At 61.3% G+C, this 450,590-nt stretch carries 441 protein-coding genes, 5 tRNA genes, 4 pseudogenes and 1 riboswitch (2 of these 451 only partly in view); of the genes and pseudogenes, 246 read left to right on the top strand and 204 right to left on the bottom strand.

Annotation, left to right across the window (positions count from 1 at the left end; all coding sequences use genetic code 11):
- The 3 genes from PO860_RS04180 to PO860_RS04190 form a co-directional block, all read left to right on the top strand.
- Positions 1-86 carry the final stretch of a c-type cytochrome gene (locus PO860_RS04180; RefSeq protein WP_183606166.1) on the top strand. The gene continues 355 nt to the left of window position 1, outside the view, so the window shows 86 of its 441 coding nt (coding positions 356-441); the start codon falls outside the window, past its left edge; it ends in the stop codon at positions 84-86.
- 136 nt (positions 87-222) lie between these two features.
- A complete protein-coding gene (locus PO860_RS04185) occupies positions 223-1,137 on the top strand; it encodes a cytochrome c (protein ID WP_273884156.1) in 915 nt (304 codons plus the stop codon).
- A 93-nt stretch (positions 1,138-1,230) separates the two neighbouring features.
- Entirely contained in the window at positions 1,231-1,494 is a 264-nt protein-coding gene (locus PO860_RS04190) for a hypothetical protein (protein ID WP_273884154.1), read from the top strand.
- On the opposite strand, the gene PO860_RS04195 is transcribed toward PO860_RS04190, so the two are convergent.
- Positions 1,491-1,985, bottom strand: coding sequence for a GNAT family N-acetyltransferase (locus PO860_RS04195; RefSeq protein ID WP_183606169.1), 495 nt, complete (start codon positions 1,983-1,985; stop codon positions 1,491-1,493). The two genes, PO860_RS04190 and PO860_RS04195, sit on opposite strands and share 4 nt — an antisense overlap.
- Positions 1,986-2,245: 260 nt before the next feature.
- On the opposite strand from PO860_RS04195, the gene dmeR reads away from it, so the two are divergent.
- The 3 genes from dmeR (at position 2,246) to bla (ending at position 4,605) form a co-directional block, all read left to right on the top strand.
- Positions 2,246-2,518 (top strand): Ni(II)/Co(II)-sensing transcriptional repressor DmeR, encoded by a 273-nt coding sequence (gene dmeR / locus PO860_RS04200; protein WP_049734460.1) that lies wholly within the window; start codon positions 2,246-2,248, stop codon positions 2,516-2,518.
- Between the two features lie 23 nt (positions 2,519-2,541).
- Complete coding sequence (gene dmeF, locus PO860_RS04205) at positions 2,542-3,543, top strand: CDF family Co(II)/Ni(II) efflux transporter DmeF (RefSeq protein WP_183606170.1); 1,002 nt, start codon at positions 2,542-2,544, stop codon at positions 3,541-3,543.
- A 147-nt stretch (positions 3,544-3,690) separates the two neighbouring features.
- Complete coding sequence (bla, locus tag PO860_RS04210) at positions 3,691-4,605, top strand: class A beta-lactamase (RefSeq protein ID WP_275038190.1); 915 nt, start codon at positions 3,691-3,693, stop codon at positions 4,603-4,605.
- A gap of 449 nt (positions 4,606-5,054) precedes the next feature.
- Here the strand turns inward: bla and PO860_RS04215 are convergent, their stop codons facing one another.
- From PO860_RS04215 to PO860_RS04225, 3 genes are all read right to left on the bottom strand, one after another.
- Entirely contained in the window at positions 5,055-5,684 is a 630-nt protein-coding gene (locus PO860_RS04215) for a glutathione S-transferase family protein (protein WP_275038191.1), read from the bottom strand.
- 89 nt (positions 5,685-5,773) lie between these two features.
- Positions 5,774-8,113: a glucose/quinate/shikimate family membrane-bound PQQ-dependent dehydrogenase gene (locus PO860_RS04220; protein WP_273884152.1), complete on the bottom strand. Its 2,340-nt coding sequence runs from the start codon at positions 8,111-8,113 to the stop codon at positions 5,774-5,776.
- A gap of 141 nt (positions 8,114-8,254) precedes the next feature.
- Positions 8,255-9,757: a protein adenylyltransferase SelO gene (locus PO860_RS04225; protein WP_275038192.1), complete on the bottom strand. Its 1,503-nt coding sequence runs from the start codon at positions 9,755-9,757 to the stop codon at positions 8,255-8,257.
- Between the two features lie 250 nt (positions 9,758-10,007).
- Here PO860_RS04225 and PO860_RS04230 point away from each other — a divergent pair, with 250 nt between their 5' ends.
- Positions 10,008-11,456, top strand: coding sequence for an MFS transporter (locus PO860_RS04230; protein WP_183606175.1), 1,449 nt, complete (start codon positions 10,008-10,010; stop codon positions 11,454-11,456).
- Between the two features lie 63 nt (positions 11,457-11,519).
- Here the strand turns inward: PO860_RS04230 and PO860_RS04235 are convergent, their stop codons facing one another.
- Positions 11,520-12,044 carry a DUF1697 domain-containing protein gene (locus tag PO860_RS04235; protein ID WP_183606176.1) on the bottom strand — a complete coding sequence of 175 codons (525 nt, stop codon included), beginning with the start codon at positions 12,042-12,044 and terminating at the stop codon, positions 11,520-11,522.
- 42 nt (positions 12,045-12,086) lie between these two features.
- Positions 12,087-14,195: a S9 family peptidase gene (locus tag PO860_RS04240; RefSeq protein WP_275038194.1), complete on the bottom strand. Its 2,109-nt coding sequence runs from the start codon at positions 14,193-14,195 to the stop codon at positions 12,087-12,089.
- 253 nt (positions 14,196-14,448) lie between these two features.
- Here PO860_RS04240 and PO860_RS04245 point away from each other — a divergent pair, with 253 nt between their 5' ends.
- Together PO860_RS04245 and PO860_RS04250 are read left to right on the top strand one after the other, a co-directional pair.
- The gene (locus PO860_RS04245; RefSeq protein WP_272783267.1) at positions 14,449-14,838 is read left to right on the top strand and encodes a DUF930 domain-containing protein; all 390 of its coding nucleotides are present in this window, start codon (positions 14,449-14,451) and stop codon (positions 14,836-14,838) included.
- Between the two features lie 227 nt (positions 14,839-15,065).
- Positions 15,066-15,872, top strand: coding sequence for a polysaccharide deacetylase family protein (locus tag PO860_RS04250; protein ID WP_273880533.1), 807 nt, complete (start codon positions 15,066-15,068; stop codon positions 15,870-15,872).
- 53 nt (positions 15,873-15,925) lie between these two features.
- Here PO860_RS04250 and PO860_RS04255 read toward each other — a convergent pair whose 3' ends face one another.
- The 3 genes from PO860_RS04255 to PO860_RS04265 form a co-directional block, all read right to left on the bottom strand.
- Complete coding sequence (locus tag PO860_RS04255) at positions 15,926-17,218, bottom strand: NAD(P)/FAD-dependent oxidoreductase (RefSeq protein ID WP_273880534.1); 1,293 nt, start codon at positions 17,216-17,218, stop codon at positions 15,926-15,928.
- An 18-nt stretch (positions 17,219-17,236) separates the two neighbouring features.
- The gene (locus tag PO860_RS04260; RefSeq protein ID WP_183606181.1) at positions 17,237-18,403 is read right to left on the bottom strand and encodes an AI-2E family transporter; all 1,167 of its coding nucleotides are present in this window, start codon (positions 18,401-18,403) and stop codon (positions 17,237-17,239) included.
- 177 nt (positions 18,404-18,580) lie between these two features.
- The gene (locus PO860_RS04265) at positions 18,581-19,441 is read right to left on the bottom strand and encodes a VOC family protein (protein WP_273884146.1); all 861 of its coding nucleotides are present in this window, start codon (positions 19,439-19,441) and stop codon (positions 18,581-18,583) included.
- A 293-nt stretch (positions 19,442-19,734) separates the two neighbouring features.
- Between PO860_RS04265 and PO860_RS04270 the strand changes: the two genes are divergently transcribed.
- From PO860_RS04270 to PO860_RS04285, 4 genes are all read left to right on the top strand, one after another.
- Positions 19,735-20,154, top strand: a complete 420-nt coding sequence (locus PO860_RS04270) for a universal stress protein (protein WP_183606183.1) — start codon at positions 19,735-19,737, stop codon at positions 20,152-20,154.
- 142 nt (positions 20,155-20,296) lie between these two features.
- Positions 20,297-20,965, top strand: a complete 669-nt coding sequence (gene trhA / locus PO860_RS04275; RefSeq protein WP_272783270.1) for a PAQR family membrane homeostasis protein TrhA — start codon at positions 20,297-20,299, stop codon at positions 20,963-20,965.
- A gap of 69 nt (positions 20,966-21,034) precedes the next feature.
- Complete coding sequence (locus PO860_RS04280) at positions 21,035-21,544, top strand: GNAT family N-acetyltransferase (RefSeq protein ID WP_273880535.1); 510 nt, start codon at positions 21,035-21,037, stop codon at positions 21,542-21,544.
- A 155-nt stretch (positions 21,545-21,699) separates the two neighbouring features.
- Entirely contained in the window at positions 21,700-22,401 is a 702-nt protein-coding gene (locus PO860_RS04285) for a pentapeptide repeat-containing protein (protein WP_273884144.1), read from the top strand.
- Positions 22,402-22,497: 96 nt separating this feature from the next.
- Here PO860_RS04285 and PO860_RS04290 read toward each other — a convergent pair whose 3' ends face one another.
- Complete coding sequence (locus PO860_RS04290) at positions 22,498-22,770, bottom strand: usg protein (protein ID WP_126911161.1); 273 nt, start codon at positions 22,768-22,770, stop codon at positions 22,498-22,500.
- Between the two features lie 277 nt (positions 22,771-23,047).
- Between PO860_RS04290 and groES the strand changes: the two genes are divergently transcribed.
- The 5 genes from groES (at position 23,048) to PO860_RS04315 (ending at position 28,960) form a co-directional block, all read left to right on the top strand.
- Positions 23,048-23,362, top strand: coding sequence for a co-chaperone GroES (gene groES, locus PO860_RS04295; RefSeq protein WP_025393808.1), 315 nt, complete (start codon positions 23,048-23,050; stop codon positions 23,360-23,362).
- A gap of 51 nt (positions 23,363-23,413) precedes the next feature.
- The gene (gene groL, locus PO860_RS04300) at positions 23,414-25,042 is read left to right on the top strand and encodes a chaperonin GroEL (protein ID WP_126911160.1); all 1,629 of its coding nucleotides are present in this window, start codon (positions 23,414-23,416) and stop codon (positions 25,040-25,042) included.
- Between the two features lie 95 nt (positions 25,043-25,137).
- Positions 25,138-25,554: a hypothetical protein gene (locus tag PO860_RS04305; RefSeq protein ID WP_273880537.1), complete on the top strand. Its 417-nt coding sequence runs from the start codon at positions 25,138-25,140 to the stop codon at positions 25,552-25,554.
- 85 nt (positions 25,555-25,639) lie between these two features.
- Positions 25,640-26,734, top strand: a complete 1,095-nt coding sequence (locus PO860_RS04310) for a glycosyltransferase family 4 protein (RefSeq protein WP_097617347.1) — start codon at positions 25,640-25,642, stop codon at positions 26,732-26,734.
- 15 nt (positions 26,735-26,749) lie between these two features.
- Positions 26,750-28,960, top strand: coding sequence for an amylo-alpha-1,6-glucosidase (locus tag PO860_RS04315; RefSeq protein ID WP_097617348.1), 2,211 nt, complete (start codon positions 26,750-26,752; stop codon positions 28,958-28,960).
- Between the two features lie 35 nt (positions 28,961-28,995).
- Here the strand turns inward: PO860_RS04315 and PO860_RS04320 are convergent, their stop codons facing one another.
- The gene (locus tag PO860_RS04320) at positions 28,996-29,217 is read right to left on the bottom strand and encodes a hypothetical protein (RefSeq protein WP_097617349.1); all 222 of its coding nucleotides are present in this window, start codon (positions 29,215-29,217) and stop codon (positions 28,996-28,998) included.
- A 212-nt stretch (positions 29,218-29,429) separates the two neighbouring features.
- Here PO860_RS04320 and PO860_RS04325 point away from each other — a divergent pair, with 212 nt between their 5' ends.
- Positions 29,430-29,906, top strand: coding sequence for an Hsp20 family protein (locus tag PO860_RS04325; protein ID WP_097617350.1), 477 nt, complete (start codon positions 29,430-29,432; stop codon positions 29,904-29,906).
- A 41-nt stretch (positions 29,907-29,947) separates the two neighbouring features.
- Positions 29,948-30,457 carry an Hsp20/alpha crystallin family protein gene (locus tag PO860_RS04330; RefSeq protein ID WP_126911157.1) on the top strand — a complete coding sequence of 170 codons (510 nt, stop codon included), beginning with the start codon at positions 29,948-29,950 and terminating at the stop codon, positions 30,455-30,457.
- 131 nt (positions 30,458-30,588) lie between these two features.
- Here the strand turns inward: PO860_RS04330 and msrB are convergent, their stop codons facing one another.
- Positions 30,589-31,002 (bottom strand): peptide-methionine (R)-S-oxide reductase MsrB, encoded by a 414-nt coding sequence (gene msrB / locus PO860_RS04335; protein WP_126911156.1) that lies wholly within the window; start codon positions 31,000-31,002, stop codon positions 30,589-30,591.
- Between the two features lie 189 nt (positions 31,003-31,191).
- Here msrB and PO860_RS04340 point away from each other — a divergent pair, with 189 nt between their 5' ends.
- The 9 genes from PO860_RS04340 to PO860_RS04380 all read left to right on the top strand — a co-directional run bounded on the left by PO860_RS04340 (position 31,192) and on the right by PO860_RS04380 (position 38,375).
- Entirely contained in the window at positions 31,192-31,407 is a 216-nt protein-coding gene (locus PO860_RS04340; RefSeq protein WP_183606188.1) for a hypothetical protein, read from the top strand.
- Positions 31,408-31,560: 153 nt separating this feature from the next.
- Positions 31,561-33,924 carry a putative monovalent cation/H+ antiporter subunit A gene (locus tag PO860_RS04345; protein WP_275038195.1) on the top strand — a complete coding sequence of 788 codons (2,364 nt, stop codon included), beginning with the start codon at positions 31,561-31,563 and terminating at the stop codon, positions 33,922-33,924.
- Positions 33,925-33,928: 4 nt separating this feature from the next.
- Positions 33,929-34,348 carry a Na(+)/H(+) antiporter subunit B gene (locus PO860_RS04350; RefSeq protein WP_273884139.1) on the top strand — a complete coding sequence of 140 codons (420 nt, stop codon included), beginning with the start codon at positions 33,929-33,931 and terminating at the stop codon, positions 34,346-34,348.
- Positions 34,348-34,725 carry a Na+/H+ antiporter subunit C gene (locus PO860_RS04355; RefSeq protein WP_183606662.1) on the top strand — a complete coding sequence of 126 codons (378 nt, stop codon included), beginning with the start codon at positions 34,348-34,350 and terminating at the stop codon, positions 34,723-34,725. The genes PO860_RS04350 and PO860_RS04355 overlap by 1 nt, the downstream gene beginning before the upstream one ends.
- A 67-nt stretch (positions 34,726-34,792) precedes the next feature.
- A complete protein-coding gene (locus PO860_RS04360) occupies positions 34,793-36,355 on the top strand; it encodes a Na+/H+ antiporter subunit D (protein ID WP_275038196.1) in 1,563 nt (520 codons plus the stop codon).
- Positions 36,352-36,825 carry a Na+/H+ antiporter subunit E gene (locus tag PO860_RS04365; RefSeq protein ID WP_183606192.1) on the top strand — a complete coding sequence of 158 codons (474 nt, stop codon included), beginning with the start codon at positions 36,352-36,354 and terminating at the stop codon, positions 36,823-36,825. The genes PO860_RS04360 and PO860_RS04365 overlap by 4 nt, the downstream gene beginning before the upstream one ends.
- Positions 36,822-37,175 carry a cation:proton antiporter gene (locus PO860_RS04370; RefSeq protein ID WP_183606193.1) on the top strand — a complete coding sequence of 118 codons (354 nt, stop codon included), beginning with the start codon at positions 36,822-36,824 and terminating at the stop codon, positions 37,173-37,175. The genes PO860_RS04365 and PO860_RS04370 overlap by 4 nt, the downstream gene beginning before the upstream one ends.
- Complete coding sequence (gene mnhG, locus PO860_RS04375) at positions 37,172-37,504, top strand: monovalent cation/H(+) antiporter subunit G (protein ID WP_183606194.1); 333 nt, start codon at positions 37,172-37,174, stop codon at positions 37,502-37,504. Before PO860_RS04370 ends, mnhG begins: the two co-directional genes overlap by 4 nt.
- Positions 37,505-37,943: 439 nt before the next feature.
- Positions 37,944-38,375 (top strand): Ros/MucR family transcriptional regulator, encoded by a 432-nt coding sequence (locus PO860_RS04380; RefSeq protein ID WP_097611337.1) that lies wholly within the window; start codon positions 37,944-37,946, stop codon positions 38,373-38,375.
- Positions 38,376-38,759: 384 nt separating this feature from the next.
- On the opposite strand, the gene PO860_RS04385 is transcribed toward PO860_RS04380, so the two are convergent.
- Both PO860_RS04385 and PO860_RS04390 read right to left on the bottom strand, forming a co-directional pair.
- The gene (locus PO860_RS04385; RefSeq protein ID WP_183606195.1) at positions 38,760-39,182 is read right to left on the bottom strand and encodes a SufE family protein; all 423 of its coding nucleotides are present in this window, start codon (positions 39,180-39,182) and stop codon (positions 38,760-38,762) included.
- Between the two features lie 347 nt (positions 39,183-39,529).
- Positions 39,530-40,024: a DUF5330 domain-containing protein gene (locus tag PO860_RS04390; RefSeq protein ID WP_275038197.1), complete on the bottom strand. Its 495-nt coding sequence runs from the start codon at positions 40,022-40,024 to the stop codon at positions 39,530-39,532.
- 412 nt (positions 40,025-40,436) lie between these two features.
- Here PO860_RS04390 and PO860_RS04395 point away from each other — a divergent pair, with 412 nt between their 5' ends.
- The 3 genes from PO860_RS04395 to PO860_RS04405 all read left to right on the top strand — a co-directional run bounded on the left by PO860_RS04395 (position 40,437) and on the right by PO860_RS04405 (position 43,400).
- On the top strand, positions 40,437-42,017 hold the full coding sequence (locus tag PO860_RS04395) for a sensor histidine kinase (RefSeq protein ID WP_275038198.1): 1,581 nt from the start codon (positions 40,437-40,439) through the stop codon (positions 42,015-42,017).
- Complete coding sequence (locus PO860_RS04400; protein WP_183606198.1) at positions 41,989-42,909, top strand: peptidoglycan-binding domain-containing protein; 921 nt, start codon at positions 41,989-41,991, stop codon at positions 42,907-42,909. The genes PO860_RS04395 and PO860_RS04400 overlap by 29 nt, the downstream gene beginning before the upstream one ends.
- Before the next feature lie 146 nt (positions 42,910-43,055).
- Positions 43,056-43,400 (top strand): DUF1491 family protein, encoded by a 345-nt coding sequence (locus PO860_RS04405; protein WP_183606199.1) that lies wholly within the window; start codon positions 43,056-43,058, stop codon positions 43,398-43,400.
- Between the two features lie 21 nt (positions 43,401-43,421).
- Here PO860_RS04405 and PO860_RS04410 read toward each other — a convergent pair whose 3' ends face one another.
- The 5 genes from PO860_RS04410 to PO860_RS04430 form a co-directional block, all read right to left on the bottom strand.
- Complete coding sequence (locus PO860_RS04410) at positions 43,422-44,471, bottom strand: DUF2336 domain-containing protein (protein ID WP_183606200.1); 1,050 nt, start codon at positions 44,469-44,471, stop codon at positions 43,422-43,424.
- A 248-nt stretch (positions 44,472-44,719) separates the two neighbouring features.
- Positions 44,720-44,926 (bottom strand): hypothetical protein, encoded by a 207-nt coding sequence (locus PO860_RS04415; protein WP_183606201.1) that lies wholly within the window; start codon positions 44,924-44,926, stop codon positions 44,720-44,722.
- Positions 44,927-45,648: 722 nt separating this feature from the next.
- Complete coding sequence (locus PO860_RS04420; RefSeq protein WP_183606203.1) at positions 45,649-46,197, bottom strand: DUF1254 domain-containing protein; 549 nt, start codon at positions 46,195-46,197, stop codon at positions 45,649-45,651.
- The gene (locus tag PO860_RS04425) at positions 46,190-46,777 is read right to left on the bottom strand and encodes a DUF1214 domain-containing protein (protein WP_183606204.1); all 588 of its coding nucleotides are present in this window, start codon (positions 46,775-46,777) and stop codon (positions 46,190-46,192) included. The genes PO860_RS04420 and PO860_RS04425 overlap by 8 nt, the downstream gene beginning before the upstream one ends.
- 187 nt (positions 46,778-46,964) lie before the next feature.
- A complete protein-coding gene (locus PO860_RS04430; RefSeq protein ID WP_275038199.1) occupies positions 46,965-49,163 on the bottom strand; it encodes a transglycosylase domain-containing protein in 2,199 nt (732 codons plus the stop codon).
- 204 nt (positions 49,164-49,367) lie between these two features.
- On the opposite strand from PO860_RS04430, the gene PO860_RS04435 reads away from it, so the two are divergent.
- A complete protein-coding gene (locus tag PO860_RS04435; RefSeq protein ID WP_183606206.1) occupies positions 49,368-49,844 on the top strand; it encodes a YcgN family cysteine cluster protein in 477 nt (158 codons plus the stop codon).
- Between the two features lie 221 nt (positions 49,845-50,065).
- Positions 50,066-50,607, top strand: a pseudogene (locus PO860_RS04440) (transposase).
- Positions 50,608-50,646: 39 nt separating this feature from the next.
- On the opposite strand, the gene PO860_RS04445 reads toward PO860_RS04440, so the two are convergent.
- The 4 genes and pseudogenes from PO860_RS04445 to PO860_RS04460 all read right to left on the bottom strand — a co-directional run bounded on the left by PO860_RS04445 (position 50,647) and on the right by PO860_RS04460 (position 53,884).
- The gene (locus PO860_RS04445) at positions 50,647-52,608 is read right to left on the bottom strand and encodes an elongation factor G (RefSeq protein ID WP_275038200.1); all 1,962 of its coding nucleotides are present in this window, start codon (positions 52,606-52,608) and stop codon (positions 50,647-50,649) included.
- Positions 52,609-52,818: 210 nt separating this feature from the next.
- A pseudogene (locus PO860_RS04450) lies at positions 52,819-53,006 on the bottom strand (IS6 family transposase); the annotation flags it as partial.
- A 65-nt stretch (positions 53,007-53,071) separates the two neighbouring features.
- Positions 53,072-53,262: pseudogene (locus PO860_RS04455) on the bottom strand (IS701 family transposase); the annotation flags it as partial.
- 61 nt (positions 53,263-53,323) lie between these two features.
- Positions 53,324-53,884: a TetR family transcriptional regulator gene (locus PO860_RS04460; RefSeq protein ID WP_183606207.1), complete on the bottom strand. Its 561-nt coding sequence runs from the start codon at positions 53,882-53,884 to the stop codon at positions 53,324-53,326.
- Between the two features lie 154 nt (positions 53,885-54,038).
- On the opposite strand from PO860_RS04460, the gene PO860_RS04465 reads away from it, so the two are divergent.
- Entirely contained in the window at positions 54,039-54,953 is a 915-nt protein-coding gene (locus PO860_RS04465) for an SDR family oxidoreductase (RefSeq protein ID WP_273880554.1), read from the top strand.
- A 169-nt stretch (positions 54,954-55,122) separates the two neighbouring features.
- Here PO860_RS04465 and PO860_RS04470 read toward each other — a convergent pair whose 3' ends face one another.
- Positions 55,123-56,226, bottom strand: a complete 1,104-nt coding sequence (locus PO860_RS04470; protein WP_183606209.1) for a fatty acid desaturase — start codon at positions 56,224-56,226, stop codon at positions 55,123-55,125.
- Positions 56,227-56,337: 111 nt separating this feature from the next.
- Here PO860_RS04470 and PO860_RS04475 point away from each other — a divergent pair, with 111 nt between their 5' ends.
- Positions 56,338-56,478 carry a hypothetical protein gene (locus PO860_RS04475; RefSeq protein WP_183606210.1) on the top strand — a complete coding sequence of 47 codons (141 nt, stop codon included), beginning with the start codon at positions 56,338-56,340 and terminating at the stop codon, positions 56,476-56,478.
- Between the two features lie 32 nt (positions 56,479-56,510).
- On the opposite strand, the gene PO860_RS04480 is transcribed toward PO860_RS04475, so the two are convergent.
- The 4 genes from PO860_RS04480 to PO860_RS04495 form a co-directional block, all read right to left on the bottom strand.
- Complete coding sequence (locus PO860_RS04480) at positions 56,511-56,654, bottom strand: hypothetical protein (protein WP_183606211.1); 144 nt, start codon at positions 56,652-56,654, stop codon at positions 56,511-56,513.
- 373 nt (positions 56,655-57,027) lie between these two features.
- Positions 57,028-57,363, bottom strand: coding sequence for a hypothetical protein (locus PO860_RS04485; protein WP_336314536.1), 336 nt, complete (start codon positions 57,361-57,363; stop codon positions 57,028-57,030).
- A gap of 27 nt (positions 57,364-57,390) precedes the next feature.
- Entirely contained in the window at positions 57,391-57,768 is a 378-nt protein-coding gene (locus PO860_RS04490) for a hypothetical protein (protein WP_183606213.1), read from the bottom strand.
- A 95-nt stretch (positions 57,769-57,863) separates the two neighbouring features.
- Positions 57,864-59,264 (bottom strand): MFS transporter, encoded by a 1,401-nt coding sequence (locus PO860_RS04495; RefSeq protein ID WP_183606214.1) that lies wholly within the window; start codon positions 59,262-59,264, stop codon positions 57,864-57,866.
- 124 nt (positions 59,265-59,388) lie between these two features.
- Between PO860_RS04495 and PO860_RS04500 the strand changes: the two genes are divergently transcribed.
- Entirely contained in the window at positions 59,389-60,351 is a 963-nt protein-coding gene (locus PO860_RS04500) for a LysR family transcriptional regulator (RefSeq protein ID WP_183606215.1), read from the top strand.
- A gap of 14 nt (positions 60,352-60,365) precedes the next feature.
- Here PO860_RS04500 and PO860_RS04505 read toward each other — a convergent pair whose 3' ends face one another.
- Positions 60,366-61,229, bottom strand: coding sequence for a LysR substrate-binding domain-containing protein (locus tag PO860_RS04505; RefSeq protein WP_273884135.1), 864 nt, complete (start codon positions 61,227-61,229; stop codon positions 60,366-60,368).
- 132 nt (positions 61,230-61,361) lie between these two features.
- On the opposite strand from PO860_RS04505, the gene PO860_RS04510 reads away from it, so the two are divergent.
- Complete coding sequence (locus PO860_RS04510) at positions 61,362-61,748, top strand: ectoine synthase (protein WP_183606217.1); 387 nt, start codon at positions 61,362-61,364, stop codon at positions 61,746-61,748.
- Between the two features lie 105 nt (positions 61,749-61,853).
- Here the strand turns inward: PO860_RS04510 and PO860_RS04515 are convergent, their stop codons facing one another.
- The gene (locus tag PO860_RS04515; RefSeq protein ID WP_273884134.1) at positions 61,854-62,234 is read right to left on the bottom strand and encodes a VOC family protein; all 381 of its coding nucleotides are present in this window, start codon (positions 62,232-62,234) and stop codon (positions 61,854-61,856) included.
- Between PO860_RS04515 and PO860_RS04520 the strand changes: the two genes are divergently transcribed.
- Positions 62,233-62,466, top strand: coding sequence for a hypothetical protein (locus tag PO860_RS04520; RefSeq protein ID WP_183606219.1), 234 nt, complete (start codon positions 62,233-62,235; stop codon positions 62,464-62,466). The two genes, PO860_RS04515 and PO860_RS04520, sit on opposite strands and share 2 nt — an antisense overlap.
- Before the next feature lie 41 nt (positions 62,467-62,507).
- Here PO860_RS04520 and PO860_RS04525 read toward each other — a convergent pair whose 3' ends face one another.
- The 3 genes from PO860_RS04525 to PO860_RS04535 are packed head-to-tail and all read right to left on the bottom strand — an operon-like array spanning position 62,508 to position 63,401.
- Positions 62,508-62,819 (bottom strand): hypothetical protein, encoded by a 312-nt coding sequence (locus PO860_RS04525; RefSeq protein ID WP_273884133.1) that lies wholly within the window; start codon positions 62,817-62,819, stop codon positions 62,508-62,510.
- Positions 62,806-63,141, bottom strand: coding sequence for a hypothetical protein (locus PO860_RS04530; protein ID WP_273884132.1), 336 nt, complete (start codon positions 63,139-63,141; stop codon positions 62,806-62,808). The genes PO860_RS04525 and PO860_RS04530 overlap by 14 nt, the downstream gene beginning before the upstream one ends.
- The gene (locus PO860_RS04535; RefSeq protein ID WP_183606222.1) at positions 63,138-63,401 is read right to left on the bottom strand and encodes a hypothetical protein; all 264 of its coding nucleotides are present in this window, start codon (positions 63,399-63,401) and stop codon (positions 63,138-63,140) included. Before PO860_RS04535 ends, PO860_RS04530 begins: the two co-directional genes overlap by 4 nt.
- Positions 63,402-63,913: 512 nt before the next feature.
- Between PO860_RS04535 and PO860_RS04540 the strand changes: the two genes are divergently transcribed.
- From PO860_RS04540 to PO860_RS04555, 4 genes are all read left to right on the top strand, one after another.
- Positions 63,914-64,231, top strand: a complete 318-nt coding sequence (locus PO860_RS04540) for a co-chaperone GroES (protein ID WP_273880557.1) — start codon at positions 63,914-63,916, stop codon at positions 64,229-64,231.
- Between the two features lie 47 nt (positions 64,232-64,278).
- Entirely contained in the window at positions 64,279-65,913 is a 1,635-nt protein-coding gene (gene groL / locus PO860_RS04545; RefSeq protein ID WP_273884131.1) for a chaperonin GroEL, read from the top strand.
- 66 nt (positions 65,914-65,979) lie between these two features.
- Positions 65,980-66,372 carry a hypothetical protein gene (locus PO860_RS04550; protein WP_183606225.1) on the top strand — a complete coding sequence of 131 codons (393 nt, stop codon included), beginning with the start codon at positions 65,980-65,982 and terminating at the stop codon, positions 66,370-66,372.
- Between the two features lie 63 nt (positions 66,373-66,435).
- Complete coding sequence (locus PO860_RS04555) at positions 66,436-66,609, top strand: hypothetical protein (RefSeq protein WP_183606226.1); 174 nt, start codon at positions 66,436-66,438, stop codon at positions 66,607-66,609.
- Between the two features lie 170 nt (positions 66,610-66,779).
- On the opposite strand, the gene PO860_RS04560 is transcribed toward PO860_RS04555, so the two are convergent.
- On the bottom strand, positions 66,780-67,685 hold the full coding sequence (locus PO860_RS04560; protein ID WP_272783286.1) for a S1C family serine protease: 906 nt from the start codon (positions 67,683-67,685) through the stop codon (positions 66,780-66,782).
- A gap of 215 nt (positions 67,686-67,900) precedes the next feature.
- Between PO860_RS04560 and PO860_RS04565 the strand changes: the two genes are divergently transcribed.
- Together PO860_RS04565 and PO860_RS04570 are read left to right on the top strand one after the other, a co-directional pair.
- Complete coding sequence (locus PO860_RS04565; protein WP_183606228.1) at positions 67,901-69,304, top strand: aminotransferase-like domain-containing protein; 1,404 nt, start codon at positions 67,901-67,903, stop codon at positions 69,302-69,304.
- Between the two features lie 286 nt (positions 69,305-69,590).
- Positions 69,591-69,959: a DUF983 domain-containing protein gene (locus PO860_RS04570; RefSeq protein WP_183606229.1), complete on the top strand. Its 369-nt coding sequence runs from the start codon at positions 69,591-69,593 to the stop codon at positions 69,957-69,959.
- Here PO860_RS04570 and PO860_RS04575 read toward each other — a convergent pair.
- A complete protein-coding gene (locus PO860_RS04575; protein WP_183606230.1) occupies positions 69,929-70,855 on the bottom strand; it encodes a LysR substrate-binding domain-containing protein in 927 nt (308 codons plus the stop codon). The two genes, PO860_RS04570 and PO860_RS04575, sit on opposite strands and share 31 nt — an antisense overlap.
- Before the next feature lie 142 nt (positions 70,856-70,997).
- On the opposite strand from PO860_RS04575, the gene PO860_RS04580 reads away from it, so the two are divergent.
- From PO860_RS04580 to PO860_RS04595, 4 genes are all read left to right on the top strand, one after another.
- A complete protein-coding gene (locus PO860_RS04580) occupies positions 70,998-71,609 on the top strand; it encodes a glutathione S-transferase family protein (RefSeq protein WP_272783290.1) in 612 nt (203 codons plus the stop codon).
- 62 nt (positions 71,610-71,671) lie between these two features.
- Positions 71,672-72,604, top strand: coding sequence for a pyridoxamine 5'-phosphate oxidase family protein (locus PO860_RS04585; protein ID WP_273884130.1), 933 nt, complete (start codon positions 71,672-71,674; stop codon positions 72,602-72,604).
- A gap of 93 nt (positions 72,605-72,697) precedes the next feature.
- On the top strand, positions 72,698-73,159 hold the full coding sequence (locus PO860_RS04590) for a nuclear transport factor 2 family protein (protein ID WP_183606233.1): 462 nt from the start codon (positions 72,698-72,700) through the stop codon (positions 73,157-73,159).
- A gap of 13 nt (positions 73,160-73,172) precedes the next feature.
- The gene (locus PO860_RS04595; RefSeq protein ID WP_273884128.1) at positions 73,173-73,733 is read left to right on the top strand and encodes a TetR/AcrR family transcriptional regulator; all 561 of its coding nucleotides are present in this window, start codon (positions 73,173-73,175) and stop codon (positions 73,731-73,733) included.
- Between the two features lie 117 nt (positions 73,734-73,850).
- On the opposite strand, the gene PO860_RS04600 is transcribed toward PO860_RS04595, so the two are convergent.
- The gene (locus PO860_RS04600; RefSeq protein ID WP_272783293.1) at positions 73,851-73,982 is read right to left on the bottom strand and encodes a hypothetical protein; all 132 of its coding nucleotides are present in this window, start codon (positions 73,980-73,982) and stop codon (positions 73,851-73,853) included.
- Positions 73,983-74,139: 157 nt separating this feature from the next.
- Between PO860_RS04600 and PO860_RS04605 the strand changes: the two genes are divergently transcribed.
- Both PO860_RS04605 and PO860_RS04610 read left to right on the top strand, forming a co-directional pair.
- A complete protein-coding gene (locus tag PO860_RS04605; protein WP_273884127.1) occupies positions 74,140-74,841 on the top strand; it encodes a hypothetical protein in 702 nt (233 codons plus the stop codon).
- Positions 74,842-74,895: 54 nt separating this feature from the next.
- Positions 74,896-75,201, top strand: coding sequence for a Dabb family protein (locus PO860_RS04610; RefSeq protein ID WP_272783294.1), 306 nt, complete (start codon positions 74,896-74,898; stop codon positions 75,199-75,201).
- Between the two features lie 260 nt (positions 75,202-75,461).
- Here PO860_RS04610 and PO860_RS04615 read toward each other — a convergent pair whose 3' ends face one another.
- Entirely contained in the window at positions 75,462-76,685 is a 1,224-nt protein-coding gene (locus tag PO860_RS04615; protein WP_273884126.1) for an MFS transporter, read from the bottom strand.
- A gap of 489 nt (positions 76,686-77,174) precedes the next feature.
- On the opposite strand from PO860_RS04615, the gene PO860_RS04620 reads away from it, so the two are divergent.
- From PO860_RS04620 to PO860_RS04675, 12 genes are all read left to right on the top strand, one after another.
- Positions 77,175-77,423, top strand: coding sequence for a hypothetical protein (locus PO860_RS04620; RefSeq protein WP_003578124.1), 249 nt, complete (start codon positions 77,175-77,177; stop codon positions 77,421-77,423).
- Positions 77,424-77,475: 52 nt separating this feature from the next.
- Positions 77,476-78,147 (top strand): response regulator transcription factor, encoded by a 672-nt coding sequence (locus PO860_RS04625; protein WP_018241306.1) that lies wholly within the window; start codon positions 77,476-77,478, stop codon positions 78,145-78,147.
- Positions 78,137-79,540 carry a sensor histidine kinase gene (locus tag PO860_RS04630; protein WP_116405261.1) on the top strand — a complete coding sequence of 468 codons (1,404 nt, stop codon included), beginning with the start codon at positions 78,137-78,139 and terminating at the stop codon, positions 79,538-79,540. The genes PO860_RS04625 and PO860_RS04630 overlap by 11 nt, the downstream gene beginning before the upstream one ends.
- A 118-nt stretch (positions 79,541-79,658) precedes the next feature.
- Positions 79,659-80,084, top strand: coding sequence for an RT0821/Lpp0805 family surface protein (locus tag PO860_RS04635; protein WP_183606238.1), 426 nt, complete (start codon positions 79,659-79,661; stop codon positions 80,082-80,084).
- 89 nt (positions 80,085-80,173) lie between these two features.
- Positions 80,174-81,331 carry a c-type cytochrome biogenesis protein CcmI gene (gene ccmI, locus PO860_RS04640; RefSeq protein WP_430523307.1) on the top strand — a complete coding sequence of 386 codons (1,158 nt, stop codon included), beginning with the start codon at positions 80,174-80,176 and terminating at the stop codon, positions 81,329-81,331.
- On the top strand, positions 81,328-81,810 hold the full coding sequence (gene ccmE / locus PO860_RS04645) for a cytochrome c maturation protein CcmE (protein ID WP_183606240.1): 483 nt from the start codon (positions 81,328-81,330) through the stop codon (positions 81,808-81,810). The genes ccmI and ccmE overlap by 4 nt, the downstream gene beginning before the upstream one ends.
- On the top strand, positions 81,807-83,795 hold the full coding sequence (locus PO860_RS04650) for a heme lyase CcmF/NrfE family subunit (RefSeq protein WP_272783302.1): 1,989 nt from the start codon (positions 81,807-81,809) through the stop codon (positions 83,793-83,795). Before ccmE ends, PO860_RS04650 begins: the two co-directional genes overlap by 4 nt.
- Entirely contained in the window at positions 83,792-84,247 is a 456-nt protein-coding gene (locus tag PO860_RS04655) for a cytochrome c-type biogenesis protein (RefSeq protein ID WP_183606242.1), read from the top strand. Before PO860_RS04650 ends, PO860_RS04655 begins: the two co-directional genes overlap by 4 nt.
- A 202-nt stretch (positions 84,248-84,449) precedes the next feature.
- Positions 84,450-86,048: a Do family serine endopeptidase gene (locus tag PO860_RS04660; RefSeq protein ID WP_183606243.1), complete on the top strand. Its 1,599-nt coding sequence runs from the start codon at positions 84,450-84,452 to the stop codon at positions 86,046-86,048.
- Positions 86,049-86,114: 66 nt separating this feature from the next.
- A complete protein-coding gene (locus tag PO860_RS04665) occupies positions 86,115-86,870 on the top strand; it encodes a response regulator transcription factor (protein ID WP_409518659.1) in 756 nt (251 codons plus the stop codon).
- Positions 86,867-88,276, top strand: coding sequence for a sensor histidine kinase (locus PO860_RS04670; RefSeq protein ID WP_183606245.1), 1,410 nt, complete (start codon positions 86,867-86,869; stop codon positions 88,274-88,276). The genes PO860_RS04665 and PO860_RS04670 overlap by 4 nt, the downstream gene beginning before the upstream one ends.
- A 237-nt stretch (positions 88,277-88,513) precedes the next feature.
- On the top strand, positions 88,514-91,486 hold the full coding sequence (locus tag PO860_RS04675) for a bifunctional [glutamine synthetase] adenylyltransferase/[glutamine synthetase]-adenylyl-L-tyrosine phosphorylase (RefSeq protein WP_273884124.1): 2,973 nt from the start codon (positions 88,514-88,516) through the stop codon (positions 91,484-91,486).
- A 223-nt stretch (positions 91,487-91,709) separates the two neighbouring features.
- Here the strand turns inward: PO860_RS04675 and PO860_RS04680 are convergent, their stop codons facing one another.
- Together PO860_RS04680 and PO860_RS04685 are read right to left on the bottom strand one after the other, a co-directional pair.
- On the bottom strand, positions 91,710-93,392 hold the full coding sequence (locus PO860_RS04680) for an FAD-dependent oxidoreductase (protein ID WP_272783304.1): 1,683 nt from the start codon (positions 93,390-93,392) through the stop codon (positions 91,710-91,712).
- Between the two features lie 56 nt (positions 93,393-93,448).
- Positions 93,449-93,868 carry a MarR family winged helix-turn-helix transcriptional regulator gene (locus PO860_RS04685; RefSeq protein ID WP_183606664.1) on the bottom strand — a complete coding sequence of 140 codons (420 nt, stop codon included), beginning with the start codon at positions 93,866-93,868 and terminating at the stop codon, positions 93,449-93,451.
- A 340-nt stretch (positions 93,869-94,208) separates the two neighbouring features.
- On the opposite strand from PO860_RS04685, the gene PO860_RS04690 reads away from it, so the two are divergent.
- From PO860_RS04690 to PO860_RS04735, 10 genes are all read left to right on the top strand, one after another.
- Positions 94,209-95,624 carry an aminomethyl transferase family protein gene (locus PO860_RS04690; RefSeq protein ID WP_183606248.1) on the top strand — a complete coding sequence of 472 codons (1,416 nt, stop codon included), beginning with the start codon at positions 94,209-94,211 and terminating at the stop codon, positions 95,622-95,624.
- A gap of 51 nt (positions 95,625-95,675) precedes the next feature.
- Positions 95,676-96,659, top strand: coding sequence for a methylenetetrahydrofolate reductase (locus tag PO860_RS04695; RefSeq protein ID WP_273884123.1), 984 nt, complete (start codon positions 95,676-95,678; stop codon positions 96,657-96,659).
- Between the two features lie 251 nt (positions 96,660-96,910).
- Positions 96,911-98,080 (top strand): ABC transporter substrate-binding protein, encoded by a 1,170-nt coding sequence (locus PO860_RS04700; RefSeq protein ID WP_183606249.1) that lies wholly within the window; start codon positions 96,911-96,913, stop codon positions 98,078-98,080.
- A gap of 68 nt (positions 98,081-98,148) precedes the next feature.
- Positions 98,149-99,012, top strand: a complete 864-nt coding sequence (locus PO860_RS04705) for a branched-chain amino acid ABC transporter permease (protein WP_273880570.1) — start codon at positions 98,149-98,151, stop codon at positions 99,010-99,012.
- Entirely contained in the window at positions 99,009-99,998 is a 990-nt protein-coding gene (locus PO860_RS04710; RefSeq protein WP_272783307.1) for a branched-chain amino acid ABC transporter permease, read from the top strand. The genes PO860_RS04705 and PO860_RS04710 overlap by 4 nt, the downstream gene beginning before the upstream one ends.
- Positions 99,995-100,744: an ABC transporter ATP-binding protein gene (locus PO860_RS04715; protein WP_183606252.1), complete on the top strand. Its 750-nt coding sequence runs from the start codon at positions 99,995-99,997 to the stop codon at positions 100,742-100,744. The genes PO860_RS04710 and PO860_RS04715 overlap by 4 nt, the downstream gene beginning before the upstream one ends.
- A complete protein-coding gene (locus tag PO860_RS04720) occupies positions 100,737-101,441 on the top strand; it encodes an ABC transporter ATP-binding protein (protein WP_183606253.1) in 705 nt (234 codons plus the stop codon). Before PO860_RS04715 ends, PO860_RS04720 begins: the two co-directional genes overlap by 8 nt.
- Positions 101,442-101,545: 104 nt before the next feature.
- A complete protein-coding gene (purU, locus tag PO860_RS04725) occupies positions 101,546-102,430 on the top strand; it encodes a formyltetrahydrofolate deformylase (RefSeq protein WP_273884122.1) in 885 nt (294 codons plus the stop codon).
- A gap of 92 nt (positions 102,431-102,522) precedes the next feature.
- A complete protein-coding gene (locus tag PO860_RS04730; protein WP_273884121.1) occupies positions 102,523-103,584 on the top strand; it encodes a maleylacetate reductase in 1,062 nt (353 codons plus the stop codon).
- Between the two features lie 114 nt (positions 103,585-103,698).
- Complete coding sequence (locus PO860_RS04735) at positions 103,699-104,538, top strand: dioxygenase family protein (RefSeq protein ID WP_273884120.1); 840 nt, start codon at positions 103,699-103,701, stop codon at positions 104,536-104,538.
- Between the two features lie 210 nt (positions 104,539-104,748).
- On the opposite strand, the gene PO860_RS04740 is transcribed toward PO860_RS04735, so the two are convergent.
- The 4 genes from PO860_RS04740 to PO860_RS04755 form a co-directional block, all read right to left on the bottom strand.
- Entirely contained in the window at positions 104,749-107,058 is a 2,310-nt protein-coding gene (locus PO860_RS04740) for a PAS domain-containing sensor histidine kinase (RefSeq protein ID WP_183606257.1), read from the bottom strand.
- Positions 107,059-107,250: 192 nt separating this feature from the next.
- Entirely contained in the window at positions 107,251-109,899 is a 2,649-nt protein-coding gene (gene pepN, locus PO860_RS04745; RefSeq protein ID WP_183606258.1) for an aminopeptidase N, read from the bottom strand.
- A 187-nt stretch (positions 109,900-110,086) separates the two neighbouring features.
- Positions 110,087-111,193, bottom strand: coding sequence for a methyl-accepting chemotaxis protein (locus PO860_RS04750; RefSeq protein WP_272783312.1), 1,107 nt, complete (start codon positions 111,191-111,193; stop codon positions 110,087-110,089).
- A 90-nt stretch (positions 111,194-111,283) separates the two neighbouring features.
- Positions 111,284-111,541 carry a hypothetical protein gene (locus tag PO860_RS04755; RefSeq protein WP_275038201.1) on the bottom strand — a complete coding sequence of 86 codons (258 nt, stop codon included), beginning with the start codon at positions 111,539-111,541 and terminating at the stop codon, positions 111,284-111,286.
- Here PO860_RS04755 and PO860_RS04760 point away from each other — a divergent pair.
- Positions 111,540-112,478, top strand: coding sequence for a DMT family transporter (locus PO860_RS04760; protein ID WP_273884119.1), 939 nt, complete (start codon positions 111,540-111,542; stop codon positions 112,476-112,478). The two genes, PO860_RS04755 and PO860_RS04760, sit on opposite strands and share 2 nt — an antisense overlap.
- Positions 112,479-112,722: 244 nt before the next feature.
- Positions 112,723-113,595, top strand: a complete 873-nt coding sequence (locus PO860_RS04765; RefSeq protein ID WP_183606260.1) for a hypothetical protein — start codon at positions 112,723-112,725, stop codon at positions 113,593-113,595.
- Here PO860_RS04765 and PO860_RS04770 read toward each other — a convergent pair whose 3' ends face one another.
- The 6 genes from PO860_RS04770 to PO860_RS04795 all read right to left on the bottom strand — a co-directional run bounded on the left by PO860_RS04770 (position 113,596) and on the right by PO860_RS04795 (position 121,043).
- Positions 113,596-113,751, bottom strand: coding sequence for a hypothetical protein (locus tag PO860_RS04770; RefSeq protein WP_183606261.1), 156 nt, complete (start codon positions 113,749-113,751; stop codon positions 113,596-113,598).
- A 51-nt stretch (positions 113,752-113,802) separates the two neighbouring features.
- Positions 113,803-113,994, bottom strand: coding sequence for a hypothetical protein (locus PO860_RS04775; protein ID WP_003546802.1), 192 nt, complete (start codon positions 113,992-113,994; stop codon positions 113,803-113,805).
- A 131-nt stretch (positions 113,995-114,125) separates the two neighbouring features.
- Complete coding sequence (locus PO860_RS04780) at positions 114,126-115,028, bottom strand: uracil-DNA glycosylase (protein WP_273884117.1); 903 nt, start codon at positions 115,026-115,028, stop codon at positions 114,126-114,128.
- Positions 115,029-115,096: 68 nt separating this feature from the next.
- Entirely contained in the window at positions 115,097-116,389 is a 1,293-nt protein-coding gene (locus PO860_RS04785; protein WP_183606263.1) for an Hsp70 family protein, read from the bottom strand.
- A gap of 215 nt (positions 116,390-116,604) precedes the next feature.
- A complete protein-coding gene (locus PO860_RS04790; RefSeq protein WP_273884116.1) occupies positions 116,605-119,724 on the bottom strand; it encodes an efflux RND transporter permease subunit in 3,120 nt (1,039 codons plus the stop codon).
- Positions 119,721-121,043, bottom strand: a complete 1,323-nt coding sequence (locus PO860_RS04795; protein WP_275038202.1) for an efflux RND transporter periplasmic adaptor subunit — start codon at positions 121,041-121,043, stop codon at positions 119,721-119,723. The genes PO860_RS04790 and PO860_RS04795 overlap by 4 nt, the downstream gene beginning before the upstream one ends.
- A 306-nt stretch (positions 121,044-121,349) precedes the next feature.
- Between PO860_RS04795 and PO860_RS04800 the strand changes: the two genes are divergently transcribed.
- Positions 121,350-122,228 carry a phosphotransferase family protein gene (locus PO860_RS04800; RefSeq protein ID WP_273880578.1) on the top strand — a complete coding sequence of 293 codons (879 nt, stop codon included), beginning with the start codon at positions 121,350-121,352 and terminating at the stop codon, positions 122,226-122,228.
- 10 nt (positions 122,229-122,238) lie between these two features.
- On the opposite strand, the gene PO860_RS04805 is transcribed toward PO860_RS04800, so the two are convergent.
- Entirely contained in the window at positions 122,239-123,027 is a 789-nt protein-coding gene (locus PO860_RS04805) for an SDR family oxidoreductase (RefSeq protein WP_183606267.1), read from the bottom strand.
- Positions 123,028-123,378: 351 nt separating this feature from the next.
- Here PO860_RS04805 and PO860_RS04810 point away from each other — a divergent pair, with 351 nt between their 5' ends.
- Together PO860_RS04810 and PO860_RS04815 are read left to right on the top strand one after the other, a co-directional pair.
- The gene (locus tag PO860_RS04810; RefSeq protein ID WP_273884115.1) at positions 123,379-125,043 is read left to right on the top strand and encodes an electron transfer flavoprotein-ubiquinone oxidoreductase; all 1,665 of its coding nucleotides are present in this window, start codon (positions 123,379-123,381) and stop codon (positions 125,041-125,043) included.
- A gap of 136 nt (positions 125,044-125,179) precedes the next feature.
- The gene (locus PO860_RS04815) at positions 125,180-125,794 is read left to right on the top strand and encodes a L,D-transpeptidase (RefSeq protein ID WP_097611290.1); all 615 of its coding nucleotides are present in this window, start codon (positions 125,180-125,182) and stop codon (positions 125,792-125,794) included.
- An 82-nt stretch (positions 125,795-125,876) separates the two neighbouring features.
- Here PO860_RS04815 and PO860_RS04820 read toward each other — a convergent pair whose 3' ends face one another.
- Positions 125,877-126,782, bottom strand: a complete 906-nt coding sequence (locus PO860_RS04820; RefSeq protein ID WP_273884114.1) for a DMT family transporter — start codon at positions 126,780-126,782, stop codon at positions 125,877-125,879.
- Positions 126,783-126,877: 95 nt separating this feature from the next.
- Between PO860_RS04820 and PO860_RS04825 the strand changes: the two genes are divergently transcribed.
- Positions 126,878-127,399 (top strand): Lrp/AsnC family transcriptional regulator, encoded by a 522-nt coding sequence (locus PO860_RS04825; RefSeq protein WP_273884113.1) that lies wholly within the window; start codon positions 126,878-126,880, stop codon positions 127,397-127,399.
- Positions 127,400-127,647: 248 nt separating this feature from the next.
- Here PO860_RS04825 and mgtE read toward each other — a convergent pair whose 3' ends face one another.
- Positions 127,648-129,021, bottom strand: coding sequence for a magnesium transporter (gene mgtE, locus PO860_RS04830; RefSeq protein WP_183606271.1), 1,374 nt, complete (start codon positions 129,019-129,021; stop codon positions 127,648-127,650).
- 310 nt (positions 129,022-129,331) lie between these two features.
- Entirely contained in the window at positions 129,332-130,345 is a 1,014-nt protein-coding gene (locus PO860_RS04835; protein WP_273880581.1) for a zinc-binding alcohol dehydrogenase family protein, read from the bottom strand.
- Between the two features lie 103 nt (positions 130,346-130,448).
- On the opposite strand from PO860_RS04835, the gene PO860_RS04840 reads away from it, so the two are divergent.
- On the top strand, positions 130,449-130,847 hold the full coding sequence (locus PO860_RS04840) for a winged helix-turn-helix transcriptional regulator (protein ID WP_183606273.1): 399 nt from the start codon (positions 130,449-130,451) through the stop codon (positions 130,845-130,847).
- On the opposite strand, the gene PO860_RS04845 is transcribed toward PO860_RS04840, so the two are convergent.
- Positions 130,812-132,041 carry an MFS transporter gene (locus PO860_RS04845; RefSeq protein WP_273884112.1) on the bottom strand — a complete coding sequence of 410 codons (1,230 nt, stop codon included), beginning with the start codon at positions 132,039-132,041 and terminating at the stop codon, positions 130,812-130,814. The genes PO860_RS04840 and PO860_RS04845 overlap by 36 nt on opposite strands.
- A 300-nt stretch (positions 132,042-132,341) precedes the next feature.
- Between PO860_RS04845 and PO860_RS04850 the strand changes: the two genes are divergently transcribed.
- Positions 132,342-133,286 (top strand): diacylglycerol/lipid kinase family protein, encoded by a 945-nt coding sequence (locus PO860_RS04850; RefSeq protein WP_183606275.1) that lies wholly within the window; start codon positions 132,342-132,344, stop codon positions 133,284-133,286.
- 3 nt (positions 133,287-133,289) lie between these two features.
- Here PO860_RS04850 and PO860_RS04855 read toward each other — a convergent pair whose 3' ends face one another.
- Positions 133,290-134,642 (bottom strand): glutamine synthetase family protein, encoded by a 1,353-nt coding sequence (locus tag PO860_RS04855; RefSeq protein WP_275035634.1) that lies wholly within the window; start codon positions 134,640-134,642, stop codon positions 133,290-133,292.
- Between the two features lie 83 nt (positions 134,643-134,725).
- On the opposite strand from PO860_RS04855, the gene PO860_RS04860 reads away from it, so the two are divergent.
- The 3 genes from PO860_RS04860 (at position 134,726) to PO860_RS04870 (ending at position 138,488) form a co-directional block, all read left to right on the top strand.
- Entirely contained in the window at positions 134,726-136,093 is a 1,368-nt protein-coding gene (locus PO860_RS04860; RefSeq protein ID WP_273884111.1) for an aspartate aminotransferase family protein, read from the top strand.
- Positions 136,094-136,287: 194 nt separating this feature from the next.
- Entirely contained in the window at positions 136,288-137,697 is a 1,410-nt protein-coding gene (locus tag PO860_RS04865; protein WP_273884110.1) for an NfeD family protein, read from the top strand.
- Between the two features lie 29 nt (positions 137,698-137,726).
- Complete coding sequence (locus PO860_RS04870; protein WP_183606278.1) at positions 137,727-138,488, top strand: slipin family protein; 762 nt, start codon at positions 137,727-137,729, stop codon at positions 138,486-138,488.
- Between the two features lie 247 nt (positions 138,489-138,735).
- Here PO860_RS04870 and PO860_RS04875 read toward each other — a convergent pair whose 3' ends face one another.
- Positions 138,736-139,254 (bottom strand): A24 family peptidase, encoded by a 519-nt coding sequence (locus tag PO860_RS04875; protein WP_183606279.1) that lies wholly within the window; start codon positions 139,252-139,254, stop codon positions 138,736-138,738.
- Positions 139,255-139,512: 258 nt separating this feature from the next.
- Between PO860_RS04875 and PO860_RS04880 the strand changes: the two genes are divergently transcribed.
- From PO860_RS04880 to PO860_RS04945, 14 genes are all read left to right on the top strand, one after another.
- A complete protein-coding gene (locus PO860_RS04880; RefSeq protein ID WP_183606280.1) occupies positions 139,513-139,725 on the top strand; it encodes a Flp family type IVb pilin in 213 nt (70 codons plus the stop codon).
- 97 nt (positions 139,726-139,822) lie between these two features.
- Complete coding sequence (cpaB, locus tag PO860_RS04885; protein WP_183606667.1) at positions 139,823-140,740, top strand: Flp pilus assembly protein CpaB; 918 nt, start codon at positions 139,823-139,825, stop codon at positions 140,738-140,740.
- 55 nt (positions 140,741-140,795) lie between these two features.
- Positions 140,796-142,283, top strand: a complete 1,488-nt coding sequence (locus PO860_RS04890) for a type II and III secretion system protein family protein (protein WP_273884108.1) — start codon at positions 140,796-140,798, stop codon at positions 142,281-142,283.
- Positions 142,264-142,572 (top strand): hypothetical protein, encoded by a 309-nt coding sequence (locus PO860_RS04895; protein WP_131605324.1) that lies wholly within the window; start codon positions 142,264-142,266, stop codon positions 142,570-142,572. The genes PO860_RS04890 and PO860_RS04895 overlap by 20 nt, the downstream gene beginning before the upstream one ends.
- A 95-nt stretch (positions 142,573-142,667) precedes the next feature.
- Positions 142,668-144,269 (top strand): TadE/TadG family type IV pilus assembly protein, encoded by a 1,602-nt coding sequence (locus PO860_RS04900; RefSeq protein ID WP_273884107.1) that lies wholly within the window; start codon positions 142,668-142,670, stop codon positions 144,267-144,269.
- A complete protein-coding gene (locus tag PO860_RS04905) occupies positions 144,266-144,745 on the top strand; it encodes a TadE/TadG family type IV pilus assembly protein (RefSeq protein ID WP_183606284.1) in 480 nt (159 codons plus the stop codon). The genes PO860_RS04900 and PO860_RS04905 overlap by 4 nt, the downstream gene beginning before the upstream one ends.
- Entirely contained in the window at positions 144,739-145,362 is a 624-nt protein-coding gene (locus PO860_RS04910) for a TadE/TadG family type IV pilus assembly protein (RefSeq protein ID WP_273884105.1), read from the top strand. The genes PO860_RS04905 and PO860_RS04910 overlap by 7 nt, the downstream gene beginning before the upstream one ends.
- Before the next feature lie 28 nt (positions 145,363-145,390).
- Positions 145,391-146,533, top strand: a complete 1,143-nt coding sequence (locus PO860_RS04915) for a P-loop NTPase family protein (protein ID WP_183606286.1) — start codon at positions 145,391-145,393, stop codon at positions 146,531-146,533.
- Positions 146,530-147,102, top strand: coding sequence for a L,D-transpeptidase (locus PO860_RS04920; RefSeq protein ID WP_183606287.1), 573 nt, complete (start codon positions 146,530-146,532; stop codon positions 147,100-147,102). The genes PO860_RS04915 and PO860_RS04920 overlap by 4 nt, the downstream gene beginning before the upstream one ends.
- Before the next feature lie 19 nt (positions 147,103-147,121).
- Entirely contained in the window at positions 147,122-148,564 is a 1,443-nt protein-coding gene (locus PO860_RS04925) for a TadA family conjugal transfer-associated ATPase (RefSeq protein ID WP_183606288.1), read from the top strand.
- Positions 148,561-149,514, top strand: a complete 954-nt coding sequence (locus PO860_RS04930) for a type II secretion system F family protein (protein WP_273884104.1) — start codon at positions 148,561-148,563, stop codon at positions 149,512-149,514. The genes PO860_RS04925 and PO860_RS04930 overlap by 4 nt, the downstream gene beginning before the upstream one ends.
- A 7-nt stretch (positions 149,515-149,521) precedes the next feature.
- Positions 149,522-150,466, top strand: coding sequence for a type II secretion system F family protein (locus PO860_RS04935; protein WP_183606290.1), 945 nt, complete (start codon positions 149,522-149,524; stop codon positions 150,464-150,466).
- A 15-nt stretch (positions 150,467-150,481) separates the two neighbouring features.
- Positions 150,482-151,786 (top strand): DUF8689 domain-containing protein, encoded by a 1,305-nt coding sequence (locus tag PO860_RS04940; RefSeq protein WP_273884103.1) that lies wholly within the window; start codon positions 150,482-150,484, stop codon positions 151,784-151,786.
- A 61-nt stretch (positions 151,787-151,847) separates the two neighbouring features.
- Positions 151,848-152,417, top strand: a complete 570-nt coding sequence (locus tag PO860_RS04945; protein WP_273884102.1) for a hypothetical protein — start codon at positions 151,848-151,850, stop codon at positions 152,415-152,417.
- Between the two features lie 120 nt (positions 152,418-152,537).
- On the opposite strand, the gene PO860_RS04950 is transcribed toward PO860_RS04945, so the two are convergent.
- Positions 152,538-153,062: a tetratricopeptide repeat protein gene (locus PO860_RS04950; RefSeq protein WP_183606668.1), complete on the bottom strand. Its 525-nt coding sequence runs from the start codon at positions 153,060-153,062 to the stop codon at positions 152,538-152,540.
- A 259-nt stretch (positions 153,063-153,321) separates the two neighbouring features.
- Here PO860_RS04950 and PO860_RS04955 point away from each other — a divergent pair, with 259 nt between their 5' ends.
- The gene (locus tag PO860_RS04955; RefSeq protein WP_273880589.1) at positions 153,322-153,825 is read left to right on the top strand and encodes a hypothetical protein; all 504 of its coding nucleotides are present in this window, start codon (positions 153,322-153,324) and stop codon (positions 153,823-153,825) included.
- Between the two features lie 71 nt (positions 153,826-153,896).
- Here the strand turns inward: PO860_RS04955 and PO860_RS04960 are convergent, their stop codons facing one another.
- From PO860_RS04960 to PO860_RS04975, 4 genes are all read right to left on the bottom strand, one after another.
- Complete coding sequence (locus tag PO860_RS04960; RefSeq protein WP_275038203.1) at positions 153,897-155,381, bottom strand: glycosyltransferase family 39 protein; 1,485 nt, start codon at positions 155,379-155,381, stop codon at positions 153,897-153,899.
- The gene (locus PO860_RS04965) at positions 155,382-156,881 is read right to left on the bottom strand and encodes a glycosyltransferase family 39 protein (protein ID WP_273884100.1); all 1,500 of its coding nucleotides are present in this window, start codon (positions 156,879-156,881) and stop codon (positions 155,382-155,384) included.
- A 12-nt stretch (positions 156,882-156,893) separates the two neighbouring features.
- Positions 156,894-157,910, bottom strand: a complete 1,017-nt coding sequence (locus PO860_RS04970) for a glycosyltransferase family 2 protein (protein WP_273884099.1) — start codon at positions 157,908-157,910, stop codon at positions 156,894-156,896.
- Positions 157,911-158,047: 137 nt separating this feature from the next.
- A complete protein-coding gene (locus PO860_RS04975; protein WP_273880593.1) occupies positions 158,048-159,541 on the bottom strand; it encodes an ArnT family glycosyltransferase in 1,494 nt (497 codons plus the stop codon).
- Positions 159,542-159,721: 180 nt separating this feature from the next.
- Here PO860_RS04975 and PO860_RS04980 point away from each other — a divergent pair, with 180 nt between their 5' ends.
- Complete coding sequence (locus tag PO860_RS04980; RefSeq protein WP_183606298.1) at positions 159,722-160,684, top strand: lysylphosphatidylglycerol synthase domain-containing protein; 963 nt, start codon at positions 159,722-159,724, stop codon at positions 160,682-160,684.
- Here the strand turns inward: PO860_RS04980 and PO860_RS04985 are convergent.
- Genes PO860_RS04985 through PO860_RS05000 form a run of 4 tightly spaced genes read right to left on the bottom strand, consistent with a single transcriptional unit; the run spans position 160,652 to position 162,991 of the window.
- Positions 160,652-161,890 (bottom strand): RNA polymerase sigma factor, encoded by a 1,239-nt coding sequence (locus PO860_RS04985; RefSeq protein WP_275038204.1) that lies wholly within the window; start codon positions 161,888-161,890, stop codon positions 160,652-160,654. The two genes, PO860_RS04980 and PO860_RS04985, sit on opposite strands and share 33 nt — an antisense overlap.
- Before the next feature lie 8 nt (positions 161,891-161,898).
- Positions 161,899-162,258 (bottom strand): YciI family protein, encoded by a 360-nt coding sequence (locus PO860_RS04990; protein WP_273884098.1) that lies wholly within the window; start codon positions 162,256-162,258, stop codon positions 161,899-161,901.
- A 3-nt stretch (positions 162,259-162,261) separates the two neighbouring features.
- Positions 162,262-162,621 carry a YciI family protein gene (locus tag PO860_RS04995; protein WP_183606301.1) on the bottom strand — a complete coding sequence of 120 codons (360 nt, stop codon included), beginning with the start codon at positions 162,619-162,621 and terminating at the stop codon, positions 162,262-162,264.
- A gap of 10 nt (positions 162,622-162,631) precedes the next feature.
- Positions 162,632-162,991, bottom strand: coding sequence for a YciI family protein (locus tag PO860_RS05000; protein ID WP_273884097.1), 360 nt, complete (start codon positions 162,989-162,991; stop codon positions 162,632-162,634).
- Between the two features lie 154 nt (positions 162,992-163,145).
- Here PO860_RS05000 and PO860_RS05005 point away from each other — a divergent pair, with 154 nt between their 5' ends.
- Positions 163,146-163,361: a hypothetical protein gene (locus PO860_RS05005; RefSeq protein WP_246718223.1), complete on the top strand. Its 216-nt coding sequence runs from the start codon at positions 163,146-163,148 to the stop codon at positions 163,359-163,361.
- Between the two features lie 9 nt (positions 163,362-163,370).
- Here PO860_RS05005 and PO860_RS05010 read toward each other — a convergent pair whose 3' ends face one another.
- The 3 genes from PO860_RS05010 to PO860_RS05020 form a co-directional block, all read right to left on the bottom strand.
- On the bottom strand, positions 163,371-164,873 hold the full coding sequence (locus tag PO860_RS05010) for an AMP nucleosidase (protein WP_183606304.1): 1,503 nt from the start codon (positions 164,871-164,873) through the stop codon (positions 163,371-163,373).
- A gap of 141 nt (positions 164,874-165,014) precedes the next feature.
- Positions 165,015-165,194, bottom strand: a complete 180-nt coding sequence (locus tag PO860_RS05015) for a hypothetical protein (RefSeq protein ID WP_183606305.1) — start codon at positions 165,192-165,194, stop codon at positions 165,015-165,017.
- A gap of 267 nt (positions 165,195-165,461) precedes the next feature.
- Complete coding sequence (locus PO860_RS05020) at positions 165,462-165,800, bottom strand: DUF2147 domain-containing protein (RefSeq protein WP_183606306.1); 339 nt, start codon at positions 165,798-165,800, stop codon at positions 165,462-165,464.
- A 444-nt stretch (positions 165,801-166,244) separates the two neighbouring features.
- Between PO860_RS05020 and PO860_RS05025 the strand changes: the two genes are divergently transcribed.
- Positions 166,245-166,511, top strand: coding sequence for an SEL1-like repeat protein (locus PO860_RS05025; RefSeq protein ID WP_028755922.1), 267 nt, complete (start codon positions 166,245-166,247; stop codon positions 166,509-166,511).
- A 131-nt stretch (positions 166,512-166,642) separates the two neighbouring features.
- Here the strand turns inward: PO860_RS05025 and PO860_RS05030 are convergent, their stop codons facing one another.
- The 3 genes and pseudogenes from PO860_RS05030 to PO860_RS22275 all read right to left on the bottom strand — a co-directional run.
- Positions 166,643-167,758 (bottom strand): pyridoxal phosphate-dependent aminotransferase, encoded by a 1,116-nt coding sequence (locus PO860_RS05030; RefSeq protein WP_273884096.1) that lies wholly within the window; start codon positions 167,756-167,758, stop codon positions 166,643-166,645.
- 104 nt (positions 167,759-167,862) lie between these two features.
- Entirely contained in the window at positions 167,863-168,264 is a 402-nt protein-coding gene (locus tag PO860_RS05035; RefSeq protein WP_273884095.1) for a PilZ domain-containing protein, read from the bottom strand.
- 194 nt (positions 168,265-168,458) lie between these two features.
- A pseudogene (locus PO860_RS22275) lies at positions 168,459-168,560 on the bottom strand (DUF2177 family protein); the annotation flags it as partial.
- A 124-nt stretch (positions 168,561-168,684) separates the two neighbouring features.
- Here PO860_RS22275 and PO860_RS05045 point away from each other — a divergent pair.
- Positions 168,685-169,131: a baeRF12 domain-containing protein gene (locus PO860_RS05045; protein WP_183606310.1), complete on the top strand. Its 447-nt coding sequence runs from the start codon at positions 168,685-168,687 to the stop codon at positions 169,129-169,131.
- A 69-nt stretch (positions 169,132-169,200) separates the two neighbouring features.
- Here the strand turns inward: PO860_RS05045 and PO860_RS05050 are convergent, their stop codons facing one another.
- On the bottom strand, positions 169,201-170,067 hold the full coding sequence (locus PO860_RS05050; protein ID WP_272783345.1) for a LysR family transcriptional regulator: 867 nt from the start codon (positions 170,065-170,067) through the stop codon (positions 169,201-169,203).
- Between the two features lie 90 nt (positions 170,068-170,157).
- Here PO860_RS05050 and PO860_RS05055 point away from each other — a divergent pair, with 90 nt between their 5' ends.
- Positions 170,158-170,409 (top strand): hypothetical protein, encoded by a 252-nt coding sequence (locus tag PO860_RS05055; RefSeq protein WP_246718226.1) that lies wholly within the window; start codon positions 170,158-170,160, stop codon positions 170,407-170,409.
- On the opposite strand, the gene PO860_RS05060 is transcribed toward PO860_RS05055, so the two are convergent.
- Positions 170,360-170,692 carry a hypothetical protein gene (locus PO860_RS05060; RefSeq protein WP_273884094.1) on the bottom strand — a complete coding sequence of 111 codons (333 nt, stop codon included), beginning with the start codon at positions 170,690-170,692 and terminating at the stop codon, positions 170,360-170,362. The genes PO860_RS05055 and PO860_RS05060 overlap by 50 nt on opposite strands.
- Positions 170,693-171,047: 355 nt before the next feature.
- On the opposite strand from PO860_RS05060, the gene PO860_RS05065 reads away from it, so the two are divergent.
- On the top strand, positions 171,048-171,488 hold the full coding sequence (locus tag PO860_RS05065; protein WP_275038205.1) for a glyoxalase superfamily protein: 441 nt from the start codon (positions 171,048-171,050) through the stop codon (positions 171,486-171,488).
- Positions 171,489-171,572: 84 nt separating this feature from the next.
- Positions 171,573-172,940: an MATE family efflux transporter gene (locus PO860_RS05070; RefSeq protein ID WP_275038206.1), complete on the top strand. Its 1,368-nt coding sequence runs from the start codon at positions 171,573-171,575 to the stop codon at positions 172,938-172,940.
- A 94-nt stretch (positions 172,941-173,034) separates the two neighbouring features.
- Here the strand turns inward: PO860_RS05070 and PO860_RS05075 are convergent, their stop codons facing one another.
- The 8 genes from PO860_RS05075 to PO860_RS05110 all read right to left on the bottom strand — a co-directional run bounded on the left by PO860_RS05075 (position 173,035) and on the right by PO860_RS05110 (position 181,528).
- Positions 173,035-173,196 (bottom strand): hypothetical protein, encoded by a 162-nt coding sequence (locus PO860_RS05075; RefSeq protein WP_183606315.1) that lies wholly within the window; start codon positions 173,194-173,196, stop codon positions 173,035-173,037.
- A 95-nt stretch (positions 173,197-173,291) separates the two neighbouring features.
- On the bottom strand, positions 173,292-174,128 hold the full coding sequence (locus PO860_RS05080; RefSeq protein ID WP_273884091.1) for a helix-turn-helix transcriptional regulator: 837 nt from the start codon (positions 174,126-174,128) through the stop codon (positions 173,292-173,294).
- A gap of 65 nt (positions 174,129-174,193) precedes the next feature.
- Entirely contained in the window at positions 174,194-174,403 is a 210-nt protein-coding gene (locus tag PO860_RS05085) for a DUF1127 domain-containing protein (protein ID WP_273884090.1), read from the bottom strand.
- Positions 174,404-174,492: 89 nt separating this feature from the next.
- On the bottom strand, positions 174,493-175,290 hold the full coding sequence (gene iolB, locus PO860_RS05090; RefSeq protein ID WP_273884089.1) for a 5-deoxy-glucuronate isomerase: 798 nt from the start codon (positions 175,288-175,290) through the stop codon (positions 174,493-174,495).
- A gap of 198 nt (positions 175,291-175,488) precedes the next feature.
- Positions 175,489-176,406, bottom strand: coding sequence for a myo-inosose-2 dehydratase (gene iolE / locus PO860_RS05095; RefSeq protein ID WP_183606319.1), 918 nt, complete (start codon positions 176,404-176,406; stop codon positions 175,489-175,491).
- Positions 176,407-176,576: 170 nt separating this feature from the next.
- Positions 176,577-178,427: a 3D-(3,5/4)-trihydroxycyclohexane-1,2-dione acylhydrolase (decyclizing) gene (iolD, locus tag PO860_RS05100; protein ID WP_273884088.1), complete on the bottom strand. Its 1,851-nt coding sequence runs from the start codon at positions 178,425-178,427 to the stop codon at positions 176,577-176,579.
- A gap of 198 nt (positions 178,428-178,625) precedes the next feature.
- The gene (locus tag PO860_RS05105; RefSeq protein ID WP_183606321.1) at positions 178,626-180,560 is read right to left on the bottom strand and encodes a bifunctional 5-dehydro-2-deoxygluconokinase/5-dehydro-2-deoxyphosphogluconate aldolase; all 1,935 of its coding nucleotides are present in this window, start codon (positions 180,558-180,560) and stop codon (positions 178,626-178,628) included.
- A 92-nt stretch (positions 180,561-180,652) separates the two neighbouring features.
- Positions 180,653-181,528 (bottom strand): MurR/RpiR family transcriptional regulator, encoded by an 876-nt coding sequence (locus tag PO860_RS05110; protein WP_183606322.1) that lies wholly within the window; start codon positions 181,526-181,528, stop codon positions 180,653-180,655.
- Positions 181,529-181,734: 206 nt separating this feature from the next.
- Here PO860_RS05110 and PO860_RS05115 point away from each other — a divergent pair, with 206 nt between their 5' ends.
- Positions 181,735-182,850 carry a Gfo/Idh/MocA family protein gene (locus tag PO860_RS05115; protein ID WP_183606323.1) on the top strand — a complete coding sequence of 372 codons (1,116 nt, stop codon included), beginning with the start codon at positions 181,735-181,737 and terminating at the stop codon, positions 182,848-182,850.
- A gap of 184 nt (positions 182,851-183,034) precedes the next feature.
- Positions 183,035-184,252 carry an NAD(P)/FAD-dependent oxidoreductase gene (locus PO860_RS05120; protein WP_183606324.1) on the top strand — a complete coding sequence of 406 codons (1,218 nt, stop codon included), beginning with the start codon at positions 183,035-183,037 and terminating at the stop codon, positions 184,250-184,252.
- Positions 184,253-184,254: 2 nt separating this feature from the next.
- Here PO860_RS05120 and PO860_RS05125 read toward each other — a convergent pair whose 3' ends face one another.
- On the bottom strand, positions 184,255-184,452 hold the full coding sequence (locus PO860_RS05125; RefSeq protein ID WP_183610819.1) for a hypothetical protein: 198 nt from the start codon (positions 184,450-184,452) through the stop codon (positions 184,255-184,257).
- Between the two features lie 32 nt (positions 184,453-184,484).
- Here PO860_RS05125 and PO860_RS05130 point away from each other — a divergent pair.
- Positions 184,485-184,575 (top strand) — tRNA-Ser (locus tag PO860_RS05130).
- A 567-nt stretch (positions 184,576-185,142) separates the two neighbouring features.
- The gene (locus tag PO860_RS05135) at positions 185,143-186,168 is read left to right on the top strand and encodes a porin (RefSeq protein WP_183606325.1); all 1,026 of its coding nucleotides are present in this window, start codon (positions 185,143-185,145) and stop codon (positions 186,166-186,168) included.
- A gap of 102 nt (positions 186,169-186,270) precedes the next feature.
- Here the strand turns inward: PO860_RS05135 and PO860_RS05140 are convergent, their stop codons facing one another.
- Entirely contained in the window at positions 186,271-187,167 is an 897-nt protein-coding gene (locus tag PO860_RS05140) for an alpha/beta fold hydrolase (RefSeq protein ID WP_183606326.1), read from the bottom strand.
- Between the two features lie 63 nt (positions 187,168-187,230).
- Positions 187,231-189,306, bottom strand: a complete 2,076-nt coding sequence (locus PO860_RS05145) for a lytic transglycosylase domain-containing protein (protein ID WP_272783352.1) — start codon at positions 189,304-189,306, stop codon at positions 187,231-187,233.
- Positions 189,307-189,518: 212 nt separating this feature from the next.
- Between PO860_RS05145 and dapA the strand changes: the two genes are divergently transcribed.
- A complete protein-coding gene (gene dapA, locus PO860_RS05150; RefSeq protein WP_097617477.1) occupies positions 189,519-190,403 on the top strand; it encodes a 4-hydroxy-tetrahydrodipicolinate synthase in 885 nt (294 codons plus the stop codon).
- 162 nt (positions 190,404-190,565) lie between these two features.
- On the top strand, positions 190,566-191,045 hold the full coding sequence (gene smpB, locus PO860_RS05155) for an SsrA-binding protein SmpB (protein WP_012557117.1): 480 nt from the start codon (positions 190,566-190,568) through the stop codon (positions 191,043-191,045).
- Positions 191,046-191,118: 73 nt separating this feature from the next.
- Here the strand turns inward: smpB and PO860_RS05160 are convergent, their stop codons facing one another.
- Positions 191,119-191,700, bottom strand: a complete 582-nt coding sequence (locus tag PO860_RS05160) for a LabA-like NYN domain-containing protein (RefSeq protein WP_011424718.1) — start codon at positions 191,698-191,700, stop codon at positions 191,119-191,121.
- Positions 191,701-191,998: 298 nt separating this feature from the next.
- On the opposite strand from PO860_RS05160, the gene rpoZ reads away from it, so the two are divergent.
- The 12 genes from rpoZ (at position 191,999) to PO860_RS05220 (ending at position 202,606) form a co-directional block, all read left to right on the top strand.
- Complete coding sequence (gene rpoZ, locus PO860_RS05165) at positions 191,999-192,403, top strand: DNA-directed RNA polymerase subunit omega (protein WP_003574261.1); 405 nt, start codon at positions 191,999-192,001, stop codon at positions 192,401-192,403.
- A gap of 181 nt (positions 192,404-192,584) precedes the next feature.
- Positions 192,585-194,819, top strand: a complete 2,235-nt coding sequence (locus PO860_RS05170) for a RelA/SpoT family protein (protein WP_183606328.1) — start codon at positions 192,585-192,587, stop codon at positions 194,817-194,819.
- A gap of 194 nt (positions 194,820-195,013) precedes the next feature.
- Complete coding sequence (locus PO860_RS05175; RefSeq protein WP_003578264.1) at positions 195,014-195,163, top strand: DUF3563 family protein; 150 nt, start codon at positions 195,014-195,016, stop codon at positions 195,161-195,163.
- A gap of 158 nt (positions 195,164-195,321) precedes the next feature.
- Positions 195,322-195,912 carry a DUF2062 domain-containing protein gene (locus tag PO860_RS05180; RefSeq protein WP_272783353.1) on the top strand — a complete coding sequence of 197 codons (591 nt, stop codon included), beginning with the start codon at positions 195,322-195,324 and terminating at the stop codon, positions 195,910-195,912.
- 38 nt (positions 195,913-195,950) lie between these two features.
- Positions 195,951-196,355: a holo-ACP synthase gene (acpS, locus tag PO860_RS05185; RefSeq protein WP_183606330.1), complete on the top strand. Its 405-nt coding sequence runs from the start codon at positions 195,951-195,953 to the stop codon at positions 196,353-196,355.
- A gap of 309 nt (positions 196,356-196,664) precedes the next feature.
- Positions 196,665-197,408: a signal peptidase I gene (lepB, locus tag PO860_RS05190; protein WP_273884087.1), complete on the top strand. Its 744-nt coding sequence runs from the start codon at positions 196,665-196,667 to the stop codon at positions 197,406-197,408.
- On the top strand, positions 197,405-198,124 hold the full coding sequence (rnc, locus tag PO860_RS05195; protein ID WP_011651202.1) for a ribonuclease III: 720 nt from the start codon (positions 197,405-197,407) through the stop codon (positions 198,122-198,124). The genes lepB and rnc overlap by 4 nt, the downstream gene beginning before the upstream one ends.
- A 7-nt stretch (positions 198,125-198,131) precedes the next feature.
- Positions 198,132-199,073, top strand: coding sequence for a GTPase Era (gene era, locus PO860_RS05200; protein WP_183606332.1), 942 nt, complete (start codon positions 198,132-198,134; stop codon positions 199,071-199,073).
- Between the two features lie 150 nt (positions 199,074-199,223).
- The gene (locus PO860_RS05205) at positions 199,224-199,976 is read left to right on the top strand and encodes a Crp/Fnr family transcriptional regulator (RefSeq protein ID WP_273884086.1); all 753 of its coding nucleotides are present in this window, start codon (positions 199,224-199,226) and stop codon (positions 199,974-199,976) included.
- Positions 199,977-200,118: 142 nt separating this feature from the next.
- Positions 200,119-200,604, top strand: a complete 486-nt coding sequence (locus PO860_RS05210; protein ID WP_273884085.1) for a response regulator — start codon at positions 200,119-200,121, stop codon at positions 200,602-200,604.
- 124 nt (positions 200,605-200,728) lie between these two features.
- On the top strand, positions 200,729-201,499 hold the full coding sequence (recO, locus tag PO860_RS05215; protein WP_183606335.1) for a DNA repair protein RecO: 771 nt from the start codon (positions 200,729-200,731) through the stop codon (positions 201,497-201,499).
- Between the two features lie 111 nt (positions 201,500-201,610).
- Complete coding sequence (locus PO860_RS05220; RefSeq protein WP_273884084.1) at positions 201,611-202,606, top strand: aldo/keto reductase; 996 nt, start codon at positions 201,611-201,613, stop codon at positions 202,604-202,606.
- 3 nt (positions 202,607-202,609) lie between these two features.
- Here PO860_RS05220 and PO860_RS05225 read toward each other — a convergent pair whose 3' ends face one another.
- The 3 genes from PO860_RS05225 to PO860_RS05235 all read right to left on the bottom strand — a co-directional run bounded on the left by PO860_RS05225 (position 202,610) and on the right by PO860_RS05235 (position 206,225).
- Positions 202,610-203,467: an MOSC domain-containing protein gene (locus tag PO860_RS05225; RefSeq protein ID WP_183606337.1), complete on the bottom strand. Its 858-nt coding sequence runs from the start codon at positions 203,465-203,467 to the stop codon at positions 202,610-202,612.
- Between the two features lie 74 nt (positions 203,468-203,541).
- Positions 203,542-204,186 (bottom strand): HD domain-containing protein, encoded by a 645-nt coding sequence (locus PO860_RS05230; protein WP_272783356.1) that lies wholly within the window; start codon positions 204,184-204,186, stop codon positions 203,542-203,544.
- 134 nt (positions 204,187-204,320) lie between these two features.
- Positions 204,321-206,225: a putative bifunctional diguanylate cyclase/phosphodiesterase gene (locus tag PO860_RS05235; RefSeq protein WP_273880603.1), complete on the bottom strand. Its 1,905-nt coding sequence runs from the start codon at positions 206,223-206,225 to the stop codon at positions 204,321-204,323.
- Positions 206,226-206,646: 421 nt separating this feature from the next.
- Here PO860_RS05235 and PO860_RS05240 point away from each other — a divergent pair, with 421 nt between their 5' ends.
- Together PO860_RS05240 and PO860_RS05245 are read left to right on the top strand one after the other, a co-directional pair.
- Positions 206,647-206,994 (top strand): hypothetical protein, encoded by a 348-nt coding sequence (locus PO860_RS05240; protein WP_273884083.1) that lies wholly within the window; start codon positions 206,647-206,649, stop codon positions 206,992-206,994.
- A gap of 128 nt (positions 206,995-207,122) precedes the next feature.
- Complete coding sequence (locus tag PO860_RS05245) at positions 207,123-207,638, top strand: superoxide dismutase family protein (RefSeq protein ID WP_183606341.1); 516 nt, start codon at positions 207,123-207,125, stop codon at positions 207,636-207,638.
- Between the two features lie 44 nt (positions 207,639-207,682).
- On the opposite strand, the gene PO860_RS05250 is transcribed toward PO860_RS05245, so the two are convergent.
- The 8 genes from PO860_RS05250 to PO860_RS05285 form a co-directional block, all read right to left on the bottom strand.
- Positions 207,683-208,573: a mechanosensitive ion channel family protein gene (locus tag PO860_RS05250; RefSeq protein ID WP_273884082.1), complete on the bottom strand. Its 891-nt coding sequence runs from the start codon at positions 208,571-208,573 to the stop codon at positions 207,683-207,685.
- Between the two features lie 58 nt (positions 208,574-208,631).
- Complete coding sequence (locus tag PO860_RS05255) at positions 208,632-209,162, bottom strand: tyrosine phosphatase family protein (protein WP_273884081.1); 531 nt, start codon at positions 209,160-209,162, stop codon at positions 208,632-208,634.
- Positions 209,159-209,767 (bottom strand): HD family hydrolase, encoded by a 609-nt coding sequence (locus PO860_RS05260; protein WP_273884080.1) that lies wholly within the window; start codon positions 209,765-209,767, stop codon positions 209,159-209,161. The genes PO860_RS05255 and PO860_RS05260 overlap by 4 nt, the downstream gene beginning before the upstream one ends.
- Complete coding sequence (gene ygfZ / locus PO860_RS05265) at positions 209,764-210,609, bottom strand: CAF17-like 4Fe-4S cluster assembly/insertion protein YgfZ (RefSeq protein ID WP_273884079.1); 846 nt, start codon at positions 210,607-210,609, stop codon at positions 209,764-209,766. The genes PO860_RS05260 and ygfZ overlap by 4 nt, the downstream gene beginning before the upstream one ends.
- A 97-nt stretch (positions 210,610-210,706) precedes the next feature.
- Complete coding sequence (locus tag PO860_RS05270) at positions 210,707-211,465, bottom strand: hypothetical protein (protein WP_183606346.1); 759 nt, start codon at positions 211,463-211,465, stop codon at positions 210,707-210,709.
- 18 nt (positions 211,466-211,483) lie between these two features.
- A complete protein-coding gene (locus PO860_RS05275) occupies positions 211,484-211,741 on the bottom strand; it encodes a hypothetical protein (protein WP_183606347.1) in 258 nt (85 codons plus the stop codon).
- 103 nt (positions 211,742-211,844) lie between these two features.
- A complete protein-coding gene (locus tag PO860_RS05280; protein WP_183606348.1) occupies positions 211,845-212,279 on the bottom strand; it encodes a TIGR02301 family protein in 435 nt (144 codons plus the stop codon).
- Between the two features lie 59 nt (positions 212,280-212,338).
- On the bottom strand, positions 212,339-212,755 hold the full coding sequence (locus PO860_RS05285) for an NUDIX hydrolase (RefSeq protein ID WP_183606349.1): 417 nt from the start codon (positions 212,753-212,755) through the stop codon (positions 212,339-212,341).
- Positions 212,756-212,826: 71 nt separating this feature from the next.
- Between PO860_RS05285 and PO860_RS05290 the strand changes: the two genes are divergently transcribed.
- Positions 212,827-213,147, top strand: coding sequence for a YnfA family protein (locus PO860_RS05290; RefSeq protein ID WP_273884078.1), 321 nt, complete (start codon positions 212,827-212,829; stop codon positions 213,145-213,147).
- A gap of 41 nt (positions 213,148-213,188) precedes the next feature.
- Positions 213,189-213,953: an SOS response-associated peptidase gene (locus tag PO860_RS05295; protein ID WP_273884077.1), complete on the top strand. Its 765-nt coding sequence runs from the start codon at positions 213,189-213,191 to the stop codon at positions 213,951-213,953.
- Positions 213,954-214,165: 212 nt separating this feature from the next.
- On the opposite strand, the gene PO860_RS05300 is transcribed toward PO860_RS05295, so the two are convergent.
- From PO860_RS05300 to PO860_RS05320, 5 genes are all read right to left on the bottom strand, one after another.
- Positions 214,166-214,312: a hypothetical protein gene (locus PO860_RS05300; RefSeq protein WP_183606352.1), complete on the bottom strand. Its 147-nt coding sequence runs from the start codon at positions 214,310-214,312 to the stop codon at positions 214,166-214,168.
- A 311-nt stretch (positions 214,313-214,623) separates the two neighbouring features.
- A complete protein-coding gene (pssA, locus tag PO860_RS05305) occupies positions 214,624-215,469 on the bottom strand; it encodes a CDP-diacylglycerol--serine O-phosphatidyltransferase (protein ID WP_183606353.1) in 846 nt (281 codons plus the stop codon).
- Positions 215,470-215,479: 10 nt separating this feature from the next.
- Complete coding sequence (locus PO860_RS05310; protein ID WP_017963685.1) at positions 215,480-216,178, bottom strand: phosphatidylserine decarboxylase; 699 nt, start codon at positions 216,176-216,178, stop codon at positions 215,480-215,482.
- 133 nt (positions 216,179-216,311) lie between these two features.
- Positions 216,312-218,189, bottom strand: a complete 1,878-nt coding sequence (locus tag PO860_RS05315; RefSeq protein WP_273884076.1) for an ABCB family ABC transporter ATP-binding protein/permease — start codon at positions 218,187-218,189, stop codon at positions 216,312-216,314.
- Between the two features lie 231 nt (positions 218,190-218,420).
- The gene (locus PO860_RS05320; RefSeq protein WP_273884075.1) at positions 218,421-220,448 is read right to left on the bottom strand and encodes a LysM peptidoglycan-binding domain-containing protein; all 2,028 of its coding nucleotides are present in this window, start codon (positions 220,446-220,448) and stop codon (positions 218,421-218,423) included.
- Positions 220,449-220,602: 154 nt separating this feature from the next.
- Here PO860_RS05320 and PO860_RS05325 point away from each other — a divergent pair, with 154 nt between their 5' ends.
- Positions 220,603-221,226, top strand: coding sequence for an LOG family protein (locus tag PO860_RS05325; protein ID WP_183606356.1), 624 nt, complete (start codon positions 220,603-220,605; stop codon positions 221,224-221,226).
- A gap of 47 nt (positions 221,227-221,273) precedes the next feature.
- Here the strand turns inward: PO860_RS05325 and PO860_RS05330 are convergent, their stop codons facing one another.
- Positions 221,274-222,209, bottom strand: a complete 936-nt coding sequence (locus PO860_RS05330; RefSeq protein ID WP_183606357.1) for a LysR family transcriptional regulator — start codon at positions 222,207-222,209, stop codon at positions 221,274-221,276.
- A gap of 87 nt (positions 222,210-222,296) precedes the next feature.
- On the opposite strand from PO860_RS05330, the gene PO860_RS05335 reads away from it, so the two are divergent.
- The 3 genes from PO860_RS05335 (at position 222,297) to PO860_RS05345 (ending at position 225,230) form a co-directional block, all read left to right on the top strand.
- A complete protein-coding gene (locus tag PO860_RS05335) occupies positions 222,297-223,190 on the top strand; it encodes an MBL fold metallo-hydrolase (protein ID WP_273884074.1) in 894 nt (297 codons plus the stop codon).
- Positions 223,183-224,190, top strand: coding sequence for an alpha/beta hydrolase (locus PO860_RS05340; protein WP_183606359.1), 1,008 nt, complete (start codon positions 223,183-223,185; stop codon positions 224,188-224,190). The genes PO860_RS05335 and PO860_RS05340 overlap by 8 nt, the downstream gene beginning before the upstream one ends.
- A gap of 107 nt (positions 224,191-224,297) precedes the next feature.
- Complete coding sequence (locus PO860_RS05345) at positions 224,298-225,230, top strand: hypothetical protein (protein ID WP_183606360.1); 933 nt, start codon at positions 224,298-224,300, stop codon at positions 225,228-225,230.
- 69 nt (positions 225,231-225,299) lie between these two features.
- Here PO860_RS05345 and rarD read toward each other — a convergent pair whose 3' ends face one another.
- The 7 genes from rarD to cysS form a co-directional block, all read right to left on the bottom strand.
- Complete coding sequence (gene rarD, locus PO860_RS05350) at positions 225,300-226,214, bottom strand: EamA family transporter RarD (RefSeq protein WP_272783367.1); 915 nt, start codon at positions 226,212-226,214, stop codon at positions 225,300-225,302.
- 172 nt (positions 226,215-226,386) lie between these two features.
- A complete protein-coding gene (gene cimA, locus PO860_RS05355; RefSeq protein ID WP_183606362.1) occupies positions 226,387-228,000 on the bottom strand; it encodes a citramalate synthase in 1,614 nt (537 codons plus the stop codon).
- 58 nt (positions 228,001-228,058) lie between these two features.
- On the bottom strand, positions 228,059-229,021 hold the full coding sequence (gene pip / locus PO860_RS05360) for a prolyl aminopeptidase (RefSeq protein ID WP_273884073.1): 963 nt from the start codon (positions 229,019-229,021) through the stop codon (positions 228,059-228,061).
- Positions 229,018-229,494 carry a GFA family protein gene (locus tag PO860_RS05365; RefSeq protein WP_183606364.1) on the bottom strand — a complete coding sequence of 159 codons (477 nt, stop codon included), beginning with the start codon at positions 229,492-229,494 and terminating at the stop codon, positions 229,018-229,020. The genes pip and PO860_RS05365 overlap by 4 nt, the downstream gene beginning before the upstream one ends.
- The gene (locus PO860_RS05370; protein WP_183606365.1) at positions 229,491-229,979 is read right to left on the bottom strand and encodes a GFA family protein; all 489 of its coding nucleotides are present in this window, start codon (positions 229,977-229,979) and stop codon (positions 229,491-229,493) included. The genes PO860_RS05365 and PO860_RS05370 overlap by 4 nt, the downstream gene beginning before the upstream one ends.
- Positions 229,976-230,452, bottom strand: coding sequence for a GFA family protein (locus tag PO860_RS05375; RefSeq protein ID WP_275038207.1), 477 nt, complete (start codon positions 230,450-230,452; stop codon positions 229,976-229,978). The genes PO860_RS05370 and PO860_RS05375 overlap by 4 nt, the downstream gene beginning before the upstream one ends.
- Before the next feature lie 208 nt (positions 230,453-230,660).
- Positions 230,661-232,052 carry a cysteine--tRNA ligase gene (gene cysS / locus PO860_RS05380; protein ID WP_183606367.1) on the bottom strand — a complete coding sequence of 464 codons (1,392 nt, stop codon included), beginning with the start codon at positions 232,050-232,052 and terminating at the stop codon, positions 230,661-230,663.
- Between the two features lie 400 nt (positions 232,053-232,452).
- Between cysS and PO860_RS05385 the strand changes: the two genes are divergently transcribed.
- Positions 232,453-233,157, top strand: coding sequence for a glycoside hydrolase family 25 protein (locus tag PO860_RS05385; RefSeq protein WP_183606669.1), 705 nt, complete (start codon positions 232,453-232,455; stop codon positions 233,155-233,157).
- Positions 233,158-233,167: 10 nt separating this feature from the next.
- On the opposite strand, the gene PO860_RS05390 is transcribed toward PO860_RS05385, so the two are convergent.
- The 4 genes from PO860_RS05390 to radA form a co-directional block, all read right to left on the bottom strand.
- Positions 233,168-233,908, bottom strand: coding sequence for an SDR family NAD(P)-dependent oxidoreductase (locus tag PO860_RS05390; RefSeq protein ID WP_183606368.1), 741 nt, complete (start codon positions 233,906-233,908; stop codon positions 233,168-233,170).
- A gap of 75 nt (positions 233,909-233,983) precedes the next feature.
- The gene (gene purF, locus PO860_RS05395; RefSeq protein ID WP_183606369.1) at positions 233,984-235,474 is read right to left on the bottom strand and encodes an amidophosphoribosyltransferase; all 1,491 of its coding nucleotides are present in this window, start codon (positions 235,472-235,474) and stop codon (positions 233,984-233,986) included.
- A gap of 148 nt (positions 235,475-235,622) precedes the next feature.
- Positions 235,623-236,240 (bottom strand): CvpA family protein, encoded by a 618-nt coding sequence (locus PO860_RS05400; RefSeq protein ID WP_183606370.1) that lies wholly within the window; start codon positions 236,238-236,240, stop codon positions 235,623-235,625.
- A 90-nt stretch (positions 236,241-236,330) separates the two neighbouring features.
- On the bottom strand, positions 236,331-237,731 hold the full coding sequence (radA, locus tag PO860_RS05405; protein WP_003578327.1) for a DNA repair protein RadA: 1,401 nt from the start codon (positions 237,729-237,731) through the stop codon (positions 236,331-236,333).
- A gap of 165 nt (positions 237,732-237,896) precedes the next feature.
- Here radA and PO860_RS05410 point away from each other — a divergent pair, with 165 nt between their 5' ends.
- Entirely contained in the window at positions 237,897-238,532 is a 636-nt protein-coding gene (locus PO860_RS05410) for a LysE family translocator (protein WP_273880612.1), read from the top strand.
- Positions 238,533-238,539: 7 nt separating this feature from the next.
- Here PO860_RS05410 and alr read toward each other — a convergent pair whose 3' ends face one another.
- The 7 genes from alr to PO860_RS05445 form a co-directional block, all read right to left on the bottom strand.
- Positions 238,540-239,709, bottom strand: coding sequence for an alanine racemase (alr, locus tag PO860_RS05415; protein WP_183606670.1), 1,170 nt, complete (start codon positions 239,707-239,709; stop codon positions 238,540-238,542).
- 93 nt (positions 239,710-239,802) lie between these two features.
- Complete coding sequence (locus tag PO860_RS05420) at positions 239,803-241,299, bottom strand: replicative DNA helicase (protein WP_183606671.1); 1,497 nt, start codon at positions 241,297-241,299, stop codon at positions 239,803-239,805.
- A gap of 329 nt (positions 241,300-241,628) precedes the next feature.
- Positions 241,629-242,207, bottom strand: coding sequence for a 50S ribosomal protein L9 (gene rplI, locus PO860_RS05425; protein WP_049733920.1), 579 nt, complete (start codon positions 242,205-242,207; stop codon positions 241,629-241,631).
- Positions 242,208-242,229: 22 nt separating this feature from the next.
- Complete coding sequence (locus PO860_RS05430; RefSeq protein ID WP_183606373.1) at positions 242,230-243,216, bottom strand: DUF2232 domain-containing protein; 987 nt, start codon at positions 243,214-243,216, stop codon at positions 242,230-242,232.
- 156 nt (positions 243,217-243,372) lie between these two features.
- On the bottom strand, positions 243,373-243,621 hold the full coding sequence (gene rpsR, locus PO860_RS05435) for a 30S ribosomal protein S18 (protein WP_003547038.1): 249 nt from the start codon (positions 243,619-243,621) through the stop codon (positions 243,373-243,375).
- Positions 243,622-243,635: 14 nt separating this feature from the next.
- Positions 243,636-244,103, bottom strand: coding sequence for a 30S ribosomal protein S6 (gene rpsF / locus PO860_RS05440; protein WP_003547040.1), 468 nt, complete (start codon positions 244,101-244,103; stop codon positions 243,636-243,638).
- 306 nt (positions 244,104-244,409) lie between these two features.
- Entirely contained in the window at positions 244,410-245,453 is a 1,044-nt protein-coding gene (locus PO860_RS05445) for an aldo/keto reductase (RefSeq protein ID WP_275034891.1), read from the bottom strand.
- Between the two features lie 213 nt (positions 245,454-245,666).
- Between PO860_RS05445 and fabD the strand changes: the two genes are divergently transcribed.
- From fabD to gmk, 7 genes are all read left to right on the top strand, one after another.
- A complete protein-coding gene (gene fabD, locus PO860_RS05450; protein ID WP_275034893.1) occupies positions 245,667-246,611 on the top strand; it encodes an ACP S-malonyltransferase in 945 nt (314 codons plus the stop codon).
- A gap of 30 nt (positions 246,612-246,641) precedes the next feature.
- Entirely contained in the window at positions 246,642-247,379 is a 738-nt protein-coding gene (fabG, locus tag PO860_RS05455; protein ID WP_039618906.1) for a 3-oxoacyl-[acyl-carrier-protein] reductase, read from the top strand.
- A gap of 286 nt (positions 247,380-247,665) precedes the next feature.
- The gene (locus PO860_RS05460; protein ID WP_003547058.1) at positions 247,666-247,902 is read left to right on the top strand and encodes an acyl carrier protein; all 237 of its coding nucleotides are present in this window, start codon (positions 247,666-247,668) and stop codon (positions 247,900-247,902) included.
- Between the two features lie 93 nt (positions 247,903-247,995).
- On the top strand, positions 247,996-249,258 hold the full coding sequence (gene fabF, locus PO860_RS05465) for a beta-ketoacyl-ACP synthase II (protein WP_183606376.1): 1,263 nt from the start codon (positions 247,996-247,998) through the stop codon (positions 249,256-249,258).
- A gap of 184 nt (positions 249,259-249,442) precedes the next feature.
- Positions 249,443-250,681, top strand: coding sequence for an endolytic transglycosylase MltG (mltG, locus tag PO860_RS05470; protein WP_183606377.1), 1,239 nt, complete (start codon positions 249,443-249,445; stop codon positions 250,679-250,681).
- 18 nt (positions 250,682-250,699) lie between these two features.
- Positions 250,700-251,587, top strand: coding sequence for a YicC/YloC family endoribonuclease (locus PO860_RS05475; protein WP_183606378.1), 888 nt, complete (start codon positions 250,700-250,702; stop codon positions 251,585-251,587).
- 3 nt (positions 251,588-251,590) lie between these two features.
- Positions 251,591-252,253 carry a guanylate kinase gene (gene gmk / locus PO860_RS05480; RefSeq protein WP_183606379.1) on the top strand — a complete coding sequence of 221 codons (663 nt, stop codon included), beginning with the start codon at positions 251,591-251,593 and terminating at the stop codon, positions 252,251-252,253.
- On the opposite strand, the gene rsmA is transcribed toward gmk, so the two are convergent.
- The 7 genes from rsmA to PO860_RS05515 form a co-directional block, all read right to left on the bottom strand.
- On the bottom strand, positions 252,250-253,077 hold the full coding sequence (gene rsmA, locus PO860_RS05485; RefSeq protein ID WP_275038208.1) for a 16S rRNA (adenine(1518)-N(6)/adenine(1519)-N(6))-dimethyltransferase RsmA: 828 nt from the start codon (positions 253,075-253,077) through the stop codon (positions 252,250-252,252). The two genes, gmk and rsmA, sit on opposite strands and share 4 nt — an antisense overlap.
- Positions 253,077-254,105, bottom strand: coding sequence for a 4-hydroxythreonine-4-phosphate dehydrogenase PdxA (gene pdxA, locus PO860_RS05490; protein ID WP_183606381.1), 1,029 nt, complete (start codon positions 254,103-254,105; stop codon positions 253,077-253,079). The genes rsmA and pdxA overlap by 1 nt, the downstream gene beginning before the upstream one ends.
- A 6-nt stretch (positions 254,106-254,111) precedes the next feature.
- A complete protein-coding gene (locus tag PO860_RS05495; protein WP_273880617.1) occupies positions 254,112-255,056 on the bottom strand; it encodes a SurA N-terminal domain-containing protein in 945 nt (314 codons plus the stop codon).
- Between the two features lie 184 nt (positions 255,057-255,240).
- Positions 255,241-257,568, bottom strand: coding sequence for an LPS-assembly protein LptD (locus tag PO860_RS05500; RefSeq protein ID WP_183606383.1), 2,328 nt, complete (start codon positions 257,566-257,568; stop codon positions 255,241-255,243).
- On the bottom strand, positions 257,568-258,656 hold the full coding sequence (lptG, locus tag PO860_RS05505) for an LPS export ABC transporter permease LptG (protein WP_097617538.1): 1,089 nt from the start codon (positions 258,654-258,656) through the stop codon (positions 257,568-257,570). The genes PO860_RS05500 and lptG overlap by 1 nt, the downstream gene beginning before the upstream one ends.
- Positions 258,653-259,834: an LPS export ABC transporter permease LptF gene (gene lptF / locus PO860_RS05510; RefSeq protein ID WP_183606385.1), complete on the bottom strand. Its 1,182-nt coding sequence runs from the start codon at positions 259,832-259,834 to the stop codon at positions 258,653-258,655. Before lptF ends, lptG begins: the two co-directional genes overlap by 4 nt.
- A gap of 100 nt (positions 259,835-259,934) precedes the next feature.
- On the bottom strand, positions 259,935-260,633 hold the full coding sequence (locus tag PO860_RS05515) for a phosphatase PAP2 family protein (RefSeq protein WP_409518660.1): 699 nt from the start codon (positions 260,631-260,633) through the stop codon (positions 259,935-259,937).
- 215 nt (positions 260,634-260,848) lie between these two features.
- On the opposite strand from PO860_RS05515, the gene PO860_RS05520 reads away from it, so the two are divergent.
- Entirely contained in the window at positions 260,849-262,339 is a 1,491-nt protein-coding gene (locus PO860_RS05520) for a leucyl aminopeptidase (protein ID WP_273884071.1), read from the top strand.
- Positions 262,339-262,788, top strand: a complete 450-nt coding sequence (locus PO860_RS05525; protein ID WP_273884070.1) for a DNA polymerase III subunit chi — start codon at positions 262,339-262,341, stop codon at positions 262,786-262,788. The genes PO860_RS05520 and PO860_RS05525 overlap by 1 nt, the downstream gene beginning before the upstream one ends.
- Positions 262,789-262,816: 28 nt before the next feature.
- On the opposite strand, the gene PO860_RS05530 is transcribed toward PO860_RS05525, so the two are convergent.
- The 7 genes from PO860_RS05530 to PO860_RS05560 form a co-directional block, all read right to left on the bottom strand.
- Positions 262,817-263,320, bottom strand: coding sequence for a hypothetical protein (locus PO860_RS05530; protein ID WP_273880621.1), 504 nt, complete (start codon positions 263,318-263,320; stop codon positions 262,817-262,819).
- A gap of 182 nt (positions 263,321-263,502) precedes the next feature.
- A complete protein-coding gene (locus PO860_RS05535) occupies positions 263,503-264,429 on the bottom strand; it encodes a Gfo/Idh/MocA family protein (protein ID WP_273884069.1) in 927 nt (308 codons plus the stop codon).
- Positions 264,430-264,547: 118 nt separating this feature from the next.
- A complete protein-coding gene (locus PO860_RS05540; protein ID WP_275034932.1) occupies positions 264,548-266,590 on the bottom strand; it encodes a prolyl oligopeptidase family serine peptidase in 2,043 nt (680 codons plus the stop codon).
- A 67-nt stretch (positions 266,591-266,657) separates the two neighbouring features.
- Positions 266,658-267,503: a polysaccharide deacetylase family protein gene (locus PO860_RS05545; protein ID WP_273884068.1), complete on the bottom strand. Its 846-nt coding sequence runs from the start codon at positions 267,501-267,503 to the stop codon at positions 266,658-266,660.
- Between the two features lie 128 nt (positions 267,504-267,631).
- Positions 267,632-269,515, bottom strand: coding sequence for an ABC-F family ATP-binding cassette domain-containing protein (locus PO860_RS05550; protein ID WP_272783380.1), 1,884 nt, complete (start codon positions 269,513-269,515; stop codon positions 267,632-267,634).
- A 114-nt stretch (positions 269,516-269,629) separates the two neighbouring features.
- Positions 269,630-270,679, bottom strand: coding sequence for a GGDEF domain-containing protein (locus PO860_RS05555; RefSeq protein WP_273884066.1), 1,050 nt, complete (start codon positions 270,677-270,679; stop codon positions 269,630-269,632).
- Between the two features lie 141 nt (positions 270,680-270,820).
- The gene (locus PO860_RS05560) at positions 270,821-271,330 is read right to left on the bottom strand and encodes a DinB family protein (protein ID WP_273884065.1); all 510 of its coding nucleotides are present in this window, start codon (positions 271,328-271,330) and stop codon (positions 270,821-270,823) included.
- 140 nt (positions 271,331-271,470) lie between these two features.
- On the opposite strand from PO860_RS05560, the gene PO860_RS05565 reads away from it, so the two are divergent.
- On the top strand, positions 271,471-272,160 hold the full coding sequence (locus PO860_RS05565; protein ID WP_275038209.1) for a glutathione S-transferase family protein: 690 nt from the start codon (positions 271,471-271,473) through the stop codon (positions 272,158-272,160).
- Between the two features lie 81 nt (positions 272,161-272,241).
- Positions 272,242-272,664 (top strand): nucleoside-diphosphate kinase, encoded by a 423-nt coding sequence (gene ndk, locus PO860_RS05570; protein WP_004680549.1) that lies wholly within the window; start codon positions 272,242-272,244, stop codon positions 272,662-272,664.
- Positions 272,665-272,770: 106 nt separating this feature from the next.
- Here ndk and PO860_RS05575 read toward each other — a convergent pair whose 3' ends face one another.
- Complete coding sequence (locus tag PO860_RS05575) at positions 272,771-273,274, bottom strand: hypothetical protein (RefSeq protein ID WP_273884063.1); 504 nt, start codon at positions 273,272-273,274, stop codon at positions 272,771-272,773.
- On the bottom strand, positions 273,271-273,816 hold the full coding sequence (locus PO860_RS05580; protein WP_183606405.1) for a CGNR zinc finger domain-containing protein: 546 nt from the start codon (positions 273,814-273,816) through the stop codon (positions 273,271-273,273). The genes PO860_RS05575 and PO860_RS05580 overlap by 4 nt, the downstream gene beginning before the upstream one ends.
- A 65-nt stretch (positions 273,817-273,881) precedes the next feature.
- Here PO860_RS05580 and PO860_RS05585 point away from each other — a divergent pair, with 65 nt between their 5' ends.
- Positions 273,882-274,778 carry a branched-chain amino acid ABC transporter permease gene (locus PO860_RS05585; RefSeq protein ID WP_273884062.1) on the top strand — a complete coding sequence of 299 codons (897 nt, stop codon included), beginning with the start codon at positions 273,882-273,884 and terminating at the stop codon, positions 274,776-274,778.
- Here the strand turns inward: PO860_RS05585 and PO860_RS05590 are convergent, their stop codons facing one another.
- The 5 genes from PO860_RS05590 to PO860_RS05610 all read right to left on the bottom strand — a co-directional run bounded on the left by PO860_RS05590 (position 274,779) and on the right by PO860_RS05610 (position 279,251).
- Entirely contained in the window at positions 274,779-275,240 is a 462-nt protein-coding gene (locus PO860_RS05590) for a molybdenum cofactor biosynthesis protein MoaE (protein ID WP_273884061.1), read from the bottom strand. It abuts the gene before it with no gap.
- Positions 275,241-275,391: 151 nt separating this feature from the next.
- Entirely contained in the window at positions 275,392-275,646 is a 255-nt protein-coding gene (gene moaD / locus PO860_RS05595) for a molybdopterin converting factor subunit 1 (RefSeq protein ID WP_003578378.1), read from the bottom strand.
- On the bottom strand, positions 275,643-276,233 hold the full coding sequence (pgsA, locus tag PO860_RS05600) for a CDP-diacylglycerol--glycerol-3-phosphate 3-phosphatidyltransferase (protein ID WP_003574129.1): 591 nt from the start codon (positions 276,231-276,233) through the stop codon (positions 275,643-275,645). Before pgsA ends, moaD begins: the two co-directional genes overlap by 4 nt.
- 211 nt (positions 276,234-276,444) lie before the next feature.
- Entirely contained in the window at positions 276,445-278,487 is a 2,043-nt protein-coding gene (gene uvrC / locus PO860_RS05605) for an excinuclease ABC subunit UvrC (RefSeq protein ID WP_273884060.1), read from the bottom strand.
- A complete protein-coding gene (locus tag PO860_RS05610) occupies positions 278,484-279,251 on the bottom strand; it encodes an SDR family oxidoreductase (protein WP_273884059.1) in 768 nt (255 codons plus the stop codon). The genes uvrC and PO860_RS05610 overlap by 4 nt, the downstream gene beginning before the upstream one ends.
- Before the next feature lie 365 nt (positions 279,252-279,616).
- On the opposite strand from PO860_RS05610, the gene PO860_RS05615 reads away from it, so the two are divergent.
- On the top strand, positions 279,617-280,252 hold the full coding sequence (locus PO860_RS05615) for an outer membrane protein (protein ID WP_097617553.1): 636 nt from the start codon (positions 279,617-279,619) through the stop codon (positions 280,250-280,252).
- A gap of 77 nt (positions 280,253-280,329) precedes the next feature.
- Here the strand turns inward: PO860_RS05615 and PO860_RS05620 are convergent, their stop codons facing one another.
- Together PO860_RS05620 and PO860_RS05625 are read right to left on the bottom strand one after the other, a co-directional pair.
- Positions 280,330-280,926, bottom strand: coding sequence for a glutathione S-transferase (locus PO860_RS05620; protein ID WP_183606414.1), 597 nt, complete (start codon positions 280,924-280,926; stop codon positions 280,330-280,332).
- Between the two features lie 60 nt (positions 280,927-280,986).
- Complete coding sequence (locus PO860_RS05625) at positions 280,987-281,856, bottom strand: 23S rRNA (adenine(2030)-N(6))-methyltransferase RlmJ (protein ID WP_275034946.1); 870 nt, start codon at positions 281,854-281,856, stop codon at positions 280,987-280,989.
- A 16-nt stretch (positions 281,857-281,872) separates the two neighbouring features.
- Here PO860_RS05625 and PO860_RS05630 point away from each other — a divergent pair, with 16 nt between their 5' ends.
- Entirely contained in the window at positions 281,873-284,077 is a 2,205-nt protein-coding gene (locus PO860_RS05630; protein WP_273884056.1) for a molybdopterin oxidoreductase family protein, read from the top strand.
- Positions 284,074-284,664, top strand: a complete 591-nt coding sequence (locus PO860_RS05635) for an NUDIX domain-containing protein (RefSeq protein ID WP_183606419.1) — start codon at positions 284,074-284,076, stop codon at positions 284,662-284,664. The genes PO860_RS05630 and PO860_RS05635 overlap by 4 nt, the downstream gene beginning before the upstream one ends.
- On the opposite strand, the gene PO860_RS05640 is transcribed toward PO860_RS05635, so the two are convergent.
- On the bottom strand, positions 284,661-285,065 hold the full coding sequence (locus PO860_RS05640; RefSeq protein WP_183606421.1) for a type II toxin-antitoxin system VapC family toxin: 405 nt from the start codon (positions 285,063-285,065) through the stop codon (positions 284,661-284,663). The genes PO860_RS05635 and PO860_RS05640 overlap by 4 nt on opposite strands.
- Positions 285,065-285,304: a type II toxin-antitoxin system Phd/YefM family antitoxin gene (locus PO860_RS05645; RefSeq protein WP_017959842.1), complete on the bottom strand. Its 240-nt coding sequence runs from the start codon at positions 285,302-285,304 to the stop codon at positions 285,065-285,067. The genes PO860_RS05640 and PO860_RS05645 overlap by 1 nt, the downstream gene beginning before the upstream one ends.
- 179 nt (positions 285,305-285,483) lie before the next feature.
- Here PO860_RS05645 and PO860_RS05650 point away from each other — a divergent pair, with 179 nt between their 5' ends.
- On the top strand, positions 285,484-286,653 hold the full coding sequence (locus PO860_RS05650; protein WP_183606422.1) for an alpha-D-ribose 1-methylphosphonate 5-triphosphate diphosphatase: 1,170 nt from the start codon (positions 285,484-285,486) through the stop codon (positions 286,651-286,653).
- A 222-nt stretch (positions 286,654-286,875) separates the two neighbouring features.
- Here PO860_RS05650 and purN read toward each other — a convergent pair whose 3' ends face one another.
- Together purN and purM are read right to left on the bottom strand one after the other, a co-directional pair.
- Positions 286,876-287,547: a phosphoribosylglycinamide formyltransferase gene (gene purN, locus PO860_RS05655; protein ID WP_183606423.1), complete on the bottom strand. Its 672-nt coding sequence runs from the start codon at positions 287,545-287,547 to the stop codon at positions 286,876-286,878.
- Complete coding sequence (purM, locus tag PO860_RS05660; RefSeq protein WP_273884055.1) at positions 287,544-288,617, bottom strand: phosphoribosylformylglycinamidine cyclo-ligase; 1,074 nt, start codon at positions 288,615-288,617, stop codon at positions 287,544-287,546. Before purM ends, purN begins: the two co-directional genes overlap by 4 nt.
- Positions 288,618-288,862: 245 nt before the next feature.
- Between purM and PO860_RS05665 the strand changes: the two genes are divergently transcribed.
- From PO860_RS05665 to ppx, 4 genes are all read left to right on the top strand, one after another.
- A complete protein-coding gene (locus PO860_RS05665; protein WP_183606427.1) occupies positions 288,863-289,987 on the top strand; it encodes an AI-2E family transporter in 1,125 nt (374 codons plus the stop codon).
- Positions 289,980-290,693 carry a DnaA regulatory inactivator HdaA gene (gene hdaA / locus PO860_RS05670; protein ID WP_273884054.1) on the top strand — a complete coding sequence of 238 codons (714 nt, stop codon included), beginning with the start codon at positions 289,980-289,982 and terminating at the stop codon, positions 290,691-290,693. Before PO860_RS05665 ends, hdaA begins: the two co-directional genes overlap by 8 nt.
- Before the next feature lie 66 nt (positions 290,694-290,759).
- Positions 290,760-292,964: an RNA degradosome polyphosphate kinase gene (locus tag PO860_RS05675; RefSeq protein WP_183606429.1), complete on the top strand. Its 2,205-nt coding sequence runs from the start codon at positions 290,760-290,762 to the stop codon at positions 292,962-292,964.
- A 12-nt stretch (positions 292,965-292,976) separates the two neighbouring features.
- Positions 292,977-294,497, top strand: coding sequence for an exopolyphosphatase (ppx, locus tag PO860_RS05680; protein ID WP_183606430.1), 1,521 nt, complete (start codon positions 292,977-292,979; stop codon positions 294,495-294,497).
- A 162-nt stretch (positions 294,498-294,659) separates the two neighbouring features.
- Here ppx and PO860_RS05685 read toward each other — a convergent pair whose 3' ends face one another.
- The 4 genes from PO860_RS05685 to PO860_RS05700 all read right to left on the bottom strand — a co-directional run bounded on the left by PO860_RS05685 (position 294,660) and on the right by PO860_RS05700 (position 299,950).
- Positions 294,660-296,018 (bottom strand): esterase-like activity of phytase family protein, encoded by a 1,359-nt coding sequence (locus PO860_RS05685; RefSeq protein ID WP_273884053.1) that lies wholly within the window; start codon positions 296,016-296,018, stop codon positions 294,660-294,662.
- Positions 296,019-296,121: 103 nt separating this feature from the next.
- Positions 296,122-297,183: an adenylate/guanylate cyclase domain-containing protein gene (locus tag PO860_RS05690; protein WP_183606433.1), complete on the bottom strand. Its 1,062-nt coding sequence runs from the start codon at positions 297,181-297,183 to the stop codon at positions 296,122-296,124.
- A gap of 77 nt (positions 297,184-297,260) precedes the next feature.
- Positions 297,261-298,406 carry a ribonuclease D gene (rnd, locus tag PO860_RS05695; protein WP_183606435.1) on the bottom strand — a complete coding sequence of 382 codons (1,146 nt, stop codon included), beginning with the start codon at positions 298,404-298,406 and terminating at the stop codon, positions 297,261-297,263.
- Positions 298,407-298,558: 152 nt separating this feature from the next.
- Positions 298,559-299,950, bottom strand: a complete 1,392-nt coding sequence (locus PO860_RS05700; protein WP_275038210.1) for a multicopper oxidase family protein — start codon at positions 299,948-299,950, stop codon at positions 298,559-298,561.
- 248 nt (positions 299,951-300,198) lie between these two features.
- Between PO860_RS05700 and aspS the strand changes: the two genes are divergently transcribed.
- Positions 300,199-301,989 (top strand): aspartate--tRNA ligase, encoded by a 1,791-nt coding sequence (gene aspS / locus PO860_RS05705; protein WP_273884183.1) that lies wholly within the window; start codon positions 300,199-300,201, stop codon positions 301,987-301,989.
- 218 nt (positions 301,990-302,207) lie between these two features.
- On the opposite strand, the gene PO860_RS05710 is transcribed toward aspS, so the two are convergent.
- Entirely contained in the window at positions 302,208-303,395 is a 1,188-nt protein-coding gene (locus PO860_RS05710) for a hypothetical protein (protein ID WP_272783391.1), read from the bottom strand.
- A gap of 235 nt (positions 303,396-303,630) precedes the next feature.
- Between PO860_RS05710 and parC the strand changes: the two genes are divergently transcribed.
- Both parC and PO860_RS05720 read left to right on the top strand, forming a co-directional pair.
- Positions 303,631-305,886, top strand: a complete 2,256-nt coding sequence (gene parC / locus PO860_RS05715; protein WP_272783392.1) for a DNA topoisomerase IV subunit A — start codon at positions 303,631-303,633, stop codon at positions 305,884-305,886.
- Between the two features lie 155 nt (positions 305,887-306,041).
- Positions 306,042-306,500 carry an SRPBCC family protein gene (locus PO860_RS05720; RefSeq protein ID WP_183606441.1) on the top strand — a complete coding sequence of 153 codons (459 nt, stop codon included), beginning with the start codon at positions 306,042-306,044 and terminating at the stop codon, positions 306,498-306,500.
- On the opposite strand, the gene PO860_RS05725 is transcribed toward PO860_RS05720, so the two are convergent.
- The 6 genes from PO860_RS05725 to hemB form a co-directional block, all read right to left on the bottom strand.
- Positions 306,484-306,879: a type II toxin-antitoxin system death-on-curing family toxin gene (locus PO860_RS05725; protein WP_275034963.1), complete on the bottom strand. Its 396-nt coding sequence runs from the start codon at positions 306,877-306,879 to the stop codon at positions 306,484-306,486. The genes PO860_RS05720 and PO860_RS05725 overlap by 17 nt on opposite strands.
- On the bottom strand, positions 306,879-307,100 hold the full coding sequence (locus tag PO860_RS05730) for an AbrB/MazE/SpoVT family DNA-binding domain-containing protein (protein WP_183606443.1): 222 nt from the start codon (positions 307,098-307,100) through the stop codon (positions 306,879-306,881). Before PO860_RS05730 ends, PO860_RS05725 begins: the two co-directional genes overlap by 1 nt.
- Before the next feature lie 58 nt (positions 307,101-307,158).
- The gene (locus PO860_RS05735; protein WP_273884051.1) at positions 307,159-308,043 is read right to left on the bottom strand and encodes a DMT family transporter; all 885 of its coding nucleotides are present in this window, start codon (positions 308,041-308,043) and stop codon (positions 307,159-307,161) included.
- A 352-nt stretch (positions 308,044-308,395) separates the two neighbouring features.
- On the bottom strand, positions 308,396-309,172 hold the full coding sequence (locus PO860_RS05740; RefSeq protein ID WP_183606447.1) for an arginyltransferase: 777 nt from the start codon (positions 309,170-309,172) through the stop codon (positions 308,396-308,398).
- Positions 309,173-309,376: 204 nt separating this feature from the next.
- Positions 309,377-309,835 carry an RDD family protein gene (locus PO860_RS05745; protein WP_183606448.1) on the bottom strand — a complete coding sequence of 153 codons (459 nt, stop codon included), beginning with the start codon at positions 309,833-309,835 and terminating at the stop codon, positions 309,377-309,379.
- A gap of 92 nt (positions 309,836-309,927) precedes the next feature.
- On the bottom strand, positions 309,928-310,941 hold the full coding sequence (hemB, locus tag PO860_RS05750) for a porphobilinogen synthase (protein ID WP_183606450.1): 1,014 nt from the start codon (positions 310,939-310,941) through the stop codon (positions 309,928-309,930).
- Positions 310,942-311,169: 228 nt separating this feature from the next.
- On the opposite strand from hemB, the gene PO860_RS05755 reads away from it, so the two are divergent.
- From PO860_RS05755 to PO860_RS05785, 7 genes are all read left to right on the top strand, one after another.
- Complete coding sequence (locus PO860_RS05755; protein WP_063474274.1) at positions 311,170-311,607, top strand: DUF6163 family protein; 438 nt, start codon at positions 311,170-311,172, stop codon at positions 311,605-311,607.
- A gap of 128 nt (positions 311,608-311,735) precedes the next feature.
- Positions 311,736-312,251: a transcriptional regulator LdtR gene (gene ldtR, locus PO860_RS05760; protein ID WP_003574072.1), complete on the top strand. Its 516-nt coding sequence runs from the start codon at positions 311,736-311,738 to the stop codon at positions 312,249-312,251.
- 441 nt (positions 312,252-312,692) lie between these two features.
- The gene (locus tag PO860_RS05765) at positions 312,693-313,994 is read left to right on the top strand and encodes a L,D-transpeptidase family protein (protein ID WP_273884050.1); all 1,302 of its coding nucleotides are present in this window, start codon (positions 312,693-312,695) and stop codon (positions 313,992-313,994) included.
- A gap of 216 nt (positions 313,995-314,210) precedes the next feature.
- Positions 314,211-315,509: a serine hydroxymethyltransferase gene (gene glyA, locus PO860_RS05770; protein ID WP_097617578.1), complete on the top strand. Its 1,299-nt coding sequence runs from the start codon at positions 314,211-314,213 to the stop codon at positions 315,507-315,509.
- 9 nt (positions 315,510-315,518) lie between these two features.
- Positions 315,519-315,995, top strand: coding sequence for a transcriptional regulator NrdR (nrdR, locus tag PO860_RS05775; protein ID WP_097617579.1), 477 nt, complete (start codon positions 315,519-315,521; stop codon positions 315,993-315,995).
- Between the two features lie 3 nt (positions 315,996-315,998).
- Positions 315,999-317,360: a bifunctional diaminohydroxyphosphoribosylaminopyrimidine deaminase/5-amino-6-(5-phosphoribosylamino)uracil reductase RibD gene (ribD, locus tag PO860_RS05780; protein WP_273884049.1), complete on the top strand. Its 1,362-nt coding sequence runs from the start codon at positions 315,999-316,001 to the stop codon at positions 317,358-317,360.
- Positions 317,360-317,971 carry a riboflavin synthase gene (locus PO860_RS05785; RefSeq protein WP_273884048.1) on the top strand — a complete coding sequence of 204 codons (612 nt, stop codon included), beginning with the start codon at positions 317,360-317,362 and terminating at the stop codon, positions 317,969-317,971. The genes ribD and PO860_RS05785 overlap by 1 nt, the downstream gene beginning before the upstream one ends.
- Positions 317,972-318,054: 83 nt before the next feature.
- Here PO860_RS05785 and PO860_RS05790 read toward each other — a convergent pair whose 3' ends face one another.
- The 3 genes from PO860_RS05790 to PO860_RS05800 form a co-directional block, all read right to left on the bottom strand.
- The gene (locus PO860_RS05790) at positions 318,055-318,570 is read right to left on the bottom strand and encodes a GNAT family N-acetyltransferase (RefSeq protein ID WP_273884047.1); all 516 of its coding nucleotides are present in this window, start codon (positions 318,568-318,570) and stop codon (positions 318,055-318,057) included.
- A 25-nt stretch (positions 318,571-318,595) separates the two neighbouring features.
- Positions 318,596-319,099 (bottom strand): cupin domain-containing protein, encoded by a 504-nt coding sequence (locus PO860_RS05795; protein ID WP_273884046.1) that lies wholly within the window; start codon positions 319,097-319,099, stop codon positions 318,596-318,598.
- A 214-nt stretch (positions 319,100-319,313) separates the two neighbouring features.
- On the bottom strand, positions 319,314-319,673 hold the full coding sequence (locus tag PO860_RS05800; protein ID WP_183606463.1) for a hypothetical protein: 360 nt from the start codon (positions 319,671-319,673) through the stop codon (positions 319,314-319,316).
- Between the two features lie 345 nt (positions 319,674-320,018).
- On the opposite strand from PO860_RS05800, the gene ribH reads away from it, so the two are divergent.
- From ribH to PO860_RS05815, 3 genes are all read left to right on the top strand, one after another.
- Positions 320,019-320,474, top strand: a complete 456-nt coding sequence (gene ribH, locus PO860_RS05805; RefSeq protein WP_183606465.1) for a 6,7-dimethyl-8-ribityllumazine synthase — start codon at positions 320,019-320,021, stop codon at positions 320,472-320,474.
- A 3-nt stretch (positions 320,475-320,477) separates the two neighbouring features.
- Positions 320,478-320,960, top strand: coding sequence for a transcription antitermination factor NusB (gene nusB, locus PO860_RS05810; protein ID WP_273884045.1), 483 nt, complete (start codon positions 320,478-320,480; stop codon positions 320,958-320,960).
- Between the two features lie 198 nt (positions 320,961-321,158).
- Positions 321,159-323,297 carry a sodium-translocating pyrophosphatase gene (locus tag PO860_RS05815; protein ID WP_183606467.1) on the top strand — a complete coding sequence of 713 codons (2,139 nt, stop codon included), beginning with the start codon at positions 321,159-321,161 and terminating at the stop codon, positions 323,295-323,297.
- A 116-nt stretch (positions 323,298-323,413) separates the two neighbouring features.
- Here the strand turns inward: PO860_RS05815 and PO860_RS05820 are convergent, their stop codons facing one another.
- A complete protein-coding gene (locus PO860_RS05820; protein ID WP_273884044.1) occupies positions 323,414-323,947 on the bottom strand; it encodes an outer membrane protein assembly factor BamE in 534 nt (177 codons plus the stop codon).
- 188 nt (positions 323,948-324,135) lie between these two features.
- Between PO860_RS05820 and PO860_RS05825 the strand changes: the two genes are divergently transcribed.
- From PO860_RS05825 to PO860_RS05850, 6 genes are all read left to right on the top strand, one after another.
- On the top strand, positions 324,136-324,726 hold the full coding sequence (locus PO860_RS05825; protein WP_273884043.1) for a ubiquinol-cytochrome C chaperone family protein: 591 nt from the start codon (positions 324,136-324,138) through the stop codon (positions 324,724-324,726).
- 11 nt (positions 324,727-324,737) lie between these two features.
- Positions 324,738-325,292, top strand: a complete 555-nt coding sequence (locus PO860_RS05830; RefSeq protein WP_273884042.1) for a YceD family protein — start codon at positions 324,738-324,740, stop codon at positions 325,290-325,292.
- A 98-nt stretch (positions 325,293-325,390) separates the two neighbouring features.
- Complete coding sequence (gene plsX, locus PO860_RS05835) at positions 325,391-326,437, top strand: phosphate acyltransferase PlsX (protein WP_020397442.1); 1,047 nt, start codon at positions 325,391-325,393, stop codon at positions 326,435-326,437.
- 20 nt (positions 326,438-326,457) lie between these two features.
- The gene (locus tag PO860_RS05840) at positions 326,458-327,429 is read left to right on the top strand and encodes a beta-ketoacyl-ACP synthase III (RefSeq protein WP_273884041.1); all 972 of its coding nucleotides are present in this window, start codon (positions 326,458-326,460) and stop codon (positions 327,427-327,429) included.
- Positions 327,430-327,534: 105 nt separating this feature from the next.
- Complete coding sequence (locus PO860_RS05845; RefSeq protein ID WP_183606471.1) at positions 327,535-327,873, top strand: integration host factor subunit alpha; 339 nt, start codon at positions 327,535-327,537, stop codon at positions 327,871-327,873.
- A 150-nt stretch (positions 327,874-328,023) separates the two neighbouring features.
- Positions 328,024-328,563, top strand: a complete 540-nt coding sequence (locus PO860_RS05850) for a MerR family transcriptional regulator (RefSeq protein WP_003574025.1) — start codon at positions 328,024-328,026, stop codon at positions 328,561-328,563.
- Positions 328,564-328,632: 69 nt separating this feature from the next.
- Here PO860_RS05850 and PO860_RS05855 read toward each other — a convergent pair whose 3' ends face one another.
- Positions 328,633-328,980 (bottom strand): response regulator, encoded by a 348-nt coding sequence (locus tag PO860_RS05855; protein ID WP_183606472.1) that lies wholly within the window; start codon positions 328,978-328,980, stop codon positions 328,633-328,635.
- A 254-nt stretch (positions 328,981-329,234) separates the two neighbouring features.
- Between PO860_RS05855 and PO860_RS05860 the strand changes: the two genes are divergently transcribed.
- Positions 329,235-330,881 carry an ATP-binding protein gene (locus PO860_RS05860; RefSeq protein WP_183606473.1) on the top strand — a complete coding sequence of 549 codons (1,647 nt, stop codon included), beginning with the start codon at positions 329,235-329,237 and terminating at the stop codon, positions 330,879-330,881.
- A 35-nt stretch (positions 330,882-330,916) separates the two neighbouring features.
- On the opposite strand, the gene PO860_RS05865 is transcribed toward PO860_RS05860, so the two are convergent.
- Positions 330,917-331,231: a DUF1236 domain-containing protein gene (locus PO860_RS05865; protein ID WP_183606474.1), complete on the bottom strand. Its 315-nt coding sequence runs from the start codon at positions 331,229-331,231 to the stop codon at positions 330,917-330,919.
- Positions 331,232-331,555: 324 nt separating this feature from the next.
- Here PO860_RS05865 and bcsN point away from each other — a divergent pair, with 324 nt between their 5' ends.
- From bcsN to PO860_RS05925, 12 genes are all read left to right on the top strand, one after another.
- A complete protein-coding gene (gene bcsN / locus PO860_RS05870; protein WP_275038211.1) occupies positions 331,556-332,536 on the top strand; it encodes a cellulose biosynthesis protein BcsN in 981 nt (326 codons plus the stop codon).
- A 57-nt stretch (positions 332,537-332,593) separates the two neighbouring features.
- A complete protein-coding gene (bcsA, locus tag PO860_RS05875; RefSeq protein ID WP_183606674.1) occupies positions 332,594-334,786 on the top strand; it encodes a UDP-forming cellulose synthase catalytic subunit in 2,193 nt (730 codons plus the stop codon).
- On the top strand, positions 334,783-337,245 hold the full coding sequence (locus PO860_RS05880) for a cellulose biosynthesis cyclic di-GMP-binding regulatory protein BcsB (protein ID WP_275038212.1): 2,463 nt from the start codon (positions 334,783-334,785) through the stop codon (positions 337,243-337,245). The genes bcsA and PO860_RS05880 overlap by 4 nt, the downstream gene beginning before the upstream one ends.
- On the top strand, positions 337,242-338,288 hold the full coding sequence (locus PO860_RS05885; RefSeq protein WP_273884038.1) for a family 8 glycosyl hydrolase: 1,047 nt from the start codon (positions 337,242-337,244) through the stop codon (positions 338,286-338,288). The genes PO860_RS05880 and PO860_RS05885 overlap by 4 nt, the downstream gene beginning before the upstream one ends.
- On the top strand, positions 338,285-340,663 hold the full coding sequence (locus tag PO860_RS05890) for a cellulose synthase (protein ID WP_275038213.1): 2,379 nt from the start codon (positions 338,285-338,287) through the stop codon (positions 340,661-340,663). The genes PO860_RS05885 and PO860_RS05890 overlap by 4 nt, the downstream gene beginning before the upstream one ends.
- Positions 340,664-340,790: 127 nt before the next feature.
- Positions 340,791-341,459: an HAD family hydrolase gene (locus PO860_RS05895; protein WP_275038214.1), complete on the top strand. Its 669-nt coding sequence runs from the start codon at positions 340,791-340,793 to the stop codon at positions 341,457-341,459.
- Between the two features lie 97 nt (positions 341,460-341,556).
- Positions 341,557-341,633: transfer RNA gene (locus tag PO860_RS05900), tRNA-Pro, on the top strand.
- 471 nt (positions 341,634-342,104) lie between these two features.
- Entirely contained in the window at positions 342,105-342,515 is a 411-nt protein-coding gene (locus PO860_RS05905; RefSeq protein ID WP_275035064.1) for a hypothetical protein, read from the top strand.
- Between the two features lie 203 nt (positions 342,516-342,718).
- The gene (locus PO860_RS05910) at positions 342,719-343,117 is read left to right on the top strand and encodes a hypothetical protein (RefSeq protein WP_275038215.1); all 399 of its coding nucleotides are present in this window, start codon (positions 342,719-342,721) and stop codon (positions 343,115-343,117) included.
- 5 nt (positions 343,118-343,122) lie between these two features.
- Positions 343,123-344,385, top strand: coding sequence for a hypothetical protein (locus tag PO860_RS05915; RefSeq protein WP_275038216.1), 1,263 nt, complete (start codon positions 343,123-343,125; stop codon positions 344,383-344,385).
- A 57-nt stretch (positions 344,386-344,442) separates the two neighbouring features.
- Complete coding sequence (locus PO860_RS05920) at positions 344,443-345,687, top strand: hypothetical protein (protein ID WP_183606482.1); 1,245 nt, start codon at positions 344,443-344,445, stop codon at positions 345,685-345,687.
- 10 nt (positions 345,688-345,697) lie between these two features.
- Positions 345,698-347,464, top strand: a complete 1,767-nt coding sequence (locus tag PO860_RS05925) for a phage tail tip lysozyme (RefSeq protein WP_275038217.1) — start codon at positions 345,698-345,700, stop codon at positions 347,462-347,464.
- Here PO860_RS05925 and PO860_RS22280 read toward each other — a convergent pair.
- The gene (locus tag PO860_RS22280; RefSeq protein ID WP_369685963.1) at positions 347,358-347,981 is read right to left on the bottom strand and encodes a DinB/UmuC family translesion DNA polymerase; all 624 of its coding nucleotides are present in this window, start codon (positions 347,979-347,981) and stop codon (positions 347,358-347,360) included. The genes PO860_RS05925 and PO860_RS22280 overlap by 107 nt on opposite strands.
- Positions 347,982-348,043: 62 nt before the next feature.
- A complete protein-coding gene (locus PO860_RS05930; RefSeq protein ID WP_183606484.1) occupies positions 348,044-348,676 on the bottom strand; it encodes a class I SAM-dependent methyltransferase in 633 nt (210 codons plus the stop codon).
- A 587-nt stretch (positions 348,677-349,263) separates the two neighbouring features.
- Here PO860_RS05930 and PO860_RS05935 point away from each other — a divergent pair.
- A complete protein-coding gene (locus tag PO860_RS05935; protein WP_183606485.1) occupies positions 349,264-349,479 on the top strand; it encodes a hypothetical protein in 216 nt (71 codons plus the stop codon).
- 2 nt (positions 349,480-349,481) lie between these two features.
- Here PO860_RS05935 and PO860_RS05940 read toward each other — a convergent pair whose 3' ends face one another.
- Positions 349,482-349,766 carry a hypothetical protein gene (locus PO860_RS05940; protein ID WP_275038218.1) on the bottom strand — a complete coding sequence of 95 codons (285 nt, stop codon included), beginning with the start codon at positions 349,764-349,766 and terminating at the stop codon, positions 349,482-349,484.
- Between PO860_RS05940 and PO860_RS05945 the strand changes: the two genes are divergently transcribed.
- A complete protein-coding gene (locus PO860_RS05945) occupies positions 349,754-349,966 on the top strand; it encodes a hypothetical protein (RefSeq protein WP_097617610.1) in 213 nt (70 codons plus the stop codon). The two genes, PO860_RS05940 and PO860_RS05945, sit on opposite strands and share 13 nt — an antisense overlap.
- 3 nt (positions 349,967-349,969) lie before the next feature.
- On the opposite strand, the gene PO860_RS05950 is transcribed toward PO860_RS05945, so the two are convergent.
- From PO860_RS05950 to PO860_RS05960, 3 genes are all read right to left on the bottom strand, one after another.
- Positions 349,970-350,119: a hypothetical protein gene (locus PO860_RS05950; RefSeq protein ID WP_275038219.1), complete on the bottom strand. Its 150-nt coding sequence runs from the start codon at positions 350,117-350,119 to the stop codon at positions 349,970-349,972.
- A 76-nt stretch (positions 350,120-350,195) separates the two neighbouring features.
- Positions 350,196-350,489 (bottom strand): helix-turn-helix domain-containing protein, encoded by a 294-nt coding sequence (locus PO860_RS05955; protein WP_183606486.1) that lies wholly within the window; start codon positions 350,487-350,489, stop codon positions 350,196-350,198.
- A gap of 49 nt (positions 350,490-350,538) precedes the next feature.
- Positions 350,539-351,720 carry an ROK family transcriptional regulator gene (locus PO860_RS05960; RefSeq protein ID WP_275038357.1) on the bottom strand — a complete coding sequence of 394 codons (1,182 nt, stop codon included), beginning with the start codon at positions 351,718-351,720 and terminating at the stop codon, positions 350,539-350,541.
- A gap of 200 nt (positions 351,721-351,920) precedes the next feature.
- On the opposite strand from PO860_RS05960, the gene PO860_RS05965 reads away from it, so the two are divergent.
- Complete coding sequence (locus PO860_RS05965) at positions 351,921-353,678, top strand: glucosidase family protein (protein ID WP_275038220.1); 1,758 nt, start codon at positions 351,921-351,923, stop codon at positions 353,676-353,678.
- A 14-nt stretch (positions 353,679-353,692) separates the two neighbouring features.
- On the opposite strand, the gene PO860_RS05970 is transcribed toward PO860_RS05965, so the two are convergent.
- Positions 353,693-354,307 carry a GNAT family N-acetyltransferase gene (locus PO860_RS05970; protein ID WP_275038221.1) on the bottom strand — a complete coding sequence of 205 codons (615 nt, stop codon included), beginning with the start codon at positions 354,305-354,307 and terminating at the stop codon, positions 353,693-353,695.
- Between the two features lie 177 nt (positions 354,308-354,484).
- Between PO860_RS05970 and PO860_RS05975 the strand changes: the two genes are divergently transcribed.
- The 3 genes from PO860_RS05975 (at position 354,485) to PO860_RS05985 (ending at position 357,678) form a co-directional block, all read left to right on the top strand.
- The gene (locus PO860_RS05975) at positions 354,485-355,819 is read left to right on the top strand and encodes an extracellular solute-binding protein (RefSeq protein ID WP_275038222.1); all 1,335 of its coding nucleotides are present in this window, start codon (positions 354,485-354,487) and stop codon (positions 355,817-355,819) included.
- 132 nt (positions 355,820-355,951) lie between these two features.
- Entirely contained in the window at positions 355,952-356,845 is an 894-nt protein-coding gene (locus PO860_RS05980; protein ID WP_275038358.1) for a carbohydrate ABC transporter permease, read from the top strand.
- Entirely contained in the window at positions 356,845-357,678 is an 834-nt protein-coding gene (locus PO860_RS05985) for a carbohydrate ABC transporter permease (RefSeq protein WP_273884034.1), read from the top strand. Before PO860_RS05980 ends, PO860_RS05985 begins: the two co-directional genes overlap by 1 nt.
- Positions 357,679-357,745: 67 nt before the next feature.
- Here PO860_RS05985 and PO860_RS05990 read toward each other — a convergent pair whose 3' ends face one another.
- The 4 genes from PO860_RS05990 to PO860_RS06005 are packed head-to-tail and all read right to left on the bottom strand — an operon-like array spanning position 357,746 to position 362,342.
- Positions 357,746-358,978, bottom strand: coding sequence for an O-antigen ligase family protein (locus tag PO860_RS05990; RefSeq protein WP_275038223.1), 1,233 nt, complete (start codon positions 358,976-358,978; stop codon positions 357,746-357,748).
- On the bottom strand, positions 358,975-360,537 hold the full coding sequence (locus PO860_RS05995) for an undecaprenyl-phosphate glucose phosphotransferase (RefSeq protein WP_273884032.1): 1,563 nt from the start codon (positions 360,535-360,537) through the stop codon (positions 358,975-358,977). Before PO860_RS05995 ends, PO860_RS05990 begins: the two co-directional genes overlap by 4 nt.
- Positions 360,538-360,593: 56 nt before the next feature.
- The gene (locus PO860_RS06000; RefSeq protein ID WP_183606494.1) at positions 360,594-361,763 is read right to left on the bottom strand and encodes a glycosyltransferase family 4 protein; all 1,170 of its coding nucleotides are present in this window, start codon (positions 361,761-361,763) and stop codon (positions 360,594-360,596) included.
- Positions 361,764-361,766: 3 nt separating this feature from the next.
- Positions 361,767-362,342, bottom strand: a complete 576-nt coding sequence (locus tag PO860_RS06005) for a polysaccharide biosynthesis/export family protein (RefSeq protein ID WP_183606495.1) — start codon at positions 362,340-362,342, stop codon at positions 361,767-361,769.
- 191 nt (positions 362,343-362,533) lie between these two features.
- On the opposite strand from PO860_RS06005, the gene PO860_RS06010 reads away from it, so the two are divergent.
- Entirely contained in the window at positions 362,534-364,702 is a 2,169-nt protein-coding gene (locus PO860_RS06010) for a GumC family protein (protein ID WP_275038224.1), read from the top strand.
- Positions 364,703-364,727: 25 nt separating this feature from the next.
- Here PO860_RS06010 and PO860_RS06015 read toward each other — a convergent pair whose 3' ends face one another.
- Both PO860_RS06015 and PO860_RS06020 read right to left on the bottom strand, forming a co-directional pair.
- Entirely contained in the window at positions 364,728-365,969 is a 1,242-nt protein-coding gene (locus tag PO860_RS06015) for a GNAT family N-acetyltransferase (protein ID WP_183606497.1), read from the bottom strand.
- A 224-nt stretch (positions 365,970-366,193) separates the two neighbouring features.
- On the bottom strand, positions 366,194-366,403 hold the full coding sequence (locus PO860_RS06020) for a DUF2842 domain-containing protein (protein WP_097617622.1): 210 nt from the start codon (positions 366,401-366,403) through the stop codon (positions 366,194-366,196).
- Between the two features lie 115 nt (positions 366,404-366,518).
- On the opposite strand from PO860_RS06020, the gene PO860_RS06025 reads away from it, so the two are divergent.
- Both PO860_RS06025 and PO860_RS06030 read left to right on the top strand, forming a co-directional pair.
- On the top strand, positions 366,519-367,622 hold the full coding sequence (locus PO860_RS06025; RefSeq protein ID WP_183606498.1) for a COX15/CtaA family protein: 1,104 nt from the start codon (positions 366,519-366,521) through the stop codon (positions 367,620-367,622).
- 140 nt (positions 367,623-367,762) lie between these two features.
- On the top strand, positions 367,763-368,935 hold the full coding sequence (locus PO860_RS06030) for an endonuclease/exonuclease/phosphatase family protein (protein WP_183606499.1): 1,173 nt from the start codon (positions 367,763-367,765) through the stop codon (positions 368,933-368,935).
- Here PO860_RS06030 and PO860_RS06035 read toward each other — a convergent pair.
- From PO860_RS06035 to cml, 4 genes are all read right to left on the bottom strand, one after another.
- Positions 368,932-369,723 carry a sulfite exporter TauE/SafE family protein gene (locus PO860_RS06035; protein WP_273884031.1) on the bottom strand — a complete coding sequence of 264 codons (792 nt, stop codon included), beginning with the start codon at positions 369,721-369,723 and terminating at the stop codon, positions 368,932-368,934. The genes PO860_RS06030 and PO860_RS06035 overlap by 4 nt on opposite strands.
- Before the next feature lie 179 nt (positions 369,724-369,902).
- Positions 369,903-370,835: an N-acetyl-gamma-glutamyl-phosphate reductase gene (argC, locus tag PO860_RS06040; RefSeq protein WP_273884030.1), complete on the bottom strand. Its 933-nt coding sequence runs from the start codon at positions 370,833-370,835 to the stop codon at positions 369,903-369,905.
- 61 nt (positions 370,836-370,896) lie between these two features.
- On the bottom strand, positions 370,897-371,859 hold the full coding sequence (speB, locus tag PO860_RS06045) for an agmatinase (RefSeq protein ID WP_273884029.1): 963 nt from the start codon (positions 371,857-371,859) through the stop codon (positions 370,897-370,899).
- 226 nt (positions 371,860-372,085) lie between these two features.
- Positions 372,086-373,270: a CmlA/FloR family chloramphenicol efflux MFS transporter gene (gene cml, locus PO860_RS06050; RefSeq protein WP_183606503.1), complete on the bottom strand. Its 1,185-nt coding sequence runs from the start codon at positions 373,268-373,270 to the stop codon at positions 372,086-372,088.
- Between the two features lie 383 nt (positions 373,271-373,653).
- Between cml and PO860_RS06055 the strand changes: the two genes are divergently transcribed.
- A complete protein-coding gene (locus tag PO860_RS06055; RefSeq protein ID WP_273880657.1) occupies positions 373,654-375,630 on the top strand; it encodes an acyltransferase family protein in 1,977 nt (658 codons plus the stop codon).
- 337 nt (positions 375,631-375,967) lie between these two features.
- Here PO860_RS06055 and rpsI read toward each other — a convergent pair whose 3' ends face one another.
- The 3 genes from rpsI to PO860_RS06070 form a co-directional block, all read right to left on the bottom strand.
- Positions 375,968-376,435: a 30S ribosomal protein S9 gene (gene rpsI, locus PO860_RS06060; protein ID WP_003573972.1), complete on the bottom strand. Its 468-nt coding sequence runs from the start codon at positions 376,433-376,435 to the stop codon at positions 375,968-375,970.
- Between the two features lie 2 nt (positions 376,436-376,437).
- On the bottom strand, positions 376,438-376,902 hold the full coding sequence (gene rplM / locus PO860_RS06065; protein ID WP_010069368.1) for a 50S ribosomal protein L13: 465 nt from the start codon (positions 376,900-376,902) through the stop codon (positions 376,438-376,440).
- A gap of 314 nt (positions 376,903-377,216) precedes the next feature.
- Positions 377,217-378,143, bottom strand: coding sequence for a LysR family transcriptional regulator (locus PO860_RS06070; RefSeq protein ID WP_411195999.1), 927 nt, complete (start codon positions 378,141-378,143; stop codon positions 377,217-377,219).
- Between the two features lie 46 nt (positions 378,144-378,189).
- On the opposite strand from PO860_RS06070, the gene PO860_RS06075 reads away from it, so the two are divergent.
- Together PO860_RS06075 and PO860_RS06080 are read left to right on the top strand one after the other, a co-directional pair.
- Positions 378,190-378,420 (top strand): DUF1127 domain-containing protein, encoded by a 231-nt coding sequence (locus tag PO860_RS06075; protein ID WP_183606506.1) that lies wholly within the window; start codon positions 378,190-378,192, stop codon positions 378,418-378,420.
- Between the two features lie 97 nt (positions 378,421-378,517).
- Positions 378,518-379,342: an enoyl-CoA hydratase gene (locus PO860_RS06080; protein WP_183606507.1), complete on the top strand. Its 825-nt coding sequence runs from the start codon at positions 378,518-378,520 to the stop codon at positions 379,340-379,342.
- Between the two features lies 1 nt (position 379,343).
- Here the strand turns inward: PO860_RS06080 and PO860_RS06085 are convergent, their stop codons facing one another.
- Together PO860_RS06085 and PO860_RS06090 are read right to left on the bottom strand one after the other, a co-directional pair.
- Complete coding sequence (locus tag PO860_RS06085; RefSeq protein ID WP_273880659.1) at positions 379,344-380,180, bottom strand: EamA family transporter; 837 nt, start codon at positions 380,178-380,180, stop codon at positions 379,344-379,346.
- A gap of 477 nt (positions 380,181-380,657) precedes the next feature.
- Positions 380,658-380,981, bottom strand: coding sequence for a hypothetical protein (locus PO860_RS06090; RefSeq protein WP_273884028.1), 324 nt, complete (start codon positions 380,979-380,981; stop codon positions 380,658-380,660).
- A 135-nt stretch (positions 380,982-381,116) separates the two neighbouring features.
- On the opposite strand from PO860_RS06090, the gene PO860_RS06095 reads away from it, so the two are divergent.
- The 8 genes from PO860_RS06095 to pstB all read left to right on the top strand — a co-directional run bounded on the left by PO860_RS06095 (position 381,117) and on the right by pstB (position 389,910).
- Positions 381,117-381,545 carry a CoA-binding protein gene (locus PO860_RS06095; RefSeq protein WP_183606509.1) on the top strand — a complete coding sequence of 143 codons (429 nt, stop codon included), beginning with the start codon at positions 381,117-381,119 and terminating at the stop codon, positions 381,543-381,545.
- Positions 381,546-381,674: 129 nt separating this feature from the next.
- Positions 381,675-382,958 carry an O-acetylhomoserine aminocarboxypropyltransferase gene (locus tag PO860_RS06100; RefSeq protein WP_183606510.1) on the top strand — a complete coding sequence of 428 codons (1,284 nt, stop codon included), beginning with the start codon at positions 381,675-381,677 and terminating at the stop codon, positions 382,956-382,958.
- A 14-nt stretch (positions 382,959-382,972) separates the two neighbouring features.
- Entirely contained in the window at positions 382,973-383,326 is a 354-nt protein-coding gene (locus PO860_RS06105; RefSeq protein WP_183606511.1) for a cupin domain-containing protein, read from the top strand.
- A 233-nt stretch (positions 383,327-383,559) separates the two neighbouring features.
- Positions 383,560-385,689, top strand: coding sequence for a bifunctional diguanylate cyclase/phosphodiesterase (locus PO860_RS06110; protein WP_273884027.1), 2,130 nt, complete (start codon positions 383,560-383,562; stop codon positions 385,687-385,689).
- Positions 385,690-386,042: 353 nt separating this feature from the next.
- Positions 386,043-387,065 carry a phosphate ABC transporter substrate-binding protein PstS gene (pstS, locus tag PO860_RS06115; protein ID WP_273884178.1) on the top strand — a complete coding sequence of 341 codons (1,023 nt, stop codon included), beginning with the start codon at positions 386,043-386,045 and terminating at the stop codon, positions 387,063-387,065.
- A gap of 199 nt (positions 387,066-387,264) precedes the next feature.
- A complete protein-coding gene (gene pstC, locus PO860_RS06120) occupies positions 387,265-388,242 on the top strand; it encodes a phosphate ABC transporter permease subunit PstC (RefSeq protein WP_273884026.1) in 978 nt (325 codons plus the stop codon).
- A 1-nt stretch (position 388,243) separates the two neighbouring features.
- Positions 388,244-389,101 (top strand): phosphate ABC transporter permease PstA, encoded by an 858-nt coding sequence (pstA, locus tag PO860_RS06125; RefSeq protein WP_273884025.1) that lies wholly within the window; start codon positions 388,244-388,246, stop codon positions 389,099-389,101.
- Complete coding sequence (gene pstB, locus PO860_RS06130) at positions 389,101-389,910, top strand: phosphate ABC transporter ATP-binding protein PstB (RefSeq protein WP_273880664.1); 810 nt, start codon at positions 389,101-389,103, stop codon at positions 389,908-389,910. The genes pstA and pstB overlap by 1 nt, the downstream gene beginning before the upstream one ends.
- Before the next feature lie 15 nt (positions 389,911-389,925).
- On the opposite strand, the gene PO860_RS06135 is transcribed toward pstB, so the two are convergent.
- Together PO860_RS06135 and PO860_RS06140 are read right to left on the bottom strand one after the other, a co-directional pair.
- Complete coding sequence (locus tag PO860_RS06135) at positions 389,926-391,170, bottom strand: cytochrome P450 (RefSeq protein WP_273884024.1); 1,245 nt, start codon at positions 391,168-391,170, stop codon at positions 389,926-389,928.
- A gap of 283 nt (positions 391,171-391,453) precedes the next feature.
- A complete protein-coding gene (locus PO860_RS06140; RefSeq protein WP_183606516.1) occupies positions 391,454-392,707 on the bottom strand; it encodes a GGDEF domain-containing protein in 1,254 nt (417 codons plus the stop codon).
- A gap of 415 nt (positions 392,708-393,122) precedes the next feature.
- Here PO860_RS06140 and clpP point away from each other — a divergent pair, with 415 nt between their 5' ends.
- The 6 genes from clpP to PO860_RS06170 all read left to right on the top strand — a co-directional run bounded on the left by clpP (position 393,123) and on the right by PO860_RS06170 (position 402,239).
- Positions 393,123-393,752, top strand: coding sequence for an ATP-dependent Clp endopeptidase proteolytic subunit ClpP (gene clpP / locus PO860_RS06145; protein WP_003573944.1), 630 nt, complete (start codon positions 393,123-393,125; stop codon positions 393,750-393,752).
- A 303-nt stretch (positions 393,753-394,055) separates the two neighbouring features.
- The gene (gene clpX / locus PO860_RS06150; protein ID WP_003573940.1) at positions 394,056-395,333 is read left to right on the top strand and encodes an ATP-dependent Clp protease ATP-binding subunit ClpX; all 1,278 of its coding nucleotides are present in this window, start codon (positions 394,056-394,058) and stop codon (positions 395,331-395,333) included.
- Between the two features lie 405 nt (positions 395,334-395,738).
- A complete protein-coding gene (lon, locus tag PO860_RS06155) occupies positions 395,739-398,156 on the top strand; it encodes an endopeptidase La (RefSeq protein WP_275038225.1) in 2,418 nt (805 codons plus the stop codon).
- Between the two features lie 206 nt (positions 398,157-398,362).
- Positions 398,363-398,638, top strand: a complete 276-nt coding sequence (gene hupB, locus PO860_RS06160; RefSeq protein WP_003558438.1) for a DNA-binding protein HupB — start codon at positions 398,363-398,365, stop codon at positions 398,636-398,638.
- A 158-nt stretch (positions 398,639-398,796) separates the two neighbouring features.
- A riboswitch (FMN riboswitch) is annotated at positions 398,797-398,952 on the top strand.
- Between the two features lie 84 nt (positions 398,953-399,036).
- Entirely contained in the window at positions 399,037-399,945 is a 909-nt protein-coding gene (gene ribN, locus PO860_RS06165; RefSeq protein ID WP_430523299.1) for a riboflavin transporter RibN, read from the top strand.
- Between the two features lie 83 nt (positions 399,946-400,028).
- Positions 400,029-402,239 (top strand): esterase-like activity of phytase family protein, encoded by a 2,211-nt coding sequence (locus tag PO860_RS06170; protein WP_275035125.1) that lies wholly within the window; start codon positions 400,029-400,031, stop codon positions 402,237-402,239.
- Between the two features lie 73 nt (positions 402,240-402,312).
- Here the strand turns inward: PO860_RS06170 and PO860_RS06175 are convergent, their stop codons facing one another.
- Complete coding sequence (locus tag PO860_RS06175; protein ID WP_273880672.1) at positions 402,313-403,299, bottom strand: aldo/keto reductase; 987 nt, start codon at positions 403,297-403,299, stop codon at positions 402,313-402,315.
- 125 nt (positions 403,300-403,424) lie between these two features.
- On the opposite strand from PO860_RS06175, the gene PO860_RS06180 reads away from it, so the two are divergent.
- On the top strand, positions 403,425-403,847 hold the full coding sequence (locus PO860_RS06180; protein WP_183606521.1) for a (R)-mandelonitrile lyase: 423 nt from the start codon (positions 403,425-403,427) through the stop codon (positions 403,845-403,847).
- 5 nt (positions 403,848-403,852) lie between these two features.
- Here the strand turns inward: PO860_RS06180 and PO860_RS06185 are convergent, their stop codons facing one another.
- Positions 403,853-404,458 carry a class I SAM-dependent methyltransferase gene (locus PO860_RS06185; protein ID WP_272783419.1) on the bottom strand — a complete coding sequence of 202 codons (606 nt, stop codon included), beginning with the start codon at positions 404,456-404,458 and terminating at the stop codon, positions 403,853-403,855.
- Between the two features lie 165 nt (positions 404,459-404,623).
- Between PO860_RS06185 and PO860_RS06190 the strand changes: the two genes are divergently transcribed.
- Complete coding sequence (locus PO860_RS06190) at positions 404,624-404,977, top strand: hypothetical protein (RefSeq protein ID WP_273884020.1); 354 nt, start codon at positions 404,624-404,626, stop codon at positions 404,975-404,977.
- A gap of 131 nt (positions 404,978-405,108) precedes the next feature.
- A complete protein-coding gene (locus PO860_RS06195) occupies positions 405,109-405,657 on the top strand; it encodes a glutathione peroxidase (protein ID WP_183606524.1) in 549 nt (182 codons plus the stop codon).
- Positions 405,658-405,717: 60 nt separating this feature from the next.
- On the opposite strand, the gene PO860_RS22240 is transcribed toward PO860_RS06195, so the two are convergent.
- Complete coding sequence (locus PO860_RS22240) at positions 405,718-405,930, bottom strand: hypothetical protein (protein WP_312862973.1); 213 nt, start codon at positions 405,928-405,930, stop codon at positions 405,718-405,720.
- Between the two features lie 291 nt (positions 405,931-406,221).
- Positions 406,222-406,297: transfer RNA gene (locus PO860_RS06200), tRNA-Val, on the bottom strand.
- A 413-nt stretch (positions 406,298-406,710) separates the two neighbouring features.
- Here PO860_RS06200 and PO860_RS06205 point away from each other — a divergent pair.
- The 23 genes from PO860_RS06205 (at position 406,711) to PO860_RS06315 (ending at position 427,103) form a co-directional block, all read left to right on the top strand.
- A tRNA-Asp gene (locus PO860_RS06205) sits at positions 406,711-406,787 on the top strand.
- A gap of 84 nt (positions 406,788-406,871) precedes the next feature.
- Positions 406,872-406,948 (top strand) — tRNA-Asp (locus tag PO860_RS06210).
- 247 nt (positions 406,949-407,195) lie between these two features.
- On the top strand, positions 407,196-407,561 hold the full coding sequence (locus tag PO860_RS06215; RefSeq protein ID WP_008521906.1) for an NADH-quinone oxidoreductase subunit A: 366 nt from the start codon (positions 407,196-407,198) through the stop codon (positions 407,559-407,561).
- Positions 407,552-408,136 carry a NuoB/complex I 20 kDa subunit family protein gene (locus PO860_RS06220; protein WP_003578567.1) on the top strand — a complete coding sequence of 195 codons (585 nt, stop codon included), beginning with the start codon at positions 407,552-407,554 and terminating at the stop codon, positions 408,134-408,136. Before PO860_RS06215 ends, PO860_RS06220 begins: the two co-directional genes overlap by 10 nt.
- 18 nt (positions 408,137-408,154) lie before the next feature.
- The gene (locus PO860_RS06225; RefSeq protein ID WP_183606525.1) at positions 408,155-408,757 is read left to right on the top strand and encodes an NADH-quinone oxidoreductase subunit C; all 603 of its coding nucleotides are present in this window, start codon (positions 408,155-408,157) and stop codon (positions 408,755-408,757) included.
- A 40-nt stretch (positions 408,758-408,797) separates the two neighbouring features.
- Positions 408,798-409,181 carry a four helix bundle protein gene (locus tag PO860_RS06230; protein ID WP_273884019.1) on the top strand — a complete coding sequence of 128 codons (384 nt, stop codon included), beginning with the start codon at positions 408,798-408,800 and terminating at the stop codon, positions 409,179-409,181.
- Positions 409,182-409,243: 62 nt separating this feature from the next.
- The gene (locus PO860_RS06235) at positions 409,244-410,434 is read left to right on the top strand and encodes an NADH-quinone oxidoreductase subunit D (protein ID WP_183606526.1); all 1,191 of its coding nucleotides are present in this window, start codon (positions 409,244-409,246) and stop codon (positions 410,432-410,434) included.
- Positions 410,434-410,706, top strand: coding sequence for a hypothetical protein (locus tag PO860_RS06240; protein WP_273884018.1), 273 nt, complete (start codon positions 410,434-410,436; stop codon positions 410,704-410,706). The genes PO860_RS06235 and PO860_RS06240 overlap by 1 nt, the downstream gene beginning before the upstream one ends.
- A 16-nt stretch (positions 410,707-410,722) precedes the next feature.
- Entirely contained in the window at positions 410,723-411,889 is a 1,167-nt protein-coding gene (locus tag PO860_RS06245) for an NADH-quinone oxidoreductase subunit E (RefSeq protein ID WP_183606528.1), read from the top strand.
- A 10-nt stretch (positions 411,890-411,899) separates the two neighbouring features.
- Positions 411,900-413,204, top strand: coding sequence for an NADH-quinone oxidoreductase subunit NuoF (gene nuoF, locus PO860_RS06250; RefSeq protein WP_003558451.1), 1,305 nt, complete (start codon positions 411,900-411,902; stop codon positions 413,202-413,204).
- A gap of 2 nt (positions 413,205-413,206) precedes the next feature.
- On the top strand, positions 413,207-413,893 hold the full coding sequence (locus tag PO860_RS06255) for a 5' DNA nuclease (protein WP_183606529.1): 687 nt from the start codon (positions 413,207-413,209) through the stop codon (positions 413,891-413,893).
- 223 nt (positions 413,894-414,116) lie between these two features.
- On the top strand, positions 414,117-416,198 hold the full coding sequence (nuoG, locus tag PO860_RS06260) for an NADH-quinone oxidoreductase subunit NuoG (RefSeq protein WP_273884016.1): 2,082 nt from the start codon (positions 414,117-414,119) through the stop codon (positions 416,196-416,198).
- A gap of 12 nt (positions 416,199-416,210) precedes the next feature.
- The gene (nuoH, locus tag PO860_RS06265) at positions 416,211-417,254 is read left to right on the top strand and encodes an NADH-quinone oxidoreductase subunit NuoH (RefSeq protein WP_183606531.1); all 1,044 of its coding nucleotides are present in this window, start codon (positions 416,211-416,213) and stop codon (positions 417,252-417,254) included.
- A gap of 40 nt (positions 417,255-417,294) precedes the next feature.
- Positions 417,295-417,786, top strand: coding sequence for an NADH-quinone oxidoreductase subunit NuoI (nuoI, locus tag PO860_RS06270; RefSeq protein ID WP_003547385.1), 492 nt, complete (start codon positions 417,295-417,297; stop codon positions 417,784-417,786).
- Positions 417,787-417,928: 142 nt separating this feature from the next.
- Positions 417,929-418,543 carry an NADH-quinone oxidoreductase subunit J gene (locus PO860_RS06275; protein ID WP_033180330.1) on the top strand — a complete coding sequence of 205 codons (615 nt, stop codon included), beginning with the start codon at positions 417,929-417,931 and terminating at the stop codon, positions 418,541-418,543.
- Positions 418,544-418,565: 22 nt separating this feature from the next.
- The gene (gene nuoK / locus PO860_RS06280; protein ID WP_010066755.1) at positions 418,566-418,874 is read left to right on the top strand and encodes an NADH-quinone oxidoreductase subunit NuoK; all 309 of its coding nucleotides are present in this window, start codon (positions 418,566-418,568) and stop codon (positions 418,872-418,874) included.
- A gap of 7 nt (positions 418,875-418,881) precedes the next feature.
- Entirely contained in the window at positions 418,882-420,882 is a 2,001-nt protein-coding gene (gene nuoL / locus PO860_RS06285; protein ID WP_273880689.1) for an NADH-quinone oxidoreductase subunit L, read from the top strand.
- Positions 420,882-422,393 (top strand): NADH-quinone oxidoreductase subunit M, encoded by a 1,512-nt coding sequence (locus PO860_RS06290; RefSeq protein WP_273884015.1) that lies wholly within the window; start codon positions 420,882-420,884, stop codon positions 422,391-422,393. The genes nuoL and PO860_RS06290 overlap by 1 nt, the downstream gene beginning before the upstream one ends.
- 18 nt (positions 422,394-422,411) lie before the next feature.
- Positions 422,412-423,857, top strand: a complete 1,446-nt coding sequence (gene nuoN / locus PO860_RS06295) for an NADH-quinone oxidoreductase subunit NuoN (RefSeq protein ID WP_272783422.1) — start codon at positions 422,412-422,414, stop codon at positions 423,855-423,857.
- The gene (locus PO860_RS06300; protein ID WP_272783423.1) at positions 423,857-424,621 is read left to right on the top strand and encodes a biotin--[acetyl-CoA-carboxylase] ligase; all 765 of its coding nucleotides are present in this window, start codon (positions 423,857-423,859) and stop codon (positions 424,619-424,621) included. Before nuoN ends, PO860_RS06300 begins: the two co-directional genes overlap by 1 nt.
- A gap of 17 nt (positions 424,622-424,638) precedes the next feature.
- Entirely contained in the window at positions 424,639-426,309 is a 1,671-nt protein-coding gene (locus PO860_RS06305) for a ribonuclease J (RefSeq protein ID WP_272783424.1), read from the top strand.
- A gap of 2 nt (positions 426,310-426,311) precedes the next feature.
- Positions 426,312-426,716 carry a methylmalonyl-CoA epimerase gene (mce, locus tag PO860_RS06310; protein ID WP_183606537.1) on the top strand — a complete coding sequence of 135 codons (405 nt, stop codon included), beginning with the start codon at positions 426,312-426,314 and terminating at the stop codon, positions 426,714-426,716.
- 111 nt (positions 426,717-426,827) lie between these two features.
- On the top strand, positions 426,828-427,103 hold the full coding sequence (locus PO860_RS06315; protein WP_097611070.1) for a DUF1467 family protein: 276 nt from the start codon (positions 426,828-426,830) through the stop codon (positions 427,101-427,103).
- A 316-nt stretch (positions 427,104-427,419) separates the two neighbouring features.
- Here PO860_RS06315 and PO860_RS06320 read toward each other — a convergent pair whose 3' ends face one another.
- The gene (locus PO860_RS06320) at positions 427,420-427,695 is read right to left on the bottom strand and encodes a hypothetical protein (protein WP_183606686.1); all 276 of its coding nucleotides are present in this window, start codon (positions 427,693-427,695) and stop codon (positions 427,420-427,422) included.
- Here PO860_RS06320 and proS point away from each other — a divergent pair.
- From proS to PO860_RS06335, 3 genes are read left to right on the top strand one after another with little or no spacing between them, the layout of a single operon-like run.
- The gene (gene proS / locus PO860_RS06325) at positions 427,694-429,016 is read left to right on the top strand and encodes a proline--tRNA ligase (protein ID WP_272783425.1); all 1,323 of its coding nucleotides are present in this window, start codon (positions 427,694-427,696) and stop codon (positions 429,014-429,016) included. The two genes, PO860_RS06320 and proS, sit on opposite strands and share 2 nt — an antisense overlap.
- Positions 429,017-429,031: 15 nt before the next feature.
- The gene (locus tag PO860_RS06330; RefSeq protein WP_183606540.1) at positions 429,032-430,336 is read left to right on the top strand and encodes a lipoprotein-releasing ABC transporter permease subunit; all 1,305 of its coding nucleotides are present in this window, start codon (positions 429,032-429,034) and stop codon (positions 430,334-430,336) included.
- A gap of 14 nt (positions 430,337-430,350) precedes the next feature.
- Entirely contained in the window at positions 430,351-431,034 is a 684-nt protein-coding gene (locus tag PO860_RS06335; RefSeq protein ID WP_097617665.1) for an ABC transporter ATP-binding protein, read from the top strand.
- 293 nt (positions 431,035-431,327) lie between these two features.
- On the opposite strand, the gene PO860_RS06340 is transcribed toward PO860_RS06335, so the two are convergent.
- Positions 431,328-431,792, bottom strand: coding sequence for a DUF5680 domain-containing protein (locus PO860_RS06340; RefSeq protein WP_183606541.1), 465 nt, complete (start codon positions 431,790-431,792; stop codon positions 431,328-431,330).
- On the opposite strand from PO860_RS06340, the gene PO860_RS06345 reads away from it, so the two are divergent.
- Both PO860_RS06345 and dnaE read left to right on the top strand, forming a co-directional pair.
- On the top strand, positions 431,791-432,060 hold the full coding sequence (locus PO860_RS06345; RefSeq protein WP_273884014.1) for a hypothetical protein: 270 nt from the start codon (positions 431,791-431,793) through the stop codon (positions 432,058-432,060). The genes PO860_RS06340 and PO860_RS06345 overlap by 2 nt on opposite strands.
- Before the next feature lie 196 nt (positions 432,061-432,256).
- Positions 432,257-435,754, top strand: a complete 3,498-nt coding sequence (gene dnaE, locus PO860_RS06350) for a DNA polymerase III subunit alpha (RefSeq protein WP_272783427.1) — start codon at positions 432,257-432,259, stop codon at positions 435,752-435,754.
- Positions 435,755-435,924: 170 nt separating this feature from the next.
- Here the strand turns inward: dnaE and PO860_RS06355 are convergent, their stop codons facing one another.
- Together PO860_RS06355 and PO860_RS06360 are read right to left on the bottom strand one after the other, a co-directional pair.
- Positions 435,925-437,181, bottom strand: coding sequence for a L,D-transpeptidase family protein (locus PO860_RS06355; protein WP_272783428.1), 1,257 nt, complete (start codon positions 437,179-437,181; stop codon positions 435,925-435,927).
- Positions 437,182-437,273: 92 nt separating this feature from the next.
- Entirely contained in the window at positions 437,274-438,566 is a 1,293-nt protein-coding gene (locus tag PO860_RS06360) for a DNA polymerase IV (protein ID WP_272783429.1), read from the bottom strand.
- Positions 438,567-438,641: 75 nt separating this feature from the next.
- On the opposite strand from PO860_RS06360, the gene PO860_RS06365 reads away from it, so the two are divergent.
- Positions 438,642-439,259, top strand: a complete 618-nt coding sequence (locus PO860_RS06365) for a GNAT family N-acetyltransferase (RefSeq protein WP_272783430.1) — start codon at positions 438,642-438,644, stop codon at positions 439,257-439,259.
- Here PO860_RS06365 and PO860_RS06370 read toward each other — a convergent pair.
- The gene (locus PO860_RS06370) at positions 439,204-439,878 is read right to left on the bottom strand and encodes a hypothetical protein (protein ID WP_183606546.1); all 675 of its coding nucleotides are present in this window, start codon (positions 439,876-439,878) and stop codon (positions 439,204-439,206) included. The genes PO860_RS06365 and PO860_RS06370 overlap by 56 nt on opposite strands.
- 2 nt (positions 439,879-439,880) lie before the next feature.
- On the bottom strand, positions 439,881-440,189 hold the full coding sequence (locus PO860_RS06375; RefSeq protein ID WP_183606547.1) for a DUF3572 domain-containing protein: 309 nt from the start codon (positions 440,187-440,189) through the stop codon (positions 439,881-439,883).
- A 132-nt stretch (positions 440,190-440,321) separates the two neighbouring features.
- Here PO860_RS06375 and PO860_RS06380 point away from each other — a divergent pair, with 132 nt between their 5' ends.
- Both PO860_RS06380 and PO860_RS06385 read left to right on the top strand, forming a co-directional pair.
- On the top strand, positions 440,322-440,693 hold the full coding sequence (locus tag PO860_RS06380; protein WP_003547430.1) for a response regulator: 372 nt from the start codon (positions 440,322-440,324) through the stop codon (positions 440,691-440,693).
- An 18-nt stretch (positions 440,694-440,711) separates the two neighbouring features.
- Positions 440,712-442,085 carry a PleD family two-component system response regulator gene (locus tag PO860_RS06385; protein ID WP_273884013.1) on the top strand — a complete coding sequence of 458 codons (1,374 nt, stop codon included), beginning with the start codon at positions 440,712-440,714 and terminating at the stop codon, positions 442,083-442,085.
- A 746-nt stretch (positions 442,086-442,831) separates the two neighbouring features.
- Here the strand turns inward: PO860_RS06385 and rpmG are convergent.
- The 6 genes from rpmG to dprA form a co-directional block, all read right to left on the bottom strand.
- Complete coding sequence (gene rpmG, locus PO860_RS06390) at positions 442,832-442,999, bottom strand: 50S ribosomal protein L33 (RefSeq protein WP_003587245.1); 168 nt, start codon at positions 442,997-442,999, stop codon at positions 442,832-442,834.
- 91 nt (positions 443,000-443,090) lie between these two features.
- Positions 443,091-444,275: an MFS transporter gene (locus tag PO860_RS06395; RefSeq protein ID WP_183606549.1), complete on the bottom strand. Its 1,185-nt coding sequence runs from the start codon at positions 444,273-444,275 to the stop codon at positions 443,091-443,093.
- A gap of 342 nt (positions 444,276-444,617) precedes the next feature.
- Positions 444,618-445,070 carry a DUF983 domain-containing protein gene (locus tag PO860_RS06400; protein ID WP_183606550.1) on the bottom strand — a complete coding sequence of 151 codons (453 nt, stop codon included), beginning with the start codon at positions 445,068-445,070 and terminating at the stop codon, positions 444,618-444,620.
- 19 nt (positions 445,071-445,089) lie between these two features.
- Complete coding sequence (gene rnr, locus PO860_RS06405) at positions 445,090-447,462, bottom strand: ribonuclease R (RefSeq protein WP_273884012.1); 2,373 nt, start codon at positions 447,460-447,462, stop codon at positions 445,090-445,092.
- A gap of 1 nt (position 447,463) precedes the next feature.
- Entirely contained in the window at positions 447,464-450,133 is a 2,670-nt protein-coding gene (gene topA / locus PO860_RS06410) for a type I DNA topoisomerase (protein WP_273884011.1), read from the bottom strand.
- 236 nt (positions 450,134-450,369) lie between these two features.
- Positions 450,370-450,590: the final stretch of a DNA-processing protein DprA gene (gene dprA, locus PO860_RS06415; protein WP_183606553.1), read on the bottom strand. It continues 922 nt past the right edge of the window; only the last 221 of its 1,143 coding nucleotides appear in the window; its start codon lies beyond the right edge, outside the window; it ends in the stop codon at positions 450,370-450,372.

Genomic DNA, 450,590 nt, shown 5'->3' on the forward strand with positions numbered 1-450,590 from the left:
CCGATGCCGCCGCCGTCGGCGCCACGGTCAACACGCTCGGCGCCAATTGCGGCGGCTGTCACAAGGCCTATCGCCTCAAGGATTGATAGGCCGTTTGATCTGGAACTTGATACGCGATCCGCGCCGGCCTTGCCGCCGGCGCGGATCATCTTATTCTCCGCCCGTGCGGCTGGTCGCAGAATCGCCCCGCGCAGGAAATCTCGGCAAAAGGGGAGGCGGAGCATGGTCCGCAGGTTCATCCGGTTACTGCTCTGTCTGATCGGCGTCGCCGTGCTTGGCGGGGGCGCCTTGTATCTCGTCACCGCACCCGATCCGCTGCCGGAGAGCCACTGGGCGGGTCTCGGCGCGCCGGATCCGGCCAATGGCCAGATGGTTTTCTGGGCGGGCGGCTGTGTCAGCTGTCATGCAGCACCGGGTTCCGAAGGCGATGCAAAGCTGACGCTTGCAGGCGGCCTGGCGCTGAAGAGCCCTTTCGGGACCTTCCACGTCCCGAACATCTCACCGGATGAAAAGGCAGGCATCGGCGCCTGGACGCTGGCCGAGTTCGGCAATGCGATGAAGCGCGGCGTCGGCCCGGGCGGCCAGCACCTCTACCCGTCCTTTCCGTACGGCTCCTATTCCCGCATGAGCGACAAGGACGTCAACGATCTCTTCGCCTTCCTGAAAACCTTGCCGAAGAGTGCAAACGTCGCGGCCCCGCATGAGCTGCCGTTCCCCTTCAACATCCGGCTGGCGCTCGGCGGCTGGAAATTCCTCTATTTCAACGATCAGCCCCGCGTCGCGCTTGTAAAGAGCGACGACAAGATCAAGCGCGGACAATATCTCGTCGAAGGCCCCGGTCACTGCGGCGAATGCCATACGCCGCGCGATGCGCTGGGCGGCTTCCAGGCGGGTCAGTGGCTCGCCGGCGCCCCCAATCCGGAAGGCAAGGGCCGCATACCGGATATCACCCCGGCCTCGAAGAGCATCGGCGGCTGGAGCGAGGCCGATATCGCCAGCTACCTCGAAACCGGCTTCACCCCCGATTTCGATTCCGTCGGCGGCTCGATGGTCGATGTACAGCAGAACATCGCCCATCTGCCGGCCTCCGATCGCGAAGCGATCGCCGCCTATCTGAAGGCCGTGCCGGGACGTTAAAGCATGTCGCGCAAAACTGAGAGCGAGAGCGCAACGAGCGAATCGGAAAGATCGCGACGTGCCATGCTTCAGTCTCGTCAATCGAGGCTATCCATGAACACCAAACCGACTCTTGAACAACTCGATCTTGTCATCTGCCGGATGCGGGCACGTCTTTCTGGGCGCAACCTGCTGCTTGCGCGCTGGTTCGACGAGACGATGACGGCGATGGAGGCGCGCTTCGCCGAGAGGCTGGAAGACGCCAGCGATCTGGCGCCGGCGCGCGCAGCCGCCCTTGCCTTCGTCAAGGCCGCGCTCCACCAATGGGCGACGCGGCCGGCGCTTGAAAGGCAGGCGGACAAACACCCGCCGGCTTAAGCGATCGACTGCATATAGCGCATGCCGGTCACCGGACGCGGGGTGAAATCCAGCTGTTCGTAGAAGCGGTGCGCCAGCACGTTTCCGGTGGCGGCGCTGACGGAGAGGTAGCCGCAGCCGGCATTGCGGGCGGTCTCGCGCGCCCGGTCGACGAGCAACTGGCCGGTGCCGTGGCCGCGATGGCCGTCGCGCACGAAAAGATGGTGCAGATCCATGCCGCGCTTGCCTTCCTGCGCCCTGTAGAGCGGCACGAGAATGGCGTAGCCGATCAGCCCTTCGCTGGTCTCGGCGACGAGTGCGGTGATCCAGGGCAGCGGGCCGAAGAGGTCACGCTCGAGCTGCTCCGGCGTCGTGCCCGAGGGATCGCCATGATGGGCGGCGAGCAGGGCGATCATGGCGTTGAGTTCGGGCAGGTCGCGCGGCTTGGCGGCGCGGATCGTCACCACTGACGGGCGCATCAGTGAAATTTCGCTGTCTTCGATTTCGGTCATGGTCTTCGCGTCCTTTGATATTCTGCCGTCAGGACGCTGCCGATACAACAAAGCCGCCTGACGGCGGCTTGTTGACAATATGATCTGTCCGGCCGCCCTTTACAGGTACAGCCAAAAATACGAGCGGCTCTGGTGCGCGTTTTTGATCATCGATCATCAATCGTCGGAAATGCCGTGTTTGTCAATGGCCGATCGCCGCGCATCGGCTGTGATCCGGTTTGTCTCTTGATAGTATACCCCCCTATGCTATGTAGTAGGTCATGTCCCATACCACCCTGCAGAAAAAGAAGCTCATCGCCCGCGTCAGCCGTTTGAAGGGGCAGATGGAGGCCGTCGAGCGGGCACTCGAGGCCGAGCGCCCCTGCGGCGAAATCCTGCAGCTGCTCGCCTCCGTTCGCGGCGCCCTCACCGGGCTGACCGGCGAGGTGCTGGACGATCATCTGCGCGAACATGTGCTGAATGCCGATGACGACGCCGCCAGGGCCGAGGCGGTCGAGGAAATATCGGAAGTGCTGAGAACTTATATTCGCTGAGTGCCGTGACGAAGGAGCCTGTAATGCATGCCGGAATCGACAAGGCTGGAATGGATGCCCTGGAACATGATCATGTTTTCCTCGGCGCCGATCATGCGGTCAACGAGCGGCGCATCTGGCTGGTGATCGCGCTGACGGCGGTGATGATGGTGGCGGAAATCGCCGCCGGCACGGCCTACGGCTCGATGGCGCTGGTCGCCGATGGCTGGCACATGTCGACCCATGCCAGCGCGCTGCTGATTTCGGCGCTCGCCTATCTCTTCGCCCGCAAGCAGGCGCACAACCCGCGTTTCACCTTTGGCACCGGCAAGCTCGGCGATCTCGCCGGCTTCGCCAGCGCCATCGTCCTTGCCCTGATCGCCCTGCTGATGGCCTGGGAAAGCTGGCTGCGCCTTTCAAACCCGGTGCCGATTGGTTTTGCCCAGGCGATCGCGGTGGCGGTGATCGGCCTTGCCGTCAATCTGGTCAGCGCCTGGCTGTTGGCCGGCGGCGGTCATGTCGCGCATGGTAATCATGCGCACGCACACGGTCATCATGCCGCGCACGGTCACCACGGCCACCATCATGGCGATCATGCCCATCACGATCACCATGCAAAGCCCGGCGACAACAATATCCGCGCCGCCTATCTGCATGTCATCGCCGATGCCATGACCTCCGTGCTCGCCATCGCGGCGCTGACGCTCGGCAGCCTCTACGGCTGGCTCTGGCTCGATCCAATCATGGGCATCGTCGGCGGCCTGGTCATTGCCAACTGGTCCTGGAGCCTGATGAAATCTTCGGGCGGCGTTCTTCTCGATGTCGTCCCGCACGGTGAGACGCTGCCGGCCGAGATCCGCCATGCGATCGAGACTGAGGAAGACCGGATCACCGATCTGCATGTCTGGCAGGTCGGCCCCGGCCACCACGCCGCCATCGTTGCCGTCGTCACCGCGACGCCGCGCGAGCCGGCCTTCTACAAGGGCAGGCTTTCGGCGCTGACGGAATTGTCGCATGTGACGGTTGAGGTCACGCGCGCCGCGTAGTCGGCCCCGGGGGCGAAAACGCGCTGCAGCGGACGACATCGGAGCACGACGGCGACAAAGTCGCACGACGGCGATAAACTCGCCGTGGGAACGAGATGCCGCCGCAATCTCGCCTTAGCTCTGTTCTCCGACTCGCCGGAGGATTACATGAATCTCAACCTTACCCGCCGCTTGCTGCTCGGCTCGGCGCTTTGCCTGCCTGTTTTGGGCCTGCCCGCCAACGCCGAGGATGGGGCCGAAGAGGGGGCCAAGGAGAGTGCAGAGGAGGGCGACGACAACATCCAGCGTCGCCTTGCCGCGCTGGAAAAGCGTACCGGCGGCCGCCTCGGCGTCTCGGTGCTCGACACTGAGACGAGCATCTCCTTCGGCTATCGCGGCAGCGAGGCCTTTCCGATGTGCAGCACCTTCAAGGCGCTGGCCGCCGGCTTCGTGCTTGCCCGCGCCGACAAGGGCGAGGAGAAGCTCGACCGGCGGGTGACCTATGGCAAGGACAAGCTCGTCGACTATTCGCCGCTCAGCGAAAAACACGCCGGCGCCGACGGCATGACGATCGCCGAACTCTGCGAGGCGGCGGTGACGGTCAGCGACAATACCGCCGGCAATCTGCTGCTCGAAAGCTTCGGCGGGCCGGCGGGATTGACCGACTGGCTGCGCTCGATCGGCGACGGCACGACGCGTCTCGACCGCACCGAACCGACGCTGAACGAGGGCAAAAAGGGCGATCCGCGCGACACCACGACGCCGGATGCGATGCTCGACACGCTCGGCAACCTGACGCTCGGCTCGGTGCTTGCCGAAGCCTCCTGCGACAGACTGATCGCCTGGCTGGTGGCAAGCACGACCGGCGGCGAGCGGCTGCGGGCCGGCCTGCCGGCGGAGTGGAAGGTCGGCGACAAGACCGGCACCGGCCCGAACGGCTCCCTCGCCGATATCGCCGTCATCTGGCCGCCCAACCGCGGCCCGATCGTCGCCGCCGTCTATATCGCCGAGGCGACCGCGCCGGTAAAGGATCTCAACCCGGTCTTCGCCGAGGTTGGGCGTATGATCGTCGAGATGGTGTGAAGCATTAAACATGCGGCGGAGGGTGTACTCTCCGCCAAGTCAGCCGTGACCCATTGATCAGGCACGTTGTGTGCCGTGCCAACTTCGTCAACGAGTCAGTGACTATTTTGATATTTTTCGAACAAAAGGGACAACACAAAGCCTATTGCAAACAACATCAAAAAGGAGCGCAGCGAATATTCAAATTCAGAGGTTTTGAAGATGATTTCCCACAGTCGCTGTCCTCCAATGATTGTCAAACTTATCAAAAACGACCGTAAAGCAACTAAAAGGAATGTATTCATCGCTTAATACTCCTGATTGAAGGCCGGTCAAACGCCTTTGGCATTCAACCGGCACTAGCGATTTAGCTAGGCGAGCCTGCGGCATAACTGCCAAAACCGCAGGGGTGAGGTTATTGGAATCACGATCTGGTTTAAGATTGTGATGGTGACGCATGCGGGTCTCGTTTATCGATCGCCCGCCGCGAAATGCGCCATCTGGCCGTCATATGCTCTTTGGAAAGCCGGACGCGCGCAGGCGCGATCGATGTAGGAGCGCAATGCCGGAAACTCACCGGCGGCTCTGACCTTCGGCACGCGAAGCGCATCCGTCATCAGGATATCGGCGACAGTGAATTGTCCGGCGGCAAGCCATTCGCGCTGCGCCAGCACGGCGTCCAGGTGTTGCAAGCGCTGGAGCAGCCAGCCTTCGAGCGGGTTGTTGGCGTCCTTGGACAGGCCGATGAACCACCAGGGGACCGAAACCATCTCGATCGAATTGAGCGCGGCAATCGTCCATTCCAGCGTTGCCGCCTCGCCCTTGGGGTCGCGCGGCATCAACTTTTCGCTTTTCCGTGCCAGATAGAGAAGGCAGGCGCCGCTTTCGAAAATGGTAATGTCTCCATCCTCGATGAAAGGCACTTGCCCAAAAGGCTGGCGCGCGAAATGCTCCGGTCCGCGGTCATGGAAGGAGACCGACTTGACGTCGTATGTGAGGCCGGCATCTTCACAGGCCCAGCGCAATCTGATGTCTCGCACATGACCGCGGGGGCCGGGTGGCACCCAATCATATGTCCAGATCGTCAACGGCTCGGTCATGTTGTTTCTCCACTTGCACGGTTCACGGCTTACATCTCTCGATTGTCCCGTTCAATCGACCGGAATGTGGTTCCAAGTGCAGCTCACCATCACGGCAGCGTATAGGCGATCACGTAATCGCCGGGCGTGGTGCCGACCGAGCCGTGGCCGCCGGCGACCATGACGACATATTGTTTGTTGTCATCGGCCGTATAGGTCATCGGCGTCGCCTGGCCGCCGGCGGGAAGCCGCGCCTGCCAGAGCTCGCGTCCGTTCGTCACATCGTAAGCGCGCAGATAGTTGTCGACCGCAGCGCCGAGGAAGGCGACGCCGCCCTTGGTCAGCATCGGTCCGCCGATGCCGGGCACGCCCACCTTGAAGGGCAAGGGCAATGGCGTCATGTCGTGCACGGTGCCGTTCTTGTGCATATAGGCGATCTTGCCGGTGCGCAGATCGACGCCGGCGACATAGCCCCACGGCGGAGCCTGGCAGGGGATTTTCAAGAGCCCGAGGAAGGGGCCCATGAAGACGCCGTAGGGCGCGCCGTCATTGCGGTTGAGCCCCTGTTCGCTGCCCTTCTCGTCCTGGCCCCTCGGGGGAATGTCGGCGGCCGGCACCAGACGCGAGGTGAAGGCGAGATAGGTCGGCATGCCGAACATGATCTGCCGTTCCGGATCCACCGCCACCGAGCCCCAGTTGAAGGTACCGAAATTGCCGGGATAGACGATCGTTCCCTTGAGCGAAGGCGGCGTATAGCGGCCCTCGTAATAGTAACGATGGAAGTCGATGCGGCAGGCGAGCTGGTCGAACAGCGACACGCCCCACATGTCCTTTTCCTTCAGCGGCTCGGGCGAGAAGGTGAGGTCGGAAATCGGCTGCGTCGGCGAAGTATGATCGCCGGTAACAGCGCCGTCAGGCGCCGGGATTTCCTTGACCGGGATGATCGGCTCGCCGCTGCGCCGGTCGAGCACATAGAGATCGCCCTGCTTGGTCGGGCCGACGAGGGCGGGAACCACGGTGCCGTCCTGCTTCGTCAGGTCGATCAGCACAGGCTGGGCCGGCACGTCCATGTCCCAGAGATCGTGATGCACGGTCTGGCGCACCCAGCGCAGCTGGCCGGTGGCGATATCGAGCGCGACGATTGAGGAGGAGAATTTCTCGACATTGTCGCTGCGGCCGATGCCGAGCTGGTCGGGCACCTGGTTGCCGAGCGGGATGTAGACCATCCCGAGCGCTTCGTCGACGCTGAAGACCGACCAGCTGTTCGGCGAGTTGGTCGTGTAGGTCTGACCCTCGGTAATCGGCGTCGTTACGTCGGGATTGCCGGAATCCCAGTTCCAGAGCAGCGCGCCGGTCTTGATGTCGAAGGCGCGGATGACGCCGGATTGTTCCTCAGTCGAATAATTGTCGTTCACCGCCCCGCCGACGATGATCTTGCCCGCCACCGCAACCGGCGGCGAGGTGGAGTAGTAATAGCCGGCCGGATTGTAACGCATGCCGGTTTCCAGATGCAGCACGCCCTGGTCGGCAAAAGCGGTGCAGATCTTTCCATCCGCCGCATCGAGCGCGATCAGCCGCGCGTCCGATGTCGGCAGGTAGACGCGCTCGGCGCATGGCTGGCCGGCGGCGACATCGGGATCGGCATAATAGGTGACGCCGCGACAGGTCTGGTGCTGCCGGTCGGGGTTCATGCCGGAGTTGGCGTCGTATTTCCATTTCTCCTTGCCTGTTTTCGCGTCGAGCGCGATCGCCCAGTTGTGCGGGGTACAGAGATAGAGCGTGTCCTTCACCTTGAGCGGCGTCACCTGATAGGTCGTCTCGCTAATATCCTCCGGCCGCTTGACGTCGCCGGTCTGGTATCGCCACACCTCCTTGAGGGTGGAGACGTTTTCGGCGGTGATCTGGTCGAGCGGCGAATAACGCTGGCCGAAAGGCGTGCGGCCATATTGATGCCATTCGCCATCCGGCACGCTGCCGCCGAAGGCGGGGCTGGCGGCGACCTTATCGGTCGGCAGCTCGCCGGCGAGATCGTGCGGGTCCCTCGTCATCGAATAGAGGGCGACGAGGATGGCGAGGATGACGGGCACGGCGAGCGGCCAGGGATTGGCGCCGTAGGTAAAGCCGGTCGGGCTGCGCAGGCCGAGTGGCCGGCGAATCCAGGGCGTCAGCAGCCAGAGCCCGAGCAGGATGATCATGCCGCCGCGCGGCCCCAGCTGCCACCAGTCGAAGCCGACCTCCCACACCGCCCAGGCGAGTGCCGCGACGACGAGCACCGCATAGACCCAGAGCGCCACCGCCTTGCGCATCAACAGCAGTCCGGCGGTGATCAGGAACATCAGCCCGGCGAACAGATAGAAGATGCTGCCGCCGAGCGTGACGAGCCACAGCCCGCCGCCGCCGAGCGCCAGCCCGACGATGATGAAGAAGATGGAGGTGATGACGATCGCCATAAGGCTGTCTCCCGCTGAGGTTCGCCGGGTGAGGGATCGGCGGAAAAGTCCCGCCGATCAGCCAGATAGCGCGAAGAAGATGCCTTTCAACGGCCACAATTGCCGCAGGCTGTTGTCACGGTACGGTTGTATTGGACTCGCTTACGTCCCGCAGAAGGTGGCAAGCACCCGTTCCTCCGGCTTCGGCGGTTGCAGATAGGCGGCAAAGCCCGGCTGATCCTCATAGGGTTTGGAAAGCACGGTCAGCAGCGCCTCGAACAGCGAGAAATCGCCGTTCTCGACGGCGGCCTCGATTGCCTGTTCGACCCGGTGGTTGCGCGGAATGAAAGCCGGATTGACGGCGCGCATGGCAATGGCGCGCTCGGCAGCCGTCTTCGGATCGCGGGACAGCCGCTCGCGCCACTGCGCAAGCCAGGCGCCGCAGGCCTCCGGTTCGCGGAAGCTCGCCGCAAAGGCCGGCTCTACCCCGTCATCGCCGGCAAGATCCGACAGCCGCCGGAAGGTCAGGGTGAAATCGGCGGCCTGCGCCTGCATCAGCGACAGCAGCGCCTGCACCAGCTCGAGATCGGCATCCTCTTGCCCGGCAAGGCCGATCTTCTCCCGCATGCCGGCCAGCCAATGCGCCTGGAACCGTTCGCCATAACTCTTGATCACCGCATTCGCCCTGTCGACGGCCCTGTCGGGCTCCGCATCGATCAGCGACAGCAGTGTCTCGCCGAGCCTTGCAAGGTTCCATTGGCCGATGCCGGGCTGGTTGGCATAGGCATAACGGCCGTGCTGATCGATCGACGAAAAGACGGTCGCCGGGTCATAGGCATCCATGAAGGCGCAGGGGCCGAAATCGATCGTCTCGCCGGAGACGGTCATATTGTCGGTGTTCATCACCCCATGGATGAAACCGACATGCAGCCAGCGCGCAATCAGCGCTGCCTGGCGCTCGGACACCGCCTCGAACAGCGCGAGATAGGGATTTTCGGCCTCTTTCAAGGCGGGATAATGCCGGTCGATCACATAGTCGGCCAGCGCCCGCACGCCGTCGGTGTCGCCTCTGGCGGCGAAATACTGGAAGGTGCCGACCCTGATGTGGCTGGCCGCGACGCGGGTGAAGACCGCGCCCGGCAACACCTCTTCGCGATAGACCGGCTCGCCCGTCGTCACCGCCGCCAGCGCCCGCGTGGCGGGAATGCCGAGCGCAAACATCGCCTCGCTGATGATATATTCCCTGAGCACCGGCCCGATCGCCGCCCGGCCATCGCCGCGGCGCGAAAAAGGCGTCGGGCCTGCACCCTTCAGCTGGATGTCGAAACGCTTGCCGCCGCGGTCAATCACCTCGCCGAGCAGGATCGCCCGCCCGTCGCCGAGCTGCGGCGAGAAGCCGCCGAACTGATGCCCGGCATAGGCCATCGCCAGCGGTTCTGCCCCTTCGGGAAGGAGGTTGCCGGAAAAGATCGCCGCGCCGTCGCGGCGCAGGGCCTCAACGTCGAGCCCGAGCTCGGCGGCGAGCGGCTCGTTCAGCTTGATCAGCCAGGGCTCGGCCACCGGCGTCGGTACTTGGGCCGCAAAGAAGTGCTGGGGCAAGCCGACATAGCTGTTGTCGAACGGAAAGGCCGCACCGGGCCGGTTTGTCTGCAGGGCGGAGGTCATCCCTCATAGGTAGGGCCGGGGTGCTTAAGGCGCAAGCCGGTTTGGATGAAGACCTTCAAGAAGAACGGGCCGATGCAAGGAATCGTGATCTGCCTTTACCTCTCGTCAAAGCTGCCTTGCCATAAAGGACATAGCGCCGCCATGATCTGAGGCGTATAGCAGATCGTCTCCCCTTGGCCTTGCGCCATGTCATCTCCGCGGCCTTGCTGCCTCGTGTGCTCCGCCGCGCCACCGCGAGTGATTCCGGACGATGTCGGATCAGATTTACCAGGCGCCGATGGTTCGGCGCGCCGCGCCCAATTTCCGGGTGATCGCGATGATTGTCGCGAGTGCGATGCTGATGGAAAATATCGATGCGACCGTGCTGGCGACCGCGCTGCCCACCATGGCGCGCGATTTCGCCGTCAGCGCCCCGGCCATGTCGATCGCCCTGACCTCCTATCTCCTGAGCCTGGCGATCTTCATTCCGGCCAGCGGCCGGATGGCCGACAGTTTCGGCTCGCGCACCGTCTTCCGCGCGGCAATCGCCGTCTTCGTCGCCGGCTCCATCCTCTGTGCGCTCGCGCCGACGCTGTCCTTCCTGGTGCTGGCGCGGCTCTTGCAGGGCATGGGCGGCGCGATGATGATGCCGGTCGGCCGCCTGGTGCTGATGCGCAGCGTCGATCGCAAGGATATGGTCAGCGCCATGTCCTGGCTGCTGGTGCCGGCGCTGATCGGCCCGATCATCGGCCCGCCGCTCGGCGGCTTCTTCGTCACCTATCTCGACTGGCGCTGGATCTTCTATATCAACGTGCCGGTCGGCATTACCGGCATGATCTTCGTCTCGATCTACATCGACGAGGTGAAGGGCAAGGCGAGCGGCCCCTTCGATACGATCGGCTTCATCCTCTCCGGCATCTCGCTCGGCTCGCTGCTCTTCGGCTTCGAAATGTCGAGCCATGAAGGCGAGGGCGCCTTCTCGATCTTCCTGATCGCGCTCGGCCTGCTCTTCGGCATCGCCTATCTCAGGCATGCCCGCAAACACCCGTCGCCGATCATGGATTTCTCGCTGATGAAGGTGCCGAGCTTCGGCACGTCGGTCATCGCCGGCTCGCTGACGCGTATCACCCAAGGGGCGCAGCCCTTCCTGCTGCCGCTGCTCTTCCAGATCGGCTTCGGCCTGTCTGCCGCTGCAGCCGGCCAGATCGTCATCGCCACCGCGCTTGGCGCGCTGGCCATGAAGCCGATGGCGAAGTTCGTCTTCCGCCGGCTCGGTTTCCGCCGCAGCCTCGTCCTCAACGGCATCTGCGGCACGGTCGGCTACGGCCTCTGCGCCGCCTTTCGGCCGGACTGGCCGATGCCGCTGATCTTCATCGTCCTGGTGCTCAGCGCCTTCTTCCTGTCGTTCCAGTTCACCGCCTATAACACCATTGCCTATGACGAGATCGACAAGGAGCGGATGAGCTCCGCCACGAGCTTCTACACCACCTTCCAGCAGTTGATGCTGTCGCTCGGCATCTGCATCGGCGCCTTGGCGCTGCACGGCTCCATGGCCTTGTCAGGCGCCGAAACGCCTGCCCTCGGCGATTTCTCCGCCGCCTTCATCGTCGTCACCCTCATATCGATTACCGCGACCTTCTGGAACCTGCGCTTCTCGCCGACCGCCGGCGAGGAGATCAGCGGCTATAGGGCGAAGCGAACGAAGGCGACTGGAGGTTGACGATGAAATTCATAAAAACAAGGATTTGACGCGCGTCGCTTGAATCGAATTCTGCGCGCCGTCTCAGTCCCCGTCTTCCATATCGGCCGCCATCTCCGCGAGCTTGCGCACGGTATTGAGATTGCGCGAGGTGCCGGATTTCAGCGCCGGCAGCTTCAGCTTCGAGCGGCCGGACCCATTGGGATAATGCACATAGATTTCGCGGGTCGCGAGTTTCGCCTCCTCGCCATCGGGCGCCACCATCTTCTCCAGCGCATCACTGGGCGCCTTTTCGGGCAGGAAATAGACGAGCAGGAAGCTCGGCTTGGCGTCGGGAAAGGGGGCGTTGGCGACGATATCGCCAAGCTCTTTACGGCTGCGTACCATCACGCCTGGAGGCTTGCCCATCTTGCGGCCGAGCGCTTCGTCGAGTTTTTTCTCCGCTGCCGTTTCTTTCTCATCGGAGCGGAAAACCACGTTGCCGCTCTGGATGTAGGTCTTGACGTCGGTAAAGCCGAGGCCTTCGCAAATGGCCTTGAGTTCGGCCATCGGCAGGGCGCTGGTGCCGCCGACGTTCACGGCGCGGAGGAGGGCGATATAGACGGGCATTTCTCTCCCCTGGACCTCGTACCGTGCCAGCCCCTCTGCCCCTTACATCTTCCCCGCCACCTTGATCGCAAACGCATACTCGAAGGCGATCTCTTCCAGCCGCTGGAAGCGCCCGGACGCTCCGCCATGGCCGGCATCCATATTGGTCTTGAGCAGGATCGGTGCCTCGCCCGTTGTCTTATCGCGCAGTTTCGCTACCCATTTGGCCGGTTCCCAATAGGTGACGCGCGGGTCCGTCAACCCGCCGAGTGCGAGGATCGGCGGGTAGGCTTTTGCGCCGACATTGTCATAGGGCGAATAGGAGGCGATCTGCTCGTATTCTTGCCTGCTGTCGATCGGGTTGCCCCATTCCGGCCATTCCGGCGGCGTCAGCGGCAGCGTATCGTCGAGCATGGTGTTCAGCACGTCAACGAAGGGAACGGCGGCGATGAGGCCGGCGAATTTTTCCGGCGCCATGTTGGCAACCGCACCCATCAGCATGCCGCCTGCCGATCCGCCCTCGGCGATGATCTTCGCGTAAGAGGTGAACTTCTGTTGATTCAGATAATCGGCAGCGGCGACGAAGTCTTTGAAGGTATTCGTCTTCTTGTCCATCTTGCCGTCTTCGTACCAGGCAAAACCCTTGTCCTTGCCGCCGCGGATATGGGCGATGGCATAGACGAAGCCGCGGTCGGCGAGCGATAGGCAGTTGGTGTTGAATCCGGCCGGAATGGTGATGCCGTAGGCGCCGTAGCCGTAAAGCAGGCAGGGCGCGCTGCCGTCGAGGGGCGTATCCCGGCGATAGAGCAGGGTAACCGGCACCTTCTCGCCATCCCAGGCCGGGGCAAAGACGCGGCGGGTGACGTAGTCGTCGGGATTGTGGCCTGATGGCACTTCCTGCGTCTTCAGTAGCGTGCGCTCGCGCGTCACCATGTTGTAGTCGTAGAGCTGCGACGGCGTCGTCATCGAGGAATAGGAAAAGCGGATGATATCCGTGTCGTATTCCGCAGCACCCGAGAGGCCCAGCGAATAGGCTTCCTCGGCAAAGGCGATCGCATGTTCCTCGCCGGTCGCCCGGTCGCGGATCATGATCTGCGGCAGCCCGTCCTTGCGCTCCAGCCACAGAAGGTGGCGGGCATAGGCCATGTGGCTGATGATGAGCGTGCCGGGCTTGTGGGCGACCACTTCGCGCCAGTTTTCCTTGACCGGATTGTCGACCGGCGCTTCCATGATCTTGAAATCCTTGGCGCCGCCGTCATTGGTGAGGATGTAGAAGACGTCGCCGCCCTCGGTCAGCGAATATTCGATGCCTTCCTCGCGCGCCGCCACCAGCTTCGGCTCGGCTGTGAGGTCCTTGGTCGACAGCAGCCGGTATTCGCTGGTCTCGTGGTCGTGAATGTCGATATAGATGAAATCGTCGATCAGCGAGCCGCCGACGCCCATGAAGAAGCCGGCATCGGCCTCCTCATAGACCAGCCGGTCTTCCGACTGCGGCTGGCCGAGAATGTGGTGGAACACCTTCGACGGCCGGTGGTTCTCGTCGAGCGCCGAATAGAAGAAGCTCTTGCCGTCGGGCGCCCAGACGCCGCCGCCGCCGGTATTCTCGATCCGATCATCGAGGTCCTCGCCGGTTGCGAGATCGCGCACCTGCAGCGTGAAGAATTCCGAACCCTTGTCGTCATAGCCCCAGATGCCGCGGCTGTGGTCGCTCGTATGGTCGAGGCCGGCGAGGCGGAAATAGGCCTTGCCGGCGGCTTCCTTGTCGCCGTCGAGCAGCACCGTGCGGATCGTTTCGTCGGCGACATTGCCGTCGCGGGCGATACGGAAATAACGCGGCTGTTCGCCGCCTGTCACATAGAAGGTGCCGTAGGCATAGGCGCCGTCCTTCATCGGCACAGAGCTGTCGTCTTCCTTGATGCGGCCGCGCATTTCGGAAAACAGCACCTTCTGCAGCGGCTTGGTGTCTTCCATCGCCGCGTTCATATAGGCGTTTTCGGCTTCGAGATGCCGGCGGATCTCGGGGTCGAGGATCGACGGATCCTTGAACATCGCCTGCCAGTTGTCGGCGCGCAGCCAGGCATAATCGTCCGTGCGGGTGATGCCGTGACGCGTGTCGGAGATCGGCTTCTTCGGTGCGGCAGGCGGTGTCGGCAGGCTTTTGAAAACGGACAAGGAATGGCTCCGGTGGGAATGTCGGGTTGGCAAGAGATAGAGGCGCGCCGCCGCCGGATCAAGCGGCAAGGCTGCGGCAAGGGTGCAGGTGACCTTCCACAGACAAGGAGGGTGCTCTGCCCGTCTTGCCTTGATGTCACCACAATATTTAAGAAAGTCCGCTCTCGTCGCGCGAAATTTGCACGTGCCAAGCCCCCGGCAAGCTGCCCGGGGCAGGGTGAAGAATGGACAACAGTAAGGGATTTTCTCCGCAATGCCGAAACGTCTGATCCTGTTTGTATCCCTCGCAAGCCTTGCTGCCCCCGCCTTTGCCGTCGATCCCGCCATCAAGAAGCAGCTGGAAAAACTCGATCCCTCGACCCGGCTGGAACAGAGCTGCGACACCGAGGCGATGAGCCGCATCAACAAGGACAGCACCGGCTTCAAGCCGGACAAGGTGATCGCCTATACCTTCAAGGATCCGGTCGCCGGCGACAATTCGCTGCAGGCGCCTGGCGCGGTCTTCCGCAGCAAGGGCGACTGGTACCATCTCTCCTACAATTGCATCACCGGTCCGCAGCATATCAACGTGCGCGAGCTCAACTACGAGATCGGCGAAAAAGTGCCGCGGGAGAAGTGGGACAAGTATTATCTCTACGATTGATGCAGCGGCTTTTGTCCTAGAGCGGTTCAGCTTTTGATGAAAGAGCAGAACCGCTCTAACTTTTTGTTTTTACGCAATTCCCGGCAAAAGCGCTTCGCGCTTTGCCTGGGAAAACCGCTTCGCACTTTTCCTGGAATTGCTCTAGCGCCTGCGGTGACATCCGGCCACATGGCGGCGGACGAGAGCAACCGCTAAAATCGACGAACCCTAGTCGTAGAAGCCCTGATATGAATCGCATCCTTTTCGCTTCGGCCTTGCTCCTGGCCGCGATATCAGCTGCAGCGGCGGACGAGTTGCCGTCGGCGCCGTCGATCTCGGCTGCACCCGCCATCGGCGCTCCGGGCCCGAAGGTGCCGGCGCCAAAACTCGTCGAGCCGCATCTGCATATCGCCCGGTCCAATATTGCCGGTCATGCCCGCATTGCGCTCACCTTCGATGCCTGTATGGGCCAGGCGGATGAGCGCATCCTGTCGACGCTGGTGCGCGAACGCATCCCGGCAACGATCTTCGTCACCGCCCGCTGGCTGAGACGCAATCCCGCCGCGGTCGCCGTGTTCCTGCAGAACCCCGATCTCTTCGAGCTCGAAAACCATGGGGAGAACCATATTCCGGCCGTCGACACGCCGACGCTGATCTATGGCATCGCCTCCGCCGGCTCGCCGCAGGCGGTACGGCAGGAAGTCGAAGGCGGCGCTGCCGCCATGGTCGCAGCCGGCATCCCGGCGCCGCACTGGTTCCGCGGCTCGACCGCCAAATACGACCTTTCCGCCATCGGTCAGATCCGCGCCATGGGTTATCGCATCGCCGGTTATTCGGTGAATGGCGACGGCGGCTCGCTGCTCGGAGCCGTCATCACCGAAAAACGCATCGCCTCGGCGAGGGATGGCGATGTCATCATCTCCCACATCAACCAGCCGACGCATGCGGCAGGCGAGGGGGTGGCCAAGGCGTTGATCGACCTCAAGGCGAAGGGGACGGAGTTCGTTCGGCTGGAGGACGTCGAGGACACCGGCGACGACAAGACGACGGAGTGAGAAGGTATGCAGAGGGGGGGCCCCACGCCACGACGGTCAATGTGAGACCCTACTTACCTCAGCTCGCTCCCCATCCGCACCACACCCTCTCCAAACCGCCGCAAGCCCGGTCCGTCCCTGTCGAGCGCGAAATCCTCGAACCAGTCGCGATGCATGCCGGCGAGCATGGCGCCGATCATCTGCGCAGCGAGATAGGAAAAGGTGATGCCGTTGCCGCCGTAGCCATAGGCGGCGAACACATGCGGCGTCTCCGGCACCGGGCCGATCAGCGGCAGACCGTCGACCGTCTCGCCGAAAGTGCCGCACCAGGCGTGTTCCACCCGCGTATCGGCTTTCGGCCACAGCCGCTTCATCTTCTCCTGGATCGCCATGGTCTTTGCCGGCAGCTTGCGGTCGCGCGCTGCAGGATCGATCGTCTCGTCGTCCTCGCCGCCGGCGACGATGCGATTGTCCGCGGTCGTGCGCATATAGAGATAGGGATGGCTGTCCTCCCAGATCAGCGCCCTGTCGCGCCAGAAATGTGCCGGGTCCTGCGGCACGGTGGCGAGCGCCCAGCTGGAACTCGAGCGATGCAGCTTCGGCATCTCGAAGCCCGGCATCGAATAGCCGGTCGCCAGCACGACATACCGCGCCTCGATGAGGTGGCCTTCATCCGTCTCCATCGTGACGTGATCGCCTTCGCTGTGAAGCGCCGTCACCGAAGCGTTGACCAGCCGCGCACCGCGCCGCAGCGCCATCTCGATCAACGCCCAGGTCAGAAGCAGCGGATCGCACTCCGCCGAACCCGGCGAATAGATCGCACCATCCCGGTCGAGCTCGAATTGGGTGAAGAGATCGGGATGTTCGAGATAGACGCCGGGCAGGCCCGCCCGGCGGCGAAGCTGGCGCTCCTGCAGCAGGTTGCGGGCGCCTTCCTGATTGGCGGCGAGATAGAGCGTGTTGCGCGGCCGGAAGCCGCAGGCGATCGCGTTGGCGGCGATCAGCTTGGAAAGGCCGGCGACCGCGGCACCGCTGCGGCGGTAAATGCCGGCGGCGCGCTCGAAGCCGTAATAATCCTCAAGCTCGGTCAGCGTGCTGTCGGTTTCCCATTGGAGCATCGCCGTGCTCGCCGCGGTGCTGCCGAAACCGGGCTTCTCCCGGTCGATGACCACAACGGAAAAACCGCGCGCCGTCAGATGCTCGCCAACCAATGCGCCGGTGATGCCGCCGCCGATCACCGCGATGTCGGTAGAAAAACTCTGCTCGATCGGCCGCCATTGCGGGCGTAAGCCGCTTTTCCCCCAGAGAGAACGGCCGCTGACCATCTGGTCGTGGTCGGATTCGGCAAGATCGAGATCAGCTGCCACGAACGTCTCCCCGGTTGATCATTTCGGCAACTGCGGCTGCGGCTTTTCCTCGATCAGCAATTCGTCGATAACAGTCATGACGATCAGCGACAGCGGCAGCGCCAGCATCGCCCCGACGGCACCCCACATCCATGTCCAGAACAGGATGGCGAGGAAGACGACGAAGGGATTGATTTCGAGCCGCCGTCCCATCACCGCCGGGAAGATCAGGTTCTCCATAAGCAAATGCACGGTGAAGAAGGCCGCGGCCGGCATCAGGCCGATGAGCAGGCCATCATGGCTAAGGATGCCGGCAATGGCGACGGCAAGCGTCATCAGGGTGATACCGAGATAAGGGACGAAGCTCGACAGGAAGGCGAAGAAACCCCAGAGCATTGGGGCCGACAGCCCGCCGACATAGGCGATGACTGTCATGACGACGCCGAGCCCGACATAGATCAGCGAGGCGGTGGCGAAATAGAATCCGAGCACCTGCTCGACGGCGTTGATGACACGGATCGCCGCCAGCCGCTGCGTGCGGGTGCGGAAAGTCATGATAATCGTCTTGCGCAGGTTGACCCGGCCGGCGAGGAAGAACAGCAGCGCCGCAAAGAAGATCATCCCCTGCACCAGCGCCGGCGTCAGGCTGGTCGTCACCACATGCAGCACGCTGCCGGTGTTTTCGAGCAGCGCGCCGATCGACATCGATCCGCTTTCGAATGTCGCCGGCGTGATATGCAGCCATCTGATGCGCTCCAGATAAGGCATCAGGCGGTTTATGGTTCGTTCGGCGAAGGCCGGACCCTCATTGGCAAACGTCATCAGCGGATCGGCGAGCGAATTGATGAGCAGGAAGATCACGAGCGCGACGCTGCTTGACAGCAAGAAGGCATTGGCAAGCCGGGGGACGCCCATCTTGCTGAGCTTTTCCGCCGCCATGCCGAGGATCATGCCGACGACGACGGCGAGCGTGATGGGGATGAGAATGAGCGACATCAGGTAGACGGCCGCAAGGAAGAGAATGCCGAAGATGCCGATGATCGCCCAGGCCATGGTGACATCAAGCCCGTCCTTTTCCAGCCGGTGCAGCGGTGGCGGCGGCAACTCTTCGGCCGCCTCCTTCAGGGACTGTGCCCAGGCGCTGGTGTGGCGTTCGCCGATCGCGATCTTCTTTGCATGTTTGCGGATGCCATTGGCGATGCCCATGCGGCGAGGTCCCCGAAGCCCCATTGCTTCGTGACGGAAACGCGCCGATACGGTTCCGGTTCCCCGAGGGAAGTGACGATCCGGAAAGGCGCGTCCGGCATGGTTTTACGCCGCTGGTTTTGCCCGCATGGCGTGAGCCCTTTCAACCGCCCGGGCTGATCCGCCGTGACCTGGAAATTACGCCGAAAGCGTCAGGCCGATATTCCAGGGATCCCTCAGGAAGGTGCCGCCGTCGCGCTTCTCGCTCTTGATCTCCAACGCGTCGAGCTTGGAGACCGCCGCATCCAGCGTCGCCTTGTCGTTGAAACGGATCTTGTAGTCCGAAAGTCCGGTCATGTTGCCGGCGCGTGCCGTTGCACCGCGGCTATTCCAGATATTGGCGGCGAGATGGTGGTGATAGCCGCCGGTCGCAAAGAAACTCGCGCCGGGACGGCTCGCCATCATCTTCAGGCCGAGGACGTCGCGATAGAAGGCGTCCGCTTGTGGAATATCGCCGACCTGCAGATGCAGGTGGCCGATCGCCGTCCCCTGAGCCATGCCGTCCCAGCGCTCGTCGGATGCGCTGTCATAGAGCGCCTGCAGGTCGAGGCGTAGCGTCGCCATATCCACCATGCCGTCCGGGTCGAATTTCCATTGTTCGTGCGGCCGGTCGGCATAGATTTCGATGCCGTTGCCTTCAGGGTCGGACAGATAAATCGCCTCGCTGACGAGATGGTCCGAGGCGCCGTCGAGCACGACATTGTTGTGTGCCGCATGGCGTAGCCAGCGCGCCAGCTCGGCTCTGTCGGGCATCAGGAAGGCGGTGTGGAAAAGGCCGGCTGCATTGCGCGGCGCGATGGCGGCGTCTTTGGCCGTCGTCAGCGTCAGCAGCGGCAGAGCGCCGACACCCAGCACTTGCCCGCTCGCCGTCTTCTCGATCACCTTCAGGCCGAGCATCGATTGATAGAAGCCGGAAACAAGGCCGAGGTCGGTCACCAGCAGATGCGACTGGTCGATATAGGCGGGCCGCGTCAGCGCATAGGAAGTTTCGGTCGTCATGGATTGTTCTCCTGCCCTTGATCCGGCCTGTAGAATGGAAGACGTACCGGCGGTGGCGGCAAATGTGCCGCCCGCAGCAAGCCCGAGAAACTTTCGCCGGTTCATTCGCCTTTGTCTCCTCGGTTGCCGTACTTGCATCCTATATGGCGCATTCCAATTGTTCACAGAAGACGCGTTTTTGAGGATGAAGCGTTGAATAGACGTTGACGATGACTTGCGCCCACTTGATCGCGATCAAGGCGCCCATATCTACTTTAGGGGGCGCTTATAAAGCTCCGCCATGGAGGGAAGCCATGTATAGGAAGATTATCGTCGCCATCGCGCTCGGCGGCATCGAAAAGGGACAAACGATCCTCCGCAAGGCCGCGTCCTTGCTCGACGCCGGCGGGGAGATCATCGCGCTCAACGTCGTCGAGGATGTGCCGACCTATGTCGCGATCGAACTGCCGGCCAATATGGTCGAGGACGCCATGCAGGACAGCCGCGACCAGCTGCAGGCGCTGCTCGCCGCAACCGGTATTGCGGCAACCGTCGAGATCCGCAACGGCCCGCCCGCCAAGGCGATCATCTCGGCGGCCGAAAGCCACGGCGCCGATCTGATCATCGTCGCCTCGCACGTTCCGGACTTTTCCAACTACTTCATCGGCGCCACCGCCGACCGGGTCGTGCGTCATGCCAAATGCTCGGTGCTGGTCGACCGGCAGAAGATTTGATTTGCGCCAGCTGCCCACCGTCAAGGGCCGGCAGGTCTTGCAGCCTGTCACGAAGATTTACCGCCGGTGCGCCTTGCCGCAGTTGCGCGCCCATCCGTTCGATGAGACGATTGCAATCGGGGTCTGAAACGGATTGGCGCGCATGGCCGAGGTTAACGGCATTCGCTGGGCTTACGACAGATATGAACTGATCGCCGACGGCATCGTCCACGGCGTCGGTCTCGTGCTGGCGCTGATCGGCGCCACCGCGCTGATCTTCTATGCCACGGTCTGGAGCTCCTACGGCGCGCTCGCCGCCGCCTGGATCTATGGCGTCGGGCTGGTGCTGACGCTTGCCATTTCCTTTTCCTACAACGCCTGGCCGGTTTCGCGCACCAAATGGTACCTGCGCCGCTTCGATCATTCGGCGATCTTCCTGCTGATCGCCGCCACCTACACGCCCTTCCTCGAGCGCGGCGCCGACGATCCGCTGCTCTTGTTCATGCTGGTGGCGATCTGGCTGTTCGCCGCCGCCGGCATCGTGCTGAAATGCGTCTTTCCCGGCCGTTACGATCGTCTTGCCATCCTGCTTTATCTCGCCATGGGCTGGAGCGGCGTGGTGGTGGCCGGGCCCGTCGCCGCGCGCATTCCCTCCGCCTCGATGCTGCTGATCGTCATCGGCGGCGTCATCTATTCGCTCGGCGTCATCTTCCATGTCTGGGAAAAGCTGCGCTTCCAGAACGCCATCTGGCACGGTTTCGTCGTCACCGCCGCCGCCGTGCATTATTCGGCTGTCTTCACCTGCTTCAGCCTGTCGCCGCCGGGCTTGTGAATGACGGTCGTTTACATCTGTCGGGGTCGGGCGTATGCCGCTTTCACAGACAATATGAACTCGAGCATCATGACAGACGCTGTCCTCCTCCGCGACGCCACCGAAGCCGATCTTGCCGCCATCCGCGATATCTACAATCACGCCGTCGAGCACACGACGGCGATCTGGAACGATACGCTGGTCGATCTCGAAAATCGGCGGGAATGGTTCAGGGCGCGCAAGGCGCGGGGCTTTCCGGTGATCGTCGCCGAAATCTCGGGCAAGGTCGCAGGCTACGCCTCCTATGGCGACTGGCGGGCTTTCGACGGCTATCGCCACACGGTCGAGCATTCCGTCTATGTCGATAGGGATTGCCGTGGTGCCGGCATCGGCGAGCGGCTGATGCGAGAGCTGATCGCCCATGCCGCGGCCGCCGATATCCATGTGATGATCGCCGGCATCGAGGCCGAGAATACCGCCTCGATCCGGCTGCACGAAAAGCTCGGTTTCCGCATCGCCGGCCGATTTTCCGAGGTCGGCACCAAGTTCGGCCGCTGGCTTGATCTCACCTGCATGGAGCTTCGCCTGCCTCCGGAGTGATCCGGCAACCCACTTGTGAACGGCGCTCGCCATCTTTTTATTGTAGTCTGAGCTGTGTAAGAAAGTGGAGGCAGCCTGCTTCGCGAGAGGCGGCTCCCCAATATCATGCCCGAAAGTGTCATGCCCGGAAGCGCGTTATGGAGGTGAACAGTTCAATGGCAATGCACGGATTGTCGCTCGGTCTCCTTGCCCTCGTCCTTCTGGCATTCCCATCGGTTGCCGCCCGGGCCGCCGATTGCGGTAGCCTGGCCTCGCCGAAGCTCGACTGGCAGGAATGCACCAAGAAGAACCTGATGCTGCAGGGCAGTGATCTCGAAGGCGCCAATCTCTTCGGCACCGATTTCTCGCTGACCGATCTCGCCGGCGCCAACTTCAAATCCGCCAACCTGGAGAAAGCGACGCTGGTGCGCGCCTCGCTGGAAGGCGCACACGCCGAAGGCGCCAACTTCGCCAAGATCGAGGCCTATCGCTCCAGCTTCGCCAATATCGCCGCCGAGGGCGCGTCCTTTGCCGGCGCCGAGCTGCAGCGCGCCAATTTCGCCGGCGCCCGGCTTGCCGGCGCGAGCTTCGAAAAAGCTGAACTCGGCCGCGCCGATTTCGACAAGGCAGTGCTGACGGGGGTGAAATTCTCTTTCGCCAATCTCTCCCGCGCTGATCTCTCCAAGGCCACCTTCGAAGGCCCGGCGACCTTCGAGCGCGCCTTCATGTTCCTGACCCGCATCGAAGGCCTCGACCTCTCGGGCGCCGCCGGGCTTGAACAGGCGCAGATCGACCTTGCCTGCGGCGATGCCTCGACCAAGCTGCCGGCAGGCCTTTCGGCACCCTCGACTTGGCCATGCCCTGCCGATCACGATTGATTGGGGCTTTCGCGCGATACCGAGCGGTTGGTAAGGCCCTATGGGCAACAATGGCTGGCGGGTACGCAACCATCTGCTGGGACTGTCGGATTCGATTTAGTGCAATCGCAACTCGCCCGTGACGCGACGCCATTCGTTCGGTCCGATCAGCCGCTGGTGGCTATAGCGAACGGAATGCAGCGGCCCGTCAAGCTTGGACTGCCAGAAATCCAGGAATCTGTGCATTTCCGGAAAGTCGGGGGCGAGATCGTAATCCTGCCAGACATAGGTCTGCAGAAGCGACTCAAAATCCGGCATGCGGTAGAGGATGTGCGCGGTGGTAAGGCCGTAACCGTTGAGCTGGCGCTCTATGTCCGATGAAAATTCCATGCTTCATCTCCGTTTCGCGACAACGAGAAGGTGGCGCATATCTTTGCCTCCATCAACTGGTTTCTCAACGCGGAAACAGTGTTTGTTGTTCCTTCTCAGTATGTTAGCAGCCACTCCCGGCGAGTGCTAATTTTTTTCGCCACCCCCTTGAAATGGAAAAACCGCAAAACCAGATCATTTCGCGCAAAACGCTCGACAGAGGTTTGCACCCGCCCGGACCGGTCATCCGGTCCGGCCAGGGAACAACGTCATTATTGTTTGTCCATTGGAGGAAAACATGTCGTTCCGACCGCTTCATGATCGCATTCTCGTCCGCCGGGTCGATTCCGAGGAAAAGACCAAGGGCGGCATCATCATCCCTGATACCGCCAAGGAAAAGCCGCAGGAAGGCGAGGTTATCGCCGTCGGCCCCGGCGCGCGCAACGATGCAGGCCAGATCCAGCCGCTCGACGTCAAGCCCGGCGATCGCATCTTGTTCGGCAAATGGTCCGGCACCGAGATCAAGATCAACGGTGAAGACCTGCTGATCATGAAGGAAAGCGATGTCATGGGCATCATCGAGGCCCAAGCCGCCGAAAAGATCGCCGCCTGAGGCGTTCTCAGCGCATAGTCAAGAAAAGCTGCCTATCGAAGGAGTGAAAGAATGGCTGCGAAAGAAGTCAAATTCCATACCGATGCCCGTGAACGCATGCTGCGTGGGGTCGATGTGCTGGCCAATGCCGTGAAGGTGACGCTCGGCCCGAAAGGGCGCAACGTCGTCATCGACAAGTCCTTCGGCGCGCCGCGCATCACCAAGGACGGCGTTTCGGTCGCCAAGGAAATCGAACTCGAAGACAAGTTCGAAAACATGGGCGCCCAGATGCTGCGCGAAGTCGCCTCGAAGACCAACGATCTCGCCGGTGACGGCACCACGACTGCAACGGTGCTGGCCCAGGCGATCGTCAAGGAAGGCGCCAAGGCGGTCGCTTCCGGTATGAACCCGATGGACCTCAAGCGTGGCATCGACATCGCCGTCGACGCCGTTGTCAAGGAACTGAAAACCAACGCCCGCAAGATCTCCAACAATTCCGAAATCGCCCAGGTCGGCACGATCTCCGCCAACGGTGATTCCGAGATCGGTCGTTACCTTGCCGAAGCGATGGAAAAGGTCGGCAATGAGGGTGTCATCACGGTCGAGGAAGCCAAGACGGCCGAAACCGAACTCGAAGTCGTCGAAGGCATGCAGTTCGATCGCGGCTATTTGAGCCCGTATTTTGTTACCAACCAGGACAAGATGCGGGTCGAACTCGAGGACCCCTATATTCTCATCCACGAGAAGAAGCTGTCGAACCTGCAGTCGATGCTGCCAGTTCTCGAAGCCGTCGTTCAGTCCGGCAAGCCGCTCCTCATTATCGCTGAAGACGTCGAAGGCGAAGCGCTTGCGACGCTCGTCGTCAACAAGCTGCGCGGCGGCCTGAAGATCGCCGCCGTCAAGGCGCCTGGCTTCGGCGACCGCCGCAAGGCCATGCTCGAAGACATCGCCATCCTGACCGGCGGCACCGTCATCTCCGAAGACCTCGGCATCAAGCTCGAGAACGTGACGCTCAATATGCTCGGCCGTGCCAAGAAGGTGTCGATCGAGAAGGAAAACACCACCATCATCGACGGTGCTGGCTCGAAGACGGAGCTTGACGGTCGCACGGCTCAGATCCGCGCCCAGATCGAAGAAACCACCTCCGACTACGACCGCGAGAAGCTGCAGGAACGCCTTGCCAAGCTCGCCGGCGGCGTTGCCGTCATCCGCGTCGGCGGCTCGACGGAAGTCGAGGTGAAGGAGAAAAAGGATCGCGTCGACGACGCGCTTCATGCAACCCGTGCCGCCGTCGAAGAGGGCATCTTGCCCGGCGGTGGCGTTGCCCTTCTGCGCGCCGTCAAGGCGCTCGATAATCTCAGCGTGGCCAACCAGGACCAGCGCGTCGGCATCGAGATTGTGCGCCGCGCAATCGAAGCCCCGGTACGGCAGATCGCCGAAAACGCCGGCGCAGAAGGCTCGATCGTGGTCGGCAAGCTGCGGGAGAAGAGCGAATTCTCCTATGGCTGGAATGCCCAGACCGGCGAATATGGCGATCTCTATGCGCAGGGCGTTATCGATCCGGCGAAAGTGGTGCGCACCGCGCTTCAGGATGCCGCCTCCGTTGCCGGTCTTCTGGTGACGACGGAAGCGATGATCGCCGAGAAGCCCAAGAAGGAGGCCGCTCCGGCCATGCCCGCCGGCCCCGGCATGGACTTCTAAGCGATCGCTCGGCCCGCCCTGCTCTTAAGGGCGGGCCTCCCCACGCACTATCGAATGAACCAAGTTCCATCGGTAAACATCAGTGGAGCCAAGCTATGAGAAAGGAAAGCACCAGCAATTCCATACAGCAGGAAGCCACGGCGGCAATCAGCGCTGCGCATCTGCTTTATCCGGCCAAACATTTCGGTCACCCGCGTGACGTGCTCACCGCCGCCGACATCGGCAATGACGAGAAGCGCGCTATTCTCGCGTCATGGGCATCCGATATTTTCGCGATCGATTCCGCACCTGCCCTTCGCCTTTATCCCGGGGCGGAAAGAGCCGTCTCCTATGACGAGATTCTTGAAGCGCTGAAAACGTTGGACAAGGGCGACCAGCAATCTGGCAACCAAGGTTCGTCCGCTTCCTCGGCTGCCCACAGGATCCGTCGTCGAAAGCTGCCGCCACGCCGCTCCTTTGGCATGTGCAGCTACCGGAAAGGAGGCCGCAGCCGACAGCCGTTCGAGATCTAGTTTCCAGCTGAACTGCCGCGTGCCTCTTTGAGGACGCTGGTTGATTTTTACCGTCGACTCTTGCTCATTCGAGGAGGTTTTGCCGATGAAGATCGCACAGATCGCACCACTTGCCGAAAGCGTTCCGCCGAAGCTTTATGGAGGAACCGAGCGGATCGTTTCCTATCTGACCGACGAACTGGTCCGTCAGGGCGAGGAAGTCACCCTCTTTGCCAGCGGCGACTCCGTGACCGACGCCAGACTCCTACCCTGCTCCGACGTCGCGCTGCGGCTCAACCCGGCCGTCAGGGATCACCTGCCGCATCAGGTCATGATGCTTGAGGAAATCCGCCGTCGGGCGCATGAGTTCGATGTGCTGCACTTTCATATCGATCTCCTGCATTTCCCGCTGATCCGGGATTTTGCCGACCGTACGGTGACCACGCTGCATGGGCGACTCGACCTGCCGGACCTCAAGCCTTTCTACAAGGCATTCCCCGATATTCCGCTGGTGTCGATCTCCAACGATCAGCGCCGCCCGATGCCGTCGGTCAACTGGGCCGGCACGGTCTATCACGGCCTGCCGATCGACCTGCTGCCCTTTACGGAAAAGCCAAGGGGCAATTATCTTGCGTTCCTCGGAAGGATATCGCCGGAGAAGCGGCCGGACCGGGCGATCGAAATCGCCGCGAAGGTCGGCATGCCGCTGAAGATCGCCGCCAAGATCGATAATGCCGACAAGACCTATTGGCAAACCATGATCGAGCCGATGGTGAAGAACCATCCGTATGTGGAATTCATCGGCGAAATCAATGAACAACAGAAAGCTGACTTCCTCGGAAATGCAGGCGCTCTGCTCTTCCCGATCGACTGGCCGGAGCCCTTCGGGCTGGTGATGATCGAGGCTATGGCCTGCGGCACGCCGGTGATCGCTTTCGGCTGTGGCTCGGTCCCGGAGGTCATTGACAACGGCATCTCCGGCATCCTGGTCGACAGCGTCACCGAGGCGGCCGAAAACGTCGAATGGGCACTCCGCCTCGATCGGCGCAAGGTGCGTGCCGCGTTTGAAAAGCGCTTCACCGCACAACGAATGGCGTGCGATTATCTCGACATCTATCGCAACCTGCCGGACGTTCGCATCAAAGCCGCGCCGATCCGCCGGTCGAATGGTCAAGCGCTCGGCCTGCAGGCTGTCGCCTGAGGCAAGGAGGAGACCATGTCAAACCTGTCTGCGGACAGCAACCCCGCCACAGCATCGTCAGGCCTGGCGGCGCCGGTCGCTCAGTTCTTCATTCCGGCCGCAGCATCGCTGCAGGAGCGCCGGCCGCGTACCTTGAAGCACGGCGATACTTTCGCCGTCTTCGACCATAATGGCGATGCTCTTTCCGGTCCCGGCAGTCCGGAAGGCCTTTTCCACAGGGACACCCGTTATCTCTCGCATCTTTACCTAACGATCAACGAACAGCGGCCGATGCTTCTGTCGTCGACGCTGCGGGATGACAATGCCACGCTGACCTGCGATCTCACCAATCCTGATCAGTTCGATGAGAAGGGAAGGCTGGTTCTGGGCCATGACGTGATTCATCTGCGCAGATCGCGCTTTCTCTGGAATGCCTGTTGTTATGAACGACTGGCCGTGAGGAATTATGACGACCGTCGGCAACATATCCGCATTCAGATCTCTTTCGGGGCCGATTTCGCCGATCTTTTCGAAGTCCGCGGCACCAAAAGAGCAAGAAGAGGGCGCCATCTTCCCGCCGTCGTGGAACAGGATTGGATCCTGCTTTCCTATATTGGCCTGGACAATCGCAAGCGGTCGACGCGCCTTTCCTTCATGCCGGAACCGGCCGAGATTCGTAGCGATCTTGTTACTTACGACCTCTACCTGGAGCCGCACGAGACCAAATCGCTCTTCATGCAGATCGGCTGCGACCATATCTCCGCCGATCGACTGAGCCGCCTTTCCTTCTTCCTTACCTTGCGGGATGCCCGCCGTGCGTTGCGCGCCTCCTCCTCGCGCGCGGCGTCAGTCACAACCTCCAATGAGATCTTCAACGAAGTCGCGCGACGCAGCGCCTCTGACCTCTACATGCTGATCACCGACAAGCCGGAAGGCCCCTATCCTTATGCCGGCATTCCCTGGTTCAGTACCGTTTTCGGCCGCGACGCCCTGATCACGGCGCTTCAGACACTTTGGCTCGATCCGGAGATCGCCCGCGGGGTTCTGGGTCATCTTGCGGCCAATCAGGCGACGAACGTCGATCCTGCTTCAGACGCCGAGCCGGGCAAGATCCTGCACGAAGTGCGTTGCGGCGAAATGGCTGAACTCGGCGAGGTTCCATTCCGGCGTTACTACGGCAGCATCGACTCGACGCCGCTCTTCGTGATGCTGGCCGGCGACTATCTTAAACGAACCGGCGATCTTGCGACCATCGACCGTCTCCTGCCGAATCTCGAAGCGGCACTGACATGGATCGACGAATATGGGGATCGTGATGGCGACGGCTTCGTCGAATATGGGCGGCTGACGGAGGAAGGACTGATCAACCAGGCATGGAAAGATAGCCACGATTCGGTCTTCCATGCCGACGGCACGTTGGCCCGAGGCCCAATCGCGAGCGCCGAAGTCCAGGCCTATGTCTATGGCGCTTGGCAAAGTGCTGCCGAAATCTTCCGGTGGACGGCCAAGCCGGAACGCGCGGCGAGCTTTCTCGCGCGCGCGGAGGGACTGCGCCGCGCCTTTGACGCGAGCTTCTTCGATGAGGAACTTGGCACATACGTCTTGGCCCTCGACGGGGATAAACGGCCCTGCCGGGTTCGATCTTCCAATGCCGGCCATGCCCTGTTCACCGGTATTGCTTATGCTGAACGGGTCGCACAGGTGACCCGCACCCTGATGAGTGCCTCGTCCTTCTGTGGCTGGGGCATCCGCACCATTCCCTCCACGGAAGCGCGTTACAATCCGATGAGCTACCACAATGGCTCGATCTGGCCACACGACAATGCTTTGATCGCCAGCGGCCTTGCCCGCTATGGCTACCGCGCCGAAGCCGCGCGGATATTCGAGGGGCTGTTTGCCGCTGCGACCTATATCGACCTGCGGCGGCTTCCCGAACTCCTCTGCGGCCTGCCACGTCAGCGCGCACGCGGACCGACCTCTTATCCGGTCGCCTGCTCGCCTCAAGCGTGGGCGGCAGCAGCCCCTTTGTCGCTGCTTCAATCCTGCCTTGGCCTCGACTTCGAGCCGAATAGTTTGCAGATCAGCTTCAGCGTGCCGCGACTTCCTTCTTTCCTCGATGAGGTGATCTTGCGGCGCCTGCTGATCGGCAATGGCTCGGCTGACGTGGCCATCCGCCGGTCGAGACACCAGGTCGTGGTCGATGTTATCAATCGACAGGGCAGTGTCAGCGTGCTCACCACGGCCTGATGAAGGACGGTGCAGCGAAGGCGGGTTAACCTTTTCTATTCCGGTTCCTCTTCGTCCGACCTCAGCAGGTCAACAAGCGCAGCAACCCTGCCGGTCGGTAGATGCCGGCCTTCACTCATCAGGGCCTCGTCGTTGTTGGCCCATGCAAACGCCTCGGCAAGCTCGGCTTGGGTTGCACCTGTCGCGATGATCTCGGCCACAAGCGTTTTGTCGGCGGGCCCAAGGACGGCGACGACGTCGCCTGAAGTCATTGTCATAGCCATTGCTCCTAGCTCAAGCTCCAAAACATATGGTGGCGCCTTAGAAAAGATCAAATTTTTTTGCTGAGAAATCCGATCCTCTTGAAACGGTAAACTGCTGAATTATATCAGTATTGTCGATCGCCGAGCAGGGATCGACAGGTCCAGGAGACGCCTGTGTCGCTCTTGGCGTCTCCTGTATCCATGTTGCTTGTAAGGAGGATATGGCTATGAGGACAAACCTCGATTTCTCTCCACTGTTCCGGTCGAGCGTCGGCTTCGAGCGGATGTTGAACGCACTCGACGCTGCAAGCCGCGCCGAGACAATCGACAACTGGCCGCCTTATGATATCGTCAAAACCGGCGAGGACGACTACCGCATTGCCATGGCCGTGGCGGGCTTCTCGCAGGACGAACTGGCGATCATCCAAGAGCAGAACATGCTCGTCGTCTCAGGGCAGAAGGCGAACGGCGAAGATGTTCAATACCTGCATCGCGGCATTGCTGGTCGGAGCTTCCAGCGTCGGTTCGAATTGGCCGACCACGTCAAGGTCCTGGATGCCGGCCTCGTCAACGGTCTGCTGACCATCGACCTCAAGCGTGAAATTCCTGAAGAGATGAAGCCGCGCCAGATCGAGATCGGAACTGGAAATGCAATGCCGAAGGCCGAGACCAAGCAGATCGAGGCCGAGACGCAGGCAGCCTGAGCCGTCAGGAATGCCCAAGAACCACCAGAAAGGAGTAAGCCATGAGTGTTCGTGATTTGATTCCTTGGGGCCGCAACAACGGCCACCAGGTTCCGAGTCTCCTCCGCGAGGACGACCATGATCCTTTCCTGTCGCTCCATCGCGAGGTCAACCGTCTGTTCAACGATGCTTTCCGCAGCTTCGGCTCTGGCCTGCCGTCACTGCGGGGCGCCAGCGGCTTCGGTGCCGGCTGGCCGAGTGTCGAGATCTCCGACACCGATAAGGATATCAAGGTGACGGCCGAAGTCCCCGGCCTTGAGGAAAAGGACATCGAGGTCATTCTCGATGATGGCGTTCTGACGCTGAAGGGTGAAAAGCGTTCGGAGACGGAAGACAAGGAGAAGCAGTTCTCGGAGCGCTACTATGGCCGCTTCGAGCGACGCATCCCACTCGGGACCGAGGTCAAGGAAGATCAGGTCGACGCGACCTTCAAGAACGGCGTCCTGACCGTCACCTTGCCCAAGAGCGAAAAGGCGCAGTCACAGGTCAGGCGCATCGCCATCAGAAGCTGATCGAAACGAGGGCGGCGGCCGACCACCTGGCGGCCGCCGCTACCATGTCATCCATGGTTGCACGGAAATTTCCGTCGCGCTTAGTCTCCTCATGGCCGCGGGATCGGCAGATGCCGATCGCAGGTTCAGGCCTATTTCCCAGGCTCGAACACCATGGAGTGGCCGTTGATGCAGTAGCGCAGGCCGGTCGGCGGCGGGCCGTCGGGAAAGACGTGGCCGAGATGGGCTTCGCAGTTGCCGCAGCGGATTTCGGTGCGCACCATGCCGAAGGCCGTGTCGCGATGTTCGGTCACCGCATCGGATGATACCGCTTCGAAATAGCTCGGCCAGCCGCAGCCAGCATCGAATTTGGTGTCGGAGCGGAAAAGCGGCGCATTACAGCCGACGCAGCGGTAAAGCCCGGTCTCGAAGGAATCCCAGTAGGGGCCGGTGAAGGCGCGCTCGGTGCCATGCTGGCGGGTGATGCGGTATTGCTCCGGGGTGAGCTGCTCTTTCCATTCCGCATCGGTCTTGCGGATCTTGGCGGTGGTTGCAGTTTCGGACATGCCATGCTCCTTTCGCTAAGGGGCGGTTCCGTTTTGCGAGAAAATGTGGTGCGCCGTCTCCGATTCATCAAGTCTTGGGCACCATCCTGCCCAATTCGCCGTGTACCGCTTTTGGAGGAGGACGCCTGCTCTTACATCCGTTAGGGGTTTTCTGTTAGGGTTAATGTTACGTGCATTGGGGAATCACTGGTGTTTGAAGCAGCAATCGTCCTGCTCTACGGCCTCGTAGCGGTCGCCACCATGGCGGTCACGCTGTTGGAAGGCTGGGCCAACCATGACGGCTTGACGCTCCATCGTCTCGCCGGGCTCTTCGCATGTCTGCTCTGGCCACTGACGCTTCTGGTCTTCGTCCTGCACGGCTGCATCGCCCGGCTGCTGACGCGTCTTTCCCGGTCGACGGCCTAACGACGGCCCGGTCGACGGCCTGATCGGCTTCGAACATCGCCAGTAGCTTCGCCCTATGGGCGAAATCGCTTGAGACGCCCTCCCGTTTCGCCTAAGTCATAAAGACAGGCCGGTTTCCATCGGCGCTTCGTCTATCGCGGTTGGGGAGGAGACATGGCCGATGTCACGGCTCTGACATTTCTGGCCCTGTGTCTGCCGCTCGCCGGCGCTCTTGCCGCTCCCTTCGTCATCCGCATCTTCGGCGCCAACGGCGCCTGGCTGCTGGCGATCGCGCCTTTGCTCGCCTTTCTGCATTTCCTGCGTTTCTTGCCCAAGATCGCGCGCGGCGAAACCGTCACCGGCGGTTATGCCTGGGTGCCGAGCTATCATCTCTCCTTCTCCTGGTTCCTCGACGGCCTGTCGCTGGCTTTCGCGCTGCTGATCACCGGCATCGGCACCCTGATCGTGCTTTACGCCGGCGGCTATCTCAAGGGACACAAGGATCAAGGCCGCTTCTTTTCCTTCGTCTTTCTGTTCATGGGCGCGATGCTCGGCCTCGTCGTGTCCGACAGTTTCCTGATGCTCTTCATTTTCTGGGAGCTGACATCGATCACCTCCTTCCTGCTGATCGGCTTCGATCATGAGCGCGAGGCGGCGCGCCGGGCAGCCCTGCAGGCGCTTGTCGTGACCGGCGGGGGAGGGCTCTGTTTGCTCGCCGGCCTGCTGCTGCTCTGGAACATCTCCGGCGTCACTGAGATGTCTGAGCTCATGGGATTTGGCGATGTCGTGCGCGAAAGCCCGCTCTATCTCGCGGCCCTCATCCTGGTTCTTGGCGGCGCCTTCACCAAGTCGGCGCAGTTTCCCTTTCATTTCTGGCTGCCGAACGCCATGGAGGCGCCGACGCCGGTGTCGGCCTATCTGCATTCGGCCACCATGGTGAAAGCCGGCGTCTATCTCTTGATGCGGCTCAATCCGGTCATGGGGTCGACGCCTGCCTGGGAAATCCTACTGCCCTTTTTCGGCGGGCTGACGCTGGTGGTCGGCACCACGCTTGCCATCCGCCAGACCGACCTGAAGCTCCAGCTCGCCTATACGACCGTCTCCTCGCTCGGCGTGCTCGTCATGCTGATCGGCTTCGGCTCGGAACATGCAGTGGAGGCGGCGGCCCTCTATCTGGTGGCGCATTCGCTGTTCAAGGGCGCGCTGTTCATGGTCGCCGGCATCATCGATCACGAGACCGGCATGCGTGATATCACCAGGCTTAGCGGCCTGATGCGGGCGATGCCGCTGACATGGATCATTGCGCTCGCGGCGGCCTTCTCCATGGCCGGCCTGCCGCCCTTCTTCGGCTTCCTCGCCAAGGAGGAGATCTATACCGCACTCATCGGCGGCGATGTCCGCGCACTCACCTTTACCGCCATAACCGTCTTCGGCAATGCGCTGATGTTCTCAGTCGCCTTCGCCGTGGCGCTGAAGCCCTTCCTCGGCCAGCCGGTGGAGACGCCGAAACATCCGCATGAAGCGCCAGTGCTGCTCTGGCTCGGCCCGGCCGTTCTCGCCGTCCTTGGCCTGCTCGCCGCAGTCTTTTCGGGCTTCACCCATACCGTCCTGTCCTCGCCGATCGCATCCGCCATCCGCCAGACCCCCGTTGAAATCGACATCTCGCTGAGCCCGCATCTAGGCCTGCCCCTGGCGTTCTCCGCCCTGACCATCCTCATCGGGATCGGCGTCTATTGGCAGCTCGCGCGCGTCCGCTCGGCGATGGCCGTCTTCCTGCACGCGGCGGGGCGCGGGCCGGATCACGGTTTCGACCTTGCCATCTCGGGTCTTGTCCGCTTCGCCGGCCGGCTCATGCGTGTGCTCCAGCCGGGGCGGCTGCAGATCTACGTCACCTGCACCTTCCTCTGCCTCGCCGCCATCCTCATCGTCCCGCTTGTCGTCTATGGCGAACTGCCGCGTCCTCCCGCCTGGCCGGCCGATGTCAGGCTCCATGAATGGGCGGTCTTCCTGATCGCCGCCTTCGGCCTTGCCGCCGTGCTCGTCGCCCGCGACCGGCTGACGGCGATCGTCTCGCTCGGCATCCAGGGGTTGGCCGTCGCCATCATCTTCCTGCTGTTCGGCGCGCCGGATCTCGCCTTCACCCAGTTCATGGTCGAAACCCTGTCGGTGGTCATCCTCGCCCTCGTCATGACCAGGCTTCGCCTGTCGCCCGCCGACCGGCGCCCGCTCGGCCGCAAACTCTTCGACGGTACGCTTGCGCTTGCTTGCGGCCTCGGCTTTGCACTTCTGCTGATGCGGGCGACGGAGGCGCCGTTCAACGACGCGCTGACCACCTTCTTCAACACCTATTCCAAATCGATCGCCCACGGCGCCAATGTCGTCAACGTCATCATCGTCGATTTCCGCGGCACCGACACGCTCGGCGAAATCGCCGTCGTCGCCGTCACCGGCCTTGCCATCCTAGCGCTGATCCGCATCCGCGCCGGCAGCGAGCGCAAGCTGGCCGCCAATGATCCCGCGGTTGAGGCGGGGGGCTGATCCGATGAACACCCTGATCTTCCGCACCGTCGCCCCGTTCCTCACCGCGCTGATGCTGCTGTTTTCGGTCTTCGTGCTGCTGCGCGGCCACAACGAGCCGGGCGGTGGCTTCATCGGCGGGCTGGTCGCCGCCTCGGGATTGGCGATCTACGGCATTGCCCGCGGCGTCGCCGCCGTTCGCCGGGCGCTATTCTTCCATCCGCTGTCGATTGCCGGCTTCGGCCTGCTGCTGTCGACCCTGGCCGGTCTTCTCTCCATCCTCTTTGCCGTTCCCTTCATGACCGGTCTCTGGATCTATCCGAACCTCTTCGGTCTCGAAGTGCCGCTGTCGAGCGTCATGCTCTTCGATGTCGGCGTCTATCTCGTCGTGCTCGGCGCCATCACCTCGATCGCCCTGGCCCTGGAAGAAAAGGAGGTGGAATGATGGAGCCGCTTCTGTCGATCCTCGTCGGCCTGTTCTTCGCTGCCGCCATCTATCTCCTGCTGTCGAAATTCACCATCCGCATCATGCTCGGCATCGCCATCCTCGGTAATTCCGTCAACCTGCTGCTCTTCACCTCAGGCCGGCTGACGCGCGAGGTGCCGCCGATCATCCCGGCAGGTCTCGACAGTTTGCCCGCAGGCGCGGCCAACCCGCTGCCGCAGGCTCTCATCCTCACGGCGATCGTCATTTCCTTCTCCTTCCTCGCCTTCCTCTTGGTGCTCACCTACCGCGCCTATCAGGACCTCGGCACCGACGACACCAACGACATGCACGCCGCCGAACCTGACGACCGGCCGCTGCCGCCATTGGGGTATTGATGCGGATGTTGGTGCGGATGCTCACCCCACGGCAAACCCTCGCGCGCGACAGGGGAGGCGCCACCTGATGGCCGCGCCAACCGCCACCATCGATCTCTCCGCCGCCCTGATCACCGCTCCGGTGCCGATTGGTCATTGGCTCGCCATCCTACCGGTCGCCCATTGCATCACGCTGGGCGCCGTCCTGCTGATGTTGCGCGCTCATCCACGTCTGCAGGCCTGGCTTGCCATATCTGGCCTTACGGCGCTGGTGCTGATCGATGCCGCGCTGCTCGCCAAGGTCGCGGCCGAGGGACCGCTCACCATGGTCATGGGGCGCTGGCTGCCGCCCTTCGGCATCGCCTTCACCGTCGATCTCTTCGGGGCGCTGCTGGCCTTCACCGCAGCCCTTGCGGCGCTCGCCGGCGGCATCTATGCGCTAGCCGATATCGGTGAAAGTGGCCGGCGATACGGTTTCTTCCCGCTGCTCATGCTGTTGATGGCCGGCGTCAGCGGCGCCTTTCTCACCGGCGATGTCTTCAATCTCTATGTCTGGTTCGAAGTGCTGCTGATTTCCTCCTTCGGGCTGATCATCCTGGGCTCCGAACGCCGACAGATCGACGGCGCACTGAAATATGCGGTGCTGAACCTCATCGCCACGACGCTGTTCCTGATCGGCGTCGGCATCCTCTATGCCGCTTTCGGCACGCTCAACATGGCCGATATCGCCGCAAAGGCGGGGAATTTGCGCGCCACCGCGCCGCTGATGACGCTGGCCAGCCTCTTCCTGCTCGCCTTCGCCATGAAGGCCGCTGCCTTCCCGGTCAATTTCTGGCTGCCCGCCGCCTATCATACGCCGCGCATCGTCGTCTCCGCGCTGTTTGCCGGCCTGCTGACCAAGGTCGGCATCTATGCACTGATCCGGGTGATGGTTATGCTGCTGCCGGTGGAACGTGCGGAATTGAGCCTGGTGATCGCGCTTGCCGCCGCTGCGACCATTGTCGTCGGCGCGCTCGGCGCGCTGGCTGAAAACGATATCCGCAGGCTGTTCGGCTATGTCGTCATATCGGGCATCGGCAATATGCTCGCCGGCGTCGCCCTTGGTGGTCCCGGCGGCGGCATTGACGGCATCAGCGGCGCGGTCTTTTATGCGCTCCATTCCATGGCGCTGATGACGGCGCTTTATCTCGCCGCCGGCGAGATCGCCCGGCGTGGCGGCGGCTTTTTGCTGTCGGATCTCGGCGGGCTCTATCGGCAAAGCGGCGGCTTCACCGCGCTCTCCCTGGTGCTCTTCCTGGCCGCCTGCGGCCTGCCGCCCTTTTCCGGATTCTGGCCGAAAGCCATTCTCGTCAAGGCTTCGCTCGATAGCGGCACCTGGTGGCTGGCGGCTGCAATCCTCGCCGGCGGTTTTCTGACGACGATCGCCTTCGGCCGCCTCTTTCTGCTCGCCTATTGGCGCCCGGCGGCGATGGCGCTCGCTCCGTCGAGAGCGAACTGGCGCACAGGCTTGCCGCTTGCCGCACTGACGGCGCTCACCATCGGCTTCGGCATCTTGCCGGAAAAGCTGCTGGCGCTGTCGCAATCGGCCGCCGCGGGCCTTGCCGATCCAAAGGCCTATCTACATTCGGTCTTTCCCGGAGGTATCAGGTGATCGCCTTCGTCTTCAACCTGCTGCTGGCCATTGCCTGGGTCACTGTGACCGGCAGCGCCTCGCTGCACAATCTCGTCTTCGGCTTCCTGCTCGGCGCCTTGGCACTGGCCATCATCCGCGAGCCTTTCGGCAGCAAGGGATATATCGGCCGCGCCCGACTGGTGCTTTCGCTCGCCGCGCTGTTCCTGAAGGAATTGTCGCTGTCGGCCTGGAAGGTCACGGTCACTGTGCTCTCGCCCGATATGCAGCTGAAGCCCGGTATCTTCGCCTTCCCTTTGACGGTGACGAGCGATTTCGAGATCACCTTGCTCGCAAATCTCATCACCCTGACACCCGGCACGCTCTCGGTCGACGTCTCCACAGATCGCCGCACGCTCTATGTCCACGCGCTCGATTGTTCCGATCCGGAGACGACCAAGCGCGATATCGCCAACGGTTTCGAACGCAAGATCATGGAGGCCTTCCGGTGATCACACCTGCCGCCATCGTCGCGGCCGCATCCTCGGCCGCCCTCGTCATCCTCGGCCTGGCGCTGATTCTGACCGTCTGGCGCATCGTTGCCGGCCCGACCTTGCCGGACCGGATCCTGGCGTTGGACATGCTGACCGGTCTCGCCATCGGCTTCACAGCCGTCATCGCGGTCAAGGCGGGCTTTTCGCTCTATATCGATATCGCCATCTCGCTCGGCCTCGTCGGCTTCCTGGCGACTGTCGCCTTCGCCCGATTCGTGCTGTCGCGCGGCAACATCAAATCGGTGCCGTCCGCAGCTGCCGCGAAAGGCAGCGCAAAAAAGCGCAGGGCAGGGGGAAAGAAGCGATGATAGATTATATCCTGGCTGCCGTCGCCGCTCTGCTGCTGATCGCCGGTGCGCTCTTTGCGCTTGTCGCGGCGATCGGCCTGGTCAGGCTGCCCGATCTCTATACGCGCATGCACGCCGCCTCGAAGGTGGGGACTGTCGGCTCCGGCCTGCTGCTGCTTGCCGCCGGCCTCTATTCCGAGGATCTGACGATTCTCGCCCGCGCCGTTGCCGGCTTCGTCTTCCTGTTGCTGACGGCGCCGGTCTCGGCCCATCTGCTGGCGAGAGCCGCCCATCTTTCGGGATATCAGCTCGGCGCTGTCTCGGTCCGCGACGATATCAGCAAGCGCTGAGCCTATTCTGTGTGGCTGCTTTACCAGATTTATGCAAAACTTATGCACAGGAAGCTGTGAGTAAAGCTTGCCTGGGCGTGCCTTAATTCTTCATCTGTCATTTTTTCTCAAGAAAAACGACAAATAATAATTGGCCTTTTGGTCAAACGATGGTATTTGAAAATGCAAGTAGAGTTCTGATTGTGAATTACAATCGTACTGCTTCCAAGTCCCTCAGTTTTGATTTTTCATGTCTAACTGAGGCCAACGCCTGGGGTATGACGTAGTGGTTTGCAGTCAGGCAGTATAAGAACAGGTCTCGCTCTTCGGAATCTAGGGGTGGATTTCGCGTTTTTCGAAACAGAAGGTCGCTTCCCGTGCTTTTGCTGTTCGCTTCTACGAGGCGGGTCTTTGGCGTGTCAGTCAAAGGCCGTATGAGCATGCTAACAGGAGAAAAAATATGACGGATATGGCGACCGGCAATGCGCCGGAGCTGCTTGTGGAACTGACGGCCGACATCGTCGCGGCTTATGTCAGCAACCATGTTGTACCGGTCAGCGACCTGGCTAATCTGATTTCCGACGTGCATTCGGCACTGAGCAACACGTCCGTACCGCAGCCTGCTGCGGCGATCGTCGAAAAACAGAAGCCCGCAGTTTCTGTCCGCAAGTCCGTACAGGACGAGCAGATCACGTGTTTGGAATGCGGCGGCAACTTCAAGTCCCTCAAGCGTCACCTGATGACGCATCACAGCCTCTCGCCGGAAGAATACCGCGAGAAGTGGGACCTGCCGACCGATTACCCCATGGTAGCGCCCGCCTATGCCGAAGCGCGTTCGCGCCTGGCAAAGGAAATGGGCCTTGGGCAGCGCCGCAAGCGCGGCCGCGGCTGAGCTTTTTCGAAAGCATCGACGACAAAAGCCGGGTCCTGTGCCCGGCTTTTTCAATTTGTGGAGTTTCGTTCTCGACTCGGCTTCGTGCCACAGTTGTCGGTTCGTGCGGATGGTAGCCGGATGAGGGGCGGGTCTCCTGCATCGAGGGTGCCGCATGTTTTTGTGTGCCGTTTCAAGGCGATGAAAACAATCGCTGCAGTATTTCGAACCTGCGCAAGTGATTCGGGGGGGCGCCAAAATAGCGTCAGGCAACCCGCCTTATGCTTTGCCGGCGGGCTTAGAATGATTTCCTATACTGTGAGCAAGAGTTAATATACTCGATTCGGCTGGGAGGCGCTTTCCGAATCGATTGGCCAAAGCAACTCAAAGCCGACCTGGCCGCGCTCACGCCGCGGCGCGGACTCTAGCTTCTTCCCGGATCCTATTCACCATCGACCGCAGTCCGTTCGAACGCTGCGATGACAGGTTTTCCACCAGGCCGATCTTCGAGAAAATCTCGAAGGCATCGAGCCCGGCGATCTCGGATGCCGTCTTGCCGGAATAGGTGGCAAGCACGATGGCGACGAGGCCGCGCACGATATGGGCGTCGGAATCACCCTCGAAGTTCATGACCGGGTTGTCGGGATTGCCTGTCGCATGCGTGACCAGCCAGACCTGGCTGGCGCAGCCCATCACCTTGTTTTCGGAGGTGCGCTTCTCTTCGGCCAGATCAGGCAGCGCCTTGCCGAGTTCGATGACATAGCGGTAGCGATCTTCCCAATCGTCCAGGAAGGTGAAGTCGTCAATGATCTGGTCGAGGGATGCCATGCAGAAGCCTTTCACGATTGAAGCGCTTCCAGCAAAAGTGCACAGCGGTTTTGCGTCCGGAATGCGTCAGGAAATGCTCTATAGGTGCATATAGGTGAAAGACCGGCAGATTTGAACCATTAAAGCAATTTCAGGAAAAGTGTGAAGCGGTTTTCCGAGGCAAAGCGCGAAGCGGTTTTGCCGGGAATTGCGCAAACAAAAGATAGAAAAAACGCCGTGAGGGATGGGCATCCTCACGGCGCAGCAACATGCTGAATTAAAACAGGGCAGGCACGTCAGGCATGGGGCATCTCCGCGTCATGCGGACCACCGATGCAAGCTGGAAAACTGAAAGGTGAAAAAATTCGTCAGATCGCCGGCTTCGGCGTCGGCAGCGGAATCGCGCCGGTGACCACCGTCTCGGCTGCGGCATCGTCGTCGACCGGCGGGCGGTAAGGCATCGGCTGGCCCAGTGCCGCTTTTGCCTCACGCACCTTCTCCTGGATGGCGGGTGCCGCCAGCGAAGGCATGTTGAGCGCCACCGGTACCTGCGGCTCGGCATGCCTTGCGGTCGCCGGCGTCTCGTCCTTGAACTGGCTATCGAGAAGTTCATAGGCGACGCGGGCGCCTTCACGGGCTCGGTGGCCGAGTGCGGTGAAGGTTTCGGCACCCTTGGTGCAGACCTCGGGCTTTTCCGCGCACATGCCTGTCAGATAATCATAGGCGCCGCTTGCCGCCGTGAACGCGTCGGAAAGCTGCAATTGCGGGCCGCTGGCGAGCGTGTCGGAACTCTCCGTGCTGAAGACGGAAAGAAGCACGAGCACGAGGCCAAACCAGAAGGATCCTTTGATCAGAAACCACATTGTCGTTGCCCATCCTGTTTTCCCGTCCGGTTCTTGTCGCCGAATCAGGCCGGTTGTCCGGTGTGTTTCCACCCTACTGCCAAGTTGCGAATGCCGCTTTTCGAAACTCACGCGCATTTGCGGCAAATTTAATTCAAATTTTAGCAAACGGCATTTGTGGAGCATTTCAGTCGAATGCGAGCGATCGCCGTTAAGCATCAGGGCAGCACCTCCTTGCAATTGCAGGGCTTTTGCCGGCTCGCCTTGCCACAGGAGTTAACGCAATGCTGAAATATGAGGAAAATCCGTCGCTTACCTGCTATTAACCACAAAAGGCAAAGAGCCTTCCAGATGCTTCAAAACGGGAATTCCGGCGGTTTCTGGCGGTGAACAGCGCTTTTGCCTTATCCTTTCTTTAAGTCGCCGGGGCCTATTGTCCGGATCGATAGACAGCCTGTTGGGCGGGTATTGCGTGCGTGTATTGAGTAACATTGGCGGCTGGGTGTCGGCCCTCGTAGACCGGGCGGCGATAAGCTGGCTCTCCCGGACGGGTGGCGGCGAAGCCATGCGCCAACGCGAGCTCGCGATCCTGCGCCGCCTCGTGCTGTTCTCGTCGGCTGCTCTTATCGCCGCCCCTATCGGCCTTTCGACGGTGACCAGTCCAGCCGTCGCCTTGCCGGCCGGTGTCGCCATGGTCTGCGCCGCCTTTCTCTTTTCCGCCGTCGGCAGCATCGCGCTCGCCCGTCAGGGGTCGTCCGCCGGTATCGCCACGCAGTCGGCGGAGGATTTCTTCCTGGCCGCCACCCCCGGCCTCGTCTTCTTCCTCGACCCTCACGGCAGTGTGGCGACCGTCGGCGGCCGCGACCGGCGCGACTTCCTCGCCTGGATGCGCGATCCCAAGGGCAGGGGCTTCCTCGAGCAGGTGCATGTCTCCGACCGCATCCTTTTCCTGCAGGCGCTCGATAACCTGCGCCGGGGCGAGGAGGCCGCGTGCGTGGATCTGCGCCTCGACCGGCCCTCGGTCTCGCGCGATCAACGGCAGTTCGCCTATCTGAGAATGGACATGACCGCCCGGCGCGATGCCGACGGCGAACTTGCCGCCATCATCGCCCAGCTGCGCGATGTCTCCGTCGAGCAGCAACTGCGGGACGAAGCCCATAACCGCGCGGTCGATGCCGAATCGGCAAACGACGCCAAATCGCGCTTCCTCGCCGCCGTCAGCCACGAACTGCGCACGCCACTCAACGCCATTCTCGGTTTTTCCGATATCCTGATCGGCGAATATTTCGGCAAGTTCGAAAACGACCGCCAGCGCGAATATGTCGGTCTGGTGCGCGATTCCGGCGCGCATCTCCTGTCCGTCGTCAACACCATGCTCGACATGAGCAAGATCGAAGCCGGCCGCTACGAGCTGATCCTTGAAGGCTTCGATATATCGCGCGCGGTCAGGTCCTGCGAATCGATGCTCGCATTGCAGGCCAAGACTAAGGGTCTCACGCTGACGAGCCGTATCCAGCGCGGCCTCGGCGAGGTCGTCGCCGATCAGCGCGCCATTCAGCAGATCCTCATCAATCTCGTCGGCAATGCCATCAAGTTCACCGAGGCCGGCGGCGTCGTCTCGGTCGATGCGGCGGCACGCGACGGCATCCTGAAGCTGACGGTCAGCGATACCGGCATCGGCATCCCGGCCGACAAGCTGGCCTTGCTCGGCCAGCCCTTTGTCCAGATCCAGAACGATTATACCCGCCGCTTCGAAGGCACCGGCCTTGGTCTATCCTTGGTCAAGGGGCTGGTGGCGCTGCATGGCGGTCACTTCGCCATCGCCAGCCAGCCGGGCGAAGGCACGATCATCACCATCGAGATCGCGGTGGACGGCTCGGGCGCCAAACACGCCGAAGAGGCCGGCCATGGCGCGACTGTCGAATTTCCGCCGCGGCTGAAGGGCGCGGTCAACACAGGCGCAGAATTGGAAGAGGGGCGTTTCGATGGCCGCGCGCAAGCGAAAATCGCCTAAGGGAAAAAGGGGACGGCAGCAGCCGGGCCTTCTGATGTCAGGCGCCGCCGCCCTGGGCGGGCTTAGCCTGCAGGGCGCATCCGCGCTCGGCGGCGTCATCGGCCGCAATCCGTCGGTCGCCGGCGGCACGATCACCTTCATCGTCATCTTCTCCTTCGTCGCCGCCAATGCGCTCTGGTATCAGCCGGGCCTGCATCCGCATCCGATTTTCCGCACCCGCGATCCGCAGTCTCCAACCGTGCTCGGCGCCCGCCGCCCGGCCGAGGAGCAGGGCGACGTCACCACCTTCCGGATCGAACGGCCGGAGGATGCTGCCGCCACCACCAATGCAACGCCGGTGCCGGCAGCACCCGGCCAGCAGCCGAGCCAGCTTGTCATGGACATCCAGCAGCAGCTGGTACGCCGCGGCCTCTATAACGGCATCCCCGACGGCATCATCGGCCCGCGCACCAGCGCGGCCATCCTCTTCTTCGAGGAAACCGTCGGCATGGCCCAGACCGGCGATCCGACGCCGGAGGTACTGGCGGCGCTGAGGATCGATGCATCAGGCCCTTCGACCGTGCCCGCGGAAAAGCCCCCCGAGGATGTGAGCTCGAAGGCGGCGGCGGAAGACCCGGTGGCAGCGGCGATCCGCAGCGCCGAAAAGACGGTCAAAACCGCTCCCTCAGCCGCAAAGCAGGTTCCATCAAGCGAAATCACCAATGTCGACCTGGTGCTGAAGATCCAGAAGGGTCTTTCCAACATGGCCTATGCCAATGTCGGCGTCGACGGCGTCGCCGGCGAACAGACCCGCGCGGCCATCCGCCATTTCCAGAAGCACTACAACCTGCCCGAAAACGGCGAGCCGAACCAGGCGGTGCTGAAGAAACTCAAGGAAATCGGCGCGATCTAGGGCATGTCGCGCGATAGCGACATGCGTAAAAGCAAAGACCTAAAGCGTGAGGAGCTGATCTGAAAGATCGCGACGCGCTTGAAACCCGGAAGGTCAAACTCTGACCCCGCATTGCCGCCGCCGGCGCGCCGGTCTATACCGCGCCGATGAGATTACGCGCCGACATCTTCGTTTCAGCACTCCTGCGCCGCGTCTTCGCCAGCGGCGATTTCGCCGCTGTGGAAAAAAAGGGGGCGGAGGAGGCGGGTGCGATCTTCATCCGCCAGCATTTTCGCGACGGCCTGGAAACGCTTTATGCGCCGGCGCCCCAGACCGCCTTCGACGAAGGCCAGGCCGGCGACCGGCTGTTCGAAGTCCGCCTGTCGCGAGCGGACCCGGAAGCGGTGCGCGCCATGCTGGAGCGTGAACGCAAGTTCGATCCCGATCTCTGGATCGTCGAACTGGAGGCAGAGGAACTGGGAGACATGCTCCCGCTTGGGCGGAATGGCTGACAGCCGAAGTCGGGCCTCAACTCAGCGATACCGCCGTCCCATGACGCGCATGTCGCGTTGCGGCGCCGCCTGGCGGATGAAGCGGGTATTGGGGGTTTCCTGAGGGGGCGGCACATTGGGCACTTCAGGCTTATAGGTATAACGGTCGGCGCGACGCCAGGCGTCCACACGTTCGTGGCATTCTTCCGGGTCGAGCGCATCGAGCACCATCCAGCCGCGTGTGACGTTGTGCTGCTGTTCGGCAAGATGCGGATAAAGTCTCTCCAGCACGAAGACGGCGTCGAGAAAGTTCATGCCGAGGCTCGTCAGCGTCGTGGCGAGCTGCTGGCCGGAAAGATCGAGCATGATGCGCTCGGCAAGCCAGCGGCTGGCGGACAGCGCGTCGGCAAGGGCTGTCGCGAAATGCGTCGCCTCGCGCGAGCGGGCGAAGCGCACCAGCAATGCCTCCTGGATGTCGGTGAGCGTGCGCAGGCCGAGCCTGTCGTCCTCCTTATGACCGAGATGACCGGCCAGGCCGAGGATGCGTTCGCGCAATGCCTCTTCATTGGCGATCCGCTGTTCTTCCAGCGCGTCTGCCTCGTTGGTTTCGGTGGGCGCCGGCGCAAGCGGCACTGCCGGCGATTCCGTGATCGGCGCCGAGGCGGCGGCGGATCGCGGCTGGGTCTGGCGCAGCGCCACCAGCGCATCGATGACTTTCGGCGAAAGCGAATCGCGGCTGACGATCGCCTTGACATGCGCCGCACCCTGCATGCGCGCGATGGTGATCAGCGTATCGTCGGCGATTGCTTTTGAGGCGGCAAGAAAAGGGGCGGCGATTTCGATCGGCTGGTTGCCGATGAACAACGCCACGGCGGCCGGCATGTTCTCGCATTGCGACAGAGCTGCGACCGCCTGGCGCTTGGCCTCGTCGGAGGAGGCCTGGAATAGCGGCATGAAAAGCTCGGCAAATTGGCGCAGTTCGGAGCGTGTCGGATGAGACAGGTTCTCGAAACTGCTGACAGTCGCCATCAATACCACGTCCTTTTTCCTGACGGCCAAGGGGCCTTCTAGGTCTCGAAACCGGTCACGCACAACAACACCCCGAAAACGCAGAACAAGGGGACCACGGGCCGATATGCGCTGGCGGAACGCATGTCTGGCCATACGGTTATGAACAAATCCTACACCGGTACGGTTAATGCATGCTGAAGATTTTATTAAAATGCAACAGAAATACACACGCGAAGCGTGTCGCGATTTGATTAGCCGGCAATATAAAATGCCTGGCTTGAGCGGGACGCCGCCGCCATTGCTTATCGCTGATGTGAGGGTGGAAAAGTTCAGGCGGCCTTGCGATCGTGCAGCGCGTGCAGCAGCTTTTCGCGGCTGTCGTGACCGGGCTGATAAAGGTCGAGTGCTGCGGATGCGGCAAACTGAGCCTCGACGCTCTTGATGTCGACGCGCTGTTCCGCGCACCAGGCATCGAGCGCACTGCGCAGCACGTCGAGATCCTCAGGCGAGAAAGATGAATTCACCAGCAAAGACACCGCGTGTCCTCCGCATCCCGGCAAGAACGCGGAAAATCCGCGATCGATCGGCGCCCGGAAAATGTGATCGACGAGAGCAACCATACGCGCATCCGAGTTGGCCGCAATTAAATATTTACATGAAGCATTTTTGCAACAACATGTGTTTCCCCGCAGATAATCACTCCTCGTCTGTCGCAACTATATGAATTGTCTCTCGTTTTACGCATCGATCCGCGGCCGGTACTTTGCGCGGGTGGCATGAAACCAAATCAACTCTTCGCGCGTTACAGAGAAGTGACGTGAACTGTGTTGGGCGTCTGCCGAACATTAGTAAACTGTTAACTGTCATCTGTCTCAATTCGGATGGGAACGACGCGATTTGAGTATCTGGATCGTTGAAAGTCCTGATCACGGTATTTCAATCAGGTGCCGTGGGAAAGGCGCGAATGCCCTCGGTCCGGCAATCCCGGCCCCGCAGGACGCGCCGGCCCGCACATTGGCGGGCAGGGTGAAATCCATCGCAAATTCATCCGTCTCGGGCAGTGCATGGAGACGAGAATGGCAATAATAGTCGCATTGGCGGATCGGCGGCCGCGGGCGCCGCGCCGACCGGACAAAGAGCCCCGCGAAGCCAAGATCCTCTGGTTCACCGGCGTTCGCTACGAGCGGTTGGTCGAGAGCCCGAAACATCGCCCGGCGCCCACGCCGCGCGTCAATAAAAAGTAATCGCCTGCTCAACCCTAGCGAGCGTTGAATTGCTCGCAGCCGGCTTGCGTCAGGAAGGTGCGCGCCGCCTCATCGAAACTCGCCTGCGGCGCCAGCGTCCGCAGCACGGCATAACCGTCCGGCCGTGCCATTTCCACCAGGATCGCCTGCTGCAATTCCTGCGGCAGATTCTTGCGCAGGTCGGTCAGCTGGATCGGACCTCCAGCCAGCACGTCGAGCGCGCCGCCGACCGACGTCCTGTCGTTCATGCTAAAGACCTCATTGGAGGCGCTGTCGTAAATCGCGATCGACCAGAAGGGGACATTGCCCTTGGCGGTGAAATGCACCGGCGCATCCTCGACGTCGAAGGAACAGACGGCGGTGCGCAGGAAGGGGTCGCCATTGGCAAGGCCGGCTTCGTCATACCGGTCGCCGAGCAGGTAGAAATTGTTGAGATCGCCCTCGGCCTCCACCCGGGTGGCCGCGTCCTTGCCGGTGAAATGCGGCAGCGACAGGATGATGACGAGATGCAGCAGCGCTGCGCCGAAAAGGCCGGTCAGGATGGCGAAGAATATCCTAAGCATTGCCGCATCCGGTCTTGGTGAGCTTCGGCATGGCGAGGTCGATCACCCCGGAACTGCCGGCGGTCGGGGTGTCGAACAGTGTCAGCACCAGCCGGAAAGTGCCGGCTTCCGGCAAGGCCAGCCAGTTCCCCGGCTGCGCGGCGGCTGAGATTTCGATCGAGAAGCTGCTGTCTGGCTGACGCAGCACGGTCCAGGAATTCAGCGCCGAGGGATGCCCGGCCTTCACCGCCGCCGGATTGCCGCCATTGTCGGCGGTAAAGAGGGTCCACAGCCGGGCAGGCGGGGTCTGCCCGCTGATGCGGTAGCGGCAGTTGGCATTCAGCCGCGCGCCGTCGTCATCGACGCTCGCCGTAAAGGTCAGGCCTTCGGCGCTGCCATAAAGCAGTTTGCCGGCGCGGGCGCGGTGCGACTTGGCATAGGGATCGGCCTCGACCGTCTGCAACGCCGGAAAGGCCTCCCACGCGCCGAGCTTGATCGCCCCGAAACCCTGTGTCGCATCCAGCGCATACAGCGAAATCATGATCCCGCCCCCGAAGGCGACGATCAGCGTGATCAGGATGAAAAGGGGAAAGCGAAACACGTCATGACCTTGGAAACCGGGATGAAAGGGTTACCACTGATTCTGGCGGGGTGGAATGCCGCGCCGTGACATAGGCGCCGATTGATCCCCGGTTATATCCGCGAAGCCGTCATGCCGATGCGCAACAATAGGGGTGTCAGGTTGGCGCCAATTGGCTGCCCTCACACCGGCGATCTCCCGCGCCAGCCTACTCCGCGCTCGCTACCTTCGCCGGCGCCAGCGGCGCGGCGTTCTTCAGCTTCTCGCCGAGCTTTTTGAGGATGTCGGTCGATTGCACCGAGAGCATGCGCGGCCGGATGAGCTGCGGCAATCCGTCCTGCGGCTTGGCGGCGGCTGTTTTGGCGAGATCCTTTTCCGAGGGCAGGGGGTTTTCGATGCCGGGGATGGCGCGCAGCGTTACGCCCTGATGGGCGTAGTCCATGGCGCGCTTGAAGGTCATCGCGGGCAGCGAGCCGCCGGTCATCTCGTTGGTCGAGGTATAGTCGTCATTGCCGAACCAGACGGCGCAGGTGTAATTGCCGGTGAAGCCGACGAACCAGGCGTCGCGATAGGCCTGGGTCGTGCCGGTCTTGCCGGCCGTCACGATGCCGTTGTCGAGTGCTGCCTTGCGCGCCGTGCCGACATAGGGAACGCGCGACAGCATCTGGTTCATATAGGCGTCGGCCTGTTCGGACAGCACGCGTTTCGCCGCCGGCTCGTCGCGGTCGAAATCGTAGAGCACGTCGCCATCGTAATCGAGGATCTGGGTGATGCCGTGGCGGCGCGACTGGTAGCCGCCGGCTGGGAAGGTGGCATAGGCGGTCGCCTGGTCGAGCACCGTCACTTCGGAGGTGCCGATCGGGATGGTGACGTCGTCGCGGATCGGCGTTTCGACGCCGAGGTTCTTCGCCATCGCCCGGATCGGCTGGATGCCGAGCTTTTCCTTGGCGAGCCGCACCGGCACGGTGTTGATCGACTGAGCGATCGCGGTCTCAAGCGTGATGCGGCCGGCATAGCGGTTCGCATAATTATGCGGGCTCCAATTGCCCCAGGAGATCGGCGCGTCGACGATCGTCGTCTGCGGCGTCATCCCGCTCTCCATCGCCACCGAATAGGTGTAGACCTTGAAGGAGGAGCCCGGCTGGCGCAGCGCCCTGGTGGCGCGGTTGAACTGGCTTTCGCCGTAATCGCGGCCGCCGACCATGGCGCGCACCGCGCCGCCGTTCTCGATCATCACCATGGCGCCCTGCTTGGCGTGGTAGGCCTCGCCATATTCACGCAGCGACGTTTCGACCGAATCTTCGGCTGCCTGCTGGATGCCCATGTCGATCGTCGTGCGCACGATCAGCGAATGCTGATGAAAGCGCGGCGAAAGCCGCTGCACCTCGTCGAAAGCCCAATCGAGGAAGAAGTCGGGCGATTCCACCTCGTTGCGGTCGACGACGGTGGCAGGGTTGCGCCGGGCGGCTATCACCTGGCCCTCGCTCATCAGCCCGCTCTGCACGAGGTTGGTCAGCACCTCGTTGGCGCGTGCACGCGCTGCAGGCAGGTTGACATGCGGCGCATATTTCGCCGGCGCCTTGAACAGGCCGGCGAGCATGGCGGATTCGGCAAGGTTCACATCGGTGATATCCTTGCCGAAATAGAACTGTGCCGCCGCTGCCGCGCCAAAAGTCCCGCCGCCCATATAGGCGCGGTCGAGATAGGTGGAGAGGATTTCCTTCTTGGAAAGGTTGGCCTCGAGCCAAAGCGCCAGGAACGCTTCGGTGACCTTGCGGTCGATCGAGCGCTCGTTGGACAGGAACAGGTTCTTGGCGAGCTGTTGCGTCAGCGTTGAGCCGCCCTGCACGACTTCACCGGCCTGGGCGTTGGTGACCATGGCGCGGAAGAGGCCGATGACGTCAATGCCGAAGTGATCGAAGAAGCGCCGGTCTTCGGTGGCCAGAACGGATTTGATCAAGGAATCCGGCAGTTCGTCGATCGGCACGGAATTCTGGTGGATGACGCCGCGATGGCCGATGACGTTGCCGTAGCGGTCGGTAAAAGTGACGGCGAAATCGCCGCGGTTGCGCCAGTCCTCCTTGGTCGCCTCGAAGGCCGGCTGGGCAAGCAGCAGCATCAGCACCGAGCCGGCGGCCCCGAGCGTCAGCCCTTCGCCGGCGAGTTCGAAGACCATGCGTTTCCAGCCGCGCACGCGGAAGCGGCGGAAGAAGATGGTGATGTCTTCCCAGATCTCGGCGGCGCGGAAGCCGGCGTTCCAGACGGTCGAATCGATCCAGGAATCGATGCGCAGCAGAATGTGACGGCTCTTCGCCGGCCGCTTTTCCGCTGCCTCATTCGCCGCTTTTCCGGGCCTTTTTTCTGGCCCGTTTTCTGGCCCATTTCCTGGGTTGTCCGGATCCTGCACGTCCTGTATTCCCGCCTGATCGCGCTTCGGTCATATCCGACGAAAGCGCGAGGCCCGCATATGGCCGCAAAGCTCTCCGATACCAGGAGAGAATTCTCCGAGTATCAGGAGTATGCTGAAGGATTGATTGATTTTGCGGCCGATAACAAGAGAGATGCATCAGGGTCACGCGAATTTGCGGGCCTCTGTTGCAAGAAACGAACGATGAACGATCTGCCCTTCTGGAAGCGAAAGACGCTGGCCGAAATGACCGTCGCCGAGTGGGAAAGCCTCTGCGACGGCTGCGGCCTCTGTTGTCTCAACAAGATCGAGGAATGGGACAGCGGCGATATCTATTTCACCTCGGTCAGCTGCAAGCTGCTCGACGGCGAAAGCTGTCGCTGCTCCAGCTATGAGAACCGCTGGGATTTCGTGCCGGACTGCGTGCAACTGACCAAGGAGAACGTGCCCGATATCGCCTGGCTGCCGCCCACCTGCGGCTACCGGCTGGTCAATGAAGGCCGGGATCTCTACTGGTGGCATCCGCTGATCTCCGGCGATCCCGAAACCGTCCATGCCGCCGGTATTTCTGCCCGCGGCCGCACCATCAGCGAAACCGAGATCGATATCGACGATCTTGAGGATTATGTCGTCGACTGGCCGCTGACCGTCGGCGCGAAAAAGGATGAAGAGGAAGCCTAACATTACAGCTGCATATTGTTGGAATATCTGACTCCATGGGTTTCCATGATCCGGGGTCATGGATGACAGGCGTATCGATTGAGGCGACGCTGGAGCTTTGGGCGTCTTTGCGTGATGTGAAAGCGCGAATGCGGCCGCTGTTCACACAGGAGCGGGTAGCGAATTCAGCATGCCAATTCCTGGACGGTTTGCTGGGAGAAGAGCGGCGCAAGACGGGTTGGATGCGGGGCAAGGCATCCTGTGGTGTCGGCCGGCAATATACAGGTTCGGCGGGCAAGATCACCAATTGCCAGATCGGCGTGTTCGCGTCGTATGTCTCCCGCCATGGTCATGCCTTCATCGATCGGGCACTCTATCTGCCGAGGGCCTGGACGGAGGACCGGAACCGGGTGCCGGAGCTCATGTGCCGGACACTGTCAGCTTTTTGACCAAGCCGGCACTGGCGCTTGCCATGATCGAGCGGGGAATCGCTTCGGATGTGCCATTTTCCTGGGTGGCTGCCGACAGTGTCTGTGGGGGCGACATCGAAATGGCGCTCAAACGAGCCGCATGGGCTATTGTGCTGGGCGTGAACGCCAATCATCTCTTTCGCTCATGGGACAAACCGCTGGCCGTTGCCGGGAAAGCGAAGGACATCGCCGAAGAGCCTGACCATGCCTGGCGACGCCTGTCGGCAGGCGAGGGGACCAAGGGCGCGCGACGGCATGATTGGGTCTATCTCGAATTGGCGACTTCGATCACGGTTAACTGCCAAACGACATGAGCCCCATTCTGCGAACGAGCGTGACGTGGCGCGAACGTTTCAGCGTGCGACGCCTGGTTCCTCGTGTGCTCTCACGATGGCGTCCGCTTCCTTTCCATATAGCTCCTCGAAGTGATCGAAGGTCTTGGAGAAGTAACCAATGCCCTGCGTCGCCGAGCGCAGCGCCCGCGCCAGATCGTCAAGTGCGCCGCCCGGAATAAGTGCCCGGAAGATGTCCCACCCTTTAGCGGTTTCATCCCGGTCGAAGCCGAGAACCTGACCCTTGAGAGCGGAGACGATCTGGACGAGGCTGCCGGAATAGATCGACGGAATGTGAATTTCGCTGCGGAAGACCGGTTGCATCAAAACGGCCGACCCTTCGGAAAGCGCCTGTCGCACTCCCATTTTCGACGCAGTCCTGAAGGCGTGTTCCGAACTGTCGACGGCATGGTACTGACCATCGAACAGCGTTACGCCGACATCGATGACCTGGAAGCCGAGCGGCCCTTTCTCCATCGCTTCGCGCGCGCCTGCTTCGACGGCAGGGATGTAGTTGCGCGGAACGACGCCACCCTTGACAGTTTCGCTGAAGGTGAAGCCCCGGCCGCGCTCGTTGGGGCGAATGCTCAGCTTCACATCCGCGAATTGCCCGGCACCGCCGGTCTGTTTGCGATGCCGGTAGTGAACCTCGGACGGCTTCGCGATTGTCTCGCGGTAGATCGGGCTGGGCATTCGATCGGTTACGTCGATATGGAAGACCTCGGACAGGGTTCGGCAGAGATCGCGCAGATGGACCGGGCCCTGGGCGCGGACGAGCTGGGCGCCCGTGCCTTCCTCGTGCAAAACGACAAGACCGCGATCCGTCTCGGAAAGTTTTGCCAGCGTTTCGGAGAGCTTGTTTTCATCGCGCGCGCTGCCTGGGATTAGGATCCTTTCAAGCATCGGCGTGGGTGGCTCCGTCCACTCAGGCGGGGCGACCACCGCGTCTGATGTGAACAGCGAAGGGACGGGCAAGTGGTCGGACTTGACCGTCGCGAACACATCCCCCAGCGCAGGCACGACCGCCGAATTGGACTTCCCGTTTGCGAGATGCTGTACGGCGCCGAGGCTGGAGCCGCCCAGTGATGCGCCCTGCCGCAGTCCCTCGCCAAGCGCGCGCACGAGCACTGTCTTACCGACATTCTGGCGATGATAGGCATGGAAGCTCACGGCGGTCAGCTTGTTTTCATCGACATTGCCCGCACGAGCCAGGCGCTGTCGAAGAACCCCTACCGGCGGCGCCTCGTGGCGCAGCGCCTTCATCAGCCTCATCATGCCGTTGCCATGACTTGCGGCACCGATCAGGACCGGAATAATCCTGTTTTCCCTGAGAACCCGCGATGAAATGGCATAGAGGGCGTCGCTGGGCGGCTCGCGATCTTCGACCAGTTCCTCGAGGAGCCAGTCATCGAATTCGGACAGGTGTTCCAGGAGCTCGCTGCGCGCTTCGTGCTCGCGCTCGGCGGCGCTTTCAGGGATTGCGATCAACGCGGAAGTCTGGCCTTCCCGGTAGCGCCACGCCCGTTCCGAAATCAGATCGCAACTGCCTATGATCCTGTCTCCGTCGCGGATCGGGATCTGGCGAAGCAAAAGCGTGTGGTTGGCGTAGTCTTGAAGCGCGGCGATCACGTCCCTCAGCCGCCCTCTCGGTTCGTCCATCCGGTTGACGAAGAGGATGCACGGCGTCCCCGAGGCTTCGATTACCCGCAGATAGGGCGCGGCGAGCACAGCCTCCTCGGGTGCCGATGAAACGCACAGGATGCAGGCGTCGCTGGCAAGAAGCGCGTGCTGTGCATGTGCCAACGCTTCGTTGGGTCCTGGCGCATCCAGCGCACACCACGCCTCGTTTCCAAAGGTGAATTCTGCAAGCTTCAATCCATATGGGGAGCTGGATTTTCTCGGCGCCCCCTCCAGGGAGCCGAGCTTTTCCACGACTGTTGATTTTCCGGTCTGCGAGGGTCCAAGCACGGTAAAGCAGCGCATCGGCATTCCTCCAACTGCCATAAACACAATTTTCAGCCATCATTAGGATGCCCTGAACCGCTGCAAGGCGCCAGAGGTGTTCAGTTTCACAATGCTTTGACCTGGACTTGCATTTGAGGCTGATGTCGTCTCGCATTTAATGATCAGATTCTGTCTGCAACGAATTCAAGATGATACCTCGACATTTTTTGACTGCGGTCGGCGTCAGTGCCAGCGCAGCCGCTTTTCGATCTCGGGCGCATATTTCTGGACCCGGCGGTAAATCGTGGATTGATCGACGGGCACACCCCGCTCACCCATCATTTGTTCGAGATCGCGGTAGCTGACACCGTAGCGCGGCAGTACCAGCGCCCAAAGGATAATCTCTCCTGAAAATGCCGCCACTTGAAATTACTCATCAAAAGTATCGCTGAAAATCTTCAGCGCTCTTTCGGGCATCAACGGGATTTTTGCAACAGAACCCTTCCGCCCGCATCCAACCCGTCTTCCGCCGCTCTTTCCCAGCAAACCGTCCAGAAATTGGCATGCTGAATTCGCTACCCGCTCCTGTGTGAACAGCGGCCGCATTCGCGCTTTCACATCACGCAACGAAGACGCCCAAAGCTCCAGCGTCGCCTCAATCGATACGCCTGTCATCCATGACCTGCGGATCATGGAAACCCATGGAGTCAGACATTCCAACGATATGCAGCTGTAATGTTAGTCTAAGCGGGGATCAGGGCTTCACTGCGGTCAGGAAGCGCTTCAATTCCGTCTCCACATAGGCAGCCACCGGACCGTCTGCGCCAAATCCCCACCAGGTGAGCGAACCCTGCCATTGCGCCAGCATCAGTCGGGCAACCGTCGCCGGCGCCTTCGCCGAGCCGAAACACGGCGCGATCGCTGCCGTCAGCGCCGTTCCCCAGGCGGCACCGCGAGCCCGCAGCACCGGATCGCGGAAATCCTCGCGCAGCACCAGCAATCCCTCGCCGTAGGCGGCGGCATTGTCGCCGTAATGCTGCGACAGGCCGACGAGCAGCGCGACGGCGCCTTCCGGGGTTTTCGCCACGGTCCCGGCAAGCCGCGCCGTTTCCGCATCCAGCCTGTCCCAGGCATAGAGCAGCGCTGCGCGCAGCATCGCCGCCTTCGTTGCGAAACGCTGCACCAGCGTCGAGCCGGAAAGGCCGCTCGCTTTCGCCACCGCCGCAAAGGTCGCCGCATCCGGCCCCTCGGCCTGGATTACCGCCAGCACCATGGCGAGAAGCTGCTCATCGGAAAGCGTGCGACGGCGTGGCATGAAATTCCTCTTGCATTCACCACCAATGTAAACGATCATTCGTTTATATACAAGGAGTACGGCTAACTCCGGGCGCCTTCCTTAACAATTCCAGCAAAAATGCGCAGCGCTTTTGCACCCGGAATTGCGCAGTTCTATCGAGGAGGATGGAAAGATGACAGCGGACTTGCGGGAGAAAGTGGCTTTGGTGGCCGGAGCAACACGCGGCGCCGGTCGTGGCATCGCGGTGGAACTCGGCGCCGCTGGCGCCACCGTTTACGTGACGGGTCGCACGACACGCGCGCAGCAATCCGAATACGCCAGGCCGGAGACGATCGAGGAGACGGCCGAGTTGGTGACCGCTGCCGGCGGCAGGGGCATTGCCGTGCAGGTCGACCATCTCGTCAAGGAGCAAGTCGAGGCGCTCGTCGGTCGTATTCGCAGCGAGGCCGGCCGGCTCGATATTCTCGTCAACGACATCTGGGGCGGCGAAAAACTGTTCGAATGGGACAAATCAGTCTGGGAGCATTCGCTGGACAAGGGCCTGCGCATGCTGCGGCTCGGCATCGAGACGCATCTGATCACCGCCCATTACGCCCTGCCGCTGATGATCGAGCGGCCGGGCGGGCTGCTGGTCGAGGTGACCGACGGCACGGCCGACTACAATGCCACCCACTACCGGCTGTCGCCCTTCTACGACCTCGTCAAGACAGGCGTCACCCGCATGGCGTGGGCGCATGCACAGGACCTGGCAAAACACGGCGCCACCGCCATTGCCATCACGCCCGGCTGGCTGCGCTCGGAAATGATGCTGGATGCCTATGGTGTCAGCGAGCAGAACTGGCGCGACGCGACGAAGGTGCAGCCGCATTTCGCCATTTCCGAAACCCCGCGCTTCGTCGGTCGCGCGGTTGTGGCGATCGCTGCCGATCCTAACCGCGCCCGCTGGAACGGCCAGTCGCTGTCGAGCGGCGGCATGGCCAAGACCTACGGCTTCGATGACATCGACGGTTCACGGCCGGATTGCTGGCGCTACATGGTGGAGGTTCAGGAGGCGGACAAACCGGCTGACGTGACTGGCTACCGCTAAAGCAAATTCCAGGAAAAGTGCGAAGCGGTTTTCCGTCCGGAATTGCGTAGACCAAACAAAGCAAATTCCCGGCAAAGCGCGAAGCGGTTTTGCCGGGAATTGCGCAAAACAAAAGGCTCGAGCGGTTCTACTTTTCCATGAAAAGCTGAACCGCTCTGAGGTTTGTCGACTACCGTGCGGGGGCAAGCCGGGCTGCGTCGCGAAACGACACCAGTCGCTTCGTCTGTTCGTCCCACAGCACCAGCTTGACGCAACGCAGGCTTTCCATGAGCGTGATGCGGCCCATATCGGCAAGCTCAGGATGGTCTCGCAGCACCTCCGGCAGCCGGTAGTAGGGCACCCGGCTCGACAGATGATGCACGTGGTGGATGCCGATATTGCCGGTGATCCAGCGCAGTATCGGCGGCAGGTCGTAATGCGAGGCGCCGTGCAGGGCCGCATGCTGGAACTGCCAGTCCGGCTTCTTCGACCAATGCGTTTCCTCGAATTGGTGCTGGACGTAGAACAGCCAGACGCCGGCGGCACCGGCAAGCAGCACGATCGGCAGATGCACCAGAAGGAAGGGTATGATCCCGACCGCCCAGATCAGCAGCGCGGCGACCAGTGCGATGGCAAGATTGGTCGCCATGGTCGAAACCCAGGGCAGGGCGCCGGAGCGCATCATGCCGAAAGGCAGGCGCTGCTTGAAGAGGAACAGCCATGCCGGCCCGATCCCGAACATCACGATCGGGTGCCGGTAGAGCCGGTAGGCAAGCCGGCCGCGGCGCGACAGCGCGCTGTATTCGGCGATCGTCAGCGTCTCGATGTCGCCGACCCCGCGCTCGTCGAGGTTTCCGGCCGAGGCGTGGTGTTCCGCATGCGCCCGGCGCCAGTAGTCATAAGGCGTCAGCGTCAGGATGCCGATCGTGCGTCCAACCCAGTCGTCGAGGCGACGACGGGCGAAAAACGAGCCGTGACCGCAATCATGCTGGATCATGAACAGCCGCAGCAGGAAGGCGGCGGCGGGAATGACGAGGATCAGGCCAGGCCAGAAGCTATAGTGAACCGCGGCCCACGCGGCGGCCCAGAACAGCACAAAGGGGACGACGGTGACGGCAAGCTCGAATGCGCTGCGTCCGGCCCTCGGCTGGCGATATCCGGCCAGGATCTTCAGCCAGCGTTTTTCAGCGAAAAGCGTGGCATCCCCGAGCGATCGCTCAGGGTTTTCGGTAGGCTGGCCCAGAGGGGCAAGCTGGATTTCCTCGCACTCGCTGCGGCGCGCAGATTCGATCATAGAGTGGCGCCGTGAAAGGCCGCGATGGCCGACAGGCCGAGTGCAATCACCACGGCCGAGCGAATGAGGAAAAGTGGATAGTCGAAGTGGTACATTGTATGAAGAGTGGTCATGGGTGCAGCAATTCCTGTTTTTCTGAAAACATGTCAATGGGTGATGGTGTCGCGCTGGAGCGCGGCGCGTCCGACGGGACGCGCTATCGCTTTGAATTCGCGCATCACCCTCTCGCAAATCGATCTCGATATGCGCTAGCGAGGGCGAAGCCGGCGGCTCGATAAGAGCTGCTATTTCTTTGGAGCACTGCCGTGCGGGGCGGCTGTGGTCGCCGTCTTCATCTGATTGGCGAATGTGCTTTCCACCTTCGCCGCCTGCTTGTCCTTTTTCGGCTTCCGGACCTCGCGATTGCTTCTGACTTGTCCTTTTGCCATGGTGAAATCTCCCTTTGAGATCGACATTGAAAGCTGCAGCCTGCGTGGTATTCGCCCCGCTTGTCGGTCGCGACCTAGGTCGCGGGATCGTCGTGAGGGGCAACCCGACAACACCGGGCCGCAGGAGTGGAATGAAAATGATGCCTGCTGAAACCGCATCGCAGTCTGGAGGCGGATGACCGGAGAGGTCACCGAAAGCCAAACCCGACATTGAGACGGGACGTCACCATGCTTTCGCGATCGGGAAAATGGCGGGGCCGGAAATCCGGTCACCGCAAATGCCGCATCGGCCAAATCAGCGAGCCATTACTATAGAATAAAATTGAGGTGCCATTAAGGCCGCTGCCGCAGGAAAGCCATATTTCCACAGGGCTTAATCATTCACCGGAAACAGGCGGATCAGCTTCGTTCTTTCCATCTCCGCCAGGCCTGATGCCGACATGATGCCGCGAGCCAAACAGAGTTCGATATCCCGCCCAATATCGAGCGGCACCAGCATGCCGCCGGCCTTGAGCAGGCGGTCGGTCATCGACAGAAGCAGATCCACCCGTGCCTGGCAGCCATCGACCTCAAGGAGCGCCACCCGGCGCTCCTTGTCGATGTCAGCAAAATCCCGAGCCTGCTGCCGTTGTTGGTAAGCTCCGAATTGCACCCATCCGAAATAGGCGGCCGCTGCGACGGAGAGACAAAGCAAGAGGGTTTTCCGCACAATAATCCTTCGGAGCCGGGAGGCTCGCTAGCCGGCGGCGCGTCTTTCGCGCGGCAATCCCTGTATCGCATAGCGGTTGCAGACAGGGGTTACCATTTTCGGCGGGGCCTTCGGCTTGCCGAAATGGTGTTCGAGCGCCCGTGAGAGCATGGCTGGCGAGGTGACACCCTCTTGGAACAGCCTGATCAGCAGCATGGCCGCGACGTTGAAAACCCGTTGGTCGTCGATCAGGATTCTGGCGTCGTAGCCGGCGTCGTCGAGCACGCCCTGAAGCATGTCGAGATCGGACGAGGTCAGATGCGGCTTTTCTGAAGTGGAAGACATGGGTCCTCCTTTCGTCGGGGCGAGGATATGAAAACCCTCAGTCGGCAGCGCCCGTACAATGGCTGCCGAAGTTGGGACCATGCGCCTTTCGCCAAGGCAACGCAACGGAATTCTTGCTGCGGATATCGCACCGGTTGATGCGCGGCCCGCACCGGTGAGGGTGCGGGCTGCTGAGGTCATTCCGCCGGCTGATAGGTGGGCCTGCGGGCGGCCGATGTCCGGGGCCCGGCGGCTGCAAGCAGGGTGATCGCGACCGCAAGCAGCGCCACGAAGGCGATGCCGGCGACATAGGGGTCCCAGCCGAAATGCGGTGCAGCGCTGAACACCGCCGAGGCGGCCGCAAGCACGATGCCGCCGCCGATCTGGAAGGAGGCGAAGAGCAGCCCGGAGGCGAGCCCCGCCTTGCCGTCCTCCACATCGGAAAGCGCCGCGACCTGCACCGAGGGGTAAGTCAGGGCGTAACCGAGGCCGAGCGGGATCTGCGAGAAGATGACGAGCAGGATCGGGTCGACATGTCCGAGTGCGGTCACCCAGAAGATGTAGCTGAAGGCCTGCAGCCCGACACCCGTCGCCATCAGCCCGGTGGCGCCGCGATTTTGAGCGAGCGTCGCAAAACGCGGCGCCAGGAACATCACGAAGACCCCGCCAAGCGCAAAGCAGAAGCCAGTGGTAAAGGCCGACCAGCCGATGACGTTCTGATAATAGAGCGTCGCCAGGAACTGGAAGCCGACATAGGCGCCCTGGAAGAGGGCGGCAATCGCATTGGCATGCCGAAGCTTGGCTCGACGGAACATGCCGAGCGGCACCATCGGATCGGCATGGCGCGTTTCGACCACGAGGAAGAGCAGGATCAGCGCCAGCGACGCCGCGAGCGAACCCCAGCTCGCAAAGTCCTGCCAGCCGGCGGCTGCGGCATTGGTGATGCCGAAGACGAAGAGCAGCAGTCCAGGCGTGATCGTCAGCGCGCCGGCCCAGTCGAAGGCCGGCCGCGGTCCTGTCCTTTTGGGGTCGGCGGGCAACACCAGCGGCGCAAGAAAGAGCGTCAGGATGGCGACGGGCGCGCCCATAACAAGCGTCGCCCGCCAACTGATGATCGTCGCGGCCCCGCCGAGCACCATGCCGAGCACGAAGCCGGCGGCGCCAGTGGAGGAGAAGACGCCGAGCGCCTTGGCCCGCGCCGTTCCCTCGCCGAAGACGGAGAGCAGCAGCGCAAGCGCCGCGGGTGCGGTGAAGGCGGCGGCAATGCCCTTGACCAGGCGGGCGGCGATCAGCGTCGGGCCACTGTCGACGAAGCCGCCGGCGATGCTGGCGGCAGCAAAGATCGCCAGCGACCAGAGAAAAACACGGCGATGGCCGAAGACATCGGCGACCCGGCCGCCGAGCAGCAGGAAGCCGCCATAGCCGAGCACATAAGCACTGACGGCCCATTGCAGCGAGGTCGCCTCCATGCCGAGTTCGGCCTGGATGGCAGGCAGTGCTACGCCGATGGTGGAGACGTCCATGGCGTCGAGAAAGTTGGCGGCGCAGAGCAGCAGCAATGCCAGCCCCGTCCCGCTTTTCGATTTGGAAAATGTCATCGAAATCGTTCCTTCTTTGCTGCCGCCTCATCGGAGGGAGGATGCCGGGCGGCAGGGAACGAGAAAATGTACGGCTTCCAATCCTATTGCAAATTGATAGTAGCCATGCCAGGTATTACTCACGATGATGAATGATGCCATGCTTCGCAAAATCGACCTGAATCTACTGCTGGCCTTTTCGGTGCTGATGCAGGAGCGCAATGTCAGCCGTGCCGCCGAGCGGCTGCTGCTCGGCCAGCCCGGCCTATCGGCCGCCTTGCGGCGCCTGCGCGAGGCGCTGGACGACGAATTGTTCGTGCGTGTCGGCCGCGGCTTGCAGCCGACGCCGCGCGCCCTTTCCATCGCCCCGGCGATCGAGGATGCGCTCTCGGGCATCGAGCGCGCGATCCGCCCGCAATCCGAATTCGATCCGGCAAGCTGGCAGGGCGAGTTCCGCATCGGCATGTGCGACAACCTCGAATCGGCCTTCTTCGGCCCGCTTGCCGCCCGTCTTCTCCAGCTTTCACCCGGTGCCCGGCTGATCGGCATCGCCTCCGACAAGCGCGATGCGGCGCGCCGGCTGGACGAGGGCGTCTTCGATTTCAGCGTCTCCGTGCACGAGGAGCCGGCCTCCTGGCACATCCGTGCGCCGCTGTTCAATCAGGCATCGATCTGCATTTACGACGAGGCCCAACTCCGGCTGAAGGCGCCGCTGGGCCTCAAGGATTTTGCCGATGTCGCCCATGTCACCGTCTCTTTCGAGGGCAATGCCGCGACCAGCATCGATATCGCGCTGAGCCGCACCGGCCATGTCAGGCGTGTGGTGGCGACCGTGCCGCGCTTTTCCGCTCTGCCGACGGCGCTCAGGGCCATGCCCGCCATCGCCACCGTGCCGGAATCGATCGGCCGCTGCATGGCGCAATTGCATGGGCTGACGATCTGCGAACCGCCGCTTTCACTGCCGGCCGATCCGGTGACCATGCTTTATCGCCGGGTCGACCAGGCCGACGGCCGGGCGCGCTGGTTCCGCCGCCTGTTCCTCGACGTCGCCGGCGAGGCACTCGAAGCCTCCGGCTGCTGCGTTTCGATATCGAGAGCTGCGGCGTAGGAGCCCCGGCCCCTCTATTCAATGACCGATTTGAACCACATAGAGAAAGCGGAAATTGATTTTTGCGGGGACGCCTTGCAGATGAGGAAATAGCTTTCCTGTTCGAGAATCGAGATGTCCGAGAGCACGATCAGGTCGCCGTTCTCGATTTCACGGCGGCATAACTCGACCGGACAAAGTGCGACGCCATGACCGGCAATGGCGGCGGTCGCGAGCAAATTAAAATCTTGAAACACCGGCCCCTTCAGCGGTCGCGTCAACGGCACGCCCGCCTTGTCGAGCCATAGCGCCCAATGCGCGGTGGTCTCGTCATGGAGCAGGTCTGCCGTTGCGATCTGTGTCGCGTGGTCGACGCCACCCTTTCTTTCAAGATAGCGCGGACTGGCGACAGGTTGAGTGGCGCGGGAGAATAGCTGGTGACAAACGACGCCTTCGAAGGTGTCGGCGCCAAGTGTAATCAGCACATCGCAGCCGGTTTCACGCAGACGCTGTTCGGCCATGGCGTAGACCACCTTTATTGTGACATCAGGATGCTTCGTAAGGAAATCGCCGAGCGACGGTATGAGCCATCGCGTCGCGACGGACGGGATGCAGCCGACGGTGATCTCAGATCTGGTCGTTAGCTTCAGCATTTCCGCTTCTGCGGAAATTCTTTCAAAGCTGCTCGATAGGGTTTCGGCAAAGCTTTTGGCCTCGGGTGCGAGCCGCACGCCGCGTTTTTCACGCAGAAATAAGGCCCGTCCGAACCATTCTTCCAAATGACGGATCTGATGGCTGATCGCGGCATGCGTGACGCGCAATTCGTCGCCGGCGCGCGAAAAACTGGAGAGACGCGCTGCCGCTTCGAAGGCTCTCAATGCGCCGAGTGGAAGTGTCATCTGTAAGTTTTCCTCAGCAGTCAGATTAGGAATCATCATTTGTTCGAACATGAGAATCAACAGTATGACTGCAGGCAACGGATCTGAACAGTACCGCGGACGTGTCAAATTTTCTTACAGTAGGAGAACGGAATGTACGTGCGCAGCCTAAAGGATGTCGAAGCAACCGATTATTTCGTGGAATGGGGCAACGGGACGAGCCATCGTTTGCTGACGGAAAAGGATGGGATGGGCTTTACCGTTTGCCATACGATCGTGCGCGCCAACACCGTCTCGCTTCTCGAATACCGCCAGCATCTCGAGGCCTGCTATTGCATCGCCGGCGAGGGCGAGGTGGAGGATATGCAGGGCACTGTCTTCCCGATTCGCCAGGGCGATATCTATGTGCTCGACAAGCATGACAGGCATCTGCTGCGCGGCGGCCGTGACCAGGACCTGATCCTTGTCAGCGTCTTCAATCCGCCGCTGAAGGGATCCGAGCGCCATAATCTGAGCGATCCCTCGGGGTCGGCTTATTGACAGCAGCCGGATAAGGGAAGAAGCGCGGTTTTCCCAGAGGAACGCTTGAAAACAAAGCTTTGAGCGGTCGGTGCTTCCAGGAAGCTGAGCCGCTCGAGCAGCCTGTTACAGCTCACCTTTGTGGAAATACGCTTCGAGGCGGTAGCCGTCCGGATCGATGATGAAGGCGGCGTAATAGAAGCGTCCGTAATCCGGCCGGATACCAGGTTCGCCATTATCCGTGCCGCCGGATGCGAGGGCTGCCGCATGAAAGGCATCGACCGCGGCCTCGGTCGGGGCGACGAAGCAGAAATGCAGCCCGGATCGCATGTCGGCAACAACAGGCTGCTCCGCCTGCATCACCCAGAGCCCGACCTCTTCCGGGCCGTAGCCGATCATGGTGTCGGAATTGGACAGACGCTCATATCCGAGTGGCGCCAGCGCGGCGTCGTAGAAACGGCGGGCTCTTTCGAGGTCTTTTACGCCGATGGAGATATGATCGAACATGGACCGCCAACTCCCTATCTTCCGCCAGTCCTCGCAGGACTGTTCATCCCCAAGATGGCACGACGCCAACATCTTTCAACCGTCGTCCCAAGTCAACGATAGGGCGTCATTCACGGCCGGCGATCCGATCCAGCGTCTGGCGCAGAAATCAGGCGCGCCGAAATTGCCGCTGTTCAGCGCAAGCCCTGCGGCGCTGTCATATGATTTTGGGGGAGGGCGCAACTGGCTTTGAACCACGGTCAGACTGCCTTGCCGCATCCGCCAAGATCCGCCCTAGCGCCACGGGTGAGCCGGCGGGGTGTCACGAGCGAGCTGCGCAGCGTCCGACAGCCTGAGCCATTCCTTCCGGTATCCTATGTTGAGAAGATTGAAGGACAGCATGTCTCTCCCGGCCTCCGAACGGCTCCCGCCGATCACGGCATAATCCGCGTGCGCCGGAACACTCGCGTGATAGACGGCCCACGAACGGGCGGGTTCGATCCGGCCGTCGCGTCCGATGTCCATGGAGTAGTGGCCGGCCGCGCCACCCTTGTTTTTGCCGCCAACAAAGGCGTTCCGTCTTCCTTCGTCTTCATGGCTGATCACGATGCACCCTTCCATCCTTCGGGCCGTGGCCAAACGTTGTCTCGATCAGTGTTGCGCCGCTTCCGGGCGATAGGTTTACCGGCTCCAGGCTGTCTTCCGTCGTCACCCGCTCATGACGCTCGTCGTCACTGCGGATGCGGTATTGCAGCAGATTGCCTCTCAGAGGCAGCGTGGCGGTAATGCGGTATGTGTCGGGGAGCTTGGAGGGAACGACAAAGAACCCGTCCTTCAACCGGACGGTCTGCCCCACCTTGAAGATATGTGTTGCTGCCTCGCGTCGGATGGGGCGTCCATTGCGTTGCGGGATGCGCGTAGCGGTCATGACGGTTTGTGATCCTTTTCGAGCGCGGTTTCGAGATCTGACGGATGGATAGGCATCATCTGCAGTGTCGAACTCTGTGCGGCGATCGCCGGCAGGTGGATGAAGGCGCCGATCCGTCGCCAGGCGAGCCTGGAAACACCATCGATCAATTCTTCGTCATAGTCGACGCGGTATTCTCCGGCTGGTTGTGCCCCGTCGAAACCTGGCAGGCGGAATGGAGATGAAAAGTGGACGACGGTCTGTGTTGTGCGACTTGTCATGGCTGAGGCCTCCGCAGGAAGACACCGATGCGTTTCCTGTGTGGTTAGATCCGAACCGGACGACCTCAACGCTGCCGGTACATCCGCGGTCAGCGCCAAGTTCATTCCGGATCGGAACACGCGAAATACACGCCGGAACGACGTGATACTTTCGCTATCGAGAATTCGGTGGTGTATGGCGGGTCGTAGGTCTCTGACACCGCGAAGCCAAGTCGGCCAAATCGACGAGGCTTATCGTTACGCCTAGATTGAGTTTAAATCAAGATAAATTCTGATTTATATATGAAAAACGCCAAATGAACTCTTCGTTCACGAAAATAAAATGAAGCGCGACCGCGCAAAAAATTCTATTCATTTCGTGATTATTACAAAATATCCGGTCGGATTGATTTCCTGAATATCTCAAAAAATTCCTCCGCGAATAATATTTATTGGCACTCCTATCAATCGAGTGCCACGAATGCTATTTATAGATTGCAGCCGCCATATGCGCCGGCAGCAGAAAGACCTCTATGAAATTCCGTTCACTGCACGACCGCGTCGTCATTCGACGTGCGGAAGGCGATGTCAAATCCAAGGGCGGGATCATCATTCCAGACGCCGCCAAGGAGAAGCCGCAGCAAGGCGAAGTGGTCGCGGTCGGGCCGGGCCTGCGCGACAAAAGCGGCAATCTGGTCCCGCTCGACGTTAAGGTCGGTGATCTCATTCTGTTTGGAAAATGGTCGGGGGCAGAGGTCACCATCGATGGCGAGACCCTTCTGATCATGAAGGAGACCGACATCCTGGGCATCGTCGAAAAGACCGAAGAAGCCTCTCAAAAGGCTGCCTGACCGATCGCATTCCGACCCGCATCTCAAGACCGAACTGGACAAATATCATGTCTGCCAAGCAAATCAGATTCTCCACCGATGCGCGCGACCGCCTGCTGCGCGGCGTCGAATTGCTCAACAATGCCGTCAAGGTGACGCTTGGCCCAAAGGGTCGCAACGTCGTCATTGACAAGGGCTATGGCGCACCGCGCATTACCAAGGACGGCGTTAGCGTCGCCAAGGAGATCGAACTCGAAGACAAGTTCGAGAACATGGGCGCGCAGATGGTGCGCGAGGTGGCTTCGAAGACCAATGATCTTGCCGGCGACGGCACGACGACGGCAACGGTGCTTGCCGCCTCCATTTTTCGCGAAGGCGCAAAGCTCGTCGCTGCCGGCATGAACCCGATGGATCTCAGGCGCGGCATTGATCTCGGCGTTACCGCCGTCGTCAAGGAAATCGAGGCGCGGGCGATGAAGGTCAAATCGTCAGGCGAGATCGCCCAGGTCGGCACCATTGCCGCCAATGGCGACGCCGCCATCGGTGAGATGATCGCCAAGGCGATGGACAAGGTCGGCAATGAGGGCGTCATAACAGTCGAAGAGGCGCGAACCGCCGAGATCGAACTCGATGTCGTCGAGGGTATGCAGTTCGATCGCGGCTATCTCTCGCCCTATTTCGTCACCAATGCCGAGAAGATGCGCGTGGAACTGGAGGAACCCTATATCCTCCTTCACGAGAAGAAACTCGGCAGTCTGCAGGCGATGCTGCCAATCCTGGAAGCCGTCGTGCAGACCGGCAAACCGCTTCTGCTCATCTCGGAGGACGTCGAAGGCGAGGCGCTGGCGACGCTTGTCGTCAATAAGCTGCGCGGCGGCCTGAAGGTCGCGGCCGTCAAGGCGCCGGGCTTCGGTGATCGCCGCAAGGCCATGCTGGAAGACATTGCGGTGCTTACATCAGGCCAGATGATTTCCGAGGATCTCGGCATCAAGCTCGACAACGTCACGCTCGATATGCTCGGCCGCGCCAAGCGCGTGCTGATCGACAAGGAATCCACCACGATCATCGACGGCGCCGGCGAGAAAGCGGCCATCCAGGCGCGTATCCAGCAGATCAAGGCCCAGATCGAGGAGGCCACCTCCGATTACGATAAGGAAAAACTGCAGGAACGCGTGGCGAAACTCGCCGGCGGCGTCGCGGTCATCCGCGTCGGCGGCGCGACCGAGACGGAAGTCAAGGAAAAGAAGGACCGCATCGACGATGCGCTGAACGCCACCCGTGCGGCTGTCGAAGAGGGCATCGTGCCCGGCGGCGGCGTGGCACTGTTGCGCGCCAAGTCGGCGCTCACGAGCCTGACCGGGGAGAACGCCGACGTGACGGCGGGCATCTCGATCGTGCTCAGGGCGCTCGAAGCCCCGATCCGGCAGATCGCCGACAATGCCGGGTTCGAGGGTTCGATCGTTGTTGGAAAACTCGCGGGCAGCAATGATCACAATCAGGGCTTCGACGCACAGACAGAGACCTATGTCGATATGATCGAGGCCGGCATCGTCGATCCCGCCAAGGTCGTGCGCACCGCTCTGCAGGACGCCGGTTCGATTGCGGCGCTTCTGATCACCGCCGAAGTGATGATCGCCGACATTCCCGCAAGAGAATCTGCCCCTGCAGCCGGAAACGGCGGCATGGGCGATATGGGATACTGAGAACAGCCTGAACCTTTCCGGCGTCGCCGGACGGCCTAACTCGAACGATAGACAGGAAGAATTCCAATGTCCGTGCAGAACAGCAGCAAGACATCGATCACCCAGCGTTTCGACAGTTACCAGCCATCCAAGACGCTTCTCGTCTGGGCCTGCGTCGTCACGGCGATAGCCACGATGATTATCGGCTTCAGCTGGGGAGGTTGGGTAACAGGCGGGACGTCAAGCAAAGCGGCAGCCGCCGCCGGCGACGTTGCCCGCGGAGAACTGGCGTCTGCCATTTGCGTCGAGCGATTCAACGCGGCGCCGGATGCAAGCGCCAAACTGATCGAGTTCAAGGCGATTACCGAAGGCTACAAGCAGCGTCAGTTCATCGAGGCCGGCGGTTGGGCGACCATGCCCGGGCAGACCTCACCCGACAGCCGAAGTGTTCAGGCCTGCGCCACCGCGCTTGCCGTCTGACACCGTTTTCCCGGGCGCTCCGATGTTGCGGAGCGCTGCCACTGTCAAAGCAGGACATGACCAATGATCCGTTTCGTGAAAAAGAGCGACAAGCAGCCAGCCGCAGAAAACGCCGCCGACAACCGCTTCCAGACAATCCGTGAGGCAGCGGCTGACGAGCACAAGAAGGCTGCTAATGACAGCACGCGCCGCGCCGCGCCGCCGCGGGCGGCGGAAGATGACGACCAGTTTATCTGAGTGCATGGACGGGCGTTTTTGACCACGCCCCTGGCTCTCATCGAGGTGGAGGTCAGCACCGAGCCGGTGCGCTTCCGGACGATCACCTCGGAAAATCGCTGCGGCGGGATAAGGATGCACGGACATCCGCTGGAACGAGCGCCAGCGGCTTTCACGACGCTGGCGCGACCTTACTGCAACTGCGGCTTTCTGAGAAAGCTGTTGCGGTCGGCGGACTTGATGCGCAGCCAGGCCTCCCGGCCGTTCCTGAGGATACGCATCGGGATCTCAGCGCCGGCCGGGCCGCTGCTCCAGATCTTGCGGTAGAAATCGGCCAGGCCATCGACTTCTTCGTCGCGAATCTCCGAGATGATATCGCCCTGCCGCAGGCCGGCCTGAGCGGCCGGACCGCCTTCGGCAACGCTCATGACCACCACACCGCCATTGCTTTCGGCCGAAAATGCGCCGAGCCAGGGTCGGGGCGGCTTGTTCACTTGGCCGCGATTCAACAGATCGTCGAGGATCGGCGGCAAAAGGTCGATCGGTACGACCATGTTGATATCGGCGACCTCGTCGCCCTGGCTCATTTGCAGGCGAAGTGAACCGATGCCCAGAAGCTTGCCGTCCGAACCGATCAGCGCCGCACCGCCCCAAGAAGGATGGGCTGGCGCCGTGAAAATCGCCTCGTCCAGCAGATATTCCCAGTAGCCGGCGAATTCCTGCCGGGCGACGATGTTGGCCTCGACGAATTCTCCGATGCCATCGGCAAGCACGACGGGATCGCCGGGTTTGGCCGTGGCAGCGTCGCCGAGATCCACTGCCGGCGCATCAAGCGCCCCAAGCGCCTGCACCAGGCCGAAGCCGCTTTCCTGGTCATAGGCAAGCGCATGCGCGGGAACGACGCGCCCGTCGTGGGTGGTCAGCCAGACCTCCTCGGCCTCGGTGATGAGATAGCCGATGGTCAGCACCAGCCCATTGTCGCGAATGACCACGCCGCTGCCCTCCCGGACGGTGCCCAGCGTCTCCGCCGTGAAGGCATCTTCCGGAATGGATGAACGAACGGTCACGACTGACCGCAGGATTGGATCGATATTCATGCTTTCATCCCGATCGGCGGCAGGCTGGAAGCCCACGCATTCCACCTTGAATAAGTAAGAAGACGGAGGGGCGGAGGCAAGCCTGCAGGGTGGGAATTTGCCGCAACCGCCTCCGCGACGCGGCGGCAACCTGCGAATTTGCGGGGGGTGACAGGGACGCCGTGCAACAATATACAGTCAATCTCATCCGGAATCAGACTGACGCGGATTACGATATGAAGAACTGGCATCCCGATCTCAGCCGCAGCAGCAGCCCCCGTTATATGGCGATCGCCGATGTGATCGAAATGGATCTGCGCAGCGGCCATCTGGTGGTGGGAGATCGGCTGCCGCCGCAACGCGAACTCGCCAAGCGGCTGAATGTCGACTTCACCACGGTGGCGAGAGGTTATGTCGAGGCGCAGAAGCGTGGGCTTGTCGATTCGCATGTCGGCCGCGGCACCTTCGTCACTGGTGGCGCGGATAAGGAGCACCCGGGTTTGGCACCCGGCGCCGCGCCTGATCCGCGCCGCGTCTCCGTCGTCGATTTTTCGATGAACTTGCCGCCGGAACCGGATGATCCGGAACTGATTGCCCGCATGCGCGAGGGCATGTCGGCGGTGGCAGCCAACCTCATACCGCTTCTGCGCTATCAGGGTTTCGGCGGCGCCGGCATGGACAAGGAAGCTGCCGCCGGCTGGCTCGGCCGTCGCGGGCTGGTGCCGTCCCAGGAGCGGATCTTCGTTACGCCGGGCGCCCATCCGGCCCTGCTGGCGATCTTCGGCCTGCTGGCAAAGCCGGGCGAAACCGTGCTGTCGGAAATCATCACCTATCCCGGCATGCGCTCGATCGCCGCCCAGCTGCGGCTCAATCTGACCGGTCTGCTGATGGACGAGGACGGTATCCTGCCGGACGCCTTTGCCGGAGCCTGCGAGAGGTTGAAGCCGAAGGCGCTCTATCTCAATCCGACGCTGCAGAACCCGACGACGCTGACCATCCCGGCCAAACGCCGCGAGGAGATCTCAGCCGTTGCCCGCAAATATCACGTGCCGATCGTCGAGGACGATGCCTACGGCTTCATTCCGCTGGAAGGCCCGCCGCCGCTTGCGGCAATAGCGCCCGATCTCACCTGGCATATCGGCGGACTGGCAAAATGCATCGGCGCGGGCCTGCGCCTTGCCTATGTCGTGGCGCCCGATAGCAAGGCCGTATGGCCTTTCGTCAGCGCCATGCGCGCCAACAATGTCATGGCCTCACCGCTGACCGGGGCGCTCGCCACCCGCTGGATTGAAGACGGCACCGCCGATACGATCCTGCGCTTCATCCGCGCCGAGGCCGCCGCCCGCCAGCAGATGGTCGCCGCCATCCTGCCGACCGGCAGTTACCGCGCCGATCCGATCAGTTTCAACATCTGGCTGCCGCTTTCCAATGGCTGGACCCGCTCCACCTTCGGCAGCCACATGCGCTCCTCCGGCATCGGCGTCGTCGCAAGCGACGCCTTCACGGTCGAGGGTACCGCACCAGAGGCCGTGCGGGTCTGCCTCGGCGGCCCGATCACCCGTCAGAAACTGCAGGGTGCCTTGGAGTTCATGGCCCATGCGCTGCAAGGCCCGCCGGAGATGGCCGCCTCGTTCTTCTGACGTTCCAGCATTGCGGCTGAACCCATCAGGCGCATCCGAAAGCCGGAAGCGGACCATTCAAATCCGCCGCGACTTGAACCGTTCGCGATGGCGGATGCGGCCGTCGCATTCCGCAGTCCCGTCATGGCGCCTCTTTGATACCGCTGATCAGCCCCGCCAGCCGGAGGGGAACCTGCGGCATTCTGACGAGTTGACTGGTAATGTATGTGGGATGTATTCATATTGAATGCATACATTGCGCGGATTGACAGCATAAAGATTCCGCGCCAGATAGAACGAGGTCATCATGGACACCGAATATCCGCCACTTCCTCCGATACAGACCGGCATCAGGGGGCGCTGCCCGCGTTGCGGCCAGGGTCATATGTTCAAGGGCTTCCTGACGCTACAGCCGCAATGCGAGGCCTGCGGCCTCGATTATTCCTTCGCCGATCCGGCTGACGGCCCGGCCTTCTTCGTCATCTGCTTTGCCTGCATCCCGAGCGTGCTGCTTGGTGTCTGGCTGGAGGTGGCCTTTTCGGCACCGATCTGGGTACAGCTTCTGGTCACCGGCCCCTTCATGCTCGCCACCTGCATTCCGCCACTGCGGCCGCTGAAGGGCTGGCTGGTCGCCAGCCAGTATTTCTACAAGGCGGAAGAGGGCAGGCTCGCCTGAGGCTTGCTCAGTGTCGCGCGCAGGCGCGGCGTTGCGAAATCGAGCAGTGCCCGCAGTTTCAGCGGCACCAGTCCGTGTGTGTGGTAGACGAGATGCACCGGTGCCGGCGGCGGTTCGAAATCTTGGAGCAGCGGCACCAGCAGGCCGGCCATCTCGGCGCGTGCGGCCTGGTAGGAGAGCACGCGGGTGATCCCGAGGCCGGCGACGGCCGCATCGACCGCTGCCTCGGCGGTGTTGACGGCAAGCCGTGAGCGGATCGGCACGGTGAGATCGCGTTTTCCCTGGGGGAATGTCCAGGTCGGCGTCGAGGCCATGCTGTCGAAGGTGATGCAGTCATGGACGGCGAGATCGCCCGGATGTCGGAATGTGGCGTGCCGCAAGAGATAATCCGGGCTGGCATAGACCGTGCGGCGGATCGCACCGAGCCTTGTGGCGATCAGGTTGCTGTCCGGCAGGTTGCCGATCCGGAGCGCCACGTCGATATGATCTTCGACGAGGTTTGACAGCCGGTCGCCGAGCATCAGCTGCAGATTGATATCGGGATAGGCCTTCAGGAAATCCACCACGACAGGCAGGACGTGCAGCCGCCCGAAGACGATCGGTGCGGTCATCGTCAGTTCGCCCTTCGGCGCGCTGTATTCACCGGCGGCTGTCCGCTCCGCCTCTTCCACCCGGTCGAGAATTTCCCGCGCCGCCTCGACATAGGCGCGACCGGCCTCGGTCAGCGTGATCTTCCGGTTGCTCCTCTGTAGCAGTTGGGCGTTGAGATGGGTTTCCAGGTCCGAAACCTTGCGGCTGACGGTTGCGAGCGGGGATCGCAGATGCCGTGAAGCTGCCGACAGGCTGCCCTGTTCGACAACGGCAAGAAGCACGGTCATGGCGTCGAGGCGGTCCATCCTATCCTTCCATGAATTGGGAGCATGCCTTCCAGATTAGCATTCTACTGTGCTCAGATGGAAGGAGGTAAATTGGTCGCAGATGGTTCGAAACGGCCATCGCCAACCGCGTCCCGTCGATCGGAAGACCAAAGGAACCATCATGAAACTCTATCACCACCCGCTTTCCGGCCATGCCCACCGGGCTCACTTGTTCCTGTCGCTGCTTGGCGTGTCCTATGAGCTGGTCGAGGTCGACATGGCGGCAGGCGCCCACAAGGCGCCGGAGTTTCTCAAGCTCAATCCCTTTGGTCAGGTGCCGGTGCTGGACGACGATGGCACGGTCATTGCCGATTCCGCCGCCATTCTCGTCTATCTCGCGCGCAAATACGGCCGCACCGACTGGCTGCCGGAAGAGGCGGTGGCTGCGGCGCGGATCCAGAAATGGCTCTCGGTTGCGGCAGGCGAGATCGCCTACGGACCATGTGCCGCACGCCTGGTCACCGTTTTCGGTGCGGATTTCCGCACCGACGAGGTGATCGCCCGGGCGCACCGCATTCTGGCGCTGATCGAGGCGGAGCTCTCCGGCCGCAATTTCCTGCTCGGCGACAATCCTGCCATCGCCGACGTCGCGCTCTACAGCTACATCGCCAACGCGCCGGAGGGCAATGTTGATACTTCCGCCTATCCAAACCTCCGTGCCTGGCTTGCACGTATCGAGGTCCTGCCGGGCTTCGTCGGCTTCCGTAAGACCAAGATCGGCCTTGCCGCATAAGAACCTCCGGGGCGGGATCGCCGTCCCGGTTTTCCCAAATCATACCCGCAAGGAGGCCCGTGATGCTGGAGCAGACAAGACAGGACGCGTCGTCACCCTGGCATGAGGGTGAACTCGCCATGCAGCGCAGTGTCGGCGTCGTCGAGCGCATGGACGGGCCGGGACGCAATTTCCTCCGCAAGGCCATGCCCGAGCAGCACCGCGCCTTCTTTCCGATGCTGCCTTTCGTCGTGCTCGGCGCCGTCGATGCCAAGGGCGACGTCTGGGCGACGGTGCGGGCTGGCCACCCGGGTTTCCTAGCCTCGCCGGAGCCGGAGATTCTTGACCTCACCCTGTCGCGCGACGCGGCCGATCCTGCCGATGCCGGCATGGAGGATGGCGATGCGATCGCAATGCTCGGCATTCAGCTCGAGACCCGGCGGCGCAACCGGCTGAACGGCGTGATCCACAGGACGGAGGCTAAAGCTTTCCACGTCCGCGTCGGCCAGAGTTTTGGCAATTGCCCGCAATATATCCAGCCTCGCTCTTCCGCCTTTGTCCGCGATCCCGATCTGCCGACAGCGATGGCGCCGCTTCATTCCGGTCAATTCGACGATCGCACGCGGCGGATGATCGAGGACGCCGATACCTTCTTCGTCGCCTCCTATGTCGACCGTGACAACGGCGAACGGCAGGTCGATGTGTCCCATCGCGGCGGCTATGCCGGCTTCGTGCATCTCAGTGCCGACGGCGTGCTGACCGTTCCCGATTTTCCCGGCAACCGGTTCTTCAACACGCTCGGCAATTTCCTCGTCAATCCGAAGGCAGGGCTGGTCTTCGTCGATTTTAAAACCGGCGACATGCTGCAGATGACGGGCCGCGTCGAGGTGCTGCTGGATTCTCCTGAGGTCGCCACCTTTCAGCGGGCGGAAAGGTTGTGGCGTTTCACGCCGGAAGCGATCGTGCTTCGCCCGGATGCTCTGCCGTTGCGGTGGAGCGTGCCTCACGACCTCTGAGGGAAACGCCGTTTCGACCCGACTTGCCAATAATTGTACCGTTCAGTACAATGATAACCATTCAGTACAGAAGAGTACCTTCTAGGAGAACCTATGTCCAGCCTCGTCCCACCCTTCACCCTTGAGACCGCCACCCGGAAAGTCCGCCTTGCCGAGGACGGCTGGAACAGCCGCGATCCCGAGCGCGTCTCGCTCGTCTATACGCCGGACAGCCGCTGGCGGAATCGCGCCGAATTCGTCAACGGCCGTGCCGAGATTGTCGCTTTCCTCACCCGCAAATGGGCAAAGGAGTTGGACTATCGGCTGATTAAGGAGATCTGGGCCTTCACCGATGATCGAATCGCGGTGCGCTTCGCCTATGAATGGCACGATGACAGCGGCAACTGGTTCCGCTCCTATGGCAACGAGAACTGGGAATTCGACGCTACCGGCCTGATGCAGCGCCGCTTCGCCTGCATCAACGACCTGCCGATCCGGGAATCCGAGCGCAAATATCACTGGCCGCTCGGCCGGCGGCCGGACGATCATCCCGGCCTGACCGAGCTCGGCCTCTGAAAGGCGGCTGTGGGTGAAGACCGTCTACGAACGCGCCGACATTGTACCGCTGCTCGCCGAAATCTTCCGCGAGCTCGGCTATGAGGGCACATCGCTCAGCCGCATCACCGAACGCACCGGCATCGGGAAGGGCAGTCTTTATCACTTCTTTCCCGGCGGCAAGGAGGAGATGGCGAGTGCCGTGCTCGCCGAGGTCGATGCTTGGTTCGAGCAGACGATCTATCAGCCGCTCGGAAAGGGCGACGCCCATCAGGCGATCGCGGCGATGTGGGCTGATGTGAACGATTATTTTCGTTCCGGCCGCCGCATCTGCCTCGTCGGCGCCTTCGCGCTCGATGAGACCCGGGAACGATTTTCGGCAGCAATCGGCGACTATTTCATCCGCTGGATCGACGCCTTGCGTTCGGCGTTGGTGCGGGCAGGCTGTCCGCAGCAGGAGGCGCAAGCGTTGGCCGAGGAGGGTGTGGCCGGCATTCAAGGCGCGCTGGTGCTGTCGCGCGCGCTTGATGATAGAGCGGTTTTCACCCGATCGGTGGAAACGCTGGCGAAGCGGCTGGAGGCCGCGATGCGATGAGGGGACGGTCATCCGTCGGGATGTTTTATTGCAGTGGTGAAGAATTCACCCGGCCACGACTGGCTGGCCGGGGCATTGATCGCCGCTCGATCTTACATCGGTACCGCTTTGCGTATATCAGCGATGTTGCTGCGGCTGCTGGGCAGGGCGCGGAGTTTCCCGTTCAGGGCGAATCTGGCGCCACTCATTTTCCATCTGGTCGACGACGTGCTGGGGAATGGTGGTTTGCGTATTGGCGGGCGTCTGCATCGGAAGTCTCCTCTTTCGGGGCCAAGGCTTCAGGGCAGAAAGATGAATTGCACAAGACAAAAGGCGTGTAAATCAGTGGCTTAAACACTTTAAACGATTAAATCAATTTTAATCGATTAAGACGATTTTAACCATGATCTTTTTTGGGAAGCGCGGAATGGTTGTCCACATGGACCGGGTATTCTTTTTCGAGGCGGTGCGGGACGGGCTCTTCAAAGGAAAGCTGACTCATCCTCAAGTAGTGGGCATCACGGCGATTCTCGACGCCTGGGAAGAGCGGTTTGCCCATGCCGACCGGCGGTGGCTCGCCTATATCCTCGCCACCGCTTACCACGAGACCGCCTATACCATGCAGCCGGTGCGGGAGACGCTGGCGGAAAGCGATGCGCGCGCGGTCGAGATCCTGGAGGCGGCCTTTGCCGCCGGCCGGCTCTCCTGGGTAAAGACACCCTACTGGCGGCCGGATGAGGATGGCCGCAGTTGGCTCGGGCGCGGCCTGGTGCAACTCACCCATAAGCGGAACTACGAGGCGATGAGTGTGCTGACCGGGGTCGACCTCGTGGCCGATCCCGACCGGGCGATGGAGATGGAGGTGGCGGTGACGATCCTGATCGAAGGCATGCTGCAGGGCAGCTTTACCGGCCACAAGCTTGCCGATCACCTGAACGCGACGACTGCGGACTGGGTGAATGCGCGCCGTATCGTCAACGGCACCGACCGGGCGGAAAAACTGGCAAGCTATGCCATGGCCTTCGATGCGGCGATACGTCCCGATGCTGCGCCCGGCATGCTGGCGCGGTTGAAGGCCTGGGGCGCGCGTGTTATCGCCCGGCTGAGACTTGGAGCGCGGCGCGTCTGATAGGATGCGCAAAGGTCGCTCCACCATTTTGACACATATGACAGGAGCTTCCGCGTGATCCGCCATATCGTCTTCTTCACCGTGCCGGAGGAGCATCTGCAGGAGGTGAGATCAGGGCTTTCCATCCTGACCGGCATTCCGCATGCGCGGCTGCTGGAAATCGGCACCAATGTGAAGACCGATCAGCTCGGCACCGAGATCGATCTTGTGGTCTACGGCGAATTCGACGACGAGGCGGCTCTGGCCGCCTACAAGGCCCATCCCGATTATCAGCTGTCGATCGAGCGCGTGCGGCCGCTCCGAGAAAAGCGCATCGCCGCTGATTACGACAGCCGTGCGGCAGTGACGCAGCCGCTCTGAATTCCGCGCCTGCCGAGCCACATTCCGTTGAAATTTCAAATGGATGGACAATTATCCGGATTCGCATCGTCGCGAAGCGGACTCAACTTCCGAGTCCCCGGATTCAACTTTCGAAAAAGCGGCGGCAAGCGATTCAAAAGATTCGCCAAAAAGCGGCTGCTGATACAGCGGTCGCGATAGGTGGGCGCAAAGGCACTCTCATCCTGATCTCAATGATAATCAGGACATATCAAGAATGGCTGAGTTGGCGGGCCGGGATCTCATGGAACGACCGGGCTCGGCTGCGATGCGTGGGCGCCGCGCACCAGTGCCATCAACATCAGTATGAAGGCCAGCGCCAAGGCTGCGAGAGCGGCTCCGGTGACGAGCGCCGGGCCGGTGCCGGCGCGGTCGAGGATGGCGGTGAAGATGACGGGGGCGATGGCATTGGCGAGGTTTTGCGGCAGCGACAGCCGGGCCGATTGCAGGCCGTATTCGCCCGGCGAAAACAGCGCCAGCGGTAGAAGCGCGCGGGCGACGGTCATGACGCCGGTGCCGAAGCCGTAGAGCAGGACGAAGGTGACCAGCAGCGGTGCCGACGGACTGGCGACCAGCATCACCAGGAAACTCATCGCCATCAGCCCGATGCCCATGGCCGCGCTGAGCAGAGGGTTGCCGCGCCGGCCGAGCAGCATGTCGAGGAAGCGCGCCGAGATGCCGAGCACGCCGCGTGCCGAGCCGAGCTGCAGCGCAAAGGCTGGCGAAGCGCCGGACTGGCGGAAGATTTCGAGCAGCGATGGCGAGATGCCGAAGGTGATGAAGGTCGTAATCGTCGTCGCCGCGGCAATCAGCAGGAAGGCTTTGCGCCGCGCCGCCTTGGTGAGCGGCACCGGGGCGATTTCGGCCGCGCCGCCTTCTGCATGCGTTAGAACAGGTTTTGGCAGGGCGAAAAGATGCAGCGGCAGGCAGACGAAGAATTGCAGCGCCGCGCAGACAAGAAAGGTCAGCCGCCAGCCGAGCGCCTCGTTGAGCAGGCTGAGGATCGGCCAGAAGATGGCGCTCGATAGCCCGGTGAACAGCATGAGAATGGCGATGACGCGTTTGCCGTTTTCCCCTTCGCGCTCGACGACGGCGGTATAGGCCGGTGCCGAAAGGCCTAATGCGCCGCCGATGCCGATGACGACCCAGGCGCTGGCATAGAGCATGACGCCGTCTGCGGCGGCAAGCAGAAGCAGGCCAAGCGCAAAGGTCAGCGAGGCGGCCGAAAGCACCCGGGCGGCCCCGTAGCGGCCCAGCCAGCGGCCGGTCGCGGGACCAACGATGGCGCTGACCATCATCATGATCGTCAGGCCGGCAAACACCACCTCATTCGGCAGACCGAGAGCGGGCGCCACGACGCGGCCCAGGACACCGAGCATGTCGAATGTCGTGCCCCAGCCGATCAGCTGGGTAACGGCAAGCACGGTGACCGTCTGCGCCGAGCGGAAGCGGGAGGATTTTGGCATTGGTGCTGAAATGGCCTGAAATGGGGAGTGGCAAGGACATACCAGTTTCAATTTGCCGGCGAAAGCAGCGATCAGCATTCAGGCGCGCGGCGCCGCGCTTTTGCTGATTGGGCGAAAAGGTGCAACGATGACATGAATGACACGAAGCGTCGGTACAATTTCAGGACGACCCCCTGCGTGCTGAAGCGGGCTGATACGTGCCGACATCTGCCGATCTATCGCGGCTGCGGTCTACAGGAATCGGAACCGTGCGGCCGATTCGCGAACGGCGGCAGCGAAGTGCGTGGATACCAAGGGCGCAGCGCATCGTTTGGGGCCGGCGAAGGCCGCCGCAGCCTGCCGAGGGGGCGGTTTTCAGCAGCCGGCACCGGCTGCCGCAAGCAGTCGAGAATGGTTCTAAACGCCCTGCATTACAGCGCATTCATTTGCCATTCAGGTCGCGTGAGTACATATTCGGGCCAAGTTGGCATTACCTTGAAAGCACAGAACATGGCCTTTCCTCTGAGCGTCGCAGCACTGGCCGCCGGACTGGTGGTATCGGCGCCCTCACCGGACGGCGCGGGCACCCTCGTCCTGCGCGTGGCAGCCGATTGCAGCGCCGCCGCAGCCCAGGTGGTCGAGCAGACGGGCGGCCAGCTCCTGTCCGTACAACCGGTGGGCGATACCTGCATCATCACTGTTCTGGTGTCGGGCAACGGCCAGCGTCCACGCAAAGTGACGGTAAAGGTTCCGATGTAAGCGGAATCGGTCTACAGGACATGATCGATTAGAAGCGGACGAAGGCGGACCGATGCGCATTCTGGTAGTCGAAGACGACGTCAATCTGAACCGGCAGCTGGCCGACACGCTGAAGGAGGCGGGTTATGTCGTCGACCAGGCGTTCGACGGCGAGGAAGGTCACTTCCTCGGCGATACCGAACCCTATGACGCCATCATTCTGGATATCGGCCTGCCGGAGATGGACGGGGTCACGGTGCTCGAAAAATGGCGCGGCGCCGGCCGCGGTGTGCCGGTGCTGATCCTGACGGCGCGCGACCGCTGGAGCGACAAGGTCGCCGGCATCGACGCCGGCGCCGACGACTATGTCACCAAGCCCTTCCATGTCGAGGAAGTGCTGGCGCGCATCCGGGCGCTGATCCGGCGTGCGGCCGGGCATTCCTCATCCGAGATCATCTGCGGGCCGGTGCGGCTCGATACCAAATCCTCAAAGGCGACGGTCAACGGCACGACGCTGAAGCTGACCTCGCACGAATATCGCCTGCTTGCCTATCTCATGCATCACATGGGTGAGGTCGTCTCGCGTACCGAACTGGTCGAGCATATGTACGACCAGGATTTCGACCGCGATTCCAACACGATCGAAGTCTTTGTCGGTCGTTTGCGCAAGAAAATGGGCGTCGACCTGATCGAAACGGTGCGCGGTCTCGGCTACCGCATTCAAGCGCCGAAACATGCGAATTAAGTCGCTCACCGCACGCGTTTTGTTGCTGACCACGGTCTGGTCGACGGTGGCGCTTGTCGTGATCGGCCTGTTGATCTCCACCCTCTACCGCAAGAGCGCCGAACGCGGCTTCCAGGATCTGTTGCGGGCGCAGCTTTATAACGTCATCAATTCGGTGACGATAGGCGATCAGGGCGCGCTCAGCGGCAGCCCGCAGCTCGGCGACCTGCGTTTTGCCCAGCCGAAGACCGGCTGGTATTGGGTGGTGGAGCCGCTCGGCACCTATACGACGGCACCGCTGGTGTCGCCCTCGCTCGGCTCGGCGCTCATTCCGGTTCCCTCTGTGGTCGAGGCGCCCTTCGACAAGAATTACGAGCGCTACTATCAAGTGACGGATGCCTCCGGCAACCGCGTGCAGGTGGCCGAGACCGAAGTGGTGCTGGATACCGACGGGCGTGCGGCCCGCGTCCGGGTCACCGGCAATGTCGATGTCGTCGAGGACGATGTCCGCACCTTTTCCCATAGCCTCTATCTGGCGCTCGCCGGTTTCGGCGTCGGCAGCCTGATCGTCAATGCGCTGGCGATTCTCTATGGCCTGAAGCCGCTCGACAAGGCCCGCGCCGCATTGGAGCGCATCCGCGCCGGCGAGAGCGAGCAGCTGAAAGGCGATTTCCCGCGCGAAATTCTGCCGCTCGCCAACGAGGTCAACGCGCTGATCGATAGCAACCGCCGCATCGTCGAGCGGGCTCGCATGCAGGTCGGCAATCTCGCCCATTCGCTGAAGACGCCGATCGCCGTGCTCCTCAATGAAGCGCGGGTGCTGGAAAAATCCCATGGCGAGCTGGTGCGCAGCCAGGCGGAATCGATGCAGGGGCAGGTGCAGTCCTACCTCAACCGGGCCCGCATCGCCGCGCAGCGCGAATCCGTGCTCGCCCGCACCGATGCCGAGCCGGCCCTCGAGCGGCTGGTGCGTGTCATGCGCCGGTTGAACGTCGATACCGAATTCGATCTCGTCGTCTCGCCGCCGCATCTGGCCGTCGCCATGGAGCAGCAGGATCTCGAGGAGACCGTCGGCAATCTCCTGGAGAATGCCGCGCGTTTTGCCAAAAGCAAGGTACGGCTTTCGGCCGTCGAGGCCGGCGACGACGTCAAGGGAGCGGAGGCGAGCGCGCGCCGCCACTGGGTGGAGCTTGCCGTCGAGGATGACGGGCCGGGCCTGGAGCCCGATCAGATCCGCGAGGCGCTGAAGCGCGGCCGCAGGCTCGACGAAAGCAAGCCCGGCACCGGGCTCGGCCTTTCTATTGTCACCGAGATTTCCAGTGAGTACCAGGGACGGCTTGAGCTTTCCCGCGGAGAATGGGGCGGGCTCAAGGCGAAGCTTATCCTGCCCGGCATCACAAAGGATGTTGCATGAGCAACTGCTTGATGTCACAAAGATACTGGCAAATGTATAGCATGCTTTGCCTTAATGCTGACACGGGGACGCTGCACTTCGATCGGCTGAAATTGACCCCTGATCGTGGTTCGACGCAATGATTTTACGCTCGCAAGGCATGGTCGCTTCCGCTCTTCTCGTCGCCGTCGCGCTGTCCGGCTGCGTGACGACGAAGGGCGCCGCTTCGCGCGGCATTTTTTCGAGCAAGCCCTCGGCTTCGGCCGCCTTCCTTACCGCGCTGCAGGGCGGCCTTGCCGGCCGCAGCGGCGTGACCTTGAGCGATAGCGACAAGCAGCGGGCGCTCGAGGCGGAATATCGGGCGCTGGAAGGGGCCGCCGTCGGCCAGCCGATGCTGTGGACCGGCAAGGACGTCACCGGCAAGGTGGTCGCCGCCGCGCCCTATCAGGTCGGTTCGCAGAACTGCCGCCAATATACCCACACGCTGACGGTCGACGGCAAGGACACCGTGGTGCGCGGCGCGGCCTGCCGCAACGCGGACGGCAGCTGGTCTCCGCTCGGCTAAGCCCGGTCAATTGCGGCTTATAGCCTCAAATCTTCGTCATTCCGGCTTTGGCAGTTGGAATGAAGGCGCGCTTCAAGTATTTGGGCGACATGCTGTTCTGGATTCTCGTTGCCGTTCTGACGGCAGTCGTCGCCGCCATCCTGCTCTACCCCCTTCTGCGCGGAGCGAAGGTGGCGGAAAATATCCGTGCGGGCGAGGCGGCGGTCTATCGCGACCAGTTGCGCGAACTCGACCGCGATCTCAACGGCGGGCTAATCACGCTGGAGGAAGCTGATTACGCCCGGGCGGAAATCGGCCGTCGGTTGATCGCCGTCTCCGGGGATGAGCCGACTAAGACGCCGAAACCCGCACGGCATCACCGTTTCACCGAGGCCTTTGTGCTCCTGGTCCTGCCGGTTCTCGGGCTCTGTCTTTACTTGACGACGGGCAGGCCGGACCTACCGTCGCAGCCACTGCAAGCGCGGCTGGAAAATCCCGGCAACGATGTGGCGGTGCTGATCACCAAGGCGGAGCGGCACCTGGCCGAGAATCCCGATGACGGCAAGGGCTGGGACGTGCTGGCGCCGATCTATGTCAGGACGATGCGAGTCAACGACGCGCAAGTGGCCTACCGCAATGCCATCCGGCTGCTCGGGCCGAGCGCGGTCCGGCTCGACGGCCTGGCCGAGACGCTGATGGCGGTCTCCGACGGCGTGGTGACGGAGGAGGCGCGCCAGGTGCTGGAACAGTCGCTGACGCTGGAACCCGACAATCCGCGCGCCCGTTTCTACATCGCCCTCAGCAGCGAGCAGGCGGGACGGCTAGACGAGGCGCGCCAGGCCTTCGAAGCGCTGGCCAAACAATCACCACCCGATGCGCCCTGGCTGCCGCTGGTCAATGAACATATCGCCATGAACGGCGGCGCGCCGGCAGGCGCCGGTTCGGCTGCCCCGGGCGCCGGGCCGGCTGCCCCTGGCAACCCCAGCCAGCAAGATGTGGCGGCAGCCGAGACGATGAATGCCGGCGACCGGCAGCAGATGATCCGCGGCATGGTCGAGAGCCTCGACGCCAAGCTCAGCGCGGATCCGAACAATTTCGAAGGCTGGATGCGGCTCGTCCGCTCTTACGCCGTATTGAACGATAAGGATGGCGCCGCCGGCGCCTTGAAGCGCGGGCTGGCTGCTTTTCCGGCCGAGAGCGAACAGGGCAGGCAATTGCTGGCGCTTGCCAACGAGCTCGGCCTAGCCAGGGAAGGATCGTCACAATGACGCGCAAGCAGAAGCGCCTGGCGGTGATCGCGGGCGGCATGGGCTTCATTGCCGCCGCCGTGCTGCTTGTGATGTTCGCCTTCAGCCAGTCGGTCGCCTATTTCTACATGCCGGCCGATCTGGCAAAGACGCCGGTGGCGCCGGAAACTCGTATCCGGCTCGGCGGCCTGGTCGGCGAAGGCAGCGTCGTGCGCGGCACCGGCTCGACGGTGGAATTTGCCGTCACCGACGGCAGCGCAAATGCCGTGAAGGTGAGATATACCGGCATCCTCCCCGATCTTTTCCGCGAAGGCCAGGGCGTCGTCACCGAAGGCATGTTCACCCCAGGCACGAATGTTTTCGTTGCCGACACCGTGCTTGCCAAGCATGACGAGACCTATATGCCGAAGGACGTGGCCGACAGGCTGAAAGCTCAGGGGCTGTGGAAAGAAGGCCAGGGCCAGGAAGGTTCGGGGAAGGAAGCGAAGGCGACGCCATGATCATCGAGATCGGCCATTACGCGCTGGTGCTGGCGCTTGCAACGGCGCTCATCCTCTCCATCGTGCCGGTGATCGGCGCCCGTCGCCACGACCGGGCGATGATGGATGTAGCGACGATCGGCTCGCTGGCGATGTTTTTGCTGGTCGCCTTCTCCTTCGGCGTGCTGACCTATGCCCATGTCGTCTCGGATTTCTCGGTCGAGAACGTCTGGGAGAATTCGCATTCGCTGGTGCCGCTGATCTATAAATATTCCGGCGTCTGGGGCAATCACGAGGGATCGATGATGCTTTGGCTGTTGATCCTGACGCTGTTCAGCGCGCTGGTCGCCGTCTTCGGCCGCAATCTGCCGGAGACGCTGAAGGCCAATGTATTGGCCGTGCAGGCCTGGATCTCGGTCGCCTTTACGCTCTTCATTCTTTTGACCTCCAATCCCTTCCTGCGGCTCGATCCGGCCCCGGCCGAGGGCCGCGATCTCAATCCGGTGCTGCAGGATATCGGCCTCGCGATCCACCCGCCGCTGCTCTATCTCGGCTATGTCGGCTTCTCCGTGTGTTTCTCCTTTGCGGTCGCGGCCCTTCTGGAAGGGCGCATCGATGCCGCCTGGGCGCGTTGGGTGCGGCCCTGGACGCTCGCTGCCTGGACCTTCCTGACGCTTGGTATCGCCATGGGCTCCTACTGGGCCTATTACGAACTCGGCTGGGGCGGCTGGTGGTTCTGGGACCCGGTGGAAAACGCCTCCTTCATGCCCTGGCTCGCGGGCACGGCGCTGCTGCATTCGGCGCTCGTCATGGAAAAGCGCGAGGCGCTGAAGATCTGGACGGTGCTGCTTGCCATCCTCACCTTCTCGCTGTCGCTGATGGGCACCTTCCTGGTGCGCTCCGGCGTGCTGACCTCGGTGCATGCCTTTGCCAGCGACCCCACCCGCGGCGTCTTCATTCTCTGCATCCTGCTGATCTTCATCGGCGGCGCGCTATCGCTGTTTGCCTTCCGCGCGCCGCGGCTATCGGCCGGCGGGCTGTTTGCGCCGATTTCGCGCGAGGGCGCGCTCGTCGTCAACAATCTGATCCTGACGGTTGCCTGCGGCACGGTGCTGACCGGTACGCTTTATCCGCTGCTGCTGGAAACGCTGACCGGCGACAAGATTTCCGTCGGGCCGCCCTTCTTCAACCTGACCTTCGGCCTGCTGATGGCGCCGCTGATCGTCATCGTGCCCTTCGGACCGCTGCTGGCCTGGAAGCGCGGCGATCTGCTCGGCGCCCTGCAGCGGCTCTATGTCGTGGCAGGCCTGGCCTTCCTTGCCGCCGTTGCCTTCTTCTACATCGAACATGGCGGGCCGGTGCTTGCAGTGCTCGGGTTGGCGGCCGGGCTGTTCCTCATCCTCGGCGCCGTCGCCGATCTCTGGTATCGCGCCGGCATCGGCAAGGTGGCGGGCTCTGTCGCCTGGCGTCGGCTGACCGGCCTGCCGCGTTCGGCCTTCGGCACGGCGCTTGCCCATGCCGGCCTCGGCGTCACCGTGCTCGGCATCGTCGCCGTTACGACCTTCCAGACCGAGCATGTCATCGAGATGAAGCCCGGCGAAACGGCGGATGCCGGCGGCTACAGCCTGCATTTCGACGGCATGCAGCCGGCGACCGGCCCGAACTATACCGAGGAGCGCGGCCACTTCACCATCCGGCGCGCCGGTGTCACGGTCGCCGATACCTGGTCGGCCAAACGCCTTTACACCGCCCGCCAGATGCCGACGACGGAGGCCGGCATTCTGACCTTCGGCCTCAGCCAGCTCTACGTCTCGCTCGGCGACGCCACCAAGGACGGCGGCATCGTCGTGCGCATCTGGTGGAAGCCGTTCATCCTCTGCATCTGGGGCGGAGCGGTGTTCATGGCCTTCGGCGGCCTCGTCTCGCTCTCCGACCGGCGGCTGCGGGTCGGCGCCCCGCGCAGGAAGGCGAAGCCGGCAGCGCCTGCAATGGAGCCGGCGGAATGATGCGGCGCCTCCTCCTTGTTTTCGCTCTGTTGCTGATGGCGGCCCCCGCCTTCGCCGTCAATCCGGACGAGGTGTTGGCCGACCCGGCGCTCGAAGCGCGGGCGCGGGCCCTTTCGGCGGAACTGCGCTGCATGGTCTGCCAGAACCAGTCGATCGACGATTCCAATGCCGACCTGGCCAAGGACCTGCGTCTGCTGGTGCGCGAGCGCATCACCGATGGCGACAGCGACGATCAGGTGCTGAACTATATCGTCTCGCGTTACGGTGAGTTCGTGCTCTTGAAGCCGCGGTTCAACATCAAGACGGTGCTGCTCTGGGGCGCACCGGTGCTGCTGGTGCTCGCCGGCGGGCTGTCGCTGCTCCTCTTTGCCCGCAGGAGGGCCGGCAAACCGACCGGCAGCAAGCTGACGGCAGACGAGCAGGCGAAGCTGAGCGAACTTCTGAAAAAGTAAGCGGCCGGGCCGAGCCGACAGGCGAGCATTTCTGGCCGCCAGAGAAGCCGGCGGCACGTTCGGCTGAAAGCAAACATTGCAAACATTACCAACTTTTCATTGGCCGGACAGTTCGCAGTAAGGTGCGGCGTCCTATATCTTCGTTCATCGACTGATCCGGCGCCGCCGGTCTGAAGATCTAAGAACAAGAGAAGGTGCTCCAATGCTCAAGAATTTCAACGGACGTCCGTCCCTCGCCACTGTGCTCAAGGCTTCTACCGTCGCCGGTATCGCAGCCGCTGTGCTCGCAACCGGCGTTCCGCTCGAAATCACCCGGTCTTATGCCGAAGCCGTCAAGGTTCAAGCACCTGCTGTCCCGAGCTTCGCCAACGTCGTCGATGCCGTTTCGCCGGCCGTCGTCTCCGTCCGGGTCGAAAATCGCGTCAATCCCGTCTCCGACAACAATGACGGCTTCTCCTTCGACTTTAACGGCCGTGGCTTCGACGACCTTCCCGACGATCATCCACTGAAGCGCTTCTTCAAGCAGTTCGGCCAGGATCCGAATGACCAGCAGGGTCATCAGCGGCGCTTCGGCCAGAATGGCCCCGGCGGTCCGGGCGGCCCGAATGGTCCGGGCGGCAAGGGTCGTCTGCGCCCGGTCGCCCAGGGCTCCGGCTTCTTCATCTCCGAGGACGGCTACATCGTTACCAACAACCACGTCGTGTCCGATGGCCAGGCCTTCGTCGCCGTGATGAATGACGGCACCGAGCTCGATGCCAAGCTGATCGGCAAGGATCCGCGCACCGACCTCGCCGTGCTGAAGGTCGACGGCAAGGGCAAGAAGTTCACCTACGTCAACTGGGCCGACGATAACAATGTCCGCGTCGGCGACTGGGTCGTTGCCGTCGGCAACCCCTTCGGCCTCGGCGGCACGGTCACGGCCGGCATCGTTTCGGCCCGCGGCCGCGATATCGGCTCCGGCCCCTATGACGATTACCTGCAGGTGGATGCTGCCGTGAACCGCGGCAACTCCGGCGGTCCGACCTTCAACCTCAGCGGCGAAGTCGTCGGCATCAACACCGCGATCTTCTCGCCGTCCGGCGGCAGCGTCGGCATCGCCTTCGCCATTCCGGCCTCGACCGCCAAGGACGTCGTCGCCGATTTGATGAAGGACGGCCAGGTCTCGCGTGGCTGGCTCGGCGTGCAGATCCAGCCGGTGACCAAGGATATCGCCGAATCCATCGGTCTTTCCGAGCCGAGCGGCGCCCTCGTCGTCGCCCCGCAGTCCGGATCGCCGGGGGACAAGGCCGGCATGAAGGCTGGCGACGTCGTCACGGCGCTGAACGGTGAAACGATCAAGGATGCCCGTGATCTCAGCCGCCGCATCGGTGCGATGCAGCCGGGCAGCAAGGTCGAGCTCTCGGTCTGGCGCGCCGGCAAGGCCCAGTCCCTGACCGTGGAACTCGGCACGCTGCCGGCCGATCAGAAGGATGCGTCTGCCGACGACAACAACCAGCCGCAGCAGCCTGAGGCACCGGCTTCCGAGAAGGCGCTTGCCGATCTCGGCCTGACGGTCGGCCCTTCCGATGACGGCAAGGGCCTGGCGATCACAGGCATCGATCCGGACTCCGACGCCGCCGACAAGGGCATCAAGGAAGGCGAGAAGATCACCTCGGTCAACAACCAGGAGGTTTCCAGCCCCGCCGATGTCGTCAAGGTGCTGAACCAGGCCAAGAAGGACGGCCGCACCCGGGCGCTCTTCCAGATCCAGTCGAGCGAAGGAAGCCGTTTCGTAGCACTTCCGATCAATGGCCAGGGCTGATCTTTGAGAAAACAGGAGCCGCGCGGACGAAAGTCCGCGCGGCTCGTTTCTTCTGACCTTTGAAGGATGATCGCGATGAGCGCCGCCCCGCAGGAAGATGCTTTGAGCCTTGCCGAAACGCAGCCGGTGGGTAATGTCGGCCGCATGAAGATTCTCATCATCGAAGATGATCTCGAAGCCGCGGTCTACCTAACGAAAGCCTTTCGCGAGGCGGGCATTGTCGCCGATCACGCCAGCGACGGCGAGGCCGGCCTGTTTATGGGGTCGGAGAATACCTACGACGTCATCGTCATCGACCGCATGCTGCCGCGCCGCGACGGGCTCTCGGTCATCAGCGAGCTGCGCCGCAAGGCGATCCATACGCCGGTTCTCATTCTCTCGGCCCTCGGCCAGGTCGACGACCGCGTCACCGGCCTGCGCGCCGGCGGCGACGACTATCTGCCGAAGCCCTATGCCTTCAGCGAGCTGCTGGCCCGCGTCGAGGTGCTCGGCCGCCGCAAGGGCACGCCGGATCAGGATGTCGTCTATCGCGTCGCCGATCTCGAACTCGACCGGCTCTCCCATGAGGTGCGCCGCGGCGGCAGGGAGATCCTGCTGCAGCCGCGCGAATTCCGCCTGCTCGAATATCTGATGAAGAATGCCGGCCAGGTGGTGACCCGCACCATGCTGCTCGAAAACGTCTGGGATTATCACTTCGACCCGCAGACCAACGTCATCGACGTCCACGTCTCGCGTCTGCGCTCGAAGATCGAGAAGGACTACAGCCAGCCGCTCCTGAAGACCATTCGGGGCGCGGGGTACATGATCAAGGACGAGGGATGAGCCGTTTCAGGGTTCTCTTCAAGTCCACCGCAGTCCGCCTTTCGGCACTCTATATCCTGCTTTTCGCCATCTGCGCCGCGACGCTCGTCTTCTATGTGACGGCGATGTCGGAACGGCTGCTGACCGGCCAGATCCGCGACGCCGTCAAACAGGAGGTGGAGCAGGTCCAGCGCGCCTATGACACCGGCGGCATGAACCTTCTGCTGCGCACGATGGAGCGGCGCGCCCGCCAGCCGGGCGCCAATCTTTACATCATCGCCGGTCCCTCGGGCGATATTCTCGCCGGCAACGTCGCCTCGGTGCAGCCGGGTGTTTTCGAGGAAATCGGCTGGACCTCGGCGCCCTTCATCTATCAGCGCTATACCGACAGCGGCATTGAGCGCCGCCACAAGGCGATCGCCAATATATTCGTGCTCGACAACGGCTTGCGGATCCTGATCGGTCGCGACCTTGGTGATCCCGAGCGTTTCCGTCTGCTGGTGCGCCAGGCGCTGATGGTGGCCTTGGCGATCATGGGGCTCGGTGCGATCATCATCTGGTTCGCCATCGGCCGCAACGCGCTGAAACGCATCGACCGCATGTCGGATGCCAGCAAGAAGATCATGGCCGGCGACCTCTCGCAGCGCCTGCCGGTCGTCGGATCCGGCGATGAATTCGACCGCTTGTCGATGTCTTTGAACACCATGCTGGAGCGCATCGAGAAGCTGAACGAGGGCCTCAGGCAGGTCTCCGACAACATCGCCCACGACCTGAAGACGCCGCTGACGCGGCTGCGCAACAAGGCGGCCGATGCGCTCGATATATCAGATGGCGAGACGCGCCGCACCGCGCTCGAAGGCATCATTTCCGAATCGGACCAGCTGATCCGCACCTTCAACGCGCTGCTGATGATCTCCCGCGTCGAGGCCGGGTCGGTGGCGGCGGAAATGTCGCCGGTGGAGCTTTCGGCGATCGTCTCCGACAGCGCCGAGCTTTACGAACCGGCGGCCGAGGAGGCCGGTCTTGATCTCAGCGCCAGCGTCGAACCCGGTGTCGAGGTGCAGGGCAATCGCGAGCTGATCGGTCAGGCGATCTTCAACCTGCTCGACAATGCGATCAAATATTCCTCCGATACGGACGGGGCCGGCACAGTGTCGCTGAAGCTTGCCCGCCGCGCGGACGGCATCTGCCTGTCGGTCGCCGACCATGGCCCAGGCATTCCGGCCGACAGGCGCGATGACGTGGTGAAGCGGTTCGTCCGCCTCGATGAAAGCCGTTCGAAGCCCGGGACCGGGCTCGGCCTTTCGCTGGTGGAAGCGGTGATGGAGCTGCACAACGGCCGGCTGGAGCTCTCCGATACCGACCCCGACAAGCCCGAACAGCGCGGATTGACCGTCAGCATGATTTTCCCTGCCAAGGCTGCCTGATCTCTTCCGCCGAAATACGATCGGTTGAATCGCGTATTGGCGGTTTTCCGCCAAAACCCTAGTTTAATGTCGATCGAAGGCGCGGACTGCGATTCTGCGTGGTCGTTTCCTGAGGTGCACTGCATAATTCCTTAAATCGGAATCGATTTGAAGATAAAATTATGCAGCAATTCAAAGTGTTATAGCGTCCTTTGCGCGTCTTAAAAGACGCGCGGCGCTGTAAAACAGGGAGAGCGCATGCTGACGAAATCGACGCATGGCCTGAAGGACGTCGCCGAAGGGCTGTTGCGTCCGCTGAACCAGACGGAGTTGAAGCTGGCTCTGGCCGACCTTCAGGAGGCCGGCAGAAACGAGCCGCCGGTGGCTGCGATGCTGAAGACCGAGGGCCCGCTTCGCGATTTCATCGCCGCGGCGCTGACGCTGTCGCCCTATCTGCGCGAAATCGTCAATCTCGACCCGGCCGTGCTCGCCGGCGCCATCACCGAGCCGCTGGAGCCGCAGATCGAGGCGCTGGTCGCCGAGGCCAGGGGCTGCTGGCGGCCGGACGACGAGGACGCCGCGTCGGCGGAATCCGTGGTGATGAGCAGGCTGCGCATCATCAAGCGCAAGGTGGCCTTCCTCGTCGCGCTCGGCGACCTCTCGCGCATCTTCGACGGGCGGGCGACGACGGCCTGGCTGAGCGAGCTTGCCGAGGCTTCGGTTGCTGCCGCGATCGACCATCTGCTGCTATCGGCGCATGAGAGCGGAAAGCTCAGGCTGCGGAATCCGGCGGCCCCCAGCGACGGCTCGGGGCTGATTGTTCTCGGCATGGGCAAACTCGGTGCATGCGAGCTTAACTATTCCTCCGATATCGACCTCGTCGTCTTCTTCGACGAAGAGGCCGGCATCGTGCCCCACCGCGATGACGCGATCGAAATCTTCCCCCGGATGATGCGCCGGCTGGTGCGCATCCTGCAGGAGCGCACCGCGGATGGCTACGTCTTCCGCACCGATCTCAGACTGCGTCCCGATCCCGGCTCGACGCCGCTGGCGATCCCGGTCGACGCGGCGATGATCTATTATGAGGGCAGGGGCCAGAACTGGGAGCGGGCCGCCTTCATCAAGGCGCGCGCCGTTGCAGGCGATCTTGCAGCCGGCGCCGATTTCCTGCGCGGGCTTTCCCCTTTCGTTTTCCGCAAATATCTCGATTACGCGGCGATCGCAGATATTCATTCGATCAAGCGGCAGATCCACGCGCATAAGGGCCACGGCGCGATCGCGGTCAAAGGCCATAACGTCAAGCTCGGCCGCGGCGGCATCCGCGAGATCGAATTCTTCGTCCAGACGCAGCAGCTGATCGCCGGCGGCCGCATGCCGGCACTGCGCGGCCGGGCGACGGAAGAGACGCTCGGTGAACTCACCAAGGCGAAATGGATCGACGCGAAGACCCGCGACGAACTGACCGAGGCCTACTGGTTCCTGCGCGACGTCGAGCATCGGATCCAGATGGTGCGCGACGAACAGACCCACCTGCTGCCGGAGACCGATGCCGACCTGAAGCGCATCGCCTTCATGATGGGTTTCACCGACACGCCGAGCTTCGCCGAGCGGCTGGTCGGCATGCTGAAGACGGTGGAGCGCCGTTATGCCCACCTGTTCGAGCAGGAGAGCAAGCTTTCCACCGACACCGGAAATCTCGTCTTTACCGGCCAGGGCGACGATCCCGATACGCTGGAGACGCTGAAGAAACTCGGTTTTACCAGGCCATCCGACATTTCCCGCATCATCCGCACCTGGCACTACGGCCGCTACCGCGCGACGCAATCGGTCGAGGCGCGCGAAAGGCTGACGGAACTGGCGCCGGAGCTTTTGCGGGTTTTCGGCGAAAGCAACCGCGCCGACGAGGCGCTGCTGCGTTTCGACAGCTTCATCTCGGGCCTTCCCTCCGGCATCCAGCTCTTCTCGCTGCTCGGCAGCAACCCGGCATTGCTGTCGTTGATCGTCAACATCATGTCCTCAGCCCCCCGGCTTGCCGAGGTGATCGCCGCCAGGCCGCATGTCTTCGACGGCATGCTCGATCCCGGCCTGATGGCTGAGCTGCCGACCCGCGATTATCTCAGCGAACGGCTGAAAGGCTCGCTTGCCCAGGCGCGCCACTATGAAGAGGTGCTCGACCGCCTGCGCATCTTCGCCGCCGAGCAGCGCTTCTTGATCGGTATCCGCCTGCTGACGGGCGCAATCAACGGCGCGATGGCCGCACGCGCCTTTACCCATCTCGCCGACCTCATCATTGCAGCCGCGCTCGATGCCGTGGTGAGCGAGATGCGGGCCGCCCACGGCGATTACCCCGGCGGCCGCATCGCTGTCGCCGGCATGGGCAAGCTCGGCAGCTTCGAGCTGACGGCCGGTTCCGACATCGATCTGATCCTGCTCTATGATTACGACGAAGCGGCTGGCGAATCCGACGGGCCGAAGCCGCTCGACGCGACGCGTTATTTCACCCGCTTCACCCAGCGGCTGATCGCCGCCCTGTCGGCGCCGACTGCCGAAGGAGTGCTCTATGAGGTCGACATGCGGCTGCGTCCCTCCGGCAACAAGGGGCCGGTCGCCACGCGCATCAACGCTTTCGGCAAGTACCAGCGCCAGGAGGCATGGACCTGGGAGCATATGGCGCTCAGCCGTGCCCGGCTGATCTCGGGCGATGACAGCCTGATCGCCGAGACGGAACATGTCGTCCGGGAAGTGCTGTCGGCCGATCGCGATATCGCCAAGGTGGCGCATGATGTCGCCGAGATGCGCGAACTGATCGACAAGGAAAAGCCGCCCTCCGGCCCATGGGACCTGAAGCTGATCCCCGGCGGCGTCATCGATCTGGAATTCATCGCCCAGTACCTGGCGCTGATCGCTCCCACCAAGGGTGCCGGCATCGCCGTCAACGGGCTGAGTACCGGCGAGGCCCTGAAGGTGCTTGGCGACAGGCTGATGGCGCCGGCCGATCTCGACATCTGCCTCGAGGCTTCAGCCCTTTATACCGGCCTTTCGCAGCTGATCCGCCTCTGCATAGACGGTCAGTTCGACCCGAAGGACGCGCCGGTCGGCCTCGTCGAACTCGTCTGCCGCGCCGGCGACTGCCCTGACATCAGGACGCTGGAAGGGGAAGTGAAGCGGCTTTCGAAAGCGGTCAGGAAGATATTCCAGAATGTCGTGCGACCCGGCAATTCCAACACATGATTTCACATCAGATGGAGTGACCACGAGAATTATCCCAAGCATGGGCTTTGGAAAAGCGGCCTTCAACAACGGCGCGCGCCATCTCCTCTCGACGCAGTGGCGTCAGACGGGCATTCTTGTGAATGTTTATTCGGTCCTCCGAGAATCACTGAAGCTTTGACAACCTCAGCTTTCTCGACCGGGACCGAATGGACGACCTCCTGAAAGCTCACAGCTAGCTGCCTCACCCGGCAGCACGTTCCTCCTGGGAACAAGTGAAGCCTAAAACTCTCTTGATTATCGTTGTTGCCTCAGCATGTTCATCGCCGCGCCAAGCGACGACTTGATCAGGCCTGATAAGCACAAGGGGGTCACGATAAAGTTCGAGAAGTTGATCTGAATCGATATCGACGACAGTAACCTCCAATCCGGCGGTTGAGGCTGCCGCGACAATCTCGTCTCCCTTGCAGGAAGACGGGCGAAGCCTAAGGAGTGTCCATTCAAATCCAAATCGATCGAACAGGGACGTCCGGGCGTCGAGCCACACATGGGGTGCTCTGCCACCTGGAGATGCCGTGGGCGTATAAACATCCGGAAGATCCGATCCCGACTCGCCTGCTTCAGAGAAGATCGCCGGGGAGTGGTCGTAGCGGGCGCCGAAAGTCACACCTGGTATGTTGAACTCTGCCCGCCCATGAGCTTCCAGGTACGTGCCAGCTTCCTTGCGCAACTCCGACCCGAGTTCGGACTCTGTCTCCAGACCGGCCTTCGGCGAGTAGTTCCCGATCGACTCGGCGAACTTCTTCGCGAACCCGGTATTCCTGATGGCGACAGGGCGCCGCTCCAGTTCATATGTGTCAAGAAGGAATGGAGAAGCGCTTTTCTTGATCACCGCGGCGAGCTTCCAGCCCAGGTTCACCGCGTCATCGACCGCCGTATTGTAGCCGAGGCCGCCTGCGGGAGTGAAGAGGTGAACCGCGTCGCCGCCAAGGAATACCCGACCCACCTGAAATTTCTCGGCAACGAGCGCATAGCCGGCTGTCCACGTGCCACGAGACAGGATTTCCGCATCAAGCGGATATCCCACTGCCGCTTGAAACATAGAGATGGCCTGTTCGTCGGAAATGTCTTCTTCACGCTCGCCGTCTTTCAATTGCGTATGAAAAGCGAACTCGCCCTGACCGTCGACCGCTGCCATGAACGCGCGGCGCTCGTCATTGAAGGCGACGTTCATCCAGGCGGGTGGGAACGGAACGACCTCGTAAAATTGCGGGCAGCGCAGATAGAGGGCAAACATTTTGCCTCCGAAGAAATCCCTGACAGCGCCGCCGTCGCCTTGGTGTCGGATGCCGAGTGCCTTACGAACAGTGCTTCGGGCGCCATCCCCTCCGACAAGGTATTTGCAACGGACCACACGCGTCGCCCCTCCCTCCACAGCGCTGGCGATTACCGTCACGGCGTCGCCGGTATCGTTGAACTCGGACACCCGCCAGCCATAATTCACGGAGATCGTCGCCAGCGCCTCAGCGTGCTTGCGAAGAACGCGTTCGACGAATTTCTGAGAGACCCTGTGCGGCAGTTCGGCGGCACTCCAGGATCCTGTCATCGTCAGGACCTTTTCTCGGGCCTCTCTGGCTGAGGGGAGGCGGAAGCGCGCCAGCTCGTGGCGAGCAAAGCGTGTGAAATATGCGATATCTGTCGGGAAATCCTCAGGCATTCCAAGCGCGCGGATCTCTTCGGCGAACCCGAGCCGGCGAAAGTGCTCCATTGTTCTCGCCTGGGTGGCGTTCGCCTGCGGATTGAAGGCGGTCGAGGATTTCTCATCAAAGAGCACCGCGGAAATACCCCGGCGACCAAGCTCATTTGCCAGCATCAGTCCGAACGGGCCGCCGCCCGCGATGACGACGTCGTAAACTTCATGAGTCACGATTAAACCTCCCAAATCCGCATATCGTCAGATTTAGTAAGGAAACCAGACCAATGTCAACCGGCTGCGTCGCTGTCCTTTCCATGCTGACCTTCGACGTATTTTCCCAGAGCTTCAACCATGAGGTCGACCATCGCTACCCCAAGCTCATTGCGCATTTCGTTTTCTGCGACGTCCAAACTTTGGTGAAAGGCCTCAAGCCATTCGAAACCTTTGTCGGTGAAGCACACCAGCTTTGCCCGGCCGTCAGCAGGATCGGGCCGCTTTTCAATGAGGCCGGTGCGCTCGACTTGATCGACCAGCTCGCTCATCGACTGCTTGGTCAAAGACGCGCGCCTGGCAAGTTCGGTCAGCCTCGTGCCGTCCTCGTCGAGGTTTCGCGTAAGGTTGATGTGCGCCGAGGTTAGTTCCGCATGTCCGTGGATCTTAAGATGTTCGATAATTCGATTTTCGAAAATCCTGACGGCTTCGTTCATCCGGCGACCGATGTTGTTCCTGCGCCACGCGTTGCGTAAAATCATTTTCTGCCACCTTCAAAAGTCGTTATTTTACACGAGTAGAGTTCACGAACCTATTTTTCCAGCCCTATTTCAAAATGATTGACACACATCAAAACAAAATTATATGGTCAGGCATCCGAACTAAAAATCGGATGTCCAGCAGCGTTTAAGAGGAGGATGCGCTTGGGAGCGCGATTGCTCTCGCAGCGATCTGGAACGGCGGACTGAGTGCGCAGAAGACTCTCGATGGGCGTGAGCCCGAGCGCTTCAGGCCGACGCCGAGAAATGAAAACGGGGTGAGGAGGATGCTTTTATAATGGTCAAAGCGAACGGCGGAAGATCGCTGCAAAACTTGGTGGACGAGAAACGAAATCTTGTCGAGTATTTTTACAACGATACCCTGGCACCTCACTACAGGGCGAGAACCGGCCTTACGGCTGCGTTCATCCCGCCGGAGTTCACGAATTGGCGAGACGAACAGAGAGCTTGGCGGGAAACTGCCATCCTGTTCGATCAATCCCATCACATGCCCGAACTCATGCTCAAAGGCCCGGATGCGTTCAAGCTGCTTGAACGTCTGGGCATCAATAGCTTGGCGAACTTTACCAACGACCGGGCCAAGCAGTTTGTTGCCTGCACACCTCGCGGCCACGTCATTGGCGATTGTGTCATCTACAGACGCGGGGACGAGACTTTTGAATTGATCAGCGGCATGCCGGTCCTGAATTGGGTTCAATACAACGCCGAGCGCGGCGGTTATAACGTGACCATCGAGCGCGACGATCCAACGCCGTATAATCCGACCGGAAGACGTTGGTTCTATCGTTTTCAGTTGGAGGGTCCGAATGCCGGTCTTATCTTCAATGCCGCTGTTGAGGGCGGGGCTCCGGAGATAGCATTCTTCAAGACCGCCAAGGTATGGATTGGAGGATGCGAGGTTCTGGTTCTGCGTCATGGGATGGCAGGTCATCTGGGCGCCGAACTCTCTGGGCCTTATGAAGAGATGGACAAAGTGCGGACCGCGCTTCTCGACGCGGGCGCGAAGCATGGCTTGAAGCAGGGTGGGACCAAGACCTATTTCAGCACCATCTTCGAGTTCGGCTGGATGCCCTATCCATTGCCGGGGATCTACACCGGTGACGAACTTCGCGATTTCAGGGAATGGCTGTCGGAAAAGGGTTGGGAAGCGAACGCCCAACTCGGCGGAAGCTTTGTTTCCGAGAATATTGAAGATTATTACGTGACGCCGTGGGATCTAGGCTACGGCCACATCCTGAAGTTCGATCATGACTTCATCGGGCGTGAAGCGCTGGAATCGCTGCCGGCTGAGAAGCGCCGCCAGAAAGTCACGCTCGTGTGGAACCGGGATGACGTTGCCGCAATCTTTGCCTCGGCACTTGGTGATGGTCCCCGTTACAAGGCCATAGACCTGCCGGTTGCATATTACGGCTGGCCCCAGTTTGACGAAGTCCGCGGCCTCGATGGCGAGCTCGTGGGCCACTCATGTCATTGCGGTTATAGCAATAACGAAGGCGAGATGCTATCGCTCGCTATGCTCAACGCGCAGAGCGCATTGCCCGGAACCGAGGTTACATTGACCTGGGGCGAGCCCTCTGGCGGATCCCGTAAGCCGCATGTCGAAAAACATGAACAGTTTAAGGTCCGGGCTATTGTGGCGCCGGTCCCTTATGCGAGCTCGGTTCAAAAGATGAAGCGCGCAACGATTAGCTGAATATAGCGTGAACTTGTTCCGCCTGGACCGACGTTCAGGTGGAGCTCGAAGTTGAAACTGCTTGTTCGTCGGACCGGTCAGGTCCGAAGAGCGCTCACGAACTATACGAAAGCTATTCTATCTGAAGCCAAATTGAGAATCCGCTTGCGTAAATGCCGGCGGAAAGGGATCGGCATGGTCAACTTGGGCTTAAAGAGTAAACTCGAATACCGCGATGCGCTCGAGAGATTTTCGCTCGAAGTCACAGCAAAGGACGCCTCGCAGTTGTCAGCCTTGTCTGGTGACATCCCCAAGGGCACGATTATATCGGTCCCCTACCTTCCCTCCGACAGCGAGCATGATCGGATAGTGGCGGCGAAGACGGTACGCCAGCTTGGTTGCGAACCTATGCCGCACATAGCGGCAAGACGGATTAGCACGGAGGCCGAGCTGTCCGATGTCATTTCGAACTTCGTTCGTGAAGCACAGGTGGCACGTTTGCTTATACTTGCTGGTGACCTTGATCCTCCCAAAGGCGCCTTTCAGGACACCGCTACGATCTTGCGTAGCAGTGTCCTGGAACAGCATGGAATAAGACATGTCGCTATAGCGGGGCATCCGGAGGGGCATCCTTCTCAAACTTCCGCCACCCTTACCAACGCGCTTTTGGAAAAACGACAAATTCTCGAAGCCCTCAATCTTGAATGGTCGATTTTCACCCAGTTCACGTTCAGCGCGGAGCCAGTGTTGGATTGGATAGCCGGCATCCGCAGCAAAGGCATCACGGTGCCCATCCATGTCGGTATTCCGGGGCCCGCAAGCGTCAGAACGCTGCTGAGGTTCGCGGCAGTCTGCGGGGTTTCCGCCTCGACAGCGGTCTTTAGAAAGTACGGACTGTCGATCACGCAGCTATTGACTAGCGCCGGACCTGACGTGTTGGTTGACGATTACGCCAACGCTCTGGTCGATGAATCTTATGGCGATGTCCGCCTGCACTTCTACCCCTTCGGCGGCGTTCGAAAATCCGTGGAGTGGATACGGAGCTACCAGACGTGAAAACTGCCACTGCAGCAGATCCGGACAAGAATATGGTTCGGAACGATGACGATGTTGCACGAAATTGATGAGCAGGGGAGCAAAAAAATTGCCGAACGCCTTCGAGGAAAAGCGTTATTCGGCATGGTCAAAGTCCGCCGCTAAGAGGCGTTGGCTTGACAATTAAAGTACGGCTTCCGTACGAATATTGAATGAGGAGAGCGGCTTTTGTGCCGAGTGCGTCCGGACGCTTTTCCGGGAGGGAGGAACCTATGAAGATTACCAAATTGGCGCTCTGCGCCGTGGCAACCGCCGTGCTGTCGACCACAAGTACGTTGGCTTGGGCTGAGACCATCAAGGTCGGGGTCATCGCGACATTTTCGGGACCGAACGCTATCTGGGGTAAGCAGTTCCGTGAAGCGATCGATGTCTATGTTGCCCAGCATGGAGATGAAGTTGCCGGCAACAAGGTTGAGTTTATCTACAAGGACGTGGGCGGCCCGAACGCCGACGCGAGCAAAGCCGCGGCTCAGGAACTTTTGGTGCGCGAAGGTGTGAAATATCTTGCGGGCTTTGACTTCACGCCAAACGCCGTGGCTGTGGCCCCCTTGACGAAGCAGGCTAAAGTGCCTGCGGTCATTTTCAATGCGGGAACATCGTCGATTAACAAGCAATCGGATTTTTTCCTCCGGACAAGCTTTACGTTATCCCAACTAGCGCAACCCGCTGCGCAGTGGGCCGCAAAGAGTGGCGCCAAGAAGGTCGTGACGGCCGTATCCGACTACAGCCCAGGTATTGATGCAGAAGCGGCCTTCTCTTCCTCTTTTGAAAAGAACGGCGGCACAGTTGTCGAAAAAATCCGCATGCCTATGCAGACGACGGATTTTGCGCCGTTCATCCAACGAATCAAGACCTCTGGTGCAGACGCAGTATTTGCGTTCTTGCCTGTAGGCCCGGCAACGTTCGCCTTCACCAAGGCCTACAACGAGAATGGGCTCAAAGCGGCCGGCATTTCCTTCTATGGCACCGGTGAAACCGATGAAACCACGATCGATGCGCTGGGCGATCAGGCGATTGGCTTGGTCACCGCCTATCACTACTCTGAAGCGCATGACTCCGCCCTCAACAAGAGCTTTGTTGCCAAACTGAAGGAGCTTCATCCAGGGTCGCGTGCCAACATGGCCTCGGTAGGCGCTTACGATGGTGTCGACCTGATCTACAAGATGATCAAGGCAGCTGGAACGGATGGGCAAAAAGCGGTCGAGGCCGCTAAAGGCATGGAGTGGGAGAGCCCGCGCGGACCTGTGAAGATTGATCCCGTTTCACGTCACGTTGTGCAGAACGTCTACATCCGACGCGTTGAGAAAGCGCCGGACGGCACCTTGATCAATAAAGAATTTGAGACGATCGCCAACGTTCCCGATCTTGGATTCAATCCATAAGCCGTTGTCACGTGGCGGGACTGGTCCCGCCACGCATCCTCCAGCTGCTTCCAGTCGATAGGTATCGAATGTCGGTCATTCTCAGCATTTTTGTCGATGGCATCGCCTACGGGATGATACTGTTTATGATCTCCGTCGGGCTCTCGATCACAATGGGACTCATGCGGATCATCAACCTGGCCCATGGAGGCTTCGCACTTCTCGGAGGTGCAGCCGTCCATGTCCTTAGCACGCGCTTTGGCATTTCCTTTTGGGCTGCATCCTTGGCGGCCGTCGTTCTTATTGTCCTGGTTGCGGTGCTGTTGGAGCGATTGCTTTACCGTCACATCTACGGTTTCAACGAGCTCGGCCAGGTCTTGGCAACGATCGGCATCGTCTTCCTGATGATTGCTACTGTGAACTTTTTCCTGGGCTCGACAATCTTGCCGTTGGGGACGCCTCAGTCTTTAACCACCGCCGTCGACCTCGGGTTCAAGACACTTCCACTTCATCGGATGGTCGTCATCAGTTCCGGCGTTATGGTTCTGGCTGCGCTCTGGCTGCTGATGGAGAAAACCCGCTTCGGGGTCTATCTGCGCGCGGCTGTCGATAACAAGGTCGCAGCCGCGGCGCTTGGGATCAACACGCCTCGGATCTATCTCGCTGCTTTTGCCATCGGGGCAGGGCTGGCCGCTGTCGGAGGCATCCTCGGGGCCGAGCTGCTTCCCATAGAAGCTTATTATCCCCTCCGATACATGGTTCTGTTTCTGATCGTTGTCTCGGTGGGCGGGCTCGGAAGCATCCCAGGCTCCTTTGCTGCTGCGCTCGGTCTTGGGATTTTGGACACCGCCGGCCGGTACCTCTTGCCAGGGGTCGGCACGATTTTCTTTTTTCTTGCGATTACGGCTTTGCTTGCTTTTCGTCCGCATGGCTTGATGGGAAGGGCACAATGACCGACACCGCGACACAAGTCTCCACCAGTAGCCGAACGGCATGGCTGGCGCCGTTCCTGCCAGTGCTCATCGTTTCGCTTGGAGCAGCCATCGCATTTTTCATGTTCCCTTACGATCTGGCCTTTTTGACGCGCATCGTCATAATGATGATATTCGTGCTTTCCTTCGACTTGATCCTGGGATATGCGGGCATCGCAACGCTTGGTCACGCGGCCATGTACGGGTGCGGTGCTTATGCCGCTGGCCTTATTTCGTTGCACCTATCGCCAGACCCTCTGATTGGGCTTTTTGCGGGTGCATTTGCCGGCGCCTTGATTGCCTGGATCTCCGGAATCGTGCTCTTGCGCGCTCAGGGTGTGGCGCTGCTGATGATATCCATTGCCGTTACCATGGTGCTGCAGGAGACCGCTTCGCAAGCGAGGTGGCTAACCGGCGGAGCCGACGGCCTGGCCGGCATCACTGTCTCTCCACTGTTGGGAATGTTCGAGTTCGACTTCGTGGGGCAGGTGGCGTTCATCTACTGCGTCTGCATCCTGATCGCTCTATTGGTGTTCTGCCGCGTTCTTGCTGCATCTCCGTTTGGACTCGCTCTTCGTGGGATCGAAGGCAGTGCCAGTCGGATGCGCGCAATCGGAACGCCCGTCTATCGGCGCAAGGTGACGGTGTACGTTATCGCCGGAGCGATTGCAGGCATCGCAGGCGCATTGGCCGCACAGGCGACCGGGCTGGTTGGGATCGAAGTGTTTAACTTCTCTCTATCCGCTGATGTCATGGTGATGTTGATAGTTGGCGGAGCCGGACGTCTTTATGGTGCGCTCATCGGCACGCTCATCTTCATGATCGTTCATCACATAGCAGCGAGCATCGATCCCTTTAACTGGCTTTTCGTCATCGGCTTCATGCTTCTCGTGGTGGTGTTCGCCCTTCCAAAAGGACTTGTCTCACTACCAGATCGACTGGTTAGTCTGTCGAGGAGGGCATCATGATCGACGGTCTTGCTGTCAATGGGCTTTCAAAGCATTTCGGGGGGCTGCAAGTCGCACGAAACCTGACGCTGTCCCTGCCTGGTGGGGCTAGGACGGCTTTGATCGGGCCTAACGGCGCAGGTAAAACAACGTTTGCGAACCTGTTGACAGGCGTCCTGAAGCCCACATCGGGAACGATCCTCCTGAATGGCAAAAGCATTGGCGGACTGTCGGAGGCCGAGCGCGTTCGTGCCGGCATTGCGAAAACTTTTCAGATTACCAATCTGTTTCGTGACCTGACGGTTCGCGAAAACATTCGCCTGCCAATATTGGAGAGGGAGCACCGCACGAAGAAGGTTTTTTGCCGTTCTGACGGCACACCGGAGATAGAATTTGAGATTGTGCAGTTATTACGGGATCTTGAGTTGACGCCTCTGGCAGATAAACCCGTGCGGGGGCTGGCCTACGGTCAGCAGCGGCTTGTCGAACTGGCGCTGACATTGGCGTCGCGGCCGAAGATCTTGATCCTTGATGAGCCTGCGGCAGGCGTGCCTTCGACTGAAAGCCATCTGATCGTTGAAGCCATAAAGCGGCTTCCGGCAGATTTGTCGGTTCTCATCATCGAGCACGACATGCAGCTTGTTTTTGAAGTTGCCAATCGAATCATTGTCCTGGTCAATGGTGCGATCTTGATGGAAGGCACTCCGGAGGAAGTGGTCGCCAATTCGCAGGTTCGGGAACTTTATCTGGGGGGCGGCCATGACTGATGCTCTGCTGGAATTGAACGGTGTGGTGGCGGGATATGGCGACACACACATTATCCGCAACGTTTCGCTCAAGGTTTCAAAAGGCGAGCGCTTGGCGATCGTCGGGCGCAACGGGGTCGGCAAGACGACCATGCTTGCGACGGTCATGGGGCAAACCCGCCAGCATGCCGGAAGCATCAAATTGAGAGGCGTGCCTATCGACGGGCTTCAGGCTCACGAGCGAGCGCGACGGGGGATCGGAATCGTGCCCCAAACGCGCGATATCTTCCCCTCACTTTCAGTCGAAGAGAATCTCATCGCAGGGATGCGGAACGGCTCAACCCTAGACGAAGCCTATGATCTGTTTCCGAGATTAAAAGAACGCCGGTTTAACGGCGGACACCAGCTTTCCGGCGGCGAGCAACAGATGCTGTCGATCGCCCGTGCATTGCTTGGCGGGCCTGAAATTATCTTGTTGGACGAGCCGCTTGAGGGGCTGGCGCCCGTGATTTGCGAAATGCTCATGGGTGTTTTTGGCGATCTCGCAGACAAGGGCTGCACCGTCGTTCTCGTGGAGCAACATATCGGCCCCGCGCTAAGCTTCGCGGATCGGGTTGTGGCACTCGACCAAGGGAGGATCGTCTTTGAGGAAAAAACGGCGAAATTGGCCAATAATCGTGCTGAACTGGAGCGGTACATCGGACTCTCTGCCACGTGACGTCCGAGTATTGGACCAACCTCGATAGCGCATCGCTCCAGTTGGTCACCCTCATCGAAATTCGACGATCTATTCGCCTTAAACCTGATCGAGTGCGGTGAAGAATGAAGAGCTATGTCCTGATAGTTTCCTGCAAAACAACCCGTGGCATCGTGGCTGCAATATCTGGATTTCTGTTCGCGCAGGGGTGCAACATCATCGACAGTTCACAATTCGGCGATTTTGGCACAGGCATGTTCTTCATGCGTGTCAGTTTCCTGTCCGAAGAGGTCATGGTGCATGATGCGCTCGCGGAAGGTTTCCAACCCATAGCGACGAAGTTCGGCATGGATTGGAGGCTCCACGATGTGCAGGACCGCATGAAGGTCCTGCTAATGGTCTCCCGCTTCGGCCACTGCCTTAACGACCTATTATACCGTTGGAAGATTGGGGCACTGCCGATCGACATCGTTGGCGTCGTCTCCAACCATTTCGACTATCAGAAGCTGGTGGTAAATCACGATATTCCGTTTCACCATATACCGGTCACGAAGACCAACAAGCCGGAGGTCGAGGCCCGCATCATGGGGCTGGTCGAAAGTACCGGGACAGAACTTGTCGTGCTGGCCCGATACATGCAGATCCTGTCGGACGAGATGTGCAGCAAGATGTCCGGCCGCATCATCAACATTCACCATTCCTTTTTGCCGAGCTTCAAGGGGGCCAACCCGTACAAGCAGGCCTATCAGCGTGGCGTAAAGCTGATCGGCGCCACGGCGCATTACGTCACCGGCGACCTCGACGAGGGACCAATCATCGAACAGGATACCGTCCGCATCACCCATGCCCAGTCGGCGGAAGATTATGTTTCACTCGGCCGCGATGTAGAAAGTCAGGTGCTGGCGCGTGCCATCCATGCGCACATCCACCACCGCACCTTCATCAACGGCAATCGCACCGTCGTCTTCCAGCCAAGCCCCGGGTCTTATGCTTCGGAGCGCATGGACTGATGGGCGAGCGCGTTATCGACGGCGAAAACATCGCACTAGCATCATTGAAGGCGTAGCGAACCCCAGTTTCAATCGGCCTCAAGGAGGAGAAGATGCGTGAGCCATTCAGATATGAAAGCAATATACCGCGTATCATATTTGGCTTTGGGGCGATATCAAACGCCGCCGAGGAATTGCGCCAGCTTGGCTGCAGCCGAGCGCTTGTCCTGTCGACACCTCATCAGGAGAACGATGCTCGATCTCTCGCCAAGGCATTGGGGTCCCTTGCTGTTGGGGTGTTCAGCCGTGCCGCCATGCACACGCCGGTTGACGTGACCACGGAGGCGCTCTCTCTTTTCAAAGAGATCGGTGCCGACTGTGTTTTATCACTGGGTGGCGGATCAACGATTGGCCTCGGAAAGGCCATTGCCTACAGGAACGATACGCCGCAGCTTGTCATTGCGACGACGTATGCCGGTTCCGAAGTAACGCCAATTTTAGGGCAGACGGAAAACGGGGTCAAAACCACGGTTCGAGGCTCATCGATCCTACCGGAAACAGTCATTTATGATCCGGAACTAACCATCGACCTCCCTGTCAAGATGAGCGTTACGAGTGGCCTGAACGCCATGGCGCACGCTGTTGAGGGACTTTATGCCCGGGATCGCAATCCCATTGCCTCCATGATGGCGATGGAGGGCATCGCCGCTTTGCAGAGAGCCCTCCCTGCCATAGTCGAAAGCCCCCGGGATCGCACTGCCCGCGCAGACGCCCTTTACGGTTCCTGGCTCTGCGGTGTCGTTCTGGGAGCTGTCGGCATGGCGTTACATCACAAGCTTTGCCATACGCTCGGCGGGAGTTTCGACCTGCCGCATGCAGAAACTCACGCGATCCTTCTGCCGCACACAATCGCCTATACCGAACAAGCTGTTCCCGAATTGCTTGCCCCTGTCGCGCAGTTGTTCGGAGCATCGGGCGCCGGTACGGGTCTTTATGATTTTGCGCTTCGCATCGGCGCCCCCATGAGACTGCGAGATCTGGGGGTGACAGGTGAAGATCTTGATAAGGTGGCGGCGCTTTCCGTCCGCAATCCCTACTGGAATCCCCGTCCTCTGGAGGTTGGCGCAATCCGGGCTCTACTCCAGAATGCATGGGAAGGCGTAAGGCCTGGTTGATACTCGAAGGACTGCCTCCAATGGGCCGCGACCAAACAACGGGCCTCCATGCAAATTCCGGCGCACTCATCGACGTGAGCCACGATGACTTCTTCCAGCACAAAAGGAGCAGCAATGACTAGTTACTTCACGGAAGAGGCCTCAGTTGATGCGGTAAACGGGCGGATGGGCGCGGACATCGATCCTCGTTTGAGGGAAATCATGACGTGTCTTGTGACGCATCTCCACGCCTTCATCAAAGAGGCTCGACTTTCACAAGAGGAGTGGGAGGTCGCGATCGATTTTTTCACGGAGACGGGCAAAATCTGCTCCGAGCAACGGCAGGAGTTTATCCTCCTGTCCGACACGTTGGGGGTGTCCATGCTGGTCGACGCCATCAATAATCGCAGGCAACCCGGCGCCACGGAAAATACGGTGCTGGGTCCTTTTCACGTGCTTGGAGCACCACGTCATGAGATGGGCGAATGTATCACTCTCGACGGCAAAGGCGAAAGCTGTCTGTTCGAGGGCAGGGTGACTGATCTCGGCGGCAACCCTATTGAGGGTGCAAGTATCGATGTATGGTCAGACAATGCCGATGGTTTTTACGATGTGCAGCAGCCTTCGCTTCAGCCTCGATGGAATAACCGCGGGATATTCGTGACAGGTCCGGAGGGGCGCTACAGCTTTATCGGAATCAAACCGGTTTCATATCCCATTCCCGACGACGGGCCGGTTGGTAAAATGCTGAAACAGCTCGGCAGGCATCCTTATCGCCCTGCTCACATGCATTATATCGTCACAGCAGCGGGCTACCAAAAGCTTGTCACCCACACGTTCGTAGGGGACGACGTCTACCTCTCGTCTGATGCGGTATTTGGCGTCAAGTCCACATTGACTGCGCCTTATGAGCGGCTTGTAGACGGGATCACCCAGTGGCGATCACCGTTCGATTTTATCCTTAATCCAGCGTGAGCGTGCAAATTGCCATCTTGCCCAGCCAGAACGTAGCCGCCAGCGCCTGAGGGGGAACGCAATAGAAGGGCAGGTTGCCGTGCGGATGTCTCTACTCGATCCGGCAACCTATATCGTTGTAGAGTAGCTTGCCGGCGTCAAGGCTGGCCATGCGCCGGCTCGGCAGATGTCGTTGTCTCAAAACCACCGCGAACCCTTGCGCGACACGCATTAAACAGCATCCGGAATGCGCAGCGAGATCACGGTGCCCACCGCCTCTCGCGAGCGGATCTTCATGCGGCCGCCGTGCAGCGCGGTCAGCGAGCGGGAGATGGCGAGCCCGAGGCCGGAACCGCCCTTGCTCTTGGCATACTGGCTCTGCACCTGTTCGAAGGGTTGGCCGATCTTCGACAGCGCCGAGCGCGGAATGCCGATGCCGGTATCGGCGATGGTGACGAAGACGGCGCCATCGACGCGCCGCGTGCGCACCGCAATGCGGCCGCCGTTGTCGGTGAACTTCACCGCATTGGAGAGCAGGTTGAGCAGCACCTGTTTCATCGCCCGGCGGTCGGCCATCAGCGTCAGGCCGGATGAGATGCGCTGGTCGATGACGATGTTCTTTTCAGCCGCGGGCATGGCGGTGAAACGCAGGCTTTCCTCGATCAGCGGCACGAGATCGATGCGCTCACAGTGCAGCCTGAGGTGGCCGGCCTCGATCTTCGACATGTCGAGAATGTCGTTGATGACGTTGAGCAGATGTTTACCGCTGTCATGGATATCGCGGGCATATTCGTCGTATTTCAGCGAGCCGAGCGGCCCGAACATCTGGTTCTGCAGGATTTCCGAGAAGCCGAGGATGGCGTTGAGCGGCGTGCGCAGCTCATGCGACATATTGGCGAGGAATTCCGATTTCGCCTTATTGGCGGCCTCGGCGCGTTCCTTTTCCGCCTGATAGTTGGCGTTGGCCGTCGAAAGCTCGGATTTCTGGCTCTCCAGCGTCTGGCGCGAGGCGGAGAGATCACCGATCGTCGCCATCAGCCGCCGTTCGGATTCACGCAGCCGCTCCTGATGGCGTTTCATCAGCGTGATGTCGGTTCCCACCGAAACCCTGCCGCCGTCGCGGGTACGCCGCTCGTTGATCTGCAGCCAGCGCTCGTCGGCGAGCTGCACTTCCGTCGTGCGCGAATAGCCGGGGCCATCGGCATCGGCGATCCGCCGTTCGATGACCGGGCGGGCCGCGGCGGCATTGACGATCGAGCGCTCGGTGCCCGGCACCAGCACGCTGTCCGGCAAGCCGTAGGCCTGTTGGAAATGCGTGTTGCACATGACGAGCCGATCGTTCTTGTCCCAGAGCACGAAGGCTTCCGAGGTGCATTCGATGGCGTCGGCGAGCCGCTGGTCGGCTTCCGCATAGCGTTGGGCGAGCCGATGCTGTTCGGTCACGTCCATGGCAATGCCGATCAGGTGCATACGGCCGGAATTGCTGCGGATCACCTGGGCGCGGGCGCGCATCCAGACATAGTGGCCGCCAGCATGGCGCATCCTGAAGATCTGATCGACCTGGCCGGAATGGCCCTTGGCGATAGCGCGGGCGATCTCGTAGAGCCCGCCGTCATCGGGATGCATCAGCCGCGCGGCTTCGCCGAAGCCCATCGTCTTGTCGGAACCCGGCAGGCCGAGCATGTCGTACATCGAGCGCGACCAGAAGAATTCGCGGTTCTCGAAATCGAAGTCCCAGAGGCCGCAGCGGCCGCGCGACAGCGCCGTCTCGACGCGCAGGTTCGATTCCAGAAAGATGTCGTCGGCGTCGCGGGCGCGCTTCACCTGCGTGTAATAGGCATAGAGGATGACCAGCAGGATCGAGGAGATGCCGGCAAACAGCGTGACGTTGAGCGCCAGTTGTTCGCGCCAGAGGCGGCCGATCTCGTTGAGCGAGGTAGCGGCGACGATATAACCGCCGGTATTGCCCATCAACGTGATCTCGGCGTAATGCGGCACGCCGCCGATCGTCGTTTCGATGACGTCGGCGCGATCGCCGAAACGCCGGATCGCCGAGACCTCGGGGAAGAAATCGCCGACATTGCTGCCGACATACGAAAGCCCGGCGGTCGTCGCGGCAAAGACCTTGCCGCTTGCCTGCACGAGCAGCACGAAGGCGCCGTTATCAAGCCGGTCCTGCGGCAGGAACCTGGCGAGCCGGGCCTGCGCTTCTGCGGCATCGCCGCTGTCGAAGATGCCGGACGCATCGGCAAACACGGCAGACGCGGTCGCTGCCGAAAGCGCCGTGGCATGGCGGGCCGAGGCTTCCAGGCGGGAATATTCGCTGAGCATGCCGAGGAAATGCGACGCGGCGACAACGAAGAGGAAGGCGACGATCAGCGCCGGAATGGCGCGCTTCAGAAGCAGCTCGGCCTTCGGCAGATGCTGGAGAAGGGGTTCCGATGTCGCATGACCGGAAAGGCTGTCTCGCCAGGCTTTCAGCCCGTCAAAATCGACACGCAGCCGTCCTCCGGCCACGGTTGCCCGCCGCACGTCCATCATCTCTTTGCCTTGTCCCTCGTGTGATTCGCGCGCCGCTCGCTCGAACCTGACCTAGAGAATCATGGGTGATTCGCCTTGTCCAGAGGCAAAGGTAAAAATCCGTTAACTATTTATAATTTGGCGCTTTTCGAGCGATTCAATTCCGCTTGGCAAACGGCCGCCGAATTTTTTGCGACGGCCGACTGAGGCGAATTACCCTTTAAGCGTGCGCTCGACGATATCGCGCACGTCTGTGGAAAGGCCGGGAGCCTGCTCGATCTCGATCAGCGCCGAGCGGGCGTGATCGGCCCGCGCCGGTTCCAGCGAGCGCCAGGAGCGCATCGACGTTAGAATGCGGGCGGCAAGCTGTGGGTTGCGCCCGTCGATATCGAGAATCTGATCGGCAAGGAAGCGATAGCCTTCGCCGTCGGCGCGGCCGAAGCCGGTCGGGTTGGCAAAGGCGAAGGTGCCGACCAGCGACCGCATGCGGTTCGGATTGGTTCGCTTGAACAGCGGATTTTGCATCAGGGCGCGGACCCGCTCCAGGGTTTTCGCGCCGGGAATGCCGGCCTGGATTGCGAACCATTTGTCGATGACCAGCGCATTTCCGGCGAAACGGTCGCGGAAGCTTTCCAGCGCCTCGCTGGTCTCGGCACTGTCGGGGAAACGATGAGCGAGGATGGTCAGCGCATGGCTGAGGTCGGTCATATTGTTGGCTGCATCGAAGGCGGCCTTGGCGCGGGCCGGCGTCTGCTCGGCATGCGAGAGATAGGTGAGGGCAGTGTTTCGCAGCGCCCTGAGGCCGGCGTTTTTCGCGTCCGGGCTGAAATCGCCCGGTGTCGTCATCGCGGCGTAAAGGCCGGCAAAAACATCCTTTCCGGCCTCGGCGATCTGTTTCAGGATTGCCTGCCGGCCGGCGTGGATGGCATCGGGATCGTTGTTGCTGCCGAGTTCGCGGGCAATATCGGATTCGCTCGGCAGCGCCAGCGCCTGAGCGCGGAACGCCGGCTCGAGGCTCTGGTCGGCGGCCGCCGCAAGCAGCGTCTCGACGAATGTCGCTTCGCAGATGACAGGCTTGCCCTCACGGGCGTCGCGGGCGGCTTTCAGGAGGTTCGGCAGCGCCAGATCGGTCAGAGCCTGCCAGCGAGCGAAATGATCGGTTTCATGGCGGGCAAGGTGGGCGAGATCGGCCGGGCTCTGATCGAAATGGAGGTTGATCGGTGCCGAGAAGCTGCGGTTGATCGAAACGACCGGGCGCGAGCCGATGCCGTGGAACACCGCTGTCTGGGTACGGCCTGTGAGATGCAGCACCTCGCCGGAATATTCCGCGCCCTCGACCGAGCTCGGCTCGAGTTTGCCGCCGTTTTCGCCGAAGAGGGCCAGGCTGAGCGGAATATGCATCGGCTCCTTGGTCGGCTGGCCGGGCGTTGCCGGGATCATCTGCTCGAGCGACAGGGTGAAGCTGCCGGCCGCCGCATCATAGCTGCCCGATGCGGTGACGAGCGGCGTGCCGGCCTGATGGTACCAGAGCGAGAATTGCGCGAGGTCGCGCCCGCTCGCATCCTCGAAGCATTTGACGAAATCCTCGATCGTCACGGCCTGGCCGTCATGGCGATCGAAATAGAGGTCCAGGCCCTTCTTGAAGCCGTCCTTGCCGAGCAGCGTCGCGATCATGCGCGTGACTTCGCTGCCCTTCTCATAGACGGTCGTCGTGTAGAAATTGTTGATCTCGCGATATTTCGTCGGCCGTACCGGATGGGCGAGCGGGCCGCCATCTTCCGGGAATTGCTCCGATTTCAGGTGGCGCACCTCGGCGATGCGCTTGACCGGGCGCGAGCGCTGGTCGGAGGAGAATTCGTGATCGCGATAGACTGTCAGGCCTTCCTTGAGGCATAGCTGGAACCAGTCGCGGCAGGTGATGCGGTTGCCGGTCCAGTTGTGGAAATATTCATGCGCGATGATCGCCTCGATATTGGCGTAGTCGGCATCGGTCGCGAGCTCCGGATCGGCAAGTACATATTTGTCGTTGAAGACGTTGAGGCCCTTGTTCTCCATCGCCCCCATGTTGAAGTCGGAGACGGCGACGATCATGAAGATGTCGAGATCGTATTCGCGTCCGAACCGCTCTTCGTCCCATTTCATCGAGCGTTTCAGCGCGTCCATCGCATAGGCGGCGCGCGGCTCCTTGCCATGCTCGACATAGATCTTCAGCACCACCTCGCGGCCGGACATGGTGGTGAAGGTGTCTTCGACAACGCCGAGATCGCCGGCGACGAGCGCGAAGAGATAGCTCGGCTTCGGATGCGGGTCGAACCAGGCGGCGAAATGCTTGCCGGGGCCGTAGCCGGCACCGCCGAGGAAGTTGCCGTTCGACAAAAGCAGCGGGTTGGCGTCCTTGTCGGCGATGATGTTGACCGTGAACGGCGCAAGCACGTCGGGCCGGTCGGGGAAATAGGTGATACGGCGGAAGCCTTCGGCCTCGCATTGCGTGCAGTAGATGCCGCCGGTGCGGTAGAGGCCCATCAGCTGGGTATTGGCCTCGGGATTGATGACCGTGGTGATCGTCAGCTCGAAGGGCGCACTCTCCGGCAGGTCGCGCACCGTCAGGCTTTCCGGTGTCGCGTCATAACGCGCAGGATCCATCTCCACCTGGTCGAACAGCAGCCCCGACAGCGTCAGCTCGTCGCCGTCGAGCACGATCGGCGCCGTCGGATCAGTGCCCGGACGGCGATGAAAGATCAGACGGGCCTCGACTTTTGTCTCCGTTGGGTCGAGTTCGAAGGTCAGGTCCACGCGTTCCAGCACGAAGTCGGTGGGACGGTAATCTGCCAGATGAATGACCTGGCCGGTATCTGTTCGCATGGTGTTTCCTGAAGACCGTTATTTGACAACCGCGGAATACAGAGGCGGGCGCACTCTGCCATAAATTTGCCGGGCATGATTACATTAAAGTCTGAACTAAAGTTAAAGCAAATTGCCCGCGAACACGAAGTTCGCGGGCAAAATACCTGATTGGGACGGATGACTGCGGCTGCCAGGGAGGGAGACTCTACTTCAGATTGAGCGCGGCCTTGATCGTCGCGTCGCTTTCGGTCCGCTGCACGACGACGCCATACCAGCCGAGCCCGTCGTAATCCTCGTAGCCGAGGGTGCGTGCGAAGGCGACGATCGAGCCGTCATTGTCGTAATAGCTGCCTTTCGCCTGGCCGTTGGGGTTGGCGAGTGCGAAATGCGAAAACAGCAGGGCGGGATTGGTGGTGGCGATCACCCGGCTCTTGCCGTCGAGCAGCATGACCGTCGTTCTTTCCGCCAGCTGCGGCGGTAGGTTCGCCTCCTTCTCGACGATCGCCTGGCCCTGGTTCTGCCAGTCGAAATAGACGCCGAGCGTGCCGACCAGCCGTCCGTCGAGCTTGCCCTCTTCGCGGATGCCCGTGGCATAGACAAGCGCATGCCTGTTGTCATGGATCGGGCTCGCCTTGACCTCGTCGACGATATAAGCGTCGCCGGAGGAACAGGCAGACGCCGCGCGGAACCACGGATCGCCGGCAAGGCTGGTGCCGGCGATCTTGCGCTGGAACTTGGGATTGGCGGACGCGATCACCTTGCCCGAGAGATCGGTCATGACGAGATCGAGATAGACGGTGTAGAAGCGGTTGATGGCGCCGAGACGCTCTGCCGCAAAGGCGACGGTTTCCCGATCCGGGTTCTGCAGCGCCTGCCAGAGTGCCGGGTCCGTCGCCCACCAGCGCACATCGGCCGTGCGCTCGAAAAGGTTGCGGACGATGAGCTGCACCAGCGTCTGCGCGAGATCAGTGAGGCGGACGCCCTCCATCTCCTCGACCAGCGAATCCGCCATGGCGCGGCTGAGGCCGATGCGGCCGAGCACGTTGCTCTCGAACCTGCCGGTGATGTCGGTGGCGATCTGCGCCAGCCGCTGCACCTCGTTGGCAACGACCGCAAAACCCTTGCCGGTCTCGCCGGCCCGTGCCGCCTCGATCAGCGCATTGATCGCGAGCAGCTTGATCTGCTTGACGATATGGGTGTTGTCGGCGCTGAAGCGCTCGAGGTCGGTGCTGATGCCGTCGGTGACGACGCGCATGGACCGCGGTGTCGCATTCTGCGACTGGGCAATGGTTTCGGCGCTAAGCGGCTTCATCAAATGGGATCCTGGAAGGAGCGGGCACTTGTTTATGTGGTGAAGAAAAATTTCGAGATCAGCGATAAAAACGATGCTTGCCTATGGTTTTCAATTGGTTAACGGCGCGCCCCGCGAGATGAACATTTTCGGGGTGAATGGCTCAAAACGGGAAATTTCAGAGCGGTGGCGCATAAGCAGCACGGTTGAGCCTGCAGCTGGCGGCGATTCTGTGATTCTCTGATGTTGCTTGCGGTTTTTTCGCCAATCGGGATTTTCTTTCGTTACGATGCAAGACGTCATCCACGGCGTTCCTGAGTCGAACGCGTCCCCCGTTCCGCTTAAGTCAGTATTAAGAGCCAGGATCATGCACTCGGTTCTCAGAAACCCGATGAGAGGCATTGCGCTAAAAGTCTCATCGGTCGTGGTCTTCCTGGCCATGCAGACCTTCATCAAGCTGGCCGGCTCGGAGATCCCGCCGGGTCAGGTAACGTTCTGCAGATCGTTCTTCGCGCTCTTCCCGATCATCGCCTATCTCGCCTATATCGGGCAGTTGCGCGCCGCCTTCTACACCGCCAATCCGGTCGGTCACCTCAAGCGCGGCACGATCGGCATTATGTCGATGGCTTTCGGTTTCTACGGCCTCCTGCATCTGCCGCTGCCGGAGGCGATCGCGCTCGGCTACGCCTTGCCGCTCGTTGCCGTCATCTTTGCCGCCGTCTTTCTCGGCGAGACCGTGCGCATCTATCGCTGGAGCGCCGTCCTGGTCGGCATCGTCGGCGTCGCCATCGTCTCATGGCCGAAGCTCACGCTGTTTCGCGAGGGCGGCATGGAGGCCGAACAGGCCGTCGGGGCGCTCTCGGTGCTGCTCTCGGCCGTTCTCGGCGGCATGGCGATGATCCAGGTGCGTCGTCTCGTCGAGGAGGAGAAGACAGCGACGATCGTGCTGTACTTCTCGCTCACCGCCTCGGTCTTCTCACTGGCCTCCCTGCCTTTCGGCTGGCTCATCCTGCCATGGCCGTCGGCACTCTATCTGGTCGCGGCCGGTTTTTGCGGTGGCGTCGCGCAGATCCTGCTGACGGAAAGTTATCGCCATGCCGACGTCTCCACCATCGCGCCGTTCGAATATACCTCCATCCTGCTCGGCAGCATCGTCGCCTATTTCGTCTTCGGCGACTTGCCGAGCGTCACCATGCTGATCGGCACGCTCATCGTCATCTCCGCCGGCATCTTCATCATCTATCGCGAGCATCAGCTGGGCATCGAGCAGAGAGAGGCGCGCAAGGCCACGACGCCGCAAGCCTGACGCCTGCAAGCTCATGATATCAAAGCTTTTAAGGCGAAAATCGCCGCGACGGGGAAATTGCTCGCAGAAAGCGAAAAGAATGGTGAATTCTTGGGATATCGTCCTTTCGTGGAATATGTTTGTTGAAGGTGAGAGAGTATCATTTATTCGAAGCCGTGCATGTCTGAATGGCCGCTGATGCCGGGAGGTCTTCGGTATTGCTGCTCCGAACGCTGGGCTGTGAGCGGAGGTGGAGAAAAGCATAATGGCATTCACGGCGGAGCAATTGGCGGGGAACTGCTCCTTTCTGCTGAGCATCCGCTTTTTGGCCGCGCAGATGCGCGGCATGTTCGATGCCGGCCCGCGGTTGGCGCGATTGCTCGCTTCGCATCAGCGCTGGCTTCTGACCCAGACCGCCTATGCCCTCAATCTGGAATATGATCCGAGCGACCCGACGTCGGGTTTCACCGCCGTTCGGCTGACCGCGCGCATCACCGCGCATAAGGTGGCGAGCCGCAACACCGTGCTCGCCTTCATCGAAGAGCTCTTTACCTACCGCTTCATTGTTCACACGCCCGGCGACGAGCGGCGGCGGCCACGGCATTTCGAGCCGGCCGATGTCAGCCATCAGGCGATGTTTGCCTGGATTCTCGGCAATCTCGGTGCGCTCGACCTGCTCGACGGCGGTCAAAGAGCAGCGTTTTTCCAGGCAAACCCGACATTGATGCGGCTCGTTCAGCCGCGCATTGCCCGCCATTGCCTGGAGGATGCCGCCTGGCGAGAGCCGCCGGAACAGGTGGCGCTGTTCCTCTGGACGGAAGCCGGAGGCCTCGTCGTCGACAATTTCATCGCCCGGATGGATATAGAACACACCGAGGCGGAGAGGTATTCCGTCGGCCGCGTCGAAACCCGCGCGCTCGCGGCCGATTTCATGATGTCGCGCACCCACCTCCAAAGGCTGTTGGCAAAGGCGGCGCAACGCGGCTGCGTCGGCTGGGACGACGAACCACGCAAGGCGCATCTCTGGATATCGCGGAAGTTCGTCGAGGAATACTGCGCCTGGCAGGCGGTCAAATTTGCCTATGTCGACGAAGCCTTCGAATGGGCAAAGGCCCGGATGGATGAGACGGCCGGCTGATCAGAGAACGATTGCCGCTGCACTCACGCCCTCGCGTCCGCCAGCATCGGCCGGCTTCACCGAAAGCTCGCGCTCATATTCCCGCGCGGCGCAGATCGCGACGCGGATATGCTCGAACGTGTCGATTGTGCGCAAAAGCGAGAGGATCGTGGACATTTTCAAGTACTCGTGGATTTGACGCGAAAGGGCAGGCAACCCGCCTGCCGCTCAATATTGCTGGAAGTCCGAAAAAATCGCGTTCGGACGCGCCGTGCGGCTGTTGATGCCGGTGCCGCGGGCAATCATTTGTTCGTTCGTGGCAAAGCCGAAACGGCTGTAGCCTTGAGTGGAACGAACCTGATCGCCGGCGAGGCGAAGGGTTTCAAACCCGCTATGGATAGGACGAAAACGCTTGTTCATGGCCTTGGTTCCTGTGATTCCTCCCAAGACACAGCTGATATTGCGATGCAGCATAGATTCCGCAATGCACCACGGCGGGATGCAGCCATGCATCCAACGCATAGATAGATTCATAAATTCTTCAACTTTGGCTAATTTCTAAGCAAAGAGAGGGACTTAAGCTTCGCTTGAAAGGCGAGCAGGTCGTTCCAGGCCAGCCTTTTATTGACCGGTGCGGTTAACAGATCCTGCGGATGCAGGCTGGCTATGGCAGGAATGACACAGTCCGCCACGGCAATCTCCTTCCAGCGGCCGCGCAGGCCGTGGATCGTGTCGTTTTCGCCGAAGAAGAAGCGGGCCGAAAAATTGCCGAGCAGCAGAATCGCCTTCGGTTCGGCCAGCGCGATCTGCCGTTCGATAAACGGGCGGCAGATGTCCATTTCCGCTGCCGAGGGTGCGCGATTGCCGGGTGGCCGCCAGGGGATGACCTGCGTCAGCAAGACGCTCGAACGCGTCAGCCCGATCGCCGCTAGCATCTTGTCGAACAGCTGGCCGGATTTTCCCGAGAAGGGCGCGCCTTCGCGATCGTCTTCGGCGCCCGGCGCCGAGCCGATCACCATGATACCGCTTTCGGCATCACCGGTGGCAAAGATGGTCGAGCGGGCGCTGTGCTTGAGATTACAGCCGTTGAAGGCTTCGATCGCGGTCTTGAGTTCTGCGAGCGACCGCGCCGTTTCGGCGACGAAACGCGCCTGTTGCACAGCCTCGCCATCCGGAATCGCCGGTTGGGGACCGGACGCGGCGATCGCGGCGGGCGCCGGGCGTGCTGCTACATGCGAACGCGGCGGTGTCCGGCCTTCCCCGGGACCGGAACGTTCTTCGACGGAAGGTTGCGGCTGCACCTGTGTCGCCGGGCGCCGGGCAGCCTTCATCGCCTCGAACTCGGCGAAGCGGTCGATCGCCTCTTCTTCCAGCAGCCATTCCACGCCGGCATCCGCATGGAAATGCAGAAGCGCTGCAAGCTCGGCGGGGGAAAGGTCGTTGGCGGAGATCATCCGACAGGTTTAGCGGAGAGACTGTGGCATGGAAAGGGCAGGCGACAGATTGCCCGCCCTTGCCGGCGCTATTGCACAGTCCATTGCGCGATGTCGTCGCGTTCGCCGATCAGCGCCAGGCCGTGGGCGATCGACAACAGCTCGCCGCCGCTCTCGATCTTGTCGCTGTCGAAGCGCTCGGTGAAAATGCGCCGCACCGCCGGCACGAAGGAGGTGCCGCCGGTCAGGAACACCTTGTCGATCTCCGACGGTTTCGTCTCGGTCTTGTCGAGCACTTCGTCGAGCGCGCCTTCAATACGGGCGAGGTCATCGACGATCCAGCTTTCGAAATCGCTGCGCTTGATCGTGCGATGGCCGCCGCGGCCGAGCGGGGCGAAATCGAACGGAGCCTCTTCGGCGGAGGAAAGCGCCATCTTCGTTGCAGAGACGGCCTGATAGAGCGGATAGCCCTCGTCATGGTCGATCAGGTCGACGAAGATCTCCAGCTTCTCTGGTTCCAGCGCCGTGCGCACCAGCTTCTTGAGATCCTCGAATTCCCGCGAGGTCTTGAAGATCGACAGCTGGTTCCAGCGGCTGAAGCTCGCATAGTAGTTTGACGGCACCTCAAGGATCTTGTCGAAGCTCTTGAAATGGCTGCCCTTGCCGATCTGCGGCGCGACGATGTTGTCGATCATGCGCGCATCGAAATGGTCGCCGGCCACACCGACACCCGAATGGCCGATCGGCGTTGCCGTCAGTTTGCCGGCCCTGCTCTCGAAGCGGATCAGCGAATAGTCCGTCGTACCGCCGCCGAAGTCGGCGACGAGCACGGTCGCATCGGACTTCAGGTTCTGCGCAAAGTAGAAGGCAGCCGCAACCGGCTCGTAGACATAATGAATTTCCGGAAAGCCGAACCGCGTCAGCGCCTCGTTGTAGCGCTGCACCGCAAGCGCCGGGTCCGGATTGGCGCCGGCGAAATGCACCGGACGGCCGGCGATGATGCGGCTGGCATCATCGGGCCAACTCTCGCCTGCGTAATGGCGAAGGCGCCGGATGAAGATTTCCATCAGGTCTTCGAAGCTCTGCCGCTTGCCGAAGACGATTGTGCCCTGGAAGAGCGCGCTGGCCGCAAAGGTCTTGATCGACTGCAGGAAGCGGCAGTCGCCGGGATTGTCGATGAACTGGCGGATCGCCGCATGGCCCGCCTCCACCTTCAGCGCCGAAGCGCCGAGCTGCGCGTCCTTCATGAAGGACAGCGCCGTGCGCATGCTGTCGGCCGTGCCTGCCGTGCTCGTGAACGCCATCGAGCGTGTCGCCCCGCCATCCGCCATGGCGAGAACCGTATTCGTCGTGCCGAAGTCCAAACCCAGCGCCTGAGCCATGCCCGCACCTCTTCATGCCGATTGTTATTGGAGACGGAGCGTTGCTCCGCAAGGGCGTGCGAACGCCCGGATCAAGGAGGGCGGGTGATGCCACAGAGGCGTGACACATTCAAGAGGAGCGAAAGTTGATGTGATCGAGGCGCACTTCTTCTCCCGGTGAAAGAAGAAGTGCGCCGCAAGGGGCAATCGGCAATGCCGAACTCAGAGGGCCGTCATCACTCGGCAGCCATTGCCCTTGCCTCTTGTATCTGCGGCTCCTCGACCTTCTTTCCGCCGATCAGGCGGCCGAGGAAATTGCCGAAGCGGTCCATCTCGACGAAGATGACCGGGGTGATGAACAGCGTCAGCATCTGCGAGACGATCAGGCCGCCGACAACGGCGATACCGAGCGGCTGGCGCAGCTCGGAGCTTGCGCCGGTGCCGAGCGCGATCGGCAGGGCACCGAGCAGGGCGCAGAAGGTCGTCATCATGATCGGCCGGAAGCGTCGCACGCAGGCCTCGTGGATCGCCGCCGTCGCCTTCTCGCCCGTCGTGCGCATCGTCTCCACCGCCACGTCGATCATCATGATTGCATTCTTCTTGACGATGCCGATCAGCATCAACAGGCCGATGAGGGCGATGATCGACAGGTCGAAGCCCATGATCTTCAACGCTAGCAGCGCACCGAAGGCCGCCGCCGGCAGGCCGGAGAGGATGGTGAGCGGATGGATGAAGCTTTCATAGAGCACGCCGAGCACGACATAAATCGTCAGAATGGCCGCCAGGATCAGATAGGGGGTATTGCCCTGCGACTGCTGGAAGATCTCCGCCGTGCCGCCATAGGAGGTGAAGACGTCTGCCGGAACGCTGATGTCCTTCTTGATCTGATCGATCGCCGCCGTGGCATTGCTGAGCGACACTCCTTCCGGCAGGTTGAAGGAAACCGTGGTCGAGACCAGCTGGCCCGTCTGGTTGATGGTGACCGGGCCGGTGGTGCGTTGCACATGCGCGAAGTTCGACAGCGGCACCAGGCTGCCATTGGAGGAGGCGACACGGATCTCCGACAGCTTCTGGTCGTCCCAGGGTTTGCTGGTGTCGTATTCGACGATGACGTTGTAGCTGTCGCCGGTCGACTGGATTTCCGCAGCCGCATATCCGCTGAAGGATTCCTGCAGGGTCGTGCGAAGCGTGTCGTTGTCGATCCCGTAAGCGGCTGCCCGCTCGGTGTCGATGACGATATTGGCCTGCAGGGCGTTGTTCTGGGCGTCCGATGTCACATCGGTGAACAGGTCTCGGTCGCCACGCATCGCCGCCTGGATCTTGCCGGCCCACAGGTTGGTCTGATCGGCGCTCAGCGCCTGCACCACCAGCTGATACTGGCTGGCGGTCTGGCGGCCGCCGAAACGCAGGCTCTGGTTCGGCGTCACGAAGGCCTGCAATCCGGGGATCTTGTTGATCGCCGTGCGCAGCTCGCGCAGCGTCTGGTCAAGCGGCGGACGCTCCGTCTTGTCCTTGAGCTCGACGAACATCGAGCCGTTGTTCTGCGGTTTGTTCGGGTTGCCGCCGATCGTCGACATCACGTGATTGACCGCCGGGTTCGCCTTGACGGCGGCTGCCGCCTGCTGCTGCAGCGCCTCCATGGCGGAATAGGAAATGTCCTGCCGCGCCTGGGTGCTGACCGTCAGGCGGCCGATATCTTCCTGCGGGAAGAAGCTCGTCGGCAGCGTCATGAAGAAATAGACCGTCAGCGCCACCGAGCCGAGGAAAACCCCGAGGATCGTCAGGCGATGCTGCAGGCACCAGCCGACCGCCCTGTCATAGCCGTTGAGCGTCCGCTCGAAGCCGGCATCGAAGATGCGGATGAGGAGCGGCGGGCGGCTGTGATTGTTGGAGAGCCGCGAGCCGAGCATCGGCGTCACGGTCAGCGAGACGATCGCCGACGAGATGATGGCGATGGCGACCACCATGCCGAATTCGTTGAATACCCGGCCGACGACGCCGCCCATCAGCAGGATCGGGATGAACACCGCGATCAGCGAAACCGACATGGAAATGATGGTGTAGCTGACTTCGCCGGCACCCTTGATCGCCGCTTCCCGCACCGGCATGCCTTCCTCGACATGGCGCAGGATGTTTTCGAGCATGACGATCGCGTCGTCCACAACCAGCCCCACCGCGAGCGTCAGCCCGAGCAGCGAGATGTTGTCGATGCTGTAGCCGAGCACATACATCATGCCGAAGGTCGAGATCAGCGATAGCGGAACGGCAAGTCCCGGAATGATCGTTGCCGTGGCATGGCCGGTGAAGAGGTAGATGACCAGGACGACGAGACCGATCGTCAGCAGCAGCGTGAATTTCACGTCGGCAATGGCGGCGCGAATCGGTTTTGCGGCATCGTTCATGACGACGGTGTTGACCGAAGGCGGAATTTCCGCGTGCAGCTGCGGCAGCTTGGCGTTGATCGCATCGACGACATCGACGGTGTTGGCATCCGGCTGACGCTGGATGGCGAGAATGATGCCGCGCTGGCCGTCATACCAGCTGCCGGTATACTGGTTCTCGACACTGTCCTGCACATCGGCGATATCGCCAAGGTGAATCGGCGCGCCGTTCGGATTGGCAATGACCAGCGAGCGGAATTGCTCTGCGTTGGTGCGCTGCGTATTCGCCGTGATGGTCATGCTCTGCGAATTGTTCTGCAGCGTGCCGACAGGCTGCTGGCTGTTGGCCGCAGACAGCGCCTTGTTGACGGTATCGATGCCGATGCCGCGGGTCAAAAGCTTGTTGGGATCGACCTCGACGCGCACGGCATAGGTCTGCGCACCGTAGACGCTGACCTGGGCAACGCCCGGAAGTGTCGACAGCGACGGCGAGATGATGTCCTCGGCGATCTCGTCGAGCTTGCTGCGCGGCAGGGTGTTGCTCTGCACCGAGAGCAACATGACAGGCGCGTCGGCCGGGTTGGTCTTGCGGTAGCTCGGCGGCGTCGTCAGATTGTCGGGCAGTTGCCGGGTCGCATGCGAGATCGCCGCCTGGACGTCGGCTGCAGCCGCGTCGATATCGCGGTTGAGATCGAACTGCAGCACGATGCTGCTGCTGCCGAGCGAGCTCGATGCGCTGATTTCGCTGATCCCGGGAATGGTCTCGAACTGCTTGATCAGCGGTGTCGCAACCGACGTCGCCATCGTCTGCGGCGAGGCGCCGCTCAACTGTGCCGAAACGTTGATGGTGGGAAAATCGACCTGGGGCAGGGCTGCGACCGGGACGAGCTGGTAACCGGCAAGGCCGGCCAGAATGACGCCGATGGCAAGCAGCGTCGTCGCGACGGGGCGCTGGATACAGAAATTGGGGATCATTGCTGAGCTCCCACCGCGATCGTCTCGGATTGCTGCTGCCGAGGCTCTTCGGCGGAAGCGACATCAAGCGCCTTTTCGTCGAACTGCTCGTTGATCGCCTGCTCGTCGCTGAGCTGGCCCTGGCCCTCGACGACGACATGATCGCCGGCCTGAAGGCCCGATTCGATGGCGGTGAAGCCGCCATTGGCGCGGGCGATGGTGACCGGCGTCAGATGTGATTTGCCGTCCTTGGCGACGAAGGCGAGGAAACCGTCGGGGCCGGGGCTGACGGCAACCGTCGGCACGACCACCTGCTGTTCGTCATTGTCGAAATGTACCACGATGTTGACCGACTGGCCGGGCCAGAGCGCGCCGGAGGCATTCTCGAATTTCGCCTTGGCGAGGATCGTGCCCGAGGCGGTGTCGACCGTGTTGTCGTAGAAGCTGATCTCGCCCTTCCTGACCTGCCCCTTGGTGGACGCGGGAACCGTGCTCACCTCGACCGGACCGGCTGCCAGGGCTTTTTTCAGCACACGCAGATAGCGTTCCTGCAGGTGGAATTTCACATAGATCGGATCGTATTTGGCGATGGTGACGATTGCCGAGCCGGCATTGAGGAAGGCGCCCTTGCTGATGGCGATATCGCCGAGCCGGCCGTCGAAGGGCGCGCGGATGTCGGTGTTTTCGAGGATGATCTGATCGGAGGCAAGGGACGCCTTGTCGGCATCGACCGTGGCGGCTGCGGTATCGCGGGCGGCGACCGCTTGGTCGAGGCTCTGCTGGGTGCCGGCCTTCTGGTTGAAGAGATCCTGCGCGCGTGTCAATGCGGTCTCTGATTCCGCAAGGGTTGCCGTGTCGCGCACGATCATCGCATTGTCCTTGTCGACAGCCGCCTTGGCCGTCCGGTCGTCCAGCTTGGCGATCAGATCGCCGGCTTTGACGGTCGCCCCATCCTGCGCATTGATGCTGACGATCAGGCCCTGTTCCTGTGCGTCGATGGTCGTGTTGTCATCGGCATCGGCCCAGCCGGAAGCGGTCACATCCATCGGCAGCGTCGTTTTCACCGCCGCGACTGTTTTGACGACGGTCGGGCCGCCGCCGCCACGTCTGCGCCCGCCGCCCTGATGTTGCCCACCGTTCTGCGCCTGATCGCCCTGTGCCTGATCACCATGGGCCTGATCACCATGGTCTTGCTGCCCGCCGCCATTGCCGCCGGCCGGCTGCTTGATGAACTGGGAGAGGTAGGGAATGCGGGAGGCATAGGGGAGCAGATTCCCGGATTGCCAGACGCCGACGGCGGCAACTGCGATAATGCTGACGGTGATCCAAAATTTCTTCATGGGCGAGACCGGTTTTTGGGCAAGGTTGCGGGGGGCAAGGTTGCGAATTTTATGCCCTGATAGAGCCGCTTATATTGCGGCGCAAAAAAGACATAATTCCCGGTTCGCGATCACTAAGTGGTTATAACGGCTTAAATTTTTGTAATGAATATTCCGTAATATTCAAACTATACTAATATAGACCCAGAGTAACTCGATGCCGTTCGACGGCGCTGGGGCAGGCGGCTCACGACGAGACGATATCAACCCCGCAAGCCGTCGATTGCGCGGGGAAAAACAGGGAAAAACCAAAGAAGGCAGGTCGCCATGACCGAGTTGAACGCCAGCGAATTTCGCACTCTCATAACCAGCGTGTTTCCTGAACTCACGGCCTCCGTCTTCAAGCTGGCGGCGAAGAGCTGGGATTCACTTGCCGTCGACGTCGACGACACGCTGATCTTCAAGTTTCCCCGCCATCCGGGCGCGGAACGAGCACTTGTGAAGGAAGCCGCCTTGCTCGACATCATCAGGCCGTCGCTGTCGATCGCGGTTCCCGACATGCGCATTCATGACGGGCCGCCGATCTTCTCCAGCCATGCCAAGCTCGAAGGCGAACATCTGATTGCCGAAGATTACGATGCGCTTCGCGAAGGCGATCGTCAGCACCTCGCCGAAGATCTCGCCCGTTTTTACGCCGAGCTGCACGTGCTCGATGCCGATCGCATAAGGTCGGCCGGCGCCGGGCCGATCCAGGCCTGGCAATCGCCGGATGCGGTGCGAACGAAGGCCTTGCCGCTGCTGCCGCCCGAGATCGGCAGCTTTGCACAGGCCATTATTTCCGATTTCGAAGCCTTGCCGCCCGATCCCCACGGCAAGACCTACGGCTTCTTCGACGGTCATGGCTGGAACATGGCGTTCGACCATGCACAAAAGCGGCTGAACGGCATTTATGATTTTGCCGATTCAGGCTTTGGGCCGTTGCACCAGGAATTCATCTATTCGAACTTCATCTCGCCCGATCTGACCGCCCGCATCGTATCGGCCTATGAAATGCTGACCGGACGCAAGCTCGACCGGCGGCGCATTGCGATCTTGACGGGCTTCCATCGTCTTTCCGAACTCGCCGAGCTTGCGGACGATCCGGCCCATGTCGAATTGATGGTGCGAAATGTTGCGACATGGGCCGCCGCCGCCCACGTCGCCTGAGGCACAGCCGTCAGACCGATCGTGCCGCGCCGCCGTCGCAGCGGATCAGCGAGCCGGTGATGTAGCTTGCCGGCTGGCTGCAGAGGAAGGCGGCCGTTGCGGCAAATTCCTCCACCCTGCCGTAGCGGCCGACCGGAATGCGCGCTTCCTTGTCGGCACGGACCTCTTCGAGGCTCTTGCCCGTCCGCTTTGCCGCCGCCCCGTCGAGATCGTCGAGCCGTGCGGTCAGGATGCTGCCCGGCAAGAGCAGGTTGGTGGTAACGCCGAAACCCGCCACCTCCGAGGCAAGTGTCTTGCTCCAGCCGGCCAGGGCAGGGCGCAGCGTATTCGACAGCGCCAGATTGGCGATCGGTTCGATCACGCCGGAGGAGGCCACCGTCAGGATGCGGCCCCAGCCCTGCGCCTTCATGCCGGGCAGCAGCGCATTGGTGAGGGTAATCACGCGGGCGACCATGGAGAGGAAATAGATCTCGAGTTTTTCGCCCGTCATGTCCTCGGTCGTGCCGGGCGTCGGCCCGCCGGTATTGTTGACGAGGATATCGAGCCCGCCGAACTTCTCCTTCACCGCCGCCGTCACCGTCTCGACGAAGCGTTCATCGCCGAGGTCTGCCCAGATCCAGTCGGCCCGGCCTTTGCTTTCGCTATTGATCGCCTTGCAATTGGCCTCCAGTTGCTCGCCACTGCGTCCGCAGAGCAGCACGTTTGCGCCTTCGCGCGCCAGTGCCGCGGCGATGCCAAGACCGAGACCACGCGAGGAGGCGAGGACGAGCGCGCGTTTGCCTGTGATGCCGAGATCCATGATTGTCCTCCAATATCTCCAGAGCATTTCCGTTTTTCTTCGAATCACGAAAAGGCTCTATCTCTTTGTTTTCGCGCAACTCCGGACGGAAAACCGCTTCACACTTTTCCCGGAATTGCTCCAGGCGATGTATAAGGCGCAAGCGGCGGAAAAGGAAAGGGAGCGTGATCGGTTCGGCAACGTTTGAGAATTGACGTTAACGTAAACGTTATATAATTGTGCCTGCCGAGGCATATGATTGTGCGAATTGAAGATTGGCTGTCGTATCCCGGCTCGACAATGCTTTCTCGTTTTGACAAGAAAGTGACCATGAGGGATGACGGCCGCGTGCGGCCAAGCGGAGACGAGTGAATGACCGAGACGACTGAGCTGCCCGAACGCGAGAGCATGGAATTCGACGTCGTGATCGTCGGCGCGGGGCCGGCCGGTCTTTCTGCCGCAATCCGGCTGAAGCAGGTCAATCCGGAACTCTCAGTCGTGGTGTTGGAGAAGGGCTCCGAGGTCGGGGCGCATATCCTGTCCGGCGCCGTTGTCGATCCGATCGGTATCGATCGGCTGCTGCCCGGCTGGCGTGAGGAAGCCGACCATCCCTTCAAGACCGAGGTCAGCGCCGACCACTTCCTGCTGCTTGGGCCGGCCGGCTCGATCCGCCTGCCGAATGTGCTGATGCCGCCCTTGATGAACAATCACGGCAACTACATCGTCTCGCTCGGAAACGTCTGTCGGTGGCTGGCCACCAAAGCCGAAGAACTCGGCGTCGAGATCTATCCAGGTTTTGCGGCCACCGAAGTGCTCTACAATGACCAGGGCGCGGTCATCGGTGTCGCCACCGGCGACATGGGCATCGAAAAGAACGGCGAACCCGGGCCGAACTATACCCGCGGCATGGAACTGCTCGGCAAATATGTGCTGATCGGCGAGGGCGTGCGCGGCTCGCTAGCCAAGCAGCTGATTGCCAAATTCGATCTGCAGAAGGATCGCGAACCGCAAAAATTCGGCATCGGCATCAAGGAGCTCTGGGAGGTCAAGCCGGAGCACCACAGGCAGGGCCTGGTGCAGCACTCCTTCGGCTGGCCGCTCGGCATGAAGACCGGCGGCGGCTCCTTCCTCTATCACCTGGAAGATAATCTGGTGGCGGTCGGCTTCGTCGTCCACCTGAACTACAAGAACCCCTATCTCTATCCCTTCGAGGAATTCCAGCGCTTCAAGACCCATCCGGCGATCCGCACCACCTTCGAGGGCGGCAAGCGGCTGTCCTATGGGGCGCGCGCGATCACCGAGGGCGGTTATCAGTCGGTGCCGAAGCTGTCCTTCCCCGGCGGGGCGCTGATCGGCTGTTCGGCCGGTTTCGTCAACGTGCCGCGCATCAAGGGCAGCCACAATGCGGTGCTGTCGGGCATGCTGGCGGCCGAGAAGGTGGCGGCGGCAATCGAAGCCGGGCGCAGCCATGACGAGGTCGCCGAGATCGAAAACGAATGGCGCAAGGGCGACATCGGCCGCGACCTGAAGCGGGTGAGGAATGTCAAGCCGCTCTGGTCGAAGTTCGGCACGGCCCTCGGTGTGGCGCTCGGCGGCTTCGACATGTGGACCAATACGCTGCTCGGCTTTTCGTTCTTCGGCACGCTGAAACACGGCAAGACCGATGCGCAGTCGCTGGAGCCGGCCGCCCAGCACCAACCGATCGCCTATCCGAAGCCGGACGGCGTCCTGACCTTCGACCGCCTGTCCTCGGTGTTCCTGTCGAACACCAATCACGAGGAGGACCAGCCGGTGCATCTGCAGGTCAAGGACATGGCGCTGCAGAAGCGTTCGGAGCACGACATCTATGCCGGCCCGTCGACGCGTTACTGTCCGGCCGGCGTCTATGAATGGGTGGAGAAGGAGGGCGAACAGACCTTCGTCATCAATGCCCAGAACTGCGTGCACTGCAAGACCTGCGACATCAAGGACCCCAACCAGAACATCAACTGGGTGCCGCCGCAGGGCGGAGAGGGGCCGGTCTATCCGAATATGTGATGCGGATGAACCCCACCGCCGACAATTTTCACGTGCGGGCGCCTTCGTGATCGCTTGTTGCGGGCGGCTGTTAGCCGTTCATTAACCATAATCTTCTTAGCTTGCGACATCTTCTTGACGCACTAAGGACACATTCATGACGATCTCGCGCCGGGGCTTCCTGATCGCTCTGCCCCTTTTTGTCGCCGGCTGCTCATCGACCGGCTTGAACAGCCAGACGAATTACGCCGCACTTCCGGACGAAAAATTCCCGCTGAAGCAGGTGCCGATCGACAAGATCAAGCCGGAGCTCCGCCGCCAGGAGGTGGCCTATGAAACCACGCACGCTGCCGGCACAGTGGTGGTCGATACCCCGGCGCGGCGCGCCTACTATGTTCTCGGTGACGGCAGGGCGATGCGCTACGGTGTCGGTGTCGGCCGCGAGGGGCTGGCATTTGCCGGCGATGCCTATATCGGCCGCAAGGCCGAATGGCCGAGCTGGACGCCCACCGAAAACATGCAGCGCCGCGAAGAACGCTATCGCAAGCTCGCCGGCGGCATGCCGGGCGGCCCGAACAATCCGCTTGGCGCGCGGGCGATGTATCTTTATCGCGGCGGCGGCGACACGCATTTCCGCATTCACGGCACCAACCAGCCGCAATCGATCGGTCTTGCCATGTCGAGCGGCTGTATCCGCATGATGAACCACGACGTGATCGACCTCTATAGCCGCGTCGAGGTTGGCGCCAGGGTCGTCGTCATCCAGGCTTGAGCGACTAAAATCTAGTTCATTGAAAAAGCCGCCGCAGCGATCGCTGCCGGCGGCTTCGATTTTTGTTGGCCCCGGCTGGCGGTCAGCGGCGCGTCGCGGCGATACCCGTGGAAAGCGCGACGCCGATGCCGGTGATCACGGCGGCGCTGATTTCGGTGAGGCCGATCGGTTCGCCAAGCAGGAAGCCGCCGCCAAGCGTTGCCAGAACCGGCGTCAGCGCCGTGAAGGCGGCGGCCTGTGTCCCGCCGAGTCTTCTGACGGCGGTGCCGTAGGCCACCATGGCGACGAGGCCGGAAAGAACGCCCTGGCTCAGCGCCTGCAGACCGATTTCCTGCAGAGGAGCCTGCGGCAGCGAGATCCCGAAGGCGAGGGCAAGCGCGCCCATGATCAGGAAGGACCAGACGGCGATCAGTGCGCTCGCCTGCACGGCCGTCAGACCGGAGCGGCGGAAGGCATGGGTATAGCTTGCCCACAAAACGGCGCCTGCCGGCAGCAGCACGAAGCTCGTCCACGGCAGCGAGGCATCCGTCAGGCTATGTGTGAGCAGGACCAGCACGCCGGCGACGATTGCGGCAAGCCCGGCAATGCGCGTGCCGTCAGGTCTTTCGCCAAACAGCGCAATCCCGATCAGCGCCGCGGCGAGCGGCATCGAGCCGCCGAGCAGAATGCCGGAAGAGGCAGCCGGCGTCGAATGAATGGCCAGCGTGGTCAGCAGGAAGAAGACGGCACCCGAGCCGGCGACCATGATCGCCAGCAGATGCAGCGGCAGGGCCTTCGGCAGCAATCCGGTCTTCAGCCAGACCGGTGAAAGCACCAGCGCCGGAATTCCGAAGCGGATCAGCCCGATGTCGATCGAGCCGAGCGGCGTTGCGGCGCTGTGGCGGGTGACGAGAAACCATGTCGCCCAGATCAGTACGGTAACAGTGCCGCCGGCATAGCCCAGCGCCTGCGATGGCGACTTGTCGTCGGAAAATGCAATGGTGGTCATCGTCCTGTCCTTTCCCTAGTCCGGAGCCTCTCCGGTTGAGAAAAGACTAGCGCCAGAGAGCAGGGCATGTCCTTGCTATCTATGGCTCAAAAATCATGCTAGACGCAATCTTCTGCCAATTAGTGCCGACAGGAATCGCGAAAATGCCAAATCTTGATAAATTCGATATCGCCATCCTGAAGTGCCTGCAGGAGGATGCGCGGGCCACCAATGTCGAGATCGCCGAGAAGGTGAACCTGTCGCCGTCGCCCTGCCTGCGCCGCATTCGCAACCTCGAACGCTCCGGCATCATCCGCGGCTACGCGGCCGATATCGACCGCAAGGAGGTCGGTCTCGGTCTGACCGTCTTCGTCGAATTCAAGGTCGTCCACCACAGCCGCGAGAATTCCGAGGCGCAGCAGAAGGCGCTGCTCGCCATCCCCGAAATCGTCTCCTGCTTCCTGATTTCGGGCACGGCCGATTTCCTCGCCGAGGTGGTGGTGGAAGATCTCGCCGCCTATGAGCGGCTTCTGACCGAAACGTTGTTGACCCTGCCGAATGTCAGCGACATCCGCTCGAACTTCGCCATCCGCAGCATTAAGACGCATGGGCCGTTGAAGCTGCCCGAGGGAAAATAATTCCCCTGTTTGCCGGCAGTTGTTCGGGGCATCTTCGGCCCGGGAGATTGCCGAAACCAGCCCCATCCGCCTGCCGCTTACCCCTCCCCAACCCCTCCCCACAAGGGGGAGGGACTAAGCCGGAGCGCCCGCCTCATTCCACTCGAAACGTCGCAAATATGGAAAACGGGTGCGGCAGGTTAAGCCCCTCCCCCTTGTGGGGAGGGGTTGGGAGGGGTCTTTCTTGAGGGGCTTGCCGTTTGCAAGCGCTACAGCAGCGTCCCGCTGAGGATGAGCAGCGCCACCGAGAAGTAGATGACGAGCCCGGTGACGTCGACCAGCGTGGCGACGAAGGGGGCGGAGGCGCTGGCCGGATCGAGCCGGAGCTTCTGCAGCAGGAAGGGCAGCATCGAGCCGCAGATCGAGCCGAAGGTGACGATCCCGATCAGGGCGGCAAATACCGTAATGGCGACCATCTGCCAGTGCGGGCCGTAATCGTAGAGCCCGGCCGACTGCCAGAAGACGATGCGGACGAAGCCGACGAGGCCGAGGATGGCCCCGAGCACGATGCCGGTCGGCAGTTCGCGCAGGAGCACTTTCCACCAGTCGGAAAGCTTCAGCTCGCCGAGCGCCAGGGCCCGGATGATCAGCGACGTCGCCTGCGAACCGGAATTGCCGCCCGAGCTCATGATCAGCGGGATGAACAGCGTCAGCACCACGGCTTTTTCCAACTCGCCTTCGAAATGCTGCATGGCGCTTGCCGTCAGCATCTCGCCGAGGAAGAGGGCGGCGAGCCAGCCGGCGCGCTTGCGGATCATGCCGGCGAAGCCGATCTTCATGTAGGGCTGGCCGAGCGCCTCCATGCCGCCGAACTTCTGGGCCGCTTCCGTCGTGTCCGAAATCATCGTGTCGATTACGTCGTCGACGGTGACGATGCCGAGCACCTGACCATTCTCGTCAATGACGGGCAGGGCGAGCAGGTCGTGTTTGCGGATCAGCCGAGCGACATCCTCCTGCTTCATCAGCGGATCGGCTGAAACCGGCACGCCTTTCTGAGCCACCGAAAGGATGGAAGCATCCGGCTCGCCGGTGATCAGCCGGCGCAGCGTCACCACATGCATGAGCGCATGGCTGATCTCGTCGAGGACATAAATGGCGTAGACGGTTTCGCGCGAGCGTTCGACCTGGCGCACATGGTCGAGTGTCTGGGCGACGGTCCAGCTGTCAGGCACGCTGACGAATTCCGTCGTCATGATGCCGCCGGCCGTGCGCGGCGGATAGCCCATCAGGTGCTGGATCGCGATGCGCACCGGTTCGTCGAGGCTGGAGAACAGTCGGGCGCGGGTCTCGCCGTCGAGTTCGAGCAGCACGTCGGCGACGCGGTCATTCGACATGCCGTGCAGCAGCCGGGCGGCGTCCTCGGCGCTGATCAGTGCCAGGATCTGGGCTGCGTTGCGAAGCTCCGGCCGGTCGAGAATGTTGACGGCATAGTCGAGCGGCATGCCGCATAGCACACGCCCGGCGTCCTGGACGCTCAGCGCGTTCAACGCTTCGACGCGTTCGGCGATCGTTGCGCCGCGGCTGTTGTTGATGAAGGCACGGGCGGCATGGCCTGCCCGAAGAGGGAAGCGATTGATATTCATTTGAGGCTCGCCTTTCCGTCGATCCGCCGTAGCGTCCGATCGGGCGAGCCGACAGGAGTCGGTCAGCGCACGAGGGCCGCGTACGGCAAAGGCAATCGACTGCTACTGTCGCTTGGCATCGTTAAGATGGCTCCGTTGAAATCCGCGGAAGACAAGTGCCGTCCACGTGGATGCTAGGTGGTCCCGAACGCGAAAAAAGTCAAGCGGGGTAAATGCTTAACGCCAGAATGTCGCACCCCACGATGCGGCATTATGGGCGGGTACGGTTTATACGACGTTGCGGGAAACACCGGGCCTGCTGGCTGCGATCTCAGAATCCTGCAAGCACCGCCTTGCCCTTCATCCTGCCGCTTTCGACCATGGCATGCGCCGTCTTGAGGTTTCCCGCATTGATCGGCCCGACGATTTCTGAAAGCGTCGTGCGGATCTTTCCGGCGTCGACCAGCTCGGAAATCTTGTTCAGCAGCTTGTGCTGCTCGATCATGTCAGGCGTGCCGTAGAGCGGGCGGGTGAACATCAGCTCCCAATGAACGGACACGGCCTTGCGCTTGAAGGGCACGATGTCGAGGGTCTTCGGGTCGTCGATCAGCGCGAAGCGGCCTTGCGGCGCAATCGCTTCGACGATGTCGCCGATATGGCTATCGGTATTGGTGGTCGAAAATATGAATCCGGGCGCGCCGATGCCGAGCGCTGCCACCTGCGGCGCGATCGGTTGGGAATGGTCGACGACGTGATGCGCGCCGAGTTCCTTCACCCAATCCTGCGTTTCCGGCCGCGAGGCCGTGGCGATCACCGTCAGATCGGTCAATGCCCGGGCGATCTGAATGGCGATCGAGCCGACGCCGCCAGCCCCGCCGATGATCAGGATGGATCGTCCCGCTCCCGACACCGCGTCCTGCACCTTCAGCCGGTCGAACAGCGCCTCGTAGGCCGTAATCGAAGTCAGCGGCAAGGCGGCCGCAGCCGCGAAATCGAGGCTCTTCGGTTTGGCGCCTACGATGCGCTCGTCGACGAGATGGAATTCGGCATTGCTGCCCGGGCGGCTGATGACGCCGGAATAGAACACCTCGTCGCCGGGCTTGAACAGGGTGACATCAGCGCCGATGGCCGTGACGATGCCGGCGGCATCCCAGCCGAGTGTCTTGAGCTCGTCTGCGGACGGCGCGGAATGGGCGCGCACCTTCACGTCGACGGGATTGACCGAAACGGCTTTGATTTCGACGAGCAGATCGTGGCCCCTGGCCTCCGGCATCGGCAGCTCGACATCGATCAGCGAGGTCTCGGCGGAGATCGGTTGGGGCGTTTTGTAGGCGACGGCGCGCATGGGAAACTCCTGTGTTCGTTGCACGGAAGCTAGATGCGCATTATGTTCTGACAACGCAAGAATGCACAAATTCTGTACGTAGTACCCAAAAGGATACTGTAAAATGTCATTGCCGCGCGCCAAGCTCGTCAAGAATTTCCCCGGCTGCCCGGTCGAGGCGACGCTCACTTACCTCGATGGGAAGTGGAAGGGCGTGATCCTCTTTCATCTGATGGAAGGAACCCTGCGCTTCAACGAACTCCGCCGCAAACTACCGGCGGTGACCCAGCGCATGCTGACCAAGCAACTGCGCGAACTGGAGGAGTCCGGTCTGGTATCACGCACCGTCTATCCGGTCGTGCCGCCGAGGGTCGAATATGCAATGACGCCGCTCGGCATGACGCTGAAGCCTGTCATCCAGGCGTTGGCCGCCTGGGGTGACCAGTATGTCTTCTGCAGCCCGGAAGGCCGCGAGCTGCGCTTGGCCTCAGACGGTCTGCGCGCTCCGGTCGCGGCGTTCTAGGCGTAGCGAGGCTGCAAAGACGAAGAGGCCGAGGAAGGAGAGCGCTGCGCCGACATAACCGGTTGCCGCAAAACCGTAGCCCCAGGCGATGACGAGGCCGCCGAGCCAGGCGCCGATCGCATTGGCGATGTTGAAGGCGGAATGGTTGGACGCGGCGGCCAGCGTCTGCGCATCGGCGGCGACATCCATCAGCCGCGTCTGCAGCGCCGGTCCGGCGGCAAAACCGCAGCCGACGAGGAAGACGCAGAGGCCGAGCATGTAGGGATTGGCGGCGGTCAGCGAGAAGGTGGTCAGGACGACGATATTATAGACGAGCGAGCCGCCGATCGTGCCGAGCAGAGATTTGTCGGCGAGCCACGAGCCGATGAAATTGCCGGCATTCATGCCGACGCCGAAGAGAACAAGCATGATCGGAACGGCGGTTTCCGGCAGCATCGCCACCTCGGTCGTCGTCGCGGCGATATAGCTGAACATCGCAAACATGCCACCGTAGCCGACGGCGGCGATGCCAAGCGTCAGCCACACCTGCGGCCGGCGGAAGGCGCCGAGTTCGCGCAGGAACCCGGCCTCCTCGGAAACCCTGTCCTTCGGAACGTAGAACCAGATCAGCGCCACCGTCAGCAGGCCGAGCACGCCGACGGAGAAAAACGCCACCTGCCAGTCGAGCGACTGGCCGAAGAACGTCGTCAACGGCGTGCCGAGAAGGGTGGCGACGGTCAGGCCGAGCATGACGCGGCCGACAGCCCGGGCGCGGCGATGCAACGGCACCATCGAGGCTGCGACAAGGGCGGCGACGCCGAAATAGGCGCCATGCGGCAGGCCGCTGACGAAACGCAGCAAGGTGAAGGTCTCGAAGGTCGGCGCCAGCGCGCTTGATATATTGCCGATGGCAAAGACCAGCATCAGCGTCAAGAGCAAGGTGCGGCGCGCCATCTTCGCGGCGAGCACGGCAATGACGGGCGCGCCGATGACGACGCCGAGCGCATAGGCGCTGATGACGTAGCCGGCCTGCGGCGTTGTGACCGAGAAAGTCTCGGCGACATTGGGCAGCAGCCCCATGATCGCAAACTCGCCGGTGCCGATGCCGAAGCCGCCGCAGGCGAGCGCCAGTTGCACCAGCGCCACGGTCGTTGCCGACGGCAACTCTTCATCCGGCTGGCTATCGATGGAATCATGAATGGCGATCTGGCTCACGAGAGCTCCTCGAGGCGGTTTCTGCTTGGAAATGGCCCGTGACGCAGGCGCGGCCGCGAGCCCATCGTAAAATGGCGGGAGGTGGAGACCCATGTCCCCGATACTTCATCTATCCCTAACGTTCAGGCTGGCGTCGAGTGCATTTTTTGCAGTGCAGCGTCCTGCTATGTGCATACGTCTATTGCAAATTTTGCATTTCTGTCATTTCCGCGGGGAAGTGGCGGCGCTTGAAATCGCCTTGATCGCAACCATCTGATGGACAAAGGCCGGATTATCTCCACGCCAGGGACTGGAGCCCTTATGAAGCTTGTAGGCTTTTTCAATCGCGACGGCGGCACCTTCAAGACCACCGACATGCTGGCCTACGAAAAGAGGGCAGAGGCGGCTTTCCGCGAAGCGGGGCACGATTTCGATGCCATCGTCTTCTCCGGAAAGGAAATCATTCCCGCCATGGAGCGGGCGGCCAAGCGCGACGATATCGACGGGATCGTCGCCGGCGGCGGGGATGGCACGATTTCGGCGGCGGCCTCGATCGCCTGGAAGAACGGCATCGCGCTCGGCGTCGTGCCTGCCGGCACGATGAACCTCTTTGCCCGCTCGCTGCGTGTGCCGCTCGATATCTGGCAGGCGCTCGACGTGCTTGCCACCGGCGAGGTCGACAATGTCGATATTGCCAGCGCCAACGGCCGGCCCTTCATCCATCAGTTTTCCGCCGGCCTGCATGCCCGCATGGTGCGTTACCGCAACGCCTACAGCTATCGTTCGCGGCTGGGCAAGATCCGGGCAAGCACAAAGGCGGCCTTGGGGGTCATCTTCAATCCGCCGGAATTCGAGGTCGATTTCGAGGCGGCCGGCATGCGGGAGCGTCGCAGGGTGTCGGCGATTTCAGTCTCCAACAATCCTTTCGGCGAGAACGCGCTGCTCTACGCCGACAATCTCACAAGCGGCGAACTCGGCTTCTACACGGCAAATCCGCTGAAGCCTCTGGGTGTCGCCCGTCTCGCCATCGATATGCTGCGCGGCAAGTTCCGCGAGAATGCCGACGTCATGGTGCTGCACCCGGCCGAAGTGCACCTGCATTTCCCGAAACTGCGCTTCAAGGCCAATTGCGTCATGGACGGTGAGTTGCTGCCGCTCGAACGCGACGTCTCGATCCGGCTGCATCCGGGCGAATTGAAGGTTCTCGTCAAGCAGGGTCTTGCGGCGCAGGTGCACGCCAGCGAACGCCGCGAGCCCGCCGCGTAGGTTTCAGAGCCGCGGCAGATAGGTGCGGTAGTCGAAATCCGAGACGGTGCGCAGATGCGCCAGCGCCTCCTTGCGCTTGGTGTCGCCGTAGAGCGCCTGATATTCATCGCCGAAGATATCGGCGATGAAGGGCGAGGTGCGGAAGGTCTCGACGGCGGTGAGGAAATCATGCGTCAGCCGCGCCGTATTCTCAGGCGTGTGCGAGGGCGTCGTCTCCTCGCCGGGATCGAATTCGCCATCGAGACCGGTGAGCATGCCGCCGAGGATCGCCGCCAGCAGCAGATAGGGATTGGCGTCGGCGCCGGCGACGCGGTGCTCGATGCGGGCGGCCGGCCCATCCTTATCGGGTATGCGGATCGCCGTGCCGCGATGGCCGCTGCCCCAGGTGAGATCAACAGGGGCGAATGAACCCGGCTGGAAGCGCCGGTAGGAATTGGCGAAGGGAGCGAAGATCAGCTGCGCCTCGCGCATGGTCTTGAGCAGGCCCGCCGTGGCCGATTTCAGCCGCTTCGGCTCACCGCCTTTGGCATCGAGGATGTTGCGGCCTTGCCGGTCGATGATGCTCGCATGCACATGCAGGCCGGAGCCGGCATGGTCGGAATAGGGCTTGGCCATGCAGGTCGATTTCAGCCCGTGCCGGCGCGCTGCCTGCTCGGCGATGCGCTTGAGACAGAGGCAATCGTCGGCGGCCGCCAGCGCATTCGGGCGGTGCAGCAGGTTGACCTCGAACTGGCCCGGGCCGAACTCCGCCGTCGTCGCATCCGCCGGCAACCCCTGTGCCCTCGCATAGGCTCTCAGCGTCTGGAGATAATCGTCGAGCGCGTCGACGGCGCTCATGTCGTAGAGTTGGAAACCGTTCGGTTCGCCGCGATAGGTGAGGTTTTCGGGCGGGGAGGGGCGTCCGGTTTCACGCCAGTCTCCCGCCATCACATAGAATTCCAGCTCGGTCGCCACCACAGGCGTCAGGCCGCGCGAGGCATAGCGCTCCAGCACCGAGGCGAGGATGGCGCGCGGATCCATGAAGCTCGGGCTGCCGTCGAACTCGTGCATGCTGGCCAGCACCTGCATCGAACCCTCGGGCGCCCAGGGCATCGGCGCCAGGCTGCGCCGGTCCGCAACGACCATGCCGTCGGGATCGCCGATCGTCAACGACAGGCCGGTAATGTCGTCATTGTCGTCGCCCCAGATGTCGAGCGATTGCGTCGAGGTCGGCAGGCGGATCTCGCCGGCCCAGACCTTGCCTTGTGCGTCGAGCGGAAGCTGCTTGCCGCGCAGGTCGCCGTTCATGCCGACGATCAGGATCTCAAAACGCGGGTCGCCGCCATCGGTCTTACCGTCCATCCTGTCGCTCGCCATGACCTTGAAAATCCTCCGGGACAAGGCCAAGCTCCTATCCCATCGATAGCAGCCTTTCAATCCACGAGGGTCTTTCACCAGCCATGCCCGATACTTACCCACCCTCGAACCTTGCGGCGATCGACGCCGCCCATCACCTGCATCCCTTCTCCGACATGAAGAAGCTGAATGCCGAAGGCACGCGCATCATCCAGCGCGGCGAGGGCTGCCACATCTTCGACAACCACGGCCGGAAATATCTCGACGGCTTCGCCGGACTCTGGTGCGTCAATATCGGCTATGGCCGCCGCGAGATCACCGAGGCCGTCGCCAGGCAGATGAACGAGCTGCCCTATTACAATACCTTCTTCGGCACGAGTTCGACGCCGATAACGCTGCTGGCGCAGAAAGTAACATCGCATGCCGGCGAGCGTTTCAACCACATCTTCTTCACCGGTTCCGGCTCGGAGGCGAACGATACCTGGTTCCGCATGGCCCGCGTCTATTGGAGCGCCGTCGGCCATCCGTCGAAGAAGATCGTGATATCGAGGAAGAACGGCTATCACGGTTCGACTGTTGCCGGCGCCAGCCTCGGCGGCATGAAGTACATGCACGAGCAGGGTGATCTGCCGATCCCAGGCATCGTCCATATCGGCCAGCCCTATTGGTACGGCGAGGGCGGCGATCTCTCGCCCGCCGAATTCGGTCTCAAGGTTGCTCGCGAGCTCGAAGCGAAGATCGACGAACTGGGCGAGGAAAATGTCGCCGCCTTCGTTGCCGAACCGGTACAGGGTGCCGCCGGCGTCATCATCCCGCCCGAAACCTACTGGCCGGAAATCGACCGCATCTGCAAGGCGCGCAATATCCTGCTGGTAACCGACGAGGTGATCTGCGGTTTTGGCCGTCTCGGCGCCTGGTTCGGCCATCAGCATTTCGGCGTCGAGCCGGATCTCGCGCCGATCGCCAAGGGGCTGTCCTCCGGCTACCTGCCGATCGGCGGCGTGCTCGTCAGCGACCGCATCGCCGACGTGCTGATCAACGAGGTCGGCGACTTCAATCACGGCTTCACCTATTCCGGTCATCCGGTCTGCGCCGCCGCCGCACTCGAAAACCTGCGGATCATCGAGGAGGAAAGGTTGGTCGAGCGTGTGCGCGACGATATCGGCCCCTATTTCGGCAAGGCCTGGGCGGCGCTCGCCGAGCATGATCTGGTCGGCGAGGCCGTTAGCATCGGTCTGATGGGCGCCCTGCAGCTTGCCGCCGACAAGCGCACCCGCACCCGTTATGCCAAGCCCGATCAGGTCGGTGCGCTAGTGCGCAACCACGCGCTGGCGAACGGCCTCGTGCTGCGCGCCACCGGCGACCGCATGCTCGCCTCGCCGCCGCTTGTCATCACCCACGCGGAGGTGGACGAGATGATCGGGATGACCAGGCTGGCGCTGGATGCCGCCTGGAAGGAATTGAAGTCGTAACTCCCCTCAGCGATGCCGGGTCACCGTAGGAAGGCGTAACGGCAATTATTATCATTGGCTTCGGAACCCAACCAGTGCTTGAGGCTTAAACCAACCATGCAAGTCAAGCCTTGAGCTTGGCGTTCTTCGCTTGTTCGTAAATCTTGAGACGCCTTCTCCTTTTTGTTTGTAATTTCCGACATACATTAAATGCTATGTACGTTCCGCAGATTGTCACGCGCGGATTAAGGTGTTGGCGATGGCAACCGCCAATCTCCACTTTGTTGTTTTTGCTGCTCTCAGCTTTTGGCTTCGTCGCACCGTCGGCGTCGGAGTCCAACCGAGCCGCTGTCATTCTCAAGGTGAACGGCGCGATTGGGCCCGCCATCGCTGACTACGTGATACGAGGCATCCAGCGTGCCGGCGAACGTGAAGCGGCCTTGATCATTCTGCAGATGGACACACCCGGTGGCCTTGACACCTCCATGCGGGAAATCATTCGCGCGATTCTTGCCTCACCAGTGCCTGTCGCGGGCTTCGTCGCACCGAGTGGGGCACGGGCTGCCAGCGCCGGCACCTATATTCTCTACGCAAGCCACATTGCGGCAATGGCGCCTGGGACCAATCTGGGTGCGGCGACACCAATCGCGCTCAGCATAAAGCCTTTCGGCGGTGATGCGGAACCCGAAAAGAAGCCGAGCGAGCCTAGTGACAAACAGGCAGAAGCTCCAGGCAATGCCAGCGAAGCCAAAGCAGTTAACGACGCCGTCGCTTACATTCGCGGGCTTGCGGAATTGCGCAATCGCAACGCCGACTGGGCAGAGCGTGCTGTCCGCGAAGCTGCGAGCCTTTCATCCAATGCGGCAGTGCGCGAACATGCCATCGATTTCACGGCAGTCGATGTCAACGATCTTCTTGCAAAGGCACAAGGGTACATGGTGCGGGTCGGTCAAACGGACGCCCAGCTCGACACCGCCGGTTTAGTCGTGCAGGAATTCGAGCCTGATTGGCGCACGCGCCTGCTTTCCGTCATTACCGATCCGAACATCGCAATCATCCTGATCATGGTCGGTATCTATGGCCTGATGTTCGAATTTCTCACACCTGGGACAATGCTTCCTGGCACGATCGGCGGCATCTGCCTCCTCCTTGGTCTCTATGCCCTCGCATCGCTGCCGGTGAGTTTTGCCGGCCTGGGGCTTATTTTCCTCGGTGTAGGATTGACTGTGGCTGAGGCGCATTCGCCAAGCTTCGGCGCTTTCGGCATTGGCGGCGGGGTAGCCGTGATCCTGGGAGCAACGATTTTGTTTAATACCGATGTACCCGGCCTGGAAGTGTCGCGCGTGCTACTGGGCGCGATTGCCTTTGCGACTCTTGCCTTTAGCCTTGTCGTTGCTCGCTTGGCATTCACCTCGCGCTTGCGCCAGGTTGCCACCGGTGCGGAACAGATGATCGGCATCTCCGGCAAAGTTGAGAGTTGGACGGGGCTCACGGGCTACGTCATTGCGCATGGCGAACGCTGGAAGGCGGTTTCCGCCGAACCGCTTGTTGCTGGTGACCCTGTCAGCGTCACTGGCCGCAATGGGCTTGCGCTCGAGGTCGCCAGCCGTCCTAAGGACACTTAACGGTCACTCAGGAAGCAGGAGGAGAAGTCATGGAAATGTTTGCAGATCTTGCCTTCTATGTGGTGGCCATTGTCATTTTGGTCGCCATCCTCGCATCCGCGGTGAAGATTCTGAGGGAATATGAACGCGGCGTCGTCTTCACACTTGGCCGCTTTACCGGAGTCAAGGGACCCGGCTTGATTCTGCTCATCCCCTATGTCCAGCAGATGATGCGGGTCGATTTGCGCACGCGCGTACTCGATGTCCCCAGCCAGGACGTCATCTCACATGACAATGTCTCGGTTCGTGTCAGCGCGGTGATCTATTTCAGAGTTATTGACCCCGAGAAGTCGACAATACAGGTCGAGGATTTCATGATGGCAACAAGCCAGCTTGCCCAGACGACGTTGCGCTCCGTGCTCGGCAAGCACGATCTCGATGAGATGCTGGCAGAACGTGACAGGCTCAACTCGGATATTCAGGAAATCCTTGACACTCAGACGGATGCTTGGGGAATTAAAGTAGCCACCGTCGAGATCAAACATGTGGATATCAACGAGTCGATGATTCGTGCAATTGCTCGCCAAGCGGAAGCCGAACGCGAACGCCGCGCAAAGGTCATCAATGCCGAGGGCGAACAGCAAGCTGCGGCGAAGCTACTGGAAGCGGCCGAAATTCTGGCCAAGCAGCCGGAGGCGATGCAACTTCGTTATTTGAGCACTTTGAACGTTATCGCCAGCGAGAAGACCTCGACGATTTTATTCCCCTTCCCGATGGAGTTCGGCAATCTGATGACCATTAAGCCGAAGTGATCGAACGGCACTGAACAATTACTCTTTGCGGCCCTCAAGGCACGCTTGAAAAGCGCCTCCTCGCTGCCGACAAGGCTATCGGGAAGCGGGCATCCTGCTGAACTCCGAAGGCGGCCGTCAAGGTCACACAACCCCATTCCCCGCAACGCCATTGCCCCTGACATCCGCCACCACCAAAGTTGAACGCTTTGGCAAAGGTGCTCTTGCGAGGAAGCATGTCGATGCCGGGTCACCGTAGCTGCAGCTGCTATCGGATCATGGGCAAGGCCAAGGTGAGGAGCGCGGCGAAAACCATCACGACGCCGTAAGGTACCTTCCGGCTCGCCCGGATTTCCTCGACGCGCATGAAAAAGGCGAGATGTGCGACGGGCAGCGGCACCGGCAGCCGCAGAAGCAGGAGCGTCACGATGCCGAGGACGAGGAGCAAAAACGAAAACGGCAGCATTCCGTGCCAGCCGATAAAAAGGCCGATCGGCAGGAAAAGTTTGGCGTCTCCTGCGCCAAACAGCCGGAACGCCCAGAGCGCCACCCCAAGTGCGAACATCAGCAGACCGGCCCCGACGTCGCCGCCAATTCCGCTCGACGCAAACAGCGCAGCGCCGACATCCTGTGAGCCAAGTATCACGGCCACCGTGCGCAATGCATAAAGTGCAACGAGAGCGAGCACGATCGTGTTGGGGATCTTCCATGTGCGGAAATCGGTCCAGGCGGCGTAGAGAAAAAGAAATACCGAAAGCGAACTAATAACATCGATCATTTGCGGCATGGTATTCACCCTTTTGGGCTATTATAGCCTGATTTGCAAGTTGTTCTACAGTAAATCCAGATGACTGAGTCAGTTTTTACGAATAGGCACCGGGACTTTGGTCTTAACCATAAAGTATAGATGTCGAGAGACTGCGTATAAATCGATTGACTAAATTAGAGTTAAGAGATTATTAATGGTCCCAGTCGAAGAGGCGGTCTCGACGACAAGGCGGCCGGGGGGATTACGGCGCACAACTTATCTGGGAGGAAATTCTCGATGAAAGCCTTTGTAAATAGCGTACGCGCTTTCGCGCGGGAAGAAGATGGCGTCGCACTCACTGAATACCTCATTCTGCTTGCCTTGCTGGTTGGCGGTGTGATCGGGGCGGTGACATTGGCCGGCCAAAATCTGTCTGCCGCTTGGGACACCTGGGCGACGTGGTTTACGGACAACGTGTCCGCCCCGCCAGCAGCAGCACCAGCAGGCTGATATTGGCATTGCAAAGAAGAGGGGGGTTTGTTAACCCCTCTCTTCTAAATTAGCATCAATGAATGGATTCGCTCCATCCAGTGTACGAGTAACCGCGATGCGTTCTTCAACGATTTTAAGTCTCGTTATTGCGTTTGTGCTCGCTGCAGCAGCCGTTTTCGGCATGCGCGAGTATCTCTCCGATCAGAAGGCCCGGCTGTTGGCGATGAACGGCATAAAGGCCGAAGAAAGAACACTCGTTGTCGCCGCCAAGCCGATGCGCTTCGGCGACCGGATCCGATCCGAAAATCTCAGAGCCATTCCGTGGCCCTCCAATGAAACACCCGCAGGTTCGTTCGTCAGCATCGAGATGGTCGTCGGCAACGATGCCCAGCCGCGCTATGCCATGGCGGCGATCGACCCCGGCGAGCCGGTGTTATCCTCGAAAATCACTGGTACCGGCGAACGCGCCACGCTGTCGGCGGCGCTCGACCAGGGCATGAAGGCGGTTTCCATCCGTGTCAACGACGTGCTCGGGGTTGCCGGCTTCGTCAGGCCTTCCGATCGCGTCGACGTGCTTCTGACGCGGGTCGTGCGAGAGCCGGCAGGCAACGATCAGACCTTCGTCGACGTGCTGCTGCAAGGCGTCAAGGTGCTGGCGGTGGATCAGACGGCAGACGAGCGCAAGGACGAGCCATCCGTCGTGAAAACCGTGACCTTTGAGGTCACGACCGATGAGGCGCAGCGCCTTACCCTCGGCTCCAGTGTCGGCACGCTCTCGCTGGCGCTTCGCAATATTGCCTCTTCCTCTGTTGAGCAAACCCGGCCAATCACCGTCGCCGACCTCGGTGGCGGGGCGATGGCGGCGGAACTCGGCAAGGATTTGGCAAAGATTGAGTTGCCAGAACCTGAAAAACAAGTGCAGATTGTGGAGCCGAAGGTCGAACCGGTGTTGCCGGTCGAGCCGAAGTGGGTAACAGTGGGGGTCTGGAACACGACGAAGCGCGAGGAGCACCGAGTCGGCCTGATCCAGTGATGTTTATGCGGCCTGCCGCGGGTGCGGCCGGCCGAAGGAGGGGGCTAAAGCAGGCATGGTGAACGGTAAGAGACGAATCGCAAGGACGAAAAGCCTTGCGGCACTGGCGGCAGTGTTTTCGGCCTGTGTGTGTTTGGGGCCCGGATTTGCCGGCTGCGCCAACGCACAGGAAAAGTCGGTCACCTTGGGCAAATCGGTCCAGCATGTGACGTTGCCTCCGAACGAGACGCTGACGCTCAATACCGGCCAGCCCTTCGGCGATCTCGTCATCGGCAGCGCCGATATGATCGACGTGGTGCCGCTTTCCGACCGGTCGCTGTTCATCCGCGGCAAGAAGACCGGCGCCACCAATATCTCGGTCTATGGTGACGACAAGTCGCTTCTCGGCGTCATCGACATCCGCGTTGCCAACGATTTCACCGAAGTTACCTCCGCCATTCGCTCTGCCGCGCCCTCGGCCCGGGTCAGGGTGATCAACTCCAACGATCGCATTCGCCTGACAGGCACTGTCCGTGACGGCATCGAATTGCAGCGGGTGATGGAAGTCGCCCAATCCTATTCCGACCAACCGGTGCTGAACCAGCTGCGCGTCAGCGACAGCCAGCAGGTGATGCTGGAGGTCCGTGTCATCGAAGCCTCACGCCAGACGGGTCGTGACCTCGGGATCGGTTGGTCCGGGCGCGGCAACAACGGCATCGGCAAGGCAACGACCAGCCAGGGTATCACCGTGGACGATAACGGTAGCCTGGTCCGTACCCTCGTCGATCCCAAGGGTGCGGCAACGGGTATGCTGCCCTTCGGCCAGTTGATCGCCAAGGTGCTGGAAATCTCTGGCGGCCGCATCGATGTGGTCATCAACGCGCTCGAGCAGAAGGGATTGGTGCGTCGCCTGGCTCAGCCGAACCTCATCGCCATGAGCGGCTCGACCGCCAGCTTCCATGCCGGCGGTGAAGTGCCGATCCTGAAGACGACGAACAACGGCACGACGGTCGCCACAGAGACGGACTATCGCCCCTTCGGTGTGCGGCTGACCTTCAAGCCGGTGGTGCTTGACGACGGCGTCATCAATCTGGAGATCGAGCCTGAGGTTTCCGAGATTGATCCGTCGATCAACGTCAACGGCAATCCGGGTTTCATCTCGCGCGCTGCCAGCACCACGGTAGCGCTTCGCGACGGCCAGAGCTTTGCCATGGCGGGCCTGCTGCAGTCGATCAATGCCAAAGACATCCAGCAACTGCCGGGCCTCGGGCAGATACCGATCCTCGGCGCGCTGTTCCGTTCGACGAGTTTCCAGAAGAAGGAATCCGACCTCGTTATCGTCGTCACCCCGCACATTGTGCGACCAGCCCGCCCGGGCGAGGACCTCTACAGTCCCCTCGACCAGACGCGTTCGTCCAACGACGCCGAGCTTTTCGCGCTCGGTGTCCTGGAAGTCGACAAGGACATGCTCCGACGCTTTCGCAACGGCGAAGGTGTGACCGGGCCCTATGGCCATCGTCTCGACCTGAGCCAGGGAGGCCAAGTTGCTCTTACAAAACGCTAAGCGCGTCCTTTTCGTCCTTGCTGCCGCCGGCCTGGCTTCCGGCTGTGCCGACTACATGAACCATCGCGATACAATCACCTTCGGGGCCGGCAACGCGATGGAAGCAAACAAGGCCATCCATACCGAGGACCCGTTCCCGCCGGAAGCCCAGCGAACCCGAATCGCAAGCGACGGCAAGGTGATCCGCAGGGCGGTCACTCAATATCAGAACGGCGGGTTGGTCGTAGCTCAGCCGTCGCCGGCAATGGGGGCTAATGGGGCGTCCAGTGGGGCCACCGCTAGCCAGTAGCGGTTCGAAAGGCATGAACGGCGGCAGCGCGCCGGAGGGGAAAATGCACGAAAAAGGGTCGTCACGGCGATAGCGCCGTGATGGGGGGGTGCCAAATGCTGAGCAGGGTTGTCGGACGGTTCTGGAACGATCATCGGGGCTATGTCATCGCCTTGACGCTCATCGCCATGCCAATGCTTCTCGGCTTTTCGCTGCTGATCATCGATGTCGGCCGCAGCAGCAACCTGCATACTGATCTCCAGAACGCGGTCGACGCGATGGCGCTGGCCGGAGCCCGCGAACTCGATGGCCGCGATGATGCTATTTCGAGGGCGCAGACGGCGGTCGAGAAAATCGCCAATAGCGCGGCTTTTTCCGGGGGCGGGACCGGCATGTCGCTTGGCTCGTATATTACCGTGGCCTACGACGCCGGCAACGATGCCGGGAGCACGGTCACCGTGCTTTTTCTGAAGAGCATCCCGGCCAATGACGATACGCCCATCCCGTCTTCGATGGAAACGACCACGGCCAGCGAAGCTTCCTACGCCTGGGTCATCGCCAAGCCGCAGGCGATGCAGACGATCTTTCCGATCCCGGTTGGCTTCACCCGCGATACGATCAACATCTCTGCCGATGCCGTGGCGGTATACCATGCCAGCGCCTGTGATATCACGCCGATCTTCATCTGCAATCCCTATGAGCCGGCTGGCAATACGAGCCCGGCCGCCAACGAACAGGCGGCGGCGGATCTCCACACCAACTTCGCGGCCGGCAATCTCTACGGCCGGCAAATCGAAATGTACAGCACGTCTTCGTCCAGCCCCGGGCCTGGCAATTTCGGGTTCCTGCGGACCCCGCTGGGCAATGGCGCGAACGTGATGGCAGAGGCTCTGGCGACCGGCAATCCGGGGGCCTGTTATACCCAGGACAGCCTCGATACCGAGACGGGTGCCATGGCCGGACCCGTGGAAGCTGGCGTCAATACGCGCTTCGGCATTTATGAGGGGTCGTTCAAGGGCTCGCGCGGGGACAGCCGCTATCGCCCGGCCCAGAACGTCCGCTCCGCGCAAAAGCAAACAGGGCAGAACGGCTGCAAAGGCTACGACCCGGCAATGGTCGACAGCACGGTCGGCGATGTCACCAAGGCGGTGCCTTTGGGTTACGGCGCAACCATGAGCCCCCTCGGCGGCGGCAAGATCAGCACCGGCAACAATTGGAACTACGCAAACTACTGGAGTGTCGCCCAGGGAGGCACGGCGCCGTCGGTCAGCGCGATCCTCGGCAACTATTCCAGCTATCCCCCGGGGGCCACCGGAACGCCGAGCCGGCCCTCTGCCTATGATGTCTATCGTTACGAGCTCAATACCGCGGCGCTGCTCAACCATGCCTCTGCGAACGGCGAGGTCGGTACGCCGACGACGGGCGGCGGTCAGTGCTATTCGGGACCTGCTCTCTCGAACTACACGGGGAGCGAGTACGGCGATCGCCGAGAGATTTTCGCCGCAATCGTCAATTGCGGCTATGAGGCATCGGTCGACCATCTGAATGGTCAGAAGCAGACGCAGGCGGTTGCCTTTGCGCGCATGTTCATGACCAAACCGGCGATCAAGGCCGGTAGCGAGCGCTATCTTTCGCTCGAGGTGATCGACATCTCGGGCATGGGCGGCCGCGGTACGCTGGACGAATTCCTGCGGGAAGAAGCGGAGCTGGTCAGATGATGGCGCTCCGCAACTTTATCCGGCATCGGCTTTGCCTCGGCTTCTGGCGGCGGGAGGAAGGCGCGGTGCTTGCCGAAGCGTTGCTCGCCATCCCCTTTGTGACGCTCTTTGCGGCGGGGATACTGGAGTTTGGCAGCATCTTCTGGGAGCGTATGCAGATCGACGCAGGCTTGCGCGATGCGGGGCGTTACCTCTCGCGATGCCGACCGGTGTCGGGAACCTATGTGCCGACATGCAATCAGGCGACTGCGAAGACGATCGCCTTTTACGGAACCCAAACACCTGCAGCAGGCGCTAAACCCCGCGTACCCGGCTGGAAGGACGCCGCCGACATCACCATCACGGCACCCGATGCAGACGGGAACATCACCATCTCAACTGCTCATCTCTACGAGACCTCGCCGGTGTTCGGCTTTCTCGGAATCGGTGCCATCACGATCAGTTCCTTCCATGAAGAGAGATACATCGGATGGTGACCTCTAGGGCGATCAAGACCTTCTGGCAGGATAGCAGTGGTGTCAGCCTTGTCGAAGCATTGCTGACCTTTCCGATCGTCATGCTGGTATTCGCCGTCTTCATCGAGTTCGGCTATGCCATGTCGCAGTGGAACCAGACGGTCAAGGCACTGCAATATGGTGCCCGTTTGGCCGCCGTATCCGATCCGCTGACGACGAATTTCGATGCCGTTTTCCCGATCGGAGCTGCCGATCCACTCAACAACGGCAAAGCGGCGCCCAACGATGCCACGATATCCTCGACCTGCGGACCGAAACTTGCCAACTGCACGGCGGCATTGAACCGGATTGTCTGGGGAAGCGACGGCGTTTGCCAGGTCGGAACCGATCCTCACCCCGGCATTTGCGACCTCAATCGGCGCATCCAGCGCGAGAATCTGGTGGTCACCTATCAGCGATCGGGGCTCGGCTATTGGGGCCGGCCGGACGGGCCTGTGCTGACGATGCGGCTGGAGGTGCGCGACATCCCCCTCGATCTGCCGATCCTCGGAGGGATGTTGGGACTTAACAAGATCAACATACCGGCCCATCCGGTGACGATCACGACGGAAGATCTGAAGACGTGCTCAACCTGCTGAATCCTTAAATTATGCGTAGGAAAGCGAAATGACAGCGCACATGAACATTGCCGCATCCACCAAGATCCTGGTTCTCTCCGACGACGCGGCTGCAGCGAGCTTCATGCTCGATACGTTCGGGTCGCTTTCGCGTTACGATGTCCGCCATCTCTCGCTGAAGGCGCTCGGAGAAAAGGGCCGCTTCGATCCGACGCAATTCAACCTGATCGTTCTCGACGTCGACAACGGGAATTTGCTGCAGCAGCCGGAGCTTTTCGCCTTTCGCACCAGCTATCGGGACATTCCGCTCGTCGTCGTTTCCGAAGACCTGCCGGACGACTTGCTGCGGCTGCTCTTCCGCCTGAACGGCAATGACTGGCTGAAGAAGCCGCTCGAGCGCCGCGCCCTGATCGACATGATTTCGACCCATGCGCCGGGCACCGGGGCCAGCGACAGCCGGGTGCATGCCGTGGTCTCGGCCGTCGGTGGCGCGGGCGCCAGCATGATCGCTTCGTCGCTTGCGCATGTGCTGGCCCAGCCGACCAAGAATTCCACGCCGCGGATCGACTTGTTCGACACGGATTTCTGCTCCGGGGCGCTTGGCTATTATCTCAACCTCGTCAACGACTACGACTTGAAACCCGTCATCGCCAATCCTTCCCGGGTCGATCTGGAATTCATCGATCTCGTCCGAAAGCGTCATTCGGGCGGCTTTTCACTGCTGTCCTTCAAGCAGCCATCCGTTCTTATGGCGCCGAAGGGCCGTGAACTCGTGCTGCGCATGCTCGATGTAGCCGCCTTCGAGAGCGACCACACGATCATCGACGTTCCCTATTACGACACGCCGTGGAAATACGAGGTGCTCACTTCGGTCAACAGCATCTGCATCGTCACCGAAATGACGGTCCCTGCGCTTTCTCAAGCCAAGGATTTGTTTGCCAATCTGGTCCGGCTGCGTGGCAGTTCGGATCAGATATTCATCGTCATCAACAAGTACCGCTCCAAGTTTTTCGGCCTCGGCCTGCGCCGACAACAAACAGAAAAGATATTCAAGGAGATCCCGACGCATGTCATTGCGGATGACTGGGATACTCTGAGCGAGGCGGTCAATCGCGGCGTGCTGCCATTTCAAGTGAATTCCCGGGCGCGCTTCTGCGGCGCGGTCGGTAAACTTGGAGCACTGGTGCGATGAAGGTTATCGCCAGTGGGCGCATAAGGTCCCGCGCCGCCGATGTCGGTCTAGCGGTTTTGGCAATTCTGGCCGTTGCCGGCGATGCCGCGGCAGCCGGGCTTGTGCCGCGAAGCCTTGGGCCGACGACAGCCGCCGTGGTGACGATCGAAAAAAGCTACGCGGCCGGGACAATCGTCATCGCCAACGGCAATCGTACGCTGGATCTCGTCATCTCCGAAGGACGCGCGATCCGTTACAAAATCGGAGTCGGACGAGACGGATTTCGCTGGAGCGGTACCGTCAAGGTTGGACGCAAGGCAGAGTGGCCTGACTGGCGCCCGCCTGCCGAGATGAAGGCGCGCGCAGCCGGGCTTCCGGACCTGGTGCCGGCCGGGCCGCTCAATCCATTGGGTGCCCGCGGGATCTATCTCTACAAGGGCGGGACCGACACGCTCTACCGCATTCATGGAACGAACGAGCAGTCGACGGTCGGCGGTTTCGCCTCATCGGGCTGTTTTCGCATGAGCAATGCCGACGTCATCGATCTCTATGCGAGGGTGAAAGTCGGTTCCACGGTCATTGTAAAATAAGAGTTCGGGGGCGGGAAACATGGCGAACGGTATCATCGGGCGTTTCTACAAGCAGCGGGGGGAAATCCGGGAGGATCTGGAGGCGCCCGAACTGTCTTTGGTCGGCGCAGTTGAGAACATGCCTGCCCAACCCTCCGACAGCGCCACGCCGAGCGAAGAAGAGGCTTCACTCGGGCCGGACATGGTTTCCGAGCGGGTCAATCTGCACCGCTACCTGCTCGATCGCATCAACCTCGGCATCCTCGACACACTCGACAACGAAGAGATCGCCACCGAGATCCGGCCGTTGGTCAAGGACTATATCCGAAACAACAATTTTCCGCTGAATGCCAAGGAAATCAATGATCTGATCCGCGATATCACCGACGAGATGCTGGGGCTCGGACCGATCGAGCCGCTTCTGGCCGACGATACGATCGCGGATATTCTCATCAACGGTTACAATAGCGTCTATGTCGAGCGGAGCGGCAAGCTCGAGAGTACCGCCGTCCGGTTCAAGGACGAGGACCACCTGTTGCGGGTGATCAACAAGATCGTCTCGGCGGTTGGACGCCGCGTCGACGAGTCGACGCCGATGGTTGACGCCCGCCTCAAGGATGGCTCGCGTGTCAACGTCGCCATCCGGCCGATCTCGGTCGATGGACCGCTCGTTTCCATCCGCAAATTCACGCGCAAGCCGCTGACGATGGAGCGCCTGGTGCAATATGGCGCCATGGCCGATGCGATGCGCATCCTTCTCAGCGCCGCGGTCAAGGGCAAGGTGTCCATGGTCATTTCAGGCGGCACCGGTTCCGGCAAGACCACCTTGCTCAACGCTCTCTCGTCGCAGATTTCGCCAAAGGAGCGCCTGATCACCATCGAGGATGCGGCCGAGCTTCAACTGCAGCAGCCGCATGTCGGGCGTCTGGAAACCCGGCCGCCGACGCTCGACGGACGCAACGAGATCCGTCAACGCGAACTTTTGAAAAACGCCCTGCGCATGCGTCCCGACCGCATCATCGTCGGCGAAGTACGCGGTGACGAGGCGTTCGACATGCTGCAGGCGATGAACACCGGTCACGAGGGATCGATGACGACCATTCACGCCAACACGCCGCGCGACGCCGTCGGCCGGCTTGAGCAGATGGTCGGCATGGCAGGGATGCCGATGTCGCAGTTGAGCATTCGCTCGCAGATCTCCTCCGCCATCACCATGATCGTGCAGGTCCAGCGCCTGAGTGACGGCACGCGCAAAGTTGTCTCGATTTCCGAGATCACCGGCATGGAAGGTGAAGTCGTGCAGATGCAGGAGATTATGAAATTCAAGAAAATCGGCACCGATGAAGGCGGGCGGATCCATGGAGAATTCCGCGCCACCGGCATCCGGCCGCGGTTCGTCGAGGAATTTGCCGAACTCGGGATCGAAATCCCCGTGACGATTTTTGATCCCGGCAAACCGCTGCAGACGGGACCTGTTCAATGATCCTGCTTCTCCTTTACGCGGCCGTTTTTACCGCCGCCCTTGTTGCTGTCGAAGCGATCATGCGCGGCTATTTCAAGACATCCGAACGCCACCGCGCTGTGAACCATCGGCTGAGCTTGCTCGAGGTCAGCGATGATCATCGCAAGACCTATGGCGATATGCTCAAGGAGCGCGGCGCCGCAACCAGTTGGCGGCAGACCCCGTTGATGCAGCGGCTGCTGCGGTTCTACGCCCAGTCGGGAATCAAGTTCGATGCCAAGCGTTTTGCTCTCTACGCGATCGCGGGCGCTCTTTTGACGTGGCTGGTCGTCCAGATCCTCCTGCCGAGCACTCTGTTTAGGGTGCCCGCCTTTCTGCTGATCTGCCTTCTCATCCCCGCACTCGTCGTCTGGCGCGCCCGGGTGCGCCGCATGAGGAAATTCGAACTGAAGCTTCCTGAAGCGCTCGATGTCGCCAATCGCAGCTTGGCCGCAGGCCACCCGCTGCCGGCGGCGATTTCTTTGGTGGCGCGCGAGATGCCCGATCCGATCGGCACCGAGTTCGGCCTGCTCTCGGATGAACTCACCTACGGCGTGACGCTGGACGATGCCCTCGTCAACTTGGCCGACCGGGTCGGCGTCGAGGATCTGAACCTGCTTGCGATATCGCTGAGCGTACAGGCGGGAACCGGCGGAAACCTCGTGGAGATCCTGCAGAACCTTTCGAAGACGCTGCGAGACCGCACGCTGCTGAAGGCAAAGGTCAGGGCGATTTCCTCGGAAGGACGCATCACGGCGATCTTCATGTCGATGTATCCGTTTCTGCTCTACGCGATGATCAAGACCTTGTCGCCGACCTACTTCGACCCTGTCTGGGATAGCGGCCACGGAACCATTGTCGTGAGCGTGCTGCTGGCGGTCATGGCGATCGGGAATGTCATTCTCTACAAGATGGTCAACTTCGAGTACTGAGGCTGTTATGTCGAGTGAGTATGGAATTTACCTCATCGTCTTCTTTGCAGTGCTGATCTTTTCCGCAGCAGCATCGGAATTGTTTTTTCGCCAGCGCGAGGTCTCGGTTCGGGTGTCGAAGAGCTCTGCGGCAACAGGCGAAGAGTTCCACCTTGTCGATACGACGATTGCCGATCTCGGCGAGGCGGAAAACCGGTTGATCCGTCGTTATTTCGAGATTACCCGGCGTGACACCAATGTGAACTCTACTCAGAACCGGCTGATCAGGGCAGGCTATTTCGCCGCCGGTGCCGTGACCACCTTTCAGGTGGTTCGCGCCGTGGTATGTATCGGCGTGCTGGTCGCGGCGGTCTGGGTTCTCAATTGGGTCTCGCCTGATATGTCGGGGGTGGCGACGCTGATCGTTGCCATGTTTGCCGCGGGCTCCACCTTTATTCTGGTCAACATCTATATCGACCGGCGTGGCGCCGCCAAGGAGAGGGAATACCGCCGCCTTTTTCCCGATTTCATGGATATGCTGATCGTCTGCCTCGATGCGGGCATGAGCATCGAGGCGGCGGCGAACCGCGTTGCCCGGGAATTCGTCGATAAGCGTCAGGACTTCGGCCTGCATCTTTCGATCATGATGCTGGAAGTGCGGGGTGGCCGGCGATTGCGCGAGGCGCTCGCGAACCTTGCCGTCCGCCTGCGGATTGACGAAGCCCGGGCCCTATCCGTTCTGTTCCGCCAATCAGAGGAACTCGGGACCAGTGTAACGCAGACGTTGCGGGTCTACTGCAAGGAAATGCGCGACATCCGTATTATTCGCGCCGAGGAAAAGGCAAACGCCCTGCCGGTCAAGATGCTGCTGCCGCTCGGCGCGTTCCTTTTTCCGGTAAGTCTCATCATCGTTCTCGTTCCCGTCGTTATGCGAGTCGTCAGTCTTCTTGTCAGCATTAAACCCGGCGGTTGAGCCAAGCGAGGTCGTATGCAGTATTCGCTCGAACAGAATCGTCACGAGGCCATCATTTCCCTCGATCCGCGTATGCCGATGGCACCGGCAGGCATCGAACAGGCCGGACTGGATCCGTCGTTCCTGCTTCGGCTGGCGTCAAAATGCGCGGCCGAGCAGGATACGACCACGGCATCTCATCTGGCCGACCGGATGAAATTGCCGAAAGTGATCGTCAATATCCTGATCAAGGAGCTCGTGAAACTCGCCTATCTCGAGGCGCGCGGCCTGGCTGGTGAGGATGTGCGATCCGATATTCGATATGCGCTTTCCATGAAGGGGTTCGAATATGCCCACGCGGCGTCGCGTCAAAGCCAATATGTCGGCCCGGCGCCGGTATCGCTGGACGCGTTCTGCCGGCAAGTCGGTTTGCAGTCCATCCATCACGAGCGCGTGACCCCGGAGCGGCTGAACGACAGCCTTGACGGGCTGGTGCTCTCGGACGCCTTGGTCGAAAAGCTCGGCCCGGCCATCAACTCCGGTCGCTCTATCCTGCTTTACGGACCACCCGGCAACGGAAAGACGAGCATCGCCGAGCGGACGTCGCAACTGTTTCGCCAAACGATCTGGGTGCCCTATGCCATCGAGGTCGGCGGCCATGTCATCAGTTTCTATGACGAAGCCGTGCATCACCCCGTATCGGAGGCTGACACGGGATCCCATCCGAAAGCGGATCAACGATGGATCGAATGCCGCCGTCCGGTGATCAAGACGGGCGGGGAACTGACCCTCGATCAGCTCGACCTCACCTTCAACGAGGGACCGAATGTCTACGAAGCGCCCATCCACTTGAAGGCATCAGGCGGCGTTTTCATCATCGACGACTTCGGCCGCCAGCAAGTAGCGCCGCAAGCGCTCATCAATCGCTGGATTGTGCCGCTCGAGCGCGGCTATGACTTCCTGACGCTGCACACCGGCAAGAAGTTCAAGGTTCCCTTTGACGAGCTGGTGGTATTTTCGACAAATATCGCTCCGAAGGACCTTTCCGACGAGGCGGGTTTGCGGCGACTCAAGTATAAGATCTTTGTGAACACGCCGTCGCGCGACGAATATATCAGAATTTTCAAATCCTATGCCAGCAGCACCGGATTGGCTGTCTGTGATCCAGACCTGAACCTGTTCTACGATCGCAAGTACAAAGGCGATGTGCTCGCGTCTTGCTACCATCCGAAATATCTTCTGGATTTCGTCGGATCTTACTGCGAGTTCAACGGCATAGCCGGAAACGCGTCGCTCGATATGCTCGAACGGGCGTGGGAAGGTGTCTTCACGTCGGAATGATTGCGGACCTGGCACTGATCGCGGCCAACGCAGATTTGATGACTTACGGGGGAGTAAACGAATGACCAGCATTCCGAATATCGAGGTCGAAGCAGACCGCGCAAAACCAAGCAAGACGCCAGCAATAGAGCCGAGAGGCTCAAAAAGCCCGTTGCTCGTCGGTTTGCTCCTGATGCTCCTGCCTGTGAATGCCGGCGTTCTCATCTATACCGCAAAAAGCTCTGCGGATGTTCGCGAGAGCCGCGAGACCATTGCCGCGCTCAAAAGGTCCATCGATGGCCTGAGAGGACAAATGGAAAAGCAGTCGGGCCACATCGCGGACAATGCCAAGGCCGACGACGTCGCCCTTATCCGCCAGGAGATGGATAGCCTGCAAAAGGCTATTTCGTCGATGAACGAACGGATGCGCAGCGACACCAGCGTCACACGTATGGGGTCCGCCTTGGTCCTCAGTGCGCCCGGCAAGGAACCGGCACAATTTTTCGCACCCCGTGCCATGCCGGCGGAAACGCAAACTCCGGATAACACTCTTGCATCCATCGAAGCCGGGGGCATTTCAGTGAGTGACCTGCCGCGCTACGAACGAACACTCTCGCCGGAAGGCCAGCTCATACTTCGCAAAGCGCGCTAAACAACGACGTCACCGAAATCTCCAAGGCAATCGTTAGACGCCGCCAGGAGGCGTCGCGCCGATGCGCGCAATGCGGCAAGGGCGCTCCAGCTCGATGCAGATTGCCGATCGCTGAAGGACTTATCCCCGCTGAGCGTAATTCACGCTGTTCTTCATTAATTCGAGATTGCGGGCAGTGATTTCGTTTCCGGGATCAAGCTCATAGGCTTTCAGGAAATACCGCCTGGCCGTGCGCAAGTCACCGCGTAACAGGTGAGAATATCCGATATTGTTGTAGTAGACCGGGGTGTTGCCGATCATTCGTGAGAGTTGCTGGTAGGCGCGGTCGGACGTGTCGAAGCGGGCAACCATGTCGGCGGAGGCCGCCAAGCCTAACCAAGCGGCCGGATCCTGCGGAAAAACGTCAACCGCCCGCTTGTAAATGGCGTAAGATTTTCCGTAGTTCTTTTCCTGAAACTGCAGTTTGCCGGTGGTGATCAACTCGTCGTTCTTATAGAAGGCGACGGCTGAGTCATCCTCGACGGTTTTTGCACTATCGCCATAAGCAGCCAGGCCATCAACGCCGGATGACTGGCAACCAGCTAAAATCGCTCCAGTCGCTATCAAAAGCGCAATGCATTTAGTCCCAGCTCTGATCTGCAACATTGGCAATTTGATCCCCATCAGACACTCTTACCTAAGACTCGGATGCGTTCACCGGCGATCATCGTAAAAAAAAGCTAACAACTCAAGAATTTAAGCATATACTCACAAAAAAGCGACAGAGGCGGTCTTCGCCGGAATGCGACAGCGTGATAAAAATGCCTACTATCCAAAGTAGGCATCATCTGCCCCCCGTGACTCCCTGAGTGGAAATCAATCAACGCCGCCTATCCCCTCGTCAGGTCAAAGGATGGAACGCCGCATGCGGATCGCTATTTCCACGCTGATGCGACTGGGGCCATCGCTGGCTTACGCGATAGCATCGATCTTCGTTCTCAGCATGCCACTCCTGGAAAGCCACCCCTCAAGTGCCTTCGCCTGGTGGCTTTACATGACGATACTTCCGGTCATGCGCGAGCCCATCTATCTGCTTTTGGCGGTACCCGGCCTTGGAATTTGGAGCGCCACGGTCCTGTTGATGCTTGCATCGATTTTCGGGATTCGAGTGGCCATGCAGCCGCAAAGACACCGCCGGTCAGGATTCATCCATGCCCATATCGCGCTGATCGCGACCGGTCTGACCATGGTGCGGGAAGCCGTTGCGCAAGCCGGCCTTTCCGAGTTTGCGCTGCCTCAATTTCAACGGGGCGACTGGTCGTTCCTGCCGCTATCCCAACCGCTTGGGACCTTCCTTTTCATATCCGTGTTTTTGGCCTGCATTTGCAGCCATTTGACAGTCATCAAGCGTGCAATATCGGCGGGATAGAAGAGGGTTGAACCCCTCCGCCGGAGGCGCGGCAAGAGGTGCCGCGCGTTGCGGCAGCACGCTTGTTGCGCTCAGGGATGCTGGTTGACCCAGGCATAACCGAAACGATAGCGGTCGTCGCCGCGCTGATAGAAATAGGGCGCGTCGATCACCAATGCCTCAGGCGTGGATGCGCCGAGATTGGTTTGCAGCCATTCCGCCATATCAGGCGGCAGCGCTTCGCTTCCGCCCTTGGGGAGCAGCCAGACGAGGAGAAGCGGGCGCCGGCCGGAGAGATTCGGGCTGAAGCCGGGGTAATCCACCGAGAGGACCGGCACGCCGGGAATATCCTGTCTGAGATTGCCGGCAAGCAGGCTGTCGCCGGCAAGGACCGCTGCCGGTTCGGCCTGTTGGCGCAGGTTTTCCAACATCGTGGCATAGGGCCTGTTCAGCCGCTCGTAATGGCCGGTGAAACGTGCGGCTGCGACGCTGCCGTAAAGGGCTGCCGGCACGCCGATCATGATGATGGCGATGACGGCCATGAACCGCCGGAACGCTCGGTCCGTCACGACGCCCGCTGCCTCGATCTTCAGGCAGAAATAGAGCGGCAGGATGAACAGCATCGGCACCAGCCAGCGATCCTTGATGCCGGCAGCACCGCCGAAGACGATCAACAGCAGAATGCCGACCAGGAAGACGAGCATCATCCGCTCGAACAGCCGCGTCCATTGCGAGCCCGCCGTCAGCGCCGGACGAAGGCCCTTGCCGAAGACGATGGCGAATACCGCCACGGTCAAGCCGGCAAAGCTGATGATGGCGAGAGCAAGCGAGCCGATACCCATGGCCACCTGCGCGGGATAGCTCGCATGGCCGCTCGCGGTCATCTTCTCCAGCGTGCGCGCGGTGGCGAAATCGAGATTGCCCTTCAGCCAGAAGAGATGCGGCAGGGTGATGATGAGCGCCACCGTCGCCGTCAGCAGCAGCCGCCAATCGAAGATCCGCGGCCGCAGTCGCGCATCCGAAAGCGCGGCAATCAGAGCTGCCGCCGGCAGGATCGCGAAATTATATTTGGCAAGCAGCCCGAAACCGATGCCGATGCCTGATATCAGATAGGAGGCAAGGCTTGGCTGCTTCAGGCTGCGAATGAAGCCGTAGATGAAGATGCTGGCCGAGAAGAACACGGCGACCGTATGCGTCAGGTCGCGCTGCATCTCGAAAGCCATCTGCGGGGTGGTCAGCAGCCCGAGCGTGGCGACGGCCACCAGCGCCTTGTCGCGCAGGATGAGCCGCGCGGTCAAGCCGTAGAGCAGGTAGGAAATGAACAGCAGAAGGTTCTTCACCACTGAAAGCGCGACAAGCGAGGCGCCTGTCAATTGAAAGACGGTATATTGCAGCCAGTTGTAGAAGGGTGGCTGCGGGCCGTAGCCGGCGGCAAGCCATTGCGAGCGGAAGACCTGTTCGGCCTCGTCGAGATCGAGCGAATGCGAGGTTGCGAGCCGCACGCCGACCTGAAACATGAAATAGGCGGCCAGCAGAGCGAAGATCCACCTGATGTCGCGAAGTTTGCTTTCGGTCATCTATTTGGTCTCCGGCTGCACCCAGGCGTAGCCGAGAGCGAAATTGTCGCCCTGGCGGCCGAAATAATAGGGAAGCGACAGCGAGCCGATCTCCTGCGCCGCAATGCCCGCCGCCGTCAGCGCCGATGAAAACCGATCCGGCATGGCCGCATCTGCAGCCGTCGCCGTCGTCTTGCCGCGCCAGACGATCAGCACCGGCCCCTTGGCTTCGGCATAGGCCGGAATGCCCGGTGCCGGAAAATCCGGGATCACCACCGGCACATCGGGAAACTGCAGCCGCATGTTGCCGCCGATATAGGTGTCGGAAGCGATCACCAGCGCCGGTCGCGCCTGTCGCGTCATCTCGCGCGAAAAACCCGCCATCGGCACATTCGGCCGGCTGTAGGTGCTGATCAGCCCGGCGCCGACGACGCGGAAGCCGAGTGCGATCAGCACGCAGGCCATCAGCACCGGCACCACCGGCCGGAAGCGGCGCAATCCGGCCGAAAGGTCGATGCCGGCCGCCTGCATTTTCGCCAGGAAATAGATCGGCAGCACCAGCAGGAACGGGTCGAGCCAGCGCTCACGCACCGTGGTGGAGCCGGTGACGAGCACGATCAGGACGATGCCGGCAAGGCTTGCGAGCATCATCCGCTCCATCATCCCGGTCCAGCGGTTTCCGGCCGAAAGCGCCCGGACAAAATCCCGGCGGAAGGCGGCGGCGAAGATCGCGACCGGCAGCGCCGCAAAGGCGACGATAGCGACGAGAAAGGCGAGAAGGCCCTTGCCGATCCGCATGATGCCGGCGGGTTCGTTGCCGGCGGCCATCTTGACCAGAGTATCGGAGGAGGCGAATGCGAGATTGTCTCGCAGCCAGATCGCATGCGGCAGGACGATGACGAGCGCGACAGTGATCGCGGCCAATATGCGCCAGTCGAACGCCCGGCGCCGCCATTCGGCATCGGGCAAGATGGCGATCAAGGCGGCGACCGGCATCAGCGCGAAATTATACTTCGAGATCAGCCCGATGCCGGTCGCAAGCCCGAGCAGGAGATAACTGCCGATATCGGGCCGGTCGAGCGTGCGGAAGAAACCGTAGAGAAACAGCGAGCTGGCAAAGAGCAGCGCCGTCGTGTGGGTCAGGTCCTGCTGGGCCATGTAGGAGACCTGGGGCAGGGTAATCAGCGCCAGCATGCCGACCGCGGCAAGCGCCTCGTCCTTCAGCGCGCGCCGCCCGGCAAGGCCATAGAAGAGATAGGATAGGAACAGCAGGATGTTCTTCGGAACGATCAGCGCGCCGATCGACATGCCCGTCAGTGAAACGACGGCATATTGCATCCAGTTATAGAAGGGCGGCTGCGGGCCGTAGCCCGCCAGCAGATATTGCGAGAAGAAGGACTGCTCGGCCTCGTCGAGCTCCAGCGAATGCGGGAGCGCGATGCGTAGCGCGATATTGAGCACGAAATAGGCCGCAAGCAGCAGGCCCGCGGTTTTGATCGTCCTCGTTACGCGCTCCAGCATCATGCCGCCGGCTTAGGCTTGGCTTTGATCGTCGAAGATCTGCCGCACGATATAATTCGGCGAGGCGTCGTCGCGGTAATAGGTGCGCGCGATCATTTCCGCCAGGATGCCGGTGGTGATCATCTGTACCGACGACAGCAGCAGCACGACGCCGACCATCAGCATCGGGCGCGTTCCGATATCGTTGCCCATGATGAACTTGTCGGAGCCGAGATAGATGAGGATCAGCATGGCGACCGCGCCAAGGCCAAGCCCCAGCGAGCCGAAGAAATGCCCCGGCCGCGCCTTGTAGCGCATGAAGAACATCACCGACAGCAGGTCGAGGATGACGCGGAAGGTGCGCGAAATGCCGTATTTCGAAACACCGTGCTCGCGGGCATGGTGAGTGACGGCCATCTCGCCGATGCGCGAACTCGGGACGACGCCGGCGACCCAGGCCGGGATGAAGCGGTGCATTTCGCCCATCAGCTTGACCTGCTTGATGATCGAGGCACGATAGATCTTCAGGCTGCAGCCGTAATCGTGCAGCTTGACGCCGGTGATGCGGCCAATCAGGTAGTTGGCGCACCAGGAGGGGATCTTGCGCAGCAACAGACCGTCCTTGCGGTTCTTGCGCCAGCCGACCAGGAGGTCGAGTTCGCGCCGTTCCAGCTCCGCGACCATCGCAGGAATGTCCTTCGGATCGTTCTGCAGGTCGCCGTCCATCGTTGCGATCAGCCGGCCCTGGGCGGTGTCGATACCGGCCTGCATGGCGGCGGTCTGGCCGAAGTTGCGCTGCAGCTCGACGATTCTAAGCGCCAGCCCGTCGCGTCCGACGAACTTGCGGGCGTTGACGAGCGTCGCATCCGTGCTGCCGTCATCGACGAGGATCAGCTCCCAGCGATGGGGATAGGCGGCCATCGCAGCCACGACACGCTCGACAAGCGGGCCGACGCTTTCCTCTTCGTTGAAAATGGGCACGACCAGCGACAGCTCGAGCGATTGTACCGGATCATTCGTACCGCGAATGGGCTCTACCGTTGTCTGCAACTTTCATCTCCAAAAGGCCGGGCGCCCGAGCAATCTTACTGCCGCCGCCGCGCTTGCGGAAGGCTAGTACATTAAGTGTCTGCCGGTTGCCAGCGGGCAATGCCGGTTTCCCCGCAATCGGTTGAGCTGGCGCAACGCTATTTCGCGCCTCCCTCCACCCAAGAGTAACCGATGGAGAAGCTGCGTTTGCCGTCACCGAATAGATAGGGCAGCGTCAGCGTCTTCAACTCCTGCAGATGAATGCCCGATTTGACGAGATCGTTGGCGAAACCGGGGGAAATCGTTGGGTCATCGGCGGTCTCGCCGCGCCAGATCACCAGCACCGGCCCCTTCGCCGTTGCATATTCGGGAACCCCGGAACCCGGGAAGAACGGGATGACGACGGGAACGTCGGGAAACTCCAGCTTCATGTTGCCGGCCACGAACTTGGTTCCGGCGACGATCAGAACCGGCTTGCGGGTCGCGGTCAGCTCAGCCGCGTAGCCGGAGAAGGGGACGTTCGTTCGCGTATAAGTGCCGATATATTGAATGCCGACGATCCGGAAAAGAAGGATCGACAGGATGACGACCATGAACACCGGCACCACGGGCCGGAAGCGGGCAAGGCCGGCGGAAAGATCGAGATCTGCGGTTTCCAGTTTCAGGAACAGATAGAGCGGCAGAACGAGCAGGCACGGGTCGAGCCAGCGCTCGTGGATATCGCTGGCGCCAGCAAAGAGGATCACGGCGACGAAGGCGATCAAGCTGATGACCATCATCCGCTCGATCACGCGGATCATCGGGCTGGAAGACGAGAGTGCGCGAAAGAAATCGCGCCGGAAGGCGGCGGCGAGGAGAACGATCGGCAATGCGACGAAGCCGAGGACGGCGATGACGAGGGACAGCAGTCCCTGTCCGATGCGCGGCAGGCCGGCAGGCGCCAGGTCTTCGGCGGTCATCCGCTCCAGCGTCGGCGCAGAAGCGCTGGTGAGATTGTCAGGCAGCCAGAGCGCATGCGGCAGCACGATCAGAATGGCGAGGGCGATCGCCGGCAGCAAACGCCAGTCGATGAGACGGCTGCGCCATTCCCGGTCCGGCAGCACGGCGAGGAGGGCGGCGGCCGGCAGGATGGCGAAATTGTATTTCGAGATCAGGCCGATGCCGGTGGCGATGCCGATGATCAGGTAGCTTGCGATCGTCGGCTGTCGCAGTGTGCGGAAAAAACCGAAGAGGAAGAGCGAGGTCGCAAACAGCAGGGCGACGGTATGCGTCAATTCGCGCTGCGCCATCAAACCCACCTGCGGCAGGGTGATCAGGCTCAGCATGGCGACGGCTGCGAGCGAACGGTTCTTCAGCACCTCGCGGGCCGCAAGCCCGTAGAACAGATAGCAGCCGAAGAGAATGATGTTCTTCGGCACCGACAGCACCCACATCGATATGCCGGTCACCGAAACGATGGCATATTGAATCCAGTTGTAGAAGGGCGGCTGCGGGCCGTAGCCTGCAAGCAGATATTGTGAATAGAAGGATTGCTCCGCCTCGTCGAGATCGAGCGTATGCGGCAAAGCGATGCGCAGCGCGATGTTGAGCAGGAAATAGACTGCCAGCAAAATGCTGGCGCTCGTAATGCTTCTGGTAATCCGCTCCAACATCGATCTCCATGTCAAGCCGGCAAGGCGTGTCATTTACCAGTCAGCACTCGGATCGTCGCCGGGGAAGCGCCTTCGCCCCCATCGCCATCAACTCCGCCGTTGTGCGCAACCTGCATTTCTCTTAAAAGGCCTGGCGACGGGACCGGTCCCATACCGACCCAAGCGAGGAATGCCTACTACATGAAGAGTTCGATCGTTGAAAGCCGGCAATCCTGGTTTATGCGTAATCGCATGACCGTTCTGACGGTCGTCATCGTCGCAGCCTATGCGCTCTTCATCCAATGGTTCTGGGGGTGGCCTGTCATCATCAGGCAGTGGGCCGATGTCGGCGCCGGCCCGGTGATCGGGGCGCTGGTCCTCCTGACGAGCACCTATTTCCTGCGCACCTGGCGCATTTATGATTATTTTCCGAAGGAGACGGCCGGCCGGTTCACGGTTCTCTTCCGCGTCACGCAGATCCACAATCTGTTGAACATCATGCTGCCCTTCCGCACCGGCGAGACCAGCTTTCCGCTGTTGATGCGCACGGAGTTCGGCATTCCGCTGACGCGCGGAACCTCGGCGCTGTTCGTCATGCGGTTGCTCGATCTGCACGCGCTTGTGGCTGCCGCCGGTATCGGTTTTGCCGTCGCTGCCGCCAATCCGATCGTGGCCTGGTCGCTCTGGACGGGTTTTCTGCTGCTGCCGGTCGCGGCTTTCGCCGCCCGTAAACCGCTGCTGCGCCTGGCCGCCAGGCTGCTGCCCGATAAGGCGCAGAAATTCGTCGTCGAGATCGAAAACGGCTTGCCGCTCGATGCCATCGCCTTTGCCCGCGCCTGGGCGATGACCATCGTCAACTGGCTGGTCAAGGTAATGGTGCTGGCCTGGGCGCTCGGCCTGATGGGCGTGCTGCCGATGGCGGCAAGCTTCGGCGGTGCGCTTGGCGGCGAGCTCTCCTCGGTGCTGCCGGTGCATGCGCCGGGCGGCGTCGGCACCTATCCGGCCGGCATCACCGCCGGCGCCATTGCCTTGGGCGCCTCGAGCGAGCGACTGGCTCTGGCGGCGCTGGCGCAGGCGAGCGTCAATGCCCACCTGTTGATCATCGTCTCGGCGCTCACCGGCACGGCGATCTCACTGCCGCTCGGGCGTCGCGCCAAGCTCTGAAATCCGCTTTCTCAGAAACGCCTGCTCCGGCTCCTGCCGGCAGAGCGACAGCGCCGTTTCATAGGCCGCGATCGCCTCTTGCCTCCGGCCAAGACGGCGCAGGAAGTCGGCGCGCGCCGAATGGGCGAGGTGATAGGCCTGCAGCTCTCGGCGGAGAATGGCGTCGATCAGATCCAGCCCCTTGGCCGGTCCTTCCGCCATCGCGATCGCCACGGCGCGGTTGAGTTCGACGATCGCCGAGGGCTGTGCGGCCAGAAGCAGATCGTAATAGAAGGCGATCCGCCGCCAATCGGTCTCCTCGGCGGTGGGCGCCCTGGCATGCTCGGCGGCGATCGCCGCCTGCAGCGTATAGCTGCCGATCTCTCCGGTCCGCATCGCCTCGGCAAGCAGCGCCAGGCCTTCGGTAATCTTCGCGCGATCCCAGAGCGAGCGGTCCTGATCGGCCAGCAGCACCAGCGATCCCTGCTCACTGCTGCGGGCGGAACGGCGGGAATCCTGCAGCAGTAGCAGCGCCAGCAGGCCGAAAACGTCGGGATGCGGCAGCAGCTGGAGAAGCAGCCGTGCGAGCCGTATCGCCTCTTCGCTCAGCTCGGCGCGGACCACATCTTCACCCGAAGAGGCCGAATAACCTTCGTTGAAGACGAGATAGATAACGTGCAGCACCTGGTCGAGCCGCGCAGGCAGCGCCTCGCGGGCGGGCACCTCGTAAGGGATGTTCGCCGCCCGGATCCTGCCTTTGGCACGCACGATCCGCTGTGCCACCGTCGGCGCCGGAACAAGGAAGGCATGGGCGATCTCTTCGGTGGTCAGCCCGCAGATTTCCCGAAGCGCCATCGCCATCTGCGCATCGGCGGGAATGGTGGGATGACAGCAGGTGAAGATCAGCCGCAGCATGTCGTCCTCGATCGGTTCCATATCGCCGATCTCCCTGGCATCCGGCGTGTAGAGGCTGTCCTCGATGTGGTGCTGCGAAGCCTCGAAGCGCGCCCGCCGCCTTATCGTATCGATCGCCTGGAAACGTCCCGTCGAAACCAGCCAGGCGAAGGGATTGCCGGGAATGCCGTCCGCCGGCCACGTCCGTGCGGCCGCCGCAAAGGCGTCGTGGAGCGCTTCCTCGGCCCGATCGAAATCGCCAAGCAGGCGGATCAGCGTCGCCAGCACCCGGCGCGACTGCGTTCGGTAGATTTCCTCGATCACGCTTTCCAAGGGGCACCTCAGTCCGGCAGGGTCAGCATTCTTACGGGCCTGAGTTCGACGGCGCCGAAACGCGCCGAAGGAATCCGCCCGGCAATCTCCCTGGCCTTCTCGATCCCAGGCGCCTCGATGACGTAGAAACCAGCCAGATGCTCCTTCGTTTCGACATAGGGGCCGTCGGTGACCGACAGCCTGTTGTCTCGAACACGCAGCACGGTCGCCTGATCAGGCATCTCAAGTGCATCGGCATGGATCATGATGCCGTCGCGACGCAACTCCTCGTCGAAGGCGAAATGCGCCTTGATGAGCTCATCGGTCTCTGCCGAGGTCAGTGTGCCGTCGGTGTCGGCGCAATTGTAGATCAGGCAGATGTAGCGCATGGTTCAGCACTCCTCCTTGATCGAATAGGCCGGCCGCACCTCGATCGAGCCGTAGCGCGCCACGGGAAAGGTGGCGGCGATTGTGGTTGCCTCTTCCATGTCTTTTGCCTCGATCAGCACGAAGCCGCCGAGATGTTCCTTGATTTCGGCGAAGGGGCCATCGGTCGCCGTCACCGCATTGTTGCGGACCCTGACCGTCACGGCCGTTGCGGGCTCACGCAGCGCCAGCGCCACCAGCAGGTGGCCGCTGTCGCGCAGCCTGTCATCGTTGATGATCGAATCCTGCGTCAGCTTTTCGCCGTCCTCGGCGGAAATGGCATTGATTTTTGCGGTTTCGAACCAGACCTGACAGAGATATTTCATCGCCGTCTCCTCACGTTTGCTTGCCGAAGACATGAATGGGCCGCACCTCGATCGCGCCGAGCTTGGCAAGCGGGATGCCGGCGGCAACGCGGATCGCTTCGTTGAGATCCTTTGCCTCGATCAGGATGAAGCCGCCGAGCGCCTCCTTCGTCTCGGCGAAGGGACCGTCCGTCACCGACATCTCGCCAGCCCGCACCCGCACGGTCACCGCCGCCTTCGGCGGCTGCAGCGCCTGGGCGACGATCATATGGCCGCTTTCGACAAGGTCCTTGTCATAGTTCCAGGAATTGGTGTCGAGTTCGGCCCTCTCCTCTTGTGTCATGGCGTCGAGTATCCCGCCATCGAACCAGACCTGACAGAGATATTTCATCGCAGACAGCCTCCTTGCGAGTGTTCATAACCCTGGACGACCGAGCTTCGCGCATTTCGACAGCCGCGGAAAAAATCTTTTGTGCCGGTCCGGTGTCGAAATCGCAAGGCAGCACTCGACAGGGCTTCGTCGAAACCTGTCGAGGAGAATGGCAATGAGTATTCTTGAAATCGCCCTGGCAAACCAGATCTGGGCGCGCCGCCGTGAAAAGCGCCAACTGGGGCTGGACGATACCGATGCGCTGAAGGTTCTCCAGCGTATCGCATTCGTCATCGTAGCCTTCACCCTGCTGATTTCAGGGTTGAACCTTGTCGCCGGCAGGCCGCAGATGCTGGCGGACGGCTCGGCGTCTGTTGTGGCAGGCAGATGAGGAAACGGCCTATTGGAAGGCCGTTTCGAAAAAGCTGCGCAGCTTGCGTGAATGCAGCGCTTCCTTCGGCATGGCGGCAAGCTTCTGCACGGCGCGGATGCCGATCTGCAGATGCTGGTTGACCTGCGTGCGGTAGAAGGCCGTCGCCATGCCCGGCAGCTTCAATTCGCCGTGCAACGGCTTGTCGGAGACGCAGAGCAGCGTGCCGTAGGGCACGCGGAAGCGGAAGCCATTGGCGGCGATCGTCGCCGATTCCATGTCGAGCGCGATGGCACGCGCCTGGGAGAGCCGCTTCACCGGCCCGCGCTGGTCGCGCAATTCCCAATTGCGGTTGTCAATCGTGCCGACGGTGCCGGTGCGCATGATGCGCTTCAGCTCGAAACCCTCATAGCCGGTGATTTCGGCAACGGCGGCTTCCAGCGCCACCTGCACTTCGGCGAGCGCCGGGATCGGCACCCAGACCGGCAGGTCGTCGTCGAGAACATGGTCCTCGCGCATATAGGCATGGGCGAGGACATAATCGCCGAGCCGCTGGCTGTTGCGGAGACCGGCGCAGTGGCCGAGCATCAGCCAGGCATGCGGGCGCAGCACGGCAACGTGGTCGGTGATCGTCTTGGCATTGGACGGACCGACGCCGATATTGATCATGGTGATCCCGGCATGGCCCTTCTTTTTCAGATGGTATGCCGGCATCTGCGGCAGGCGGGTGAGGGCGGAATCCGTTTCCGGCGCGTTCGAGCCGGGCAGGGTGACGAGATTGCCGGGCTCGACGAAGGCAGTATAGCCTTCGCCGCCCTCGGCCATCAGCTTGCGCGCCCAGCCGCAGAATTCATCGATATAGAACTGGTAGTTGGTGAACAGCACGAAATTCTGGAAATGCTCGGCATGCGTCGCCGTATAATGCGACAGACGGGCGAGCGAATAATCGATGCGTTGCGCGGTGAACGGTGCCAGCGGCGAGGGCTCTCCCGGCGGCGGGATATATTCGCCGTTGGCGATCTCGTCATCTGTGGTGTTGAGGTCGGGCGTGTCGAAGATATCGCGCATCGGAACGTCGATGAAGGCGTTGGTCGATGCTTCCACATGTGCACCCTCGCCGAAGGCGAAGTGCAAGGGGATCGGCGTCGTCGATTCCGAGACGATGACAGGAACATTGTGGCTCTTCATCAAGAGCGCCAGCTGCTCCTTCAGGTAATGCTTGAAGAGCTTCGGCCGGGTGACTGTCGTCGTATAGATGCCCGGTGCCGTGACATGACCATAGGAAAGCCGCGAATCGACATGGCCGAAGCTTGTCGTCTCGATGCTGACCTGCGGATAGAAAGCGCGGTAGCGCGAGGAGATCGGCGCGCCCTGTGCGAGTTCGGTGAAGCTCTGGATCAGGAACGCCGTATTGCGCTCGTAAAGCGCCGTCAGCGCTTCCACGGCCTTGGCGGGATCATCAAAACTCTCAGGCTGGAAAGGGGGCGGTGAGGATATGTCGAGCGGCGACAAAGGGGAGATTCGTTTGTTCATGACGCATTATAGAGAGTTGTTTTTGACAAGCAAACGACGCGCGCCAGCGGAATCCGATTATTTTATCTTGCCCGTCTGATGCGAATGCCTGTCGCCCAAAAGTGCGCAGCAGTTTGGGACAACGATGTGCATAAATCAAAGTTACTGCACCGATGGCGCGCAGAAGTTGCCGTTTCTCTCCAGGCAGGTATAGCTCGCGCCGAAATGCGACTGGGCGCCGCCGCCGCCTTTGTGCACCACGACGGCTGAAAATGTGATTGCGAAGATCGCCGCAAACAGCGTGATGATGCTGAAGCGTCTTGCCAGAATATAGATGTTCATCGCCTTACCCCCGATACGCACTTCATCGTGGCATGAGTTTTGCCATGCGACGGCTGAACGAGTGCTGAGATACCGGTTCATCCACCGTTCAGCTTGCGAGGCAGGCTCGGCTAGGTTGCGGAGAGGAGCGGTAAGCGGCCGTCGGGGAGTCGACGCCATTCGGCCCCGCCGTGTGGCTTAGCGGAGGGGCCGTAAAGGGCTTCGAAGCATGCCGACGCGCGGCTGCTTCTGCGTTTGAGATAAGCGTTGCGCAGGCATCCTATAACCTCAGAGCCGCGTCCAGGTCTGCGACTTGCAGAGGATCTTCATCACGCAGCCCTGCATCCTCAGCGAATCGCCGGAAATCTTGCCGGAGCCGCTATAGGTTTTCTCGGCGGCCGGGTCGGTGATCTCGCCGGCATAGCTGCCGTCGGTTCCGGCAAGCGTGCCGATCTTCCGGCCGGCATATTTGCCGGTCTTCAGCGTCACGCAATAACTGCCGCCGCAGGATGCGATCACCGCCGTATCGCCGGCGGCCGTCTTCCACTTGCCGACGATCGGCTCCTCGGCATGCGCGATACCCGCGATCACTGTCATGGCTGCGGCGAGAACGAAGCTGCGGATCATCTTTTCCTCCATGATGTCCTTGATCGCCCGCGAAAATAACTGACGCGAACGTAAAGGTAAATACGCGCCGTGGCTTCTCTGAAACCGGGTGAAAAACGCAAGAAAAAAGCCGTCTGGCGAACGTGCAGCGATGTCGCCTGCTGATTTCATGATGAACGATCCCTTTATTTTCAAATCTGAATCTTTCGTAAAATTGAAGCCGAAATCCTTAATTTGCAAGGCATCCGATGTTTAACAAAAACCCAAATTTACCAAGCATTTGCACTTTGTTTGTCTCAAATTAATCATGCATTTTAGGCGTTTTTTGAAAGCCGTTTGGCATAGTGAACCCATCAAACGAGCGGGGCAAACCCGCCGGACCCCAAGGGCCGCAAGCCGCGATAGACGGTAAGGCCCGGAGGTAAAACAGGGTAAGTCATAAACAGGCTAACAGGGATAAAACCGATGGCACGCTTTGAAATGCACAATGCTGAAACGGCCACCATGGGTGGCGACAACAACGCCGATGTCTTCTGCGAAATGGGTCTGATGTATGCGACCGGCCGCGGCTGCGAAGTCGATCTCGTCGCTGCCCACAAGTGGCTGAACATCGCCGCTATCAAGGGCAACGATCGCGCCGCCGAGCTTCGTGCCGACGTGGCCGCCGCCATGGACAAGATGCAGCTCGTCGCAGCGCTGCGCGCCGCCCGCGAGTGGATGACGGTTCACTGAAACCTGCCGGCATTCGGCAGGACGATATAACAACCTCGGAAGAGGGGGCTGGCGGGGCGCTTTTGGACGGGGCCGATGCCGGGAGAAGCGAGCCGCGACCGGGATCCTCCACCGGCCGCGGTTCTTTTGTTTTATCGGGTGACATTCTTCAGCACCTGCGGCAGCGCTTCTTCGACGAGTGCCATATCCGCCTCAGGCCCGACGCTGACGCGGATGCAGCGGTTGAGCGGCGCCACACCGGGCATGCGGATGAAGACGCCGTGCTCCATCAGGCCATCGACGATCGCCCGTGCGTACACGCCGTCGCGGCCGGTGTCGATCGCCACGAAATTCGTCGCCGAGGGCAGGGGCTCAAGAACGTTCGCCCGGGCGATGCCGCCGATCCGCTCCCTCGCTGCGTGGATTTTGCCGACCACCTCGGCGAGATAGGCCTGGTCCTTGAGGGCGGCGAGTGCTGCTGCCGTCGCCAGCCGGTTCATGCCGAAATGATTGCGGATCTTGTCGAAGGCCCGCGCCGTGCCCGGCGTCGAGATCACATAACCGATGCGTGCGCCGGCAAGCCCGTAGGCCTTGGAGAAAGTGCGGGTGCGAACGACGTTCGGCAGTTCGATCAGTGAGGCGATCGACGGCAGCGACCCTGCCGGCCCGGTTTCGCTATAGGCCTCGTCGAGCACCAGCAGCGTCGTCTCGGGCAGCGCCCGGGCGAAGGCGACGATGCTCTCGGCATCCCACCAGCTTCCCATCGGATTGTCGGGATTGGCGAAATAGACGAGCGACGCATTCTCGCGCTTCACGGCATCGAGCAGGCCGTCGAGGTCCTCGCGGTCGTTGGCGTAGGGAACGCTCACCAGCCGGCCGCCGAAACCGGTGACATGGAAGTTGAAGGTCGGGTAGGCGCCGAGCGAGGTGACGACGGGTGCACCCGGCTCGATCACCAAGCGGACGATCTGGCCGAGCAATTCGTCGATGCCGCTGCCGATGGCGATATTGGCGGCCGAGACGCCGAGATGGGCGCCTAGCGCTTGCCTCAGCGCGAAATTCTCCGGATCATTGTATTTCCAGATATTGCCGGCTTCCTCGCGCATCGCCGCAAACACCGAAGGGGCCGGGCCGAAGCCGTTCTCATTGGCGCCGATGCGCGCGAGAACGGCCAGTCCGCGCTGGCGCTCGATCGCCTCGGGGCCGACGAAGGGAACTGTGGTGGGCAGGGCGCTGGCGAGGGGGGTGAAGCGCGAAAAGGCGGACATGCGAAGGCAGTTTCCCGGGCATATTGACAATTGACGAAACAATAGGCCCGGGCCCGGCCAACGCAAGCAAGATTATTTCTGCAGCAAGCCTGTTACGGGACGGTTCACGCCCTGAAGATCGGCGCGCGCCGGGCGGCGATCGCTTCCATGTTGCCGACGAGGAAATCGGTGCGGACGACGCGGCGCAGGACCTCGGGGTCCATGATGTTGATGAACCGCACGCCGATGCGTTCCTTATGGCGGTAGACCTCGGCGCAGCCGATCCGATAGGCGAGGCCGAGAATGTTGAGATAATAATGCTTCGGCAGACCGGCCGTGGTCGACACGACGAACGTCGCGCCGCCCTGCGAGATATCGATGATCTCGGCGCTTCGCATGGAGACGCCGGTGAGGCACGGCCGGACGGCGACGATGCGGGCTGGCCGCTTGACGCTGAACTCTTCCCAACGCAGGTCGTAGATAGCGGACTTGACCGTGGCAAGGTGGGTGGCGCGGAGCATAGTCATCTTACATTCTCCGTCAGTCAGGGCACATTTGGGGTTCTTGCTCCAGCCAACGTCACATGAATGTTTTGCACATTCGTCAAAGATAAAATGACAATTTTAACGAGTTTAAATTTTGTTCCCAAGCGGGACGCCCGATGTGCATTATCGGGACGCGGGGCTTTCATTCGAGCCGGGGATTCTGCCGGCGAAATATCCGTCAGCGCCGTCGGTAAGGTGCCTCGGGCCATGTCGATGAGGCTATAGCCGAGCTGCCGGTAGCGCAGCTTGGCGAGATTGGTGATGTCGTAGCTGCCATAGACCGGCCGGAACGCCAGGCGTTCGATTTCGGCGCAATTTTCCCGAACTCTTTCAATTGCCGGGCGTTCTGCCTTGATCGATGAAGCACGGCGCGCTTCGAATGACGACAGCGAGGAGTTGAATATGACCAACGTCAAAATCCCTTGGGAATCATGGGTGGTGGTCTGTGATGGAGCCAAGGCTCTGATCATGCAGAATGCCGGCGATGCCAAGCTGATGAACCTGAAGGTGCTGGAAACTCTGACGCAGCCGAGCGCGCCGGATCGCGAGATTGGCGCCGATAAGCCCGGCCGGACCCATGCCGCAGACGGCTTCAGCGGCAGCGCTGTCGAGGAGACCAGCTGGCAGGATCAGGCCGAAGCCGAATTTCTGAAACAGGTGGCGGAAAAGCTCGATGAGCTGGTGCAGGAAAAGAATGCCCGTCGCATCGTCCTCGTTGCGCCGCCGAAGGCGCTCGGCACATTACGGCCGGCGCTCCGCGCCGATACGCAGGCGGTGATCACCGCTGAGGTGGCGAAGGATTATACCAATATGCCGGTCGACGAGATCGAGCGGCATCTGGCCGCCTGAGTCGCTCGCAGCCATGAGCCGTACGCAGTAACTTGAGGAAACGCGGGTCGAGAGGCCCGCGTTTTCGCGTCATGCCAGCGGTCGCTGCCCGGCGAACAGATCTTCATGACCGGCAAAGAGCGCCGCCAGGCGGTCGATGACGATCCTGACCTCCGGCCGTTGCCGCTCGTCGTCATGCGCAACGATCCACATGTCATAGGTCAGTTCGTCGATGAGAGGGCCGGCGCGGACGAGCTTGCGCTCCTGATCGCCGATGAAACAGGGGAGCACACCGCGGCCGGCACCGCCGCGGATCAGGTGAAACAGCATATGCGGCGTGTTCGTCCAGCTGGTGATCCAGTAATCCGGCTGTTCGAACGTCCATTTGTCGGCCGGCGTGATGGCGGTATCGGTGCCGAGCGAGATCCAGTTGCAGTTGGCCGCGTCATAATCTGCCGCCTGATAAGCCGCATGCGCCACCTTGCCCGAAGGACGAATCGCGACATTGCCGCTCTCCGGCCGGCTGTGGCGAATGGCGATATGCGCTTCCCGATAGGTGAAATCGACGCCTGTGTCGCAGGTCTTGTAGCACATGCGAAAGCTGTCCTTCGGCGTCCAGACGCTGCTGAGATGATCGGCGATGAAGCGCGAGGTCCAGCTGTCGGCGGCCGTCGAGACGATCGGCAGTGTCAGCACCTCGCCGCGCCAGTCGGAGATCGCACGCGCCGCATCCTGCATCAGCCGGACGCGATCGAGCAGTTCCTGTCCGTCCTTGGCGAGGAGATAGCCCGTCGGGCTGCGGGTAAAGAGCGAGCGGCCGGTCGCCCGTTCGAGCGCCAGCATGCGCCGGCCGATCGTCGGCGCGCTAATCCCGGTGCGCGCGGCTGCCGCCGAAAGCCCGCCGCCGGTCGCGACATGGAAGAAAAGTTGCAGGTCGTCCCAGCTCGCATCTTTCATGGATGAAAACCCCTTTCCCCCGCGCCTCTACATCCGAAGGGCGCGAAGGCTTAGCTCCAGTGCATGAGCCAATAGATGGAGGATGAAGCAATGCTTCTCAACTGGGTTGTTCTCTTCAATGAATTGCAGATCTATCACAGGCGGGTGCGCCGCGATCCCTTCGCCGACCCGCTCGAGGGGCCGGAATGGCGGGGATTCCTCTGGGCCGCTTCCGCCATCGCGCGTCTGGCCGCAAGACGGGGCGAGGAGAGAAAGACGTTGCGTCCCGATAAATCGCAGACGGAAAAAGGCCTCAGCTTTCGAAGCTCAGTCGCAGCACGTGGTGCAGGAATTCCGGATTGAGCAGCATGTTGAAGCTGATCGTCACCCATTCGCCTTCGCGCTTGACCACGGTCGAACCGATCTCGTCGTGGATGCCGAGGATTTCGAGGAAGAAATGGCCCGGCATTTCCAGGTTGGGGCTGACTTCGAGCAGGGCGCCGGCGAGCGTGATCGTGCGGATCAGGCAGCGCACCTGCGTTCCGGTGCTGAGGTGATGACCGACGAAGATGATGTTGCCCGGCCTGTCGAGATTGAATTCCCTGTAAGCACGTTCCGGCTTGCGGTGTTCTGTGTCGAGGTGCATCTGAAAGGCCCTTTTAGCCTCCGCTGGGTATACAACAGGATATTGGCTGAAGAATGCTGACGGAGGCTGAAAAATACCGTTAAGATTGGATGCTTCCGCGAAACTTGCAGGAAAAACGCACCGATTTCGTGCAGATTTGCCCCAAATTTGCTCATTCCCGGCGCGGATGCGCCATTCTTGACATGTCTGCGGTGTTCGCGCATACAAAGGGCCGGTTCGAGGCACCAGCCGCTCGCGGATGAAAATCCATGGTGAAGCCCTCGCGATCATGGTCACGGCCCTTTGTGCATGCTGACTGGCGGCAATGCGAGCTCCCATCCACAGTCGAAGAGCATGCCTTGCGAAGGCTCACTCCATGACGACGACCTATCCTGCCATTGACGAATTGAAGGCCCAGGCCAAGCGCCTGCGCCAGGCGATGAACGATCGCGGCACCCCGCTGACCCACAGTGCGGCCCTGGAAATGATTGCCCGCCAGCATGGCGCCCGCGATTGGAATACGCTCGCAGCCCTTGCGGCAAAGCCCAATGCTGGCCCGAAGAGGTCGCTCTTCGTCGGTGCGCATATTTGCGGCCGTTATCTCAACCAGCCGTTCACCGGCGAGATTCTGGCACTTTCGGCCCTGCCGGGCGGCGAACTCCACAGGATCACCATTCATTTCGACGAGCCGGTGGACGTCGTCACCTTCGAGAGCTTTTCGGCCTTTCGCCGGCGTGTGAACGCGCAGGTCGATGCCGACGGCGTCTCGCCGAGGAAGACCTCGAACGGCGTGCCGCATCTGGTGCTCGACCTTTAAATTTTTCCCATCCCTTTCAGGCCGTCGCAATCCGGATGATTTTAATCCGGATCGGGCTTGGCCGGATATTACACGGATTTCTCCATGACCGATCTTCCGCAAGGCAATGTCTTTCTTACCGGCTGGCTGCCGGGCGTCTTCCTCAGGACGGCGGCGCCGATCGTTGCGATCACCACCGTCAACGGCCTCTTCACCGTCGTCGACGCCTATTTCCTCGGCGCCTATGTCGGCCCCAATGCGCTCTCCGCCGTCAGCCTGATCTTCCCGGGGCTGATGCTGCTGGTCGCTTTGCAATCACTGGTCTCGAACGGCATGGCGAGCATCCTCGCCCGCCGGCTCGGCGCCGGCGATCGCCAAGGCGCGCGCCGGATGTTTGCCGGCGCCCATACGCTGGCGCTGGCCGTCACCCTGATCCTCAATGCGGTCTTCTGGACCGTCGGCCGGCAGATCATCGATGCCGGTGCTGCCGGCAATGCCACTGTTGCCGATGGCGCCATGCTGTTCATGGGCGCGATGATCACTTTTGCGCCGGTCAGCTTCTTCCTGTCGCTGCATCTCGACGGATTGCGCTGCGAAGGCAAGATCGGTTTCATGACGCTGGTGACGCTGTCGGCCTCGCTGCTCAACATCTTCGCCAACTGGCTGTTCATGGCGGTGATGCATTGGGGCGTGCTCGGTTCGGCGGTCGGCTCCATTGCGTCGCAATTCGTCTGTCTCGCAGCCGTGCTCGCCTATCGATGGCGCCGGCCACTGGCACTGAGGCCTTCCGCGGAATTTGCTCTTGTCGAATGGCGCAGCATCATGGCATTCGGCGCGCCGATCAGCCTCGGCTTCGTCGGCATATCGCTGGCCTCGGCCGCCATTCTGATCAATGTCTCGCTCTGGAGCGCGGCAGATCATGTCGCGACGGTTGCCGCTTACGGCATCATCACCCGGATCATGACCTTCACTTATCTGCCGCTGCTCGGCCTCAGCATCGCCTTGCAGACGATCGCCGGCAACAATCACGGCGCCGGCCTCGGGCTCCGCGTCGGCCGCAGCCTGCAGATCGCCATGCTCGCAGCACTCGTCTACTGCACCCTGGTGGAAATCATAGGCGAGCTCATGGCCGGCCGTCTTGGCGCCGTCTTTGTCGCCGATCCCGCCATTATCGCCGAGGTCAGACGAATTCTGCCCTGGACGATCGGCGCCTATTTTCTCTTCGGGCAGATGCTGATCCTGTCGTCCTATTTCCAGTCGATCGGCGATGCACCGCGCGCCGCGATCTTCGGCCTGTCGCGGCCCTATCTGCTGACCTTGCCGCTGACCTTCCTGCTGCCCTTCCTCTTCGGCGAGCAGGGGATCTGGATGGTGCCGGTCTTTGCCGAGGCAGGCATGGTCATCCTGGCCTTTGCGGTGCTGTCGCAGAACGCCAAACACCGCGGCTGGCGCTATGGGCTTCTGCCCGCTTGAAATGGCTAAGCCGCGCTCCCTCGTGACCTGACCCCCGAAGGTTGAACATGAACCTTCGGGGGTCAGGTCACTGGCGGCTTTTGCCTCGTATCGTCTATTCCCTGCCGCCCGAAGCGGCCGATGTCGCAGCTTCCGCCTCATTCAGCGCTTCGGCGCATTCCTGGCAGCAGACCTCGACAGTCTTGCCGCCGAGCTTGACGGTGATCGCCTCGGCGCCCAGTTCGCAGTCGCAGGCGGCGCATGTGGTCTTCTTCATCTGGTGATCCTCCGATTGATCGTCCCCGGATCGGGACAGTCTCATCAGACCATCGAACACCGCATCGCCGCTGTCGAAATCTTTAGCGATGGACCTTACCTGCGACGCAATTGCGCCGAGCGCTGGAATTCGCCAGGGCTCTGTCCGAAGGCCAGCTTGAAGGAAGCGCTGAAATGGCTGTGGCTGGAAAAGCCGAGATCGAGGCCGAGCGCGGTCAGATCCTCATATTGGCCGAGCAGATCGAGCGCGCGGGCAAGCCGCAGCCGCAGCTGGTAGCGGTAAAGCGGTGTGGCCTCGACCTGCTGGAAGACCTGGGTGAGATAAACCGGCGAGACACCGACTTCGGAGGCGATTTCCGCAAGCGTCCAGCGCCGCGCAAGATCGGAGGAGAGCACCAGCTTGGCCCGGTCGACGAGTTTCTGCCGGCCGGCGCTGGCGCCCGCCGCATGCGATGTGCGCTCGCCGAGCGAGCGGCGCACCAGCGTCAGCGCCAATATTTCCGCCTCCAGCGTTTCCGCGACATTGCGGCTAAGACCATGACGCAGCAGCGCGACCAGCGCCTGGGCGCGCGGATCGATCCGCCGGCGCTGGCGGCGGAAGGCAAAGGCCGGCCCGGGCTGTACCTGATCCTTGGGCGCGAGTTCTTCGAGCATGACCTCGTCGATCGCCAGATCGATGCAGGCGTCGCCGCCTTCGATGGGGTGGCTGATCCGATATCCCTGGCTGGCATTGAAGAACAAGACCTGATTGGCTTCGGCCACCGTGTCGTTGTGGCCGACATGCCGCATGAAGACGCCGCGATAGGGATAGACGAGGCTCGTCCTGTGGGCACATTCCTCGTCGCTCTTGTGACGACACTCGCCATTGCAGACGATGTCACGAATGGTGACGGTCTTTGTCTTCAGGAGCGGTGCTGTTGAAAACTGCGACATGGCATGTTCCGGGTCAGACAGGTCGCCGATGAGGCGACCTGTCGGCACAATATCACGCTCAGGTTTCAGTAGCGACTATAGACATGCACGTCGCTTTCCGTCTGCCCCCTGGAAAGGCCGATATCCTTCAACTGCTCGTCGGACAGTTCCATCAGCGCATTGCAGTTGCGCCGTTCGGCAATCTTGCGTGCCAGCCGGCGTGCCGCGGTGACTATGGCAAGGAACAGGCCGGGCCGCATATTGCGGGCCGAGATTGTGACATTCGAGCTCTGCATGGTGATCCTCCATCCGTGTTTGGATGGAGGCAGTGAACCATCAGCCGCGATTTCGCGCTGTCAGATTATTTAGCGATCGAACGAGGCCCTTACGCCTTCAGCAGCCACTCGTGCTCGGCGGCATTGTGGAATTTCCAGACCCGCTTCGGCCCGGCCATGACGTTGAGGTAGTAGAGATCGTAGCCATGAGTAGCCGCGCAAGGATGATAGCCCTTCGGCACCAGCGTCACGTCGCCGTCCTCGATCGCCATTGCCTCGTCGAGCGAACGATCGTCGGTGTAGACGCGCTGGAAACCGAAGCCCTGCGGCGGGTTGAGGCGATGATAATAGGTCTCTTCCAGGAAGCTCTCGTTCGGCAGGTCGTCCTGGTCGTGCTTGTGCGGCGGATAGGAAGAGGTGTGGCCGCCCGGCGTGATCACCTCGACGACCAGCAGCGAATGCGCCGAGCTGTCGTCCTCAGGCATGATATTGTTGACGTAACGCACATTCGTGCCCTTGCCGCGTGTCACCTGCGGATGCGTGCCGGGCGGGATGGCCTTCGCCGGATAGCTGCCGCCGCCGGGCGCCGAGCAGACGGCGAGTTCCAGATCGGTCTGCGCCGTCACCGACCATGTCGATTCCATCGGGATGTAGAGCGCATGCGGCGCACCTTCGAACGGGCTCATACGGCCGCCGAGCGTACCGAAATCCTTGGTGCCGGCCGATGCCTTGCCTTTGCCGGTCACCCAGACGAGGCAAACTTCCCGATCGCCGGTCTCTCCCGAAACCGTCTCGCCCGGCTTCAGCCGATGCAGATCGAAGCCGACATAGGTCCAGCCGGCATTTTCCGGCGTGACATGGGTGACGCGGCCATGGGTGCCGGACGGTTTCACCTTGAGATTTGGCATCGGTGTTTTTCCTTCGTTACTTGGAAAATTCCTCTCCCCAACCCCTCCCCACAAAGGGGAGGGACTAACCTGCCGGGCTCCTTCCATTCTCGCCGTAACCTCTCGTCCAGAAGGACGCTCTCTTATGGCGTGAGGCGGTGCCTCAAGTTAAGTCTCTCCCCTTGTGGGGAGGGGTTGGGGATGGGTCTTTTACTCCCGCTATCCCTTCGGGAAGCCTTCCGTTTCCACGGTATAACCCGCGGCCGTCATGACACGCATCAGTTCGGCATGGCCGATCTCGGCCATTTTCTGCGGCGGCGCCTTGCGTGGATCCTGTTCGGCCTCGACGACGAACCAGCCTTCATAGCCGTGATCGGCGAGCCGCTGGACGATGGCGCCGAAATCGAGCGAGCCGTCGCCGGGCACGGTGAAGGCGCCGAGCGCCACCGCATCGAGGAAGGATTGGCGGCTGCGGTCGAGCCCGTCCACCACAGGCTTGCGGATGTCCTTGACGTGGACGTGGTTGATGCGGGCGTGGTGGTTGCCGATGGCGCGCAGTACATCGCCGCCGGCAAAGGCGAGATGGCCGGCATCGAGCAGCAGCGGAATGCCTTCGCCCGAAGAGCGCATGAAGGCGTCGAGTTCCGGCTCGGTTTCGACCACGGCCGCCATGTGATGGTGGTAGGAGAGCGGCATGCCCTGTTCGGCGCACCATTCCCCGAACTCGGTGACGCGGCGGCCATAGGCCTTCATCTCGTCATCGGAAAGGCGTGGCTTGGTGGCAAGCGGCTTGGAGCGGTCGCCCTGGATGGAGCGGCCGACTTCGCCATAGACGATACACGGCGCATTGACCGCCTTGAACAGCTCGATCATCGGCGCGATGCGGTCCTTGTTGGCGGCAAGCTCCTCATTGACAAGCGTGCCGGAGAACCAGCCGCCGCACAGCGTCACGTCGGCGGCGCGCAGGATGGGCAGCATTTCCTCGGGATTGCTGGGGAAGCGGCGGCCTTGCTCCATGCCGGTGAAACCGGCGCTGCGCGACTGCCGCAGGCACTCCTCGAGGGACACATCGTCGCTAAGCTCCGGAAGATCGTCGTTCCACCAGGCGATGGGCGACATGCCGAGTTTGGCCTTCATCAACATTCTCCTTAAAAATGTTTCGGAAGAGCAGCTGCGCTCTTCCGAAAAAATGATGGCACTACAGCGCCGCGCGTCTTTTTCAGACGCGCAAGGGACGCTGTAGCACTTCGAATTGCTGCATAATTTTGCCCTTAAATCGATTCCGATTTATGGAATTATGCAGCCGTTTAGCCGATGCGCTGGGCGGCGCGTGCTTCGACATAACCCTTGCGGGCCTTGTTGACCTCTTCGCGCGGGCTGACCTCCGGCACCGCGACATCCCACCAATGACCGCCGGCCTCAGTGGTGATCAACGGATCGGTATCGATGACGAAGACCGAGGTACGGTCGTTCTTCTTCGAATCAATGATCGCCTGCTCCAACTCGGCGATCGAGCCGACCTTGACCGCGATGGCGCCCATGCTTTCGGCATGCGCGCGGAAATCGATCTCCGGCATCACCTCGTGATAGGAGTCCTTGAGCAGATTGTTGAAGTTGGCACCGCCGGTTCCCATCTGCAAGCGGTTGATGCAGCCATAGCCGCGATTGTCGAGCAGGACGATGTTGAGCTTGAGGCCGAGCATCACCGAGGTCGCAATCTCGGAATTCATCATCATATAGGAGCCATCGCCGACCATGACGACGACATCCCGTTCGGGATGGGCCATCTTGGCGCCGAGCCCGCCGGCGAGCTCATAGCCCATGCAGGAAAAGCCGTATTCCATGTGATAGCTGCCCGGCACCGTTGCCGGCCAGAGCTTGTGCAATTCGCCGGGAAGTCCGCCCGCAGCGCAAAGAACCGTCGTATTATCGCCGCCGATCGTGCGCGCTACCGCGCCGATTACCTGTGCGTCGGAGGGCAGGGCGGCATTGGTCGTTGCCATCGCCTTGGCGGCGGCCTCCATCCAGATCTTCTTCTCCGCGGTTGCCTTCTCGGTGAGTGCCGCCGACGCCTTCCAGCCGGAAAGACCAGATGAAAGCGCCTTCAGCCCTTCGCGGGCATCGGCCACCACGGGATAGCTGTCGTGCTTGACCGCGTCATAGGCGGCGATATTGAGCCCGATCATCCTGAGATTGTCATTCTTGAACAGCGCCCAGGAGCCGGTGGTGAAATCCTGGCAGCGGGTGCCGACGGCGATGACGAGATCCGTTTCTTCGGCAATCGCATTCGCCGCCGACGTGCCGGTCACGCCGACCGAGCCGAGCGCCAGCGGATGGGTCTCGTCGATCGATGACTTGCCGGCCTGGGTGACGACGACGGGAAGGCCGTGGGCGTCGGCAAAGGCGGCAAGCTCCTTCGTCGCCTGCGAGTAAAGCACGCCGCCGCCGGCGACGATCACCGGTTTCTGTGACGCCTTGATCAGCGCGATGGCATTGGCCAGTTCGGCCGCATCCGGCTGCGGCCGACGGGTCGTCCAGACCTTTTCAGTAAACAGGCTTTCCGGATAATCATAGGCTTCGGCCTGAACGTCCTGGCAGAGCGACAAGGTCACCGGGCCGCAATCCACGGGGTCGGTCAGGACCTGCATGGCGCGCTTCAGCGCCGAAATGATCTGCTCGGGCCGGGTGATGCGGTCGAAATAGCGCGAAACCGGACGGAAGGCATCATTGGCTGAAACCGTGCCGTCACCGAAATCCTCGATCTGCTGCAGCACCGGATCCGGCGCGCGGTTGGCGAAGACGTCGCCCGGCAGGAAGAGAACGGGAATACGATTGACGTGTGCGACGCCCGCGGCCGTCACCATGTTCAGCGCACCAGGACCGATCGAGGTTGTGCAGGCCATGAAACGAGTGCGGAAATTCGCCTTGGCATAAGCGATCGCGGCATGCGCCATGCCCTGTTCGTTGTGGGCGCGATAGGTCGTCAGTTCGTCGCGCACCTGATAGAGCGCCTCGCCGATGCCGGCGACGTTGCCGTGACCGAAGATCGCCCAGACGCCGCCGAAGATCTGCACCTTCTTGCCGTCGACAACAGTCATCTGCTTCTTGAGGAAATGCGCGACGGCCTGCGCCATCGTCAACCGTATCGTCTTGCCCATCGGGTCCTCCCGGACTTTTGACTGTACCTGTTTCTCCTCCAACCCCTCCCCACAAGGGGGAGAGGCTAACCCGCCGTGCCGTCTCATCCATATTACGGCGTCCCTTCTTGCAAGGTGGCCGCTGTCTGGCGCGAGGCGCTGCCTCAAGTTAACCTCCCCTTTGTGGGGGAGGGGCTGGGGAGGGTCTTCGTTCTATTCCTACTGCTGTCCGCGCGTCTTCAGCCACGCCTCAGTCAGTTGCTGGAAGCGGCCGGCCATATCGGCGATCGCCTCCTCGTCGTTCATTCCGCCCGAAAGCCAGGCACGCGCCGGGTCGGCAAAGATCGTCCGGCCGACGGCAAAGCCCTTCACGGAGGGAGCGGCCAGCGTCGCCTCGAAGCAGGAGATCAGCTCGTCGGCGGGCGCCTCGAGCCCGAGCAGCACGATACCGCGGCACCATGGATCATTCTTGGCAATCACCGCATCGATCTTCTTCCAGGCTTCAGTCGATGCCTGCGGCTCGAGCTTCCACCAGTCCGGCTTGATGCCGAGCGCATAGAGTTCCTCCAGCGCAGTCGCGATCGTGTCGTCGGTGAGCGGCCCGTTCTTGCCGGCGATGATCTCCACCAGCAGCTCGCGGCCGACCTTCCGGGACGCCTCGAACAGCGTGCGCAGCTTCTCCTGCTGCTCCGTTTTCAAGTCAGCCGGATCGTCAGGATGATAGAAGCACAAGCATTTAATGCAATGACTGAGTGGCCATTCCACAAGCTGCGAGCCGATATCCTGGCTGAATTCGAAGCGCAGCGGCTTCGAGCCCGGCAGCTCCACCGGCCGGCCGATCCAGGAGAAATTCTTCGTCGCCGCGTCGAAGAAGGCGTCGCGGCCGAAGCGTTCGTCGATCAGCATGCCGTAGCCGTCGCGACCGTTCGAAACCCGCGCCGCTGCGGCAACCGCCAGCCGCTTGAAGGCGACGATCTTGTCGTGGCCGACACCGAGTTCATCGGCGACACTGACCAGCTGCGAACGGTGGTCGATCGCTAGCGCCATCAGAAGCGGGATTTCGCCGCGCCGGGTCGATGCCCAGTGGATATGGTTGATCGCTTCGTCTTTACGCAGCGCTCGATGTTGGCTGCCGGTCGTCAGGAAGAAGTCGAGTTCGGCCCAGGTCGGATATTCCGGCGAGCAGAGCAGGCGTGAAACGGCGAAGGCGCCGCAGGCATTGGCCCAGGTGGCGCAGGTTTTCAGCGGCTCGTCGCGCAGGAAGCCGCGCAGAAAACCGGACATGAAGGCATCGCCGGCGCCGAGCACGTTGAAGACTTCGATCGGGAAACCCTGGCCGACGATACCGGCTTCGAGGTCGTCGGCGATCGGTCCATCATAGACGATGCAGCCCATGGCGCCGCGCTTGAGCACGATCGTTGCCGGCGACAGGCGGCGAATCTCTTTGAGCGCGCCAAGCACGTCGTCGGCGCCGGAAGCAATCAGGATTTCTTCCTCGGTCCCGACGATGAGATCGCAATCCGGCAGCGTCTCCTTCATCTTCGAAGAGACGCGGTCGGACTTCACATAGCGCTCGAAGCCTTCTGCATGGCCGGCAAGGCCCCAGAGGTTCGGCCGGTAGTCGATGTCGAAGATCACCTTGCGGCCGTTCGCCTTGGCGATGCGGATCGCCTTGCGCTGTGCGGCCTCGGTATTCGGCCGGGAGAAATGTGTGCCGGAAACGAGAACGGCGCGCGACGACTTGATGAAATCTTCATCGATATCGCCTTCATCGAGCGCCATGTCGGCACAGTCCGATCGATAGAAGATCATCGGCGACACACCCTCGGCCTCGACCGCCAGCAGCACCAGTGCGGTCAGCCGCTCCTTGTCGGTGATGATGCCCTGTGTCGCCACACCTTCGCGCGCCGATTGCTCGCGGATGAAACGTCCCATCTGCTCGTCGCCGACGCGGGTGATGAGACCGGATTTGAGGCCGAGCCGTGCCGTGCCGATGGCGATATTGGCAGGGCAGCCACCGACCGATTTGGCGAAGGAGCCGATATCCTCCAGCCGTGAGCCGATCTGCTGACCGTAAAGATCGACCGAGGAGCGGCCGATGGTGATTACATCAAGCGCCGGCTCCGGCTGTGAGCCCGGATTCGATTGTACCATGATGTCCTCCCGCTAGATTTTGCGCGGCTTCCAATGCCTGCGAATTTTCAATAATGAAACATCGGTTCCGATATTTTGTCAATTCGGAATGTTTATTCCATTTTCGCTTTTCCAGCTTTTGAGTGCTGATGCTTGCGGCGCCGTTCGGCGATGGCCACCGGCAGCGCCATGGTCAGCGCCATAGATGCCGAAAGCGAGCGGAAGCCGGCGAAATCGGCCTCCGCCACTTCGAACCAGTGCGTCGCGCAGGCGGCAAGCGGCGAGAAGGCCGAATCGGTGATCGCGATGACGGGCACGCCGCGGTCGGCAAGCTCTTGGCTCTGGCTGAGGCTGTCGGCCGCATAGGGCGAGAAGCTCGCGGCGATCGCCGCATCCCTAGGGGTTGCGAACTGCACCATTTCGGGGTCGACGCCATTCGGCGAGGCGACGATTTGGTGGCGGATGTTGAGCTTGGAAAAAGCGTAGGTCATGTGCGCCGTCAGCGGGTAGGAGCGCCGTTTGGCGATCAGATAGATCGTCTCGGCGCCGGCAAGGATATTCACCGCTTTCGTGAAAGTATCGCTCTGCACCGTCGCCGCCAGCCGGTTGACCGACTGGCTGGCGGCGGCAATGAAGCCGGAGAGCAGATTGGCGTCCTCATCGTCGCCGCTCGTCTGCTCCAGCGTGACGAGCCGCTCTTCATAGCTCAGCGTCCGGTCGCGCAATCTTTCGCGGAAAATGCTCTGCAGGTCGGAGAAGCCTTCGTAACCCAGATGATGCGCTAGGCGCACCAGCGTCGAAGGCTGGACGTCGGAGGCCGCCGCGATGCTTGCCGTCGTGCCGAAGGCGATTTCATCGGGATTGCCGAGCGCGAAGGCGGCGACCTGCGCCAGCCGCTTCGGCATGCTTGTCTTGCGTTCGATGATGGTGCTGCGCAGGCTTTCGAAATCGCGCGGCACACGCGCGTGCCTCTGGGGATCGTTATCCATGCTTGCGGCTCACGAGATGAAACAAATATTCCATATTGCCGAACATAGACGATTTCAAACGGCCCGCCTAATTGTTTTTAATCGCCTGTAATTGAAGGCTTTTAAACAACTTACCGGGAGGAATGGAAAAATGCCTGCGTACGGGTCTCTTGTCAAAATGATCCAAATATTCCAAAAATCCGGCCGCAGCTCTGGAGGAGACGGAAATGAAGCCACTTGGCATCGGTTTGATCGGCACCGGTTACATGGGCAAGTGCCATGCGCTGGCGTGGAATGCGGTGAAGACGGTGTTCGGCGATGTCGAGCGTCCGCGTCTCGTGCATCTGGCCGAAGCCAATGCCGGGCTTGCTGCGGCGCGTGCCGGGGAATTCGGCTTCGAGAAGGCAACGGCCGATTGGCGGGCGCTGATTGCCGACCCAGAGGTCGACGTCGTCTCCATCACCACGCCCAATCAGTTCCACCCCGAGATGGCGATCGCAGCCCTTCAAGCCGGCAAACATGTCTGGTGCGAAAAGCCGATGGCGCCGGCCTATGCCGACGCCGAGCGCATGCTGGAAACGGCGAGGGGTTCCGGAAAGGTGGCGGCTCTCGGCTATAATTATATCCAGAATCCTGTGATGCGGCACATCAAGACGCTTATTGGCGAGGGCGCCATCGGCACGGTCAACCATATCCGCGCCGAGATGGACGAGGATTTCATGGCCGATCCCGATGTCTTCTTTTACTGGAAGAGCGAGCTTGCCGCCGGCTATGGCGCGCTCGACGATTTCGCCGTGCATCCGCTGTCGCTGCTCTGGTATCTTTTCGGCCATGTTGAGGCTGTCGTTACAGACATGGTGAGGCCTTATGCCGACCGCCCGCTGAGCGAGGGTGGCCGCCGCGCCGTCGAAAACCACGATGGCGCCAACGTGCTGATGCGGCTTGGCGGCGGCATCTCCGCCGTCTTGATGGCGAATCGCGCCGCCTGGGGCCGCAAGGGCCGCATCGCCCTGCAGATTTATGGCGCGAAAGGCTCGATCGTCTACGACCAGGAGCGCATGAACGAATTCGACCTCTATCAGGCCGCGGGCCGCGGTTCCGAACAGGGCTTCCGCAAGATACTGGCGGCACCCGCCCATCGGCCTTATGATCGCTTCATCCCGGCGCCTGGCCACGGCCTCGGCTTCAACGATCTGAAGATCATCGAATGCCGCGAGCTAATCCGGGCAATTTCCGGTGAGCCGTCGTCGATCGTCACATTTGAAGACGGTCTCAGGATAGAGAAGTCGGTGCATGCCATGGCACAGTCCTTCCACGAGCGCCGCTGGATCGAGATCGGCTGAATGGAAGACCGCTTTCCGTTGACGGCGTTTGAGGCTGCATAATTCCTTAGATCGGAATCGATTTAAGGATAAAATTATGCAGAAGTTCAAAACGTTACAGCGTCCTTAGCGCGTCTAACAGACGCGCGGCGCCGTAGGGATAGGCCTGCACCTCGTTGTCGGGCGCAGTTTCGGGAGTGAGATCGTGACGGACAGACTGGTGATCATTGGCGCGGGACAGGCCGGTTTCGCATTGGCGGCCAAGCTGCGAGCGTTGAAGGATATGCGCCCGATCACCCTCATCGGTGCGGAGGATGTGGCTCCCTATCAGCGCCCGCCGCTTTCGAAGAAATACCTGCTTGGCGAAATGGCTTTCGACCGCCTGCTGTTTCGCGCCGAGCACTGGTATGCGGACAATGACGTCGATCTTCGCCTTTCGACCTGGGCCGAACAGATCAAGCCGGATAGCAGGCAGGTTCTGCTGCAGGACGGCTCCGTTCTCGATTACGCCACGCTGGCGCTGGCCACCGGCTCGACGCCGCGCCGGCTGCCGGCGGCAATCGGTGGCGATCTCGAAGGCGTCTATGTCGCCCGCGACAAGCGCGATGCCGATCTGCTCGCCGAAGAAATGCGCCCCGGTCGCCGCGTCCTCATCATCGGCGGCGGTTATATCGGTCTCGAGGCTGCAGCCGTTGCCCGTCACCGCGGCCTTGAGGTCACCGTCATCGAGATGGCTGACCGCATCCTCCAGCGCGTCGCGGCGAAGGAGACCGCCGACATCATGCGGGGGATCCATGAAAGCCATGACGTGGTGATTCGGGAAAAGACAGGGCTCAAGCATCTGGTCGGCAAGGATGGCCGCGTCACCGGCGCCGCACTTTCCGACGGATCTGTGATCGACATCGACTTTGCCGTCGTCGGCATCGGCGTCGTGCCGAATGACCAGCTTGCCAAGGAAGCCGGCCTCGAAGTCGCCAACGGCATTGTCGTCGACGAATTCGCCCGCACCTCCGATCCGGCGATCTTTGCCGCCGGTGATTGCGCAGCCCTTCCCTGGCAGGGTGGCCGCATCAGGCTCGAATCGGTGCAGAACGCCGTCGACCAGGCCGAGGCGGCGGCAGCCGTCATCGCCGGCGGCAGCGCGCCATATGATCCGAAGCCTTGGTTCTGGTCCGACCAGTATGACGTCAAGCTGCAGATTGCCGGCTTCAATCTCGGTTATGACGAGACACTGCTGCGCCCCGGCGCCCGCGAAGGCGCCCATTCGGTCTGGTACTTCAGGCAAGGCCAGCTGATCGCCGTCGATGCGATCAACGACGCGAAAGCCTATGTGACCGGCAAAAAGCTGCTGGAATCCGGGACCAATCCCGACAGATCGATTCTCGCCGACCCCTCAGCCGACCTCAAGAGCCTGCTCGGCTGACTTCAGGCCCGGTCGGTGACGCTGCGCCGGGCTTGCCAACCCTGTCGACGCCGGGCGGCAAAGCCCGGCTTCTTCATCGAAGAGAACGAAGCGCGATCAAATTCTCGGATCGTGGCAGGGAATGCGCTCTGTTTGCGCGGGCCAGCCGAAATGCCGCCCGCCGCATTTCTTTGTGGTGAAAATTCAAAAAACTCTTGCATTCACAGACCGGTCACCATAGTTAGGCCGCACCGGAGAGGTGGCCGAGTGGTCGAAGGCGCTCCCCTGCTAAGGGAGTATACGTCAAAAGCGTATCGTGGGTTCGAATCCCATCTTCTCCGCCATTCTGATTTCCTGAACATTTCGCGATCTTTAGTTCCTGCCAGGGAATCAGGTTCGCTTAGTCGGCTACGCCTTACGGCCGCGCGATGGCGCAAATCTCTCCGCCATCAGCGAGAGAATCGGTTGCGGGAATCGTCTGCCGCCTCCACGCTCCATCAGGTGGCGAAAGCGGATCGGTGATCACCAGGTTACGCTTCCAGCAATCCTAACATCCCCGCAAGAGCCGGATTTTGTCGGAAAAGTGTCGCAGATGCGTCGAAAGGCGCGTGTCCAACTCTTTGTGGATCTGACCTAAGCGGCCGCAAAATCAGGGTTTTCTTAACAAAGCATAAAGGAAAGCGGGGCCGCTTGCCCGACTTGTGTCCTTTCGGCAACAGAATGTCGGGAAGGCTCCCTCAAACCCCCCATCCGAGCAAGTTGGTGATTGCGTGACGGCCGCCGTCTTGTATTTTCACCCTCGGAAGCAAGGGCGACGGATCGTCCACTTCTTGAAACACGGGGATGGGGCAGGGAACGCTGCTCAGCGAAAGATCCCAAACCCGATCGAAACTTTGAATTGGAGGTCATTTATGAACATCAAGAGCCTTCTTCTCGGCTCCGCTGCTGCTCTCGCAGTAGTTTCCGGTGCTCAGGCTGCTGACGCTATCGTTGCTGCCGAGCCGGAACCGGTTGAATACGTCCGCGTCTGCGACGCTTACGGCACCGGCTACTTCTACATCCCGGGCACCGAAACCTGCCTCAAGATCAACGGTTACATCCGTTTCCAGGTCAACGTTGGCGATCGGGTTGGCAATTCGCTGACGCGCGGTAACGACTCCGACTGGGATGCTGTCACCCGCGGTCAGGTTCAGTTCACCGCCAAGAGCGATACCGAGTACGGTCCGCTGACCGGCGTCATCGTCATGCAGTTCAATGCTGACAACGCTACCGATCAGAACGCCAAGCTCGACTCCGCTTACCTCGACATCGCCGGCTTCCGCGCTGGTCTGTTCTACAGCTGGTGGGACGACGGCCTCTCGGGCGAAACCGATGATATCGGCTCGCCGGTAACGCTGCATAACTCCATCCGTTATCAGTACGAAACCGACGCCTTCTACGCTGGCATCAGCGTCGATGAGCTGGAAGACGGCTTCTTCAAGGCGGACGAAGATCCGAACAACGTCGGCGTTGCCGTCGGTCTCGGCGGCAAGGGTGGTGCGTTCAGCTACCAGATCACTGCCGGCTACGACGTCGACAACGAAGAAGGCGCTGTCCGTGCAATGGGTACGGTTGACATCGGTCCTGGTACGCTCGGCCTCGCTGCCGTATATGCCACCGGCCCGAGCTCCTACTACACTGCAGCTGAGTGGGCTGTTGCTGCCGAATATGCTATCAAGGCAACCGACAAGCTCAAGATCACTCCCGGTGTTCAGTACTACAGCAACTTCGGCGTTGACGGCGACGACTTTGCCGATGGCGATGCCTGGAAGGTCGGTCTGACGGTTGATTACCAGATCGTCGACAACTTCTACGCCAAGGCTTCGGTTCAGTACCTCGATCCGGAAGATGCTGACGACTCCACCTCGGGCTACTTCCGCCTGCAGCGTTCGTTCTAATCTGATCTGACTTCGGTCAATCAGGAAGCCCGGCTCGTTTGAGCCGGGCTTTTTTATATTTCGAGCCATGGCAAATGTGCCGACGGACTGGCTTCGATAAGGTTACTGGCAAGAGGCGAGAAAGGCTCGAATCGCTGCGGGGATGTTGCCGAGATGCAGGAGGGGCGCGTGTCCATGTCCTTCGGCGGCATGAAGGATCAACTTCGGATGCCGCCGTGCCATTTCGTTCGCGGTTTCCTGTGAAAGCAGCGACGTGTTTTCGCCGCGGATCAGCATCAGCGGCAAGTGGCTCAGCTTCTCGAATTGCTCCCAGAGATCGAGCAACGGCTGGCTGAAATCGATCGATTTCAGCGCTTCGGCGATCGCCGGGTCGAAATCGGCGATCGGTCTTCCGCCGACGTCTCGATAAAGCGCCAGCGCCATCTCCCGCCAGTCTTGCTCTGCAAGCGCGGTGAACGCCGCGCCATGATTTTCCTTCAATATTTCGACCGCTTCGCGCCAGTCTGCCGGCCTTCTGCCGCTGTTGAGGTAGTCGCGGATCAGCGCTAGCCCCTTGGCCTCGACGGCAGGCCCGATATCATTGAGGATGACGGCTTCGAGAAGATCCGGCCGCATCACTGCGATCAGATGCAGGATCAGCCCACCCCGGGACGTGCCGACGAAGACGGCCCGCTCGATGCCGAGCGCCGCGCAAGCGGCAACGACATCGCCGGCCTCGATGGCGAGATTGTAGTTCGCCTTGTTCTCATCCCATGCCGAGTTTCCCCGCCCGCGCGAATCGAGCGCGATGACCCTGCGTGGTGCTGTTATGTCCTGGGAGAGCAGCAGCGCCAGCGGATGAAAATCCCGCGTATTGCGGGTCAGGCCGGGCAGGCAGATGACCGGCAGCCGTCCGGCGGTTGCCGTCTCGCCGGGCCAATAGTCGCGGGCATAAAGCTTCAGCCCATCGGGAGACGTATAAAATCGTTCCTGGAAACCGCTTGCATAATTATCCGGCATTGCATCCTCGAGATCTGTTTGATCGCGAAGATGTAGCCTGCTTTTCCGGCTGCGCCAAACGCCTTAGGAAGCACTGCGTCCGCCGATGAGGTCGCGCTCGATATCGGTGGGCTGGCCGAGGCGAGCCTTGTACACCTCGTAATTCTCCATCACCCGCTGGACGTAGTTCCGCGTTTCGGGGAAGGGGATGCGCTCGATCCAGTCGACGATCTCGTCGATCGACCTGCCGCGCGGATCGCCGTAACGGCCGATCCATTCCGGCACCCGTTTCGGCCCGGCATTGTAGGCAATGAAGGTCAGGATATAGGAGCCGCCGAAGGCTTCGATCTGCTCACCTAGATAATGCGCGCCGAGTGTGGCGTTATAACCGGCATCGGCCGTCAGCTTGTCTTTCGAATAGGCGATGTTGTGGCGCTTGGCCACCGCCTGGGCCGTCCCCGGCAGAAGCTGCAGCAATCCCCGCGCATTCGCCGCTGAAACGGCGGCTGGGTTGAAGGCGCTTTCCTGCCGGGCGATGGCATAGGCGAGCGCCTTGCCGGAGCCGGAGATGTTGGCATTCGCCGGGATGACGCCGACCGGAAAGGCGAGCGCTGCGACATCGATGCCGCGGCCATAGGCGATCTTGCCGATCTGCAGCGACAAATGATGATCGCCGGATTGCTCGGCCTGCGCCGCAAGCACGGCCAGTTCGCCGGGGCTCTGCAACTGGTCGGCAAGCGCAAGATAGAGAATATCGGCCCGCCATCCATGGCCTGCGGCCTCTAGTCGGGCGATCGCCTGCACCGCTTCACGTGCCTGAAAGCGTTGCCGGTCGGCCGTGCTCGGCGCGGGATAGGTAACGTTCAGCGTCTTTCGCCCCAGCTTTTCGGCCGCGAGCTGACCGTAGAAGGTGCCGGGGAAGGTCGCAGCCTTCCCATAGAATTCGCTGGATTTGCCGGGGCCCCCGGCTTCGGCCGCCCGTCCCAGCCAGTACCAGGCGCGTGAAACCGAGATCGGCCCGTTTGATGTCTGGAGAATCTTGCGGAAGTGTTTTTCCGCGGTTGCCGGATCCTGCAGGCCGCGAAGCGCGTACCATCCGGCATGGAACTCAGCCTCGACGATGTCAGTCGGGCTCGTTGCGGCGTAATTGGCGACGATGCGATAGGCAGGCTTGAACTGTCCCTGGTCGACGAGACCACGGCTGACGATACGCTGCTCGTTCCACCACTCGCCGGAGTTGACAAGTTCGCTACGCTCGGGCGGCATCTGCTCCAGAAGTGCTGCCGCCTCGGCATATTTGTCCTGTTTGCGCAGATATTCAATCCGCGCAAACAGCAGGCCGGCATCGCCGCGCCATTTTGCATCGACAGCGTTGAGCAGCGCGCCGGCGTTGCCGGCTTTGGCGTCGACGGCAGACCAAGCCTTGTAGAGCGACTGGGCCTGGGCCATGTCGCCGAAGCGCTTGGCCTGCGCCACCCGGCCGCGATACATCAGATAGTCCATCCGCGCCTTATGGTCGGCAGGCGTCAACAGAGCTGAGAATTCGAGGAGGATCTTGTCCTCGGTCGCCTTGTCGAGAGCCTCTCCGCGCCAGACCTTGCGGATATATTTTGCCGCCTGCGCTTGTCTGCCTGATGCAACCAGCGCCCGGCCGAGGATGACGGCGCCCTGCATCGTCTCGGGCGCGGTATCGCCGAAGGCGGCGAGCACGGCGGATGGGGCGGGGTTCTCGTCATAGAGCGCACGTTCGGAATAGGAGCGCAGCCGCGAAAGGCCCGGCCAGCTCTTGAGCTCCTGCCCAGCACTGGCGATTTCATAGGAGGGGACGCCCTTCAATCCGGAAACGGCGATCGCCCAGGTGAGGATATGGCGGTCGAGCGTACCGCCCTGCATGCTGTCGCGGATCGACAGCGCCAGCTGCGGGTTCTTGTCGGAAAGCGCATCGAGGCCGGCTTTCAGGTCGCTGTTGACAGGCGCGATGGCCGGATTGCGCGGAATGGCGCCCGTTGTGATCGCTTCCGGCATGGCTGTTTGGGGAATGAAGCCGAGCGGCTTGACGCCAGGCATGGGCGTGCTCTCGCCCGGAAGCGGCGACGCTATGCTGCCCCACGCGGCGGCGGCGAAGCCGAAGGCGGACAGAATCAGGACAGCTTTCTTCATCCGGGATCTCGCAACGAAAACACGCCCTGCCATTTGGCTAGAGGCATCTTAACGAAACCTTACCGTACCAGGTAAAATTCATTCACATCTGCTATCGGAATTTGCCCTAAACCGAACTCTACGCGCTTGTCGCGATGATTTCGGCGCTCTATGGTGCGCAAAATATTCATGGAATGCGGCCGAAGCAAGGATTTGGTCGTGAGGAGCTTTGCATGTTCAATGGGTCCATTCCCGCCCTCGTCACCCCTTTCACGGATGCCGGACTGATCGACGAAGACAGCTTCGCTGCTCATGTCGACTGGCAGATCAAAGAAGGCAGCGGCGGTCTCGTTCCGGTCGGCACGACAGGCGAATCGCCGACGCTGTCGCATGCCGAACACAAACGGGTCGTGGAGCTGTGCATCGAGGTTGCTGCAAAACGCGTTCCCGTCATGGCCGGCGCCGGCTCGAACAACACGCGTGAGGCGGTCGAACTTGCCCAGCACGCCGAAAAGGTTGGTGCGGACGCCGTTCTGGTCGTCACTCCCTATTACAACAAGCCGACGCAGAAGGGTTTGATCGCGCATTTTTCGGCGATTGCCGAGGCCGTCGATCTGCCGATCTATATCTACAATATCCCCGGCCGCTCGGTGGTCGACATGACGCCGGAAACGATGGGTGCGCTCGCCAAGGCGCACCGCAATATCGTCGGCGTCAAGGATGCGACGGGCAAGATCGAGCGCGTCTCCGAACAGCGCATCACCTGCGGCAAGGATTTCCGACAGTTGTCGGGCGAGGATGCGACGGCACTCGGCTTCAACGCTCATGGCGGTGTCGGCTGTATTTCGGTCACGGCCAATGTCGCCCCGCGCCTTTGTGCCGACTTCCAGGCGGCGACGCTGGCGGGCGACTACATCAGCGCGCTGGAATATCAGGATCGGCTGATGCCGCTGCACAAGGCGATCTTCCTCGAGCCCGGTCTTTGCGGCGCCAAATACGGGCTCTCCCGGCTTGGCCGCATGAGCCGCAACGTCCGCTCGCCGCTGCTTTCGACACTGGAGCCGGCAACGGAAACGGCGATCGACGCTGCCCTGCGTCATGCCGGCCTTCTGAACTGAAGAGACCGGCCGTCTTCACAAGACCGGGTCGTTCCCTTACATAAAGGGCAAGTCCCTACGCAGAGCACGCTCTACACAGAGCAGGCCCTACAAAGAGCAGGCCCTACAAAGAGCAGGAATGAGGGCGCGGCTTTTCGCGCTCTAAATGAATGGAATATCGTCATGGCCCCCAAAGGCAGCCAGCGCGTCGTGAACAAGGTCGTGGCCGAAAACCGCAAGGCCCGCTTCAACTACGAGATCATCGATACCTACGAGGCCGGCCTCGTGCTGATGGGCACGGAGGTCAAGTCGCTGCGCGAAGGCAAGGCCAATATCGCCGAATCCTACGCGTCGGATGAGGGTGGCGAGATCTGGCTGATCAATTCCTACCTGCCGGAATACCTGCAGGCGAACCGCTTCAATCACGAACCCCGCCGGCGCCGCAAGCTGCTGCTGTCGGGCCGCGAGATCCATCGCCTGCGCTCTGCCGTCAACCGCGAGGGCATGACGCTGATCCCGCTGAAGATCTATTTCAACGACCGCGGTCGGGCGAAGATGGAACTCGCGCTCGCCAAGGGTAAGAAATTGCACGACAAGCGCGAGTCCGAGAAGGAGCGCGATTGGAACCGGCAAAAGAGCCGCCTGCTGAAGGATAACGGCTGACCACGCGGCATGCCCGATGATTGCCGTTTCGCACGGAATCATATTGTTTCTCAGTTTCGAGATGACGGGCGGATCAGTCCTCGAAATCGCTGGCCGGGGCGACTTCGACCGGGCGTGGAGCCCGCTCGGCGGGATCGCGACCGATTTCAGCCTTCAACGACAAGAGATCGATGAAATGATCGGCTTGGCGGCGGAGATCGTCGGCGATCATCGGCGGCTGGGTCGCCATGGTCGAGATCACCGAAACCTTGCGGCCTCGGCGCTGCAACGCCTCGACGAGGTTGGTGAAGTCGCCGTCGCCCGAGAAGATCACGAGATGATCGACCGTTTCGGATTGTTCCATGGCGTCGATCGCAAGCTCGATGTCCATGTTGCCTTTGATCTTTCGGCGACCCATGGAATCTGTGAATTCCTTGGCGGGCTTGGTGACGACTTTATAGCCGTTGTAGTCGAGCCAATCGATCAGTGGCCGGATCGACGAATATTCCTGATCCTCGATCAGAGCCGTATAATAGTAAGCGCGCAGGAGATAGCCGCGTTTCTGAAATGCTTTCAAGAGCTTACGGTAATCTATGTCGAAGCCGAGGCTCTTGGATGCAGCGTAGAGGTTGGCGCCGTCGATGAAGAGTGCAATTTTTTCGCGTGGGTCAAACATCGCTTACCAATCCAATGAGAGCAATCGAAATCCGCAAGTGCCAAACGTCAATAAAAACAATAGGTTGTTTTGTCGTTTTCGATCCGGTCCTTACTTTATGGATTATTCATATACCAAAGATTTAGGGCACGATTCGGCATATTCCAAGCAACCCTCGGTAGAATTATGACGTTCTCCATGGAAATTTAGCTCAGCCGCGGATAAAGACGAGGGGAGCCGGAATGAAAAACTTGTATTTGCCCGGTTTTAATTGTATCGGGCGTGCTAATCCCGAAATGACGACCGTAAAGGACAGGCAATGGCCCGTGTCACAGTTGAAGATTGCATCGACAAGGTGGAGAACCGCTTCGAGCTGGTTCTGCTCGCCAGCCACCGCGCCCGGCTGATTTCCCAGGGCGCCTCGATCACCATCGATCGCGACAACGACAAGAACCCGGTCGTGGCGCTGCGCGAAATCGCCGATGAGACGCTTTCGCCCGATGACCTCAAGGAAGATCTGATCCATTCGCTGCAAAAGCATGTCGAAGTCGATGAGCCCGAGCCCGATCCGGCAAGCATGATCGCCGCCGGCGGTGTCGCCGCAGCCGACAGCGAAGAGCAGGACGACCTGCCGGAAACGATCACTTTCGACCAGATGTCGGAAGAAGAGCTGCTTGCCGGCATCGAAGGCCTGGTGCCGCCGGAAAAGAGCGACGACTACTAAGCGTAGAGACCGGATTCCCGTCGCATTGGTCGGATGCGGCACGGAAACAGTTTCATGCGATGCAAAAGCGCGATGATTACCAATCGTCAATCTTGCGCCTTTATTGCTTAGGCATATTATTGCCCACGTGTGCGCCAATCGTTGATTGGCGCGCTTTTATTTTTATCGGAGTGGCTTTGGAATGATGCGGCAGTACGAGCTCGTGGAGCGGGTTCAGCAATACAAGCCCGACGCCAATGAAGCACTGCTGAACAAAGCCTATGTCTACGCCATGCAGAAACATGGCCAGCAAAAGCGCGCGAGCGGCGATCCCTATATTTCCCATCCGCTCGAAGTCGCCGCCATCCTCACCGACATGCATCTCGATGAATCGACGATCGCGGTTGCTCTGCTGCACGACACGATCGAGGATACGACGGCGACGCGCGCCGAGATCGACGAACTGTTCGGCGAGGATATCGGCCGCTTGGTCGAGGGCCTGACGAAGATCAAGAAGCTCGACCTCGTCACTAAGAAGGCCAAGCAGGCGGAAAACCTGCGCAAGCTGCTGCTCGCCATATCCGACGATGTGCGCGTGCTGCTCGTCAAGCTTGCCGACCGCCTGCACAATATGCGCACCCTCGACCACATGTCGGCCGACAAGCGTGCCCGCATCTCCGAAGAGACGATGGAGATCTATGCGCCGCTAGCCGGCCGCATGGGCATGCAGGACATGCGCGAGGAGTTGGAGGAACTCTCCTTCCGCCATATGAACCCGGAAGCCTACGAGACCGTCACCAAAAGACTGGAAGAGCTTTCCAAGCGCAACGAGGGTATTGTCAAGAAGATCGAGGCCGAACTGCGCGACCTGCTGGTGGCAAGCGGCCTGACGAGCGCCTATGTCAAGGGCCGGCAGAAGAAGCCCTATTCGGTCTTCCGCAAGATGCAGTCGAAGTCGCTTTCCTTCGAGCAGCTTTCCGATGTCTATGGCTTCCGTTTGATCGTCGAGGACATCCCGTCCTGTTACCGGGCGCTCGGCATCGTCCACACCCGCTGGCGCGTCGTGCCCGGCCGCTTCAAGGACTATATCTCGACACCGAAGCAGAACGATTACCGGTCGCTGCACACGACTATCGTCGGTCCGTCCAGCCAGCGCATCGAACTGCAGATCCGCACCAAGCGCATGCATGAAATCGCCGAATTCGGCATCGCCGCCCACACGCTTTATAAGGACGGCGCTACCAATGCCGATGGCGACATCCTTTCTCGCGAATCCAATGCCTATTCCTGGCTGCGCCACACGATCGAGGCGCTCGCCGAGGGTGACAGCCCGGAAGAATTCCTCGAACACACCAAGCTTGAGCTCTTCCAGGACCAGGTCTTCTGCTTCACGCCGAAGGGCAAGCTGATTGCCCTGCCGCGTGGCGCCACTCCGATCGATTTCGCCTATGCGGTGCACACCAATATCGGCGACACCACGGTGGGCGCCAAGATCAACGGTCGCATCATGCCGCTGGTGACGCGGCTTGCCAATGGCGACGAGGTCGAGATCATCCGCTCCGGCGTGCAGGTTCCGCCCGCCGCCTGGGAGGAGATCGTCGTCACCGGCAAGGCGCGTGCCGCCATCCGCCGCGCCACCCGCATGGCAATCCGCAAGCAATATGCCGGCCTCGGTCACCGCATTCTCGAGCGCACCTTCGACAGAGCCGGCAAGATTTTCTCTCGCGAGGCGATGAAGCCGGCGCTGCACCGCCTCGGTCAGAAGGATGTCGAGGATGCGATCGCCGCCGTCGGCCGCGGCGAGATGTCCTCGCTCGATGTGCTGCGCGCCGTCTATCCCGACCATCAGGATGAGCGCGTCACCGTCAAGCCCTCCGGCGATGACGGTTGGTTCAACGTCCGCAGCGCCGCCGGCATGATCTTCAAGATCCCCGGCAAGACCAAGCCCGGGCTCGACGGCGGCCATCCGGAGGTCGACACCGATGTTGATATCGGGCCGATCCGCGGCCTGTCCGGCAATGTCGACGTCAAGTTCGCGTCGACCGGCGCCGTGCCCGGCGATCGCATCGTCGGCATCATGGACCAGGGCAAGGGCATCACCATATATCCGATCCAGTCGCCGAGCCTGCAGCGGTTCGACGATCAGCCCGACCGCTGGATCGACGTTCGCTGGGATCTCGACGAAGCCAACAAGTCGCGTTTCATGGCGCGCATCATGGTGAATGGGTTGAATGAGCCCGGCACGCTTGCCAAGGTCGCCCAGACGGTTGCAGGCCTCGACGTCAATATCCGGTTGTTGAACACGGTGCGCGTCGCGGCCGATTTCACCGAAATGATGCTCGAGGTCGAGGTCTGGGACCTGCGTCAGCTCAATCAACTGCTCGCCCAGATGAAGGATCTGGATTGCATCGCCACGGTGCGGCGGCTCTACGAGTAGGATTTTGTTAAGCCTGTCGCCGGCTGGATCGGAAAATTGCACATTTTGTGATCGTTTCGTGGTCGGAGTGGCGCATTGGATAGGCAAGCAATGCGAAGGACGCATGGCTGTTCTCCATGTTGCAGCGGTGGTAATTAACCTCTGCCGCGACTATCTTCTGCTCATCGAAAACAAACAGAAGATGAGACAAGGTAATGTTTGACCCTATCAGGAAAATCGCTCGCGCCCTTCGCGCTCCGACTGCCCAGGAACGTGAAATGGCATATTTGAACGGCTCGTTCGATCGTATCGATCTCGAGTTTCGTCAGCGCCAGGTCGATCGCGGTCTGTTCCGCAATCGCTGATACTGAACTTCTGTACTTGAGATGGGTGAGGGACGTTATGATAACGGACGCCCCTCGGCATGAAGAAGCTCCCCGCTGCTTTGGGGACTGAACTGTTTTTTCGGCGGTACCATTTGCCGCTCTTGTCATGGTCATGTGCGCTGCACTAAATACCGGCCATGTTGTTTCGCCGTCGCAAACCCGCGGGATTCAAGGAAAAGATGCGAGAGCTTTTATGGCCCCGCAAAGGTTTCCTTCGTCCGCTCCGTTACCTCTCCATGCGCATCCTGCGCCTGAGCGCTTCGCCGCATGCGGTCGCGGCCGGCGTCGCTGCCGGTGTCTTCGTCTCGTGGACGCCTTTCATCGGCGTGCATTTCGTCATGGCGTTTGTGATCACCTATTTCCTCTCCGGCAGTATGGTGGCCGCCGCCCTTGGCTGCGCGGCCTTCGGCAATCCGCTGACCTATCCCTTCATCTGGGGCATCACCTGGGAGATCGGGCATCTGCTGTTGAGTCGTGAGGATCATCTGGCCGGTCAGACGGTGGATCTCGCAGCCCTCTTTCACAAGCTGAACTTCACCGAGCTGTGGAAGCCGGTGCTGGAACCGATGCTGGTCGGCGCCATTCCGCCGGCGATCGTCACCTCCGTTGCGCTCTATGCGCTGACATTCTACACCGTGAAGGGTTTTCAGACGCGCCGCCACACACGGCTGCTGGAGCGGGCGCGCCTGCGCCTGGCCAGCCCGGCCGGCGACATGCCGAGTGTATGAGCCCGATCAAGAATTCTTAAGCGACGGAAGGTTCCGGCATGATCATCGGCATTGGCAGCGATCTGATCGACATTCGCCGCGTCGAGAAATCCATCGAGCGCTTCGGCGACCGCTTCACCCATCGCTGCTTCACCGAGATTGAGCGCGCGCGGTCCGACCGCCGCGCAAATCGTGGTGCATCCTACGCCAAACGTTTTGCCGCCAAGGAGGCCTGTTCCAAGGCGCTCGGCACCGGTATCGCCCAGGGCGTCTTCTGGAAGGACATGGGCGTCGTCAACCTGCCGAGCGGCAAGCCGACCATGGTTCTATCAGGTGCTGCCGCCCTGATCCTGGAATCGATGCTGCCGGCGGGCCACAGGCCCGCCATTCATTTGACAATAACGGATGATTATCCCTTGGCGCAGGCCTTCGTGATTATCGAGGCGTTGCCCGAGAGCGTATGACCGCACGTCGGGAGCGTTGATCGCGACCTCGGGAGCGTTGATCGCGACCTCGGGAGCGTTGATCGCGACCCCGGAAGCATTTGACGCGACCTCTCGTCGCTTTTGATGCTGTCGCCATTGCCGCAACCGGCCGAAGCCGATAGAACAGGATGATTTCGGGCCGACCCGGCCTAAAATCTGAATCCTGTTCTAGATTAAGATTTAGAGCATGATGTCGTCCGAAAACCGCTCACACTTTTCGGCATCATGCTCTAGAGAGAACGACAGAAAGAATTGCGCCGCCGCGGCGTCTTGAAGGAATAAGACTGCGTGTCCGAAAAAGTCGAAGCCAAGCCGAACGCCCTCTGGGAAAATATCAAAGTCATCATTCAGGCGCTGATTTTGGCGATGCTGATCCGAACGGTGTTGTTCCAGCCCTTTACCATTCCGTCCGGTTCGATGATGCCCACGCTTCTCGTCGGCGACTATATCTTCGTCAATAAGTTCGCTTACGGCTATTCGAAATATTCGCTGCCTTTCTCGCCCGACATCTTCAGCGGCCGCCTGTTCGGCGCCGATCCGAAGCGTGGCGACATCGTCGTCTTCCGCTTCCCGCCAAATCCTGAGGTCGATTACATCAAGCGCTGCATCGGCCTGCCGGGCGACCATATCCAGGTGACCGACGGCGTGCTCTACGTCAACGGCAAGCCGGTTCCAAAGGTAGCGGATGGTACGTTTACGTCGGATTACAAGCTCGATCCAGGTGCCGATGTGCCGGTCTTCCGCGAAACGCTCGACAACGGCAAGACCTATGACACGCTCGATCAGTCTCCTGTGTCGCGCGGCGATAACACCCGTGAATTCATCGTGCCGGAAGGCCATTATTTCATGATGGGCGACAACCGCGACAACTCGCTCGACAGCCGCTTCGACGTCGGCTTCGTGCCGGCCGAAAATCTTGTCGGCCGCGCCAGCGTGATCTTCTTCTCGCTCGGCAACGACACCTCTTTCCGCGAAATTTGGAAGTGGCCGACGAACATGCGCTGGGACCGCCTCTTCAAGGTTGTTGAATGAGTAAGGCGCAGACGCTTTCTGCGGCGGACCGCGCAAAGCTTGAAGGCCTGATCGGTCACGACTTCGCCGAAAAGGAACGCCTCGACCGGGCGCTGACCCATGCCAGCGCCCGCACGGAAAAGGGCGGCAATTACGAACGGCTGGAATTCCTCGGCGACAGGGTCCTCGGGCTCTGCATCGCCGAGCTCTTGTTTCGTACCTTTGGCACGGCGGGGGAAGGCGAGCTCTCGGTCCGTCTCAACCAGCTCGTCAGTGCTGAAACCTGCGCAGCGGTCGCCGACGAGCTCAATCTTCACCTCTATATTCGCACCGGCGCCGATGTGAAGAAGTTGACCGGCAAGCGCATGATGAACGTGCGTGCCGACGTCGTCGAAAGCCTGATCGCCGCGATCTACCTCGACGGCGGCCTTGAGGTCGCCCGCCGCTTCATTCTGCGCTATTGGCAGGGCAGGGCGGTCAGGGCCGATGGCGCCAAGCGCGATGCCAAAACCGAGCTGCAGGAATGGTCGCACGCGAAATTCGGCGTCACCCCGATCTATCGGGTTGATGAACGCAGCGGACCGGATCATGATCCGCGCTTCAAGGTGACGGTGGAAGTTGCTGGCATTAAGCCCGAAACCGGCGTAGAGCGGTCAAAGCGTGCCGCTGAACAGGTTGCGGCGACGAAGATGCTTGAGCGCGAAGGCATTTGGCAGCAATCGCCTGCCGGAAACTGACGGGACAATGACACAAGAAGAAGATATCGCGGCCGGAGCTGCCGCAGAAACCAGTGGTCCGACGCATTCGGGCTTCGTCGCGCTGATCGGGCCGACCAATGCCGGCAAGTCGACGTTGGTCAACCGCCTCGTCGGTGCCAAAGTGTCGATCGTCAGCCATAAGGTGCAGACGACGCGCGCGATCGTCCGCGGCATTGCCATCCACGACAACGCCCAGATCGTCTTCATGGATACGCCCGGTATCTTCAAGCCGCGCCGCCGGCTCGACCGCGCCATGGTGACCTCGGCCTGGGGCGGTGCCAAGGATGCCGATCTGATCGTGCTACTGATCGACAGCGAGCGCGGCCTGCGTGGCGATGCTGAAGCCATCCTCGAAGGTCTGAAGGAAGTCCGCCAGCCGAAGATCCTGCTGCTGAATAAGATCGACCGCGTCAACCGCGAGGATCTGCTGGCGTTGGCCGCTGCCGCCAACGAGAAGATCGCTTTCGAGCGCACCTTCATGATCTCGGCCGAAAACGGCTCCGGCTGCGACGATGTCATGGACTATCTGGCGAAGACCCTCCCGGAGGGGCCGTGGTACTATCCGGAAGACCAGATCTCCGATCTGCCGATGCGCCAGCTTGCTGCCGAGATCACCCGCGAGAAGCTGTTTCTGCGCCTGCACCAGGAGCTTCCCTATGCCTCGCATGTCGAAACGGAGAAGTGGGAAGAGCGCAAGGACGGCTCTGTGCGCATCGAGCAGGTGATCTATCTCGAGCGCGACAGCCAGAAGAAGATTGCGCTCGGCAAGGGCGGTGAAACTATCAAGGCGATCTCGACTGCGTCGCGCAAGGAATTGTCGGAAATCCTGGAACAGCCGGTCCATCTCTTCCTGTTCGTCAAGGTTCGCGAGAATTGGGGCGATGATCCCGAGCGCTTCCGCGAAATGGGCCTCGATTTCCCGAAATAACCAAGGCAAGGATTCCGTCTGGCAGGCGCCAGCCCTTTGTTTCCGCATAAAAAAAGCGCCTCGCTCATGGAACAATTCCATGCCTGGAGCATTCCTCGATGAACGGCGCGCCAACGTTGGCGCGCCGGTTTTGCGACGGCAAGGGCAAATATGGTGACGTCGAGATCGATCAATTCTTTCAAGACCCCTTGCCAGCAATGTCCTTTGCGGCCGCTGCCGCATTTCAGGGAGTTCAGCCGCGACGAGCTGGAGTTCGTCGCCAGCTTCAAGAGGGGTGAGCTAGCTGTCGATGCCGGTTCCACCATCCTCGTCGAGGGTGCCCATAGCGCGCACCTCTTCACGGTGCTGTCCGGTTGGGGCTTTCGCTACAAGATGCTGGAGGATGGGCGCCGCCAGATTCTGAATTATATCATGCCGGGCGATCTGATCGGCCTGCAGGGGACGATCGCCGGTGAGATGCAGCATTCGGTCGAAGCGCTGTCACCGGTTTCCCTTTGCGTCTTCGAGCGCGCCAGGCTGATGACGCTCTATAACAAACACGCCTCGCTCGCCTTCGACATCACCTGGATCGCGGCGCGCGAGGAACGCATCCTGGATGAGCATCTGCTCTCCATCGGCCGCCGCACGGCGCTGGAAAGAGCAGCCTACCTGATCGCTTTCCTGTTTGAGCGTGGCCGGAAGCTTAACCTCTTTAACGGCCGTACATTCATCCCCATCACCCAGCAGCACATTGCCGATACCCTTGGCCTCTCCATCGTTCACACCAATAAGACCTTGAAAAAGCTCGGTGAACGTGGGCTGATCCGCTGGCAGGAGCGCGGCTGTGAGGTGTTGAACGGCGAGGAATTGATGACCATTTCCGGCTGGGAAGGGCTTGGAGAGGGCAAACGTCCCTTCATCTGATGCTTATCGCCCGGAAGTGTGCCGCGTCATGCAGTAGCCAAACCCCTTGCTTATGTCTTTTTTAAATGCGCATTAGCATCAGGAAAAATAAGGTTGGCCATCATCGTTCCTCCGATTTGATTCTTATCGACCGGGCAGAAAAATGTTTTATTCAAAAATGGTGGCGGAATTCACCGGTAGCGTGCCATGCGGGGCACCGGAGGGCAATGATGTTGGGGAAACGGCCGGGGCGCTGCGACAGGCGCCCGACGGGGGGCATGGAATCATGAGCGCAATCCGTGTTCTGGTTCTTGAAGACAGTCTGATCATCGCGATGGAGGCGGAGGATATGCTGCGCCTTACCGGGGTCGAGGGCATCGATATCGTCGGCAGTGTGGAACAGGCAAGGGCTGCCATCGCTGCGGAGACATATGATTTCGCCCTTCTCGACGTTAATCTCGGCGAGGGCATGAGCTTCGGATTTGCCCGTCATCTTCTCGATATCGGCATCCCCTTCGGCTTCGTCAGCGGCTATTCCGATACAGGCGATTTCCCGCCCGACCTGCAGCACATACCGCTTCTGGTGAAGCCGTTCGACGAAACAGCGATGCGCGACTTCCTGCAGAGGCTTTTCCCGGCTGTAGCCTGACACGGTCCATGACAGAATCCAGGCCTTGCCGACAGCGACGCGCGTCTTTCAGACGTGCAAAGGACGCTGTCACGCGTTGAATTATGCAGTAGGATGGATTCGTCAGCCGTGAGGACTTCTTTCGATGCAGTGGCAGGACCATGCGATCATCCTGGGCGTCAAGCGCCACGGCGAGACGAGTGTCATCGCCGAGGTGATGACGCGGGATCGCGGCCGCCATCTCGGCCTGGTGCGTTCCGGTCGCTCGCGCGCCATGCAGCCGGTGCTGCAGGCCGGCAATGCCGTCGAGGTCCTCTGGCGCGCCAGGTTAGACGAGCATCTCGGTGAATTCCGCGTCGAGCCGGTGACGTTGCGCGCCGCCCGCCTGATGGAAACGGCGACCGCTGTCTACGGTGTCCAGGCGATGGGCGCGCTGCTGCGGCTGCTGCCGGAGCGTGATCCGCATCCGCACCTCTTCGATGCGCTCGAAGTGATCCTCGATCACCTGCACAACCCGGCCGATGCCGGCGAACTCTTCGTGCGTTTCGAACTTGCGGTGCTGAATGATCTCGGCTTCGGCCTCGATCTTGCCGAATGCGCCGCGACCGGCGCCCGTTCCGATCTCGTCTATGTCTCGCCGAAATCCGGCCGCGCCGTTAGCCGCAGCGCCGGCGCCCCCTGGGCGGACAAGATGCTGCTCCTGCCACCCTTCCTCAGTATCGAAGGCAATCATGCGGCGGACTTCGATAGTCTCGCAGCGGCATTCCGGCTGACGGGATTCTTTCTGCATCGCCACGTCTATGAACCGCGCGGCATCGAGGCGGCGGCGGCCCGTGACGGTTTCGTTCAGGCGGCGCTCAAGGCGCTCAATCCAGCCTTGCGGACGCTTTCCGGTCCGAATGGTATTTCCGCCTGACTTCCTTTCTTTCGGGCATTTTTTACCGGTGCAAAACATCCTCCGGATTTGGCGGTTTACCCGCATGGGAGCCCTTCCTATGTCTTGGAGACGCCAACCGGGGAGGATCTCATGCTGACCAAGACCGCATCACCGACGACGATCACGCTCTGGAACGGCCGCGAAATTCCGCGTCTCGGCATGGGATGCTGGGCGATCGGCGGTCCCTTCTTTGCCGGCGACACGCCGCTCGGCTGGGGGGAAGTCGACGACGATGAATCCGTCGAAGCGATCGACCGTGCCATCGAACTCGGCATCCGCTTCTTCGATACGGCCTCGAACTACGGTGCCGGCCACTCGGAGGATGTGCTTGGCCGGGCACTCGGCAATCGCGACGACGTTATTGTCGCCACCAAGTTCGGCTTCGCGACCGATCCGCAAACCAAGCAGGCCACCGGTGCCTTCGCCGATGAGGCCTTTATCCGCCGTTCGGTCGAGACCTCGCTGCGCCGCCTCAAGCGCGACCGCCTCGATCTCCTACAGTTCCACATCAATGACTTTCCGCTGGAACAATCGGATGCCGTCTTCGATACGCTTGAGGCGCTGCGCAGCGAAGGCAAGATCGATGCATTCGGCTGGAGCACCGATTTTCCTGATCGCGCTGCCCGTCATGCAGGCCGCCGGGGCTACGTCTCGATCCAGCACACGATGAACGTCTTCGAGCCGGTGCCGGAGATGATTGCGGTGATCGAAGGGAAGGGACTGATCTCCATCAATCGCGGCCCGCTGGCCATGGGGCTCTTGACCGGCAAGTTCACCGCCGACAAGGCGGTGGGCGCCAAGGATGTGCGCGGTGCGGCCCTCGACTGGATGGTCTATTTCAAGGACGGGCGCATGGCCCCGGAATTCGCCGCGAGGCTCGATGCCGTCCGCGATCTCCTGACATCGGGCGGCCGCACGCTGACGCAGGGGGCGCTTGCCTGGCTCTGGGCGAGGTCGCCGCGCACCCTGCCCATTCCGGGCTTCCGCACCGTCGCCCAGGTGGAAGAAAATGCCGGCGCGCTGGAAAAAGGACCGCTGCCGGCCGACGTCATGGCCGGGATCGATTCAGCGCTCGGGCATGCGTGAGACCTACCCCCGTGCGCGAACCTTCATTGCCCAGCCCTCCGACCGCGCCTCGATGATCTTCACCTTGTCGCCGGTCGTGATCCTGCCGCTGCCGCGCGGCGTGACGTTCCAGCCGAAGAGTGGGCCGGGCACGCGGCGGTCGGCCGACATGCGGATGCGGCCCATGGCCGGCATCGGGTTGGCCACCTCGCGTGAGCCGGTCAACTGGTCCTGTGTCGTCATAATGCAGCGCGAGCAGGGCTTGACGAGATCGAAGCGGATGCCGGCGATTTCGATCGCCGCCCAGCGATCCTCCGGCCAGGCCTCGTCGATATCGATGACGATGTTCGGTCGAAAGCGTTCCATGCCGACGCTGCCTTCGCCATGGGCGGCGAGATCGGCATTCAAAGCTCTCAGCGAGCCGGTCGTCGTCACCAGGATCTGGTAGCCGTCGGTAAAGGTGACCGGCGTGCCTTCACCGGCCCATTCGGCATTCGCCGTCCGCCGCGCCTGGCCGTCGAAGAAGACCAGCCGGACCTCGCGGCCAAGCCATTCGGAAAGCTGGCGGTTGCTGTCGGGATCGGCGACGGCGGCGCTGACGGTCGATTTCCACACGGTCACATCCATGCGGGTGTCAGGCCGAGGCGGCGGTACCGATATTTCCTGTTTTCCCTCCATCAGCAGCCGGAAAGCGCCGGGTTCCGGCCGCAGCGCGATGCGCGCGAGGTCCGGCAATTCGCGTTGGGTGATGAAATGACCCTTGGGGTCGGTGATCATTGCCCGCCGGTCGCCGGACAGTCCGTGGGCATCGATCTCGGCGGCGGGCAGCGCAATGCCGCGGGCGCTCTTGAGTGGGTAGATGAAGAGGTCGCTGATACGCATGCCGTTCTCCTGGAATCGCGTAAAAATAAAAACTTAGAGCGGTTCTCCGCGATTCGCTGAAAAGCTGACCCGCTCTAGATTTCATCCATGAATGCCGAGAGGAAATCGCGCAGGCTTTTGTCACGCGCGGCCGCCAGCCTGCGGCCGGTCTCGGTCTGGAACCCTTCCGCCAGCTTGAACAGCTTCGTCCGGAAATGGTCAATGGCGTAACGCTTGTCGTCGAGCGGGCGATGCTCCGCCGCTGGGTCGAACGGATCGTAAAGCCCCGATCCCAGTCGTCCGGCGATATAGAAACAGCGGGCGGCGCCGACCATGCCGATCGCGTCCAGCCGGTCGGCATCCTGCAGGATCTTTGCCTCCAGCGTCTGCGGCGCTACCCCGGCTGAGAAACTATGCGCGGTGATCGCATGCGCGGCAGCCTCGATATCCGCCTCTCCCCAGCCGAGCTCTGCCAGGATCGCCGATGCCTTTTCCGCCGCCAGAGCCGATGCTTTTGCCCGCAGCGGCGAATTCTTCTCGACGGCGACGCAGTCGTGCAGCAGCGCGGAGGCGGCAAGAACCCGCCCGTCACCGCCTTCCTCGGCATGGATGCGCATGGCGTTGCGGAAGACGCGCAGGATATGGGCGAGATCGTGCGAGCCGTCGTCGCCGTCGGCCGCATGCGCAATCAGCGCCGCCGCCAGCGTTTCGTGAGGGGAGAAGGCTTCAGCCTCGAACATCGCGCCACCTGTTATGAGGAAGGTTAAAAGCATAGGCTGCAAGCCGATGCCGGCCAAAGCATGCGACAGAGAGGCCTCGGCAATCGCAGCCGATTGTCTAGCGGCTTGCCGTGCGAGTCGCAATCGAGCGAATCTCAGCGCCTGGTTTTAGGAAGACGTGTCACGCCGCCGTTCTTCGGCGGCAGGGCGAGAAGGTGGGGCACGTCACGCACCGGTCTCGGCGGACTGATATGGTAGCCCTGGATTTCGTCGCATTCCTCGCATTCGAGCAGCGCCAGTTGCTCGGCCGTCTCGACGCCCTCGACGGTGACGCGCATGCCGAGCGCATCCCCGAGCAGGATGATTGCGTGCATGATCGCATGCGCCTCCTTGTTGTCGGCGATGTCGTTGACGAAGGATTTGTCGATCTTGATTTTGTCGAAGGGAAAGCTCGAGAGATAGCTCAGCGACGAATAGCCGGTGCCGAAATCGTCCATCGAAATGCGGATGCCGCGCTCCTTCAGCGCATGCAGGATCGGCAGCACCTCGTCGAGATTCTCCATCAGCACGCTCTCGGTGATTTCGAGTTCGAACCGCGACGGCGACAGTGCGGCGGCGGCAAGCGCTTCGCCGACGTCCTTTGTCAGGTCGCTGCCGCTGAATTGGATTGCAGAAACGTTGACCGCGACCTTGATGCCCTCCGGCCATTGCGCCGCATCGCTGCAGGCTCGGCGCAAAACCCATCGGCCGATATCGACGATGAGGCCGACCTCTTCGGCGAGTGGAATGAAATCCATCGGCGGGACGCGGCCGCGGATCGGGTGGTTCCAGCGGATCAGGGCTTCGAAGCCGCAGATGCGCCGCTGCCGGAGGTCATAGAGCGGCTGGTAGTGCAGCTCGAATTCCTCGTTCTCGACGGCTGCTCTGAGGTCTGCCTCGAGCGCGTGGCGCAGCTGCATCTGCACTTCCATCTCACCGGCGAAGAAACGCTCGCGTTTGCGCCCGTCCGCCTTGGCATGCGATAGCGCCACGCCGGCATTCTTCAGCAGGATATCGGTTTCCTCGCCATCATCAGGGGCGATTGCGATCCCCATGGAAACGCTGAGCTCCACTTGTTTCTCGCCGTGGAAAAACGGCTCGGAAAGCGCGCGGCGGATTTGCTCGGCAAGGGCAGTCACGTTCCACGGCTGCTGTCCGCCGGTCTGCAGGATGGCGAATTCATCCGAGCCGAGGCGCGCCAGGGCGTTCTCCGAACCGACCGAGGCTCGGATGCGCTCGGCGACCTGCTGCAGGATCTTGTCGCCGGCCGACACGCCCATCGTGTTGTTGATCGATTTGAAGCGATCGAGATTGAGGTGAACAAGCGCGATCTGCTCATCCGGCTTGCGCTCGATGAGCGTTGCATCGACCTGCTCGCGGAAATGGATGCGGTTCGGAAGGCCGGTCAGCGGATCGTGGTGAGCGAGATAGGTGATACGCTCGGCCGCCTTTCGATCCTCGGTAATATCGGCGTGAATGGCGATGCTGCTGCCGTCGGCAAGGATGGTCACCATGCTCTGGATGGTGCGGCCGTCGTCCATCAGCCATTCGCGCCGACGGATACCGCTGCTTTTGACGGTTACAGCGGAATGTCGCCTCGTTCGCCGGCCGTGCTTGGCGCTGGTGCCCTCCATCCCGCGCATTTTGCCGATGAGATCGGTGATTGTCACGCCCACGACGACATCGTCCTGCGTCAGGCCGAAGAGTTGACCGAAGCGAATGTTGGAAAGCGTCAGCCGCTGGTCGGCGTCGAAGACGCTGAGACCGAGCGGCAGGTTGTTGAGGATGATTTCGAAGAGCCTCTGCTGTCCGTCGAACGCCTGACTGAGGGCTGATATATTGCCTCTCAGCGCATGGTTTTCCCTCAACAGCGTTTCCGCGCTTCTCTCGATTTCGTCATAGTCATTTTCATGGACGCGATAGGTCGCGATCACAAGCTCCATCAGACGCTGCGCGTCGACCGTTCCATCGGCCGTGACGGCCTGGCTGCATTGCTGCCAGAAGAGCGCTTCAGCTTTCATGTGGATGCTTCGGGACGGCTGCGACGACAATGGGCGTCTTCTTTTGATGGACGTACCTCATTGCCTCGGAGATCCTTCCTAAAATGAACACCAAATTGATATTTTATAAGCTGAACGTCTGGGTAGTGTCTTGCAACGCCCATTTTGGCTGGGTCGGATTAATATTCGGTTGCAGTGCAGCAGCGGCGGCACGTCGTTAGACATTTGTTTTATATGTGAAAAATCGCTGAAATACCCCGAGCTCCCCTCGTTTGGCGCAGGAGGAAGCTTGGCCCCGCGGCATTTCGTTAACTGTTGTCAATCATCGTTAATCAGAAGTTAACAACTTATTGACGCACTGCGCAAATCAGTTTAACCAGCGAGTCAACAATGATTTTCCACCTTCGTATTGCGTACAAACACCACCGGCAAAAGGCGGTGAATGGAGGTTTGTATGACCAGCACCACATCCGTTTCAGACACGTCATACGCATATCTGGCGACGCTCTCGCGGCTTGATGCCAATGGCGACGGCGTACTCAGCCGCGGCGAACGTGCCGCCGATAAGAAGCCCGGCATCATCAAGGAACTCGTCGAAGAAGATAAGGCCGGCGAGACGCAGCCGAAGTTTTCCGGCAGCCTGATAGCGCTGATGATGGACACGCGTGACGGCGGCACGGCAAGCAGCATCGCCGTTTCCTATCCCTTGCAACAGACCGCGCCGGCGACCGGCGACCAGCCCGAGGATCTCTATCGCAAGACCTACGGCCAGTTCGACGCCGTCGCCTGAACGGCCTACCAATTCGGGTGATCTGCAAGCCGGCCGTTAGGCCGGCTTTTCTCGTGGCATATTTCTTCATCAGGAACACCTTCCGGGTTGATACGTTCAGAAGGACAACCGGACGGAAGGAGATTTCCATGAAAGCCATGCGCACCATCGCCGCCCTTAGCCTGCTCGCAGTTGCATTGCCGGCGGGCGCTCAGGACAAGCAGACGGCGATCGCCAATTTCGTCGACAAAGACGGCAAGGAAGACGGCCGCGCGCAGCTGACGGCTGCCGCCAGTGGCGGCGTGCTGATCGAAGTCGAGATATCCGGACTGCCGGCGAACAAATGGGTGGCCTTCCATGTTCACGAGACCGGCCGTTGCGACGCCGCGACCCATCACGAGTCGGCGGGCGGTCACTTCAACCCCGGCAAGGCCGAGCACGGCATTCTTGCTGCCAAGGGGCCGCATGCCGGCGATATGCCCAATCAATATGTCGGACAGGACGGCGTGCTCCGGGCGCAGATCTTCGACAGCATGGTCACGCTCGACGGCAAGACCGACGGCATTCGCGGCCGCGCATTGATGGTGCACGCCAATTCGGATGATTATCGCAGCCAGCCCTCAGGCGATGCCGGGGAAAGATTGTCCTGCGGCGTCATTCAATAGCCGACTGTAGCATCGACATGCAAAGTCACGGCGGCCGTCGTGCCTCATTGCCGCGTTGGCGCCGGCTTTTCGGCCGCCGCCCTGCCGTTGGACTTCTTTGTCGGTGTTGCGTCGGAAGCATCCGACAGCGTGGCCGGACTGTCCTTCTCGTCGAAGGCGAGTTTCACGCGCTTCACCGTGTCACGGCTGAGCGACCACCAGTCGCCGGTCTTTGCCCAATAGCGCAGCGTCACGAAGATCGCGCTGTCACCGAGGCTGTCGATGAAGACGCTGGGTGCCGGTGACGTCAGCACCCGCGCATCGCCTTTGGCAAGGCCCATCAACTTCTCCATCGCCTGATCGAGGTCATCCTCGTAGGCGATCTTGATCTTCACCTCGTTCTGCCGGGTGGCCTCGCGGCTGAAATTGGTGATCGGCGTGTTCCAGAGCGTCGAATTCGGTGCCAATCGATAAAGCCCGTCGGCAGTCCTGAGTTCGGTTGCAAACAATCCGATTTCACGCACCGTGCCCGCCACGCTGCTGGTCTCGATATATTCGCCGACGCGGAACGGCCTGAGGATCAACAGCATGATGCCGGCGGCAATATTCTGCAGCGTTCCCTGCAGCGCCAGCCCGATCGCCAGGCCTGCTGCGCCGAGGGCGGCGATGATCGAGGCGGTCTGGACGCCAAACTGGCCAAGCACGGTGATGAACACCAGGATGAGCAGCGCGTAACGCAGCACATTGGTGAAGAATCGCGCCAGCGTTTCGTCGATGCCATGGACGCGCGACAGGCCTTCATAGGCCCAGCGGCTGGCAAAACCGGCAAGCGTCCAGCCGAGAACGAGCAGGATCACCGCCCCGAGGACGGAGAAGGAATATTGCACCGCCAGTGCGCTCGCCTGGCTGAGCGCTGTTTGCGTGGCGAGAAGAACATCGGCTGCCTGTTGTTGCATGATCTGGCCCTGTCGATTCTACGTGGTCGGGGGCTAGATGGAGCGGCTGGCGGCAGCGTCAACCGCAGGCGGCGTCCCTGATATCAAGCACGAAGGGCGCGTTGCCGTCGGCATCGGCACCGCGTCCGATTGCCCGCACCGCCGCGACCAGCCGGCCGCCGCGGTTAAGCAGCGTGTCGCCGATCTCGATCAGCCGGGCATTCGGAGTCGCGAAAGGCGAGGCGATCCGCAACCGACGGGCAAGCTGTTCCTCGCTCTGATCCGGCGCGAGCGAGAGTGCTGCGATCAGGGCTGCCGCCGGCGACCGCGACACGCCCATCCAGCAATGGATGAGCAGCGGCGTCTCCTGCCGCCACGAGGCGGCAAAGTCGATAAGCCAGCGGACATGCGTCTCGTCGGGGGCCACGAGACCGCCGGTGCCCTTGAAAGTGATATCGTTCATGCAAAGCGTCAGATGACGGTCGGCCGCGATCACGCCCGGCCGATGAAAGGCCTGTTCCTTGGCGATCAGGCTGATCATGTCACGCGCCTTATGGCGCACGGCCATCTCCGCGATGCGCGACAGCGGCGAGACGACGATGAAGCTCATGACATCATCGTCCGCTCTGCCTCGATCGCCGCGAAGCGTTCGCAGAACAACCGCTGCGCTTCGATCGCCGGCAGCGGCTCGATCATCAGCATCTCCCTGCTGATGCCACGCGGCTGGCCGAAGAATTTCTGTGCCTCGGCGGGTGTGAAGCCGGCCAGCACGGTCGCCTCGAAATAGGCAGCGATCGTGTCGGCTTTCTTGATCCGGTCCTTGAGGTCGCGCGAGGGATGCGGCGGCAGGCCGAAGCGCAGGTGTACGGCGGCCTCCAGCCGCATTTCCACCGTTTTGTAGCCGCCGCCGACCACCGATTTGAACGGCGAGATCATATCGCCGATCACATATTCCGGCGCATCATGCAGCAGGGCCATCAGACACTCCTGCGGGCGCGCCTCGTTGAAGCGGCGAAAAATATCCTCGACGACGAGACTATGCTGGGCCACCGAAAAAGCATGATCGCCTGATGTCTGGCCGTTCCAGCGGGCGACACGCGCCAGCCCATGGGCGATGTCGATCAGTTCGACATCGAGCGGCGAGGGATCGAGCAGGTCGAGCCTGCGCCCGGACAGCATGCGTTGCCAGGCACGCGGAGCTTTCGCCACTGTCACGCGCTGGCCTCGTCGGCACTGGTGGGAAAGGCAAGGCCGGACCATGCCGGCAGGACGAGGGAAACGGGTATTTCGCCGGCGAGCAGCGGCGTGCCTGCCGCCATCGCGGCGCCGGCGCGGTCGATGCGCACGATGGCAAGTCCATGGTCGCCTTCGACCGAGCCGAGCGTTCCCACCGGCTTGCCGGCGGCGGTGATCTCGGTTCCCGTGCCTGGCAAGGCTGCAATGGCGGAGACGGTCACGACGCGCCGGCGCGCGGTGCCGCGGTGCTGCATGCGCGAGACGACCTCCTGGCCGACATAGCAGCCCTTCCTGAAGGAGAGGCCGCCGTTGAAATCCATGAGCACGTCATGCGGGAAGGCGTCCTGCAGGGCGAAGTCCGATCCCGATGTGACGATGCCGTGGCTGATACGCAGCGCGTCGTAGAGCGCTTGCGCGCCCTCGCCATGTTTGCCGGGCCGGCGGATCAGCGTGACGCCCGCCTTGGCGAAGCGGCTGTCGCGGACGCCTTGGCTGCCATCGGCATCCTCGCCCCAGGAAACGGTGACGCCCTCTTCGGGGCTTGGCGCAAGTGTGACGGCGGCGCGCAGCTTATACATGGTCAGCCGCTTCAGCAGGCCATCGCGTTGATCGGCATCCGTTTCGATCACGAAGCCTTCGCCGTCCTGCCAGATCATGAAGTCGAACAGGATCTTGCCCTGCGGCGTCAACAATGCCCCGGGCCGCGCTTCGTCGGGTTCAAGCGCGGTGATATCGGTGGTGATCAGGTTCTGCAGGAAGGATTGAGCTTCCGCGCCGCTGACAAGGAGCAATGAGCGGTCTTTCAGGAATACGGCTGGCATGGCGGAACCTGTCGCGTTGGTCATCGCTCAGAGGTATGTCTTTGCAGGATGGATCGCAAGCGCCATGCGAGAGGTAAAGGGCGCAGGCAGGACGGCGTCAATCGCCGGCGGTGAAGAATTTCCATTTCCCGTCGGGCTTGATGCCGAGACGATAGAAATTATACCCGCCGAATTCCTGCATGTCGGAAAGATCGCCTGCTGTGACGATGCGCAGCAGTTCGACGCGCTCCGGCGGCGTCAGCGACTTCAAGTCTTTCTCGGCAAAATAAGGCCAGACATACATTTCTTCAGGCGTGCCCTGGCCGACATGCACGAAGCCGGTCGAGATGATGTCGAGCATGATGGCGAGGATCTCGTCTCCATCGGGATCACCCGAAAGATCCTTCAGCGTGCCGATCGGATCGTCGGTCGGCTCGCCCACGGTCACCTGCGTCTGCTCCGTGCCGGTGCCCATCAGCGGTCGCAGCCGTTCGAGATCGCCGGAGGCGGCCGCCTCGACGATCTGCTCGCGCATCTTGCGAACCGGCTCGGGCGCCTTGCTGATGTCGTAGATCACCTCCACCGGCTTGGAAGCATCCTGAGCACCCGGCGTCTTGTCGACACCCTGATTGTTCTGGCTGTTGACCAGCGGATCGGCCATGGGAACGCCGGAAGCGGTCCCACCCTGCGGCTGGCTCTGTCCCTGAGCGCTTCCCTGCGCGGCCGGGGCGTCATTGGCCGCCTGGCCGGGGATCTTGTGCAGTTCGGAAAGCGCGTAGGCTGCCGGCGCGAGGCAAATATTGCCGGCGGCGAGGCTGAACGCAAGCAGCACCGGCGCGAGCGGAATTCGCGAAACTTTCTCTTTACCGGTGCGCATCAAACTCTCTGATAACAATTATTGCAGGGTGCGGTTGGCGGAAAATTCGCCGGCAAGCATGCGTTCGCGCAGCGAATCCAGCAAGGCTTCGGCGCTGTTTTCCCCGTGCAATCTGATGGTCTCTCTCAGTGCATGCGCAATGGCTGCATCAGCGATGATTTCAGGCTCGATTCCGTCGGCCATGCCGTCGGCCCAAGCCTCGTTCTGGTACTCCAGAGCCGCCTGCATCTTTTCGTGGACGATCATGTCGTCGATCTCGTTGAGGCTTGCTTCCATTGTTTTTTCCTCAGAACTTCTCATGTCTTACTGCACCGTTAACAACACTAACAGCCTTTTCCCAAAACGACACGTCCGCATGCGAAAACAGGTTAATTAAACGTCAATTTCCAAAACGCGAGGTAATTTCTGTGGCGAGTGTTGCACCTTCGTTACGGTAGCGCCCTTCTGCCACGATGGCCGCCGGGGTGCAATCCGTATAGACCGAGGCGAAGGCGCGATAGCCGCGATTGAAGGCCGCCGTGAGCTTTTCCCGACGCTGCGGCTCGCCCCCGGTCTCCGAATCGAGCAACTGCTGCATGCCGCTTCGCCACTCGTCGCCGCCTGCCGCCTTGCAGAGCGTTCTGAGATAATGCACCGAACCCAACACCTCCGCGAGCCGCGCCAGCTTGTCGTCATAGGGCACGGTCGCGGCTGGTGGCGGCGCAATCTCCTGCGTCTGCGGAGGCGGCGTATTCTTGCCCTGCGCCATAGTGGGGCCGGCCAAGACGAGGGCCAGCACGGGCAGAGACAGGAAAACGCGTCGCACGGGAATCATGCTTCACAGTTGATACGCTGAGCATGACGGCAACAAGGCGCGCCTGAAAGTTTCCACTTCTATTCGCCGCCCGAAATCCGCTCCGCGCATTCGAGCACGCTCTGCGGCACGGGCAATCGCCGGATTTCCTCCACCGTGTACCAGCCGAGAGCGGCGGCATCGTCGGCGGCTTCGGCCACGGCGTCCTCATCCGCATCGACGCGAAAGACCGACAGCAGGAAATGGCTGTTGATGCTGCCGTCGGCGGCATGCGTCTTCAGGTCATAGGTCGAAAACAGCCGCGGATTACGGGCGAAAATGCCGGTTTCCTCGCGGAATTCCCGCAATGCCGTTTCCTCCGGCGTTTCACCCGGTTCGGCGCGTCCGCCGGGAAAGGCATACATGTCGGCGGAAGGCGAGTTGCGCCGCAATACCAGAAGGAAGCGTCCGTCGCGTTCGAGAATGGCGGACGAGGCGGCTTTGGCGGTGGAGGTCATCGGGTCTGCTCTTGCTGTGGTCGCCCATCTTATCGGATGAAGAGTGCGACCGGGATTCGAAAGGTGCTTCCGTGACCTACATCATCTTTGCCTTTGCCGCTCTCCTCGAGATATCTGGCTGCTTTGCCTTCTGGGCATGGCTGAAGCTCGAAAAGCCCGTCTGGTGGCTGGCGCCGGGCATGGTCTCGCTCGCACTTTTTGCCTGGCTTCTGACGCTTGTGCCGAGCGAGGCCGCCGGCCGTACTTTCGCGGCCTATGGCGGCATTTACATCCTTGCCTCGCTGCTCTGGCTGTGGTTGGTCGAAGCCCGCGTGCCTGATCGTTACGATATCGGCGGCGCGCTGATCTGCCTTGCTGGCGCCAGCCTCATCCTCTTCGCGCCGAGAGGTTGAGGCGCCTTGACCAGACTCGGGACGGGTGCAAAGACAGGCCGATGTGTGGACGTTTCGCTCTGACAATCTCCAGCGCCGACCTGCGCGACTTCTTCTCCGGTCTCGATCTCGACGACTTTCCGGTGCGCTACAATATCGCGCCGGCGCAACCGATCCTCGTCGTCATCGCGGGCGAGGGCAGGGACCAGGGCAGCAATTTGGCCGATCGCCGCGCCGTGCTCGTGCGCTGGGGCCTGACGCCGGGCTGGGTCAAGGATCCGAGGGACTTCCCGTTGCTGATCAATGCGCGCTCTGAGACCGCGATCGGCAAGGCCTCCTTTCGGGCCGCCATGCGTCATCGCCGCGTGCTTATCCCGGCCTCCGGCTTTTATGAATGGCACCGCCCGTCCAAGGAAAGCGGCGAACGGCCGCAGGCCTATTGGATCAGGCCGCGTCGGGGCGGGGTCGTCGCCTTTGCCGGGCTGATGGAGACATGGTCCTCGGCTGACGGCTCCGAGGTCGATACCGGTGCGATCCTGACGACGTCAGCCAATTCGGGCATTTCAGCGATCCATGATCGCATGCCTGTCGTCATCAAACCCGAAGATTTTTCGCGCTGGCTCGATTGCAAGAGGCAGGAACCGCGCGAGGTGGTAGAGCTGATGCGGCCCGTTCAGGACGACTTCTTCGAGGCCGTCCCGGTCTCCGACAAGGTCAACAAGGTCGCCAATATGGGTCCCGACCTGCAGGAGCCGGTCGTCATCGAAAAGCCGCTGAAGGCGCCCGAGAAACAAAGACCTGACGACGGCCAGCTCAGCTTTTTCTGAACCCCATCCACGTCGGCGACCTATCGGCGCCGACGTCTTGCATCAGCGGCGGCGATGCGTCGCTTCATCCATCAGATTTTTTTCGGGTTGTGCTTATGTCGCCAGAGCGTCGTCGGGAGATTTCCGGCGATCGCCTCGTCATGCATTTCGTCAGCGGTGCCTAACGCATGTAACCCGAAAGCACGCATGATCCCAATTTGAAGCCTTCCGCCTCAAGCGGATTTCTTGACGCTGGTCGGCTTGTGCTTCGCCATCAGCGATGCTGCGGCAACAGCCTTCAGGCCGAGGGGGCGATAGTTGGCGGCGAGGTCTGGCTTGGCCGCCTGCTGTTCGCCGATACTGCTTTTCTTCGAAGTCACGATACTCTCCTTACGTGGTTCTTCCCTGGGTATTTTATCGTTTGATGTTTCGTCACGAATAGCGACAAAACGGGGGCGTAGCTTATCAGGAATTGTAAACGCCCACCATAATTCGCGAGGCTTAACTGAAGCCTACGTTGGTTAATACTTACTGAAGGGAGCGGTTCCGATAAAAACGCGAAAGCGGTTTTCTGGGGAAAAGCACGCAACGGTTTTCCCCGGGACAAAGCGCATGCTTTTCCCGGTGATCCGTTAGAACGACGGGGAGAGAAGCACTTCCGTCATTCGAGAAATCCGGAAATGCTCGGAGGTCAGATGTGCCGGCCGATGTCGTCGTCGCCGACGCCGGGTTCCTCGATCGTCAGCGTCCCGTATTTCCGCTGCCATTTCCGCGCGCCGAAGGGAAGCGATGCGAGGTAGGCGGCAACGGTAAAGACCATCACTTCCCAGGTGTAGCTCATCAGCAGCGCCACATAGAGCACGACGCCGAGCATCATCGGCAGCACGAGATCGCGCCGCAGGCGGTTGCCTTCCGATTTGCCCGACCAGACCGGCAGCCGGCTGATCAGCAGGAAGGCGATGAGCACGGTGTAGATCGACGAGAGATAGGCAAAGGTGCGGTCCGTCGTCAGTCCGAGGAAGCCGAGATAGACCGGCAACAGCACCAGCATGGCGCCGGCCGGCGCCGGCACGCCGACGAAATATTCCGATTGCCAGCTCGCCTTGTTCTCGCGTTCGGCCATGACGTTGAAGCGGGCAAGGCGAAGCCCCGCGGCGATCGCATAGATCAGGGCGGCGATCCAGCCGAGCGAGCGGGCCTGGTCGAGTGCGAAGACATAAACGACGAGGGCGGGTGCGACGCCGAAATTGACGATGTCGGCAAGCGAATCCATCTGCGCCCCGAACTTCGAGGTCGCCTTCATCAGCCGCGCCACGCGCCCGTCGATGCCGTCGAGGAAGGCGGCGAGCAGCACCATCGAGACGGCGAGTTCGTAACGGTTCTCGAAAGCCAGCCGGATGCCGGTCAGCCCGGCGCAGATCGCCAGAATGGTGATGAGGTTCGGGAAGACGAGGCGCAGCGGGATTTCGCGCAGCCGGGGGCCGCGGGCGGAATCATCAGGTCCATTGGGCTCGAAGGGCGGAAAGGGCGTTTCCATATCGACGTTCCTAGCTGCGGCGGCTGATGACGGGACCCTTGGCGGAGGCGAATTCGGCGATCACGGTTTCTCCCGCAACTGCCGTCTGGCCGAGCGAGACGCGGGGTGCCGCACCGGCCGGCAGGAACACGTCGAGCCGCGAGCCGAAACGGATCAGCCCGAAGCGCTCGCCGGCATCCACCGGCTCGTTGGGGTTCGCCCAGCAGAGGATGCGGCGCGCCACGAGGCCGGCGATCTGCACGACGCCGATCTGGCCGTGGCGGGTTTCGATGACAAGCCCGTTGCGCTCATTGTCCTCGCTCGCCTTGTCGAGCTCGGCATTGACGAAGCTGCCGGAGCGGTAGTTGATGCTGACGATCCGCCCGCGCATCGGCGCCCGGTTCACGTGGCAATTGAAGACGTTCATGAAAACGGAAATGCGCAGCATCGGCTCGGAGCCGAGGTTGAGCTCGGCCGGCGGGGTCACCATTTGGATCGCCGAGACCTTGCCGTCGGCGGGAGAGATCACCAGATCGTCGTCCTGCGGGGTCACGCGTTCGGGATCGCGGAAGAAATAGGCGCACCACAGCGTGAAGATCATGCCGATCCAGAAGAGCGGCTTGAAGATCCAGCCGAGGACCAGCGATGCGACGAAGAAGGCGGCAACGAAGGGATAACCCTCCTTATGCACGGGGACGATCGTGTTGCGAACCGTGTTGAACAGGCTCATGCTGCCGGTCTCCTTGCGTTGTCGTTTTTTGCTGGTTAGCGAAAAACCGTCTCCGGGGCAATGCTGTGGCCCCGGCACTGGTTCCTACGCCGGGGTTCTGAACAACAAAAGCCTGCCGGCATCGGTCTCTGGTTCAGCTTGCCGGAGCAAGCCGGGTGATCACGCCGAGGTCGTCGCTTTCGCGCACCTGCTTCAGATGTTCCTCCGCCTGGATCGCTTCGCGCTGGCGGTTCCACATCGAGGCATAGAGGCCGTTCTGTTCGAGCAGGGCAGCATGCGTCCCGCGCTCGGCGATCTCGCCGCTTTTCAAGACGATGATCTCGTCGGCGCCGATGACGGTTGAAAGCCGGTGGGCGATAACAAGCGTGGTGCGGTTTTTCGACACCACGTCGAGTGCGGTCTGGATTTCTCGTTCCGTCGTCGTGTCGAGTGCCGACGTCGCCTCGTCGAGAATCAGGATCGGCGGCGCCTTGAGGATGGTGCGGGCGATCGCCACCCGCTGCTTCTCGCCGCCCGATAGCTTCAGGCCGCGTTCGCCGACCTTGGTCTCGAACCCCTCGGGCAGCGTCTCGATGAAATGGGCAATCTGCGCCACCTCGGCTGCTGCAAAGACCTCGCCGTCGCTCGCCGATGTGCGGCCGTAGCGGATGTTGTAGGCGACCGTGTCGTTGAAGAGTACGGTATCCTGCGGCACCATGCCGATCGCCGAGCGCAGGCTTTTCTGCGTCACCGTGCGGATATCCTGGCCGTCGACGGTGATCGTGCCGCTCTGGATATCGTAGAAACGATAGAGCAGCCGCGACAGCGTCGATTTGCCGGCGCCCGACGGGCCGACGACGGCGACCGTCTTGCCGGCCGGCACCTCGAAGGAAATACCCTTCAGGATCGGACGGGCCGGATCATAGGAGAAGTGCACGTCCTTGAAGGCGATAGCGCCCTGGCCGATCCGAAGCTCGTCTGCGTCAGGCGCATCCTTGACCTCGGCCTTCACTTCGAGCAGATCGAACATCTGCTCGATATCGGTCAGCCCCTGGCGGATTTCGCGGTAGACGAAGCCGATGAAGTTGAGCGGTGCGGAAAGCTGCAGCAGCATCGAATTGACGAAGACGAAATCACCGACCGTCTGCTCGCCGCGCTGCACGGCCAACGCCGACAGCACCAGCATGATGGTCGTGCCGATGCCGAAGATGACGCCCTGGCCGAAGTTCAGCCAGCCGAGCGAAGTCCAGACATCGGTCGCCGCTCTCTCGTAGCGTTCCATCGATTTGTCGAAGCGTTTCGCCTCCATCTCTTCGTTGCCGAAATATTTGACGGTCTCGAAATTGAGGAGAGAGTCGATCGCCTTGGTGTTGGCGTCGGTATCGCTGTCGTTCATCGACCGGCGGATGGCGATCCGCCAGTCGGACGCGCGGATTGTGAACCAGATATAGGCCCAGACGGTGAAGGCGGTGACAGTGAGATAGGAGAAGCCGTAGCCCCACCAGAAGATCGCTGCCGTCAGCAGGAATTCGATGACGGTCGGCACCGAATTGAGGATCGTGAAACGCACGATCGTTTCGATGCCCTTGGTGCCGCGCTCGATGATGCGCGAGAGGCCGCCGGTCTTGCGCTCCAGATGGAAGCGCAGCGACAGCTCGTGCATGTGCACGAAGGTCCGGTAGGCGAGCTGGCGCACCGCATGTTGGCCGACGCTGGCAAACAGCGCATCGCGCAGCTGGTTGAGGCCGAGCTGGATGAGCCGGGTGATGTTGTAGGCGATGACAAGGGCGATGGCGCCGGCAAGCAGCGGCGGCACCGAGCCGGCAAGATCCATCCTGCCGTTCAGCGCATCGGTCGACCACTTGAAGAAATAGGGAACGAGCAGCAGCACGAACTTGGAAATCAGCAGAAAGACCGAGGCCCAGACGACGCGCATCTTCAGGTCGGTGCGGCCGGCCGGCCACATATAGGGCCATAGGTTGAGAAGTGTGCGCAGCAGGTTGGATTCCGAGACTGTCTTGCTGTTTGCCATGATTGTCTCCAGCCCGGATGGGCTTGCCGCGATTTGCGGCGCTTCGATGCAGGAGTGGGGACCGGGACGTGCCTGAGAGCGCTTCCCGCAATTGATCCGCAGCCGCTACCGCCAGATAAGGTGCCGGGCGGACGAATACAACAAATGCAAGGGTCAGGAAAAGACAGGCCGGGCAACTACAGCGCTGCTTTTCAGACGCGCAAGTCTCGGCCTCGTCATGTTATTTGGCGCCTAGAGACGCTGGTGAGACATGCGCTTGCGGTGCAGCTCTTCGGCGTTCGGCAAGGCATCCTTCGGCAGCCCGAAGATCTGGCCGGGGCGGATGCGATCGGGATCGATGATCTTGTCCTCATTGGCGATGTAGATCGTCGTGTAGCGAACGCCGAGGCCATAGGTGCGGCGCGAAATCTGCCACAGCGTGTCGCCGCGGCGAATGATGACCGCCGCGTTGTTTGCCGTCAGCGGCGCCTGTTCGATCGTCTTCGGCTGGTTGCTCCCGACCTCGTTTGCAGCGGGTGCGGTCGGAGCAGGCGCCGCGGTGAGCTCGGCGATCATAGCGCCCAGCCTGTCGAGTGCTGCGCCGACGGACTTCGCATCCCCAGGCAGGCCCTGCAGCAGCTTCAGCGCATTGGTGGCGACCTGCGAGGCGGAGCCGGACGCTTGCTTGAAGGCGTCGGGCGCATCGGCAGCCGGGCGGAAATCGGCGACGGAGCGCAACGCGAATTCCGTGGCCGAGCGTGCCGCTGCAAGCTGTTCGGCGCCGGGCAGCTTGCCATCGGCAAACAGCCCCTTCAGCAGGCCGAAGGCCTTGCCGGCCTCGGCCTTGCGTTTGCCGAGTTCGCCTTCGTCGAGCGGCACCATCGCGGAAGATCCGTCCGCGTCGGCCGGACCGACTTGCGCGGCGACCCTGACCTGATCGCCGGCCGGGCGATTGAAATTCACCGCTGCACGCACGATCACCTTGCCGGCGGGATCGACGACATCGACGCGGATCTTGTGGTCGCCGACCGAAAGCGCCACCACGCCGTCGATGATAAAATGGCCGTCGGAGCCGGCGGTGTCCTGGCCGATGAGGCTGTCGTCGGCATAACCGATGACCTTGGCGTTGGCGCGTGTCGTGCCGGCAACGAAGATCTTGTTGCCTTCGATCTCGACGGCATTGACCATCACATCAGGCGCATTGGTCTTATCAGGTGCGGCGGTGCCGGGAACGGCCGGTGCCGTATCCGTGCCGGAGGCGGCGTCGGTGACATCAGGCGTCTGCAGCGCCAGCTCGCCGGTTGCGGCGGGCGCAGCCGCGGTCTCTGCCGGCTTGTCCGCAGGCGGCGCCATCGGATCGGAGGCATCGGCGACTTCGGTTCCGGCCTTCGGTGCGGTGATGATGCGGCTCGCCGCGCCGGGTTTGGAGACCATGGCGAGCAGATTGGCGCCATTGCCGTCCTTCGGCACGGAAATCGTCGCGACCTCTTCGGAAAGCGTGCTCTTGCCGTCCTTGCCGGTGAATTTGAGCACGAGCTGGTGGTCGCCGGCCGAAAGCGGATCGTCGAGGACGGCGGCAAAATCGCCGCTCGCATCGACATTGGCCGTCGTCACCACCTTTTCGCCGTCAAGCACTTCGAGCTTGCCGTTCGGTTCGGCGGAGCCGGCAATCACCGTCGAGCCGTCGGGTTCGACACGCAAGACGTCGAAAGCCGGAAGCTTCGGGCCGGTATTCGCCGCCACGTTATTTGCAGCGGGGGCGGGCTCGGGCGCACCGGTCAGCGCAGCCTCGGCCTTGGCGATCGCGGCAAGCGCATCGGCGATGTTCTCGGGCAGGGTTTGGACGATGGCGAGCGCCTTCGTGCCGCCTTCCTTGGCCTTGACGGCAAGCGTCTGCGTCGCGGGATCGAGACCCTCGGGGATGGCGAAATCGGCAAGCGCCGTCAGCGCCTTGACGGCCTTGGTCTTGGCGGCGGTGAAGACATCGTCGGCAGGGCCCTTGCCGTCGGCAAACAGTGCCTTGAGCTCGCTGAGCGACACACCGGCATCGGCCGACAGGCGACCCACCTTATCGGCGACCCCGGCCGTGTCGGCGATGACCGAGCGCGATGTCTTTTCTGCCTCGTTAACCGTGTTCTTGAGCTCCGTGCTCGCCTGGTTGATGGCGTCGCCGACCTTGGCTGCATCGCCGCCGATGCGCGGCATGACGAAAAACACCATCAGTAAGATTGCGATTACGAGGACTGCAAGGGCCAGCAAGCCGGCACGGTTCTTCATCATTATGTCTCCCAAGGCGGCAATTTGCCGTAGTAACCGAAATTGCTAGCGATTCCCGTTGCTTTTCACAAGCATTCAAAGCAATTAGGCAAGCTAGGCACGCTGCTTTTCAGTCAATTTTCTTGACTGCATTGAAATGGAATAGTTGTTTGCCCTCATGACCGAGCAATCTGTATCGATTCGATCCATCTGCGTTTACTGCGGCTCTAGGCCGGGACGCGATCCCTCCCACATGGCGGCCGGGCGTGCTCTCGGACGAGAGATCGCCGAATACGGCCTGCGCCTCGTCTATGGCGGGGGTACCAAAGGCATCATGGGCGCGGTTGCCAGCGGGGTGCTTTCAGGCGGCGGTCAGGTGACGGGCATCATTCCCGAATTCCTGATCGATATGGAAGCGACTCGCCACTCGCTCGGTCAGCTCAACGAACTTATTGTAACCCCTGACATGCATGCGCGCAAACATACGATGTTCGAGCGCTCCGACGCCTTCGTCGCGCTCCCCGGCGGCATCGGCACGCTGGAAGAGATCGTCGAGATCATGACCTGGGCGCAGCTCGGCCGCCACGAAAAGCCGATGGTTTTTGCTAACATCAACGGCTTCTGGGATCCGATGATGGAACTGATGCGCCATATGACCGACGAAGGCTTCCTGCACACCGCCCACCGGGTGCAGCCGCTCGTCGTCGACGAGATCCCCGGCATCATTCCGGCGATTATGGCCCAGGCAGCCCAACTCGCGGCCGATCGTGACGGCGAGGACGAGGTGATTTCGAAAATGTAGGCGGGGCAGGGGGGCCCTGGCGCGGCCAAGCTATATTGCAGGCGAATTCAGCTATAAGCCGAAACAAGCTGCGTCACCTGAGATCGCATCCATCGGTTGGCGGGATCATTGTCGCTTGCCGCCGACCAGACCATCGATATCGGGCTTACCGTTAAATCGAGGGGAACGTCGGCGACCGCCAAGCCAAACAGGCCGGCATACCGCTTCACGATTCTGGTCGGCAGGGTCGCGATCAAGGGCGCTTCCAGGACAGCGGTAAGCACAGTCAAAAATTCCGGAGCCGCCACCGACACGTCGAGATGCACGTTAATGCGCTTGAGGGCTGTATCAATGCAGCCTTCGATGGCATCCTTTTGTGAAACCAGTGCATGCTTCAGCCCGAGATAGGTGTCACGATCCAATATTTCGGGAAGTTCAACAAGCCTCGGATTGTAGCAACACATCAGAGACTGCTCGAATAGCAGGCTTCGCCGATGTCTATTGTTGCCGTCATCAAAGCAGCCGACGCCAAGATCGATGACGGTGTCGTCAAGAAGCTTGTGAACCAGTTCCGGATCGACCGAACGGGCAAGCACTTTGATACCCGGGGCTGTCTCGTTCAGCATGGCCGCCAGACGCGGCACCAGCAACACCTCCAGCTCACTGGAAAAACCGATGCGGAATATCTGCTCCGCCAGACCAGGTTCGAAGGTCGTCGAAGTTACAATTGCTTGCTGTGTGCGGCTCAGTATCTGCTCTACGGCTTCCGCGAACTGTAGCGCTCGATGGGTTGGCTGCATCACCTGGCCGACACGCACAAAGAGCTCGTCCTGGAGCAATGTCCGAAGAGTTCCGAGATTGTGGCTCATGGCAGGCTGCTGGATTTTCAGGCGAACAGCAGCCTTCGTCACGCTCCGCTCCTTCATGAGCGCATCGAACGCAACAAGGAGGTTCAGGTCGAAGGACCACAAATTGAAATGATCGATGGAGACAATCTCATTCATCGATTTGATCGTTGCACGAATTCTTCTTATTGTCCATGGCCATCAGACAGCGCTGTCCCGGTTCAGTTCAATTTGAAAGGAAGTTCCATGAGCGATCTTGGAAAGGAATATCATATTGCCGGCGTTACGGTGAGGAAAGTGCAGGAACAGTACCTGCACGATGTACCGCCCTCGTTTCTTTACCCGAGCGCCAAATCTGAAGAGATCAAAGCGATCGGGCCCAGGCTCGCCGGGATCGATATGGACGAGGACCGCGACACCCTTGTCGTCAGCATACACACCTGGCTGGTAAAGACGCCCGATCACGTCATTCTGATTGATACGGGTTCGGGTAACGACAAGGAAAGGCCTCGCAACCCCGGTTTTCATCATCAGACCATTCCATTTCTCGACAGACTGCGTCGTGCAGGTGTTGCGCCGGAAGATGTTGACTTCGTCATAAATACCCATCTCCACGTCGATCATTCCGGCTGGAATACCGTGCTGCAGGATGGGAAATGGGTCCCCACTTTCAAGAATGCGCGTTACATCTTTCCGCGCGTCGAGCAGGAATACTACTCGTCAACGGCCAGCCACAACGACGTCAATATTCCCAGTTCCGGCGTCTATGAAGACAGCGTATGGCCCGTAATCGACGCGGGGATTGCTGATTTCATTGACAGCGAAGGTGGCACATTCCTGGATCGCTTCACCTTCTTGCCGACGCCCGGGCACAGCATCGGCCACATGTCCGTTCTGCTGGAAGCGGATAATGAATCGGCAATATTCGCAGGCGATGTCATGCATCACCCAATCCAGGTGGAACGTCCGGACTTCAACACGGTCTTCTGCGAGTTTTTGGACCTGGCGGCCCAGTCCAGACGGCGCGTACTTGAACTCACAGCCGACAAACACGCGATGTACTTCTCAACGCATTTCCCCGGCTCGTCTGCCGGATATGTCACCCGCGATGGCGAAAAATTCAGGTGGTCCTATGTCTAAGAACAAGCTCACATTTTCAGGTTTTCACGCCGGCGAGATTGCATTCGAAGAGCACTACGTCGATAGCGGAACCGATGGCATCAAGCTCTATGTCCGCAACAAGAGAAGGAAAGACCATAAAGCCTTTCTCGCGGAGAGAACCATCGTGATGGTGCACGGGGCGACCTTCTCATCCGGAAGTCTTTACGATGTTCCTTTCAACGGGATCTCCTTCATTGACTTCCTTGCATATCAAGGCTTCGACGTCTTTGCGGTTGATGTCCGGGGCTACGGAAAGTCCGGCCGACCGCCGGAAATGCTGGCGGAGCCCGATCTGAACCCGCCACTTGTCGCCACCGACACTGGTGTTGCGGACTTCGCTACGGCGGTCGATTTCGTCCTCCGACTTCGCGGTCTCAAGGCCGTCAACGTCTTCGCAATGTCGTGGGGTGGTACCGTGGCGGGAGCATATGCCGCGCGCAACGGGGACAAGGTTGTCAAGCTCGCGCTGCTCGCGCCGCAATGGCTCAGCGACATTCCCATCCCGATTGACCAGGGCGGCCCCCTGGGTTCCTATCGGCTTGTTCCGGTTCACGCCGCCTTGGCTCGTTGGTTGAGCACGGCACCCGAATACGCGCGTGAACGTCTTGTTCCCGAGGGCTGGTTCGATCTTTGGGCAAAATTCACGCTTTCAGAAGAGACCTCGGAAGCTGACAGGGAGCAAGGAAAACTCCGAGCCACCAACGGTCCCATCCAGGACATCCGCACCTATTGGAGAGCGGGAAATCCTTACTATCAGCCGAGCGAGATCCGCTCTCCGGTGCTGCTGTTGCATGGCGAGTGGGACATCGACGTTCCGCTTGATCTGGCGCAGGCCTATTTCAAGCAACTCACCGGCACCCCTTACCGGCGATGGGTCGAAATCGGAGAGACGACACACCTCGCCCTCATGGAAAGCAACCGCATGCAGGTTTATTCCGAAGTTGCGGATTTCTTCGATGAGACTTTCAAACCGGAATAGGAATTGAACGACAAGGGGCCCCGGGGATCCGACATCCCCGGGGGCCGCGCTTCTCCTATCAGGCCGGCCGAGAATTTCAGCCTGGCCGTCAAATCCTCTCGTGTTCTATGACGATTCTGATCAATGCTATCCTGGATGCAGGGCGCAGTGCCGTCGATATTGCGATATTTACGTTTCTGCCGCTGATGATCGTGACATTCTCGCTGATGCGTTACCTCGAAGGAATGAGCGCATTGCGATGGGTCGCCGGCCGAGCCAATCCGCTCTTCAGGTCTTTCGGCTTGGATGGTTTGGGAGCCTTGGCGGTCTTACAGCTCAGCCTCGTAAGTTCGGCTGCCCCGATTGCGGCCCTGTCGCTCATGGCGCACAGAAAAACATCGGACAGATTTATGGCCGCCGCCCTCGCCGCAGTGCTTGCGGCGGCGCCGGCAAATGCCAGCTTTCCGCTCGCCGGTCTCGGTGTCGATCCCGCATTGATCATATTGAACGGCATTTGCGGAGCGCTTGTCGCGTCCACTCTTGCATATTGGATGCTTGGGCGCCGTCCTGTGTCTGGAAAGATTTGTTCCGATGACAAAGCGGATTACCACGTCGCCGCAAGGCTTGACCTGCTCGCGGCGATAAATCGCGGTGGCGCAGATGCCATTCGGGTCATTTCCGCGGTCCTGCCGGTGCTCGTGATCTCTCTTGCGCTAGTAAGACTAATCCAAAGTACAGGAGCACTCTCAGCATTCACGTCCGTTACGCAGCCCCTGCTGCAGTTGCTCGGCGTTTCGCAACAGGATGTCCTGTTCTTCCTGACGAAGTGCCTGGCAGGATCGAGCGCAGCCGTCACACTGTTATTCGACATTCACAAGGAGCTAAGCCTCCCAACCGAGAAAATCATTCATAGTTCCGCATTGCTGCTGAACCCTCTCGACCTTCCCGGTATCTCCATTCTTACCGCGTCAGTACCTGCGCTCCGACCCGTTGCAGGCGTCGCCGTCTTGTGTGCGCTGGCCGGAATCATTATTCGCGTGGCGCTGGTATCATGGCTTTGAGCCTATGCGCTCCGCCATGATGCCTCCGCTCCGAAGGAATAATGCTCATAAAATGGCGGGACCGAGCAGCTAGCGCCCGCGGCTTGCCTGCAGCATCGACCAGCTATAGAGGAACAGCCCTGCCCAGATCAGCGGGAAGGCGATCATGCGCGCTGTGCCGAGCGGCTCGTGGAAGGCGAAGACGGCGATCAGGAAGATCATCGTCGGCGCGATATACTGCATGATGCCGATCGTCGAGAGCTTCAGAAGCTTGGCGCCGTTTGCGTAGATCATCAGCGGCACGGCGGTGATGAGGCCGCAGCCGAGCAACAGGGCCGTGTCGGCAAAGCCGGTGCGGTAGAGATGGCCCTGGCCGCTGCCGAATTCGAGATAGAGGATGTAGAGGAGGGCCGGTCCGCTGAGGAGCAGCACTTCGAGGAAGAAGCCCTGGTTCGGCCCGAGCGGCAGCGTCTTGCGGAACAGGGCGTAGAAACCCCAGGAGATCGCCAGCGTCAGCGCCACCCACGGAATGCCGCCGCTATCGAATGCGAGAACGACGACGGCGAGCGCTGCAAGCGCGATCGCCGCGATTTGCAACGGCTGCAGCTTCTCCTTGAGAAGAACCGATCCCAGGAAGATGCTGAACAGCGGATTGATGAAATAACCGAGTGCCGCATCGAGCGAATGGCCGGCGCCGATCGCCCAGACGTAAGTGCCCCAGTTGACAGTAATCAGCGATGCCGTCAGCGCCGCCATCGCCAGCATACGCGGCGAGCGGAGTGCTGCGCGGATATCCCCAGTGCGTCCGAGCACGATCAGCACGATGCCCGCCAGCGGCAGCGACCAGACGATGCGGTGTGCGATCACCTCGGCCGGCGAAATATGCGCCAGCGCCTTCATATAGATCGGCAGGAAGCCCCAGAGCAGATAGGCGGTCAGCGCGAAGGCAAAACCGCGCGGACTGTCTTCGTTCTTGGCCAACGGAACGGATGCATCGGTCGACATCGGTGTTTCCATCTTTGTTCTTCTTCTGATCCGGCCTAGCTTAAGCGCCGTGAATAGGCCAATTCATTTCGTTGAATGAAGGATGAGAGGATATGAAGCCGAACGAGGCTATGGAACGGAGGATGGCGGCAAAGGCCGGCATCCTCCTCTCAGCGGAACCGGCGGAATAGACTTATTCCGCCGCGATCTTGCCGGCCAGCTGCCGGTTCTTCATCAGCTTGTAGATGACGGAGTCCATCAGCGCCTGGAACGAAGCGTCGATGATGTTTTCCGAAACGCCGACCGTCCACCAGCGCACCCCGTCGCTGTCGGTGGATTCGATCAGCACGCGGGTGATCGCCTCCGTGCCGCCATTGAGGATACGCACCTTGAAATCGGCGAGCACCAGATCATCGATCTCGTGCTGATACTTGCCGAAATCCTTGCGCAGCGCGAGGTCGAGCGCGTTGACGGGACCTTCCGCATCGGCGACCGACATCAGCGTCTGGCCGTCGATGGTGATCTTGACCACCGCCTCCGAGACGATCTTCACGCGGCCGAGACTGTCGAAGCGGCGCTCGATCATCACACGGAAGCCTTCGATGGTGAAGAATTCCGGGATCGTGCCGAGCGTGCGGCGCGCCAAGAGCTCGAAGCTCGCATCGGCGCCCTCATAGGCATAGCCGATGGATTCCCGTTCCTTGACGATGGAGATCAGCAGGTCGAGCTTCGGATCGTCCTTGGCGACCTCGATGCCGCGCCGCTTCAGCGCATTGATGAAGTTCGCCTTGCCGCCCTGGTCCGATACCATCACCTTGCGGAAATTGCCGACGCTTTCCGGCGGCACGTGTTCATAGGTGCGCGGGTCCTTGAGCAGCGCCGATGCATGGATGCCGGCCTTGGTGGCGAAGGCGGAAGCGCCGACATAGGGCATCTGGTGGTCGGGCGAGCGATTGAGCAGCTCGTCGAAGGCATGCGAGAGCCGGGTGAGGTTGAGCAGCCGCTCCTCGTCGATCGCCGTTTCGAAACGTGTGTTGTAGGCGCTCTTCAGCGCCAAGGTCGGGATCAGCGTCACCAGATTGGCATTGCCGCAGCGCTCGCCGATGCCGTTCAGCGTGCCCTGGATCTGCCGGACGCCGGCTTCGACCGCGGCAAGCGAATTGGCGACCGCCTGGCCGGTGTCGTTATGCGCATGAATGCCAAGACAGTGGCCAGGAACCCCTGAGGCGATCACCGCCTCGACGATCGCCCGCACCTCGGGCGGCTGCGTGCCGCCATTGGTGTCGCAGAGCACGACCCAGCGTGCACCGCTCTCATAGGCCGTCTTGGCGCAGGCGAGTGCATAGGCCGGATTGGCCTTGAAGCCGTCGAAGAAATGCTCGCAATCGACGATCGCTTCCTTGCCGGCGCCGACGGCTGCCTTGACGCTTTCGGCAATGCTTTCAAGGTTTTCCTCATTGGTGCAGCCGAGCGCCACCGCGACGTGATAATCCCAGCTCTTGGCGACGAAACAGATGGCGTCGCTCTTGGCCTGCAGCAGCCCGGCAATGCCGGGATCGTTGGAGACCGAAACACCCGCCCGCTTGGTCATGCCGAAGGCGACGAAGCGGGCCTGGCTGGTGCGCTTCTCGCTGAAGAAGGCGGTGTCGGTCGGATTGGCGCCGGGATATCCGCCCTCGACGTAATCGAAGCCGAATTCGTCCAGCATGGCGGCGATCGCAATCTTGTCTTCGACGGAAAAATCGATGCCGGGCGTCTGCTGCCCGTCCCGGAGCGTCGTGTCGAAGAGGTAGATGCGTTCTTTCATATCGTTTCCTCCCGCCAAGCGGGTTGTTCTGGAGCGCGGATGCCGCCCCTCGCCAACATCAGTCTTGCGTCCCGGCAAACTGGTCCGTCGCCCGGATCAGCCGATCGAGAATCCCCGGCTCCGAATAGGCATGGCCTGCACCCTCGATCAGGTGGAACTCCGCCTTCGGCCAGGCCTTGTGCAGCAGCCAGGCATATTTGGCCGGGCAGGGCATGTCGTAGCGGCCATGCACGATGACGCCGGGAATATCCTTGAGCCTGCCGGCATCGCGGATCAGCTGTCCCTCATCCATCCAGCCGGCATTGACGAAGAAATGGTTCTCGATCCGCGCAAATGCATAGGCGAATTCCGCCTCCTCGAACTTGCCGCTCGTCGAAGGTTCCGGCAGCAGCGTAATCGTTTCGCCTTCCCAGATGCTCCAGGCCCGCGCGGCTGCAAGCCGCACCGTCCGATCCTCATGTGTCAGACGGCGATGATAGGCATGCATCATCTCATGCCGCTCCTCCGGCGGAATGGGAGCGATGAAGCGCTCCCACTTATCGGGGAACATTTCCGAGACGCCGAACTGATAGTACCAGTCGAGCTCGGCCTTGGTCAGCGTATAGATGCCGCGCAGGATGAGCTCGGACACGTGCTCCGGATGCGTCTCGGCATAGGCGAGCGCGAGCGTCGAACCCCAGGAGCCGCCGAACACCTGCCAGGTCTCGACGCCGGCCATTTCGCGCAGCCGCTCGATATCGGCGACGAGATGCCAGGTCGTGTTGGCATGGAGATCCGCATGCGGCGTTGACCTGCCGCAACCGCGCTGGTCGAAGAGCATGACGTCGTAGAGCGCAGGATCGAAAAGCCGGCGATGGGCAGGCGAGATGCCGCCGCCCGGGCCGCCATGCAGAAAGACGGCGGGTTTGGCGCCAGGCGTACCCGAGCGCTCCCAATAGATCACATGGCCGTCGCCGACATCGAGATGGCCGGAAGCATAGGGTTCGATTTCGGGATAGAGCGTGCGCAGGATCTCGGTCATATCTTCACGCCTTTCGCAGGCCAGGCGGCGGTATCGTGATCGGGATGCTGGAAGGAGATGATCGCTTCCTGCCGTGCGTAGAAATCCTGATCCTTCAGTACCGGCGCCTTGAAGATTTCCTCGACCCAGGGCAGGCGAGCCTCGTAATTGACCTGGATCTGCGGTGCGAGGTCGCTGCGATCGTCGAAAGTGCCGATCGCAAGTTCCAGCCCGCCCGGATGGCGATAGGTCATCGGCGTGCCGCAATTGCTGCAGAAGCCGCGCTCGATATTGACCGAGGACTGGAAGTAGCTCGGCTCGCCGCGCGTCCATTCCATGCCTTCCTCAGGCGCGGTGACGAGCGCGGAGAAGAAGCCGCCGAATTGCTTCTGGCACATGCGGCAATGGCAGATCGAGGGTCGCCCCAACGTGCCCGAGATGCGGAAGCGCACGGCGCCGCATTGGCATCCGCCGGTCTTGATCGTGTCCGTCATGAGGTCTCTCCGAGGGGCCAGATTTTCGTGTCGTGGTCGGGGTGCTGATGATTGCTCGCCGCGATCGCGTTTTCGCGGTCGGGCGTTTCAGGTGCCGGTTCCAGCGGCAGATCGTCGAGCGCGTGAAACCAGGACATCTTCTGGCCGGTATTCGACTGCGCCACCGGCTTGACGACATCAGGCTCGTCGAGCGAGCCGAGGGTGAGATTGATGAAATCAGTCCCCGGGATGTCGTAGAACAGCGGCGTGCCGCACTCGCCGCAGAAACCGCGTCGCACCAGATCCGACGACTGAAACCATTTCGGCGCGCCACGCGTCAATTCGAAATCCTGGCGATTTGCCGCAGCCAGCGGCATGAAATAATTGCCCGCCGCCTTCTGGCACATGCGGCAATGGCAAAGATGGGGATAGCCGAGTTCGCCTTTGGCACGGTAACGCAATGCCCCGCACTGGCACCCGCCGCTTTTGTCCGTTTCCGTCGTCATCCGAGCTCCTTGGGTGGCCATGCCTGCGTCTCATGATCGGGATGCTGGTAGGAGATGAGTTCGTGCAGGAAAGAGCCCGCCGTCAGATCCGCCTCCGTTCTTTCTCCGGGCAGTTCGTGCATATGATCGACGAATCCGATCTTGCCTTCCACGCCCCATTGAATGGTCGGCGGAAACGCCGAAGGATCGTCGAAGGCGCCCGCGGCAATCGCCATTCCATCCGGTGCCTCATAGGTCAGCGGCGTGCCGCAATCGCCGCAGAAGCCGCGCTCGACGAAATTGGAAGAGCGGAACCGCTTCCGCTCTCCGCGCGTCCATTCGAAATCGGTGCCGCGCACCGAGACCAGCGGCGCGTAGTAGGCGCCGAACGCCTTCTGGCACATGCGGCAATGGCAGATCGACGAATCCTTGAGTTCGCCGCTGACGCGAAAGCGGATCGCGCCGCATTGGCAGCCGCCGGTGTAGGTATTCATCGGCTATTCCTCCCTTGGGATTCCAGCCTGGGCGCCAAGACCCCTCCCAACCCTCCCCACAAGGGGGAGGGCTCGCTTGTGGCACCACCTTCGCTTCCGCCTCGAATGCCGGCAGTTATGGCGAGGTCGCATCGGAGCAGCGCGGCACCGTAGCCCCTCCCCCTTGTGGGGAGGGGTTGGGGAGGGGCCTTATCCCAACACGCTGCGCTCACCGCTTCACCTCCCACGTCGTCACCCGCTCGCCGGTCGCCGCATCCTTGCCGTCCTTCAACTGGATGCCTTTTGCCGTTAGTTCCTCGCGGATCTTGTCGGCCTCGGCAAAATTCTTCGCCTTCAGCATTTCGAGGCGCATGGCGACCAGCGCATCGACCGCCGCCGCCACGGCTTCGTCGATCTCCGTCTTTTTCGGCAACAGGCCCAGAAGGTCGGCCGTTGCGGCAAAGGTGGCGCCGGCGGCGGGATCCGTATGAGCGGCCTGCGCCAGCGCATGCAATGCCTGCACCGCCGCCACCGTGTTGAGGTCGTCGGCCAGTGCCTTCAGCACGCCGTCGTCAGGTGCGGCATCGCCGGCATCTGTTGCCGGCCATTTGGCGAGCAGCCGTTCGGCCTCTTCCAGCCGCTTGATCGAGAAATCGATCGGCTCGCGGTAATGCGTCATCAGCATCGCCAGCCGCAGCACTTCCCCCGGCCATTTCCGCCCGCCGAAAATCTGCGTGTGCAGCAGATCGTGGATGGTGACGAAATTGCCTTCGGATTTCGACATCTTGCGGCCTTCGACCTGCACGAAGCCGTTGTGCATCCAGACATTCGCCATCACCTCGGTCCCATGGGCGCAGCGCGACTGGGCGATCTCGTTTTCATGATGCGGGAAGATCAGGTCCAGCCCGCCGCCGTGAATGTCGAAGACATCGCCGAGATAACGCCGGCTCATCGCCGAGCATTCGATGTGCCAGCCGGGCCGGCCGCGGCCCCACGGGCTCTCCCAGCCGGGTTCGTTATGGCCAGACAATTTCCAGAGCACGAAATCGCCCGGGTTCTTCTTGTGCGCATCGACGGCGACGCGGGCGCCGGCCTGCTGTTCGTCGAGCGGGCGCTTCGAAAGCTGGCCGTAATCCGCCATGGATTTGGTGTCGAACAGCACTTCGCCCGCTGCGACATAGGCATGGCCGTTGCCGATCAGCTTCTCGATGATCTCGGTCATCTCAGCGATATTGTCGGTGGCGCGCGGCTCGACGTCAGGCTCCAGGCAGCCGAGTTCGGCGACATCGGCGTGAAACTGCGTCTCGGTCTTTTCGGTGACCGCCCGGATTGCCTCATTGAGCGGCAGGCCCGGATGATCTCTCAGCGCCCGCGCATTGATCTTGTCGTCGACGTCAGTGATGTTGCGGGCATAGGTGACGTGATCTGCGCCATAGATATGGCGCAGCAGCCGGAACAGCACGTCGAAGACGATGACCGGCCGGGCATTGCCGATATGGGCGAAGTCATAGACGGTCGGGCCGCAGACATACATGCGGACATTGTCGGGATCGATCGGCGCAAACACCGATTTTTCCCGCGTCAGCGTGTTGTACAGCTTCAGTTCCGGCGTCGCGTCCATTCCACTCTCCCAAAGGCACGATCAGAAAAATAGTGCGACCGGCGGACCGGGGCGTTTCGCATCTTGACTATCTGGGAGACGAAAACGGCCGGGCCAGCGCTCGCGCTAGCGAATAATCTTCCGGCAGATAATGCAGGTAACCGTTTTCATGGCGCGATTTATGGCGTGGGAATGGCATTTGGTCAAGAGGGACGAGGAGCGATCCGGCGGCAACCGGAGCGACATATCCGGTGACTCGATTGCAAGGGCGAGCGTCCGGCGAAGACACGGGTGCGCACGCCGAGACTCGTCCGCCATTTTCACGGCACAAATCGCGAATAGCCAATTGGCAGGCTGTTGAAAATAGGGGGAATGAGTGAGAAGCTTGGTCTGGGGAACGATCGGAGCGACTGCAATTCTGATGGTCGCATCCGCCGCTTATTTCGCATACGATTTCGGCATGCTTCGTTTCAACAATCCATCTTTGTCTACCCATCCGATCCAAGGCATCGATGTCAGCCATCACCAGGGCGACATCGATTGGAAGACCGTTGCCGCGCAGCCGAACGTGCGTTTTGCGATCATGAAGGCGACCGAAGGCGGCGACCACAAGGATTCCCGGTTCGCCGACAACTGGCAGCGCGCCGGAGACGCCGGAGTGGTCAGGGGCGCTTATCATTTCTTCACCTTCTGCCGCCCGGGCAGGGATCAGGCGCAGAATGTCCTGGCGACCGTGCCGAAGGAGCCGGGAACCCTGCCCATCGCCGTCGACCTGGAGTTTGTCGGCAATTGCAACAAGGTCCCGACGCTCGAGGAAATGGCGACGGAGGTGAACGCCTTCTTCACCGAGCTGAAAGGCACCTTTCCGGAAAAGCCGATTTTCTACGTCACGCAGGAGTTCTTCGATCAGTATCTGAAAGGCAATGAATCCCGCTTCCCCGACCACTATCTCTGGCTGCGAAGCGTGTTCAAGGAGCCGAGCCACGAGGGATGCGGTCGCTGGTCGATCTGGCAATTTGCCGATAACGGCACCTTGGACGGCATCCGGGGACCGGTGGACCTCAATGCACTATGCCCGTCGGAAACGGACCTGGCGCACCTGTTCCCAGCCGTTGCAGCGAAGTGAGAGTTGCGGCTTATTCCGGCAAGCGGTAGTCCACCAGCTTGTTCTCCCGCACGATGAACAGCTTGCCCGTCTCGGTCACTCCGGGACCGAGCAGCGGCAGGATCGCCTTCGCCACCTCGGATGGATGCGGCAGCGTCTGCGGATCTTCGCCGGGCACGGCCTGTGCCCGCATGGCGGTGCGGGTCGCGCCGGGATCGACGCTGGTGATGCGCAGCGCCGTCGACTGGCTCTCGCCGGCCCAGGTGCGCGCCAGCGCCTCGACGGCGGCCTTGGACGCGGAGTATGCGCCCCAGAAGGGACGGCATTTATGCGCGGCACCCGAAGACAGGATGACGGCGCGGCCGGCATCGGAACGGGCGAGCAGCGGATCGACCGAGCGGATCAGCCGCCATGTCGCGGTGACGTTGATGGTCATCACCTTTTCGAACACCTTCGCTTCGATATGGCCGATCGGCGAAATCACCCCGAGCACGCCCGCATTGGCGACCAGGATGTCGAGCCTGCCCCAGCGCTCGAAGATCGAGCCGCCGAGCGCGTCGATCGCATTCATGTCGGCAAGGTCGAAGGGCACCAGCGTCGCCGTGCCGCCGACGGCCTTGATCGCATCGTCGAGATCCTCGAGCCCGCCGACCGTGCGGGCGCAGGCAATCACATGGGCGCCCGCTTTGGCAAGTTCCAGTGCCGTGAAATAGCCGATGCCGCGCGACGCACCGGTGACGAGTGCGATCTTGCCCTCAAGATTGATGTTCATGATGTCATATTCCCCGACGAAGGGAGAGGGGTGCGGTGAACCCCTCCGGATGGATGATGGGAAAGCCGGCCCGTATCAGCCGTTGCTGGCAAGCATCGAAAGCTTGTTGCCCATGGACTCGCCGTTCTTATCGAGGAGGCGGGTCGGATAGTCACCGGTGAAATAGTGATCGGTGAACTGCGGCCGGGCCGGGTTGCGATCCTCACCGCCGACGGCGCGATAGAGGCCGTTGATCGACAGGAAAGCAAGCGAATCCGCGCCGATATATTTGGCCATGGCTTCGACATCGGCATACTGGTTCGCCAGCAGCTTTTCGGCATCGGGCGTATCGATGCCGTAGAAATCCGGGAAGAAGATCATCGGGCTTGCGACACGGACATGAACTTCGCGTGCACCGGCTTCACGGATCATCTGGACGATCTTGAGAGAGGTCGTGCCGCGCACGATGGAATCGTCCACCAGCACCACGCGCTTGCCTTCGATCATTGCGCGGTTGGCGGAATGCTTCAGCTTCACGCCGAAGGCGCGGATCTGCTGCGTCGGCTCAATGAAGGTGCGCCCGACATAATGGTTGCGGATGATGCCGTATTCGAAGGGAATGCCGCTCTGCTGGGCATAGCCGAGAGCCGCAGGCGTGCCGCCATCCGGCACCGGCACGATCACGTCGGCATCGACGGGCGATTCCTTGGCGAGGTTCATGCCCATGTTCTTGCGGGTGGTATAGACATTGCGGCCGCCGACGACCGAGTCCGGTCGGGCGAAATAGACATATTCGAACAGGCAGAGGCGCTCCGGCTGCGGCTTGCTGGGCTTGCGTGCATCGATGCTGATCGAGCCGTCAGGCTGGATTTCGCAGATGACGACTTCGCCGTTCTCAACGTCGCGGATGAACTTGGCGCCGATGATGTCGAGCGCGCAGGTTTCCGAGCAGAAGATCGGCTTGCCGTCGAGTTCGCCCATGACAAGCGGGCGGATGCCGGTGGGATCGCGCGCGGCAATCAGCTTGGTGCGCGTCATGGCGAGCATCGAATAGCCGCCTTCCATCTGGCGAATGGCGTCGATGAAGCGGTCGGATGTCGAAGCGTGGCGGGAACGGGCGATGAGGTGGAGGACGACTTCGGTATCGGAGGTCGACTGACAGATGGCGCCGGTGGCGATGATCTGGCGGCGCAGCGTCAGGCCGTTGGTGAAATTGCCGTTATGGGCAATGGCGATGCCGCCTTCTTCCAGTTCAGCAAAGAGCGGCTGCACGTTGCGCATGGCCACTTCGCCCGTTGTCGAGTAGCGCGTATGACCGATCGACATGCTGCCGGGCAGGCGGGCGAGCGTCATCGGATTGGTATAATGGTCGCCGACGAGGCCCATATGGCGCTCTTGATAAAAGCGCTTGCCGTCGAAGGACACGATGCCGGCCGCTTCCTGCCCACGATGCTGAAGCGCATGCAGGCCAAGAGCGGTGAGGGCCGCGGCATCGGGATGTCCCAAAATTCCGAAAACCCCGCATTCTTCATGCAGCGTATCTCCGTCGAGCGGATCGTCGGTCGGGATGGCATGGGACTGGTTCATTTCTGCGGGCCTCTGCTCTCACAAGAATGGATCGGCATTTCCAGAAATAACTGAAGCCCGGCGGAGCTGGACTGCCCGGCCGGACCCCTCATTTCGTCCCGCTCAAATGGCAATTGCCTTAAGGCGGGTCAAGCTCTTGAACACTGTGTCAATTCGCCGGCTGCTGTGCAGGCGCGGTCGGTGCGTCTTCCGCCGGAGCCTGGTCGCCCGTCGGCGGATTGGTACCTTCCGTGCCCTGTGCCTGCGGCTGAAGCTTATCACGGATGCTCGCCGGTATCATCTGGGCAAATTGCTCCGGCAGAACCGATTTCAGCTTCACGACCATCGAATCCAGGAAGGGCTTCGACTTCGCGTCGTTGACCCAGGCCGGGCGGTGGTCGACATCGACCAGCCAGTTCCAGAAGGCGACGGCGACGACGAGCAGCAGCACGCCGCGCGCTGCCCCGAACAGGAAGCCGAGTGTGCGGTCGAGCGCGCCGACGCGGCTGTCGATGATGAAATCGGCGATCTTCATCGTGATGAAGGAGATGACGATGAGCGCGATCAGGAAGACGACCGCTGCCGAGCCGACGATCGCGATGCGATCGTCATCGGTGTATTTCTTCGCATAGGGCAGCAGGTAGGGATAGAGATAGTAGGCCGCCGCCGCCGAACCGCCCCAGCTCGCGATCGAGAGGATCTCGCGCGAGAAGCCGCGGACCATCGCCAGCACGGCGGAGAAGAGCACGACGCCGATGACAATACCGTCGAAAATCGTAATGGGCATGTAATTTCAACTCCAGGACTGCCGCTTGGCGGCCGTGTCGTGCCTTATCGTGTGCCTCCTATATCATCACCAATCTTGGCAATGAAAGGATCAAACCTCGTCTTCCACACGCAGCGCTCCCTTCGACCCGGCGATGCGCGCGACCAGATCCGGCAGGCTTTCGACCTCGCTCCAGCGCCCGCCGGAACCTTTCGGCAGTTCAGCGGAGGCGGACGGAAGCAGTGCAGCGGAAAAACCCAGCTTCTCGGCTTCCTTGAGGCGCTGGGCGGTATGAGCAACCGGCCGGATGGCGCCCGACAGGCTGACTTCGCCGAAATAGACGCAATCTGCAGGAAGGGCAATACCGGCAAGCGAGGAAACGAGCGCCGAAGCGACGGCCAGATCGGCCGCCGGTTCGGTGATGCGGTAACCGCCGGCAACGTTGAGGTAGACGTCGTGCTGGCCAAGCCGCACGCCGCAATGGGCTTCGAGCACCGCGAGGATCATCGACAGCCGGGCCGAATCCCAGCCGACGACGGCGCGCCTGGGCGTGCCGAGTGAAGTCGGCGCCACCAGCGCCTGCACCTCGACGAGCACTGGACGCGTGCCCTCCATGCCGGCAAAGACGGCAGCGCCCGGCGATTTCTCGTTGCGCTCGCCGAGGAAGAGCTCCGAGGGGTTGGCGACCTCGCGCAAGCCTTTGTCGGACATTTCGAAGACGCCGATCTCGTCGGTCGGGCCGAAGCGGTTCTTGACCGTGCGCAGGATGCGGTAGTGATGACCGCGATCGCCTTCGAAATAGAGCACGGCATCGACCATGTGCTCGACGACGCGCGGGCCGGCGATCTGCCCGTCCTTGGTCACATGGCCGACGAGCACCATGGCAGCCCCGGTCTGCTTGGCAAAACGGATCATCGCCTGCACGCCGGTACGCACCTGCGTCACCGTTCCCGGCGCGGATTCGGCCAGTTCGCTCCACAGCGTCTGGATGGAATCGATGATGACGAGATCAGGCCTTTTGCCCTCGGCGAGCGTCGCCAGAATGTCCTCGACATTGGTCTCGGCCGCCAGCATCACGTCGGTATCGGCCGCCGCAAGGCGCTGCGCCCGCAGCCGGACCTGCGCCACGGCTTCTTCGCCGGAGACGTAGATGATCTTGTGGCCGCGTCGCGCAAGGGCCGCCGCCGCCTGCATCAGCAGCGTCGATTTGCCGATGCCGGGATCGCCGCCGATCAGCACTGCCGACCCCCGCACGAAACCACCGCCGAGCGCCCGGTCGAGCTCCGACATGGCGGTATGAATACGCGGCGCCTCCTCGATCTCGCCCGACAGCGCCGTCAGCGTCACCGGCCGGCCTTTTTTCGGCGTCTTGCCGGGACCGGAGCCGATCCCGCCCATCGGGTCTTCTTCGACGATAGTGTTCCACTCGCCGCAGTTTTCGCATTTGCCGGCCCAGCGGTTATGAACCGTGCCGCAGTTCTGGCAGATGAATTGTGTCCTGGCCTTGGCCATCGATTACTCTTTCAGTCCGGGTTCCCGAGGCAAGCAGACGCGCCGCTTCATCGAATCATTGTGGTGCTTGAGATAATGGCTATCGCGACGGATCAAAACTAATGATTTCCCCATCAGCGCGCGCCGTGTCTATCCTTTGCCTTTGCTCATCCGGAACGGTGGAAGATGTTCGATTATTCGCTCGCGCACTGGTTTGCATTTCTGTCGGCGTCGGTTTTGCTCAATCTCTCGCCCGGCCCTGACATCGCCTTCATCCTCGGTCATACGATGAGAGGTGGAAAGCGTGCCGGTTTTTCCGCGCTGTTCGGCGTCTGGTCTGGCGCCTGCTTGCACGTGCTGATGGCAGCGCTCGGCCTCTCCGCCGTGCTTGCCGCTTCCGCCGTCGCCTTCTCCGCGGTCAAGTGGATCGGCGCCGCCTATCTCGTCTGGCTGGGTATCCAGGCCTTGCGTGCCGGCGGCGGCAATGGATTGATAAAGGCTGCCGGTGAAGAAATGCCGGTCGCAAGGATCTACCGGCAGGGAATTCTGGTGTCGCTGCTCAATCCGAAGGTGGCGATATTCTTCCTGGCCTTCCTGCCGCAATTCGTCGTCGAAGGGGCAGGGCCGGCATGGGCCCAACTCATGCTGCATGGTGGGCTCATCATTGTCGTCGCTGCCTTCATCGAACCGCCGCTCGTCCTTCTCGGAGGACGCCTTGCCGACACACTCAGGCATAATCAGAAAATCGGGCTATGGCTGGATCGCGGCCTCGGCGCGCTTTTCCTGGCGCTCGGCGTCCGGCTTGCGCTCAGCAGCCGCTGAGAGGAGCTTATTCCTCGGCGACATAGCGCCGCTCGTGGCGCAGCCCCATGCTGGTCAGGATCTCGTATCCGATCGTGCCTGCCGCCCGCGCTACCTCATCGAGGGCCATGTTCTTGCCGAACAGCTCGACATAGTCTCCGGCGCGCACCGCATTCTCAGGCAGGTCGGTGATGTCGAAGATCGTCAGGTCCATGGTGATCCGTCCGGCAACCGGAACCTTGTGTCCGGCGATGAAACCTTGTCCGCCTTGCGGCACCACCTGGCGCAGCGGCACGCCGCCGCTCGACTGGCTGCGCATATAGCCGTCGGCATAGCCGGCCGAAGCGATCGCCAGCCGGCTGTCGCGGCGAAGCTGCAGCGCCCGCCCGTAACTGACGGTCTCGCCGGCCTCGACGCTGCGCACCTGGATGATGCGCGCTTCCGCGGTCGCGACCGGCCGCATCGGGTTCGCTAGGCCGTTGACTGCCTCGCCGCCATAAAGCGCGATGCCGGGCCGCGTCAGGTCGAAGTGATAATCTTCGCCGAGAAAAATGCCGGCCGAGGCGGCAAGACTTGAATCGATCCCTTCATAGGCGGCGCTAACCCTGTGGAATGATTCGAGCTGCCGCCGGTTCATCGCATGGCTGGGATCGTCGCCGCAGGCGAGGTGGCTCATGACCAGCACCGGCGCGAAACTCGCCGGCCGCGAGACGTCGTCGGCGAGCGCGATCGCATCGTCGATATGCAGTCCCAGCCGATTGAAGCCGGTATCGACATGCAGCGCGCAGGGGTAGTCGCCGTAATCGGCAAGCACCGCCATCCAGAAGGCGAGCTGCTCGTCGGAGGAAATCACCGGCACCAGATCATTGTCGAAGAAGCGTCGCTCGGTGCCCGGCCATATGCCCGACAGCACGAAGATGCGCGCCTCGGGCGCATAGAGGCGAAGGGTGACGCCCTCGTCGACGGTGGCAACGAAGAAGTCGCGGGTGCCTGCCATATAGAGCGCTTCGCCGGCATCCTCGATACCCATGCCATAGGCATCCGCCTTGACGACGGCAGACGTGCGCGCAGCACCAGAGCGGCGCGCCATATCACGCCAGTTCTCGGTCAAGGCGGTCAGGTCGACGGTCAGCCGCAGGCCTGCCGAGGCAAAATTGTCGTCTTCGGGTGCGTCGAAAAATTCGCTCATGATCCACATCGAAAAGAGGCCGGAGAAGGAATCTCCGGCCAGTCTAGAGGTCAAAGGTGTCGGGGGAAAGTCCGGCCGCTGCGTTGCAGCACTGGCCCACGATCAATGCTCTTCATATTGGGTGAAGGAGGGATCGGCGAGATCGGCAAAGCGGGTGAACTCCGCCTGGAAGGCGAGCTTCACCGTGCCGGTCGGTCCGTGGCGCTGCTTGGCGATAATGACGTCGGCCGTGCCTTTCACCTTGTCGAACAGCGCTTCCCATTCCGGATATTTCGGATCGTGAATGTCGCGCGGCTCCTGGTTCTTGACGTAATATTCCTCGCGGAACACGAAGAGCACGACGTCGGCGTCCTGCTCGATCGAGCCGGATTCGCGAAGGTCGGACAGCTGCGGCCGTTTGTCGTCGCGGCTTTCGACCTGACGCGAGAGCTGCGACAGCGCGATGATCGGAACGTTGAGTTCCTTGCCGAGCGCCTTCAGGCCGGTGGTGATCTGGGTGATTTCCTGCACGCGGTTGTCGCTTGACTTGCCCGAGCCGGTCATCAGCTGCACGTAGTCGACCACCAGTACGTCGAGGCCGCGCTGGCGCTTGAGGCGGCGCGCGCGCGCCGAAAGCTGGGCGATCGAGATACCGCCGGTCTGGTCGATATAGAGCGGCACCTTCTGCATCATCATCGAGCAGGCGACGAGCTTTTCGAAATCGGCATCGTTGATGTCGCCGCGGCGGATCTTCGAGGAGGAGACTTCCGTCTGCTCGGAGATGATACGGGTGGCGAGCTGTTCGGACGACATTTCGAGCGAATAGAAGCCGACGACGCCGCCGTTCTTGGCCTTCATGCTGCCGTCCGACTGGACCTCGCCCTCGTAGGCGGCGGCGATATTGTAGGCGATGTTGGTGGCCAGCGAAGTCTTGCCCATGCCCGGGCGTCCGGCGAGCACGATCAAGTCCGAACGCTGCAAGCCGCCCATTTTGGAATCCAGCGAATGGATGCCGGTGGAAATGCCGGAAAGCCCGCCGTCACGCTCCTTGGCGACGGCCGCCATGTCGATCGCCAGCGCAACCGCATCGTTGAAAGCCTGGAAGCCGCCGTCGTAGCGGCCGTTCTCCGCCAGTTCGAAAAGGCGGCGTTCGGTATCCTCGATCTGCGACTGCGGCGGCATGTCGAGCGGCGCGTCATAGGCGATGTTGACGACATCCTCGCCGATGGTGATCAGCGCCCGGCGCAGCGCCAGATCGTAGATCGCCCGGCCGTAATCCTCGGCATTGATGACGGTGACGGCGTTGCTGACGAGGCTCGCCAGATATTGCGAAACCGTCATGTCGCCGACCTTCTCGTCGGCCTTCAGGAAGGTCTTGATCGTCACCGGATTGGCGATCTTGCCCATGCGGATGATATCGCCGGCAACCTCGAAGATCTTCCGGTGCAGCGGTTCGTAGAGATGGATCGGCTTCAGGAAGTCCGACACCCGGTAATAGGCGTCGTTGTTCATCAGGATCGCACCCAGAAGCGCTTGCTCGGCTTCGATATTGTTGGGTGCTTCGCGATAATGCTGCTCCGACGGAGCAACAGCTGCAATCTTTCGAGCGGCGTCGTTCATCATCATCCGTTCTGTCTTTTTCCAGTTCCGGATTTGCAATTCCGGACGCGAAAATCAAGAGGCTGCGAAAGGAGCGGGGGCTCGCTTCGCTTAAATCCTGAACGCTGTGCACATTGTTCGACTTCTCCACAGTCCTGGGCGTCACAAAGGAGAAATACTGGCAGTGTCACCCGCACGACACGGTATGGGGCCGACTCAGTCTATCCGTTTCACAGAACTTTATCTTAGCGCAATGCGATAAGACTCGCAGCAAAACAACCGTAGAATCCCCAACGAAAAAGCCCGGCGCGGTGGCCGGGCTTTCCTCTCGTGGATTGCTCCGGCGAGAATTATGCTTCGTCTTCGTCGACGCCGTCGGCTTCCGGATCGAAGAAGTCCTCAGGACGCAGCGCGTCTTCGTCGACGCCGTAGATCGCGTCGACCGAGGTGAGCTCTTCGCCCTTGGCCTGGCGCTCTGCCTCTTCGGCAGAACGGGCAACGTTCAGCTCGACGTGGATTTCGACTTCGGCATGCAGCTGCAGCTCGACCTTGTGCAGGCCGATCGCCTTGATCGGCGTGTTGAGGTGGACCTGGTTGCGGCCGATGTTGAAGCCTTCGGCGGCGAGGATCTCGACGACGTCACGGGCAGCAACCGAGCCATAGAGCTGGCCGGTTTCGCCGGCGGAACGCACGACGATGAAGGACTTGCCGTCGAGAACGTCGGCGACCTTCTGGGCTTCCGATTTGCGCTCGAGGTTGCGGGCTTCGAGCGTCGCGCGCTCGGCTTCGAAGCGGGTCTTGTTGGCGGCGTTGGCGCGCAGCGCCTTGCCGAGCGGCAGCAGGTAGTTACGGGCAAAGCCGTCGCGAACCTTTACGGTTTCGCCCATCTGGCCGAGCTTGGAGATGCGTTCGAGGAGGATGACTTCCATTTTCCTTTTCCTTTCTTGTGTCTCAGATTTTCGTGTCGGATTGTTTGGGGGCATCAGCATCTTTCGTCGGGGTCAGCGCGATCGCCTTGCGCGTATCGCTGAGACCGAGAACGAGGATGAGGAGAGCTGGCAGCAGCATGAGCATCGAGGCCAGGTAGCTGAGGATGAGGGCCGGCAGGCGCCAGTCCTTGCCGCGCGTGCGGAAATGCAGCGAGGCGAAACCGGACAGCATGAAGCCGGCGCCGAAAGTCCCGATCACAGTCGCCCCGACCAGTGCCGGAACGCCGCCGAAGAAGCAGGCGGCAAGCCCGGCGAGGAAGATGAAGATCGAGTTGCGGTTCATGCGCAGCGACGAGGGAATGTCCTCGCGCGGGCGAAGGCCGCGGCCGGACGCAGCAACGATGCGCACGGCGAAATAATACGCGGCAAACAGCATGGAGACCCACATGCCGCCCTGCAAAGCCGGCAGCATCAGCAGGATCAGCGATTTGGTCTGTGCGGTCGCTGTCGGATCTGGCATGAATTCCGGCTGCTGCTGCTTGAGCGAGGTGATCAGCAGATCGACGATCGGATCGGTGATCTCGGGCCCGTAGCTGATCATCACGCCGATGACGATGACGGCGATCGTCACCAGGCCGCAGAGATGCAGCAGGATATCGGAGAGCGGATACCAGGCAAGCAGATGGTCGGGGCCGCCGAGTTCGGAGGCGGGCCGCGCCAGATTGGCAAGGTGGCTGAGCCAACCGGCCGGCAGCAGCGTCACCAGCGTCATGATCAGCGCGAAGGAAGGCGAGATGAAGATTGCGCCGAGTGCCGCAGCGGTAGCGACGGCCGAAACGGCGGCAGCATTGCCCCATCCGAGCCCGACGATCAGGATCGGCAGGGCCGAGGCCGTATAGAGCAGCGCGCTGAAAAACGACGGCTGCATGCTCGCGCCCAGCACCAGCAGGGCGGCGGTCAATCCGGCGAGTGCGCCGATCAGCAGCGTTCTAAGGTTCGGTCGTTTCAAGGTCGCTGTCCTGCTTCATCAAGCAGTTAGAGGATGTTGCTGAATCGAATTCAGAAACGTCTCAACATGGGTTTTAAGAGTTCCGATCCGCGCCCATCGCGGAAGGGAGAAGGGAAGGCACGAATGCCTTCCCTCATTGGTGGTCACGTCAGCCGATCAGGCGACGACGTAGGGCAGCAGGCCGAGGAAACGGGCGCGCTTGATCGCCTGGGCGAGTTCGCGCTGCTTCTTCTGGGAAACGGCCGTGATGCGGGACGGAACGATCTTGCCGCGCTCGGAAATGTAGCGCTGCAGCAGGCGTACGTCCTTGTAGTCGATCCGCGGTGCGTTGGCGCCGGAGAACGGGCAGGTCTTGCGGCGGCGATGGAACGGGCGGCGGACCGGAGCGGAGGAAGTTTCAGACATATCTCGGATCTCCCTTATACACGGTCTTCGCGCGGACGGCGCGGACGGTCGTCACGGTCGCCGAAGCCACCTTCACGCGGCGGACGCGGGCCACGATCACGATCGCCGAAGCCGCCTTCACGCGGGCCACGGCCGCCTTCGCGCGGACGGTCGTCACGGTCGCGCTTCTGCATCATGGCAGACGGACCTTCTTCATGCTTCTCGACGGCGATCGTCATGTAGCGAAGAACGTCTTCGCTGATGCGCATCTGACGTTCCATTTCCTGGACGGCAGCAGCCGGTGCATCGATGTCCATCAGGGCGTAGTGCGCCTTGCGGTTCTTCTTGATGCGATAGGTGAGGGACTTGAGGCCCCAGTTCTCGATACGCCCGACCTTACCGCCGTTAGCTTCGATCACACCCTTGTACTGTTCTACGAGGGCATCGACCTGCTGAGCGGAAATATCCTGCCGGGCAAGGAATACATGTTCATAAAGAGCCATGACAGCTTTGCCTTTCTTGCGTTTGGTTCAACCCGATATTCGGCGGCTAAGCCTCAACGACTGCTCCTGATTGGGCGGACCCAGGCAAGAAAGCGTTTTCCGAGACGGTCGAGAGCGGAGACACGGGAGGCTGGAACGCTTCCGTTCCGAACGATTTCCACGGGGAAACCGGCCCTCCGTTCAGCCACCAGCCAGAAGACCGGGTTAACGAACAGGGCGGCTTATACGGATTTTTTGGGCAAAGGCAAGCGCAATCGGACCCGACGCAAACAGATGGTTGGCGTCGGGGGCGTTACGGCAATATGATCACAGCGTCAGCGGATACTGCCGGTGCACCTTGGCGATCTCCGCCAGCACCTCCTGCGAAAGCGTCAGGTCGGCCGCGCCGATATCGATTTTCAACTGCTCCATCGACGTCGCGCCGATGATGGCGGAGGCCATGAAGGGTCTGGACAGGCAAAAGGCGAGCGCCATGGCCGCCGGGTCGAGACCGAAGGTTGCCGCGATCTGCAGATAGGCTTTGGTCGCCGGCTCCTGCAGCGGCTGCAGGCGGCCGCCGATATCGTGGTTGATCGAACCGCGCGAACCCTTCGGCCTGCCGCCATCGACATATTTGCCGGTCAGGATGCCGCCGGCGAGCGGCGAATAGGCGAGCAGCCCGACATCCTCGTGATGCGAGAGTTCGGCGAGATCGAGGTCGAAATGGCGGTAGAGGAGATTGTATTCGTTCTGGACGCTGGCAACGCGTGGCAGGCTTTTCTGTTCGGACAGCGTCAGGTATTTCTGGATGCCCCAGGTGGTTTCGTTGGAAAGCCCGATCGCCCGGATCTTGCCTTCCTGCACCAGCGCGCCGAGCGTTTCCAGGATGTCGAGCATATTGGCGACGGTCTTGTCGCGATCCTGGTTGAAGGGATTGTAGCTCCAGTTCTGGCGGAAATGGAAATGGCCGCGGTTCGGCCAGTGGATCTGGTAGAGGTCGACGTATTCGGTCTTCAGCCGCGTCAGGCTGGCCTCGAGCGCCAGGCGGATATTCTTTGCATCCGCGCCTTCGCCGCCGCGTATATAGTCGCGGCCGCGGCCGGCGACCTTGGTGGCGAGCACGACATCTCCACGCTTGCCGGTCTTCTTGAACCAACTGCCGATATAGTCTTCAGTCCAGCCCTGTGTTTCGGGCGAAACCGGGGTGGTTGGGTAGAGTTCGGCGGTATCGAAGAAATTGACGCCCTTTTCGACGGCGTAATCCATCTGCGCATGCGCGTCGGTTTCGCTGTTCTGCGAGCCCCAGGTCATGGTGCCCAGGCAAATCTCTGAAACGGAAATGTCGGTGCGGCCTAGCGAATTGTACTTCATGAGAAAACCTTGGGAGCGAGGTGAAGGCTTGGGAGGGCCTGCGCAAATCTAGGCTCGATTTGGCAGAGCGCAAGAGCAAAAACCTGGCTTTTGTGCGCGTGCGAAAGGCTTTGCGGAGAATGAGCCGCCACTTGACTCTGCCGGAAAGAATGTCAATTGGAGGCAAAACAGCCTCAAGGGGCGCAATCAGGGGCATGAGCCAGGGACATGAGCATGACCATCGCTTTCACTTTTCCCGGTCAGGGCAGTCAGGCCGTCGGCATGGGCAAGGACTTGGCCGAGAATTTCGCCGAGGCCCGCGCCGTTTTCGACGAGGTCGATGAGGCGCTCGGTGAAAAGCTTTCGGACGTCTTGTTCAATGGTCCCGAGGAGACCTTGACCCTGACGGCGAACGCCCAGCCGGCGTTGATGGCCGTCTCGATCGCCGTCGTCCGCGTGCTCGAAGCCAAAGGGCTGGATCTGAAGTCCAAGGTCGCCTACGTCGCCGGCCACTCGCTCGGCGAATATTCGGCACTCTGCGCCACCGGTACCTTTTCGCTCGCCGATACCGCGCGACTCCTGCGCATTCGCGGCAATGCCATGCAGGCCGCCGTCCCCGTCGGCGTCGGCGCCATGGCCGCGATCATCGGCCTCGAACATGCCGACGTTATTGCCGTCTGCGAGGCAGCGGCGGCCATCGGCGCCTGCCAGATCGCCAACGACAATGGCGGCGGCCAGATCGTCATATCAGGCGAGAAGGCAGCCGTCGAAAAGGCCGCCGGCCTTGCGACCGACAAGGGCGCCAAGCGCGCCATCCTGCTGCCGGTTTCCGCTCCCTTCCATTCCAAGCTGATGGCGCCGGCGGCCGAGGCCATGCGCGCGGCACTGGCAACCGTCGCCAAGTCCGATCCCGTCGTGCCCCTCATCGCCAATGTCCGCGCGGCCCCGGTGACCGGCGCCGACGAGATCGCCCGTCTCCTTGTCGAGCAGGTGACCGGTCAGGTCCGCTGGCGCGAGACGGTGGAATGGTTTGCCGGCAATGGCGTGACGACGCTTTATGAACTCGGCTCCGGCAAGGTGCTGACCGGCCTTGCCCGCCGCATCGACAAGACGATCAACGGCATCTCCGTCAACGGTCCGGCGGATATCGACGCGACTGTTGCCGCCCTCACGGCCTGATTGGTATCTCCAGATATAAGGAACGTTTCCATGCTCGATCTTTCCGGCCGCAAGGCTCTCGTCACCGGCGCATCGGGTGGTATCGGCGAGGAAATCGCCCGCCTTCTTCATAAGCAGGGCGCCATCGTCGGCCTGCACGGCACCCGCGTCGAGAAGCTGGAAGCGCTGGCGGCCGAACTCGGCGAGCGCGTCAAGATTTTCCCGGCCAACCTCTCCGACCGTGACGAGGTCAAGGCGCTCGGCCAGAAGGCCGAAGCCGAACTCGAAGGCGTCGACATCCTCGTCAACAATGCCGGCATCACCCGCGACGGCTTGTTCGTGCGCATGAGCGACGAGGATTGGGACGCCGTCCTCGAAGTGAATCTGACGTCGACCTTCCGCCTGACGCGCGAATTGACGCATCCGATGATGCGCCGCCGCTATGGCCGCATCATCAACATCACCTCCGTCGTCGGCGTCACCGGCAATCCGGGCCAGGCCAATTACTGCGCCTCCAAGGCGGGCATGATCGGCTTCACCAAGTCGCTCGCGCAGGAAATCGCCACCCGCAACGTGACGGTCAACTGCGTGGCGCCCGGCTTCATCGAGAGCGCCATGACCGGCAAGCTGAACGACAAGCAGAAGGAAGCGATCATGGGAGCGATCCCGATGAAGCGCATGGGCACGGGCGGCGAGGTCGCTTCGGCGGTCGCTTATCTTGCCTCTTCCGAGGCCGCTTACATGACAGGCCAGACGCTGCACGTAAACGGCGGCATGGCGATGATCTGAAACGACAAACTGTCGGCGTGGGAATAATTCCGCCAATAGCATGTTGAGCAATCACGAACCGTTGATTTTCTGGCTTTGCGGCAGACATAAAGCATGTTAAGCGGGCCATGACTGTGAACAGTCGTCCCGAGAAAGCAGACGGACCGGCGGGCTTTTTGCAAGCCTGGGACATCTCTGAAGCCGGGTAAACGAGTTTGCCGAGGATGTCTGAAAACATCGCAGGCTGAAACAGGGTAAGGGTGCCGCAACGGCATTCCGATCAGGACATAAGGTCGAGGAAACCGACATGAGCGATATCGCAGAACGCGTAAAGAAAATTGTTATTGATCATCTTGGCGTCGATGCCGACAAGGTCGTCGAGAGCGCCAGCTTTATCGACGATCTGGGCGCTGACTCGCTCGACACGGTCGAACTTGTCATGGCTTTCGAAGAAGAATTCGGCGTTGAAATTCCTGACGACGCTGCCGACTCGATCCTGACGGTCGGCGATGCCGTGAAGTTTATCGAGAAGGCCCAGGCCTGATCCTGTAATTTTGAGAAAGGGCGGGCCTGGAGTCCGCCCTTTTCTTTTCGGCATATTTCTCCATAGAACATAAGAGACGGGGGAAAGCACGCGATGAGACGTGTCGTCATCACCGGTACCGGCATGGTATCACCCTTGGGATGCGGAACAGAGGTGACCTGGTCCCGGCTGCTTGCCGGCCAGAACGGCGCCCGCCTCGTCACCGAATTCGAAGTCGACGACCTTCCCGCCAAGATCGCCTGCCGTATTCCCGTCGGTGACGGCACCGACGGCACCTTCAATGTCGATCAGTGGATGGAGCCGAAAGAGCAGCGCAAGGTCGATCCCTTCATCATCTACGGCATGGCCGCCGCCGACATGGCGCTTGCCGATGCCGGCTGGCACCCCGAAACCGATGAGGAGCAGATCGCCACCGGCGTGTTGATCGGCTCCGGCATCGGCGGCATCGAAGGCATCGTCGAGGCGGGTTATACCCTGCGCGACAAGGGCCCGCGCCGCATCTCCCCCTTCTTCATTCCCGGCCGCCTGATCAACCTGGTCTCCGGCCAGGTCTCGATCCGCCACAAGCTGCGCGGCCCCAATCATTCGGTCGTCACCGCCTGCTCGACGGGCGCGCATGCGATCGGCGATGCCGCGCGGCTGATCGCGCTGGGTGATGCCGACGTCATGGTCGCCGGCGGCACAGAATCTCCCGTCAGCCGCATTTCGCTTGCCGGCTTTGCCGCCTGCAAGGCGCTGTCGACCCAGCACAACGACGACCCGCAGAAGGCGTCGCGCCCCTATGACCGCGACCGTGACGGCTTCGTCATGGGCGAGGGCGCCGGCATCGTCGTGCTCGAGGAACTGGAACACGCCAAGGCGCGCGGCGCCAGGATCTATGCCGAAGTCGTCGGCTACGGCCTGTCGGGTGATGCCTATCACATCACCGCGCCCTCCGATGACGGCGAGGGCGCCGGCCGCTGCATGGCGATGGCGCTGAAGCGCGCCGGCCTGACGCCGGCCGATATCGATTATATCAACGCCCACGGCACCTCGACCATGGCCGACACGATCGAACTCGGCGCTGTCGAGCGACTGGTCGGCAACGCGGCGTCGAAGATCTCCATGTCCTCGACCAAGTCGGCGACCGGACACCTTCTCGGCGCTGCCGGCGCGATCGAGGCGATCTTTACCACGCTCGCCATCCGCGACAATGTCGCGCCGCCGACGCTCAATCTCGACAATCCCGAGCGTGAGACGGCGATCGATCTTGTTCCGCACAAGGCGCGTGAGCGAGAAATCAATGTGGCGCTGTCCAACTCGTTCGGATTCGGCGGCACGAATGCATCGCTCGTCCTGCGCCGTTACGCGCAATAAGAGCCCTGCGCGCGGTGTAACGGGTGTGTCCCTTACGCCGCAACGGCCGGTTCTCTGTGTTGCGTAGCACGGCGTGCGGGAGCATAACGACCGGCAACGGCGCCGTTGGACGGCGGCAGAACCTGCTTTTGCCGCATTGCTTCGCGAAATAGCGAAGTGAGGGTCAAGTTTTAGAGGATTGCCGGTGAGCGATACGACGAACCAGAGCAACGATACCCCGCAAGGCGAGAACGACCGGCAGGCGCAGAAGGGACCGATCATCCCGAAGTCGCCGAGCGAAGCCCTGCGTCCGGAGCGCGTTCCGGAGCCGCCGAAACGCTCCAAGAAAGCCCGCGGCCAGGTCGTTCTTTTCCTGAACTTCATCATGACGATGGCGGTTCTGGTCTGCGTCGTCGCCGTTATCGGCTTCTACTATGCCACATCGACCTATCGGAGCCCCGGTCCGCTGCAGACCAACACCAATTTCATCATCCGCAATGGCGCGGGTCTGGCCGAAATCGCCTCGAACCTCGAGCGCAACGCGATCATCAGCGATGCCCGCATCTTCCGCTATCTCACGGCAACGCATCTTTCTGCCGGTGAAAGCCTGAAGGCCGGTGAATATGAGATCAAGGCCGGAGCCTCCATGAGCGATATCATGGAGCTTCTGAAATCGGGCAAATCCATTCTCTATTCGGTTTCCTTCCCTGAGGGCCTGACGGTCCGCCAGATGTTCAACCGCATGCTGGAGGATAAGGTGCTTGAGGGCGATCTGCCGGCCGCCCTTCCGCCCGAGGGCAGCCTGCGCCCGGATACCTATAAGTTCTCGCGCGGCACCAAACGCTCGGAAATCATCCAGCAGATGGCGGCGGCCCAGCAGAAAATCGTCGATCAGATCTGGGACAAGCGCGACTCCTCGCTGCCGTTGCGGTCCAAGGAGGAATTCGTCACACTTGCCTCGATCGTCGAAAAGGAAACCGGCGTTGCCGACGAGCGCGCTCATGTCGCCTCCGTTTTCCTCAACCGGCTCGGCAAAGGCATGCGCCTGCAGTCCGATCCGACGATCATCTACGGTCTCTTCGGCGGCGACGGCAAACCGGCCGACCGGCCGATCTACCAGTCGGACCTGAAGCGCGACACACCATACAATACCTATGTCATCAAGGGTCTGCCGCCGACGCCGATCGCCAATCCTGGCAAGGATGCGCTGGAAGCCGTCGCCAATCCCTGGAAGACGCAGGATCTCTATTTCGTTGCCGACGGCACCGGTGGCCATGTTTTCGCCGCGACGCTCGAGGAGCACAATGCCAACGTCAAGCGCTGGCGCAAGCTCGAGGCCGACAAGGGCTCGGACCCGAACATCGCAGTCGACGGCCAGCCGGAAGAACAGCCGGCCGATAGCGGCGCGACCGTCGTGCCGCCGAAGAAAAAGAAAATCAACTGATACTTTCTGGAGGCTCGCATGGCTTTGCAGTCCATGACCGGTTTTGCGCGACGCGAGGGAACGAGCGGCCGCTGGCGCTGGGCATGGGAATTGCGCTCGGTCAACGGCAAGGGCCTTGACCTGCGGCTGCGCCTGCCACCCGGCCTCGAACGCATGGAGGCAGAGGTCCGCCGCCTGGCCGGCGAAAGCTTCAGCCGCGGCAACCTGCAGGCATCGCTATCCGTCACCGCCGACGAGAACCGCTTCGAGGCCGTGTTGAACAGGCAGGCGCTCGCCGCCGTGCTGGCCATGCGCGAGCAACTGGACGGAACAATCGACCCGTCACCGCTGAAGCTCGATACGCTGCTTCTGGTGCGCGGCATCGTCGAATTCCGCGAAAGCGAGGATGGCGAGGAGGCGCTCGCCGCCCGTGATGCCGAGATCGCTGCGGGCCTGCTCGCCGCGCTTTCCGATCTCAGAGCGATGCGGGAACAGGAAGGGTCGGCGCTGACCCGCATCCTGCTCGACCATGTCACGACGATCGAAGGCCTGACACGAGCGATCGAGGCCGATCCCTCACGTTCGCCGCAGGAGATCGCTGCGCGGCTTGCCGCGCAGGTTGCGATGTTGATGGACGGCACGGCGGCGCTCGACCGCGACAGGCTGCATGCCGAAGCCGCATTGCTGGCGACCAAGGCGGATCTGCGCGAGGAAATCGATCGTCTGAAGGCGCATGTCGCCGCAGCGCGCGATCTCTTGGTGAAAGATGGTCCGGCCGGCCGCCGGTTGGATTTCCTTGCACAGGAATTTAACCGCGAATCGAATACCATCTGCTCGAAGTCGAATGCCTCGGCGGTCACCGCTGCCGGCATCGAGTTGAAAGTCGTGATCGACCAGTTCCGCGAGCAGGTCCAGAATTTGGAGTAAGACATGAAACCGGCGAAATCCTCGCCCGTGCAGATCGCCCGCCGCGGTCTGATGCTTGTCATCTCGTCGCCGTCAGGCGCCGGCAAGTCCACCATTGCGCGCACGCTGCTGGAGACCGACAAGAATATCGGCCTTTCCGTCAGCGTCACCACGCGCCAGCGCCGTCCGAGCGAGGTCGAGGATGTGCACTACCACTTCAAGAGTGTGCGCGAGTTCGAGCGGCTGCGCGATAGCGACGCACTGCTCGAATGGGCCGAGGTGCACGGCAATTTCTACGGCACGCCGCGCGAGCCTGTGGAGCAGGCCATGGCCGAAGGCCGCGACATGCTCTTCGACATCGACTGGCAGGGCGCCCAGCAATTGCAGGAGAAAATGTCTGCCGACGTGGTCTCGATCTTCGTGCTGCCGCCGACCATGACCGAGCTGCAGTCGCGGCTGCACCGCCGCGCCGAGGATTCCGAGGAGGTCATCCAGACGCGCCTCGCCAATAGCCGCGCCGAGATCGCCCACTGGCGCGAATACGACTATGTCATCGTAAACGACGATCTCAACGCCGCCCTCGATGCCGTCCAGTCGATCGTCAAGGCCGAACGCCTGCGCCGCGACCGCCGCCATGGCATGTTCGATTTCGTCCGTGAACTGCTGGAAGAGACGCCGAGCCTTTAAAGGCTGTTTGCCAGAAGGCAGAATTCCTCGACGGACAGGGTTTCGGCCCGCCGCGCCGGATCGATCCCGGCCTTGACGAGCAGGCGCTCGCCGCCGAGCGGCTTCAGGCTCTGGCGCAGCATCTTGCGACGCTGGCCGAAGGCCGCCTGCGTCACCTTTTCCAGATCGGCGACAGCGCAGGGGATCGGGTTTCCCAGGGGTGTCAGATGCACGACCGTCGACGTTACCTTCGGCGGCGGCGTGAAGGCTTGCGGCGGCACGTCGAAGGCCATGCGAGCCTCCGTCCGCCAGCCGCAGAGCACGCCGAGGCGGCCGTAATGGTCGTCGTCTTCGCCGGCGACGATACGTTCGCCGACTTCCTTCTGAAACATCAGCGTCAGCGACTGCCAGAAGGGCGGCCAGGCTTTCGGCAGCAGCCAGTTGACCAAAAGCTGCGTGCCGACATTGTAGGGCAGGTTGGCAATGATCTTGATCGGGCCTTCCGGTGCCAATGCCTCGAAATCCGTCTTCAGCGCATCGCCTTCGACGACTTCCAGCCGGCCGGGATAGTGATCGGCGATCTCGGCAAGCGCCGGCAGGCAGCGGGCATCGCGCTCGATGGCGATGACCTTCCGGGCGCCGAGCGCCAGGATCGCCCGCGTCAGTCCGCCGGGGCCAGGGCCAACCTCGAAGACGGTTGCCTCTTCGAGCGCGCCGGCCGTGCGGGCGATCTTCTGCGTGAGGTTGAGGTCGAGCAGGAAGTTCTGCCCGAGCGCCTTGCGGGCATCGAGGCCGTGACGCTGGATGACGTCGCGAAGCGGCGGTAGACCATCGAGTGCTGCCATTAGCGGCGGCTTTCCGCACTGCGGCCGAGCTGGGCGGCGAGCTTCAGCGCCGCAACGAGGCTCTGCTCGCGCGCCAGCCCCTTGCCGGCAATGCCGAAAGCGGTGCCGTGATCCGGCGAGGTGCGCACGAAGGGAAGCCCGAGCGTCACGTTAACGCTGTCGTCGAAGCCGAGTGCCTTGGCCGGGATCAGCGCCTGATCGTGATACATGCAGACGGCGACGTCATATCGCGTCCGCGCTTCGTCATGGAACATCGTGTCGGCGGGCAGGGGGCCGATCGCATCGATGCCCTCGTCGCGCAGGCGTTCGATCGCCGGGCGGATGACATCCTCGTCCTCCTTGCCGATCGTGCCGTCTTCGCCCGCATGCGGGTTGAGGCCGGCGACAGCCAGCCGCGGCGCCTCGATGCCGAAGCGCTGCCTCAGGTCTTCATGGGCGATCCGGCAGGTGTCGACAATCAGTTCGCGCGTCAGCGCCTGCGGCACGTCCCGGATCGGAATGTGGATGGTGACCGGGATGGCCCGGAGCTTTGGTCCGGACAGCATCATGACAGGCGTCACCGGCTTGCCGGTCGCCCTGGCGGCGAGATCGGCGAGAAATTCGGTATGGCCGGGAAACCGGAAGCCCGCCTCATAGAGCACGGCCTTGGCGATCGGGTTGGTGACGACCGCCAGCGCCTCGCCGTCGATGACGAGCGACACGGCTTTTTCGATCGCCGCGATCGTGCCCTTCGCCGTTGCCGCATGCGGCTCGCCGGCCACCACTTCGATGCCAACAGGCACCGTCATGACGGGCAGCGCGTCGCCGAACATGCCGGCGGCCTCGCTGGCTCTATCGGTCTCGCGGATCGTAACCGCCAGATTGAGCTGGCGCGCTCGCAACGCCAATACGCCGGGATCGCCGATCAGGAAGAAAGGCGGCAGCCCGAGTTCGCGCCGCCGGAGCCAGGCCATCAGGGTAATATCCGGCCCGATGCCGGCGGGGTCGCCCTGGCTCAGCGCGAGCGGTCGCGAAAACGGTATCGTCATTGTCGGTCAACGATAGGCGATCTGCGCCTTCTTGCGCAGTTCATCCAGGTACTTCTTGCTGTTTTCGTTTTCCGGGCTGGCGTCCTTGCCGGCCTTGGACTTGCCGAGGTCCTCCTGGCGGAAAACCATTTCGGCCGCCTGGTCGTCGGAAACCTGGCGCTGGCTGCAAATTGCCAGATATTCGACGCCCTTGTCGGTGACGCGGGTGCCTGTCGTATTCCCCTTGGCCTGCTCGACCAGCGGCTTCCAATCCGGCGGGATCTCGGGGGCGAGCATGCGGCCGAGATCGCGCACGGAAACGTCGCGCATCGTCGCAGCAAAGACCTTTGCCTGATCGCAGCCGGGAAATTTCGAGCGCGACGCCTCGGCTTCACCCTTGCGCTTGCCGGTGATGGCGTTGCGCTTGGCTTGCGGAATGACGAAGATGACCTGCTGCAGCATATATTCGGTCGTCACCGGCTTCTGCTTGTTATTCTGCATCATGCGCGAGACGAGGTCATAGTTCGACAGCCGCGCGGTCGAACCGTAGCGCGCGTTGACGACCCGCGGCCAGCTCATCTGCACGGCGATGAAACCCTTGAAATGGTCGACGCCGACGCCGGCACGATCGAGGATCTGTGACATCTGTTCGACGGAAAGCTTGTTGCCACTCGAAAAACGGGCGAAAGACGCGTCGACGTCCTGCTGCGAAACCGACATATGGACGCGGGCGACCTCCTGGCGCTTGAGCGCCTCGTCGATCAATTGCTCCTCGGCAGCCTTGGCGTCGGCCTTGGTATGCTGCAGGCGCAGAAAGGCCTGACGCTTGGCGACATCGCCGCTGGTGATGGCCGTGCCGTTCACCACGGCCTTGACCTCACTTGCCGCAAGCGCTGGAGCGGCAATCCCCGTCAGCAAGGCAAGCGCCGCCCCGGCGAGGAAGGTGGTTATAGCTTTTTTCGCGTCAATCATCCGTTGACCTCCCGATAGCGCCGCGAGACGTTGTTCGCGGCGTTCTTACCACAGTGCGAGACACGCGGAAATCGCTTCCGTCACGGCGCGAAACCCCTATGCCTCAGATATCGACTGGCGGCAATGTCCTGCACAGGCTTACGGCGAAAGAATGGCTTCAGGCCATGTTTGCGCCGCCCGCCGGTCACTCGAGGGTGTCGGTGCCGATCTTGATGTCGCCGAGCGTGCGGAAGGTCAGCCGTGCGCCGATCGTCCAGTCGCTTGCCGTCTCGTCGTCGGAATCCCTGCTGTCTGTATAGGCGATCGTGAAGATCGTGCATTCGTCGTCATAGGAGAGGCCAAGCGTCCGGCGGCTGATCACATCATTGTTCAGATCCCAGGCGATGCCGCCGAAGATCGACCAGTAATCCTTGAATTTGACCTTGCCGTTCGTCTGGACCTCGTCCTTGTCCTCGTCGAAGCCATATTCCGGCTGGGCGCTGAGATGGGTGAAGGTCACCTGCGAAGAGAAGGTGTCGTTCTGGTAAGCCGTCGTCAGGTCGCCGCGGCGGAACTCGAAATCCTTCTCGTCGAGGCGGTAGGAGGCCGTCATCGAAACGCCGTACGGTGTCTCGATGCCGCCGAGGCCGACATAGTCGGAGCGCGTGGTTTCAAGACCCGAATCCGCGCCGACATTGACGAGATCATCGGTCGCAAACGAGTTCTGGCCGGCGATCTGGTAGGATTGGCCGAAGATGCCGTGCAGCTTGTAACCGCTATCAAACGTACCGGTATACTGGACGCCGAGATTGGCACGCGTACCGCCTTCGACACGGTCGTAGCCCGAGAATTTGTCGCGGTCGAACAGTGAGGTGGCGTCGAAGACGAAGCTCTGCGCATCCTCGTTTGGCAGGCGGCCTGCGAGCTGCTCGTCGGGGCGGGCATAGATCTGTGCGATCGGCTCGAGGATATGGGTGCTATTATCCGTCGTCATCAGGATCGGATAGCGCATCTCCAGCCCGGCCGTGAACATCGAGCGGGTGGCGGAATTGCCGTCGATATAGTTGCCGGTGTAGCCCGTGGGGTCGTCCATGTTCAACGCGAAGGCGTCGCCGCGCGCAGCCAGCAGCGGCGTGATGACCAGGCCCGTCGGCGTGACATAGGTGCGCTTCCACTGCAGTTCGCCGGTCAGTCGCGACGTCTGGCCCTTCAGGCCGCGGAAGCGGTCGAACCCGTCGACGGTATAGAAGTCGTCATGGGTGCGCGAAATATTCGTCAAGTTGACGTCAGCCGACAGTTCGCCGCCTGCAAGCGGCTGCGGTGCCACATAGTGATAGTCCATCGCGGGATAGACGATCGCCTGCTGTTTTTCGGCGGTGTTGGTCCGATCGGCATCCTGGACGTCGAAATAGAACGCCCGCATGTCGAAATAATTGCGTTTCCCAAGTCCCGTCAGGTAGATCTGGTTGGTACGATCCGTGCCGCTCAGACCGCGCAGCTTATAGGTCTTCGAGAAATTGTTGTCGCTCTGCATCATGACGTCCCAGCCGAACGTCCAGCGGGGATTGATGCGGAATTCGGCCTTCGACGCCACCATGCCACGCTGGCTGGCTTCGGCATCGCTGGTGCCTGAGCTGAAATTGTCCGGCTTTGCCTGGTCGATGCCGGCGACGCGCAGGATATGCGTGCCATTTTCGAAGCGCTGGCGGAATTCGCCTTCGACGAGGAAGCCCTGGGCGGTGTAGCCGGTGGTGGTGACCGTCGCGTCCATGCTCGGCGAGATCACGTAATAATAAGGAACGGAAAGACCGAAGCCGAGATTCTGCGACAGGCTCATCGTCGGGAAGAGAAAGCCCGACTTGCGCTTCACCGTATTGTCGGGAACCTCGATGAATGGCAGGAAGGCGATCGGATAACCGAGCAGCTCGAAGCGCGCACTCTCCAGACGGATCGTGTGCGTCACGCCGTTCTGGATCACGCGCTTGGCCTTGACCTGCCAGAAAGGTGCGCGCTTCGGATCTTCGGCGCAGGGAAGGCAGGCCGTGTAGACGCCCTTGTTGAGAATCATCATCGTGCCGCCGACGCGCTGGCCGGATTCGGCAACGATGCGGGTATTGTCTGATGTCTCGATGCGCAACGAGTTCAGGAACCCGTCGGCAAAATTGTCGGTCACGTCAAGGTTGTCGGCATAGATACGATTGCCGTCCGGGCTGACCAGCTCGACATTGCCGAGCGCCATCATCCGGCCGGTCTTCTGATTGTACTCGACCTTCTGGGCGACCATTTTATAGCCGCCATAGTTGATCTGCACGCCGCCGACCGCCGACACCAGGTCGGCGTCACGGTTATAGACGAGTTCATTGGCCGAAAGCAGAAGCTTCGCGCCTTCGGGAATCTTCTTCTCTATATTTTGTTCGGGCGCGCTGGCCTGGCCGTAGGAGGCCGAGACACTGCCGAAATAGGAATATAAAGCCGCACCGACAAGCAGGGCAACCAACTGTTTACTAAAATACTTGCGGTCGCCTGCCGCCACTAGCCGTCCTCCTGATGAAGCAGAATAGTCGCACCCAAGGCCAGCGCGACGACCACCGGTATCCACGTCGCCACGAAGGGAGGCACGACTCCACTGCTTCCGAATGCCTTTACAAGCACGGTGATGACATAAAGCATGAAGCCCGAAAGGATGCCACCCAGAATCACGGAGCGGGATTGGTTGAACCGGCTAAATTTTAGGGACACTGTTGCAGCAATGAAAGTCATGGCCACCAGCAGCAATGGCTGGGACAACAGGGAGTTGAATTGCGTCTCCAGCGCCTTGGTGGAGATACCGAAGGATTTGGCCGCGGCAATGCGGTTGGAAAGGTCAAAGAAACCAATTGTTTCCGGCGCCGTCAGCCGCTCCTGGACGAAGTCCTGTTTCAGATTGGTGCGAAGTTGAACCGAAGCTTTACGCACGGGGATTTCGCCAGGCTTGCGCTCGACAACGTTGTTAAGTTGCCAGTAACCATCTTCCAATTTTGCCGTCGCGGCGTCCTGTCTCAGAATGACCTGACCGCTTGAATCGAAATGGATCAGCACGGCGTCGATCAGCTTGGTTCCGTTCTCCTGAACCGTCTGGGCGCCGATGATCACATCGTCCCGGCCGCTGATCTGGCGCAGCCACGGAATCTGCGGCGCCTTGCGCAGAACCGCATTCTCGCCGCGCCAGTCGGATTCGACCAGCAGCGCCTGGCGCTGTCCCCAGGCGGCAAGCGGGTTGAGCGCCGTCATCGTCAGCAGGCCGAGCAGCAGCGAGCCGGCGATGAAGGGGAACATGAACTGCCAGACCGAAATGCCGGCGGCGCGCGTGACGACGAGCTCATATTTGCGGTTGAGTCCGATCAGCACCGTCATGCCGACGAACAGCGCGATGAAGGGCACGGTCTGCTGCAGGATGAGCGGCAGGCGCACGGCGGTCATCAGGATGCCGCCGCCGATCGTGTAGCCGGGCAGGCCGGACATGCGGCCCGCCGTCTCGCTGAAGTCGAGGAGGAAAGAAATCGCCGAGACGCCGATCAGGAACCAGCCCATCGTCACCAGGTAGCGGCGAAAGAAATAACGCGACAATGTCCCGAACATCATTGGGCCGCATCCCTGCCGGTCCTGCCGGTAGCCGCAAGCAGCCTTTCCTGCATTCGTCTCCAGAAAGACGACATCCGGTCCCGAAGGAACGACGGCATGGCCAGTCGTTTGTGCAGGCCGAGGAAGACGATCGAGATGATGCTGCTGACGATCGGGATGGCGTAGAGGACGGCGATATATTCAGGATCGGTGTCGATCTGATTGGCCGCGTAGAAAGCCGCCCATCTGAGCGCGAAGGCATAGGCGAGCGCGCTCACCATCGGATGCAGCCGCGCTTCACGGTGCGAGCGCGCATCGCCGGCGATCGCCAGGGAAAACAGGGCAAAGACGACAGGCAGGATCCAGTCCGTCAGCCGGCGATGCAGTTCGGCGCGATAGCTCTGCGGCCGGATCGTATAGTCCTTGTCGGCTGGATCCGGATTGAGCAGGAACCACAGGTCACGGTCGCTGGCGCGCAGCGTCGCCTGGCCGCGATTCTCGGTCATGTCCGAGAGGTCGAAGGAATAGGAATCGAAATTGATCACCGAGACGTTGCCGTCAGGCGTTTTGCGGTGCACTTCGCCCTCATGCATGATCAGCGTCGTGCCCGTATCGTCGACGGCGCCTTCCTTCGCATAATAGATCAGCTCGTAGGCCGGGTCGCGCTCGTCGGCGACGAAAAGCCCCTTCAGCATGCGCCCGGCCATTCGCTTCGAGATCTGCACATAAAGGCCTTCGTCAAGCTTGCGGAAGGTCTTTTCTTCGATCACCGAAGAGAGCAGGTCGGCATAGGTCTCGGCGATCATCTGGCGCACGACGGTTTTTGCGCGCGGCTCGACGACGTTGTCGACGAAGAAGGAAAACACGCTGACGACGGCCGCAAGCAGCAGGATCGGGCGGGTCAGCACGCTGCGCCTGGCTCCGGCGGCGTCGATGACGGTGAGTTCCGAATCGTTGTTCATCGTCGTCAGCGTCTGGGTGATCGCGATAACGAGGGCGAAGGGCAGGACAACAGGAATGATCGACGGCAGGATCATCGTCGCGAGCTTGGCGAACGAGCCGATCGACTGGCCGCTGTCGGTGACCAGGTTGATGCGCTGCAGAACCTGTGTCGTCCAAATGATCGCCAGAACGGGCAGGAGCGCCACGAGAAACATCTGGCCGACGCGCCGCAATATGTATGTCTCGAGTAGTTTCATGCCTGCCCTTGAAAGCACCTGCACGCCCAAATGGCTTTGCAGGAGAATCCCTCTACGCTCTTTGTCGTGCTTTTGCGACAAGCTGGTGTCAAAAATTCATTCAATTTTCAGAATTTTTTTGAGGCTGTTGCGACTCAGTTAACGCCAGCAAGGCTGCGAAGACGACAAGCGACGAAAGCCATCCGAGAACGACGTCGGAGAGGTAGTGCGCGCCGAAGGATAGCCGCATCGCCGGTGTGAGGATCGAGATCGCCGCCACGGGTGCTGCCAGTGCATAACGCAGGGATTTGGGAACGAAGAGCAGAAGGCAGAATAGCCAGCCGGCGCTCGCTGCCTCGCCTGAGATGAACGAGCAGTTCGAAACGCATTTTCCGGCAAGCGAACCGGCCTCGACGAAATGCAGCGCACCGCCGAAAATGTCCGTCTGTATCGGCCGCGGCCGACCCCAATGTTCCTTCAGGATCACGTTGACGAGCAGCACGGGCCCGATCAGCAGCGTTCCGAGGGCGACTTTCAGCTTGTTCGCCCGGTCGGCGTTGAAGGTCGCGCCATGCTGCTGGTAGCATTCGATGAGTTTCCACAGCATCACGATCGCCACGACATAGGGCAGGCGGAAGAACACGGTGCGCAGCAGGTCGAAGGTCGCGACGTCGCGGTAGGGAAAGCCGCCGCAGATGCTGCCGGCGGCAGTCGTATCGCAATCTGCACTCACGAAAAAAAGCTGGGAAAAATAGATGTCTATCCCGGGGAAGGCGCGAAAGACGGCAAGCAGCCCCCACCACGTCCAGAACAGCAGCATGAATACACCGAAAGTCGTTTTCGGCAGGCGGATTGCCAGGCCCCGCCGTGGATTTTTCGGAAAAATTGTCAACGCGAATATCTACGAAACTGACGAAAACAGGAGGGCCGTGATGGCCGCGGGGGACCATAACAATTGTCGCCAGCCATTGACAGACCCGCCAAACGCGAAATTATCCGCCAGGGACGGATTTCAAGAATCCCAGCGGAGAAGACATGTCAGCTAAGTTCGAAATTTCATTCTCAAAGTCGGCAAAGCTCAATGGCGGCCTGGCGGTCTTGTTGAGGACCATAGACTCCGACAGTCCTGCGGGCGCCGAAACAGTCGATCCGGCCGGTGTGATCGCCAAGGCTGCCAGGATCGCCCGATTCTCCGCGAAATCCATGAGCGTGCTCGATATTGTCGCCCCGGAAGGCGCGTCCGTCGAGCGCATCGTCGTCGTCGGGCTTGGCAAGGCCGCCGGCCTCACCACCCATGATTGGTTGAAGGCCGGCGGTACTGCGGCGGCGAGAATCAAGAATACCGACAAGGCCGCCGTCTTCATCGACGTGCCTGGTCTCGAGACAAGCGCGCGGGCGGCCGCCGATTTCGCCCTCGGCATGCTGCTGCGCGCCTATAGCTTCGATACCTACAAGACGAAGAAGGGTGACGACGAGGAAAAGCCGGCGAAGTCGGTTAAGGTGACGATCGTCACGGCCGATCCGGGTGCTGCCAAGAAGGCGTTTGCCGATTCCGAAGCGATCGCTAGCGGCGTCAATCTTGCCCGCGACCTCGTCAACGAACCGCCGAACGTGCTCGGCCCCGTCGAGTTCGCCGCCAAGGCGAAGGGGCTGGAAAAGCTCGGCGTCGAAGTGGAAATCCTGACCGAGAAGGAGATGCGCCGTCTTGGCATGGGCGCCCTTCTCGGCGTCGCCCAAGGCTCGGTGCGCCCGCCGCGCCTGGCGGTCATGCAGTGGAAAGGCGGCAAGGGCAAGGATCGTCCCATCGCCTTCATCGGCAAGGGTGTCGTTTTCGATACCGGCGGCATTTCGATCAAGCCGGCCGCCGGCATGGAGGACATGAAGGGCGATATGGGCGGTGCTGCAGCCGTCACCGGCCTCATGCACGTGCTCGCCGCCCGCAAAGCCGCCGTCAATGCCGTCGGCATCATCGGCCTGGTCGAGAACATGCCTGACGGCAACGCCCAGCGTCCGGGCGACATCGTCACCTCGATGTCCGGCCAGACGATCGAGGTGATCAATACCGATGCCGAAGGCCGCCTCGTGCTCTGCGATGCCCTCTGGTACTGCAATGATCGTTTCAATCCGCAGTTCATGATCAATCTCGCCACGCTGACCGGCGCGATCGTCGTGGCGCTCGGCAATGTGCATGCCGGTCTGTTCTCCAATGACGACCAGCTTTCCGCTCAGCTGACGGCAGCCGGCCTTTCCACGAACGAGAAGCTCTGGCGCATGCCGCTCGGCAAGGACTACGACAAGCTGATCGACAGCAAGTTCGCCGACATGAAGAACACCGGCGGCCGACAGGCCGGCTCGATCACCGCGGCGCATTTCCTCAAGCGTTTCGTGCAGGATACGCCCTGGGCGCATCTCGATATCGCCGGCACGGCGATGGGCTCGCCGCAGGATGAGATAAACCAGTCCTGGGGTTCCGGTTTCGGCGTGCGCCTGCTCGACGAGCTCGTTCGCGCCCATTATGAATCCTGATGACCGACGTTCTCTTTTATCATCTGACCGAAACCAGGCTGGAAGACGCGCTGCCGCCGCTGATCGACAAAAGCGTCGAGCGCGGCTGGCGCGTGGCCGTCCAGACGCGTGAGCCGGCGCGGCGCGATGCTCTTGATCAGCATCTTTGGACGTTTCGCGAGGAAAGCTTCCTGCCGCACGGCACCGACGAAAGCGATTTCGCCGAAAGCCAGCCGGTGCTTCTGACGGTGACATCGGACAATGCCAATGCGGCGACCGTGCGTTTCATCATCGACGGCGCCGAGCCGCCGCCGGTCGATGCCTATCAGCGCATCGTCTTCATGTTCGACGGCCACGACCAGGAGCAGTTGGAGGCGGCCCGTGCGCAATGGAAGAAGCTGAAAGGCGAGGGGCATAACCTCACCTATTGGCAGCAGACGCCGGAAGGGCGGTGGGAGAAGAAGGCGTAGAGCTTTTCCTTCGTCGAGGCAGAAGACGCTACTGCCTCGACCCTTTGTCGTCGTCGAGGTTCGTCAGGATATTGAGTGGCACGATCCCTGCCGCACCTTCCGAGGCGTTGAGCGCCTCCACCGCCAGAACCCAATCTCCCTGTGGACTGACGAAAGCGAAGGCCCATGCCCTGTCAGCAAAGGTGCTCACCGGGATTTCCGCCCAGCCCGCTTGATGGGCAAGGCGTTCGGCATAATAGGCCTTGATGGCCTGCGGGTCGGTGGTGCTGGCGAGATTGCGCGAAAGGACACGCACGGATTTCTCTCCAAACCGCCCTTCCAGTTGGTCCAGGATCTTGCGGGTAGCCTGCCAGTCCTGAGCATGGGTTGCCGATCCGAACGAATATTCCTCCGATCGGGAAACGCCGGGCGCGTCAGGAGGGATGGCGGGCTTGTCGTCCGAACACCCAGTAAGACTGGCAAGCGGCACCAGAACGGCGCCGATCGCCAAGCTGCGGAAAAATCGACCCTTGCGGCGGGTTTTGATGCTCATGTGCGGAGCCCCCGGAAACAGCTGTACGTCTGCAAGTCTTGCCGCTTTCTACAACGGCATGACGACAATACCAAACGACATATGTCCCGCTGTTTCCCGCTGGCGCATCCGAAAGCCAGGTTAAACAGGCCGTTGCCCGTCACGCTTGACGGGCAATTCCTCGGGCAAAAGCTGCCGGCGGCTCAGTCGTGGAAGGCTTCCACGAATTTCCGCTTACCGAGCATGAAGGCGTCGGCGACGTGACGCAGCGGCGCGAGATCGACATCCGATCTGCCGGCCTTGATGATCTCGGCGAAGCGGCGGTAGAGCGAGGGATATTCCTGCTCCGGCTCGGCAAAGGTCAGCTTACCGTCGATCGAAAGCTTGGCGCCGCCCTCGGAAAGCACCATCTGGCCGGCTGCCGTCTCCGCGACGATGTCCCAGCTCTGCTTGCCGGTCTGGCGCCAGTCGAATTCGGCATGCACCGGCAGGCCGTCGGCATTGCGGAAATGGATGTCGGCCGCGATCGGCGCATCGCGGTTGTCGGGAAATTCGAGCACGGCCTCGGTGATGAAGATCGGCCGCGGCAGAATATGGGTGACGATCGACAATGCGTTGATGCCGGGATCGAAAACCCCGAGGCCGCCGGCCTGCCAGATCCAATCCTGGTTCGGATGCCAGTGGCGGACATCCTCCTTCCAGATCACATGCACGCTTTTGATCGTGGTTGCGGCCAGAAACGCCTTGGCGGCCTCGACGGCCGGCGCATGGCGCGAATGCCAGCTGGCAAAGAGCGAGGCGCCCTGCTTGCTGGCAAGCGCCTCGAGATCGGCGACTTCGCTGAGCGTCGCACCGGGCGGCTTTTCCAGGAAGACATGCTTGCCGGCGACGAGCGCCTTATAGGCTGCCTCGTAGCGATATTGCGGCGGCATGCAGAGCGAGACGGCATCGATCGAGGGCTCGGCGTCGAGCATCGCCTCGATCGTCGTATAGCTGTTGACGCCTTCGACCGTGCCGTGGCGGCTTGCCGTGGCGGCGAGCTTGAAATCCGGGTTCTTGGCGATGGAAGGAAGGTGCTGGTCGCGGACGATCTTGCCGACGCCGACGATGGCGAGGTTGATAGGAGACATGGTTTCGCTCGAGTCTGTTTTAAAAAGTATGATTTATTGAGCCTGTTTGTAGCAGAAAGAGTCGCGCCGACAAGCTCTCCTCCTCCATTCTGTTGCATCCTAGCGCATGATGGTCCGTCTACCTCATGATAGTTTGGCGAAGGAAGCTGTAACCCATCGCCGCGCGGGCGGCGCGCTCCTCGGAATTGCCGTCGCCGCCATGCCCGCCCGAGCCGAATTCATGAAAGAGCGGCCGGTGTCCTGCCTCTTCCAGCCGGGCGGCAAAACGGCGCGCATGCGACGGATGCACGCGGTCGTCATTGGCGGAGCTTTCGATATAGATCGGCGGATAGGCAACCTCCGTTGCCGGCCTGACATTGTGAAGCGGCGAATAGCCGAGCATGAAATCCCGGTCTTCCGGCATCTCGGGATCGCCATATTCATCCATCCAGGCCTGTCCTGCGCTGAACAGGTGGAAGCGTATCATGTCGAGCACCGGCACCTGGCACCAGACGGCGCCGAAATCCTGTGGGTAACGCGTCAGCATCACCCCGGTCAGCAGGCCGCCATTGCTGCCGCCCTGGCAGGCGATTCGTGACGGCACGGTGTAGCCGCGGGCGACGAGGTCGCGGGCGATGGCGACGAAATCGGCAAACGCCCGGTCGCGCCCATGCCGCTTGGCGCTGCGATACCAGTCGGGGCCGAATTCGCCGCCGCCGCGGATATAGGCCTGCACATAGGCGCCGCCTTGCTCCAGCCAGCGTCCGGTCACGCCGGAATAGTTCGGCGATAGCGAAACATCGAAGCCGCCATAGCCGTACAGCAGCACCGGCAGCGCGCCCTTGATCCACTGCTTCGGCAGGACCAGCCGGTACGCAACCCTGGTTCCGTCCTCGGAAACGGCCTCCAGCAGTTCGGATGACATATCGGTCGCATCGAAATAGCGCGGCGCTGCGGCGACGAAAATCGGCTCGGCCTCTCTGCTGCGATCCGACAGCTCGAGGCGGTAACAGGCCGGAGGCTGCAGGAAGCCTTGACCGATGATGCAGAGCGTATCGTCGCCAAGATGCAGATCGGCATGAAGCGGCCTGAAATGAGCTGTCTGCATGTCCGCCGGCAGGGCGATCTCGCGCTGTTCGGCATCGGGCCTCGTCAGGTCCAGCACCATGAGACGCGGCCGCAGCCGATCGGAGATGATGAAGACACACCACTCGCGCATCAGCATCATCTGCGAGATCGCCTGGCCCTCGCTGGGCTGAAACAGGATCCGCTCCGGCCCGAGCACTGTTGTCTCCGAGCTGGGATCGAAACGCTGCAGCACGAGGCTGCCTGTCGCGACGCGCTCGTCCGTCTTAGCCCGCCAGAGGCAATTATCGTGATTGAACTGGAAGTCCGCCTGCTCAGGCAGATCGATGCGCCGCCGCGCGCCGTCTTTGCCGATCAGGAACGCGCTCGAAACGCCGATCTCATGGGCGGCGACGAAAATATCGATCAGTCCGGCATCCGCCGAAGCGCCCCACAGGGCAGGGTCGATGACGAGATTGAAACCGTAAACGTCCTCGTCGGCGGCCTCGAACATGATGGCGGCCTCTTCCGGCCGCTGCCCGCGCTTCAATCGCCGCCCGACCCGCGGCCATCCCGAGCGGGTCGCCGAAAATCGGTCGATGGAACCAAAATAGCAGATCTCGTCGCGGCTCAGCCAATTGGCGTGCGAGCGCGCCGCCGGCGTATCGAAACCGCCCTCGACGATCTGTTTGCTCTCGGCGTCGAATTCGAGCAGCCGGAGAAGGTCGGAGCCGCCGTCCGAAAGCGTAAGCAGCACCCGCGTCGGCCCCCACGGGCAGGTGACGGCGCCGCGCCAGTTCCAGCGCTTGCCTTCGCTCACGCAGAAGGCGTCGAGATCGAAGACCGGCTCCCAGGCGGCATCGGGCAGGGGCGCCTGGTCTGCGGGCAGGCGGAGCCAGACGCCGAGCGGATTGTCCTTGCTCTGCCGGAAATCGAACAGCCACGCGCCGCGGCGCATCGGGACGATCAGCCTGTCCTGCCGCTCGATCAGCGCCTTGATCGCGTCGCGATCCCTGGCGAATTCCGGGGTTCGCAATGCCGCGTCGGAAAGCCCGTTGTGCTCGTCGATGAACTGGCGGGTGCGCGGATCCTCGTCCGTTTCGAGATGAAGGTTCATGTCCGACCTGCCGCTTCCGTTGATGTCGCCAAGATCTAGGCAGCCGGTCCAGACTTGGCAACCCGCCTTAGCGGATCGTCACGAAATCGGCTGAGGCGAGGACGTTGTTCGGCACCGGCGTCTTCTTGAATTTCAGCGTCACCACCTTGTAGCCTTCGGCTTCGAGTTCCGAAAGCAGGGTCGGCAGCATCGTCGCCGTGCGTTTGTGAATGTCATGCATCAGGATGATGCCGCGGCCGCGCTTGTGCAGCAGATCCATCGTCCGCTGCGTCACGGAGGCCGGCGTTATGGCGAAATAGTCCTTGCTGTCGATATCGACATCCATGACCACCATATCGCGCATGGCGATCGCGGCGCGCAGCCTGTGGCTCTCGGCAAGATAGGGGAAGCGGAAGAAGGAGACATCGGTTCCCGTCGCCTTGGTCACCGCCAATTCGCCCTTGATCACCTCGGCCATCGCCGCGTCGAAATCAAGTGAACTCAAATTGGCGTGGTCATAGGTGTGACTGCCGATCGTGTTGCCGTCCTCCGCGACCTTGCGGGCCAGCGCCGGGTGCATTTCGGCCATTTCGCCGACCATCATGAAGGCGCCCTTGACGCCGAACTGGTCGAGGATTGCCAGCACCTTGTCGGTCCGGCCGGGGATCGGGCCGTCGTCGAAGCTTAGGATCACTTCCTTGTCCTGCAGCTTGAGATCGGCAAGCGAGGAAACCTCCAGCGTCCGCCCGGCCAGATGGTGCCAGCCGGTCATGCGCGGCGGCGCATCGTCGCCGGAATAGGCAAGCTTCCGCCCCTCGGGTGCAATCACCGAGGAGGTCTTGATCGATGTGTCGGGCGGGGATTGTCTGGTGGTGCTGCAGGCCGAAAGGGTGGCCGTCAGGGCCATGCAGGACAGAACGAAAAAACGGTACATGGAAAGGGCTCAACAAATCGGTAACGAATGTTGAGACAACCTTTCGAATTATGGTTAACGATTGGTTGAGAGTGGCGGGAATTGTGCCGATCCGCGGCACTTCGCCACGCTTTATAAAAGGCCTGTGGCTATCCCGCCATCGCTTCTTCGTATTCGGCCGACAGCATCAGCCAGTCTTCCTCGGCGGCGGCGAGCTTTGCCGCCGCTTCGCCGCGCTGCTTTGCTTTCTCGGCCGCCTTGGCGGGTGTCTTCTCGTAGAGGGCCGGATCAGCAAGTTCCGCATCAAGCGCCTGAATCTGTTTCTCCAGCTTGGCCGTCAAGGATTCGATTTCGTTGATCTTTTTTCTGAGCGGCGTCAGCGAGGCGCGACGTTCGGCGTTGAGCTTGCGCTGCTCCGCCTTCGACGTTGCATCTTCAGCTAGCTGCGGCTTTTCTTCTTTTTTTTTACCGGATGTGACGATCAGGTCGCGATACTCGTCCATATCGCCTTCGAAACTCGTGACCGTACCGCCATTGACCAGCCACAGCCGGTCGACCGTCGCCTCGATCAGATGGCGATCGTGCGAGATCAGGATGACGGCGCCTTCGTAATCGTTCAGCGCCTCGATCAGCGCGCGGCGGCTGTCGATGTCGAGATGGTTGGTCGGCTCGTCGAGGATCAGCAGGTTGGGTGCATGGAAGGCGGCAAGCCCCATCAGCAGACGGGCTTTTTCGCCGCCGGAAAGATCCTTGGCGGCCGTCGACATCTTCTCGGTCGCAAGCCCCATCTGGGCGACGCGGGCGCGCACCTTGGCCTCCGGCGCGCCGGGCATCAGCCGGCGCACATGCTCCACCGGCGACTGCTCGGGAATGAGGTCGTCGAGCTGGTGCTGCGCGAAGAAGCCGATCTTCAGGCTCGGCGCCAGCTTCACTTCGCCGCTCTCGGGTGCAAGTCGCCCTGAGATGAATTTGGCGAAGGTCGATTTGCCGTTGCCGTTCGAGCCGAGCAGGGCGATGCGGTCGTCATTGTCGATGCGCAGGTTGAGGTTCTTCAGGATCGGATTGCCGGGCTCGTAGCCGACGGCGCCGCCCTGGATGGCGACGATCGGCGAAGCCGGCTGCTTTTCCGGCTCGGGAAAGGTGATCGGCGTTACGTGATCCTCGATCACCGCGGCAACCGTTCCCATGCGCTCGAGCGCCTTGACGCGGGACTGCGCCTGGCGTGCCTTGGAAGCCTTGGCCTTGAAGCGGTCGATGAAGCTCTGCAGATGTTTGCGGGCCGCGTCGTTCTTGGCCTTGGCCTTGGTCTGCAGCTCGTCGGCCTCAGCCTTCTGCCGCTCGAACTGGTCGTAACCGCCGCGATAGAAGGTGAGCTTCTTCTGGTCGAGATGGACAATCGCATTGACTGCATTGTTCAGCAGGTCACGATCGTGGCTGATGATGATGACGGTGTGCGGATAGCGCCTGACATAGTCTTCCAGCCACAGCGTGCCTTCGAGGTCGAGATAGTTGGTCGGCTCGTCGAGCAGCAGCAGGTCCGGCTCGGAAAACAGCACGGCGGCAAGGGCGACGCGCATGCGCCAGCCGCCGGAAAAGGAGGAGGCGGGGCGGGCCTGCGCCGCCTGGTCGAAGCCGAGCCCGGCAAGAATGCTCGCCGCGCGGGCTTCTGCCGAATGCGCGTCGATATCGACGAGGCGCATCTGGATTTCGGCGATGCGGTGCGGATCGGTCGCCGTTTCCGCTTCGGTGATGAGGGCTTTGCGTTCCTTGTCGGCGGCAAGCACGATCTCGATCAGGGCGTCCTCGGTTGCCGGTGCTTCCTGCGCCACCTGGCCGATGCGTGCAGCCTTCGGGATCGACACCGATCCGGTCTCCGAGCCGAGATCGCCGGTGATGACGCGAAACAGCGTGGACTTGCCGGCGCCGTTGCGCCCGACGAGCCCCGCCTTCGTGCCCGAAGGCAGCGAAATGCTGGCATTGTCGAGAAGCAGGCGGCCTGCAATGCGGGCGGATATGTCGGTGAGCGTGATCATGGCCGGGTTTTGGCCGAAAGCGCTCGCCAAGGCAAGAGCGCTTTCTCCCCGGGACAAGCTTGCTTGTCCCCCGGCAAGCTGCTTGCCCCCCCGCGCCAAGTATGCTTATGCCCCTTAGCGCCCGAAAGCTTGCACCGGCTGGCGGGGATTCGACTGGGCGGCGAGAAGCGCCACGCGGGCATTGGCCTGCAACTGGCCCGGCGTTGCCGCGTCAGCACTGAGCGCCACGCCGATCGAGATGGTGAGCCGGCCGGGATCGGCCTTGTCGGATGTCGCGAAGACGAGATTGTCCTCGACGGAGGCGCGCAGGCGCTCGGCGATCGTGATCGCATCGTGCATGCCGACATTGGAAAACAGCAAGGCGAATTCATCCGCCTCGGTGCGGGCGACGAAATCGTTCTTCTTGATACATTTGCGAAAGAGCCCGGCGAGCTTCTTCAGAAGCTTGTTGCCGGCCTGCGTGCCGTATTTGTCGTTGAGCTCGGTGAAATTGTCGATATCGACCATCATCAGCGCGCTGCCCGCCGCACCTTCTTCGCGCTCGTAGAGCTCTGCCATCGTCCGGTTCAGCGCGATGCGGTTCGGAAGCCCGGTGATCCTGTCGGCCACAGCGGCCGATTGCATCGCCGAAATGCCGCGCTCCAGCGTTTCCAGCGTCTTGATGTCGTCCTGCAGTCTGGCGCCGATTTCCATCTCCGCCGACAGCACTGTCGTCAGCGAGGCGGTGAGATAGTCGATCTCGCTGAGGAAGGCGGCAAGGCTCTGATTGTCGTTGCCGGAAACGGATTTCAGGATCGTGCTGCAGGCGCGCGCAAAGGCATTCTTGTGCTTCAGGCCTTCGGCAAGCCTTTCCGCCACATCGCGCAACATCCGGCTCGCCTCGTTGCGTGACGTCTCGCCCGCCAGCCCGCAATGGCCGACGAGCCGGTATTTCAGGCCGAGTTCATCGAGCATCGGCTGCTGCGGCTGCGGCCCGAGGGCTGCGATATCCTGCGCAAGGCCGGCATTGAGCCCGACGATCGCCTCATGGAAGAGTTCGTAATTGCGCGGCAGCGCGGCGACGTTGAGGCGCGCCATATGCTGGGCAATCTTCTGGATATCCGCCACCGGCGCCGAACGTGCGGCCTCGCGCGGCACCAATGCGTTTGCGCTTGCATTCTGCATGACGATCCTCGCGGCCCAGCCTCATCTCTCACATCCCGCTATGCCCGCAAGCTTTTAAGAGAGGCTGAATTTTCAACGAAAAGCTCGGGATTTGCGGGGAAACCGGCAAAGGCGGTTAACGCCAGCTTGATGGTGACGGCCTCACATCCATTCACGGCCCTCGCTGCGCAGAAAATAGATGAGATCAAGCATGAGGCTCGGCTTGCCGAGCGCCGTCAGCGTCATATGGCACTGGCCGCGATGATGGGTCTGGTGGTTGAAGAGATGCGCGAGTGCGCTCGACAGCGGCTGGGTGATCTCGACCGGCTGCATCACCGGCACATAGCTGAAGTTTCCGGCAAGCGCCGCCTCGTCGAGCAGGGCCGTCCAGGCAATGATCCGCTCGTCCTCTGCCTTGCGGGCGGCGGCCAGGGCCTCCAGATCGTCGAAAAGCACGGTATCGAGTGTCGTCGGCGCTTCGCCGGTGCCGGTGAAGCGCTTCATCCAAATCCGGTCCGCGACCAGCAGATGATTGAGCGTGCGATGGAGCGAGCCGAAGAAGGCGCCGCGGTCGCTGCGGAAGTCTGCATCGCTGAGTTCGGCCGCCGCCGCATAGACCTGGGCGTTGGCCCAGCGGTTATAGGCGGCGAACATCCTGTAGTGCCTGAGCATCCGGTCCCCCCTGGTCGTCGCCGCAGTCTATAGCTTGGTTTCCCCTGAAATCGCAGTGATGCGCCCATGAAATTTCCTGATTTGATCGCAGGCGCTTTCTGTCGTCGAATGGATGAAACCGCGATCTCGAAAGGACTGTTATGACCAGAGCCCTCTATTCCCTCTGCGGCGCCGACGAGCGGCGCTTCTTTTCACCCCATTGCTGGAAGGCGGTGATGGCGCTGGCGCATAAGGGGCTCGATTTCGAGGAGATTCCGACGACCTACGCCCGCATCCGCGCGATCGGCGGCGGCGTCTCGTCGACCGTGCCGGTGCTCGACGATAACGGCCGGCTGGTCCCCGACAGTTTCGACATCGCCCTTTATCTGGAGGAGGTCTATCCCGAACGGCCGTCGTTGTTCGGCGGCGAGGGCGGCAAGGCGCTGTCGCGCATGGTCGAAGGTTATTCGCAGATGATCATCCATCCGGCGATCATGCGCATCGCTCTTCTCGACATCCATGCGAACCTCGACGAGGGCGACAAGGCCTATTTCCGCGAAAGCCGGGAGGCTCGGCTCGGCAAGCCCCTGGAAGTGGCTGCCGCCGATAGCGAGGCGGAGAAGGCCGCCTTCGCCGCCAAGCTGGAGCCGCTGCGGCACATGCTGAAGTTCCAACCCTTCATCGGCGGGCAGACACCGCTCTTTGCCGATTATATCGTCTTCGGGGCACTGCAATGGCTGCGTGTCTCCGCCGGTCTTACCATGCTGGCCGCCGTCGATCCCGTCATGGCCTGGTTCGAACGCTGCCTCGATCTTCACCAAAGCCGGGGCCGGACTGTGACAGCGGCGTGAAATTGCCGCCGACCTCTTGTTTTCGGGCGTTGGGGCGGGTAAAGACCGCCCACTTTTCCCGAGAAAACAGAGGATTTGACTATGGCGATTGAACGCACCTTCTCGATGATCAAGCCTGACGCAACCAAGCGCAACCTGACTGGCGCCATCACCAAGATGCTCGAAGATGCCGGTCTGCGCGTCGTCGCCTCCAAGCGCGTCTGGATGAGCCGCCGCGAAGCTGAAGGCTTTTACGCCGTTCACAAGGACCGTCCCTTCTTCGGCGAACTGGTCGAAGGCATGACCTCCGGCCCGACCGTCGTCCAGGTGCTGGAAGGCGAAGGCGCGATCCTCAAGAACCGCGAGATCATGGGCGCAACCAACCCGGCAAACGCTGACGAAGGCACGATCCGCAAGGTTCACGCCCTTTCGATCGGCGAAAACTCCGTTCACGGCTCGGATGCTCCGGAAACGGCTGCCCAGGAAATCAAGTACTGGTTCTCCGACACCGAGATCGTCGGCTGAGACCACGCTTCGGCATTGGCTTGCAATGCCTTGAATTGACTCTCGAAAGCCGGGGCCTCGCCCCGGCTTTTCTATTGCACGCCTTTTTCTATGCCAGGCATTTCTTCTATACCGGGCATTTATCGGTATTCGAAAAATCGACGCTGCCGTCGGGCTTGAAGACCTCTGGGTTCTTGTCATAGAGCGCACCAACGACGAGCGGCTTGCTCGGCAAGACGGTCTGGTCGAGGTCGGAGCGAAACTCAGTCTTCAACTCCTGCAGTACCTTGCCATCCTTGTCCACCAGCCGGACACTGACGGAATAGGGACGGTCCTTGCGCACGCAGTGCAGGTTTTCGCTCTGCAGCGCGATCTTTTCGTCGATCGGGTAGATTTTCTGGTTCAGCACCAGCGAATCGCCTCCTTGCGGATTTTCGAATTCGGCGATGATCACCGAACCGTCGGGAATGGGGCCGGTCTTCTTCAGCGTCAGCAGATAGGTGGCGCTCGCCACCCGATAGTTGAAGACGAAGAGATGGCCGGTAACCTCGACCAGGTTTTCCGCCTGGCGCTGGCAGGCCGAGAGCAGAAGGCCGGTTGCCGCCGCCGCTGCGATTAGATGTTTCCTCATGGCGTCTCCTCCTTCTTGCGGCGGTAGTGCCGATTGGCCTTGGCGCGGTTGCCGCAGACCGCCATGTCGCACCAGGCCCGGCTCCTGTTCTTGCTGCGGTCGATGAACAGCCAGCCGCAATTGCCGCAGATCTTCATGCGCTGGGGATCCGGCATGGCGAGCAGCCGCAGCACCGAATGGGCGGTGGCCGCCGCCAGGCTGGCGGGGCTTGCTTCCCGCAACGTTCTCGCCATCGCTACCAGCAGCGCGGCCAGCAGTTGGTCGTCGCCGCCATCGAGTATACGCTTGCGGAAATAGAGGTCGATTGCTTCCCGCAGGGCGATGAAATCCCGCTCGTTTTCCGCCGAGACCGGCGCGATATCACCGAAGAGGGCGCGTTCGGCGCAGAATTTTGCGGCGGCGTGCGTAAAGTCCCGCATCTGCGCCCCAATCGCGAAGCGGTCGATCCGCCGCGCTTCATCGTGGCGAAGCACGACGCTGTTGGCGACATCGAGCGCCAGTGCGCCGCCGGCAAAGCGGTGAGGGGTCCAGGAAAAGCTCATGATGAAATTATAACTGGTGAAATAGGTTTTACCAGTTATAATTTTGACGACGCGGAGTGCATGGAATGGCCTATCTTCTGCAGCAGCTGGCAAACGCGGTTCCACTGGCCGCGCTCTATGCCGCGCTCGCCTTCGGTTATGCGGTCGCCTTCGGCGTGACGAAACGGGCCGACATCACCTATGGGGCGATCTTCGCCTTCGCAGGCCAGATCCTGCTGCTCTTCACCGAACTCGCCTATGTCAGGTTCTGGCTGGTGCTGCCGGCCGCCCTTGCTATCGGCGCCGGCGCGGCGATCGTCTATTCGCTGGCGGCGGGCATCTGGATCGGCCGCTCGATCATGCTGCCGCTCGTCAGCAAATCGCCGAACACGGTGATCGTTACCGCCCTCGGCATCATGATCGTGCTGATGGAGACCGCCCGGCTTGCCGCCGATACAAGGGCCATCTGGCTACCGCCGTTTCTGAACGACACGGTGGTCTTCTGGAGCGATGGTCCGTTCAAGGTGACGCTCACCTATATCCAGCTGATCAACACGGCGCTGATGGCAGTCATGGTCGCGGTGGGTACGCTGATCCTCAGACGCACGGCCTGGGGCCGCGTCTGGCGCGCCGTCACCGACGATCCGCTGGCCGCCGAGCTTTGCGGCACCAGCGCCGATCGCGTCTTTCTCGTCGCCTATGCTGCAGCTAGCCTCGTCGCCACCATCTGCGGCATCCTCGCCACCTTCTACTACGGCTCGATGGATTTCGGCGCCGGCCTGATGTTCGGGCTGAAGGTACTGCTGATCGCGGCTGTCGGCGGCTACTCCGACCCGCTACGCTCGGCAGGCGGCGCTGCCGGGCTCGCCGTCGTCGAAACCCTATGGGGCGCTTACGGCCCCTTGGTCTGGCGTGATCTGGTCATCTTCTCGCTGCTCGTCATGCTCCTAGTCATGAGCCGCAGGGAGCGTGTCGTTCTCTGATTACTTCCACCTGTCGCGCGCCGCATCGTCGGCGTCTCTGGCCGCGACCCAGTCGCCGGTGGCGCCGTCCTTGCCGTGCTCCTTCTTCCAGAAGGGGGCTGCGGTCTTCAGGAAATCCATGACGAAATTGGCGCCGTCGAATGCCGCCTGCCGGTGCGGCGCGGCTGCGACGACCAGCACGATATTCTCGCCGGCCGCGATCTTGCCGTAGCGGTGGATGGCGGTTAGCCCGAGAAGTCCGAAACGCGCAATGGCAAGATCGCCGATTCGCCGCATCTCCACCTCCGCCATGCCGGGATAATGCTCGAGTTCGAGAGCCGCCAGCGTGCCGCCTTCATCGCGGCAGAGGCCGGAAAAAGTGACGACGGCGCCGATACCGGCTTTGCCCTTGGAGAGCAGATTGACCTCGGCTTGCAGGTCGAAGTCTTCGTGCTGGACGCGGATGGTGGGGGCGACGGTCACTTTGCAGACCTCAGTCGATTTGGAAGGTTACCGCTAACCCCGGGCTCCCTCATTCCTGTCCTCGGGTCAAGCCCGAGGACAGGAATGAGGGAGAGAAAGGAAGACGCAGTCCTTGCCATCGTCAGTTTCCAAAGCCCAAGCGGACCGGGCCTCACCCCCCCGTCATCGGCGGAAAGATCCCGATCTCCCGTGCAGCGCCAATCGGCTCGTCATGCTCGACATGCTCCATATCCAGCGCCACGCGGATCACGTCGGGATATTGAAGTGCGGTCTCATATTCCTCGCCCAGCGTCTTCAAATGATTCAGGAGATCGGCGACGGTGACGACGGAGGAGGGGAGGTCGATCTCCTCCTCGCCCTTGCCGATGCGCTCGCGTACCCATGCGAAATAGACAAGCCGCGTCATTCCTCGTCATCCACGATATGTTTCAGCCCGGCGCGGAAATAGTCGTAGCCGGTATAGATGGTCAGCAGTGCGGCGATCCACAAGAGCGCGATGCCGGTCTGCGTAGTATAGGGGAAAATCTCGTCGCCGGCCGGGCCGGCGAGCAGGAAGGCGATGGCGACGAGCTGCAGCGTGGTCTTCCATTTGGCGATCCGCGTCACCGGCACGCTGACTTTCAGCGCTGCCAGATATTCGCGCAGGCCGGAAACCAGGATTTCGCGGCAGAGAATGGTGATCGCCGCCCAGATCGACCAGCCGGCGATGGTCTGGTCGGCCGCGACCAGCAGCAGGATCGAGGCGACCAGCAGCTTGTCGGCGATCGGATCGAGCATGCGGCCGATATTCGACGTCTGGTTCCAGATGCGCGCGAGATAACCGTCGAGGAAATCGGTGAGCGAGGCGATGACGAAGATCCACAGCGCTACCCAACGCGCCGTGTTGCTGATCGACAGCCTCCCCTCGATGAAGAAGCAGAGAACGATCAGCGGTACCGCGAGGATACGGCCGTAGGTCAGAAGATTGGGAATGCTATACGCACGCGATGCCATGGGATCGTTTCTCTGAATTGATGCGCTGCCACAGCACCGCGCGGCTTTTCAGACGCGCAAAAGACGCTGTAACATTGTGAACCTGCGCATCGTGCTTTCCAATCGATTCCGATTTTCGGGCCGATGCGGTAGATGACGGCTTTGGCTGGGGACCGTCAACATTCTTTCTGTCTTTCCACCGCCTTTGCGTGGAATTTGCGACGGAGGCCGGTTATTTCGCGGCGTCGTCGTGGAAATGGTTGTAGACCTGCCTGGCGACCGCTTCCGAGATGCCTTCCACCGTCATCAGGTCGGACAGGGCGGCGCGCGAAACTGCCTTCGCCGTGCCGAAATGCTGAAGCAACGCCCGTTTGCGCGATGGGCCGATGCCGCCGATCTCGTCGAGCGGGTTCTTGACCATTTCCTTCTTGCGCCGCGCCCGGTGTGAGCCGATCGCGAAACGATGCGCCTCGTCGCGCATCCGCTGGATGAAATAGAGCACCGGATCGCGCGGCGGCAGCGTAAAACTCTCGCGTCCCGGCGGGAAGAAGCGTTCGCGTCCGGCATCGCGGTCGACACCCTTGGCGATGCCGATCGCCGTCACACTGTCGGTGATGCCGAGCTCGGTGAGGATGGCGCGCACCGCCGTCATCTGCCCCTGGCCGCCGTCGATGAGAATGACATCCGGCCAGGCCGGGAAGGGCATGTCGGCGGCATCGGAAGTGGCCTTCTCCGCCGTCCGGTCGGGAATGCCTTCTTCCTTGATCAGCCGCGAGAACCGCCGCATCATCACCTCTTTCATCATGCCGAAGTCGTCGCCGGGGGTGATGTCGGTCGATTTGATGTTGAACTTGCGGTACTGGTTCTTGACGAAACCTTCCGGCCCCGCGACCACCATGCCGCCGACGGCATTGGTGCCCATGATGTGCGAGTTGTCGTAGATCTCGATGCGGTGCGGCGCATAGGTTAGCCCGAACGTCTCCTTGAAACCTTCGAGCAGCCGCGATTGCGACGCCGTCTCGGCGAGCTTTCGCCCATGCGCCTCGCGCGCATTGCCGACCACATGGTCGACCAGATCGCGCTTCTCGCCGCGCTGCGGCACGAGAATGGAAACCTTGTGAGCGGCCTTTTCGCTGAGGGCTGCCGCAAGCAGCTCCAGCTCGTCGATCGTTTCCGACAGCATGATCTGCTTCGGCACCGGCTTGTCGTCGTAGAACTGGGCGAGGAAGGCATTCAGCACTTCGGCGCCGGACAGTTGCGGATCGGCCTTGGGGAAATAGGCGCGGTTGCCCCAGTTCTGGCCGGTGCGGAAGAAGAACACCTGGATGCAGGAAATGCCGCCCTCGTGGTGGATGGCGAAAACGTCGGCCTCTTCGACGCCGGCCGGATTGATGCCCTGGTGGCTTTGCACATGCGACAGTGCCGCCAGGCGATCGCGATAGATTGCCGCCCGCTCGAAATCGAGGTCCTCGGCCGCCTGGTTCATGGCCTCGGCCATATGCGACTTCACCTTCTGGCTTTTGCCGGACAGGAAGTCCTTCGCCTCCTGCACCAGTTCGCCGTAACCCTCGTCGCTGACCTCATGGGTGCACGGCCCGGAACAGCGCTTGATCTGGTAGAGCAGGCAGGGGCGCGTGCGCGTTTCGAAGACGCTGTCGGTGCAGGTGCGGATCAGGAAGGCGCGCTGCAGCGAATTGATCGTGCGTCCGACGGCGCCGGCCGAAGCGAAAGGTCCGAAGTAGTCGCCCTTTCGCGCTCTCGCACCGCGATGCTTGAAAATGGCAGGCGCCCGGTGATCGCCGGTGATGAGGATGTAGGGAAAGGACTTGTCGTCGCGCAGCAGCACGTTAAAGCGCGGCCGCAAGCGCTTGATCAGATTCGCTTCTAGGAGCAGCGCTTCGGTTTCCGTGCGCGTCGTCACGAACTCCATGTTCGCCGTCTGCCGCACCATCTGGGCGATGCGGTTGGAATGCACGCGGCCGACGGCGTAATTGCCGACCCGCTTCTTCAGGCTGCGCGCCTTGCCGACATAGAGCACGTCGCCCTCGGCATTGAACATCCGGTAGACGCCGGGGCTGTTCGGCAGCCGCTTGACGAATTCGCCGATCAGTTCGGCGCCGATCAGCCCGGTCTCGTTGAGGCTGCCCGCGTTCCAGTCGACCGTGGTCGCAAGCGGGGCGGCGGCGGAAATGTCGCCTTCCACCTCGATATCGTCTTCGCTCTCATCCGTATCGTCGTAGAGAACGCCGCCATCCGGCAGCTTTCGTCCGTTCATTCCGTAATCTCCGCCACGTCGCGCGTCTGCCAGGCAAGGTGCTGGCCGCCGTCGAGGGCAATCATCTGGCCGGTGATCGAGGGCGTGTCGTAAAGGAAGCGAATCGTTTGTCCGAATTCCTCCAGCGCTGGCCCTCGCTGCAAGATAAGGGCTGAGACCTGCGCTTGGAAGTCCTCCTGCGTCTGCCGTTCGCTCGGCATCGCAGGGCCGGGGCCGATGGCATTGACGCGGATGCCCGGCGCCAATGCCTGGGCAAGCGTCTGTGTCGCCGTCCACAGCGCGGACTTGGAGAGAGTATAGGAATAGAAGCTGGGTCTGAGCGCCCAGACCCGCTGGTCGATGATGTTGACGATCAGCCCGGCTGCCTCAGCGGGCATCTGCTGCGCGAAGGCGGCAGCAAGGATCGAGGGCGCGCGCACATGCAGGTCGAAGTGCAGCGCCCATGTGCCGGCGTTGAAACTGCGGACGGAATCATGCTGGAACACCGACGCGTTATTGACAAGCAGATCGAGCGGCCCGAGCGTTTCCGACGCCCTTGTGACGAGCGCGCTTGTTTCGCCGATATCGGTAAGGTCGGCCTGCAGCGCGATCGCCCTATATCCCTTCCGCCGCAATTCCGCCGCCAGCTCTTCGGCTTCGCCGATCGAGCCGTTCGCGTGGATCGCGACGGAAAAGCCATTTGCAGCAAGGTCTTCGGCGATTGCCCGGCCTATTCTTTTGGCGGCCCCGGTTACAAGGGCCGAGCGAAGTCTTTTGTGGTTCAAAATCCTGCCTTCTGATCCCGCGAGTCTGTCTGACGACTATATAGGCGCGGGCGGAGGTTATATAAATAGGCCGTTGCGGTTGCGTCCGCGGGCGGGATATTCTATGTATTATTTGAGAAATTGATTTATTAAAATAAGTATTTTAAGTTTAACGCTTCAGTAGGGTTAATGAAATGTATGTTGCGTCAAAGCAACATCGAATTTCGGCCATGCGGCTGCCACAATGATATCACAATTTGGCTCTTTCAAATCCGCATTTGAGTTCCAATTTCAGTCTCGATCCGGAAGGGACATCTGGCAATATCCCGCCAATGCTTCACTGATAGACAGATGACAAGCGGCGCGGGACTGAAAGGAGACTAAGTATGCGTGTACTCATTGCTGGCCTCATGGCCTCCGTTTTTGCAATTGCGGGCGTCTCGGCAGCTCAGGCGGCCGATGCCGTCGACCAGATTCCGGAAGCACCGGTCGCCCAGGATGCTCCGGTCAAGCCGGCTGGTAACTGGGAAGGCTTCTACCTCGGCGGCGCCGGCACCTACAACATGGGTGACTTCGGTTCCGACCGCCACACCTATGGTTTCGGCGGCCAGGTCTTCACCGGCTACAACTGGCAGGCGGGCCAGATCGTCTACGGCGTTGAATCCGACCTCGGCTACAGCGGCGACGACGTTTCCTCGGGCGGCGTCAAGAACAAGTATGGCTGGAACGGCTCCGTCCGTGGCCGCGTCGGCTACGACATGAACCCCTTCCTGCTCTACGGCACGGCCGGTCTTGCCATCGGCGACGTCAAGGTTTCCGACGGCACCTCGGACGAAAGCAAGACGAACTATGGCTATACGGTCGGCGCCGGCGTCGAAGCCTTCGTGACCAACAACATCACGACGCGCCTGGAATATCGTTACACCGACTACCAGAGCAAGGACTACGACCTCGACTCCGGCAGCTTCTCGCGCGGTTACGACGAGAACAGCGTCAAGCTCGGTATCGGCGTCAAGTTCTAAGCCGACTGAACATACCGACATCAAGAAGCCGGGCACGTCGCCCGGCTTTTTTCTGTCGGCTCATTGTTCTGAAGCACTCAGCCCTGGGACTTGAACTCGTTATGGGCGGGGAATTTCTTGTCGAACTGCCGCAGCCAGTCGGTGAGCGGCGCATGATCGGCTTCCCACTGGTCCTTGAAGCGCAGCGCGAGATAATCGAGCGTCGCGGCCAGCGCGAAATGTCCGCCATTGAGTTTCTTGCCTGTTTTCGGCGGATTGGCGCTGAGGTGAGCGAGCCCGCTCGTCGCCTTCTTCCATTGCCGGTCGATCCACGGCTGGTGAATCTTTTCCTCGTCGCGGAAGCGCCGCTCGTAGACGATCGCCAGCAGGCAATCGCAGATGCCGTCGCAGAGCGCCTCGAGGATTTCCGCATCCGTGCGCTTCCCCTTCTTGGAAGGATAGAGCCCGCCCTTCGTCAGCCGGTCGAAATAATGCATGATCGCCACGCTGTCATAGATCGAGACGCCGTCATCGGTCAGCAGCGTCGGGATCTTGCCGAGCGGATTGTTCTCCACCAGGATCGCCGGCGCGGTATTGGTGTCGACCCGGATGGCGTTCAACTCCAGCTCCAGAAAATGCGCGGCCATCCGCACCTTGTTGGAATAGGGCGAGGCGGGCGAACAAAGGAGCTTCATGGGACACCTGATGAGATTGTGGATCTGCGGCGCGGACTATTCCTGAAGGCGATTACGGGGTCAATCGTCCGTGACCGCCTTGGTCTCGCCGCGCAGCCAGAAGGCGCGGTGCGAGGCGAAACGGTCCTGCGCCAGATGGTCCTTTAGCGCCGGCAGCAACTGGTGCAACTCGTCCTTCAGTGTGAAGGGCGGATTGACGATGACGAGGCCCGAGCCCGTCAGTCCGGTTATGCCGCGGTCGCTGCGAACGGTGAGTTCGGCGCAGAGCATTTTCGGAATGTCTTGCGCTTGCAGCGTCGCGTGGAATTCCTTGATCGGCGCCCCCTTCTTCAGTGGATACCACAGGCAATAGGTGCCGCCGGGAAAACGGCGATAGGCCTTTTCCAGCCCCTCGGCCAGGCGCTGATATTCGTCCTCTTCCTCGAAGGGCGGATCGACGAGCACGATGCCGCGCTTCTCTTTCGGCGGCAGATGTGCGCCGAGCGCCAGCCAGCCGTCGAGTTCGGTGATGCGGGCGTGGTGATCGCCCTCGAAGAGCCGGTGCAGCCTGAGGTAATCCTCGGGATGCAGTTCCATGGCCGACAAGCGGTCCTGCGGCCGAAACAGCATGCGCGCAAGTTTCGGCGATCCGGGATAGAAGCGGATGCCGCCCTCAGGGTTGAGCTCGCGGATTGCTGCGAGATAGGGCTCCAGCAGTTCGGCAACTTGCGATCCGAGATCGGCCTGCATCAGCTTGCCGATGCCGTCCAGCCATTCGCCGGTTTTCTGCGCTTCCTCGGAGGAGAGGTCGTAGAGCCCGATGCCGGCATGCGTGTCGAGCACGCGGAATGCCGCGTCCTTCTTCTGCATGTAGCGGATCAGCCGCGCCAGCACGGCATGCTTCAGCACATCGGCAAAATTGCCCGCGTGGTAGATGTGGCGGTAGTTCATTTTCGCTGATGTCCGTATGAATTCGCGTCATGGGGAGTTTTTGTGGCTTTTGGCCATGCAGGCCTTGGCATATACAAATGCCATGAACATTGCGACCCCCATCCAAGCCAAATCCCAGAAGCTGGACAGCAAGGTCGGCCACACGGCCTGTCCGCACGACTGTCCCTCCACCTGCGCGCTCGAGGTCGAGATATCAGAGGACGGCCGCATCGGCCGCGTGCGCGGCGCTAACGATCATTCCTACACATCGGGCGTTATCTGCGCCAAGGTCGCCCGTTATGCCGAGCGGCTCTATCATCCCGACCGGCTGATGCACCCCTTGCGCCGCGCCGGCGCCAAGGGGGCAGGACAGTGGCAGCAGATTTCCTGGGACGTTGCGCTGGATGAGATCGCCGAAGCCCTTGTTAAGGCCGAGGCAAGGGACGGCAGCGAAGCGATCTGGCCCTATTTCTATGCCGGCACCATGGGCTGGGTGCAGCGCGATTCGATCGATCGCCTGCGTCATGCCAAGCGTTACTCCGGCTTCTTCTCCTCGATCTGCACCAATCCCGCCTGGACCGGCTTCACCATGGCGACCGGCACGCTGCGCGGCCCCGATCCGCGCGAGATGGGCCGCACCGATTGCGTCGTCATCTGGGGTACCAATGCGGTCTCGACGCAGGTCAACGTCATGACCCACGCCATCAAGTCGCGCAAGGAGCGCGGCGCCAAGATCGTCGTCATCGACATCTACGACAACCCGACGATGAAGCAGGCCGACATGGCTTTGATCGTCAGGCCGGGCACCGATGCCGCACTTGCCTGCGCCGTCATGCACATCGCCTTCCGCGACGGCTATGCCGACCGTGAATACATGGCGAAGTACGCCGACGATCCCGCCGGTCTCGAAGCGCATTTGAAGACGAAGACGCCGCAATGGGCGGCAGATATCACCGGCCTTTCGGTCGAGGAAATCGAAGCCTTCGCCCGCCTCGTCGGCACGACGAAGAAGACCTTCTTCCGCCTGGGTTACGGCTTTACCCGCCAGCGCAATGGCGCGGTCGCCATGCATGCGGCCGCCTCGATCGCCACCGTTCTCGGCTCCTGGCAATATGAGGGCGGCGGCGCCTTCCATTCGAACAGCGACATCTTCCGCATGAACAATGCCGAACTGACCGGCCGGTCGATGAAGGATGCCGATATCCGCATGCTCGACCAGTCGCAGATCGGTCGGGTGCTGACCGGCGATCCTGTGGCGCTGCGCCATCGCGGCCCGGTGACGGCGATGCTGATCCAGAACACCAATCCCGCCAACATCGCCCCCGAGCAGCGCCTGGTCAGGCGTGGTTTTGCCCGTGACGACCTCTTCGTCGCCGTCCACGAACAATTCATGACCGAAACGGCCGAGATCGCCGATATCGTCATTCCGGCGACGATGTTCGTCGAGCATGACGATATCTATCGGGCCGGCGGCCAGAACCATATTCTGCTGGGGCCGAAGCTGGTCGAGCCGCCACCCACCGTGCGCACCAATCTCTTCGTCATCGAGGAACTGGCCAAACGCCTCGGCGTCGCCGATCGCCCCGGCTTCGGTTTCACCGCCCGCGAGATGGTCGACCGCATCCTCGAATCGAGCGGCCTGCCCGATTACGAGCATTTCCTCGACCACAAATGGTTCGACCGTCAGCCGGCTTTCCAGGACGCCCATTTCCTGAACGGCTTTGCCCATCCCGACGGCAAGTTCCATTTCCGCCCGGACTGGATCAATCAGCCGGCGCCGAACAAGCCGCCCGCCGCAATCGGCGTGCTCGGACCGCATGCCGCGCTTCCGGCCTTCCCCGATCAGGTCGATGTCATCGAAGTCGCTGATCCCGAGCATCCCTTCCGGCTGGCCACGTCGCCTGCGCGCAATTTCCTGAATTCGAGCTTCTCCGAGACCAAGACCTCGCGCCAGAAAGAGGGCCGCCCCGAGGTGATGATCAATCCGGCCGACGCCGACGCCGCTGGTATCGCCCACGGCGATCTTGTCCGCATCGGCAACAGCCGCGGTGATCTGCGTCTCCACGCCCGCATTACCATCGAAGTCAAATCAGGCGTGCTGATCGCCGAGGGACTTTGGCCGAACAAGGCGCATGTCGACGGCGAGGGCATCAACGTCTTGACCGGCGCCGACCCCGTCGCGCCCTATGGCGGGGCGGCCGTACACGACAACAAGGTCTGGCTTCGCAGGGACGCAGCATGATGCAGCCGAAATCAAGGGTGAAAATCGTCAGCGAAGAAACACTGTCGAACGGCTGGACGCGGCTGAGCGGCTACCTGCTCGACTATATCGACCGCAAAGGCGCAACCCAACGGCTGAAGCGGGAGATCTACCACCGCACGCCCGCCGCCTGCATCCTGCTTTATGATCCCAAGCGCGACCTCGTCGTTCTCGTCCGCCAGTTCCGTCTCGCCGTTCATCTCAACGGCGATCCCGCCTGGATGATCGAAGTCCCGGCCGGTCTTCTCGACGACGATCATCCCGAAGCGGCGATCCGTCGCGAGGCTATGGAGGAGACCGGCTATCGTCTGCGCGATGCGCGATTCCTCTTCAAATCCTATCCCTCACCGGGTGCCATCACCGAAGTCGTCCACTTCTTCGCAGCCCTCATCGACGCCGCCGACCGCGTGGCCGACGGCGGCGGCCTGGACGAGGAACACGAGGATATCGAGGTCCTCGAAATCCCCCTCGACGAGGCTGCGGCGATGATCGAAACAGGCGAGATCTTCGACGCCAAGACCATCGTGCTTTTGCAATGGGCGCTGTTGAACAGGGGGAAGCTTTCCTAACCTCCGGCGAAGGCGAGATTTTCCGCTGACGCGGCACGTTCCAGTCTGGCGTCCAGCGTCGCAAGCGATACGTTCTCTGCGACCGCAAGCGCCAGATAAGCGGCGTCATAGGCCGATAGCTGATATTTTCCGGCAAGTCGTAAGATCGGAAGATGGTCTTCTCGTGAGACAGTGCGTAGCGGCAGGCTGGTAAGTCGCATGAGACAAGCGAGCACGTCCTCGGTGGAGATGCGTTTCCGCCGTTCCGCGGTCAATAGGATGTTGCGTATCTCATGCCAGAAGAGATCGGGCACGAAGGCATCTTCCGTTTCGAGAAACGACAAGGCTTCTTCGGCAGTCCGGCTTTCCTCATCCGGAAGCAACCAAGCCGCCGCAACCGAAGCATCGACCACGAACGGCATTAGCGCTGACCTTCGCGTCGCCAGGCCTGAATTTCAGCCGCGGTCGCTCCGGCGCGTTCTGCCCGTTCGCTGCGGAGTGCACGGATGGCATCGAGCCTCTGGCGACGGTCATCGATCTTGATCATGCGGGCGACCGCGTTGTTGCCGCGCGATATCACCACATCCTCGCCTGCTTCCACCTTTGTCAGAAGCTCCGAGAGATGCGTTTTTGCCTCTGCCACTTTCACTTTGATAGTCATCACCACCATCCACTTTGTCTCTAATGTAATGTCATGGCAAAACTTGGTCAACTGATTGGTCAAGTATGGCAAATCAAGAACGGAAAGAGCAAGAAGTTTGGAAGTTCTTCATGCGATTGTCACGAAGCCGCTCTATGGGCTGCGGTTTATCAATCATCGGATGCAGTAGGAGAAAGCCCATGTGGCTCAGCAATTTCACCCTCGTTCTCCCAGACGAGGTGGTGAGTGAAGGTGCCCTGCGTGTTGAGGATGGAGTCATTGCCGAGATCAGGCCGGAGCCTGTCGCCGGTGCTACGATCGATGGCGGCGGGCGGCTGCTGATGCCCGGTTTCGTCGACCTGCATGGCGACATGATCGAGCGCGAGATTGCACCGCGACCGAACGCGCATATGCCGATCGATTTCGGCATTCACGAACTCGACAAGAAGCTTGCCGCCGCCGGTGTCACGACGGCGTTCGCCGCCGTCTCTTTCGCCACCGAAAGCGTCTACGGCCACGTCCGCTCGCTTGAGACGACCTCGGCTGTGATCGAAGGCATCAACCGCCTGCGCGACGATCTGCTGATCGACCACCGCGTCCACGCCCGCTACGAAATCACCAATGTCGGCGCCGCCCCCACGCTCGAGCGCCTGCTGGATGCCGATCAGATCGATATGGTGTCGCTCACCGACCACACGCCTGGCCAGGGCCAGTACAACAACCTACAGAGCTACATCCTCAGCATTTCCGAGCGTCGCGCCATCTCCGAGGAAATGGCGGCGGAGATCGTCGCCAAGCGCATCGCCATGCGCAGCAATCCTGACATCGAAGCCAAGCTGAAGGAGATCGTCGCGCTGTCGCTGAAGCACAAGCTGTCGCTTGCCTCGCATGACGATGACAGCGTCGAAAAAGTCGCCGAGATGCACGATCTTGGCGTCACCATCAGCGAGTTTCCGGTCACCGCACCTGCGGCGGAAGAGGCGCGCCGGCGCGGCCTCTGGACGCTGATGGGCGCGCCGAACGCGCTGCGCGGCCAGTCGATGTCGGGCAATCTCAGCGCGCTTGATGCCGCAAGGGCCGGCCTGCTCAGCGTCATCGCCGCCGATTATCATCCGGCTGCCTTCGTGCCCGGCATCTTCAAGCTTGCCGACATGGCGGAAGGCGGCCTGCCGGCCGCCGTCGCCATGGCGACCGGCAATGCGGCCCGTTCCGCCGGCTTGTCGGATCGCGGCGAGATCGCCATCGGCCAACGTGCAGATCTTGTCGTGGTCGAGCCGGGCGACATCAACCGCATCCGCGCCACCTTCCGCGCCGGCCGCTTCGTCTATAGTGACGGCACGCTGCATCCGTTGCGGGCGCTGGCGGCTTGACAATGTCGCCCAAGGCTGCGGTTTTGGGACGACGATATCCATAAACAAAGAGAGAGGGCTGCCCCTCACCCTAACCCGCTCCCCGTAACGGGGCGAGGGGACCTGCCCCGCGAGAGGTTGATGGGGAACTGAGAGGGTGCGGCATATCCCTTCGCCCCGTTTACGGGGAGAAAGTGGCGGCAGCCGGATGAGGGTGGCCATTCGCGCCGCGTGGCGATGCGCTTAAGCGCGGTCGCCGATCAGCGAAATCAGCTGGCCCTTCGGCGCGGCAATCGAAGCCTCAGCGCCCACCGCTTTGCCGCCTTCCATCGTCACGCGGCCTTCTGCAAAGAGTCGCAGCGCTTGCGGATAGATCTGGTGTTCGACGGTGAGCACGCGCGCAGCAAGGCTTTCGGCCGTGTCGCCGGAGAGAACCGGGACGGCCGCCTGGCCGATCGTCGGTCCCTCGTCCATGCCTTCGGTGACGAAATGTACCGTGCAGCCGGCGATCCGCATGCCGGCGTCGATGGCGCGCTGGTGCGTATGCAGCCCGGGAAACAGCGGCAGCAGGGAAGGGTGGATGTTGAGCATCCGGCCTTCGTAACGCTGGATGAAGGTCGCCGTCAGCAGCCGCATGTAGCCTGCCAGGCAGAGAATGTCGGGTTTAAGCTCGTCAAGCGCCGAAAAGATCGCCGCCTCATGCGCCTCCTTGCTGGCATAATCCTTGCGGGGGAAGGCGAAGGTGGCGATGCCTTCGGCCGCCGCCTTTGAGAGCCCCCCGGCATCCGGCTTGTCGGAGATCACGCCGACGATTTCAACCGGGTAGTCGGCGGACTTCGCCGCCGAGACCAGCGCCATCATGTTGGAGCCGCCGCCGGATATGAAGACGACGACGCGTTTGCGCGGCGTGATCATATGGCAAGCGTACCCTTATAGACCGTGCCGGCAGCGCCTTCGTCGCGGGCGATCATCCGGCCGAGGGTCACGACCTTTTCGCCCTCGGCTTCGAGCGCCTTCGTTACCGCGGCGACGTTTTCACCGGCGACGACGACGATCATGCCGATGCCGCAGTTGAAGGTGCGCAGCATTTCCTTGGCCTCGACGCCGCCCGTCCTGGCGAGCCATGAAAACACCGGCGGCACCTTGACGGCGTCAAGATGGATTTCGGCCGCCAGATGCGTCGGCAGCACGCGCGGAATATTCTCCGGGAAGCCGCCGCCGGTGATATGGGCAAGCGCCTTCAGCGCACCGGTCTCGCGGATCGCCTTCAGGAGCGGCTTCACGTAAATGCGGGTCGGCTCTAACAGCGCTTCGCCGAGCTTCTTGCCTTCGGCGAATGGCGCCGGCGCATCCCAGCCGAGGCCGGAGAGTTCGACGATCTTGCGCACCAGCGAAAAGCCATTGGAATGGACGCCGGAGGAGGCAAGGCCGAGGATCACGTCACCCTCGGCGATATCGCCTGAGGGCAGGAGCTTGCCGCGTTCGGCAGCACCCACGGCAAAACCGGCGAGATCATAATCGCCAGAAGAATACATGCCCGGCATTTCGGCCGTCTCGCCGCCGATGAGCGCGCAACCCGCCTCGCGACAGCCGGCGGCGATGCCGCCGACGATCGCGGCACCCTGGTCGGGATCGAGTTTGCCCGTCGCGAAATAATCGAGGAAGAACAGCGGCTCGGCGCCCTGCACCACCAGATCGTTGACGCACATGGCGACGAGGTCGATGCCGACGGTGTCGTGATAATCGGCATCGATGGCGATCTTCAGCTTGGTGCCGACGCCGTCATTGGCGGCGACCAGAACCGGATCGGTAAAGCCGGCGGCCTTGAGATCGAAGAGCCCGCCGAAGCCGCCGATCTCGCCATCGGCGCCGGGGCGGCGCGTTGAGCGCACCGCCGGCTTGATCTTCTCGACGAGGAGGTTGCCGGCATCGATGTCGACGCCCGCATCGCTATATGTCAGGCCGTTTTTCCCAGACTGGCTCATGCTGGTCTCCGATGGCTATTTCAGGCGGCAAACGTGCCGCGTCATCTGCCGGTCGCAATTGCATGACAGGGGCGTTTATGCAAGCACTGCATGGCAAAAGCCCCCAATTTCCCACGTCCTCCCGCAGCCTTTTCGGGATTTGGCGCAACAGGGTTGACCATCTTTGCGCCTGCATCCTATGTGCTGAATGGCCGCGTCGGATCGGATGCGGCATTCAGCGGCGGCGAGCGATCAGCGGGGAAGCGATGCCACAGCATGTCAGCGGCAACAGTCTCAAGCGCCAGATCTTCTTCTGGCTGGCCGTGCTCGTCTTTTTCATCGTCTTTCTTTATGTCTTCAGTTCGATCCTTTTGCCTTTCATCGCCGGCATGGCGATCGCCTATTTCCTGGATCCGGTGGCCGATCGGCTGGAGCGCCTTGGCCTCAGCCGCATGATGGCGACGGTCGGCATCCTCATTGCCTTCGTCGTCGTCTTCGCCTTGGCGCTGATGATCCTCATTCCGGTACTCGTCAGCCAGTTCAACGACTTCGCCGAGCGCCTGCCGGGTTATATCAGTCAGTTGCAGCAGTTCGTCACCCAGTCACAGAATTCGTTGCTGCCGGACTGGATCAAGAACCAGATGGGCACGATCAAGGACAATCTTTCCGGTATCCTGTCGGAGGGTATGGGTTTCCTCACCGGCCTCTTCGCGCAGATCTGGAATTCCGGCAAGGCGATCGTCGATGTCATCTCGCTGCTCGTCGTCACCCCAGTCGTCGCCTTCTATATCCTGCTCGACTGGGACCGCATGGTCGCCAAGGTGGATGCCTGGATTCCGCGTGATTACATCAATGAGGTTCGCCAGATTGCCAAGGAGATCGATCAGGCGATCGCCGGCTTCATTCGCGGCCAGGGTTCGCTCTGCCTCATCCTCGGCATCTATTATGCCGTCGGCCTTTCCCTCGTGGGGCTGAATTTCGGTCTGCTGATCGGCCTTTTCGCCGGCATGATCAGCTTCATTCCCTATGTCGGCTCGATGGTCGGCCTCGTTCTTGCCGTCGGCGTGGCGCTGGTGCAGTTCTGGCCGGATTATCCCTGGATCGGCCTCGTGCTCGCCGTCTTCTTCTCCGGCCAGTTCCTGGAAGGCAATGTTCTGCAGCCGAAGCTTGTCGGCGAAAGCGTTGGCCTGCATCCGGTCTGGCTGATGTTTGCGTTGTTTGCCTTCGGCGCACTCTTCGGTTTCGTCGGTCTTCTGGTCGCCGTGCCGGCCGCTGCCGCCGTCGGCGTTCTTGTCCGTTTTGCGCTTTCGCGCTATCTTCAGAGCGATCTTTATTTTGGCGGGTCGCCGAGCACCCGCCCCCGGAAGACGAAATCAGTTCCCAATGAATGACGTGAAGAATGCTGATCCGAAGCGCAAGGCCGGAGAGCAGCTGCCACTGGCCTTTTCGCACGATGCCGCCAGCGGGCGCGACGACCTCCTGATCTCGGAGCGTCTCGCTGCCGCCGTTTCGATCGTCGATGCCTGGCCGGCATGGCCATCGCCGGTCGTCGTGCTCGCCGGTCCGGTCGGTTCGGGGAAATCGCATCTCGCCCGCATCTGGAGCGAATTGAGCGGCGCCGTCAGCATCCATCCGGATCTCGGTTCGGACGCCGCGGTTGCTGCCGCCACTGGGCCGGTGCTGTTCGAGGACGCTGACCGCCTCGGCTTCGATGACAATGCGCTCTTCCATGTCATCAACAGCGTCCGCGAAAACGGCACCAGCCTGCTGATAACAAGCCGTCTCTGGCCGATGTCGTGGCCGGTTCTGCTGCCCGATCTGCGTTCGCGCCTGAAAGCCGCAACCGTCGTCGAGATCGGCGAGCCTGATGAGGCGCTGTTGTCGCAGGTGATCGTCAAGCTCTTTGCCGACCGGCAGCTTTATATAGATGACAAACTCGTGCTCTATATCGTCAACCGGATGGAGCGGTCGCTGAACGCGGCCCAGACGATCGTCGAAAGGCTTGACCGGCTGGCCCTGTCGCGGGGCACGAAAATCACCCGGTCTCTTGCTGCCGAAGTATTGAATGAATTGGGAAATTCGGAACCGGCCGATTGACTGTCACAGTTCCGTCGTCAAACTGATATAATTGCCTGTGGCGATTGAGAACGGGGTAAGCGGATAATGGATAGTGCAGTCGCAGAACATCAAGAACTCGCTCCTGAGATCAACGACAACACCCCCCCGCTGGAAGAGCTGCTCAAGAGCCCCGAGCGCTTTATCAACCGAGAATTCTCCTGGCTGCAGTTCAACCGCCGTGTCCTCGAAGAAACGCTGAATACCGAGCATCCGCTGCTCGAGCGCGTCCGCTTCCTGTCGATCTCGGCCGCCAACCTCGATGAATTCTTCATGGTGCGTGTCGCCGGCCTCGAGGGTCAGGTACGCCAGAACATCGCCATCCGTAGCCCCGACGGCAAGACGCCGGCCGAGCAGCTCGATTCGATCCTGCAGGAGATCGACCATCTGCAGATGGAGCAGCAGGCCTCGCTCGCCGTGCTGCAGCAGTATCTCGCCAAGGAAGACATCCTGATCGTGCGCCCCGGTGCCTTGAGCGATGCCGACCGCCAGTGGCTGGCCGCCGAATTCGAACAGGCGATCTTCCCGGTCCTGACGCCGCTCTCGATCGATCCGGCCCATCCGTTCCCCTTCATTCCCAATCTCGGCTTCTCGATCGGTCTGCAGCTCGTGAGCAAGAATGGCCGCGAGCCGATGACGGCGCTGCTGCGCCTGCCGGTGGCGCTCGACCGCTTCGTCCGCCTGCCGGATGATGGAAACACGATCCGCTACATCACCCTCGAAGATGTCGCCAATATCTTCATCCATCGGCTCTACCCGGGTTACGAGGTGCAGGGCTCCGGTACGTTCCGCGTCATCCGCGACAGCGATATCGAAGTCGAGGAAGAGGCCGAGGATCTCGTCCGCTTCTTCGAAACGGCGCTGAAGCGCCGCCGCCGCGGCAAGGTCATCCGCATCGAGACCGATTCGGAAATGCCAGCCTCGCTCCGTCAATTTGTCGTTCAGGCGCTCAATATCCCCGACAATCGCGTCGCCGTTCTGCCGGGCCTTTTGGCGCTGAACACCCTGTCCGAGATCACCAAGGCGCCGCGCGACGATCTCCGGTTTCTTCCCTACAATGCGCGATTTCCCGAGCGCGTCCGCGAACATGCCGGCGACTGCTTCGCCGCCATTCGCGAAAAGGACATGGTCGTCCATCACCCCTACGAATCCTTCGACGTGGTGGTCCAGTTTCTTCTCCAGGCTGCGCGCGATCCTGACGTTCTGGCGATAAAGCAGACGCTTTACCGCACCTCCAACGACAGTCCGATCGTCCGCGCCCTGGTCGACGCCGCCGAAGCCGGCAAGTCGGTGACGGCGCTGGTCGAACTCAAGGCCCGCTTCGACGAAGAGGCGAACATCCGCTGGGCGCGCGATCTCGAGCGCGCCGGCGTGCAGGTCGTCTTCGGCTTCATCGAGCTCAAGACCCACGCCAAGATGTCGATGGTCGTGCGCCGCGAGGAAGGCAAGCTCAGGACTTATTGCCACCTGGGAACGGGCAACTACCACCCGATCACCGCGAAGATCTATACCGACCTGTCCTATTTCACCTGCAATCCGGTCATCGCCCACGACATGGCGAATATCTTCAACTTCATCACCGGCTATGGCGAGCCGGAACAGGGCATGCAGCTCGCGATTTCGCCCTATACGATGCGCCCGCGCATCCTGCGCCACATCGAGGAAGAGATTCAGCACGCCAGGAACGGCGGGCCGGCGGCGATCTGGATGAAGATGAATTCGCTGGTTGATCCCGACATCATCGACGCGCTCTATCGCGCCAGCCATGCCGGCGTCGAGATCGATCTCGTCGTGCGCGGCATCTGCTGCCTGCGTCCGCAGGTGCCCGGCCTTTCGGAAAAGATCCGCGTCAAGTCGATCGTCGGCCGCTTCTTGGAACACAGCCGCATCTTCTGCTTCGGCAACGGCCACGGCCTGCCGTCCGACAAGGCGCTGGTTTACATCGGTTCGGCCGACATGATGCCGCGAAATCTCGATCGCCGCGTCGAAACCATGGTTCCGCTGACGAATCCGACCGTTCACGAGCAGGTCTTGTCACAGATTATGCTCGGCAACGTGATTGACAATCAACAAAGCTACGAGATATTGCCCGACGGTACGTCGCGACGCATGGAAGTGCGCAGGGGCGAGGAACCGTTCAATGCGCAGCAGTATTTCATGACCAATCCGAGCCTGTCGGGCCGTGGAGAAGCTCTGAAGTCCAGTGCGCCGAAGCTGATCGCCGGTCTGCTCGAAGGCCGCAACAACAAGTAAAACTGGACCTAAATGGTTGAATCTGAAGCCCAGGGGCGCCTTCCGGGGATCGCCCCGGTCTCCGTCGTCGACATTGGATCGAATTCCATTCGTCTGGTCGTCTACGAAGGCATGTCCCGTTCACCAACCGTCCTCTTTAATGAAAAGGTTCTCTGCGGCCTCGGCAGGGGCATAGCCCTTACCGGCAAGATGGATGAAGACAGTGTCGGCCGGGCTTTGGCGGCGCTGCATCGTTTCAAGGCCCTGTCCGACCAGGCGCGTGCCGCCACCATGTATGTGCTGGCGACGGCCGCCGCGCGCGAGGCGAGCAACGGTCCTGATTTCATCCATCAGGCGGAAACAATCCTCGGCCGCAAGGTCCGCGTGCTCTCCGGCGAAGAGGAGGCGAAATTCGCCTCGCTCGGTATCATCAGCGGCTTCTACAATCCCGACGGTATTGCCGGCGACCTCGGCGGCGGCTCGCTGGAACTGATCGATATCAAGGGCAAGGAAGTCGGCAAGGGCATCACCCTGCCGCTCGGCGGCCTGCGCCTGTCGGAGTATGCCGGCGGTTCGCTTTCCAAGGCGCGCACCTTTGCCCGCAAGCAGGTGAAGACGGCAAAGCTGCTGTCGAAAGGCGAGGGGCGCACCTTCTACGCCGTCGGCGGCACCTGGCGAAACATCGCCAAGCTGCACATGGAAATCACCCATTATCCGCTGCACATGATGCAGGGCTATGAGGTGTCGCTCGAAGCGATGATGCTTTTCCTCGAACAGGTGGTGACCGCCCGCGATTCCAGGGAGCCGGCGCTGCAGGCGGTATCCAAGCATCGCCGTTCGCTGTTGCCCTTCGGCGCCGTCGCCATGAAGGAAGTGCTGAGCGCGATGAAGCCCTCGGTGATTTCCTTCTCGGCGCAGGGGGTGCGCGAGGGATATCTCTATTCGCTGCTGTCGGAGTCCGAACGCCGCCTCGATCCGCTGCTTGCCGCTGCCGGCGAACTGGCGATCCTGCGTGCCCGTTCGCCGGAGCACGCCCGCGAACTGGCGGAATGGACCGGCCGGATGATGCCGCTCTTCGGCGTCCAGGAAACCGAAGAGGAAAGCCGATATCGCCAGGCCGCCTGTCTGCTTGCCGATATCAGCTGGCGCGCCCATCCCGACTATCGCGGTCTGCAGGCGCTGAACGTCATCGCCCACTCCTCCTTTGTCGGCATCAGCCATCCCGGCCGCGCCTTCATCGCGCTCACCAACTATTACCGTTTCGAAGGCCTGCATGACGACGGCGCCACCGGCCCGCTGGCGCAAATCGCCACGCCACTGCTCATCGAGCGCGCCAAGCTGCTCGGCGGTATGTTGCGGGTCGTCTACCTCTTCTCGGCCTCGATGCCCGGCATCGTCAAGAACCTGACCTTCCGCAAATCCTCGAGCCCGGATCTCGACCTTGAATTCGTCGTCCCCCCCGAATACCGCGATTTCGCCGGCGAACGCCTGGACGGCCGCCTGCAGCAGCTGTCGAGGCTGACGAACAAGCGGCTGGCGTTTTTGTTCGAGTAGGGTAGGTCCGCTGTTGCCGTATTCGGTGGTTTAGCTTTTCGTGCTGAAAGCTCGCTCCTCCCTCATTCCTGGGACGAGCACAGGAGGGAGGCTGAGGCAATGCCTCGCGCAAAAGAGGCGGCGCTGATCGCGCCGCCCTCAGATGCCCTTAGGACTTGCTGCTTACTTCGCGTTCAAGAACTCACCAACCTCAAGCAGACTGAATTCGTTATTGTCGGCCTTGTCGACGGCTCGGCCGGCTGAGAAGGGCAGGTTGTTGTCGTTGCCGATGATGATATGGGTGGCGTCGACGCGGTCGACGTTTTCGATCGTCACGAACGGCATGTCATAGACGCCATCCTTGCTGCCCGCCTTCTTCTTATTGTCGGGATCCTGAATGTTCAGGAGGTCGATATAGCCGATCTTGCGGACGGCCTTGCCGACATTGGCGTCGTTGAACTCGATCTTGTAGACGCGTTTCAGCTCCGCCGGAGCCTCGAAGCAATCCGGCTTCGGCTGCTTCGGGTCGGCGCAGGCCCTGTCCTTGGTGCCGGCGCCGCTGTCGCGCTCGATGACGAGAGCGGTGGTGTCGTCGAGCATGTTGAAATCGCCGATCGACACACCCTTGTCTTCGAACGGATAGAGCCAGCTGCGGCCGGTCCATTTCTTGGCGGCGACGTCGAATTCGATGACGCGGACGGCAGTGTGGCCATCGACCGTCTCCATCGTGCCGTCATCCTTGTAGAGGGCGCCTTCGAGCAAGCCGTAGAGTTTGGAGCCGTCCTTCGACATGGCGAGGCCTTCGAAGCCGCCGGAGCGCTTCAGGTTGAAGACCGGCATCTTCGCGGCCGGGTTGCCCGGGAGCTGGATCAGCGGATTGTCGGGCGAAAGCACCGGCTTGCCGTCGAGCGTCGTCGGGATGACATCCGTCAGCCGGCCTTCCGTGTCGATTTTCAGGATGTAGGGGCCGAATTCGTCGCCGAGCCAGAAGCCGTCGGCAACCGGCTGGATCGATTCGATGTCGAAGTCGGCGCCGGTGAGGTAACGCGTATCCGTGCCTTCGAGGACGATCGGGAACGGAGCGATCTTGTTCGGATCGGAGAGGAAGAGGTTCTTGATGATCTCGGCCTTGTTACCGGCCCAGTCGAATTTCATCTGGTGCAGGAAAAGCATGGCGTCCGAAGAGTTGGCCTTCGAGCCGAAACCGTTGTCCGTCAGCGTCCAGAAGGTGCCGTCGGCCATCGTCTTGATGCCCGAGAAGCCCTGGACCGGCTGGCCATCGAAGGGGAGCTTCAGGTCGGTGACACGGGCGCCGTCCTTACCTGGAACTGTGCCGAGCGCTTCGGTGCGCTTGCGGTCCGCCGTGGTAAATTTGCCGGAATGCTTGAGAAATTCGGGGGCGTCGGCCGGTGCCGGAACCATGGTGTTGGCAGGCAGGATCGCCTGGCCGGCGAGCTTGGCCGGGAAGTGCTGCTGGTCGGCCGAAGCGGAAGTCGCGGCCAGGATGAAAAGTGATACGGAAGCAAAAAGGACGGTCTTCATGATATCCCCATGGAACGGATGCGAGTGGCTTCCGCTTAGCAGGGCTTTGATGTCAGCGAATTGACGGTTGGGTGAAGCTTTGGTGACGGCTAAAAGTGTTTCGTCAGCCGTGCAGAATGACGGCGGGCGTGTTCAGCACGGTGACGGCGCGTGAGGAAAGTGCCATGACACCGAGCGCCTGGCCGCGTCCCTTGACGGCATGGGTGCCGAGATCCTCGCAGGAGATGTCCTCGGGAAATTCCATGCGCCGGGCAAGGTCGGCGGAGATCAGCACCGGCCGGTTCAGGCTGCGGCAGAGCGTTTCCAGCCGGGCGGTGGTGTTCACAGTGTCGCCGAAATAGCTGATCTTGTGATGGTCGACGCCGATTTCGGCGGTGATGATCTCGCCGCCGTGAAGGGCGGCGCGGAGCTTCGGCACCTGGCCGTAATTTTTCCGCCAGCCGGCGGCATTGGCTTCGATATCGGCCAAAATGTCGAAGATGCAGCGCACGCAGCGAGCGCCCTTGATGCCGCGAGCCAGCGGCCAGGTGATGATCGCGGCATCGCCGACATAGTCGTTGATCATGCCCTTGTGGCGTCTGACGGGTTCGGCGAAGGTCGCAAACAGCGAACTCAGCAGCTGTTGCGCCCGGAGGTCGCCGTGCTTTTCGGCAAAAGCCGTCGAATCGACCAGATCGATGAACAGGAAGACACGTTCTTCCCTGACCGGATTGCGGTAACGGCTGACGAGCATGCTGAGGAAAACGTCGCGGCCGAGCAGTTCCCGCACGCGCAGGATGAAGATCATCGCCGAGCAGACGGCCAGCGCATAGAGGAAGATCTCATACGGCATGATGACGAGATCGAGGAACGACGAAGGCTTCACCATGCCGAGTGACGAGAGCAGCAGAGCGGCGCAGGCAAAGCCGATGCTCATCAGGATCTCGTAAATCACCAGTTCGGTCACGATGAAGGCAAAGGTCGGCAACTTCTGGATACGTCTGTAAAGCGCGCGAAACAGCACCTTGCGCTCGAAGGCGATGATCGGCATGCCGATGAACAGCGCGAAGATCGCCCCGATAACGGGCGTCTGATTGGAGTAGAACGACAGATCGTAGACGACGCCGCTGGCAGCCAGGACGATCGTGATCAGGATCCAGTTCTGCGTCGGAGATATTTCCCGCATGCCGCCTCTTCGCCGTGATGGTCGCTCCAGCCATTGTTTCAGCTGGGAAAAAAGCGTCAAGCGAATTTGGTTCCGTCTCACAGACTGACGGTTTCGACCTTCCGGCCGACGAAACGCAGGCCAATCTGGCCCTGGATGAGCTGCAACGCCGGCTCCCCGAAAAGGTCGCGCCGCCAGCCGTTAAGGGCAGCGACTTCGGCCTTCTCGCCCTCGGCGGCGATCCTGTCGAGATCCTCGCTGTTGGCGATAACCTTCGGCGCCACGCCGTGTTTTTCCGAAATCAGCTTCAGCAGCACCTTCAGCAGTTCGACGGCGGCAGCGGCCCCTTCGGGCGCCTGCGCCTGGCGCGGCACATGCGGCATATCGGCCTTCGGAAGAGCAAGCGCCGCGTTGACGGCCTCGATGACGGATGCGCCTGACGTCGAGCGCTCCCAGCCTTTCGGAATGGTGCGCAACCGGCCGAGCGCCTCGGTATCTTTCGGCTGCTGCTGGGCGATCTCGTAGATCGCATCATCCTTCAGCACCCGCGACCGCGGCACATTCCGGGCGCGTGCCTCGCGTTCGCGCCAGGCGGCGACATATTTCAGGATCGCCAGCTCCTGCGGCTTGCGCAGCCGCATCTTCAGTCGCTGCCAGGCATCGTCGGGGTGCATGTCGTAGGTTTCTCGCGCTTCGAGAATGTCCATTTCCTCGGAGAGCCAGGAGGTGCGGCCTTCGCGATCGAGTTCCGCCTTCAGCGACAGGTAGACGTCGCGCAGATGGGTAACGTCGGCTAGTGCATATTCCAGCTGCTTGTCGGAGAGCGGCCGGCGGCTCCAGTCGGTGAAACGCGACGACTTGTCGATATGGACGTTCTTGATGCGGCTGACCAGCTGATCATAGGAGACGCTGTCGCCGAAGCCGCAGACCATGGCGGCGACCTGCGTGTCGAAGATCGGATGCGGAATGAGATTCCCGCGATTGAAGATGATTTCGATGTCCTGGCGCGCCGCGTGAAAGACCTTAAGCACCTTCGGATCGGCCATCAGCGCGAAGAAGGGGGCGAGGTCGATACCCTTCGCCAGCGGATCGACGAGAACTTCGGTCGTCGGGCTTGCCATCTGGATCAGGCAAAGCTCCGGCCAGAAGGTCGTCTCGCGCAGGAATTCGGTGTCGATGGTGATGAAGTCGGACTTGGCCAGCTCTTTGCAGGCGGCCGCCAAATCGGCGGTGGTTTCGATCATATCATTTCATTCGCAGGAAAAGGTCGGTTGAACCTTCCTTCTCCTTTCGCTTCGATATGTCAATACAACAGCATACGCTTCGAGCACTGCTGGCTAAGAATCACGTCTAAACTGAGGCAAGGCGAACAGCGGCGCGCAAAGTGCAGCCTCGATCAGCTCACCCTGAGATAGCTGGTCATCCCCGTCTTCTGATGCTCGATGATATGGCAATGCAGCAGCCATTCGCCGGGATTGTCGGCGACGAAGGCGAGCTGCACTTTCTCGTCCGGCTGGATGAGATAGGTATCGGAGACCAGCGGCACTACCTCCCTGGTCGAGGAGGAGATCACCGTGAAGCTCATTCCGTGCAGATGGATCGGGTGCGCATGCGGTGTGGTATTTTCGAGATTGAAAACGTAGCTCTTGCCGAGCTTCAATTCCGCCAGCGGCGCCGTCGGATCGGGCGTGTCGCCCGGCCACGGCACCTTGTTGATCGCCCAGAAACTGTAGCCGAGCGTGCCGCAGATGCTTTCGACGGCGGCATTCTCGGCGGTGGCGCTTAGCACCAGCGGGATCTGTTCGGCGGTGGAAAGATCGGCTTTCGCCACCGGATTTTCGACAAGCGGCCCGAGATCGCCGATATCGCGCTTCAAGGATGATCCGACCGCGCGCAGGCTGGCGATCGTCTTCGGCGTCGTGCCGCGGATATCTTCGAGCGTTGCGGCGGCGCCCTCGCTGTCCGGCATGCGCACGGCAAGATCGAGCCGCTGACCCGGCCCGATCTGCAGCAGGTCGAGGGGAAACCGCTTCGGTACCGGATTGCCGTCGATCGCAATCACGCTCGCATCGGCTCCTTCCATCTTCAGCGAGAAGATCCGCGTCACGTCGGTCACGGCAATACGCAGCCGCACCAGCCCGCCGGCCGGCGCGTCATATCGCGGCTCCTGATGCCAGTTGGCGGTGCGCACCGTGCCGTAGGTACCGGTCTTGGCGGCGTCGCGCGGCCGGAAGGGAGCGATGAACTGCCCGTCGCCGCCGAGCCGCCAGTCGCGCAGGTTCAGCACTACCTCGGCGTCGAACGCTGGATCGGCCGAATCTTCGACGACGATGACGCCGGTCATGCCGTGCCCCATCTGCGTCAGCGTGTTGCAATGCGGATGATACCAGAAGGTGCCGGCATCGGGCGGCGTGAAGGCATAGTCGAAGCTGTCGCCGGTATAGATGTAGGGCTGCGTCATGAAGGGTACGCCGTCCATGCGGTTGTCGATGCGAAGCCCGTGCCAGTGGATCGTCGTCGGCTCGTCGAGCCCGTTTTTCAGCCGTGCCGCGTAAGGGCGTCCCTTGGTCATCCTCAGAACCGGCGGCATGCCGTCATCGCCCCAACTCATGATATCCCGGGTCGGGCCCGCCTCGGTCAGCATCGCCTCGGTCTTTACCGCTGTCAGCAGCTGCGGCTCGGGCGCTGCCTCGGCAAGCCCGAATTTGCCGGCAATGCCCATGCCGACACCATAGGCACCCGCGACGGCGGATGCCTTGAGAAGGTTGCGGCGAGTAAGGAGATGCATGCGGGCGCTCCATGGGTGAGAGTGCCGATCCTTTTAAAGTTGAGAGGCATCTTCATCAATATGGCAAACGCAGCCAAACTGCCGCACCATGCGGGCCGCAGACTCGCCATAAACGCGCGGGCTGCGCGCGCCAAGCCTTGACAAATCGGAGCGTCCATGCGCTTTTCCGCCCGATTTTCTTGTCGGTGCGGGAGAGCCATTGGAGCCCCTTGCTGCCGTCTTTAAGCCAGATACCGGGAATTGAGATGATGCATCGCTATCGCAGCCACACATGTGCAGCCCTCCGCAAGTCGGACGTCGGCGCCAATGTCCGGATTTCCGGTTGGGTCCACCGCGTTCGCGACCATGGCGGCGTTCTCTTCATCGACCTGCGCGACCATTACGGCATCACCCAGGTCGTTGCCGATCCGGATTCGCCCGCCTTCAAGCAGGCCGAACAGGTTCGCGGCGAGTGGGTCATCCGCATCGACGGCCTCGTCAAGGCCCGCACCGAAGACACCGTCAACAAGAACATGGCAACCGGCGAGATCGAACTCTACGCGCAGGAGATCGAAGTGCTCTCGGCTGCCAAGGAATTGCCGCTGCCGGTCTTCGGCGAACCCGACTATCCGGAAGACGTTCGCCTGAAGTACCGCTTCCTCGATCTGCGCCGCGAAACGCTACACAAGAACATCGTCAAGCGCACCCAGGTCATCTCCGCCATGCGCCGCGAAATGGGCAATGTCGGCTTCACCGAGTATACGACACCGATTCTGACTGCATCCTCGCCGGAAGGCGCGCGCGACTTCCTCGTGCCGTCCCGCATCCACCCCGGCACCTTCTATGCGCTGCCGCAGGCACCGCAGCAGTACAAGCAGCTGTTGATGGTCGCAGGCTTCGACCGCTATTTCCAGATCGCCCCGTGCTTCCGTGACGAAGACCCGCGAGCCGACCGCCTGCCGGGTGAATTCTACCAGCTCGACCTCGAAATGAGCTTCGTGACCCAGGAAGACGTCTGGGACACGATGGGCCCGATGATGACCTCGATTTTCGAGGAATTCGCCGAAGGCAAGCCGGTCACCAAGGAATGGCCGCGTATCCCCTATGACGAGGCGATCCGCAAATACGGTTCGGACAAGCCCGACCTGCGTAACCCGATCGTCATGGAAGCCGTGACCGAGCATTTCGCCGGCTCCGGCTTCAAGGTCTTCGCGGGCATGATTGCCTCCAACCCGAAGGTTGAGATCTGGGCTATTCCGGCTAAGACCGGCGGTTCCAGAGCGTTCTGCGATCGCATGAACGCCTGGGCGCAGTCGACTGGTCAGCCTGGCCTCGGCTACATCTTCTGGCGCAAGGAAGGTGACAAGCTCGAGGGCGCCGGCCCACTTGCAAAGAACATCGGTGAGGAGCGCACCGACGCGATCCGCACCCAGCTCGGCCTCGATGACGGTGACGCCTGCTTCTTCGTTGCCGGCGATCCGGCGAAATTCTACAAGTTTGCCGGTGAAGCCCGCACCAAGGCCGGCGAAGAGCTGAACCTTATAGATCGCGACCGTTTCGAACTCTGCTGGATCGTCGACTTCCCGTTCTTCGAATGGAGCGAGGAAGACAAGAAGGTCGATTTCGCGCACAACCCGTTCTCGATGCCGCAGGGCGGCCTCGATGCGCTGCAGGACCAGGATCCACTGACCATCAAGGCTTTCCAGTACGACGCCGTCTGCAACGGTTTCGAAATCGCCTCGGGCTCGATCCGCAACCAGTCGCCGGAAACCATGGTCGCCGCCTTCGAGAAGGTCGGCCTCAGCCAGCAGGATGTCGAAGACCGTTTTGGCGGCCTCTACCGCGCCTTCCAGTACGGCGCGCCGCCGCATGGCGGCGCTGCCTTCGGCATCGACCGTATCGTCATGCTGCTCGTCGGCGCCAAGAACCTGCGTGAAATCTCGCTGTTCCCGATGAACCAGCAGGCCCAGGACCTGCTGATGGGCGCGCCGACCCCGGCAACCCCGACGCAGCTGCGCGAGCTCTCGATTCGGCCGATCCCGCCGGTCAAGAAGGACTGATATAGCAGGCTGCAGAGCACGCCGATCGGCTTCCTTACGCACGGCACCTAGATCAGCCCTCATCCTGAGGCGCGCAGGCCAAGGGCCGAAGCCTCGAAGGACGGGGCGGGTGGCTTGGCCCAACTTCGGGCACCTCGCGATGAGGCCGGAGAGAGCTCAGAAAGACAAAAATGCCCGGCAGCGGAACTGCCGGGCCTTTTATCGTAAGGTCGAAGTGGTCAGTCGTTGGCCGAAACCTTGACGCCGAGCACCTGCGGCAGGGTGGTCGGTGCGCCCATGGCGGCGCCGACGATCGTCGGGAACGGCACCGGCTTTTCAGGAGCGGCCTTGACGGTCAGGCTCTTCGGGTCGTCGAGGAAGGTGCTGACCGCTGCCGAAACGGCATTCTGCAGTTCCGGGATATTGAGCTGCGCCAGCATGATCGGCGTCATCGCCTTCAGCGAATCCGCCATTTGCTTGCCCGACATGTTCTGCTGCGAACCCGCATAATCGAGCGCACGCTTGGTGATCGAGGCATCTTCGAAACGCACTTGCGCCGCCTCGAAGGAAAGCTGCTGCATCAGGCCGAGCATGGCAAGGCCGAGCGCCTGCTGCGACTGTTCCTTGTTCGGATTGGCTTCGGATTCCTTCATCGCATCCTGCATCGATTTCATGAAGGCCATCGTGTAGCCCGAGATCTTGAACCCGAGGTTCAGCTTGCCGATGTTGGTGAAGTCGAAGGCAAATTCAGAAATGTCGATCGTGCCGGGGGCGAGTTCCCAGGCGCCCTTCATGGTGATGTCGCCCTGGACGTGCTGCAGGGCGAGCTTCTCGATCGCGTCCTTGCTCTGCGGATCCTCGGCCTTGCTGAGATCGGCTTTCATGCTTTTGAAGGCGCCGTCGAAATCGAAGCCGGATTCATCCTCGCGCAGCGTCAGGTTCATGTTGCTTTCGAGCAGCGAGAACACTTCCGCGCCGTCCTTGACCACCTTCAGCGGGCCGGTATGGGCGCTTTCATAAAGCATCATGGTATCGAGCGTATCGCCGCCCGCCGTCGCCGGGACCGAGATGCCACCAAGCGTCAGTCCCTCCGCCGTCACCGTGACGCCGTCTTGCGTCTTGTTGATGTCGGGGAAGGCGGCTTCTTCGATGTAATAGCCGCCATCCTCGTCTTCTTCGACGCCGGAAAGGGTGACTTCGCCGATGGGCAGGCTTTCGCCGGCGGTCGGTTTGACGGTGACGTTCTTCAAGGTCACGGTCGTGCCGTCGATATCGACGGCTTCAGCCGAAATCGTTCCGCCCTGCGCCGCGTAGGCCGCATTGATCTTCTTCAGCAACTCGGTGCCATCGAGAGCGAAAGCCGAGCCGGCGAGTGAGAAAAAGGCTGCGCCCGACAGCATCAGCCGCGTTGTCCGGTAAAAGTTCATGGGGGTGATTCCTCTGGTGGCGTGTGGCGGTTTTGAATCTGCAGTTACGCTACTACGGATTAGGCCCGCTTTATATTTGCGGACTTCTAAATTTCCGTTGAAAGGAACGGCAAACGAAGTCCAAATTGCGGCGGAACGTTTGTCACATCCTTTGATGTCAGTCGGAAGACTTCATCCACAGCTGCTATGACCCGGATTCCTTGCCCAGCGGGCTCTTCTGAGCTAGTCAAGACCCATGGGACAAGAGATTTTGCCGCCTTCCGGCGGAGACGACGACAACATCCAGCCGGTCGACCTGAAGGCGGCGCTCGAGCAGCGCTATCTCGCCTATGCGCTGTCGACCATCATGCACCGCGCTTTGCCTGACGTGCGCGACGGGCTGAAGCCCGTCCACCGCCGCATCGTCTATGCGATGAACGAGATGGGGCTGAGGCCGAATACAGCCTTCAGGAAATGCGCCAAGATCGTCGGCGAAGTGATGGGTAACTACCATCCGCACGGCGACCAGTCGATCTACGATGCGCTTGCTCGTCTCGCCCAGGATTTCTCGCAGCGCTACACGCTGGTCAACGGCCAGGGCAATTTCGGCAATATCGACGGCGACAGCCCTGCCGCCATGCGTTACACGGAATCGAAGATGACGGCGGTCTCGGAACTGCTGCTCGAAGGCATCGATCAGGATGCCGTCGATTTCCGTGATACTTACGACGAATCGAATACCGAGCCGGTCGTCCTTCCCGGCGCCTTCCCGAACCTGCTCGCCAACGGCTCCTCCGGCATCGCCGTCGGCATGGCAACCTCGATCCCGTCGCACAATGCCCACGAGCTTTGCGATGCCGCCCTGCATCTGATCAAGCATCCCGATGCGACGGTCGAAAAGCTGGTTGAATTCATTCCCGGCCCGGATTTCCCCACAGGCGGCATCATCATCGACAGCCGCGACAGCATCATCGAGAGCTATCGCACCGGTCGCGGTGGTTTCCGCGTGCGGGCGAAATGGCAGACCGAAGATCTCGGCCGCGGCGGCTACCAGATCGTCATTACCGAAATTCCCTTCCAGGTGCAGAAGTCGCGGCTGATCGAGAAGATTGCCGAGTTGCTGATCGCCCGCAAGCTGCCGTTGCTCGAAGATATCCGCGACGAATCGGCTGAGGACATCCGCGTCGTTCTGGTGCCGAAGACGCGCAGCGTCGATCCGACCATCCTGATGGAATCGATGTTCAAGCTGACGGAGCTGGAAAGCCGCTTCCCGCTCAACATGAACGTGCTGTCCATGGGCCGCATCCCGCGGGTGATGGCGCTGAACGAGGTGCTGAAGGAGTGGCTGGATCACCGCCGCGAGGTCCTGCAGCGCCGCTCGCGCTTCCGCCTGGCGGCGATCGACAGACGCCTCGAAATCCTCGGCGGTCTTCTGGTCGCCTACCTCAACATCGATGAGGTCATCCGCATCATCCGCGAGGAAGACGAGCCGAAGCCGGTCATGATGGCGCGCTGGGATCTGACCGACAATCAGGTCGAGGCGATCCTCAACATGCGGCTGCGCGCCTTGCGCAAGCTGGAAGAGTTCGAGATCCGCAAGGAGTTCGACGAACTCACCAAGGAAAAGGGCGAGATCGAGGCGCTGCTTTCCTCCGACGACAAGCAGTGGCAGACGGTCGCCTGGGAAATCGGCGAAGTGAAGAAGAAATTCGCCAAGGCGACCGAGGTCGGCCGCCGCCGCACCCAGTTTGCCGATGCGCCCGAAGCCGACGAGGAAGCGATCCAGCAGGCGATGATCGAGAAGGAGCCGATCACCGTCGTCATTTCCGAAAAGGGCTGGATCCGCGCCCTGAAGGGGCATATCGCCGATACGGCGACGCTGACCTTCAAGGAGGGCGACGGCTTGAAGCTGGCCTTCCCGGCGCAGACGACGGACAAGATCCTGATCGTCACGACAGGTGGCAAGGCCTTCACGCTCGGTGGCGACAAGCTGCCGGGCGGTCGCGGCCATGGCGAACCGTTGCGCATCATGGTCGACATGGACAACGACCAGGCGGTGCTGACCGCATTCGTCCACGATCCCGCGCGTAAGCAGTTGATCGTTTCCACTGCCGGCAACGGCTTCGTCGTTGCTGAGGCCGAACTGGTCGCCAATACGCGCAAGGGCAAGCAGATCATGAATGTGGCGCTGCCCGAGGAAACCCAACTGCTCGTGCCGGTCGGTGGCGATCATGTCGCCGTCGTCGGTGAAAACCGCAAGCTGCTGGTCTTCCCCTTGGCGCAGGTGCCGGAAATGTCGCGCGGCAAGGGCGTGCGTCTGCAGCGCTACAAGGATGGCGGCATTTCCGACGTCCGCTGCTTCGCGATATCAGACGGCCTCTTCTGGGAAGACAGCGCCGGCCGCACCTTTACCAAGAACAAGGACGAGCTTGCCGAGTGGCTGTCCGACCGCGCCACCGCCGGCCGCACCGTGCCGAAGGGTTTCCCGCGCAGCGGCAAATTCGCCGGCTGAGGCACAAATTCCGCGCTCGGCCCTTGGCGGGCGCGGGAACTCCTCTATTTCATTATTGTTACCAAAAATAGGAGAAGGCCGCTTCCGAGGCTGGCGGAATGGCCGGTGTTTACGTTCGCCTGGGAGAGGCGCACGCCGTTACCGGAGGAAAATCGATGCCCGCCAGCACCATCAAATTGCATGTCAGCCACACCTACAGGGTGCCGCCCGCGGTCGTCTACGATGCCTGGCTCAACCCCGAAATCGCCCGCCGCTTCCTGTTTGCCACCGATGACGGTCACGTCATCCGCGCCGATATCGATCCGCATGTCGGCGGCCGTTTCTTCGTCGTCGACCGCCGCCCGACCGGCGACGCCTTTCACCAGGGTGTATTCCTGGAACTGAAGCGCCCGCAACGCATGGTCTTCAGCTTCTCCGTCGAGGAGCACGACCACAATTGCGACCGTGTCGAAATCGACATCGAGCCTCTCGGAGGCGGCAGCCGTCTGACGCTGACCCATGAAATGTGCGCCGAATGGGCCGAACACGAGGAAAAGACCCGGCAAGGCTGGGCGCATGTGGTCGAAGGGCTGGGCAGGGAACTGGAGCAGCAGCAGTTCAAGGCGACGGGTTGAGCACTATGCTGAAATCCCGAAGGAAGCGGGTCGCACCCTCTTCGTCGATCTCGCCGGCGGCGACGGCAAGAACGAAGGCGTAGAGATTGGCATCGGTCGTTTCGATCTCGTAGCCGTTTTCGAGAAGGAACACACCGGCGGTGACGATCGCTATCCGCTTGTTGCCGTCGACGAATGCGTGGTTGCGGGCAAGGCCGAAAAGATATGCGGCGGCGAGTTCGATGACGTCGTCGCAGCCGTAATTTGCCTTATGCATCCGCCGGCCGAAAGCAGATTCCAGCGCGCCTTCATCACGCAGTCCTGCGAGACCGCCGAACCGCTCGATCTGCATTTTCTGCAGGCTCTCCACCAATGGTCGCGTCAGGAATTTGAAGGCCATTATTCGGCCAGCTTTTTCAAGGCGACCTTATACTTGTCCATGAAATAACGCGCCGCCTCGAGCTGACGGGACAAATCCTCATCGGCGGGTTTCAAGGTGATGCCGCCGTTCTCCAGCTGCAATTCCACTGAGTCGCCTGTCTTCAATCCAAGACGGTCGAGAGCTTCCTTCGGGATGATAATGCCCTCGGAATTGCCGATCTTGCGGATTGTGACGTTCATGGCTTTTATCCTCTGTGATAACGGCGTTATAACATGAGGCTGCGCAAGCGACAACGTCTTAGCCTGCCAGTTGCCTGATGTTTTTCCTACGCACCATCCAAGCAGAATGCGCTGCGATTGCAACCACCAGGATGCCGCCGCCGACGAGCGTCATCGTCGCCGGCGTTTCGGCAAAGATCAGCCAGACCCAGATCGGCGCGAGCACCGTTTCCAAGAGATAGAACATGCCGACTTCAGGCGCCGAGAGATAACGCGGCCCTGTCGCCAGGCACCAGAAGGCGACCGGCATCATGATGGCGCCATTGAAAAGGATCCAGCCGGGATGGGCGATGGCAAGCCCTGAGGGCAAGGCTTGCGCGAGGCCGAGTGCCGCCGGCAGGATGGCGGCCAGCAGCGGTACGAAGCCCATTTCCCGGCGCGAGGCACGCCCTACCGTGATGGCTGCGGCAAGAATAAGTGCGCTGAGAAGCGCCATGGCGTCGCCAAAAACATGACCGCTCGCAAGCCCCTGGCGCACGATCAGCCCGACGCCCGAGATCATGAACAGCATGGCGATCAGCGTTGCGGGCTGCGGCTTCTCCTTGAGGAAAATCCAGGAAAGAAGCGCAGCGAACATCGGGTTGAAGGCGACGATGAAGACAACATTGGCTGTGGCCGTGTTGAAGACTGAAAGCACGAAGGTGAGGGACGAGATGCCGTAGAGCAGGCCGGCGATTAGGCCGGCTCGCCCCGGAACGAGGATCGGCCATTTGCCCGAGGCAAGGCGCATTGCTCCCAGGATGACGAATGTGGCGAGAACCGTTGCAGCACTGCGTATTGCCAGGATCGACCAGATGTCGCCATCGCCGAGACGGACGAGCGGGATATCCATGGAAAGCGCCAGCCCGCCGACCGCCGTCAGCAGCAGACCCTTCCGATGATCGGAAAGAGCGATGGGGAACATTCAGAGCCTTTCCTGGTCAGATTGAAGCATTCTGCCGGAGCAGGTTTTCGTCAGGGCAAAGGCGATTGGCGAAGGGCATACCCCAAGGTACGTCCGAGCCGATCGCCTTTGCCCTGGCTAGAGATGCCCGGCCCACCAGCCGCACCGCTTCGCCATGGCGAAGCGACAAGTGCGTCCGGCGATTTTAAGTCTTGCAGATTTGCCACGCAAATCTGCAAGAGGGTTGGCTGAAACGGGCCGGCTGATCGACCGGCCGGCTTGGCCGTAGAGCTTGGCTACGACGCGCGCCAGCCGGTCGACCATCCGACTCCGTTTGAGCCAACAGAATGATTCAATCTGGCCAGGAAAGGCTCTAATCGTGGGTGCTTTCGGGCATGGAGGCGGGATCGAAACGTTCCCAGCCACGCGGGGTCAGATGTTCCTGTGGCTGGAAGCGTGTCTTGTAGTCCATTTTTCGCGACCCCTGAACCCAGTAGCCGAGGTAGACATGCGGCAGGCCCAGCGCTTTCGTGCGCCTGATATGGTCGAGAATCATGAAGGTGCCGAGCGAACGCCGCTCGATATCCGGATTGAAATAGGAATAGACCATCGACAGCCCGTCGCTCATCGTGTCGGTAAGGGCGGCGGCAAGCAGCTCGCCCTTCGGCCGCTGCTCCAGCCCGGAGCCTTCCTCGCGCCGGCGATATTCGACGATTCGCGTGTTCACATGCGTATCTTCCACCATGATCGCATAGTCGAGAACGGTCATGTCGGACATGCCGCCCTGCTGGTGGCGAGAATCGAGATAACGTCGGAACAGCGAATACTGCTCGCTGGAGGGCTGGGCGGCGAATTCGGTGGCGATGACGTCGGAATTGGCGGCAAGCACCCGCTTCATCGATTTCGTCGGTTCGAATTCCTGGGCGAGAATGCGCACGGAAACGCAGGCGCGACAGGATTCGCAGGCCGGACGGTAGGCGATATTCTGGGAACGGCGGAAACCGCCCTGGGTCAGGATGTCGTTCATCTCGGCGGCGCGCGGGCCGACCAGATGGGTGAACACCTTACGCTCCATCTCATGCGGCAGATACGGACACGCAGCCGGAGCCGTCAGATAAAACTGCGGGGATGGCGTCGTCTGCGTATTCATCTGTTGCGGAAATTTCCTTGTCGAGACCGTGCCGTTTCTTGACAGCATGACCTAAGAATAGAAAACGTCAACAGCGAGGCGGGCTTCGCCTTCATTTCAGTCTTCTAATTTTAGATATGGGGCGCTGGCGCCCCCGGGCAAAGAGAAAGCGGAGACTTTATTTCGTCTCCGCTTAAGGTTTCAGCGATATCCTCGGTCAGTCGCTCAGGATGTACGCACCGTCGCCGTGCCGACCAGGAGGTCGTGGATGAGACGGCTGCGCTCGGTAAACAGGCCGGCAAGCAGGATAAGCGGCGTCAGCACCGAGTTGAGGATCCAGAACAGCGCCAGATGCACGATCGCCGTCAGGAAATCCATCGGCCGTCCATCGACGCGCACGATTGCGATCCCCATGGCGCGCATGCCGAGAGAGGCCTGGCTCGACCCGCCCACGGTCAGGCCGAAGTAAATGCCGGCGACGATGACGAAGAGGGCAGGGTAGAGCAGGAAGCCGAGCCCGAGCGTCAGGATCGACAGGAAGAACAGCACGACCGCGGCTGGAATCCAGAGCAGTGCCACGATGACGTAATCGAGGATGAAGGCGAAGACGCGGCGGCTCAACACGCCGCTATAGGCGCGCCAGTCCTCCGGTGCGGCATAAAGCGGATTGGGGTTGTAGCTCATCTCAATCTCCTGCGGAAAAGCGATGCGGCTGATATGGTATCGGCAGGGCAAAATGCAATAATCTGCCCCTAAATCGCCAATCGCGCTCGAAATCACCGCTTTGCGAGAATTTTCGCCACCTCGACAGCGAAATAGGTGAGGACACCATCGCATCCAGCCCGCTTGAACGACAGCAGCGTTTCGAGCATCGCCCGTTCGCCATCGATCCAGCCGTTCATCGCCGCCGCCTTGATCTGCGAATATTCGCCGGAAACCTGGTAGGCAAAGGTCGGCAGGCCGAAGGCCTCCTTCATCCGCCAGCAGATATCGAGATAGGGCAGGCCGGGCTTGACCATCAGCATGTCGGCGCCTTCCTCGACGTCGAGGGCGGCATCGCGGATCGCCTCGGTGCCGTTGGCGGGGTCGATATAATAGGTCTTCTTGTCGCCTTTCAGCAGCCCGCCCGTCGAGATCGCCTCGCGATAGGGGCCGTAGAAGGCGGAGGCGAATTTCGTCGCATAGCTCATAATGCCGACATTCTGGTGGCCGGCCGCATCGAGCGCCATGCGGATCGCGCCGATGCGCCCGTCCATCATCTCTGATGGCGCAATGATGTCGGCGCCGGCACCGGCCTGCATCACAGCGGCGCGCGCCACCTGGTCGACCGTCTCGTCGTTGACGATCTCGTTGCCTCTGAGAATGCCGTCATGGCCGTGGCTGGTGAAGGGATCGAGCGCGACGTCGGTGATGACGCCGATATTGGGCACTGCCTTCTTGATCGCCGCCGTCGCCTGATTGATCAGGTTGTTGGCTTCGAGACTGTTCGAGCCCGTCTCGTCGCGCAGTTCCATCTCGATATTCGGAAAGGTGGCGAGTGCGGGAATGCCGAGGCCGGCCGCTTCGCGCGCCGCCTCGACGGCTTTGTCGATGCTCATGCGGTTGACGCCGGGCATGGCCGGGATCGGATCGATAATGCCGGAGCCCGGCACGATGAAGATAGGCCAGATCAGGTCGTCGACGGTCAGCCGGTTTTCCTGCACCAGCCGGCGCGTCCAATCCGCCTTGCGGTTGCGCCGCATGCGGCGATGGCCGGTGATCTCGTCGACGAGATGAGTCCTGTCCTGCATGATATCTGCCCCCAGCCCATTCCATTTATCGGAGCGCTCATTATCATGACGCCCGGAAAATCCAAACCGGACGATTGGCCGCGGCGGAAAACCTCTGGCGCATAATCCCGAAATCCAATCGATTTTCGCGGTTATGCGCAGGCTCGATGTGATAGAGCGGCGTCAGCGCGTCTTGTCGGACGCGCTGACGCCCTTATGAAGATGCAACCCCGAACCGATGTCTGCGCTATGGAAACCGATTCCCCGACGATACCGAAACGCACACTGGCGGATATCCTCTTCATTCTCTTCCTGAGACTGGTCGCCGTCTCCTGCTTCTGGTTCGGCCTGCAATATTGGGCGATGCTCGTCGGCTATTCGCTGGTCGGCGCCGGCCGCTTCGATCTTTTGAGCCTGCCGTGGAAGGTGGCAAGCACCAGTCTCGCCGTGCTTTTCCCCGTCGCTTCTCTCGGTCTCTGGCTCACCGTCTCCTGGGGACCGGTCATCTGGGTGCTGGCCGCCGGCGGCCAGATCCTGATGTACGGCCTGCTGCCGGATATTTTCGGCCCCAACCAGCTGATCATCCTGCTGCATGTCATGGTCGCCGTCGTTTACTGGATTTTCCGCCTGCTGCTGTGGCTGGAAAAGCGCCGGCACCGCCGCCAGGTAAGTGTTGATTTACCCTGAGACAACGTGGAGTTACCAGTAAGGCTCCGTTAAGCCTGCGGTTTAAGTCGAATTTTATATGTATTCGATAGGGTCTCACTCAAGGCGGGAAGAAAACACACCGCCAACCAAACAGTGAGGCAGTCAATATGAACACGAAAATCAAGCCGCAGGCGGTATCGAACTTCCGTGACCAGCAGGACCAGGGCATCCGTGATCTTTACATGGAATCCCTTCATCTTGTTGAACGTCTTCACCGTCGTCTTCTCGACGTCATTAAGGACGAGTTCGACCGTCAGGGTCGCAGCGACGTCAACGCCATCCAGGCGCTGCTCCTTTTCAACATCGGCAATTCCGAGCTGACCGCCGGCGAGTTGCGCTCGCGTGGCTACTATCTCGGCTCCAATGTTTCCTACAACGTCAAGAAGCTGGTCGATCTCGGCTTCATCAACCATCAGCGCTCCCGCATCGACCGCCGCTCGGTCCGCATCAGCCTGACCGAAACCGGCCAGGACATCGCCGAAACGGTGGCCAAGCTCTACGAACGCCACATTACCTCGATCGACAAGGTCGGCGGCATCGGCACAGACGAGTTCACCCAGATGAACAAGCTTCTCCAGCGTCTGGACCGTTTCTGGAACGACAGCATCATGTATCGCCTCTGAGACCCCGGACCTCCTTTCAGGGTTGCAGAAAATCGGACGTGTTCCCTGCACGTCCGATTTGCCGTTTGATCTGCGTGGCATCTTTGCAACGCATGGCTGACAAGCGCAAAGCCCGGTATTCAAGCCGTTTTTTAGCCGTTATTAACCGGCACGGTTTACCCCGTCATATGGTTCGTTGCGTCGCGTTCCCGGCAGCCGGCAGTCCTCTACCGACCCGGCAACACGAATTGGCCATATTGGTGTGGCAGCGAAAGGCTTAACAACCGGCGCTTTCAATGGACCGATCAGGAATGTTCAGCCTGTCGCATCGCAATCTTGTGATGGGCAGGCGGAGTTTTTTGATACGCCGGGACAATGAATGGACAGGGATCTGCGTTATAGCGCAGTGATTTCGCAAAGAGCCGCGGCTTCTTCTGATGGCGGCATTGAGTGGTTGGGACTATGTCGAAGAAAAACGGAATTGAAGCTCTCTCGCGCCGCGCTTTCCTTGCGTCCGCGGCAACGGTTGGCGCCAGCGCGATCGCCGCGCCGGCATTTGCGCAATCGGCGCTCGATACGCTGATCAACGCGCCGCGCCGCGGCAACTGGGATGACCAGTTCGACGCCAAGGCGGCGTCGCGCACGGCAAGCGCCGTCGTTTCCAACACCCCGATCCTCGGGCCGCAATCGGTCGCCAGCGCGCAGCAGGCGGTCATGCAGTATCAGCAGATCGCTGCAGCCGGCGGCTGGCCTGAGGTCAACCCCGGTGACCAGCGCCTGCAGCTCGGCGTCAGCCATCCCGCGGTCCAGGCGCTGCGCCAGCGCCTTGCGATCACTGGCGACCTGCCGCGCGAGGCCGGCATGTCGAGCGCCTTCGATTCCTATGTCGACGGTGCCGTCAAGCGCTTCCAGGCGCGCCACGGCCTGCCGTCCGACGGCGTTCTCGGCGAATTCACGCTGAAGGCGATGAACATCCCCGCCGATGTCCGTCTGCAGCAGCTGAACACCAATATCGTCCGTCTGCAGACCTTCCCGGAAGATCTGGGCCGCCGTCACGTGATGGTCAATATTCCGGCCGCCTATGTCGAGGCTGTCGAAGACGGCAGTGTCGCGACGCGCCACACCGCGGTTGTCGGCCGCTTGAGCCGCCCGACGCATCTCGTCAACTCGAAGATCTACGAGGTCATCCTCAACCCTTACTGGACCTCGCCGCGCTCGATCGTCGAGAAGGACATCATGCCGCTGATGCGCAAGGATCCGACCTATCTCGAAAAGAACGCCATCCGCCTGATCGACGGCAAGGGCAACGAAGTCGCCCCCGAGACCATCGACTGGAACGGCGAGGCGCCGAACCTGATGTTCCGCCAGGACCCCGGCAAGACCAACGCCATGGCCTCGACCAAGATCAACTTCTACAACAAGAACGGCGAGTATATGCACGACACGCCGCAGCAGGGCCTGTTCAACAAGCTCATGCGCTTCGAATCCTCGGGCTGTGTCCGCGTCCAGAACGTGCGCGACCTATCGAACTGGCTGTTGCGCGAGACCCCCGGCTGGAGCCGCCAGCAGATGGAGCAGGTGATCGCAACCGGCGTCAACACGCCGATCAAGCTCGCCACGGAGGTTCCGGTTTATTTCGTCTACATCTCTGCCTGGGGCATGCCCGACGGCATCGTCCAGTTCCGCGACGACATCTATCAGATGGACGGCAATGCCGAGCTGGCGCTCGACACCACGGCTGGCATGGAACAGCCGGTTCAATAAGCGGCGACCTCTGCATCGAACCCTCGAACCGCGCCTTCCCGGCGCGGTTTTTTTATGCCGGGGAGGGCGCGTTATCCCTTGGCCACCATTCATAGCCGCCGCGCTGTCGCAAAATGACCGGAGCGCGCGCTTTGCTCAGCAAATGTCGTTCTTCGTATTGCCCTTGCCACGGCGGGAGGCTAATACCTCAGCGCATTCCAGTTGAGGAGCCCGCCCATGACCAATGCTTCCACCGAATCCTTCTTCAACCGCTCGCTAGCGGACGTCGATCCCGAGATTTTCGGCGCGATCGGAAAGGAACTCGGTCGCCAACGGCACGAGATCGAACTGATCGCTTCCGAGAACATCGTCTCCCGCGCCGTGCTGGAAGCCCAGGGCTCCATCATGACCAACAAATATGCCGAGGGTTATCCCGGCAAGCGCTATTACGGCGGCTGCCAGTTCGTCGATATCGCCGAGGAACTGGCGATCGAGCGCGCCAAGAAGCTGTTCGGCGTCAATTTCGCCAACGTCCAGCCGAATTCCGGCTCGCAGATGAACCAGGCCGTGTTCCTGGCGCTCTTGCAGCCGGGCGATACCTTCATGGGTCTCGACCTGAATTCGGGCGGCCACCTCACGCATGGTTCGCCGGTCAACATGTCCGGCAAGTGGTTCAACGTCGTTTCCTACGGCGTGCGCGAAGGCGATAACCTGCTCGATATGGATGAAGTCGCCCGCAAGGCCGAAGAAACCAAGCCGAAGCTCATCATCGCCGGCGGCACCGCCTATTCCCGCATCTGGGACTGGAAGCGCTTCCGCGAGATCGCCGACTCGGTCGGCGCCTATCTGATGGTCGACATGGCCCATATCGCCGGCCTCGTCGCCGGCGGCCAGCATCCGTCGCCGTTCCCGCACTGCCATGTCGCGACGACGACGACCCACAAGTCGCTGCGCGGCCCGCGCGGCGGCGTCATCCTCACCAATGAAGAGGATCTGGCGAAGAAGTTCAATTCGGCCGTTTTCCCCGGCCTGCAGGGTGGTCCGCTGATGCACATCATCGCCGCCAAGGCCGTTGCCTTCGGCGAGGCGCTGCAGCCGGAGTTCAAGGATTATGCCGCCCAGGTCGTCAAGAACGCCCGGGCGCTTGCCGAAACGCTGATCGCAGGCGGCCTCGACGTCGTCTCCGGCGGCACCGACAACCATCTGATGCTCGTCGACCTGCGTAAGAAGAACGCCACCGGCAAGCGCGCCGAGGCAGCGCTCGGCCGCGCCTACGTCACCTGCAACAAGAATGGCATTCCCTTCGATCCGGAAAAGCCCTTCGTCACCTCGGGCGTGCGCTTGGGCGCACCGGCCGGCACGACGCGCGGCTTCAAGGAAGCCGAATTCCGCGAGATCGGCAATCTCATCGTCGAGGTCCTCGACGGCCTGAAGGTCGCCAATTCCGATGAAGGCAACGCCGCCGTCGAAGCCGCCGTGCGCGGCAAGGTGGTCAACCTCACCGACCGCTTCCCCATGTATGGCTACATGGGATAAGGAGTAGGGATGCGCTGCCCCTATTGCGGTTCGGAAGATACCCAGGTCAAGGATTCGCGTCCGGCGGAGGATAACACCTCCATCCGCCGGCGGCGTATCTGTCCGGATTGCGGCGGCCGCTTCACCACCTTCGAGCGTGTGCAGCTGCGCGAGCTGATGGTCACCAAGAAGACCGGCCGCAAGGTGCCATTCGACCGCGACAAGCTGGTGCGCTCCTTCGAAGTGGCGCTGCGCAAGCGCCCGGTCGAGCGGGATCGCATCGAGCGCGCCGTCTCTGGCATCGTCCGCCGGCTTGAAAGCTCCGGCGAGACCGAGATTTCTTCCGAGCAGATCGGTCTGCAGGTACTGGAGGCCATGAAAAGCCTCGATGACGTCGGCTTCGTTCGCTACGCCTCGGTCTACCGGGATTTCTCGCTTGCCGAGGATTTCGAGAAGGTCATTTCCGAAATCAACGCCAAGATCGCCCGCGACCCGCTGGACAGGTGAGCCATGAGCATCACGCCGCATGATGAAAGTTTCATGGCGGCGGCGATCCGCCTATCGCGTTTGCATCTCGGCCGCACCGCCACCAACCCCTCTGTCGGCTGCCTGATCGTCAAGGACGGCGTCGTCGTCGGCCAGGCGGTGACGGCGATCGGCGGCCGCCCGCATGCCGAGCCGCAGGCGCTCGCTGAAGCCGGCGCGGCTGCTCGCGGCGCCACCGCCTACGTGACGCTCGAACCCTGCTCGCATCACGGCAAGACGCCGCCCTGCGCCGAGGCGCTGATCGCCTACGGCGTTGCCCGCGTCGTCATCAGCGTCACCGATCCCGATCCGCGTGTCTCCGGCCGCGGCATCGCCATGCTGCGCGACGCCGGCATAGAGGTGGATGCCGGCGTGCTGGAAGCGGAGGGCCGGCATTCCCTGGCCGCATATCTCACCCGCCAGACGAAGAACCGCCCCTATGTGACTCTCAAGCTTGCCGTTTCCGCCGATGGCATGATCGGCCGCGAAGGGGAGGGCCAAGTGGCGATAACAGGCCCGGAGGCCCGCACTGAGGTTCAGGTGCTGCGCGCCGAAACCGATGCGATCCTCGTCGGCATCGGCACGGCAATATCAGACGATCCGCTGCTGACGGTGCGTTTACCGGGGCTCGAGGCGCAGTCCCCCGTTCGCATCGTGCTCGATCCCACTCTGGCTTTGCCGCTGACCAGCAAGCTCGTTGCGACGGCGCGGGAGGTGCCGGTGATCGTGGTGGCGAGCGAGGACGTATCATTGTTGGAGGCCGAGGGCTTACCCCCCTCTGCCCTGCCGGCCGTTCGGCGCTCCGATCGATCCACTGGATCGATCGCTCCGGCTTCGCCGGCACACGCCTCACCCGCCACAAGGGCGGAGATCGGCAAGGAGCGGGATCCGAATTCCCAAGATGGCTCGTCATCACAAGCAACGGCAGATGTAGGGCAGGGAGCAAGCTCCCAGCCGATCTCCCCACTTGTGGGGGAGATGCCCGGCAGGGCAGAAGGGGGTGCCTCACCCACCGACGCCACCGACATGGACTCCCGCCGAGCTGCCCTCGAAGCCGCTGGTGTCGAGGTCGTCTATTGCAATCCCTACCATCCGGAAATCCTGCTGCCGGCGCTCGCAACGCGTGGCATTTCCTCGCTTCTGGTCGAGGGCGGGGCAAAGACGGCGCGACTTTTTCTCGAAGCAGGCCTCGTCGACCGCATCCAGCTTTATCAGGCGCCTGTCATCATCGGCGAAGGCGGTATTGAATCCCCGCTACAGACAACCGACATACCATCGGGTTTTGCCCATACGGGCACGCGGATGTTCGGCGAAGATCGCCTGGACGAATACGAAAGAGGGCTTTGATGTTCACCGGAATAGTCACCGATGTCGGCACGGTCGAATCCGTTTCCCCGCTGAAGGAAGGTATCCGCTTGCGGGTTGCGACCGCCTATGATCCCAAGACGATCGACATGGGCGCCTCGATCTCGCATGCCGGCATCTGCCTGACCGTCACCGCCCTTCCGGCCGAAGGCAGCAACGGCCGCTGGTATGAGGTCGAGGCCTGGGAAGAGGCGCTGCGGCTGACGACGATCGGCACCTGGCAGCAAGGCAGCCGCATCAATCTCGAACGGTCGCTGAAGATCGGCGATGAACTCGGCGGCCACATCGTTTCCGGCCATGTCGACGGCAAGGCGGAAATCCTGTCAGTGACATCGGAAGGCGACGCCACGCGTTACCGGCTGCGGGCGCCCGAACATCTGGCGAAATTTGTCGCCCCCAAGGGCTCGATCGCGCTCGACGGCACCTCGCTGACGGTCAATGCGGTCGACGGCACGGATTTCGACGTCCTGCTCATCCGTCACACGCTCGAAGTCACCACTTGGGGCGAGCGCAAGGCCGGCGATTTCGTCAATTTCGAAGTCGACACCATGGCGCGCTACGCCGCCCGGCTGGCGGAATTTCCCAGCGCATAACCCCGAGAATCGGAATCGATTTTCGAGGTTATGCGCAGATCCAGTAGAGCGTCCTTAGCGCGTCCTGTCGGACGCGCGGCGCTCTAACGCGAAAACTGAATGATTTCCCCATTATACTGCGTGCGCGCCGTCTCGCGAAAACCGAGCTTGGCTGCGACCCTGAGCGAGGCCTCATTCTCCGGGCTGATGATGCAGCTCATCGGTTTCCCCGGGAAATGCGCCTCCGCCCAGCCGATCAGGGCGGTCAGCGCCTCGGTGGCGTAACCGCGGCCGTGCGCAGACGGCATCAGCGCCCAGCCGACCTCCATCGTCCCCTCAATCGACGGTTCCATCTCGCGGCGGCCTTCCAGGAAGCCCGCTTCGCCGATGAACCGGCCGCTCGCCTTTTCGAAGATCGCGAGAAAGCCGAAGCCCATATGGTGCCACATGCCGGCAACGCGCAGCATGCGGCTCCAGCTCTGCTCACGTGTCGATGGCACGCCGGTGATGAAGCGCACGACGTCCTCGTCCGCCCATAATGCTGCATGCGCCTCGAAATCGTCGAGGCGGTGAGGACGAAGCGTCAGCCGCGTCGTTTCGAGGGTCGGAATATCGGCCACATCAGATCCTTGTGGAATCGCGCCTTCAGGCGCCGGGTTCGCCGTCCCAATAGTCGAGATCGCTTTCCGGCCTGCCGATATGGCGGAAGCGCCCGGCCTTTGAACCGGCCCTGTTCGTCTTGGCAAGGAATTTTCCGGAATCGGGATATTCGACGATTTCGGTCTTCGCCATCGTCGAGATGCCGAGATAGACGAGTGTGACGGTGCCGGTATTGATGATCTGGTGTGCCGTTTCCGGTCCGCCGGCCGGCGCCCCGAGCACGTCCCCCGCCTTGATCGGATGGCGCTCGTCGCCGAAACGGTATTCGCCGGCGCCTGATATCACGTAGAAAAGCTCGTCTTCGACATGGTGATTGTGGAAGGGACAGCTCGATTTGCCCGGCGGTACTTCGTTATAGCTGACGCCGAGACCGGCGAGGCCAAGAGGCGAGCCGAACGAGGTGTCGGCGCTTTCATATAGCTCGCCCTGTTTCCAGTGCTCGAGCTTGAGATCGGCGATATTGATCACCGCCTTCGGTTCCGTCGTCATGCTGTTCTCCTGTTGCAGGAAGAGAAACTATCATCGCGCCGGAAAATTCAATGCCCGTCTCGGAATTCGCCTATCTCGGAAAACCCCGGCATGGGCGGAGAGGAGACCGCCGCCCATGCTGTGAGCGCCGCGCGTCCAGGACGCCAAGACGCTCGATCACGTTCAGCCCGTGCATCCCGGAAGATCGGTTGATTGTCCGGGATGTGCTGAAGCGTCAGCGGACGTAGAAGGTCAGGCTTCCGTCGGCCGCCTGCTCGGCATTGACGATGTTGCGGACATCGACGCCTTCGTTGTTGAGCCGGCGGGCAAGCGACCTGTTGGCGTCGATCGAGGCCTGGATGCCGTGAACGGCCTGGCCGGAACGCTCCGGCGCCGAGCGTGGGCCGGTCGTTTCGTCGTCGAGGTTGCGCCAGTTGCGGACCTGCTCGACGTTGAAGTCATTGCCCTGGAAGGTCCGGAGCGTCTGCTCGATGCCCTGGGCCGTGTTCATTCCAAGGCTTTCGGCCCGGCTGACGCCGGCAAATGCGAGGGAGGAGAGGGTGGCTGCGATGGTAATGGTGACAACGCGGTTCATGATGGTATCCTTTCATCTGCTTTGACGGTCGACTGTCGTTGCAGGGGATCGTCTGCGTCACGACATGGAATTGGCGTTCTCCTTTTGACGATTCAATAGGTTAAGCCACTGAAAACCCATTAAGAATTGTTCATGAAATCGGCCTTCGAATTGCCGTTTTCCAGGCATCCGGAAAAGCTGGTTTCGGAGGCTTGCCCGGTGACGCGGGCGCAGCGCGGCTATCCCCTTGCGGATATTTCGTCTTCGGCGTTGCGGCATCGGGCGAAAGTGCTTGCCATTCTGATGAAGGCATGTTTTGACCGCGGGCTGCCGAGTGGAAAACGCCCCACAAAACGAAGGTGAACCATGCCGAGAGAGACTGCTCCCCATATTTTGATCGTTGAAGCCCGCTTCTACGACGACATGGCCGACGCCCTGCTCGAAGGCGCGACCTTTGCATTGCAGGAGGCCGGCGCCACCTTCGAGGTGGTCACCGTTCCCGGCGCATTGGAAATTCCGGCGGCGATTGCCATGTCGCTCGATGGAGACGACAATGGCGGCACGCATTATGACGGCTATGTCGCGCTCGGCATGGTCATTCGCGGCGAGACCTATCACTTCGATATCGTGTCGAACGAATCCTCGCGCGCTTTGATGGATCTTGCGGTCAGCGAGTCCCTTGCCATCGGCAACGGCATCCTGACCGTCGAAAACGACGAGCAGGCATGGACGCGCGCGCGCCGCTCGGAAAAGGACAAGGGCGGATTTGCCGCTCGCGCAGCTCTGACCATGATCGAGCTGAAGCAGAAACTGGGTGCATAACGAATGAACGACGACAAGACGGAACGGCCGGTCAAGACTGCGAACCAGCGGGGCGCTGCCCGCCTTGCTGCCGTTCAGGCGCTTTATCAGATGGATGTCGGCGGCACCGGCGTTCTGGAAATCGTCGCCGAATACGAGGCGCACCGTCTTGGCCAGGAACTCGACGGCGCGACCTATCTGAAGGCCGATGCCGCATGGTTCCGTTCGATCGTCTCCGGTGTCGTGCGCGATCAGGTCCGTCTCGATCCGCTGATTGCCGCAGCTCTGCAGGATGATTGGGCCTTGTCGCGTCTCGACAGCACCGTGCGCGCCATCCTGCGCGCCGGCGTCTTCGAAATCACCGACCGCAAGGACGTTCCGGTGGCGGTGATCGTCACCGAATATGTCGAGATCGCCCAGGCCTTCTTCGATGACGACGAGCCGAAGCTCGTCAACGCCGTGCTCGACCGCATCGCCAAGCACGTCCGCGGCGAGGCGAAGAAGTAACTCCTTAGCCGCCAAACAGCCTCCCTAAGTCTTTCTTCGCACTGCAGCGGTTTTCGCCCGTTGCGGTCTTGACGCCACGTGATCGACCACGCAATCTCCGCAACGCTTAGCTGTGGCATTTCTGTGGAGAGGAAAGGCGATTCGGCGGCGTATCTGCCGGAGAAGGAGTGAGCTCCGGCCTATGGAGGAAAGAGCGAAATGACCATCCTTTTATGCGTAATCGCATGCGGTCTGCTCTCGGTGGTCTATGCCGCCTGGGCAACCCGTTCGGTGCTTGCCGCCGATCAGGGCAATAGCCGTATGCAGGAGATCGCGGGCTATATCCGCGAAGGTGCTCAAGCCTATCTGACGCGCCAATACAGAACCATTGCCCTTGTCGGCGTCGTCGTTTTCATCGCAGCCTGGCTGCTTCTTTCCGCCGAGGCCGCCATCGGCTTCCTGATCGGCGCCGTGCTATCAGGTGCTGCCGGCTTTATCGGCATGCATGTCTCCGTCCGCGCCAATGTGCGCACCGCCCAGGCGGCTTCCGCCAGCCTCTCCGCCGGCCTAGACATCGCCTTCAAGTCGGGTGCGATCACCGGCATGCTGGTGGCGGGCCTCGCACTGCTCGGCGTCTCCATCTACTATACCATTTTGACCGTCGGCCTCGGTCATGAGAGCGGCTCGCGCGAAGTCATCGATGCGCTGGTGGCGCTCGGCTTCGGCGCTTCGCTGATTTCGATCTTCGCCCGTCTCGGTGGCGGCATCTTCACCAAAGGCGCCGATGTCGGCGGCGACCTCGTCGGCAAGGTGGAAGCCGGCATTCCCGAGGACGATCCGCGCAACCCGGCAACGATTGCCGATAACGTCGGCGACAATGTCGGCGACTGCGCCGGCATGGCCGCCGACCTCTTCGAAACCTATGCGGTGTCGGTCGTCGCCACCATGGTCCTCGCCGCGATCTTCTTTGCCGGCGCGCCGATCCTCCAGTCTGCGATGGTCTATCCGCTGGCGATCTGCGGCGCCTGCATCATCACCTCAATCATCGGCACCTTCTTCGTCAAGCTCGGTGCGAACGGCTCGATCATGGGCGCTCTTTACAAGGGCCTCATCGTCACCGGCCTGCTGTCGATCGTCGGTCTCGGCGCCGCCACTTCGCTCACCATCGGCTGGGGCTCGATCGGCTCCGTCGGCGGCGCCGATATCTCAGGCACGCACCTCTTCTTCTGCGGCATCATCGGCCTTGTCGTCACCGCGCTGATCGTGGTGATCACCGAATACTATACCGGCACCGGCAAGCGCCCGGTCGTCTCGATCGCCCAGGCCTCGGTCACCGGTCACGGCACCAACGTCATCCAGGGCCTTGCCGTCTCGCTGGAATCGACGGCACTGCCGGCGATCGTCATCGTCGGCGGCATTCTCGCCACCTACCAGCTCGGCGGCCTTTTCGGTACCGGCATTGCGGTCACGGCGATGCTGGGCATTGCCGGGATGATCGTCGCGCTCGACGCCTTCGGGCCGGTGACGGACAATGCCGGCGGTATCGCCGAAATGTCGCATCTGCCGCCGGAGGTGCGCAAATCCACGGATGCGCTCGATGCCGTCGGCAATACGACCAAAGCCGTCACCAAGGGTTATGCCATCGGTTCGGCCGGCCTCGGCGCACTTGTTCTCTTCGCAGCCTACTCCTACGACCTCAAATATTTTGCGGCGAATGGCGACAAATTCCCTTATTTCGCCGGGATAGGCGAAATTTCCTTCGATCTTTCCAACCCGTACGTGGTGGCGGGATTGATCTTCGGCGGGCTCGTTCCCTACCTCTTCGGCGGCATCGCAATGACCGCCGTCGGCCGTGCGGCCGGCGCCATCGTCGAGGAAGTCCGCCGTCAGTTCAAGGAAAAGCCCGGCATCATGCAGGGCACGGAAAAGCCGGATTACGGCAGGGCCGTCGACCTTCTGACCAAGGCCGCCATCCGCGAGATGATCGTGCCGTCGCTGCTGCCGGTGCTGGCGCCTATTGTCGTCTATTTCGGCGTGCTTCTCATCTCCGGCTCCAAGGCCTCGGCCTTTGCCGCCCTCGGCGCATCGCTGCTCGGCGTCATCATCAATGGCCTCTTCGTCGCCATCTCGATGACATCGGGCGGCGGCGCCTGGGACAATGCCAAGAAGAGCTTCGAGGATGGTTTCGTCGACAAGGACGGGGTGCGTCACATGAAGGGTTCGGATGCGCACAAGGCCTCGGTCACCGGCGATACCGTCGGCGATCCCTACAAGGATACCGCCGGCCCCGCCGTCAACCCGGCGATCAAGATCACCAATATCGTGGCGCTTCTGCTGCTCGCGGTTCTCGCTGGTTGATGCATACCGAAAAATTGCGCGGCGGTTGACGACGCGCAATTCGCCACAGCCTCGATCAGCGACCACCAAAAAACCCGCCGGAGCGATCCGGCGGGTTTCGCATGAGGCGTATCCGATCAGCGCAGGCTGCTTGGGTTCTGCGGCGTGCCGCCGGCGCCGCCGCCGAACAGGCTGCGGGCAGCGCTTGCGGCGCTGCCGCCGGAGAGCATCTGTTGCAGGAAGGTGAGTTCCTTGCCGCCGGTCGGCGTGACGCGTCCGATCGTGTCGAACACCTTGCCATCCTGCAGCGTATAGTTGGCGCGGCGGCTGACAACGCTGTCCTTGTCGAAATAGATCGCCAGGACGCTCTGGTCGACGACCTTCAGCTTCTGGAAGGCGACCGCACGTGTGCGCCGCTGCGAGATATAATAGAAGACTTCGCCGTCGAAGGTCGCAGTCGTCGACGGGGTGCCGAGCGAAAGCAGCACCTGATCGCGGCTCGAGCCTTCCGGAACGAGGTTCAGCGACTGCTGGTCGGCGACGTAGCCGCCATTGAGCACGGTGCTGGTCTGGCAACCGGAAAGAGCTGATGTGGAGGCGATTATGAAGGCAATGGCCGCACTGCTGAAGAATTTCACGTCAGACTTGAAATACCGTTTCTTCAACGACATCTACTCCCTTGAGTGTCGATAGCAGCCATTTGGGGCCTTGCACGCTTTACCACCTGCAAAACCATTGTGGCCATTCCGGGTCGGATTTCCCAAATTCGCTTCGTTGACGCATCGAAGGCGTCGTCCCGAAACTGGCCACGATCGGCATTGCAATTCGCGCCTGCTTCGGTAAACCAGCTTTCGAAATCATGCAACAAGGCCAGAGGCCGGCCGGCGTGAAGAATGAGGCATTTCCGGAAAAAACAATGATCTTCGGGCTCTTCCGTAAGAAAAACAACAATCAAGCGATCGTCGACAGGCAATATGCGGCGCTGACGGCGGCCGCGCGCATGCCGGAAATCTATGAGCGGCTCAATGTGCCGGATACGGTCATGGGCCGTTTCGAGATGCTGTCGATCACCATGATTCTGTTTTTTCGCCGCACGCGCAGCTCCGCCACCAGCGGCCAGGAGATCGCCCAGGAGATTGTCGACGCCTTCTTCCAGGATATCGACTATTCGATCCGCGAACTCGGCATCGGCGACAACAGCGTGCCGAAGCGCATGAAGAAGCTCGCCGGCATGTTTTACGGCCGGCTCGAAGCCTATTCGAAGGCGATGGATGCGGGCGACGCCGAAGCGCTTGCTCTTGCCCTCGAGCGCAATATCTACCCCGAAACCGCGGCGCCAGCCGATATGTCCGGCCTTGCCGAATGGATGATGGCTGCGGAATCCCATCTGTCTGCTGTTCCGGAAGAGGCGATCTCCACCGGTTCGGCAACGCTCCCGCCTGTTGCCTGAAGGAGCAAGCAATGAAGAACGATCGGGACGATGTTCCCTTCTCCTATCACGTCAAGGTCGGCCATATCTCAGCCAATCCCGTCGAGGTCCATGTCGAGGCCGACGCCGGCGAACTGAAGGCGCTTGCCGAGACCTGGAATGTCGTCTCCGTCGACGATCTCCGCGCCGATCTGCAGATTGCCCGCTGGAAGCGCGACGGCGTGCGCATCAAGGGCCGCGTTCAGGCGAAGATCGTCCAGTCCTGCGTCGTGACGCTGGAACCGGTCGAATCCGCCATCGACGAGAGCTTCGAGCAGATCTTCGTGCCGGAGGGTTCCAAGCTTGCCCGCCAGGCCGGCAATGACGCCGGCGAGATGCTGCTCGATCCCGACGGTCCTGATCTGCCCGAGACTTTTGTCGGCGATACGATCGACGCCGGTGAGGTGGTTGCCGAATTCGCCGCTCTCGCGATCGATCCCTATCCGCGCAAGGAGGGGATTGAGTTCGACGGCCATATCGAGGATAGCGGCGAGGACGACAAAAAGCCCTCGGCTTTCGCAGCCCTCAAGGACTGGAAAAAGGACTGAAGCTCCTCTGGCATTTGACACAATTCAGTTGTAAGCGACGCCAAAACCGGTATTTTGGCCGAAATTTCGCCCTCGGCGAAAAGAAGGATCAGGGACGCGTGATCAGAATATCTCTCGACCTCATGGGTGGCGACTTTGGTCCCCAAGTTGTCATCCCCGGCGCCGCCAAGGCGCTGGATCGGCATCCGGATATTTCCTTCGTTCTCTATGGTCTCAAGGAACAGTGCGATCCGGTTCTCGCCAAGTTTCCGAAACTCAAGGAAAAATCGCTCTTTCACGATTGCGAGCTTGCCGTCGCCATGGATGAGAAGCCGAGCCAGGCGCTGCGCCGTGGCCGCTATATCTCCACCATGTGGCGCTCGATCGAGGCGGTGAAGACGGGTGACGCCGATGTCGCGGTCTCGGCTGGCAATACCGGCGCACTGATGGCGATGGCGAAGTTCTGTCTGCGCACCATGGCCAATATCGAGCGTCCGGCGATTGCCGCGATCTGGCCGACGCTGAAGGGTGAGAGCATCGTGCTCGATGTTGGCGCGACGATCGGCGCCGACGCGCAGCAACTGATGGATTTTGCCCTGATGGGCGGCGCCATGGCGCGTGCGCTTTTCGAGGTCGAACGGCCGACGGTCGGTCTTCTGAACGTCGGCGTCGAGGAGATGAAGGGCCAAGAGGAGGTCAAGGAGGCCGGCCGGCTGTTGCGCGAGGCGAACATCGATTCGCTCGAATATTCCGGCTTCGTCGAGGGCAACGACCTTGGCAAGGGCACGGTCGATGTCGTCGTCACCGAAGGATTTTCCGGCAATATCGCGCTGAAGACCGCCGAAGGCACCGCCAAGCAGATCGGCGAATATCTGCGTGCCGCCATGTCGCGCACGCTGCTGGCCCGCATCGGCTACCTCTTCGCCAAAAGCGCCTTCGACATGCTTCGCGAGAAGCTCGATCCGAGCAAGGTCAATGGCGGCGTGTTTCTCGGTCTGAACGGCATCGTCATCAAGAGCCATGGCGGGGCGAATGCCGAAGGCATCGCCGCGGCCATTGAAGTCGGTTACGACATGGCCAAGAACGGCCTCAATCAGAAAATAGAAAACGATCTTAAGAAATATCACGCCAAGCGGCTGCCCCCGATGGGCCCGGAAGCGGCATGAGCGATGGGGTTCAATCAAAGATGATCCGTTCAGTGGTTCGCGGGTTCGGAGCCGCGCTTCCGAAGCGCGTGATGACCAATCGTGACATGGAGGCCATCGTCGACACATCCGACGAATGGATCGTCCAGCGCACCGGCATCCGCCAGCGTTATGTCGCAGGTGATGACGAAACGACGGCCTCGCTCGGCGAGGCCGCTGCGCGAGCGGCCCTTGCCAATGGGGGCCTGACGCCAGCCGATATCGATCTCATCATCTGTGCCACCTCGACGCCTGACAACACCTTTCCGGCAACCTCGGTCAATATTCAGAGCCGCCTCGGCATGAGCCACGGCTTCGCCTTCGACGTCCAGGCCGTCTGCACCGGTTTCGTCTATGCGGTCACAACGGCCGATGCCTATATCCGCGGCGGGCTTGCCAAGCGCGTTCTCGTGATCGGCGCCGAAACCTTTTCGCGCATTCTCGACTGGAACGACCGCACCACCTGCGTGCTTTTCGGCGACGGCGCCGGCGCGATCGTGCTCGAAGCAACCGAGGGCGAGGGCACTGTTGCCGATCGCGGCGTGCTGACCGCGCATCTGCGCTCGGACGGCTCGCACAAGGAAAAACTGTATGTCGATGGCGGACCGTCGACGACGGGCACCGTCGGCAAGCTGCGCATGGAAGGCCGCGAGGTCTTCAAATATGCCGTCGGCATGATCACCGACGTCATTCAGGCGGCTTTCGATGCGACCGGCACCACCGCCGATGACCTCGACTGGCTGGTGCCGCACCAGGCCAATCGACGTATCATCGACGGTTCGGCGAAGAAGCTGAATATCGATGCGGCGAAAGTCGTCATCACAGTCGATCTGCACGGCAACACGTCGGCGGCCTCGATCCCGCTTGCGCTCGCGACCGCTGCCGGCGACGGCCGCATCAAGAAGGGCGACCTGGTGATGCTCGAAGCGATGGGCGGCGGTTTTACCTGGGGCGCCGTTCTGCTGCGCTGGTAGGCGTAAATCCTGAAAAACTGGCGGCGAACAAGAGCTTGACCGTGACGCGCAAGACAAATACTCTTTGCGCGATTTCACAAAATATTTGAAATGGGCGGGGAAATCATGACCGGAAAAACAGTGACGCGCGCAGACCTGGCGGAATCCGTTTTCCGAAAGGTCGGGCTTTCCCGGACCGAATCCGCGGAACTGGTCGAAACCGTCATCGACGAAGTGTGTAACGCCATCGTGCGTGGTGAAACCGTCAAGCTTTCCTCCTTCGCTACCTTCCAGGTGCGCGACAAGAACGAGCGGATCGGCCGCAACCCGAAGACCGGCGAGGAGGTTCCGATTTCCCCCCGCCGGGTCATGACCTTCAAGGCGTCGAACGTGTTGAAGACGCGCATCCTCAAGGCGCATGTCGCTCGCAAGGTCAAGCAGAAGCCGCAGAATCCGGCCTCCTGAGCATCGGCTTCCCGTTTCTAAATGGCGTTTTTTTGCTCCGGCACTGTCCATCGTTGTGCGCAACGTCGAGACATGACTTGAATTGTCGACGCCAAACCGTTGAAATATGATGAGTCGCCGTTGGATCGAGCCGCGAGGTCGCGTAGCAGTATGACGTTGGACAAGAGCCCCGATGCCTTTCGCACCATCAGCGAAGTCGCAGACGATCTTGATCTGCCGCAGCATGTGCTGCGCTTCTGGGAGACGCGGTTTCCGCAGATAAAGCCGATGAAGCGCGGCGGCGGCCGTCGTTATTACCGGCCCGAGGATGTCGATCTCCTTAAGGGCATCCGGCATTTGCTCTATGATCACGGCTATACGATCAAGGGTGTGCAGAAGCTTCTGAAAACCAACGGCAACAAGTTCGTCATATCGGTCGGCCACGGCGATCTCGCCAGCGTCGAGGCGCTTGCGTCGGGCGTGCAGGAGGCGAGTGCCGGGGAACCGCGCGTCGGCATGGCTGACGAAGACCAGATCGTCGGCCGCGCCAAGCCGCCGATCACCCGCCGGTTCTTCAATTTCGTCGCGGGAGAAGACGAACAGGAAGTCTCGATCGGCAAGTCGAGCGTCGGCAAGGAAGACAGGGCATTGCTGCAGGAGGCGCTTTACGACCTGCTGGAATGCAAGCGTCTGCTCGATCAGGTGCGTTGAGCAAAGAGCATGATGCCGAAAAGTGTGAGCGGTTTTCGGATGACATCATGCTCTAACTTTTAATCGAACTCAGGCTTCGGTAAGCCGCTTCATCGCCTGTTCGAGTTCGCTGAGCTGGAAGGGTTTTTGCAGCACGGGCAATGTGCTTGGGCTGCTGCCGTCCGGGGCGGTGCCATATCCTGTCGCGTAGATATAAGGTTTTCCGCGTTCATCGAGCAGTTTTGCGACCGGCAGCGAACTCTGCCCTGCGAGCGATACGTCGAGAATGGCAGCGTCGAATTCCGTGTCTCTGGCGGTCGCCAGCGCCCGTTCCAGGTCGGGCGCGCTGGCGCAGACCCGGTAGCCGAGATCAGCGAGCATGTCCTCGAGCAGCATGGCAATCAGCGCGTCGTCTTCGACGATGAATATGTCTTTCATGATCCCCGTTCACCCATTCCCCTTGCCAGGCATGGCGATTTATGTGGACTGCTTGCGCTGCTCGTCAAGACGTCGTCCCGGGCAATGCAAGAAACAGCATATTGCCGGGTGAAATTCGATGTGTAAAAGCTGGGATGCCGTCTTCGCAACGGCTCCTGCATAATTCCCGACTCGGAAGGAATTATGCAGCAGTTCAAAGTGTTACGGCGTCCTTTGCGCATCCGAGCGCGCGGCGCGGTATGAAGGGGTCTGGAATGGATTTGCTGAGTGCCACGGATTGGCTGCGTCAAAGGCCAGCTTATACCTATCCGCTGGCCGTTGCCTTCGTTGGCCTGACGTTTCTTTTCAGGCTTGCCGCCAGCGATTATCTCTCCGGCTTTCCCTTTCTGAGCTTCCTTCCGGCAATATTGCTGGCGAGTTTCATCGGCGGCGCGGGGCCTGGCCTTGTCGCCGCGGTGCTTGCCGCTTTCATTGTCCAGCAGTTTTTCGTCGAGCCGCATGATGTCTTCTGGCCGATGAACGCCGGCCAATGGGTTGGTCTGTCGACCTATGTGATCAATGCAGCGATCATCATCGGCCTGATGGAGATGATCATCATCGCACATGGCCGGCAGAGCCGCCTTCGCGGTGAGCTCAACAGCTTCAACACGCGCCTCGAACAGACGGTGGTCCAGCGCACCGCCGAACTGAGGCACGAGATGGAAGAGAATGCCGCCGCTCAGGCGCAGATACGCCAGTTGCAGAAGATGGAGACGATCGGCCAGCTCACCGGCGGCGTCGCTCATGATTTCAACAATATGTTGGCGATCATCATCGGCAACCTCGACCTCGCCCAACGGCGCCTGACCGGAAGCGAGGATCCCCGCCTGCTGCACTCCATCCAGAATGCCAAGGACGGCGCGCAGCGGGCCGCGGTGTTGACCGCGCGCCTTCTCGCCTTCTCGCGCCAGCAGCCGCTCGCCCCTGAAGTGATCGACCTCAACAAGCTGGTCGGCGGCATGTCGGAGCTGCTGCGACGTACGCTCGGCGAGCAGATCCGGATCGAGACCGTGCTGGCCGGCGGCCTCTGGCCGAGCTTTGCCGATCTGAGCCAGCTCGAGAATGCCATCCTGAATCTTGCCGTCAACGCCCGCGACGCCATGCCGGGCGGCGGTCATCTGACGATCGAGACCGCCAATACCGAACTCGACGAGCGATATTCGCGCATGCATTCCGAGGTCGAGGCCGGCCAATATGTGATGGTCAGCATGACCGATACCGGCACCGGCATGTCGCCCGACGTGATCGACCGCGCCTTCGACCCGTTCTACACCACCAAGGGCCCCGGCAAAGGCACCGGTCTCGGCCTCAGCCAAGTTTACGGCTACATCAAGCAGAGCGGCGGCCACATCAAGATTTATTCAGAGATCGACAGAGGCACGACGGTGAAGATCTATCTTCCCCGTCATGTCGGCGCGACGGACGCCCGTTTGAGCGCCGCCGGCGCCCAGCCGCTTCCTCAGGGCAGCGTCAACGATACGATCCTGGTGGTGGAGGACGATGAGAACGTCCGCATCATGACCGCCGAAAGCTTGCATGAACTGGGTTACACCGTCTTGCAGGCGGCCAGCGGCATGGAGGCGCTTCTGATCCTGGAAGAAAATCGGGAAGTCGACCTGATCTTCACCGATATCGTCATGCCGCAAATGAGCGGGCGCCAGCTTGCCGATATCGTCCAGGAAAAATGGCCGGCGATCCGGATCCTTTACACGACGGGCTACACCCGCAATGCCATCGTCCACAATGGTGTGCTCGATCACGGCGTTTCGCTGCTGGCCAAGCCCTTCAGCTTGGAGCAGCTGGCGCACAAGATCCGCGAACTGCTGAACGTACCGGCGAGAATGGAAGATGAGCGGACGTGAAGCATTGGGCTGCACGTCCACAGTTCAAGATCACACTATTCCAGGACTTGGATCACGCGATGCGTCTTCGGTTCGACGATGACGCGCCGTTCATTGACGACGGTATAACCGTAGCCGTCGATATTGGGTACGGTATGCACTTCGACGGTATCGGGCAGCGTCGCGCCGACCGCGATATCGCCCTCATAAACGACGGACGGTGTCTGTTGCTCCATCACATAGGTCCGCACCTCGCCGGGCAATACGACGGAGCCGGTCGCTGCGGGATCGGTGACGATGACGGTGCTCTGCGCGAAGGCGGCGGAGCTGATGGTCAGCATGGCGGCCGCGGCCAGCATGATCTTGCGCATGGGATGTTCTCCTTCTTCAACTTGAGACTTCAGGGCAACGCCGGCCGTGCGGCATAGTTCCCTGGGGCTTTCGTCGGGCCGAAGACACGCGCAATGAGAGCGGCTCGAGTGTTGCTAAACTGATTTATGCATCATACGGTTGAGCTGTCCGAATAACGTTCAGTGTGATTCCGTCCGGTGACATCAACGGCCGATTCTTTACCCTTCGTTAACCATGCTGGCGGCTTATGTCGGATGAACGGCCGGGTGGTCGTTGATTCTAAGGTCCGTCGCGTTTCGGTTGGCGGATGGATATCTGGAAAGACGAATGCGGCGGCTCGAGACATGGGTTTGCGGAAGACGATATCGCTGATGGCCGTGGTGGGCATGATGGCCGGCTGCACGTCGACAGGCGGTGTGCGCCAGCCTTCCGGGCCGGAAACCGTGGCGCCTGAAAAGGCGCTGGTCCTGCCGCCGCCGGGCGGCCTGTCGATCGTCAGCGTCGTCGAGCACAAGCGTGGCAACGGCGTCGAGCAGACGGTATCGCTCTTTACCTCATCCTCCGTGCCCGGTCAGAATTTTCTGAAGGTCCAGTTCTTCGGCGCTTCCGGGGCCAATCCCGGGGCGGGCGATGCGGGCTTCAGCATGATCAACGAGAGCGGCATTGCCCGAGAGGTGGCTCGTTCGGCCCCCGGCGTGCCGATGGCGACCTCGGCGACCTTCCTGCAGAACGCTTACGGCCCGTTCGGTTACGCCTCCGGCCGTAGCCGTGCCGGCGACAGCTGCATCTATGCCTGGCAGCAGATCCGCTCGAGCGCCGCCGCCAACAGCCAGGCGCGCAATTTCGGCATGATCCAGCTACGCCTGCGTCTCTGCGACGCCAGGGCGAACGAGCGCCAGCTGCTCGGCATCGTCTACGGCTATACCATCACCGGCACCTTCGACGGCGCGATCTGGAATCCCTACAGCAATCCGCCGCCCGCCGATGCCGCACTCGGACGCACCGGTGCGCCGGTCTATCCCGACGAGGGCGGCTATCGCGCCAGCGCGATGCCGATCGGCTATGAGCCAGCGCCTGCCATTGTCAGCCGGCCGCGGGCAGTTGCGGTTCGCAACGCTCCGGCGCCGCAACCGGCTGCGGGCGCGGCATCGTTGCCGGCCCCCATCGGTCCGCGCGTACCGCTGCCGGGCGAGGCGCCGCAGACGAGCGTGAAGCCCGCTGCAGCAGCCGAGCGGGTCGAACAATCCGCAAGGGCCATCGGTGTCACCGTGCCGTCGCCGGACTGCATAGGCGACACGGCCATGACGGCCGCCTGCCGCAGATAGTGAGCATGTCTGGGGCGCCGGAAGGTGCCCTGATTGAGCAATTTCGAGGGAACGACGATGCGCAAAGCCCGCAGTGTCTTCATATGGGCCGTGGTTTCGCTCTGCATGATCGTGCTGATCACGCTGCCGGTTAACTTGCAGACCCAGCTCATCACCAGCATCACTGTCGTGACGGTGATGGCGCTGATCAAGATATTGAAAGGCGAGGGAACCTGGCGCCTGGTGGCGCTCGCCTTCGGCACGTCGATCGTGCTGCGCTATGTCTATTGGCGCACCACCAATACTCTGCCGCCTCTGAACCAGCCTGAGAATTTCATTCCGGGCCTGCTGCTCTACCTCGCCGAAATGTATAGCGTTGCGATGCTGGCGCTCAGCCTCTTCATCGTCGCCACGCCGCTGCCGCCGCGGCCTTCACGTGCCGCCAATCCCGGGCGTTTACCTCATGTCGATGTCTTCGTGCCGTCCTACAACGAGGATGCCGGCCTTCTCGGAAATACACTGGCTGCCGCCAAGGCCATGGATTATCCGGCCGACAAGCTGCATGTCTGGCTGCTCGACGACGGCGGCACCTTGCAGAAGCGCAATTCCGGCAAGCTGCTCGAAGCCCAGGCGGCAGCCGCCCGCCATCTCGAGCTGAAGCAACTCTGCCAGGACCTCGACGTTGGTTACCTCACGCGCGACCGCAACGAGCACGCCAAGGCCGGCAATCTCAACAACGGCATGAAACACTCGACCGGCGAACTCATCGCCGTCTTCGATGCCGACCACGCACCTGCCCGCGATTTCCTGCTCGAGACCGTCGGTTACTTCGAAGATGACCCGAAGCTTTTCCTCGTCCAGACGCCGCACTTCTTCATCAATCCCGATCCGCTGGAGCGCAACCTGCGCACCTTCGACAAGATGCCGAGCGAGAACGAAATGTTCTACGGCATCATCCAGCGCGGCCTCGACAAATGGAACGCCGCCTTCTTCTGCGGCTCGGCAGCGGTTTTGAGCCGCAAGGCGCTCGAATCCCAGAATGGCTTTTCCGGCATCAGCATCACCGAGGATTGCGAGACGGCGCTGGCGCTGCATGGCAGCGGCTGGAACAGCATCTATGTCGACAAGCCGCTGATCGCCGGCCTGCAGCCGGCCACTTTCGCAAGCTTCATCGGCCAGCGCAGCCGCTGGGCGCAGGGCATGATGCAGATCCTGCGCTTCCGCTTCCCGCTGCTGAAGCGCGGCCTGTCGATCCCGCAGCGCCTCTGCTACATGTCCTCCACGCTGTTCTGGCTCTTCCCGTTCCCGCGCACGATCTTCCTGTTTGCGCCGCTCTTCTATCTGTTCTTCGACCTGGAAATCTTCACCGCCTCCGGCGGCGAGTTCCTTGCCTATACGCTGGCCTATATGCTGGTGAACCTGATGATGCAGAACTACCTCTACGGGTCGTTCCGCTGGCCCTGGATTTCCGAGCTCTACGAATATGTCCAGACCGTGCATCTGCTGCCGGCTGTCGTCTCCGTCATGCTCAATCCGCGCAAGCCGACCTTCAAGGTCACCGCCAAGGACGAATCGATCGCCGTCAGCCGCCTGTCGGAGATCAGCCGTCCGTTCTTCGTCATCTTCGCGGTGCAGATCATCGCGCTCGTCATTACCATCTACAGGATCTACGCCGAGCCCTATAAGGCCGACGTCACGCTCGTCGTCGGCGGCTGGAACCTCATCAACCTGATCATGGCCGGCTGCGCGCTCGGCGTCGTCTCGGAGCGCGGCGAACGCGCCTTGTCGCGGCGCGTCCGCGTCAACCGGCGCTGTGAATTCGGCGCCAACGGCAAGTGGTACGCGGCCTCGATCGAAGACGTCTCGGTTCATGGCGCCAGGCTTCACATCTTCAACAAGCAGCTCGACGAGATGCTGGTCGGCGCCGTCGGCGAAATGCGCTTCCGGCCCTATAGCGGCGCCGATCTGGAAACCCTGCCGCTCATCGTCCGCAATATCGAGCCATCGGGCGACATCTCCAATGTCGGCTGCCAATACGTGCCGAAAAGCGCGCTCGACCATCGCCTGATCGCCGACCTGATGTTTGCCAATTCCGACCAGTGGACCGAGTTCCAGGCCGCGCGTCGCCGCAATCCGGGCCTGATCCGCGGCACGATCTGGTTCCTCGGCCTGTCGCTCTACCAGACCAGCCGTGGCCTCATTTATTTCTTCCGCAGCATGCGGCCGGAGCGGGAAGCCCAGCAGCGGGCGGCAAAGGTCAACGCCGGATGAGAAGGATCGTCGCTGCCTCGCTTCTCCTGCTGAATGCCTCCGCCTTCGCCCAGGCGCAGACGGCGCCCTTCGATATGTCCGGCGAGCGGCCGCCCGGTGCCTCCGTGACCCCGAGATTGACGCCGCCCACGCCACCGGCAGCACCGGCGCCGGCTCCCGTCACGCCTCCGGTTTCCGTCATACCCGCACCTGCAACTCCGGCCGCTCCTGCTCCCGCGCCCGTTCCTCCGGCGATCGCCGTCCAGCCGCAGCCGACGGCACCCGCGCTCCAGCCAGCCGCGGCGGCAAATACCGCTGCGCCGCCGCACGCCGGCGATGTCCGCCGCTATCTCGTGCCCTTTTCGAAACTGGGTCTCGGCGGCGAATATGATCGCCGGTCATGGTCGGTCTATCTGACGCCGGAACAGGCGGCGGCCAAGGCAAGCTTCACCTTCGCCTACCAGAATGCGATCGTCGTCGCGCCCGAGGCCTCGTCGCTTACCGTCTATCTCAACAACCGCCCGATCGGCCAGCAACGCGTCGGATCGCCGGATGGCCCGTCGGCCGTCACCTTCGCGGTGCCGCCCGGTCTGCTGCAGCCCGGCGCCAATCTCGTCACCTTTGAAGCCGCCCAGCGCCACCGGACCGATTGCAGCATCCAGTCCACCTATGAATTGTGGTCGAATATCGATCCGGCCGGAACCTATCTGAGTTTCGCCGGCACCGACACCGCACTGCTGGCGGGCGCCGATGCGATCCGCGCCATCGGCGTCGACGGCGCCGGCAAGACCGAGTTCGACATCGTTGTCCCGGCGCTGGAGCAGCCGGGAACCACCAGGCCGCTGCTTCGGCTGGCGCAGGGCCTGTCGGTGCTGAGCAGCATGCCGAACCAGATCTTTGCCTTCAGCACCAATTCGCTTCCGGCTGCCGGGCCCGGAAAGCTCAGCGTGCTCGTTGGTACCGCGGCGGAGCTGCGGCCGCTCTTTCCCGGCCTGCCGCCCGGCGCCGAAAGCGCAGCACTCGCCGCTTTCGTCACCGATCCGCGCAGCGGCTCGCCGGTGCTTCTGATCAGCGGGCCCTCCTGGCCGGCGGTCTCCTCGGCGATCGATACCATCGTCTCGCCGACGGACAGGTCGTCGGATGTCCGCCGCGACGTGCTGACCACAGAGCGCTGGAGCGCGCCGAACGCGCCGCTGGTCTTTTCCGATACGAACATCGCTTTGTCGCAGCTCGGCGTGAAGACCACCGAATTCTCCGGCCGGCGGTTGCGGACCAGCTTCAATATCGCCGTGCCGGCTGACTTTTATGCCAATGCCTATGGCGAGGCGAAGGTGCTGCTCGACGCGGCCTATACCGATAACGTGCTGCCCGGTAGCCACATCGATATCTACGTCAACGACAATATTGCCTCCACCGTGCCGATCACCACGACGTCAGGCGGCATTCTCCGCCATCTGACGATCCGGGTGACGATGCGCCACTTCAAGCCGGGTCTTAACACGGTGGCGATCGAGGCGATCCTGATGACCAAGGACGATGCGGCTTGCGCGCCGGGCGCAACCGCCGGCGCGACACCGCGCTTTGCCCTGTTCGATACTTCTGAGCTGCATATTCCGGATTTCGCCCGCGTCGGTCAGCGTCCGAATTTGGCCGCCATGGCCGGCACCGCCTATCCCTATGGACGGGCCACGGAGCCGACGCCGCTCTTCATCGACCGCATCGACGCCGACACGCTTTCGGCCGCCGCAACCCTGCTTGGCCAGATGGCGATCACCGCCGGCCATCCGATCGCCGTCGAAACCGTCGCCTCGCCGAATATGATCGGCGATCGCGATGCCATCTTCATCGGCTCCATCTCGCAGATGCCGGCAACGGCGCTGTCGCAGACCAATATCGCCACGGCGAGCCAGGCCTCCTGGCGTCCCGTGACGGATGCGCAGGCGGCTGTCGTCGATACCGGTACGGCTTTCGAGGAGTGGAATTCCAAGGTCAGCGGCGGTGTGTTGCGCAGTCGGATCACGGCTTTCCGCGAGTGGGTGTCGCGTAATTTCGATATCTCCCGCAGTTCGCTGCAGTTCGTGCCCGGCGCCGAGGAGATCTTTACGCCGCCCAACGCCGCCACGCTGCTGGTTGCCCAGGGCTCCAGCCCTGCGGGAACGGGCTCATGGACGGTGGTGGCGGCGCCGTCGGCGAAGGATCTGCGTGAAGGGCTCGAGGTTCTGACCGCGCAGCTGAACTGGCCGCAGATATCGGGCCACATCACCACCTATTCGGGCAAGACCGGCAAGATCGAGGCGGTGCCCGTCACCCGTTTCGATTTCGTGCCGTCCATGCCCTGGTCGATCGCCAACTACCGCCTGATCGCCGCCAACTGGCTGTCGACGAACATCCTCTCCTATGCCTTCCTGCTGGTCGTCTTCGTGCTTTTGATCGGGGTCACCACATCGACGATGCTCAAAAGGCTGGGCCGGTCGAAATGAGGCGGTTGCGCGCACTCCTGCTGGCGGCAACGGTCGCGTTTGCCCCGACGGGCGAGCCCGCCGTCGCGCAGCAGGCGATGATCAATGCCGCTGCATGGTCGGCCTACAAGGCGAAGTTTCTCGATGCGACCGGCCGCATCGTCGATAACGGCAACGGCAATATCAGCCACAGCGAAGGGCAGGGCTATGGTCTGCTGCTCGCCTATCTCGCAGCAAGCCCGGCTGATTTCGAGCAGATCTGGTATTTTACCCGCACCGAGCTGCTGCTGCGCGACGATGGCCTGGCCGTTTGGAAATGGGATCCGAACGTCAGGCCGCACGTCGCCGATACCAACAATGCCACCGATGGCGACATGTTGATCGCTTATGCGCTGGCGCTTGCCGGCACGGCGTGGAAACGCGACGACTATATCCTCGCCGCCTCCCGCATGGCGCAGGCTCTGCTTGCCGAAACTGTCGCCAGCTCGGAGGGCCGCACCTTGCTGTTGCCGGGAACCGAAGGTTTTACGGGCAGCGACCGTGATGACGGTCCCGTCGTCAACCCGTCCTACTGGATTTACGAGGCGATCCCGGTCATGTCGGCGCTCGCTCCGTCGGATGCCTGGAAAAAACTCTCGGCTGACGGCGTGGAGCTGTTGAACAGGATGCAGTTCGGCCCGCGCAAGCTTCCTGCCGAATGGGTGAGCCTGCGTGATAAGCCGCGGCCGGCAAAGGGGTTCGACGCCGAATTCTCATATAACGCCATCCGCATCCCGCTCTATCTCGCGCGCGGCGGCATCACCGACAAGGCGCTGCTCGTCCGCCTGCAAAAGGGGATGTCGCAAGACGGCGTTCCCGCCACCATCGATCTGACCACCGGCCGGCCGAAGACCGTCCTGTCGGACCCCGGTTATCGAATTGTTAACGATGTTGTGGCCTGTGTTGTCGACGGGACCAAGCTGCCGAGCTCGGCCCTGCAATTTGCGCCCGCGCTCTATTATCCGTCCACGCTTCAACTGCTGGGGCTGGCTTATATCGGGGAGAAGCATCCGGAGTGTCTGTGAAGTCTTCTCTCGTGGCGGTTTCAGCAGCAGTGGTGGTGGCGAGCCTGGTTACCGGGCTGAAGGACCGTGCCGCTCTGCAGGAAAGGTTCGGCCTGGCGTCTGCCGGCAAGCCGGCGCCGGAGCTGATGATGATGGGCCGCATCAAGCCGACCGAGGCTGCCGGCAATGCCGAATTCAATGCGCAGCTCGTCGCCGACAAGATCGAGGCGATCACCTCCTCGCCGCCAGCATCACCGGATACATCAGATCCGAATGCCGCAGCACAGCAGCCTGCAACGCCGCCATCTGCCACGCCGCCATCTGCGCCCCAGACGGCGGCGCCAGCGGCACCGGTTACGCCTCCGATCGTGTCCGAGCCGCCGGCACCGCAGCAGGCCGCCGCCCCGCCGCCGCCTGCCGTCGATGAAAGCGCGCTTCGTTATTTCGCCAGCCGCGGCGACAAGGTGCGTTTGCAGGCCGAAATCTCCCGCCTTCAGGCGCTCTATCCGAATTGGGTTCCGCCGGCCGATCCGCTCGCCGTGCCGCAAAACGGCGACAAACAGCTCGAGGCCATGTGGCAGCTCTATTCCGATGGCCGTTATGCCGAGCTGCGCAAGGCGATCGCCGACCGCCAGGCAGCGGATGCCAGATGGCAGCCGCCGGCCGATCTGCTCGACCGGCTCGACGTCGCCGAGGCCCGCGCCCGCCTCATCAACGCTTCCGACCTCAAGCAATATGCGACCGTGGTCGATATCGCCGCCGCCACGCCGAGCCTGCTCACCTGCAGCGAGGTCGACGTTCTCTGGCGTGTCGCCGAAGCCTTCATCCAGACGGAGAGGGTGCAGCGCGGCCAGGACGCCTATAGCTATATCCTGAAGAACTGCGCCAATCCGGCCGAACGGCAGGCGACGGTCGAGAAGGCCTCGACGCTGCTTTCCTATCAGCCGATGCAGGCGCTGCTCGCGCTGGACAAGCCTGCCGCAGACGGCAGCAGGGAATTCGATGCGATCCGCGACAACCTCGCCCGACGCTTCATGGCCGAAGGCAACGACGATCCGAATCTCGCCATCGCGCCCGAGTATGTCGCCCGCCTCGAAAAGCTCGCCGGCACTGAGGGTCTTGCCTCGGATGCGCTGCTGCTCGGCTGGTATCAGCTTCGCCGCAACAACGATGCCGAGGCCGAAAAATGGTTCCGCGCCGCCCGCGTCAAGCAGGATACGGCGGCCGCTTCACAGGGGCTGGCGCTGGCGTTGATCGCCCGCAAGGCGCCTGAGGAGGCCGAGGACGTGATGTTCCGCTGGCGTGCCGATTCCGATGATGCGAGCGCCACCTATCTCGCCGCCACGGCCAATCTGATGGCGCTGCAGCCGCCCGCCGATCTCGCCGAAGATGTGCTGCATCGCATCGCCTCCGAGGTCATCGCCCGCAAATATGTGCCGACGGCGCAGCAGTTCGGCTGGTATGCCCGCTCCCTCAACCAGTTTCAGACCGCCGCACGTTGGTTCGAGACCGCGCTTGCCTGGAAACCCGATGACGAACCCTCCGCCTATGGTCTTGTCGTCACCCGCGAGCAGTTGAACGACCGCAAGGCCGTGCTCGCCATCCAGCGCGCCTGGGCCGGCCGGTCGACCCGCATCACCAATCTTGAAGACACTGCTTCGCTGAACCCCAACGGCGCCCCTCTGCAGCCGGAGAAGGGCGCGATCGCCCCGCAGCAGTCGGTTCAGCCGGCGCAGCCGCCGCAAGCTCCCGCCGCCACGGTTGAGCCGCGGGCTGAGCGCCCCACTGCGCTGCAGCTGGGGCCGGATGCGGCCGTCCGCACGGCAAGGCCGGGGATGCAGACGGTGACCGTCCAGCGCGGTCCGCGCCAGACACGCGGCTGCTCGACGACCATCGATGCGGGGCAGCTTGAGCCGGCCGACGCGCTGTCGCGTGGCTGGTGCCTGATGGATATCAACCGGCCGATGGAAGCGATTTCCGCCTTCGAGGCGGCACTGCAGAGCCCGGTCCGCAAGGTCCGAGAAGACGCAGCCTATGGCCAGAGCCTTGCTTATCTCCGCGCCGGCCTTTCCGGCAATGCCGCCGTCGCCGCCACCAAGGCGCCGCAAAACCGCCAGCGCGCCGCCGAGCTTCAGGTGGCGATCCTCGCCGACCGGGCGCTTTCGGCCTTCGACGCCGGGCGTTATCGCGAAACTCTCATCTATCTCGATCAGCGCGCCCAGCTGCAGCAGGAACCTATCGACCTGATGGTCCTGCGCGGCTACAGCTACTTCAATCTGAAAATGTACGGTGATGCGACCCGTATCTTCGAAGCCGCAGCCGCCACCGGCAATCGCGATGCCACCCGCGGTCTTGCCGATGTTCGTAAGGTCACCCATCCCGACGTCAACGACTAGCGTTGACGTCGACGTCAACGACTAGCGTTGACGCCGCCGTCGCCCTCCGCTACTCGCCTGTGTAGCTCAAAATGCTCCGGCGTCTTTTGCCTGTCTTAAAAGACGCGCGGCCCGCAAGGAAACATCTGTGCCCGCTCTCCATGATATTCTCGACAAGTCCTACGACGCCTTCCTCTTCGATATGGACGGAACGCTGCTGAATTCCATCGCCGTCGTCGAACGCGTCTGGAGCGATTGGGCAAGACGCCACGGTTTCGAACCGGAGGTCTTCCTGAAGACGATCCACGGCATCCGCGCTTCCGACGTTATCCGCGGGCTCGGCCTGCCAGGCGTCGATCCGGCCCATGAGGCGGACCTGCTGCTCGCCGAGGAGATGGAGGATGTCTCGGGCATCGTCGAAATCCCCGGCGCCATCCGCTTCCTCTCCGCCATTGCCGACGGCAAATGGGCAATCGTCACTTCGGCGCCGATCGAGCTCGCCAGGCGCCGCATGGCTGCCGCCGGCATCCCGATGCCCAAGGTCATCGTCAGCGGCGGGGAGGTCAAATCAGGCAAGCCCAGCCCCGAAGGTTATCTGCTCGGCGCAAGCCGCCTCGGCGTCGATCCCTCGAAATGCCTGGTCTTCGAAGATGCCGTCGCCGGCATCCTCGCCGGCGAGGCCGCCGGCGCCGATGTCACCGTCATCACTGAAACTCACGCCACCCCCTTCGAAACACCGCATTTTTCGATCGCCAACTACCATGCATGGCAGCCCGGCCAGACCGCCGAAGGCCGGCTGAAGCTCGCTGCGATCTGAACATTCCCGCAAACCGCCTCTTTTTGTCGGAGGCAAGGTTTTTCCGCTTGCATTGCACGCGCTGAAAAACTAAACGAAGCAAGCCGTTTCGGCAGGTCGGGGCGTAGCGCAGCCCGGTAGCGCACTTGACTGGGGGTCAAGGGGTCGCTGGTTCGAGTCCAGTCGCCCCGACCATTTATCCCCTTGAAATCCCAGTCAAAAATGATGAATTGGCCGGAAGGCCACTAGCAAAATTAGAACTAAAGCATATAAAATGCTAATCTCGTAACGAAAATCCCCGGATAATCCTCTTATCGTTATGGGTGCCCAATCAAGTCTCGTTGGGGACATGAGCCCGCTTGGGAACATATCGGAAGCATCGTCCGGGGAAGTGTCTATGGAATGCAGCATCCACAATTGTGGGGTAGGTTCTGCGGCACCGACATTGCAGTGAGTTTCTCGCAGTTATATTTAGCCTATTGTAGGCGGGAAGGCTTTCTAGCCGGAAGGTGAGATGGCGGTCCTGTCCAGATCTATAGTTAAGCCATCTAATGAGTGCGTACCCGGCGAGTTGGTACACCTCGGAATTCTCCGGTTAGGAGTGACGTCGCAGCAATAAATGCTCCCGACGAAAGAAGGCCGCCCTGCAGATCAAGGACGATCGCCATGGCTAATTTTTACTATGTGTATTTAAAAAAGCGCGATGACGCTGAGATCAAGAAAGCTTTTGGCAAGGCCCTTGATTGGTATCGGATAGATACTACTACCTATTTCCTCTATTCCACGAGCGTCGCAGAAAAGCTGTATTCGCGCTTTTCGCCCTTCGTACTCGATGAGCGAGGTAAGGAAGGGAACATTTTATTTGCAATTGATGTGAAAGAGCGGCCAGGGTGGGAGTGGCTGAAAAAGATCAATGCCCATTGTTATCGTAGCTTCTCCGTCCGCACCAGTTACGACGTCAACCGCGCACTAGATGTTTCCCTGTTGGCCGTCGCTCGTGAGTGCTCTCGACCAGATGCATTGATTTCTCATGCGAAAAGCTTCCCTTTTCCGAGCCCCATCTTTGCAAGAGCATAAACGCAGGTTGTATCGAAATGATCAACTTGTAGTTATCGCAACCACAGTATATTATGTTCACGTGGGTCGATGAATACGTTAGCAATTCTGCAGTGGCTCGCTGCGTGGTGAGGCGGAGCTTGGTTTGTAAGTAAAGGAATTCCACTATTTTGAGGGGGCGATGGATGTTGCGTGCCTGTAGCGTTTTTCTTTTTGGATATTTGATGGGCGTGACCGCCGCCGCCGCACAAACGACTTGCGTCGACGGAGGATCACCTTCCTGGAAGGGTTTGAATCTTATTCAAACGGATTGCCAAAACTGGAAGGACGGCTACGTACCACCGTCCGGACAAATCTACGTGGCCCTGCAATTCCATTTCGTTCTCAAAAGCAAACCGGTCGGGTCAGCGGAGAGCAGGAGCGTTCTTGACGCGCTTAAAAGTCTGGTCACCAAGGACGACGCACAAGAGATCGCGCTCTCGGTTCTGCCGAAAATCGGCAACTATGACTCGGTTGAAACCCCAATCTATACCTACGTCGCGAGCAAGCCGGAGCGGACCTTTGGAACATCTGGCCAATTCGAATTCACGACGCCTATATACGATATGATCAACAACCGCTGAGTTTCGTGCTCAAGGCGCGCGCGACAAGCAAGGCCGATCACGACATCAAGGGATTGATAGATCGTGTACAGCCGATTATCGCGACGGCATCGCCGAACGCCTGGTTAGTGTCCGAAGCGGCTAAGCCGGCGCTCAACGCTGTCGCGGATGTCACTGACACGGTGCTCGATGCCTACTACAATTCCGACGAGTCAACGACCGCCAGCTTTTCACTTGGCGACGAGGCCGCCGACGGCGTGGTCAAGCGCGTACTCACATTGAAATCGGGGCAGGGTGACGCAGACATCGGAAGCCTGACCGTGTCGCTCAAAATGCGAAGGTCGATCATTGCCGGCAATTCGATATCGTCCGACAGGAGCCCAAAGGATTTGGTCGTTGACTACTCGACGGTCGGCGGGATCCTTGGATACCAACTCCCGGCGATCGGTGACAAGAAGAATACCATTCTGGGGAGCTTCGCTTCCGACGATGGCGACCTGAAGATCCTCTCTGCGGTCGCATATGAAAAGACGGCGACGACGGGGCTTTCTGATGCCTGCAGGCAATTGCGGACAATCGGGCTCAACACGTTCGGATTCAACGATATCGACACCGCCAGGATGATCTACGAACTTCTTTCGAGCGGTGAAAAGTCAGTCGCCTACACCGAAGAATCATCGGTGTGCTTCAGTAAGAGCGACTGGCAGAGAATCTCGATACATCATATCTTCGAACCGCTGGTCAACCAAACCGTACCGACGAAAGACCGCATTGAGTATTTCGCGACAGGTCTTCGTCGGGGAATGACGACAATGACGATCTATCAGGACCAGCTCGAGGACGAGATGGAGCAGGTCGAGGACATGACGGGCGACAACCTCCTTCCGTCCTGTACGGGTTACAACGTAGCGAAAAGCGATCTGATCACCTGCCTGGATACATTCCATCTCAACCGCTACCAGATCGAAACATCGGACGAGTCACCAGTCCAGATCCTGGTTAGCCGTCGCTCTCAGGTTGGCGAGGTAGCCAACGCCGACACGCGCTCCGGTGTGGAAGTGGCGGCGGTGGGAACGCCGGTTTCGGCATCCACGACAACCAAACTGGATTATGTCTATCGGGTTTCCCTGTTCTACAGCGACACGCAGAAGATCCGACGGATTAAGTTCGAGAAAGCCACACGTGCCAGTGTCGGCGACGATGTCACCGATAAGCTTTCATATCCTTGCTGGGTTAAAGGCAAGGGGCAGCCGCTTACTTGCCCGGACTTGATACCTCCGCCCTCCTGACGCGCTCTAGCCATTAACTGCTAATATCGCGTTCGAACTTGGGATTGTGGGGGTCTCATGCGTTTCAAACTGCTTGCTGTTCTTCTTTGCTGCTCGTTTGTTGTCTCCGCATGCACGCAGGGCGTGGTTGATACATACGGCGGGGGCATCGGTACTGAGCTTTCCTATACTACTATGGGGCAGCGCAGCGCCGCCGAGGACAATTACGTGGCGTTCATATGCCGGCAATCTGGCTCAGCGCCAGGTATCTGTTCAGTTGATTGGCAAGGCTTTACGCTTGCCGGGATGAACGACATCGACGCACGTTGCGACGGTTACCTGGCGTGGCTCGACAACCGCCGCCGCACAAATGGTCCCATACAAAAGCAAATCGCGGATACCGCCACCACAACAGCCACGATAATGGCAGCCACGGGTGCTACTGGAGCTGCCATAGGGATCGTCGCTGCAGCCTTCGGATTTGCGCGAAATAGCTTTGACAACACTCAATCTCGGCTCCTGATGGAAGTGAACCACTCGACGGTCCAGACGATCGTGCTGTCGAATCAGGAGCGTTTCCGGAAGGAGTTTGCACTTGTTCGCGTCGAGAACCGTCCGACTGCAATCTACGTGCTGCGTCAATATCTGCGCCTTTGCATGCCCTATACGATCGAGAACCAGATCAATACGACGATCACCACTTACCAGCTTGGCGGCACGCGAGCCCTGGAAAGCGCAGAAAAAACGCCGCTGATCGATCTGGCGTTTCTGCGGCGGGAGTCGCTCAAACCCGAGAGGGCGGTCTATCGGCCGCCGAACCCTCCCATCGATAATAACGCAAAGTACGAGCTGGTATCGACGAAGGCGAGCCTGCGTTCGACGAAGCTCATCCAGAGCGCACTGACCGCGATTTGCGCTTCCCCAGAGGAGGTCGACAATCCCACGCCGCACACCGTCGTGCTCGTCAAAGTGTTGCAGCAGTATAGGAAGATCAGGAAATCCATTCCAGGCAAAGTCCTCGACGGCAAGATGGACGATGGCGATTTAGCCGAGGTTGCCGACCAGCCACCTTGCTCACTTTCAACGGCTCAAAATTTCTATGAACAGAAAGCCTACCCGTCTGGGATCATGAGCGCGAGCAACAGTCTGATCGAACTCCTCAATGCACGCCTTGCAGTGGCGGACCGACTGCCGGCCGGAGCCGACGAGCAGACGATCCGCGCCGGCATCGCGAAGGTGCGCGCCGATCCGAGCCTGAGTCTTGAACTCAATGATCCGGCGCTATCCAAACAATTGACTGCAGAACTCATCGATAAACTTTAAGGGGGCTGTGATGGTTTATGCCGCGGATGGTATTAAGCCGGTCAGGGCAATGCCTGAACCGGATGCAGGTCGGCTCGCGCGCGTGGGGCCGGGCGAAAAGCTTTTCGGCACAGGTAAGACTGTTGCCGGCGCGACGCAGAACGATCCACCCCAGTGGATTGAGGTGTTTCTTCCCGACGACAAAACGACCGGGTGGATCCTCGCTGTCGATTTCAAGGAGGAGCCTGACCCAGCTCCCCGTCCCCTCGATGAAGAGTTTTTCGTCCGAAGCTGTCTGACTGTTGAGCGGGAACTCAACGCCGATACCAAGACCGCACCGTGGTATGTCGCTGCCGATTATCTGATCGCGCGCGCGATCTTTGAAACAGGCCTCTCCGCAGGTGGCGTGGGCTCGGCCGGGCCGATGGGACCGCTCGCTCTCACTTCGACGGAGTTCAGCGATTTCCTGACGTCGTCTGGTCTAGACCTCGCGAAAGAATTCGGTCCGGGTGACAGCCGATTGCTGCTAGCTCAGATATTCGCCTGCGGATACGCCATGAGCAAGACGGCCAAGGACTTCAGCAAGGCGAGCACCGCGAGGAGCAATCCCGTCAACGATGTCGATGTCCCGAGTTATCTGGATCTCTTTCTCGCTTACCTCATCGATCTAAGCACAGCCGTGGCTCTATCCGATCCAGTGTTGGACAAGTCGCAAACGTTGGCTCAGTTTGGTCTCACGAGCGCGACTATTTCTGCCCTCTCGGAACGATCGGGTCTCGCTGGAACGAAACCAGACACTACGGTTTCCGCGTTCCTTAAGAACGTCTCCGAAGTGCTCGCCCGTCTGCTCGACTCTGCATTCGACCGTATTAAAACCCTGGCGGCTGATGAGTTGCCTAAGGCCGAGGCGGGCGTTCCTCCATGGTTGATGATCGCGCGATCTGAACTGGCGCGGCCCGTAAGTGAAACGGTGAACGCAGACCGGATTCCGGTATATTTCGATGCAATCAGATTCGGAAACATCAACGGCAAGGTACCACATTGGTGCGGGGCATTCATCGGCTTCTGCATGAAGACTTCAGGAGCAAGCCTACCTGACGGGCCAGCCCGCGCGGCAAACTGGAAGACTTGGGGTAACCGCAGCTTTCCGCTTGGTGCATCGGACATTCCGTTGGGCGCTGTTGTCGTTTTGAAGCCCCAGGACCCCAAGACAAGTGGGCACGTCGCGTTCTTCGAGAAGTTCGCGGAAAACCGGAAAGTGGAATTGCTCGGAGGCAATCAGGACGATCAGGTCTCGCAGAAGCCGTTTGCCGTGACGGAAATTTCGGCGATACGAATGCTGGCCGAGGATCTTCCGTTTGGAGCGGCCGATGCCTTCGACATGACGAAGGCTGAGGTCAAGGCGGAGTTCCAGCGATACGGTGATCTCATCGTTGATAGATTCAAGCGAGCGGGTTTCAATACGCGACATCAACTGGCGGCGGCGTTGGCAAACGGGATAAGGGAGTCTGGCTTAAATCCCAGGGCAGTATCCGCTCCTCCGGAAAAGAGCTTCGGACTCTTCCAATGCAATCAGACAGCGGGTCTGGGAAAGGGGTACTCTGCTGAGCAACTCATGGACCCGGACCACAACATTGCGTTGATCATTGCCGAGGCCCGGCGGTCTCGTTCGTTCGTTTCAGCATCGACGCTCAAAGACGCTGTTGAGGCATTCGTGAGATATGTAGAGCGCCCGAAAGACACGTCGGGAGAGATCGACAAGCGAATGGCCATAGCGGGCCGATTGCTCGGAGCGTGATCAAGGCATGAGGCCGCGGACCGGTGCGCCGAAACCTGCTGGTCGTACAGTTCGATATTTTTGTAACCACGAGCTGCGCACTCTGAAGACGGCCACTAGGCAGGGACCGCCCAACACAGCGGCTTCCCTCAGTCTCAGGAATATCGCAAGGCGGCCAAACCCGCCAATTTATGAGTTTATGGCGGCCAGAGAATGAGTTGGAGTCGCTCAGTCTGCAGGTCGACCGCATTCTCAAGCGCGGATAGGAGGGTGACGCCCAGCAGGCGGACGTCTTTGCCGTGAAAGACGGGCTTGAGCAGAAGGTACACAATCTGCTCAAATCGCCCGCTGATGTCAGCGGGCGTTCACTGGTTCTTGTCCATGTAATCTGGGTGAAGTCGACGTATTGCACCGTCAACGTTACCGTCTTCGCCCTAGTGGCGCTGATCTCACAATAGCGCCAGACCTTGGCAATTAGCGGCCGCAGACTGTCAGAAGGGTCCTGTCGCCTCGACCATTTATCCTCTTGAAATTCCAATCAGAAATATCACGGTGTTTAGATTCCGCGATCTCTCACGTATGGCTGCAGAGCGGCGGGCGTCAGTGCGGTTTCTGAGCGATCGCGATCATCGATTTTGCCAGCAGCGGAATCCTGCCGACATATTCGAAGTCGACGTCTTCGAAGCCTGTTTCCAGCAGCAGTGTGCTCAGCGTTCCGGGAGACCAGAATTTGATGTGGCCATGGTCCTTGAGCGGCATGAAATGGTCGTCCATCTTGCCGCTGACGGCCAAGGCCAGATTTTTCCAGTAACCGTGAAACGGCGTCGACATCACGGCGATGCCGCCGGGCTTCACCAGATCGTACATGGTGGCCGAGAAAGCCTTGGGGTCATAAACGTGCTCAACCACTTCGAGGCTTATCACCGCATCGAAGGTCCCATACCGGCTGGAAAGATCTTCGTAACCGGAGCCGATCTCCAGCGGGAGATCGGGGTGGGCCGTTCTCGCTTTCGCAATGCCGTCCGCGGACGGGTCGACGCCGACGACATCATAGCCCTTTTCCGCAAGCACGGCTGCGGCGCCGCCGGTACCGCAGCCGAGGTCGAAGACCGCCGTTTCATTTGCCGCCTGAAAACTGTTCTCAAGAACATCGACAACGGCCGGCAAAATATAGGAATGGGCGGTCGTCGGTTTAGCATGCACATAGGTCGTCGCGTCTAGTTCGATAGACATTTTGCCTCCTGGAGTAGTGAGCCCGCCAACCCAATAATACGCAACACAAGGGTACGGCGGACTTTGACGGCAGTGTGGTGTCGCTGTGGTATTAAAGTGATTAGCGCGAAGGCGCTCGCAGCGGCTGGGCGCCGGGTCGTTCGGCTCTACCCGCTGCGCGCAGCATCCTTCAGCCTGATCACTATCCGAACCAAGCTGTCTCAAGGGCGATTGGTACCTGAGGATCGCCTTATGAAAGATCCGAAGTTGATTGACAGTGTGCCGGGAAGGTGCTGAGAACGGGCCGCAACCCGGATGCACCGCATTTTTGTCGGTCAACGGTCGCTAGGTCGGTGCTGGCGCTTCAACTATTTAAAATAAATAACGCAAGCAAATGCCATTTGAAGGTGTGGATTAAATAATACTGTAGTTTTTTATGGCGATCCATCAGTTGAGGGAGGTGGATTTTGTTGGATTTTGTTAAAACTGTACCGTTTTTAGAGTAAATAGCCAAATTTTTAACTTAACTAACGTGAAATCTCTTCGCATTCGTGTGGATGCGTTGTAGATTAACATTATCCTTGGTCACGATAGCCTAGTGCGAGCGTATGGCGGATATGAAGCAAAATCTAACTTGCAAACAGGCCCTCGCCAGTGCGTTCCAGGCTCTGTCGGACGAGGCCGTCAAAGCCGGCTGGTCGGAGGGCGATGTCGCCCTCGCGCTTGCTGAACTCGCCGAGGAGCGGGTGATCGAGATTACCGCCAAGGTGATCATGGAAGGCTCCATCCATCCCCAGTTCGCCGCCGGCGGCCGCAGCAGTTAATCTCAGAGCCACGGTGGAAACAACCAGGCTGCCGGTTGAAGAAAGCACCCGAACGGGGAGGGAAGGCGTTTTTTGCTCTCGCCTGCGCTCACTGCCTCCTGTTGTAAAAGCGGCCCCAACGCGCGGGACAGGATTTTGTTCCCTAATTTTGCTTCGGGGAAATCTGCGTAGTTGCTAAAGTTCAAGCCGTCGCGCATAATCATTTTTGTCGGTTGCGGAGGGCGGCCGGCAATGCAAGCGTGGATGCGTTTGCCCTCGGAGGAAATGCGGCGTGATGTTGCGATCATCAATCCATCCGCATGATTTACCGCTGTTTTCGGAAGATCTCGATCTGCTTTCAAAGGTGCTCGACAAGGTCTGCGACGAGCGCGGCCTCGTCAGGACAACGCCGGAGGCCGAGCGGATCGGTGCGGTCATCATTCAGCTCTACAGGCAGGGCGTGAAGGACGGCGGCAAACTCGCCGATTTGGCAAAGACCTATCTCTGATATTCAGTTCTGCTCGATCGAGACACCGTTCTTGCCGATGCTCATCTCGATCCCCTGCGGCTTGCTCTCCTCTTGGAAGATGCAAGCGCCGAGGCCGATGACGGCGGCGACGAGAATGCCGATGATGAGATAGAGACCATTGCTGCGGTTCAAGTGACTGTTCCTGATATGTGATGGGCCCCGATACGTGATGGGACAGCGGGAACGCCTAGGTGACCGATTGGTTCCGTCAGTCGTCGTTGGCGGCGTTGAGGTTCTCCGGCCGGATACCGTCGTCGCTCGTGGTGCGTGCGCGCAACCGGATGCCGGGGCCGCCTTCATCCTGATTGCCGCTTGACAGGAAGATGATGCCGTGCGCCTCGAGCGTGTTGCGCACATCGAACAGCGCATGCGGCTCGCCCGCAAATTCGCCGGTTTCCAGCGCCGCTACGGTCTCGACCGGCAGGCCGCTTGCGGCGGCGAGCTCTTCGATGCTCATCCCGATCATGGCGCGCGCGCCGCGTATCTGTGTTGCTGTTATCATGACGGAAAATCTAGCGCATTCACTGTAGTTCTCAAGTGGCGCGGGCCGATCAAGCGTCCTTCAATTTCACACCAAACAGATCGTCATGCATGCGCTCGACCGCGATCCCCATGCCTCCCATGAGGGCGGCCCGGTTCCCGAAACGGCTGATCTCGATGCGTGGCGGATAGGGCGTGCAACGCGGCAGGAAGCCGCGGATGGCGTTGACGAGTTCCGGTCTTGCGCCGATGCTGCCGCCAGTGATCACCAGTTCAGGATCGAGAGTTGCGCCGATTGCCGCAATGGCGACCGCCACCAGCCTTGCCGTCTCTTCGATTGCCGCGACGGCGCTTGTTTCTCCTGCATTGAACGCGGCGAAGAGATCGGCGACGGTGGATGCGTTGCGCCCGCCAAAACCGATATAGCGGCGCAGCATCGCGACGCTGCGGACCGCGGTCTCAAAGGTTCCCAGCGTAAAGCCGCCAGGATCAAAAGCATCTCCACCGATCGGAAGATAGGCGATCTCGCCGGCCGCGCCACGCGCGCCGCGCAACAGAGCGCCATTGGCGATGATGCCCATACCGACGCCGGTTCCGAGAGCAATGAAAGCAAAATTGCCGGTCTCGACACCGTGTCCCCGCCATCTCTCGCCTTGTGCGGCCAGATTGACGTCATTTTCGACGATCACCGGTATGCCCATCTTGTCGCTGAAGACCTGACGCAGATTGATGGCGTCAATGCCGGGAATGTTTGGCGCCACATTGATATGGCCGGTGGCAGGATCGAGCACGCCGGGACTGCCCAGAACGACGAGGCGGAGTTTGTCGGCGGTCGTTCCGGCCGCAGATGCGAGTTCAGCGACAAGATCGCTGAACTGATTGACGAGATGCATTCCGCCGCGCCGGTCTGTCGGCACTTTGGTTTCGGCAACCACATTTCCCAACAGATCGCAGATAGCCGCGGCAATCTTGGTGCCCCCGAGATCGATGGAGGCCGCCAATCCTGCCCTGGCATTGATTTCGTAGATGATCGCATTCCGTCCCGGGCGCCCATCGGTCTGCCCGATCGCTTTCAGCCATCCATCATCTTCGAGGTCGCGCACGACATCGGAAATCGTCTGTTTTGATAGGCCGGTAAGCTTCGCGATATCGGCGCGAGAGATCGACCCGCTCGCCAGGACAGTCCGGATCACGGCATGGGTTGAAATTTTTCGTGCGATTGGAGTCTGTACGACAGAAGAGGTCATTGCCATCCGGGCTAGCTCAATCCAATTAGTTCGGTGCGTATACTTAATTGGCGCGCTATTGGCTGGCCAATAGCGCGATACGGCGAATTCTGGGCTGTCTCTGATCGCATTTACCGGCTTTTGGTACACCAAGGCCTTCACTTTGTCTATGTCCTTGACAAAAGGAGGGCCGCCTGTAGGCTGGGATCAACGTGCGGGGATTGCCGATGATAAAGCCCTCGACTGATGGACAGCTTTCTGCCGAACAAGGCGTTTTACTGCCTGTCATGGCGCCACGCCTTCAGGCGGATGTTCATCCGGACGGCTATGCTGATCTCGCCCTTTGGGGCGCCGGCAGTCTGGGGCGCGTGAGATTTTCTGCAATCGGCGGCCCTTATACCTATGCCCCGAACCGAATGATCTCCAAACATGGCGGTGTTTTCGTCGCGCAGTCGCTGCCGGTGATGTTGATCCGCGGTGTGGGCCTTCGGGGCGTGTATCCCGCGCGTCGTTGCGCCTGGTGGCACGAGCCGGATGGGCAAAGCGCAAGCGCGAAGTTCACTCGGACCCATCATCGGAAGACTTTCGAAATGGCCTGGGGCGTACTCATTGTGGACGCTCTCGGGTCGGATCTGCGGATTGCCGTCGGCGCATCGAGAGACGAAGGCGAGAAAGCGCTCGACCTCACCAGTCAAGCGATCATTGCCGAAGCTGCCGAATATGTGGCGCGCTGTGATCTGACGCCCGACGCCGACCCGCTGATGCGCAGCATGGTCAGCCAGGGGATCCACGCCGCCCTTTCCAGCATCAGGCGGGATGAAAACGGCGCCTTCGCCGGCCTTGCCGCGGGGCAGGCCTATAGCGCTCCGGCGCGGACCTATTACCGCGATGGTTACTGGACGATGCAGCCGCTTCTGATGCTGGCACCGGAGGCGGTGCGCGACGAGATCCGGATTCTCGCCAAGGGAGTGCAGCCGGATGGAGAAGCGCCAAGCGGTGTGATCTTGACGGGGCCTGCGCAATCGCAGGCGTGGCAGCACTTTGTCGCCGACAGCAAGGCCAATCCCAAAACCCACAAAAGAGCCGTTCCGGAGTACCATAACCGACCGCAGGATTGGTGGAGCGACCATTTCGACAGCCCGCTTTTCTTCGTTCTTTTCCTGAACGACTATGTCAGCGCAACCAAAGACTTTGCGGAGGTGGAGCGACACTGGACGGTCGTGAAGGCGATCACGGACCGCTATCTCAGCCTGGCTGGTCCTGACAGCGTTCTCCCGCTGAAGCCGCGCAACGACCGGGATTGGGCCGACAACGTCTATCGCGAGGGGCTGGTCTCCTATGATCTGGGTCTTTTCGTCGGCGCCATGGACGCGGTGGCCAGGCTTGGCGAGGATCTCGATCCCAAGCTTGCCGAACGCGCACGCGAGACAGCAAATCTTGCCCGCGAAGAGATCGAGGCCAAGCTCTTTGTGCCGGCGACGGGAGGATATGTCGACTATGGAACGCCTGGCGCTTTTGTCGAAGATCATTTGGTGCTCGACAGCCTGACCTTGTCGCGGTTCGCTGCGATTTCGGGGCAGAAGGCCGTAGGCTTGCTGAGCGCTTTTGAAAGCAAACTCGAAACGCGTCACAATCAGGAACAGCCCTATGGCAGTTGGGGTGTGATGTGCGCCTATCCGCCCTTCAAGCGGCAAAGCGATCTGCGATCCAAGACCGCTTTTCCCTACCGCTACCATAATGGCTCGGACTGGCCCTATTGGGACGGCGCCTATGCCGAAGAACGCCTTCGCCACGGACTTGGAGGTGCGCGCTACGCGCTGACGCGCTGGTGGCAAACCTGTCTCGACAATGGCTGGATCGGTGCGGTGGAATATTTCTCGCCGCCATACGGGCGCGGCTCCCTGCTTCAGGGCTGGAGTACCATGCCGGCAGCAGTTGTTTTAAAATACGGACTTGACGCGGCAAATTCGGAGCCAATGTCATGAGCACGCTATCGGCTTCAGCCGGGTTCCCCATCGATGCGCATGGCAAAGGCGACGGAACCATCCCGCTCGAATTCGGAAAAGCCAAGGTGACGGTAGAAACCTTTGGCGCGTTCGTTGTTTGGATCGACACCGAGATGCACAGCTTTGACCCCATGCTTTCGAAGCGCCTGAAGCTCGGTGCCGATCATCCTGCGCCCCCAGCCGCCGGCCTGAAGTCCGGGAAGAATGTTGATGTGAAGATGCGCCGGGTAATCGTCTTGAAGCCACGTCGTTCCGCTGCGCGGATTTTGAATGCGTTCGATCACGTCGGCATCGCGCGGACGGCTGGGCGTCAGTCCGGCGGTCTGCTGGCGCACGAACGGCCACCAGTTTGCTTCCAGCTCTTTGTCGAATCCGCTGGTATCGGACACCCCGACGACATAGCCGACCGGCCGGTTGTCCTGCACGAGAACAAAGGCAAAGTCTCTGGAAAACTTGAGATAGGGGACCGACCAGATGTAACCGGGCAGATGCGGATCGCTATAAAGCGCGCCGGCATCCTCGCCGCCATTGGCGGTTTTCAGGCAGATGTCGAAAAGCGCTTCGGTATCGGCTTCAATCGCCGGGCGGATGAAGCAACTGGTGTCCATCGCTTTGCCACCTCCTGCGTGGCGCTTTGTCATCATCGGTCGCGAGAGAGACTCATGCATTGACGATTACCTCAGATTCGCAGGCCCGGCAAAGGCCTGGGGAAGGAAACGTTCGGCCGGTGCCCGGCGCCAAGGCTCGGACGGGGAGTGGAGAATAAACCAAATGAGGTGGAGCAGATGAAAAGAACCGTGAAATCGATCAGCATACTGCCGGCATACCGATTGAAAGCAGCTGTCGCGCTTGCCGGCGCGGCGCTTGTGAGTTTCGGCCTTTCCGCCGCCCGCGCCGACGATCTGGCCGTGTGGGATGACCAGACCTTCGAAGGCCAGAGCGCGGTCATCGAGCAACTGAATAAGGAGTTCGAAGCCGCACATCCCGGTGTCACGATCAAACGCACCGCCCGCACCTTCGATGACATGAAATTGACGCTGAAGCTTGCGGTTTCGGCAGGCGATGGCCCTGTCGTCACCAAGGTCAACCAGGGCGCCGGCGACATGGGCGCGATGGTCAAGGAAGGTTTGCTCCTGCCGGTCGACGACTACATCAAGACCTATGGGTGGGATAAGCGGCAGTCGGATTCCGTGCTGGCGCGAGACCGCTGGGATGGGCCGAAGTTTGGGGTCGGCAAGACCTACGGCATATCAGGCCTCGCCGAAATCGTCGGCCTCTATTACAACAAGAAGATCCTCGACGACGCGGGCGTGGCGCTGCCGCAGACCTTCGAAGAGCTTTTGGCCGATCTCGACAAGCTGAAGGAAAAAGGCGTCGCGCCCTTCATGATGGGCTCGGCCAAGCAGCATCTTGCCCTGCACATGATCGGTGCCATCGATCAGGCACATATCGACGCGGCCAATCGCGCCGAACTTGACGACCTGATCTACGGCAAAGGCGGCTCCTGGAACACCAAGGGGAACATCGAATCGGCCAAACTCGTGCAGCAATGGGCGCAGGGCGGCTATTTCTACCCAGGCTTCGAAGGCATCTCGGGTGACGACGCCGTCCAGCTTTTCATATCAGGGCAGGGCGCTTTCCTGATCTCCGGGACCTGGTACTTCGGTGACATGCAAAATAATCCGGATATCGGCTTCATGGCCATTCCCGCTCCGAAGGGTATTTCCAAGCCCATGAGTGTCGGCGGCGTGGATCTTGCCTGGGCGATAACGAGCCTTGCCAAAGACAAGGCAAAGCAGGACCTGGCCGGCGAGTACATCGACTATATGGTTTCGGAAAAGGCCGCTGAGAGCTGGGCCGCTGCCGGCTATCTTCCGGCAACATCGCTCCCGGCGGCTGCAAAGCCCAAGCTCACGCCGCTCCTGACCTCCGGCATCGAGATGTGGAAGACACTCAACGCCAATGATGCGCTCGGCCATTACCCCGATTGGTCCAGCCCGACGATGCTGAAGACGATCGACGACAACACCCCGCTTCTCCTGTCAGGCAAGATCACGCCCGAAGCCTTTGTCGATGCCATGGACAAGGATTATCAGGCTTATCTGAAGGACAAGAAGTAATAGCACGGGCGCGGGTCACGGCCGTCTGCCCGGCGGTCGTGGCCTGTGTCTCGTCGATCCTGAGTTGAAATGAGCGCCGGGAGCTGTGGCTTGCTGCGCGATGACCAGAGCTTTGGCTTCATGGGGTCCTGGATGAAACGCTCCGCACTTGATGGCTCGCAACATACCAATTTTATCTATTTATTGCCTGGATTGCTGCTCTACGCGGCTTTTGTCTTTGGACCGATTGTCGCGGCTTTGGGTTTGAGCCTGACCAGCTGGGATGGCTTGACCATGCCCAGATGGGTTGGCCTGGGCAATTACGCCGATCTCTTTTCCGACAGTCGATTTTATATTGCCTTGCGCAACAATGCCGAGCTCATGATCTTCTACTGCGTCCTGCCGCTCGTGCTCGGCATAACGCTTGCTGCCTGCGTCTGGAATTTGAAGCAACGCGAACAACTCGCCCTGCGGACGTTCCTGTTCCTGCCTTACATCATGCCGACCGCCGTGCTGGGCATCATCTGGGCCTGGCTCTACAATCCTGCATTCGGCCCGTTCAACCAGTTTTTGAGAGCCGTAGGATTGGGCAGGTTCGCATTACCCTGGCTCGGAGATTTCAATTTCGTGCTTCCCGCCGTTGGGATCGTTGCCACATGGTATTTCTTCGGTTTTTGCATGGTCATCTTCCTCACCGGAATTCAGCGCATCGACCCGTCTCTTTTCGACGCTGCCAAGGTCGACGGCGCTTCGGCGCGAAAGACCTTTTTCTGGATAACGCTGCCGCTTCTCATGCCTGAAATAAGGGTGGTTTTGCTGTTGACGGTCATAGCGTCAATCAAGAGCTTCGACCTCATTTTTACCATGACCCGCGGCGGGCCTGCCAATGCTACGCTGGTGCCGAATATCTACATGTATCAGCTCGGCTTCGAGCTCAATCGGTTCGGCGCCGCAGCGGCCATCGCCATTGTCGGCGCCTTGCTGACATTCGCAATCAACTATGCAATTCACCGGTTGGTGGGCTCAAGAAGTAAAGGATTGGCTTGATGAGCCGTTCGTCCAACATCCCCGCCGCCACGCTGTTCCTTCGCCTTGTCCTCTGGCTTCTCGCTTTCGTCACGATCACGCCGTTCCTGCTTCTGCTGCTGACGTCGATAAAGAGCAAGGCTGACGTTCTCAGGGGCGCATTTGCTTTGCCGGCCTATCCGCATTTCGAAAACTACGTCGATGCTTGGAATGCCGGGCATTTCAACATCTACTTCTGGAATTCGATCACTGTTGTCATACCCGTCGTTGCAGCCAGCGTTTTTCTCGGCCTGCTCACGGGCTTTGCCTTCGCCTACCTGTCGTTTCCGTTCCGGCGCACGCTGTTCGCGATCCTGACGCTCGGCATGATGGTGCCGGCGGAGGCCTTCATCATCCCGCTTTATTATGAAATGCGCTATCTCGGGCTGATCAATACCTATGCGGCTCTCATTGTGCCGCAGATCGCGATGTCGATCCCGTTCTCGACGATCTTCCTCGCCAGTGCGATGCAGCAATTGCCGGAGGAAGTTCTCGAAGCGGCGGTCCTCGATGGCGCCGGACGTTTCTATATCCTTCGCAAGATCGTTGTCCCGCTGATGATCCCGGCCATGTCGACACTGGCGCTGTTCCTGTTCATCTGGACCTGGAACGAGTTTCTCATTCCCTTCATTCTGGTCAATGACGACGCCTATCGGACGCTGCCGCTCGGCATGCTGTTTTTCCAGGGACGCTACACCGTCAACACGCCGGTCCTGACCGCCGGCGCGGTGATCGTCATTGCCCCGCTCATCCTGACCTATCTGGTTTTCCAGCGGCGGTTTATTGCCGGCTTGACGGCAGGCGCGACGAAATAGCCAGGCAGGCGCTTGGGAAGCTATCGCCGCCGGCCTCGCTTGTGACGCACTTCAAGCGCCGCAGGCGCTATGGCCTCCGGCCTCGCTTGTGACGCACTTCCAGCGCCGCGCAGCCCCAGACCGTGCCGAGCAGCAGATAGACGTGGCGCCAGTGGTCGATATCGATGACGTTGCCGATCGCCGCATGGCCGAGGACCGAGATCCAGGCGATCATCAGGAAGGGCTGCCACGGCCGGTCGAGCAGCAAGTATCGGAAGCCGAGCGCCAGCGTCCAGATTAGCATGCCGACATAGGTGACGAAGCCGAGCCAGCCATAGGTGGTGAGCGATTTCAGCCAGATATTGTGCTCGTCCTCGGGAAACATCGTGCCGAACACCAGCGGGCCGATGCCGAGCGGGCGCTCCATCATCATGGTGAAACCGATCCGGTGGCGCTCGAAGCGGCCGAGATGCTCGCCGTCATATTGCTGCACCAGCTGGGCGCGCGCCGAAAACAGTTCGGCGACCTTGGGGATCTGCAGCGCCACCAGCAGCGAGGCGACCAGCATGATGATTGCCGCCAGCGACAGGACCAGCACGCGCAGGCGAAAGGCGCCGCTGCGCTCCTTCAGCAGCATGATGAAAATCAGCAGCCCCACGCCGAGGGCGAAGAGCCCCCAGGCGGCGCGGGAAAAGGACAGGAAGATGCCGAGCGCCAGCACGAGCAGGGCGGCAGCCTTCAGCGGCGATTTCTTCAGGTCGCCCACCAGGATGCCGTGGACGAGATAGAGCGATGGCGGCACCAGGAAGGGGCCGAAGACGTTCGGATCCTGGAAGGCGCCCTTGGCGCGGTCATAGAGCGTGAATATCTCAGCGCCGGGAAAGGCGTGGAAATAACCGAATATGCCGAGCGCCGATGTGGCGACGGCAGCGAAAACCCAGGCGTTGAAGATCAGCGGCAGCCGCTTGTGGCTGTCCTCGATGATCGCTGCGTAGAAGACCGCCGTCAGCGCCAGGAAGGTCGAGACCGCAATATACATCGGCCCGGTTGCCAGATCCTTCATCTGCGTCAGCGACAGCATGCCGCCGATATTGAAGGTCAGCAGCAGGGCCAGCAACGGCGCCATGCCGCGGGAAATTTTGAGACCCAGGATGAACCAGAGGCCGATCAGCCCCGCCATCCAGAGTTCGTAGGGCGCCGGCTCGTCGATCACGAAGCCGGAGAGGAAGACGCCGAAGGCGACGAAGGCCGAGCCGATCAGGCGCAGCGTCATCCGCTGCGGTTGGGCGACACGGGGATATGTCGCCTCGATCGCGGTCAATAGGCGTTTTCCGTGTTGAGCAGCCGGATCGGCGTCAGGAACAGGATCTTGAGATCGAACCAAAGCGACCAGTTTTCGATGTAGTAAAGGTCGTAGGCCGTGCGGAACTTGATCTTCTCGTCATTGTCCACCTCGCCGCGCCAGCCGTTGATCTGTGCCCAGCCGGTGACACCGGGCTTGACGCGGTGGCGGGCGAAATAGCCCTCGACGACATCGCCAAAGGCGCGATCGCGGGCCTGGGCGAGAACGGCATGCGGGCGTGGGCCAACCAGCGAGAGTTCGCCCCTCAGCACGTTGAAAAGCTGCGGCAATTCGTCGATCGAGGTCTTGCGGATGAAACGCCCGACGCGGGTGACGCGCGGATCGCCCTTGGTCACCGCGGCCTTGCCCGTGGGGTCGGCCATGTTGGTGTACATCGAGCGGAATTTGAAGACGTTGATGACTTCGTTGTTGAAGCCATGGCGCTTCTGCATGAAGAAAACAGGGCCTTCGGAGGTTACCTTGATGGCGATCGCCGTCGCGACCATCAGCGGCCAGAGCAGTATAAGTGCGGCCAGCGCGAAGAAGATATCGAAGCCGCGCTTGGCGACGGAATCCCAGTCACGGATCGGCTTCTTGAAAATGTCGAGCATCGGCACCGAGCCGACATGCGAATAGGCCCGCGGCCGGAAGCGCAGCCGGTTGGCATGCGCGGCAAGGCGGATATCGACCGGCAAAACCCAGAGCTTCTTTAAAAGGTCGTAGATACGCGCCTCGGCCGACAGCGGCAGAGCGATGATCAGCATGTCGATGCGCGTCAGCCGCACGAATTCGACGAGTTCGGTCACGGTGCCGAGCTTCGGATAACCGGCGACCATGATCGGCGATCGCTTTTCCCCGCGATCGTCGAAGATGCCGCAGATGCGGATGTCGTTGTCGTCCTGCTGCTCAAGGATGCGGATCAGCTCCTTGGCCGGCTCGCCACCGCCGACAATGACGGCGCGTCGCTCCATGATGCCGTTGCGCGCCCAGTTGCGGATGCCGTAGGCGACGAGGAAGCGTTCGGCCGCAAGGAAGAGTGCAGCCGCGACGAACCATGGGATATAGGCATCGACCATTGCCCAGGTGGTGCCGCGAACCAGAGCGAACAGGCCGACGGTCAGGAGAAGCGCGATCGTCCACGACGCCAGAATGCGCGGCATCAGCCGCAGCTTTGCCCGAAGCGCGGGAATGGTGTAGGTATCGGCAAGCTGCAAGCCGATGACGGTCAAGGCCGAAGCGATCGCCGCCATGCCGGTCCGCACTAGCGAGGAATCGTTGCCGTCGCCGGGCCAGAAAAAGTGGACGATCAAGGCGATCGCGAAGAGCGCGAGGAATTCCAGCAGCCGCAATTGCCCGATAATGATGACAGGCGAATTGGTTCCATCGCGGAACTGTTCGGCGATCTGGCGGGCATAGGGGTTGATTTCGGTCGGGTCGGAAGGCTTTTGCTGACCCGCGTCGCCGCGCGCCTCGATGTCGGAGACCTGCTTGCGCAGGGCTTCCACGTCGAATTGATCGCCTTTTTCCAGCTTGTTCATGGGGGGCTTTTCGCTCGTTGACACCAAGCGATTACCAGAAAGCCCCTAAGAAACATTTACGAGGCGGCGGGCATTGTCTTGCCGGCGGCTGGATCGACGAGCTCATGGTACAATTTCAGGACATCGCGTGCCATGACGGCGGAGGAGAACACCGCCTTCACCGCCTCGGGCTTCGGCATCGTCTTGGCGTGCCAGCCGGGTGTGCTCAGCGTTTCCGCCATGACGCGGGCGAGATCGTCGGAATTGCCGGCCTCGACAAGTGCTGCGCTGTCTGCGCCGAGCACCTCGGGAATGCCGCCGACACGGCTGGCGATGATCGTCTTGCCGGCGCCGAGCCCCTCGAGCACGATGTAGGGCATGGCTTCGGCGCGCGAGGGAACGACGAGGTTCTGCGCCATGGAGAAAGCTTCATGGACCCGCATTGCCGGCAGCATGCCGATGCGCTTGCCGAGGCCGCGCTCGACCATCATCTCGCGGTAGCGGTCGCGATCCGGCCCGTCGCCGATCATCAGCGCCGACAGCGGCCTGCCGAGCAGCCGCTCGGTCTTGGCGAAGGCATCGACAAACAGATCGGGACCCTTGAGGTCCCGGAGCATTCCCACATAGATGAAATGCACGGCATCCGAGCGGGTGGGGATCGGCTCGAAATCGCGCTCGCTGATACCGTTATAGATCAGTCTCGTCTTCGTCCGCGGCTTGCCCACCTTGCGTGTATAGGTGTCGCGCTCATATTCACAGATGAAAACAAGCGCATCGGTGAAATATTCCTGCAGGCGCTCCATCCTGAGGACGAACTGTCCACCGAGCGAGGAGCGCGAATAATGCAGGCTTCCGCCGTGCGCGGTATAGAGGCGGGCTACGCGATACCTGTTCACCCGCAACGCTGAGCCGGCAAGTCGCGCGAGCACGCCGCCCTTGGCGCCGTGTCCGTGCAGCACATCCGGCCGCAAACTTTTGATTTTCTTATATGTATCCCACATCGTCGCAATGTCGGACGGGCTGATCGAACGCCGGATCGGCACACGTGTCAGGCCAAGCGAGAGATAGGGTCTTATATCGTCGAACAGGCTGTCCTCGTACTCGCCGCCGGTCGAGCTGTCGCAGAGGATGCCGATGTCATGACCGGCCTTGCTGTGTTCCTCGACGAGATCGCGGACATGGCGGAAAATTCCGCCGACCGGCGACCTGAAGCAATGGAGGATGCGGAGCGGCTGCTGTTCTGCCATCGCTCAGAAAAGCCGTTCGCGAACGTAGATCGTGTCGCCGGCGACGATCGGCCCCGATATGTTGATGCGGCCGGTCAGCACCTGTCCATTGATCTTGCGGGTGACGTCGACCATGCTCTGGTTGGCGCGGCTGGTAAAGCCGCCGGCGACCGCGATGGCATTCTGCACGGTCATGCCGGGGACATAGGCATACTGGCCGGGCTGGCCGACTTCACCCATGAGGAAGATCGAACGGTAGCGATCGACATCGATGGTGACGTCGGGATCGCGAAGATAGCCCTGCTGCAGTTTCTGGGCGATCTGCCCCGAGAGTTGCTGCAGGGTCCGGCCACGGGCAGGGACCTGGCCGATGAGCGGGAAGGCGATATAGCCTGCCTGATCCACCGTATAGGTGTTGGTCAGGCTCTGCTGGTCGAAAACGGTAACACGCAGCCGATCGCCGCTGTCGAGCGTATAGGGCTGGATGGTCGCCTCGTTGAAGGCCTTCGGAGCTGGCTTGTACGTCGTGCAGCTGCCCAATGCCGCCGTCATGGCTGCAAGGCTCAGGGCAAGAAGAATCTTGGGCTGGACGACAGACATCCGCTTGTGCTCACAGAAAATGAACTTGGTAGAGCCGTTATCGATCCGTTAGGGTTAATGCCCGGTAAAGGCCGCTTGCAATTTCCCGCGTTCCTTCACCGGCTGTTGGTCATGACCCGGCAGGATTGCCATTAACCGTTGAGTTACCATGGTCGTTTACGCTTGCGGCACCTTTGTTGTGGAGTAAGAGCATGTCCGGCGTAGCGCGTGATCAGGATGTGGACATCGACCTCGGCCAGTTGGTCCGCGCCGTCTGGGCGCGCCGGCTCAGGATTTTGGCGATTACCCTTGTGGGGGCGGGCGTCGCCTTTGCCGGTGCCAAAATCATGTCGCCGCAATACCGCAGCGAAACACGCATTCTCATCGAACCTCGCGCGCCGGCCTTTGCCAGCACACAGCAGGTCAATGACGCCAGCGCCGGTCCGCTGATGGATGAACTGAACATCGCCAGCCAGGTGCAGCTGCTGCAATCGGCCGATCTCCTCAAGAAGGTCATCAACGACCTGAAGCTTTATAACCTGCCGGAATTCGACGACGCCGCCAACGGCTCGGCGATGAGCAGTATCCTGGTGAAGCTGCACCTGAAGAAAAACCCGCTGGAGAACCCGCCGGAAGAGCGGGTGATCGACGCCTTCGTCGAACGCCTGCAGGTTTACCAGGTGCCGGGTTCGCGCGTCATCGGCATCAGTTTCACCTCGAAGGACCCCAAGCTCGCCGCCGCCATTCCGAACGCCATGGCGAATGTCTATCTTTCGACCCAGAGCGGCGCCAAGCTCGATTCCAATTCCGAAGCGACGCGTTGGCTGGAGCCGGAGATCGAGGGCCTGCGTCGCAAGGTCAGCGAGGCCGAAAAGAAGGTCGCCGAATACCGCACCTTGCACGGGCTGCTGCAGACGAACGGCACGACCACCTTTCCGGCGCTGCAGCTGAACGATATTTCCGCCGAGTTGACCCGCGTGCGCGGCGACAAGGCCAATGCCGAGGCGAGGGCGCAGGCTGTGCGCAATGCGCTGTCTTCAGGCGAGGCCTCCGACACGCTGCCTGACATCATGTCCTCCCAGGCGATCCAGCGGCTGAAGGCGACGGAATCCGGCCTGCAGTCGCAAATATCAGATCTGCAGACCAGCCTTCTCAACAGTCATCCCAGGCTGAAAAGCCTGCGCGCCCAGCTTTCCGATATCCGGAGCCAGATCCGCCAGGAGACGCAGAAGATCCTGGCGAGCATCGAAAACGAGTCCAAGGTCGCCGATTTAAGAGCAAGCGAGCTCGAGCGCCAGTCGGACACGGTGCAGGCCAACAGCGCCCGCGCCGGTGAAGACGAGGTCGGTCTCAATGCGCTGGAGCGCGAGGCCACCGCCCAGCGCCAGCTGCTCGAAACCTATCTGGTGCGCTACCGCGAGGCCGCTTCCCGCGCCGACAGCAATTCGAGCCCGGCGGATGCCCGGATCGTTTCCAAGGCCATCGAGCCGGTCGATCCCTATTTCCCGAAGGTGGTGCCGATCGTCGTCGTCGCTGCCGTCGCGACGCTGATCATGAGCGCCATCATCACCATGCTGGCCGAACTTTTCAGCGGTCGGGCGCTCCGCCCCGTGGATGCATCCCCTGAAGCAATCGAACCGGAGGCAGCCGTCGAGGAGAAGCATGTGCCGCAGGCCGCGCCGATCGCCGCTGCCGCCAGAAAGCCCGTCCAGCCGAGCATGCTCGCCGGTGTCGCGGCGGAAGAGGAGGCGATCGAGGACGTGAAGGCAGCCGAGGAGGCGCCGCAGGACGACAACGAATTCTCCGTCGCCTCCGTTGCGGACTATCTCACCGGCAGCCGCGCGCCGCTGGCCATTGCGATATCTCCGACCGGTGACAATGGCTCGGCGGCGACGGTCTTGCTGACCCGCATGCTCGCCGATGCCGGCCGCCGCGTCATCCTGATCGATATGACCGGGTCCGGCTACCCCACGGAACTGATGGCCGAGGACAATGCCGCTCTTGGCGTCACCGATCTGCTGTGCGGCGAGGCCGCCTTCGGCGACACCATCCACGGCGACCGCCTATCCGATGCTCATCTCATTCCCCAAGGCCGGAGTGACGTTCGCCGCGCCATGCGCGGCGTCGACCGGCTGTCGCTGCTGCTCGATGCGCTCGCCGCCGCCTATGACCTCGTGGTAGTCGAATGCGGTTCGGCCGATGTCGCCGGCGTCTCGCGGCTGACGCGCAGCCGCGACGTCGAGATCATCCTCTCGCTGCCGGAGGTCGAGGAGAGCATCTTCGTTGCCCTGATGACGGAATTCCAGGCTGCGGGTTACGAGCGCGTCGTGCTGATGTCGGGCGGTGACGGGGCCGAGCAGGAGTTCGGCCGGGCGGCCTGAACCGTCGGCCCATTCGCCTGAATGGCTAGCCGATCCGTGCCCGGATGCTCTGGGCGAATTTGTAGAGCTTAGGGCGCGCCTTGATATGCGCCTTGCCGCGGGTGACGATCCGGTGCGCCGCACCGGCGGCGACGCCGAACGGCGAGACCGGCAGCACCACGTCGTAATGCGCGGTCTCCACAGGCGCCCAGGAACGCTTGTAGGTCTGGTCGCCGAGGCCGAAATCGAACAGCGCGATACCCTTGCCATGCAGTCCCGAGATGGTCTGCCAATAGAGGAATTCGCCGGGGCTGGTATCCGGCACGAGTTCTTCGTCGATCGCGCCGAACTGGCAGATGATGTGGTCGCCCTTGCGCGAAATCCCTGAAATGGCGGCGATCCGCTCTTCCTGCCCGCCCTTAAGCCGCAGTACATGCATCTGCAGCCCGAAATACCGCCTGCCGTCATCCTGCTTGTCGATGAGGCCGTGCAGGAAAGCCCGCGTTTCCTTGTCGGCGAAGACGTCGGGCAGGCCGAGGCTGGCGAAGCGGACGCTCTTCAGGCGGAAGAACATATCGAGCAGACGGTGCTGTTCTTCCGATGTCTCGGGGGTAACGTATTCGAAGCCGCCGGCCGCCTCGAGACGTTTCGACTGAACGCGGAATTTCTTGCGCCGGTTCTTGGCGTTGAGCTGCTTCAGCGTCTCCTCGAAAGTGGAGAGGAACGGCAGCTGGTAGGCATGGTTCTGGTTCCGCACCATCGGCAGCCCCGCAAGCGGGCTCTGCCGCCCGCGCCATTCCAGCGGAATGTTCTGCAGCAGCAGCAGATCGGCACGGCCTTTCAGCGCTCGCTGCAGCCGGTCGGCGAAGTCGTGAGGATCGATGGTCCCGCCGGTTTCAGCAAAGCCTTCCGAGAACAGGCCGGTATTGATGTTGCTGTGATCGGCGGCGATGAATTTTGCAACAGTGAGCCCGCGGGACTTGACGATCTCGACCGGCAGAATGAACGCGGCCTGGCCGCTATAGGTGCCTTTGAGGATTGCAAGCGGCCGCTGGAATGCGTTCACCCAGGCGGCGCACCAGTCGTAACTCTGATGCAGCGACTGGAGATTGTCGTGCTCCAGCGCCCGCCACTCCTCCTCCAGCGGCTGCATCGTGTCGAAGACTTCGATGTCGATTTCAGCCATGGCGAGTTTCATGCTCAGCTGGCGCAGGCGCGAAATGACCGTATCGGCCGGCGCCACGCCCTCGGACGGCTGTTCATGGGCATCGAACTTTTGCGTCTGCACGGCTTCTCTCCGGTCAACAATGCTGATCGGGAAGGTAGGTATGCCGAACGTATATTTGGTTTACTCGCAGGCGCTGGGCGAGGTTTTCCGCCGATCACGGTTATTCGGCCGTTAATGGCCCTAAAGCATGTCGCGCAAAAGTGTGCAGCGGTTTTGCGACAACGACATGCGTAAAAACAAAGACCTAAAGCGCGACAAGCGAATCTGAAAGATCGCGACGCGCTTTAGCGCTGCCGCGGTCCGGCCATCCATTTGATGATCACCATTGCCGGTAGGACCCAGAGCAGGCCGGTGAGCAGGAAATAGAGCAGGTGCCCCCACCAGGGCGCGTTGCCGAGCGTTGCCACCGCAATCGTATTCGCCACCAGCGCATAGACCAGCACGAGCACGATGATGAGGATCGTGCCGATGAATTTGCGGAGGCGGATGGGCATCGGTTATCTCTCGGCGGGGACGGGACGAACCGGCGCGACGGCATGCCGCAAAGGTTCGGGGCTTGTTTTGCATGAGCCGGTGGGGCAAATCAACTGCCGGACAGAAGGAGACATCATGGCCGTCGCAAACCCGACCACGGAACAGGCGATCCTGAGCGAAATGCGCAAGCAGAACCGCGACCGCCGCGCCTTGCGCTTCTGGCTGGGTTTCGTGCTTTTGGCGCTCTTCTGTCTCGTGCTCGTCGGTGGCGCCACGCGGCTGACCAATTCCGGCCTGTCGATCACAGAATGGAAGCCGATTCACGGCGTCATCCCGCCGCTCTCGGCTGCCGAATGGGAGGAGGAATTCCGCCTCTACCAGCGTATTCCCGAATTTCAGCAATTGAACAGCTCCATGACCGTCGACGAGTTCAAGGGCATCTTCTGGTGGGAATGGGCGCATCGGCTGATTGCCCGCGGCATCGGCGTGATCTTTGCGCTGCCGCTCCTCTATTTCTGGCTGACGGGGCGGATCGAAAAGCGCCTGCGCTGGCCGCTGGTCGGCATCCTGGCGCTCGGCGGCCTGCAGGGCTTTATCGGCTGGTGGATGGTGTCCTCGGGGCTGTCGGTTCGCACCGACGTCAGCCAGTACCGGTTGGCGACGCATCTCGTCATGGCCTGCCTGATCTTTGCCGGCTGCATGTGGATCATGCGTGGTCTCTCGCCACATTCCAACGATCGGGTGCCGTCACGCAGCTCGCGCGGCTTTGCCGCCGCGATCGCCATTTTCGCGCTGTTCCAGATCTATCTCGGCGCCCTGGTGGCGGGGCTCGACGCCGGTTTTTCCTACAATACCTGGCCGCTGATGGATGGCGCCGTCATCCCCTCCGATCTGATGATCCAGCAGCCGTTCTGGATCAATGTCTTCGAGAACCCCAAGACGGTGCAGTTCATCCACCGTTTCGGCGCCTATACGCTCTTCGCGTTGACGCTCGTCAATATGGTGATTGCGCTTCGCGCCGCGCCATCGACGACCCATGCACGCCGCGCCGTGCTGCTCTTCGCGCTGGTGACGCTGCAGGCGGCGATCGGCATCGCCACGCTGCTGATGCAGGTGCCGCTGCACTGGGGCCTGCTGCATCAGGCCGGGGCGCTTGTTGTTTTCGGTTTCGCTGTCGCCAACTGGCGCGGCTTTTACGGCGAATACCCGCACGGAACGATGATCGCCGAGCGCGATTGAAGCTGGGCCTCCAGGTGGCGGCGCGCACGGATGAAAGTCGTTCATCACCAACGGGCAGTTTGCTGACTTAAACGTGTAATGTTGCACCGATATATGCAACCGCGTTAAGTTCGGCGAACAGCTACAGCGCGGAGGGGGCGATGTCTAATAATTATGCCGGAATGCGCAGGGCATTGCAGGGGCAACCGGAGGGAACGATCGAGCGCTGCGCGCAACGCCTTCTCAACATTCGCAAGACGCTGATGCCATTGCGCACCCAGAAGAAAGAGAGCTCGCTGCTGCTGGCGACCTGGAACATTCGCGATTTCGATTCCAATAAATTTGGCTTCGGTCCACGCCTTCCGGAGACCTTTTATTATATCGCCGAGATGATCGCCTGCTTCGATCTGGTGGCGATCCAGGAAGTCAACCGCGACCTTTCGGCCCTGGAAAAGGTGATGAAAATCCTCGGCCGGGAATGGGACTATATCGCAACAGATACGACGGCCGGTTCTGGCGGCAATTCCGAGCGCATGGCCTTCGTCTACAACACTGAAAAGGTCTGGTTCCGCAAGATAGCCGGCGAAGTCGTGCTGCCGGGAGGTCATCTCGTTGTTTCCAGCAAGAAGGTGAAGGCGCCGAAAGGCCAGCCCGATGTCGAGCCGAAGACGGTCGAGATGGAGCAGCAATTCGCCCGCAGCCCGTTTCTCGTGGCATTCCAGTCCGGTTGGTTCCGTTTTAGCCTCTGTACGGTGCATATCTACTACGGTGCGGATTCGGGCGAGCAGTTGAAACGGCGAATCGGGGAGATCAAGCAGCTCGTCGAATTTTTCGCCGACCGGCAGGATGAAGCCAGCAGCCAGGAACTCGACGTCAGCGGCGCCGTTGAAAACTATATCCTGCTTGGCGATTTCAACGTCGTCAGCCCCGAACATGAGACGATGAAGGCCCTGAAGAGCCACGGCTTCATGGTTCCGGCCGAGATCGACGGCAAGAAGGTGCGAAAGCTGGGCGACCATTTCTACGACCAGATCGCCGTGCGCGTGAAGGACAAGCGCTTCAAGGTGGTGACCGGCGGACTGATCGATCTTTATGCCGACGTCTTCCGCTCCACCGATGAGGACAGGGCCCTCTATGCGGGATTCCTGCCGAAGAGCGATCCGGAAGCAGATCCGAAATTCAAGGCAAAGACGCCTGAGGCGCTCTACGAGAAATGGCGGACTTGGCAGATGTCGGATCATGCCCCGCTATGGTTGGAGATCGATACCGATTTCACCGAGAGCTATCTTCAGAGGATTGCAGCCGGCGAGCCGCCCGGACCGAAGCCGGTCTAACGCAGCACCCCATCGAGCAGCGGCATACCGATGATCGCGGCGGCGGCGATCAGGACATAGCAGGCGATGCGGAAGGTCCGTTCCTCGGCGAGCCCGAACAGTTTCGAACCGCCGTAGAGCCCGACCGCATAGCTCGGCAGGGTGACGACGGTGAGTGCGAAGACGGCAGGTACGAATAGTCCGCCGACATAGTAGCTGATGACGCTTAAGACGGTCGAGATCGAGAAATAGAGAACGACATTCGCCCGCACGCGGGTGAAGTCGCTCTTGCCGCCGAGCCAATAGGCGACGACGGGCGGGCCGCCGAGTTGCGCGGCACCGCTGAACAACCCGGCGATCAAGCCGATGCCGCTCGTTAGCGGCGCGGATGGCTCGCCTTGGTAGCGCCATCCAGATACGAGGAGCGCGAGCAAACTGATCGCGATGATCGTGATACTCCAACGCAAGGGCAGCGGGTCGAGCAACGCCAGCATCGCCGTGCCGGCCGGTATGCCGAGGGCGGCACCCGCCGCCATGACGAAGACCTCGCGCCGGTTGGCACCGCGCCAGGCCGGCGGGATCATCCCGAGTGAGGCAATGCCGTCGATGACGATCAGAATCGGCGAGATCAACTTCGGCCCGACGATCGCGCCGCCCAGCGGAACGAAGATCAGCGCGGCGCCGAAGCCCGAAAAGCCGCGGGCAAGCCCGGCGATGAAGGCAAAACCCATCAGCGCATAGATGCCATGGTCGGGCAGGGCGGCGGTAAACCATGCGTGCACGCCATCGACCAGCGCATCGAGCGTCATGACATCAGACTCCGTGATTCGGGAACGGCAGGCGAGGAAGGTCTGCTCTCATAGCCCAATCGTTGCCGACGATCGAGCCGAAAGCGAGTAGCGGCCGCCGAGGCAGGCGGCCGCGAGATCATGATGATGAGATCGACACGAAGCTTGAGCGGCATCACGTCGATGCCGCCGCTCCCGCCTTACGAGGCGAGCATCAGGTCCATGTTCTGGACGGCGGCGCCCGATGCGCCCTTGCCGAGATTGTCGAGCAGCGCCACGAGGTTCACCTGCGAAGCGCCCGGGGTGCCGAAGACGAACAGCTTCATCGTGTCCTTGCCTTCGAGCTCGACAGCGTTGACACGGGGCAGGGCCTTGCTTTCGGCCAGCGGCACGACATTGACGATGTCCTGGCCGGCATAATGGGCGACGAGGGCGGCGTGGATGCTCTCCATCGTCGTGCCCTCGGCGAGATCGTCGAGGTGCAGCGGCACCTGCACGATCATGCCTTGCGCGAACTTGCCGACCGACGGCGAGAAGATCGGCGCGCGATCGAGTAGGCCGTGCACGGTCATCTCGGGCACGTGTTTGTGGGTCAGCGACAGGCCGTAGAGGAAATGCGGCGCGGTGATCGCATCCGGGTGGTCCGGATTTTCCATCTGCGCGATCATCTGCTTGCCGCCGCCGGTATAACCGGAGACCGCGTTGACCGTGATGGGGTAACCGTCCGGCAGAATGCCGGCGGCGCGCAGCGGCCGGATGAGGCCGATCGCGCCCGTCGGATAGCAGCCGGGATTGGCGACGAAACGGGCGGCCTTGATCCTGTCGGCCTGGGCGCCGTCCATTTCGGCAAAGCCATAGGCCCAGCCGGGATTGACGCGGAAGGCGGTCGAGGTGTCGATGACGCGCACATTGTTGTTGGCCGAAACCATCTGAACCGCTTCCTTCGACGCGTCGTCGGGCAGGCAGAGAATGGCAATGTCGGCGCTGTTCAGCATGTCCTCGCGCAGGGCGGCGTTGCGCCGCTCGGCTTCGGGAATGGACAGAAGCTCGACATCGCGGCGGCCGGCCATGCGCGTGCGGATCTGCAGACCCGTCGTGCCGTGTTCGCCGTCGATGAAGATTTTCGGTGCCATGTTAAACCTGCGCTTTCAATGGGTTCTGAAGGTTTCCGGATTCAGTTTGAGCGATGATAAGTCAGCCTTGTGACACGGCGATGGCGCGTCGCTCGGCATGAAGCCCCAGCATATACATCGCCACCGTTGCCCCCGCAATGGCGGTGATATCGGCATGATCGTAGGGCGGCGATACCTCGACGACGTCGGCGCCGCGGATATCGAGCTGGTGCAGACGCTGCAGCACCGAGAGGATCTTGGCGCTCGACGGCCCGCCGGCAACCGGCGTGCCGGTGCCCGGCGCAAAGGCCGGATCGAGGCAATCGATATCGAAGGTGAGATAGGCCGGCGCCCCGCGCGTGTGGGAGATGATCGCCGAGGCGATGTCGCTGGCGCTCATCTCCTCGACCTGATGACCGTAGAGGATATTGACGCCGCAATCCTCGGGCGCATGGGTGCGGATGCCGATCTGGATCGAGCGGTCGGGATCGATGATGCCCTCGCGGACGGCCCGTGCCACGAAGGAGCCGTGGTCGATGCGCCGGTCTTCGTCGAACCAGGTGTCCTGGTGCGCGTCGAACTGCACGAGCGCAAGCGGCCCATGTTTTGCCGAATGGGCTTTCAGCAGCGGCCAGGTGACGTAGTGATCGCCGCCGAGCGTCAGCAGGAAGGCGCCGCTGCCGAGGATTGTGTTCGCCTGGCGTTCGATGGCCGCGGGCGTATCCTGATGATTGCCATAGTCGAGCAGGCAGTCGCCGTAGTCGATCACCGCCATTTCGGCGAAGAGATCGCGGTTGAACGGATATTGCGGATCATTGTCGAAGATTGCCGAGGCGCGCCGGATCGCTTGCGGTCCAAAGCGCGTGCCTGGCCTGTTCGAGGTCGCGGCATCGAAGGGAATACCCCAGACGGCAACGTCGACGCCGGCAAGCTCCTTGGTGAAGCGGCGGCGCATGAAGGACAGCGCTCCGGCAAAGGTCGGATCGCCGGCGGCGGAGGTGAGGCTGGTGGCGGTGAAGGCGTGGTCAATCGATCTGTTCGCCAAGTCATGCTCCTTTTTTCGGTCGCAGAACCACAGTCGCGTTCGATGCGGACGCTGCATTGCATGACGCCGTTCGACACCGGAGCGTCGGGCGGCGGGTCTCACGCGAAGGATTGGCCGATCCCCTGCGCGCGCAGAAAGGGGTAGGCGAGGTGCAGGCAGATTTCAAGCAATCGTTCGGATGACGGCCGCTCATTGTCACCGAGCGGCCGTCCTTTTCCCGTCTGCCTCAGACCGGCTCTCGCAGGCACCACAATCCCGCGAGTGTCGTCAGCGCGGTTACACAGATATAGCCCACAAGCGGCCAGGCGCTGTCGCCGCCGAGCAGAAGCACGAAGACGGTTCCGGCAAAGCCGACGATGATGCTTTCGACACAGAAATACAACGCGACCGCCGTTCCTGCCGTGTCGCCAAAGGCCTCAAGCGCGCCGTTGGCGGTGACCGCCGTCGCAAGGACGATGCCGATCGCGATGATCCACATCGGCACGACGAAGCTGACAAGGGAAGGCTGCAGAAACACCTCTCCAAAAGCAAGCAGCACGGCGCCGAGAAGCAGCATCGCCATGCCTCTCGCAAGGCTGCCTGCAATGCCCCATCGCATGACAAAGCGTTTGGCGAATGGCGCCGTCACGATCATCACCAGCGCCACCGTGGCAAAGGCGACGCTGAAGGCGATGCCGGAAAAGCCGGCTTTGTCGATCAGGATACGGGGTGCCGTCGAGAAGAAGACGAAGAAGGCGCCCATCGCGGTACTGAAGCCTGATGTATAAACCCAGAAGGGAAAGCTTGTGAGGATCGGGCGAAGAGCAATCTTCGCGGTGGCGGCGGGGCGGGTCTCATGCCACCGCAAACCGGCATTGAAAAGGGCGGCAACCGAAAGCAGGCCGATGACGAGGAAGATGGCGCGCCAGCCGAAGCGATCGGCGATCAAGGCTCCGGCAATCGGACCCAGTGCAGGCACGAAAGAGAGGATGGAGCCGAGAAGGCTATAGATCGTGCTGCTTTCGGGACGCCCGGCGTAGACGTCGCGCACCGTTGCGAAAGTTGCTACCAAGGCCGCCGACGCACCGACTGCCTGCAGCAATCTCAAGCTCACGAAGAGCGGCGCCGACGAGGTGCCGGCAAGCAGCAGGGATGAAGCGGCAAAGGCCGCCGCGCCTGCGAGCAGCACGGGCCGTCGTCCAACAATATCGGAAATCGGGCCGAAGACGATCTGGCCGACACCGAGCACGAGCATGTAGAGGCTGAGGGTCAGTTGAATGACGGCCGGCGAGGTGCCGAGCGCAGCAGGCATAACAGGCACAATCGGCAGATAAATATCCATGGCCAGGGAGGTCAGGATGTCGAAAGGCGCCATCAGCGCCAAGGCTGCTGGCACGGAATAGGTCCAGCGCTGGATTTTGATATAAGACATGAGAAAGCATCCGCTCAAATGAGTTCATTCGGCGGCGATCTGTCTTTTCATCAATATCGGAATTGGCCGGACAGACGCCGCAACAACAGGGCAGAGTTGTTGCGGCCTATTTGTCTGCGGACTTGGTTGTTCCCATCATGCGACCCCGACTGCAGCTTCGCTTATTGCCGAAGCGCTTTGCGTCTTGTCTAGCAGCGTAGCCGAGGCGCGGCAACAGGAGGGCTATCCTGCTCGCGGCCCGACGATATGAATAAAGCTGGGGTTTAGTTGAATTCTTTTTAAAATCCACGCTTGCAGAAAATTGCATGATTACCTATGCAAGGCCGGGTTGCAGATTCGCCCTTATGGTCGGCAAGAGCATTATATTTTAGGAAATATTTACAGTGATTTACCGCAGAGAGATTGATGGCTTGCGGGCGGCCGCGGTGGTGCCCGTAATTCTGTTTCATGCGGGCTTCAGTCTCTTCACCGGCGGCTTCATCGGGGTCGATGTTTTCTTCGTGATCAGCGGCTTTCTAATAACCTCGATCATCCTTGAGGAGATGCGCAAAGGTACTTTCTCGCTAGTGGCATTCTACGAGCGCCGCGCCCGCCGTCTCCTGCCGGCCCTGTTTCTTGTCATCTTGTGCTGCTTGCCCTTCGCTTGGCTCTGGGTCATGCCGGAGGAGTTTCGTGACTTCTCCGACAGCCTGATTGCCACCAGCCTCTCCGGCGCAAATTTCCTGTTCTGGTTCAAGAGCGGCTATTTCGCGCCGGAGGCCGGAGAGGTGCCGCTGCTCCACATCTGGAGCCTCGCCGTCGAAGAGCAATATTACATGTTCTTTCCGCTGCTCGTGATCTTCATGTGGAAGCGTAAGCCGAACTGGCTCTTGGCAACCCTGGTTGCGATCGCGTTTGCCAGCCTTGCCTACAGCGAGTGGGCGTCCCGCGTCTTTCCCTCGGCCAATTTCTATTTCCTGCCCTCGCGAGCCTGGGAATTTCTGGCCGGGTCGATCTGCAGTTTCATAGAGTCGAAGGGAAAAAAGCGCGGCAGCGATCCGTTGTCGCTCCTTGGCTTCGGCATGATCGCCTTCTCCGTCTTCTATTTCGATGAAACCTCGCCCATTCCATCCACGCTGGCCGTGGTTCCGGTGGTGGGCGCGATGCTCGTGCTGCTCTTTGCGCGACAGGGAACCTGGGTGGCGGCACTGCTTTCGACCCGCGCCTTCATTACCGTTGGGAAGATCAGCTACAGCGCCTATCTGTGGCATCAGCCGATCTTTGCCTTTGCGCGCATTCGCAGCATTGATCCGCCTCCGATCACCGAGATGGGTGCTCTTGCCTGCTTTTCTCTTGTGCTCGGTTATCTCTCGTGGCGTTTCGTCGAGCAGCCGTTCCGCAGGAGCCAGCACCGATTGCTGCCGTCCCGTCGCGGCCTGACCCTATCGGCATCGGCGATGCTTGCCGCATTCATAGCGTTCGGGCTTTATGGCCACGATACCAGGGGCATCCCCTGGCGCCTGCCAGAGCCGATCAAGGATTTTATCGCGGACAGCGAATGGAGCAAGACGTGCCTTGTCGAAAGCGGCTCGGGCTGGGATGGGATGCCGATCAAGAACTGCATATTCAACGGCAGTCACGCGCAGATATATGCAATCCTTGGAGATTCCCTGGCATCGGCGCTGACGCCGGCACTTGCCAGGCGTCTGGATGGCATGAATATCGGCCTGGAGCAGATCACGCACAGTTTTTGTGCGCCGGTCGCCGACGTTTCGATGGTCCCGCTCCAGGCGCGTGAATGTGGCGCCTTCAACACCGCGGCGATAGATTATCTCGTCAAGAGCAAGGTGAAAACTGTCGTTCTCGCCGCCTCCTGGAAGATCTTTTTCGAGCAATCGCGATACGTGTTCAAGGGCGAGGAAGTCGCGAAGTCCGACGCAAGGCAGAGGTTAAGGGAAGCCTTCGACAAAACCGTCGCCGAGCTGACAGCGGCCGGCATCCGCGTCGTTATCGTCTATCCTCATCCGCGCGGTGACACGGAGATCGCAGCCAAGGTCGCCAAGCTGATGCACAAGGGCATGCCGGCGCCGACCATCACCATCCCTCAGGATGAATTTCTCCAGCAATCACTGCCGTCCTACGCCTATCTCGACGATCCGAAAGACAAGCATGTCCTGCGCGTCGATCCGGCCAAGATCTTCTGCGGGATAGAGGCGGGGCGATGCGATCTGGCGCGGGGAGGCAAGGCTTTGATTTTCGACAAGGTGCATTTCACCCCGACGGGGGCAGATGCCGTCGCCGACGAAATTCTGGTTGCTCTGAAGCGAGACGACATGACGGCGGGGAATGGCGTGGCGGCCCTCTCTTCCGACCAATTCTAAAGCGCGTCGCAATCTTCAGGCTTGCTTCTTCCGCCTTTTGTTTCACGCATGCCGCTACCGCAGAACCGCTGCATACGTTTGTGCGACATGTTTGAGGCTTGATATAAAAAGGGGTGGGGTGGTTTCGGCCGACATTCTGTCCGGGGGCAGCTTGCTTTAAGCCCGTTTCCCGGAATTCCCTAAGCCCGCAGGCTGCTGCACCTCTCAAGGAGTGTCCTTTGTGCGTCTTGAAGGACGCGCAGCGCTGCAATGGTTTTGTCCCTTTTATCGAAAGCCGATTGCAAAACAAAAAAGGCCGGGTTGCCCCGGCCTTCGTAATTCTGTCTGTCCGAAGCGATTAACGCTTGGAGAACTGGAACGAGCGGCGGGCCTTCGCCTTGCCGTACTTCTTGCGTTCGACGACGCGGCTGTCGCGGGTCAGGAAGCCGCCCTTCTTCAGCACCGAGCGAAGGCCCGGTTCGAAGTAGGTGAGCGCCTTGGACAGGCCATGGCGAACTGCACCGGCCTGGCCGGACAAGCCGCCGCCGGCAACGGTTGCGATGATGTCGAACTGGCCGTCACGGGCAGCCGCAACGATCGGCTGGCGCAGGATCATCTGCAGCACCGGACGAGCGAAATATTCCGCGAATTCCTTGCCGTTGACGATGATCTTGCCGGAGCCCGGCTTGACCCAGACGCGGGCGACAGCGTTCTTGCGCTTGCCGGTCGCATAGGAGCGGCCGAGCGAATCGACCTTGCGGACGTGAGCCGGAGCGGCTGCTTCGGAAACCGTGCCGAGATCCTTCAGGGAGGAGAGGTCAGCCATGATCAGGCGCTCCTTACATTCTTTTTGTTGAGCGCGGCAACGTCGAGGGCGACCGGCTGCTGGGCTTCATGGGGATGGTTGGAGCCGGCGTAAACGCGCAGGTTCTTCATCTGGCGACGGCCGAGCGGGCCGCGCGGAACCATGCGTTCGACGGCCTTTTCGAGGACGCGCTCCGGGAAGCGGCCTTCGATGATCTGGCGCGCGGTGCGTTCCTTGATGCCGCCGGCAAAACCGGTGTGCCAGTAGTAGACCTTGTCGGAATACTTCTTGCCGGTGAAAACCACCTTGTCGGCATTGATGACGATGACGTTGTCGCCGTCGTCAACGTGGGGCGTGAAGGTTGCCTTGTGCTTGCCGCGCAGGCGCATAGCGATGATGGAAGCGAGACGGCCAACGACCAGCCCTTCGGCGTCGATGATCACCCACTTCTTCTCCACCTCTGCAGGCTTCTGGGAGAAGGTTGCCATAGTGAATACTCTCTTTTGGGACCCTTGGCCCGAGGGCTTGAAGGGCGTTTCTTGTTGCTTGGATTGACAGGCTTGCGGCATGCCAAAAAGAAAGCAGCCCGGACAGGCTGCGTTCTGGGGCGGTGTATAGAGGGAATGTGACATTGGGTCAATATCGACTTTCCCGAGGGTTGGAAAAATACGTAAGTGAAAACAATTGGTTAGGTGTACGGTATTATGTTACCACACATTTGTCGGCTGAAGATCTGCCGTGCCTGACGCTTTTCTCGCCCCCTGCAGGGTTTGAAAGAGCACGCCACGGTCGAAAGCGGCGGCTAATCTTTGAACGCGCGCAGGCATGTCATCATTTCGCGAAGGCCGCGTGTCAGATGTTTGTCGCGGCGCAGAACCATGCCCAGGCGGCGCGTGAGCTTAGGCTGCAGCGATGACGTCGTCACCAGGCCGGCGCGGTCGCGCTTCAGCGCCAGCCCCGGCAGGATCGACCAGCCGAGGCCGACGGCCACCAGTTCCTTGATCGCCTCGATGCTGCCGAACTCCATCGCCGGCCGGGTACCGGTGTCCGGTGCGGTCAGCCATGCATCGATTGCCCGCCTCGTATTGCCGCCCTCATAAAGCAGCAATGTCCTGTCACGCATGAAGGCGGCGTCCGGTCCGCCGTCGGGGATCAGGCTGCCAGCGGGAGCAACGGCCAGCAACTCCTCCTCGTAGAACGGTTCGATCTCGAAGTTGCGCCCCGAGGCCGGCAGGGCAACGACGGCGATGTCGAGGCTGTTGGCCTCCAGATCACGCAGCACGTCGTCGGCATCGCCGATGCGCACGGTGATTTCGAGGCCGGGCATGGATTTTCTGGCGGCGGCAATGGCACGAGGAAGCAGGTGGATCGACGCCGTGCCGCCGCTGCCGATGCGCACGCGGCCGCTGGCGCCATCCCTGTAGGGCATCATCGCTTCTTCCGCCGCCGCCGATTCCTGCAGCAGTCGCCTTGCATGCGCGAGCAGGTCGAGACCTGCGGCGGTCGGCTGCGCTCGCCGCCCGACACGCTCGATCAGCCGGACGCCGAGCCGCTGCTCGAGCCCCTTGACCTGCAGGCTGACGGCCGGTTGCGTCAGTCCTTCCCTGTCGGCGGCGGCCGTAAAGCTTCCGAGATCGGCGACGTTGACGAAGGTTGCGAGTTGATCGAGGTTCAGCGCCATACAAAAGATTTTCTTATGGAGATTATAATATCCATAAGCTTCCTTCATGAGAATTTCCAGCCCATCCTTCGCGTGTTGAAGAAAGGTAGAAGAGATGGCCATGGAAATGAGCGAAACCCTTGAGACGTCTCGCGATATCGTTCGATCGAAAATTCGCCGGGCGGCGCGCTGGGGCCTGCGGCTGCTGGCGGCCATCGAGCATCGCCTGGAAAAGCGCCGCAGCCGCCGCACGCTTTGCGAACTCACCGACGACGAGCTCTGCGATGTCGGCCTGACCCGTGCCGAGGCGAAGGCCGAGATATCGAAATCCTGGTTCTGGTCCTGACTGCCGCCGCCGCGGAAAGAGCGGATCCTGCTCGAAATTGCCAGCGCCTTGTGGCAAAACGTTTGCTTGAAATCGAGCGAGCGCAGGGAGCAGCATCATGGCCGAAATCGTATCCTTCCCGGACACAGACAGGGCGAATGGATTGCTGCTCCGCTCGCTGCGTGACGGCGTGCTGCGCCTGGTGCTCAACGACCCGCCTGCCAATGCGCTTTCGATCGCGCTTCTCGAAGCGCTGATGGCCGAGCTTGAGAAGGCCGGATCGGATGCGGGTGTGCGCGTCGTCGTCATCGCCTCGATCGGCAATGTCTTTTCCGCCGGCCATGATCTGAAGGAGCTCACCGCCCATCGCGCCGATGAAGATCAGGGAGCTGCTTTCTTCGAGAGAGCCTTCCGGCTCTGTGCCGATCTGATGCTGAAGATTGCGCATCTGCCGAAGCCCGTCATCGCCGAGATCGACGGTCTGGCAACCGCGGCCGGCTGCCAGCTCGTCGCCTCCTGCGATCTGGCGATCTGCACCGACACTTCGACATTCTGCACGCCGGGCGTCAATATCGGCCTGTTCTGTTCGACGCCGATGGTGGCCGTCTCCCGTGCCGCGCATCGCAAGCAGGCGATGGAAATGCTGCTGACCGGCGAGACGATCGATGCCTCGACCGCCAAGGATTTCGGCCTCGTCAACCGCATCGTACCGAAGCAGTATCTGGCGCAGGTGGTTTTTAAATATGCGGCGGTGATAGCCAGCAAGTCGCCGCTGATCCTGAAGATCGGCAAGGAGGCCTTCAATCGCCAGCTCGAACTGCCGGTCGAGGCGGCCTATGATTATGCCGCCAAAGTGATGGTCGACAACATGCTGACGCAGGATGCGCAGGAAGGCATCGGCGCCTTTCTCGGCAAGCGCAAGCCGGCATGGAAAGGCGAATGAGTCACGCCAGTTTCAGAACCAGCCCGCCGATCGCGATAACGACGCCGGCGACGTAGCGCCAGATGCTGGCTTTTTCCTTGAAGACGGTGATCGAGATCACCAGCGCAAAGAGGATCGCGGTTTCGCGCAGGGCCGCGACGGTCGCGACTGGGGCTTTTGTCATCGCCCAAAGCGCCAGCCCGTAGGAAGCGATCGAGCCGGCGCCGCCGATGAGGCCGCGCCACCAGTTGCGACGGACGTGACGCGCCACGGCGAATGCGCCGCGCTGGGAGGCCGCCCAGGAAAACAGCAGCACCGGCGGCAGCAGCGACATCCACAAAGTGTAGGAAACCGCATTGCCGGAGATACGTGCGCCGATGCCGTCGACATAGGTGTAGCTGGCGATGACGCAGGCATTGGCAAGCGAAAGCAGGACGGCGCGGCTGCTGCCGCGCCGCGCCTCCAGCGCGAGTGTCAGGACGCCGGCGCAGATCGTCATCGTCCCCGCGAGAGCGCCGGCGGAAAGATTTTCTTTCAGGATGAAGCCGCTTGTCGCGGCGATCAGCAGCGGCGCGCAGCCGCGCATCAGCGGATAGACGAGGCCGATATCGCCGGCCCGGTAGGCCGCGGCCACCAGTTGGAAATAGGCGAACTGCAGGATGGCCGAGATGCCGATGAACGGCCAGGCCGCGCTGTGCGGCAACGGCAGGAACGCCAGGAACGGCAGCGCTGAAACCGCGCCGCCGGCCGAGATCAGCGCCGCATCGAGGGACTTATCGCTGCCGGCCTTGACGATGGCGTTCCATGTCGCATGCAGCAGTGCGCCGAAGAGAACGAGCAGGATGACGTCGAGTGGCAAGGGAGTGAATCCGAAAAAGATCAGGGAGGCGGAAAACGCCTCGCCTTCGGCGTTTCAAATTCCTGAAAAGACAACTGAGATTTGCACGAAAATACACGGCGGCGGTCGCGCACGCGTTCATATGTCGAATAGCATTCTTTCAGTATGGAAACAATCGCGGTGTATTGGAGCAATTTCTACGTGCGCTCGACATGCGTTCAATCCACACGATCGTTTCAACTATGAGATGTTTCTAATGGACGCAGGAACGGACAGAGGTATTATCGCGAACAAAAAGTGAAAATGCCTTCTGGCGCTAGGCGGACGAACATTCTATGCTGCTGAAATATAGATAATATTCTATAACTTTGACATACTGGAAATTTAAAGCTTCTGATTGTGTAATCTCTGGGAAATCGCACTGCGGGATTGAACCCGAGCCTTTCGCAACCGCGAAAGACGTATGGTTCCTGCAGGCCGTCAGGAATGGCGAAACCATCAGAGTTGATGATGCGGAACGAAAAGCATCCCGTCAAGGTTGTCGATGCTTTGGCAGTTCAGCACCGGGCAGCGGGGATTGTCTTTCGAGGGGATATGTGTCCACTCCGCATAATCGGTCGCATCACAATAATTGCTGTTGCGGACATAGCGATCGTAAAGCGGCAAGCCACGCGGCGACTGGTAACGGAAGATGACGGCGCCCTGATTGTGGATGGCGGCGCGCACGCTGGCGCAGCTCATGGTGAGTGGATTGTAGCGCGAAATCGCCGGCGCCGGCGATGCGGCGAGCACAAGCGTGAGGGCAAGAGCGATTTTTTTCATCGAATCATCCTCAGAGGGCATCCAATCCTATATACGGGCCAATCATATATACGGAAAAGCCACGCAGCCGGTTTCACGGAAACGCAAAAAAACTGCGGGCCGTGCCGGATGGCTTTCGGGAATGGAGAAGCGACCATGAACCACGACGCCTATACGGATGACTATCTCGCCGGAATCCTGCATTCCGTAAAGACCATCGCGCTGACCGGCGCTTCGCCCAATCCGGCGCGCCCGAGCAACGGCGTCATGGGTTATCTGCTGTCGCGCGGCTACGAGGTCATTCCCGTCAATCCGGGGCAGGCGGGCAAACAGATCCAGGGCCGCACCGTTTATGCCCGGCTCGCCGACGTTCCCGTGCCGATCGACATGGTCGACGTGTTTCGCGCCGCCGAATATCTGGATGGGGTGGTCGAGGAGGCACTGGCGCTGAGGACGTTGCCGCAGATCATCTGGGCCCAGCTTGGCGTCCGGGACGACGCGGCTGCCGCAAAGGCCGAGGCCGCCGGCATCAAGGTGGTGATGAACCGCTGCCCGGCGATCGAGTACCCCCGTCTCATTGCCTGATCTCATGACCTGAGTTGCGGTCCGCCGAGACGGGTTTTCCACCGAACGCCCAAGGGTGAAACGGATCGCGATTAACTTTCGCAAGCGAGAGGCTATGATCCCTCGCGTCAGCAATAACTGGAGGACGACATGGCCAAGAACGATCCGGGTTTCAACACGTTGGCGATCCATGCCGGCGCGCAGCCCGATCCGGCGACCGGGGCGCGGGTCACGCCGATTTACCAGACGACGGCTTTCGTCTTCAATGATTCCGATCATGCCGCCGCCCTCTTCGGCCTGCAGGCCTTCGGCAACATCTACAGCCGCATCATGAACCCGACGCAGGCCGTGCTCGAGGAGCGCGTCGCAGCACTCGAGGGCGGCACGGCAGCACTTGCCGTCGCCTCCGGCCATGCAGCGCAGATGATCGTCTTCCACACGATCATGCGCCCCGGCGAGAATTTCATCGCCGCCAACCGGCTCTATGGCGGCTCGATCAACCAGTTCGGCCATGCCTTCGAGAATTTCGGCTGGCAGGTGCGCTGGGCCGATCCCGCCGATCCGGCAAGCTTCGAAAGCCAGATCGACGAGAAGACGCGCGGCATCTTCATCGAAAGCCTGGCCAATCCCGGCGGCACCTTCGTCGATATCGCCGCGATCGCCGACGTCGCGCATCGCAATGGTCTGCCGCTGATCGTCGACAATACGATGGCGACACCCTATCTCATCCGCCCGATCGAGCACGGTGCCGATATCGTCGTGCATTCGCTGACGAAGTTTCTCGGCGGCCACGGCAATTCCATGGGCGGCCTCATCGTCGACGGCGGCACCTTCGACTGGTCGAAGTCAGGCAACTACCCGATGTTGTCGAGCCCGCGGCCGGAATATAACGGCATGGTCCTGCACGCCACCTTCGGCAATTTCGCCTTCGCGATCGCCGCCCGCGTGCTTGGCTTGCGCGATCTCGGCCCGGCGCTATCGCCCTTCAACGCCTTTCTGATTCTCACCGGCATCGAAACGCTGCCGCTTCGGATGCAGCGTCACAGCGACAATGCGATCGCCGTCGCAAAATGGCTGAAGGCGCACAGCAAGATCGCCTGGGTGAATTATGCCGGCCTCGACGACGACCCGAACCACGCGCTGCAGCAGCGATACTCGCCGAAGGGCGCAGGCTCCGTCTTCACCTTCGGCGTCAAGGGCGGCTACGAGGCGGGCAAGACCCTGGTCGAGGGGCTGGAGCTCTTCTCCCATCTTGCCAATATCGGCGACACCCGCTCGCTCGTCATCCATCCGGCCTCGACGACGCACCGGCAGCTGACCGACGACCAGAAGATCATCGCCGGCGCCGGGCCCGATGTGGTGCGCCTTTCCGTCGGCATCGAGGACGTCAAGGACATCATCGCCGATCTCGAACAAGCGCTCTCGAAGATCTGAGATCAGAGGAATCCATGGCGACCACGGCAAAATTCATCCCCTTCAGCATCGATGGTGTCGAGCCCGAGTTCGGCGCCCCGGAAGCTGAGCGGATCATCTCCGGCGATCCGCAATTCCGCAGCTGGAATCTCGAGGAGGCCGAAGACGGCCTCTATTCCGGCATCTGGGAGGCGACGCCGGGCAAGTGGCGGATCGTCTACGAGGAATGGGAATATTTCAGCCTGCTGTCCGGTCATTCGATCGTGACGGAGGAGGGCGGGGAGCCGGTGCATCTGAAGGCGGGCGACCGGATGATCCTCAGACCCGGCTTCAAGGGAACGTGGGAAGTCGTTGAAACGACTCGCAAGGACTATGTAATCAAGGTTTGAGCAGCGCGGGCAAACCGACGCTGACGATGCCGCGCCTGTGTCGCTTTGCGGCGATCAGGGCCTGTTTTTCTGCAAATGATAGCGCTTCTTTGCCGAATAGAACGCTTTTGACCAATCCCATTAATCGGGCCTACATCGTCAAAATGCTATATCTTATCCGCAGCGCATTGCGGACATGATGTCTCCTGCTGTCTCACAGACATGGTCTTGCAATCGATCTCTCCGGAATTTGCATGTCGTCGAATCTTGCGGGTAGGCACGTTCGAACTCAAACCTCTTCCATCGTAGCGACGACGGTCTGCTTCCTGGTCGTCGCCCTCGTGCTGACCGGCCTTATGGCGCATGTCGTCGTCACGATGACACGGTCGGCAAACGAGATCGATGACGCCAGGGCCAGTCGCGCCGCCGACGCAGCGATCGGAGCGTTCGTGGCTCGCCTGGGCGCGACAACGACGGACAATGCCGTATGGGACGATGCCTATAGTGCGACCTCATCGCCGACCGCCGCCGATTGGGCCTATGAGAACTGGGGAAAAACCAGCGCGGATTACCCGCTCTATGACGGCGCGATCGTGATCGGCCCCGACCGGAGTTCGGTCGTCTCCGCCTATGCCAAAGGCAAGCCTTTTCAGCCGGGCGCGTTTTTCGGCCAGGCCTTTTATGGGCAGATCAATGCTGCTGCCGATCCGGCGAAGGCGCCTGTGGTTAATTTTATCAAGACCGAAAGCGGTATCGCGCTGATCGCATCGCAGGCGATCCAGCCATTCGAGGCCGCCGGCGAGCTTCCGAAGCTCAGCACGCTGAGCTTCTACAAGGAATTTACATCAGAAGTTCTCGACACGCTCTCAAACGAACATGAACTCGAAGGCCTGCACCTCGAGGCGGCGCCAAAGCCGGAATTCCTGAACACGCCGATCAAGGACATGAAGGGGGCCGTCATCGGCTATCTTGTCTGGCCGAGCAAGGCGCCGGGAAGCACGGTATTTCATCAGGTGACACCTTATGTTGCGGCCTCCGTCGCCATCCTTTCGCTGTTCCTGGTCGGTGTTCTCCTGGTCGGCGCGTCCGAGGCGCGGCGCCTGCGCCAATTGGCGCAGGCAGCGCTTTTCGAAGCGGGTCATGATAACCTCAGCGGCCTGTTCAACAGACATGGGCTTCTCGGCCTGCTGGAAGACATCGGGAATTCGGACTCTGCGCCACTCCGGCTCTATCTGGTCGATCTTGACGGCTTCAAGGCCGTCAACGATGCCTGGGGGCATGCGGTTGGGGACGATTTGATCCGAATGGTCTCGAAGGCGCTGATGGCCTGTCACCCCGAAATTCTTGCCGCAGCCCGGCTGGGGGGCGACGAATTTGCGCTGGTGCATGTCGGATCCGCCACGTGCGAAGATATGGAAACGACCATCCTGGCGCTGTTTGCCGAGCCCTTCAAAATCGACGGACGAACAATCGAAGTCGGAGCAAGCATCGGCGCTGCGGTGCGCGACGGAGACGTCGAGCCCTTGGAGCTTCTGCGCAGGGCCGACATGGCGCTCTACCGTGCCAAGGCAAATGGCAGAGGCCAGGCGGTCGAGTACGCCCCCGAGCTCGACCAGGAGCGCCAACGGGTCGCCGAACTGGAAGGCCGCTTGAAGGGCGCCATCAAGAGCGGCGCAATCGAAGCCGTTTTCCAGCCGCTCGTCTCCGCCACCACCGGCGCCGTGACCGGCCTGGAAGCGCTGGCGCGCTGGCGAACCGCAACAGGAAACATCAGTCCGGAGGTTTTCATCCCTCTCGCCGAGCGGTGCGGCCTCATCGATGCGCTCGGTGTTCATATGCTGAGAACATCGATCGAGCATGCCAAGAACTGGCCCGATCTGGCATTGTCGGTAAACGTTTCGCCGGTCCAGCTCTGCAATCCCGAATTTGCCGCCGAGGTGATCTCGGTCCTGCAGGAGCTCGATTTCAATCCGAAGCGCCTGACCTTGGAGATCACCGAAGGCGTTCTGATGACAAATCCGGATCAGGCCCGGCGCTCGATCGACCAGCTCAAGCGCGTCGGCATTAAGTTCGCACTCGACGACTTTGGCTGCGGCTACGCCAGCATTGGCGCCTTGCGGCAGTTCGGGTTCGATCGCATGAAGATCGATCGCTCGCTCGTCTCCGCTCTCGATGAAGGCGCCAATGGCGCCGATGTCCTTCGGGCGACCATTTCGCTGGCGACCGCCTTGCAGATTCCCGTGACCGCAGAAGGCATCGAGAATAGCCGCCAGGCGGCGATCCTGCGCGAGGCCGGCTGCGATCAGCTTCAAGGCTATCTGATGGGAAGACCGATGTCGGCACACGACATATCCAGCAGGCTGGAAGAAGAGTCGGCCGCATGATGGCGTTGCCGGTGACCCCGCGGAGCGGTGACCGGTAACCGCCGACGGAAATTCAAAAGCCTGAAACGACATTTTTAGCCACGGCTGCGGCAATCCACCACAGCCATGCGTCAATCTATCCCAATGTTTTTGCTAAGGCTTTGTTAAATCCCGCATTCAATGGAAAGGCGCCCAGCGCAGTGTTTGACGCATGGCCGCGCATTCGGTTTCAACGGTCAAAAGCCGTCATCAAACTGTAATAATACGCGCCTAGCCCGCCTGATGTGACGCGACTTTCAGCGCCCGAGACAATGGACACCCCCGCCATGGCGCTGGTCTCGTCGTTCTTCAAATCCATTAGGGAAGCGCTTCATATGCTCACCAGGAAACTCCTCTCGGCCTGCCTCGGTGCGGGTCTGGTTGCCGCTCTGGCGGTTTCGGCGTCGGCTGCCGATATCACCGGCGCCGGCTCCACCTTCGTCTATCCGGTGCTGTCCAAATGGTCTGCGGACTATAACAAGCAGACCGGCGACAAGCTGAACTACCAGTCGATCGGTTCGGGCGGCGGTATCGCCCAGATCAAGGCTGCAACGGTCGATTTCGGCGCATCCGACAAGCCGCTCGAGCCTAGGGAATTGACCGATGGCGGTTTCGGCCAGTTCCCGCTCGTTGTCGGCGGCATCGTTCCCGTCATCAACGTCAAGGGCATCAAGTCGGGCGAACTGAAACTGACCGGCAAGGTTCTCGCCGACATCTATCTCGGCAACGTCACCAAGTGGAACGATAAGGCCATTGCCGATCTGAACCCCGGCCTGAAGCTGCCCGACAGCCAGATCGCCGTCGTCCACCGTTCGGACGGTTCCGGCACCTCCTTCAACTGGACCAACTATTTCTCCAAGGTCAACGAAGACTGGAAGAGCAAGGTCGGCGAAGGCACCGCCGTCAACTGGCCGGTCGGCATCGGCGGCAAGGGCAACGAAGGCGTCGCTGCCTACGTCACCCGCGTCAAGGATTCGATCGGCTACGTCGAATATGCCTACGCCCTGCAGAACAAGCTGCCCTACGCCCTGATCCAGAACGCTGCCGGCCAGTATCCGAAGCCGAATGCCGAAAGCTTCTCGGCCGCCGCCGCCAGCGCCGAATGGGCCAAGGCTCAGGACTTCTACCTGATCATGACCAACGCTCCGGGCGAAAAGGCCTGGCCGGTGACCGCCACGACCTGGGCGATCATGTACAAGGAACCGAAGGATGCGGCACGCTCCAAGGCTGCCTTCGCCTTCTTCAAGTGGGCGCTCGAAAACGGCCAGAAGGAAGCCTCTTCCCTCGACTACGTTCCGCTTCCGGAAGCCGTCGTGAAGCAGATCGAGGACTACTGGACAGCCGCGTTCAAGGGCTGATCCCTGTAAGACACGCGGTCGGGGCGGAAAGCGAGGTTTTCCGCCCTAGAACAGGATGATTTTAGGCCGAGCCGGCCTAAAATCTGAATCCTGTTCTAAATTAAGGGGTTAGAGCATGATGTCGCCCGAAAACCGCTTACAACTTTTCGGCATCATGCTCGAATACCTTTACCCCCTCAGCGCAGTTGAGCGTATTGATATGAGCGAAGCATCGGCATCGCTGCCCGTCTCCGGAGCGGGCGTGAAGCGTCGCGACGGCGCGACCGGCGATCGTATTTTCTATTGGATAGTTTTGGGCTGCGGCCTGTTTGTTCTGGCGGCATTGCTTGCCGCCGCGATCTCCATGGCCGTGAGCGGGTTTCAGGCGTTCCGGACCTTCGGCCTCGGTTTCCTCACCGGCACGGAATGGGATCCGGTCGCCGAGCAGTTTGCGGGGCTTGTGCCGATCTACGGGACGCTGGTCACCTCGGCGCTCGCCATGATCATCGGCGTTCCCGTCAGCCTCGGTATCGCGGTTTTCATTACCGAAGTTGCGCCGCGCTCCATTCGCGGGCCGATCGGCGGCGCCGTCGAGCTTCTCGCCGGCATCCCCTCGATCATTTACGGCATGTGGGGTCTTTTCACCTTCGCGCCTTTCATGTCGGATTACATTCAGCCGGTGCTGATAGACTGGCTGGGCCCGATCCCGATGATCGGCGCGCTGTTCTCCGGCGCACCGCTCGGCATCGGCATGCTGACGTCGGGCATTGTGCTGGCGATCATGATCATCCCCTTCATCTCCTCGGTCATGCGCGACGTTTTTCTCGTTGTCCCGGCGCAGCTGAAAGAATCGGCCTATGCGCTTGGTTCGACCAAGTGGGAGGTGGTGCGCGACATCGTTATCCCGCATACTCGCACGGCCGTCGTCGGCGGCATCTTCCTCGGTCTCGGCCGCGCGCTCGGGGAGACCATGGCGGTGACCTTCGTGCTCGGCAACACCCATAATATTGCGGTGTCGCTGATGGAGCCCGGCACCTCGATCGCCGCCACGCTCGCCAACGAGTTTGCCGAGGCTTCTGACGATCTTTACAGATCGTCGCTCGCAGCCCTTGGCCTCATCCTCTTCGTCGTTACCTTCATCGTTCTGGCCGCCGCCAAGCTCATGCTGGTGCGCATGGCAAAGCAGAGAGGGGAGTAATATGGCCGGCTATTCGGGTTCCCTTTACCGCCGCCGCCAGATCGGCAGTGCGATTGCGCTGACGCTTTGCGGCCTCGCAACGGTGCTCGGCCTGGTCTTTCTGGTCTGGATCCTGTGGACGACGCTGATCCACGGCCTGTCGGCGCTGAGCCCCAGTCTTATCACCGAAATGACGCCGCCGCCCGGCGAAGACGGCGGCGGTCTCGCCAATGCTTTCATGGGCAGCCTGCTGATGGTCGTGCTGGCCATCGTCATCGGCACGCCGATCGGCGTGCTGGCCGGCACCTATCTGTCGGAGTTCAGCCGCGGCAAAAAGCTTGGCGAGGCGATCCGCTTCGTCAACGATATCCTGCTCTCGGCGCCGTCGATCATCATCGGCCTGTTCGTCTACGAACTGGTCGTGCGCCCGACGTCACGCTTCTCCGGCTTTGCCGGCGGCATCGCGCTTGCCTTCATCTTCCTGCCGGTCGTAGTGCGCACGACCGACGAGATGCTGCGGCTGGTTCCCGATGTGATGCGCGAGGCAGCCTTGTCGCTCGGCATCCCGCGCTGGAAGGTCACGGTCAACGTGCTTTATCGCGCCGCGTCCACCGGCATTCTGACCGGTATCCTTCTGGCGATCGCCCGCATTTCGGGCGAAACCGCGCCGCTGCTCTTCACGGCTCTGAACAACCAGTATTGGAGCCTGGATATGTCGCAGCCGATGGCGAACATTCCGGTCGTCATCTTCCAGTTCGCTATGAGCCCCTATGAGCAATGGCAGAATCTCGCCTGGGCCGGTGCCTTCGTGATGACCGCCGTCGTTTTGATCCTGAGCGTCGTATCGCGCTCCGTCCTGAACCGAAAAGGTGGGAAATGATGCTTCAGTCCGCAGACACTTTCGATGCTGCCAGCAAGGCGGAAAAACACCTGGCCAGAGACAAGATCGCGCTTGAGAAAGTCAATTTCTATTACGGCGACACCCACGCGATCAAGGATGTCAGCCTGAACTTCCCCGAGCGTCAGGTCTCGGCCCTCATCGGTCCCTCCGGCTGCGGCAAGTCCACGCTGCTGCGCATCCTGAACCGCATCTACACGCTGTATCCGAAGATGCGCGCTACTGGCTCGATCAAGCTCGACGGCAAGAACATCCTCGACCCCAGCTTCTCGATGAACGAGCTGCGCGCCCGCGTCGGCATGGTGTTCCAGAAACCCGTACCTTTCCCGATGTCGATCTATGACAACATCGCCTACGGCATTCGCCACCATGAGCGCCTCAGCAAGGCCGAGATGGACGTCCGCGTCGAGCAGGCGCTGCGTCAGGCCGCCCTCTGGGATGAGGTCAAGGACAAGCTGAAGGGCAGCGGCCTCGGTCTTTCCGGTGGTCAGCAGCAGCGTCTCTGCATCGCCCGCGGTGTGGCGTTACGCCCCGAGGTCCTGCTTCTCGACGAGCCGACTTCGGCCCTCGATCCGATCTCGACCGCCAAGGTCGAAGAGCTGGTCGCGCAGCTGAAGGGCGAGTTCACCATCGTCATCGTCACCCACAACATGCAACAGGCAAGCCGCATCTCCGACAACACCGCCTTCATGTATCTCGGCGAGTTGGTGGAATACGGCCCGACCGCTGAGATCTTCCAGTCGCCGAAAGTCAAACGCACGGAAGACTACATCACGGGGCGCTACGGCTGATCCGTGAGGGCTGGATCACCATCGCAGATCCAGTCGGTCCAGCCCGTGGAAATGGTAGACGTCCTTGACCACGGGCGTCCTTGCCAGCTTGAGGCCGGGAAGCCGCTGGAAAAGGATCGGCAGCACGATGTTGAGCTCCAGCCGTGCCAGCGGTGCGCCGATGCAGAAATGGATGCCGGCGCCGAAGGAGAGGTTGGCCGCCTCGTTGCGATCGGGCCGGAAGGTGAGGGGATCGGTGAATTTCGCCGGGTCGAGATTGGCGGCGGCGAGAATGAGGCTGACCTTGTCGCCGCGCTGGAAAGCGACGCCATCGATTTCGGCGGGCTCCAGCGCCCAGCGCTGGAAGATGTGAACCGGCGCGCAGATGCGCAGGGTTTCCTCGACGGTGCGCTCCGTTGTTGCTTCGTCGCGGAAGAGTTCCGCCGGATCTGAGCCGCTGTCGAGGATGGTGCGCACCGAATTGCCGATCTGGTGCACGGTCGCCTCATGTCCGGCGTTGAGCAGCACGATCGTCGTCGAGATCAGCTCTTCCTCGCCCAGATACTGGCCCTTGTGCTCGGTATGGATCATGTGGGTGAGCAGATCGTCGCGTGGGATCGCGCGGCGTTCTGCAATGACAGTTCTGACATAGTCGGAAAATTCCTTCGCCGCCCGTTCGGCCTCATCCTCCTGCTCGCGCGTTCGGCCGAACATATACATGCGGACATAGGCGTGCGACCAGGCGAGCAGCTGCGGTCCCATCTCCTCGGGGATGCCGATCATGCGGGCGATCATCGTCACCGGGATGATATCGGCAAAGGCCGAAAGCAGCTCGACCTCACCCTTTTCAGCGAAGCCGTCGATCAGCCGGTTGGCGAGTTCGGCAAGCTCCGGCTTCATCTTCTCGACATGGCGGGAGACGAAGGCGCGGTTGACGAGCGTGCGCAGCCGCGTGTGTTCCGGCGGTTCGAGTTCGAGCAGGGAATAACGTTCCGAGAGATCGAAACTGGCAAGATGCGGCATCGGCTCGGCAAGGCCGAGCTCCTCGCGGCTGGCGATATGCAGGATCTGCCGGCCGAAGCGGCGGTCGCGCAGCAGGCCGTTCACATGGTCGTAGCCGGTGAAGAACCATTGCTTCTGCTCGCTCCAGTAAAAGGTCGGACAATGGGCGTGAAGCGCTGCATAGACGGCATTCGGATTGCCGTAGAAGCCCGGATCGCGGGCGTCCAGCGAGACGTGGCGGCGGGCCGGGTCGATCGAAAGAAAGGGCGGTGTCATCATGCCCCGAGGCTTAGCGGATTTGCCGGGCCTCGAAAAGCGGGTGAGTGAGGGGCATCCTGAATGCGCGGCCGACAGGCCGCGCGTCAGCTGAGATGCGACATCACTTGAGGATTCGCTCGCAACCCCGAGGATCGATTCCGATATTTGGGGTCAGGCGCCAGAGCAATTCCAGCAAAAGTGCGTCGCGGTTTTGCCAGGCAAAGCGTGAAACGCTTTTTGCCGGGAATTACGGGAAAACAAAGAGATAGAGCATTTCCCTGATTCGGAGAAAAACGGAAATGCTTTATCCGGCCCGCGACAGCGTGCCCATGCGCCGCAGGGCTTCGACCTGGTCGTCGACCGTCGGCACAAGTTCGCCGGCGGTGCTGTTCGGCGTGGCCGCTACAGGTGCGGCCGCCTCCGCTTCGCCGAAGATGACCGTGCAGTTGCGGCCGGCGGCCTTTGCCGCATAGAGCGCCCGGTCGGCGGCCGAGATCAATTTGTCGATATTGGCTTCGATCGAGGAGGCGAGCGCGATGCCGATGCTGACGGTGGCGGGGACGATTGCTTCGCCGGTGCTGACGGGGAGACGACAAAACTCGGTGCGGATCGCTTCGGCGATCGCCTCGGCTTCCGTCTGGTCGGCGACGGCGGCGAAGGCTGCGAATTCCTCGCCGCCCATACGGCCGAAGATGTTGTTCGGAATATACTGGCGGGCCATCCGCGCGAATGCGGTCAGCACGGCATCGCCGGACTGGTGTCCGAAACGGTCGTTGACGCGCTTGAAATGGTCGAGATCGAAGAGCATCACCGCGACCTGGCGCTGGTCGTTATGGGCCTTTTCCTGGATGGAGCCGAAATAGCCGAGCAGGCCGCGGCGGTTGAGCACGCCCGTCAGCGAATCGGTCAGGGTGAGGGCGCGCAGGTGCCGTTCGGAGCGTTCCATGATCAGCCGGCAGGTGAACGCGAAGGCGATGGTCAGCAGGAAGGCGCTTGCCATGGCGGAGGCGCCGCCGAGATTGGTTGCTTCAATATCGCTCGGCAGCGTCAGCGCCATCGTCAGCGCCGAGCCGAAACACAGGCAGCCCTGGATGACGAACACGCCCATCAGCTTGACCCGGGTACGCTCGCGGCGCATGTCGCCGGCGGCAACCGCGAGCGCCAGCGCCGTCGCACCCGTCGCCGAGGCGAGGTTGTAGAGCACCACCCGGTTTGAATAGTCGTTGTTGACCCAGGGCAGGAAGACCCCGGCGAGCCAGATCGCCGGCGGCAGCAACGCCCACCATTCGATCCGCTTGCGGTCGAGCGCCAGAAAACCCGCAACCCAGGCGCTCTGGCCGAGCAGGGCGATGGCATTGCCGATCTCTATAGACAGCACGCTGGGCACCTGGCCGCGCAGCGCGATCATCGCAAAGCCGATGCCGGTCAGAAGGAAGCCCAGGCCCCAATAGAGATAGGCTTCGTTCCGGACATTGTGGCGCCAGGCGACGAACAGCACCAAAGCGAGCGTCATGGCCTCCGAACACCAGATGGCGAGACCTGTAGCGATATTGAACACGGCAGCAACCCCTTGCCCGTCGGCCTTGTCTTTCGGCCACTTGTCTGTCGGCCTGTCTGTTGGGGCGCATCCTTGCCGAGGAAGTTCGCCACTTCCTTAATGTTGCGGCACTGCGGCATGGTTTTCGGCCGATATCTGCCGGTAGGCTTTCCGTTGGGTAAACGTGTGTGAGCATCGTCGAATGGAGTAAGGCTTCCTTCATCCTGTCACGGAGAAAAATCGGGGGAGACGGCGCCGAGGGCTCGCCGTCGGCAGGCATTTGGGGGAAAGAGGCTCCGAACGGCCGCCTTGCCCCGCCTTCTTAACGTTATCCTCATGCGTGTCTTGAAGAGGAGGGCCGGGACACTCTATGTAGGGATAAGACATTTTCTTTGATTCCCGGCGCCGGCCGGCGAGACGTTGACAAAGGACGCACATGAGAAACCCAGTCGATACCGCAATGGCCCTCGTGCCGATGGTCGTGGAACAGACCAACCGCGGTGAACGCTCCTACGACATCTATTCCCGCCTGTTGAAGGAACGCATCATCTTCCTGACGGGTGCCGTCGAAGACCATATGGCGACGCTCGTCTGCGCTCAGCTTCTCTTCCTCGAGGCTGAAAACCCGAAGAAGGAAATCGCTCTCTACATCAATTCGCCGGGTGGCGTCGTTACCGCCGGCATGGCGATCTACGACACGATGCAGTTCATCAAGCCCGCGGTTTCGACGCTCTGCATCGGTCAGGCCGCCTCCATGGGCTCGCTGCTGCTGGCTGCCGGCCACAAGGACATGCGTTTCGCCACGCCGAATTCCCGCATCATGGTGCATCAGCCCTCGGGCGGCTTCCAGGGCCAGGCTTCCGACATCGAGCGCCACGCCCGCGACATCCTCAAGATGAAGCGCCGCCTCAACGAGGTCTATGTCAAGCACACCGGCCGCACCTATGAGGAAGTTGAAAAGACCCTCGATCGTGACCATTTCATGGATGCGGACGAGGCCCAGGGCTGGGGCGTGATCGACAAGGTTCTGACGTCGCGCCTCGAAATGGAAGGCGAGCAGGCCTAGTAATTAATAGGGATGGTATTTTCGTCGCCACAGTTCTATCTCATTTGTGATCGAACAAGGCTTTCAACAGGCGACGAAGACGCTAACAGTAACTATTAATGCTATGTTGAATTTTTATGACATAGCATTCGGCATTCGAAGGGGAATTCGTTGCCGCCGGAACCCGGACATGATTGGTTGGGGACCGGTTCGTACCCCCTGAAGCCCTTCTCGGCAAAGGCTCCGGAAACGGAGTGCCGCCAGGAGCTGATAGAGTGGACCGCGATTTCGCCTTGAAATGCGGCGTGCTGGAAGGAAAGTGATATGAGCAAGGTCAGCGGCAGCAACGGCGGCGACTCCAAGAACACGCTTTATTGTTCGTTCTGCGGAAAGAGCCAGCACGAGGTCCGGAAACTGATTGCCGGACCGACGGTCTTCATCTGCGATGAATGCGTCGAATTGTGCATGGACATCATCCGCGAGGAGAACAAGTCCTCGATGGTCAAGTCCCGCGATGGCGTTCCGACGCCCCAGGACATCATCAAGGTTCTCGACGAATACGTCATCGGCCAGCGGCAGGCGAAGAAGATCCTGTCGGTCGCCGTTCACAACCACTACAAGCGCCTGGCGCACGCCTCCAAGAACGGCGAAGTCGAACTGGCGAAGTCGAACATCATGCTCGTCGGCCCGACCGGCTGCGGCAAGACCTATCTTGCCCAGACGCTCGCCCGCATCATCGACGTTCCCTTCACCATGGCCGATGCGACGACGCTGACCGAGGCCGGTTATGTCGGCGAGGATGTCGAAAACATCATCCTGAAGCTGCTGCAGTCGGCCGACTACAATGTCGAACGTGCCCAGCGCGGCATCGTCTACATCGACGAAGTCGACAAGATTTCGCGCAAGTCCGACAACCCGTCGATCACCCGCGACGTCTCGGGCGAGGGCGTGCAGCAGGCGCTCTTGAAGATCATGGAAGGCACGGTTGCATCCGTTCCGCCGCAGGGCGGCCGCAAGCACCCGCAACAGGAATTCCTGCAGGTCGACACGACGAACATCCTGTTCATCTGCGGCGGCGCCTTCGCCGGCCTCGACAAGATCATCTCCGCCCGCGGCGAGAAGACCTCGATCGGCTTCGGCGCGACGGTCAAGGCCCAGGACGACCGCCGCGTCGGCGAAGTCCTCCGCGAACTGGAGCCGGAAGACCTGGTCAAGTTCGGCCTCATCCCCGAGTTCATCGGCCGTCTGCCGGTTCTGGCGACGCTTGAGGATCTCGATGAGGATGCGCTGATCCAGATCCTGTCCGAGCCGAAGAACGCGCTGATCAAGCAGTATCAGCGCCTGTTCGAGATGGAAGACGTCGAGCTGACCTTCCACGAGGATGCCCTGCGCGAAATCGCCCGCAAGGCGATCGTCCGCAAGACCGGCGCCCGCGGCCTTCGCTCGATCATGGAGAAGATCCTGCTCGACACGATGTTCGAACTGCCGACGCTGGAAGGGGTGCGCGAGGTCGTCATCTCGGAGGAAGTGGTGCGCGGTTCTGCCCGTCCGCTTTACATCTATGCCGATCGCCAGGAAGAAAAGGCCAACGCTTCGGCGTGACCTTGCGGCTTTCCTATGATTATTTTGGGGGCTTGCCATCGGCAGGCCCCTTTCTATTTGAAAAATCATGCAAGGCGCTGTTAGTATTTTGCCGGTGGGGACCGGAATTGCCTTTGCCGATGTTGCGCAACGGAGAGTGCTTGGCAATGATGCGGTGATTCCGTAAGCCTATTGCTGGCGTTTGTATTTTAGCCGGGTCGGAAGTGGTAAGCGCCGGTCCAGCCACGCGCTTCATAGTGTTGGCGTTCCGTTGTAATGAAGCTGTCACATCCGGGGAACGCGGGCGTTAGCGTGGCTTGAAAAGCGTAGTCAGGACCTCCACTTGTAGACCCAAGTGAGAGTGCCGGCCGGTCCCAAGCGGCCGTGCAGAGAGCCCGGCAACGGGACGATGGAAAGGACTTAAAAATGACGAAGAAAACGTCTGTAGCGAGCAGTACTGCCTACCCTGTTCTGCCCCTGCGCGACATCGTGGTTTTCCCGCATATGATCGTGCCGCTGTTCGTCGGACGGGAAAAGTCGATCCGTGCGCTCGAAGAGGTCATGGGTTCCGACAAGCAGATCATGCTGGTCACGCAGATCAACGCCAGTGACGACGATCCGGATCCGTCCGCGATCCACAATGTCGGCACTGTGGCGAACGTGTTGCAGCTTCTGAAGCTGCCCGACGGCACCGTGAAGGTTCTGGTCGAAGGCCGTGCCCGCGCCGAGATCGACACCTATACCAGCCGCGAAGATTTCTACGAAGCCCTCGGCCATGTGCTCGAAGAGCCGCACGACGATCCGGTCGAGCTGGAAGCCTTGTCGCGTTCGGTCGTCTCCGAATTCGAGAGCTACGTGAAGCTCAACAAGAAGATTTCGCCCGAAGTGGTCGGCGCAGCCAGCCAGATCGACGACTATTCCAAGCTCGCCGATACGGTCGCCTCGCATCTGTCGATCAAGATCACCGAGAAGCAGGAGATGCTGGAAACCACCAGCGTCAAGGCCCGCCTCGAAAAGGCGCTCGGCTTCATGGAAGGCGAGATTTCGGTGCTGCAGGTCGAAAAGCGCATCCGCTCGCGCGTCAAGCGCCAGATGGAGAAGACCCAGCGCGAATATTATCTGAATGAGCAGATGAAGGCGATCCAGAAGGAACTTGGCGACGGCGAGGAAGGCCGCGACGAGATGAGCGAACTGGAAGAGCGCATCGCCAAGACCAAGCTGTCCAAGGAGGCCCGTGAAAAGGCCGATGCGGAGCTGAAGAAGCTGCGCCAGATGAGCCCGATGTCGGCGGAAGCCACCGTTGTGCGCAACTATCTGGACTGGCTGCTCGGCATTCCCTGGGGCAAGAAGTCGAAGGTCAAGGCCGATCTCAACAATGCCGAGAAGATCCTCGAAGCCGATCACTTCGGTCTCGACAAAGTCAAGGAACGCATCGTCGAATATCTGGCCGTGCAGGCCCGCGCCACCAAGATCAAGGGCCCGATTCTCTGCCTCGTCGGCCCTCCGGGCGTCGGCAAGACCTCGCTCGCCCAGTCGATCGCCAAGGCGACCGGCCGTGAATATGTCCGCATGGCGCTCGGCGGCGTTCGTGACGAAGCCGAAATCCGCGGTCACCGCCGCACCTATATCGGCTCGATGCCCGGCAAGGTCATCCAGTCGATGAAGAAGGCGAAGAAGTCCAACCCGCTGTTCCTGCTCGACGAGATCGACAAGCTCGGCCAGGACTATCGCGGCGATCCGTCGTCGGCCCTGCTCGAAGTGCTCGATCCGGCCCAGAACTCGACCTTCATGGATCATTATCTGGAAGTCGAATACGACCTGTCGGACGTGATGTTCATCACCACGGCGAATACGCTGAACATCCCGGCGCCGCTGATGGACCGCATGGAGATCATCCGTATCGCCGGCTACACCGAGGATGAAAAGCGCGAGATCGCCAAGCGGCACCTGCTGCCGAAGGCCATCAAGGAACATGCGTTGCAGCCGGAAGAATTCTCGGTCAGCGACGACGCCCTGATGGCGATCAGCCAGCAGTACACCCGTGAAGCCGGTGTCCGCAGCTTCGAACGCGAGTTGATGAAGCTCGCCCGCAAGGCGGTCACCGAGATCATCAAGGGCAAGACGAAGTCCATTCATGTGACGGCTGCCAACATCTCCGACTATCTGGGCGTCCCGCGCTTCCGCCATGGCGAAGCCGAGGGCGAGGATCAGGTCGGCGTCGTGACCGGTCTTGCCTGGACGGAGGTCGGCGGCGAGTTGCTGACGATCGAAGGCGTGATGATGCCGGGCAAGGGTCGCATGACGGTCACCGGCAATCTGAAGGAAGTCATGAAGGAATCGATTTCGGCGGCGGCCTCCTATGTCCGCTCGCGCGCTGTCGATTTCGGCATCGAGCCGCCGCGCTTCGACAAGAGCGACATCCACGTGCACGTGCCGGAAGGCGCGACCCCGAAGGATGGCCCCTCGGCCGGCGTCGCCATGGCGACCGCGATCGTTTCGATCATGACCGGTATCCCGGTGAACAGGCACGTGGCCATGACCGGTGAAATCACCCTTCGTGGCCGTGTGCTGCCGATCGGCGGTCTCAAGGAAAAGCTGCTTGCAGCGCTTCGCGGCGGCATCAAGAAGGTGCTGATTCCGGAGGAAAACGCCAAGGACCTGGCGGAGATTCCGGACAACGTGAAGAACAACATGGAGATCATCCCGGTATCCCGCATGGGCGAGGTGATCAAGCATGCGCTGATCCGGCGGCCGGAGCCGATCGAATGGGACGGCACGGTGGAAACGCCCGTCATCACATCGGTCGAAGGCCTCGATGAGACAGGCGCAACCATAGCGCATTGAATGGCCTCGGCCACATTTATGCCCCATTGGAGCAAAACACGGAAAAAGGCTGGCGAAAACGCCAGCCTTTTTTGTGAAAACGTCATGGAGACGCTTGCTTTTCCTTGATTTGCAGGGCTTTTGGGTTTCCGGCGGGCCTGATGAAACCTATTCGGCGCCTAGCTTACTTTTGAGTCGTTTCATACCATTTAGAAAGGGGTGGAAACATGAACAAGAATGAACTCGTGTCCGCAGTCGCCGAAAAGGCAGGACTGACGAAGTCTGACGCGGCTTCCGCTGTTGACGCGGTTTTTGACGTTGTCCAGGCTGAACTCAAGAACAAGGGCGACATCCGCCTCGCGGGTTTCGGCAGCTTCACCGTTTCTCATCGCGCCGCAACGAAGGGCCGCAACCCGTCGACGGGCGCTGAAGTCGACATTCCGGCTCGCAACGTGCCGAAGTTCACGCCCGGCAAGGGCCTGAAGGACGCCGTCAACGGCTGATCTGGGATTATCCGCCAGCCGGAAACGAGACCGGTTGTGCAGGATTTGAGAGGGGTTCGGCTTGGCCGAACCCCTTTTGCTTGTGGCGGGCCATTTGCTTTGCCGGACCTTTTTGCTTTGGCCGGCCTTGCCGCCGCGCCGGCTTTGATCTACGAGATTCCCGTTCTCAGGGCGGGGTGAAACTCCCCACCGGCGGTAAGGGTCTCGGCCCAAGCCCGCGAGCGCCTTTTCTCGTGTCGAAGCGGGGGAGGGGTCAAGCAGATCCGGTGCGATTCCGGAGCCGACGGTTAAAGTCCGGATGGAAGAGAATGAGTCGGTCGTGCGAAGGGCGAGGATTCGTCATGTCGTCCGTGTCGGTAGCTCATGCGTCCTGATTTATGTTGGTCCCTAAGTCGTGGATGAAAGACATGAATCAGACTTCCCTTGCTGCCGAGCCGTCCCGCGCCGTTGTTGGCGCCCTCTGGATGGTCCTTGCCGGCATTGCTTTTTCGCTTCTCAACGTCGTCACCCAATGGCTGACGATGAAGCTTGCCTTCCCCTCGGCCTCGGCCGCCTTCTGGCAATATGGCTTCGCCTTCCTGTTTTCGCTGCCGTTCCTTCGCCGGCTCGGCCTTGCGGCGATGCGCACGCACTATCCCTGGCGCCACCTCGCGCGCGTCGTGCTTGCCGCGCTCGGCGTCGAGGCGTGGGTTGCCGGTCTTGCCGCGGTGCCGATCTGGCAGGCGATCGCACTGGTGATGACCTCGCCTTTCTTCATCATTCTGGGCGCCCGGCTTTTCCTGGGTGAGCGCGTCGGTCCGGCCCGCTGGGCGGCGACCGCAGCCGGTTTCAGCGGCGCGATGATCATCCTGCAGCCATGGTCAGACAGTTTTGGCTGGGCCGCACTCCTGCCGGTGCTCTCGGCGCTGCTGTGGGGCGCCTCGTCGCTGATCACCAAGAGCCTGACGGGCATCGAACGACCGGAGACGATCACCGTCTGGCTGCTCGTTCTGCTGACGCCGATAAACGGCGGCCTGGCGCTTGCTGCAGGCTTTGCCGTGCCGACGGGCGCAGCCCTTGCCTTGTTCCTGCTGGCGGGACTGCTGACCGCGGCGGCGCAGTATTTTCTGACGCTTGCCTATGCCGCAGCGGATGCCGCCTACGTCCAGCCTTTCGACGATCTGAAACTGCCGCTGAACGTGCTGGCCGGCTGGCTGTTCTTCGGTTATGCGCCGGCGGGTTACCTCTGGCTGGGAGCGGCGCTCATCCTGTCCGCTTCGCTTTTCATCATGCGAAACGAGATGCGCAGGGAGCGCAAACCCGCCTGATCTGATCCGGCGCAAAATGTCGCATCTGTCATGCCTCTGTCACGCCGCTCCCGCAGAAAACTCATGTTTCGAATGTTCGACACATGGGGGATTTCATGACAATTTCATCGCGCAAGGCAGCGCTTGCTGCCGTGCTTTTCGCATCCGTTGCCTTTCCGGCTGCGGCCGAACCGGTCTTCAACCGAATCGCCTCTTTCCCGGTGGCCCAGAACCTGCCTGGTGACAAGGATAAGCTTTCGGCCACGTCGGCCGAAATCATTACCGCGACCGACGACGGCAACACGCTGATCTATAGCGACAGCCCGCTCGGCGCGATCGGCTTCATCGACATTACCGATGCCAAGGCTCCGAAGGCCGGTGGCGCGCTGATGATGGACGGCGAGCCGACATCGGTCACCTCGAGCGCCGGCAAGGCGCTGGTCGCCGTCAACACTTCCGAAAGCAAGGCGAAGCCCTCTGGCCGCCTTGCGATCGTCGACGTGGCGACGAAGAAGATCGAAAACAGCTGCGATCTCGGCGGCCAGCCGGATTCGATCGCCCTCAACAAGGACAAGACGCTCGGTGCCATCGCGATCGAAAACGAGCGCGACGAAGAGGTGAATGACGGCAAGATCCCGCAAATGCCGGCCGGCGACCTTGTCGTCTTCCAGGTCAAGAACGGCACTGTCGAATGCGGCACGATCAAACACGTGGCGTTGACCGGCCTTGCCGGCGTCGCGCCCGAAGATCCGGAGCCGGAATTCGTCGCCTTCAACGGCCTGAGCGAGATCGCCCTGACGCTGCAGGAAAACAACGAGATCATCATCATCGACGCCAACACGGCTCAAGTGAAGACGCACTTCTCCGCCGGCAGCGTCGATCTTACCGGCATCGACACCAAGCGTGACGGCGCCCTGAAATTCTCAGGCGAATCCAAGGCTGTTGCGCGCGAGCCCGACGCCGTGAAGTGGCTGGACGATAACCGGTTCGTCATTGCCAATGAAGGCGACTACCAGGGCGGCTCGCGCAGCTTCACCATCTTCGACAAGACGGGCAAGGTTCTCTACGAATCGGGCGCTTCCTTCGAACGCGCCGTCGCTCATCTCGGCCACTATCCGGAAAGCCGCTCGGGATCGAAGGGCGTCGAGCCGGAAGGTCTCGAAGCCGCCACGTTCGGTGATATCAAGTATTTCTTCCTGCTCGCCGAGCGCGCTTCGGTCGTCGGCGTCTACAGGGATACTGGCGCCGATCCCGAACTCGTGCAATTGCTGCCGTCGGGGATTTCGCCGGAAGGCGGGATCGCCATCCCTGCACGCAATCTCTTCGCGACAGCCAACGAACTCGACCTCGGCAAGGACGGCGGCGCCCGCTCGCATGTGATGATTTATGAGCGCTCGGAAGGCGAAAAGGCCTATCCGCAGATTGTTTCGGCCGAGAGGGACGGCAATCCGATCGGCTTTGCAGCGCTTTCGGGTCTCGCCGCGGTTCCGGGCAAGCCAGGCATGCTCTACGCCGTCAGCGACAGCGTTCTCGGCTCGCAGCCGACGATCTACACGATCGATGCCAGCAAGAAGCCAGCCGTCATTACCGACGCCCTCGTCGTCAAGCGTGACGGCGCCCCGGCCCAGAAGCTCGACATCGAAGGCATTGCGGCTGCCGCCGACGGCTCCTTCTGGCTCGCCTCGGAAGGCTACAGCGAGCGTCTCGTCCCGCACGCCCTCTACAACGTCAACGCCAAGGGTGACATCAAGGCCGAGATCGCCCTGCCGAAGGAGCTCGCCGCCAACGAAATCCGCTATGGCTTCGAAGGGGTCACCATTGTCGGCACCGGCGACGATGCGACGCTCTGGATGGCGGTCCAGCGCGAGTGGGCTGACGACGAGAAGGGCTTCGTCAAGCTCGTCTCCTACAATCCGAAAAAGAAGGAATGGGGCGCTGTCCGCTATCCGCTCGACAAGACGGAAAGCGGCTGGGTCGGCCTATCGGAAATCTCGGCTCATGGCGACAGCGTCTACATCATCGAGCGCGACAACCTCGTCGGCGATGCAGCCAAGCTGAAGAAGCTCTACAAGGTGGCGATCTCGGAGCTGAAGCCCGCCAAGCTCGGGACCGAGCTGCCGGTCGTCAAGAAGATCGAAGCCCACGACTTTCTCGGCGAACTCAAGGCTGCCACCAACGGCTATGTGCTCGACAAACTCGAAGGCTTCACCTTCGACGCCTCGGGCAAGCCTTATGCCATCACCGACAATGACGGCGTCAGCGACTCCTCCGGCGAGACCCTGTTCTTCCCGGTCGATCTGGTCGGCACAAACTGAGCCTTGACGGATCGGTGACATAAAAATGGCCGGGGCGAAAACCCGGCCATTTGCATTTTGGAGTATTGGACGCCTACCAGCGCTGATGCACATGCGGCGCGATCAGCCGCTCGTAAATCTCGCGCGTTGCCGCCATGACATCGGTCGAAAGCGGCGCAAGGTCGGCGGCAGCCGCGTTGGCTCTCGCCTGCTCGCCATTGCGGGCGCCGGGGATGACGACGGTGACGGCTTCAGCCATCAGGATCCAGCGGAGCGCGAAGGCGGCCATCGTGGCGCCCGCAGGCACCAGCTTGCGCACCTCTTCCACCGCCTGCAGTCCGACCTCGAAAGGCACGCCGGCAAAGGTCTCGCCGACATCGAAGGCTTCGCCGTTGCGGTTGAAATTGCGGTGATCGTCGCTGGCAAAGTGCGTGTCCCGGGTGATCTTGCCGGAGAGAAGGCCGCTTGCGAGCGGCACGCGGGCGATGGTCGCCACGTTCTTGCGGCGCGCTTCCTGGAAGAACAGGTGATCGGGGCGCTGACGGAAGATATTGTAGATGATCTGAATGCTGACGACGCCGGGATATTCGATAGCCTTCAGCCCGTCCTCGACCTTTTCAACGCTGACGCCGTAACCCTTGATCTTGCCGGCCTTCTGCAACGCGTCGAGACCTTCGAAGACCTCGGGCTGGTAAAGCACCTCGCGCGGCGGGCAATGCAACTGCACGAGGTCGAGGCTGTCGACGGCAAGATTCGTCAGGCTGCGGTCGATGAAGCCTTCGAGATTGGCCTTGCTGTAGCCTTCGGCGACATGCGGATTGAGGCGGCGGCCCGCCTTGGTGGCGACCATCGGGCGGGCGCCGCCACGGGTCTTCAGCACGTCGGCGATGATTTTTTCCGAACGGCCGTCACCATAAACGTCAGCCGTATCGATGAAGGTCATGCCGGCATCGAGCGCGGCATTCAGCGCCGCGCGCCCCTCAGCCTCGCTGATATCGCCCCAGGAGCCGCCGATCTGCCAGGCGCCGAAGCCGACATTGGTGACGGTGAAGGGCATGCGGCCAAAAGCATGGTGTCTCATGAAAAATCCTCCGTAGGTGATGAAAGACACTGGCCTATCAGGCAGGGGACTTTGCGGCAATTGTCGATCCGGCTTTGATTGGTTGCCCCGATGAAATATCGTCAGGTTACAAGGCTTCAACAGCAATGAATGGAAAAGGAAAGACTATGGAGATCAAACCCGCCGGCTCCAGCCCCTCGACGAAGCCACCGGCCGACTATTTCACCGGCGCCGTCCGCCAGGATCCGCTGATGGAAGCGCCGGCGCCGGCCCGGGTGAGGGCAACCTCCGTCACCTTCGAACCCGGCGCCCGCACGGCCTGGCATACGCATCCGCTCGGCCAGACGCTGATCGTCACATCAGGCAAGGGCCTCGCCCAGAGCTGGGGCGAGGAAATCCGCGAGATCCGCGCCGGCGACGCCGTCTGGTTCTCACCGGGTGAAAAACATTGGCACGGGGCTGCCCCGGATACGGCGATGGTGCATATCGCCATTCACGAGGCGTTGGATGGCAAGCACGTCGACTGGATGGAAAAGGTCAGCGACGCGCAATATTCCGGCAAGGCCTAAGTCAATCAGAGCCGCTTCAGGCAATAGGAAAAATGCGCGTGCGATTCGACCGTCAGGAACTCGAATTGCCAACCGTAATCCTTGCAGAATTTGGTGACCGCCTCGACGACGCCATAGACGATCGGCTTCACCGTATTGCCGGTGCAGAAATCATGCCCGGCAATACGCCCCGTCCGCTTCACCTTCTTGTCGCAGAGCAGCAGCTCCTGCCAGGTGAGCTCGAAGGAATGGTCGGTATCGATATAGGTCCAGTCGAGGAAATCGTCCTCGAATTCGGCAAGCTTCTCCAGCGACGTGCCCTGCATCAGATGCAGCCGGCCGGCCGCGATCTCGGCCGCGAAATTCGTATGGATCGCATCAAGCCCTGAGCTGTAGCGATCCATCGACCAGGGATCGATGAGGTAGAGCTGCGCCGGGCGATTCTTTTCCAGGATCTCCGCCGTATATTCGCCGAAGGCGGCGCCCACCTCGACACCGATGCCGCCGTTCGGGATGCGGTAGAGCAGCTCGCCGCGGTCCGGCAGCAGCCGGGCATTTTCCATATGATGGGCGCTGAGCGGAGTGCGCGGCATGCTCGCCCGCAGCGCCTGCCTGTCTTCACGTGTCTTCATCTCTGAACTCGGGATTGCGGGCGCCTGACGGCCCTGATGCGGTTTGACGGGAAGGTAGGAGCGACTGATGTCGATGACAACCACATGACAGGAATTTGCTTCTTTCGGACAAACCGCTAAGTTGCAGCTGTGGACTGACGGAAAAGCCTCGGGAGGAGCGATTTCATGAGACGCATGTGGCCTGAAGAATTCAACGCCATTATCAGCGGAGCCGAGGAGGTGACGTTGGAAGTACCCGCCGAGGCCGGCGAAGCGCCGCTGCAGCGCAAGGCGCTGAAGGCGCGAATCACCATGCAGGATTACGAGCGGATCTGGCCGCTCGCCGAGATGCGTTTCCGGCTTGGCGACAGAGATGGCAAGGCCATCACCCTGATCACCACCAACCCCCATTACCACGCCTGGCACCCGAAGGACGGCGGCAGCGTCGATTCCGTGTCGGACAGTGGCCGCCATTACAAGACGGATTACCTCATCGTGCACTTCCTGCTCGACGACGTGAAGGAAACATCCCCGGCCTGAGGTGCGGAGGCCGGTGCGGCCGGAAGCCGCACCGGCATTTTGTTGACGCCGAGTTGATCCCGACACTGGTGACAATGGCGGCGATATCGCTAAGTTTGGCGAACCATATCCTAAAAATATTGGAGGTTCCCGTGACGGGCAACGTGTTGGATATCCCGGTCAAAACTGTGGATGGTCGCGAGACCACGCTCAACGAATACAAGGGCAGGGTGCTCCTGGTCGTCAATGTCGCCTCGAAATGCGGGCTGACGCCGCAATATGAGGGGCTGGAAAAGCTCTATGGCGAAAAGCGCGAGCGCGGCTTCGTCATCGCCGCTTTCCCGGCCAATGATTTCAAGGGCCAGGAGCCCGGCACCGACGCCGAGATTGTCGACTTCTGCACCAGCACCTATGACGTCACCTTCCCGATCTTCTCGAAGATCTCAGTCAAGGGCGAGGCACAGCACCCGCTTTACCGCCAATTGACCAAGTCGGGCGTCGCGACCACAGGCGACGGCCCGATGCGCGAACGCCTGAAATCCCACGGCCTGGCAGGCGGCGACGAGGACGACATCCTCTGGAACTTCGAAAAATTCCTGATCGGCCGCGACGGCAAAGTCGCCGCCCGCTTTGCGCCTGACGTGACGGCAGATGATTCGCGGCTGGTTTCGGCGGTGGAGAGGGAATTGGCGAAGGGGTGAGGCCCTCGCGCTGCCAGGGGCCTCTGGACTGCGGGAATTTGCGAAAGGCTGAGCTGATCCTCAGATCCCAAGCACGGTCACAAGCGGGGGCGTAAAGTCCTTGAAGCCCAATTTCGGCCAGTCGCACCTCTTGTCGAATCGCGTTTTTGGTTCGTGGCGCTGGCATTTCGGATTCGTCTTGAAGGCGTATCCGGGCAGGCTGACATAGATGGCACTTGGCGTGCATAGGGCAATCGCAACGCATAGCGTCAATGCGGAGCACAGGGCCTTCATGGCACACCTCCAGGCGTCGTACGCCTTCAAGCGCGGAGACTTTCCGGGCGGCGAATACTCCCACTTTTGCTGGCCCCCATCCATTCGCCCAATAGGAGGTGGTGCGGCGGCCGGAGTAGTCCGTTTGGTGGAGCTGCCTGTCACGCGGTGCGCCGCATCCAAATCTGCCGGGTGCGCTCACTGGATCGGTAGGCTCATTGGAGTTGTAGATATGCTGACGAAGCAACCTGCAGGCGTCTGTCCGCGAAGGCCTAGACATCGCCCAGATATTTGACACTTGAAGGAAAAAAATGGTGGGCGATGAGAGACTCGAACTCCCGACATCCTCGGTGTAAACGAGGCGCTCTACCAACTGAGCTAATCGCCCATCGCTAACGAAGCCGGATCGGCCTGCCGCGTTGGTGGCCGTGATCTATGCGGATCGCGGCAAAACCGCAAGAGTGTTTGTGAAGATTTTTTGATTTTTTTGGTGGCGGTTCGCTCCCTGTTATGTCGATGGGCCGCGGCCGGGCTGTGGATAAAGGGGAGGGGGAGGCGATGGGCATGTCGGCTTCGGCCGTGCCACCGGCTTCGATTGGGCCTCCGTGCCGCTGCGGCAAACGGAATTGTCGGCTTTTCCTTCGCCGCGTGCGGGCCTTGCCGAAACAATTCAACGACTGTCATGGTTTTGTCTCCAAACCTGCTTGACACTAAAAGACGAACCCCGTAGTTAGCCGCTCATCGAAACGGGCAGCCGTTTTGGTGAGGGTGCGAAGGCATCCGGACTGCTTGAAATGAATTGCGGGTGTAGCTCAGTTGGTTAGAGTGCCGGCCTGTCACGCCGGAGGTCGCGGGTTCGAGCCCCGTCACTCGCGCCATTTCAAGTCTTGTGAAACGCAAATGTGATTTGTCGTTTGTCCGGTTTTCTTCATCCTCGCGGCCGCAAATGGCCGGTCCTATGCGCGGGTGTAGCTCAGTCGGTTAGAGTGCCGGCCTGTCACGCCGGAGGTCGCGGGTTCGAGCCCCGTCACTCGCGCCATTTTCTTCTGAAAGCCATGCAGTTTCCAGTGGTCAGACATGCAGCTTCAGGCGGTTTGGGCGGATTTGTCGCGACATCGTTGCACCTGCTTGATAATGTCCGCGCGCGACGCGTCGAATTGCCTCTGTAAATCTCTTGCGCCGGGGCGTCGGCTGCGCTAACCACGGCTTGTTGCAACGCACGTTCGCTTGCCGGGCATTTGCCCAAATGCGCCGTCTGGCGCCTCCGGCAAGCAGGGATGAACATGATGACTGAACTGCTCAGTTCTTATATTCCGATCGCCATCTTCATCGGTATCGCGCTCGTTATCGGCCTGGCGCTGCTCATTGCGCCGTTCGCCGTCGCTTTCAAAGCGCCCGATTCGGAAAAGCTCTCGGCTTACGAATGCGGCTTCAACGCGTTCGACGACGCCCGCATGAAGTTCGACATCCGCTTCTACCTCGTGTCGATCCTCTTTATCATCTTCGACCTCGAAGTCGCCTTCCTCTTCCCCTGGGCCGTTTCCTTCGGCGCCATCGGCTGGTTCGGCTTCTGGTCCATGATGGTCTTCCTCCTCGTGCTGACCATCGGCTTTATCTATGAATGGAAGAAGGGAGCCCTGGAATGGGAGTAGCCCCTGTGAGCAATCAACCGCTCGTCGCCCAGCAGCCGAAGGGGATCATCGATCCTTCGACCGGTAAGCCGATCGGCAGTAACGATGCCTTTTTCGGCGAGATCAATAACGAGCTTGCCGACAAGGGTTTTCTCGTCACCTCGACCGACGAGTTGATCAATTGGGCCCGCACCGGTTCGCTGATGTGGATGACCTTCGGTCTTGCCTGTTGCGCCGTCGAAATGATGCAGCTGTCGATGCCGCGTTACGACGTCGAGCGTTTCGGTTTTGCGCCGCGCGCCTCGCCGCGCCAGTCCGACGTGATGATCGTCGCCGGCACGCTGACCAACAAGATGGCACCGGCGCTGCGCAAGGTCTATGACCAGATGCCCGAGCCGCGCTATGTCATCTCGATGGGCTCCTGCGCCAATGGTGGCGGTTATTATCACTATTCCTATTCGGTGGTGCGCGGCTGCGACCGCATCGTGCCGATCGATATCTACGTGCCGGGCTGTCCCCCCACGGCAGAGGCGCTGCTTTACGGCGTGCTTCTGCTGCAGAAGAAGATCCGGCGCACCGGCACGATCGAACGCTAAGGGTTAAGGACAAGGCATATGAGTGAAGCCCTGACTGAGCTTGCGTCCTACCTTGGCGAAGCGCGCGGCAATCTGATCGCGACATCGCAGATGAAGTATGGCGAGCTGACGCTGACGACGACGGGTGAAAACCTGATCGCGCTGCTGACCTTTCTGCGCGACGACGCCAAATGCGGTTTCGTCAACTTGATCGATATTTGCGGCGTCGACTGGCCGCAGCGCGAGCTGCGTTTCGACGTCGTCTATCACCTGCTGTCGCCGAAGCAGAATCTGCGCATCCGCGTCAAGGTCGCAACCGACGAAGATACGCCGGTTCCCTCCGCCTGCGCCGTCCATCCCGGCGCCGACTGGTTCGAGCGCGAAACCTGGGACATGTACGGCGTACTCTTCACCGGCCATCCGGACCTGCGCCGCATCCTCACCGACTACGGTTTCGAAGGCCACCCGCTGCGCAAGGACTTCCCGACGACCGGTTTCGTCGAGGTCCGCTACGACGACGCCGCGAAACGCGTCGTGTACGAGCCGGTCGAGTTGAAGCAGGAATTCCGCAACTTCGACTTCATGTCGCCATGGGAAGGCACTGACTATGTGCTGCCTGGGGATGAAAAGGCGAAACAGTGAGTAGTGAATAGTCGGTAGTGAATAGTGGGCAGATATTTGGGTGGCGAACGGGAAAATCAGTTCCTATCGTGATTTGAAAGTCTGGCAATTCGCTATCGAGCTGTCTGTCGTTTGTTATGAGGTGACGAGAACCTTCCGGCGGGAAGAGATTTATGGATTGACCAGCCAGATCAGACGATCTTCCGCTTCCGTGGCTGCAAATGTCGCAGAGGGATATGGAAGAGAAAATCGAGGCTCGTTTACCCAATTTCTCAAGATCGCTCAGGGCTCGTTGAAAGAGTTGGAGACGCATTTGATCATCGCCGGACGAATTGGCTTTCTTCAAGCCGCGGCCTTGGACGAATTGCTCGACCGATGCGACGAAATTGGAAAGATGCTGGGATCGCTTATTCGAAGCGTTCAGCAGAGAAAAGCTGACGAATAGTGAACGGATGAAAACTACTCACTACCCACTATTCACTACTCACTCTAAGCGAGTTGATCGCCATGACAGAACATAACGTCCGCAACTTCAACATCAATTTCGGACCGCAGCATCCGGCGGCGCATGGCGTTCTTCGTCTTGTCCTGGAGCTTGACGGCGAAATTGTGGAGCGGGTTGATCCGCATATCGGCCTGCTGCACCGCGGCACCGAGAAGCTGATCGAGACCAAGACCTATCTGCAGGCCGTGCCCTATTTCGATCGTCTCGATTACGTCGCGCCGATGAACCAGGAGCATGCCTATGCGATGGCCGTCGAAAAGCTGCTCGGCATCGAGATCCCGATCCGCGGCCAGCTGATCCGCGTTCTCTATTCGGAAATCGGCCGCATCCTCTCGCATCTCCTGAACGTCACGACACAGGCCATGGACGTCGGCGCGCTGACGCCGCCGCTCTGGGGCTTCGAAGAGCGTGAGAAGCTGATGGTGTTCTACGAGCGCGCCAGCGGTTCGCGCATGCACGCCGCTTATGTCCGTCCGGGCGGCGTCCACCAGGATCTGCCGGAAAAGCTTGTGCAGGATATCGGCGACTGGTGCGATCCCTTCCTGAAGGCGCTCGACGACATCGACAATCTGTTGACCGGCAACCGCATCTTCAAGCAGCGCAACGTCGATATCGGCGTCGTCTCGCTGGAAGACTGCTGGGCCTGGGGCTTCTCCGGCGTCATGGTGCGCGGTTCGGGCGCGGCCTGGGATCTGCGTCGCGCCCAGCCTTATGAATGTTATTCCGATCTCGAATTCGACATTCCGATCGGCAAGAACGGCGATAATTACGACCGCTACCTGATCCGCATGATCGAGATGCGCGAATCGGTCCGCATCATGAAGCAATGCGTCAATCGCCTGCTGTCCGATGCCAAGACCGGTCCTTTCTCGTCGATCGACGGCAAGGTCGTACCGCCGAAGCGCGGCGAGATGAAGCGCTCGATGGAAGCGCTGATTCACCACTTCAAACTCTATACGGAAGGCTACCACGTGCCGGCCGGCGAGGTTTACGCCGCCGTCGAGGCGCCGAAGGGCGAGTTCGGGGTTTATCTCGTCTCCGATGGCACCAACAAGCCTTATCGCTGCAAGATCCGCGCGCCGGGTTATGCCCATCTACAGGCGATGGATTTCATGTGCCGCGGCCACCAGCTTGCCGACGTCGCAGCCGTTCTCGGCTCGCTCGACATCGTCTTCGGCGAGGTGGACCGCTGATGCAGCGTCTGCCGCTTGCCGTTGCACTTCTTCTTGCGGCATCCGGGGTTTCGGCTCAGGAAGCCGATAGCCTCGGAACGCCGCTGGGCCGTAAGGAAGTGACGCCGCCGGCGGCGAAAACGTCCATGGGCGAGCTTTTGTCCAAGGGCTATCAGATCAAGGCCGCCATTCCGAATGGCAGCAAATTCGTAGTGTTTATGCAGAAAGACCAGTCGGCCTATGCCTGCGAAATGCAGTCTTTGACCGCTTCGCGGTGTGGAACCCTAAACTGACAAGGCGTGAGGAAGAATGTCCGTTCGTCGATTAGCCGAAGATCAATTTCAGCCTGCCGCATTCGCTTTCAGCGATGAGAATGCGGTCTGGGCGGACAAGACGATCCAGAAATACCCCGCCGGCCGCCAGCAATCGGCTGTCATTCCGCTGTTGATGCGGGCACAGGAGCAGGACGGCTGGGTCACGCGCGCGGCGATCGAAAAGATCGCCGACATGCTCGACATGGCCTATATCAGAGTGCTCGAGGTCGCGACCTTCTATACGCAGTTCCAACTGCACCCTGTCGGCACCCGCGCCCATGTCCAGGTCTGCGGCACGACGCCCTGCATGCTGCGCGGCTCGGAAGCGCTGATGTCGGTCTGCAAGAGCAAGATCCACGCTCATACCTTCGAGCGCAATGCCGAAGGCACGCTGTCCTGGGAAGAGGTCGAATGTCTCGGGGCTTGCGTCAACGCCCCGATGGTGATGATCGGCAAGGACACCTACGAGGACCTGACGCCCGAGCGTCTCGAAGAGATCATCGATGCCTTTGCCGGCGGCAATGGCGCCAGCATCAAGCCGGGCACCCAGATTGACCGGATATTCTCGGCGCCTGAAGGCGGCCCGACTTCGCTGACGACGGAAGAGCCGAAGGCACGGACGCGCGCCAAGAAGGCGGATGCCGAAACCATTTCCGGTCCGGTCGACGGCGCTCCGGTTCCCCCCTCCGAGGCTGCCCGCCCGAAGAGCACCGACGCGGAAACCAATGCTGCCCTGAAGACGCCGGCAACGGCGCCGAAGGCTGCTGCGAAGAACGCAAAGGCTGCACAGGAGCAGCCGATATCAGGCACCGCCGCTGCCGAACCGGCGCCTGCCGCTGCCGTCAAGGCCGAAGCCGCCCCGGCGGCAAAGCCGGCTTTGACCGACAAGAACCGTCCGGCCGGCATCGAAAAGCCCGCCACACCGGATGATTTGAAGATGATCTCGGGCGTCGGCCCGAAGATCGAGGCGACGTTGAACGAGATCGGCATCTTCACCTTCTCGCAGGTCGCGGGCTGGAAGAAGGCTGAGCGCGAATGGGTCGACGGCTACCTGAACTTCCGCGGCCGCATCGAGCGCGACGACTGGGTCAAGCAGGCCAAGGCGCTCGCCAAGGGCGGCGAAGCGGAATATATCAAGGTCTTCGGCAAGAAGCCGCGGTAAGAGGTGAAGCATGTTACAAGATAAAGACCGCATCTTTACCAACATCTACGGCCTCAAGGACAAATCCCTGAAGGGCGCGATGAGCCGCGGCCACTGGGACGGCACCAAGCAGATCCTCGAAAAGGGCCGAGACTGGATCATCAACGAGATGAAGGCATCCGGCCTTCGCGGTCGCGGCGGCGCCGGTTTCCCGACAGGCCTCAAATGGTCTTTCATGCCGAAGGAAAGCGACGGCCGCCCGCATTACCTCGTCGTCAACGCCGACGAATCGGAGCCTGGCACCTGCAAGGACCGTGACATCATGCGCCACGATCCGCATACGCTGATCGAAGGCTGCGTTGTCGCGAGCTTCGCCATGGGCGCCAATGCCGCCTACATCTATGTGCGTGGCGAATATATAAGAGAGCGCGAAGCGCTGCAGGCGGCGATCGACGAATGTTATGATTACGGCCTGCTCGGCAAGAACAACAAGCTCGGCTGGGACATGGACATCTTCGTCCATCACGGCGCCGGCGCTTACATCTGCGGCGAGGAAACCGCACTGCTCGAAAGCCTCGAAGGCAAGAAGGGCCAGCCGCGCCTGAAGCCGCCTTTCCCGGCCAATATGGGCCTCTATGGTTGCCCGACGACTGTCAACAACGTCGAATCGATCGCTGTGGCGCCGACCATCCTGCGCCGTGGCGCCGGCTGGTTTTCGGCCATAGGCCGTCCGAACAATGTCGGCACCAAGCTGTTCATGCTCTCCGGCCACGTCAACAAGCCGTGCACGGTCGAAGAAGAAATGGGCATCACCTTCCGCGAGCTGGTCGACCGCCATGCCGGCGGCATCCGCGGCGGCTGGGACAACCTGCTCGCCGTCATTCCGGGCGGTGCGTCCTGCCCGATCGTTCCGGCCAAGGACATCATCGACTGCCCGATGGATTTCGACGGCCTGCGCGGCGTCGGTTCCTCCTTCGGCACGGCCGCCGCGATCGTCATGGACAAGTCCACCGACGTCATCAAGGCGATCGCCCGCATCTCCGCCTTCTTCAAGCATGAGAGCTGCGGCCAGTGCACGCCGTGCCGCGAAGGCACGGGCTGGATGTGGCGGGTGATGGAGCGCATGGCCAAGGGCAATGCCCAGAAGCGTGAAATCGACATGCTGTTCCAGGTGACCAAGCAAATCGAAGGCCACACCATCTGTGCGCTCGGCGACGCCGCCGCATGGCCGGTGCAGGGTCTGATCCGTAACTTCCGTCCCGAGATCGAAAAGCGCATTGACCAGTATACGGCGAGCGCGCTCGATCACGGTGCGGTTCTGGAGGCGGCTGAATAATCATGGTGGACAAGGCATCCGACGGCAGAAAGAAGGAAGAGGCAGCCGATTTCCCGGCCGGCTTTGGCCGGCTTGCTGCCGAGATGCTGGAAAATGCGCGGGCAATGCCGGTGCATCCGCTGATGGCACATCCTGCCGCAGCCTTTGCCGCCGCGACGGCGATCGGCTTTGGTTTCTCGACCCAGATGGCAGGCGCCTTTTTCGGCGCCTTCCAGAGCGCACTGGAAACGACCGGCAAGCTTGCTGCCGCCCTCGATGACACGCCGCCGGACGCGTTGATGCCCGACGTCGAGATCCGGCCGGAGAATATTCGCCCTGCCGTCAAGGCTGTCGCCAAGCCGGCGGCCGAGACCAAGCCTGACGTCGAGAAGAAGGCAAGGCCGAAACTGACTGTTGTCACACCGGTCAGCGAACCGGTTCCTGCCAGCCAGCCGAAGCCCGCCGTCAAGGCCAGGCCGGTTGCGCGGGCTGTTAAGGCCGACGATCTGAAGCTGATCACCGGTATCGGCCCGAAGCTGGAGCAGGTACTTAACGCCAGGGGCATTCGCAGCTTCGCCGAGATCGCCGCCTGGAGCGATGAGGAAATCGTCCGGCTCGACGCCGAGCTTGGCTTCAATGGCCGCATCGGCCGTGACGACTGGACTGGCCAGGCGAAGGTTCTGGCGGGACGGGGCCGTAGACGGAAATGAACTGTCCGGCCGGATCATCGGCCGGAAAAAGGGCAGATCGGCGGACGGGCGGGGGGCCTCACGCTGCAGATGCCGCTGCGGGTTCCGGGTCTGGAACGCGCGACAGAGAACTTCGGCGACATCAGCTGTCGGCAGGACGAAAGATCCGGCTTGGCAGTGAGAGTGTTGCAAAAATAGGTTTGTTTGCCGTCATCAGGCAAACGGGAAACAGGACTGAGCGACGATGGCAAAACTGAAGATTGACGGCAACGAGATCGAAGTTCCGGATCATTTCACGCTATTGCAGGCGTGTGAGGATGCCGGCGCCGAGGTTCCGCGCTTCTGCTTCCACGAGCGGCTGTCGGTTGCCGGCAATTGCCGCATGTGCCTTGTCGAAGTGAAGGGCGGCCCGCCGAAGCCGCAGGCTTCCTGCGCCATGAGCGTGCGCGATATCCGAGGCGGCCCGAACGGCGAACTGCCCGAGGTCTTCACCAACACCCCGATGGTCAAGAAGGCCCGCGAAGGTGTGATGGAATTCCTGTTGATCAACCATCCGCTCGATTGCCCGATCTGCGACCAGGGCGGCGAATGCGACCTGCAGGACCAGGCGATGGCCTTCGGCATCGACACTTCGCGTTACCAGGAAGACAAGCGCGCCGTCGAGGACAAGTATATCGGCCCGCTGGTCAAGACGGTGATGAACCGCTGCATCCATTGCACGCGCTGCGTCCGCTTCACCACCGAGGTCGCCGGCATTTCCGAACTCGGCCTGATCGGCCGCGGTGAGGATGCCGAGATCACCACCTATCTCGAACAGGCGATGACCTCCGAGCTGCAGGGCAACGTCGTCGACCTTTGCCCGGTCGGCGCGCTCACCTCGAAGCCCTTCGCCTTCACCGCGCGCCCCTGGGAATTGAACAAGACCGAATCGATCGACGTCATGGATGCCGTCGGTTCGGCGATCCGCGTCGACACCCGCGGCCGCGAAGTCATGCGCATCCTGCCGCGTGTCAACGAGGCGATCAATGAAGAGTGGATCTCCGACAAGAGCCGCTTCATCTGGGACGGCCTGAAGACCCAGCGCCTCGACCGGCCCTATGTGCGCCGCGACGGCCGCCTGCAGCCGGCCACCTGGGCCGAAGCCTTCGGCGCCATCAAGGCCGCCGTCAGCGCCACCTCGGGCGACAAGATCGGCGCGATATCAGGCGACCTTGCTTCCGTCGAGGAGATGTATGCGCTCTCCGAACTGGTGAAGTCGCTGGGATCGGCCAATCTCGACTGTCGCCAGGATGGGGCCGCACTGGATCCGTCGCTCGGCCGTGCAAGCTATCTCTTCAACCCGACCATTTCGGGCATCGACCAGGCCGACGCGCTCTTGATCATCGGCGCCAATCCGCGTTTCGAGGCAGCCATCCTCAACGCCCGCATCCGCAAGCGCTGGCGCCGGGGCAAGTTCCCGATCGGCGTCATCGGCGAGCCGGGCGAGTTGCGCTACAGCTATGACTACCTCGGCGGCGGTCCCGACACGCTGAAGGATCTGGTCGACGGCAACCATGCCTTCGCCGAAGTCCTGAAGAACGCCACCAAGCCGATGATCATCATCGGCCAGGGCGCGCTGTCGCGCACCGACGGCGCTGGCGTTCTCGCCAGTGCGGCCAAGCTCGCCGGTTCGGTCGGCGCTGTTGTCGAAGGCTGGAACGGTTTTGCCGTCCTCCATACCGCAGCGTCCCGCGTCGGTGGCCTCGATCTCGGCTTCGTGCCGGGGGCCAAGGGCGTCAACGCCGCCGAAATGCTGACGGCAATGGATGTGCTCTTCCTGCTCGGCGCCGACGAACTCGACTTTGCCGCCAAGAAGGCCAGGCTCACCGTCTATATCGGCTCGCACGGCGATAACGGCGCGCATCATGCCGACGTCATCCTGCCGGCCGCAGCCTATACCGAAAAGTCCGGCACCTGGGTCAACACCGAAGGCCGCGTTCAGATGGGCAACCGCGCCGGCTTTGCGCCGGGTGATGCCCGCGAGGACTGGGCGATCATCCGCGCTCTTTCCGACGTGCTCGGCAAGAAGCTTCCCTTCGATTCGCTGAGCGAATTGCGCGTCCGGCTCTATGCCGCTTTCCCGCATTTCGCCGCCATCGATGAGATCGCCGAAAGCGATAGCGCCCAAATTGCCGCAGTTGCGAAAAAAGCCGGCAAGATGAACAAGTCAGGGTTTGCGTCGCCGGTGAAAGACTTCTATTTGACGAACCCGATAGCGCGTGCCTCGGCTGTCATGGCGGAGTGCTCGGCATTGGCCCGCAACAACTTCAAAGTCGCGGCAGAGTAAGGGCAGGGGACTATGGATTCTTTCTTTTCGAGCTATGTCTGGCCGGCGATCATCATGATCGGTCAGTCGCTGCTGCTTCTCGTCTGCCTGCTCGTCTTCATCGCCTATGTGCTGCTCGCCGACCGCAAGATCTGGGCGGCCGTGCAGCTGCGTCGCGGCCCGAACGTCGTCGGTCCCTTCGGCCTGTTCCAGTCCTTCGCCGACCTTTTGAAGTTCGTCTTCAAGGAGCCGATCATTCCGGCCGGCGCCAACAAGGCGGTGTTCCTGCTGGCCCCGCTGGTGACGGTGCTTCTGGCGCTGTCCACCTGGGCAGTGGTGCCGCTGGCCGACGGATGGGTGATCGCCAACATCAATGTCGGCATCCTCTATATTTTCGCGATTTCCTCGCTCGAGGTTTACGGCATCATCATGGGCGGCTGGGCTTCGAACTCGAAGTATCCGTTCCTCGGCGCGCTGCGTTCGGCCGCACAGATGGTGTCCTATGAAGTCTCGATCGGCTTCGTCATCGTCACCGTGCTTCTCTGCGTCGGATCGCTGAACCTGACCGACATCGTCAATGCTCAGCATACCGGCCTCGGCACCATGCTCGGCCTGCCGGCGTCGTTCCTCGACTGGCACTGGCTGTCGCTGTTCCCGATGTTCATCATCTTCTTCATTTCGGCACTCGCCGAGACGAACCGTCCGCCTTTCGACCTTCCGGAAGCCGAATCGGAACTCGTTGCCGGCTTCATGGTCGAATACGGCTCCTCGCCATACATGATGTTCATGCTCGGCGAATATGCGGCCGTCTGCCTGATGTGCGCGCTGACGACGATCCTCTTCCTCGGCGGCTGGCTGCCCCCGGTCGATATCTGGATCCTCAACTGGGTCCCAGGCATCATCTGGTTCACGCTGAAGGCCTGCCTGGTGTTCTTCATGTTCGCGATGGTCAAGGCCTTCGTTCCGCGCTACCGCTACGACCAGCTCATGCGCCTCGGCTGGAAAGTTTTCCTGCCGCTGTCGCTCGCCATGGTCGTCATCGTTGCATTCGTGCTGAAACTGACGGGTTGGGCATGATGATGCCCGCTCTCGTTTTCGGCAAAATTGGAGGTTGAAGATGGCAAGCTTGTCCGGCTCCATCAGCTCGCTGTTTCTCAAGGAATTCGTCGGCGCGTTCTTTCTGTCGATGCGCTATTTCTTCCGCCAGAAGGCGACGATCAACTATCCCTTCGAAAAAGGCCCGGTCTCCCCGCGTTTCCGCGGCGAGCATGCGCTGCGCCGTTATCCGAACGGTGAGGAACGCTGCATCGCCTGCAAACTCTGCGAGGCGATCTGTCCTGCCCAGGCGATCACCATCGAGGCCGGTCCGCGCCGCAACGACGGCACGCGCCGCACGGTGCGCTACGACATCGACATGGTGAAATGCATCTATTGCGGCTTCTGCCAGGAAGCCTGCCCGGTCGACGCGATCGTCGAAGGCCCGAATTTCGAATTTGCGACGGAAACCCGCGAAGAGCTCTATTTCGACAAGGCGCGGCTTCTGGATAACGGAGACCGGTGGGAGCGCGAAATCGCCCGCAACATCGCGATCGACTCGCCGTACCGCTGATCGAGTTTTTGAAATGCCGTAATGGAGCTTGAGCGCTTCGGTCGCGGTCAATATGCACAGGAGTTCTGCCGGTCAGCCGCGCAAAGCTCTATCGGGCAGAAAAACTCCCGGCTGCCCGGGGGAAGATGAAAAAGGCACCAACATGGGTCTGCAGGCTCTATTTTTCTATCTTTTCGCCTTTGTCGCGGTGGCGTCGGCGTTCATGGTCATCTGGGCGAAGAACCCGGTTCACTCGGTTCTGTTCCTGATCCTGGTGTTCTTCAACGCGGCCGGCCTCTTCCTGCTGGCCGGTGCCGAATTCCTGGCGATGATCCTGCTCGTCGTCTATGTCGGTGCCGTCGCCGTTCTCTTCCTCTTCGTGGTGATGATGCTCGATATCGACTTCACCGAATTGAGGGCAGGGGTTCTCGAATATGCGCCGATCGGCGGGCTGATCGGAGTGATCCTGGCGGCCGAACTGATCGTCGTCATCGGCGGCAGCGTCATCTCGCCGGAGATCGCCAAATCAGTCGCCATGCCGATCCCGGCACTCAGCGAGCGGACGAATACGGCCGCCCTCGGCGACGTGCTCTATACCAACTACGTCTATTTCTTCCAGATCGCCGGTCTGGTGCTGCTGGTCGCCATGATCGGCGCGATCGTGCTGACGCTGAGGCATCGCACCAACATCAAGCGGCAGAATATTCCGCGGCAGGTTGCCCGCACGCCCGCCACCGCCGTCGAGGTGGTGTCGGTCAAGCCCGGGCAGGGCGTCTAAGGCAGGTCAAGGAACAAAGAACATGGTCATCGGACTTTCCCACTACCTGACGGTTAGCGCCATCCTCTTCACGCTCGGCGTCTTCGGCATCTTCCTGAACCGGAAGAACGTCATCGTCATCCTGATGTCGGTCGAACTGATCCTGCTTGCCGTCAACATCAACATGGTCGCCTTTTCCCATTTCCTGAACGACATCGTCGGCCAGGTCTTCGCGCTGTTCATCCTGACGGTCGCGGCTGCCGAAGCGGCGATCGGTCTTGCAATTCTCGTTGTCTTCTACCGCAACCGCGGCTCGATCGCGGTCGAAGACGTCAATATGATGAAGGGCTGAGTGGCTCATGTTCCTCTATAAGGCTATCGTCTTTCTTCCCTTGATCGGTGCGATCGTCGCCGGCCTTTTTGGCCGCGCCATCGGCGCCAAGGCTTCGGAATATCTCACCAGCGGCCTGATGATCATCGCCGCCATCCTGTCCTGGGTCGTCTTCTTCACCGTCGGCATGGGCCATGCCGAAGGCGGCCCGATCAAGGTCGAGGTGCTGCGCTGGATCCAGTCCGGCGGCATCGACGTCTCCTGGTCGCTGCGTGTGGATACGCTGACCTCAGTGATGCTGATCGTCGTCAACACGGTCTCGACGCTGGTGCATGTCTATTCGATCGGCTACATGCATACCGATCCGCATCGTCCGCGCTTCTTCGCCTATCTGTCGCTCTTCACCTTCGCCATGCTGATGCTGGTGACGGCCGACAACCTTGGCCAGATGTTCTTCGGCTGGGAAGGCGTCGGTCTTGCCTCCTATCTCTTGATCGGCTTCTGGTTCAAGAAGCCGTCGGCGACGGCTGCGGCGATGAAGGCCTTCATCGTCAACCGCGTCGGCGACTTCGGCTTCGTGCTCGGCATTGCCGGCGTCTTCGTGCTGTTCGGCTCGATCAACTTCGACACGATCTTCGCCAACGCCTCGAATTTCGCCCCGCATGAAGGTGGCGGCGAGGCGAGCGAAGTGATCCTCAACCTCTTCGGCATCCAGCTCGACAAGGCGCATGCGCTGACCGGCATCTGCCTGCTGCTGTTCATGGGCGCGATGGGCAAGTCGGCGCAGTTCCTGCTGCACACCTGGCTGCCGGATGCCATGGAAGGCCCGACCCCGGTCTCGGCTCTCATCCATGCCGCCACAATGGTCACCGCCGGTGTCTTCCTCGTCGCCCGCATGTCGCCGCTCTTCGAACTGTCGCCGGATGCGCTTACGGTCGTCACGGTCATCGGCGCGATCACCGCCTTCTTCGCGGCCACCGTCGGCTTGGTGCAGAACGACATCAAGCGCGTCATCGCCTATTCCACCTGCTCACAGCTCGGCTACATGTTCGTGGCGCTCGGGGTAGGGGCCTATGGCGCGGCGATCTTCCATCTCTTCACCCATGCCTTCTTCAAGGCGCTGCTCTTCCTCTGCGCCGGCTCGGTCATCCATGCCGTCGATGGCGAGCAGGACATGCGCTACATGGGCGGCCTGCGGCCGCACATCAAGGTAACGTTCTGGATGATGATCATCGGCACGCTGGCGATCACCGGTGTCGGCATTCCCTTCACGCCGATCGGTTTTGCCGGCTTCTTCTCCAAGGACGTGATCATCGAGGCGACCTATGCATCGCATTCGCCCGTCTCGGGCTTCGCCTTCTCGCTGCTGGTCATCGCGGCTCTGTTTACGAGCTTCTATTCCTGGCGCCTGATCTTCATGACCTTCTTCGGCAAGCCGCGCGCTTCGCACGAGGTCATGCACCACGTCCACGAGTCGCCGCAGGTCATGCTGGTGCCGCTCTATCTCCTGGCGATCGGTGCGGTGTTTGCCGGCTTCCTCTTCGAGGGCCGCTTCTACGGCGAGGAATATGCCGAGTTCTGGAAGGGTGCGCTGTTTACCGGCGCTGAGAATGAACTCGTCGAAGAGTTCCACCATGTACCGGCGCTCGTGGGCTTGAGCCCTTTCATCGCCATGGTGCTCGGCTTCGTCACCGCGTGGTACATGTATATCCGCTCGCCGCAGACGCCGCGCACCCTCGCCAAGCAGCATCGCGTGCTCTACCACTTCCTGCTCAACAAGTGGTATTTCGACGAACTCTACGACTTCCTCTTCGTCCGCACGGCCAAGGCGCTCGGCCGCTTCCTGTGGAAGAGGGGTGACGTCGGCGTCATCGACACCTACGGCCCGAACGGCGTCGCCGCCCGCGTCGTCGCCGTCACCGACCGTGTCGTCCGCCTGCAGACCGGTTACCTCTATCACTACGCCTTCGCGATGCTGATCGGCATTGCGGCGCTCGTTACCTGGATGATGCTCGGGAGTTCCTTCTGATGACCGATTGGCCTATTCTTTCAACGGTCACCTTCCTGCCGCTGGTCGGCGTGGTGCTCCTGCTATTGATGAACGGCGAGAGCGAAGCCGGCCGGAAAAACGTCCTGTGGATCTCGCTGATCACCACCGTCTTCACCTTCGTCGTCTCGCTCTTCATCTGGACCGGCTTCGACAATGCCAATCCGGGCTTCCAGATGATCGAGAAGCATAACTGGCTCGGCACCGGCATCGGCTACCACGTCGGCGTCGACGGCATCTCGATGCTGTTCGTCATCCTGTCGACCTTCCTCATGCCCTTCTGCGTGCTGGCGAGCTGGCTCTCGATCGAGAAGCGCCTGAAGGAATACATGATCGCCTTCCTCATCCTGGAAACGATGATGGTCGGGGTCTTCGTCTCGCTCGATATCGTGCTGTTCTACGTCTTCTTCGAGGCTGGCCTCATTCCGATGTTCCTGATCATCGGCGTCTGGGGCGGCAAGGACCGCGTCTATGCGAGCTACAAGTTCTTCCTCTATACGCTGCTGGGCTCGGTGCTGATGCTGCTCGCCATCATGGCGATGTACTGGCAGGCCGGCACGACCGACATCACCGCGCTGCTCGCCTACAAGTTCCCGCCAGCACTGCAGACCTGGTTATGGCTGGCTTTCTTCGCCTCCTTTGCGGTGAAGATGCCGATGTGGCCGGTCCATACCTGGCTTCCCGATGCCCACGTTCAGGCGCCGACGGCAGGCTCGGTCATCCTGGCCGGCGTGCTCCTGAAGCTCGGCGGTTACGGCCTTATCCGCTTCTCGCTCGGCATGTTCCCGGTCGCCTCCGATTATTTCGCGCCGCTCGTCTTCGCCATGTCCGTCATTGCCATCATCTATACCTCGCTGGTGGCGATGATGCAGGACGACATCAAGAAGCTGATCGCCTATTCCTCGGTGGCGCACATGGGTTATGTGACCATGGGCATCTTTGCCGCCAACATGCAGGGTGTTCAGGGTTCGATCTTCCAGATGCTGTCGCACGGCATCGTCTCCGGCGCGCTCTTCCTCTGCGTCGGCGTCATTTACGACCGCACCCACACCCGCGAGATCAACGCCTATGGCGGCCTCGTCAACAACATGCCGAAATATGCAGTCGCGATGATGGTCTTCACCATGGCCAATGTCGGGCTTCCCGGCACGTCGGGCTTCATTGGCGAATTCCTGACGCTGATCGGCGTCTTCCGGGTCAACACCTGGGTGGCACTCTTTGCCGCCACCGGCGTCATCCTCTCGGCCGCCTACGCGCTCTGGCTCTATCGCCGGGTGATCTTCGGCGCGCTGGAAAAGGAAAAGCTGAAGGCGCTGCTCGATCTTTCCAGGCGCGAACAGCTGATCCTCTACCCGCTGGTCGCGCTGACCATTTTCTTCGGCGTTTTCCCGGCTCCGGTCTTCGATGCGACGGCCGCCTCGGTGGATTTGCTGGTCAACAACTACACGGCCGCCGTGCACGCAGCGCAGAATGTTGCGCTGTCTATGAATTGATGACGGGACTTATTGGACATGACCGCTGAAACCATTCTCCTTAGTCTGCATCTTTCCGCGCCGGAGCTCATCCTCGCGGTCGGCGCCCTTGTCCTGTTGATGGTCGGCGTCTTCTCGGGCGAGCGGTCGGGCCTTGTCGTCACCGGCCTCGCCATCGTCCTGCTGCTGGCCTCCGGCCTGTGGCTGCTCTTCGTGCCGGCAGAAGGCCTTGCCTATGGCGGCGTCTATATGGCCGACGGCTTCTCGCGCTTCATGAAGCTGGTGGCGCTCATCGGTTCGCTGGTCGCGCTGTTCATGACGATGGGCCACGCCCGCGAAAATCAGCTCGACAAGTTCGAATTCCCGGTTCTGCTGGTGCTTGCGACCCTCGGCATCCTGCTGATGATCTCGGCCAACGACCTGATCTCGCTCTATCTTGCGCTGGAACTGCAGTCGCTGGCGCTTTATGTCGTCGCCGCGATCAACCGCGACAGCCTGAAGTCGACCGAAGCCGGCCTCAAATATTTCGTTCTTGGTGCACTTTCCTCCGGCATGCTGCTCTACGGCATGTCGCTGGTCTATGGCTTCACCGGCCACACCCACTTCTCCGAGATCGCCCAGGCGCTTTCGGTCGAGGGCGCGCGTTCGCTCGGTCTCGTCTTCGGCCTGGTCTTCATCCTCGCCGGCATCGCCTTCAAGATCTCGGCGGTTCCCTTCCACATGTGGACGCCTGACGTTTATGAAGGCGCGCCGACGCCGGTCACCGCTTTCCTGGCCGCAGCCCCCAAGGTTGCCGCCATGGCGATGATGACCCGCATCGTCATCACCGCCTTCCAGCCGGTTCTGGCGGACTGGCAGCAGGTCGTCGTCTTCATCTCGATCGCCTCGATGCTGCTCGGCTCGTTTGCCGCGATCGGCCAGAAGAACATCAAGCGACTGATGGCCTATTCGTCGATCGGCCACATGGGCTATGCGCTGGTCGGTCTTGCCGCCGGCAACCAGACCGGTGTCTCCGGCGTCATGCTTTATATGGTCATCTACATGGTCATGACCCTCGGCACCTTCGCGATCATCATGTCGATGCGCCGCAAGGACGGCACCGTCGTCGAGGAGGTCAACGATCTCGCCGGCCTTTTCACGACCAACCCGTTCATGGCCGTGGTGCTGACGGCGCTGATGTTCTCGCTTGCCGGCATTCCGCCGCTCGCCGGCTTCTTCGCCAAGTACTTCGTTTTCGTCGCCGCCATCGAAGCCAAGCTTTATGCGCTCGCCATCATCGGCGTTCTCGCCTCGGTCGTCGGCGCTTACTATTATCTGCGCGTCATCAAGCTGATGTGGTTCGACGAGGCGACCGGCGAATTCGCCCGGGTTTCCGGCGCACTGCGTCTGGTCTTCGGTCTCTCCGGTCTCTTCGTCACCGCCTATGTCCTCATCGGCGGCCCGATCGGCGGCGCGGCAGAGCTTGCCGCCGCGACGCTCTTTTGATGGCTTCCGACGGACGGCGCCGGATATCGCTCGGCGATTTCAGGCACGATGCTCTGTCGGAAACATCGTCCACCAACAGCGAATGCCTCGCCCGGGCTCGGGCGGGCGATGGCGGCAATCTCTGGGTGACCGCCGAACGACAGACCGGCGGCCGCGGCCGCCGCGGCAGGCTCTGGGTGTCCGAACGCGGCAATCTCTACGCCTCTCTTCTTTTGATCGACCCGGCGCCGATGGAGCGCCTGAGCTCTTTGCCGCTGGCCATTGCCGTTGCCGTCCACCAGGCGATCCGCCGGGTGCTGCCGCCGGGCGCCGAGCCGCTCGAGGTCAAATGGCCGAACGATATCCTCATCGGACGAAAGAAGACCTGCGGCATCCTGGTCGAAGGCGAGGGGCTGCCGGATGGCCGTTATGCCCTCATCGTCGGCATCGGCATCAATGTCTCGGTGATGCCTGATAATCCGCTCTATCCCGTCACCTGCCTGCGTCAGCAGGGAAGTGCGACTTCGCCGGAAGAACTCTTTGCCCATCTCTTCGCCGCCATGGCGGATGTGCTTGAAATATGGGATGAGGGCCGCGGGATCGGCAAGATCACGGCGCTCTGGCGTGCCATCGCCTGCGGCATCGGCGAAAAGATCACGGTGAATTTGCCGGACCGATCGATTTCCGGACAATTCGCCGGAATTGATGATAATGGCTTGTTGATGCTCGATACCGGCGCTGGCAGGATAATGCCCATTGCCGCCGGTGATGTGTTTTTTGGATAGCGGAAAAAACGAAAATTATGGCGAAACAGGACGAGTTGGTATTCCTGCCTCTGGGCGGCGTTGGCGAGATCGGCATGAATCTCGCTCTCTATGGCTACGGCCCGCCCGAGCATCGCCAATGGATCATGGTCGATTGCGGCGTCACCTTTCCAGGTCCCGACCTGCCGGGCGTCGACCTCGTGCTGCCCGATATCCGCTTCCTCGCCAGCGAGCGCAAGAATCTCAAGGCGATCATCATCACCCATGCGCATGAAGATCACTATGGCGCGCTCGCCGATCTCTGGCCGGGGCTCAACGTGCCGGTCTATGCCTCGGGCTTTACCGCTGGTCTGCTCGAAGCCAAGCGCAATTTCGAGAAGGCGACGATCGGCGAAGTGCCGGTGACGCCGTTCAAGGCAGGCGACACGATCAATGTCGGCCCCTTCAGCATCGAGGGTGTGGCCGTCAACCATTCGATCCCCGAGCCGATGTCGCTGATGATCCGCACGCCGGCCGGCAACGTGATCCACACCGGCGACTGGAAGATCGACCACGAGCCTTCGCTCGGGCCGCTGACCGATGAGACGCGTTTCCGCCAGCTCGGCGACGAGGGCGTGCTGGCGCTGATGTGCGATTCCACCAATGCGCTGCGCGACGGTGTTTCGCCCTCTGAGAAGGATGTGTCCGAAAGCCTGCGCAAGATCATCGAGAATGCCGAGGGCCGGGTGGCGATCACCACCTTCTCGTCGAATGTCGGGCGTATCCGCACCGTCGCCGAAGCCGCCGAGGCGGCAGGCCGCGAAGTGCTGCTGCTTGGCAGTTCGCTGAAGCGCGTCGTCAACGTCGCCCAGGACATCGGCCTGATGGAAGGCGTAAAGCCCTTCATCTCTGAAGATGAATACGGCTATATCCCGCGCGACAAGGTCGTCGTCATCCTGACCGGCAGCCAGGGCGAGGCTCGGGCAGCGCTTGCCAAACTCTCGCGCGACGAGATGCGCAATGTGGCCTTTGCCGCAGGCGATATCGTCGTCTTTTCCTCGCGCGCCATTCCCGGCAACGAGAAGGCGATCCAGGACATTAAGAACGGCCTTGTCGAGCAGGGCGTGCACATCATCACCGATACCGAAGCCCTGGTCCACGTGTCCGGCCATCCGCGCCGCAACGAGTTACAGCGGATGTATGAGTGGACGCGGCCAAAGATCGTCGTGCCGGTGCATGGCGAAGCGACGCATTTGACAGCGCATAAGGAACTTGCCGAGCAATCCGGTATCGCGATCGTGCCGCGCGTGCGCAATGGCGATATCCTGCGGCTGGCGCCCGGTCCCGTCGAGGTGATCGGCGAGGCGCCGCATGGCCGCATCTATAAAGACGGCTCGCTGATCGGTGATTTCGACGAGATGGGTATCGGCGAGCGCAAGAAGCTCTCCTATGTCGGCCATGTCGCTGTCAACGTCGTGCTCGACGCCCGCTACGACATCGTCGGCGATCCCGATCTCGTTTCGATCGGCCTGCCGGTCTATGACGACGAGGGCGAGGAGATGGAAGATACGCTCTTCGACGCCGCGATCAGCGCCATCGAGAGCATTCCGCGCGCCCGCCGCAAGGATATCGATATGCTGCAGGAGGCCGTGCGCCGCGCCATCCGCGCAGCTGCGAACCATGCCTGGGGCAAGAAGCCCGTCGTCACCGCCTTTGTGACCAAGGTCTGATCATGCTCGGCCGGGTAAACCACATCGCCATCGCCGTTCCCGATCTGGCAGTGGCGACGGCTGCCTATCGCGACACGCTGGGGGCTGCGGTATCGCAGCCGCAGGCACTGCCGGAGCACGGCGTCACCGTCGTCTTCGTCGAATTGCCGAATACCAAGGTCGAATTGCTGCAACCGCTTGGGCAGACCTCGCCGATCGCAGCCTTCCTGGAAAAGAACCCGTCCGGCGGCATGCATCACATCTGCTACGAGGTGGAGGATATCATTCTCGCCCGCGACCGGCTGGTTGAGGCGGGCGCCAGGGTGCTCGGCGACGGTCAGCCGAAGACCGGCGCGCATGGCAAGCCGGTTCTCTTTCTGCACCCGAAGGATTTCTTCGGCACGTTGATCGAACTCGAACAGGCCTGAGCCGCTGCGGCAGAGTGACCCAAAGGCGGCTAAACGTTTTGCCCGCTTTGAGTTGGCCGACATTTCGCCGTATAAGGACGCCATATCACCGCGGCATCAACGGGAACCATAATGCTCCAGATCTTTCTTCAGGGATTTGCCGTCTACTTCATCATCTGGTGGATGACGCTTTTCGCTGTCCTGCCGATCGGTCTGCGCACCCAGGCGGAAGACAATGATGTCGTGCTCGGCACCGTTCCGAGCGCGCCCGCTCGGTTTCGCGCCGCCTTCGTCTTTTCGCTGACGACACTGATTTCGGCTGTGATCTACGGTCTCTGGTATGTCTGCGACACATATTTCGGCTGGGGTTTCGACGCCCTTCCACAACTCGGGCCGAGCTTCTATTAAGAGCTAGCTTTTGCCCAAACTTTGGGCATATGTACAATCGGCGGACGGTATACCGTCATACCAGTGTCATGTTTTTGCGGCAAAGAGCTCACGTAACGGAAAGAGGCCCATCTCCCAACGGGAGGCGGGCAGGATTTTGCGGGGGACGTGAGCCGAAAAACCAAAAAAAAACAAGGCTAAAAGCCTTGTTTTAAGTATCGCGTGATCTGTAACCGTTGCCGGGGCTGCGACGAGCGCGCCTAAGATCTGATCCTCCCAAGACTTGACCGCGAATTCGACAAGAATTTATCCTTCCTGCCTGTTTTGTGAGCTAAAGCTAGCTCAAACATTGGGCTTTGTCATCAGCTTTTTTTGCATTTTTGCTACACTCTAGCAAAATTTTTCTGTTGACAAGATTTTCGTTCAAGTCCTTATAAACACGCGCTTTTTCACGCCCTGTCATTTTGCGGGTGCGAACATGCGCATGCGGGAGGTTGCCAACATCAGTTGCGGGTTTCCTTCCTGCCGCGAAGCGGCTATGAACGCTCCCGACATTAACCATTGTCTTTCGATTCCGCCTGCCGCGGGATCCAACTGCTTCGGAATCCGCCATGCGTCTGTCCCGCTATTTCATGCCCATCCTCAAGGAAAACCCCAAGGAGGCGGAAATCGTCTCCCACCGGCTGATGCTGCGCGCCGGCATGATCCGCCAGCAGTCGCAGGGCATCTATTCCTGGTTGCCGCTCGGCAAGCGCGTCCTCGACAAGGTCAACGCCATTATCCGCGACGAACAGAACCGGGCCGGCGCCATCGAGCTGTCGATGCCGACCCTGCAATCGGCCGAACTCTGGCAGGAGAGCGGCCGTTACGATGCCTACGGCAAGGAGATGCTGCGCATCAAGGACCGCCAGGATCGGCCGATGCTCTACGGTCCCACCAACGAGGAGATGGTGACGGATATTTTCCGCTCCTCGGTCAAGTCCTATAAGGACCTGCCGCTCAATCTCTATCACATCCAGCTGAAGTTCCGCGACGAGATCCGCCCGCGCTTCGGCACCATGCGCTCGCGCGAGTTCATGATGAAGGATGCCTATTCCTTCGATCTGACACGCGAAGGGGCGGAGCATTCCTACAACAAGATGTTCGCCGCCTACCTCAGAACCTTCGATCGGCTCGGCCTGCGCGCCATCCCGATGCGTGCCGATACCGGCCCGATCGGCGGCAATCTCAGCCACGAATTCATCATCCTCGCCGATACCGGCGAATCCGAAGTCTTCTGCCACAAGGATTTCGTCGATTTCGATATTCCTGACGAAGGCACCGATTTCGACAGCGTCGAAGGCCTGCAGGCGATCTTCGACAAGTGGACGTCGCTCTATGCGGCAACTTCGGAAATGCACGACGAGGCGGCTTTCAACGCCGTTCCCGAGGGCGACCGGCTTTCGGCCCGCGGCATCGAGGTCGGCCACATCTTCTATTTCGGCACGAAATATTCCGAGCCGATGGGCGCGAAAGTGCAGGGGCCGGACGGTAAGGAACACTTCGTTCACATGGGTTCCTACGGTATCGGCCCGACACGCCTTGTTCCCGCCATCATCGAAGCATCGCATGACGACAACGGAATCATCTGGCCGGCATCGGTCGCGCCCTTCGATGTCGTGGTGATCAACATGAAGGCGGGCGATCAGGCCTGCGACGATACCTGCGAGTTGATCTATGCCGCGCTGAGCAAGGCGGGCAAGGATGTGCTCTACGACGATACCGACGACCGGGCCGGGACGAAGTTCGCGACCGCCGACCTGATCGGCGTTCCCGTCCAGATCATCGCCGGCCCGCGCGCGGTCGCCAACGGCGAAGTCGAGGTGAAGGACCGCAAGACCGGCGCTCGCGAAACGATGACCATCGAGGCGGCGATCAACAGGTTCGTGGCTTAAGGAAACGGAGGCGAAATGGCAGAGGCAGCAGTGGACCGGAGTTCAAAATCCGGCTTGGGTCCGGCTGGCAAGCCATTTTCCACCTTCGAACGCCTTGTGGCGTGGCGCTATCTGCGCGCCCGCCGCAAGGAGGCGTTCATCTCGGTGATCGCCGGCTTTTCCTTTGTCGGCATCATGCTCGGCGTTGCGACGCTGATCATCGTCATGGCCGTCATGAACGGCTTCCGCACCGAGCTCGTCTCGCGTATCCTCGGCATTAACGGTCACATGATCGTCCAGCCGGTCGACGGCCCCTTCACCGATTATCCCGCCCTCGCTAGCAAGCTCGCCGCCGTGCCCGGCGTCAAGATGGCGCTGCCGCTGGTGGAAGGCCAGGTGTTGGCTTCCGCCCAGGCCGGTGGCAGCACCGGCGCGCTGGTGCGCGGCGCCCGCGCCGACGACTTGACCAAGCTCAAGACGATCTCCGACAACATCAAATCAGGCGATATGGTGGGGTATGCCTCCGGCGACGGCGTGCTGATCGGCACCCGCATGGCCGACCAGTTGGGCCTGCGTGTCGGTGATCTCATTACGCTGACGTCGCCAGACGGTGACATCACGCCGATGGGCGTCAGCCCACGCATCAAGTCCTACAAGATCTCAGGCCTTTTCGAGATCGGCATGTCGGAATATGATTCCTCGATCATCTTCATGCCGCTCGAGGAAGCACAGCTCTATTTCAATGCCGAGGGGCTGGTGCAGTCGATCGAGCTTTTCGTCGACAATCCCGACGATATCGACGCTCTCAGGCCCAAGGTGGAGGAGGCGGCCGGCCGCCAGATCGCCATCACCGACTGGCGCCAGCGCAACCAGACCTTCTTCTCGGCACTCCAGGTCGAGCGCAACGTCATGTTCATGATCCTGACGCTGATCGTGCTTGTCGCGGCGTTGAACATCATCTCCGGCCTCATCATGCTGGTGAAGGACAAGGGCAGCGATATCGCCATCCTGCGCACCATGGGCGCCAGTGCCGGCGCGATCATGCGCATCTTCTTCATGACCGGAGCGGCGATCGGCATCGTCGGCACCGTTGCCGGCGTTCTGCTCGGCGTTCTCGTCTGCGTCAACATCGAATCCGTCCGCCAGTTCTTCTCCTGGATATCGGGCACCGTGCTCTTCAATCCGCAGGTCTATTTCCTCAGCCAGTTGCCGGCAGAAATGGATCTCAGCGAAACGATCTCGATCGTCGTCATGGCGCTGACGCTCTCCTTCATTGCGACCATTTTCCCCGCCTGGCGTGCCTCAAAGCTCGATCCGGTGCAGGCCCTGCGCTACGAATAAGGAATGCCGCCTTCATGAAACGCAACGTCGTTCTCAAGCTTACCGGCGTCGAGCGCCATTACGGGCAGGGCGATACGCTGCTCCCGATCCTGAAGGGTGCGGATTTTTCGATATCGAAAGGCGAAATCGTCGCTCTCGTCGCCCCCTCCGGCACCGGCAAATCGACGCTGCTGCATGTCGCCGGTCTGCTGGAACATCCGGACGGCGGTGAAGTCACCATCAACGGCCATGCCTGCGATGGCCTGAGCGACGATAAACGCACGGCGATCCGCCGCAGCGAAATCGGCTTCGTCTACCAGTTCCACCACCTGCTGCCGGAATTCTCGGCGCTTGAGAACATCATGATGCCGCAGCTGATCGCCGGGCTGTCCTGGAAGGAAGCCGGAGAGCGGGCCGGCCAGCTTCTCGATTATATGCGCATCGGCCATCGCGGCGCCCATCGTCCGGGCGAGCTTTCCGGCGGCGAACAGCAGCGCGTCGCGATCGCCCGCGCCGTCGCCAATGCGCCGGCCCTGCTTCTCGCCGACGAGCCCACAGGCAATCTTGACCCTGAAACGGCAAGCTACGTCTTCGACGCACTGGAAGCGCTGGTGCGTCAGTCCGGCCTTGCCGCCCTCATCGCCACCCACAATCACGAACTCGCCCGCCGCATGGATCGGCGCGTGACGATCTCCGACGGCAAGATCGTCGATTTTTGAGACTGCGGTCCATGGCTGTCCGGTTGACGCCAATCACTGCCGTTCACGCTAATCTACCGGGATCGAACCACTCGTCTTGCCCCGTCCTGCTGCCCCCCCGTAAACGGGGCGAGTAGGCGGGGAACGGAGAGGACGCGGCACGGTCCCTTCGCCCCGCCAGCGGGGGGCCGAAGGACGGGTCGAGACCCGTGGCTCGACCCCGGTCGGTGCCGGCAGGCGGATGGGGCTGATCTCGCCGACCTCCTCGCGGGATATTAACACTTAGTTCACATTTTTGACCGGGCGGACCGCGGTCAGGGGATGATCAGCCCGCCGCGATAGTCGAGCACATAGGCCCTCCGGCCCTCGACCAAGATGCATTCCTGGCCGTTGAACCGCGCGCAGCCGCCGTCGCTGTGGTCGATATAGCGGCCGAACGAATGATCGAATTCCATGCCGCCCAGAAACCGGCCCTCTCGGTACATCGCCGAAAGTGCCGCCTTGATCACCGCTCCGGCTGCTGCGCCGTCGATGAGATCAGGCGCGTTGACGCAGCCGAAATAATTCATCGCCCAGACGGGCTCGCCGGCAAACCACACCACTTCCTGCCCGGCGAAATCGGTGCCGCCGAAATAGCTGTCGAGATAGCGCCAGCCACCGCGTTCGTAGCCGATATCGTGGGAACCCGGCCGGCATGGCGCGCGCGGCACGCCGCCGCCGACATAGGTCGCGGCCTTCGCCTCCACGACGAATTCATTCAGCATCGCAATGTCGAGCATGTTGCTCTCCTCCCAGCCCGATGCTGGCAAATATGCTGCGACATGTAAAGAACAAATGAAGAACATAAGCCGGAAATTAAGAGCGCGCTCAGAGGAGGAAGAAGGGCAAGCTGCCGCCGATCACCGTCGAGTGCCGGTTCTCAGCGATTCGCAGACGCGAATTCGGCATTTTCCAAACGCAACAAAGAAGGAAAAGATTCCTGTTGACAACGGAACATACATCGAACAAAGTAAAAACATAACGAGTAAAGGAGAGCCAAATGACTGACATGATCCGTGATATCGCAGCATTCACCTCCATCGCAATGTTCGTTGCCAGCTTCTCGCTGATCGTGATGGCGATCTGAAATTTTCAGGGGACCGCGTGGCACTCATGCGGTCCGGACGCGGGACTTCTTCTGGACATCATCGCCCTCTATGCCGACAATGCGTCCGATTCATTCGGGTGATTGGGAAGGCATGTCATGGCGGATACGGCAAAGGGTTCAACGGGTGAGGCGACCGGCGGCACGCCGGGTTTCATCCACCTGAGGGTCCATTCCGCCTATTCGCTTCTTGAGGGTGCTCTGCCCCTGAAGAAGATCCTCTACAAGGCGACCGGCGACAGCCAGCCGGCGATTGCGATTACCGACACCAACAATCTGTTCGTCGCCCTCGAATTCTCCCAGAAGGCGATGGACGAGGGCCTGCAGCCGATCATCGGCTGCCAGGTCTCCATCGACATGGGAGACGGGTTGGAAACGGAAAAGCGCGGCGGCCAGCAGGCCCTGGTCAAGCTGCCGTCAATCGTTCTTCTCGCCACGACGGATGCAGGTTACGAACGGCTCGTCGATCTCGTCAGCCGCGCCTATCTCGGCGGCGAAAGCAACCAGGCCGTTCATATCAACGCCTCCTGGCTGGCAGAGGCCGGCACGGAAGGGCTGATCGCCTTGACCGGCGCCCCGACCGGGCCAGTTGACATGGCGATCAAGGAAGGCCATCCCGCCCAGGCGGAAGCCCGGCTGCTCCTGTTGAAGCGTCTCTTCGGCGACAGGCTCTATGTCGAGCTGCAGCGGCACGGCACCTACGACAAGCGGCACGAACAGAAGATCGTCGGGCTCGCCTATGCCCACGACCTGCCGCTGGTTGCAACCAACGAGGCCTTCTTCCCGACACGCGACGATTACGACGCCCATGATGCGCTGATGGCGGTCGCTCACAACGCCATCGTCTCCGACGACAGCCGCTTTCGTCTGACGCCGGACCACTATCTGAAGAGCCGGGCCGAGATGGTCAAGCTCTTCGCCGACCTGCCGGAAGCGCTGGAAAATACGATCGAGATCGCCAAGCGTTGCTCCTTCGTGCTGAAGACGCGCAAGCCGATCCTGCCGCGCTTCACCGGTGCGACCGACGACGCCGAGGAGGCCGAACGCGCCGAGGCGAGCGAGTTGCGCCGCCAGGCGGTCGAAGGGCTGGACATGCGGCTTGCAACGCTTGGCATGTCGCCGGGTTACGAGGAAAAGGACTATCGCGAGCGGCTGGATTTCGAGCTCAGCGTTATCGAGCGCATGCGTTTTCCCGGTTACTTCCTGATCGTTGCCGACTTCATCAAATGGGCCAAGCAGCATGATATTCCGGTCGGCCCGGGCCGCGGTTCGGGCGCCGGCTCGTTGGTCGCCTACGCCTTGACGATCACCGATGTCGATCCCTTGCGGTTTTCGCTGCTGTTCGAGCGCTTCCTCAATCCCGAACGCGTCTCGATGCCGGACTTCGACATCGACTTCTGCCAGGACCGCCGCGAAGAGGTGATCCGCTACGTCCAGGCCAAGTATGGCCGCGAGCAGGTGGCGCAGATCATCACCTTCGGTTCGCTGCAGGCGCGCGCCGCCCTTCGCGACGTCGGCCGCGTGCTTGAGATGCCCTATGGCCAGGTCGACAAGATCTGCAAACTCGTGCCGAACAACCCGGCCAATCCGACGCCGCTGTCGAAGGCGATCGAGGAGGAGCCGAAGCTGCAGGAGGAGGCGGCGAAAGAACCCGTGGTCGCGCGCCTGCTCGACATCGCCCAGAAGATCGAGGGGCTTTACCGCCACGCCTCGACGCATGCCGCCGGCATCGTCATCGGCGATCGGCCGCTGTCCAAGCTTGTGCCGATGTATCGCGATCCGCGCTCGGATATGCCGGTCACCCAGTTCAACATGAAATGGGTGGAGCAGGCGGGCCTGGTCAAGTTCGACTTCCTCGGTCTGAAGACGCTGACGGTGCTGAAGGTCGCCGTCGATTTCGTCGCCAAGCTCGGCATCAAGGTCGATCTCGCGGCCATTCCTCTCGACGACAAGAAGACCTACGAGATGCTGTCGCGCGGCGAGACGGTCGGTGTGTTCCAGGTGGAAAGTGCCGGCATGCGCAAGGCGCTGATCGGCATGAAGCCGGACTGCATCGAGGACATCATCGCGCTGGTGGCGCTCTATCGTCCAGGCCCGATGGAGAACATCCCGACCTACAATGCCCGCAAGCACGGCGACGAGGAGCTGGAATCGATCCATCCGATGATCGACCACCTGCTCAAGGAAACTCAAGGGGTTATCGTCTATCAGGAACAGGTGATGCAGATCGCCCAGGTGCTGTCCGGTTACTCGCTGGGTGAAGCCGACCTTCTGCGCCGCGCCATGGGCAAGAAGATCAAGGCCGAGATGGATCAGCAGCGCGAGCGCTTCGTCGTCGGCGCCGTCAAGAACGGCGTCTCGAAGCCGCAGGCCGACAACATCTTCGAACTGCTGGCGAAGTTCGCCAATTACGGCTTCAACAAGTCGCATGCCGCCGCCTACGCCATCGTCTCCTATCAGACGGCCTACATGAAGGCGCATTATCCGGTCGAATTCCTCGCTGCCTCGATGACGCTCGACATGTCCAATACGGAAAAGGTCAATGATTTCCGTCAGGACGCCAAGCGCTTGGGCATCGAAGTGATCGCACCCTCGGTGCAGACCTCCTTCCGCCATTTCGAAACCGGCGACAACCGCATCTATTACGCGCTCGCCGCCCTCAAGGGCGTCGGCGAATCCGCCGTCGACCATATCGTCGAGGTGCGTGGCGATAAGCCGTTCGCCGGCATCGAAGATTTCTGCCTGCGCATCGATCCGCGTCAGGTCAATCGCCGCGTGCTCGAAAGCCTGATCTATGCCGGCGCCTTCGATTGTTTCGATATGGACCGCGCCCAGCTGGCAGCCGGCCTCGACCGCATCCTCGGTTATGCCCAGCGCGCCCAGGAGAACAAGCTGAGCGGCCAGTCGGACATTTTCGGCAGTACGTTGACCACGGGGCCTGAGAAGATCTCCCTGCCGCCGTTCTCGCCCTGGCTCCCCTCCGAGCGGCTGCTCAAGGAATTCCAGGTGCTGGGCTTTTATCTGACAGCCCACCCGCTCGATTCCTACAGCAACATCCTGCAGAAGATGCGGGTGCAGACCTTTGCCGAATTTTCCCAAGCGATCAAACAGGGCGCGGCCAATGCGCGGCTTGCAGGCACCGTCATCTCCAAGCAGGAGCGCAAGACCCGCACCGGCAACAAGATGGGCATCATCGTCTTTTCGGATTCGTCCGGCCAGTTCGAAGCGGTGCTGTTTTCGGAAATGCTGAACCAGTATCGCGACATTCTCGAGTCGGGAAAATCCTTCGTGCTGACCGCGACGGGGGAGGAGCGGCCGGAGGGCATCGGCCTGCGCATCCAGACGATCCAGTCGCTGGAGGAAAAGTCGCTGCAGATGCAGAAGGCGCTGCGCGTCTATATCAGAGATTCCGGACCGCTGAAGATGGTCGCCGGCCATCTGAACGCCAAGGGCGACGGCCTCGTTTCCTTCATCGTCATCAAGGAGGACGGCAAACGCGAGGTGGAAGTGGCGCTGTCGGAGAAATACCGCATCACCCCGGAGATCGCCGCCGCCCTTCGCGCCGCCCCCGGCGTTGTCGATGTCGAGCTTGTCTGATTAGCGCATGGGCCCGAAAATCGGAATCGATTTTCGGAAAGCACGATGCGTAGATTCAAAAGGTTACAGCGTCCTTTGCGCGTGTGAAAAGACGCGCGGCGCTGTAGTGCATGTCGCCCGGAAGTGTGCAGCGGTTCCGGGATAACGACATGCATAAAACAAAGAGTTCATCACCCGCGGGTGATGGTGATGAAATCCGTGCCTTCGCCGGTCTCGCGGCCAAGGCCGGTATCGGAGATCGTCAGCGTCGAGCCGGGCGCGATCAGCGCGTCGATCCTGCGGCGGGTTTCGTCGGGGATCGTAATGCGGCTGAGCGAACGGGCGATCGGCCTGCCTGTGACAATCGAGCTTTCCTGATTGGTGATGCCAAGCCGCTTCATCGTCTCGCGGGGGAGATTGTTCTCGAGCGTGATGCCGAGCCAGTCTGCCGTGCCGGCCTTTTCATCGACGGCATGCAGCGTGAAGAAATGCGTGCCGAGCGCCAAGCCCGGATCGGCGATCGTCACCGGCGCTTCGAAGATCGGCTTGAAGGCCTGGCGCACCATGATGATGCCGTTCGGCGGCGCACCCTTGCCGGTTGCGGCATAAACTTCCTTGAGTAGCGTGTCGGAGACCAGGCTCCTGTCGCCGGCAAACTCCGCCGGCCGCAGCGCCCTGAAGGCCCTGATCGCCTGCACGGTCGACGGACCGAGCACGCCGTCCGGATTACCGGCGGAAAAGCCGAGCTGACTGAGCAGGGTTTGGATGTCGATCACCGTCTCGCGCAGCGTGCGGCGGGTGATCAGCATGCTGATCGGTTCGGACGGCGGCTCGGCTGCGGGTGTTGCGGCCGGCTGTATTGCCGGCATCGGCATCGCAGCCGTGTCGTTCATTGCCACCTGCACCGGTTTTTCGGGGCTGTCGGGCATGGAGGGCCGCAACTCGGCATCCGAAAGCAGCGGCATCGGCACCGGTGCATCGGGATGGAAAAGGGTCGGATGGTCGATCGGTTGCGGCACCACTTCGCCGTCGCTGATGATGACGGGGATGCCGGGCTCCGTCATCCCGTAGAGCATTTTGGCAAAGGCGCCGGGCATGCGCACGCAGCCATGCGAGGCCGGATAACGCGGCACGGAATTGGATTCGTGCAGCGCAATGCCGGACCAGGTCAGCCGTTGCATAAACGGCATCGGCGCCGCTGAATAGAGATTGGATTCGTGGTATTTCTGCTTTTCGAGCACCGAGAAGATGCCGCTCGGTGTCGTGTGCCCGTCCTTGCCGGTCGAGACCTTCGAGGTCGCGACGACCTCGGTGCCGTCATAGACCGCAAGCGACTGCTTGTCCTTCGAGACGATGATCTGCAGCGTGCGCGCATCTGCAGCAAGAGCAGGGTGCACGAGTGCGGTGGCCGACAGCAAGCCGAGGCCGAAGACGAGACGCGAGAACATGATACCCAACCATACGCAATACTGGTCCGGGACATTATGGGACGAAGTTTAAGGAAGATTTTATAGGCGGAGCGGCCGAGCGAACTCACGTGTTAGTGATCGCGCTTGCCGCTGCCGAAGGTGTAGCCGGTCTCGACCGTGTTCTTGCCGAATTTGTCGCGCAGCTTGTCCATCGCCGCTTCGGCGGCCGCCCGCCGGCCCGATTGCCGGTCGATGAGATCAGGCGGATCGGCGCGGGCGGCATCGCCGAGATCGGTGACGCCGATGCCGAGCAGGCGGAACTTCGTGCCGTCGGTCTCTTTTTCGAGAAGCTCGAGCCCGGTGCGGAAGATCCTGTCGGCAAGCTGGGTCGGGTCTTCGAGCTTGCGGTTGCGGGTGCGCGATTTGAAATCGGCGCTCTTCATCTTCAGCACCACCGTCTGGCCGGCAATGCCGTTTTTCTTCAGCCGCCAGGAAACCTTTTCGGAGAGGTTACGCAGGATCGGCACCAGATCGTCATAACGCGAGATGTCGTCGAAGAAGGTGGTCTCGGCAGAAACGCTCTTGGCCGCATCGTTGAGATGCACTTCACGGTCGTCGATCCCGCGCGACAGCCGGGCGAGCCGCTGGCCGATGCTGCCGTAGCGGCGCATCAGGTCGTTTTCCTCCATCTGCTGCAACTGGCCGATGGTGCGGATGCCGTCCGCCTCGAGCGTCGCCGCAAACGCTTTGCCGACGCCCCAGATCGTGGTGACGGGACGCGGCGCCAGGAATTCGACTGCTTCTTCGCGCCCGATGACGGAAAAGCCGCGCGGCTTCTGCAGGTCGGAGGCGACCTTGGCGAGGAATTTGCAATAGGAAAGCCCGACCGAAACGGTGATGCCGATCTCCTTTTCGATACGGCGGGCGAATTTGGCGAGCGTGCGCGCCGGCGGATCGTGATGCAGTCTCTCGGTGCCGCCAAGCTCCAGAAAGGCCTCGTCGATCGACAGCGGCTGTACCAGCGGCGTCAGCTCCTGCATCAGTGCGCGCACCTGCCGCCCCACCCGGACATATTTCTCCATGTCGGGGCGGATGACGATCGCCTGCGGGCATGCCTCCAGCGCCTTGAACATCGGCATCGCCGAACGCACGCCGTGGATGCGGGCGATATAGCAGGCGGTGGAGACGACGCCGCGTTTGCCGCCGCCGATGATCACAGGCTTATCGGCAAGTTCCGGATTGTCGCGTTTCTCCACGGCCGCATAGAAGGCGTCGCAATCGATATGTGCAAGCGTCAATGCGTAGAGCTCGCGATGGCGTACGAGGCGGGGGCTGCCGCAGGAAATGCATCGGCGCGCCTCGCCCTTCTGCCCGGCAAGGCAGTCGCGACAGAAGCCGGTTGTCTTGTCGGGCGCGGGTGTCATGATGAGAACAAAGATTGAACGCCGGGACATTACGCCTTAAGCTTGCGAGTCACAAGAGAGGGGGAAGCTTTGCCTTTGGATAATGGTCTTCGTTTCGAACCGGTCACGTCAGAGCGCTGGGACGACTTCGAAACCCTGTTCGGGTCGCAGGGGGCTTTCTGTAATTGCTGGTGCGTGGCGCTGCGCTTGCCGCATGCAACGAGGACTGGGATGGCTGCCGATGAGCGCAAGGCGCATATGCGAGATCGGATCAAAGCAGGCCCGCCGCCGGGCATTCTCTGTTATGCCGATGGCGCGCCGGTCGCCTGGGTACAGGTCGGGCCGCGCCATGACGTACCGCAATTCAATTCGCCGCGCACCGTCTCGCGGCCGCTGGAGGAGGGCGATGCGCGTGATCCGTCGATCTGGGCCGTCAGCTGCTTCTTCCTGCTGCCCAAGCTGCGCGGCAAGGGAATGAGCCATCGCCTGCTCGCCGCCGCGATCGATCATGCGCGGCGCCATGGCGCGCGGCGGCTGGAAGCCTGTCCGATCGATCATGTGAAGCAGTCGAAATCGGTGACGCTCTGCATCGGCTCGACGGTGATCTTCGATGCAGCCGGTTTCGAGACGGTGGCGCGGCGCAAGGACGGCCGCCCGCTCATGCGGCTGGAACTGCGCGACCGACCGTGCCGGACAGAAAATGCGCTTGGATGAGCTCGGCCGCATGCGCCCAGTCGGCGGCGCGGGTGATGTCGTCGGCCGCCGCCGGTGCGAAACGATGGACGGGCGAGTTCGGCATCAGGTGAATCAGCAGGCAATCGGCGACGTGATCCCTGACGGAATGCAGATTGCGCGCCATATCATCGATGAAGACGACGGGAAGGGAGCGGCTGGCATGCAAGGCGTGAACGATCGGCCCCTTGGGCTCTTCGGTGGCAAGCAACGGAAAGAGCAGGCCGATCCTGTCGAGCAGGCGACGGCGCTGCTCCTGGAACCGCGGCTGCATGGCCGTCAGGAAAAGCACATCGGCCTCTTGCGAAAGCTGGTCGAGCGTTTCGACGACGCGGTCGAGCGGGGTCTGCCACTGCTCCTGCGCTGCGAAGAATTCCTCGATCAGCCGGCTGACCTGCTGATCCTCGATCTCCGTGCCATCAGCTTGCGAGACGATGTTGCCATGAAGCTTGAACGAGCGCGGCAGAAACGCGTGACCCTGGCTCTCAAGGAAAAGCTGGAAGGGACCGATGAACTGCAGCACGACGTCGTCGACGTCACAGACGATCAACGGCCGTTCGCCGAGGCGGATATGCGAGATGTCGAATTCCCCGGAGGTCACGGTCAGTATTCTCCGGAATCGAGGCCCGGCGACGAGAAATGCTGCCAGGCGGCGGTTACCGTCTCCGGGCTTATGCCGCTCGCCGCGCAGAAGGCCAATGCCGTCGGTTCGTGGTTCATCAGGAAATCCATCATGCCGGCGAGGAATCCCGGATCGTTGACGGCGCTGCGCACCTGGCCGGGCGCAACACCCGTGAGCGCAAGGAAGCGGCCGAACATGTCGGGATCGTCGGCAAGCCAGCCGAGCACGGCGATCGCGGTTGCGTGCGGGTCGGCGGCCGGTTGTTTCGAAGTCTTGAAGTTGCTTTGCATTTCGAGGGGTAAGTTACCTTTTCTTCAACCAAATACCGGTAGCGTGCGCTATCGGTTTCACGGAGCTATTGTCCGCATGTGCCTTTCCCATGGGACGAACAGCTGCGCGAACGGACGTAGGGACAGCTTGTCATGCCCAAACAGGTGATGATTGTAGAAGATAACGAGCTCAACATGAAGCTCTTTCGCGACCTCATCGAGGCGTCCGGCTATACCACGATCCAGACCAGAAACGGCATGGAGGCGCTGGATCTGGCGCGCAAGCATCGCCCCGACCTCATCCTGATGGATATTCAGCTTCCCGAGGTCTCCGGCCTCGAAGTCACGAAATGGCTGAAGGAAGACGACGAGCTGCACGTGATTCCCGTCATCGCCGTCACGGCTTTCGCGATGAAGGGCGACGAGGAGCGGATCCGCCAGGGCGGTTGCGAGGCCTATGTTTCCAAGCCGATCTCGGTTCCGAAATTCATCGAGACGATCAAGACCTATCTGGGCGATGCCTGACGCATCGGAAAGACAATTATGACTGCGCGAATACTGGTGGTTGACGATATTCCGGCCAATGTGAAGCTGCTCGAAGCGCGGCTGCTCGCGGAATATTTCGACGTGATGACCGCAGCCGACGGCCACACGGCGCTGGCGATCTGCGAGCGCAACCAGGTCGATCTCATCCTGCTCGACATCATGATGCCCGGGATAGACGGTTTCGAAGTCTGCGAGCGGCTGAAGGCCAGCCAGAAGACCGCCCATATTCCCGTCGTCATGGTCACCGCGCTCGACCAGCCGGCCGATCGCGTGCGCGGCCTGAAGGCCGGCGCCGACGATTTCCTCACCAAGCCGGTCAACGATCTGCAGCTGATCTCGCGCGTGAAGAGCCTGCTACGGTTAAAGACGCTGAGCGATGAGCTGCGCATTCGCGCCGACACCGCCCATACGATGGGCATCGACGACCTCGCGCGGGCAGGCGAGGGCCGCGCCGACGAAACCGCTCAGGTCCTACTCGTCGACGGCCGCGCGAATTCGCAGGAGCGCATCATCAAGGCGTTGAAGCCCGTCGCCGACGTGCTTGCCCTTTCCGATCCGCAGGCCGCCCTGTTCGAGGCGGCCGAGAGCGCCTTCGATCTCGTCATCGTCAACGCCAACTTCGACGATTACGATCCGCTTCGCCTCTGCTCGCAGCTGCGCTCGCTGGAGCGCACCCGCTTTTTGCCGATCCTGATCATCACCGAGCAGGGGGCTGACGAGATGGTGGTGCGCGCACTCGATCTCGGCGTCAACGATTACATCATCCGCCCGGTCGATCCCAACGAACTGCTTGCCCGCAGCCTGACGCAGATCCGCCGCAAGCGCTACAACGACCGCCTGCGCGCCAGCGTCAAGCAGACGATCGAGCTTGCCGTGACCGATCCGCTGACCGGCCTTTACAACAGGCGCTATCTCGACAACCACCTGAATGTGCTCTTCAACCGTTCAATGGCGCGGGGCAGGCCGCTTTCGGTGCTGATCACCGATATCGATCGCTTCAAGCAGGTAAACGACACCTATGGCCATGACGGCGGCGACGAAGTGCTGCGGGAATTTGCAAACCGCGTCCGTTCGACCATTCGCGGTGCGGACCTCGCCTGCCGTTACGGCGGCGAGGAATTCGTCGTCGTGATGCCCGACACCTCGCCGGAAATTGCCGCCACCGTCGCCGAGCGCCTGCGCGCGGCGATCGAAAGGGCTCCCTTCATGCTGAAACACGCCGGTGAGGCGCTGAACGTCACCGCGTCCTTCGGCATCGCCTCGCGGATTGCAGCCGTGCTGACCCCGGACCAGCTGATGAAGCAGGCCGATCTCGCGCTTTACGAGGCCAAGAATACCGGCCGCAACCGCGTGGTCGCCGCAGCCGCCTGACGAATCATTTGCCGCCACAGGCGTCGTTTGCGGGTTTTCCACTGCGGTAAGCGAATTGTTACCGATTTTTAATCCTCGCCTGGGCAATTCGAGGCGAAATTTTAGAACTCAATAGCCTAAAAATGGACTTCCGGCGTTGCTGCGGATCTGTCGCCGCGTGACAGTCTTGAGGGCGCCGAAGCCCTGGCTTCAGATGAAATGGAGACTATAAAAAATGCCCGTCGCCTGCAGCCTCAAATAGAGTGCGGCGGCGTCACCTCACGTAGGGGGAGGGGAGGCGTAAGTTATTACGTTATAGTGTCGAATTTCTTGGCGTGATCCGACATTAGGCTTCGGGCCTAAGCAGAGCCGATAAATCATTGCATGTCCCAAAATTGGACTTTTAACCATAGAATCAAGCTAAGAAATTTCACCATTAAGAATTTGTTGATTTTCTTTCATTTCTGCGCAAATTATCGGCTCATAAGAGAAGCGCTCCCGTTGAGGAGTTGTCGATACCCCATGATGCTCAGGTCCGCCGCATCTCCTGGGTCGTGGGGTCGGTCGGCTGGTACGCAAATTATAGCGGTTCCTCGTGCCGTTTTGCATGCTGGCCGACCCCCTTACACGAAAACGCCGCCACTTCCCGAAGATGGAAGGGCGGCGTTTTTCTGTTTGCGCTATCATCTTCCAGTGAGGATCAATTCGGGCAACAAAAAACGCGCAACCCGAGGGCGCGCGCTTTTTGAATCCCCGACATCAAGTGATTACTTGATCTTGGTTTCCTTGAACTCGACATGCTTCTTTGCAATCGGGTCGTACTTGGTCTTCGTCATCTTGTCCGTCATCGTACGGCTGTTCTTCGTCGTGACGTAGAAGAAACCGGTGTCGGCTGTCGACAGCAGCTTGATCTTGATTGTTGTAGCCTTGGCCATAGTCGTCCTGCCTTTAAGAAATGAAAGCCGTGGAAGCCGGATGGGCTCCACGGCAAATTCTGGCGCGAAACTACGAATCTCGCCCGAAAAGTCAAGTCCGTTTTCGAATGAACATCAGTCTGATGCCGGAAAGTAGGGCGTAAAGACCGAAGAAAGCGGCAATCGCCCAGGCAAACCCGTTATTTCCAGCGACATCGATCGCCGCGCCGATCGCCTGCGGCCCGGCCACGGTTCCCATCGCATAACAGAAGACGAAGGCAGCATTGGCGGCCGCAAGGTCGGAGCCCGTCAGCCGCGAGCCGAGATGGCTGAGGCCGACCGTATAGAGGCCGGAGACGCAACCGCCCCAGAAAAGCAGCAGCCCCGCCATCAGCAGCCAGTTGTCGAGCAGCAGCGGCAGCATCATCGAGCCGATGAACCCCATCAGCGCCATGCCGGCCAGAAGCGGTCGCTTGTCGCCGACGCGGTCGGAAAGCAGGCCGAGCGGGATTTGAAAGATGACGTTGCCGACGCCCATCATGGTGAGCAGCAGAGCTGCCTGCGATTCGGTGAAATGGGCGCGCACCGCAAAGATCGGGAAAAGCGACAGTCCGCCCGCTTCGACCGCGCCGAAGATGAAGACCGCCGCCGTCGCCGTCGGCACCAGGAAGACGTAGCGCATGAAATGCAGCTCCGGCTTTTCCTCGAGCGCCGGGCTTTCGTCGCGGGCGATGAAGATCGGAATGGCGGCAAGCAGGATGGCGCCGGCGCCGATCAGGAAGGGGAAGATGCCGTCGCTGCCAAGGATCGAAAATAGCAGTGGCCCGGCCGCAAAGCCCAGGGAAAGCACCGTCGCATAGATGCCGAGCACGAAGCCGCGTTTGGAAGGAGGCGAAGCGGCGTTGATCCAGAATTCGGAGAGGATGAACAGCGTCGTCGTTGCGCCGTGGAAGGCGAAACGCAGCGGAAACCACATCCAGAAATCCTCGGCATAATAAAAGCCGAGCGCGCTCAGCGCCGAAATCAGCACGGCCCAGAGCATTGTCGGCGCAACGCCGTATTTATGGGCGAGCTTGGTGGTGATGGGTGCGGCAGCCATCGCCGCGACCCCGGCCATCGCCGTGTTGAGCCCGATCAGGGTGGACGAGATGCCGCGTTTTTCGAGGATGATGCTGAGGAGGGGCAGCCCGAGGCCGATTGCTATGCCGACGGCTGATATGGACGAGATGGCTGCCACCAGAGAAGGCCAATGGATTTCCTCGACATCGCCCGGTGTGCCGTTTCTCGGCTGAGACATTTATCCATCCTTAGAAAGCTACGCGAGCGAATCGGCCGATCACCTCACAGAGAAAGACACAGGCGTGCCAAATCCAGGTGACGGGGGCGTTTCGCAGTATTTCCGATGTGAGTGACCACCTGCGGAATGTAAAGCCTGTTCAGACAAGAAAAGCTTACCATGTCAAGTCGTTGAGGATCGTCGGCTGCCCCCGGTGGTGATCGGTGGAGCGCTGCCACTACACGTCAAATATGTCTGGAAGGTGAAGGCGCTAAAGCGCGTCGCCATCTTTCAGATTCGCTGCCTGCGCTTTAGCTCCTTATTTCTCGCATGTCGTTGTCACGCGACATGCTCTAATCCGGCCTAGTCCGACCGGCCGGGGATGTCATAATCGCCCGGATCGTCACTCCCTCCACCGAAGCCGTGCATGCGCAGCGCCCATTGCAGGCCGATGACGCCGCCCTTGATCGGCTGGATCGAGGCAAGCGCTGTGATCACGGTGATCGGCGCCCAGATGGCAAGATGCATCCAGACCGGCAGCACGAAGGTCATGTCGGTCAGCATATAGCCGCCGACCACGACGTGGCCGAGAATGAGGATGACGATATAGGGCGGCAGGTCGTCCGCGCGTTGGTGATACATCGCCTCGCCGCAGACGGCGCAATGATCGACCGGCTTCAGGAAGGCGCGAAAAAGCTTGCCATTGCCGCAGGCCGGGCAGCGGTTCATCAGCCCGCGCATGATGGAGCGCCCCACCGGACGCTCGACCTCAGGCGCATCCCCGTGGCGGACGGCCGGTTCGGTCGGTGTGCTCATTGGGTGTTCCTCTTCGGATCTAGTGCCGTCCGCGCGGCGGCCTCGTTCCGGGTTTCTTGCGGACCTGGCCCCTGTCGCGGCGGCCGGCTTTGTGGAAGGAGCGCACCGCCGTCGGCATCTCGCGGCCCTCGCTGATCATCTCGAAACGCAGCGCCCCGGCAAGCGGGATCGCCTCGGCGAGCTTCACCGTGACGTTGTCGCCAAGGCGATAGCCGCGCCCTGTTCTTTCACCCGAGAGCGCCTGATGCGCCTCGTCATAGATGAAATAATCGGTGCCAAGCGTAGAGATGGGGACGAAACCGTCGGCGCCATAGTCCGGCAGGACGACGAATAGCCCGGATTTCGTCACGCCCGAGACCCGTCCGGCAAATTCCTCGCCGACCCGGCCGGCAAGGTGATGGGCGATCAGCCGGTCGACCGTCTCGCGCTCGGCGGCCATGGCCCGGCGCTCGAAGGTCGAGATTTCAGCGGCGATATCGTCGAGTGTAGCCTCTTCGTCGGGGGTGATGCCGCCTTCGCCGAAGCCGAGCGAGCCGACGAGGGCGCGATGCACGATAAGATCGGCGTAGCGGCGGATCGGCGAGGTGAAGTGGGCGTATTTCATCAGGTTGAGGCCGAAATGGCCGATATTCTCCGGCCCATAGATCGCCTGGCTCTGCGAGCGCAGAACCATCTCGTTGACCATGGTCTGATGCGGCGTGCCGTCCGCCTTCGCCAGGATGCCGTTGAAGTTGTTGGCGCGCATATTGCCGCCCTTGGCGAGCTGGATGCCGAGCGTGGCCAGGAACTCGCGCAGGATTTCCTGCTTGGCAAGCGTCGGGCCGTCATGAATGCGGTAGATCAGCGGCTGGCGCTTCTTTTCCAGCGTCTCGGCGGCTGCGACGTTCGCCTGGATCATCATCTCTTCGATCAGCTTGTGCGCATCGAGCCGCGGCGGCACGACGACCCGGTCGACCGTACCGTCGGGCTTCAGCAGGATCTTGCGCTCCGGCATGTCGAGTTCCAGCGGCTGGCGCCGGTCGCGTCCGCGTTTCATCACCTCATAGGCGTGCCAGAGCGGCTTCAGGATCGGCTCGAGCATCGGTCCGGTCTGATCGTCCGGCTTACCGTCGATCGCTGCCTGCGCCTGCTGGTAGGAGAGCTTGGCCGCGCTCTTCATCATGACGCGATGAAAGGTGTGGCCGATCTTGCGGCCTTCCCCGGAAAAGCTCATGCGCACGGCAAGCGCCGGGCGGTCGACGCCTTCTTTCAGTGAGCAGAGATCGTTGGAGATGCGCTCCGGTAGCATCGGCACGACGCGATCCGGGAAATAGACCGAATTACCGCGCTTCAGCGCCTCGCGGTCGAGCGGCGATTTGGGGCGGACATACCAGGAGACGTCGGCAATCGCGACGGTGACGACGACGCCGCCGGGATTGTCGGGCGAGGGGTCGAGTTCGGCATAGACGGCATCGTCATGGTCCTTGGCGTCGGCCGGGTCGATGGTGATCAGCGGCACGTCGCGCCAATCCTCACGATGCGACATGCTGGCGGGTTTTGCGGCCTCCGCCTCGTCGATGACGGCTGGCGGGAAGACATGCGGAATGCCGTGGGCATGGATCGCGATCATCGAGACCGCCTTTTCCGAGCCGACGGAACCGACGACGGAAAGCACCTTTGCACGCGGCAGGCCGAAACGGCCGAGACGGGCGATTTCGACTTCGACCAGATCGCCGTCCGCAGCACCGCCGGTGAAATCGGGATCGATCACCATCTCCTCGCCGCGCCGCTCGATCGGCAACAGCCGGCCGGCGCCGCCGGGTGCGGTGCGGAAAACGCCCATCGAGGCGCCGCGGCGCCTGTCGATCACCTTGATGATCCGCGCCGTATAGGCCGGGCCGCCGCGATCGACGGCCGGGAAGATCTTTGCCAGGATGCGGTCGCCGAGGCCGGCGACAGGCGCCTTGCCCTTGCCCTGGCGGCCTGCCGGTGATTGCTGGCGGATGGCGACGGCAGGGGCGACACCCTGATCCTCCGGCCATTCCGCCGGCCGGCCGATCAAATCGCCGTCCTTGTCGCGCGTGGTGATATCGAGAACGGTGACGGGCGGCAGCGCACCGGGACGGATCAGCGACTTGCGGCTCTTCTGCAGCATGCCTTCCTGCTCGAGCTCCTGCAGCATGTGCTTGAGCTCGACACGGTTGTCGCCCTTCAGGCCGAAAGCCTTGGCGAGTTCGCGTTTGGACGCTTTCTGCGGATGATCGGCGATGAAGCGCAGCATCACCTCGCGTGAGGGCAGGGCACCGTGGACGATGTTCAGCGGCTCGACGGCGGGAGCATCCTTGCCCGGGCGGCCGATCTTGCCCGGGCGCTTGCCCGCGGGATTTGTTCTTTCGCGCGGTGTCCTGCTCACGTCAGCCCTTTTTTGATTTCGCTGGCGCCTTCGCCTTCGTTGCCTTCGGCTTGGCCGCCGTCTTGGTGGTCTTGGCTTCGGCGGCCGCCGCCTTCGGCTTGGCTTTCGCCTTGGCCGCCCTGCCGGCCGATGCCTTGCCGGCGGGGGCTTTGCCGGCCTTTTCGGTGATCAGCACAAGCGCCTCCTCGACAGTGATCGCCTGCGGATCCCTACCTTTCGGCAGGGTGGCATTGACCTTGCCCCAGTTGACGTAAGGGCCGTACTTGCCGTCGCGAACGGTGATGGCGCCGCCGTCGGGATGATCGCCGAGCGTCTTCAGCGCCGCCGGCGTGCCGCGCGAACCCCGGCCGGGTGCCTGGTTCGCCTTTTCGGCGATAACCGTCACAGCGCGGTTGAGGCCGACCGAGAACACGTCCTCGATGGTTTCCAGATTGGCGTAGGAACCGTCATGCAGCAGGAACGGCCCGTAGCGACCTATGCCGGATGAGATCATCTTGCCCGTTTCGGGATGTTTGCCGATATCGCGCGGCAGCGAGATCAGCGCCATCGCCTTTTCATAATCGATGTCCTCGGGCTTCCAACCCTTCGGCAGCGAAGCGCGTTTGGCTTCCTTGCCGTCGCCGCGCTGGATATAGGGGCCGAAGCGGCCGGACCGCAGCGTCAGCTCCTCGCCGGTCGTCGGATCGGTGCCGAGGTTCTTCGGCTCGTTGAGGGCTGCGCCGTCCGCTTCTCCGCCATTTTCGGAGGAGAGCTGGCGGGTGTAGTTGCATTCCGGATAGTTCGAACAGCCGACGAAGGCGCCGTATTTGCCGAGCTTCAGCGACAGGTTGCCGGTACCGCAGACCTGGCAGATCCTGGGATCGCTGCCGTCCTCCCGCTTCGGGAACACCAGCGGCGCCAGCGCCTCGTTCAGCGAATCCAGCACATTGGTGACGCGCAGTTCCTTGGTGTCTTCGATCTGGGCGAAGAAATCCTTCCAGAAATCGCGCAGCACCTGCTTCCAGTTCAGCTCGCCGGCGGAAATCCGGTCGAGCTTCTCTTCGAGATCGGCGGTGAAATCGTATTCGACATATTTGGTGAAGAAGCTTTCGAGGAAAGCCGTCACCAGCCGGCCCTTGGCTTGCGGGATCAGCTTGCGCTTGTCGATCGTCACATAGTCGCGGTCGCGCAACGTCGCGAGCGTCGCGGCATAGGTGGAGGGCCGGCCGATGCCGAGCTCTTCCATCTTCTTGATCAGCGAGGCTTCCGAATAGCGCGGCGGCGGTTCGGTGAAATGCTGCGTCGAATTGATCTTCTGCTTGGCGAGCGTTTCGCGCGCATTGATCTCCGGCAGGCGGCCATCCTCGTCGCCGTCGTCGCTCTGCTCGCCGTCTTCCTTCTGGTCGGTATAGGCAGCGATGAAGCCGTGGAAGCGGATGACCGAACCGACGGCGCGCAGGCCGGCCTTCTCGCCCTTATTGTCGGCGTTGATTTCAGCCGTGGTGCGCTCGATCTCGGCCGACGCCATCTGGCTGGCGATGCCGCGCTTCCAGATCAGGTCGTAGAGGCGGATCTGGTCGGCATCGAGGAATTGGCGTACGCGGTCGGGCGAGCGGTAGAAATCGGTCGGACGGATCGCCTCGTGCGCCTCCTGGGCGTTCTTGGCCTTGGTGGAGTAGAAGCGCGCCTTCTCGGGCATGTAGCGCTCGCCGAACTGGTCGACGATGGCGCGGCGCGCCGCATCGATCGCCTCCGGCGCCATCTGCACGCCGTCGGTTCGCATATAGGTGATGAGACCGACCGTCTCGCCGCCGATATCGACGCCTTCATAGAGCTTCTGGGCGATCTGCATGGTGCGCGAGGCGGAGAAGCCGAGATTGGAGGAGGCGGCCTGCTGCAGCGTCGAGGTCGTAAACGGCGGTCCCGGATTGCGCTTGACCGGCTTCGCCTCGACCGTATCGACGATATAGCTCGCGCCTTCGAGCAATGCCTTGAGCTTGCCCGCATCCTCGCCGTTGCCGATCGCTCGCGGTTGGAGCCGCTTGCCGTTCGCCGAAACCAGTCTGGCCTCGAACTCATCGCCGCGCGGCGTCTTCAGGAGTGCCGAGATGTTCCAGTATTCTTCCGAAATGAAGCGCTCGATCTCGGATTCGCGGTCGCAGACCAGGCGAAGCGCCACCGACTGGACACGGCCGGCCGAACGGGCGCCGGGCAGCTTGCGCCACAGCACCGGCGAAAGATTGAAACCGACGAGATAGTCGAGGGCACGGCGCGCCAGATAGGCGTCGACCAGCGGCACGTCGATGTCGCGTGGATCGGCCATCGCGTCGAGCACCGCCTTCTTGGTGATCGCATTGAAGACGACGCGCTTGACCGGCTTGCCGTTCAGCACCCGCTTCTTGTTCAGCATGTCGAGAACGTGCCAGGAAATTGCTTCGCCTTCTCGATCCGGGTCGGTCGCGAGAAACAGGCCGTCGGAGGATTTCACTGCGTCGGCAATATCCTTCATCCGCTTGGCCGAGGCGCCATCGACCTCCCAAAGCATTTCGAAATCCTGATCAGGAAGAACTGAGCCGTCCTTGGCAGGCAGATCGCGCACATGGCCGAAGGAGGCGAGCACTTTGTATCCTGGACCCAGATACTTGTTGATCGTCTTGGCCTTGGCAGGCGATTCCACCACTACAACATTCATGATGATTCTCTAAAAAGGAAACGACGCCAGCTTTGAAGCCAGCGCGACACACACCGAAACATGGATACCGGCCCTCCGACATGGACAGGGAAATCGCCGCGGTCAAGGGGTTTGCTACAATTTTACCTCTTGCATCTGGCGCAGCCGAAGGGAGCTTATCGGGGAAATGCAATATTAGATAGGCTGTCGAAGGTTTTCGACACGGGGTTCGGCAATTCTCCGATATCGTGCAAAGTTCAATCGGAAAGCGAGACGAACCCGCCCTGATGCCGCTGCAGCCTGCCTGATATATCGAGTTCCAGAAGAATGAGATAGACCGCCGACGCCGACAGGCCGGTATGGCGGATGACGTCGTCGATCTCGACCGGCGTCGGCCCGAGCGCATCGATGATGCGAGCCCGGTCTGAATCGCCGGGCGGCATCGTCATCGCCTTGCCGTCACTTGCCGGTTGTTCTG

This window comes from Rhizobium binxianense (assembly GCF_028994275.1).
In the GTDB taxonomy this organism is placed as follows: domain Bacteria; phylum Pseudomonadota; class Alphaproteobacteria; order Rhizobiales; family Rhizobiaceae; genus Rhizobium; species Rhizobium binxianense.

Coding starts and splice junctions, on each gene's coding strand:
- PO860_RS04185 (WP_273884156.1), top strand. CDS start 223: ATGGTCCGCAGGTTCATCCGGTTACTGCTCTGTCTGATCGGCGTCGCC.
- PO860_RS04190 (WP_273884154.1), top strand. CDS start 1,231: ATGAACACCAAACCGACTCTTGAACAACTCGATCTTGTCATCTGCCGG.
- PO860_RS04195 (WP_183606169.1), bottom strand. CDS start 1,985: ATGACCGAAATCGAAGACAGCGAAATTTCACTGATGCGCCCGTCAGTG.
- dmeR (WP_049734460.1), top strand. CDS start 2,246: ATGTCCCATACCACCCTGCAGAAAAAGAAGCTCATCGCCCGCGTCAGC.
- dmeF (WP_183606170.1), top strand. CDS start 2,542: ATGCATGCCGGAATCGACAAGGCTGGAATGGATGCCCTGGAACATGAT.
- bla (WP_275038190.1), top strand. CDS start 3,691: ATGAATCTCAACCTTACCCGCCGCTTGCTGCTCGGCTCGGCGCTTTGC.
- PO860_RS04215 (WP_275038191.1), bottom strand. CDS start 5,684: ATGACCGAGCCGTTGACGATCTGGACATATGATTGGGTGCCACCCGGC.
- PO860_RS04220 (WP_273884152.1), bottom strand. CDS start 8,113: ATGGCGATCGTCATCACCTCCATCTTCTTCATCATCGTCGGGCTGGCG.
- PO860_RS04225 (WP_275038192.1), bottom strand. CDS start 9,757: ATGACCTCCGCCCTGCAGACAAACCGGCCCGGTGCGGCCTTTCCGTTC.
- PO860_RS04230 (WP_183606175.1), top strand. CDS start 10,008: ATGTCGGATCAGATTTACCAGGCGCCGATGGTTCGGCGCGCCGCGCCC.
- PO860_RS04235 (WP_183606176.1), bottom strand. CDS start 12,044: ATGCCCGTCTATATCGCCCTCCTCCGCGCCGTGAACGTCGGCGGCACC.
- PO860_RS04245 (WP_272783267.1), top strand. CDS start 14,449: ATGCCGAAACGTCTGATCCTGTTTGTATCCCTCGCAAGCCTTGCTGCC.
- PO860_RS04250 (WP_273880533.1), top strand. CDS start 15,066: ATGAATCGCATCCTTTTCGCTTCGGCCTTGCTCCTGGCCGCGATATCA.
- PO860_RS04260 (WP_183606181.1), bottom strand. CDS start 18,403: ATGGGCATCGCCAATGGCATCCGCAAACATGCAAAGAAGATCGCGATC.
- PO860_RS04265 (WP_273884146.1), bottom strand. CDS start 19,441: ATGACGACCGAAACTTCCTATGCGCTGACGCGGCCCGCCTATATCGAC.
- PO860_RS04270 (WP_183606183.1), top strand. CDS start 19,735: ATGTATAGGAAGATTATCGTCGCCATCGCGCTCGGCGGCATCGAAAAG.
- trhA (WP_272783270.1), top strand. CDS start 20,297: ATGGCCGAGGTTAACGGCATTCGCTGGGCTTACGACAGATATGAACTG.
- PO860_RS04280 (WP_273880535.1), top strand. CDS start 21,035: ATGACAGACGCTGTCCTCCTCCGCGACGCCACCGAAGCCGATCTTGCC.
- PO860_RS04285 (WP_273884144.1), top strand. CDS start 21,700: ATGGCAATGCACGGATTGTCGCTCGGTCTCCTTGCCCTCGTCCTTCTG.
- PO860_RS04290 (WP_126911161.1), bottom strand. CDS start 22,770: ATGGAATTTTCATCGGACATAGAGCGCCAGCTCAACGGTTACGGCCTT.
- groES (WP_025393808.1), top strand. CDS start 23,048: ATGTCGTTCCGACCGCTTCATGATCGCATTCTCGTCCGCCGGGTCGAT.
- groL (WP_126911160.1), top strand. CDS start 23,414: ATGGCTGCGAAAGAAGTCAAATTCCATACCGATGCCCGTGAACGCATG.
- PO860_RS04305 (WP_273880537.1), top strand. CDS start 25,138: ATGAGAAAGGAAAGCACCAGCAATTCCATACAGCAGGAAGCCACGGCG.
- PO860_RS04310 (WP_097617347.1), top strand. CDS start 25,640: ATGAAGATCGCACAGATCGCACCACTTGCCGAAAGCGTTCCGCCGAAG.
- PO860_RS04315 (WP_097617348.1), top strand. CDS start 26,750: ATGTCAAACCTGTCTGCGGACAGCAACCCCGCCACAGCATCGTCAGGC.
- PO860_RS04320 (WP_097617349.1), bottom strand. CDS start 29,217: ATGACAATGACTTCAGGCGACGTCGTCGCCGTCCTTGGGCCCGCCGAC.
- PO860_RS04325 (WP_097617350.1), top strand. CDS start 29,430: ATGAGGACAAACCTCGATTTCTCTCCACTGTTCCGGTCGAGCGTCGGC.
- PO860_RS04330 (WP_126911157.1), top strand. CDS start 29,948: ATGAGTGTTCGTGATTTGATTCCTTGGGGCCGCAACAACGGCCACCAG.
- msrB (WP_126911156.1), bottom strand. CDS start 31,002: ATGTCCGAAACTGCAACCACCGCCAAGATCCGCAAGACCGATGCGGAA.
- PO860_RS04345 (WP_275038195.1), top strand. CDS start 31,561: ATGGCCGATGTCACGGCTCTGACATTTCTGGCCCTGTGTCTGCCGCTC.
- PO860_RS04350 (WP_273884139.1), top strand. CDS start 33,929: ATGAACACCCTGATCTTCCGCACCGTCGCCCCGTTCCTCACCGCGCTG.
- PO860_RS04355 (WP_183606662.1), top strand. CDS start 34,348: ATGGAGCCGCTTCTGTCGATCCTCGTCGGCCTGTTCTTCGCTGCCGCC.
- PO860_RS04360 (WP_275038196.1), top strand. CDS start 34,793: ATGGCCGCGCCAACCGCCACCATCGATCTCTCCGCCGCCCTGATCACC.
- mnhG (WP_183606194.1), top strand. CDS start 37,172: ATGATAGATTATATCCTGGCTGCCGTCGCCGCTCTGCTGCTGATCGCC.
- PO860_RS04380 (WP_097611337.1), top strand. CDS start 37,944: ATGACGGATATGGCGACCGGCAATGCGCCGGAGCTGCTTGTGGAACTG.
- PO860_RS04385 (WP_183606195.1), bottom strand. CDS start 39,182: ATGGCATCCCTCGACCAGATCATTGACGACTTCACCTTCCTGGACGAT.
- PO860_RS04390 (WP_275038197.1), bottom strand. CDS start 40,024: ATGTGGTTTCTGATCAAAGGATCCTTCTGGTTTGGCCTCGTGCTCGTG.
- PO860_RS04400 (WP_183606198.1), top strand. CDS start 41,989: ATGGCCGCGCGCAAGCGAAAATCGCCTAAGGGAAAAAGGGGACGGCAG.
- PO860_RS04405 (WP_183606199.1), top strand. CDS start 43,056: ATGAGATTACGCGCCGACATCTTCGTTTCAGCACTCCTGCGCCGCGTC.
- PO860_RS04420 (WP_183606203.1), bottom strand. CDS start 46,197: ATGCTTAGGATATTCTTCGCCATCCTGACCGGCCTTTTCGGCGCAGCG.
- PO860_RS04435 (WP_183606206.1), top strand. CDS start 49,368: ATGAACGATCTGCCCTTCTGGAAGCGAAAGACGCTGGCCGAAATGACC.
- PO860_RS04445 (WP_275038200.1), bottom strand. CDS start 52,608: ATGCGCTGCTTTACCGTGCTTGGACCCTCGCAGACCGGAAAATCAACA.
- PO860_RS04460 (WP_183606207.1), bottom strand. CDS start 53,884: ATGCCACGCCGTCGCACGCTTTCCGATGAGCAGCTTCTCGCCATGGTG.
- PO860_RS04465 (WP_273880554.1), top strand. CDS start 54,039: ATGACAGCGGACTTGCGGGAGAAAGTGGCTTTGGTGGCCGGAGCAACA.
- PO860_RS04470 (WP_183606209.1), bottom strand. CDS start 56,226: ATGATCGAATCTGCGCGCCGCAGCGAGTGCGAGGAAATCCAGCTTGCC.
- PO860_RS04475 (WP_183606210.1), top strand. CDS start 56,338: ATGGGTGCAGCAATTCCTGTTTTTCTGAAAACATGTCAATGGGTGATG.
- PO860_RS04480 (WP_183606211.1), bottom strand. CDS start 56,654: ATGGCAAAAGGACAAGTCAGAAGCAATCGCGAGGTCCGGAAGCCGAAA.
- PO860_RS04490 (WP_183606213.1), bottom strand. CDS start 57,768: ATGGTCCCAACTTCGGCAGCCATTGTACGGGCGCTGCCGACTGAGGGT.
- PO860_RS04495 (WP_183606214.1), bottom strand. CDS start 59,264: ATGACATTTTCCAAATCGAAAAGCGGGACGGGGCTGGCATTGCTGCTG.
- PO860_RS04500 (WP_183606215.1), top strand. CDS start 59,389: ATGATGAATGATGCCATGCTTCGCAAAATCGACCTGAATCTACTGCTG.
- PO860_RS04505 (WP_273884135.1), bottom strand. CDS start 61,229: ATGACACTTCCACTCGGCGCATTGAGAGCCTTCGAAGCGGCAGCGCGT.
- PO860_RS04510 (WP_183606217.1), top strand. CDS start 61,362: ATGTACGTGCGCAGCCTAAAGGATGTCGAAGCAACCGATTATTTCGTG.
- PO860_RS04520 (WP_183606219.1), top strand. CDS start 62,233: ATGGACCGCCAACTCCCTATCTTCCGCCAGTCCTCGCAGGACTGTTCA.
- PO860_RS04515 (WP_273884134.1), bottom strand. CDS start 62,234: ATGTTCGATCATATCTCCATCGGCGTAAAAGACCTCGAAAGAGCCCGC.
- PO860_RS04530 (WP_273884132.1), bottom strand. CDS start 63,141: ATGACCGCTACGCGCATCCCGCAACGCAATGGACGCCCCATCCGACGC.
- PO860_RS04535 (WP_183606222.1), bottom strand. CDS start 63,401: ATGACAAGTCGCACAACACAGACCGTCGTCCACTTTTCATCTCCATTC.
- PO860_RS04540 (WP_273880557.1), top strand. CDS start 63,914: ATGAAATTCCGTTCACTGCACGACCGCGTCGTCATTCGACGTGCGGAA.
- groL (WP_273884131.1), top strand. CDS start 64,279: ATGTCTGCCAAGCAAATCAGATTCTCCACCGATGCGCGCGACCGCCTG.
- PO860_RS04550 (WP_183606225.1), top strand. CDS start 65,980: ATGTCCGTGCAGAACAGCAGCAAGACATCGATCACCCAGCGTTTCGAC.
- PO860_RS04555 (WP_183606226.1), top strand. CDS start 66,436: ATGATCCGTTTCGTGAAAAAGAGCGACAAGCAGCCAGCCGCAGAAAAC.
- PO860_RS04560 (WP_272783286.1), bottom strand. CDS start 67,685: ATGAATATCGATCCAATCCTGCGGTCAGTCGTGACCGTTCGTTCATCC.
- PO860_RS04565 (WP_183606228.1), top strand. CDS start 67,901: ATGAAGAACTGGCATCCCGATCTCAGCCGCAGCAGCAGCCCCCGTTAT.
- PO860_RS04570 (WP_183606229.1), top strand. CDS start 69,591: ATGGACACCGAATATCCGCCACTTCCTCCGATACAGACCGGCATCAGG.
- PO860_RS04575 (WP_183606230.1), bottom strand. CDS start 70,855: ATGGACCGCCTCGACGCCATGACCGTGCTTCTTGCCGTTGTCGAACAG.
- PO860_RS04580 (WP_272783290.1), top strand. CDS start 70,998: ATGAAACTCTATCACCACCCGCTTTCCGGCCATGCCCACCGGGCTCAC.
- PO860_RS04585 (WP_273884130.1), top strand. CDS start 71,672: ATGCTGGAGCAGACAAGACAGGACGCGTCGTCACCCTGGCATGAGGGT.
- PO860_RS04590 (WP_183606233.1), top strand. CDS start 72,698: ATGTCCAGCCTCGTCCCACCCTTCACCCTTGAGACCGCCACCCGGAAA.
- PO860_RS04600 (WP_272783293.1), bottom strand. CDS start 73,982: ATGCAGACGCCCGCCAATACGCAAACCACCATTCCCCAGCACGTCGTC.
- PO860_RS04605 (WP_273884127.1), top strand. CDS start 74,140: ATGGTTGTCCACATGGACCGGGTATTCTTTTTCGAGGCGGTGCGGGAC.
- PO860_RS04615 (WP_273884126.1), bottom strand. CDS start 76,685: ATGCCAAAATCCTCCCGCTTCCGCTCGGCGCAGACGGTCACCGTGCTT.
- PO860_RS04620 (WP_003578124.1), top strand. CDS start 77,175: ATGGCCTTTCCTCTGAGCGTCGCAGCACTGGCCGCCGGACTGGTGGTA.
- PO860_RS04625 (WP_018241306.1), top strand. CDS start 77,476: ATGCGCATTCTGGTAGTCGAAGACGACGTCAATCTGAACCGGCAGCTG.
- PO860_RS04630 (WP_116405261.1), top strand. CDS start 78,137: ATGCGAATTAAGTCGCTCACCGCACGCGTTTTGTTGCTGACCACGGTC.
- PO860_RS04635 (WP_183606238.1), top strand. CDS start 79,659: ATGATTTTACGCTCGCAAGGCATGGTCGCTTCCGCTCTTCTCGTCGCC.
- ccmI (WP_430523307.1), top strand. CDS start 80,174: ATGCTGTTCTGGATTCTCGTTGCCGTTCTGACGGCAGTCGTCGCCGCC.
- ccmE (WP_183606240.1), top strand. CDS start 81,328: ATGACGCGCAAGCAGAAGCGCCTGGCGGTGATCGCGGGCGGCATGGGC.
- PO860_RS04650 (WP_272783302.1), top strand. CDS start 81,807: ATGATCATCGAGATCGGCCATTACGCGCTGGTGCTGGCGCTTGCAACG.
- PO860_RS04655 (WP_183606242.1), top strand. CDS start 83,792: ATGATGCGGCGCCTCCTCCTTGTTTTCGCTCTGTTGCTGATGGCGGCC.
- PO860_RS04660 (WP_183606243.1), top strand. CDS start 84,450: ATGCTCAAGAATTTCAACGGACGTCCGTCCCTCGCCACTGTGCTCAAG.
- PO860_RS04665 (WP_409518659.1), top strand. CDS start 86,115: ATGATCGCGATGAGCGCCGCCCCGCAGGAAGATGCTTTGAGCCTTGCC.
- PO860_RS04670 (WP_183606245.1), top strand. CDS start 86,867: ATGAGCCGTTTCAGGGTTCTCTTCAAGTCCACCGCAGTCCGCCTTTCG.
- PO860_RS04675 (WP_273884124.1), top strand. CDS start 88,514: ATGCTGACGAAATCGACGCATGGCCTGAAGGACGTCGCCGAAGGGCTG.
- PO860_RS04685 (WP_183606664.1), bottom strand. CDS start 93,868: ATGAACGAAGCCGTCAGGATTTTCGAAAATCGAATTATCGAACATCTT.
- PO860_RS04690 (WP_183606248.1), top strand. CDS start 94,209: ATGGTCAAAGCGAACGGCGGAAGATCGCTGCAAAACTTGGTGGACGAG.
- PO860_RS04700 (WP_183606249.1), top strand. CDS start 96,911: ATGAAGATTACCAAATTGGCGCTCTGCGCCGTGGCAACCGCCGTGCTG.
- PO860_RS04705 (WP_273880570.1), top strand. CDS start 98,149: ATGTCGGTCATTCTCAGCATTTTTGTCGATGGCATCGCCTACGGGATG.
- PO860_RS04710 (WP_272783307.1), top strand. CDS start 99,009: ATGACCGACACCGCGACACAAGTCTCCACCAGTAGCCGAACGGCATGG.
- PO860_RS04715 (WP_183606252.1), top strand. CDS start 99,995: ATGATCGACGGTCTTGCTGTCAATGGGCTTTCAAAGCATTTCGGGGGG.
- PO860_RS04720 (WP_183606253.1), top strand. CDS start 100,737: ATGACTGATGCTCTGCTGGAATTGAACGGTGTGGTGGCGGGATATGGC.
- purU (WP_273884122.1), top strand. CDS start 101,546: ATGAAGAGCTATGTCCTGATAGTTTCCTGCAAAACAACCCGTGGCATC.
- PO860_RS04730 (WP_273884121.1), top strand. CDS start 102,523: ATGCGTGAGCCATTCAGATATGAAAGCAATATACCGCGTATCATATTT.
- PO860_RS04735 (WP_273884120.1), top strand. CDS start 103,699: ATGACTAGTTACTTCACGGAAGAGGCCTCAGTTGATGCGGTAAACGGG.
- PO860_RS04740 (WP_183606257.1), bottom strand. CDS start 107,058: ATGATGGACGTGCGGCGGGCAACCGTGGCCGGAGGACGGCTGCGTGTC.
- pepN (WP_183606258.1), bottom strand. CDS start 109,899: ATGCGAACAGATACCGGCCAGGTCATTCATCTGGCAGATTACCGTCCC.
- PO860_RS04750 (WP_272783312.1), bottom strand. CDS start 111,193: ATGAAGCCGCTTAGCGCCGAAACCATTGCCCAGTCGCAGAATGCGACA.
- PO860_RS04760 (WP_273884119.1), top strand. CDS start 111,540: ATGCACTCGGTTCTCAGAAACCCGATGAGAGGCATTGCGCTAAAAGTC.
- PO860_RS04755 (WP_275038201.1), bottom strand. CDS start 111,541: ATGATCCTGGCTCTTAATACTGACTTAAGCGGAACGGGGGACGCGTTC.
- PO860_RS04765 (WP_183606260.1), top strand. CDS start 112,723: ATGGCATTCACGGCGGAGCAATTGGCGGGGAACTGCTCCTTTCTGCTG.
- PO860_RS04770 (WP_183606261.1), bottom strand. CDS start 113,751: ATGTCCACGATCCTCTCGCTTTTGCGCACAATCGACACGTTCGAGCAT.
- PO860_RS04775 (WP_003546802.1), bottom strand. CDS start 113,994: ATGAACAAGCGTTTTCGTCCTATCCATAGCGGGTTTGAAACCCTTCGC.
- PO860_RS04780 (WP_273884117.1), bottom strand. CDS start 115,028: ATGATCTCCGCCAACGACCTTTCCCCCGCCGAGCTTGCAGCGCTTCTG.
- PO860_RS04785 (WP_183606263.1), bottom strand. CDS start 116,389: ATGGCTCAGGCGCTGGGTTTGGACTTCGGCACGACGAATACGGTTCTC.
- PO860_RS04790 (WP_273884116.1), bottom strand. CDS start 119,724: ATGATCCCCAATTTCTGTATCCAGCGCCCCGTCGCGACGACGCTGCTT.
- PO860_RS04795 (WP_275038202.1), bottom strand. CDS start 121,043: ATGAAGAAATTTTGGATCACCGTCAGCATTATCGCAGTTGCCGCCGTC.
- PO860_RS04800 (WP_273880578.1), top strand. CDS start 121,350: ATGACCGAGTTGAACGCCAGCGAATTTCGCACTCTCATAACCAGCGTG.
- PO860_RS04805 (WP_183606267.1), bottom strand. CDS start 123,027: ATGGATCTCGGCATCACAGGCAAACGCGCGCTCGTCCTCGCCTCCTCG.
- PO860_RS04810 (WP_273884115.1), top strand. CDS start 123,379: ATGACCGAGACGACTGAGCTGCCCGAACGCGAGAGCATGGAATTCGAC.
- PO860_RS04815 (WP_097611290.1), top strand. CDS start 125,180: ATGACGATCTCGCGCCGGGGCTTCCTGATCGCTCTGCCCCTTTTTGTC.
- PO860_RS04820 (WP_273884114.1), bottom strand. CDS start 126,782: ATGACCACCATTGCATTTTCCGACGACAAGTCGCCATCGCAGGCGCTG.
- PO860_RS04825 (WP_273884113.1), top strand. CDS start 126,878: ATGCTAGACGCAATCTTCTGCCAATTAGTGCCGACAGGAATCGCGAAA.
- mgtE (WP_183606271.1), bottom strand. CDS start 129,021: ATGAATATCAATCGCTTCCCTCTTCGGGCAGGCCATGCCGCCCGTGCC.
- PO860_RS04835 (WP_273880581.1), bottom strand. CDS start 130,345: ATGCGCGCCGTCGCCTACAAAACGCCCCAACCGATCTCCGCCGAGACC.
- PO860_RS04840 (WP_183606273.1), top strand. CDS start 130,449: ATGTCATTGCCGCGCGCCAAGCTCGTCAAGAATTTCCCCGGCTGCCCG.
- PO860_RS04850 (WP_183606275.1), top strand. CDS start 132,342: ATGAAGCTTGTAGGCTTTTTCAATCGCGACGGCGGCACCTTCAAGACC.
- PO860_RS04855 (WP_275035634.1), bottom strand. CDS start 134,642: ATGGCGAGCGACAGGATGGACGGTAAGACCGATGGCGGCGACCCGCGT.
- PO860_RS04860 (WP_273884111.1), top strand. CDS start 134,726: ATGCCCGATACTTACCCACCCTCGAACCTTGCGGCGATCGACGCCGCC.
- PO860_RS04865 (WP_273884110.1), top strand. CDS start 136,288: ATGTACGTTCCGCAGATTGTCACGCGCGGATTAAGGTGTTGGCGATGG.
- PO860_RS04870 (WP_183606278.1), top strand. CDS start 137,727: ATGGAAATGTTTGCAGATCTTGCCTTCTATGTGGTGGCCATTGTCATT.
- PO860_RS04875 (WP_183606279.1), bottom strand. CDS start 139,254: ATGCCGCAAATGATCGATGTTATTAGTTCGCTTTCGGTATTTCTTTTT.
- PO860_RS04880 (WP_183606280.1), top strand. CDS start 139,513: ATGAAAGCCTTTGTAAATAGCGTACGCGCTTTCGCGCGGGAAGAAGAT.
- cpaB (WP_183606667.1), top strand. CDS start 139,823: ATGCGTTCTTCAACGATTTTAAGTCTCGTTATTGCGTTTGTGCTCGCT.
- PO860_RS04890 (WP_273884108.1), top strand. CDS start 140,796: ATGGTGAACGGTAAGAGACGAATCGCAAGGACGAAAAGCCTTGCGGCA.
- PO860_RS04900 (WP_273884107.1), top strand. CDS start 142,668: ATGCTGAGCAGGGTTGTCGGACGGTTCTGGAACGATCATCGGGGCTAT.
- PO860_RS04905 (WP_183606284.1), top strand. CDS start 144,266: ATGATGGCGCTCCGCAACTTTATCCGGCATCGGCTTTGCCTCGGCTTC.
- PO860_RS04910 (WP_273884105.1), top strand. CDS start 144,739: ATGGTGACCTCTAGGGCGATCAAGACCTTCTGGCAGGATAGCAGTGGT.
- PO860_RS04915 (WP_183606286.1), top strand. CDS start 145,391: ATGACAGCGCACATGAACATTGCCGCATCCACCAAGATCCTGGTTCTC.
- PO860_RS04920 (WP_183606287.1), top strand. CDS start 146,530: ATGAAGGTTATCGCCAGTGGGCGCATAAGGTCCCGCGCCGCCGATGTC.
- PO860_RS04925 (WP_183606288.1), top strand. CDS start 147,122: ATGGCGAACGGTATCATCGGGCGTTTCTACAAGCAGCGGGGGGAAATC.
- PO860_RS04930 (WP_273884104.1), top strand. CDS start 148,561: ATGATCCTGCTTCTCCTTTACGCGGCCGTTTTTACCGCCGCCCTTGTT.
- PO860_RS04935 (WP_183606290.1), top strand. CDS start 149,522: ATGTCGAGTGAGTATGGAATTTACCTCATCGTCTTCTTTGCAGTGCTG.
- PO860_RS04940 (WP_273884103.1), top strand. CDS start 150,482: ATGCAGTATTCGCTCGAACAGAATCGTCACGAGGCCATCATTTCCCTC.
- PO860_RS04945 (WP_273884102.1), top strand. CDS start 151,848: ATGACCAGCATTCCGAATATCGAGGTCGAAGCAGACCGCGCAAAACCA.
- PO860_RS04950 (WP_183606668.1), bottom strand. CDS start 153,062: ATGTTGCAGATCAGAGCTGGGACTAAATGCATTGCGCTTTTGATAGCG.
- PO860_RS04955 (WP_273880589.1), top strand. CDS start 153,322: ATGCGGATCGCTATTTCCACGCTGATGCGACTGGGGCCATCGCTGGCT.
- PO860_RS04960 (WP_275038203.1), bottom strand. CDS start 155,381: ATGACCGAAAGCAAACTTCGCGACATCAGGTGGATCTTCGCTCTGCTG.
- PO860_RS04965 (WP_273884100.1), bottom strand. CDS start 156,881: ATGCTGGAGCGCGTAACGAGGACGATCAAAACCGCGGGCCTGCTGCTT.
- PO860_RS04975 (WP_273880593.1), bottom strand. CDS start 159,541: ATGTTGGAGCGGATTACCAGAAGCATTACGAGCGCCAGCATTTTGCTG.
- PO860_RS04980 (WP_183606298.1), top strand. CDS start 159,722: ATGAAGAGTTCGATCGTTGAAAGCCGGCAATCCTGGTTTATGCGTAAT.
- PO860_RS04990 (WP_273884098.1), bottom strand. CDS start 162,258: ATGCGCTACATCTGCCTGATCTACAATTGCGCCGACACCGACGGCACA.
- PO860_RS04995 (WP_183606301.1), bottom strand. CDS start 162,621: ATGAAATATCTCTGTCAGGTCTGGTTCGAAACCGCAAAAATCAATGCC.
- PO860_RS05000 (WP_273884097.1), bottom strand. CDS start 162,991: ATGAAATATCTCTGTCAGGTCTGGTTCGATGGCGGGATACTCGACGCC.
- PO860_RS05005 (WP_246718223.1), top strand. CDS start 163,146: ATGAGTATTCTTGAAATCGCCCTGGCAAACCAGATCTGGGCGCGCCGC.
- PO860_RS05010 (WP_183606304.1), bottom strand. CDS start 164,873: ATGAACAAACGAATCTCCCCTTTGTCGCCGCTCGACATATCCTCACCG.
- PO860_RS05015 (WP_183606305.1), bottom strand. CDS start 165,194: ATGAACATCTATATTCTGGCAAGACGCTTCAGCATCATCACGCTGTTT.
- PO860_RS05020 (WP_183606306.1), bottom strand. CDS start 165,800: ATGATCCGCAGCTTCGTTCTCGCCGCAGCCATGACAGTGATCGCGGGT.
- PO860_RS05025 (WP_028755922.1), top strand. CDS start 166,245: ATGGCACGCTTTGAAATGCACAATGCTGAAACGGCCACCATGGGTGGC.
- PO860_RS05030 (WP_273884096.1), bottom strand. CDS start 167,758: ATGTCCGCCTTTTCGCGCTTCACCCCCCTCGCCAGCGCCCTGCCCACC.
- PO860_RS05035 (WP_273884095.1), bottom strand. CDS start 168,264: ATGACTATGCTCCGCGCCACCCACCTTGCCACGGTCAAGTCCGCTATC.
- PO860_RS05045 (WP_183606310.1), top strand. CDS start 168,685: ATGACCAACGTCAAAATCCCTTGGGAATCATGGGTGGTGGTCTGTGAT.
- PO860_RS05050 (WP_272783345.1), bottom strand. CDS start 170,067: ATGAAAGATGCGAGCTGGGACGACCTGCAACTTTTCTTCCATGTCGCG.
- PO860_RS05055 (WP_246718226.1), top strand. CDS start 170,158: ATGCTTCTCAACTGGGTTGTTCTCTTCAATGAATTGCAGATCTATCAC.
- PO860_RS05060 (WP_273884094.1), bottom strand. CDS start 170,692: ATGCACCTCGACACAGAACACCGCAAGCCGGAACGTGCTTACAGGGAA.
- PO860_RS05065 (WP_275038205.1), top strand. CDS start 171,048: ATGACGACGACCTATCCTGCCATTGACGAATTGAAGGCCCAGGCCAAG.
- PO860_RS05070 (WP_275038206.1), top strand. CDS start 171,573: ATGACCGATCTTCCGCAAGGCAATGTCTTTCTTACCGGCTGGCTGCCG.
- PO860_RS05075 (WP_183606315.1), bottom strand. CDS start 173,196: ATGAAGAAGACCACATGCGCCGCCTGCGACTGCGAACTGGGCGCCGAG.
- PO860_RS05080 (WP_273884091.1), bottom strand. CDS start 174,128: ATGTCGCAGTTTTCAACAGCACCGCTCCTGAAGACAAAGACCGTCACC.
- PO860_RS05085 (WP_273884090.1), bottom strand. CDS start 174,403: ATGCAGAGCTCGAATGTCACAATCTCGGCCCGCAATATGCGGCCCGGC.
- iolB (WP_273884089.1), bottom strand. CDS start 175,290: ATGCCAAATCTCAAGGTGAAACCGTCCGGCACCCATGGCCGCGTCACC.
- iolE (WP_183606319.1), bottom strand. CDS start 176,406: ATGAAGGCCAAACTCGGCATGTCGCCCATCGCCTGGTGGAACGACGAT.
- iolD (WP_273884088.1), bottom strand. CDS start 178,427: ATGGGCAAGACGATACGGTTGACGATGGCGCAGGCCGTCGCGCATTTC.
- PO860_RS05105 (WP_183606321.1), bottom strand. CDS start 180,560: ATGGTACAATCGAATCCGGGCTCACAGCCGGAGCCGGCGCTTGATGTA.
- PO860_RS05110 (WP_183606322.1), bottom strand. CDS start 181,528: ATGGATAACGATCCCCAGAGGCACGCGCGTGTGCCGCGCGATTTCGAA.
- PO860_RS05115 (WP_183606323.1), top strand. CDS start 181,735: ATGAAGCCACTTGGCATCGGTTTGATCGGCACCGGTTACATGGGCAAG.
- PO860_RS05125 (WP_183610819.1), bottom strand. CDS start 184,452: ATGCAAGAGTTTTTTGAATTTTCACCACAAAGAAATGCGGCGGGCGGC.
- PO860_RS05135 (WP_183606325.1), top strand. CDS start 185,143: ATGAACATCAAGAGCCTTCTTCTCGGCTCCGCTGCTGCTCTCGCAGTA.
- PO860_RS05140 (WP_183606326.1), bottom strand. CDS start 187,167: ATGCCGGATAATTATGCAAGCGGTTTCCAGGAACGATTTTATACGTCT.
- PO860_RS05145 (WP_272783352.1), bottom strand. CDS start 189,306: ATGAAGAAAGCTGTCCTGATTCTGTCCGCCTTCGGCTTCGCCGCCGCC.
- dapA (WP_097617477.1), top strand. CDS start 189,519: ATGTTCAATGGGTCCATTCCCGCCCTCGTCACCCCTTTCACGGATGCC.
- smpB (WP_012557117.1), top strand. CDS start 190,566: ATGGCCCCCAAAGGCAGCCAGCGCGTCGTGAACAAGGTCGTGGCCGAA.
- PO860_RS05160 (WP_011424718.1), bottom strand. CDS start 191,700: ATGTTTGACCCACGCGAAAAAATTGCACTCTTCATCGACGGCGCCAAC.
- rpoZ (WP_003574261.1), top strand. CDS start 191,999: ATGGCCCGTGTCACAGTTGAAGATTGCATCGACAAGGTGGAGAACCGC.
- PO860_RS05170 (WP_183606328.1), top strand. CDS start 192,585: ATGATGCGGCAGTACGAGCTCGTGGAGCGGGTTCAGCAATACAAGCCC.
- PO860_RS05175 (WP_003578264.1), top strand. CDS start 195,014: ATGTTTGACCCTATCAGGAAAATCGCTCGCGCCCTTCGCGCTCCGACT.
- PO860_RS05180 (WP_272783353.1), top strand. CDS start 195,322: ATGTTGTTTCGCCGTCGCAAACCCGCGGGATTCAAGGAAAAGATGCGA.
- acpS (WP_183606330.1), top strand. CDS start 195,951: ATGATCATCGGCATTGGCAGCGATCTGATCGACATTCGCCGCGTCGAG.
- rnc (WP_011651202.1), top strand. CDS start 197,405: ATGAGTAAGGCGCAGACGCTTTCTGCGGCGGACCGCGCAAAGCTTGAA.
- era (WP_183606332.1), top strand. CDS start 198,132: ATGACACAAGAAGAAGATATCGCGGCCGGAGCTGCCGCAGAAACCAGT.
- PO860_RS05205 (WP_273884086.1), top strand. CDS start 199,224: ATGGTGACGTCGAGATCGATCAATTCTTTCAAGACCCCTTGCCAGCAA.
- PO860_RS05210 (WP_273884085.1), top strand. CDS start 200,119: ATGTTTTATTCAAAAATGGTGGCGGAATTCACCGGTAGCGTGCCATGC.
- recO (WP_183606335.1), top strand. CDS start 200,729: ATGCAGTGGCAGGACCATGCGATCATCCTGGGCGTCAAGCGCCACGGC.
- PO860_RS05220 (WP_273884084.1), top strand. CDS start 201,611: ATGCTGACCAAGACCGCATCACCGACGACGATCACGCTCTGGAACGGC.
- PO860_RS05225 (WP_183606337.1), bottom strand. CDS start 203,467: ATGCGTATCAGCGACCTCTTCATCTACCCACTCAAGAGCGCCCGCGGC.
- PO860_RS05230 (WP_272783356.1), bottom strand. CDS start 204,186: ATGTTCGAGGCTGAAGCCTTCTCCCCTCACGAAACGCTGGCGGCGGCG.
- PO860_RS05235 (WP_273880603.1), bottom strand. CDS start 206,225: ATGAAAGCTGAAGCGCTCTTCTGGCAGCAATGCAGCCAGGCCGTCACG.
- PO860_RS05240 (WP_273884083.1), top strand. CDS start 206,647: ATGGAGGTTTGTATGACCAGCACCACATCCGTTTCAGACACGTCATAC.
- PO860_RS05245 (WP_183606341.1), top strand. CDS start 207,123: ATGAAAGCCATGCGCACCATCGCCGCCCTTAGCCTGCTCGCAGTTGCA.
- PO860_RS05250 (WP_273884082.1), bottom strand. CDS start 208,573: ATGCAACAACAGGCAGCCGATGTTCTTCTCGCCACGCAAACAGCGCTC.
- PO860_RS05255 (WP_273884081.1), bottom strand. CDS start 209,162: ATGAGCTTCATCGTCGTCTCGCCGCTGTCGCGCATCGCGGAGATGGCC.
- ygfZ (WP_273884079.1), bottom strand. CDS start 210,609: ATGCCAGCCGTATTCCTGAAAGACCGCTCATTGCTCCTTGTCAGCGGC.
- PO860_RS05270 (WP_183606346.1), bottom strand. CDS start 211,465: ATGCGCACCGGTAAAGAGAAAGTTTCGCGAATTCCGCTCGCGCCGGTG.
- PO860_RS05275 (WP_183606347.1), bottom strand. CDS start 211,741: ATGGAAGCAAGCCTCAACGAGATCGACGACATGATCGTCCACGAAAAG.
- PO860_RS05280 (WP_183606348.1), bottom strand. CDS start 212,279: ATGATTCCCGTGCGACGCGTTTTCCTGTCTCTGCCCGTGCTGGCCCTC.
- PO860_RS05285 (WP_183606349.1), bottom strand. CDS start 212,755: ATGACCTCCACCGCCAAAGCCGCCTCGTCCGCCATTCTCGAACGCGAC.
- PO860_RS05295 (WP_273884077.1), top strand. CDS start 213,189: ATGTGTGGACGTTTCGCTCTGACAATCTCCAGCGCCGACCTGCGCGAC.
- pssA (WP_183606353.1), bottom strand. CDS start 215,469: ATGGAAACGCCCTTTCCGCCCTTCGAGCCCAATGGACCTGATGATTCC.
- PO860_RS05310 (WP_017963685.1), bottom strand. CDS start 216,178: ATGAGCCTGTTCAACACGGTTCGCAACACGATCGTCCCCGTGCATAAG.
- PO860_RS05315 (WP_273884076.1), bottom strand. CDS start 218,189: ATGGCAAACAGCAAGACAGTCTCGGAATCCAACCTGCTGCGCACACTT.
- PO860_RS05320 (WP_273884075.1), bottom strand. CDS start 220,448: ATGATGAAGAACCGTGCCGGCTTGCTGGCCCTTGCAGTCCTCGTAATC.
- PO860_RS05325 (WP_183606356.1), top strand. CDS start 220,603: ATGACCGAGCAATCTGTATCGATTCGATCCATCTGCGTTTACTGCGGC.
- PO860_RS05330 (WP_183606357.1), bottom strand. CDS start 222,209: ATGAATGAGATTGTCTCCATCGATCATTTCAATTTGTGGTCCTTCGAC.
- PO860_RS05335 (WP_273884074.1), top strand. CDS start 222,297: ATGAGCGATCTTGGAAAGGAATATCATATTGCCGGCGTTACGGTGAGG.
- PO860_RS05340 (WP_183606359.1), top strand. CDS start 223,183: ATGTCTAAGAACAAGCTCACATTTTCAGGTTTTCACGCCGGCGAGATT.
- PO860_RS05345 (WP_183606360.1), top strand. CDS start 224,298: ATGACGATTCTGATCAATGCTATCCTGGATGCAGGGCGCAGTGCCGTC.
- rarD (WP_272783367.1), bottom strand. CDS start 226,214: ATGTCGACCGATGCATCCGTTCCGTTGGCCAAGAACGAAGACAGTCCG.
- cimA (WP_183606362.1), bottom strand. CDS start 228,000: ATGAAAGAACGCATCTACCTCTTCGACACGACGCTCCGGGACGGGCAG.
- pip (WP_273884073.1), bottom strand. CDS start 229,021: ATGACCGAGATCCTGCGCACGCTCTATCCCGAAATCGAACCCTATGCT.
- PO860_RS05365 (WP_183606364.1), bottom strand. CDS start 229,494: ATGACGGACACGATCAAGACCGGCGGATGCCAATGCGGCGCCGTGCGC.
- PO860_RS05370 (WP_183606365.1), bottom strand. CDS start 229,979: ATGACGACGGAAACGGACAAAAGCGGCGGGTGCCAGTGCGGGGCATTG.
- PO860_RS05375 (WP_275038207.1), bottom strand. CDS start 230,452: ATGAATACCTACACCGGCGGCTGCCAATGCGGCGCGATCCGCTTTCGC.
- cysS (WP_183606367.1), bottom strand. CDS start 232,052: ATGGACGCGACGCCGGAACTGAAGCTGTACAACACGCTGACGCGGGAA.
- PO860_RS05385 (WP_183606669.1), top strand. CDS start 232,453: ATGGTCGCATCCGCCGCTTATTTCGCATACGATTTCGGCATGCTTCGT.
- PO860_RS05390 (WP_183606368.1), bottom strand. CDS start 233,908: ATGAACATCAATCTTGAGGGCAAGATCGCACTCGTCACCGGTGCGTCG.
- purF (WP_183606369.1), bottom strand. CDS start 235,474: ATGAACCAGTCCCATGCCATCCCGACCGACGATCCGCTCGACGGAGAT.
- PO860_RS05400 (WP_183606370.1), bottom strand. CDS start 236,240: ATGCCCATTACGATTTTCGACGGTATTGTCATCGGCGTCGTGCTCTTC.
- radA (WP_003578327.1), bottom strand. CDS start 237,731: ATGGCCAAGGCCAGGACACAATTCATCTGCCAGAACTGCGGCACGGTT.
- PO860_RS05410 (WP_273880612.1), top strand. CDS start 237,897: ATGTTCGATTATTCGCTCGCGCACTGGTTTGCATTTCTGTCGGCGTCG.
- alr (WP_183606670.1), bottom strand. CDS start 239,709: ATGTGGATCATGAGCGAATTTTTCGACGCACCCGAAGACGACAATTTT.
- PO860_RS05420 (WP_183606671.1), bottom strand. CDS start 241,299: ATGAACGACGCCGCTCGAAAGATTGCAGCTGTTGCTCCGTCGGAGCAG.
- rplI (WP_049733920.1), bottom strand. CDS start 242,207: ATGGAAGTCATCCTCCTCGAACGCATCTCCAAGCTCGGCCAGATGGGC.
- rpsR (WP_003547038.1), bottom strand. CDS start 243,621: ATGTCTGAAACTTCCTCCGCTCCGGTCCGCCGCCCGTTCCATCGCCGC.
- rpsF (WP_003547040.1), bottom strand. CDS start 244,103: ATGGCTCTTTATGAACATGTATTCCTTGCCCGGCAGGATATTTCCGCT.
- PO860_RS05445 (WP_275034891.1), bottom strand. CDS start 245,453: ATGAAGTACAATTCGCTAGGCCGCACCGACATTTCCGTTTCAGAGATT.
- fabD (WP_275034893.1), top strand. CDS start 245,667: ATGACCATCGCTTTCACTTTTCCCGGTCAGGGCAGTCAGGCCGTCGGC.
- fabG (WP_039618906.1), top strand. CDS start 246,642: ATGCTCGATCTTTCCGGCCGCAAGGCTCTCGTCACCGGCGCATCGGGT.
- PO860_RS05460 (WP_003547058.1), top strand. CDS start 247,666: ATGAGCGATATCGCAGAACGCGTAAAGAAAATTGTTATTGATCATCTT.
- fabF (WP_183606376.1), top strand. CDS start 247,996: ATGAGACGTGTCGTCATCACCGGTACCGGCATGGTATCACCCTTGGGA.
- PO860_RS05475 (WP_183606378.1), top strand. CDS start 250,700: ATGGCTTTGCAGTCCATGACCGGTTTTGCGCGACGCGAGGGAACGAGC.
- gmk (WP_183606379.1), top strand. CDS start 251,591: ATGAAACCGGCGAAATCCTCGCCCGTGCAGATCGCCCGCCGCGGTCTG.
- rsmA (WP_275038208.1), bottom strand. CDS start 253,077: ATGGCAGCACTCGATGGTCTACCGCCGCTTCGCGACGTCATCCAGCGT.
- pdxA (WP_183606381.1), bottom strand. CDS start 254,105: ATGACGATACCGTTTTCGCGACCGCTCGCGCTGAGCCAGGGCGACCCC.
- PO860_RS05495 (WP_273880617.1), bottom strand. CDS start 255,056: ATGATTGACGCGAAAAAAGCTATAACCACCTTCCTCGCCGGGGCGGCG.
- lptG (WP_097617538.1), bottom strand. CDS start 258,656: ATGATGTTCGGGACATTGTCGCGTTATTTCTTTCGCCGCTACCTGGTG.
- lptF (WP_183606385.1), bottom strand. CDS start 259,834: ATGAAACTACTCGAGACATACATATTGCGGCGCGTCGGCCAGATGTTT.
- PO860_RS05515 (WP_409518660.1), bottom strand. CDS start 260,633: ATGCTGCTGTTCTGGACGTGGTGGGGGCTGCTTGCCGTCTTTCGCGCC.
- PO860_RS05520 (WP_273884071.1), top strand. CDS start 260,849: ATGTCAGCTAAGTTCGAAATTTCATTCTCAAAGTCGGCAAAGCTCAAT.
- PO860_RS05525 (WP_273884070.1), top strand. CDS start 262,339: ATGACCGACGTTCTCTTTTATCATCTGACCGAAACCAGGCTGGAAGAC.
- PO860_RS05530 (WP_273880621.1), bottom strand. CDS start 263,320: ATGAGCATCAAAACCCGCCGCAAGGGTCGATTTTTCCGCAGCTTGGCG.
- PO860_RS05535 (WP_273884069.1), bottom strand. CDS start 264,429: ATGTCTCCTATCAACCTCGCCATCGTCGGCGTCGGCAAGATCGTCCGC.
- PO860_RS05540 (WP_275034932.1), bottom strand. CDS start 266,590: ATGAACCTTCATCTCGAAACGGACGAGGATCCGCGCACCCGCCAGTTC.
- PO860_RS05545 (WP_273884068.1), bottom strand. CDS start 267,503: ATGTACCGTTTTTTCGTTCTGTCCTGCATGGCCCTGACGGCCACCCTT.
- PO860_RS05550 (WP_272783380.1), bottom strand. CDS start 269,515: ATGATCACGCTCACCGACATATCCGCCCGCATTGCAGGCCGCCTGCTT.
- PO860_RS05555 (WP_273884066.1), bottom strand. CDS start 270,679: ATGCAGAATGCAAGCGCAAACGCATTGGTGCCGCGCGAGGCCGCACGT.
- PO860_RS05560 (WP_273884065.1), bottom strand. CDS start 271,330: ATGCTCAGGCACTACAGGATGTTCGCCGCCTATAACCGCTGGGCCAAC.
- PO860_RS05565 (WP_275038209.1), top strand. CDS start 271,471: ATGACCAGAGCCCTCTATTCCCTCTGCGGCGCCGACGAGCGGCGCTTC.
- ndk (WP_004680549.1), top strand. CDS start 272,242: ATGGCGATTGAACGCACCTTCTCGATGATCAAGCCTGACGCAACCAAG.
- PO860_RS05575 (WP_273884063.1), bottom strand. CDS start 273,274: ATGAGGAAACATCTAATCGCAGCGGCGGCGGCAACCGGCCTTCTGCTC.
- PO860_RS05580 (WP_183606405.1), bottom strand. CDS start 273,816: ATGAGCTTTTCCTGGACCCCTCACCGCTTTGCCGGCGGCGCACTGGCG.
- PO860_RS05585 (WP_273884062.1), top strand. CDS start 273,882: ATGGCCTATCTTCTGCAGCAGCTGGCAAACGCGGTTCCACTGGCCGCG.
- moaD (WP_003578378.1), bottom strand. CDS start 275,646: ATGACGCGGCTTGTCTATTTCGCATGGGTACGCGAGCGCATCGGCAAG.
- pgsA (WP_003574129.1), bottom strand. CDS start 276,233: ATGGCATCGCGTGCGTATAGCATTCCCAATCTTCTGACCTACGGCCGT.
- uvrC (WP_273884060.1), bottom strand. CDS start 278,487: ATGAACGGACGAAAGCTGCCGGATGGCGGCGTTCTCTACGACGATACG.
- PO860_RS05615 (WP_097617553.1), top strand. CDS start 279,617: ATGCGTGTACTCATTGCTGGCCTCATGGCCTCCGTTTTTGCAATTGCG.
- PO860_RS05620 (WP_183606414.1), bottom strand. CDS start 280,926: ATGAAGCTCCTTTGTTCGCCCGCCTCGCCCTATTCCAACAAGGTGCGG.
- PO860_RS05625 (WP_275034946.1), bottom strand. CDS start 281,856: ATGAACTACCGCCACATCTACCACGCGGGCAATTTTGCCGATGTGCTG.
- PO860_RS05630 (WP_273884056.1), top strand. CDS start 281,873: ATGAATTCGCGTCATGGGGAGTTTTTGTGGCTTTTGGCCATGCAGGCC.
- PO860_RS05635 (WP_183606419.1), top strand. CDS start 284,074: ATGATGCAGCCGAAATCAAGGGTGAAAATCGTCAGCGAAGAAACACTG.
- PO860_RS05640 (WP_183606421.1), bottom strand. CDS start 285,065: ATGCCGTTCGTGGTCGATGCTTCGGTTGCGGCGGCTTGGTTGCTTCCG.
- PO860_RS05645 (WP_017959842.1), bottom strand. CDS start 285,304: ATGACTATCAAAGTGAAAGTGGCAGAGGCAAAAACGCATCTCTCGGAG.
- PO860_RS05650 (WP_183606422.1), top strand. CDS start 285,484: ATGTGGCTCAGCAATTTCACCCTCGTTCTCCCAGACGAGGTGGTGAGT.
- purN (WP_183606423.1), bottom strand. CDS start 287,547: ATGATCACGCCGCGCAAACGCGTCGTCGTCTTCATATCCGGCGGCGGC.
- purM (WP_273884055.1), bottom strand. CDS start 288,617: ATGAGCCAGTCTGGGAAAAACGGCCTGACATATAGCGATGCGGGCGTC.
- PO860_RS05665 (WP_183606427.1), top strand. CDS start 288,863: ATGCCACAGCATGTCAGCGGCAACAGTCTCAAGCGCCAGATCTTCTTC.
- hdaA (WP_273884054.1), top strand. CDS start 289,980: ATGAATGACGTGAAGAATGCTGATCCGAAGCGCAAGGCCGGAGAGCAG.
- PO860_RS05675 (WP_183606429.1), top strand. CDS start 290,760: ATGGATAGTGCAGTCGCAGAACATCAAGAACTCGCTCCTGAGATCAAC.
- ppx (WP_183606430.1), top strand. CDS start 292,977: ATGGTTGAATCTGAAGCCCAGGGGCGCCTTCCGGGGATCGCCCCGGTC.
- PO860_RS05685 (WP_273884053.1), bottom strand. CDS start 296,018: ATGAAGACCGTCCTTTTTGCTTCCGTATCACTTTTCATCCTGGCCGCG.
- PO860_RS05690 (WP_183606433.1), bottom strand. CDS start 297,183: ATGCGGGAAATATCTCCGACGCAGAACTGGATCCTGATCACGATCGTC.
- rnd (WP_183606435.1), bottom strand. CDS start 298,406: ATGATCGAAACCACCGCCGATTTGGCGGCCGCCTGCAAAGAGCTGGCC.
- PO860_RS05700 (WP_275038210.1), bottom strand. CDS start 299,950: ATGCATCTCCTTACTCGCCGCAACCTTCTCAAGGCATCCGCCGTCGCG.
- aspS (WP_273884183.1), top strand. CDS start 300,199: ATGCATCGCTATCGCAGCCACACATGTGCAGCCCTCCGCAAGTCGGAC.
- PO860_RS05710 (WP_272783391.1), bottom strand. CDS start 303,395: ATGAACTTTTACCGGACAACGCGGCTGATGCTGTCGGGCGCAGCCTTT.
- parC (WP_272783392.1), top strand. CDS start 303,631: ATGGGACAAGAGATTTTGCCGCCTTCCGGCGGAGACGACGACAACATC.
- PO860_RS05720 (WP_183606441.1), top strand. CDS start 306,042: ATGCCCGCCAGCACCATCAAATTGCATGTCAGCCACACCTACAGGGTG.
- PO860_RS05725 (WP_275034963.1), bottom strand. CDS start 306,879: ATGGCCTTCAAATTCCTGACGCGACCATTGGTGGAGAGCCTGCAGAAA.
- PO860_RS05730 (WP_183606443.1), bottom strand. CDS start 307,100: ATGAACGTCACAATCCGCAAGATCGGCAATTCCGAGGGCATTATCATC.
- PO860_RS05735 (WP_273884051.1), bottom strand. CDS start 308,043: ATGTTCCCCATCGCTCTTTCCGATCATCGGAAGGGTCTGCTGCTGACG.
- PO860_RS05740 (WP_183606447.1), bottom strand. CDS start 309,172: ATGAATACGCAGACGACGCCATCCCCGCAGTTTTATCTGACGGCTCCG.
- PO860_RS05745 (WP_183606448.1), bottom strand. CDS start 309,835: ATGAGCTACAACCCCAATCCGCTTTATGCCGCACCGGAGGACTGGCGC.
- hemB (WP_183606450.1), bottom strand. CDS start 310,941: ATGCAGGACAGGACTCATCTCGTCGACGAGATCACCGGCCATCGCCGC.
- PO860_RS05755 (WP_063474274.1), top strand. CDS start 311,170: ATGGAAACCGATTCCCCGACGATACCGAAACGCACACTGGCGGATATC.
- ldtR (WP_003574072.1), top strand. CDS start 311,736: ATGAACACGAAAATCAAGCCGCAGGCGGTATCGAACTTCCGTGACCAG.
- PO860_RS05765 (WP_273884050.1), top strand. CDS start 312,693: ATGTCGAAGAAAAACGGAATTGAAGCTCTCTCGCGCCGCGCTTTCCTT.
- glyA (WP_097617578.1), top strand. CDS start 314,211: ATGACCAATGCTTCCACCGAATCCTTCTTCAACCGCTCGCTAGCGGAC.
- nrdR (WP_097617579.1), top strand. CDS start 315,519: ATGCGCTGCCCCTATTGCGGTTCGGAAGATACCCAGGTCAAGGATTCG.
- ribD (WP_273884049.1), top strand. CDS start 315,999: ATGAGCATCACGCCGCATGATGAAAGTTTCATGGCGGCGGCGATCCGC.
- PO860_RS05785 (WP_273884048.1), top strand. CDS start 317,360: ATGTTCACCGGAATAGTCACCGATGTCGGCACGGTCGAATCCGTTTCC.
- PO860_RS05795 (WP_273884046.1), bottom strand. CDS start 319,099: ATGACGACGGAACCGAAGGCGGTGATCAATATCGCCGATCTCAAGCTC.
- PO860_RS05800 (WP_183606463.1), bottom strand. CDS start 319,673: ATGAACCGCGTTGTCACCATTACCATCGCAGCCACCCTCTCCTCCCTC.
- ribH (WP_183606465.1), top strand. CDS start 320,019: ATGCCGAGAGAGACTGCTCCCCATATTTTGATCGTTGAAGCCCGCTTC.
- nusB (WP_273884045.1), top strand. CDS start 320,478: ATGAACGACGACAAGACGGAACGGCCGGTCAAGACTGCGAACCAGCGG.
- PO860_RS05815 (WP_183606467.1), top strand. CDS start 321,159: ATGACCATCCTTTTATGCGTAATCGCATGCGGTCTGCTCTCGGTGGTC.
- PO860_RS05820 (WP_273884044.1), bottom strand. CDS start 323,947: ATGTCGTTGAAGAAACGGTATTTCAAGTCTGACGTGAAATTCTTCAGC.
- PO860_RS05825 (WP_273884043.1), top strand. CDS start 324,136: ATGCAACAAGGCCAGAGGCCGGCCGGCGTGAAGAATGAGGCATTTCCG.
- PO860_RS05830 (WP_273884042.1), top strand. CDS start 324,738: ATGAAGAACGATCGGGACGATGTTCCCTTCTCCTATCACGTCAAGGTC.
- PO860_RS05840 (WP_273884041.1), top strand. CDS start 326,458: ATGATCCGTTCAGTGGTTCGCGGGTTCGGAGCCGCGCTTCCGAAGCGC.
- PO860_RS05845 (WP_183606471.1), top strand. CDS start 327,535: ATGACCGGAAAAACAGTGACGCGCGCAGACCTGGCGGAATCCGTTTTC.
- PO860_RS05850 (WP_003574025.1), top strand. CDS start 328,024: ATGACGTTGGACAAGAGCCCCGATGCCTTTCGCACCATCAGCGAAGTC.
- PO860_RS05855 (WP_183606472.1), bottom strand. CDS start 328,980: ATGAAAGACATATTCATCGTCGAAGACGACGCGCTGATTGCCATGCTG.
- PO860_RS05860 (WP_183606473.1), top strand. CDS start 329,235: ATGGATTTGCTGAGTGCCACGGATTGGCTGCGTCAAAGGCCAGCTTAT.
- PO860_RS05865 (WP_183606474.1), bottom strand. CDS start 331,231: ATGCGCAAGATCATGCTGGCCGCGGCCGCCATGCTGACCATCAGCTCC.
- bcsN (WP_275038211.1), top strand. CDS start 331,556: ATGGGTTTGCGGAAGACGATATCGCTGATGGCCGTGGTGGGCATGATG.
- bcsA (WP_183606674.1), top strand. CDS start 332,594: ATGCGCAAAGCCCGCAGTGTCTTCATATGGGCCGTGGTTTCGCTCTGC.
- PO860_RS05880 (WP_275038212.1), top strand. CDS start 334,783: ATGAGAAGGATCGTCGCTGCCTCGCTTCTCCTGCTGAATGCCTCCGCC.
- PO860_RS05885 (WP_273884038.1), top strand. CDS start 337,242: ATGAGGCGGTTGCGCGCACTCCTGCTGGCGGCAACGGTCGCGTTTGCC.
- PO860_RS05905 (WP_275035064.1), top strand. CDS start 342,105: ATGGCTAATTTTTACTATGTGTATTTAAAAAAGCGCGATGACGCTGAG.
- PO860_RS05910 (WP_275038215.1), top strand. CDS start 342,719: ATGGGCGTGACCGCCGCCGCCGCACAAACGACTTGCGTCGACGGAGGA.
- PO860_RS05920 (WP_183606482.1), top strand. CDS start 344,443: ATGCGTTTCAAACTGCTTGCTGTTCTTCTTTGCTGCTCGTTTGTTGTC.
- PO860_RS05925 (WP_275038217.1), top strand. CDS start 345,698: ATGGTTTATGCCGCGGATGGTATTAAGCCGGTCAGGGCAATGCCTGAA.
- PO860_RS05930 (WP_183606484.1), bottom strand. CDS start 348,676: ATGTCTATCGAACTAGACGCGACGACCTATGTGCATGCTAAACCGACG.
- PO860_RS05935 (WP_183606485.1), top strand. CDS start 349,264: ATGGCGGATATGAAGCAAAATCTAACTTGCAAACAGGCCCTCGCCAGT.
- PO860_RS05945 (WP_097617610.1), top strand. CDS start 349,754: ATGTTGCGATCATCAATCCATCCGCATGATTTACCGCTGTTTTCGGAA.
- PO860_RS05940 (WP_275038218.1), bottom strand. CDS start 349,766: ATGATCGCAACATCACGCCGCATTTCCTCCGAGGGCAAACGCATCCAC.
- PO860_RS05955 (WP_183606486.1), bottom strand. CDS start 350,489: ATGATAACAGCAACACAGATACGCGGCGCGCGCGCCATGATCGGGATG.
- PO860_RS05960 (WP_275038357.1), bottom strand. CDS start 351,720: ATGGCAATGACCTCTTCTGTCGTACAGACTCCAATCGCACGAAAAATT.
- PO860_RS05965 (WP_275038220.1), top strand. CDS start 351,921: ATGATAAAGCCCTCGACTGATGGACAGCTTTCTGCCGAACAAGGCGTT.
- PO860_RS05970 (WP_275038221.1), bottom strand. CDS start 354,307: ATGGACACCAGTTGCTTCATCCGCCCGGCGATTGAAGCCGATACCGAA.
- PO860_RS05975 (WP_275038222.1), top strand. CDS start 354,485: ATGAAAAGAACCGTGAAATCGATCAGCATACTGCCGGCATACCGATTG.
- PO860_RS05980 (WP_275038358.1), top strand. CDS start 355,952: ATGAAACGCTCCGCACTTGATGGCTCGCAACATACCAATTTTATCTAT.
- PO860_RS05985 (WP_273884034.1), top strand. CDS start 356,845: ATGAGCCGTTCGTCCAACATCCCCGCCGCCACGCTGTTCCTTCGCCTT.
- PO860_RS05995 (WP_273884032.1), bottom strand. CDS start 360,537: ATGAACAAGCTGGAAAAAGGCGATCAATTCGACGTGGAAGCCCTGCGC.
- PO860_RS06000 (WP_183606494.1), bottom strand. CDS start 361,763: ATGGCAGAACAGCAGCCGCTCCGCATCCTCCATTGCTTCAGGTCGCCG.
- PO860_RS06005 (WP_183606495.1), bottom strand. CDS start 362,342: ATGTCTGTCGTCCAGCCCAAGATTCTTCTTGCCCTGAGCCTTGCAGCC.
- PO860_RS06010 (WP_275038224.1), top strand. CDS start 362,534: ATGTCCGGCGTAGCGCGTGATCAGGATGTGGACATCGACCTCGGCCAG.
- PO860_RS06020 (WP_097617622.1), bottom strand. CDS start 366,403: ATGCCCATCCGCCTCCGCAAATTCATCGGCACGATCCTCATCATCGTG.
- PO860_RS06025 (WP_183606498.1), top strand. CDS start 366,519: ATGGCCGTCGCAAACCCGACCACGGAACAGGCGATCCTGAGCGAAATG.
- PO860_RS06030 (WP_183606499.1), top strand. CDS start 367,763: ATGTCTAATAATTATGCCGGAATGCGCAGGGCATTGCAGGGGCAACCG.
- PO860_RS06035 (WP_273884031.1), bottom strand. CDS start 369,723: ATGACGCTCGATGCGCTGGTCGATGGCGTGCACGCATGGTTTACCGCC.
- argC (WP_273884030.1), bottom strand. CDS start 370,835: ATGGCACCGAAAATCTTCATCGACGGCGAACACGGCACGACGGGTCTG.
- cml (WP_183606503.1), bottom strand. CDS start 373,270: ATGTCTTATATCAAAATCCAGCGCTGGACCTATTCCGTGCCAGCAGCC.
- rpsI (WP_003573972.1), bottom strand. CDS start 376,435: ATGGCTGACCTCTCCTCCCTGAAGGATCTCGGCACGGTTTCCGAAGCA.
- rplM (WP_010069368.1), bottom strand. CDS start 376,902: ATGGCAACCTTCTCCCAGAAGCCTGCAGAGGTGGAGAAGAAGTGGGTG.
- PO860_RS06070 (WP_411195999.1), bottom strand. CDS start 378,143: ATGAAGGAAGCTTATGGATATTATAATCTCCATAAGAAAATCTTTTGT.
- PO860_RS06075 (WP_183606506.1), top strand. CDS start 378,190: ATGGCCATGGAAATGAGCGAAACCCTTGAGACGTCTCGCGATATCGTT.
- PO860_RS06080 (WP_183606507.1), top strand. CDS start 378,518: ATGGCCGAAATCGTATCCTTCCCGGACACAGACAGGGCGAATGGATTG.
- PO860_RS06090 (WP_273884028.1), bottom strand. CDS start 380,981: ATGAAAAAAATCGCTCTTGCCCTCACGCTTGTGCTCGCCGCATCGCCG.
- PO860_RS06095 (WP_183606509.1), top strand. CDS start 381,117: ATGAACCACGACGCCTATACGGATGACTATCTCGCCGGAATCCTGCAT.
- PO860_RS06100 (WP_183606510.1), top strand. CDS start 381,675: ATGGCCAAGAACGATCCGGGTTTCAACACGTTGGCGATCCATGCCGGC.
- PO860_RS06105 (WP_183606511.1), top strand. CDS start 382,973: ATGGCGACCACGGCAAAATTCATCCCCTTCAGCATCGATGGTGTCGAG.
- PO860_RS06110 (WP_273884027.1), top strand. CDS start 383,560: ATGTCGTCGAATCTTGCGGGTAGGCACGTTCGAACTCAAACCTCTTCC.
- pstS (WP_273884178.1), top strand. CDS start 386,043: ATGCTCACCAGGAAACTCCTCTCGGCCTGCCTCGGTGCGGGTCTGGTT.
- pstC (WP_273884026.1), top strand. CDS start 387,265: ATGAGCGAAGCATCGGCATCGCTGCCCGTCTCCGGAGCGGGCGTGAAG.
- pstA (WP_273884025.1), top strand. CDS start 388,244: ATGGCCGGCTATTCGGGTTCCCTTTACCGCCGCCGCCAGATCGGCAGT.
- pstB (WP_273880664.1), top strand. CDS start 389,101: ATGCTTCAGTCCGCAGACACTTTCGATGCTGCCAGCAAGGCGGAAAAA.
- PO860_RS06135 (WP_273884024.1), bottom strand. CDS start 391,170: ATGATGACACCGCCCTTTCTTTCGATCGACCCGGCCCGCCGCCACGTC.
- clpP (WP_003573944.1), top strand. CDS start 393,123: ATGAGAAACCCAGTCGATACCGCAATGGCCCTCGTGCCGATGGTCGTG.
- clpX (WP_003573940.1), top strand. CDS start 394,056: ATGAGCAAGGTCAGCGGCAGCAACGGCGGCGACTCCAAGAACACGCTT.
- lon (WP_275038225.1), top strand. CDS start 395,739: ATGACGAAGAAAACGTCTGTAGCGAGCAGTACTGCCTACCCTGTTCTG.
- hupB (WP_003558438.1), top strand. CDS start 398,363: ATGAACAAGAATGAACTCGTGTCCGCAGTCGCCGAAAAGGCAGGACTG.
- ribN (WP_430523299.1), top strand. CDS start 399,037: ATGAAAGACATGAATCAGACTTCCCTTGCTGCCGAGCCGTCCCGCGCC.
- PO860_RS06170 (WP_275035125.1), top strand. CDS start 400,029: ATGGGGGATTTCATGACAATTTCATCGCGCAAGGCAGCGCTTGCTGCC.
- PO860_RS06175 (WP_273880672.1), bottom strand. CDS start 403,299: ATGAGACACCATGCTTTTGGCCGCATGCCCTTCACCGTCACCAATGTC.
- PO860_RS06180 (WP_183606521.1), top strand. CDS start 403,425: ATGAATGGAAAAGGAAAGACTATGGAGATCAAACCCGCCGGCTCCAGC.
- PO860_RS06185 (WP_272783419.1), bottom strand. CDS start 404,458: ATGAAGACACGTGAAGACAGGCAGGCGCTGCGGGCGAGCATGCCGCGC.
- PO860_RS06190 (WP_273884020.1), top strand. CDS start 404,624: ATGAGACGCATGTGGCCTGAAGAATTCAACGCCATTATCAGCGGAGCC.
- PO860_RS22240 (WP_312862973.1), bottom strand. CDS start 405,930: ATGAAGGCCCTGTGCTCCGCATTGACGCTATGCGTTGCGATTGCCCTA.
- PO860_RS06215 (WP_008521906.1), top strand. CDS start 407,196: ATGACTGAACTGCTCAGTTCTTATATTCCGATCGCCATCTTCATCGGT.
- PO860_RS06220 (WP_003578567.1), top strand. CDS start 407,552: ATGGGAGTAGCCCCTGTGAGCAATCAACCGCTCGTCGCCCAGCAGCCG.
- PO860_RS06225 (WP_183606525.1), top strand. CDS start 408,155: ATGAGTGAAGCCCTGACTGAGCTTGCGTCCTACCTTGGCGAAGCGCGC.
- PO860_RS06235 (WP_183606526.1), top strand. CDS start 409,244: ATGACAGAACATAACGTCCGCAACTTCAACATCAATTTCGGACCGCAG.
- PO860_RS06240 (WP_273884018.1), top strand. CDS start 410,434: ATGCAGCGTCTGCCGCTTGCCGTTGCACTTCTTCTTGCGGCATCCGGG.
- PO860_RS06245 (WP_183606528.1), top strand. CDS start 410,723: ATGTCCGTTCGTCGATTAGCCGAAGATCAATTTCAGCCTGCCGCATTC.
- nuoF (WP_003558451.1), top strand. CDS start 411,900: ATGTTACAAGATAAAGACCGCATCTTTACCAACATCTACGGCCTCAAG.
- PO860_RS06255 (WP_183606529.1), top strand. CDS start 413,207: ATGGTGGACAAGGCATCCGACGGCAGAAAGAAGGAAGAGGCAGCCGAT.
- nuoG (WP_273884016.1), top strand. CDS start 414,117: ATGGCAAAACTGAAGATTGACGGCAACGAGATCGAAGTTCCGGATCAT.
- nuoH (WP_183606531.1), top strand. CDS start 416,211: ATGGATTCTTTCTTTTCGAGCTATGTCTGGCCGGCGATCATCATGATC.
- nuoI (WP_003547385.1), top strand. CDS start 417,295: ATGGCAAGCTTGTCCGGCTCCATCAGCTCGCTGTTTCTCAAGGAATTC.
- PO860_RS06275 (WP_033180330.1), top strand. CDS start 417,929: ATGGGTCTGCAGGCTCTATTTTTCTATCTTTTCGCCTTTGTCGCGGTG.
- nuoK (WP_010066755.1), top strand. CDS start 418,566: ATGGTCATCGGACTTTCCCACTACCTGACGGTTAGCGCCATCCTCTTC.
- nuoL (WP_273880689.1), top strand. CDS start 418,882: ATGTTCCTCTATAAGGCTATCGTCTTTCTTCCCTTGATCGGTGCGATC.
- PO860_RS06290 (WP_273884015.1), top strand. CDS start 420,882: ATGACCGATTGGCCTATTCTTTCAACGGTCACCTTCCTGCCGCTGGTC.
- nuoN (WP_272783422.1), top strand. CDS start 422,412: ATGACCGCTGAAACCATTCTCCTTAGTCTGCATCTTTCCGCGCCGGAG.
- PO860_RS06300 (WP_272783423.1), top strand. CDS start 423,857: ATGGCTTCCGACGGACGGCGCCGGATATCGCTCGGCGATTTCAGGCAC.
- PO860_RS06305 (WP_272783424.1), top strand. CDS start 424,639: ATGGCGAAACAGGACGAGTTGGTATTCCTGCCTCTGGGCGGCGTTGGC.
- mce (WP_183606537.1), top strand. CDS start 426,312: ATGCTCGGCCGGGTAAACCACATCGCCATCGCCGTTCCCGATCTGGCA.
- PO860_RS06315 (WP_097611070.1), top strand. CDS start 426,828: ATGCTCCAGATCTTTCTTCAGGGATTTGCCGTCTACTTCATCATCTGG.
- proS (WP_272783425.1), top strand. CDS start 427,694: ATGCGTCTGTCCCGCTATTTCATGCCCATCCTCAAGGAAAACCCCAAG.
- PO860_RS06320 (WP_183606686.1), bottom strand. CDS start 427,695: ATGGCGGATTCCGAAGCAGTTGGATCCCGCGGCAGGCGGAATCGAAAG.
- PO860_RS06330 (WP_183606540.1), top strand. CDS start 429,032: ATGGCAGAGGCAGCAGTGGACCGGAGTTCAAAATCCGGCTTGGGTCCG.
- PO860_RS06335 (WP_097617665.1), top strand. CDS start 430,351: ATGAAACGCAACGTCGTTCTCAAGCTTACCGGCGTCGAGCGCCATTAC.
- PO860_RS06345 (WP_273884014.1), top strand. CDS start 431,791: ATGTTGCTCTCCTCCCAGCCCGATGCTGGCAAATATGCTGCGACATGT.
- PO860_RS06340 (WP_183606541.1), bottom strand. CDS start 431,792: ATGCTCGACATTGCGATGCTGAATGAATTCGTCGTGGAGGCGAAGGCC.
- dnaE (WP_272783427.1), top strand. CDS start 432,257: ATGGCGGATACGGCAAAGGGTTCAACGGGTGAGGCGACCGGCGGCACG.
- PO860_RS06355 (WP_272783428.1), bottom strand. CDS start 437,181: ATGTTCTCGCGTCTCGTCTTCGGCCTCGGCTTGCTGTCGGCCACCGCA.
- PO860_RS06360 (WP_272783429.1), bottom strand. CDS start 438,566: ATGACACCCGCGCCCGACAAGACAACCGGCTTCTGTCGCGACTGCCTT.
- PO860_RS06375 (WP_183606547.1), bottom strand. CDS start 440,189: ATGCAAAGCAACTTCAAGACTTCGAAACAACCGGCCGCCGACCCGCAC.
- PO860_RS06380 (WP_003547430.1), top strand. CDS start 440,322: ATGCCCAAACAGGTGATGATTGTAGAAGATAACGAGCTCAACATGAAG.
- PO860_RS06385 (WP_273884013.1), top strand. CDS start 440,712: ATGACTGCGCGAATACTGGTGGTTGACGATATTCCGGCCAATGTGAAG.
- rpmG (WP_003587245.1), bottom strand. CDS start 442,999: ATGGCCAAGGCTACAACAATCAAGATCAAGCTGCTGTCGACAGCCGAC.
- PO860_RS06395 (WP_183606549.1), bottom strand. CDS start 444,275: ATGTCTCAGCCGAGAAACGGCACACCGGGCGATGTCGAGGAAATCCAT.
- PO860_RS06400 (WP_183606550.1), bottom strand. CDS start 445,070: ATGAGCACACCGACCGAACCGGCCGTCCGCCACGGGGATGCGCCTGAG.
- topA (WP_273884011.1), bottom strand. CDS start 450,133: ATGAATGTTGTAGTGGTGGAATCGCCTGCCAAGGCCAAGACGATCAAC.